At 31.1% G+C, this 461,373-nt stretch carries 355 protein-coding genes, 10 tRNA genes and 1 pseudogene (2 of these 366 cut by a window edge); 198 read left to right on the top strand and 168 right to left on the bottom strand.

Annotated elements, in window-relative coordinates:
• Positions 1–720 carry the 5' end (the start) of an anion permease gene (locus tag ACZ49Z_RS09345; protein ID WP_464307901.1) on the bottom strand. 1,521 nt of this gene lie to the left of the window's left edge, so 720 of the gene's 2,241 nt are visible here — the first part of the coding sequence; the start codon lies at positions 718–720; the stop codon falls past the left edge of the window.
• Between the two features lie 80 nt (positions 721–800).
• Positions 801–2,009, bottom strand: a complete 1,209-nt coding sequence (locus ACZ49Z_RS09350; protein WP_464307902.1) for a porin — start codon at positions 2,007–2,009, stop codon at positions 801–803.
• Positions 2,010–2,329: 320 nt separating this feature from the next.
• Between ACZ49Z_RS09350 and ACZ49Z_RS09355 the strand changes: the two genes are divergently transcribed.
• Both ACZ49Z_RS09355 and ACZ49Z_RS09360 read left to right on the top strand, forming a co-directional pair.
• Positions 2,330–2,530 (top strand): dodecin family protein, encoded by a 201-nt coding sequence (locus tag ACZ49Z_RS09355; RefSeq protein WP_464307903.1) that lies wholly within the window; start codon positions 2,330–2,332, stop codon positions 2,528–2,530.
• 140 nt (positions 2,531–2,670) lie between these two features.
• A complete protein-coding gene (locus ACZ49Z_RS09360; protein WP_464307904.1) occupies positions 2,671–3,489 on the top strand; it encodes a mechanosensitive ion channel family protein in 819 nt (272 codons plus the stop codon).
• Positions 3,490–3,507: 18 nt separating this feature from the next.
• Here the strand turns inward: ACZ49Z_RS09360 and tsaB are convergent, their stop codons facing one another.
• Together tsaB and ACZ49Z_RS09370 are read right to left on the bottom strand one after the other, a co-directional pair.
• Positions 3,508–4,167, bottom strand: coding sequence for a tRNA (adenosine(37)-N6)-threonylcarbamoyltransferase complex dimerization subunit type 1 TsaB (gene tsaB / locus ACZ49Z_RS09365; RefSeq protein ID WP_464307905.1), 660 nt, complete (start codon positions 4,165–4,167; stop codon positions 3,508–3,510).
• A complete protein-coding gene (locus ACZ49Z_RS09370; RefSeq protein WP_464307906.1) occupies positions 4,168–4,530 on the bottom strand; it encodes a helix-turn-helix domain-containing protein in 363 nt (120 codons plus the stop codon).
• A gap of 121 nt (positions 4,531–4,651) precedes the next feature.
• Here ACZ49Z_RS09370 and ACZ49Z_RS09375 point away from each other — a divergent pair, with 121 nt between their 5' ends.
• The 5 genes from ACZ49Z_RS09375 to ACZ49Z_RS09395 all read left to right on the top strand — a co-directional run bounded on the left by ACZ49Z_RS09375 (position 4,652) and on the right by ACZ49Z_RS09395 (position 9,116).
• The gene (locus tag ACZ49Z_RS09375) at positions 4,652–6,397 is read left to right on the top strand and encodes a hypothetical protein (protein WP_464307907.1); all 1,746 of its coding nucleotides are present in this window, start codon (positions 4,652–4,654) and stop codon (positions 6,395–6,397) included.
• A gap of 1 nt (position 6,398) precedes the next feature.
• Positions 6,399–6,875 (top strand): hypothetical protein, encoded by a 477-nt coding sequence (locus tag ACZ49Z_RS09380; RefSeq protein WP_464307908.1) that lies wholly within the window; start codon positions 6,399–6,401, stop codon positions 6,873–6,875.
• 71 nt (positions 6,876–6,946) lie between these two features.
• Positions 6,947–7,459 carry a hypothetical protein gene (locus ACZ49Z_RS09385; RefSeq protein WP_464307909.1) on the top strand — a complete coding sequence of 171 codons (513 nt, stop codon included), beginning with the start codon at positions 6,947–6,949 and terminating at the stop codon, positions 7,457–7,459.
• 368 nt (positions 7,460–7,827) lie between these two features.
• Entirely contained in the window at positions 7,828–8,214 is a 387-nt protein-coding gene (locus ACZ49Z_RS09390; protein WP_464307910.1) for a hypothetical protein, read from the top strand.
• 80 nt (positions 8,215–8,294) lie between these two features.
• On the top strand, positions 8,295–9,116 hold the full coding sequence (locus tag ACZ49Z_RS09395) for a hypothetical protein (RefSeq protein ID WP_464307911.1): 822 nt from the start codon (positions 8,295–8,297) through the stop codon (positions 9,114–9,116).
• Between the two features lie 152 nt (positions 9,117–9,268).
• Here the strand turns inward: ACZ49Z_RS09395 and murI are convergent, their stop codons facing one another.
• From murI to ACZ49Z_RS09435, 8 genes are all read right to left on the bottom strand, one after another.
• The gene (gene murI / locus ACZ49Z_RS09400) at positions 9,269–10,051 is read right to left on the bottom strand and encodes a glutamate racemase (protein WP_464307912.1); all 783 of its coding nucleotides are present in this window, start codon (positions 10,049–10,051) and stop codon (positions 9,269–9,271) included.
• 76 nt (positions 10,052–10,127) lie between these two features.
• The gene (locus ACZ49Z_RS09405) at positions 10,128–10,637 is read right to left on the bottom strand and encodes an OmpH/Skp family outer membrane protein (RefSeq protein WP_464307913.1); all 510 of its coding nucleotides are present in this window, start codon (positions 10,635–10,637) and stop codon (positions 10,128–10,130) included.
• A gap of 30 nt (positions 10,638–10,667) precedes the next feature.
• Positions 10,668–11,645, bottom strand: coding sequence for an OmpH/Skp family outer membrane protein (locus ACZ49Z_RS09410; protein WP_464307914.1), 978 nt, complete (start codon positions 11,643–11,645; stop codon positions 10,668–10,670).
• 122 nt (positions 11,646–11,767) lie between these two features.
• Positions 11,768–14,413 (bottom strand): outer membrane protein assembly factor BamA, encoded by a 2,646-nt coding sequence (bamA, locus tag ACZ49Z_RS09415; RefSeq protein WP_464307915.1) that lies wholly within the window; start codon positions 14,411–14,413, stop codon positions 11,768–11,770.
• Between the two features lie 7 nt (positions 14,414–14,420).
• The gene (locus ACZ49Z_RS09420) at positions 14,421–15,167 is read right to left on the bottom strand and encodes an isoprenyl transferase (RefSeq protein WP_464307916.1); all 747 of its coding nucleotides are present in this window, start codon (positions 15,165–15,167) and stop codon (positions 14,421–14,423) included.
• Positions 15,168–15,170: 3 nt separating this feature from the next.
• Complete coding sequence (gene porG / locus ACZ49Z_RS09425) at positions 15,171–15,854, bottom strand: type IX secretion system protein PorG (protein WP_464307917.1); 684 nt, start codon at positions 15,852–15,854, stop codon at positions 15,171–15,173.
• Between the two features lie 124 nt (positions 15,855–15,978).
• On the bottom strand, positions 15,979–16,857 hold the full coding sequence (locus tag ACZ49Z_RS09430; protein WP_464307918.1) for an NAD kinase: 879 nt from the start codon (positions 16,855–16,857) through the stop codon (positions 15,979–15,981).
• A gap of 21 nt (positions 16,858–16,878) precedes the next feature.
• A complete protein-coding gene (locus ACZ49Z_RS09435) occupies positions 16,879–17,538 on the bottom strand; it encodes a CBS domain-containing protein (protein ID WP_464307919.1) in 660 nt (219 codons plus the stop codon).
• Positions 17,539–17,634: 96 nt separating this feature from the next.
• Between ACZ49Z_RS09435 and ACZ49Z_RS09440 the strand changes: the two genes are divergently transcribed.
• From ACZ49Z_RS09440 to clpX, 8 genes are all read left to right on the top strand, one after another.
• A complete protein-coding gene (locus ACZ49Z_RS09440; RefSeq protein ID WP_464307920.1) occupies positions 17,635–18,348 on the top strand; it encodes a pyridoxine 5'-phosphate synthase in 714 nt (237 codons plus the stop codon).
• Complete coding sequence (locus ACZ49Z_RS09445) at positions 18,348–19,109, top strand: alpha/beta fold hydrolase (RefSeq protein WP_464307921.1); 762 nt, start codon at positions 18,348–18,350, stop codon at positions 19,107–19,109. The genes ACZ49Z_RS09440 and ACZ49Z_RS09445 overlap by 1 nt, the downstream gene beginning before the upstream one ends.
• Positions 19,110–19,227: 118 nt before the next feature.
• Complete coding sequence (locus tag ACZ49Z_RS09450) at positions 19,228–20,460, top strand: OmpP1/FadL family transporter (protein ID WP_464307922.1); 1,233 nt, start codon at positions 19,228–19,230, stop codon at positions 20,458–20,460.
• Between the two features lie 17 nt (positions 20,461–20,477).
• The gene (locus ACZ49Z_RS09455; protein WP_464307923.1) at positions 20,478–22,055 is read left to right on the top strand and encodes a G-D-S-L family lipolytic protein; all 1,578 of its coding nucleotides are present in this window, start codon (positions 20,478–20,480) and stop codon (positions 22,053–22,055) included.
• Between the two features lie 75 nt (positions 22,056–22,130).
• Positions 22,131–22,475, top strand: a complete 345-nt coding sequence (locus ACZ49Z_RS09460; protein WP_464307924.1) for a phage holin family protein — start codon at positions 22,131–22,133, stop codon at positions 22,473–22,475.
• Positions 22,476–22,575: 100 nt separating this feature from the next.
• Positions 22,576–23,901 (top strand): trigger factor, encoded by a 1,326-nt coding sequence (gene tig, locus ACZ49Z_RS09465; protein ID WP_464307925.1) that lies wholly within the window; start codon positions 22,576–22,578, stop codon positions 23,899–23,901.
• Between the two features lie 163 nt (positions 23,902–24,064).
• Positions 24,065–24,724 (top strand): ATP-dependent Clp endopeptidase proteolytic subunit ClpP, encoded by a 660-nt coding sequence (clpP, locus tag ACZ49Z_RS09470; RefSeq protein WP_464307926.1) that lies wholly within the window; start codon positions 24,065–24,067, stop codon positions 24,722–24,724.
• Positions 24,725–24,790: 66 nt separating this feature from the next.
• Positions 24,791–26,023: an ATP-dependent Clp protease ATP-binding subunit ClpX gene (gene clpX / locus ACZ49Z_RS09475; RefSeq protein WP_464307927.1), complete on the top strand. Its 1,233-nt coding sequence runs from the start codon at positions 24,791–24,793 to the stop codon at positions 26,021–26,023.
• A 184-nt stretch (positions 26,024–26,207) separates the two neighbouring features.
• Here the strand turns inward: clpX and ACZ49Z_RS09480 are convergent, their stop codons facing one another.
• The 3 genes from ACZ49Z_RS09480 to ACZ49Z_RS09490 form a co-directional block, all read right to left on the bottom strand.
• The gene (locus tag ACZ49Z_RS09480; protein WP_464304430.1) at positions 26,208–27,569 is read right to left on the bottom strand and encodes a transposase family protein; all 1,362 of its coding nucleotides are present in this window, start codon (positions 27,567–27,569) and stop codon (positions 26,208–26,210) included.
• A 222-nt stretch (positions 27,570–27,791) separates the two neighbouring features.
• Positions 27,792–29,366, bottom strand: a complete 1,575-nt coding sequence (locus ACZ49Z_RS09485) for an OmpA family protein (RefSeq protein ID WP_464307928.1) — start codon at positions 29,364–29,366, stop codon at positions 27,792–27,794.
• A gap of 335 nt (positions 29,367–29,701) precedes the next feature.
• Positions 29,702–31,225 carry a GH3 auxin-responsive promoter family protein gene (locus ACZ49Z_RS09490; protein ID WP_464307929.1) on the bottom strand — a complete coding sequence of 508 codons (1,524 nt, stop codon included), beginning with the start codon at positions 31,223–31,225 and terminating at the stop codon, positions 29,702–29,704.
• Positions 31,226–31,323: 98 nt separating this feature from the next.
• Between ACZ49Z_RS09490 and ACZ49Z_RS09495 the strand changes: the two genes are divergently transcribed.
• The 3 genes from ACZ49Z_RS09495 to ACZ49Z_RS09505 all read left to right on the top strand — a co-directional run bounded on the left by ACZ49Z_RS09495 (position 31,324) and on the right by ACZ49Z_RS09505 (position 33,192).
• Complete coding sequence (locus ACZ49Z_RS09495; RefSeq protein WP_464307930.1) at positions 31,324–32,121, top strand: DUF2797 domain-containing protein; 798 nt, start codon at positions 31,324–31,326, stop codon at positions 32,119–32,121.
• Positions 32,122–32,203: 82 nt separating this feature from the next.
• The gene (locus ACZ49Z_RS09500; protein ID WP_464307931.1) at positions 32,204–32,560 is read left to right on the top strand and encodes a hypothetical protein; all 357 of its coding nucleotides are present in this window, start codon (positions 32,204–32,206) and stop codon (positions 32,558–32,560) included.
• A gap of 104 nt (positions 32,561–32,664) precedes the next feature.
• Positions 32,665–33,192 carry a ferritin gene (locus tag ACZ49Z_RS09505; protein ID WP_464307932.1) on the top strand — a complete coding sequence of 176 codons (528 nt, stop codon included), beginning with the start codon at positions 32,665–32,667 and terminating at the stop codon, positions 33,190–33,192.
• A 40-nt stretch (positions 33,193–33,232) separates the two neighbouring features.
• Here ACZ49Z_RS09505 and ACZ49Z_RS09510 read toward each other — a convergent pair whose 3' ends face one another.
• From ACZ49Z_RS09510 to ACZ49Z_RS09520, 3 genes are all read right to left on the bottom strand, one after another.
• Positions 33,233–33,502 carry a (2Fe-2S) ferredoxin domain-containing protein gene (locus ACZ49Z_RS09510; protein WP_464307933.1) on the bottom strand — a complete coding sequence of 90 codons (270 nt, stop codon included), beginning with the start codon at positions 33,500–33,502 and terminating at the stop codon, positions 33,233–33,235.
• 108 nt (positions 33,503–33,610) lie between these two features.
• Positions 33,611–36,232: an AsmA family protein gene (locus tag ACZ49Z_RS09515; protein WP_464307934.1), complete on the bottom strand. Its 2,622-nt coding sequence runs from the start codon at positions 36,230–36,232 to the stop codon at positions 33,611–33,613.
• A 106-nt stretch (positions 36,233–36,338) separates the two neighbouring features.
• Positions 36,339–37,040, bottom strand: coding sequence for a queuosine precursor transporter (locus ACZ49Z_RS09520; protein ID WP_464307935.1), 702 nt, complete (start codon positions 37,038–37,040; stop codon positions 36,339–36,341).
• A gap of 226 nt (positions 37,041–37,266) precedes the next feature.
• Here ACZ49Z_RS09520 and ACZ49Z_RS09525 point away from each other — a divergent pair, with 226 nt between their 5' ends.
• Genes ACZ49Z_RS09525 through ACZ49Z_RS09535 form a run of 3 tightly spaced genes read left to right on the top strand, consistent with a single transcriptional unit; the run spans position 37,267 to position 39,473 of the window.
• Complete coding sequence (locus ACZ49Z_RS09525) at positions 37,267–38,115, top strand: hypothetical protein (protein WP_464307936.1); 849 nt, start codon at positions 37,267–37,269, stop codon at positions 38,113–38,115.
• A gap of 15 nt (positions 38,116–38,130) precedes the next feature.
• Positions 38,131–38,652, top strand: a complete 522-nt coding sequence (locus tag ACZ49Z_RS09530; RefSeq protein WP_464307937.1) for a hypothetical protein — start codon at positions 38,131–38,133, stop codon at positions 38,650–38,652.
• 2 nt (positions 38,653–38,654) lie between these two features.
• Positions 38,655–39,473, top strand: a complete 819-nt coding sequence (locus tag ACZ49Z_RS09535) for a hypothetical protein (RefSeq protein ID WP_464307938.1) — start codon at positions 38,655–38,657, stop codon at positions 39,471–39,473.
• Between the two features lie 86 nt (positions 39,474–39,559).
• Here ACZ49Z_RS09535 and sppA read toward each other — a convergent pair whose 3' ends face one another.
• Complete coding sequence (gene sppA / locus ACZ49Z_RS09540; protein WP_464307939.1) at positions 39,560–41,326, bottom strand: signal peptide peptidase SppA; 1,767 nt, start codon at positions 41,324–41,326, stop codon at positions 39,560–39,562.
• Positions 41,327–41,443: 117 nt separating this feature from the next.
• Between sppA and folK the strand changes: the two genes are divergently transcribed.
• Positions 41,444–42,583: a 2-amino-4-hydroxy-6-hydroxymethyldihydropteridine diphosphokinase gene (gene folK, locus ACZ49Z_RS09545; RefSeq protein WP_464307940.1), complete on the top strand. Its 1,140-nt coding sequence runs from the start codon at positions 41,444–41,446 to the stop codon at positions 42,581–42,583.
• Between the two features lie 59 nt (positions 42,584–42,642).
• Here folK and ACZ49Z_RS09550 read toward each other — a convergent pair whose 3' ends face one another.
• A complete protein-coding gene (locus tag ACZ49Z_RS09550; RefSeq protein WP_464307941.1) occupies positions 42,643–43,161 on the bottom strand; it encodes a hypothetical protein in 519 nt (172 codons plus the stop codon).
• Between the two features lie 288 nt (positions 43,162–43,449).
• Here ACZ49Z_RS09550 and ACZ49Z_RS09555 point away from each other — a divergent pair, with 288 nt between their 5' ends.
• Positions 43,450–44,547, top strand: a complete 1,098-nt coding sequence (locus tag ACZ49Z_RS09555; protein ID WP_464307942.1) for a WD40/YVTN/BNR-like repeat-containing protein — start codon at positions 43,450–43,452, stop codon at positions 44,545–44,547.
• Positions 44,548–44,652: 105 nt separating this feature from the next.
• Here the strand turns inward: ACZ49Z_RS09555 and ACZ49Z_RS09560 are convergent, their stop codons facing one another.
• Positions 44,653–45,180, bottom strand: a complete 528-nt coding sequence (locus ACZ49Z_RS09560; protein ID WP_464307943.1) for an RNA methyltransferase — start codon at positions 45,178–45,180, stop codon at positions 44,653–44,655.
• Between the two features lie 111 nt (positions 45,181–45,291).
• Here ACZ49Z_RS09560 and ACZ49Z_RS09565 point away from each other — a divergent pair, with 111 nt between their 5' ends.
• The 15 genes from ACZ49Z_RS09565 to ACZ49Z_RS09635 all read left to right on the top strand — a co-directional run bounded on the left by ACZ49Z_RS09565 (position 45,292) and on the right by ACZ49Z_RS09635 (position 63,418).
• Positions 45,292–46,098, top strand: coding sequence for a tetratricopeptide repeat protein (locus tag ACZ49Z_RS09565; RefSeq protein WP_464307944.1), 807 nt, complete (start codon positions 45,292–45,294; stop codon positions 46,096–46,098).
• Between the two features lie 39 nt (positions 46,099–46,137).
• Complete coding sequence (locus ACZ49Z_RS09570) at positions 46,138–47,433, top strand: amidohydrolase family protein (RefSeq protein WP_464307945.1); 1,296 nt, start codon at positions 46,138–46,140, stop codon at positions 47,431–47,433.
• A 125-nt stretch (positions 47,434–47,558) separates the two neighbouring features.
• The gene (gene mutS, locus ACZ49Z_RS09575; protein WP_464308061.1) at positions 47,559–50,129 is read left to right on the top strand and encodes a DNA mismatch repair protein MutS; all 2,571 of its coding nucleotides are present in this window, start codon (positions 47,559–47,561) and stop codon (positions 50,127–50,129) included.
• A 145-nt stretch (positions 50,130–50,274) separates the two neighbouring features.
• Positions 50,275–50,347: transfer RNA gene (locus ACZ49Z_RS09580), tRNA-Gly, on the top strand.
• 21 nt (positions 50,348–50,368) lie between these two features.
• Positions 50,369–50,454 (top strand) — tRNA-Leu (locus ACZ49Z_RS09585).
• Positions 50,455–50,596: 142 nt separating this feature from the next.
• Positions 50,597–51,955, top strand: coding sequence for an oxygen-dependent tRNA uridine(34) hydroxylase TrhO (trhO, locus tag ACZ49Z_RS09590; protein WP_464307946.1), 1,359 nt, complete (start codon positions 50,597–50,599; stop codon positions 51,953–51,955).
• Positions 51,955–53,196: a peptidase U32 family protein gene (locus ACZ49Z_RS09595; protein ID WP_464307947.1), complete on the top strand. Its 1,242-nt coding sequence runs from the start codon at positions 51,955–51,957 to the stop codon at positions 53,194–53,196. The genes trhO and ACZ49Z_RS09595 overlap by 1 nt, the downstream gene beginning before the upstream one ends.
• Positions 53,196–53,426 (top strand): ferredoxin, encoded by a 231-nt coding sequence (locus ACZ49Z_RS09600; protein WP_464307948.1) that lies wholly within the window; start codon positions 53,196–53,198, stop codon positions 53,424–53,426. Before ACZ49Z_RS09595 ends, ACZ49Z_RS09600 begins: the two co-directional genes overlap by 1 nt.
• Before the next feature lie 174 nt (positions 53,427–53,600).
• On the top strand, positions 53,601–54,980 hold the full coding sequence (locus tag ACZ49Z_RS09605; protein WP_464307949.1) for a PSP1 domain-containing protein: 1,380 nt from the start codon (positions 53,601–53,603) through the stop codon (positions 54,978–54,980).
• On the top strand, positions 54,961–55,452 hold the full coding sequence (locus ACZ49Z_RS09610) for a gliding motility lipoprotein GldH (protein ID WP_464307950.1): 492 nt from the start codon (positions 54,961–54,963) through the stop codon (positions 55,450–55,452). The genes ACZ49Z_RS09605 and ACZ49Z_RS09610 overlap by 20 nt, the downstream gene beginning before the upstream one ends.
• Before the next feature lies 1 nt (position 55,453).
• Positions 55,454–57,739 (top strand): penicillin-binding protein 1A, encoded by a 2,286-nt coding sequence (locus ACZ49Z_RS09615; protein WP_464307951.1) that lies wholly within the window; start codon positions 55,454–55,456, stop codon positions 57,737–57,739.
• 15 nt (positions 57,740–57,754) lie between these two features.
• The gene (locus ACZ49Z_RS09620) at positions 57,755–58,456 is read left to right on the top strand and encodes a CoA transferase subunit A (RefSeq protein ID WP_464307952.1); all 702 of its coding nucleotides are present in this window, start codon (positions 57,755–57,757) and stop codon (positions 58,454–58,456) included.
• 2 nt (positions 58,457–58,458) lie between these two features.
• Entirely contained in the window at positions 58,459–59,118 is a 660-nt protein-coding gene (locus tag ACZ49Z_RS09625; RefSeq protein ID WP_464307953.1) for a CoA transferase subunit B, read from the top strand.
• 77 nt (positions 59,119–59,195) lie between these two features.
• Positions 59,196–60,362, top strand: coding sequence for a class I SAM-dependent rRNA methyltransferase (locus tag ACZ49Z_RS09630; protein ID WP_464307954.1), 1,167 nt, complete (start codon positions 59,196–59,198; stop codon positions 60,360–60,362).
• A gap of 143 nt (positions 60,363–60,505) precedes the next feature.
• The gene (locus tag ACZ49Z_RS09635; protein WP_464307955.1) at positions 60,506–63,418 is read left to right on the top strand and encodes a M4 family metallopeptidase; all 2,913 of its coding nucleotides are present in this window, start codon (positions 60,506–60,508) and stop codon (positions 63,416–63,418) included.
• 88 nt (positions 63,419–63,506) lie between these two features.
• On the opposite strand, the gene ACZ49Z_RS09640 is transcribed toward ACZ49Z_RS09635, so the two are convergent.
• Positions 63,507–65,108 carry a fumarate hydratase gene (locus ACZ49Z_RS09640; protein ID WP_464307956.1) on the bottom strand — a complete coding sequence of 534 codons (1,602 nt, stop codon included), beginning with the start codon at positions 65,106–65,108 and terminating at the stop codon, positions 63,507–63,509.
• A gap of 447 nt (positions 65,109–65,555) precedes the next feature.
• Here ACZ49Z_RS09640 and ACZ49Z_RS09645 point away from each other — a divergent pair, with 447 nt between their 5' ends.
• From ACZ49Z_RS09645 to ACZ49Z_RS09680, 8 genes are all read left to right on the top strand, one after another.
• On the top strand, positions 65,556–66,188 hold the full coding sequence (locus ACZ49Z_RS09645) for a response regulator transcription factor (RefSeq protein ID WP_464307957.1): 633 nt from the start codon (positions 65,556–65,558) through the stop codon (positions 66,186–66,188).
• A gap of 246 nt (positions 66,189–66,434) precedes the next feature.
• Entirely contained in the window at positions 66,435–67,970 is a 1,536-nt protein-coding gene (locus ACZ49Z_RS09650) for a pyridoxal phosphate-dependent decarboxylase family protein (RefSeq protein WP_464307958.1), read from the top strand.
• Positions 67,971–67,976: 6 nt separating this feature from the next.
• Positions 67,977–69,308: a lysine N(6)-hydroxylase/L-ornithine N(5)-oxygenase family protein gene (locus tag ACZ49Z_RS09655; RefSeq protein WP_464307959.1), complete on the top strand. Its 1,332-nt coding sequence runs from the start codon at positions 67,977–67,979 to the stop codon at positions 69,306–69,308.
• Between the two features lie 10 nt (positions 69,309–69,318).
• Entirely contained in the window at positions 69,319–70,434 is a 1,116-nt protein-coding gene (locus tag ACZ49Z_RS09660) for a heparan-alpha-glucosaminide N-acetyltransferase domain-containing protein (RefSeq protein WP_464307960.1), read from the top strand.
• A gap of 1 nt (position 70,435) precedes the next feature.
• The gene (locus ACZ49Z_RS09665; protein WP_464307961.1) at positions 70,436–72,856 is read left to right on the top strand and encodes a GNAT family N-acetyltransferase; all 2,421 of its coding nucleotides are present in this window, start codon (positions 70,436–70,438) and stop codon (positions 72,854–72,856) included.
• Between the two features lie 10 nt (positions 72,857–72,866).
• Positions 72,867–73,487, top strand: coding sequence for a GNAT family N-acetyltransferase (locus ACZ49Z_RS09670; RefSeq protein WP_464307962.1), 621 nt, complete (start codon positions 72,867–72,869; stop codon positions 73,485–73,487).
• 2 nt (positions 73,488–73,489) lie between these two features.
• Positions 73,490–75,301 carry an IucA/IucC family protein gene (locus ACZ49Z_RS09675; RefSeq protein WP_464307963.1) on the top strand — a complete coding sequence of 604 codons (1,812 nt, stop codon included), beginning with the start codon at positions 73,490–73,492 and terminating at the stop codon, positions 75,299–75,301.
• A 5-nt stretch (positions 75,302–75,306) separates the two neighbouring features.
• The gene (locus ACZ49Z_RS09680; protein WP_464307964.1) at positions 75,307–76,704 is read left to right on the top strand and encodes an MATE family efflux transporter; all 1,398 of its coding nucleotides are present in this window, start codon (positions 75,307–75,309) and stop codon (positions 76,702–76,704) included.
• A 64-nt stretch (positions 76,705–76,768) separates the two neighbouring features.
• Here the strand turns inward: ACZ49Z_RS09680 and ACZ49Z_RS09685 are convergent, their stop codons facing one another.
• Together ACZ49Z_RS09685 and ACZ49Z_RS09690 are read right to left on the bottom strand one after the other, a co-directional pair.
• On the bottom strand, positions 76,769–77,311 hold the full coding sequence (locus tag ACZ49Z_RS09685; protein ID WP_464307965.1) for a hypothetical protein: 543 nt from the start codon (positions 77,309–77,311) through the stop codon (positions 76,769–76,771).
• Positions 77,312–77,322: 11 nt separating this feature from the next.
• Positions 77,323–78,762, bottom strand: a complete 1,440-nt coding sequence (locus ACZ49Z_RS09690; protein ID WP_464307966.1) for a nucleoside recognition domain-containing protein — start codon at positions 78,760–78,762, stop codon at positions 77,323–77,325.
• Positions 78,763–78,909: 147 nt separating this feature from the next.
• Here ACZ49Z_RS09690 and ACZ49Z_RS09695 point away from each other — a divergent pair, with 147 nt between their 5' ends.
• Positions 78,910–81,858, top strand: coding sequence for a S8 family serine peptidase (locus ACZ49Z_RS09695; RefSeq protein ID WP_464307967.1), 2,949 nt, complete (start codon positions 78,910–78,912; stop codon positions 81,856–81,858).
• Between the two features lie 87 nt (positions 81,859–81,945).
• On the opposite strand, the gene ACZ49Z_RS09700 is transcribed toward ACZ49Z_RS09695, so the two are convergent.
• The 5 genes from ACZ49Z_RS09700 to ACZ49Z_RS09720 all read right to left on the bottom strand — a co-directional run bounded on the left by ACZ49Z_RS09700 (position 81,946) and on the right by ACZ49Z_RS09720 (position 85,171).
• Complete coding sequence (locus tag ACZ49Z_RS09700; RefSeq protein WP_464307968.1) at positions 81,946–82,659, bottom strand: 3'-5' exonuclease; 714 nt, start codon at positions 82,657–82,659, stop codon at positions 81,946–81,948.
• A gap of 11 nt (positions 82,660–82,670) precedes the next feature.
• Complete coding sequence (locus ACZ49Z_RS09705) at positions 82,671–82,958, bottom strand: hypothetical protein (RefSeq protein ID WP_464307969.1); 288 nt, start codon at positions 82,956–82,958, stop codon at positions 82,671–82,673.
• A gap of 8 nt (positions 82,959–82,966) precedes the next feature.
• A complete protein-coding gene (locus tag ACZ49Z_RS09710) occupies positions 82,967–84,124 on the bottom strand; it encodes a serine hydrolase domain-containing protein (RefSeq protein ID WP_464307970.1) in 1,158 nt (385 codons plus the stop codon).
• A gap of 59 nt (positions 84,125–84,183) precedes the next feature.
• On the bottom strand, positions 84,184–84,654 hold the full coding sequence (locus ACZ49Z_RS09715; RefSeq protein ID WP_464307971.1) for a methylated-DNA--[protein]-cysteine S-methyltransferase: 471 nt from the start codon (positions 84,652–84,654) through the stop codon (positions 84,184–84,186).
• Positions 84,655–84,730: 76 nt separating this feature from the next.
• Positions 84,731–85,171, bottom strand: coding sequence for a DUF1573 domain-containing protein (locus ACZ49Z_RS09720; protein ID WP_464307972.1), 441 nt, complete (start codon positions 85,169–85,171; stop codon positions 84,731–84,733).
• 179 nt (positions 85,172–85,350) lie between these two features.
• On the opposite strand from ACZ49Z_RS09720, the gene ACZ49Z_RS09725 reads away from it, so the two are divergent.
• Together ACZ49Z_RS09725 and ACZ49Z_RS09730 are read left to right on the top strand one after the other, a co-directional pair.
• The gene (locus ACZ49Z_RS09725) at positions 85,351–86,619 is read left to right on the top strand and encodes a sensor histidine kinase (RefSeq protein ID WP_464307973.1); all 1,269 of its coding nucleotides are present in this window, start codon (positions 85,351–85,353) and stop codon (positions 86,617–86,619) included.
• The gene (locus ACZ49Z_RS09730; RefSeq protein WP_464307974.1) at positions 86,612–87,295 is read left to right on the top strand and encodes a response regulator transcription factor; all 684 of its coding nucleotides are present in this window, start codon (positions 86,612–86,614) and stop codon (positions 87,293–87,295) included. The genes ACZ49Z_RS09725 and ACZ49Z_RS09730 overlap by 8 nt, the downstream gene beginning before the upstream one ends.
• On the opposite strand, the gene ACZ49Z_RS09735 is transcribed toward ACZ49Z_RS09730, so the two are convergent.
• Positions 87,292–87,705 carry a c-type cytochrome gene (locus tag ACZ49Z_RS09735; RefSeq protein ID WP_464307975.1) on the bottom strand — a complete coding sequence of 138 codons (414 nt, stop codon included), beginning with the start codon at positions 87,703–87,705 and terminating at the stop codon, positions 87,292–87,294. The two genes, ACZ49Z_RS09730 and ACZ49Z_RS09735, sit on opposite strands and share 4 nt — an antisense overlap.
• 152 nt (positions 87,706–87,857) lie before the next feature.
• On the opposite strand from ACZ49Z_RS09735, the gene ACZ49Z_RS09740 reads away from it, so the two are divergent.
• Positions 87,858–88,790: an HU domain-containing protein gene (locus ACZ49Z_RS09740; RefSeq protein WP_464307976.1), complete on the top strand. Its 933-nt coding sequence runs from the start codon at positions 87,858–87,860 to the stop codon at positions 88,788–88,790.
• Between the two features lie 74 nt (positions 88,791–88,864).
• Positions 88,865–89,374, top strand: coding sequence for an acyl-CoA thioesterase (locus tag ACZ49Z_RS09745; RefSeq protein WP_464307977.1), 510 nt, complete (start codon positions 88,865–88,867; stop codon positions 89,372–89,374).
• A 43-nt stretch (positions 89,375–89,417) separates the two neighbouring features.
• Here ACZ49Z_RS09745 and ACZ49Z_RS09750 read toward each other — a convergent pair whose 3' ends face one another.
• From ACZ49Z_RS09750 to ACZ49Z_RS09760, 3 genes are all read right to left on the bottom strand, one after another.
• The gene (locus ACZ49Z_RS09750) at positions 89,418–90,113 is read right to left on the bottom strand and encodes an ABC transporter ATP-binding protein (RefSeq protein ID WP_464307978.1); all 696 of its coding nucleotides are present in this window, start codon (positions 90,111–90,113) and stop codon (positions 89,418–89,420) included.
• Positions 90,114–90,160: 47 nt separating this feature from the next.
• Positions 90,161–91,630 (bottom strand): DUF5687 family protein, encoded by a 1,470-nt coding sequence (locus ACZ49Z_RS09755; RefSeq protein WP_464307979.1) that lies wholly within the window; start codon positions 91,628–91,630, stop codon positions 90,161–90,163.
• A 193-nt stretch (positions 91,631–91,823) separates the two neighbouring features.
• Entirely contained in the window at positions 91,824–92,006 is a 183-nt protein-coding gene (locus ACZ49Z_RS09760) for a grasp-with-spasm system A modified peptide (protein ID WP_464307980.1), read from the bottom strand.
• Between the two features lie 286 nt (positions 92,007–92,292).
• Between ACZ49Z_RS09760 and ACZ49Z_RS09765 the strand changes: the two genes are divergently transcribed.
• From ACZ49Z_RS09765 to ACZ49Z_RS09815, 11 genes are all read left to right on the top strand, one after another.
• Positions 92,293–92,378 (top strand) — tRNA-Leu (locus ACZ49Z_RS09765).
• Between the two features lie 771 nt (positions 92,379–93,149).
• On the top strand, positions 93,150–100,520 hold the full coding sequence (locus ACZ49Z_RS09770) for an SDR family NAD(P)-dependent oxidoreductase (RefSeq protein WP_464307981.1): 7,371 nt from the start codon (positions 93,150–93,152) through the stop codon (positions 100,518–100,520).
• A 9-nt stretch (positions 100,521–100,529) separates the two neighbouring features.
• Positions 100,530–111,356: an SDR family NAD(P)-dependent oxidoreductase gene (locus tag ACZ49Z_RS09775; protein ID WP_464307982.1), complete on the top strand. Its 10,827-nt coding sequence runs from the start codon at positions 100,530–100,532 to the stop codon at positions 111,354–111,356.
• 22 nt (positions 111,357–111,378) lie between these two features.
• Positions 111,379–123,819 (top strand): SDR family NAD(P)-dependent oxidoreductase, encoded by a 12,441-nt coding sequence (locus ACZ49Z_RS09780; RefSeq protein ID WP_464307983.1) that lies wholly within the window; start codon positions 111,379–111,381, stop codon positions 123,817–123,819.
• 19 nt (positions 123,820–123,838) lie between these two features.
• Entirely contained in the window at positions 123,839–139,771 is a 15,933-nt protein-coding gene (locus ACZ49Z_RS09785) for an amino acid adenylation domain-containing protein (RefSeq protein WP_464307984.1), read from the top strand.
• A 31-nt stretch (positions 139,772–139,802) separates the two neighbouring features.
• Positions 139,803–141,248, top strand: a complete 1,446-nt coding sequence (locus ACZ49Z_RS09790; protein ID WP_464307985.1) for a cytochrome P450 — start codon at positions 139,803–139,805, stop codon at positions 141,246–141,248.
• A gap of 95 nt (positions 141,249–141,343) precedes the next feature.
• Positions 141,344–143,608 (top strand): ACP S-malonyltransferase, encoded by a 2,265-nt coding sequence (fabD, locus tag ACZ49Z_RS09795; RefSeq protein WP_464307986.1) that lies wholly within the window; start codon positions 141,344–141,346, stop codon positions 143,606–143,608.
• On the top strand, positions 143,605–144,303 hold the full coding sequence (locus ACZ49Z_RS09800) for a 4'-phosphopantetheinyl transferase family protein (RefSeq protein ID WP_464307987.1): 699 nt from the start codon (positions 143,605–143,607) through the stop codon (positions 144,301–144,303). Before fabD (ACZ49Z_RS09795) ends, ACZ49Z_RS09800 begins: the two co-directional genes overlap by 4 nt.
• A gap of 23 nt (positions 144,304–144,326) precedes the next feature.
• Entirely contained in the window at positions 144,327–145,007 is a 681-nt protein-coding gene (locus tag ACZ49Z_RS09805) for an MBL fold metallo-hydrolase (protein ID WP_464307988.1), read from the top strand.
• Between the two features lie 171 nt (positions 145,008–145,178).
• Entirely contained in the window at positions 145,179–145,556 is a 378-nt protein-coding gene (locus ACZ49Z_RS09810; protein ID WP_464307989.1) for a YegP family protein, read from the top strand.
• Between the two features lie 116 nt (positions 145,557–145,672).
• Positions 145,673–147,034 carry a transposase family protein gene (locus ACZ49Z_RS09815; protein ID WP_464304430.1) on the top strand — a complete coding sequence of 454 codons (1,362 nt, stop codon included), beginning with the start codon at positions 145,673–145,675 and terminating at the stop codon, positions 147,032–147,034.
• Between the two features lie 262 nt (positions 147,035–147,296).
• On the opposite strand, the gene ACZ49Z_RS09820 is transcribed toward ACZ49Z_RS09815, so the two are convergent.
• The 5 genes from ACZ49Z_RS09820 to ACZ49Z_RS09840 all read right to left on the bottom strand — a co-directional run bounded on the left by ACZ49Z_RS09820 (position 147,297) and on the right by ACZ49Z_RS09840 (position 151,912).
• Positions 147,297–147,500: a hypothetical protein gene (locus ACZ49Z_RS09820; protein ID WP_464307990.1), complete on the bottom strand. Its 204-nt coding sequence runs from the start codon at positions 147,498–147,500 to the stop codon at positions 147,297–147,299.
• A 155-nt stretch (positions 147,501–147,655) separates the two neighbouring features.
• Positions 147,656–149,812 (bottom strand): S46 family peptidase, encoded by a 2,157-nt coding sequence (locus ACZ49Z_RS09825; protein WP_464307991.1) that lies wholly within the window; start codon positions 149,810–149,812, stop codon positions 147,656–147,658.
• A 90-nt stretch (positions 149,813–149,902) separates the two neighbouring features.
• Positions 149,903–150,352, bottom strand: a complete 450-nt coding sequence (locus ACZ49Z_RS09830) for a GNAT family N-acetyltransferase (protein WP_464307992.1) — start codon at positions 150,350–150,352, stop codon at positions 149,903–149,905.
• Between the two features lie 14 nt (positions 150,353–150,366).
• Positions 150,367–151,608 carry a 3-deoxy-D-manno-octulosonic acid transferase gene (locus tag ACZ49Z_RS09835; protein WP_464307993.1) on the bottom strand — a complete coding sequence of 414 codons (1,242 nt, stop codon included), beginning with the start codon at positions 151,606–151,608 and terminating at the stop codon, positions 150,367–150,369.
• Positions 151,541–151,912 (bottom strand): transposase, encoded by a 372-nt coding sequence (locus ACZ49Z_RS09840; protein ID WP_464307994.1) that lies wholly within the window; start codon positions 151,910–151,912, stop codon positions 151,541–151,543. Before ACZ49Z_RS09840 ends, ACZ49Z_RS09835 begins: the two co-directional genes overlap by 68 nt.
• Before the next feature lie 261 nt (positions 151,913–152,173).
• On the opposite strand from ACZ49Z_RS09840, the gene ACZ49Z_RS09845 reads away from it, so the two are divergent.
• The 3 genes from ACZ49Z_RS09845 to ACZ49Z_RS09855 all read left to right on the top strand — a co-directional run bounded on the left by ACZ49Z_RS09845 (position 152,174) and on the right by ACZ49Z_RS09855 (position 155,696).
• The gene (locus tag ACZ49Z_RS09845) at positions 152,174–153,301 is read left to right on the top strand and encodes a DegT/DnrJ/EryC1/StrS family aminotransferase (RefSeq protein ID WP_464307995.1); all 1,128 of its coding nucleotides are present in this window, start codon (positions 152,174–152,176) and stop codon (positions 153,299–153,301) included.
• Positions 153,302–153,386: 85 nt separating this feature from the next.
• Positions 153,387–154,415, top strand: coding sequence for a UDP-glucose 4-epimerase GalE (gene galE, locus ACZ49Z_RS09850; protein ID WP_464307996.1), 1,029 nt, complete (start codon positions 153,387–153,389; stop codon positions 154,413–154,415).
• A gap of 87 nt (positions 154,416–154,502) precedes the next feature.
• On the top strand, positions 154,503–155,696 hold the full coding sequence (locus tag ACZ49Z_RS09855) for a glycerophosphodiester phosphodiesterase (RefSeq protein ID WP_464307997.1): 1,194 nt from the start codon (positions 154,503–154,505) through the stop codon (positions 155,694–155,696).
• 348 nt (positions 155,697–156,044) lie between these two features.
• Here the strand turns inward: ACZ49Z_RS09855 and ACZ49Z_RS09860 are convergent, their stop codons facing one another.
• The 11 genes from ACZ49Z_RS09860 to ACZ49Z_RS09910 all read right to left on the bottom strand — a co-directional run bounded on the left by ACZ49Z_RS09860 (position 156,045) and on the right by ACZ49Z_RS09910 (position 166,483).
• Positions 156,045–156,728: a peptidoglycan DD-metalloendopeptidase family protein gene (locus tag ACZ49Z_RS09860; RefSeq protein ID WP_464307998.1), complete on the bottom strand. Its 684-nt coding sequence runs from the start codon at positions 156,726–156,728 to the stop codon at positions 156,045–156,047.
• 79 nt (positions 156,729–156,807) lie between these two features.
• Positions 156,808–157,617 carry a heat-shock protein Hsp90 gene (locus tag ACZ49Z_RS09865; protein ID WP_464307999.1) on the bottom strand — a complete coding sequence of 270 codons (810 nt, stop codon included), beginning with the start codon at positions 157,615–157,617 and terminating at the stop codon, positions 156,808–156,810.
• A 313-nt stretch (positions 157,618–157,930) separates the two neighbouring features.
• Positions 157,931–158,806, bottom strand: a complete 876-nt coding sequence (gene fabD / locus ACZ49Z_RS09870; RefSeq protein ID WP_464308000.1) for an ACP S-malonyltransferase — start codon at positions 158,804–158,806, stop codon at positions 157,931–157,933.
• A 146-nt stretch (positions 158,807–158,952) separates the two neighbouring features.
• Positions 158,953–159,483, bottom strand: a complete 531-nt coding sequence (locus ACZ49Z_RS09875) for an NADPH-dependent FMN reductase (protein ID WP_464308001.1) — start codon at positions 159,481–159,483, stop codon at positions 158,953–158,955.
• Positions 159,484–159,512: 29 nt separating this feature from the next.
• A complete protein-coding gene (locus tag ACZ49Z_RS09880) occupies positions 159,513–160,229 on the bottom strand; it encodes a pirin family protein (protein WP_464308002.1) in 717 nt (238 codons plus the stop codon).
• 634 nt (positions 160,230–160,863) lie between these two features.
• Positions 160,864–161,439, bottom strand: a complete 576-nt coding sequence (locus ACZ49Z_RS09885) for a Crp/Fnr family transcriptional regulator (protein ID WP_464308003.1) — start codon at positions 161,437–161,439, stop codon at positions 160,864–160,866.
• Positions 161,439–161,768 carry a DUF6370 family protein gene (locus ACZ49Z_RS09890; protein ID WP_464308004.1) on the bottom strand — a complete coding sequence of 110 codons (330 nt, stop codon included), beginning with the start codon at positions 161,766–161,768 and terminating at the stop codon, positions 161,439–161,441. Before ACZ49Z_RS09890 ends, ACZ49Z_RS09885 begins: the two co-directional genes overlap by 1 nt.
• 2 nt (positions 161,769–161,770) lie before the next feature.
• A complete protein-coding gene (gene purT / locus ACZ49Z_RS09895; protein WP_464308062.1) occupies positions 161,771–162,976 on the bottom strand; it encodes a formate-dependent phosphoribosylglycinamide formyltransferase in 1,206 nt (401 codons plus the stop codon).
• A complete protein-coding gene (locus tag ACZ49Z_RS09900) occupies positions 162,973–164,064 on the bottom strand; it encodes an LBF_2804 family protein (protein ID WP_464308005.1) in 1,092 nt (363 codons plus the stop codon). The genes purT and ACZ49Z_RS09900 overlap by 4 nt, the downstream gene beginning before the upstream one ends.
• A 79-nt stretch (positions 164,065–164,143) precedes the next feature.
• Entirely contained in the window at positions 164,144–165,328 is a 1,185-nt protein-coding gene (locus tag ACZ49Z_RS09905) for a pyridoxal phosphate-dependent aminotransferase (protein ID WP_464308006.1), read from the bottom strand.
• A 57-nt stretch (positions 165,329–165,385) separates the two neighbouring features.
• On the bottom strand, positions 165,386–166,483 hold the full coding sequence (locus ACZ49Z_RS09910; RefSeq protein WP_464308007.1) for a fatty acid desaturase family protein: 1,098 nt from the start codon (positions 166,481–166,483) through the stop codon (positions 165,386–165,388).
• Between the two features lie 110 nt (positions 166,484–166,593).
• Between ACZ49Z_RS09910 and rsmG the strand changes: the two genes are divergently transcribed.
• Complete coding sequence (rsmG, locus tag ACZ49Z_RS09915) at positions 166,594–167,223, top strand: 16S rRNA (guanine(527)-N(7))-methyltransferase RsmG (RefSeq protein WP_464308008.1); 630 nt, start codon at positions 166,594–166,596, stop codon at positions 167,221–167,223.
• Between the two features lie 58 nt (positions 167,224–167,281).
• On the opposite strand, the gene pruA is transcribed toward rsmG, so the two are convergent.
• The 4 genes from pruA to ACZ49Z_RS09935 form a co-directional block, all read right to left on the bottom strand.
• The gene (gene pruA / locus ACZ49Z_RS09920) at positions 167,282–168,907 is read right to left on the bottom strand and encodes an L-glutamate gamma-semialdehyde dehydrogenase (protein ID WP_464308009.1); all 1,626 of its coding nucleotides are present in this window, start codon (positions 168,905–168,907) and stop codon (positions 167,282–167,284) included.
• Between the two features lie 100 nt (positions 168,908–169,007).
• Complete coding sequence (gene apaG / locus ACZ49Z_RS09925; RefSeq protein WP_464308010.1) at positions 169,008–169,394, bottom strand: Co2+/Mg2+ efflux protein ApaG; 387 nt, start codon at positions 169,392–169,394, stop codon at positions 169,008–169,010.
• A 6-nt stretch (positions 169,395–169,400) separates the two neighbouring features.
• Positions 169,401–170,459: a DUF3667 domain-containing protein gene (locus ACZ49Z_RS09930; protein WP_464308011.1), complete on the bottom strand. Its 1,059-nt coding sequence runs from the start codon at positions 170,457–170,459 to the stop codon at positions 169,401–169,403.
• Positions 170,459–171,706 carry a type IX secretion system plug protein gene (locus ACZ49Z_RS09935; protein WP_464308012.1) on the bottom strand — a complete coding sequence of 416 codons (1,248 nt, stop codon included), beginning with the start codon at positions 171,704–171,706 and terminating at the stop codon, positions 170,459–170,461. The genes ACZ49Z_RS09930 and ACZ49Z_RS09935 overlap by 1 nt, the downstream gene beginning before the upstream one ends.
• Before the next feature lie 192 nt (positions 171,707–171,898).
• On the opposite strand from ACZ49Z_RS09935, the gene ACZ49Z_RS09940 reads away from it, so the two are divergent.
• The 9 genes from ACZ49Z_RS09940 to ACZ49Z_RS09980 all read left to right on the top strand — a co-directional run bounded on the left by ACZ49Z_RS09940 (position 171,899) and on the right by ACZ49Z_RS09980 (position 182,291).
• Positions 171,899–173,245, top strand: coding sequence for a Na(+)-translocating NADH-quinone reductase subunit A (locus ACZ49Z_RS09940; RefSeq protein WP_464308013.1), 1,347 nt, complete (start codon positions 171,899–171,901; stop codon positions 173,243–173,245).
• Positions 173,246–173,276: 31 nt separating this feature from the next.
• A complete protein-coding gene (locus ACZ49Z_RS09945; RefSeq protein ID WP_464308014.1) occupies positions 173,277–174,467 on the top strand; it encodes an NADH:ubiquinone reductase (Na(+)-transporting) subunit B in 1,191 nt (396 codons plus the stop codon).
• A 2-nt stretch (positions 174,468–174,469) separates the two neighbouring features.
• Entirely contained in the window at positions 174,470–175,195 is a 726-nt protein-coding gene (gene nqrC / locus ACZ49Z_RS09950) for an NADH:ubiquinone reductase (Na(+)-transporting) subunit C (protein ID WP_464308015.1), read from the top strand.
• A 3-nt stretch (positions 175,196–175,198) separates the two neighbouring features.
• Positions 175,199–175,873, top strand: a complete 675-nt coding sequence (locus tag ACZ49Z_RS09955) for an NADH:ubiquinone reductase (Na(+)-transporting) subunit D (RefSeq protein WP_464308016.1) — start codon at positions 175,199–175,201, stop codon at positions 175,871–175,873.
• Between the two features lie 3 nt (positions 175,874–175,876).
• Complete coding sequence (nqrE, locus tag ACZ49Z_RS09960) at positions 175,877–176,647, top strand: NADH:ubiquinone reductase (Na(+)-transporting) subunit E (RefSeq protein ID WP_464308017.1); 771 nt, start codon at positions 175,877–175,879, stop codon at positions 176,645–176,647.
• 2 nt (positions 176,648–176,649) lie between these two features.
• Positions 176,650–177,963, top strand: a complete 1,314-nt coding sequence (nqrF, locus tag ACZ49Z_RS09965) for an NADH:ubiquinone reductase (Na(+)-transporting) subunit F (RefSeq protein ID WP_464308018.1) — start codon at positions 176,650–176,652, stop codon at positions 177,961–177,963.
• A 72-nt stretch (positions 177,964–178,035) separates the two neighbouring features.
• A complete protein-coding gene (locus tag ACZ49Z_RS09970) occupies positions 178,036–178,398 on the top strand; it encodes a Na(+)-translocating NADH-quinone reductase subunit F (protein WP_464308019.1) in 363 nt (120 codons plus the stop codon).
• Complete coding sequence (locus ACZ49Z_RS09975; RefSeq protein WP_464308020.1) at positions 178,376–179,392, top strand: FAD:protein FMN transferase; 1,017 nt, start codon at positions 178,376–178,378, stop codon at positions 179,390–179,392. The genes ACZ49Z_RS09970 and ACZ49Z_RS09975 overlap by 23 nt, the downstream gene beginning before the upstream one ends.
• A gap of 94 nt (positions 179,393–179,486) precedes the next feature.
• The gene (locus ACZ49Z_RS09980) at positions 179,487–182,291 is read left to right on the top strand and encodes a M16 family metallopeptidase (protein WP_464308021.1); all 2,805 of its coding nucleotides are present in this window, start codon (positions 179,487–179,489) and stop codon (positions 182,289–182,291) included.
• A gap of 42 nt (positions 182,292–182,333) precedes the next feature.
• On the opposite strand, the gene ACZ49Z_RS09985 is transcribed toward ACZ49Z_RS09980, so the two are convergent.
• The 5 genes from ACZ49Z_RS09985 to ACZ49Z_RS10005 all read right to left on the bottom strand — a co-directional run bounded on the left by ACZ49Z_RS09985 (position 182,334) and on the right by ACZ49Z_RS10005 (position 188,364).
• Positions 182,334–185,261: a DEAD/DEAH box helicase gene (locus ACZ49Z_RS09985; RefSeq protein WP_464308022.1), complete on the bottom strand. Its 2,928-nt coding sequence runs from the start codon at positions 185,259–185,261 to the stop codon at positions 182,334–182,336.
• A gap of 11 nt (positions 185,262–185,272) precedes the next feature.
• A complete protein-coding gene (locus tag ACZ49Z_RS09990) occupies positions 185,273–186,043 on the bottom strand; it encodes a class I SAM-dependent methyltransferase (RefSeq protein WP_464308023.1) in 771 nt (256 codons plus the stop codon).
• 38 nt (positions 186,044–186,081) lie between these two features.
• On the bottom strand, positions 186,082–186,462 hold the full coding sequence (locus ACZ49Z_RS09995) for a GxxExxY protein (RefSeq protein ID WP_464308024.1): 381 nt from the start codon (positions 186,460–186,462) through the stop codon (positions 186,082–186,084).
• A 44-nt stretch (positions 186,463–186,506) separates the two neighbouring features.
• Positions 186,507–187,325 carry a type I methionyl aminopeptidase gene (gene map, locus ACZ49Z_RS10000; RefSeq protein WP_464308025.1) on the bottom strand — a complete coding sequence of 273 codons (819 nt, stop codon included), beginning with the start codon at positions 187,323–187,325 and terminating at the stop codon, positions 186,507–186,509.
• 166 nt (positions 187,326–187,491) lie between these two features.
• A complete protein-coding gene (locus ACZ49Z_RS10005) occupies positions 187,492–188,364 on the bottom strand; it encodes a hypothetical protein (protein WP_464308026.1) in 873 nt (290 codons plus the stop codon).
• Positions 188,365–188,486: 122 nt separating this feature from the next.
• Between ACZ49Z_RS10005 and ACZ49Z_RS10010 the strand changes: the two genes are divergently transcribed.
• Both ACZ49Z_RS10010 and ACZ49Z_RS10015 read left to right on the top strand, forming a co-directional pair.
• Positions 188,487–189,761 carry an acetyl-CoA hydrolase/transferase family protein gene (locus ACZ49Z_RS10010; protein ID WP_464308027.1) on the top strand — a complete coding sequence of 425 codons (1,275 nt, stop codon included), beginning with the start codon at positions 188,487–188,489 and terminating at the stop codon, positions 189,759–189,761.
• Positions 189,762–189,864: 103 nt separating this feature from the next.
• Positions 189,865–190,203, top strand: coding sequence for an RNA recognition motif domain-containing protein (locus tag ACZ49Z_RS10015; RefSeq protein ID WP_464308028.1), 339 nt, complete (start codon positions 189,865–189,867; stop codon positions 190,201–190,203).
• 214 nt (positions 190,204–190,417) lie between these two features.
• Here ACZ49Z_RS10015 and ACZ49Z_RS10020 read toward each other — a convergent pair whose 3' ends face one another.
• The 9 genes and pseudogenes from ACZ49Z_RS10020 to ACZ49Z_RS10060 all read right to left on the bottom strand — a co-directional run bounded on the left by ACZ49Z_RS10020 (position 190,418) and on the right by ACZ49Z_RS10060 (position 202,932).
• Entirely contained in the window at positions 190,418–191,803 is a 1,386-nt protein-coding gene (locus tag ACZ49Z_RS10020) for a TolC family protein (RefSeq protein ID WP_464308029.1), read from the bottom strand.
• Positions 191,804–191,945: 142 nt separating this feature from the next.
• Entirely contained in the window at positions 191,946–193,298 is a 1,353-nt protein-coding gene (locus ACZ49Z_RS10025) for an HlyD family secretion protein (RefSeq protein ID WP_464308030.1), read from the bottom strand.
• 17 nt (positions 193,299–193,315) lie between these two features.
• Positions 193,316–194,965 carry a peptidase domain-containing ABC transporter gene (locus ACZ49Z_RS10030; RefSeq protein WP_464308031.1) on the bottom strand — a complete coding sequence of 550 codons (1,650 nt, stop codon included), beginning with the start codon at positions 194,963–194,965 and terminating at the stop codon, positions 193,316–193,318.
• Complete coding sequence (locus ACZ49Z_RS10035; protein ID WP_464308032.1) at positions 194,962–195,633, bottom strand: TetR/AcrR family transcriptional regulator; 672 nt, start codon at positions 195,631–195,633, stop codon at positions 194,962–194,964. Before ACZ49Z_RS10035 ends, ACZ49Z_RS10030 begins: the two co-directional genes overlap by 4 nt.
• Before the next feature lie 272 nt (positions 195,634–195,905).
• Positions 195,906–197,417, bottom strand: a pseudogene (locus ACZ49Z_RS10040) (IS1182 family transposase); the annotation flags it as partial.
• Between the two features lie 98 nt (positions 197,418–197,515).
• Complete coding sequence (locus tag ACZ49Z_RS10045; protein WP_464304189.1) at positions 197,516–198,151, bottom strand: thioredoxin family protein; 636 nt, start codon at positions 198,149–198,151, stop codon at positions 197,516–197,518.
• 4 nt (positions 198,152–198,155) lie between these two features.
• Positions 198,156–198,872, bottom strand: coding sequence for a phosphodiester glycosidase family protein (locus tag ACZ49Z_RS10050; RefSeq protein ID WP_464304190.1), 717 nt, complete (start codon positions 198,870–198,872; stop codon positions 198,156–198,158).
• Between the two features lies 1 nt (position 198,873).
• Positions 198,874–200,391: a 2,3-bisphosphoglycerate-independent phosphoglycerate mutase gene (gene gpmI, locus ACZ49Z_RS10055; RefSeq protein WP_464304191.1), complete on the bottom strand. Its 1,518-nt coding sequence runs from the start codon at positions 200,389–200,391 to the stop codon at positions 198,874–198,876.
• Between the two features lie 108 nt (positions 200,392–200,499).
• Positions 200,500–202,932, bottom strand: coding sequence for a DUF5916 domain-containing protein (locus ACZ49Z_RS10060; RefSeq protein ID WP_464304192.1), 2,433 nt, complete (start codon positions 202,930–202,932; stop codon positions 200,500–200,502).
• Between the two features lie 187 nt (positions 202,933–203,119).
• On the opposite strand from ACZ49Z_RS10060, the gene ACZ49Z_RS10065 reads away from it, so the two are divergent.
• On the top strand, positions 203,120–203,851 hold the full coding sequence (locus ACZ49Z_RS10065; protein WP_464304193.1) for a murein L,D-transpeptidase catalytic domain family protein: 732 nt from the start codon (positions 203,120–203,122) through the stop codon (positions 203,849–203,851).
• Here the strand turns inward: ACZ49Z_RS10065 and ACZ49Z_RS10070 are convergent.
• A complete protein-coding gene (locus ACZ49Z_RS10070; RefSeq protein ID WP_464304194.1) occupies positions 203,840–205,411 on the bottom strand; it encodes a L,D-transpeptidase family protein in 1,572 nt (523 codons plus the stop codon). The two genes, ACZ49Z_RS10065 and ACZ49Z_RS10070, sit on opposite strands and share 12 nt — an antisense overlap.
• 455 nt (positions 205,412–205,866) lie before the next feature.
• Between ACZ49Z_RS10070 and ACZ49Z_RS10075 the strand changes: the two genes are divergently transcribed.
• The 3 genes from ACZ49Z_RS10075 to ACZ49Z_RS10085 all read left to right on the top strand — a co-directional run bounded on the left by ACZ49Z_RS10075 (position 205,867) and on the right by ACZ49Z_RS10085 (position 206,163).
• Positions 205,867–205,942 (top strand) — tRNA-Gly (locus ACZ49Z_RS10075).
• A 36-nt stretch (positions 205,943–205,978) separates the two neighbouring features.
• A tRNA-Gly gene (locus ACZ49Z_RS10080) sits at positions 205,979–206,054 on the top strand.
• Positions 206,055–206,090: 36 nt separating this feature from the next.
• Positions 206,091–206,163: transfer RNA gene (locus ACZ49Z_RS10085), tRNA-Gly, on the top strand.
• 36 nt (positions 206,164–206,199) lie between these two features.
• Here the strand turns inward: ACZ49Z_RS10085 and pepE are convergent.
• Positions 206,200–206,907, bottom strand: coding sequence for a dipeptidase PepE (gene pepE / locus ACZ49Z_RS10090; protein ID WP_464304195.1), 708 nt, complete (start codon positions 206,905–206,907; stop codon positions 206,200–206,202).
• Between the two features lie 115 nt (positions 206,908–207,022).
• Between pepE and ACZ49Z_RS10095 the strand changes: the two genes are divergently transcribed.
• The 6 genes from ACZ49Z_RS10095 (at position 207,023) to ACZ49Z_RS10120 (ending at position 212,432) form a co-directional block, all read left to right on the top strand.
• Complete coding sequence (locus tag ACZ49Z_RS10095) at positions 207,023–207,796, top strand: hypothetical protein (RefSeq protein ID WP_464304196.1); 774 nt, start codon at positions 207,023–207,025, stop codon at positions 207,794–207,796.
• Entirely contained in the window at positions 207,771–208,637 is an 867-nt protein-coding gene (locus tag ACZ49Z_RS10100; protein ID WP_464304197.1) for a carboxypeptidase-like regulatory domain-containing protein, read from the top strand. The genes ACZ49Z_RS10095 and ACZ49Z_RS10100 overlap by 26 nt, the downstream gene beginning before the upstream one ends.
• Before the next feature lie 46 nt (positions 208,638–208,683).
• On the top strand, positions 208,684–209,124 hold the full coding sequence (locus tag ACZ49Z_RS10105) for a DUF6702 family protein (RefSeq protein ID WP_464304198.1): 441 nt from the start codon (positions 208,684–208,686) through the stop codon (positions 209,122–209,124).
• Between the two features lie 16 nt (positions 209,125–209,140).
• Complete coding sequence (locus ACZ49Z_RS10110; protein WP_464304199.1) at positions 209,141–211,411, top strand: M1 family metallopeptidase; 2,271 nt, start codon at positions 209,141–209,143, stop codon at positions 211,409–211,411.
• Between the two features lie 104 nt (positions 211,412–211,515).
• Positions 211,516–211,863, top strand: coding sequence for a Sec-independent protein translocase subunit TatA/TatB (locus ACZ49Z_RS10115; RefSeq protein WP_464304200.1), 348 nt, complete (start codon positions 211,516–211,518; stop codon positions 211,861–211,863).
• On the top strand, positions 211,863–212,432 hold the full coding sequence (locus tag ACZ49Z_RS10120; RefSeq protein WP_464308063.1) for a phosphatase PAP2 family protein: 570 nt from the start codon (positions 211,863–211,865) through the stop codon (positions 212,430–212,432). Before ACZ49Z_RS10115 ends, ACZ49Z_RS10120 begins: the two co-directional genes overlap by 1 nt.
• Positions 212,433–212,437: 5 nt before the next feature.
• On the opposite strand, the gene ACZ49Z_RS10125 is transcribed toward ACZ49Z_RS10120, so the two are convergent.
• Positions 212,438–213,079 carry an O-methyltransferase gene (locus ACZ49Z_RS10125; RefSeq protein ID WP_464304201.1) on the bottom strand — a complete coding sequence of 214 codons (642 nt, stop codon included), beginning with the start codon at positions 213,077–213,079 and terminating at the stop codon, positions 212,438–212,440.
• Positions 213,080–213,152: 73 nt separating this feature from the next.
• Between ACZ49Z_RS10125 and rlmN the strand changes: the two genes are divergently transcribed.
• The 7 genes from rlmN to dnaG all read left to right on the top strand — a co-directional run bounded on the left by rlmN (position 213,153) and on the right by dnaG (position 221,964).
• The gene (rlmN, locus tag ACZ49Z_RS10130; protein ID WP_464304202.1) at positions 213,153–214,193 is read left to right on the top strand and encodes a dual-specificity RNA methyltransferase RlmN; all 1,041 of its coding nucleotides are present in this window, start codon (positions 213,153–213,155) and stop codon (positions 214,191–214,193) included.
• 75 nt (positions 214,194–214,268) lie between these two features.
• Entirely contained in the window at positions 214,269–215,252 is a 984-nt protein-coding gene (locus ACZ49Z_RS10135; protein ID WP_464304203.1) for a polyprenyl synthetase family protein, read from the top strand.
• A 221-nt stretch (positions 215,253–215,473) separates the two neighbouring features.
• Positions 215,474–216,043 carry an RNA polymerase sigma factor gene (locus ACZ49Z_RS10140; protein ID WP_464304204.1) on the top strand — a complete coding sequence of 190 codons (570 nt, stop codon included), beginning with the start codon at positions 215,474–215,476 and terminating at the stop codon, positions 216,041–216,043.
• The gene (locus tag ACZ49Z_RS10145) at positions 216,030–216,779 is read left to right on the top strand and encodes a hypothetical protein (RefSeq protein WP_464304205.1); all 750 of its coding nucleotides are present in this window, start codon (positions 216,030–216,032) and stop codon (positions 216,777–216,779) included. Before ACZ49Z_RS10140 ends, ACZ49Z_RS10145 begins: the two co-directional genes overlap by 14 nt.
• A 55-nt stretch (positions 216,780–216,834) precedes the next feature.
• Positions 216,835–218,433, top strand: coding sequence for a hypothetical protein (locus ACZ49Z_RS10150; RefSeq protein ID WP_464304206.1), 1,599 nt, complete (start codon positions 216,835–216,837; stop codon positions 218,431–218,433).
• A 175-nt stretch (positions 218,434–218,608) separates the two neighbouring features.
• Positions 218,609–219,889 carry a hypothetical protein gene (locus ACZ49Z_RS10155; RefSeq protein ID WP_464304207.1) on the top strand — a complete coding sequence of 427 codons (1,281 nt, stop codon included), beginning with the start codon at positions 218,609–218,611 and terminating at the stop codon, positions 219,887–219,889.
• A 98-nt stretch (positions 219,890–219,987) separates the two neighbouring features.
• Positions 219,988–221,964 carry a DNA primase gene (gene dnaG / locus ACZ49Z_RS10160; RefSeq protein WP_464304208.1) on the top strand — a complete coding sequence of 659 codons (1,977 nt, stop codon included), beginning with the start codon at positions 219,988–219,990 and terminating at the stop codon, positions 221,962–221,964.
• On the opposite strand, the gene ACZ49Z_RS10165 is transcribed toward dnaG, so the two are convergent.
• Both ACZ49Z_RS10165 and nadE read right to left on the bottom strand, forming a co-directional pair.
• Entirely contained in the window at positions 221,961–222,590 is a 630-nt protein-coding gene (locus ACZ49Z_RS10165) for a response regulator (protein ID WP_464304209.1), read from the bottom strand. The two genes, dnaG and ACZ49Z_RS10165, sit on opposite strands and share 4 nt — an antisense overlap.
• 93 nt (positions 222,591–222,683) lie before the next feature.
• The gene (nadE, locus tag ACZ49Z_RS10170) at positions 222,684–223,493 is read right to left on the bottom strand and encodes an NAD(+) synthase (protein WP_464304210.1); all 810 of its coding nucleotides are present in this window, start codon (positions 223,491–223,493) and stop codon (positions 222,684–222,686) included.
• 119 nt (positions 223,494–223,612) lie between these two features.
• On the opposite strand from nadE, the gene gldB reads away from it, so the two are divergent.
• From gldB to ACZ49Z_RS10230, 12 genes are all read left to right on the top strand, one after another.
• Positions 223,613–224,578, top strand: coding sequence for a gliding motility lipoprotein GldB (gldB, locus tag ACZ49Z_RS10175; protein WP_464304211.1), 966 nt, complete (start codon positions 223,613–223,615; stop codon positions 224,576–224,578).
• A complete protein-coding gene (gene gldC / locus ACZ49Z_RS10180) occupies positions 224,568–224,903 on the top strand; it encodes a gliding motility protein GldC (RefSeq protein ID WP_464304212.1) in 336 nt (111 codons plus the stop codon). Before gldB ends, gldC begins: the two co-directional genes overlap by 11 nt.
• 318 nt (positions 224,904–225,221) lie before the next feature.
• Entirely contained in the window at positions 225,222–227,411 is a 2,190-nt protein-coding gene (locus ACZ49Z_RS10185; RefSeq protein ID WP_464304213.1) for a glutamine synthetase III family protein, read from the top strand.
• A gap of 8 nt (positions 227,412–227,419) precedes the next feature.
• Positions 227,420–227,872: a GNAT family N-acetyltransferase gene (locus ACZ49Z_RS10190; protein WP_464304214.1), complete on the top strand. Its 453-nt coding sequence runs from the start codon at positions 227,420–227,422 to the stop codon at positions 227,870–227,872.
• Between the two features lie 88 nt (positions 227,873–227,960).
• Complete coding sequence (locus ACZ49Z_RS10195) at positions 227,961–228,779, top strand: OmpA family protein (protein WP_464304215.1); 819 nt, start codon at positions 227,961–227,963, stop codon at positions 228,777–228,779.
• A gap of 2 nt (positions 228,780–228,781) precedes the next feature.
• On the top strand, positions 228,782–229,225 hold the full coding sequence (locus ACZ49Z_RS10200) for a hypothetical protein (RefSeq protein WP_464304216.1): 444 nt from the start codon (positions 228,782–228,784) through the stop codon (positions 229,223–229,225).
• A gap of 101 nt (positions 229,226–229,326) precedes the next feature.
• Entirely contained in the window at positions 229,327–230,505 is a 1,179-nt protein-coding gene (locus ACZ49Z_RS10205) for an AIR synthase related protein (RefSeq protein ID WP_464304217.1), read from the top strand.
• 305 nt (positions 230,506–230,810) lie between these two features.
• Positions 230,811–232,343 carry a glutamine-hydrolyzing GMP synthase gene (gene guaA / locus ACZ49Z_RS10210; RefSeq protein WP_464304218.1) on the top strand — a complete coding sequence of 511 codons (1,533 nt, stop codon included), beginning with the start codon at positions 230,811–230,813 and terminating at the stop codon, positions 232,341–232,343.
• A gap of 92 nt (positions 232,344–232,435) precedes the next feature.
• Positions 232,436–234,139 carry a LysM peptidoglycan-binding domain-containing protein gene (locus tag ACZ49Z_RS10215; RefSeq protein WP_464304219.1) on the top strand — a complete coding sequence of 568 codons (1,704 nt, stop codon included), beginning with the start codon at positions 232,436–232,438 and terminating at the stop codon, positions 234,137–234,139.
• Between the two features lie 67 nt (positions 234,140–234,206).
• Entirely contained in the window at positions 234,207–236,135 is a 1,929-nt protein-coding gene (locus ACZ49Z_RS10220; protein WP_464304220.1) for an amino acid ABC transporter substrate-binding protein, read from the top strand.
• Positions 236,135–236,539: an OsmC family protein gene (locus tag ACZ49Z_RS10225; protein ID WP_464304221.1), complete on the top strand. Its 405-nt coding sequence runs from the start codon at positions 236,135–236,137 to the stop codon at positions 236,537–236,539. The genes ACZ49Z_RS10220 and ACZ49Z_RS10225 overlap by 1 nt, the downstream gene beginning before the upstream one ends.
• A 74-nt stretch (positions 236,540–236,613) precedes the next feature.
• Complete coding sequence (locus ACZ49Z_RS10230) at positions 236,614–236,841, top strand: DUF3820 family protein (RefSeq protein ID WP_464304222.1); 228 nt, start codon at positions 236,614–236,616, stop codon at positions 236,839–236,841.
• Positions 236,842–236,854: 13 nt separating this feature from the next.
• On the opposite strand, the gene yihA is transcribed toward ACZ49Z_RS10230, so the two are convergent.
• Both yihA and ACZ49Z_RS10240 read right to left on the bottom strand, forming a co-directional pair.
• Positions 236,855–237,478, bottom strand: coding sequence for a ribosome biogenesis GTP-binding protein YihA/YsxC (yihA, locus tag ACZ49Z_RS10235; protein ID WP_464304223.1), 624 nt, complete (start codon positions 237,476–237,478; stop codon positions 236,855–236,857).
• A gap of 39 nt (positions 237,479–237,517) precedes the next feature.
• A complete protein-coding gene (locus ACZ49Z_RS10240; RefSeq protein ID WP_464304224.1) occupies positions 237,518–238,273 on the bottom strand; it encodes an alpha/beta fold hydrolase in 756 nt (251 codons plus the stop codon).
• Between the two features lie 339 nt (positions 238,274–238,612).
• Here ACZ49Z_RS10240 and mraZ point away from each other — a divergent pair, with 339 nt between their 5' ends.
• The 15 genes from mraZ to ACZ49Z_RS10315 all read left to right on the top strand — a co-directional run bounded on the left by mraZ (position 238,613) and on the right by ACZ49Z_RS10315 (position 255,063).
• Positions 238,613–239,080: a division/cell wall cluster transcriptional repressor MraZ gene (gene mraZ, locus ACZ49Z_RS10245; RefSeq protein ID WP_464304225.1), complete on the top strand. Its 468-nt coding sequence runs from the start codon at positions 238,613–238,615 to the stop codon at positions 239,078–239,080.
• Positions 239,067–239,963, top strand: a complete 897-nt coding sequence (gene rsmH / locus ACZ49Z_RS10250; RefSeq protein ID WP_464304226.1) for a 16S rRNA (cytosine(1402)-N(4))-methyltransferase RsmH — start codon at positions 239,067–239,069, stop codon at positions 239,961–239,963. Before mraZ ends, rsmH begins: the two co-directional genes overlap by 14 nt.
• 37 nt (positions 239,964–240,000) lie before the next feature.
• Positions 240,001–240,360 (top strand): FtsL-like putative cell division protein, encoded by a 360-nt coding sequence (locus tag ACZ49Z_RS10255; protein WP_464304227.1) that lies wholly within the window; start codon positions 240,001–240,003, stop codon positions 240,358–240,360.
• Positions 240,351–242,333, top strand: coding sequence for a penicillin-binding protein (locus tag ACZ49Z_RS10260; RefSeq protein WP_464304228.1), 1,983 nt, complete (start codon positions 240,351–240,353; stop codon positions 242,331–242,333). The genes ACZ49Z_RS10255 and ACZ49Z_RS10260 overlap by 10 nt, the downstream gene beginning before the upstream one ends.
• Entirely contained in the window at positions 242,330–243,793 is a 1,464-nt protein-coding gene (locus tag ACZ49Z_RS10265; RefSeq protein WP_464304229.1) for a UDP-N-acetylmuramoyl-L-alanyl-D-glutamate--2,6-diaminopimelate ligase, read from the top strand. Before ACZ49Z_RS10260 ends, ACZ49Z_RS10265 begins: the two co-directional genes overlap by 4 nt.
• A gap of 55 nt (positions 243,794–243,848) precedes the next feature.
• On the top strand, positions 243,849–245,066 hold the full coding sequence (gene mraY, locus ACZ49Z_RS10270; protein ID WP_464304230.1) for a phospho-N-acetylmuramoyl-pentapeptide-transferase: 1,218 nt from the start codon (positions 243,849–243,851) through the stop codon (positions 245,064–245,066).
• 1 nt (position 245,067) lies between these two features.
• Entirely contained in the window at positions 245,068–246,399 is a 1,332-nt protein-coding gene (murD, locus tag ACZ49Z_RS10275) for a UDP-N-acetylmuramoyl-L-alanine--D-glutamate ligase (RefSeq protein ID WP_464304231.1), read from the top strand.
• An 8-nt stretch (positions 246,400–246,407) separates the two neighbouring features.
• Positions 246,408–247,685: an FtsW/RodA/SpoVE family cell cycle protein gene (locus ACZ49Z_RS10280; protein ID WP_464304232.1), complete on the top strand. Its 1,278-nt coding sequence runs from the start codon at positions 246,408–246,410 to the stop codon at positions 247,683–247,685.
• Position 247,686: 1 nt separating this feature from the next.
• On the top strand, positions 247,687–248,784 hold the full coding sequence (gene murG / locus ACZ49Z_RS10285; protein ID WP_464304233.1) for an undecaprenyldiphospho-muramoylpentapeptide beta-N-acetylglucosaminyltransferase: 1,098 nt from the start codon (positions 247,687–247,689) through the stop codon (positions 248,782–248,784).
• Positions 248,785–248,815: 31 nt separating this feature from the next.
• Positions 248,816–250,165, top strand: a complete 1,350-nt coding sequence (murC, locus tag ACZ49Z_RS10290) for a UDP-N-acetylmuramate--L-alanine ligase (RefSeq protein WP_464304234.1) — start codon at positions 248,816–248,818, stop codon at positions 250,163–250,165.
• Entirely contained in the window at positions 250,152–250,877 is a 726-nt protein-coding gene (locus ACZ49Z_RS10295; RefSeq protein ID WP_464304235.1) for a cell division protein FtsQ/DivIB, read from the top strand. The genes murC and ACZ49Z_RS10295 overlap by 14 nt, the downstream gene beginning before the upstream one ends.
• Positions 250,878–250,886: 9 nt before the next feature.
• Positions 250,887–252,245: a cell division protein FtsA gene (gene ftsA, locus ACZ49Z_RS10300; RefSeq protein ID WP_464304236.1), complete on the top strand. Its 1,359-nt coding sequence runs from the start codon at positions 250,887–250,889 to the stop codon at positions 252,243–252,245.
• 12 nt (positions 252,246–252,257) lie between these two features.
• The gene (gene ftsZ / locus ACZ49Z_RS10305) at positions 252,258–254,189 is read left to right on the top strand and encodes a cell division protein FtsZ (RefSeq protein ID WP_464304237.1); all 1,932 of its coding nucleotides are present in this window, start codon (positions 252,258–252,260) and stop codon (positions 254,187–254,189) included.
• Between the two features lie 236 nt (positions 254,190–254,425).
• Positions 254,426–254,875 carry a GatB/YqeY domain-containing protein gene (locus ACZ49Z_RS10310; RefSeq protein WP_464304238.1) on the top strand — a complete coding sequence of 150 codons (450 nt, stop codon included), beginning with the start codon at positions 254,426–254,428 and terminating at the stop codon, positions 254,873–254,875.
• Between the two features lie 114 nt (positions 254,876–254,989).
• A tRNA-Arg gene (locus ACZ49Z_RS10315) sits at positions 254,990–255,063 on the top strand.
• A gap of 80 nt (positions 255,064–255,143) precedes the next feature.
• On the opposite strand, the gene ACZ49Z_RS10320 is transcribed toward ACZ49Z_RS10315, so the two are convergent.
• Positions 255,144–255,383 (bottom strand): hypothetical protein, encoded by a 240-nt coding sequence (locus tag ACZ49Z_RS10320; RefSeq protein ID WP_464304239.1) that lies wholly within the window; start codon positions 255,381–255,383, stop codon positions 255,144–255,146.
• A gap of 616 nt (positions 255,384–255,999) precedes the next feature.
• On the opposite strand from ACZ49Z_RS10320, the gene thrC reads away from it, so the two are divergent.
• Entirely contained in the window at positions 256,000–257,292 is a 1,293-nt protein-coding gene (thrC, locus tag ACZ49Z_RS10325) for a threonine synthase (protein ID WP_464304240.1), read from the top strand.
• Between the two features lie 72 nt (positions 257,293–257,364).
• Here the strand turns inward: thrC and ACZ49Z_RS10330 are convergent, their stop codons facing one another.
• The 6 genes from ACZ49Z_RS10330 to ACZ49Z_RS10355 form a co-directional block, all read right to left on the bottom strand.
• Complete coding sequence (locus tag ACZ49Z_RS10330) at positions 257,365–258,000, bottom strand: DsbA family oxidoreductase (RefSeq protein WP_464304241.1); 636 nt, start codon at positions 257,998–258,000, stop codon at positions 257,365–257,367.
• An 11-nt stretch (positions 258,001–258,011) separates the two neighbouring features.
• The gene (locus tag ACZ49Z_RS10335) at positions 258,012–258,215 is read right to left on the bottom strand and encodes a (4Fe-4S)-binding protein (RefSeq protein ID WP_464304242.1); all 204 of its coding nucleotides are present in this window, start codon (positions 258,213–258,215) and stop codon (positions 258,012–258,014) included.
• A gap of 92 nt (positions 258,216–258,307) precedes the next feature.
• The gene (locus ACZ49Z_RS10340; protein ID WP_464304243.1) at positions 258,308–258,847 is read right to left on the bottom strand and encodes an OsmC family protein; all 540 of its coding nucleotides are present in this window, start codon (positions 258,845–258,847) and stop codon (positions 258,308–258,310) included.
• Between the two features lie 14 nt (positions 258,848–258,861).
• Complete coding sequence (locus tag ACZ49Z_RS10345; protein ID WP_464304244.1) at positions 258,862–260,628, bottom strand: PLP-dependent transferase; 1,767 nt, start codon at positions 260,626–260,628, stop codon at positions 258,862–258,864.
• Between the two features lie 10 nt (positions 260,629–260,638).
• Positions 260,639–262,084 carry an aldehyde dehydrogenase family protein gene (locus ACZ49Z_RS10350; RefSeq protein WP_464304245.1) on the bottom strand — a complete coding sequence of 482 codons (1,446 nt, stop codon included), beginning with the start codon at positions 262,082–262,084 and terminating at the stop codon, positions 260,639–260,641.
• 3 nt (positions 262,085–262,087) lie between these two features.
• A complete protein-coding gene (locus ACZ49Z_RS10355) occupies positions 262,088–263,098 on the bottom strand; it encodes a homoserine dehydrogenase (RefSeq protein WP_464304246.1) in 1,011 nt (336 codons plus the stop codon).
• A 111-nt stretch (positions 263,099–263,209) separates the two neighbouring features.
• On the opposite strand from ACZ49Z_RS10355, the gene ACZ49Z_RS10360 reads away from it, so the two are divergent.
• Positions 263,210–263,680 carry an Lrp/AsnC family transcriptional regulator gene (locus ACZ49Z_RS10360; RefSeq protein ID WP_464304247.1) on the top strand — a complete coding sequence of 157 codons (471 nt, stop codon included), beginning with the start codon at positions 263,210–263,212 and terminating at the stop codon, positions 263,678–263,680.
• Positions 263,681–264,134: 454 nt separating this feature from the next.
• Here ACZ49Z_RS10360 and ACZ49Z_RS10365 read toward each other — a convergent pair whose 3' ends face one another.
• Positions 264,135–265,010, bottom strand: a complete 876-nt coding sequence (locus ACZ49Z_RS10365) for a hypothetical protein (RefSeq protein ID WP_464304248.1) — start codon at positions 265,008–265,010, stop codon at positions 264,135–264,137.
• Between the two features lie 341 nt (positions 265,011–265,351).
• Here ACZ49Z_RS10365 and ACZ49Z_RS10370 point away from each other — a divergent pair, with 341 nt between their 5' ends.
• The 11 genes from ACZ49Z_RS10370 (at position 265,352) to ACZ49Z_RS10420 (ending at position 272,772) form a co-directional block, all read left to right on the top strand.
• On the top strand, positions 265,352–265,516 hold the full coding sequence (locus ACZ49Z_RS10370) for a hypothetical protein (protein ID WP_464304249.1): 165 nt from the start codon (positions 265,352–265,354) through the stop codon (positions 265,514–265,516).
• 41 nt (positions 265,517–265,557) lie between these two features.
• A complete protein-coding gene (locus ACZ49Z_RS10375) occupies positions 265,558–267,216 on the top strand; it encodes an ATP-binding protein (RefSeq protein WP_464304250.1) in 1,659 nt (552 codons plus the stop codon).
• Between the two features lie 8 nt (positions 267,217–267,224).
• A complete protein-coding gene (locus ACZ49Z_RS10380) occupies positions 267,225–267,908 on the top strand; it encodes a DNA-binding response regulator (protein WP_464304251.1) in 684 nt (227 codons plus the stop codon).
• Between the two features lie 167 nt (positions 267,909–268,075).
• Positions 268,076–268,231, top strand: coding sequence for a YegP family protein (locus ACZ49Z_RS10385; protein ID WP_464304252.1), 156 nt, complete (start codon positions 268,076–268,078; stop codon positions 268,229–268,231).
• Positions 268,224–268,469 (top strand): hypothetical protein, encoded by a 246-nt coding sequence (locus ACZ49Z_RS10390; RefSeq protein WP_464304253.1) that lies wholly within the window; start codon positions 268,224–268,226, stop codon positions 268,467–268,469. Before ACZ49Z_RS10385 ends, ACZ49Z_RS10390 begins: the two co-directional genes overlap by 8 nt.
• Positions 268,470–268,471: 2 nt before the next feature.
• Positions 268,472–268,756, top strand: coding sequence for a membrane protein insertion efficiency factor YidD (yidD, locus tag ACZ49Z_RS10395; protein WP_464304254.1), 285 nt, complete (start codon positions 268,472–268,474; stop codon positions 268,754–268,756).
• 188 nt (positions 268,757–268,944) lie between these two features.
• A complete protein-coding gene (locus ACZ49Z_RS10400; protein WP_464304255.1) occupies positions 268,945–270,009 on the top strand; it encodes a type I restriction endonuclease in 1,065 nt (354 codons plus the stop codon).
• Positions 270,010–270,094: 85 nt separating this feature from the next.
• The gene (locus ACZ49Z_RS10405; RefSeq protein WP_464304256.1) at positions 270,095–270,523 is read left to right on the top strand and encodes a hypothetical protein; all 429 of its coding nucleotides are present in this window, start codon (positions 270,095–270,097) and stop codon (positions 270,521–270,523) included.
• Between the two features lies 1 nt (position 270,524).
• A complete protein-coding gene (locus tag ACZ49Z_RS10410; protein ID WP_464304257.1) occupies positions 270,525–270,740 on the top strand; it encodes a hypothetical protein in 216 nt (71 codons plus the stop codon).
• A 14-nt stretch (positions 270,741–270,754) separates the two neighbouring features.
• Positions 270,755–271,570, top strand: coding sequence for an endonuclease/exonuclease/phosphatase family protein (locus ACZ49Z_RS10415; RefSeq protein ID WP_464304258.1), 816 nt, complete (start codon positions 270,755–270,757; stop codon positions 271,568–271,570).
• A gap of 605 nt (positions 271,571–272,175) precedes the next feature.
• Positions 272,176–272,772: a class I SAM-dependent methyltransferase gene (locus ACZ49Z_RS10420; RefSeq protein WP_464304259.1), complete on the top strand. Its 597-nt coding sequence runs from the start codon at positions 272,176–272,178 to the stop codon at positions 272,770–272,772.
• A 392-nt stretch (positions 272,773–273,164) separates the two neighbouring features.
• Here the strand turns inward: ACZ49Z_RS10420 and ACZ49Z_RS10425 are convergent, their stop codons facing one another.
• The 22 genes from ACZ49Z_RS10425 to ACZ49Z_RS10530 all read right to left on the bottom strand — a co-directional run bounded on the left by ACZ49Z_RS10425 (position 273,165) and on the right by ACZ49Z_RS10530 (position 302,797).
• Positions 273,165–275,378 carry an eCIS core domain-containing protein gene (locus ACZ49Z_RS10425; RefSeq protein ID WP_464304260.1) on the bottom strand — a complete coding sequence of 738 codons (2,214 nt, stop codon included), beginning with the start codon at positions 275,376–275,378 and terminating at the stop codon, positions 273,165–273,167.
• Between the two features lie 33 nt (positions 275,379–275,411).
• Positions 275,412–276,239, bottom strand: coding sequence for a glycoside hydrolase family 25 protein (locus ACZ49Z_RS10430; protein ID WP_464304261.1), 828 nt, complete (start codon positions 276,237–276,239; stop codon positions 275,412–275,414).
• A gap of 3 nt (positions 276,240–276,242) precedes the next feature.
• Positions 276,243–277,598, bottom strand: coding sequence for an ATP-binding protein (locus ACZ49Z_RS10435; RefSeq protein ID WP_464304262.1), 1,356 nt, complete (start codon positions 277,596–277,598; stop codon positions 276,243–276,245).
• Complete coding sequence (locus ACZ49Z_RS10440) at positions 277,588–278,508, bottom strand: hypothetical protein (RefSeq protein WP_464304263.1); 921 nt, start codon at positions 278,506–278,508, stop codon at positions 277,588–277,590. The genes ACZ49Z_RS10435 and ACZ49Z_RS10440 overlap by 11 nt, the downstream gene beginning before the upstream one ends.
• 90 nt (positions 278,509–278,598) lie before the next feature.
• Positions 278,599–279,405 carry a hypothetical protein gene (locus ACZ49Z_RS10445; protein ID WP_464304264.1) on the bottom strand — a complete coding sequence of 269 codons (807 nt, stop codon included), beginning with the start codon at positions 279,403–279,405 and terminating at the stop codon, positions 278,599–278,601.
• Between the two features lie 8 nt (positions 279,406–279,413).
• Positions 279,414–281,612 (bottom strand): hypothetical protein, encoded by a 2,199-nt coding sequence (locus ACZ49Z_RS10450; protein WP_464304265.1) that lies wholly within the window; start codon positions 281,610–281,612, stop codon positions 279,414–279,416.
• Positions 281,613–281,661: 49 nt separating this feature from the next.
• Positions 281,662–285,498 carry a contractile injection system tape measure protein gene (locus ACZ49Z_RS10455; RefSeq protein ID WP_464304266.1) on the bottom strand — a complete coding sequence of 1,279 codons (3,837 nt, stop codon included), beginning with the start codon at positions 285,496–285,498 and terminating at the stop codon, positions 281,662–281,664.
• A gap of 9 nt (positions 285,499–285,507) precedes the next feature.
• Complete coding sequence (locus tag ACZ49Z_RS10460) at positions 285,508–288,231, bottom strand: hypothetical protein (protein ID WP_464304267.1); 2,724 nt, start codon at positions 288,229–288,231, stop codon at positions 285,508–285,510.
• A gap of 5 nt (positions 288,232–288,236) precedes the next feature.
• On the bottom strand, positions 288,237–292,115 hold the full coding sequence (locus tag ACZ49Z_RS10465; RefSeq protein ID WP_464304268.1) for a hypothetical protein: 3,879 nt from the start codon (positions 292,113–292,115) through the stop codon (positions 288,237–288,239).
• Positions 292,116–292,550 carry a GPW/gp25 family protein gene (locus tag ACZ49Z_RS10470; protein ID WP_464304269.1) on the bottom strand — a complete coding sequence of 145 codons (435 nt, stop codon included), beginning with the start codon at positions 292,548–292,550 and terminating at the stop codon, positions 292,116–292,118.
• On the bottom strand, positions 292,543–292,845 hold the full coding sequence (locus ACZ49Z_RS10475; RefSeq protein ID WP_464304270.1) for a PAAR domain-containing protein: 303 nt from the start codon (positions 292,843–292,845) through the stop codon (positions 292,543–292,545). The genes ACZ49Z_RS10470 and ACZ49Z_RS10475 overlap by 8 nt, the downstream gene beginning before the upstream one ends.
• A 55-nt stretch (positions 292,846–292,900) precedes the next feature.
• A complete protein-coding gene (gene vgrG, locus ACZ49Z_RS10480) occupies positions 292,901–294,700 on the bottom strand; it encodes a type VI secretion system tip protein VgrG (protein WP_464304271.1) in 1,800 nt (599 codons plus the stop codon).
• Positions 294,701–295,378 carry a CIS tube protein gene (locus ACZ49Z_RS10485; protein WP_464304272.1) on the bottom strand — a complete coding sequence of 226 codons (678 nt, stop codon included), beginning with the start codon at positions 295,376–295,378 and terminating at the stop codon, positions 294,701–294,703. It lies immediately after the preceding gene.
• Between the two features lie 12 nt (positions 295,379–295,390).
• Positions 295,391–295,561, bottom strand: coding sequence for a DUF5908 family protein (locus ACZ49Z_RS10490; protein WP_464304273.1), 171 nt, complete (start codon positions 295,559–295,561; stop codon positions 295,391–295,393).
• A 3-nt stretch (positions 295,562–295,564) separates the two neighbouring features.
• Complete coding sequence (locus ACZ49Z_RS10495; protein WP_464304274.1) at positions 295,565–296,029, bottom strand: phage tail protein; 465 nt, start codon at positions 296,027–296,029, stop codon at positions 295,565–295,567.
• The gene (locus ACZ49Z_RS10500) at positions 296,019–296,486 is read right to left on the bottom strand and encodes a phage tail protein (RefSeq protein ID WP_464304275.1); all 468 of its coding nucleotides are present in this window, start codon (positions 296,484–296,486) and stop codon (positions 296,019–296,021) included. Before ACZ49Z_RS10500 ends, ACZ49Z_RS10495 begins: the two co-directional genes overlap by 11 nt.
• 51 nt (positions 296,487–296,537) lie before the next feature.
• Entirely contained in the window at positions 296,538–298,115 is a 1,578-nt protein-coding gene (locus tag ACZ49Z_RS10505) for a phage tail sheath family protein (protein WP_464304276.1), read from the bottom strand.
• A gap of 31 nt (positions 298,116–298,146) precedes the next feature.
• Complete coding sequence (locus tag ACZ49Z_RS10510) at positions 298,147–298,944, bottom strand: hypothetical protein (RefSeq protein WP_464304277.1); 798 nt, start codon at positions 298,942–298,944, stop codon at positions 298,147–298,149.
• A gap of 14 nt (positions 298,945–298,958) precedes the next feature.
• Positions 298,959–299,525, bottom strand: coding sequence for a Pvc16 family protein (locus ACZ49Z_RS10515; protein WP_464304278.1), 567 nt, complete (start codon positions 299,523–299,525; stop codon positions 298,959–298,961).
• A gap of 371 nt (positions 299,526–299,896) precedes the next feature.
• A complete protein-coding gene (locus ACZ49Z_RS10520) occupies positions 299,897–300,763 on the bottom strand; it encodes a helix-turn-helix transcriptional regulator (RefSeq protein WP_464304279.1) in 867 nt (288 codons plus the stop codon).
• 266 nt (positions 300,764–301,029) lie between these two features.
• Positions 301,030–301,746: a LytR/AlgR family response regulator transcription factor gene (locus ACZ49Z_RS10525; RefSeq protein WP_464304280.1), complete on the bottom strand. Its 717-nt coding sequence runs from the start codon at positions 301,744–301,746 to the stop codon at positions 301,030–301,032.
• Positions 301,739–302,797 carry a sensor histidine kinase gene (locus ACZ49Z_RS10530; protein WP_464304281.1) on the bottom strand — a complete coding sequence of 353 codons (1,059 nt, stop codon included), beginning with the start codon at positions 302,795–302,797 and terminating at the stop codon, positions 301,739–301,741. The genes ACZ49Z_RS10525 and ACZ49Z_RS10530 overlap by 8 nt, the downstream gene beginning before the upstream one ends.
• 214 nt (positions 302,798–303,011) lie before the next feature.
• Between ACZ49Z_RS10530 and ACZ49Z_RS10535 the strand changes: the two genes are divergently transcribed.
• The 3 genes from ACZ49Z_RS10535 (at position 303,012) to ACZ49Z_RS10545 (ending at position 304,892) form a co-directional block, all read left to right on the top strand.
• Complete coding sequence (locus tag ACZ49Z_RS10535; protein WP_464304282.1) at positions 303,012–303,362, top strand: MotA/TolQ/ExbB proton channel family protein; 351 nt, start codon at positions 303,012–303,014, stop codon at positions 303,360–303,362.
• Positions 303,363–303,603: 241 nt separating this feature from the next.
• Positions 303,604–304,266: a zinc-dependent peptidase gene (locus ACZ49Z_RS10540; RefSeq protein WP_464304283.1), complete on the top strand. Its 663-nt coding sequence runs from the start codon at positions 303,604–303,606 to the stop codon at positions 304,264–304,266.
• 206 nt (positions 304,267–304,472) lie between these two features.
• Positions 304,473–304,892 (top strand): CBS domain-containing protein, encoded by a 420-nt coding sequence (locus ACZ49Z_RS10545; protein ID WP_464304284.1) that lies wholly within the window; start codon positions 304,473–304,475, stop codon positions 304,890–304,892.
• Between the two features lie 54 nt (positions 304,893–304,946).
• On the opposite strand, the gene rpe is transcribed toward ACZ49Z_RS10545, so the two are convergent.
• The gene (rpe, locus tag ACZ49Z_RS10550) at positions 304,947–305,606 is read right to left on the bottom strand and encodes a ribulose-phosphate 3-epimerase (protein ID WP_464304285.1); all 660 of its coding nucleotides are present in this window, start codon (positions 305,604–305,606) and stop codon (positions 304,947–304,949) included.
• A gap of 242 nt (positions 305,607–305,848) precedes the next feature.
• Between rpe and ACZ49Z_RS10555 the strand changes: the two genes are divergently transcribed.
• Together ACZ49Z_RS10555 and ACZ49Z_RS10560 are read left to right on the top strand one after the other, a co-directional pair.
• The gene (locus ACZ49Z_RS10555; RefSeq protein ID WP_464304286.1) at positions 305,849–307,042 is read left to right on the top strand and encodes a hypothetical protein; all 1,194 of its coding nucleotides are present in this window, start codon (positions 305,849–305,851) and stop codon (positions 307,040–307,042) included.
• 65 nt (positions 307,043–307,107) lie between these two features.
• Positions 307,108–308,340 carry a hypothetical protein gene (locus tag ACZ49Z_RS10560; RefSeq protein WP_464304287.1) on the top strand — a complete coding sequence of 411 codons (1,233 nt, stop codon included), beginning with the start codon at positions 307,108–307,110 and terminating at the stop codon, positions 308,338–308,340.
• Positions 308,341–308,557: 217 nt separating this feature from the next.
• Here the strand turns inward: ACZ49Z_RS10560 and ACZ49Z_RS10565 are convergent, their stop codons facing one another.
• Positions 308,558–309,421, bottom strand: a complete 864-nt coding sequence (locus ACZ49Z_RS10565) for a sigma-70 family RNA polymerase sigma factor (protein WP_045967558.1) — start codon at positions 309,419–309,421, stop codon at positions 308,558–308,560.
• A gap of 80 nt (positions 309,422–309,501) precedes the next feature.
• A complete protein-coding gene (locus tag ACZ49Z_RS10570; protein ID WP_464304288.1) occupies positions 309,502–310,449 on the bottom strand; it encodes a hypothetical protein in 948 nt (315 codons plus the stop codon).
• A 241-nt stretch (positions 310,450–310,690) separates the two neighbouring features.
• Between ACZ49Z_RS10570 and ACZ49Z_RS10575 the strand changes: the two genes are divergently transcribed.
• The 4 genes from ACZ49Z_RS10575 to ACZ49Z_RS10590 are packed head-to-tail and all read left to right on the top strand — an operon-like array spanning position 310,691 to position 313,336.
• Complete coding sequence (locus ACZ49Z_RS10575; RefSeq protein ID WP_464304289.1) at positions 310,691–311,764, top strand: fatty acid desaturase family protein; 1,074 nt, start codon at positions 310,691–310,693, stop codon at positions 311,762–311,764.
• A gap of 6 nt (positions 311,765–311,770) precedes the next feature.
• Positions 311,771–311,953 carry a hypothetical protein gene (locus tag ACZ49Z_RS10580; protein WP_464304290.1) on the top strand — a complete coding sequence of 61 codons (183 nt, stop codon included), beginning with the start codon at positions 311,771–311,773 and terminating at the stop codon, positions 311,951–311,953.
• 1 nt (position 311,954) lies between these two features.
• Positions 311,955–312,644, top strand: a complete 690-nt coding sequence (locus tag ACZ49Z_RS10585; RefSeq protein ID WP_464304291.1) for an LA_2272 family surface repeat-containing protein — start codon at positions 311,955–311,957, stop codon at positions 312,642–312,644.
• A 35-nt stretch (positions 312,645–312,679) separates the two neighbouring features.
• Entirely contained in the window at positions 312,680–313,336 is a 657-nt protein-coding gene (locus ACZ49Z_RS10590) for a hypothetical protein (RefSeq protein WP_464304292.1), read from the top strand.
• A 9-nt stretch (positions 313,337–313,345) separates the two neighbouring features.
• On the opposite strand, the gene ACZ49Z_RS10595 is transcribed toward ACZ49Z_RS10590, so the two are convergent.
• The 7 genes from ACZ49Z_RS10595 to ACZ49Z_RS10625 form a co-directional block, all read right to left on the bottom strand.
• Positions 313,346–314,986, bottom strand: a complete 1,641-nt coding sequence (locus ACZ49Z_RS10595; RefSeq protein ID WP_464304293.1) for a hypothetical protein — start codon at positions 314,984–314,986, stop codon at positions 313,346–313,348.
• Positions 314,983–316,167, bottom strand: coding sequence for a DUF4249 domain-containing protein (locus tag ACZ49Z_RS10600; RefSeq protein WP_464304294.1), 1,185 nt, complete (start codon positions 316,165–316,167; stop codon positions 314,983–314,985). The genes ACZ49Z_RS10595 and ACZ49Z_RS10600 overlap by 4 nt, the downstream gene beginning before the upstream one ends.
• Before the next feature lie 4 nt (positions 316,168–316,171).
• Entirely contained in the window at positions 316,172–318,931 is a 2,760-nt protein-coding gene (locus tag ACZ49Z_RS10605) for a TonB-dependent receptor (protein WP_464304295.1), read from the bottom strand.
• Positions 318,931–319,638: a hypothetical protein gene (locus ACZ49Z_RS10610; protein WP_464304296.1), complete on the bottom strand. Its 708-nt coding sequence runs from the start codon at positions 319,636–319,638 to the stop codon at positions 318,931–318,933. Before ACZ49Z_RS10610 ends, ACZ49Z_RS10605 begins: the two co-directional genes overlap by 1 nt.
• Positions 319,639–319,841: 203 nt before the next feature.
• Positions 319,842–322,010, bottom strand: a complete 2,169-nt coding sequence (locus tag ACZ49Z_RS10615; RefSeq protein ID WP_464304297.1) for a polyribonucleotide nucleotidyltransferase — start codon at positions 322,008–322,010, stop codon at positions 319,842–319,844.
• 137 nt (positions 322,011–322,147) lie between these two features.
• Positions 322,148–322,417, bottom strand: coding sequence for a 30S ribosomal protein S15 (gene rpsO / locus ACZ49Z_RS10620; RefSeq protein WP_464304298.1), 270 nt, complete (start codon positions 322,415–322,417; stop codon positions 322,148–322,150).
• A 93-nt stretch (positions 322,418–322,510) separates the two neighbouring features.
• Positions 322,511–322,966 (bottom strand): GAF domain-containing protein, encoded by a 456-nt coding sequence (locus ACZ49Z_RS10625; RefSeq protein ID WP_464304299.1) that lies wholly within the window; start codon positions 322,964–322,966, stop codon positions 322,511–322,513.
• A 75-nt stretch (positions 322,967–323,041) separates the two neighbouring features.
• On the opposite strand from ACZ49Z_RS10625, the gene xrtF reads away from it, so the two are divergent.
• The 5 genes from xrtF (at position 323,042) to ACZ49Z_RS10650 (ending at position 327,170) form a co-directional block, all read left to right on the top strand.
• Positions 323,042–323,593 carry an exosortase family protein XrtF gene (gene xrtF / locus ACZ49Z_RS10630; protein WP_464304300.1) on the top strand — a complete coding sequence of 184 codons (552 nt, stop codon included), beginning with the start codon at positions 323,042–323,044 and terminating at the stop codon, positions 323,591–323,593.
• Positions 323,577–324,023, top strand: a complete 447-nt coding sequence (locus tag ACZ49Z_RS10635) for an exosortase F system-associated membrane protein (RefSeq protein WP_464304301.1) — start codon at positions 323,577–323,579, stop codon at positions 324,021–324,023. Before xrtF ends, ACZ49Z_RS10635 begins: the two co-directional genes overlap by 17 nt.
• Before the next feature lie 78 nt (positions 324,024–324,101).
• The gene (locus ACZ49Z_RS10640; protein WP_464304302.1) at positions 324,102–324,509 is read left to right on the top strand and encodes an HYC_CC_PP family protein; all 408 of its coding nucleotides are present in this window, start codon (positions 324,102–324,104) and stop codon (positions 324,507–324,509) included.
• A 53-nt stretch (positions 324,510–324,562) separates the two neighbouring features.
• Positions 324,563–326,803: a TonB-dependent receptor gene (locus tag ACZ49Z_RS10645; protein ID WP_464304303.1), complete on the top strand. Its 2,241-nt coding sequence runs from the start codon at positions 324,563–324,565 to the stop codon at positions 326,801–326,803.
• Between the two features lie 25 nt (positions 326,804–326,828).
• Entirely contained in the window at positions 326,829–327,170 is a 342-nt protein-coding gene (locus ACZ49Z_RS10650) for a heavy-metal-associated domain-containing protein (RefSeq protein ID WP_464304304.1), read from the top strand.
• Between the two features lie 37 nt (positions 327,171–327,207).
• On the opposite strand, the gene ACZ49Z_RS10655 is transcribed toward ACZ49Z_RS10650, so the two are convergent.
• Positions 327,208–328,878 carry an IS1182 family transposase gene (locus ACZ49Z_RS10655; protein ID WP_464304305.1) on the bottom strand — a complete coding sequence of 557 codons (1,671 nt, stop codon included), beginning with the start codon at positions 328,876–328,878 and terminating at the stop codon, positions 327,208–327,210.
• 258 nt (positions 328,879–329,136) lie between these two features.
• Here ACZ49Z_RS10655 and ACZ49Z_RS10660 point away from each other — a divergent pair, with 258 nt between their 5' ends.
• The 5 genes from ACZ49Z_RS10660 to ACZ49Z_RS10680 all read left to right on the top strand — a co-directional run bounded on the left by ACZ49Z_RS10660 (position 329,137) and on the right by ACZ49Z_RS10680 (position 336,395).
• Positions 329,137–329,475 (top strand): hypothetical protein, encoded by a 339-nt coding sequence (locus ACZ49Z_RS10660; RefSeq protein ID WP_464304306.1) that lies wholly within the window; start codon positions 329,137–329,139, stop codon positions 329,473–329,475.
• 91 nt (positions 329,476–329,566) lie between these two features.
• Entirely contained in the window at positions 329,567–332,056 is a 2,490-nt protein-coding gene (locus ACZ49Z_RS10665; protein WP_464304307.1) for a YbcC family protein, read from the top strand.
• Between the two features lie 6 nt (positions 332,057–332,062).
• Positions 332,063–333,931 carry a proton-conducting transporter transmembrane domain-containing protein gene (locus ACZ49Z_RS10670; protein WP_464304308.1) on the top strand — a complete coding sequence of 623 codons (1,869 nt, stop codon included), beginning with the start codon at positions 332,063–332,065 and terminating at the stop codon, positions 333,929–333,931.
• A gap of 81 nt (positions 333,932–334,012) precedes the next feature.
• The gene (locus tag ACZ49Z_RS10675) at positions 334,013–335,608 is read left to right on the top strand and encodes a SulP family inorganic anion transporter (RefSeq protein WP_464304309.1); all 1,596 of its coding nucleotides are present in this window, start codon (positions 334,013–334,015) and stop codon (positions 335,606–335,608) included.
• A gap of 28 nt (positions 335,609–335,636) precedes the next feature.
• Complete coding sequence (locus ACZ49Z_RS10680) at positions 335,637–336,395, top strand: DUF2490 domain-containing protein (protein WP_464304310.1); 759 nt, start codon at positions 335,637–335,639, stop codon at positions 336,393–336,395.
• A gap of 127 nt (positions 336,396–336,522) precedes the next feature.
• Here ACZ49Z_RS10680 and ACZ49Z_RS10685 read toward each other — a convergent pair whose 3' ends face one another.
• The 8 genes from ACZ49Z_RS10685 to miaB form a co-directional block, all read right to left on the bottom strand.
• On the bottom strand, positions 336,523–338,865 hold the full coding sequence (locus ACZ49Z_RS10685; protein ID WP_464304311.1) for a hypothetical protein: 2,343 nt from the start codon (positions 338,863–338,865) through the stop codon (positions 336,523–336,525).
• A 331-nt stretch (positions 338,866–339,196) separates the two neighbouring features.
• On the bottom strand, positions 339,197–340,825 hold the full coding sequence (gene groL / locus ACZ49Z_RS10690) for a chaperonin GroEL (RefSeq protein ID WP_464304312.1): 1,629 nt from the start codon (positions 340,823–340,825) through the stop codon (positions 339,197–339,199).
• Positions 340,826–340,883: 58 nt separating this feature from the next.
• Positions 340,884–341,159, bottom strand: a complete 276-nt coding sequence (locus ACZ49Z_RS10695) for a co-chaperone GroES (protein ID WP_236452800.1) — start codon at positions 341,157–341,159, stop codon at positions 340,884–340,886.
• Between the two features lie 137 nt (positions 341,160–341,296).
• Positions 341,297–341,662, bottom strand: coding sequence for a preprotein translocase subunit SecG (gene secG, locus ACZ49Z_RS10700; protein ID WP_464304313.1), 366 nt, complete (start codon positions 341,660–341,662; stop codon positions 341,297–341,299).
• A gap of 3 nt (positions 341,663–341,665) precedes the next feature.
• A complete protein-coding gene (locus ACZ49Z_RS10705; protein ID WP_464304314.1) occupies positions 341,666–342,571 on the bottom strand; it encodes a tetratricopeptide repeat protein in 906 nt (301 codons plus the stop codon).
• A gap of 15 nt (positions 342,572–342,586) precedes the next feature.
• Positions 342,587–343,093, bottom strand: coding sequence for an LptE family protein (locus tag ACZ49Z_RS10710; RefSeq protein WP_464304315.1), 507 nt, complete (start codon positions 343,091–343,093; stop codon positions 342,587–342,589).
• Positions 343,094–344,359, bottom strand: a complete 1,266-nt coding sequence (locus tag ACZ49Z_RS10715) for a sigma-54 interaction domain-containing protein (RefSeq protein WP_464304316.1) — start codon at positions 344,357–344,359, stop codon at positions 343,094–343,096.
• A 51-nt stretch (positions 344,360–344,410) separates the two neighbouring features.
• Positions 344,411–345,868, bottom strand: coding sequence for a tRNA (N6-isopentenyl adenosine(37)-C2)-methylthiotransferase MiaB (gene miaB / locus ACZ49Z_RS10720; RefSeq protein WP_464304317.1), 1,458 nt, complete (start codon positions 345,866–345,868; stop codon positions 344,411–344,413).
• 112 nt (positions 345,869–345,980) lie between these two features.
• Here miaB and ACZ49Z_RS10725 point away from each other — a divergent pair, with 112 nt between their 5' ends.
• The 8 genes from ACZ49Z_RS10725 (at position 345,981) to ACZ49Z_RS10760 (ending at position 356,327) form a co-directional block, all read left to right on the top strand.
• The gene (locus tag ACZ49Z_RS10725; protein WP_464304318.1) at positions 345,981–346,754 is read left to right on the top strand and encodes a hypothetical protein; all 774 of its coding nucleotides are present in this window, start codon (positions 345,981–345,983) and stop codon (positions 346,752–346,754) included.
• Positions 346,755–346,821: 67 nt separating this feature from the next.
• Entirely contained in the window at positions 346,822–349,320 is a 2,499-nt protein-coding gene (gene topA / locus ACZ49Z_RS10730) for a type I DNA topoisomerase (RefSeq protein ID WP_464304319.1), read from the top strand.
• 3 nt (positions 349,321–349,323) lie between these two features.
• A complete protein-coding gene (locus tag ACZ49Z_RS10735) occupies positions 349,324–350,472 on the top strand; it encodes a formimidoylglutamase (RefSeq protein ID WP_464304320.1) in 1,149 nt (382 codons plus the stop codon).
• Positions 350,473–350,617: 145 nt separating this feature from the next.
• The gene (porK, locus tag ACZ49Z_RS10740; RefSeq protein WP_464304321.1) at positions 350,618–351,991 is read left to right on the top strand and encodes a T9SS ring complex lipoprotein PorK/GldK; all 1,374 of its coding nucleotides are present in this window, start codon (positions 350,618–350,620) and stop codon (positions 351,989–351,991) included.
• A gap of 51 nt (positions 351,992–352,042) precedes the next feature.
• On the top strand, positions 352,043–352,675 hold the full coding sequence (porL, locus tag ACZ49Z_RS10745) for a type IX secretion system motor protein PorL/GldL (RefSeq protein WP_464304322.1): 633 nt from the start codon (positions 352,043–352,045) through the stop codon (positions 352,673–352,675).
• A gap of 56 nt (positions 352,676–352,731) precedes the next feature.
• Positions 352,732–354,267: a type IX secretion system motor protein PorM/GldM gene (gene porM, locus ACZ49Z_RS10750; RefSeq protein WP_464304323.1), complete on the top strand. Its 1,536-nt coding sequence runs from the start codon at positions 352,732–352,734 to the stop codon at positions 354,265–354,267.
• Positions 354,268–354,308: 41 nt separating this feature from the next.
• Positions 354,309–355,202 carry a type IX secretion system ring subunit PorN/GldN gene (porN, locus tag ACZ49Z_RS10755; protein ID WP_464304324.1) on the top strand — a complete coding sequence of 298 codons (894 nt, stop codon included), beginning with the start codon at positions 354,309–354,311 and terminating at the stop codon, positions 355,200–355,202.
• Positions 355,203–355,271: 69 nt separating this feature from the next.
• The gene (locus tag ACZ49Z_RS10760; protein ID WP_464304325.1) at positions 355,272–356,327 is read left to right on the top strand and encodes an NAD(P)/FAD-dependent oxidoreductase; all 1,056 of its coding nucleotides are present in this window, start codon (positions 355,272–355,274) and stop codon (positions 356,325–356,327) included.
• On the opposite strand, the gene ACZ49Z_RS10765 is transcribed toward ACZ49Z_RS10760, so the two are convergent.
• Positions 356,320–356,703, bottom strand: coding sequence for a DUF983 domain-containing protein (locus ACZ49Z_RS10765; RefSeq protein ID WP_464304326.1), 384 nt, complete (start codon positions 356,701–356,703; stop codon positions 356,320–356,322). The two genes, ACZ49Z_RS10760 and ACZ49Z_RS10765, sit on opposite strands and share 8 nt — an antisense overlap.
• A 68-nt stretch (positions 356,704–356,771) precedes the next feature.
• Here ACZ49Z_RS10765 and ACZ49Z_RS10770 point away from each other — a divergent pair, with 68 nt between their 5' ends.
• Positions 356,772–358,697, top strand: coding sequence for an ABC-F family ATP-binding cassette domain-containing protein (locus tag ACZ49Z_RS10770; RefSeq protein ID WP_464304327.1), 1,926 nt, complete (start codon positions 356,772–356,774; stop codon positions 358,695–358,697).
• Positions 358,698–358,834: 137 nt separating this feature from the next.
• Here the strand turns inward: ACZ49Z_RS10770 and ACZ49Z_RS10775 are convergent, their stop codons facing one another.
• Both ACZ49Z_RS10775 and ACZ49Z_RS10780 read right to left on the bottom strand, forming a co-directional pair.
• On the bottom strand, positions 358,835–359,980 hold the full coding sequence (locus tag ACZ49Z_RS10775; protein WP_464304328.1) for an 8-amino-7-oxononanoate synthase: 1,146 nt from the start codon (positions 359,978–359,980) through the stop codon (positions 358,835–358,837).
• 77 nt (positions 359,981–360,057) lie between these two features.
• Positions 360,058–360,528 carry a DUF1761 domain-containing protein gene (locus ACZ49Z_RS10780; protein WP_464304329.1) on the bottom strand — a complete coding sequence of 157 codons (471 nt, stop codon included), beginning with the start codon at positions 360,526–360,528 and terminating at the stop codon, positions 360,058–360,060.
• A 233-nt stretch (positions 360,529–360,761) separates the two neighbouring features.
• Between ACZ49Z_RS10780 and ACZ49Z_RS10785 the strand changes: the two genes are divergently transcribed.
• The 5 genes from ACZ49Z_RS10785 to ACZ49Z_RS10805 all read left to right on the top strand — a co-directional run bounded on the left by ACZ49Z_RS10785 (position 360,762) and on the right by ACZ49Z_RS10805 (position 363,703).
• Positions 360,762–361,238 carry a hypothetical protein gene (locus ACZ49Z_RS10785; protein WP_464304330.1) on the top strand — a complete coding sequence of 159 codons (477 nt, stop codon included), beginning with the start codon at positions 360,762–360,764 and terminating at the stop codon, positions 361,236–361,238.
• A 99-nt stretch (positions 361,239–361,337) separates the two neighbouring features.
• The gene (locus ACZ49Z_RS10790; protein ID WP_464304331.1) at positions 361,338–361,655 is read left to right on the top strand and encodes a hypothetical protein; all 318 of its coding nucleotides are present in this window, start codon (positions 361,338–361,340) and stop codon (positions 361,653–361,655) included.
• 1 nt (position 361,656) lies between these two features.
• Positions 361,657–362,298: a hypothetical protein gene (locus ACZ49Z_RS10795; RefSeq protein WP_464304332.1), complete on the top strand. Its 642-nt coding sequence runs from the start codon at positions 361,657–361,659 to the stop codon at positions 362,296–362,298.
• Positions 362,268–363,032 carry a sensor histidine kinase gene (locus tag ACZ49Z_RS10800; protein ID WP_464304333.1) on the top strand — a complete coding sequence of 255 codons (765 nt, stop codon included), beginning with the start codon at positions 362,268–362,270 and terminating at the stop codon, positions 363,030–363,032. The genes ACZ49Z_RS10795 and ACZ49Z_RS10800 overlap by 31 nt, the downstream gene beginning before the upstream one ends.
• 2 nt (positions 363,033–363,034) lie before the next feature.
• Complete coding sequence (locus tag ACZ49Z_RS10805; RefSeq protein WP_464304334.1) at positions 363,035–363,703, top strand: response regulator transcription factor; 669 nt, start codon at positions 363,035–363,037, stop codon at positions 363,701–363,703.
• A gap of 1,268 nt (positions 363,704–364,971) precedes the next feature.
• Here ACZ49Z_RS10805 and ACZ49Z_RS10810 read toward each other — a convergent pair.
• The 3 genes from ACZ49Z_RS10810 to ACZ49Z_RS10820 form a co-directional block, all read right to left on the bottom strand.
• Positions 364,972–365,044, bottom strand: a tRNA-Met gene (locus ACZ49Z_RS10810).
• A 33-nt stretch (positions 365,045–365,077) separates the two neighbouring features.
• Positions 365,078–365,150: transfer RNA gene (locus ACZ49Z_RS10815), tRNA-Met, on the bottom strand.
• Positions 365,151–365,183: 33 nt separating this feature from the next.
• A tRNA-Met gene (locus ACZ49Z_RS10820) sits at positions 365,184–365,256 on the bottom strand.
• A gap of 114 nt (positions 365,257–365,370) precedes the next feature.
• Here ACZ49Z_RS10820 and era point away from each other — a divergent pair.
• A complete protein-coding gene (era, locus tag ACZ49Z_RS10825; protein ID WP_464304335.1) occupies positions 365,371–366,255 on the top strand; it encodes a GTPase Era in 885 nt (294 codons plus the stop codon).
• Positions 366,256–366,259: 4 nt separating this feature from the next.
• On the opposite strand, the gene ACZ49Z_RS10830 is transcribed toward era, so the two are convergent.
• Positions 366,260–366,751, bottom strand: a complete 492-nt coding sequence (locus tag ACZ49Z_RS10830; RefSeq protein WP_464304336.1) for a hypothetical protein — start codon at positions 366,749–366,751, stop codon at positions 366,260–366,262.
• 154 nt (positions 366,752–366,905) lie between these two features.
• On the opposite strand from ACZ49Z_RS10830, the gene der reads away from it, so the two are divergent.
• Entirely contained in the window at positions 366,906–368,216 is a 1,311-nt protein-coding gene (der, locus tag ACZ49Z_RS10835; RefSeq protein WP_464304337.1) for a ribosome biogenesis GTPase Der, read from the top strand.
• 52 nt (positions 368,217–368,268) lie between these two features.
• Here the strand turns inward: der and ACZ49Z_RS10840 are convergent, their stop codons facing one another.
• From ACZ49Z_RS10840 to ACZ49Z_RS10850, 3 genes are all read right to left on the bottom strand, one after another.
• Positions 368,269–369,159, bottom strand: a complete 891-nt coding sequence (locus tag ACZ49Z_RS10840) for a T9SS type A sorting domain-containing protein (RefSeq protein ID WP_464304338.1) — start codon at positions 369,157–369,159, stop codon at positions 368,269–368,271.
• A gap of 350 nt (positions 369,160–369,509) precedes the next feature.
• Positions 369,510–371,396 carry a T9SS type A sorting domain-containing protein gene (locus tag ACZ49Z_RS10845; protein ID WP_464304339.1) on the bottom strand — a complete coding sequence of 629 codons (1,887 nt, stop codon included), beginning with the start codon at positions 371,394–371,396 and terminating at the stop codon, positions 369,510–369,512.
• Positions 371,397–371,554: 158 nt separating this feature from the next.
• Positions 371,555–373,099 (bottom strand): hypothetical protein, encoded by a 1,545-nt coding sequence (locus ACZ49Z_RS10850; RefSeq protein ID WP_464304340.1) that lies wholly within the window; start codon positions 373,097–373,099, stop codon positions 371,555–371,557.
• Positions 373,100–373,254: 155 nt separating this feature from the next.
• On the opposite strand from ACZ49Z_RS10850, the gene ACZ49Z_RS10855 reads away from it, so the two are divergent.
• From ACZ49Z_RS10855 to ACZ49Z_RS10875, 5 genes are all read left to right on the top strand, one after another.
• Entirely contained in the window at positions 373,255–374,421 is a 1,167-nt protein-coding gene (locus ACZ49Z_RS10855) for a 2-isopropylmalate synthase (RefSeq protein ID WP_464304341.1), read from the top strand.
• A gap of 5 nt (positions 374,422–374,426) precedes the next feature.
• Positions 374,427–375,812 (top strand): 3-isopropylmalate dehydratase large subunit, encoded by a 1,386-nt coding sequence (leuC, locus tag ACZ49Z_RS10860; RefSeq protein ID WP_464304342.1) that lies wholly within the window; start codon positions 374,427–374,429, stop codon positions 375,810–375,812.
• Complete coding sequence (leuD, locus tag ACZ49Z_RS10865; protein ID WP_464304343.1) at positions 375,813–376,421, top strand: 3-isopropylmalate dehydratase small subunit; 609 nt, start codon at positions 375,813–375,815, stop codon at positions 376,419–376,421.
• Between the two features lie 12 nt (positions 376,422–376,433).
• The gene (leuB, locus tag ACZ49Z_RS10870) at positions 376,434–377,555 is read left to right on the top strand and encodes a 3-isopropylmalate dehydrogenase (RefSeq protein WP_464304344.1); all 1,122 of its coding nucleotides are present in this window, start codon (positions 376,434–376,436) and stop codon (positions 377,553–377,555) included.
• A gap of 88 nt (positions 377,556–377,643) precedes the next feature.
• Positions 377,644–380,427, top strand: coding sequence for an outer membrane beta-barrel protein (locus ACZ49Z_RS10875; protein WP_464304345.1), 2,784 nt, complete (start codon positions 377,644–377,646; stop codon positions 380,425–380,427).
• Positions 380,428–380,659: 232 nt separating this feature from the next.
• Here ACZ49Z_RS10875 and ACZ49Z_RS10880 read toward each other — a convergent pair whose 3' ends face one another.
• The 6 genes from ACZ49Z_RS10880 to ACZ49Z_RS10905 form a co-directional block, all read right to left on the bottom strand.
• Positions 380,660–381,724 (bottom strand): proline racemase family protein, encoded by a 1,065-nt coding sequence (locus ACZ49Z_RS10880; protein ID WP_464304346.1) that lies wholly within the window; start codon positions 381,722–381,724, stop codon positions 380,660–380,662.
• 191 nt (positions 381,725–381,915) lie between these two features.
• Complete coding sequence (locus tag ACZ49Z_RS10885) at positions 381,916–382,668, bottom strand: TPM domain-containing protein (RefSeq protein ID WP_464304347.1); 753 nt, start codon at positions 382,666–382,668, stop codon at positions 381,916–381,918.
• A 56-nt stretch (positions 382,669–382,724) separates the two neighbouring features.
• Positions 382,725–383,162 (bottom strand): TPM domain-containing protein, encoded by a 438-nt coding sequence (locus ACZ49Z_RS10890; protein ID WP_464304348.1) that lies wholly within the window; start codon positions 383,160–383,162, stop codon positions 382,725–382,727.
• Between the two features lies 1 nt (position 383,163).
• On the bottom strand, positions 383,164–383,754 hold the full coding sequence (locus ACZ49Z_RS10895) for a LemA family protein (protein WP_464304349.1): 591 nt from the start codon (positions 383,752–383,754) through the stop codon (positions 383,164–383,166).
• Positions 383,755–383,766: 12 nt separating this feature from the next.
• A complete protein-coding gene (locus tag ACZ49Z_RS10900) occupies positions 383,767–384,099 on the bottom strand; it encodes a MerR family transcriptional regulator (protein WP_464304350.1) in 333 nt (110 codons plus the stop codon).
• Positions 384,100–384,142: 43 nt separating this feature from the next.
• Entirely contained in the window at positions 384,143–385,120 is a 978-nt protein-coding gene (locus ACZ49Z_RS10905; protein WP_464304351.1) for a M23 family metallopeptidase, read from the bottom strand.
• A gap of 196 nt (positions 385,121–385,316) precedes the next feature.
• Here ACZ49Z_RS10905 and alaS point away from each other — a divergent pair, with 196 nt between their 5' ends.
• The gene (gene alaS / locus ACZ49Z_RS10910) at positions 385,317–387,989 is read left to right on the top strand and encodes an alanine--tRNA ligase (protein ID WP_464304352.1); all 2,673 of its coding nucleotides are present in this window, start codon (positions 385,317–385,319) and stop codon (positions 387,987–387,989) included.
• Between the two features lie 70 nt (positions 387,990–388,059).
• Here alaS and ACZ49Z_RS10915 read toward each other — a convergent pair whose 3' ends face one another.
• The 4 genes from ACZ49Z_RS10915 to ACZ49Z_RS10930 form a co-directional block, all read right to left on the bottom strand.
• Entirely contained in the window at positions 388,060–388,404 is a 345-nt protein-coding gene (locus ACZ49Z_RS10915) for a nuclear transport factor 2 family protein (protein ID WP_464304353.1), read from the bottom strand.
• Between the two features lie 44 nt (positions 388,405–388,448).
• Positions 388,449–388,970 (bottom strand): ankyrin repeat domain-containing protein, encoded by a 522-nt coding sequence (locus ACZ49Z_RS10920; RefSeq protein WP_464304354.1) that lies wholly within the window; start codon positions 388,968–388,970, stop codon positions 388,449–388,451.
• 221 nt (positions 388,971–389,191) lie between these two features.
• A complete protein-coding gene (locus ACZ49Z_RS10925; protein ID WP_464304355.1) occupies positions 389,192–390,712 on the bottom strand; it encodes a catalase in 1,521 nt (506 codons plus the stop codon).
• A gap of 19 nt (positions 390,713–390,731) precedes the next feature.
• Entirely contained in the window at positions 390,732–392,216 is a 1,485-nt protein-coding gene (locus ACZ49Z_RS10930; RefSeq protein ID WP_464304356.1) for a catalase, read from the bottom strand.
• Positions 392,217–392,525: 309 nt separating this feature from the next.
• Here ACZ49Z_RS10930 and ACZ49Z_RS10935 point away from each other — a divergent pair, with 309 nt between their 5' ends.
• The 4 genes from ACZ49Z_RS10935 to ACZ49Z_RS10950 all read left to right on the top strand — a co-directional run bounded on the left by ACZ49Z_RS10935 (position 392,526) and on the right by ACZ49Z_RS10950 (position 397,117).
• Positions 392,526–393,281, top strand: coding sequence for a hypothetical protein (locus ACZ49Z_RS10935; protein WP_464304357.1), 756 nt, complete (start codon positions 392,526–392,528; stop codon positions 393,279–393,281).
• Between the two features lie 89 nt (positions 393,282–393,370).
• Positions 393,371–394,327: a GSCFA domain-containing protein gene (locus tag ACZ49Z_RS10940; protein WP_464304358.1), complete on the top strand. Its 957-nt coding sequence runs from the start codon at positions 393,371–393,373 to the stop codon at positions 394,325–394,327.
• Positions 394,328–394,338: 11 nt separating this feature from the next.
• Complete coding sequence (locus tag ACZ49Z_RS10945; RefSeq protein WP_464304359.1) at positions 394,339–396,414, top strand: OmpA family protein; 2,076 nt, start codon at positions 394,339–394,341, stop codon at positions 396,412–396,414.
• A 73-nt stretch (positions 396,415–396,487) separates the two neighbouring features.
• Positions 396,488–397,117 carry a DUF4230 domain-containing protein gene (locus ACZ49Z_RS10950; protein ID WP_464304360.1) on the top strand — a complete coding sequence of 210 codons (630 nt, stop codon included), beginning with the start codon at positions 396,488–396,490 and terminating at the stop codon, positions 397,115–397,117.
• A gap of 334 nt (positions 397,118–397,451) precedes the next feature.
• On the opposite strand, the gene ACZ49Z_RS10955 is transcribed toward ACZ49Z_RS10950, so the two are convergent.
• Positions 397,452–397,760, bottom strand: coding sequence for a rhodanese-like domain-containing protein (locus ACZ49Z_RS10955; protein ID WP_464304361.1), 309 nt, complete (start codon positions 397,758–397,760; stop codon positions 397,452–397,454).
• An 89-nt stretch (positions 397,761–397,849) separates the two neighbouring features.
• Here ACZ49Z_RS10955 and ACZ49Z_RS10960 point away from each other — a divergent pair, with 89 nt between their 5' ends.
• Complete coding sequence (locus ACZ49Z_RS10960) at positions 397,850–399,523, top strand: right-handed parallel beta-helix repeat-containing protein (protein WP_464304362.1); 1,674 nt, start codon at positions 397,850–397,852, stop codon at positions 399,521–399,523.
• Positions 399,524–399,641: 118 nt separating this feature from the next.
• Here the strand turns inward: ACZ49Z_RS10960 and ACZ49Z_RS10965 are convergent, their stop codons facing one another.
• Positions 399,642–401,399 (bottom strand): aromatic amino acid hydroxylase, encoded by a 1,758-nt coding sequence (locus ACZ49Z_RS10965; protein ID WP_464304363.1) that lies wholly within the window; start codon positions 401,397–401,399, stop codon positions 399,642–399,644.
• A gap of 189 nt (positions 401,400–401,588) precedes the next feature.
• Entirely contained in the window at positions 401,589–404,573 is a 2,985-nt protein-coding gene (locus tag ACZ49Z_RS10970; protein WP_464304364.1) for an NACHT domain-containing protein, read from the bottom strand.
• 615 nt (positions 404,574–405,188) lie between these two features.
• Here ACZ49Z_RS10970 and ACZ49Z_RS10975 point away from each other — a divergent pair.
• The 3 genes from ACZ49Z_RS10975 to ACZ49Z_RS10985 all read left to right on the top strand — a co-directional run bounded on the left by ACZ49Z_RS10975 (position 405,189) and on the right by ACZ49Z_RS10985 (position 409,423).
• Positions 405,189–405,752: a YceI family protein gene (locus tag ACZ49Z_RS10975; protein WP_464304365.1), complete on the top strand. Its 564-nt coding sequence runs from the start codon at positions 405,189–405,191 to the stop codon at positions 405,750–405,752.
• A gap of 790 nt (positions 405,753–406,542) precedes the next feature.
• Positions 406,543–407,805, top strand: coding sequence for a hypothetical protein (locus ACZ49Z_RS10980; protein WP_464304366.1), 1,263 nt, complete (start codon positions 406,543–406,545; stop codon positions 407,803–407,805).
• A 325-nt stretch (positions 407,806–408,130) separates the two neighbouring features.
• Positions 408,131–409,423, top strand: a complete 1,293-nt coding sequence (locus ACZ49Z_RS10985; RefSeq protein WP_464304367.1) for a hypothetical protein — start codon at positions 408,131–408,133, stop codon at positions 409,421–409,423.
• 133 nt (positions 409,424–409,556) lie between these two features.
• On the opposite strand, the gene ACZ49Z_RS10990 is transcribed toward ACZ49Z_RS10985, so the two are convergent.
• From ACZ49Z_RS10990 to ACZ49Z_RS11040, 11 genes are all read right to left on the bottom strand, one after another.
• A complete protein-coding gene (locus ACZ49Z_RS10990) occupies positions 409,557–411,227 on the bottom strand; it encodes an IS1182 family transposase (protein WP_464304368.1) in 1,671 nt (556 codons plus the stop codon).
• A 489-nt stretch (positions 411,228–411,716) separates the two neighbouring features.
• Positions 411,717–414,614 (bottom strand): hypothetical protein, encoded by a 2,898-nt coding sequence (locus ACZ49Z_RS10995; RefSeq protein ID WP_464304369.1) that lies wholly within the window; start codon positions 414,612–414,614, stop codon positions 411,717–411,719.
• 319 nt (positions 414,615–414,933) lie between these two features.
• Positions 414,934–416,178, bottom strand: coding sequence for a threonine ammonia-lyase IlvA (gene ilvA / locus ACZ49Z_RS11000; RefSeq protein WP_464308064.1), 1,245 nt, complete (start codon positions 416,176–416,178; stop codon positions 414,934–414,936).
• Between the two features lie 79 nt (positions 416,179–416,257).
• Positions 416,258–417,736: a ketol-acid reductoisomerase gene (gene ilvC, locus ACZ49Z_RS11005; RefSeq protein WP_464304370.1), complete on the bottom strand. Its 1,479-nt coding sequence runs from the start codon at positions 417,734–417,736 to the stop codon at positions 416,258–416,260.
• Between the two features lie 207 nt (positions 417,737–417,943).
• Positions 417,944–418,531, bottom strand: a complete 588-nt coding sequence (ilvN, locus tag ACZ49Z_RS11010) for an acetolactate synthase small subunit (RefSeq protein ID WP_464304371.1) — start codon at positions 418,529–418,531, stop codon at positions 417,944–417,946.
• A gap of 97 nt (positions 418,532–418,628) precedes the next feature.
• On the bottom strand, positions 418,629–420,377 hold the full coding sequence (ilvB, locus tag ACZ49Z_RS11015) for a biosynthetic-type acetolactate synthase large subunit (protein WP_464304372.1): 1,749 nt from the start codon (positions 420,375–420,377) through the stop codon (positions 418,629–418,631).
• 11 nt (positions 420,378–420,388) lie between these two features.
• On the bottom strand, positions 420,389–422,068 hold the full coding sequence (ilvD, locus tag ACZ49Z_RS11020) for a dihydroxy-acid dehydratase (RefSeq protein WP_464304373.1): 1,680 nt from the start codon (positions 422,066–422,068) through the stop codon (positions 420,389–420,391).
• A gap of 3 nt (positions 422,069–422,071) precedes the next feature.
• Complete coding sequence (gene ilvE / locus ACZ49Z_RS11025; RefSeq protein WP_464304374.1) at positions 422,072–422,977, bottom strand: branched-chain-amino-acid transaminase; 906 nt, start codon at positions 422,975–422,977, stop codon at positions 422,072–422,074.
• 699 nt (positions 422,978–423,676) lie between these two features.
• On the bottom strand, positions 423,677–424,195 hold the full coding sequence (locus tag ACZ49Z_RS11030) for a DUF4136 domain-containing protein (protein WP_464304375.1): 519 nt from the start codon (positions 424,193–424,195) through the stop codon (positions 423,677–423,679).
• A 55-nt stretch (positions 424,196–424,250) separates the two neighbouring features.
• On the bottom strand, positions 424,251–426,227 hold the full coding sequence (locus tag ACZ49Z_RS11035; protein WP_464304376.1) for a urocanate hydratase: 1,977 nt from the start codon (positions 426,225–426,227) through the stop codon (positions 424,251–424,253).
• Between the two features lie 178 nt (positions 426,228–426,405).
• Positions 426,406–426,585: a DUF5522 domain-containing protein gene (locus ACZ49Z_RS11040; RefSeq protein ID WP_464304377.1), complete on the bottom strand. Its 180-nt coding sequence runs from the start codon at positions 426,583–426,585 to the stop codon at positions 426,406–426,408.
• A gap of 114 nt (positions 426,586–426,699) precedes the next feature.
• On the opposite strand from ACZ49Z_RS11040, the gene ACZ49Z_RS11045 reads away from it, so the two are divergent.
• Complete coding sequence (locus ACZ49Z_RS11045; protein WP_464304378.1) at positions 426,700–427,026, top strand: hypothetical protein; 327 nt, start codon at positions 426,700–426,702, stop codon at positions 427,024–427,026.
• Here ACZ49Z_RS11045 and ACZ49Z_RS11050 read toward each other — a convergent pair.
• Together ACZ49Z_RS11050 and ACZ49Z_RS11055 are read right to left on the bottom strand one after the other, a co-directional pair.
• Positions 427,023–430,625, bottom strand: a complete 3,603-nt coding sequence (locus tag ACZ49Z_RS11050) for a hypothetical protein (RefSeq protein WP_464304379.1) — start codon at positions 430,623–430,625, stop codon at positions 427,023–427,025. The genes ACZ49Z_RS11045 and ACZ49Z_RS11050 overlap by 4 nt on opposite strands.
• A 214-nt stretch (positions 430,626–430,839) precedes the next feature.
• A complete protein-coding gene (locus tag ACZ49Z_RS11055; RefSeq protein WP_464304380.1) occupies positions 430,840–432,255 on the bottom strand; it encodes a hypothetical protein in 1,416 nt (471 codons plus the stop codon).
• A 240-nt stretch (positions 432,256–432,495) separates the two neighbouring features.
• On the opposite strand from ACZ49Z_RS11055, the gene ACZ49Z_RS11060 reads away from it, so the two are divergent.
• The 4 genes from ACZ49Z_RS11060 (at position 432,496) to hemL (ending at position 437,539) form a co-directional block, all read left to right on the top strand.
• Positions 432,496–434,412: a T9SS type A sorting domain-containing protein gene (locus ACZ49Z_RS11060; RefSeq protein ID WP_464304381.1), complete on the top strand. Its 1,917-nt coding sequence runs from the start codon at positions 432,496–432,498 to the stop codon at positions 434,410–434,412.
• A gap of 63 nt (positions 434,413–434,475) precedes the next feature.
• On the top strand, positions 434,476–435,369 hold the full coding sequence (locus ACZ49Z_RS11065; protein WP_464304382.1) for a 1-aminocyclopropane-1-carboxylate deaminase/D-cysteine desulfhydrase: 894 nt from the start codon (positions 434,476–434,478) through the stop codon (positions 435,367–435,369).
• Positions 435,366–436,253 carry a glucosaminidase domain-containing protein gene (locus ACZ49Z_RS11070; RefSeq protein ID WP_464304383.1) on the top strand — a complete coding sequence of 296 codons (888 nt, stop codon included), beginning with the start codon at positions 435,366–435,368 and terminating at the stop codon, positions 436,251–436,253. Before ACZ49Z_RS11065 ends, ACZ49Z_RS11070 begins: the two co-directional genes overlap by 4 nt.
• A complete protein-coding gene (hemL, locus tag ACZ49Z_RS11075) occupies positions 436,253–437,539 on the top strand; it encodes a glutamate-1-semialdehyde 2,1-aminomutase (protein WP_464304384.1) in 1,287 nt (428 codons plus the stop codon). The genes ACZ49Z_RS11070 and hemL overlap by 1 nt, the downstream gene beginning before the upstream one ends.
• Before the next feature lie 97 nt (positions 437,540–437,636).
• Here hemL and ACZ49Z_RS11080 read toward each other — a convergent pair whose 3' ends face one another.
• The 4 genes from ACZ49Z_RS11080 to purB all read right to left on the bottom strand — a co-directional run bounded on the left by ACZ49Z_RS11080 (position 437,637) and on the right by purB (position 443,543).
• Complete coding sequence (locus ACZ49Z_RS11080) at positions 437,637–440,108, bottom strand: CAP domain-containing protein (RefSeq protein ID WP_464304385.1); 2,472 nt, start codon at positions 440,106–440,108, stop codon at positions 437,637–437,639.
• Between the two features lie 20 nt (positions 440,109–440,128).
• Positions 440,129–441,280 carry a hypothetical protein gene (locus ACZ49Z_RS11085; protein WP_464304386.1) on the bottom strand — a complete coding sequence of 384 codons (1,152 nt, stop codon included), beginning with the start codon at positions 441,278–441,280 and terminating at the stop codon, positions 440,129–440,131.
• A gap of 54 nt (positions 441,281–441,334) precedes the next feature.
• The gene (locus ACZ49Z_RS11090) at positions 441,335–442,003 is read right to left on the bottom strand and encodes a hypothetical protein (RefSeq protein ID WP_464304387.1); all 669 of its coding nucleotides are present in this window, start codon (positions 442,001–442,003) and stop codon (positions 441,335–441,337) included.
• 193 nt (positions 442,004–442,196) lie between these two features.
• On the bottom strand, positions 442,197–443,543 hold the full coding sequence (gene purB, locus ACZ49Z_RS11095; RefSeq protein WP_464308065.1) for an adenylosuccinate lyase: 1,347 nt from the start codon (positions 443,541–443,543) through the stop codon (positions 442,197–442,199).
• A 251-nt stretch (positions 443,544–443,794) separates the two neighbouring features.
• On the opposite strand from purB, the gene ACZ49Z_RS11100 reads away from it, so the two are divergent.
• Positions 443,795–444,460: a TrmH family RNA methyltransferase gene (locus tag ACZ49Z_RS11100; protein ID WP_464304388.1), complete on the top strand. Its 666-nt coding sequence runs from the start codon at positions 443,795–443,797 to the stop codon at positions 444,458–444,460.
• Between the two features lie 12 nt (positions 444,461–444,472).
• On the opposite strand, the gene ACZ49Z_RS11105 is transcribed toward ACZ49Z_RS11100, so the two are convergent.
• The 3 genes from ACZ49Z_RS11105 to ACZ49Z_RS11115 all read right to left on the bottom strand — a co-directional run bounded on the left by ACZ49Z_RS11105 (position 444,473) and on the right by ACZ49Z_RS11115 (position 446,284).
• Positions 444,473–445,246: a carboxypeptidase-like regulatory domain-containing protein gene (locus ACZ49Z_RS11105; protein ID WP_464304389.1), complete on the bottom strand. Its 774-nt coding sequence runs from the start codon at positions 445,244–445,246 to the stop codon at positions 444,473–444,475.
• A gap of 188 nt (positions 445,247–445,434) precedes the next feature.
• Complete coding sequence (locus ACZ49Z_RS11110; protein ID WP_464304390.1) at positions 445,435–445,761, bottom strand: hypothetical protein; 327 nt, start codon at positions 445,759–445,761, stop codon at positions 445,435–445,437.
• Between the two features lie 79 nt (positions 445,762–445,840).
• Positions 445,841–446,284 carry a hypothetical protein gene (locus ACZ49Z_RS11115; RefSeq protein ID WP_464304391.1) on the bottom strand — a complete coding sequence of 148 codons (444 nt, stop codon included), beginning with the start codon at positions 446,282–446,284 and terminating at the stop codon, positions 445,841–445,843.
• 118 nt (positions 446,285–446,402) lie between these two features.
• On the opposite strand from ACZ49Z_RS11115, the gene ACZ49Z_RS11120 reads away from it, so the two are divergent.
• The 4 genes from ACZ49Z_RS11120 to ACZ49Z_RS11135 all read left to right on the top strand — a co-directional run bounded on the left by ACZ49Z_RS11120 (position 446,403) and on the right by ACZ49Z_RS11135 (position 449,802).
• A complete protein-coding gene (locus tag ACZ49Z_RS11120) occupies positions 446,403–446,777 on the top strand; it encodes a hypothetical protein (RefSeq protein ID WP_464304392.1) in 375 nt (124 codons plus the stop codon).
• A gap of 170 nt (positions 446,778–446,947) precedes the next feature.
• Positions 446,948–447,733 carry an MbnP family protein gene (locus ACZ49Z_RS11125; protein WP_464304393.1) on the top strand — a complete coding sequence of 262 codons (786 nt, stop codon included), beginning with the start codon at positions 446,948–446,950 and terminating at the stop codon, positions 447,731–447,733.
• Between the two features lie 61 nt (positions 447,734–447,794).
• On the top strand, positions 447,795–448,838 hold the full coding sequence (locus ACZ49Z_RS11130; protein WP_464304394.1) for a cytochrome-c peroxidase: 1,044 nt from the start codon (positions 447,795–447,797) through the stop codon (positions 448,836–448,838).
• Between the two features lie 4 nt (positions 448,839–448,842).
• Positions 448,843–449,802, top strand: a complete 960-nt coding sequence (locus ACZ49Z_RS11135) for a transporter family protein (RefSeq protein WP_464304395.1) — start codon at positions 448,843–448,845, stop codon at positions 449,800–449,802.
• Positions 449,803–449,896: 94 nt separating this feature from the next.
• Here ACZ49Z_RS11135 and lysS read toward each other — a convergent pair whose 3' ends face one another.
• Complete coding sequence (lysS, locus tag ACZ49Z_RS11140) at positions 449,897–451,594, bottom strand: lysine--tRNA ligase (RefSeq protein WP_464304396.1); 1,698 nt, start codon at positions 451,592–451,594, stop codon at positions 449,897–449,899.
• Between the two features lie 259 nt (positions 451,595–451,853).
• On the opposite strand from lysS, the gene lipB reads away from it, so the two are divergent.
• Complete coding sequence (gene lipB / locus ACZ49Z_RS11145) at positions 451,854–452,561, top strand: lipoyl(octanoyl) transferase LipB (RefSeq protein WP_464304397.1); 708 nt, start codon at positions 451,854–451,856, stop codon at positions 452,559–452,561.
• Here lipB and ACZ49Z_RS11150 read toward each other — a convergent pair.
• Positions 452,556–453,215: a ribonuclease HII gene (locus ACZ49Z_RS11150; protein WP_464304398.1), complete on the bottom strand. Its 660-nt coding sequence runs from the start codon at positions 453,213–453,215 to the stop codon at positions 452,556–452,558. The two genes, lipB and ACZ49Z_RS11150, sit on opposite strands and share 6 nt — an antisense overlap.
• 115 nt (positions 453,216–453,330) lie before the next feature.
• Between ACZ49Z_RS11150 and ACZ49Z_RS11155 the strand changes: the two genes are divergently transcribed.
• The 4 genes from ACZ49Z_RS11155 to ACZ49Z_RS11170 form a co-directional block, all read left to right on the top strand.
• Complete coding sequence (locus ACZ49Z_RS11155) at positions 453,331–455,214, top strand: S8 family serine peptidase (RefSeq protein ID WP_464304399.1); 1,884 nt, start codon at positions 453,331–453,333, stop codon at positions 455,212–455,214.
• An 80-nt stretch (positions 455,215–455,294) separates the two neighbouring features.
• The gene (locus ACZ49Z_RS11160) at positions 455,295–458,435 is read left to right on the top strand and encodes a SusC/RagA family TonB-linked outer membrane protein (protein ID WP_464304400.1); all 3,141 of its coding nucleotides are present in this window, start codon (positions 455,295–455,297) and stop codon (positions 458,433–458,435) included.
• 12 nt (positions 458,436–458,447) lie between these two features.
• Positions 458,448–459,893, top strand: a complete 1,446-nt coding sequence (locus ACZ49Z_RS11165; RefSeq protein ID WP_464304401.1) for a RagB/SusD family nutrient uptake outer membrane protein — start codon at positions 458,448–458,450, stop codon at positions 459,891–459,893.
• Positions 459,894–459,979: 86 nt separating this feature from the next.
• Positions 459,980–461,373, top strand: the 5' portion of a protein-coding gene (locus ACZ49Z_RS11170; RefSeq protein ID WP_464304402.1) for a putative porin. The gene runs 541 nt beyond the window's last position; only the first 1,394 of its 1,935 coding nucleotides appear in the window; the start codon lies at positions 459,980–459,982; its stop codon lies beyond the right edge, outside the window.

Here is a 461,373-nt window from a genome sequence, read left to right on the forward strand (position 1 = left end):
CAAGGTCCAAAAAGCCATACTAATTAAAAGTACAACAGCAGTTCGGTCTTTAATATATGGCTTAATGCTGCCATAAAAATCAGTTCCTTTAAGTCCTTTAATAATAATAAAGTAAGTAATAAAAGCTAAGGCTACTCCTCCAAAAACAGCACCAACCCATTTTGACTTTTTCTCATAATTGAATGTGAGTAATAAACGAGAAATATATTGAACAATTGCCCCAACCGAGAAGGATATTACAACCGACAATAAAATTCCTATAATAATATCGGTTGCTTTTTGTGTGTTTATATATTTACCAATAACAGATAATGAATCGCTATTTTTTGTTATTTTTATTACCGAAATAACAACAGCAGAGCCAAGTAATTCAAAAACAACAGAGACCGTTGTTGATGTAGGCATGCCTAGTGTATTAAAGAAATCGAGCAATAAGATATCTGTAATCATTACTGCCATGAAAATTATCATGATTTCATTAAAATAAAACTCTCCAGGCATGAAGATGCCCTTCCTTGCTACTTCCATCATTCCACTAGAAAACACTGCACCAACAGCAATACCAATACTGGCAACAATGAGTATTGTTTTGAGAGAAACCGCTTTTGAACCAATAGCGGAATTTAAAAAATTTACTGCATCATTACTAACTCCAACAGCTAAATCAATAACTGCTAAAATTCCTAACGCCACAAGCATAATCACATAAATTTGTTCCATTTTTTTTTATTTTAAAACGCTACAAAGTTGCTTTTTTACAAACAATTTAACGTTAATTTAATGTTATGAATTGTATTTATTTAGAAGTGTAAATCGAATTGTAGTCTCCACATTACTTCATCTGTGCCAATTTCTTTAGAAAGATAACTGACATCTGTTTGTATTTTTAGTTTATGTCCAACTACATATTTAGATATACCTAATGTTGTTTGTTTTTCAAAACCTTGACCAGTTATCTCTTTATCAAATTTCACATTTGTATATCTTCCTGCAATTTCATAATTACTTTTAAGTAAGTAACCTGCTTGTAGGTTATAAGCTCTCCCTTCGTTAACAATTGCACCAGTTAAAGTACCATCGCTATTTTTTGCAATAGGATTTGAGGCATTTCTCAACGCATATTCTCCCATGAACGAAAAACCTTTATATTTAAACATTGCATCTGCAAAAATGGTTTTAATATTTGTCTCGTGGAAACCAATATCATTAACCATGTATGTTCCAGAATTACTTCTTGTTCTAACAGCATTATTATTAAAATCATATGTGCCAGCAAACATTAACTTTGGTTTTTTCTCTCTATTTAAATCTGCTCCAAAATAGTCACCAGATTTTTCAAATTCTCCAAAGGGTAGCAGCTCTAATCTTGTTGTATATTGATGGCCTCCAAGGTTTCCAGTTGTAATATTTCTTCCTTCTCCTTGTGATAGTGCAAATCTTTCTCTTACAATGAATTTTTTTCCTATAGTAAAATGATGTCTTAATTGTAGTCCCATATCTCGATCTATATTAAAATAATTATTCAATAAAGATCGATCTACTAACTGCATGTTTCCAGACGAAATAACTCGTTCAATATTTCCTGGTAATTTAGTCTGTCCAACCCATAATGTAAAGTTTTCATAAAAATTCCACATTACAACCGCATCTAATATGTATCTGGGAGTATTACTTGTGTATACAGACCCTCCAGAAACATCTCTGTTAGATAATCCTAGCTCCAATTTGTATTCTAACTTAGTAGAATAAACAAAACCGTCAAATTTTAATCGTGATCTTCTAACTAAGAAATCTTGGGCTGGATTGATTAATTTATTGTTTGATGCTTCCCAGCTAGAATTAGATAACAATTGCATTCTAGCTGCAAATTTCATGCTCCAAGTACTGTCTGTACCTACAATGTTAAATATTCCTTTGCCAAATTTAGATGCTTTTATTGTCCCTTCTTGGGAAAATAAAAGAGTAGTGAACAATAGTGAAGCCACTATCGCTCTTTTTGTAGTAATCATTGTGTTGTTGTATTTAGTTTTTGTCGCTGCAAATAAACAACCTATGTGTTACCTAAATGTTAACACATATTTAACAAATGATTAAAAACTGCCTGGCCAAGGCAGTTGAATTCAATAACTTATATTGACAAAAACTAAATTACATGAATTACATTTAAATGTTAGACAAATATCTTTATATAGCATTAATTAAAAGTAAACTCGATGTTATAAAATTGTTATAGATATTAAGAACCAAAAAAGGTATTTTTGTTTTATTCCTATTTTTTCACTAAATTTAGTATCTATTTTTTTAACATTTTAAAAACAAACAAACAATTATGGCAGTATTAAAAGTTATCGAGGTTTTATCAAGCTCAGAAAAAAGTTGGGAAGATGCTACAAAAAAAGCTGTGACTCATGCTTCTAAAACATTAAAAAACATACGTTCTGTTTATGTTCAAGATCAAAGCGCAGCAGTGAAAGACAATGAAGTAACAGAATTTAGAGTCAATCTAAAAATTACTTTTGAAATTGAATAAATTCTAAGAACATACATTTGTTTTATCTAAGCGTTCCATTTTGAACGCTTTTTTTATGTTTCAATTAACATTAATAGCATTTGTAGTCATGTATAGAAATTTTACCTTTGTCCTCCTTAATTATCAAAAAAACAAGATCAATGACACCGGAACAAATTCAAGAGTACTCAATCATTTTAAAAAACATCATTATTGAATATTCACCAAAGGTTATTACTGCCGTAATTATTTTATTCGTAGGACTATGGTTCACAAGTATTGCTACCAAAACACTAAAGCGCATCTTAATTAAGAGAGAGGTTGATATTACTCTTTCCAATTTTATAGGTAATTTTGTTTTCTGGACATTTCGTGCGCTTGTCTTTATAACGGTTATATCAAATTTAGGAGTACCAACGTCTTCATTTGTTGCTATTCTTGGAGCGGCTGGTTTGGCTGTTGGTTTAGCATTACAAGGTTCGTTGTCTAATTTTGCTGGAGGAATATTGATTATTCTTTTTAAACCTTTTAAGCTAGACGATGTAATTGAAGCACAAGGTGAAATTGGAGCAGTTAAAGAAATTCAAATTTTCAATACTAAGTTACTCACGGGAAACAACCAAACTGTTTACATTCCGAATGGAGCATTGTCTAATGGTGTGATTAAAAACTACACACAAGAAGGTATTAGAAGGGTCGATTTAATGATTGGTGTAGATTATAATTCCGACTTAAAACAAGTGAAAGATGTAATCTTAGAAGTTTTGCACAACAATCCTTTGGTTCTAAAAGAACCTGCTCCAAGTGTTTTGGTTTGGGAATTGGCAGATAGTTCTATTAATTTAGCTGTTAGACCGTGGACAAATGCCGAAAACTTCTTTGCTGTCCACAGTGAAACGCTAGAAAATTGCAAAACAGCATTTGATGCAGTTGGTATTGAAATTCCATATCCACATCAGGTGGAAATCCAAAAGAAATAGATTTTTTTTTAAATAGATTTACCTGTTAAGAACAAAATCTTTTAAATAATATGGTTCAAAATAAGCGACATCTACAAAGTCGCTTTTTTTGTATTTTTCAAAAGATAAAAAACTCATTTCATTAGCCGATGGAAAAACCACTTCTTCATGAAACACAAATTTCTCATTTGTTAATACATTTTTAAACTTCATAATTCCATCTCCCACCAAGTGAATCTTAGTGTCAATTTCGGAATAGGACGCTTCATTTATAATCTCTGCTTCGGTTTTTCTTGTTTTGGTATAGTCTTTGTCAAAAAATGATGTAAATACTTCCATTCTCCTTGCGTCAATCATGGGAAGAATTATACCTTCTTCAATAGAAATTCTTCTAGCCAAAAGTTCTAACGTATCAATGGCTATTAAAGGTAAACCTAAAGCATAACAAAAACCTTTTGCAGATGAAACTCCAATTCTTAAACCAGTATAAGACCCTGGACCTTGACTAACTGCAACAGCACTCAAATCTTTAAATGTTAACTTTGTTTCATTTAAAATTTCTTCAATGAAAACATGAAGTTTTTCTGCATGGGAAAAGTTTTCTTCTGCAATTTCTTTACACAAAATTGTTTTTCCTTCTTTAGCAATGGAAACCGAACAGTTTTTTGTTGCTGTTTCTATATTTAGTAATATTGCCATTTATTTTTTCTTTAACAAGGCTTCTAATTCTTTAATTTTTGCATCTTTATTTTTAGAATCTTCTATCAAGATTTTCAATTGCTCAATTAAATTTTCAGGGAAATTGTACACAGTACCAACATTATATGCAATCGTTCCTTCATTTTTTTTCACTTTGTTAACCTGTTTTCCTTCTGTAAAATAACCAAAATCCACATCAAATTCCTGGCACACTTTGTCCATTAGTGCAAAATCTATTTTTTGAGTTTGTCCGCTTTCAATATTACTCAAAGTAGTTTGTGCAATGCCTAATCTATGAGCTAATTCCGGTTGCGATAATTTATGTTGCTCTCTCAATCTCTTAATTTTTATGCCTACTTCCATGATTATTTGTTTATTGGTACGTTTTATTAGAAAACAAATTGTAAATACAAAGATAATTTTAAATTTTTGCAATAGAATTATTTTTAATTCATTATTTTTAAAACACAAACAACAACACAACATGAAGAAAATTAAAAAACGACTATTGCTATTGGCAATGGCAATCCTATTTAGTTGCCAACCAGAAGAACAAGTAGCAAGCCACGATCATGAGCATCAAAAAAATGCTTTTAGTAAAGTTAATTTGAACGACATTCTTATTGTTCAAAACCGAATGAATCTAGACAAACAAATTTATGCAAACCGCATTAAAAACAACAAAAGCACTGGCATTAACTATTTTGAAAAAATAGTACCCACAAGTATTAATGCTCAAGTTTATGATTTCGAGAATAATTTGCATTACTACACTTTTGGTTTAAACCTGTTTGAAGTGGATCAAAAAACGAATTTAGTCGTGAAGGAAACCCCAACTGGGAATAACTACTATATTTATGTTTTTAAACCCACAAACTACCAACTATGGAAAACAGCTATAGAGACAAATGACACAAACTACACTGCAAAAGTAGAGGTTGATTTTTTTGAAATTCACCTCTCCGATTATGTTGCTTTTTCCGATATGTGCTTGCAAACGACAGAGGTTTGGACGTGTCCCTATAGAGAGCACACATTGGGTGAAGGCGATTGGTACAATTGCACAACGTTTAAATCTGGAAGCGGAATGAATGGCTGGGTAAGATCCTATACTACAGAAATGGTAAGTTGCGGAGGAATGGGCGGAACCTCTGGAGGGGATGGAGCAATAGGCGGAGACAACAATACTACACCGGGAGAAACAGGTTCGGGAACAGTTTCTTCTGCAACACCAAATTTGAATGTTTCCGATCCTTGTTTGTTAGATGCGACCACTTCATTTACAGCCAGTCTAAACCCAGCACAGCTTGCGTGGTGGAACACTGCGAGTAACAACGACCAAGTAATGAAAATAAGCAATTATTTGGGAGAAAACGGATGCAGCCAAGGCGATAGAGATTTTGCAAAGGAAATTATTGACCAAAACCTAAAGACTGGTCTAAAATTTGATATTGAATTATCTAAAAAATCGCCTGCTTTTATAGATTTTACAGCAATTAACACAACAACACCTGAAGGGAAAAAAATGGATTGTATTTATAAGAAATTAATAAATTCACCCACATTTACTAACTTATTTGTTAATACATTTGGCGGTACACAAGAAAAATTGAATATTAAATTTGAAACAGAATACGACTTAAGATCAGAAGACGGGAAACTTCTTGATGGGAAATGTAGTCCAGTTAGTGTGATTGATAATAAATACTATCAAACAATTACAATTGATAGCGATATACTTATTGGTATTGGAGAGAAATCTAATATTTTAATTGCGAAAACAATAATACACGAATTGATTCATGCATATATAAACATTAGGTATCTGAATATTACTTTTGGAGCATCTTTAAGTTTTTTGTCTGATGAAACTTTAGAAGAAATGATGTATTATGCTTTTAGACCTTCCAATCCACTTCAACTTGGAGATAGCCATCATGTCTTTATGTTTGATCATTTGATTCCTGTATTTAAAAATATTTTTTCTGAAATTGTTAACGATTTATTATCAGCCCAAGATGTAAATGATTTTAACAACGCAAGAGTAACAGATACTAACGGAGCATTTATAGAAAATTTTGATTTTATGAATTTTTATAAGTACATTTCCTTTCAGGGATTGGAAAATTCAGAAAGCTACATGAACGGTATAGAAAATAATTCAATTGAGAAAAGAAAATATCTAGAATATTATAATCATGCAAAAAATTCATCAAAAGATTGTCAATAGTATGAAAGTTGTACTGTTATTTTGTATTGCTGTTTTCTTTAAGAACACAGTCTATTGTCAATCATTAGAGGGTATAAAAAAAGTAGATACTATATACATTTATTTTGATAAAAAATCTAAGGATGTAATCAAATACTCTAATGCAAACAAGCATATAGAGTTTTATAAAAATCAAATTATTTATGAGTTTAATCCTAGTTCATTAAATACTATTTTTTTTATAAGCAATACTTACAAAAATAGAGACGACGTTGAAAAAGGTATTAAAAATGATGAAAGAATAGAGAAAAAATCTTTCTTAAAGAAAAACAAAAACATTATTTTGGATATTGATTTTTTTACCAAACATGGTTTTATAACAACATTTTCTGAGATTTACAAAAAAACTATTTATTTAATAGATAAAGACGATATGAAAGGAAGAAACATAAAAGTGAAACAAGTTGATATAGACTGTTATGCCTGTGTTGGGGAATAATTTTTAAGAGGCTAGTTGTTTTAATTAGTTTTTTATAAATACAAGCAATTAAGTTGAAAAATATAGTAATAATGCAAAAAGTTCATCAAAAGATTGTCAATAGTATGAAAGTAATGCTGTTATTTTGTATTGCTGTTTTCTTTAAGAATACAGTCTATTGTCAATCATTAGAGGGTATAAAAAAAGTAGATACTATATACATTTATTTTGATAAAAGTAAAGAGGGTAGTAGTAAAGAGCATCAAATAAATCCAAAAAAAGTCGTCTTTTTTGAGAATTATATAACTTACAGGTTTATTCCAAGTAATATGAATACTATTTTTTTTATAAGCAATACTTACAAAAATAGAGACGACGTTGAAAAAGGTATTAAAAATGGTGAAAGAATAGAGAAAAAATCTTTCTTAAAGAAAAACAAAAACATTATTTTGGATATTGATTTTTTTACCAAACATGGTTTTAAAACAACATTTTTTGAGATTTACAAAAAAACGATTTATTTAATAGACAAAGACGATATGAAAGGAAGAAACATAAAAGTGAAAAAAGTTGATATAGACTGTTTTACCTGTTTTGGGGAATAATTTTTAAGAGGCGAGTTGTTTTTAACTAGTCTTTTTTTGAATTTTCACGAAACACAAGAAAAATTAAATATTAAATTTGAAATAGCGGATAATTTTCCTAATGTGACAAATGGGAATTGTACCTTTTTACCACCTAATAGTGGAAATTATACTAATTTGATTAGAATTAATAAATGTTTATTATCAAAATTGTAACGGTCACATTGATACTAATGAGCTCCACAAAGTCAATATGTTTTTTTTTTAAGATTTTATGATGCCTGTTTTTAAAATAATTTTATTGGAAATAAAAGATTTATTAACTAGCGAAGAACATCAAACGGCTATTTTGCAAAAAAAAAGTTTTTATAATTTAAATACAGTAAATTATGAAGAAAATAGTATTAAGCATTCTGTTTATTTTTGTTTTAGATCTTTCTTTCTCACAGGAGAATGAGTATATGTACATAGATTTCAAGATAAACGAAAGTAAAGACATAATTAAAAGATGGTCAATGGATAGTGAAAAAGAAAAATTTACAATTGTTAACCAACAAAAGGATAGTGTTGTTTTTATAAGTTATAAAGAATCATACATTAAAAATAAAAAAATAAAAAAAGATTTAATCGAATTTGATTACAAGTTTAATTTTAACTTCATTGACTTTTTTAAAAAAATAGAAAATAAAAGGATAATTATAATAGTAAACGATGAAAAAAAGTTTAGGTATGTGATTATTAATGAGATTAGACAATATCAAAGAGAACAATCTTAATCAAGTTAGATACTAAATTTATTATAATAAAAGACAGTTGCATATCTGATCAGGCAATTGTCTTTTTAAGCAATTACAATATGAAAAAGACAACCTTGTTATTTATTCTATTTATATCATTTAAAAGCCTAGCTTGTTCTTGTGATGTTTTAAATCCAATTCTTGAGTTTTATCAATCTAAATATGTATTTGAAGGAACAATTATTTCTAAGGAGTATGCAAAAGATAGTCTTACTTATAATGTAGTGTTTGATATTATTAAGCATTATAAAAATGGAGATAATCCAAAAAATATAGAATTTACTATAACTGCTGAAGGTAAATACACGGGTAGTTATTCTTCCTGTGATTGGAGAGCATTAAAAGGTCAGAAATGGTTGGTCTATGCTTATGAATATAACAATAAAATAGTTTTCAGTGGAATGTGTTCTAATTCAAGAATAACTAACAAGTTGAAAATAACCAACTACCAACAAAAAATACTAAACAATGGTAATTCTTTCCTCTTAGAAAACTATATTTATCAATATGAAAATTGTTTTAATAATACAAAAGTTATAACTAATATAGAAAAAATATTTAAAAAAGGAAAAGTTAAAGATTACGAAAAACCTTATGTTTGGTTGTATTTGTATATCAATAGAAAAGGAAAATTAGAATCAGTTACACTGCATAATAACTATCTCCCTAAAATAGATACTATCTTTGATCTTGCTAGCCAGTTCGATATGAAATTAAGAAAACCACTTAGCAAATTTGAAAAAGAAGCTATTAGACTAGCAAAAAAAATAAAGAGATGGGAAATTAAAAAACATAAAAAAACAAATGTTCCTGTTTCTTACATTAAACATTTGTCTATTGCTTTTGACTCAATTAAAAAAGAATGGAAATATGAATTTTAAGATTACTATTTCTTCAACAAATTTCGTAACTCCATTGTTTTTCAATTCAAACATATTGTTAATTGCATATTTTTCAGGAAAGTCAATTTTCTCTTTAGTTTGATGCGATAGTATAATTAATCTTAATTGAAAAAAGAATTTTGAATCTGTATTTAAAAATCTTCGTAGGTAACATTCCATAATGGACCTAAGATAGATTTTAGTACGGTAGGATTAGTATTCGTATAAAAAACTTGTTCACTTGTAGTATTGTTAGATGTATTTAGCAAATTAAACTGATTTAAGATGTTAAAAGTTTGTTTTGCTACAGCTTCTCCAGAATCAATAATTTTAATATGATTTGGGAGGATTTTTTTAATTTGTGGAATGAGGTAAGGATAATGACTGCAACCAAGAACAAGATAATCTATATTTTGTTCAATCATTGGGTTTAAGTAATTTTCTAAGAGTTCGTTCATCTCAGGAGAATCAATATCTCCATTTTCAATAAGTTGCACTAAGCCATGACCAATTTGTTCAATGAAAGTAATATTAGGGTAGTTTAAGAGTTTTTCATGAAATAACTCACTGTTTAGTGTTCCTTTAGTGGCTAGAATGCCAATAGTGTCTGTTTTCGATAAATTTGCAGCAGGTTTAATAGCGGGTTCAATACCAATGAAGGGTACATCATATTTCGCTCTCAACTCTTTTATAGCGTTTGTGGTAGCAGTATTGCATGCTACAACAATAATTTTACAATTTTTATTTAAAAGGAACTCTGTGTTTTTAAATGAAAGAGCAATAATTTCTTCTTTAGATTTTAAGCCGTAAGGAGCATTAGCACTATCGGCTAAATAGATGGTATCCTCGTTAGGGAGTAGTAAATGTATTTCTTTCCAAATAGATGTTCCACCTATTCCGGAGTCAAAAAGGCCTATAGGATTATTGTTTGTCATAGAAAACAAAAATAAAAAAAAACTGCTCAAATTTAAATTCATTTGAGCAGTTAATTATAAACTATTTTTAGATTAATTAGAAACCTAATTCTTTCTTAACATCAGCTAATAAATCTGGTCCCTTTGCTACGATTAATCCACTACCTTCAGTTGCATCTAGAACATAATCATATCCTTTAGCAGTAGCAACTTTTTGAATTGCAGCCTGAGCTTTTTCCATGATAGGTTTTAATAAATCTAATTCTTTTTTTTGTAATTGAGTTGACGCATTTTGTTGAAAATCTTGAATGCGTTTACCCATTGCTTGCATTTCCTCTGCTCTTGTTTTGTTAATATCTTCAGAAGCAGTTCCATTTTCAGCCTCAGTTTGATATTTCTCTAATTTAGTTTGGTATTCTTGAACCATACCTTTATACTCTTTGTCATAAGTATCTTGAAGAGTTTGTAACTGTGTTTGAGCTGTTTTCATTTCAGGCATAGTAGTCATCAATGCTTTCACATCAATATGAGCCGTTTTTGATTGTGCAGATACTTGTGTAGAAATTATAAGTACTAATGCAATAGCTAAAGTTTTTAATTGTTTCATTTTCTATTTTAAATTTAATTTTGGTTATTTTTATTCCTTTTTTTCTTCTTTATTCTTTTGTTCTTCTAGTTTTGCTTTTCTAGCAGCTTCTCTTTCTGCTAAAATCTTTTTTCTTTTTTCTTCTATAGCTTTTTTTCTTTCTTCTATAGCTTTTTTTCTTTCTTCTGCTGTTGTTGGAGCCTTGTTTTCCTCTTTGTTTGGATTTTCAGTTTTGTTGTTTATACTATCCTTTTCAATTACTGTGCCATTTTTTTCAGCTTCCTTGTCATCTGTCTTTTTTTGTCTTTTTTCTTCTGCTGCTTTCTTTCTGTCTTCAAGTAGTTTTTCTCTAGCCGCTTTGCGTTCTTCTAATAATTTTTCTCTAGCCGCTTTTTTGTCATCTAGTATTTTTTGTCTTTCTGCAAGAGCAGGATTTTCATCCTGTAAATCTTCTAAGGCTTCTTTAGCATCTAGAATTTTTTGTTCTTTTTTAGAAAGTTTTTCTCTTTTTTCAGTACGCATTATCGCTCTTACAACTTGATCACTAATATCGTGTCTTTGATTAGCAAATAGAATAGTTAAATCTGAAGATTTATCTAGAATAAAATCATATCTTTTTTGTTCTGCTATATCTTGAATAGCTGTAAAAACTTGATCTTGGATTGGTTTGATTAATGTTGTTTTTTGAATAATTAAATCACCTCTTGCACCAAAACGTTTTTCTTGATAGTCAAATAATTCTTTTTCTTTAAAAGAAATTTCCTCTTCACGTTCTTCAATCAATTCTTTAGTTAATAAGACTTTTTCAGTTGCTAAACTTTCTTTCAGCTTCGTTATTTCATTCTTTCTAACTTCAATATCTTCTTTCCATTTTGTAGCTTTTAACTCCAATTGGTTTTTAGCTTCTGCATATTCAGGTACTTTTTCGAGAATATATTCCATGTCAATATATCCAATACGAACACTTGCTGTTTGTGCAAAGTTGTTGAAATATGCAAAAAGTAATGTAACAAAAAATAATTTTTTCATCTGTTTGTTTAATTTTTAGTTTATATTTTCAGATGCTGCTCATAAAAACATGTCCGAAAGATAAGAAATGTTTTTTTAAGTTTAATTTACATCTGCTTTTTTTAAACTAAACGTTAAAAGTATTAGAATTGTTGTCCAATAATAAAATGTGTTTGCCAACCACTTTTAGTTGTTTGTCCTGGGATTGCATCAAAACCGTGAGCGAAATCAATTCCAAGTAAACCAAATGCAGGCATGAATACTCTAAGTCCAAATCCAGCAGCACGTTGCATTTTAAATGGATTATATTCTTTAAAATCATTAAATGCAGCACCGCCTTCTAAGAATGCTAATCCATAAATAGTAGCTGCTTGTTTTAATGTGATTGGATATCTTAACTCTAATGAAAACTTGTTATAGATAGTACCACCATCTTGTGAAGATAGGGAATTATTTGGATACCCTCTTAATTGAATAACTTCTCTACCATCTAGGGCAAAGTTGGCTAAACCATCTCCACCTAGATAAAATCGTTCAAATGGAACTAATCCTCTTTCTTGATTATAAGCACCCATGAAACCAAATTCGCCTAAAGAACGTAAAACTAATTTGTCATAAAGTCTGGTGTACCAGTCTGCTTTCACTTTTACTTTGTAATATTCTAACCAGTTGAATCTTTTTTGATCCACTTTTGAAATATCTACAGCTGCACTTAGATAATCATTACTAGGGTCGTTATCTCCATCATTTACAACATTTCCTAACTCATCTAAATAATCTCCAACTTGAATATCACCGCCATTTGGACCAGTACCTCTACTTGTAGCTTGTCTTTTATATTCGGGTAAATTTTCTAAATTTTTATAATCAACACCGTTAAATAGTGAATAAGGAGGCGTAAATCTTCCCGAAATACTAAACTCAGATCCGTAAGTTGGATAAATTGGGTTAACACCTTTACTGTTTCTACTTAAACCAACTGTATAAGCAAGATTTCTTGACGATCCATTTCCGAAAGTAAATAATCCAGTATTATAGTTATTTAAGTCATAATATTGAAAAGACAAACTTTGTGATAAAACGAAGTAATCATCTGGTACACTCAGTTGTTTTGCAATTCCGACAGATAGCGAAGTAATGTTGAAACTTTGATCTCGTGTTACATCTCTAGTTTGGAAATTATACAAGAATTGTTTACTGTGTGATAATGAAGTTGAAAAACTTACAGGTTTTTTTCCACCAAACCATGGTTCAGAAAAAGATAAACTATAGGTTTGAAAATAATTACTTCCTTGCAATCTTAAAGACATTTTTTGACCGTCACCCATTGGTAATGGTTTGTAGGAGTCTTTTTTAAAGATGTTTCTTGCAGAGAAATTATTAAAGGATAATCCTAATGTTCCGATAAAACCTCCACCCCCGTAACCACCTTGTAGTTCAATTTGACTAGCTCCTTTTTCTACAACGTTGTATTCAATATCTACTGTTCCTGCTTGAGCATCTACGTTTTTAAATTCAGGTTTAATAGCCTCTGGATCAAAAAAGCCCAATTGTCCTATTTCACGAACAGACCTAATTAAATCTTCTTTACTGTATTTTTGTCCTGGTTTTGTTCTTAACTCTCTATATATTACATGGTCATTTGTTTTATCGTTTCCAACAACTGAGATTTTGTTGAAATAAGCAATTGGTCCTTCAACTATTCTTATTTCAAAATCGATAGTGTCATTAACCGTTTTTACTTCTACAGGGTTGATGTTTGAAAACAAATAACCATTATTTTGGTATAAATTTGTTATGTCTTCTGCATCTGGGCTGCTATTGTCTGCAATTCTTTTTTGTAATTGTACGCCATTATAAACATCTCCTTTTTTAACGCCTAGCACTCTACTTAATTGTTGGTCAGTATATACAGTGTTTCCTAAATATCTAATGTTTCCAAAATAATATTTTTTCCCTTCTTCAAGATTTACTTTTATGTGAATTAAGTTTTTTTCTTTGTCATAAGAAATACTATCAGAAACAATTCGAGCGTCTCTAAAACCATTTTCTTTATATTTGTCTATGACACTAGCTAAGTCTTCTTTGTATTTGTCTTTAATGAATTTAGAAAGTTTAAATATTCTTAAAGGATTTTTTTGTTTAGTGTTTTTGAAAGCTCTCCTAAGCTTGGCATCTGTTAGTTCGGAGTTTCCAACAAAATCGATACTTTTTACTTTAACTTTTGTGCCTTTGTCAATGTTTATAAGCATTTTAACCTCTGTTTCAGTAGAATCAGGTATGGTTGAAATAATTACTTTAGTGTTGTAGAAACCATCTTTTTTATATTTGTTTTCAATATAATTCTTGGTTGTGGTAATTAAATTTTCATTAACAACTTTCCCTTTTTTTAGATCAATATCTTTTATTAAATCTTCTGATTTACCTTTTCTAATGCCTTGAATTTTTACATCGGCTAATTTAGGCGATTCCATTAGATTTAATTCTAAGAAAATACTGTCTCCTTTAATCTCATTAACATAAAAATTAACATCGCTAAATAAACCAAGTTTCCAAAGTTTTTTAATTGCAGAACTAATGTCTTCACCAGGTACTTGAATTTTTTGTCCTTTTTCAAGACCAGAAAATGTTACAACGGTTTGCTCGCTATATTTGTTTTTTCCTGTAACATTAATACTTCCTAAGATGTATTCTTTGCCGTTTTCTAATTTTGTTTCCTGAGCATTTAATTTTGTACTATTACCTATAATAACTAAGGTGAAAAGTAATTGTAAACCTTTTTTTAACATTGTTTTTTTATGAAATTTGTTCACTAGTTTTTCCAAATCGTCTTTCTCTGTTTTGATAACTCTTGATGGCTTCGTGTAAATCTTTTTCGCTAAAATCTGGCCATAAAACATCTGTAAAATAAAATTCTGCATATGCAATTTGCCAAAGCAAGAAATTACTTACTCTGTGTTCGCCACTTGTGCGAATTACCAAATCTACGTCTGGTAGATTGTGTGTGTAAAGATGCTCATTAATAATTGATTGGTCAATAGCGTCATTGGAAATTATATTATTTTTAACTTTATCTGCAATTTTTTTAACAGCTTGAATCATCTCTTCTCTAGCTCCATAACTAAGCGCTAAAGTTAAAGTCATTCTAGTGTTTTCGGAGGTTCTTTGAATAACTTCGTTCAATTCTTTTTGAACTTTTTCCGGAAGATTTGTTAAATTTCCAATTGCGTTCAATCGAATGTTATTTTTCTCCAAAGTATTTAATTCTTTCTTTAAAGAACTAACTAAAAGTTTCATTAAGGTATCTACCTCTAATTTTGGACGATTCCAGTTTTCTGTAGAAAAAGCATAAAGTGTAAGGTGTTTAATTCCTAATTTTGCACACGATTCTACTGTGGTTCTTACCGATTTGGTGCCATTTTCATGTCCAAATGCTCTTAAATAACCTTTTTGTTTTGCCCATCTCCCATTACCATCCATTATAATTGCTAAATGGTTGGGAAGATTGTTTGTATTGATATCTTTATTTGTTTCGATACTCATATGTTAATTTGCACAAAAACAAGGGTTTTTTCCAAAGGTATATGTTAGCGTTATACCAGAAAAAACATACCAGTCTTTACTATTTAAATTACCAAATTGTAAACCTTTTAGGTTGTTGTTTCTTGGGTGACTTCCGTCCAAGTTATCTGTAAATGTATATCTTGCTCCAATTTCGGCTCCAAGAACAAAATGATTAAAAATTCTAGTTTTTAATCCAATGATCATTGGGATAGCAAATTGGCTATGTCTGTAATCAAACTTTTGAGCTTTACTTGGAAAAAAAAATTCATTATAAATGAAATAATTAACTCCAGTAGATACATAAGGAGTCATTGCCCAATCTGATGAATGCAAATCGAAATCAAAAAAGTTGAATTCAAGACCTAATGCAAATTCATCTATATTGTTTTTAAAATTGATGCCTCTTAAGGATCTACTAGGAACATCACTGTCTTTGTCATTAGCACTAATTTGCCCATGAATATAGGAAAATCTCCATGAATGTCTTGGACTTCTGTTCCATTTGTATATAATCCCAAATGCAGGTTCGTTTGGTGAAATATAGTCCGTTGGACCTACATCTCCAATGTAATTAGCACCTCCTAAAAATATACCTAATTCATTGATTTGAGCCTTAATACTTAATGAACTAAAAAGTATAAATATGTAAAATAATAATTTTCTCATTTTTAAAAATAGTTTGCAAATATAACAATATAGATTACTTTACCATATTTTAATAGAAAAATTATTCCTAAATATATGGGTCTAATACAAACGTAAAAAGAAGTTAAAAGTTATATGTCATCTGTTAATTTCTTCTATCTTCTCCCCAAAGTAGTTTTTTTCTTATTGTTTTTAAAAAACCTTCTTCTTTAAATTCAATCATGTTTATTTTAAAAGGTGTTTTTTTAATTCTTAATATTGTCTCATTTGTTACTGAGGTTATTCTTGAGTCTAATGAGACTAAATATTGCTCTTCTCTACCAGAAACTTTTAGTTCAATTTCGGTATCATCTGGTATAACAAGTGGTCTTGCGTTTAAGTTATGCGGTGCTATAGGGGTAATTGCTAAACTTTTTACTTCGGGAATTAAAACAGGCCCACCGCAGCTTAAAGAATATCCTGTTGATCCAGTTGGAGTTGAAATTATTAAGCCATCTGCCCAATAAGAGGTTAAGTATTCTCCATTTAAGTAGGTGTCTATTGTTATCATTGAAGTGGTGTCTTTTCTAGAGACAGTAATTTCGTTCAGTGCAAAATTAAGGTCAACCAAATCGGGGTTTTTTGGAGAGCATGTTAAACTTAATAAGCTTCTTTTAGAAATAGTATAGTCTCTTGAGAGAATTTTAAGCAACATGGGTTCTATGTTTTGAACTTGAACAGTGGCTAAAAAACCTAATCTGCCAGTGTTGATACCAACAATAGGTATCTGTTTGTCTCGAACATGTGTTACAGCTCTTAATATAGTTCCGTCTCCACCAATACTTATAAGTGCTTCAACATCGTTATTTAATTGTTCATGATTAGAATAGGTTTTGCATTTGTTTTTCAAAGCTGTAGTGATGCTGTGGAAATAGTTTTCTTCTATAAGAACAGTTGTTTCTTTATTGAGTAAAATATTTAAGACTTTTTCAATTATTTCATCTGTGCTCGATTGATAATGTTGACCAAATACTGCAATTTTCATAATGTGTTTTTTTGAAGGTGCTTAAATATTTAAATATTTATCTAAATAATCGGAACGATCTTTTAAGTTTTTTAAATAAGTGTCTTCTTGGTGCTCGGAAATTATTTCGTAATCATATCTTCTGAACGTTTGTATTATATCGTTTAAACCACTTTGACTAATTTTTAAGGTGAACTCAATATGGTTTGCTTCTGTTTTCGAAATGAATAAACCTAGTAATTTCGCATTGTTGCTTTCTACAATTTGTGCCACTTGACTCATTGAGAAACCACTAGTTTCTTTTCTTACAACCAATAAACCTCCTTCTTCTCTTAGAAATGGCGTCTCGTGAAAGAATCGGATAACGTCTTCGAGTTCGTAATAACCCACATACTTGTTTTGGTTGTTTAATACAGGGATTATATTAGTTTCATTTTTTGCAAATTCTTCTAAAACTTCCAGCCAAATCATTTCTGAACGAACATAAAAACGTTCAAAATCATAGCGGTTTTCTTCAATTTTAGCATTTGAATCTAATATTTCAGCATTTTCTTTAGTGATGCAACCAATATATATACCATTTTCAGTGATTGGAAAATGGGAATAGGGATATTCTAAGAATAAATCCTGAGCTTCAGCGACTTTACTTTGACTATTCAGTGGACTTATATCGTTGTTTAGAAAATCAATTAATGAGTTCATTGTTTATTTTAAGCTTATTTTGATGCAAAATAATTAAAAATAGCTTATTAAAGCTATTTATACTTCGTATTTTTGTAAAAATAATAAAAAAAGACCATGACAAAGTTATCAGTAAATATCAATAAAATTGCAACTTTAAGAAATTCTAGAGGAGGAAATGTTCCAAATTTATTAAAAGTAGCCAAAGATGTTCAGGATTTTGGAGCAGAGGGTATAACAATTCATCCAAGACCAGATGAAAGACATATTCGTTATCAAGATGCTAGAGATTTAAAGCCCGTGGTTTTTACAGAGTATAATATAGAAGGAAATCCTGTAAGAAAATTTATGGATTTAATTTTAGAGGTAAAACCAACTCAGGTAACTCTAGTCCCAGATGCTGATGATGCTATAACTTCAAATGCGGGTTGGGATACAATTAAGTATAAAGATTTTCTTGTGGAAATTATTGATGAGTGTAAAAGGAATAGTATTCGGACTTCTATTTTTGTTGATCCAGATTTAAAAATGATTGAAGGAGCAAAGGATACTGGAACAGATAGGATAGAGCTATATACCGAAGCATTTGCGCATGAATTTTCTTTAGGGAATCAAAAAGGAATTGAACCCTATGTTAAGGCAGCTTTGCTAGCTAATGAGTTGAATTTAGGAATTAATGCAGGGCATGATTTAAGTCTCGAAAACATTGAATTTTTTAAAGAAAATATTCCAAATTTATTAGAGGTTTCTATCGGTCATGCACTAATTTCTGAATCTCTATATTTGGGAATAGAGAATGTTGTAAATATGTATCTTCAAAAATTAAAATAATGTTATTTTCAAAAATAGAAGGAAAAGGAACTCCTTTTGTAATCATTCATGGTTTTTTAGGAATGTCTGATAATTGGAAAACTTTAGGAATACAATTCGCAGAAGAAGGTTTTGAAGTTCATATGTTAGATATGAGAAATCATGGAAGAAGTTTTCAATCTGATGATTTTAGTTATGATTTAATGGTGCAAGATGTGGTGGCCTATTGTGATGATAAACAGCTTAAAGAAATTGTTTTGTTAGGACATTCTATGGGAGGTAAAGTCGCAATGCAATTGGCTTGTTTGTATCCTGAATTAATTAAGAAATTAATAATCGCCGATATTGGACCAAAATATTATGCTCCACACCATCAAAAAATACTACAGGGTTTAAAAGCTGTAGATTTTACTGTGCAACCAAGTAGATCTGATGTTGATAATGTAGTTTCTGAGTATATTTCAGATTTTGGAACGAGACAGTTTTTGTTGAAAAACTTATTTTGGGAGTCACAGGGACAGTTGGCTTTTCGTTTTAATTTGAAAGCATTAGATGCAAATATAGAAGAAATTGGAAAGCCATTAGCTAGTCATTTAAGATTTGAAAAGGATACGCTTTTTTTAAGAGGTGAAAATTCGGATTATATTCTAAATGATGATGTTTTAGAAATTGAGGCTCAATTTCCAAAGTTAAATTTGGTAACCATTCCTAATTCAGGACATTGGTTGCATGCAGAACAGCCAAAAATTTTCTTTTCTGAGGTTGTAAAATTTATTAAATAGAAAAAAAATATTATGAATGCATAATATTTTTTGATAAAAAATTGTTAATTCCATAATTTATTATAATTTTGAAAGATAGATGATAATAATTTCAAGAAACTAAACACATTTTAACATTATGAGAAAATTACTTTCTTTAACATTATTGGCTTTGGCTAGCTCAACTGCATTTGCAGGTGGTTATAGAGTGAGTATCCAAGGGCAGAAACAATTAGCAATGGGACACACAGGTGTTGCTGTGATAAATAGTGCAGAGGTTACTTTTTTTAATCCTGCAGGGATGGCATATTTAGATAAAAAGTTTAACTTATCTGTTGGGGCAAATGCGTTGTTCTCAAAAACAAGATTTCAAAATTCAGAATACAATTGGACAAACAAAAGTGATAACTTAGGAACGCCATTTAGTGTTTATGCTACATATAAACTTAATGATTGGCTTACTGCTGGTTTGGCTGTTTACACGCCTTATGGAAGTGCTGTAGAATGGGATAAAAACTGGGAAGGAGCGCATTTGGTGAATAATATTGATTTAAAAGCAATTTTTGTACAGCCTTCTCTTTCTATAAGAGTAGGTGAACATTTTAGTGTTGGTGGAGGGCCAATTTATGCAATGGGTTCTGTAAATTTTAATAGAAACTTAGCTCCTTCAGGAGGCTTAACTGAAGATGCTGATGTAACTATAGATGGTAAAAATATCACAGCTTGGGGATATAATTTAGGAATGATGGTTAATCCTGTAGATGGTTTGAGATTAGGGCTAAATTATCGTTCAAAAATTGTTATGGAAGCTCGTGATGGCGATGCTACTTTTAATAACTTACCAACTTTGTTACAAAATGACCCAAGATTTGCACCAACAACTTTTGATGCAGATTTGCCATTGCCAGCAGAATTAACTGCAGGTCTTTCTGTGAAAGTAACGGATAAATGGTTAGTAGCATTCGATTATAATTATGCAATGTGGAGCGCTTATAAAGCATTAGATGTTAAATTCGGTAACGGACAAGAGTCAATTAATCCAAGAAATTATAAAAATTCAAGTACTTATAGATTTGGTACACAATATTTAGCTAATGATAAATTTACTTTTAGAGCAGGATACTATATAGATGAAAGCCCAGTTCAAGATGGTTATTTTGCACCAGAAACTCCAAGAAACGAATCTATGGGATTCACAGGAGGTTTAACATATCAATTTAGTGATAAATTAGGTGTAGATTTATCGTTTATTTATTTACATTTCGACGAAATTGATAATTCTTATGATCATTATTCAGATGGAAGTAGCTTTGGAGGTACTTATAAATCTTCAGTATTTTCTCCTGGAATTGGTATAACATATGGTTTTTAATCTAAAATAAAATTAAAATGAAAAATAAATTTATATACTTAGCTATTTTAGCGGCTGGTTTCATTTCTTGTGAGCCAGAATTTGAAAATGAAGTAGATGCAAACTATACAAATGGTAACGCAAATTTTTCTTCATACGTTGCAGTTGGAAATTCACTAACTGCGGGTTATATGGATGGAACTATGTATAAGTCTGGTCAAATGAATTCTTTCCCAAATTTGTTAGCTCAAAAATTTGCACTTGTGGGTGGGGGTGCTTTTACACAACCATCATATGAAGATGATGTGAATGATTTAGGGGGCATTTTAGGATTACCTGGTTTTGGTACTAGAAGAATTCTGGATGCAACTCAAGTTAACCCTAACGGAACTGTTGGTGCAGTAGAAAATATTGCAGGAACACCAACTATTACTTTAACACCTCAAGCTACAGCCTATAACAATATGGGGGTGCCAGGAGCAAAATCATTTCATTTATTAGCAGAAGGATATGGAAATGCAGCTGGCTTAGCATTAGGTCAAGCTAACCCTTATTTTGTTAGACATGCTACTTCTGCAACAGTTACTGTTTTGGATGATGCAATGTCGAAAAACCCAACATTTTTTACGAACTGGATTGGAGCTAATGATGTATTGTCTTATGCTACAAACGGAGGTGCAAAAGCAGATGGTGTTACTCCAGCAGATGATCATAATGCAACAGGTAATATGGTTCCAAGTACATATGGATCTAATGATATTACAAATTCAACAGTTTTTGCGGGAGTTTATACGCAAATTGTGAACATTTTAACGTCTAACGGAGCAAAAGGAGTGGTTGCGACAATTCCAAGTGTAACTTCTATTCCTTATTTTACAACTGTTCCATATAATGCTTTGCCAGCTGAAGCTACATCATCAAATACTACAGCTATAGCATTATATCAGTTCTTGTCTTTAGCAACAGGAGGAAGAATTGCACCTTTAAATACTGCGCCAGGAACTAAAAACCCAGTGTTAATTAAAGATCAAGATTTAACAGATATTGGAGGGACTATTCAAGCATATGCAGCTAGTTCAGGTAATCCTTTATTGGTGGCAAATGCTGCAGCTTTAGGTGCTATTTACGGACAAGCAAGACATGCAACAGCAAATGATTTAATGGTTTTACCTTCTAGCTCGTTAATTGGTCAGCCTAATCCAGCTGGAACAGCTCCTTTTAATGTTAATGGAGTTACTTTGCCTATGGCTAATAAATGGGTTTTAACATCAAATGAAAAAGCTAAAGTTCAAAATGCTATTACGGCCTATAATGCAGCTATAGTTTCAATTGCAAATTCAAAAGGTTTGGCTATTGCAGATATGAATGCTATTTTGGCAGAATTAGTTAGTGGTCTTAGAGTAGATTCTGGGCAAATTTATACTGCGAATTATTTTAGTGGGTCAGCTACTGAAAATAAAGTGTTGTTTTCTTTAGATGGCGTGCATCCAAATGCTAGAGGATATGCAGTCATAGCAAACGAAATTATAAAGGTGATTAATCAACATTATGGTTCTAAAATGCCATTATATTATCCATCTTTTTTCCAAGGAATTCATGTTTTGCCAACAAATTAATACTGTCAAAATTACATAAGAACTTAAAAAGGCACCATTTTTGGTGTCTTTTTTTGTATATTTAAAATAAAAAATATGAATTTAATCATACGGCTTTTAATAACAACAGTTCTAATTGTTTTATTAAGTAATCTTCTACCAGGAATAGAGGTTTCTGATTATATTACTGCAATTGTTATTGCAGTAGTTATAGGGTTGCTTAATGTTTTCCTGAAGCCTATTCTAGTTTTTCTAACAATTCCTGTTACATTGATTACCTTAGGATTCTTTTTATTAGTAATAAATGCAGTAATAATTTTGGTGGCAGACTATTTTATTGAAGGATTTACTGTTAAAGGATTTTGGGATGCGTTTTTATTCAGTATTATCTTATCAATTGGTCAGTCCTTTCTGAATAGTATATTTATTGATAAAAAATAAAATTTAGGCAATTGAAATTCAATTAATTAAAAACTTGTTTGAGTTGCAAAAAATATATAATTTTGCAACCCAAATTTCATGACATTTAAATAATAAGATAATGAATATTACAAAAGAGCAAATAGATGCTTTAAATGCAGTTGTTAAAGTTGCAGTTACTAAAGAAGATTATGCAGACAAAGTACAAAAAGTATTAGCAGATTATAGAAAGAATGCTAATATTCCAGGTTTTAGAAAAGGAGCTGTACCAATGAGTTTAATTCAAAAACAATACGGTAAAGCGGTTCTTTTAGATGAAGTAAATAAAATTTTACAATCTTCTTTAAATGATTATTTAGTAGAAGAAAAATTAGATATATTAGGAAATCCACTTCCGAAAGTAACAGAAGAATTTGATTGGAGTAAAGACGATTTTACTTTTGAATTCGAATTAGGATTAGCACCAGAATTTACAGTTGATTTGTCAGCTAAATCTAAAGTGGCTAAGTTCGATATTGAAGCAGATGATAAAATGTTAGAAGAGCAAGTTGAGCGTATTCAAAAGCAATACGGGAAAATGATTTCTGAAGACAAAGTAACAGAAGAGACTACGCTGAGAGGAACTTTTTCAAATGAAGAAAAAGGAATTAAAAATTCAACGAATATCACATTAGATATCTTCAAAGATAAAAAGGTTGTAAAACAATTTGTAGGTAAAAAAGTTGGAGATGTTGTTGAATTAGCTACAAAAGGACTTTTTGAAGATGACCATAAATTAATGGATTACTTAAAAGTATCTCATGATGATGTTCACGGATTAGATGTTGTAGTTAATTTTACGATTGAAGAAATTAATTCAGTTGAAAAAGCAGAATTGAATCAGGAATTATTTGACAAGTTGTTTGGAGAAGGAACAGTGAGTTCTGTTGATGAATTGAAAGCGAAGATTAAAGAAGATGCTGAAGCACAATTTGCTCAACAAGCAGATCAAAAATTCTTAAACGATGTAATAGAATCATTAATTGAAAACACTGCGTTCGAATTACCAGCAGAATTCTTGAAAAAATGGATTCAAACAGTTGGAGAGACTCCTTTAACAACTGAACAAGCTGAAGAAGAATATGCTAAATCTGAGAAAGGTTTACGTTATCAGTTAATCGAAAATAAAATAATTGCAGATAATAATTTACAAATTCAATTTGAAGATTTAAAAGCACATACTTCTGAGTTAATCAAGAAGCAAATGGCTCAATTCGGACAAATGAACCCTACAGACGAAGAAGTAGAAGGAATTGTTGCGCGTGTGCTTTCTAATCAAGAAGAAGCAAAGCGTTTATCTGAACAAATTATGAGTGAAAAAATGCTGGCATTATTTAAAGAAAAAATTAATGTGAAAGCTAAAAAAGTAAACTATCAAGAGTTTGTGAAAGAAATGTATGGAGAATAATTTCTCATAAAAAATAATTATCTTTGAGCGTCAAACTTGTTTTGGCGCTTTTTTGTTCTAGAAATAGATTTAGAAAGTTTTATTAAAATTCTTATTGTATATAAAAATAAATGTAGAACTTTAGATTCAAAAGATAAAATAAATATTTAAAACATTCAAAGAAATGAACTACGGGAAAGAATTTAAAAAATATGCAACAAAGCATCATGGAGTAAACAGCTTGTATTATGATAAGATCGTTGCAAGTATGACTCCTTATATTATTGAAGAGCGTCAATTAAATGTGGCATCAATGGATGTGTTTTCACGTTTAATGATGGATAGAATTATATTTTTAGGAACAGGAGTCGATGATTATGTTGCAAACATTATTCAAGCACAATTATTATTTTTAGAAAGTGATAACCCTTCTAAAGATATTAGCATCTATATTAATTCACCAGGAGGAAGTGTGTATGCAGGTTTAGGTATCTATGATACTATGCAGCTAGTGAAACCAGATGTGGCAACAATTTGTACAGGGATGGCTGCTTCTATGGGGGCTGTATTGTTGTGTGCAGGAGCAGAAGGAAAACGTTCTGCACTCCCACATTCAAGAGTGATGATTCACCAACCTTCAGGAGGAGCACAAGGTGTGGCTACAGATATGGAAATTAATCTAAAAGAAATGCTGAAATTAAAAGAAGAATTATATCAAATAATTTCACAGCATTCAAAACAACCATACGATAAAGTTTATAAAGACAGTGAAAGAGATTACTGGATGATTGCCGCAGAAGCGAAAGAATATGGTATGATTGATGAAGTTTTAACTAGAAAATAAAAAGGTCTAGGCAGTTGGTAATAGGGTTGTCTATTACTAGTTGTCTGTTCCAATTACTAAATAAAAATGGCAAAAGAAGTATTAGAATGTTCGTTTTGTGGAAGGAAAAAGCCAGAAACTAATCTGTTAATAGCAGGTATAGATGCGCACATTTGCGACAAATGTATTGAACAAGCTCATGGAATTGTTTTAGAAGAATTGAAACAAAATGGCAAAAGTGATCTTTTATCGGATTTAATTTTATTAAAACCAAAAGAAATCAAAACCTTCTTGGACGAATATATTATTGGTCAAGATAGAACAAAAAAAGTAATGAGTGTAGCGGTTTACAATCATTATAAAAGATTAATGCAGAAACAACTTGAAGACGAAGTTGAAATTGAAAAGAGCAACATTATAATGGTTGGTCAAACCGGTACAGGAAAAACGTTAGTAGCAAAAACTATTGCAAAAATGTTAAATGTACCCTTAGCCATTGTTGATGCAACAGTTTTAACTGAAGCTGGATATGTGGGGGAAGATGTGGAAAGTATCTTAACGCGTTTGTTGCAAGCTGCTGATTATGATGTGGCTAAAGCAGAAAGAGGTATTGTGTTTATTGATGAAATTGATAAAATAGCTCGTAAAAGTGATAATCCTTCTATAACTAGGGATGTTTCTGGAGAAGGTGTGCAACAAGCATTGCTAAAGTTACTTGAAGGAACGGTTGTTAATGTACCACCAAAAGGAGGAAGAAAACATCCTGACCAAAAATTTGTTGAGGTAAATACTCAAAATATATTGTTTATAGCAGGAGGTGCTTTTGATGGTATAGAAAGAATAATTTCTAAACGATTGAATAGACAAACTGTAGGATACAGCTCTTCTAAAGATGTGAACACTATAGATAAAGAAAATGTTTTACAGTATGTTATACCGAAAGATTTGAAAGATTTTGGTTTGATTCCTGAGATAATAGGTAGATTGCCAGTTTTAACACACATGGATCCGTTAGATGCGGCTACTTTGCGATCTATTCTTACAGAGCCTAAAAATGCGTTAATTAAGCAATATAAAAAATTGTTTGAAATGGACGATGTGGATTTTTCTATTGAAGAAGGTGCACTTGAGTTTATTGTGGAAAAAGCATTAGAATATAAATTAGGAGCTCGTGGATTGCGTTCGCTTTGTGAAGCAATTTTGACAGATGTAATGTTTGATTTACCTAGTTCTTCAGAAAAGGAGCTTAATGTTACAAAAGAGTTTGCAGAGCATAGTTTGAATAAAAATCTATTACAACGTTTAAAAACGGCTTCATAAATTTAAAAAGGCAAATTCAGAAGTAACAAGATTTTTTGAAAAATACTTTAAATAAAAACCTCAATTCATATTAATATAATTGAGGTTTTTTATTTTGTAGTAAAAATTATATGTTTTTATGATTTTTAAATTTGATATTTCTCAACAAGACGCACTTTTCCTATAAAGTATTTTTTTGAATACTTTACGCTGCTAGTTGTGTTTGATTTTTGTAAATTCTTCTTCCTATTTCTTTAGCATTAGCTGTATGTATTCCGAAAAAAATCCAAAGCATTTCACTTTTCTTGGTTCTAGCTTTTATCTTTCGTAAATTATAGTGCTCTTTTTCTTTGCCAAAACTACCTTCTAATCGAGTAGCTCTTTCTTTTTTAATTTCTGAGGCTAGCTTCTTTCTATGCTCTTCGTGTTTTCCAGCTTTTCCTTTTCTAACAAAGTCTGTTTGTATGTTATTTGTGGACGAAAAAGTTCTGTTTTTATTTGTGGCATAAATAGCATCAGCTCCAGTAATTCTTACTTTAGTTTTAGTTAGATTTTGTGCGCAAAATATACTGTTTTGAAATCGAGTTCCTTCGTTAAAGGCACGGTATTCTATATGTTCTATAAAATTGATTCCATCAATTTGAATTTTATTTACTTTTGCTCCAAATTCTACTTGTTTTACTTCTTTACCACGCACAATTGGGCGAATATAACTTTTATTTATGCTAACAATTCTATCGGGAACGCTTTTTCCTGTTGCAAAAATTTTTGATTGTTGTTGGTAAATAAGACGGATTATTCTGCGTTGTTTGCTGTATTTTGTGGTTGGCTCAAAGGAATATTGATTTTCAATTTTACTCAATTCTCCATTAAGTTTATATAATAATTTCAGAAGACCACGAGTCATTTTTGTTCGTTGCTTTGCTGTTTTTTTTCTTTTTCTAGAATACTCATTGTAGCGTTTACACCAATCAATATATTTGGTTCTTGGAAGTTTTATTTTTAAAATTCCACATAATGATTTCATTTGATTGTAATTCCACACAATACATTCCCAAAGTAGTTTCTCATTGGTAGGAAAACGCAACTCACTCTCATAACAAGTGGCATCTATCAAGACTTTGTCTAAATCATTCATATAAGGTAGCCAGCTTTTAGCTAATGTTTCTTGAACTTTTCGAACATCTAATTTTTTGGCTAATTCCATTCTTATTTGGCTAACTATTTTAAAATTTGTAAGCGGGGAATCTAGAGGTAATACAATATCACAAAAGTATTGCATGTAAACATTTCCGTTTAACAACTCGATTAGTTTAGCATCAGAACAACCATAATAGTTTTTTAGCATCATCAAGGCAATCTTACCTTTAGTACTAAAAATGCAATCTGGACCTTTTTTGCACGCTTTCAATTTAAAACTTTGAGAAAGTTCTGAAAAAGGTGTAGCTAGATGAATTTTACCTAAATCAGACTTTAGAAATTGCTCATAAAAAACATTAAAATCTTCATTGATAATATTTAAAGGCAATTTGTGCTGAAATTCACTTATTCGTATTATTTTTGACATACATATTTAAAAGAAAACCCCGTTTTTGACTCTTTTTGAGCATTCTCGGGGTTTGTTTCTTCTAAAATACAAATTAAATAACTGATAAGCAAGTATTTATTTAATTGTGAATGTGCCTAAAAACATCAAAAACAAAAAAATCTCGATAAAGCGAGATTTTTTTGTTTTTTAGATCATAATAAAGGCTTGCTATTATTTTAGCAACCTTTTATGTTAGTGATTTTATTCTTCTATTTTAAATTCAACACGTCTGTTTTCTTGATGTTGTAGTTCTGTACAAACTTTACAGTCATGTTTCGGACTGCTTCCGCCATAACCTTTGTAGGATAACCTTGCTTTGTCAATACCATTTTCAATTAAGAAATTATAGGTAGATTTAGCTCTTTTGTCAGATAATATTTGATTGTATTTTATAGTACCTCTGTTATCGGTATGTGCACTAATAGAAATTTTTACTTCAGGATTTTCTTCAAGAATAGAGATTAAATATTGTAAAGTGCCTTTAGAATCTTCTCTTATGGAATCTTTGTTAAGATCAAAATAGATGTTATCTACTTTTTCTAGAGATACTGGTGCTTTTGGTTCTGGTTTTTCTAATTCAGCAACGCTAAGTCCTATTGTTTCTTTAACATTGGCTTCAATTGGAGAGGCAACCAAATCTGAAGTTGATGTGGTGTATCCTTCTTTTGTAGAAGTTATAGAATATTGTGTTAATGGAACCGATTTTAAAGTTACTTCTCCATTTTTGTCAGTTCTTGCATTTAATATTTTGTTACCGAACTCATCTTTAACTGTAACTTCTGTATTTGGTAATGGTATATTTGTAGCGTTATCAACTACTGTTAATTTTAGCTCTTGGTCTTTCCTTATAATATCAAAACGGAAAATATCATAATCTTCTTTGTTGTTGTTTTTGTTGATGGAAACATAACCTTGTGTGTCGCTAGTTAAAATTATACCAACTTCATCTTTTTCACTATTGAATTCATCACCAATATTTACAGTATTTTCAAATGTGTTACTTCTAACTATTGAACTTCTGAAAACATCATAGCCACCTTCTCCCTCATGTCCATTCGAAGAGAAATAGATGTATTTATTGTCTGGACTAACGAAAATATATTTTTCGTCTTTATTAGTATTTATTTTGTTTTCAAGATTTTTTATGTTTGTAAGCGTGCCATCTTCAAGTACATCAGCAACATAAATGTCAAATCCTCCTTGACCACCAGGCATGTTTGATGAAAAATATAATTTGTTGTCAGATTTGTTTAGAAATGGAGTTTCAACAGAATATTCTTCGCTTGTCACTTTGAGTTCTGTTATATTTTTCCAATATCCTTTTGAGTTTTTGTCAAAATTAGCTTTATATAATTTAAAAGGTTCATTATCTCCTGAGTTTTTAGAAAAATAAATTGTTTTTTCATCTTTCGAAAAGGTCATTGTTCCTTCATCAAAATTATTGTCCAAAATCTTTGAAAAGTGAAGAGGAAAAGATAAATTACCAGACTCATCTACATCTGTACAGTAAGTGTTGTTGTTAAATTTTTTTGTAGAATTATTTAATGTTGTTTGCGTATGACGTCTTTTTTTATTTGAAATTATTAGAAATTTGTTTTTAAAAAAAGTAGCTCCAATCTCACTCAATTCACTATTTATACCTGTATCTGAAAAAGAATACTGTAGTAGTGAATTAGTATTTAAGTTATTCGTTTCTTGTGTTGATTTTATTGTAAAGTTATTTTGCGACAACCCTAAAAATGGAATACTTAATGCGCAAAAAAATATTTTTTTCATATCGATTGGTTAATTTTATCCTTTAATCTAGTGCAAATATTAACCTATAATAATATAAAAAGAAAGAAAAATCGGTTAATTGCTAAAAAAACTCGTTGTAAAGTTTAAAACTGAAATTTGAAAGTTCTTTTGTTAAGGTTTATGTTAATTTACTGTATATCAGTTTGTTGTTTTCTTTTTTCCAGTTTTTACAAAAAAGCGAATTTTGCATAGCTTTATTATTTTGTTCTATATTGCATCTTCTATAGGGACCACATTTGTATCTTTTAGGGCCGCAAGAAACAAAAAACAAAATGGTGAAAACAAAAAATAGTAGGTTTTTAATTTTTTTCATCTTAGTTTGCTGAGGTTTGTATTTTTAATAATTCGTCAAGATATTTTCTTTCGTTAGAAAGTCTTGGTATCTTGTGTTGACCGCCTAATTTGTCATTTACTTTTAGCCAATCATAGAAAAGATTATTTCTTGCAACATTAATTTTTAATGGGTTTAATGTCATATTATTATATCTTTTAGCTTCATAATCAGAATTTAAAAACTGTAGATTTTGATCTAGCTTAGAAGAGAAATTTTCAATGTTATCGGGCATAGTTTTGAATTCTATAATCCATTCATGTGCTCCTTTGTTTTTATTATTCATAAAAATAGGAGCAACTGTGTAGTCAATTACTTCGCAGTTGCATTCAGAACACGTTTTTGCTATAGCTTTGTCTGTATTTTCAACCATTAATTCTTCACCAAAAACATTTATATGGTGCTTTGTCCTGCCACTAACAATAATTCTATAAGGAGCTATAGAAGTAAATCGTATAGTGTCTCCAATCAAGTATCTCCATAATCCCGAATTTGTTGTTATTACTAAAGCATAATTTTTATTAATTTCAACTTCGTTTAGAGGAATAACATGTTGATTGGGAGTTCCATAGGTATCCATTGGAATGAATTCGTAGAAAATACCATAATCTAGCATTAGCAATAATTCGTTGGAATCATTTTTATCCTGAATTGCAAAAAAACCTTCGGAAGCATTATAGATTTCATAGTACCTAAAATCTTCTTTAGGGAAGAGTTTTTTGTATTGATCTCTGTATGGATCAAAGCTAACACCACCATGAAAATATACTTCTGCATTCGGCCAAACTTCCAGTATGTTGTTTTTTCCGGTTTCTTCTAGTGTTTTGTTTAATAAAACCATCAACCAGCTTGGAACACCTGCTAAGCTTGTTACATTTTCAGCCATTGTTTCATTAATGATTGCGGGTAGTTTTGTTTCCCAATCTCCCATTAAAGATGTTTTGTTGCTTGGCGTAGAGCTGAATTCTGCCCAAATGGGCATATTGTCAATTAAAATGGCAGATAAATCTCCAAAAAAGGTATTATTGTTTTCATAAAGTTGTTTGCTTCCTCCCAATCTCAAACTTTTCCCTGTAAATAATTGAGAGTTTTCGTTGTTATTCAAATAAAGACATAACAAATCCTTACTTGCTTTATAATGACAAAGATCTAGTGCTTCCTGACTAACAGGTATAAATTTACTTTTCGCATTTGTGGTTCCGCTAGATTTTGCAAACCATTTTATAGGAGTATTCCAGAAAACATTTTGAGCCCCTTTCCTTGTTTGCTCAATCAAAGGCTCTAGTTCTTCATAGGTTGAAACTGGAATTCTTTCTGAAAAAGTTTTATAGTTTTTAATGGAAGAAAAATCATATTTTTTGCCAATAACGGTGTTTTCAGCAGATTTAAGTAAGCTGAAAAGTAATTCCTCTTGCACTTCATGAGGATATTTTATAAACAACTCCATTTGATGAATTCGTTTCTTTAATAACCAAGAAGCAATAGAATTTATTATTGGAAGTGCCATTTTTAGAATTACAAATTATGAATTATAAAATACGAGTTATAACTTTACCAAAAATAACATTTTTTTTAATTTTTCAATCAATAAAAAATAAAAACCCAATGACCTATCAAGGAGTGCTCCAAAAAATGCAAACAGAATTAATGAATCCTATTCAATACTATTTAGTCTTTGAAGATAGTTTTTTAAATGTAAATCAGTTATTAAATAAAGAAATACAAATAAACTTAGAAGGATTTCAATGCTTAAATTGCGGATTGCAAAAGAAAATATTCCGACAAGGTTTTTGTTATGATTGTTTCATGAGTAGTCCGGCAGTTGGAGATTGGATTATGCGACCAGAATTGAGTACAGCGCATTTAGAAATTGAAGATAGAGATCTATCCTATGAAAAGAAAGTACAGTTGCAACCACATGTTGTTTATTTAGCCTTGTCAAGTGAAGTAAAAGTAGGTGTTACCAGAAAAACACAAGTGCCAACACGATGGATAGATCAAGGAGCTGTGCAAGCTGTCCCTGTTGTTGAAGTTCCAAATAGATATTTAGCAGGAATTACTGAAGTGGCTTTGAAAAGTCATTATGCAGACAAAACAAGTTGGCAGAAAATGTTAAAAAATGAAGTTGCAAGTGTTGATTTGCTTTTAGAAAGAGAAAAAGCTTTTGAATGGTTGCCTGAGGAGGTAAAACAGCATTTTTCTAACGAGACCTCAGTTTTAGATTTGCATTTTCCTGTTTTGGAATATCCAAAAAAAGTAAAAAGCCTAAATCTTGATAAAACACCTTTTTTTACAGGCAAAATAGCTGGAATTAAAGGACAATACTTGCTATTTGAAGACGGAACTGTTTTTAATATCAGAAGTAATGAAGGCTATGTGGTGAAGATTAATGTATTAAATTAAACCATTTTATTTAGATTAAATACAAATAGTTTTGCGATTTAGATTTTAGTTCTTAAATTTGCAAAGCTATTAATGCATTTGTATGGAACAATATATAGGTTTAAAAAGGGATAATTTGTTTGAAACAAATAATGGTTTTAGCTATCAATGTGATGCTTCAAATAGTATAGTTATACATTTTAAAGGAACTATTACAAAGTATAAAGTTCGGGATTTTTTGATTTTTCAAAGAAAAGTGAATAGTGTTGCTATTTTAGACATGTTGTATGATTTGTCTGATCAATGCGATTCGAAACTTATTGAAACAACAAAAAGAAATTTTTCTAGAAATCTTACTATATGTGAGATTGTTCAACTCAGAGAATTATTGAATGGTACTAAATTTTCATTAAGACTTTATTCCATGTTGAATGAAGTGCTAAATGAAGTATTGGTTTAGTTTTTTATTTAGATTAAATTCAAATTTATAGTTAAAATTTTTCTTCCACTTTAAGTTTATTAATTTATAAGTAACTTTGTAATAGTATATAAAAACTTAGGGAAATGAAAGACTTATTAAGAACAAATACTTCGCTACAGGAAGGTGTAGAAAAGCTATTAAACCTACAATCAAAAATTGAAAGCGATGCTTCAACAAAATATTTAGCAATGGCTGCTTGGTTAGATAGAAATGGCTTTGAAAATACTGCAGGGTATATGTATAAGCAATCTGAAGAAGAACGTGAGCATTTTTTAAAAGTATTTAAATACATAACAGAAATGGGGGGAATAGCAATTACTCCTACAGTTTCAGAAGTGCAACAAGAGTTTGCTTCATTTAGAGAAGTTTTTGAGATTGCTTTGCAAAATGAAATTGCTGTTACTCACGCTGTAAACAAAGTAATAGCAAAATGCAGACAAGAAAATGATTATGCTACAGAAGAATTTATGATGTGGTATGTTAAAGAACAAAGAGAAGAAGAGAGAAATGCACGCAGAGCTCTTGAACTTTTTGATTTAATAGATGAAGACTCTGCTACGGGTAAATTTCAATTAGATAAAGAAATTGCCAAAATTGGCGCAAACGAATAGTTTAAATAAATAAAAATATCAGAAACTCTTAATAGAAATATTAGGAGTTTTTTTGTGCAATTATTTTTTCAATTATTTTTTCGGCTGTGCTTAAGTTTACTTTTTCTAACCATTCGTTTTCTGGTTGGCAAAAAACGATTGGAGCACTTTTGCAACGGCTTGAGCATTCTATTTTAAAAATTTCCACTTCATGTTTAAGATTGTTCTCTTTTAAAGTTTTTTTGAAATATTTTCGAATCTCTTTATGTTTGCCACATTTGCTACCATTACAAATAAATAATGATTTTGTAGGGAATTCTATTTTGCTCATAAATTACAAAATTTGAGTGTAAACGATATAAATTGAATTGTTTTTTAATAGATTAGGCTGTCTTAAAAGACAGCCTAATCTTATTTATACTGTTTTTTTATCTAAAAATTATTCTTTCTTTTTCTTTCCGCCAAGAAAACCACCAAGAACGTTTTTTACTTCGTTTTTTACATTTTCTTTAGGAGATGTAGTAGTTTTGGTAGAATCAGTTGTTGTTGCTGTATTTGTGTTATTACTACTTCCTCCTAGTAAATTGCTTAAAGCACTTGTTCCTTTACCAACTAGTTTTTCTTTTTGCATTTGAACAATTTGAGAAGCAATGTTAGTAGTTGCTTGTTTTAAATCGGTCTTTACTGTTGGCTTGCTAAAATTTCCACCTAAATTGGCAGTAATAGGCACATTTTGTAATTTTTCTTGTTCAGCTGGAGATAATTTTGACAATAATGAAGTAACTTCTGTGCCTAAATATTTTGCAGGAACATCAAATTTAACATCATAATTCATTGATTGATCAAAACCATGTGTTCCTCCAACAACCATATTTATATCTTGATATTTTAAATTCATTGGTTTTAAAGCAACTTTTCCATCTTTGAAAGATAATGAAGCTTTAATGTCGTTTAAGTTTAATTTGCTAGGCTCTAAAAATTTTACATTAGAACTTAATGCTGTTAAAAGTGTAGAATTTTTTTCGTTTACCGAGGCAGATAATAATTGACCAATTAAATCCCCAGAAAGTGTTTTTAAATCTGGAGTCATATCGTTGGTTAAATTACCAGACAATTTAATGTTCGAGTTTAATTTTCCACTAATAGCATTTGCAATTGGAGCAATACTTTTTAACATATCTAATTGAGTGAATGACTCAGCAATGTTTACAGCATTAAGTCCTAAATCCATATTGAATTTTGGAGTGTTTCCTTTTGTAGAGACAGTTCCTGTTAAACCAATGTTCCCTCCAAAAATATCCATTTTTAGATTGCTTAATGTTACAGCTTCGTCTTTTATACCCAAATTTCCAGATACATTTTTAAGAGTTAAATTGTCATAGACAACAGTTCCTGCTTTAGCTGTTAAGTTGCAATCTAAGAATGATGGAATTTTTACTGCTTCTGTTGTTTTTTTACCTTCTTCTGTTGTAGTTGTACTTGGAGCCATGAAGTCTGAAACTACTAATTTTGTAGCATTCATGTTGAAATTTCCTTTTAAAACTTGATTTTTAAACAGGAAACCATAAAAATTATCTAAAGCTCCAGCAACTTGAATGTCAGATTGCCCTGTTTTGGCATCAAATTCGTTCAAACGAATGTGATTAGGGTTAAACGTGATGGATGTGTTTTTAATTTCGAATGGTTTTGCCATTTCTGGTCCTTCATATTTAAATCCACTTAGGGAAACGTTTCCTGCGTTTTGAATATTTTGGTACTGACTTGTTTCTACCGATTTCATGTCGAATTTAGTAGTTACATCTGCTTTAAGAATACCTGTTAAAGGTTTGTCTAACTGTACAGGATAGGCCTTAGTAACATTGGCTAAATTGATTGTTCCTTTTAAAGCAGCATCAACTAAAATATTTTCGGTTAAATTTCTAACATTTGCCTTTGCGTTAAAGACATCTTGATCAATCGTGAATGAAAGTTGGTCTAAATTTACATATGTATCATTCATAACACCTGTTTCGTTAACGATATGTGTATCTATAATGATATTTTTAACCGATTTTGGTAAATCTGGATATTGGAATGAAGCATTGTTAGATGCTAATTCAATATTGAATTTAGGGATTGTAGTCTTGGTTAACTTACCGTCAACTTTTCCCGTTACAGTAAATTCTCCTGTTGTTTTTACTTGGTTAATGCTTCCTGCATATGCTTCAGGGATTAAACCTAAGAAGTTTTTAAAGTCTGAAGTTGGTGTTTTGAAAGCCAAGTCATATAACTGTCCATCTTCTAGCATTTGAATAAAACCATTAAACTCTAATGGTAATTGATTAATCAAGGCTTTGTTGTTTTTAAACTCATATTTATTTTTGTCTAAATCAATACCTAAAACAGCATCTAGAGACAAAGCTACGTTTTTCATAAAAGTGGTCTTGTCCATTTCAAAAGACACTTTTGTAGTGGTTTTTGTGTCTAAGTCTAATTTTTGTGCAGCAAAATTTCCTTTTCCTTCATGGTTAATACTGTCTAACACCATTTTCATATTAGAAGCTTGGTCAATAAACGAAAAACGCATATTGTTCACGGCATATTCTTGAATATTTAAAGCGAAAGGTTTGCTTTCTTCGGTAGTTTTGTCTTCTTCTTGATTTTTTAGTGCAATGTCAAAGTTTCCAACACCGTCTTTGTTAAAAATGATATTCACAATGGCATTATTACTGCTAAATCCTTGAAGATTCATAGGTTCGTTTTCTCCCTTGAATAATTCTTTAATACTCATTTTTAAATTAAGCTCGCCAGAATAAAATAGCGTATCACCCTCAAAAGGAGCTTTGTTAATGATGCTTAATTTGTCGATAGTGACATTTGCATTTGGGAAACTCTTAAACAAACTCAAGTCTACATCTTCAAATGCAACCTTAGCATCTACGCTTTCATTTATAGACTTTAAAACTAAGGCTTTAATTTTATCTTTAAATAGAAATGGAGCGGCAGCGAGTGCAATAATGGCAACCAAAAGAAATATCCCTAATCCCTTTAATAGTTTCTTGAAATTGAATTTTTTAGACATAATGTTTGTTTTTTTGCTGAATTAGACTTTAATATTGAATACAAATGTAATACACAATTGAAAAAGAATGTATTAAGATTTCGATATTTTTTTATTGAACTCTAATTTAATCAATTTTAAGTTCTTCGTTAATTTTTAAGTTGAATTTTTTTCTAAAACAATAAACCGCTAGATACATAAAAGGAGTATCTACAAAGGCTATCATAATCTTGAAAAGAAACCCGCTAATGAATAATGGAACAAATAATTCCCATTTTAATATATCAAAAGAACAGAGTAATACCAGAACAGAAAGGGTGTCAATAGCTTGAGAAGTCATGGTAGAAAAATTATTTCGTAGCCATAATTTTTTTCCTTCTGTTTTAGTTTTCCAAAAATGATACACATGAATGTCTATATATTGAGCGAAAAGATAAGCTAACATGGAAGCAATAACTGCTTTTGAAGATTGACCAAAAACTTTAGTAAAAAGTTCGTTGTTCACAGGCGAATAGGCTGTTGCTGGAAGATAATTGGCGATAAAAATAATACCAAGAGAAAAAATAGAAGCAAAAATACCAGTGGTTACTACTTGATTTGCTTTTTTCTTTCCATAAATTTCTGAGATAATATCAGTGACCAAAAACGTAATTGGATAAGGAATTATTCCAACAGAAATCTCAAATAATTGAGCTCCAAAAATGGTAACATTTCCAAAAGGATGCCAATAGAAAAATTTTTGGAATATTAGGTTAGATACCACAAGCGAACAAATAAATAGCCCTGCTAGAATTAAGTAGATACGTTGTGCTAAAATTTTGTCTTGCATGTTTTTGGTTTTAAAATAAAAAAGGCAAAAATAATAATAAAAAAGATTACCTCACTGTCACCAAATACCAAAAATAGAAATGAATTTATAATCTTGTTTTTTAAAAAAGGGAATAATCTTTTAAAAAAAAGGGTGAATTTACCTGTTGATAATCAGTATATAACCTTGGTGTTCACTCCTTTTTTTATAATTACTTTGTCATTATTAACATAAAAACAAATAACAAATGAAAAATTTAAGTTTTAATAGTTTTAAAGAAAAATTGTCAAGTGAGTTAAAGGTTGAAAACCTTTTCGATTTTCATGCTAATGTCACAGAATATAGACAAAAAAGGAATGTAGTATCACTACAGCCAAATATTATGATTTGGAATAATAATGGACAAAAAGAAAGAGATTTTGGCTTTAGTCCATTAGAAGGGAGTATTACACTCTTTTGGGGGTATAAAAAAGATTCACATATTGAGAATTTGCGTAGAGCATATATTAAATATGACGCAAATGAATTAGATAGCCTGCAAAAGAAATTCGCAAAAAACTTTACTGCAAGAAGAATTCCTCATAGTTCGAATATTTTAGAGCAAGTGTTAAAATCTAAAACACTATTTGATTTTAGTTATAATGGGAAAATGCTAGCCAATAATTTATGGCTTTCCAAAGATTATAATATTGGCTCGTTAGTTTTTCCATACAACGGGGGGAAGGTATCTAATTCATTGTTTTCAATAAAAGAATTTAATGTTGAGGAAGGAAGTAGTGAATATGATTACTTTATTGTAATTAATCCTCCAAAGTTGAGTAGAATTGAAATTGCAGCATTAGATTTAGTTCCAGAATATCAATCTGAACTTAATATATCTTTCCCATCTCATCTAGCGGCAACACCAACGGCATTAGTAACAATTGCGGTATTTGTGCTTATTAATACAGCTGTAACAACTTGTTGCACGCCACTAAGAGATAAATTGGCAGAAGTGTCTTTGCCAGAAACGGTTATTGATAAGCTTGGTGCTGTAAATTCGGCAAAAGAATTATTGAAGATAAGAGCTACTATTTTTAGAGGGTTTGGGTTTTAACATAAATTTTTTATTATGAGTCTTTCAGCTATATTACTGGGGTTAGTTTTTTTATTATGGATCATACTAACTGTTATTTTTAGTATGTTTAGTGGTAAATTTAAAATAGTATCTAAAATAGGGGTTTTTGGGTATTTAATCCCACAATGGAATTTTTTTGCGCCTAATCCTGGCACTTCGGATTTTTATTTATTATACCGTACACAAACTGAATCGGGGGTTTTATCGCATTGGAAGAATCTTAATGAAATTTCCGAAAGGAAATGGTATAGTACTTTCTGGAATCCAGATAAAATTAGAAAAAAAGCCATTTTAGATTATGCTATTGAATTTAAAAGTAGCTTTTCTAAAATTGAAAAGGAAAATGATGAGAAGTTTTTAATTATTTCATCGCCATACCTTCTTATTATAAATCTGATAAGTAACATTCTTAAAGGTTCTAAGGAAAAATTTGTACAGTTCTTAATTTTAGAAGAGAATTGTTCAAACAATGAAATGACTACTTGTTTAATTTCAAAAATGCATAAAATTAATTAGTTATGAGTTTAGAATATTTCAATCTTTCAATAATTGTTAAGATAATTTCAGTTGTGTGTGCATTTGTTATGGTGCTTTCTTCTTTAGAATATTTGAAGTCCTATTATTTGCTTTCAAATGAAAGTTATCTAAGTTGGAATATAACAAAATACAAGTGTAAATTGCCGCTCAAAGGTTGGGTAGGTAAAATAGTAGAGTATTTTTTTTCATATGAATTCTATAGGTATGTTATAATTTTGAGGTTATTAAGTGCTGTAATCATCTTGTTGTTTGCGCTTTTTGATCTACATATACCTAGTTTGGTCTTTGGAATAGCAGCATTATCGACTATTTCATTAAGCGTTAGGGGGATGTATGGTTTAGACGGTTCCTATCATATGAATATAATTGTGATTGTTTCATTATTTTTATATAGTTTATTTCCATATGAGAGTTTTGAAGCTATTTTATGCATCTATTTTATTGGCGTGCAAGGAATATTGTCTTATTTTATTGCAGGTCTTACGAAAATCCAAGGTAAAATGTGGAGAAATGGAGAGGCTGTGATTGGAATATTTGGAACAAAGACGTATGGAAACCAAATGATTTATAAATACCTAAACAAATATGAGCATGTTTCTTTAGCTTTGGGTTGGTTCATCATCATTTTTGAGGTTTGTTTTGTATTAATTATGGTGGTTCCAATTGAATATAAATTATTTATTTTATTAATAGGTGTCTGTTTTCATGCTTTTAATTCTCTTTTTATGGGTTTAAATAATTTTTTCTTTTCCTTTTTATCGTCTTATCCTGCTATTTTTTTTCTAGCGATGATTAGATAAATTGGGTTTGATTAAAATAAGACATTAAAAAAAAGCTATTTCATTTTAAGTTTGAAATAGCTTTTTTAAATTATTTGAACGAAATATTATTTTATCTTTAATTCAAAAGGCATCATGGCCTGTACGCCTTTTAATTGATTGGCTCTTTTAATTTGTTGCAGCAATTCATAGCTTTCAACTCCAATTTGTTCCTTTAACAAATCTTCTTTAGATTGAAACATAGAAACACCAGTAAGGTTTCCTAACAAGTCTTCGAAATTTTTCTCATATTCTGGGAAACTTTCTGTCTTGTAATTTTTTACCTTAGCCAATTTTGCAGCGTGCTTTAAGGCATCATCAAGACCACCCAATTCGTCCACTAATCCATTTTTCAAAGCATCTGTACCTGTCCAAACTCTTCCTTGTGCAATAGAGTCCACTTGTGCAGTTGTCATTTTTCTTCCAGTGGCTACTCTGTTCAAGAAAGTAGTATAGATAGTTTCAATGCTTTCTAAGGTAAAAGCTTTGAATTTTTCATCGGCTGGTTCAAAAACACTATATCCAGAAGCATTATCATGCGTTCTAACTTGTTCTGCATTAATACCTATGTTTTTGGCTAATTGATTCATGTTTGGTAGCATTCCAAACACACCAATTGACCCAGTAATGGTACTTGGCTCTGCAAAAATTCTATCTGCATTACAAGCAATATAATAACCACCTGAAGCAGCAACATTACCCATAGAAACAACTACTGGTTTCACTTTCTTTGTAATCTCTATCTCTCTCCAAATCAATTCAGAAGTTAAAGCACTTCCTCCTGGACTGTCAACACGAAGCACAATTGCTTTTACATTTTCATCGTTTCTGGCATCTTCCAAAGAACGCTTAATCGATCCTTCTCCAATAACATTAATATCGCCTTCGCCACCTCTAATTTCACCTTGCGCATAGATAACAGCAATAATGTCTTTGGTTTTGTAATCTTTAGATGAAGTTGCTACTTTTTTAGCATAATCTAAAATGCTAACTTTGTTATAGTCTTCGTTTAACTCTACTTTTAATTTGTTTTTAATAGCATTGTGATACTCATCCTCATAACTCACTTTATCAACAAGATTTTTTGCTAATGCTAATTCGGGAGTTCTTGCACCTAAAGTATTGGCAATCATGTTTAAGCTATCAACAGAGATTTTTCTGCTTTCGGAAATATCTGTAACAATCGTGTTCCAAACAGAATTTAACAAAACGGTGATTTGTTCTCTGTTTTCTGGACTCATTTCTTGAAGTAAATATGGCTCAACCGCACTTTTGTATTTTCCGTGACGAATAACTTCCATTTTAACACCTGTTTTTTCTTGCAATTCTTTCATGAATAACATTTCAGTTGCTAAACCTTTAAAGTCTAACTCTCCAATTGGATTCAAGTAGATAGAATCGGCTACAGAGTTTAAGTAATAATCTTTTTGTGAAAGAACATCCGAATAGGCAACCACAAATTTTCCAGATTTCTTAAAGTCTTCTAGTTGTTCACGAAGTGCTTTGCTTTGTGCTAACCCCAATTGTGATTGGTTTTTTAAAATAGAGATTCCTTTAATGTTGTTGTCTTTTTTGGCTTCTTCAATTGCTTTTAAAATATCAATTAAACCATCGTGATTGTTTTCAAAATAATTAAACTCTTTAAAATTTACTTTTCCAGCATAGTCAAGATTAACAGTAGATAAATCCAATTCAATAACCGTATTCTCTTTTACTTTTACTTTGTCATTATCGCCACCCATTATTGCACCAATAAATAGGATTCCGAAAAAGAAAATCATACAGAATACAAATATTCCAATAACAGTTGATACTACATTTCCTAAAAATTTCATTTTATATTCATTATAAATTATACTCATAAGTCTTATAAACTAATAAAATGTTACATGTTCATAAAAAAATAGAAAACCTAAATAAGAAAACTAAAATTGTTCGTTATTTTGCCAAAGATGAAAAAACAACATCAAATTATCGTTTCAATAGGGAGCAATCAGGGTAATCGTTTAGAGCACCTCTCAACTGCTATTTCTTTAGTACATAAGGAAGTAGCAACAGTTGTGAGGGTTTCTAAAGTTTATGAAACACCTTCTTGGGGTTTTGAAAGTGATGCTTTTTATAATGCAGCTCTAGTTTTACATTCGAATAAACCGGCTCAAAAAATTTTATCACTTTTATTGAAAATTGAAAAAAAAATGGGTCGAGTTCGCACAAAAGAAAGCGGATATGAGGCTAGAATTATAGATTTAGACATTATTTCTTTTAATGAAGAAGTAATTGAAACAGAAAATTTGCAGGTTCCTCATAAACAAATGCAAAACAGAAAATTTGTTTTGTTGCCCATGCAAGATTTGAAATTAGATTGGATTCATCCCATCCTTAAAAAGAGTGTACCCGAATTGCTATCGGAATCAATTGACGATAGCGATTGTAAAGCTGTTGAAACCTTATCTTCTCCAATTGAGATGATGGGTTTGAATGCCTGTAATTATATTGCAATTGAAGGAAATATTGGGGCAGGGAAAACAACGCTAACCAATAAAATTGCAGAAGATTGTAATGCTAAAATTGTTTTAGAGCGTTTTGCAGACAATCCTTTTCTTCCAAAATTTTATAAAGACCAAAGCAGGTATGCTTTTCCTCTGGAAATGTCTTTTTTAGCAGATAGATACCAACAATTGTCCGATGATTTGGCGCAGTTTGATTTGTTTAAAGATTTTATTGTGGCCGATTATCATATCTTTAAATCTTTAATTTTTGCAAAAGTAACCCTCCAAGAAGATGAATATCGATTGTATAAAACCATGTTCGATATTATAAATAAAGAAACGCCCAAGCCTGATTTATATATTTATCTGTATCAAAACACGCAACGCTTGTTAGATAATATTAAGAAAAGAGGAAGAAACTATGAACAAAATATTCCTGAAGATTATCTAGATCGTATTAACAAAGGTTATTTGGATTATATAAAAAAGCAATCAAACTTAAATATATTAATTATTGATGTTTCGGAATTAGATTTTGTAAAGAAACAAGAAGATTATCTTTATATTTTGGAGTTGATAAATGAAAAGATTAAGCAAGGATAATAGATATTGAAAATATAAATTAGTTAGATGTTTTAATTAAGCTTAAAGTTGTTTTAAAGTCACTCTTTTAATCTCTTTTTCAAAAGTTTCGCTTCATATTCTAAAGATTCAAGTTTGATTTCGTAGCCCAACTGTACGTGCAAGCCATGTCTTTCCATGGTTTTTTGGGCCTTGTTGCTTATTGCTTGTAATACTGTTTGATGTTTTGTGCTTATTTCATTGTCATTTTGCAAAAGCCTCATAAAATGAAGAGTACGCAAGGCCTCATGGTATTTTCTTTGTATTGTTTTGAGCTTCCTTAAAGTGCTCAGTTGTTTGATGTAATTATCTTTGATATATTTGTTTACTAAATTGTTTCTTTTTTCTTCTTGCAAAATTTCTTGATCCATCTTTTCTTTTTCTTTGGGTAAAGCTGTTGCAATAGCAAGTAATTTGGCTAGTTTTAGTTTAGCATCATCGGGTAAATCGCGTTCACCAATTTCAAACATAGCCCACTGACTTTTATTTACTTGTAGCAACAAAGCCATATCCTCCTGAGACACAAGAAGTGATTCTTTAAAAATGTTTTTCTTTTTCATGTGTTGTGACTTTTAATAATTGTAATTTCAAAAGTTGTGATAATTTTTTTTAAAAAAATATTTCTATCACGTTTTCGTGATTGTTTTTATAAAAATAAAAAAAGCATCACATTTTTGTGATAAAAAAATCATAAAATAAAAAAGAATCACAACGGTGCTATGATTGAGCTTTTAAGACTCGTCATTGTAAAAGAATCGTTAATGTTTTTGTATGATGTTTTTATTTAGAAATAAAAAAATATTTTTGTAAGATTATATAAATAAAAATTAAATAAAGAAAAAGTAGAAATGAGAAAGCAAACAATAGTACAACTATTAATGATTTTGTTATTATTTAGTGCATGTTCAACAGAAGATAATAGTGCAGTAACAGACAATGAAAGTTCAGGAGGAGATTCGTCCGCTCAAATTAAAGGGACTGTTGTTACTACAAATACAGACAAAACATTAAAGGCTGTTTGTTTTGCTAATGAAACTGTTGGTTATATTGCAGGAGGAAAAATAACATCGACTACAACGAGTGATTCGGCAATTGTATTGAAGACAACAGATGGTGGTACAACGTGGAGCTCTGTGTTTACAGATACAGGATATTATATTATTAGTTTATTTGCGACTTCACCAACGGTAGTTTATGCTACTACATCAAATAATTTTATTTTAAAAACTACTGACGGGGGTATAACGTGGGGACAAATACAGATTAGTACTAATAGCTTCTATATGTCAGATATAAACTTCGTAAGTAATGATGTTGGTTACATTGTTGGATCCTCTAATGCCAATGGAGAGCTATACAAAACGATTAACGCGGGTGTAACCTGGACAGATTTAAAAGAGGATAATACAATACTTACAAACCTTTTAATTGATAATCAGCTTACAAATGTTGAATTTTCAGATACAGAAACGATTTCAATTGCAGGTGGGTTATGGAATAATGGAACACTGCTTAGAAGTACAAATGCAGGAGTAGATTGGAATAAAATAAGTGTTTCTGGAAATATTAAAACGACCGATGTGGGAATAGTTGGTAATACAGGTTTTTTAGTAGGTAATAATGGAATAACTAATGCAAGTTCAGAACTAGGAGAATTATTTAAAACAACAGATAGCGGTGTCACTTGGAGTTTAGTAGATACAGGGTTTAATAATAAAATAGAAAAACTTAGTTATAAGAATGATATTGTTTGTGTTGTAGGGAAAAATAAATCGAATAATTTAAGTAATCCAGAATTTTTGATGCTTTCTAAAGACAACGGAAACACTTGGAGTCGTGTTGATCATGATTTTACGATTGCAGGATGGGAAGATGTAACTTTTATTTCTGCAACAAAAATTATCGCAGTAGGCTCTGGTGGACGCTCTATTTTAATTGAATTATAATTTCATCTAAAACAAAAAAAAACACCTTTTTAAAAATTATTTTTAAAAAGGTGTTTTTTTTTGTTCAGAATAGGGATATTCAATTCAATAACAGCAATTGTATTACTAACGCATCTTTTGGAACAAATCCCAAATTACAATGCCTGCACTAACAGAAATATTTAAGGAATGTTTACTGCCTAACTGAGGGATTTCAATAACACCATCGCTCAAGTTGATAGCTTTTTGAGAAACACCTTTCACTTCATTGCCAAAAATTAAAGCATATTTTTCATTAGCAGTAATCGCAAAATCATTTAGCATTATAGCTTTTTCTGTTTGTTCTATTGCATAAACTTTTGTTTTTTCTTCTTTTAGTTTCGCAATAACTTCTAAAACATCTTCAGCATATTCCCAAGTTACAGTTTCTGTAGCTCCAAGGGCAGTTTTGTGAATTTCTTTGTTTGGAGGAACAGCAGTAATGCCACACAGGTAGATTTTTTCAATCAAAAAAGCGTCAGAAGTTCTAAAAACCGAGCCAATATTGTGTAAACTTCTAATGTCGTCTAAAACAACAATAATAGGTGTTTTTTGGGCTTCTTTAAATTCGGCAATATTCTTTCTGTCTAATTCTGCGTTGGCTAGTTTTCTCATAGTGCAAATATATTAAAGCAAAAACGACTATGAAATTTTTTTTCAAAGCTATTAACAAATCAATAACAGAAATAGAAAAATGAGTTTTCTATCTTGCCAGAAAATAAAAACATGAAAAAAGTTTTATTATTGTTTTTTTTTCAATGGACATTGTTAACTTGTTTTTCGCAAACAAATACTACTCAAACAAAAAAAGAACAACAACGAGCAATTATTGAAGAGTACTATGCTAATTGTGCTACGAAGTTCAATTATTATTATCAAATGGCACAATGGCAAGAATGTTTAGATGCCGGTTTAAAGAAAGATACTACAATAGCCTATCTATGGCAACAAAAAGCAATGCCGCTGTTTAAAACAAGAAAATATGAAGCAGGCATGGTGTTTTTGGATAAAGCAGTTGCCTTAGACGAAGAGAAATGGTTAGATTACAGAGCATTCATTAAATGTATTTTTGCAAAAACATATAAAGAAGCTATAATTGATTTTGAAAAATGCAAGCTAATGAAAGGAAATAGCTATGTAATGGATCATACCTATGATTTTCATATTGCCTTAAGTTATTTGCAATTAAATGACTTTGAAAAAGCAGAAGCTATTTTTAAAACTGATATTGAAGATCAGGAATCAAAATATAAAGAAGCACATTATCTAGACTTGTTTTATTATGGGATAACACTCTATGAGCAAAAAAAATGGGATGAGGCAATTTCAATTTTCGATAAAGCATTAGGACAGTATCCCGAATTCTCAGACGTTAAGTTTTACAAAGGGATTTGCTTAGTTCAATTGGGTAAAAAAGAGGAAGCTGAAATTATTTTTGAAGAGTCCGAGAATGATTTTAAAAAAGGATACACAATAAATGAAGATCAAATTTTTTACGAGACCTATCCCTATCAAGTTAAAAGAAAAGAATAATTAAACATCCTAAATACTATTAATCAATAAAATTGAAACATGAAAAACTTTTTAAAGCTTTCGTTATTGTTACTTTGTCAAATTGCTTTTTCTCAAAAAATAGAAGCAGATTATGTAATTAAAAACGTTTCTGTTATTCCAATGAATATAGAAACAGTATTAAAAAATAAAGATGTTTTTATTGCTAATGGGAAAATTATAAGCATTGAGAAGTCAGGAAAGTCAAAGATAAAAGCAAGTCAAGAGATTGATGGAGTGGGCAAATATATTATGCCTTCACTGTCTGATGCTCATGTTCATTTGCCAGAAGAAGAAAAAGATTTGAAACGTTTTTTCGATTTAAATTTGATTAATGGTGTGACCAAATTGCGCTCAATGCGAGGAACTTGGAAACACAAAGACTGGAGAGATAAATACAACTCTAAAGATGTAATGGCTCCAAAATTATATATATCATCGCCACCTATAAGCAGAAGTTACGATTTAACCAAAGAAGAAATTGTTGCCTATGTTAAAGCAGCTAAAGAAAATGGTTATGATATTATAAAAATGATGAGTATTAAAAGTCAAGATGTTTTTGTTGATTTTGATGATGTTTGCAAGCAGTATGACATGAAAATTGCAGGGCATTTTATTAGTAACCCCAAAGGGATAGTAATAGAAGACGATATTATTTTTAAATCTAGTTTTAATTCAATTGAACATCTAGGGGGGTTAATTGGTGAACCTGAAAAATTGGAAAGTAGAGTTAATGCATTAAAGAATAACGAAATTTATGTTTGTCCAACATTGTTGTGGTATCAAATAGCCTATGGATTGTTTGATTTGGATGAAATTATCAAAATTCCTGGAATGGAGTTCTATGAAGAGAAAACAAAAAAAGACTGGGTAGAGAAAACTAAAATATATAGAGAGAAGACAGGAAAAGAAGCCATTGAAGAAGAATTGAAACTTTATGGAAAAGAAATGGAAGAAAGATTGGAAGTGTTGAAACAGTTAGAAGCAGCTGGAATTAAACTTTTATTAAGTCCAGATAGTAGCTCAAAATATACTATACCGGGCTTTAGTGTGTTAACTGAAATGCAATTGTATAAAAAAGCAGGGCTTTCTAATTATGCTATTTTGAAGGCATCAACCGTGAATTTTGCTAATTATTTTAAGGACTCGACCTATGGAACAATTGAAGAAGGAAAATTAGCCGATTTCATATTGTTGAATGAAAACCCATTAGAGAATTTAAATACCTTACAAAATATAGAAGGAGTTTTTTATAATTTTCAGTTTCTAAATAAAACAGATTTAGAAAAATTAAGAAAAGAGCATTCTTTACATTAAAAGAAAGCTTGTTGTTTGGCTATGGAGATTGCGAATGAATTTCTTACCTTCGCAATCTTTACTAAAATAAAATAATTGTGGCTAAAAAAACCTCTGTAACTAAAGAAAAAAAAGAAACTCCATTAATGAAACAATACAATGGGATAAAAGTAAAATATCCAGATGCTTGTTTGTTGTTTCGCGTGGGCGATTTCTATGAAACTTTTGGAGAAGATGCTGTTAGGGCAGCAGGAATTCTTGGGATAACGTTAACAAAAAGAGGAGCAGGTTCAGATAGTGAAACGGCTTTGGCTGGTTTTCCGCACCATTCTTTGAATACCTATTTGCCTAAATTGGTAAAAGCGGGTCTTCGTGTGGCAATTTGCGATCAATTAGAAGATCCAAAAATGACGAAAACTATCGTGAAACGAGGAGTAACCGAGTTAGTAACGCCAGGAGTTGCAATGAACGATGAGGTATTGCATTCCAAATCGAATAACTTTTTAGCGTCTGTTCATTTTGGAAAGAAAATGTTAGGAGTTTCTTTTCTTGATGTTTCAACAGGAGAATTCTTAACAGCACAAGGAAACGAGGAATACATAGACAAATTATTGCAAAACTTTAGCCCAAGCGAAATTTTAGTTCCAAAACAAAATAAGACACAATTTAAACAGGTTTTCGGAGAAGATTTTCATACTTTCTTTTTAGAGGATTGGGTCTATAAAGAAGATTATGCAACCGAAACACTAACGAAACATTTTCAAACAAATTCATTGAAAGGATTTGGAATTGAAGAGTTGATGGAAGGAATAATTGCATCGGGAGCAATATTGTATTATTTATCGGAAACACAACACAATAAGATTCAACATATCACCAACATTCAACGTATTGCAGAAGATGCTTATGTTTGGATGGATCGTTTCACTATTCGTAATCTCGAATTATACCATTCGACCAATGTAAATGCAGTTACACTTTTAGATGTAATCGATAAAACATTGTCGCCAATGGGAGCACGTTTATTGAAAAGATGGCTGGCATTGCCGTTGAAAGATGCAACTAAAATAAAAAGCCGTCATGAAGTGGTGGCATATCTAAAAGAGAATTCAGAGATATTGCAAAAAATACAATATCAAATTAAACAAATTTCCGATTTAGAACGTTTAATTTCTAAAGTAGCCACTGGAAAAGTGTCTCCAAGAGAAGTAAATTATTTGAATGAGTCGTTAAATGCTATTATACCTATTAAAGAACTAGCTCTAAAAAGCGATAATGAAGCTCTAAAAGTAATTGGAGATAGCTTGCATGCTTGTGAACTTTTGAGAGAAAAAATTAAAAATACTCTTAATAATGAAGCACCCGTTCATGTTAATAAAGGAAATGCAATTGCTACAGGCGTAAATGAAGAATTAGATGAATTGAGAGTTATTTCGTCTAAAGGAAAAGGATATTTAGAAGATTTAGAGAAACGAGAAAGCGAGAAAACAGGAATTCCGTCTTTAAAAGTATCGTTTAATAATGTTTTTGGGTATTATATTGAAGTGAGAAACACTCATAAAGACAAAGTGCCTTCAGATTGGATTCGTAAGCAAACATTAGTGAGTGCAGAAAGGTATATCACAGAAGAATTAAAGGAATATGAAGCGAAAATATTAGGAGCTGAAGAAAAAATACAGCAATTAGAAACACAATTGTTTGAACAATTAGTCAATTGGATGGGAACATATATTCGACCAGTGCAACACAATGCAAATTTAATTGCGCAAATCGATTGTTTGAATTCATTCACACAATTAGCCCTAGAAAATAATTATGCACAACCTATTTTAGAAGATAGTTTTAATTTAGAAATTAAAGAAGGACGTCACCCAGTTATCGAAAAACAATTGCCAGTAGGTGTTCCTTATATTTCGAATGATGTTTTTTTAGATAGAGAAACACAGCAAATTATCATGATTACAGGACCCAATATGTCGGGTAAATCGGCAATATTAAGGCAAACAGCATTGATCGTGTTATTGGCTCAAATGGGGAGTTTTGTGCCTGCGGAAAGTGTGAAAATGGGAGTAGTAGATAAAATTTTCACTAGAGTAGGAGCAAGTGATAATATTTCAATGGGAGAATCTACATTCATGGTAGAAATGAATGAAACCGCTTCTATTTTGAACAATATTTCAGATAGGAGTTTGGTGCTTTTAGATGAAATTGGAAGAGGAACATCTACCTATGATGGTATTTCGATTGCTTGGGCAATTTCAGAATATTTGCATGAACATCCCAACAGACCCAAAACTCTTTTTGCTACCCATTATCATGAATTGAATGAAATGGAAGTATTGTTTGATCGCATTCAAAATTATAATGTTTCTGTAAAAGAACTAAAAGATACAGTTCTGTTTATTCGTAAACTAGTAAAAGGAGGAAGTGCACACAGTTTTGGTATTCACGTTGCGAAGATGGCTGGAATGCCCCAGACAGTAATTCAAAAAGCACAGAAAATATTAAAAAAGCTAGAGAAAGAACATTCGGGAGAAGCTTTAAACGGAAGTAAAATGGCAACCGAGGACGAATTGCAATTGAGTTTCTTCAATCTAGATGATCCACTTTTAGAAGAAATAAAAGAAGAAATTATTAATACCGATATTAATACATTAACTCCAGTAGAGGCACTAATGAAGTTGAATGAGATAAAAAGAATGTTGACTAAAAAATAATTTTAAAAATAAAATATTCGTAATCAAAACGTTGTAAAAATGTTAAGTTTTTTGTTTAAAAAGTTCTTGTAGATTTAAAAATATGTTTTATATTTGCACTCGCAATACAGAACAAGTATAGCGAAGTTCTTTAAGAATAAAAAATGCGAAAATAGCTCAGTTGGTAGAGCGCGACCTTGCCAAGGTCGAGGTCGCGGGTTCGAACCCCGTTTTTCGCTCAACTACCAGAAAAAATATTTGCTTGAGTGGTGGAATTGGTAGACACGCTGGACTTAAAATCCAGTGGATAGTAATATCCGTGCGGGTTCAAGTCCCGCCTTGAGTACAAAAGCTTCAAACATTGTTTGGAGCTTTTTTTGTTGGTGAAAGTTTCATTTTGTGCAGTTTTAAAAATTTTAAAATAAAATGTATCTTTGCCAAAAATCCTTCCATTTAGGATATTAATTTCTCACTTAAAAGTTTATAGCATGCAACTGTATAACACCTTAAGCGCAGAAGAAAGAGCCGAGCTTATTGATCAAGCAGGTAAACAACGTCTAACGTTGTCTTTCTATGCCTACGCAAAAATTGAAGACCCACAAAAATTTCGTAACGACCTATTTATTGCTTGGAATGCGTTAGACGCTCTGGGTAGAATCTATGTAGCTCATGAAGGAATAAATGCTCAAATGAGTGTTCCTGCCGATAACTTTGACGCTTTTAGAGAAACATTAGAAGTCTATGATTTCATGAAAGATATTCGTCTAAATGTAGCAGTAGAACAAGATGATCATTCGTTTTTAAAATTGACAATTAAAGTGCGTCACAAAATTGTAGCAGACGGATTGAATGATGCTACTTTTGATGTTACTAAAAAAGGAATTCACCTTAAAGCAAAAGAGTTTAATGAAATTTTAGAAGACCCAAATACTATTGTGGTCGATTTTAGGAATCACTATGAAAGTGAGGTTGGGCATTTTAAAGGGGCAATCACTCCAGATGTAGAAACCTTTAGAGAAAGTTTGCCAATTATTAATGAACAATTAAAAGATTTTAAGGAAACAAAAAATCTGGTAATGTATTGCACAGGAGGTATTCGTTGTGAAAAAGCTTCAGCTTATTATAAGCATCAAGGTTTTAAAAACGTGTATCAGTTAGAAGGAGGAATTATCAATTATGCGAAACAGATAAAGGAAGAAGGTTTAGAAAGTAAATTTATAGGTAAGAATTTTGTTTTTGATAATCGTTTAGGAGAGCGCATCACAGATGATATTGTTTCTAAATGTCACCAATGTGGTAATCCTTGCGATAATCATACTAATTGTGCAAATGATGGTTGTCATTTATTGTTCATCCAATGTGATACTTGCAAATCGGTAATGGAGAATTGTTGTTCAACAGAATGTTTGGAAACAATACATTTGCCTTTAGCGGAACAAATATTAAAAAGAAAAGGGAAACAAGTTGGTAATAAAGTTTTTCGAAAAGGAAAGTCAGAATCATTAAGGTTTAAACAATCAGGAGATTTAACAGATTCGGCTTTGGCAACGGTTTCAAAAGCAAAAGATATTCGTCAGAAAATAAAAATCAAAAAAGTTTTAGTTGGTAAAGCAGAGCATTATTATGTGAAAGCGCAAGTGGGACTTTTTGTTGTGGAAAATCAAGAGATACAGACGGGAGATAAAATACTAATTTCGGGACCAACAACAGGGAATCAAGAATTGATTCTGAATAAAATGTTGGTAAACGGGAAAGAAGCAGCCGTGGCTAAAAAAGGAGATAAAATCACCTTCGAAGTGCCTTTTAGAATACGATTGTCAGATAAATTATTTAAAATTATTAAGTAATGACTACTTCTGGTAAAATTGAATTAATGGCTCCTGCTGGAAATTTCGAATCCATGCAAGCAGCTTTAGACAATGGATGCGATTCAATCTATTTTGGTGTAGAACAATTGAATATGCGTGCTCGTGCAACGGTAAATTTTGTTTTAGAAGATTTACCAGAAATAGCACGCAGATGTAATGAGAAAAATGTTAGAACCTATTTAACATTAAATACAATTATTTATGACCACGATTTGTCAGTAGTAAAAACACTACTTTCTAAAGCAAAAGAAGCAGGTATTACTGCGGTTATTGCTTCTGATCAGGCGGTGATAATGACAGCAAAAACAATGGGTATTGAAGTGCATATTTCAACACAACTAAATGTAACCAATATAGAAACGGTTAAGTTCTATGCAATGTTTGCAGATACTATTGTGCTGTCTAGAGAGTTGAGTTTGCGTCAAGTGAAAAAGATTACTGAGGCTATAGAGAAAGAACAAGTTAAAGGGCCAAGCGGAAATCTAGTTGAAATTGAGATTTTTGGACATGGTGCTTTGTGCATGGCAGTTTCAGGAAAATGCTATCTAAGTTTGCATTCTCATAATTCGTCTGCAAATAGAGGAGCATGCAAACAAAATTGCAGAAAAAAATATACCGTAATTGATCAAGAATCTGGATTTGAAATTGAATTGGATAATGAATACATGATGTCGCCAAAAGACTTGTGTACGTTAGATTTTTTAGATCAGGTTATAGACTCAGGGATAAAGGTGTTGAAAATTGAAGGAAGAGGAAGAGCGGCAGATTATGTTGCAACTGTAATAAAAACCTATAGAGAAGCAATAGATGCCTATTATGAAGGGAATTTTGCAAAAGAAAAGGTGAGTAATTGGATGGAGGCCTTGTCAACGGTTTATAATCGTGGTTTTTGGAGTGGTTATTATCTAGGGCAGAAACTTGGAGAATGGTCAGATAATCCGGGTTCTAGTGCAACACAAAAAAAAGTATATGTAGGGAAAGGAATGCATTACTTTCCAAAATCTAGTATAGCAGAATTTAAGATTGAAGCATACGATATTAAGAAAGGAGATAAAATTTTAATCACAGGACCCAGTACAGGTGCACAAGAATTAATTTTAGAAGAGATGTATGTGAATGATGTGAATGCAGAAAAAGCTTCAAAGGGAGATAGTTGTACTTTAAAAGTGCCTTTTAGAATTCGTCTTTCAGATAAAATGTATAAAATCGTAGCGAATTAATGGTTGTTGTAACGTTACAAAGAGACAAGTGTATTGGGTGTAATTACTGTGTTGAAATGGCTCCAAATTTATTTCAGATGTCAAAAAAAGACGGTAAAACAGTTCTGTTGAACTCCAGTGATGCTAAGGGGTTTTTTACGCTAAAATCACCAGATCATACAATTTTCGAAGACGGAGAACTTGCAGTGAAAGCCTGTCCAGTTAAAATTATTTCAATAAAAGAGGTTTAAAAAAACCAATAGAAATACGATATAAAACCTATTTGCGTTAAAAAGTAAATAGGTTTTGTTTTATGTGTTGTTTTTAGCTTGAAACCATTAACAAAATTATATTATCTTTACACTCAAAATTCATTTTTGACAAGTAGCCATCGTGAAACGTGGCAATCAATATATAAACAAATTATGGCATGTAATAACTGTTCCACGGGAACTAAAGATGGAGTTCCTAAAGGATGTAATAATAAAGGGTCGTGTGGTACTGGAAGTTGTAATAAATTAACAGTTTTCGATTGGCTATCAAACATGACGCTTCCTCAAGGGCAAGAGCCTTTTGATTGCGTAGAAATTAGATTTAAAAACGGAAGAAAAGAATTCTTTAGAAATACAGAAAAATTAACACTAGCAATGGGTGATATTGTGGCTACGGAAGCAACACCGGGTCACGATGTAGGGATTGTAGCTTTATCAGGAGAATTAGTGAAAATTCAAATGAAAAAGAAAAATATACCTGTTGAAAGCGAATTACCAAAAATATACAGAAAAGCTTCTCAGAAAGACATAGATATTTGGAGCGAAGCTCGAAGAAAAGAAGAAATTGTAAGAATGAGAGCTAGAGAATTAGCGATTGCGTTAAACTTGGAGATGAAAATCTCAGATGTAGAGTTTCAAGGCGATGGTTCGAAAGCAACATTCTATTATACAGCAAACGACAGAGTAGATTTTCGCCAATTGATTAAAGACTTTGCAAGAGAATTTAGTATTCGTATAGAGATGAAACAAGTTGGTTTCCGTCAAGAAGCATCAAGACTAGGAGGGATTGGTTCTTGCGGTAGAGAACTGTGTTGTTCTACTTGGTTGACCGATTTTAGAAGTGTGAATACATCAGCAGCTCGTTATCAACAATTATCTTTAAATCCGCAAAAATTAGCAGGACAATGTGGGAAATTAAAATGTTGTTTGAATTATGAGTTAGATACTTATCTAGATGCTCTAAAAGATTTTCCAGATTTGGACACAAAACTCTATACAGAAAAAGGGAATGCTAATTGCCAGAAAGTAGATATTTTTAAAGAGCTGATGTGGTTTTCATATGAAAGTCAGCCTGCACATTGGCATGTTTTATCTGTTTCTAGTGTAAAAGAGATTTTGCAACAAAACAAACAAAAAATTAGAGTTGAAAGTATAGAAGAGTTTGCGGTTGAAACAACTAAAACAATTGAAGAAAACTTTCAAAATGTTGTTGGTCAGGATAGTTTAACTCGTTTTGATAACAAAACAAAAAAACGCAACAGCAAGAGCAACAATAAGAATAAAAAACGTCGTAAACCAGTAGTTGAAGTAGATGCTCAAAAACCAATAATTAGTAAGCAAAAACAAACAGGACAAGTAAAACAAGTTGACACTTCAAAAAAAGGAGCGCAGTCAAAACAACCAACGCAAGGAAAGCAGCCTGCACAAGGGAAGCAACCTGCACAAGGGAAGCAGTCAGCTCAACCAGTACAATCAAAGAAACCAACCCAATCCAAACCAATAATTAAAAAGAATGACCCAAAAAAGAAATAAAATAGTTTTATTTTTTATAATGTCAGTATTTTTTCTTTCGTGTGATGAGAAAAGAGTATTTGATGAGTATAAAGAAATGGACGGTACTTGGAGAAAAGAAGATATAAAGCGGTTTGTTTTTAAACAAGAAGACACAATTAATCCGTATAATCTTTTTTTGAATATTCGAAATACAAATGAGTATCCATTTAATAACTTGTTTGTAATTGTTAATTTGAAACAACCTGATAGTTTGGTCAAAATAGATACTCTAGAATATTTAATGGCAAAACCCGATGGAAGTTTATTAGGTGAAGGTTTTTCAGATATAAAAGAAAGTAAATTGTGGTATCAGGAAAATTTTGTTTTTAAACAAAAAGGAGAATACGTTTTAGAAATTCAGCAAGCTCTGCGAGAAACAGGAAATGTTGCGGGAGTAAATGAATTAAAAGGAGTAACAGATATTGGATTTAGAATAGAAAAAGTAAAATAATATGGCTACTAAAAAAAAGGAAAATACTATTTTTTCGAAATATGTAAAAAAGTTTTGGATAATCTTTTTGTCAGGATTTTCGTTTATAGTTTTATTATTTCTGTTTGCATCATGGGGATTGTTTGGAAAAATGCCAACTTTTGAAAACTTAGAAAACCCGGATTCAAATGTAGCAACAGAAATTATCTCTTCGGATGGAGTGGTTTTAGGGAAGTTCTATGCTCAGAATAGGGTACCGGTTAAATATGACGATCTGCCAAAACATTTAGTAGATGCCTTAGTAGCTACTGAAGACGAACGCTTTTACGATCACTCAGGGATAGACCCAAGGGGTACAATAAGAGCAATTGTTATGTTGGGTAAAGATGGAGGAGCAAGTACTATTTCTCAACAGTTAGCGAAAAATTTATTTCATGGAAGCGATGGATCTAGGAATATTGTAGTTCGTATCATTCAGAAAATAAAAGAATGGATAATTGCAGTTCGTTTAGAGCGTCAATATACTAAACACGAAATTATTGCGATGTATTTAAATCAAGTCGATTTTGTAAATGGGGCAATAGGAATTCGTTCTGCTTCAAGAATCTACTTTAATAAAGAGCCTAAAGATTTAAAAGTAGAAGAGGCTGCGGTTTTTGTGGGAATGTTAACAAATCCTTCTAGATTTAATCCGCAAAGACATCAGGAAAGAACTAAGGTTAGAAGAGATGTTGTTCTTGGTCAAATGGTTAGAAGTGGTTTTTTAACAGAGGCAAAAAAAGAGGAATTGAAAAACAAACCAATTGTTTTGGATTTTAAACCAGAAAGTCATGATCAAGGGATTGCAACCTATTTTAGAGAGTATCTAAAAGTATATATGAAGAACTGGACAAAAGAGCATTTAAAAGAAGACGGTTCTGAATATGATATTTATAGAGACGGATTAAAAATATATACCACGATCGATTCTCGTATGCAAAAATATGCAGAAGAAGCAGTACAAGAGCATTTAACAAATTTGCAGGCGAAGTTTTTTGAACTAGCCAAAGGGAAGAAAAATGCCCCTTTTGTTAATATTTCTTCAGATGAAACAGCTTCAATCATCAAAAGAGCTATGAAAAACTCAGAACGATGGAGAATCTTAAAAGAAGAAGGAATGTCGGAAGACCAAATTTTAAAATCATTTGATGTGAAGACAAAAATGAAGGTTTTCTCGTGGAAAGGAGAAAGAGATACAATAATGACTCCAAAAGATTCTATTATCTATTACAAACACATGTTGCAAACGGGTATGATGGCAATGGAGCCACAAACGGGACATATTAAAGCTTGGGTTGGAGGAAATGATTATAAATATTTTCAATATGACCATGTTGGGCAAGGAGCAAGACAAGTAGGGTCAACCTTTAAGCCTTTTGTCTATTCTACTGCAATGGAGCAGCTTGGAATGTCTCCGTGCGATTCTATTATTGACGGTCCTTTTACTATGCCTAAAGGGAAATGGAATATAACAGAAAGTTGGACGCCAAGAAACTCTGGAGGAAAATATTATGGAATGAGAGATTTGAAATTTTGTTTGGCAAACTCGTTGAACACTGTCTCTGCAAAATTAATGGATAGAGTGGGGCCTAAGGCGGTTGTAGATATGGCTCATGACTTAGGGGTTACTTCAGAAATACCAGAAAGACCAGCAATTGCATTAGGTGCAGTAGAGATTACAGTGAGTGAGATGGTAGGGGCGTTTAGTACGTTTGCGAATCAAGGAGTCTATGTTAAGCCTTCGTTTATTACAAGGATTGAAGATAAAAACGGTGTGGTTTTAGAACAAATCATACCAGAATCTAAAGATGTAATGAATAAAGATGTGGCATATGCAGTAATAAAATTAATGGAAGGAGTTACGCAATCTGGTACTGGTGCAAGGTTGAGAAGTGGTCATGTTAATGGCTTAACGACTTATAATTATAAATTTGGTAATCCAATTGCTGGTAAAACAGGAACAACTCAAAACAATTCAGATGGATGGTTTATAGGAATGGTGCCAAATTTAGCGGCAGGTGTTTGGGTTGGAAATGAAGATAGAGCTGCTCATTTTAGAAATACGTTGTACGGACAAGGAGCCTGCATGTCTTTGCCAATTTGGGGTTTGTTTATGGATAAATGTTATAGAGATAAAGAACTCAACGTGTCTAAAGAGGCTTTTGAGAGACCAGAGAAAATATCAATAAAAGTAGATTGTGTTAGAACTGCACCGGTGATTGATTCTACAGATGTTGAAACAGTCGACTTGAATGAGTTTGGAATGTAATTAAACAAAAGAAATATGATTAATCGCAAAGTAAATAATGTAACAGAAGCATTGCAAGGCATTGAAGACGGAATGACAATTATGTTGGGAGGGTTTGGATTATGTGGAATTCCTGAAAATAGTATTGCAGAATTAGTAAATAAAAAAATAACAAACTTAACTTGTATTTCTAACAATGCAGGGGTAGATGATTTTGGGTTAGGGTTGTTATTACACAACCGTCAAATAAAAAAAATGATTTCTTCTTATGTAGGAGAAAATGCGGAGTTTGAAAGGCAAATGCTTTCAGGTGAGTTAGAGGTAGAATTAACACCGCAAGGAACTTTGGCAGAAAAGTGTAGAGCTGCACAAGCGGGGATTCCTGCATTTTTTACTCCAGCGGGTTATGGAACCGAAGTTGCAGAAGGGAAAGAAACAAGAGAATTTAATGGTAAAATGCATGTAATGGAACAGGCTTTTAATGCAGATTTTGCTATTGTGAAAGCTTGGAAAGGAGATGAAGCTGGGAATTTAATTTTTAAAGGAACGGCAAGAAATTTTAATGCGGTAATGGCGGGTGCAGGGAAAATCACAATTGCAGAAGTGGAAGAATTGGTTCCAGCGGGAACATTAGATCCAAATCAAATTCATATTCCTGGAATTATGGTAAATCGTATTTTTCAAGGAGAAAAATTTGAGAAAAGAATTGAGCAAAGAACCGTAAGACAAAAAAGTTAATCATGGCACTAGATAAAAATCAAATAGCACAAAGAATAGCGAAAGAAGTAAAAGATGGATACTATGTTAATTTAGGTATTGGAATACCAACTTTAGTGGCTAATTACGTTCGTGAAGATATTTCAGTAGAATTTCAAAGTGAAAATGGAGTTTTAGGAATGGGGCCGTTTCCTTTTGAAGGAGAAGAAGATGCAGATATTATTAATGCAGGAAAACAGACTATAACAACATTACCAGGAGCTAGTTTTTTTGATTCTGCTTTTAGTTTTGGAATGATTCGTAGCCAAAAAGTTGATTTGACTATTTTGGGGGCAATGGAAGTGGCTGAAAATGGTGATATTGCCAATTGGAAAATTCCTGGAAAAATGGTGAAAGGAATGGGCGGGGCAATGGATTTAGTAGCTTCTGCTGAAAATATTATAGTAGCCATGATGCATGTGAATAAGGCTGGAGAGTCTAAGCTTTTAAAAAGATGTTCTCTGCCTCTAACAGGAGTGGGCTGTGTGAAAAAAATTGTCACAGAACTAGCGGTAATTGAAGTAACCGATAAAGGGTTTAAATTGTTAGAAAGAGCACCTGGAGTAACTGTCGAGGAAATTAAAAAGGCAACCGAAGGAGCGTTGATTGTTGAAGGTGATATTCCTGAAATGATAATTAATTAAAAAATAAAAACAAAACTAATTTTGCCACAAATTCATTAGAAAATCTATGAGTTTGTGGCTCATTTATATATAAAGGTATGAACTTTTCAAAAGTAATTTTAAAACAAGGTAAAGATAAATCAATAAGAAGACGTCATCCATGGGTTTTTAGTGGTGCGGTTTTTGGGGTGAGTAAAGAGTTGCAGGATGGAGAAATGGTGGATGTTGTAGATGATAAGAACAATCATTTGGGAACTGGTTTTTTTAGCGATAGAGGAAGTATAGTGGTTCGTCTTTTGACTTTTGGTGATGAAGTTTTTGATGAGAATTTTTGGAAAATCAGATTAGAATCTGCTTGGGTGTTAAGAACACGTTTGTTGGATTTTGAGACTACAAATGCATTTCGATTAATACATGGAGAAGGTGATGGGATACCGGGTTTAATAATTGACTATTATAATAAAAACTGGGTTATTCAAGCGCATTCTTCGGGGATTTATTTACAAATCGAAGAAATTGCGAAAAATATAAAGGATATTTTTCCTGAGTACTGTGAAACAATCTATTGTAAAAGTAGCGGAACTTTACCGCAAACAGGAAATGATTTCTTTTTATACGGAGATACATCAGAAACTATTGCAAAAGAGAATAATATAAAATTTGCTGTTAATTGGGTAGAAGGTCAAAAAACAGGTTTTTTTCTTGATCAAAGAGAAAATAGGAAGCTTTTAATGGATTATGCAAAAGGGAAAAAAGTGTTAAATACTTTTTGTTATACAGGAGGGTTTTCTATTTATGCGATGGGTGCAGGAGCAGAATTGGTTACTTCGGTTGATATTTCTCAAAAAGCAGTTGATTTGGCCGATAAAAATATGGAATTAAATTTTCCAAATGCTAATCATAAACCAGTTGCTTCTGATGTTTTTGAGTATATGAAAGAGAATCATAAAGAATATGATGTAATAATATTGGATCCTCCAGCATTTGCAAAAAACATAAAAAGTAAGCATAAAGCAACACAAGCATATAAAAGGCTTAATATTGCTGGTTTAAAGGCACTTGCTCCTAAAGGTATATTGTTTACATTCTCTTGTTCTCAGGTTATAGATGATGTATTGTTCTATAATACAGTGGCAGCGGCTGCTATTGAAACAGGAAGAAATGTTAGAGTATTGCATAAGTTGTCTCAAGGGCCAGATCACCCAACGAATATTTATCATCCGGAAGGCCATTATTTAAAAGGATTGGTGCTTTTTGTTGAGTAAAATTTAATAGTAGTTATTTTTTAACTTAAAATATTTAATTAATTATGATAATTTAACAAATTATACATAAATACTGTATTTGGATAATTCGAATACTTCATATCTTTGTTTTTCTAACCTATACAATTAAAAACTAATTAATTATGAAAAACAAATTACAGAAAAATGTAGTAATGCTATTGCTTGCTACTTCTTCTCTTTTGTCAACAGCTCAGGTTGCTGATAAAAATGTTAAAGAAATGGTCTTTGATGACAAAGGACAACCTTCATTAATTATCTTTAATGAAAGTGCTAATGTATCGAGTGCAAATTTCCAAAATGTATTAAAAGAAAATCTTAAATTAAGAAGCGATTTCAATTTCGTGAAAATTAAAGATGAAATGGATAATTTAGGAATTGTTCATGAAAAGTATCAATTGTATTATAAAACAGTGAAAGTAGAGTTTGCTACTTATACAATTCACTCAAGAAATGGAAAAATAATTTCTATGAGTGGAGATATTTACAATGCAAACACATTAAATATTACACCAACAATTACAGGTGAAAAAGCATTAGAATATGCTAAAAAAGCAGCAGGAAGTAACTCTTTTTTATGGGAAAATAAAAGAGAAGCTTCGTTAATTAATTACACTAAACCACAAGGAGAGTTAGTGCTTTTGCCAGATATGGGAAGCATTGGTATTGAAAGAGAAACGACAGCATTAATTTTAGCCTATAAATTTGACATCTATGCAACAAATCCTATTAGTAGAGGAGATGTTTATGTAGATGCTAAAACAGGTAAAGTATTGTTTTATAACGCAACAATTAAGCATGCAACAAATTTTGGGCATGGTTCTGCACATTTATTCAATAAAAAGCATACTTGCGAATCAAATAATTCACAAAATGAATACAAATTAGCAAAGACATTTGAAGCATTAGTGGCAGGAAATGCAGCAACAAGATATAGTGGAAGTCAGAGTATTGAAACTACTTTAAGTGGCGGTAGCTACATCCTAAAAGATAATACAAGAGGTGGTGGAATTAACACCTATGATATGAATACAGGAACGAATTATGGATCTGCCGTGAATTTTACAGACAATGATAATAATTGGACAACTGCAGAGCATAGTGCAAATAAAGACAACGGAGCTTTAGATGCACATTGGGGCGCAGAGAAAACATATGACTATTGGACGGCAAAGCATGGACGAAATAGTTTTAATGGTTCTGGAGCAGCAATAAATAGTTATGTACATTATAGTTCTAACTATGATAATGCATTTTGGGATGGTTCTCGAATGACTTATGGAGATGGTAGTGGAACTTATTTTGATATTTTAACCTCTATTGATGTTGCTGCTCATGAAATAGGACATGCAGTTTGTACATATACAGCTAATCTAGCTTATCAAAGAGAGTCAGGGGCAATGAATGAAGGGTTTTCAGATATTTGGGGAGCAGCTGTAGAATTTTATGCAGCACCAACAAAGAGTCCATGGTTAATTGGAGAAGATATTGAAAGACGTTCAGGGCATGCAGCACTTCGTTCTATGAGTAATCCAAAAAGTGAAGGACAACCAGATACTTATGGCGGTACATATTGGAAAAACCCAAATTGTGGAACACCAACACAATCAAATGATTATTGTGGAGTTCATACAAATTCTGGCGTTTTAAATCATTGGTTCTATATTTTGACACTTGGAAAATCTGGAACGAATGATATTGGAAGTTCTTATAATGTAACAGGAATAGGAATGGATAAAGCAGCAAAAATTGCATATCGTTTAGAAAGTGTTTACTTGTCTGCAAATTCAACTTTTGCAAATGCTCGTACTTACGGTATTCAAGCTGCAACTGATTTGTATGGAGCTGCTTCACCAGAAGTGATTGCTACTACTAATGCTTTCTATGCAGTAGGAATTGGTGCAGCTTATAGTGATGGTGGTGGAGATCCAACTACTTGTACAACAACAATTGCAAGTTTCCCTTATGGAGAAGGTTTTGAAAATACTTTAGGGGCTTGGTCGCAAGGTTCTGGAGATGATTTTGATTGGATAGTGAATTCAAACGGAACACCTTCAAGTAATACTGGACCATCTGCTGCTGCACAAGGTACTTATTATGTATATGTTGAAGCTTCTAGTCCTAATTATTCTAATAAAACAACAATTTTAAACTCCCCATGTTTTAATCTTGCAGGAGCATCTGCGGCTACTTTTACATTCAAATACCATATGTATGGAGCTGCTGGAATGGGAGGATTAAAGTTACAAGCAAGTACAAATGGGACTACTTGGGCAGATGTATGGACAAAATCGGGTAATCAAGGTAATTCTTGGTTAAGTGCTTCTGTAGATTTAGCGTCATATGCAGGAAATACGGTAAGACTACGATTTGTAGGAACAACTGGAACAACTTGGCAAGGAGATATTGCTGTTGACGATGTAGCATTAGCTACTGGAACGGTTACTGATCCAACATGTACTAATGTGAATATTAATTTAACATTCGATAATTATCCAGAAGAAACTAGCTGGCAAATTCTAAATGCGAGTAACCAGGTAGTAGAATCAGGAGGAACGTATGGAAGTCAAGCAGACGGTTCTTCTTTAACAGTTACAAAATGTTTAGCTGCTGGTTGTTATACTTTCAAAATTAATGACAGTTATGGAGATGGTATGTGTTGTTCCTATGGTAACGGAAGTTATTCTGTAAAAGCAGGTTCAACTACTTTAGCAAGTGGCGGTTCTTTTGGTTCAAGTGAATCTACTAATTTCTGTGTTGGAACAACAGGAATAGTTTCTAATGTTAACACTGTTACTGAAGCACAAGAAGTAATTTCTTTTTCAATGTATCCAAATCCTGTGAAAGGAGATTATTTAAATGTGATTTCTAATGATGGAATGAAAGATTATAAAGTATATAATTTAGTAGGACAATTAGTTTTACAAGGTCAAATCAAAAATGATCAGGTTAATGTGAGCTCATTAAATAGTGGGGTTTATGTTATTGAATTAAATACCTACAAAGAAAAGATTACGAAAAAATTCATAAAAGAATAAACGCTATTTTTTGTTAAGTTAATAAGTGAAAAGGCTGCTCTATTTTTTTAGGCAGCCTTTTCTAATTATAGTAATAGAGTTAATCTACTTATAGATTTGCAAAGAAATCATTTCCTTTATCATCTGTAATTATAAATGCAGGAAAATCTTTGACTGTAATTTTTCTAACGGCTTCCATTCCTAATTCTTCAAAATCTACAACTTCAACTTTTAGAATGTTTTCCTTTGCAAGGATTGCTGCTGGACCACCAATGGAACCAAGATAGAAGCCTCCGTATTTTGAACAGGCATTTGTAACTTGTGTAGAACGATTTCCTTTAGCAAGCATAATCATACTTCCACCTGCTGCTTGGAATTCATCAACATAAGGATCCATTCTTCCCGCTGTAGTTGGCCCAAAACTTCCTGATGGCATTCCTTCTGGTGTTTTTGCTGGACCAGCATAATAAATTGGATGATTTTTGAAATAATCTGGCATTGGTTTACCAGCATCTAGTAATTCTTTTATTTTAGCATGTGCAATATCTCTAGCTACTATAACTGTTCCGTTCAGTTTTAAACGAGTTTTGATTGGATATTTAGTTAACTCTGCTAAAATTTCAGCCATAGGCTTGTTTAAATCAATAACAACAGGCTCTTCTAAATGTGGAGCTACCTCTGGTAGAAATTGACCTGGGTTGGTTTCTAATTGTTCAACAAAAATACCATCTTTTGTAATTTTTCCTTTAATGTTTCTATCTGCAGAGCAAGAAACGCCTAGTCCTACTGGGCATGATGCAGCATGTCTTGGTAAACGAATAACACGGACATCATGTGTGAAATATTTTCCACCAAATTGTGCTCCAATAGCACTTTCTTGACAAATTTCTTGGACTCTTTTTTCCCATTCCAAATCTCTAAAAGCTTGGCCAGACATATTTCCAGAAGTAGGAAGGTTATCAAAATATCCAGCAGATGCTTTTTTCACAGCTGCTAAATTTGCTTCCGCAGAAGTACCTCCAATAACTAAGGCTAAGTGATATGGCGGACAGGCAGAAGTACCTAAATCTTTTATTTTTTCACGGATGAATTCATCCATTGACTTTTCATTTAATAGTGATTTTGTCTTTTGATATAAGAAAGTTTTGTTTGCAGAACCACCACCTTTGGCTAGAAATAAGAATTCATAAGAAGCTCCTTTTTTTGCATATATATCAATTTGTGCTGGTAAATTAGAACCTGAATTTTTTTCTTCAAACATACTTATTGGTACAATTTGAGAATAGCGAAGATTCTTTTTTTGATAAGTGTTGAAAATTCCTCTTGATAACCATTCAGCATCATCTACACCAGTATAGACATTTTCTCCTTTTTTTGCCATTACAATGGCTGTTCCTGTATCTTGGCAAGAAGGAAGTTCTCCATCTATTGCAACGGTAGCATTCTGTAATAGATTATATGCTACAAAACGATCATTATCTGTAGCTTCTGGATCTTCTAAAATGTTTGCTAAGCTCTGTAGGTGTTTGGTTCTTAGCATAAAAGAAACATCATTCATTGCTACTTCAGAAAGGAGTTCTAATCCTTTTGGGTCAATTGTTAAAATTTCTCTGTCACCTAGTTTCTCAACTTTAACGTAATCAGAACTTATTTTTTTGTATTGCGTATCATCTTTTTCAATAGGATACGGGTCTTGATATATAAAATCCATTGTGTTAGTTTTTTAGAAGCGTAAAGTTACATAATGTTTAAAAATTAGATAAATATTCCTTGTAGCTTTTCTTGTTTTAGTTGGTATTTTGAATAATTCTAAAGTAGAAGTAATTAATTTTTATATAATAATGCTTTGTAAAAACTCCAAAGTAACGCGTTTACATTCTCTTTCCTAATGAGAATCATTGATTTTTTTACTATAATAAAGCCACTTTATCCATTTACCTACTATTCTATAAATATAAAAAAAATGAAATTTCTGCGAGTGCTACAATAAAGATTATAATCGTGTATTTTTTATTCCCATAAAAGGGTATTCGTTTAAATCACTAAAATAGATCGAATTTATTGTTGTTAGCATAAATAAAAGTTAAAAAAAGTAATTCTTATAGTTATGATTTTGTTTTAAAAATATTATTTTTATCAAGTCTAAATAAAATAAAACATGAAATCTATTACAATTATAATTGCAGATAGTCAAAATCTCTATAAAATTGGGCTAAAATCAGTTATAAAAAAGCATTTTAAAAATGCAAAAATTAAAGAAACAACTTCTAAAAATGAATTATTTAGGTGGTTTACTAAAGAAAATATTAACTATTTGTTTCTTGATCCAAATAATATCAAAAACTTAAATGTTGAAGATATAGTAAACTTAAATAATCAATATCCAAATTGTAAAATAATAATTAATGCATGTTCTAGTCATGAAGTTTCTGAACACTTATTATTTCAAAAAATAGTAAAAGGTTATATCTGCAAATCCAATAGTCAACATATTTTTGAAGAAGCAATTAGTAAAATTGAAGATGAGCAAGCTTATGTTTGCAAAGAGATTTTGGCAAAAATTGTTAATGATAAAATAGAGAAAACAAAGGAAGTTTACTATCAATTAACAGAAAGAGAAACTGAAATCATTAAGTTAATTGGAAAAGGAAAAAGCGGAGAACAAATTGCTCAAGAGCTTTTCATTAGTGTTCATACTTTTAGAACACATAGAAAAAATATAATGAAAAAAACAAAAATGAATTCAACATCTAAATTGGTCTTGTATGCTATTAATCAAAATTTGATTTAAAATTAGTTAGATTTATCTGTTTGATTATTAGTTTTTTGTGTTTTATAATGTTTTTTTCTATTAATATTAATTAAAAATAGTATTATAATGATTGAGTAACCATTTAGTAGATGCTACTATAGTAAAGGTATATTTTCTACTTGTTTTAATGAAATAATTTACCCTATAAGGTGTATTGACACTTTTTTAAATTGAGATTACTTTTGCTTTTTTATTCTTTAGAATTAATCTAAATAAAAATAACAAATGAATATACTTGAGCAAACAAAACAAGAATCAAACAAAGAGTTACTAATTGTTGATCAAAATAGGGAACATATTTTTTCAAATGAAAAAAATGGAATTGCGAATTACAAAAGAAGTATGAAGAAAGCAATTCACGCAATAACTAATACGCTAAAAGAAAGAAAAACTCCCTTTACTGGTAAATCAATTGATGCTTTAAAACAAAAATTTGATGAAATTCAACTGAAGGATTTTAGGGATATACATTCTTTAGAATTTGTAATTGAAGAGTTGAAAGAACTGTATTTAGATGATTGTGTGCATTTTCATCATCCAAAATATATTGCGCATTTAAATTGTCCAATTCTAACTCCAACATTGGTAGCTGAGGCTTTTATTTCTTCTCTGAATTCATCGATGGATACTTGGGATCAAAGTACTGGTGGAACTTTTATAGAATTAAAATTGATCGAATGGACTTTAGATATTTTAGGTTTTCCTACTGAAGGTGATGGGATTTTTACTAGTGGAGGAACACAGTCTAACCTAATGGGATTACTGTTAGCTAGAGATTTTTATATTAAAAACAATTATGATATTGATCCAAAAATGGAGGGTTTGCCAGCAGAGGCTTCTAAATTTAGGGTATTTTGTTCGGATGTAAGTCATTTTAGTTTAAAGAAAAACCTGAGTTTGTTAGGACTAGGGCAAAACGCTGTTATTCCAATTACAGTTGATGCTGATTTTAAAATGGATATAAAAAAATTAGAATTAGCCATAGAAGAGCAGAAACAATTAGGCAATATTCCTATAGCAATTGTAGGAACAGCTGGGACAACAGATTTTGGCTCAATAGATTCATTAACGGCAATTTCAACGATAGCAAAACAGAATAAATTATGGTTTCATGTTGATGCTGCTTATGGTGGTGGTTTGCTAATAAGTGAGAAACATAAAAGCAAACTAAGAGGTATAGAATTAGCCGATTCGGCAACGATAGATTATCATAAAACATTTTATCAACCAGTAAGTTCTAGTGGGTTTTTCATGAGAGATAAATCGTTTATTGATTATATAAAATATCATGCAGATTACCTTAACTCGAAAGAACAAGAAGAAGAAGGTGTTCCTAATATGGTTAAAAAATCGATACAAACCACAAGGCGATTTGATGCGTTGAAACTTTGGTTCACACTAAGAATGATTGGTGTTGAAGGATTGAGTTCCTATTTAGAAAAGGCAATTGAGAACGCTCAATTTACGGCTCAATATTTAAACGAGAGGAAAGATTTTGAAATCATTCATCAACCAGAAATTAGTGCAGTAGTGTTTAGATATACTCCTTATTCTGGTTTAGATGCTACCTATTGCAACTTGAATAGTCACATTCGAAAGGCAATGTTTAATGAAGGAAAAGCAATCATTACAAGTACAAAAGTGAAAGAAGAAGTGTTTTTAAAATTCACCTTATTAAATCCGTTAACAACAACAAAAGATATTGAAGAAGTGATTGACCTAATTGTTTTTCATGGGCAACAATATTCATTAAAAAATTAAATTACAATGCAAAATACAACATACGATTTTATAGCAGTAGGAGTAGGTCCATTCAATTTAGGTTTGGCTTGTTTAACACAACCAATAAAAGATATAAACGGTTTGTTTTTCGATAAAAACGAATCATTCAATTGGCATCCAGGAATGCTAATGCAAGATACTACATTACAAATCCCTTTTCTAGCAGATTTAGTAACCTTAGCTGACCCAACAAGTCCTTTTAGTTTCTTAAATTACATTAAAGAACAAGGAAAGATGTATTCGTTCTATATTAGAGAAAACTTCTTGTTGTTAAGAAACGAATACAATCAATATTGTCAGTGGGCAATAGAAAAAATGTCGAATATCTTTTTTAATACCGAAGTCATTCAAATTGATTATAGCGAATCGGAAGCTTATTATGTAGTTACAACTAAATGCACAAAGACAGAAGCAATAAGTATTTATACCGCTAAGAAGATTGTTTTAGGAACAGGAACATCTCCACATATTCCAAAATCATGTCAGAATCTAAAAGGAAAAGCAATTCATTCTGCAAATTACCTTCAAAAAAAGAGCGAACTGCAAAAAAAGAAATCCATCACTGTTTTAGGAAGCGGGCAAAGTGCTGCTGAGGTGTTTAATGATTTATTACAAGAAATAGATACGTATAATTATCAACTGAACTGGATAACCCGTTCTCCTCGCTTTTTCCCGATGGATTATAGTAAGCTAACCTTAGAAATGACGTCTCCAGAATATGTTGACTATTTCTATAATTTACCAGAAGACAAAAGAGACGAACTATTAAGTAGTCAGAAATTGCTCTACAAAGGAATTAATAAAGACTTGATTGGGAGTATATTCGATACTATTTATCATAAAAAAGTAATAGGAGCTATAGATGTGAATTTGAGAACCAATTCAGCATGCATTCAATCCAATTATGATGAAGAATCTGAGAAATTCAATTTAGAATTACATCAGGTAGAACAGGATCAAAAATACCGCCATACCACAGAAGCTTTAGTTTTAGCAACAGGATATAGTTATCAATTACCAAGATTTTTAGAAGGCATTTCAGAACGTATTCTTTGGGATAAAAAAGGACGATTTGCAACTAATAGAAATTATAGTATTGACGCAAATGCTTCTGAGATTTTTGTGCAAAATGCAGAATTGCATACGCATGGTTTTGTAACACCCGATTTAGGAATGGCTTGTTATAGAAATTCCTATATCATTAAAGAAATTACTGGGATAGCACATTATCCAATTGAAAAAAGAATTGCTTTCCAACAATTTGAAGTAACAAAAGAAGAAGCAATTCATTCAGAAGCTTTTGAATTAATCTCATAAACAAGAATACATGAAAACCCTTGAGAAAAGAATTACTGCTATTGATGTGGCTCGTGGAATGAGCGTTTTGTTAATGATTATTATTCATACGATGTTAATTTATGGTGATTTAGAGACGCAAACCCATACTGTTCTTGGAGAAATTGTGCTTTGGTTAGGTAGAGGAACAGCGATGTTTCTAATTACTATGGGTATTTCTTTTGTGCTCTCTAGAAGACAATCATTTACAGCCGTTTCTAAACGAGCCTTGTATATTTTAGGAATAGGATATGGAATGAATTTATTAAAATTTATTGTTCCAGAATTTGTGTTTGGAGGTTTGCCCACAGCTTTTGTGGAAGCTTACGGATTAACTTCTCAAACACTTGAAACAACACTGTTTTTTTTATTGTTAGGTGATATTTTACAATTAGCAGGAATCACATTATTCTTTATGGCACTAATTAATCATTTTAGTAGTAGTAAATACGTGCCCTTACTTATTGCAACTATCATTCTTTTTGTTTCAAAAGAAGTAAGTGGTTTTCGTATTGATGTTTTAGGAATAAATTATATATGCGATTTGTTTTTTAGCGATCAATTCAACGTTTATTTCCCTGTTTTCCCTTGGAGCGCTTTCATACTAATAGGAATGTTTTTAGGGAGATGGTATAAAGATACTTATGAAAATAAAGAACAGTTCTTTAAAAACACACTTAAAATAGGTTTGTTTTCTGTGGTAATTGGTGGTCTATTAAATTTTACAAATCCATCCTATCATTTTGCGGATTATTATCATTTGGGACCAGGTGGAACCATTCTTCTATTAGGGATAAATCTTCTTCTTCTTTGGAGTATAAATAAGCTAGTAGTTTTCTTTGGAGAACAAAAAACAATCTTTAAAAGAATAAGTTTCTACAGTAAAAATGTAACAAGTCTCTATGTAATTCAATGGGTAATCATTAACTGGGGAATGTATGTTTTTGGGTTCTGGGAACACCAACAAGGAACAGTTTTATTACTTATTCCATTAATGATTGTACTCACAACGCTGGTGCAAGTTGCCTATTCCTATGTTAGAAAACAAATACAATTATCAATAAAAGAAATAAAAATAGTTCCTAAAAGAATTTTTAAATCAACGTAAGATGAAAATAGGGAATGCATTCAATAAAAGGAATGGAATTGTTTTTACCAATTTCATTTCAGACTTAGGGTCAATTTCATTTAGACCATTAAATATAGAAAAAGATATATCAATCATTCACAATTGGGTCAATCAAGAATATGCGCAATACTGGGGAATGTTAGGGAAAAGCTTAGAAGAAGTAACACAAGAGTATGAAAAAATAATTCAACATTCCGATGTCTTTATCGGACTAGTTAACGGAAAAGTTTCGTTTCTTTTAGAGCGCTACAATCCAAAAAAAGATGCCATTGCAGATTATTATGTAGTGCAGGAATATGATTGTGGAATGCATGTTATTGTGGCTCCAGTTGCAAAACGCATACATCAATTTACATGGCATGTGTTCACAAGTATCATGAAATTCATTTTTAACGATTTAACCATTCAAAGAGTAGTGGTGGAACCCGATGTTAGAAATGAAAAGATGTTTGCTATTTGCCAGAAAGTCGGTTTTGTAAACGATGAAATAGTAGAATTACCTCATAAAACTGCTCAATTAGCTTTTTGTACTAGAGAACAATTTGTACAAAAAATAGACTCACAATATTTAAAAGAAACAGCCATGCATTATAAAAATCAAATTGAAAATCCAGAGCAAGCAATTCAACATATTAAGCCAGAAACATGGAAAAAAGCCAATAGATTATTAGTAAGAAAGGCAATTTGTGAATTTTCTCATGAGCAATTATTTCAACCTATTTTAGTAAAAAAAAATAAAGATTGGAATGAATATAATTTGTTTACTAATAACAATCAAATCCAGTATTCTTTTAGAGGAAAAGCATTAGCCTTGAATCATCTAGCCATCGATAGTCAATCCATAACAAAAAAAGAAGATGGAAAACCAAAAGATATTGACGCTATACATTTTCTATCCGAATTCAAAGAAAATATAGGCATAAGTGAAGAGCAATTCCCATCTTATATTGAAGAAATTATTAGTACATTATATGGAAGTGCCTACAAATTAGAAAAGAAAGCACCTTCTGCAAAAGATTTAGCAACTTCAGATTTTCAAACCATTGAACAGTCAATGAATGAAGGTCATCCAGGGTTTGTTGCAAATAATGGTAGAATAGGTTTTAATAGTATGGATTACAAAGCCTATACACCAGAAACAGGAAATCCGTTTCAAATTCTCTGGTTAGCAGGGCATAAAGACAGAACGATTTATGCAGGAACTGAGGAGTTAGACTATCAAAAACTTATTCATCAAGAACTTGACGAACCAACTATTGCCACTTTCAATCAAGTAATAAAAAGCAAAGGAGAAAACCCTGAAGAGTATTTCTTCATTCCAGTACATCCTTGGCAATGGTATAATAAATTAGCGAATATATTTTCACCAGAAATAGCCAAAAACAAGTTGATTTGTGTGGGTTATGGACCCGATTTATACCAAGCACAACAATCTATTCGTACACTATTTAATTTAAGTAATCCAAAAAAGTTTTATACTAAAACATCGCTTTCTATATTGAATATGGGTTTCATGCGTGGTTTGCCTGTTTATTATTTAGGAACAGCTCCAGAAATGGCAAAATGGCTTGAAAATTTGTTAGGAAGTGATGCCTATTTGCAAAGCGTTAATTTCGGGATGTTAGGAGAAATCGCTTCTATTAGCTACATAAACCCTTATTTTGAAAGTTTTGGAAAACACAATTCATATAATAAAATGATTGCTTCTTTGTGGAGAGAAAGTCCTGTGGCTTATCTTAAGGAAGGCGAACAATTAATGACAATGGCTGCATTGTTACATATTGATAAAGAAGGGAATGCATTATTACCAGAAATCATAAAAGCGTCCAATTTAACGGTAGATAATTGGTTAAAAGAATATTTTAAAGTCTATTTAAGTCCGTTGTTGCATTGTTTCTATGAATATGATTTGGTTTTTATGCCACATGGTGAAAATCTAATTCTAGGATTTAAAAACAACATTCCTGTGCGTTCATTTATGAAAGATATTACCGAAGAAGCGGTGATACTAAATCCAGAAGTTGAAATTCCAGAAAACATCAGTAGAATTTATGCTGAGGTTCCAGAAAATGTAAAATTATTATCCATTTTTATAGATGTTTTTGATGGATTCTTTCGCTTCATGTCGAGCATTTTAGTTGAACAAATTAATTATGATGAAAACCGTTTTTGGGAATTGGTTGCAGAATGTGTTACAGCATATCAAGAAACACAACCACAATTGGCAGAGAAGTTTGAGCGTTATGATATGTTCGAAACACAATTCGAATTATCCTGTTTAAATCGTTTGCAAATAAATAATAACAAAACAATGATCGATTTAGATGATCCTGTTGCTTTGCTTCAATTTCAAGGGAAATTAGAAAATCCAATTGCTCAATTTAAAAAAATAACGGCTTAAATACTATCGTATGACTAATACAAATAATATTGAAACCGACATAAAACCGACATCTTTTAGAAAAGAAAAAGTTGTTTTTAGTAAAATGATCTCATCTGTTGGCTTGTTTGAATTGCGACCTATAAATTTAGAGGAAGATAGTGTAATGATTCATCAATGGGTACAAAAAGACTATGCAATCTATTGGGAAATGACAAATTTCACCTTAAACGAAGTGAAATCAGCCTATGAAAATATCATTGAAAAAGCACAAGTATATATAGGATTATATAATGGAGAGATGACTTTTTTGTTAGAATGTTATCATCCTAAAGAAGATATAATTAGCAAGTATTATAACGTGGAAGAAGGTGATAAAGGAATGCATATTTTGGTAGCACCTACAGACACACCAATCAAAGGTTTCACATGGGCAGTTTTTACCACCATTTTAGATTTTATTTTTAAAGACGAAACTACCAAAAGAATTGTGGTAGAACCAGATGCTCGCAATCATAAAATACATCAGTTGAACAAAAAAGCAGGTTTTGTTTTTCAAAAAGTACTCGAATTGCCACATAAAAAAGCACATTTAGAATTTTGTACACGCGAAGACTATTATAATGCTCTAAAAGCACAAGAAAAGAATTAATTATGAGTCAAAAAACACAAATTGCTCCAACTGAAAGTATTCAGCATATAACAAAAGAGAATTGGAACAAAGCTAATGCCTTTTTAGTAAAAAAAGCATTGAGTGAATTTGCCCATGAATTGCTAGTTAATCCAATATTGATTAATGAAAATACTTATGTGGTTTCAACTTCTGAAGAAAAAGTAAAATATACTTTTAAAGCGAATATTCTTTCTCTAAATCATTGGTGCATAGAAGATGGTTCTATTCAAAAGTTTATTGAAAAGGAAGAAGTTGCGCTCTCTTTGACGGAATTTATTGTTGAATTTAAAGAGATTTTGGCTATTTCAGAAGTACTTTTACCTACTTATTTAGAAGAAATAACAAGCACTATTTATAGCGTTGCTTTTAAGTTAAGCAATCAGAAATTCACATCAAAAGAATTAGTACATCAAGAATATCAAGAAATAGAACATGCAATGACAGAAGGGCATCCGTGTTTTATTGCGAATAGCGGGAAAAACGGATTCAATAGCCTTGATTTTATCGACTATTCACCAGAAGCAAATGCTCCTGTTAAATTAATTTGGTTAGCAGGACATAAAAGTAGGGCTACTTTTTCATGTATTGAATCTTTAAGTTATGATGCGGTAATTTATCAAGAGTTAGCAATAGATGATTATATGGCTTTTCAAAATAGGATAAAAGAAAAAGGACTCAATGTGGAAGATTATTATTTCTTTCCAGTACATCCTTGGCAATGGTATAATAAGCTAACACTAATTTTTTCCCATGATATTGCTTTAGATTATCTAGTATGTTTAGGTTATGGGAAAGATGATTATTCGGCACAACAGTCTATTCGTACTTTTTTCAACACAAGTAATCCTGAAAAGTTTTATGCAAAAACCGCTTTGTCAGTGGTAAATATGGGTTTCATGCGTGGTCTTTCTCCTTATTATATGGAAAGCACACCAGCTATTACACAATGGGTTGATGATTTGGTCAAGAATGATACTTATCTGCAAGAAAAAGGATTTACTTTATTAGGGGAAGTGGCAACATTAGGTTATAGAAATTTTTTATATGAGCCATTGGGCAGAGCAATTCCTCATAATAAAATGCTAGCCACACTTTGGAGGGAAAGTCCAATTCCGAAACTAAAAGAAGGACAAAAATGCATGACGATGGCGGCTTTATTACATGTGGACAATGATGGAGAAGCTTTTATTAAAGCATTAATCGATTCTTCTGGGATTTCGGCAGAAGAATGGATAAGTCGTTATCTAGAATGTTATTTGTCACCATTATTACATTGTTTCTATAGACATGAAATGGTTTTTATGCCTCATGGGGAAAATTTAATTTTAATTTTTGAAAATAATATTCCTGTAAAAGCAATTATGAAAGATATTACAGAAGAAGTAATGGTTTTTAACCCGAATGCTCCTTTGCCAGAAAAAGCTAAACGCATTTATATCGACATGGACGAACCACTTAAAATATTATGTCTTCAAAATGATGTTTTTGAGTTTTTCTTTAGGTTTTTAGGGGCAATTCTGCATGAAAATAAGGTGATGCATCAAGATAATTTTTGGAGTTTGGTTTCCCAATGTGTTTCAAACTATCAAAAAGCACATCCAGAATTGCAAACACAATTTAAGAAATATGATTTGTTCGTTACAGAATTTGATGCTTGCTGTTTAAATCGTTTGCAATTAAAGAACAACAAACAAATGTTAGATTTAACAACACCAACCGATAGTTTACAGTTTGTAGGGAAATTGAAAAACCCAATACATAGAATAAAAAAGAAGAGGAATTCTTCTGTATAGCAACAATGAAAAAGAAAATTAGCTTTTTAAAAGAAGTGATAAGCGGTAAAGAAGACTATGACTTCACATCCATCAATTTAAACAAGGCTATTCTATTGTTAGCCATTCCAATGGTTTTAGAGTTGGTCTTGGAATCGGTTTTTGCCTTAGTAGATTTGTATTTTGTAGGGCATTTAGAAAATAGTAATCTAGCGATACAGATTATTGGTCTAACAGAATCGGTCAATACTATAATTTATTCCATCTCTATTGGATTGAGTGTTGCTGCAACAGCAATTGTGTCTAGAAGAGTAGGAGAAAAGAAGCCTAGAAAAGCAGGTGAAGTGGCAATGCAATCTATTTTTATTGCTTTAGTCATTTCTCTATTTGTTAGTGTGTTTGGAGTTGTCTTTGCAGAAGAATTATTCACCTTTCTAGGAGCGTCAGCAGAAAGTAGAGCGCATGGAATATTATATCCTAAAATAATTTTTGCAAGCAGTTGCTTTATTATTCTAATTTTCCTTATCAACGGAATCTTTAGAGGAATTGGCAATCCAGCTTTGGCAATGAAAAGCCTTTGGTTTGCCAATATTTGCAATATCATTTTATGTCCCATTTTAATTAATGGTTGGGGAATAATTCCAGCTATGGGGATCGTTGGAGCAGCTTTGGCAACAGCGATAGGAAGAGCTTTGGGGGTGTTTTATCAATTGTACTTTTTATTTTTCAGAGTGCATTTAGTTACTATAAAGATAAGATATATAAAACCTAAATTAAAACTGATAATAGGGTTGATCAAAGTGGCTACTCCTGGGATCATGCAATATGTAATTGCTTCTTGTAGTTGGATTTTTTTATCGCAAATTGTTGCCAAAACAGGAGGTGAAAACGGATCGTCAGGTTTTCAAACAGCTATTCGAATCATGATGTTTTTTATGTTACCTGCTTGGGGATTGAGTAACGCAACAGCTACATTGGTCGGATTAAATTTAGGGGCAAAAAACAAAGAAAGAGTGCGAGAAGCAGTGGTTTTAACAACAAAATACAGCATGATTTTCTTAGGATTTGCAATGACTTTGTGTTTGGTTTTTGGAGAAGCTATGATTCGTTTCTTTACCAATGATGAATATATTATTGAAATCGCCTATTCTGCATTAAAAATTGTGAGTTATGGGTATTTGTTTTATGGAGTTGGTATGGTGCTTAATAATGTCTTTAATGGAGCAGGAGACACGATGACACCAACATGGGTAAATCTTATTGGTTTTTGGTTAATACAAATTCCATTGGCATATATACTTTCCTATACTTTCAAACTAGATGCTTTAGGAGTGTTTATTGCCATTCCAATTGCAGAAGCAGTAATCACTATGATGAGTATAATAATGTATCGAAGAGGAAAATGGATTAACGTGAAGGTTTAGTTTCTGTTCTTTGATAATAAAATTGGATTGTTTTCAATAAAGTTGTAACCAATGTCTATTGTTTTTATATCTCTACTGTTTTAATTTCATCTCTTAGAATGAAATGTTTGTATTTGTCAAAATTCCTTTTCTCAATTATTAGAGCTTGTGGAGCTTTGTAAAGGAGAAGTTTTATGATTTTATTAGAAGAAAAAACTTCGTTTTTTTTTATTTCATCTTTGAATTTTATAATGACATTATTGTTTAATTCCATTTTGTAAAATTGATCTCTACCATTTATATAGGTTAAAGAAATAACTTCAGAATATTGAATTTTAGATTGATAATTGTCATTGATGCTTATCAGTTCATTTTCAGAAAAAACTATGTACTCTTTTTTTGTAAAATACTTAATTAAGAAATAAGATGAAAAGATTAGCCCTATTGTAAGCGGAATTAAAAATAAATAAATATAGTCTTTAGACTTTACTCTTAAAGCACACTCTAAAACGAAGTAGATAATTACTACCATCCATAAACTGATAAAAACAGTTCGATAAATGTAGGTTTGTAATTTATACTTGCTAATGTTTCCACAAAGTTTATCTGGATTGTTAATTTCTATCATTATAGTATGTTTTAAAAAAACCAACTAGCCACTAAAATACCAGTAATTACACAAATTAAATCCACGAGAAGCATCATTCCTAAAGTGTAACGTGTGTTTTTAATACTTACAGAGCCAAAATAAACAGCAATAACATAGAAAGTGGTTTCGGCACTACATTGAAAAATACAGCTTAGTCTTCCAGCAAAAGAATCTGGTCCAAAAGTACGCATAGCATCAATCATAAAGCCACGTGAACCACCAGAACTAAAAGGTCTTAAAATGGCAACAGGTAAGGAGTCAGTAATTTCTTTTGCAACTCCCAAATGTGCAAAAACAAATGAAATTCCATAACTTATAATTTCAAATAAGCCACTATTTCTTAATAATGAAATGGCAACTAACATTCCCATAACATAAGGGAAGATCATGACTCCTGTTTTTAAACCATTATTTGCACCTACAACGAAAGTGTCAAACATTGTCGTTTTTTGAGCTATAAATTTTTTCTCATTAATAAAAGAAAAAACAAGAGTAAACCCAATAATAGTCAATAATAAAACTCCTGATAAGTTGGCTGTGAAATAATTCTTGCCAATTAAGTCTAATGTGTTTACATAGAATAATAAACCAACAATAGCACCAATAAGTCCCATTATTGCAGCTAAAAGTGAAGCACTCTTAAAATTGATTTTTTGTTTCATTCCAACGAGTAAGAATGCAGCAATTGTTCCAATAAAAGAAGTAATAATACAGGGTAACATTACATCAGCAGGATTAGCTGCATTTTCAGCAGCTCTATAGCCAATAATTGAAGTAGGAATTAATGTTAAACCAGCAGCATGCAAACACATGAACATAATTTGGGCATCACTTGCTTTGTCTTTGTCTTCGTTTAATTCTTGAAGGCTTTGCATCGCTTTTAAACCAAAAGGGGTTGCGGCAGAATCTAATCCTAAAAAGTTAGCGGCAAAATTAAGAGTCATATAAGAGATGGATTCATGGTCTTTTGGTAGTGAAGGAAACACTTTGGCAAACATCGGACTTAATTTTTTTGCCAATTTTTCAGAAGCTCCAGAAATAATTAATAATTCCATAATACCACAAAAAAATGCCAAATAAGCAATTAATGGAAGAATTAAATCCAATAAACTGCTTTTGCACATTGGTAACAATCCATCGGCTTGTTGCACACCGCTATAGATTTTTACAGATTGTTTGTTATAAATATAGGTAGTGTCAGAATCTTTAATATTTCTATTTAAAATAAAAATTTTATCAGACGATTTTTGAATACTATCTTGAATAAATAGAGGAACATCTTTTAAATATTTTTCAGAAATTAGAATAGGTTCTCCTTGTTTTCCATTCAAAACATAATCAATAGAATAATATTTAGAAGTAAACAAACCAATAATAATAAAAGCAATTGAAGAAACAAAAATTGCTAACCAAAATCTACTTAATACCATTTCTTTTTTTTGTAAAGATACAATTTATGCTTAAAAAATATAAAATGTAAAAGAATTATAGATTTTTTTGTTTTTTATGTATAAAAAAACATTTTAAATTATAAAAAAGTTAAATTTGTAATTCGATTATTGAAAAAAAACTACCATATGAAAAAAAACATACTTAAACTATCATTATTGAGTTTTTTTGCTGCTACTTCTTTTGCCCAAACAAAAGAAGATGTAGTCAAAATTATTAAGAATTACGATGTTGAAGCAATCAAGGCAAAGGCAATATTTTTTGAAGCTTTAGAAAAAAAGGAAAAAGAATTAGCAATTGCTGAAGCTTTAAAAAAGGGTTGGCCAATTATTGTTGAGAAAAAAGATGGAGGTTTTGAAGAGTTAATGGGATTAACACCTGATGGATATCCTATTTATTATTCTACAACAAATGCAAATGCTGCAAAATCAACACGAGCAGTTCACCTTAATTCTGGGGGGACGCTAGGTTTGAATTTAAATGGTGAAAATATGGTTGCTCGTGTTTGGGATGGCGGTACAGTAAGAAGAACACATAATTTATTCGAAAACAGAGTCACAACTGTTGATGATGTTTCTGGGACTACATATGATTCTCATGCAACGCACGTTACAGGAACAATTTTAGCCTCAGATGCGTCTGCTTCAACAAAAGGAATGGCTTATAATGCTACTGGAAGAACGTTTAATTGGACAAATGACGAAAGTGAGGCATTGAGTGAAGTCTTGGGAGGGATGTTAATTTCTAATCATTCCTATGGGGTACGAATAACCAGTAATTCTGGGGCAATTCAGCCTGCTTGGTATATTGGGGCTTATACATCTGCAGCAAGAAATTGGGATGAAATCTCGTATTTGTCACCTTATTATTTGCCTGTAATGTCTGCGGGTAATGATGGGAATAATAATGATAATCCAAATCCAATTGCTAATGGTTTTGATAAACTGACTGGAGATAAAACTGCAAAAAATAGTTTGATAGTGGCAAATGCACAAGATGCAAATGTTGCTCCAGACGGAACTTTATTAAGTGTTGCAATTAGTTCTTCAAGTAGTCAAGGACCTACAGATGATAGAAGGATAAAACCAGATATTGCAGGAAATGGAGTGTCATTAACATCAACAGATAGCGGAAGTGATACGGCTACAGGAGTAAAAAGCGGTACGTCTATGGCTAGCCCAAATGTTTCGGGTACTTTATTGTTGTTACAGCAGCACTATAAAAATGTTACCAATAGTTTTATGAAAGCAGCTACTTTGAAAGGTCTTGCTTGTCATACAGCAGATGATGCAGGTGTAGTTGGGCCTGATCCAAAATTTGGGTGGGGATTATTAAATGCTAAAGCTGCAGCCGAGGCAATCACTAATAACGGATTAACTTCTTGGGTTTCTGAAGAAAGTTTGTTGCAAAACCAAACGTTTTCTATGACCGTTAAGTCAAATGGAGGTTCAAATAATCCTTTAATTGCTTCAATCACTTGGACAGATGTTCCTGGAGCTGTAAAAACTAACACTATAGATAATGATCCATTGTCTGTTTTGGTTAATAACTTAGATATAAAAATAACTCGCAATGGAACTACCTATTTTCCATGGAGGCTAGAGAGTAATCCAAATGTTTCGGCAACTAGGCTCACAGATAATAATGTAGATAATGTTGAGGTAATAAAGATTGATGCTCCAGAAGCAGGAGATTATGTTATAACGGTAACTCATAAAGGAAATTTAGTAAATAATAAACAAGATTATTCGCTAGTGATTACAGGTATTTCTTCTGGTTTTTCGTTAATCTCTAAATCAGAAGATTTGATTGTTTGCGATTCACAAAGTGCAGTATATACTTTTGATTATAAACAAGTAGGATCTGGGACGACTAATTTTTCTGCAATAGGATTGCCAGCTGGAGCAAACGTGGTATTTAGTCCTGCAAGTTTAAACACAAATGGAACAGTTACAATGACAATATCTAATCTTTCGAGTGTTGTACCTGGGCAATATAATGTAGGGATTCAAGGAGATAATGGAATTGAAACTGAGATTAGAACAAAAAACTTAAAAATATATTCAGCTAATTTTCAGCCAGTTGTTTTAGACTCTCCAGTGAATTCTCAAAATACAGTTGCAACAACGGTAACTTTAAAATGGGTAGAGCATGTTAATGTTGAATCTTATAATTTACAAGTAGCAACTTCGCCAACTTTCACAACCTTACTAGTGAATGAAACAGTGACAGGGAACAATTTTCTTGTATCAGGATTGAATGAAGAAACAAATTATTATTGGAGAGTTATTCCAGCGAATAGATGTGGGACAGATCTTGCTTCTAATGCGACAATTTATAATTTTGAGACAGGGAAATTAACCTGCGGTTTCTCATTTTCTGCTACAGATTTTTCAAATAATATTATTGAGATTACAGCAAATAGTATTGCTTCTGTGCCTATTGAAGTTTCTGGAGGTATTGTGATAGGAGATTTAAATGTTGCTCTAGATTTGACACATACTTATATTCAAGATATGACCTACTACCTTGAAGGGCCAGCTTCAATAGGAAGTCCAATAGTTACCTTATTTAAACAGCCATGTGGTGATAATGATGATATTAATTGTACGATTGACGATTCTGGAGTGGACTTTACTTGTAATGGAACATCGCCTGCAATTTCTGGAACTGTTAAGCCTTTTGAGACTTTAAGTTCGTTAAATGGTTTGATAGCAGATGGTACATGGATTTTAAGAGTTGAAGATCCTTTTAATGGAGACGGAGGAACAATAAATGCGGTAACACTTTCCTTCTGTAATATTGAAGAAGCATTAAGTGTTGAAGGAAATGTGCTTTCAGATATTAAAATATATCCAAACCCTGCAAAAAACAGTATTAATATCAATTTGAATAATTCAATTACTAATGAAATAGACTATACTTTGTATGATATTCAAGGAAGATTAATGATGAATAAAAAATCTTCTTCAGCGATTACAAATTTAAATATAGAAAACCTTACTGAAGGAATTTATTTATTAGTTATTGAAACTGAAAATGTAAAGTCAACAAAGAAAATAGTTGTAAAAAGATAAAAATTGGTTTACAATATAATACAATAAAAAAAGAGCTCAAGCTCTTTTTTTATTGTATTTGTTCCTGTGAGAGAATTTACTGGTTATTTACACATGAATAATCTCATCGTCAGTTAATAAATCTTCTCTTCTAAATCTAAGAAAGATTTGTGCCACAGCTATAACGTCTTTTTCACAATAGGTAATAATTCTATCAATATTATTTTCAATATAAAAAACATGAGCAACTTCACTACCATCAATGTCATCTTTTGGAGAAGGAACTCCTAAAACTTTTGTGAGTAATTTTAAAGAAGTAAAATGTTTAAAATCTCCAAATTTCCATAATTCAAGAGTGTCAAGGTGAGGAACTTCCCAAGGTTTTTTGCCGAATAAATTTAACTTGTCAGGTAGTGGAACAGAGTTGATAATCATACGACGTGCTATAAAAGGAATATCAAATTCTTTTGCATTATGTCCACATAAAACATGTTGTGGTTGGTTGAAATGATTATTTAATAGATTCGAAAAATCCAGTAGTATTTTCTTTTCATCTCCCCAGAAACTAGTCACTCTAAAGTTTCTAATGTCTGCTTTGTTAGAAAAATACCCAACAGAAATTGTAATAATCTTGCCGAATTCTGCCCAAATTCCTGCTCTTTCATAAAAATCTTCAGCAGTTACTTCGTCTTTTCTTTGATATTGTGTTTTGTGTTCCCAGAGTTTCTTTGTTTCTTCATCCATACCTAAATAACTATTGTATTCTGGTACCGTTTCAATGTCTAGGAAAAGTATATTGTTGAGGTTTATTTTTTCAATCATTTAGTATTGTTTTAAAAAATAGCATATTTTATCATGATTGTTATAATTACTATAATTACAATTAGAAAAAGAGAGGTGTATAGTTGAGTAGTTTTTCTATTTTCTTTTTGTAGACGTTTCTTTATCTCAGCCTTTATTCTGTTTAGTTTTTCATCAGGAACTGTTGGAATAGGATTTTCTTCATTAGAAGATATTTTTTCCAAACTTTTTTTTCTTGAGTCTAATTTTTCTCGACGATTATTTTTCTTGTAATCATTGATTTTTTGTCGGTTATTTAAACCTGAAAAATGACTATTCATAACTGCTCTTATTTTCTTTGTGCTAACATTTTATAAGTTTCATTAACATAGACATAAAGATCATCACTATGAGGGTCAGTTTCTGTTTGAATTCCTTTAATGTGTCCAAGACGTACAATGATTAAATTGTCTTCAGGAATTACAATAACAAACTGCCCTAAATGTCCTCTTAAATAGAATAACTTTTTGTTGTTGATAGTATGTATCCAAAAACCATAGCCGTATTGCGGACTTTCTGGGAAACGTGGGGTAATACATTTTTGAACAAAACTAGAGTCTAATAGTTGTTTTCCGTTCCAATTTCCGTTGTTTAAGTATAGCTTTCCGAAACGTGCAAAATCTCTAGCATTACTTGCAACACAACAATAAGCTTTTTCAATTCCATCCGGAGCATGGTCTAATTGCCACAGAGCTTCATTTTCAGCTCCCATTGGTTGCCAGAAATGCTTCGAAACATAGTCGGAAACATACTCTCCAGTTGCCTTTTCAATACACATAGCAAGCAATTGTGTTGCACCGCTTAAATATTTGAAAGACTGACTTGGTTTTTCGTTAATTTCTAATCCGAGAATTACTTTTTTCAAATCGTCATCAAAATAGGCTCTGGTAACAATAGAAAATGGGCTATAATATTTTTCGTCCCAACTTAATCCTGAAGCCATAGAAGACAAGTCACCCACAGTTACTTCTTTTGCAAATTCGCCTTTGAGTTCAGGGAAAAAATCAATAACCTTTTGGTCTAAACTCTTAATTTTTCCTTCCATGATAGCTTTTCCAAGTGCCATAGTAATGATGCTCTTTGCCATGGAGAAAGAATTCGACTTTGAATCTTTGGTATAACCATCAAAATAGCTTTCATGAAACAAACTGTCATTTTGAATGATTAAAAAAGAAGCAGTTTTAAGTTCTTTATGAGTGTTTTCTAATGTTTCAGTTGCGGGTATGGTATTGTAGTCTTTTGAAAGATTCCACGGTTGTGCAGTGCCTTTTTTTATTTCTCTATTTGGAAAATGGGTGTAGTCCTCTAAAAAAGCAGTAGTGTAGCCTCTAAAATAGATAGTTCTAACAGCTCTTAAGAGATAGTCAACATCAAAAATATACATTAAGACAATAATGGAAACCAATAAGATGGTGAGCCATTTAAAAAACTTTTTTAAGAATTTCATGTTATGCTTGTAGATTTATAAGCATAAAAGTAATGAAAAAGTAAACGTTTAGAAAATTTTTAGAAAAGACTTTGTTGTTTTGCAGGATTTTCGTGCTCAATTAGCCATTTTTTTCTCCATAAGCCACCTGCGTAGCCAGTAAGTGAACCATCTGTGCCAATTACACGGTGACAAGGAACAACTATCCAAAGTGGGTTTTTCCCATTAGCAGAAGCAACTGCTCTAATAGCCTTAACGTCTCCAAGTTGTTTAGATAGCTCTAGGTATGAAACAGTTTTTCCATAAGGTATTTTTAATAAAGCCTTCCAAACTTTTTTTTGAAAATCAGTTCCTTTTGGATTAATTTCAAATGTAAAATTGGTTCTTTTGCCTTCAAAATAATCATTTAATTGACTAACTGCCTCTTTAAGCTCTAGCGGTATTTCTTTGGAGATTTCTCCTTCTTGTAAAATAGAAATGACTGAAACTCCATTTTCGTCTCCTTTTATTTTTGCGGTTCCTAAAGGTGTATTTATAAATACTGTTTGCATTTTATAAAGATAAAAAAAACCATCTTAATAAAAAGATGGTTTTTCGTAAGTAAGATATAAAAAAATTGTTGTTTTATTATTTGAACATTACTGATTTTTCTTCTTCAGCAATTACTTTTCCTTTAATAACTAAAACTTTTGGAGCAGCACCTTCTTCACTAGTAGTAACAGTTACTGTTTTGTGAAAGTTTCCTGGAGCAGCAGCATTGTAAGTTGCAGTTACACTTCCTTTTTCTCCTGGTTTAATTGGAGTTTTAGTATAATTAGTAGCTGTACAACCACAAGATGGCTTTACATTAGTTACTAAAATAGTTTCTTTTGTAGTATTTGTAAAAGTGAATTCATATGAAACAGGTTTTCCTTTCTCAACATCACCAAATTCATGAGTTTCGTTTGCCCATTTAATTGCAGAAGTTTTAGTTTGAGCAACCGTTGATGGTGCTTTTGTAACTGCACTTTGTGCAAATGATATTGTTGAAATGAATAATGCTACAATAGATAATTTTATCGCTTTCATATTTTTCAATTTTTATTTTAATAATTTTGTTCTACAAATGTAAAAACTAATAATAATATTGTTGTTAATCAATTTGTAATGATTGTTAATGACATGTTAACAGAGTGAAAATTGAATTTAAAACATGTAATATTATGCAATAATTATAAATAGATTGCCCAATACATATATAGTAATAAATGAAATTAACAAAATTAAATGTTGTAATATTAATTGGTTTCTTAGCTATTTTAGGAGTAGTGATCATGCAATTCTTTTTGTTGAATCAAGCGTATTCCTTCGAGAAGAAAGAAGTTGAAAGTAAAATTCATTATGCATTACTTGATGTTGTCGAAAGAATATATGTTGATAATAATTCGGAATTAATTGTTAATAATCAAATAACTAAAGTGGCACATAACTATTATGTTGTGAATGTGAATGATGTTTTTGAAAATAACATCTTAGAATTTTACTTGAAGAAAGAATTTAATGAAGTCAAACTAGATTTAGATTTTGAGTATGCAATTTATGACTGTGGATCTAATAATATGGTCTATGGTAATTATATTTCGGCAAATGGTGATGCGCAAAAAAAGTGTGAAGATTGTTTTACAGAAAACCATGATTTAACCTATTATTTTGCGGTGAGGTTTCCCACATTAAGACAAAGTTATTTTAATAGTTTAAGACAATATTGGTTGTATACTTTAGTGCTATTTTTGGTTTTAGTGATCTATGTGTATTCGGTTTTGTTAATGTTAAAACAAAAAAGATATACAGTTTTACAGAATGATTTTATTAATAATATGACACATGAGTTTAAAACACCATTAGCATCAATATTAATAGCCTCTAATTATGCAAATTCGCAGAAGGAAATCAAAGAAAGTCCAAAATTATCTAAGTATATTGAGATAATCATAAAGCAAAGTCAGAAGTTAAATATGCATATAGAGCAAATATTGTCTTTAGCAAAAACGGATAGTCACAATATAGATTTGAATCGTACCAATGTTGATTTAAGTGAGATGTTTAAATTAATAAAAGAAAATATAAGTCTAAAATATTCAAAAAAGGTTTCGTTTGTACTGCTTTTTCCTAAAAATTATCTAATCAACGCAGATGAATTTCATTTTTATAACATTTTGTATAATATTGTAGATAATGCAATTAAGTATGCTAAAGAAAATCCAGAAGTAACTGTAATGGTAAATGAAAATAAAAAGTATGTAGATTTATCAATTACAGATAACGGAGCAGGTGTTTCAGATAAAGATTTGCCTTTTATTTTTGATAAATTTTATAGAGTTGAAAGAAAGGATAGTAAAGAAATAGAAGGTTTCGGTATTGGACTAGCCTATGTGAAAAAAATTTGTCAATTGCATAATTGGAAAATAAGTGCAAGTTCCACATCTTCGGGTTTAACAATTTTAATTCAAATTCCAAAAACAGACATTTATGAGTAAGAAGCGAATTTTATATGTAGAAGATGATGAAACATTGGCTTTTTTAACCGCTGATAATTTAGAACAACATTTTGAAGTAATTCATTGTAATAATGGAGCTGCTGCGTTTCAAAAATTTTGCGATGAAGATTTTGATTTATGTGTGCTAGATATTATGTTGCCAGACATGGACGGATTTGAAATAGCAACCGAAATTAGAAAGCGAAACGAAGAAGTTCCTATAATTTTTCTTTCTGCCAAAACAATGAAAGAAGATAGGATAAAAGGACTCCGATTGGGGGCTGATGATTATCTAGTAAAACCCTACTCTATAGAAGAATTGATTTTGAAAATTGAAATTTTTCTAAATAGGAGTCACAAAGTAGTAGAAAAATCAAATAAAACATATATTATTGGTTCTTTTGAATTTGAGTATGAAAATTATTTTCTAAAAAGTAATAAAAAAGAAATTACACTCACAGAAAGAGAAGCTGCATTACTAAAATTGTTTTTAGATAACACTAATACTGTTCTAAAAAGAGAAAAAATACTCACTTCATTATGGGGAAATGATGATTATTTCTCTGGAAGAAGTCTAGATGTTTTTATTTCTCGATTACGCAAAATTCTAAAAGAAGAAACAAATGTTAAAATTGAAAATATTCCTAGAGTAGGGTTTAAAATGGTTATCGATTAATTAGCATAGCTTAACATGTATTCTTCTAAAGCTTTTAGCTCTTCATCGGTCATTTGCTTTGTTATTGATAAATTCGTTTTCATAATTTCATATTGTGAAGGATCAACTATAGGGTCGCTTTCCTCTTTAAGAAAAGAAACAATACTAGAATTTGAAGATCGATACAAATCGGCAATTTCTTTGATGCTTGGGCCAATTATTTTGGTTTCTGGGTTATGACAAGCAACGCATGTGCCTTTCCCTTCAAATAGTTTTTTTCCTTCTTCTATTTTTGAGTTTGAAGATTTTTTTGAATCTGAAATAGTTTCATTTGTTGCAGGTTTTCCAAAATTTTCTTCTTCTTTTTTTTGACCACAATTAAGGAGTAGTAAAAATGTTAAAACGCCTAGACCAATTGTTGTTTTTTTCATGATTAGTAGATATTTTTTTTAATGTTGATCAAAGATAAAAGCAATTTTAAAAATAAAATGTGATTTTTATCAGTTTTCAAAAAATCAAAAATTGTTAATAACATTTGTTAATAACATTTTGAAAATGGTATTGTTTACTTAACTTTGTCATTATGAAGTTAGATAAATACATATCCGATTTATTATATCGTTATCAGTGTGTTACTGTTCCTGGTTTTGGTGCGTTTGTAACAGAAAATCAGTCTGCACAGATAAGTGGTAGTGCTTGCACGTTTATTCCTCCAAGGAAGGCAATTTTTTTTAATGTAAATATTAAAAATAATGATGGTTTGTTAGCGAATCACATTTCCTTACAAGAAAATATATCCTATGATGAGGCTGTTGAAAAAATTAATGCTCAAGTTAATGTTTGGATGGATGCTATTTATAAAAAAGATAGGCTGGTTTTAAATAATATTGGCGATCTTTTTATTAACTCAGATCACAAATGGATTTTTGAGCCTTCAACTACTGTCAATTACTTGGTTTCTTCTTTTGGTTTAAATAGTTTTGTAATTCCAGAGATGAAGCGTGAGGTTGTCAAAGAGCAGGTGGTGGTTTTAGAACCAAAAGCACCTGTTGTTTTGGTTCCACAAAGGAAAAAGAATTATGCTTTCTTGAAATATGCAGCAGCAATAACGTTACTTTTGGGGGCTGGTTCGGCTGCATATAAAATTCAACATGATCAGCAAGTAGAAATTGATACATTTTTAGTAAAAAAAGTGGTGCAAAGAAAAGTACAGAGTACGATTCAAGAAGCAACTTTTTTTATTGAGTCTCCGATTGATCCAGTAGAGCTTATTGTTAAGGAAGAAAAGACGGCTCCTTTTCATTTGATAGCAGGGGCTTTTAGGAGTGAAGAAAATGCTAAAAAAGCATTGAAAATTTTGCAAGAAGAGGGCTATCCTGCTCATATTTTAAAGTTGAATAGTAATGGTTTAATTCCTGTAGCATATTCAAGTTTTAAAACTGAAGCAGAAGCAGAAATAGAAAAAAATAGATTATTAAAAGAAGATAAGGCAGATTGCTGGATCCTAATAGAGTAAAAAAAATCCCTTTTTGGGATTTTTTTATATCCAATTCTCAATAGCTTGTTATCTTTGCAAAAAAAACAACAACAATGCATACAAAATATCCTTCTGAGTCGGTTACTACTTTAACAGACTTAGTGTTACCAGGGGAAACAAATCCTCTAAATAATCTTTTTGGTGGAGAACTATTAGCAAGAATGGATCGAGCTGCAAGTATTACAGCGAGAAGGCATTCAAGAAGAATCTGTGTGACAGCTTCGGTAAATCACGTAGCTTTTAATAGAGCAATTCCATTAGGGAGTGTTGTTACTGTTGAATCTAAAGTGTCTAGAACATTTAATACTTCAATGGAAATTTTTATAGATGTTTGGATAGAAGATAGAGAATCTGGAGTAAAAAATAAAGCAAATGAAGCAATTTATACTTTTGTTGCAGTTGATGAAACAGGAAGACCAGTTCAAGTTGCTCCAGTTGAACCACAAACGCAACTTGAAAAAGAAAGATATGAAGCTGCTTTAAGAAGAAAGCAATTGAGTTTGGTATTGGCTGGAAAAATGAAGCCAAGTGAAGCAACAGAATTAAAAGCTTTATTTAGTTAGAAAAAAGCAACTGTCAGGATTTTTTATCCTGACAGTTTTTGTTTTAAGCAGAAAAGAATGTTTCTAATTCTTTTAAGGTTTCTGTAGAAGGAACAAGATCTTTAACGATATTGCCTTTTTCTAGAACGACTATCCTGTCTGAAACTTCAACGGTGTGTTGCAAGTCATGACTAGAAACTAAAACTGTAGTGTTTTTGTCTTCTGCTAAAGATTTTATTATCTTTTTTAATCGAATTTGTGTTGTTGGATCAAGGTTGGCAAAAGGTTCGTCTAGAATAACAACTTCTGGATTGCCAATTAAAGCACCAATAATCCCAGCTTTTTTCGCATTACCTTTAGAAAGATCTCTAAGATATTTTTTGTTGTTTAAAATTTCTCCATTAAAGAAATCTTCATACTTTTTTAAGAAATTATCCACATCGGCTTTGTTCCATCCTCTAAGTTCACCAATGAAATAAAAATATTCTTCTGGAGTTAGATAGCCAATAAGAAAACTTTCGTCAATGAAAGAACTTGTGAAAGTTTTCCATGCTTCACTAGTGTTTATTTGTATTGTGTTAGATGTTATTTTTCCGTTAGTAGGTTGGATTAGGTCTAGAAGTAAACTAAAAAAAGTAGTTTTACCAGCACCGTTGTTTCCAACAAGGCCAAAGCTTTGTCCTTTAGGTATTTCTAAATTTTCTATATTTAAAACGGTTACTCCGTTATAGGATTTCTGAAGGTTTGAAACGTGTATCATTTTTATGTAATTCTAAAGTTAGAGAAAATGCAATTAATAAGTGTATATTATTTTTTTTGTTTATAAGCTTCAAGAGTAGCATATTTTTCTTTTTTGTAAATAGCTTCAATAGCTTTGAAAACTCTGTTTTTAAAAGCGAATCCTAATATCCCAGTAAGTGCTACAAAAAGGTAGCCATATTGCCAGCCTAAAGTATAGTGACCAATTGCGTAAACAACCATTGGTAGTAGAAGTTTTGGTAATGAAATTAAAAGCGTCTTTAAATTGAAGGCTTTCTTGTCTCCGAATGCGTTTTTGTTTGATGTTAAATCAATTGGTGTTTTAATATATGCACCACCAAGGAGTACTAGATGGGAGCTAACGCCAATGTTGAAAATGGCACCAACAATTATTGCAAAATAGACTTCCCAGCCAAAATATAAATAGAAGGAAGCAAGAAGTGTAGAAATAATTGTTCCAATGACCATTAACCACCATTTTGAAGATAAATAATCCCTATAAGTGATGTTTTGAGTCATCATTAAAGGGTAGTAAGAACTGTCCCAGCTAGGTACAAACTGCCCGAAGTTTAAAAGAAAGCCACCGGAAACAAAAATACCTGCAAATATTTTCCAAACAGGAGCACTATAGGCTTCTATTGAATTGGTAAAGAAGAGTAAACCGTAAAACAAGAACATTATACTCATTATTAATGTAGATTTGGCTCTTTTGTTTCTTTTTAAAAGGCGAATGTCATTTTTTAAGAATGTGCCTAAACTTCCCAATTGATCTAGCCAAGTAAGATTTTCTGTTGTAGCGTTGTCTTGTTTTAAAGATAAACCTGCGTCTAAATATAGATTTGATTTAAAAAAATTAAAAGTTAAAAAATATAAGCCAGAAAGTATTAACAATGGAGTAATAAAAGTGAAAGGCAGTTTGTAAAAGCTATTAAAGGCAATATGTGTATATTGAGTAATGTCAAAAATAGAATAGTATTGGAGCAGTCCCAGTGTTGCAAAAACACCAACTACAGCATAAAAAACATTGTCCTTTTTGTCTATTAATATTGCGATAAAATTATTGCAATATATAGTGAGTAAGATACTAAATCCCCACAATAGCGTGTTAAGTGGGGTGAATCCTTTTGTTATTAAGACGATAGTGAATGGTATAAAGAAAAACCAGTGAATAAAATTAAAGAATGAAAGAATAGTTTTGTTTAATGTGTAATGGACAATGCTGTTTTTTTTGATGTTTTGATTCAAAAAAGGGCGAATAGTTAGTGAAGGCATCTTTTGGAAAAAGAAACGAATGAGTAAATCCATAACTAGATAGTAAATTATGAACTTATTAATTGTTGGAAATGGGTCTAATCCAGCTTTTTCCAATATAAAATAGGACCCAATACCTAAACCTATAAAGGTTGCAATCATGTATATTGCGGCAAAAGCCATTATAATTTTTATAGCTAAATTAGAAGAGAAAGAAGAAGATCTGAAAAAAGCTTTCCATTCTAATGTAATGAATTGTTTAATCATGGTTATGGTTTTGTTAGTTTATTATAAGTAGCAATTAGGGTAAAAATGTTACGATAAATTTGGAATAACTTGTTTTGACTGATGTTGATTTAAGCTTTCTTTTGAATAAGGAGTAATATTTTGGGTGTTTTTGTAAAAAGAATGCCTCGTGATAAATCATGAGGCATTTTTGGATTGAATAATTTGCTAAAGATTATCTGTTTACACAATGAATGTTGTAGTAGTTAAGTTCTCTTTCGCAATCAAGATCTCCTTCAGAACATACTGGTGGTTCCGGAGGGCAGATTGCGTAAATTATTTTTCCGCCTCCAATAATTGCTTTTTTGTTTTCTTTACTTAATTCTTGTGTTCCTTTTAAATTTGATAATTTTTTCATAACTTTAATGTTTTAGTTAAAATTGAATAGAATCAAATTTAATATTTTGTTTTGTAATATAAAACTTCGAAAATAATAAATAAATGTTAAAAAACTTACATCTAAAAATAAACACTCCAAGTGCTGTTGTTTGTTTTAGAAACAATTTTATTTTTTATTGGAAAAAAGTTGCGGAAACAAAAAGAAGTAGTATATTTGCACTCGCAATAAGGAGGTGAACTTCTTTTCAGTTTATTGAGAAATTGAATAATTATAATTTATTTATAATTGCTACCAAAATATATTTGCTTGAGTGGTGGAATTGGTAGACACGCTGGACTTAAAATCCAGTGGATAGTAATATCCGTGCGGGTTCAAGTCCCGCCTTGAGTACAAAAGCTTCAGATATAGTTTGAAGCTTTTTTTATTTCTATTGTTTTCTTTAGATTTCTGTTTTGCTGATAAATTTGGATCAAGTCCAAAACCTGTGGATTTGATAAATTACGCATATAAATTTGTAAGCCTAAAAAGAAAGAATTCTATGTTTCTTACCCCTCTAAATTTACTTCTAAAAGCTTTTATTTTAGCTTGAGCCACTTTTTGACTTGATCCGTTTTGTTTAATTTTGAGAAGTTTACTTTTGGAACTTTCTGTAAAACAATTTAAAAAGTTATCTATTTTTTTTGTCATAATCATGAGAGGTTTATTTTTATAAATTTTTTTATTATCTATTAGGTTAATTTAACTTTTGTTTAACTTTTATTTAACGTATTTTCCCTTTAGTTATGGTTCTATGTTTCATAAATTAGCAATTACAAACAAACAAATAAACTAAAACATTAATCTTATGAATTCACATTTTTCCCCTTAAATACTTTTTTTTACAATATTTTTTAAATGGATAAGATTGGCAAACGTCAGTTTTATCATCTGTTGTTGTCTTATTTTTTTTAAGACTATAATGTATTGTTTTGGTGTGTTTCGTCGCTTTTTTTGAAACATGCTCAGAATTACTATTGCTTAAAAATAAAGTAGCATTCCCACTAGATAATACATAGTTTTTATTAATTGGTCTTGATAAGAAACAAGACTAAAATAATTGTATATGCCCATATATTAATTAAAGAATTGTTATAAAGTAAAATTGAGTAACACTGAACAGCTATGAGTAATAAGAACATAACATGTACTAGAGATTATCTGCTAAATATACCTCAAATGCTATCTGGAGGTATGTCGGAGAATTGGTTATTAAAGGAGTTGGGTGATGTTCATTGGAGTATGATTGCAGATGCGCTAGATTCTAAATCTGATGAGATTATAGATAGCAATGGAGAACGTTTATACGCTAGTTTCGTTAGACTGCAATGGAGTCTGAATTCAAGATGCTTATATGATTTTAATGAAAACGAAAAAGTTCAATTAAAAGGAGATTTAGCATTATATGGTAATAAGATGTTTTTTAGTGAAGATGTATTATTGGGAGACAATAAGGAAATTAAAGCAAACTTAATGTCTGTTTTTTCAAGTAGAAAATCAGGAAATAATCAGCAACTATTGAAAGGAAAACCTCTTAATGTAAAAAATATAAAAACGATTGTTTATCAAGATCTACCCGATTTTGCGAGTGCCTTTTTTAATCTAAAGGGAACTCTTTTCTCAAAAGTAAACAATAATGATAATAAAAAACAGTTTGAAACAGTTGGACATTGTTTCGATTTAGAAGAGAAATGTGGTTTTACGAAGCCTTATGATATAGATCCATATGATGACATTAATGGAGTAGGTTTATTATATTTTGCATCTTATCCAAAAATAAGTGATAAATGTGAGCGATATTATTTTCAAGAAAATTATGAAAGAATAGATAAAGAAGATTTCAATTGGGCAGAAATTGCGTATTCCTTAGCTAGAGATATTCATTATTATGGAAACGCAAATGTTAACGATGAACTTTTATATGTTTTAGAAAATTATTTTATTGAAGAGTCTAACACAATAAAATTAGTATCGTCTTTATATAGAAAGAAAGATAATAAACTAATTGCTAAAATTTTTACAGTTAAAAGAATAGTATTCCCTATAGTCAAAAAAGAACTTTACATTGAAAAGAGGAAAAATAAAGATATTTCTATAACTATTGATGATAGTACAATGGAGATTGATAATGTAACTATTGATAAAAAAACATTAGATAGTTTATTGATTGCTTTTTTTTCAAAAATGTTTTCCAATCAAGTTTTTACTACAAAATCTGATCTTAGATCTTTAGGAATAGAATCCATTGTATTTCTTGAGCTAGCAGAGTTTTTAAACGTCAACCATAATTTATCTGTAAATCCAAGCGACTTTTATGGGTTATACACCATTGATCAAATTTCAAATAAATTTGTTAAAGGAGTAAATATATTAGATTCTCAGTCTGCTATTTTAAATGATGATGAATTTAAAAAGAACCAAAGTGAAGAGGATATAGCAATTATTGGTGTAGCCTTTAAACTTCCAGGTGGTATCGAAACTAAAGAGGCATTTTGGAATATTCTTAAAGAAGGGAAAAATGTTATTCAAGAATTGCCATTTAATAGATGGAAATGGAGTGAAGACATTGATGTAAATAATGAACATAAAGGAATCAATTTTGGAGGTTTCATGGAAGATGTTACATTATTTGATGCTGACTTTTTTAATATAAGTCCTCTTGAAGCAGAAACTATGGATCCTCAACAGAGAAAGCTATTAGAAATTTGCTGGCATTGTTTAGAAGATGCTGGAATTACGAATGATCAATTAAGAGGTAGCAATACAGGTGTTTTTGTTGGAGCAAGTGGTTCAGATTATTCTAAATATTTTGATAATGAAAATAGTGTTGCTCATGCTGGAGTAGGAATTTCTACTTCAGTTTTAGCTAATAGAATTTCTCATTTTTATGATTTAAAAGGGCCTAGTATACAGATAGATACTGCTTGTTCTAGTTCATTAGTGGCTTTACATCAGGCTGTTAGTTCTATAAAAAACAATGAATGCGAACAAGCTATCGTTTCAGGAGTAAATATAATGTTACATCCTTTTAATTCACAGGTATATTATAAAGCAGGAATGTTAAACAAAGAGGGGCTTTGTAGAACATTTGATAAAGATGCTGCTGGATATGTTCGAGGAGAAGGAATCATATCTTTATTCATAAAGCCACTATCAAAAGCCTTGCAAGATCAAGACATTCCTTATGCTGTAATTAAAGGTTCTGCAATTAATCATGGAGGATATGCAGGAGGAATTACGGTACCAAATCCAAATCAGCAATCTGCTTTAATTGAAAAAGCATTAGCAAATGCAAAAATAAAAGCTAAAGATGTAACTTTCGTTGAGGCACATGGAACAGGAACCAAATTAGGAGATCCTATAGAAATAAACGCTTTAAATAAGGTATTTAAAAGCACAAATAGCCTACATAGTTGTTTAATTGGTTCAGTGAAAACAAATATTGGGCATCTTGAAGCTGCTGCAGGACTTGCTGGATTAGTAAAAGTGTTGTTGTCATTTGAAAAAGAATCTATTCCTCCAATAGCTAATTTTAAAGAATTGAACCCACATATTAATTTATCAAATTCACCACTAATAATTAATCAACAGATTAGAAAATGGGAAGTGCCAAATGATGGTAAACGAATCGCTGGAATTAGTAGTTTTGGATCTGGAGGAACAAATGCTCATGTAATTCTTGAACAAATACCCAGTATAATACAGTCTAAAATTAGTTCAAGTGATAATTATCTTATATGTGTGTCTGGCAATACTAACAAGGCTTTGAATTCCAATATAGATAAATTATTAGAATGGTTAAATAATTACGAAACGGTTGATTTGCTCTCAATAAGTCATAATTTATTAGTGAGAAGAACACATCTCCCACATAGGGCCGCTTTTATAGTAAGCAATGTAGATGAATTGAAAAAATTATTGGTTAAAAAAACTAGTACTTCAGAATCAGGAAACGAATATTATTCAACTGATTATTATCAAACCAATTCACAACCATTATTTATTGAATGGTTTGAAAACTATTTAAATGGAATAAATAAATATTCTGATTTAGAAAAAAATCAGTTGGGAGGATTAGCAGAACTTTATGTAAGGGGATCAAGTATAAACTGGGAAAAAATGTTTAAAAATTTAACCCCAAAAAGAGAATCTCTCCCTTTTTATGAATTTGAAAAGAATTTTTTTTGGATTACATCAAATAATAATCAAACCAAAGGAGAGAAAAATAGAAACACTTTTATACATGATAATTATTCCCAATATAATTTACAAGCATTTGTGAGTAATTTTTCTGGGGAAGAGTTTTTCTTTAAAGAACACAAAATTGAAGAGAAGTCAATTCTTCCCGGAGTTGCCTATTTAGAAATGATTAGATATTGTATTGATCAATCTTTTCCAGAGAAGACAAAATCTATCAGAATAAACGAGTTAATTTGGAAAAACCCGATTACAAACAATGAGCTATATCAAATTTATACAGAAATAAAAGTAGAGGAAGAAGATAAGGTAGTTTGTAATATAATAAATAAGCTAAATAATCAAGAATATTGTTCGGCAGAGATTAGTTTTAGCCAAAAGGCAAAAAAAGATAAACGAGATATAGAAGTTTTACAATCTCAATATGGAGAAGATGTATCTCCAGACATGATTTATGGTAGAATGAACCAGATAGGCTATCATTATGGAAACAGCTTTAGAACTATAAAAAAACTTTCACTTAGGGAAAATGAGGCAATAGGTATTCTTAAATCGAGTAAATCTGGACAAACTAAATCAGAAGAGCTTGATATTCAAATTCTTGATGGAGCTTTGCAAATAGCCATGTATGCCTTTTTTATTTCAAAAGAAAACTCTAAAACAGTTTATCCATTTTATATCGAATCATTTAGAATTAATGAGTCATTATTAGACTCGGAGGAAGATCTATATGTATATACATACAAGCAAGACGATAAGATACAAATTGAGATAATAAACCAACAAGGAGATATTTGTTATGAGTTTCATAATATGATTTTTAAATCTCAAGAGCACACAAGTAGTAAAGAAGTAAAATTATATGCTCCAGGAAAAAGGGTTCTTCTAGAATTAAATACAAAGCAAACTATAAAGAGTAGAGTTATCATAGGATATGGAGAACACGAATTTTTGACAGAGTTAAATTCTTTAGTAATTAATGATGAGATTGAAACATCAATTTTTACACTTAAACCAGAAACTGATATAAAAAACGTCTATAAAGTAGTTAAATCTTTAGTTGCATTACTTAGAGAAATAATAAGAAGTAAAGCAGAAAAAACAATCTTTTTCCTTTATAAAAACGAAATAGGAATTAATTATTCCAATGTGTTTAGTGGTGTATTTAGTTGCTTGTGTCAAGAATATGAAAACATATCCTTTCAAATTGTAGCCATTGAAAATTGTAGAGAAACGTATTCAGAGATAATAGAAAACCTTACTAAAAGCTTCCATAGATCTAATAAGAAAATTGTATTGGATAATGGGAAAATGTATGGTTTTAAATGGAAGGAAATTACTAATCAATTACTGATGCCTTGGAAAGATAGAGGGGTTTATTTGATTACTGGGGGAGCAGGTAAGATTGGCAAACATTTTGGAGAAATAATAGCATCTAAAGTCATCTCTCCAACAATTATATTTATAGGTAGATCAAGATATGATGAAATAAAGGAAGAACAAATAAAAGGTTTAATAGAATTAGGAGCGCAAGCAGAGTATAAATCATTAGATATAGGTGATGCAAAACAATTGCTTGAAACGAAAAACTACATTCTTTCAAAATTTGGTCAAATTAATGGCATTATACATGCAGCAGGAGTAAATCAAGATGAATTATTTTATAATATAAAAGAAGAATCCATCGAAAGAGTTCTACATCCAAAAGTAGCGGGTACTATTAATTTAGATACTGTTTTTAAAGAAGAAAAAATAGATTTTATGATGTTGTTTTCTTCAATTATTTCAGTAATTGGGAATACAGGTCAAACATCTTATGCTGCTGCTAATGGATTTATTGATGATTTTGCAATATACCGAAATCAATTAGTTGAAAAAAAACAGCGATTTGGAAAAACAGTAGCCATTAACTGGCCTTATTGGATTGATGGAGGAATGAAAATGCCACTAGAAATTCAAAATGAAATTCAGAATAGGTATGGTTTAATCCCTCTTAAAACTGATAAAGCTACAGGAATTATAGATGAAGTTTTATCAGGAAATGAAAGTCAAGTAATGGTTGCAGTAGGAAATCATGATAAATTTTTAGCTATAATTAATGGAGCTGAAAAAAAGGTATCAATACAACCAAAAGAAGGGATAGAAGCGATTAATGTTTCAGCGATTATCAAAAAAGTAATTGGTAAGGTAATTAAAAAAGAATCAGAAGAACTTAATGAGTTAACCCCATTTGATCAGATGGGAATTGATTCTATAATACAAATGAATATTCTAAAAGAGCTTAGTAAAACTTTTGGGGAACTATCAAAAACATTACTTTTTGAATATGTAAATATAAAAGAGTTGTCGGAATACATGATGAATTCCAATAAACCGATAAATCTAGAAACTTTAAAAAAAGAACCAATAATAAAAGGAGAGGCTCTCTCATCATTTAAATATCCGACAGGAAAAGTAGCTGCTTTTAAAGTAAAACAAGAACCTTTTTATTCAAAAATAGAACCTGAGGATATTGCTATTATTGGTTTTAGTGGTAGATTTCCAAAATCTGATTCTGTAGCAGTTTTTTGGGATAATTTACAAAAAGGGAGGGATTGTATATCATTAATGTCAGATTTTAGAGAAGTTCCAAAAAATAAACAATACTATGGCGGTTTTATAGATGACATTGATAAATTCGATGCATCTTTATTTAGAATTGAAAATAAAGATGTTGTTCAATTAACTCCAGAAGAACGATTGTTTTTAGAGATTGCTTGGGAAACCCTTCAAGATGCGGGCTATAATGAAGAGCGATTAAAAGATATTCAAGACAAAACAAATCAAGGAATTGGCGTTTTTGTTGGATCTATGTATGATCAATATGGAAGCCATTCTCAATCCGAAACAGGTAGATTGGCTACTAACTGGAGTAATTGGCAAATTGCAAATAGAACTTCACATTTTTTTAATTTTATAGGACCAAGTCTGTTAATTAATACAGCTTGTTCTAGTGCTTTTTCTGCAATACATACCGCTTGTGAAAGTATTTTGACAGGCAATAGTAGCATGGCATTAGTGGGTGCGGTTAATTTAACATTAGATCATACTAAGTTTTCTGCTTTAGAAAATGCTTCTTACTTAGAAAAAGGAACTAAAAGTAAAAGTTTTGGTGAGGGAACGGGGTATTTACCCGGAGAAGGAGTAGGGGCAATACTTCTCAAACCTTTATCAAAAGCGATAGAGGATCATGATCGAATTGATGGAATCATCAAAAGTACAACAATTAATCATTCAGGAGGTAGACTTAAATATACAACACCCGACCCGAGCTTGCAAGCAAAGTTGATTGAAAAAAGTTTACAAAAAGCGCAAGTTAAAAAATCAGATATAGGGTATATAGAATGTGCCGCAAATGGATCAGAATTAGGCGACCCAATAGAGATTGCCGCTTTGAAATCAGTTTTTAATAAAGAGCAGTCAATAAGTAAAATTGTTCTAGGAGCAGTTAAAGCTAATATTGGTCATTTAGAAGCAGTTTCTGGGATCTCTCAAATAATAAAAGTTTTGTTACAATTTAGACATAATACTTTAGTTCCCTCAATTAATTCTAATCCTTTAAACAAAGCTATATCTCTAAAAGAAACACCATTTAAAATTCAAAATCATACAGAGGTTTGGCCAGATAGTCTTTCAAAAATGAGTATGATAAATTCTTTTGGGGCTGGAGGTTCTTATGCCAATATAATTTTAGATAGAGCAGAAACAAATAATAGTCATGGAAATCAAAACATAGATTTAAACTATTTTATTTTTTCTGCACATAGTAAAAACAGTTTACAGAATTATTTAAAAAAGATAAAAACCTACCTGTTGAATGAAGATATTGATTTACCGTCTTTATCAGCAACACTCATTAAAATTAGTAGAGATTTATCTTTTAAAGTGGGAATTCAAGCAGAAAGCAAATCTATTTTAATAAAAAAAATAACGTGGTTCTTAGAAAATTTTAGCGATTCCAATCAAGATGAAATTTATTATTCTAAATCCATGAAAATAAAAGAAAACAACTATCAAGATTCTTTATTAGTTAGATGGATTAAGGATGGTGTTGTGTCAGAAGAACTGAAGAAAGCAGCTGTTTTAATTCCTCCTATTTCTTTACCTACATATGCATTTGAACATGAAGATTCTTATCCTATTCAGGTTAAAGATAAGAAAGGGCAAAAAGAGCAAAAAGACGATTGGGATAATATTTACCAAACAATCTTATCTAGTGAATTGAAAGAAGAAGAATTCAAACTTTTATTGAACCATTAAATGAAAATCATGATTCCAGAAACCCAATTATATAACCAAATTAAGAATAAGGAAATATCTAAACATGAAGCTATTGCTAATATGAAATTCTGGAAAGATCGTGAAGATGATTTTTCTTATGATTATAGCGAGTCGTATCTTAAAGATCATAAGGTTTTTGGGAAACATGTCTTACTAGGAGTAACTCACCCTAGTATTATGATAGATTATTTGTTTTCTATTTATCCAATGAATAATGTTTGTAATCTTTCGGATATTTCATTTATAGAACCAGTGATTATAGAACCAAATGAATCAGTAAAAGTAAAGATTTTATCAACTCCTCTAGCTAATAAATTAGAAGCAATATATACATCAGAATCAGACCAAGATTGGAAATTAACAGCTAAAGGAACATGGAAAGAGATTAACGATTTTACTGAGGGAAAAATCACAATTCCAGAAACGGAAATATATGAAGATTTGCATAAATATTATTTTAAGAACCCTTCCTCTTTTGTACAATTAGGGGAATCATACCATACTTTTGATAAAATATTTGTTCATGAAGGAGACATTTATGCTAAAATTAAAATTGATGCAGAGATAGAAAGCCGAGAATATATACATCATCCTTTAATTTCTAATAGCATTTTCCTAACCATCCTACCACAATTAAAATTAAATGAAGACCATGAAGGTTTTTTACCTTTTGGGATTGGCAGTTTAACTGTGAAAAAGGGAATTGTAAAAAAAGAATGTTGGATAAAAGTTCGATTACTAAAAAATAATGAAGAATTAATACTTTTTGATGCTGAGGTTTTTTCAGAATCTGGAGAGGTTGCTGCAATCTATAAAAAGTGTGCATTGAAGCGATTACGTAATAAAGATTTATTCGAAAATAAGGCACACCTTCCTGGTATAGTAGATAGCATCCAAGTTTATGTAAGTAGTAAAATAGGAAGACGTGATTTGGAATTGAAAGATCAGGAATCATTAAAGAGTATTAATGTATTTGATTTTCTTTCACAATTAGAGCTAGATCGTTTAATAAAAAGTATTTCTGACGAGATTAATATCGAGCTGTCTTCACAATTATTTTTTGAATATAATACCCTCGATAAATTTAGTCACTATCTATATGAAGTACACGGAAATGAAATTACTAAATTTTTAAAAGAAGAAAAAGAAGAAATTCCAAAAATAGTAAAATTGGAGACAATAGAGTCTCAATCTCTTTCTACGGATTATATAGAAGAATACCTACAAATAAAGTTACAACAGGTAACCAAAAAAGACAAAAAATTTAATAAGAAGAATAACCTTATGGATATTGGGTTGTCTTCTGCTCAGCTTATTAATTTAACAAATATTATTGAAAATGAAGTAGGAATAAAATTAGAAGCTACTTTATTATTTGAATATCCCAACATCTTAGAGTTGTCAAAATATTTCTTTCAGGAAAACTTCAATGCATTTTCAAAGTTAATAGGTGAAAAACATGAAAGACTAGAACAGGAAGCGATACCAAAAAAGCAGTTTTCAAATCAAATTAAAGAATCTTATAAGGAAAACACCATCAATGATGTTAACGAAGATGATATAGCAATTATTGGGATGCATGGACGTTTTGCTAATTCTGAAAACCTAGAGGAATTTTGGAATCATTTGGTAAATCAGACAGATCTGATGAGTGAAATACCTATTGATCATTGGGATTATAGACCTTGGTTTGCAGCATCACAAGAGAAAGATAAAATTTATAGTAAATGGGGTAGTTTTATTAATAATGTAGCAGAATTTGATGCAGAATTTTTTAATATATCTCCGAGAGAAGCAGAATGGATAGATCCACAATTAAGACTTCTTTTGCAAAGCATATATCATACAGCAGAAAATGCGGGTTACGCTAATAAATTTAAAGGTACTAATACAGGTGTTTTTGTTGGTGCTTGTTTTCATGATTATTTAGACAAAATTGCAGAATTGAATTTGCCAGTAGATCCCTATGTTGGAACTGGAAATGTACAAACGGTTCTAGCGAATAGAGTTTCCTTTACATATAACCTTAATGGGCCAAGTATATCAGTAGATACAGCTTGCTCTTCTTCATTAGTAGCCTTACATCAAGCTTGCCAAGCAATAAAAAATAATGAATGTAAAATGGCTTTTGTAGGAGGGGTCAATCTCTTACTTTCTTCATGGCACTATCGCTATTTTTGTAGTATTGGAGCATTATCTCCCACAGGTAGATGTCATACTTTTGATGCTAAAGCAGATGGTTATACTCCAGGAGAATGTGTTGCTAGTATATTAATTAAACCTCTTAAAGAAGCTCTCAAAGATGGAGATACCATTCATGCAATTGTAAAGGGGACTGCGTCTTTACATGGGGGATATACACCTTCACTTACAGCTCCAAGTATATCGGGAGAAGAAAATGTAATTGTCAAAGCATGGGAGGCATCAGGAATTTCTCCCCAAACAATATCTTATATAGAAGCACATGGAACAGGAACAAAATTAGGAGACCCTATCGAAGTAAAAGCTTTAAAAAAAGCATTTTATAAATACACAGATGAGGAAGAATTTTGCACGATTGGGTCTGCTAAAGGGAATATTGGACACGCAGAAGGAGCAGCAGGAATTGCAGGGCTTATCAAAGTTGTTCTACAGATGAAAAATAAAACAATACCAGCTTTGCCAGCATTAGAGAATATTAATCCAATGCTTGAGTTACAAAATTCTGCATTGCGTATTAATAAAAAAAATGAATTTTGGAAAGTTTCAGATGGCACACCTCGTAGAGCTGGTATTAGCTCATTTGGTTTTTCAGGAGCTTATGCACATACTGTCATAGAAGAGTATAATTTAGAAAAAAATGAATTACTAGAGAGTTATAAGCCAGTGTGTATTATTCTTTCGGCAAGGGGAAAAGATCAGTTGGTAAAAAAGATTGAAAACCTATACTATTATTTAAAGACTCATAAAGAAATTTCTCTTTATGATATAGCTTATACGTTGCAAGAAGGGCGTGAACAAATGGAGTTTCGTACAGGGTTTGTTTCTAGCTCAATACCAGAAACAATAAAATATTTAGGTGAATTGTTAAAAGAGTTTAATGAAAATAGCTATACCTTAATTACCGATGAAATTTTCAATATTGAGGCACCAATAAAGTATTCATTAGATCAATTACTTAAAAAATGGTTAGATGGAGCTACAATAGAGTGGAAAAGTTTATACAAGTCAAATCCAAGAATTATTGATCTTCCGGGATATCCTTTTCAGAGAAAAAAATACTGGATAAAAGAGGCAATAACTATAAATGATGAAAGTGTTTCAATGAGAGACACAACTTTTTTGAAACCTATTGGAGATAATGAGTTTAAACTGATATTTCAAAAAGAAGATTTTTTTATATCAGATCATAAGGTAAATGGCAAAGCATGTGTGCCTGCAGTTATATTTGTTGATTTGATATTGAGGTTGTTAGGTGATTTGGGAGATGTGGAGTTAGAAGAAATTATATGGATTAAACCTATTACAGAGGATTTAATAGGAACCGATTTAAGGATAAAAATAGAAGAAACTACTGTAAGAGGTAGCCAAAAATTTGTTTTTAAAGACATAGAAAATACGATTTTTTGTAAAGGGAGTATTTTTATTGGTTCTTCTAAGTTGGAACTTCCTCTTGATATGAGTACCAGTACCAAAGAAGCCTTCAAAGGTCTGCCAAAATGGAACAAGAATAGTATTTATAATTTTTTTAATACTTCGGGACTTAATTACGGGAGTACTCATCAAGGTCTTCATGAAGTTTTTATTGATGATGAAAAAATAAAGGCAATAATTAAACTACCTAAAGAACTAAAAAACACAAAAAATAATTTTAAACTACATCCAGGTATAGCTGACCCGATTTTGCAAGCTACTGTAATTTTATTAAATCAGCATCAAATTTTTGACCCGAAAAAGCATAAAACTCCTATGCCTTATTCTGTTTTGAAAATCAGTGGGAATACTGATTTACCAGAGGTTGTAGAAATAGAGCTATCTATTCATTATAAAACGCAAAATGCTTCAGGGCTTTCTCCAGAAATAAATATTTATGTATTTGATGAGAATAAAAAGTTATTGATGGTATGGCTAGGATTAAGAGTATATATATTAGAAAAATCGGAAGAAAAAATAAATTGGAAAACAATATCTTTTGAAGAGAAAAAAGAGGATATAAAAGAACCTGTTTTAGACTTTCAATCTAGGGTTATAGTAGGAATTGACTGTCCGTCAATATTGAACAATGTAAAGAAAAAAAATCCCGAGATAGATACCTTTAAGATTACTACTAACAAATGTCTTTCTGCCAATTTTTCTCAAGTAGCCTTAGAGCTTTTTCAAATTTTAAAGGAAAAATATGCAGTTAATGTTGAAGGAGAGACTCTTTTTCAAATTGTCACTTTAACTTCAGAGGAAGCACATTTAATTTTAAGTCTAAGCGGATTACTGAAAACAGTACATCAGGAAAATCCAGATTACTATTTTCAAATTTTAATTTTAGAAGAATCTTCTCAATTAGAACAAATAAATTACTCTGATGTTCGTTCGCATGGAGTCGAAATAATGGAATATAGAAATGGAAAACAATTCCAAGAAAAGATAATCAATTTGCCAGAATTAGCTTTGGATAACCAAAAAGTATGGAAAAAAAATGGTGGATATCTAATTACAGGAGGCTCAGGAGAAATAGCCAAACTACTAATGGAAAATATTTTGATTCAAGAACCTCAAGCGTCAATTTTTTTAGTAGGAAGGCGTCCTAAGGAAAGGGTTAGTTGGTTAAATAATTGGATTCAAAAAGGCTATAATGTAGTTTATTTTAGTGATGATTTAGCAAATCTTGATTCTCTTTTAGCAATTATAAATAACATCCTAAATACCTGTGGAAAAATAAATGGAGTAATACATGCTGCAGGAATTACCAAAGATAATTTTTTAATAAACAAAACTGAAAAAGAATTTATAGATGTTCTAAAACCAAAGGTTTCAGGAATCAATATGTTAGATAAAGCTTTAGACCATGTACAAATTGATTTTTTATGTTTGTTTTCTTCAATTTCTGGGGCATTTGGTAATATAGGACAAGCTGATTATGCTGTGGCTAATTCATACCTGAATAGATTTGCTCAACACCGAAATCAAAAAGTTTTGGAAGGATTAAAATTCGGTAATACAATTTCGATTAACTGGCCTCTTTGGAAAGATGGAGGAATTAAAGTTTCTGAAAAAATAGAGGCTTTAATAGAAAGTAGGTTTGGTATACCAGCGTTACAAACAAATATAGCTATGACCATATTGGAAAAGGCTATACAAAGTAAAGAATCTATATTAATACCAGTATTTAATGGAGATGAGAAGGAAATTAAAAAAACAGAAGTAAACATTAATAATGAACAAATAGTTAGCAAACAACCGTTTATGCAGAATGAAAATAATGATATCAAACAAGAAACTATTCTATATTTTAAAGAGTTAATGGCAGATATTTTGAAATTAGAAGCACTAGAAATAGATGAAAAGTCTTCAATGGAAAAATATGGTATAGATTCAATTATGATTATGGAGCTAAATAGAAAACTAGAAAGTGTATATGGAAAGCTTCCAAAAACTCTGTTTTTTGAATATAAAAGAATTTGGGAACTAGTTGATTACTTTATTGAAAAGCATCCAGACAAGACAAGGTCTCTGATTGGAATTGAAAATAAAAAAATTGAAAACAAGAGTGTCAATTTAGGAAGCGATATTGGGATTCAATCAGAAAAAAATAGTGCTTTTGAACCTTTAGAAAGAGAAAAGAGTTTATCATCAGATATTGCAATTATCGGAATATCTGGAAAGTATCCTAAGGCTAAAAATTTAGAACAATTTTGGGAAAATTTATTGCAAGGACGCGATTGTATTTCTGAGATACCTGAGGATAGATGGAATCATTCTAAATATTATAATCCTCAAAAAGGTATAAAAGGAAAAACGTATAGTAAATGGGGTGGATTTATGGATGATATAGATTGTTTTGATCCCTTGTTTTTTGGAATCACTCCATTAGAAGCAGAATACATGGATCCACAAGAACGTCTTTTTTTAGAATGTGCTTATTCCACTTTAGAAGACGCAGGGTATACAAGAGAGCGATTAAAATCGGATTTAGATTTTGAAGCGGGTCCTAATATTGGAGTTTTTGCAGGTGTAATGTATGAAGAATATCAGTTGTATGGAGCGCAATTGTCTCAAGAAGGAGAAGTAAGAGCGCTAGGAGGAAGTCCTGCATCAATTGCTAATCGTGTGTCTCATTATTTTGATTTCCATGGTCCTAGTATGGCAGTTGACACCATGTGTTCCTCTGCTTTGACGGCTATTGATTTGGCTTGTAAAAGTTTGTTGAATGAAGATTGTGAGGCAGCATTAGCAGGAGCGGTAAATACATCTCTGCATCCTAATAAGTATATAATGTTAGCTCAAGGTAATTTTGTTTCATCAAAAGGGAAGTGCGAGAGTTTTGGAATTGGTGGAGAAGGATATGTTCCTGGAGAGGGAGTAGGTATAGTGATGCTTAAAAAATTAGATAAAGCAATAGATGCTGGAGATCAAATTTATGGTGTTATTAAATGTTCTGTTATAAATCATGGTGGTAGAACAAATGGCTATACAGTACCTAATCCACAAGCTCAAGCATCTGTAATAAAAAGAGCCATTAAAAAAGCGGGGGTAACACCAAACGATATTAGCTATGTTGAAGCACATGGAACAGGTACAGCATTAGGGGATCCTATAGAAATTGCAGGGCTTAATCGTGCATTTCAAGATAGAACAATACCTTGCCCTATTGGCTCAGTAAAATCAAATATAGGCCATTGCGAAAGCGCAGCAGGAATTAGTGGTTTGACTAAAATAATTTTACAACTTAAATATAAAAAGTTAGTCCCATCTCTACACTCAGCAATATTGAATCCAAATATTGATTTTTCGGATACATTTTTTTATGTACAGCAAGATGAACAGGATTGGCTGAATCCAACAAAAGAAATCAATGGAGAAATAATTGAGATTCCAAGAATTGCAGCAATATCATCTTTTGGAGCTGGAGGAGCTAATGCTCATATGATCATACAAGAATACATAAAACCTTCATCGGTACTAACTAAATTAGATGATTATCCAATTTTAATATCTGCAAAAACTAAAGAACAACTAACAAAAAAAGCATTTGAACTTTTAGCATTTGTTAAAAAAGAAAAAGAAAAAATAAGATTAGCTGATATTGCATTTACACTTCAAATTGGTCGAGAAGCAATGAAGTATAAAGTTGGATTTATCGCTAATTCATTAACTGTTTTAATCAATAAACTAATTGATATTGTAGAAGGAAATGTCGTGGAGGATTTGTGGTATAATGAAACAAGTGTAAAACGAGAGGTAATGCATGCTAACAACGAGATAAATGATACTTTTCAAAAAACACATACCCCTAAGCAAATAATAGCTTATTGGTTAGAGGGTAGGACTATAGATTGGGCTTCTTTGCGGTTTAATGAATCGGCTGTAATAATAAGTTTACCTACCTATCCTTTTGCAAAGGAAAAATACTGGCCAAATTTGGATATCTTAAATAAAAAAGAGGGAGGTACTTTTAATGATAATATAATGGAAACGGTATGGGTACAAAAAAAATGGGAAGAAGAGACCATAACAATTCCGTATAATTCAGAAAATGCGCTCTCTAATGTTTTAATTATAACCACTCAGGAAACGTATAAAATTGCTGCAACGATAAATAAAAAGGTTGAAAATGGTGAGATTATACAAATAGAAAAACTTAAAGATATTAGCGAAGGTAGGCTTCTTGATATAAAAGTAATTATTGATTTAACGCCACTTTCAAATAAGAAAAATATAGAAATTGAGATTATTCCATTTTTACAACGAATCATTTCATTGAATCATTCACCATTAAGTGTTTTAGGAGTATTTAGTGAATCGATTACCAATGGAGGTAATTTGATGGCTCTTTATAAATCATTAGGATTAGAATATAGTAAAGTAGAATCTAGATATTTATTATTTGTAGATAAGGATATGCAAATAGAGACACAAGTAAAATGGATTTTAAAAGAACTAAATTCTACTTTTAAAACAACAGAAATCAAGATAGATAGCGAAAAAAAATATCTTCCAGTTATTAAAGAAGTGACTCCTTTTTTTAGTTCGGCTACTCCTTTTTTTGATCCTAATAAGGTAGTGTGGATTACAGGGGGAACAAGAGGAATTGGTTTTACTTGTGCTAAGTATTTGATTGAAAAATATAATGTAAAAAAAGTTGTATTAACAGGAAAAATGCAATTTCCACCTAGAAAAGAATGGGATGAAATAGAAGATCCAAATTGGATTGAGAAAATTAGTAAAATAAAAAAACTAGAGCAAAAAGGAATTACCGTTCATGTTAATGCGACAAATCTTTCTGATCCTGAAGCGATCAGAAAAGAGGTGAAATATATTAATTCTTCACTGGGAGCTATTGGTATAGTAATACATGCAGCGGGTATTGCAGATTTAGAAACTCCTGCTTTCATTAAAAAGGAAAATAATACAATTAAAAAAGTTTTACAACCTAAGGTAGAAGGAGCAAGAATACTTTTAGAAGCCATATCAGATCAACCGATTGAGAAAGTAATCATGTTCTCATCAGTTTCTGCTTTAATTCCTTCTTTAGCTGTTGGTCAGATTGATTATGCTATGGCAAATAGTAATTTGGATCTAATAGCAGAGCAGCATGATTATTCCTTTGATATTGTAAGTGTTCAATGGCCAAATTGGAAAGATTCAGGAATGGGGGAAGTAAAATCAGTTGCATATCAGAGCACAGGATTGAAGAGTCTTTCAGATCAGGAAGGGTTATTTTTATTAGATAATATATTGAGGTTGTCAGGAAGTCAGGTAATAATGCCAGCTATCATTGAAAAAGAGAATTGGAAGCCAGAGTTGCTATTGAATATTCCAAGGGAAAGGCAAGCAACAATAATTTCTGTCTCAGAAAAAAAACAAAATTTATTGTTTTCAGAAGATAAAAGCGACAAGAAAAGTAGTGTTGAAGAATGGTTGGTGAATTTGTTTAGTTCAGAATTAAGGATTCCTAAAGATCGATTAGACAGAGATATGGATTTTAGTGACTTTGGAGTAGACTCTATTATTCTTACCCAGCTTATGCGATCCGTAAATAAATATTTAGAAATTGAGATAGATCCATCTATATTCTATGAATATACCAATATAAATAAATTAGTACAATGGGTTTATGAGAATCACAAAGACAAATTTGATAAAAACCAAGAAAAAGAAAATCAAAAACCTACCAATACAGATAATGTAAATATCGTTGAGGAAAAAGAGGAGTTTATTTCTTCTAAGAGTAATGCTAATTCTGAATATGCAATTATTGGAATGTCTTGCAGATTTCCTGATTCTAAGAATATTCAAGAATTTTGGAACTTACTATCTGAAGGGAAATCGGCGATAAAAAAAATCCCTTATGATAGATGGGGAATAAAAAATGCGGGTTATGCGGCATTATTAAGCTCTATAGAAGAGTTTGATATATTACATTTTTTAATTACTCAAGAAGATGCAGTATCAATAGATCCTCAGGCGTTGCTAATTTTGGAAGAAACACTTCATTTAATTTATCAATCTGGTTATAGTGAAGAAGAAATAAAAAAATCAAATACTGGAGTTTATATTGGTGCTCGAAGCCGACATATTCCAAAAGAAGATGAATTATCAAAGTCAAAAAATCCTATTCTATCACTTGGACAAAATTATCTAGCAGCTAATGTGTCCCAATACTTTGATTTCCAAGGTCCATCTTTGGTTGTCGATACGGCATGTTCATCTGCTCTTACTGCTATAGATATTGCTTGTAAAGACCTTAATAGTGGAGATGTTAATAAAGCTATTGTGGGAGGAGTTACTATTTTACAAACTCCAGAAGCACATAAAGTTTTTAAACAGCGTGGACTTTTAAACGAAACTGGAGAGTTTCATGTTTTTGATAAAAGGGCTAATGGAGTAATATTAGGAGAAGGCATAGGAATGATTATGATAAAAAGACTTGAAGATGCTCTTAAGGATGGTGATAAAATTGAGGCAGTTATTTCTGGAATAGCCATCAATAATGACGGGCGTACTTCAGGACATGCTTCTCCCAACTTTGAAGCGCAAAGAGCTGTAATGCAAAAAGCGTTGAGTAAAGGAAGAATAAAAAAAGAAGAAATTTCTCATATAGAAACAAATGGCTCTGGAACAGAATTAACAGATTTATTAGAACTCAAAGCTATTAAGTCTATTTACCCCACAAGTTCATCCGTTACCCGTTCATTAGGATCTATTAAACCTAATATTGGACATCCTTTATGTGCAGAGGGAATTGCTGGTTTAATTAAGTTAACATTAATGCTAAAGAATAAATCAAAAGTTCCTTTTATATCTGGATATGAGAGTATGAAACATTTTGATATTAAAAAGGAAGGGTATCAATTAGACAGAAAACTACAACCTTGGGAAGGAGAAAATCTAAAAGGAGCATTAAATTGTTTTGCAGACGGAGGAACAAATGCACATTTGATACTGAGGTCAGTAGAAAAAGATGAATTTAAGTTCCAAAGAAGAAAAGAAAAAATACCTCCAAAACTTAGCCCTAATAATATCAAAAAAAATAAAACGATTTCTGAAAAATCAACAATTGAAAGCTTAAACAAATGTGAACTAAAAGTTCGAAACTTTTGGAAAGAAGAAGCTTATTTGTAAATCAATTAAAATTAAAACTTTCATGGAAACAGTAACGATAAACTCTGCTAATCGATTATTAACAAATCACGCTGTTAATGGTATTCCCACGCTACCAGGCTTAGCATATATTGATTTGATTTATCAAGTGATTTATGAAAAAGTGGATACTATTTTTTTGTATTCGATTAGAGATTTAATAATTTATCAACCATTGCAAATTATAGGTGAAGAAGTATGGACATTAACAATAGAAGTTAGTTCAATTAGTAATGGGTATGAAATTCAGATTAAAGGGAATAATACGAATAAGGATTCAAATGTAGCAATAACTTTGGTGAAGGCAAAAGTTCTTAAAAACATAAAGAACTCTTTCGAATCTAAAATGATTGGAGGGCAAAGTATAGTAAAGGAAATAGATGTTTTAGAGATATACAACCACTACAAAGAAAAAGCTCTTGAGCATAGTGGTATTATGAAAGCTCAAGGGAAATTAATAAAAACAAATTCAATATATAAAGCAGATTTATCCTTACATCCTAATGAAAAAGCTTCTGCTGAAAATTTTCTATTTCACCCAGCATTATTAGATAGTGCAGCAGTAAGTTTAGGACATGGAATCAAAGAGCATCTAAATGCTTCTGGAATTTTATATCTTCCTTTGTATATTGAACAAGTAGATATTTGGGGACTGGTTCAGGATACTTGTTTTGCCTTGACAGATGTGAAAGATGTTCATTTTACTGGAGATTTATTAAAATTTTCAATTCAATTTCTAAATAATGAGGGTAAACCTCTTGTTGAGTTTAAAAATTTTAGCGCTAAGCAATTTAGAATTGATAATTCAGAGGCTTCTTTTTCTAATAATCTAGCAGAAAATAGTCATGATAATGCTAATGAAAAAAGAGAAGGTGCTAAAAAATATTTATTAAACCTTTTTAAAGCAAAAAGTCAGGTTTTCAATCTACAAATTCAAGCAGATTCTGGATTTTATGAATTGGGACTAGAATCAGTAGAGTTATTAAATATTGTAAATGAATTGCAAGAAAAAGTTGGAGAAGAGTTATCCCCAACTTTACTTTTCGAATACACTACAATACAGACATTAGCCGATTATTTAGAAAACACATATCCTTCTATTTTTAATAGTTCTTTTGATACTACTAAACCAATAACTAAATTATTTAAAGAGGAGATATCAAATACCTCTCAGGTGAATACTTCTAATGAGAATTTACAGGACAATGACATTGCAATTATAGGGTTGTCAGGAAGATATCCTATGGCAGATAACCTAGAAGCTTTTTGGGAGAATCTAGCAAAAGGGAATGATGCTATAACCACAGTACCTGAATCAAGATGGGATTGGAAAAAGTTTAATGAAAAAGTAACACCTTCAGGAAAGCCAATTTCTAAATGGGGAGGTTTTATAAATAATGTAGCAGCATTTGATGCTCCTTTTTTCAAAGTTTCTCCTAAAGAAGCAGAAGAATTAGATCCTCAAGAAAGATGGTTTTTGCAAACTTGTTGGGAAGCTATAGAAGACGCAGGGTATACCCCAGAAAACATTGTTAAATCAGAGGGTAAAAACAAAATTAGGAAAGTAGGAGTCTTTGCAGGAGTAATGCATAAAGATTATAGCCTAATTGGACTAGAAGGACTAAAAAATGACGTTACAACTCTTTCGCTTAATAATGCACCAATACCTAATAGAGTATCTTACTTTTGTAATTTCCATGGACCTAGTATGGCTGTTGATACAGTTTGTTCATCTTCTTTAACAGCAATTCATCTTGCAGTCCAAAGTATTCAAAATAAAGAATGTAAAGTTGCTATCGCTGGAGGTGTCAATTTATCACTGCATCCTGCAAAATACCTTTCATATGGTATGAGTAATTTTCATTCAACTGACGGTCGATGCAAAGCTTTCGGAGAGAATGGAGATGGTTATGTTTCCTCAGAAGGAGTAGGTGCAGCTATACTAAAGCCTTTAAAACAAGCTATAAAAGATAATGATAATATTTATGCAATCATTAAAGGATCAGCAATAAATCATGTTGGTAAAGTAAGTGGAATTACCGTTCCTGGACAAATTGCTCAACAAGAACTCATAAAAGAGTGTTATGAAAAAGCAAATATTAATCCAGAACATATAACATATATAGAAGCACATGGTACAGGAACATCACTTGGTGACCCTATTGAAATAGAAGGACTAACAAAAGCCTTTCGTGAATATACTAATAAAACTCAATATTGTTCTATAGGTTCTTTAAAATCTAGTATAGGACATACGGAAGCTGCAGCTGGAATTGGTGCTTTAACTAAGGTTGCTTTGCAATTAAAGAAGAAAAAATTAGTTCCTAGTTTACACGCTAAAGAAGAAAATAAATTTTTAAAACTTTCAAAAACACCTTTTTATGTGCAAAAAACGCTTGAAAATTGGGAAAAAGGGAATACTCCTAGAACTGCAGGGATAAGTTCCTTTGGTGCCACAGGTACCAATGTTCATCTAGTTATTCAAGAATATGATGTGGAAAATAGAATAATAGATGAAAGCAAACTCAATGACGATTTTAGCGCTTTCATAATTCCAATTTCAGCGAAAAATAAAGATCGTGTTAAAGAATATATTTCTAGATTATTAGTACAACTAGAAAAAAATAAATTTACAGAAACAAAACAATATAGTAATGAAGATTCATTTCTTGAATTTGAAAAACAAAAAGAAATTGTTTGTATAGAAATACAAAAGAAAATAAGCTCTATTCTTAAAATACAAGAAGAAGATATAGAAAGTAATATTGAGTGGGAAGAATTTGGTTTAGATGTTTTTCAATATTCGCAAATTTCAGAGTGGTTAGAGAAGGAATTTAAATGGACAAATGAAAAAAATGATATTGAGAATTTAACCATAAACAAACTAGCTGAGGAGATAATACAAAATAAATCGAAAGGCTCTAAAATAGTTTCAGAATCTTATGTGCAAGAAAAAAAATACCTAAGGGATTTAGCTTATTCCTTTCAAATCGGTAGGATAGAGTTAGAAGAGAGAGTGGTTTTTATAGTGAAATCTATTTCTGAATTACAAGAAAAGTTAAGTAACCATCTAGAAAATGAAAATGGAGCAGATTTTTATGGGAACAAAAGCGACTACGAGAAGGAATTTGCTTCTTTTACAAATGACGAAGATTTTGATCATTTAGTTTATAGTTGGTTAGTAAAGAATAAATTTTTTCAGATAGGCGAATTATGGGTTAAAGGCTATCCGATAAATTGGAAAATTATCTATCAGAATTCAAGCACTCCTCAAAGAATAAAAATACCAACTTACCCCTTTTCTAATAAAGAATATTGGTTGCCTAAAATGAATACCTCTTTTGTTCAATCTTCAGTTGATCAGAAAAAAGAAGCTATTTTATCTCCATTAGTACATAAAAACAATTCAAGGTTTAATAATGTAAATTTCACATCTGTTTTTACAGGAGAAGAGTTCTTTTTGTCAGATCATAAAGTTCATAACTATAGTGTTTTACCAGGAGCAGGGCATGTTGAAGCGGCCTATCAAGCTTTTGTGTTTGCAAATGAGGTACAACAAAAGGCAGTTGAATTGGTAAATATCAATTTCATTAGACCAATTGTAAAAAATAGCGATACTGTAGATATAGCAATAAAACTGAAGCAGGAAAACAATGCATTTCAATTTAAATTAACAAATTTAGATAAAGAAGAGTTAATATATAGCCAAGGTGAAGTGCGTATTTTGCAAAAAAGCAATAAAGAACATATCGATGTTTCTTCCTTTTATGATATAAAAGAATATGGTGCATTAACGGGTATAGAATTATATGAACAGTTTGATAAGATAGGAATCAATTATAAAGGAGCTCACAAGTCCATTACTAGATTATTTTATAAAAATGACGAGGTAGCTGTACAATTAAAACTAGAAGACAATTGGATTGACACTTTGCCTTTTTATAAAATGCATCCAGGAATGCTTGATTCTGCTTTTCAAGCTACTTTACTGTTAGAAAAAAACAAGAACGGAGAAGCAGGTTGGAAATCATTATCTCAACCCAAAATGCCTTTCGGAATAGAATCAATTAAAGTATATGATTCTTGTACTTCTCAAATGTGGGCTGTTGCCAAACTAAGCAACTATACTGCTTCTGGAGATACAATCAGTGATATTAAATTATATAATGAAAAATTAGAACTAGTAATAGATATAAAAGGTTTCATAACTAAAGGAATAAAAGAAAACGATAAAAACTTATCAACTGAATTCTTGCCAAGTCAGAAATCAGAAAGCCAAATGACATACCTCATTCCAAAATGGGAACATGTAAGTATTGATACTATAAAAATAACTGAACCTGAAACCTATAAAACTGCTGTATTACTTTGTATTAATTGTCCAGAAATAGAGAAAAGAGAGTTAGTAACAACATTTGAAGAGGTTATTTTTATAAGTGATCAAGAATTGATTGACAGTGTTTTTGGAATATTAGCAGACAAGAAAATAAGGTTTGATCATGTTTTTTGGTGGGTTAAAGAGCAACATAGTACATTAGAACAGGAGCAAGAGTTGGGAGTTTATTTTGGTTTTAAGTTAATTAGGTCTTGCATTGCTAATCATTATAAAGATGTGCCATTAGCTTGGACAATAATTTTGACTAATACTTTTAAAATAGATGGTTTCTCAGACTCAAATTCTTCCCATGCAGGTATAGACGGATTGTTTGGATCAGCTATTAAAGAAATGCATAAATGGCAAATGAGAATTATTGACCGTTCTGATGCAATTTCTAAAAATAACAAACAAATATTAACCATTCCATTTGATAAAGAAGGTAGAAGTTGGGCTTTACGTGAGAATGAATGGTATCGTCAAAAAATAGTACAATTCAAAATCACACCAAATCAGCTAATGAAAACAGCTGCATACCGTGAGAATGGAGTATATATGATAATTGGAGGTTCTGGAAATATAGGTAAAGCAATGAGTAAATATCTTATTCAAAATTTTAATGCTAAAATTATATGGATAGGAAGAAGACCAATTGATAATCGCATAGAAGACAAATTATTAGCAGTAGGCAATCAAAAGAACATTCCTACTTATTATACTGCGGATGTAACACAAAAATCAGAAATGCAAGCTGTATTGGAAAAAGTAAAGCAGCGTTATGGAGCTCTTCATGGAGTAATAAACTCTGCAATGATATTACAAGAGCATACTATTGATGCAGTTACCGAAGAAGATTTTAGAGCTGGATATGAAACCAAACAGAAGAGTATTTTGACGTTGTTAGAAACACTAAAAAGTACTCCGTTAGATTTCTTACTCTTATTTTCTTCAATGGTAAGTTTTATTAAAACACCAAGATTATCTTATTATGCTGCGGGAAGTGTTTTTATGGATTCTTATGCTATTGCTAAACAGAAAGAATTACCATTTCCTATCAAAACTGTTAATTGGGGGTATTGGGATAGCCAAAAGCTAGAAGAAGCAAAAGATTTTGAGAAGTTGCAAGCAATAGGTGTCCATCCTATTAATGAAATAGAAGGAATAAATGCATTAAATGTTTTAATGCAATCAAATCTTAATCAGATAGGGATCATGAAATTGAGTAAGCCTCTAGCATTTTCTGGATATGAAAAAGAGTTTGTCAACACATTTACTAATGAAGTAATCCCTTTTGATATTTCTCTAAGTTCAATAACGAAACATTATATAAAAGAAGCAGAGCTGAAGGACTTGTATAATAGTTCAGTTTTTGAAGATGAAATATTTACAAATCTTATAGCAAAGATAACTTGTTATCAATTACAATCAATAGGTCTTTTTAATAATCAAATTCCGCAAACGAAAATTCTTGATTGGGGAGCACCAAATTATTTTAAGGATTGGTTAGAACAGTGTTTGTGTTTTTTTAAAGAGCAAAAATTATGTTTAGAACTATCTGAAAATAGATGGAAGCTTAATGAAGATTTATTGACAGATGGATTTAATGCAGAAAATTTATGGAATCAATGGAACACATTTAAAAATAGTAATCAAGAAAATTCAGATAAAATATTTCATATAGAATTAGTAGAAGCAACTTTAAAAGGACTTCCTTCCATTATAAAAAATGAGATCCGTCCCACTAATATTATGTTTCCAAATTCATCTATGGATAAAGTTATAAATATTTATAAAAACAATAAAGTAGCAGACTATTATAATGAAGTTTTAGGAGCTTGTTTGATTTTATATATTAAAAAAATAGTTTCAGATAATCCAGATGTAAAGATTAGAATACTAGAAGTAGGTGCAGGAACAGGAGGAACTAGCGAGTTGTTATTCCAAAAAATAGCTCCGTTTCAAAACTATATTGAAGAATATTGTTATACAGATATTTCTCAGGCTTTTTTAAATTTTGCCAAAGATACTTATGCTTCGGGTAAATCATATATTACGTTTAAGAGATTTAACGCTGAAGAGACTCTAGAAAATCAAGATTTTAATTATGGGGTTTATGATATTGTAATAGCAACCAATGTATTGCATGCAACATCTAATATTAGAACATCAGTAAAGAATTGCCAAGCATTATTGAAACCAGAAGGAGTGTTACTTCTAAATGAAATGAGCAAAAATGTAATATTTACACATCTTACATTTGGTTTATTAGAAGGATGGTGGCGTGCTAAAGATAAAGAAACAAGAATATCAGGATGTCCGGGGCTTTCATCACAACAATGGAAAAAAGTGCTTCAACAATCAGGCTATAAAAACATAGAATTTCCAGTAAATGAAGTACATCATTTAGGACAACAAATAATTTGGGCTCAGGCAACTTCTTTAAGGGTAGAAAATAGCACGTTTACAAAAGAAGAGTCTAATCCACAAGGGGAAATAATCCCTAAAATTCAAGAAATAAATACAAAAGAACTTTCATCAAAAGGACTTGAATTTGAGTTTACCGAATATCTCAGAAAACTAGTTAGTAAGGTTTTAAAACTTCCTTTGGAAGAAGTAAGAACTAAAGAAACTTTTGAGAATTATGGAATAGATTCTATTCTGATTGTTCAACTCACAAATGAGCTTCGTAAAGATTTTGATAAAATTTCGGGAACATTGTTTTTCGAACATCAAAACTTGGATTCTATGGTGCTTTATTTTATGAAAGAGAGAAAATTAGATATAGCTAACTTTTTTGCTAAAAATGAAGAAGTAAAAGAAGAAGATAAAATCATTTCATCTCCAGATAGCATACTAAATTCTAGTTCATTGAATTTTTCTGATACTTGGGAAGTAGAGAAATTAGAAGATGACAAAGGAATGGATGCTTCACAACCTTTTAAAGAAGAAATAGCAATAATAGGATTGGCAGGACAGTATCCTAAAGCTGAAAATATTCGTGAATTTTGGGATAATTTAAAGAATGGGGTCAATTGTACCTCAGAAATCCCTAAAGATAGATGGGATTGGCAGGTATATTTTGAAGAAAAGAATAATTTGAATAAAGGGAGTTATTCTAAATGGGGAGGTTTCTTAAAAGATATCGATACATTTGATCCTTTATTTTTTAGAATATCTCCATTAGAAGCGGAGAAAATGGATCCTCAAGAACGTCTTTTTTTACAATGTGCATATGCGTCTATAGAAGATGCAGGATATCTTCCAGAGAATTTATCAAAAAATAAAAAAGTGGGGGTGTTTGCAGGCGTAATGAATAGTACTTATAATAGACAATCTAATTATTGGTCTATTAGTAATAGGGTTTCATATGTCTTGGATTTTCAAGGCCCTAGCTTAACAGTCGATACGGCTTGTTCTTCGTCTTTAATGGCGATCTATTTGGCTTTTGAAAGTCTTCAAAATGGAAACTGTGATTGTGCAATTGCAGGAGGAGTTAATTTAATTGTAACACCAGGGCATTATAACCGATTAGCAAGTGCTAATATGCTTTCAGAAGGAATATATAATAAAACTTTTGCAGCAGGAGCAGATGGTTTTGTAGATGCGGAAGGAGTAGGAGCGATACTATTGAAGCCAAAATCAAAAGCTATTGCAGATGGGGATCATATTTATGGATTGATTAAAGGAGGTAGTGCGAATTCAGGGGGCAAAACATCTGGTTACACAGTACCTAATCCTATAGCACAAGCAGATTTGATTAAAACAACTATAGAAAGATCAGGAGTGTCTCCAGAAACCATTAGCTATATAGAAGCACATGGTACAGGAACTTCATTAGGTGATCCTATAGAAGTATCAGGACTAACTAAAGCATTCAATCAATTCACTAAAGAAAAGCAATTTTGTGCTATAGGCTCTTCAAAATCAAATATAGGACATTGTGAAAGTGCTGCAGGGATTGGAGGATTAACGAAAATACTTCTTCAATTTAAACATAAACAAATCGTCCCTACATTACATAGTGAAATTTTGAATCCAGAAATTGACTTTAAATCCACTCCGTTTTATGTACAAAACAATCTTAAAGAATGGGATAAACCTGTTCTACAAGAGAATGGAATAGCCGTAACCTATCCTAGAAGAGCGGGTATCTCCTCTTTTGGAGCAGGTGGTACAAATGTACATCTTATACTTGAAGAATTTGAGCAACAAATCTCTTCAAGTATTGAAGAAGAATTGATTCTCTTGTCTGCGGCTACCAAGGAACAACTAACACTTTTAGCAATAGAATTGTTGGATTATTTAAAATATAATAAAGCGAATACTCAACTTAAAAATATAGCATATACACTTCAAACAGGAAGAAGAAATCTTGAATACAGATTAGCAATTGAAGCTAAAAGCATTGATGATTTAGAGAAAAAACTATTTGACTATATAAATAATCAAATTAATTCTTCAATCTATCAAGGAATAGTCTCTAAAAGAGTAGATTCAATATCAGAGGAATTCTATGAAATAGTTGAAAAAATGAGTGTCGGTAAATGGAAATCATTGGCTCAACAATGGGTAGAGGGAAAACAAATAAACTGGAACAAATTATATCTCGATAAACCTATAAAAGTAAGTTTACCTACTTATCCTTTTGCAAAAGAGTCTTATTGGAATCCAGAACCAGATGTAACTCTAGATACTATTAGTTTTAAAAAAGAAAAAAACATATCTAAAGGACAATATCTTAAAAGCCAACGAGTTAAATTATCAAGCCCTGTAGAGTATTATAAAGAAATTTACCAAGCATTTGAACAACAAACGGAGCCTCTTGTAGTAAATGAAAATGATATCATTATAAAAAGTAAGTATGATACCAACTATTCTCATTTACAAGGTACAGTGTATTATTTTGAGAATATTCGAAACATCGAGAGTTGGGATCAAATTTTTAGAAAATTTAGAGGTAAGAAAATACTTTGTATTTGCCCAGAAACAACTATGAATCCTCTTACAGAAGGATATAAGTCTTTCGTATATGAAAATATCCTTTCTATTTACAGAATGGCAAAATCCTGTTTTCAGTTTGACTTTGATAAACTAGAAAAGGAATTCATTCTAATTACTAGAAATGCATTTATACTACCTAATCAAACTGAACATATAGATTCAATTCACGCTGCAATTGCTGGATTTGTCAGTGTCATGGCAAAAGAAATGAAGAACTGGAATACAATAATTCTAGATACTGATGAACCAGTTCATCAAATCCCTGTTTCACTAAATCGGGTTGAAGATTGGTTAGTAAGAAAACAAAAAATATATCAAAAAAGGTTAATTCGCACTAAAACCAATTCAGAATTTAATAGCTCTTATGTAGTTGGTGGTACTTATATAATAATTGGAGGAGCTGGAGGAGTTGGTACAGAATGGAGCCGTTATCTTATAGAAAATTATCAGGCTAAAATTATTTGGATAGGTAGAAGAAAAAAAGACGATGCAATAACTGCCAAAATAGAAAGTCTAGATGTAAATGGAACATCCATAAAATATTATGAAACAGACGTGTCCGATTATGAGGCTTTCTCATTATTGTATAGAAAAATAAAAAAAGAACAAGGAGCAATCAATGGTGTCATTCATGCAGCAATGGCATCAACAGATCAAGAAATTACCTTGCTCACAGAGTCTCGTTTTGTAGAAGGGTTAAAAGCCAAAATAGATATAAGTATCACTTTAGGCAGGGTTTTTCAAAATGAAAACTTAGATTTTATGTTGTTTTTCTCTTCTGTTGGAGCTTTAGCTAGTATGGAAGGACAAAGTTGTTATGTGACTAGTAGTGTTTTTAAAGATAGCTTTTCTAAGTTTCTTAATGAAAAAGTGTCCTACCCAGTTAAAGTTGTTAATTGGGGATATTGGGGAGAAGTCGGCTTTGGTGAGTTCATACCAAATAGACTGAAATCAATATTAAAAGAACAAGTAGGTGTATTGGGAACTAGTGAAGCGAATTATATTTTAGAGAGTTTCCTTAATACTAAAGACCAGCAAGCAGTAATCACAGCAAAAGCTAATTTTGATATAATACCATTAGATAATACTATGGAAATACAATGTGCCGAACAAGAGTATGAAAGTAGTATTGAAAGACTTCATTCTCATATTCCAGATAGACAATTTACTGTTCAAAAACTTAGAGAAAATGCACGTTTTGGTGTTGAGGATATGGAGACTTTATTAGCACAATGGATGTTTGTTCAACTTCAATCTATAGGATTACTGGTAAATGAAGTAAATGACCTAGAAAAACAAAAAACAGATAATAATTTTAATAGGTTTTATGACAAATGGCTTTTAGAGAGTTTAAGAATTCTTCAAAAAAATAATCTGATAGAAATACAAAGTAAGGATTTAGTTTACTGTATTGAGAAAAACACGAAGGAACTTACATTAGATGGAATACAGAATAATTGGTATTCTCAAAAATCAAATTGGGGAGACGATACCTATAAAAAAGCTCAGGTCAAATTATTAGAATCTTCTATGAAAAATTTGCCTTATGTGTTGACGGGTAAAATGAAAGGAGCAGAAGTGGTCTTTCCAGATTCTTCTATGGAATTAGTAGAAGGAATTTATAAAAACGAATTAGGCGACTATTTTAATGATGTTTTAACAGATAATATTATAGCATTTATCGAAGAGCGAATACAACAAAATCCTAATGCCAAAATTAGATTATTAGAAGTAGGAGCTGGAATTGGAGGTACTAGTAGTGTTATTTTTCAAAGAATTAAACCGTATCATCAGTACATAGAGGAATATTGTTATACAGATATTTCCAAAACATTTTTATTATATGCCGAAAAAGAATATAAAGAAGACAACCCTTTTCTAACCTATGAGATTTTTGATGTGGGAGTAAAAGCACCACAAGATCAAATATCAAAAAGTTATGATATAGTGTTGGCTACAAATGTTTTACATGCTACTAACGATATTGTAAATACTATAATAAATGTGAAATCGGTATTGAAAAAGAATGGAATCATCTTAATTAATGAGATTAGTACTAAGTCTTTATTCTTTCATATGGGGTTTGCTCTTTTAGATGGTTGGTGGTTATACAATGATCCAGAATTGCGAATAGAAGGTTGTCCTGGCTTAGCTCCAGAAACATGGAAAAAAATCCTTATAAATGAAGGTTTTGAGAACATTACCTTCCCTGCTAATAAGGCACACGATCTTGGTCAGCAAATAATTTTGGCACAAAGTGATGGAGTAATTCTTAGAAAAACACAGAAATCTGATGTGATAAATACAGAAGTGGTTAAAGTTTCAGAAAGTAGAAAAAATATAATCGAAACTACTAAAGATCCTGATAGAATAATCGAAGAAATAAAATATAAGATAAAAACAGTATTTAGCGAATTACTAAAGATTCCTTTTGAAAAGATAAAAAATTCTGTCTCATTATTGGATTACGGTTTAGATTCAATACTTGCAGTTAAAATGGTTAAATCGATAAACGAATCTTTAGGAATAAAATTAGAGAGTAATAAAATATTTGAAAATGAAACAATCGATAAACTATCGGTTTGTATTTTCAAAGAATACGCCTCACTTATTAATATTGATCATGATAGTTTAAAAAATCAAAATAAGATAGCTAACAATCTTAGTAAAGAAACGGTATCAGGAACTATTAATAATGTTATACATGAAACGCTTAAGATTCCCAAAGTTAAAATTAAAAGTGATCTTACTTTTTATGATTTTGGTCTAGATTCAATATTAGCTGTTGAGGTTTCAAAAAAAATCAATTCGGCACTAAATATAAAATTAGAAACTACAGATTTGGTCAAATACAACACGATTGATTTACTTACTACTTATATAATTAATAAAGAGAATTTAGGCAATGGTATTGAATTAGAAGGTGTAATGAAAGAAGATAGTTTTGGGTTGAAAAATAAAGATTTAATAAAAGGAGAAACCTATAAAGAAGAAGCGGTTCTTAAGTTATTAGAAAAAGAAGGAACAGATAGCTTTAGTATAGAAGATATATTGCAACATATTGATTAATTTAGAAGAGAACTTCATCATGATTACATTAAAACAAATAATTTCAGAATATAAAGAAGGAAAAATTTCTACTTCTACTTTAAAGGAAAAATTAATCAAGTATAAAAAAATAGAAGAAGAAAAAGAATATCCTCTTTCTACAAGTCAAAAAGGATTGTGGTTATTACATAAACAGTCATTGTTAGTGGCTAAGTATAATGTACCTCTAGTACTTCGCTTTGATAAGACAATTAATGAAGCGACTTTAAGAAATGCATGCAAACTACTTGTAAAAGTTCATCCATTATTGGGAGCTTCTTTTAGTTTAGATTTACCACAGTATAAAATACCCGCAAATCCATACATAGATTTCGAATATTTAGACCAAGAAGGGAAGACAGAAAAGGAAATTATAAAATTGATGCAGGAGATTACAGATTATCCATTAGATATTACTAAGGCTCCTGTTCGATTTAGATATATACATAACGAAAATTCAAAGGCATATTTTCTTATGACATTACATCATTTGGTTTGCGATGGAACATCGTTAGTGTTGTTATTCCAAACTTTAATGAACATTTTGTCCTCTAATGATGATTTTGAAAAACCATTACTAGCACCTTATAACGAATTTGTAGGTTGGGAAAAAAACTACTTAAATTCAGAAGAAGCAAAACAACATCAAAAGTACTGGAAAGAAAAGTTAAGGAATCTACCAGATGTGATTTCTCTTCATAAAGATTTCTATAAAAACCCAGATCAGATTAAGTACAAAGGAGGAATAGTACAGCGAGAATTACCCGATCAGATATCTCAAAAAATAAAAATATTTTGTACTAAAAATCAATTAAGTATAGCTAGTTTTTTGCTGGGAGGATATCAATTGCTATTACGTAAATATACGGCTCAAAATGATATTATTATTGGAGTCCCTTCACTAGGAAGAGCAGAAGAAGAATACAATAATATTGTAGGATATTTTATTAATATGATTCCTGTTCGATTATCGATACAGTCAAATTCCGACATAAAAGAACATCTAAAAGAATTACAATATACTGTGATGGAAGGAATTGATAATGCAATGTATCCATTTCCTTTAATGGTAAAAGATCAAGAGGGAACTATAGGTCAAAATGAGTTGCCTATTTTCCAGTTTACATTTGCCTATCAAAATTTTATAAGAGGAGGTTCTGCAAGTAATTTGACAAAACCATACAAAGATGATTTTGATGTGAGTATCCTAAAAGAAGTTCATCAGTATAGTAATTATGAATTAGCTTTTGAATTAGGAGAAACAGATAATAGTTTTGATATTACCGCAAAATATAATAGTATTAATTTTTCTTCTGAGACAATAGACCAAATTGTTAACCATTATATTAAAATATTAGCAGATATCGTTAACGATGAAGTAAAAATGATAGCTGATATCTCATTAGTCTCAGAAGAAGAGAGGGCAATAATAGAAGGTGCAAATAACACAAAAGAGTCATATAATTCCCAAAAATGCATTCAGAATTATATTGATGTAAAAGCTACTAATAGTCCAAATAAAATTGCATTATTAGAACAACAAGGGGAACAAAAAACTAATTATCAAGTACAACAAGAAGTAAATAAAATAGCTTCTTGTCTAATCCAAAATGGAATTTTGCCAGGCGATTCTGTGGGCATATATATGAATCGCTCTGCGAATTTAATTACTACTATTTTAGGAGTTTTGGCAGCAGGAGGGGTTTTCGTGCCTTTATCTCCAGATTTTCCAGAAGAAAGAATCAACTTTATAATAAAAGATGCTAATATTAAAGTACTTATTTGTGATTCTGACACGGAATCAAAAACAGAAGTTTTTTCTTCAAACGTACAATTGGTAATAAACAGTTCAAAGATTCAACAAGATCAGGAACTTTACACGCTTCCATTTTGTTCTGAAAAAGATAGAGCATATATTATATATACCTCGGGTAGTACAGGAAATCCAAAAGGAGTTCCTGTAACACATCAAAGTATTTTAAATACCTTACATTATTTAGAAGCGAATTTTCCTCTAAGAAAAAATGATAATTATATTCTAAAAACTAATTATGTTTTTGATGTCTCGTTAAGCGAAATTTTTGGTTGGTTAATAGGCGAAGGGACATTAATTATTCCAGATAAAGGAGTTGAGAAATCACCTGCTCAACTTTTGGATTTCATTCATAAATTTAAAATTACCCACATAAATTTTGTTCCTTCTTTATTAAAAGCTTTTGTAAATCATGTAAAAAAGAAAGACGGAATATCATTATGTAACTCTTTAAAGTACATTTTGGTAGCAGGCGAAGCATTCCCTGTTGATCTAGTAATGGAATCTATTGGCTTGTTTAAGGATCATTGTCAGGTAATAAATGTTTATGGCCCAACAGAAGCATCTATTTACGCTTCCTCATTTAATTGCTCTATAGAGTCAGTAAAAACTTTAAATACGCCTATCGGGTTACCAATAAGCAATACAGAATTATACGTTTTAGATATCGACAACAAAGAAGCTGGCTTAGGGATGCCAGGAGAATTGTGTCTTGCAGGAACAGGTGTTGTGTCTTCATATTTAAATAGAGAAGAACTAAGTGCAAGTAAATTTTGTAGAAATACCTTTTCTAAAAAATATAATGACTTTTATAAAACAGGTGATTGGGTAAGAAGATTATCTAATGGACAGATAGAATATTTAGGTAGAATAGATGAACAAGTAAAAATAAGGGGATACAGGATCGAACTTGGAGAAATAGAAGTAATTATTAGAGAGTTTTCAACAGTTGAAGATGTAGTTTGTTTGGTAAAAGAAATACATGGAGTTAAGCAAATATGGGCATATGTTCAGTCCTTAAATACAAAACTACCCACTTTATTATACAAATTTCTATCAGATAAGTTACCATCATATATGATTCCATCTCAATTTGTGATAGTGTCTGCAATACCAATAACAGTTAATGGAAAAATTGATAGAAAAAAGTTGATTGATATTCGTCCAAATATTAATCAAACAATAAATAATAAAGAAGACAAGCAGGATCATTTGATTCAGAAAGAGTTAATTCAAATTTGGGAAGAAATATTAGAAGTTACTGGAATAGGAATAGAAGATCGATTTTTAGAAATAGGAGGAGACTCTATTTTGGCAACAGTACTAATAGATAAAGTAAACCTAAAGTTTGAAACAGAATTTGATGCATCTGATTTATTTCAATATTCAACTATTTCTCTTCTATCTGAAAAGATACATAAGACGGGATTATTGAATAATCGTCTTAGCAATAAAGAACATAAAAAAACATCAGAAGCTAATGAAGATAGTGGTCTGTATGAAGATTCTTTAGCGATTATAGGGATGTCTTGTACATTTCCAGAAGTACAAAATATAAGAGATTTTTGGAATTTATTGATTGATGAGAAAGAGACATTTCGATTTTTAGAAACCGAAGAACTTAAAAAAATGAATGTTTCGGAATCTATAATTACAAACCTAAATTTTGTTCCTTTTCAATCATCTATTGCTAGCAAAGAATATTTTGACGCTCCATTTTTTAAAATTTCTAAGCGCGATGCGGGATTTATGGACCCACAGTTAAGAATGCTTTTAGAACATGCTTGGCATGCTATTGAAGATTCTGGATATAAGACAGAAGACATTAAAGATACAGCGGTTTATATATCATCAGGGAATAATTTCTATCGCTCTGCTTTACCCGAATTTTCTGATGAGCAAACTGGTGTTTTAGAGCATTCAGATCAGTATGTATCTTGGATATACGGACAAGGAGGTACTATTCCTACTATGATATCCTATAAATTAGGGTTAGAAGGACCAAGCCTCTATTTGCATTCTAATTGTTCTTCTTCTTTGTCAGGATTATATACTGCTTATCAAAGTATTATGAGAGGTGAGTGTAGACAAGCACTAGTTGGAGCAGCAAATGTTGGGGTAGTTAACAGTCCAGGATATATTCATCAAAATGGTTTGAATTTTTCGAGTGATGGTCATTTAAAAGCTTTTGATGCTAACGCTGACGGAATGGTAGGTGGAGAAGGAGTGACAATGATTTTGGTTAAGAAAGCATCTGAAGCGATAAAGGATAAAGATCCTATTTATTGTTTCTTAAGAGGTATAGCACTCAATAATGATGGTAACGACAAAGCAGGATTTTATGCTCCTAGTTTTAATGGACAGAAGAAGGTAATACAAAAAGTATTGGATGAAACTGGAATTAACCCAGAATCTATATCCTATGTCGAAGCTCATGGAACAGGAACTAAACTAGGAGATCCGATAGAATTCAATGCGTTAAGTGAAGTGTATAAGAATTATACAAATAAGACGAATTATTGTGCAATAGGATCTGTAAAAACCAATTTAGGACATGTAGATACAGCAGCTGGATTAGCAGGTGTTATTAAAATTGCACTCAGTATGTCTAATCAGCAATTGCCTGCAACGCTAAATTTTAAAAACCCAAATCCTCAATTAAAAATAGAGAATTCTCCATTTTATATTTCTAATGAAACGAAATCTTGGATGAGAAATGGAACACCATTAAGAGCTGCAATTAGTTCTTTCGGAATAGGAGGCACTAATGGACATGCCATTTTTGAACAGGCTAATATTGAGTCGATAAGTTCGGAAAATGAGCAGAAAGCATATTCAAGCCAACTCGTTTTACCAGTTTCTGCGCTTAATAAGGAAAGTTTAAGGGTTTATGTACAACAATTAAAGACTTTTATTTGTCAAAATCAATTAATTGAAAATCAGAATATAGATAAAAAAAATGAGAAAATAACTGAACAAATAAAACAGTATTTAGCTCCATTATTAAATGTAGAGGAACAAGAAATTGATTCGCTACAATTATTTGAAGATTATATAAGTGACCTTTATTATTTGGAAAGTTTAAGTGTTTGGATATTTGATGTTTACGGTTTTAAGATTGGAAGCAAAGAGTTATACAGTCTAAATACATTAGAAAATGTAATAGAAAAAATCGGTGATAAAATTAAATCAACTGATGTTATTTCAATTACAAAAGAAAAATTAGCTTCTTTAGCATATACATTTCAAAAAGGAAGAAATGAAATGTCTTCTAGAGTGGCATTTGTTTTTAAAGAAGCAGAAGAATTATTAAAACAGTTTAATGACTTTCTAAAGGAAGAGAATTTATTAGGAGTTTATTCTGATAAAGTTGCGGGATTAATAGGTAAGGAAAATCACGAAATTTTTTCTTTAGAAGAAAAAACCGCATTAGAATGGGTTAATGGTAAGACTGTAAATTGGGAAAATTGCTGGAAATCTACTGATAGAGTTAGTAGAATATCAGCTCCTGGATATCCTTTTGCAAAAATAAAATTTGAACTCCCATTTTTTAAAGAGAAAAAGAAAATTGTAAGAGATCAAATGGTAATGCATCCGTTACTCCATGAGAACAATTCTAGTTTTGATAACCTCTCTTTTAGTTCCATTTTTTCAGGAGACGAACATTTTCTTAGTGACCATGTAATAAACGGTCAAAAGATTTTACCAGGAGTTGCTCATTTGGAGATGGCTTTACAGGCCTATTTTAGAGCGATAACCTCACCAGTAGAACCTTGTTTGTTAACGAATATTTTTTGGATTAAACCTGTTGTTCAAAAATCAGAAAATCAGAAAGTAACCATTTCCTTATCAAAAGAAAATGAAGGAAATTGCGAGTTTTTTATAAACACTATTTCTGAAGATAATAACATTCAAAATAGTAAAGGATATATAAAAAAAATAGGGGATTCTTTGCAAAGTATTCCATCTGTTAATATTGAAGGTTTTAAAGAAAAATGTACAGATTTAATAGAAGGAACAAAGATTTATGATGCTTTTCTAAAAAATGGAGTTACTTATGGTACTTCTCATCAAGTGATTCAAAAGTTATGGATTAAAGGCAATGAAGCCTTAGTACTTTTGAATGTTCAAGAAGAATATTCAAATTCGTTATATCAGTTACATCCTTCAATTATGGACGGAGCTTTTCAGGCAGTTATTGGTTTTAAGTTGCAATCTAATGATCAATCAATAGCATTACCTTTTGGAATTCGTAATTTGAAAGTGTTTAAAAAAACTACAGATGTTACATGGGCTTATATCAAAGAGTCTAGTGCAAATAACGGTAGCGTATATGATATTTGTTTGTTAAATCAACAGGGACAAGTGTGTGTTGATATTAAAGGATATCAAACTAGAATAATCGGAAAAGGTATAAAGAACAAGAATGAACAAGAAATTTTAGTCGATAAAATAAAACAGAATAATGACTATTGTTTGATACCTACTTGGGAATTGGCTTCATCTATTTCAGGGCAGGAATTTCTACCAGACAGCTGTCTTATGTTTGGAGAGAATACGATTTTAGAAAACTCTTTAAAAAGTCGTGGTTTTAGAGTGTTTTTGGTTAAAAAAATATTAGATCTAAATGATTTTAGAGAAATTATAGGTGCTGAAAGGATACAACATATTTCCTGCATTATTCCTTATACGAATAATATAGAATCTGAAACAGATAATAGTCACTTTTTAGTAGATAATACATATAACCTTATTAAGGCATTTTTAAAAGAAGGATATGCTGGAAAAAAGCTTATATGGAGTGTCTTTACAGAGCGAGCTTTTATGGCTACCAAAGAAGATAAAATAAATGCCATACCATCTGCTTTACATGGTCTTTTTGGAGTCATACAAAAAGAATATCAAAACTGGGATATTAATTTATGTGATATGGAGTTTTTAGATGAGAATCTAAAAAGCATTAAGGAGCTTCCTTTAAATATGCAGGGAATTACTTGGGCATATAGAAATAATAGTTGGTACAAGCAAAAATTATCAAAAGCATCACAAGATTTTATTAAAAATAACGACACAACTATACTAAACAATAATAAGGTGTTTGTTATTATTGGAGGAGCAGGTAATATTGGACGTAAATATTCGAAATATTTATACGATACTTATCAGGCTAAAATTGTATGGATTGGTCGACAAATAACAGAAAAGGTGTCTTTTGAAGGTTTGGACTTTACTCCTTTTTATGTGCAAGCAGATGTTACAAAGTATCAAGAATTAGAAAATGCAATAACTACTATTCAGTCAGAAATAGGATCTGTATATGCGATAATACATGCTACTATGGCATTGGCTGATTCTAGTTTTGAAAAAATGACCGAAAGTCAATTTCATACGGCTTTAGATAATAAAGTTATTGGACTTATTAATATAGGTAAAATTATTAAGGAAATATTGCCAGAATGGTTGCTCTGCTTTTCGTCAATAGCTTCTTATGTTAGAGTGCCAGGTCAGGCTAATTATACCGCTGGATGTGTTTTTACAGATCAGTATGCCTTACAAATAGAGCAACAATATGGTGTGAAAACTAAAATAATTAATTGGGGATATTGGGGACATTTAGAAGAGTATGATAGTAATAAGGTTCGTGAGAAAATAGAAAAAAATGGTGTAGCGATTTTGGATCCAGCTATGGCATTGCAGTTTCTAGATGGATTTATGAAGGTAGATCATAAGCAGGTTGCTTATATAAAAATGTCTGAGGATCTTATAAACTCTAAGTTAGGGAAAGAATTAATGAAATCTCCTTCTCATATTGAAGTATCCGAAAGAAAATATGAAAGTAACAACGAACAAAAAATGAAGTTACAAAAAAGCGTTTTAGAACCTGAACAATTAATGATTCAAACCAAAAACTATTTACTAGAATCTATAGCTACAGTTCTGCGAATGGAAAAAGAAGAAATTGATACTTCTGAAGCCTTGGAAATATATGGGTTAGATTCTATTTTGGTTGTTCAGATAGCAAATGAGTTAGGCACAATATTTCCAAATATTAACACGACACTATTTTTTGAATACCAAACAATTGAAGAAATAACTACTTACTTAATCACTAATTATGAGGAAGAAGTTAATGAATTATTTAGTCAGAATAACAATGATATAATTATAGAAAAAGAAACTGAAGCTAAAGAGATAAAAGCTGAGTCAATACCAGCGATTAATGATGATAGAATTATAGTGGAAGAAAATAAAACAGTGCTATTAAATAAAGTAATTGATTGGTTAAAAGAACAAATTTCAGATATAGGAGGAATAGCCATTTTAGAAATAGACATAAACGATCCATTAGATTCATTTTCTTTAGATTCAGTTCAAGTAGTTTCATTAATTGAAAACTTAAATAAAATTGTAGATGAGGTTTCTACCACAATATTTTTTGAAAGTGAAAATTTAAAAGAGTTAGCGGAATCACTATTAGTAAATAGAAAAGACCAATTAAAATCTTTTTTTGGAAATTCAACTGGTCAGGAAGTACTGAGAATAGAGAAGAAAGAGATACAGAAAACGATACCTACGAATCAGAAATCAGAGATTAATGCTCCTAAAATTGAAAAAAGCAATGTGTTAGAAACAGATGTTGCTATAATAGGAGTAACTGGTAAATATCCTTTAGCAAATGATTTGGAAACATTTTGGTCAAATTTAAAAGAAGGAAGAGATTGTATAACTGAGATTCCTTTAGACCGTTGGGATGCTGATTTGTATTTTGATAAAGACAAGAACAATCATAAAAAAAGTTATGGTAAATGGGGAGGATTCTTATCAGATATAGACCAATTCGATCCTTTGTTTTTCAATATTTCTCCTTCCGAAGCAGAAATTATGGATCCTAAAGAGCGTATCTTTCTTGAGACTATTTGGGAGTTATTTGAAAAAAATGGAATTACTCAACAAAAGTTAAAACAACAATATAACTCTATGGTAGGAGTATATGTTGGATCAATGTATCAACATTATCATTGTTTTTCTTCCGATGTGTTAAGAGAAGCGGTTGTTTCAATGTCTTGCCATAGTTCAATTGCTAATAGAGTTTCTTATTTTTTTAATCTTCAAGGACCTAGTGTCGCTGTAAACACAATGTGTTCTTCTTCACTTATCGCTATAGATATGGCATATAAAGCTTTGTTACTTGGAGATTGTGAATTAGCTATTGCAGGAGGAGTAAATTTATCCTTACATCCCAAAAAATACATCGGATTAAGTGCTACAAGAACTATGGGAAGTCATGTTGATAGTAGAAGTTTTAGTGAAGGAGATGGATATTTACCAGCTGAAGGAGTAGGTGCGGTATTGTTAAAACCTCTTTCAAAAGCAATTGCAGATGGAGACACAATCCTAGGGGTAATTAAATCTTCTTCATCTAATCATGGGGGTAGATCTAATGGTTTTGCTGTGCCAAATCCTAAGGCACAAGTAAAATTAATTGAGACAAATTTTAAGAAATCAGGAATAGATCCTAGGACTATTAGCTATGTTGAATCTGCTGTGAATGGATCAAATCTAGGTGACCCTATAGAAATAGCAGCTCTAAATAAAGCTTTTGAGATTTTCACACCAGATAAACAGTTCTGTGCTATAGGTACTGTAAAATCTAATATTGGTCATGCTGAAGCGGCTTCTGGAATATCGCAGTTAACGAAGGTATTATTGCAATTAAAACATAAAACTTTAGTCCCTACAATTAAAACAGAACCGCTAAACAAGCAAATTCGTTTAGAAGAAACTCCATTTGTACTACAAAAAGAATTAAAAAAATGGAATAGACCTATTGTAGGTTCTGTTAATGATAAAGGAGAATTAATAGAAAAAGAATACCCTAGAAGAGCAACAATAAGTTCTTTTGGAGCAGGTGGATCAAATGCTCATTTAATTATTGAAGAGTTTAATGCCAATATAGATGCAGAAGATGATTTTGAAAAAAACGAATCTCATCACGAAGAAAAATTACCTAACATTTTTGTGCTTTCTTCTCGTTCAAATATAGAGCTAAGAAGATGGCTAGAAATGCATTATCAATTCATGTTAGAAAATCCAGAAATTCTTGTTACTGATATCGCATTTACCTTGCAAACAGGTAGAGAATTAATGGATTATAGAATAGCGATTACTTTTGATTCCAAAGAACATTTAAAAGAAACTATCTCTAAGGTTCTCAAAGAATCAAATTGGAATGATATGAAAGAATTTTCAAATGTGTTTTTAACAAATAAAAAAGTAACTAACAATATTGTAAACCGGTTATTTAAAGATGATACTGGAAAGGAAATTCTTAACCTCTTATTAGAAAAAGGAGATCTGAATAAAATAGCTGTTTTTTGGGCTAGTGGTAGTTTCATTCCTTGGTTATCAATTTACGATAAAGATAAATTGCCAAATATTGTTTCATTACCGTCCTACCCTTTTCAAAAAAAGCGCTGTTGGATAAAAAGTGAAGAAGATTTAGCTGAAAATAATGTAAAAGAAGAGCATTCTAAATCACTTAGTCAAAATGCAAAAAAGAATATAGTTATCCCAAATACAGATGTTAGTCTTTCAAGTTCTGAAAAAAAAATAGTTGCTACTGGTCATGTAAAAAATCTTTTGAAAGAAGTATGGCAAGAGGTTTTAGGAGTAGAAAATATTGAATGGGATGATAATTTTCAAGCATTAGGAGGAGATTCAATAATGTTAACTCATATCATTTCTAGAATAAAAAAGGAAGTTCCATTTGATGTCAATGTTACAGAGTTGTATCAAAGATCAACACTAGAAGAGATGGCTGTTTTTTTAGAAGAAATATTTGAAAAGCACGAATTAGAAACAGAACTTTTAAGTTTTTCCACAGTAAGAAACCAAGGACAAATTATTCCTGTTTTAGATAATAAAATAAAACCTTCATTATCATTTGCACAACAACGTTTGTGGTTTTTAGATCAGATGGTAAAAAATTCTCCAGCATATAATGTTGTAATGGCATTGCATACCGAAGGGAATATTGATAAAGAACTATTGCAAAAAAGTTTTGATAATATTATTTACAAACATGAAACATTGCGCACTTCTTTTAAAAGCGAAAAAGGAGAGCCTTATCAACATATTGCTACAAGTGTGGCTAATCAGATTATTTGGGAAGACTTTACATCAATCCCAAAAAGCGAGCGTGAACAGGCTTTTGAGGAATATACAAAAGAAGAAGCACGCCATATCTTTAATTTAGAACAAGGAGATTTATTAAGACTAACTATTTTTAAAATAGAGAAAGACGAACATGTTTTAGTGTTAAATGCGCATCACATAATAATTGATGGATGGTCTGTGAATATCTTTTTTAGTGAGTTGTTTAAAAATTATTCTCAATACATCAAAGGAGAAATACCTTCATTAGAAAAACTGCCTATACAATATACAGATTTTTCTATTTGGCAACGAATGTGGTTGCAAGGAGAAGAATTGGAAACACAATTGAGCTATTGGAGAGGGAAATTAGGGAGTATCAATACAATGATTGAATTACCATTAGATAACCCTCGTCCTCCTGTTCAAACTTTTCAAGGAGGAAGTACACAATTGGAATTGCCAGTAGCGTTATTAAATAAATTAAGAACAACTGCTAAAGCATATCAAGTTACTTTGTTTGAATTACTTTTAGGCGCTTTCAAAATTATTTTACATCGATTTAGCGGCCAAAAAGACATTATTATAGGAACACCTGTAAATAATCGAAATAGACTAGAAATAGAAGGTCTTATAGGTTTTTTTGTAAATACCTTGGTTATTAAAACTAATCTTGAAGGAAACCCATCATTTAAAGAGTTTCTAAAGAGACTCCAAAATGAATTAAATGGGGCTAAAATGCATCAGGATTTACCCTTTGAACAACTTGTTCAAGAGTTACAACCAGACCGCAATATGAGTCAAAATCCATTGTTTCAAGTTTGCTTTAACATGTTGATAACTCCTGAGATTAATAATACAAATATCCATTTTAAGAAAATACACGGAGTTAGAAATGATACGTCTAAGTTTGATTTATGGGTAAATGTTATCGATCAAAAGGAAAAAATGACCGTTGAAGTAGAATATAATTCGGTTATCTTATTTAAAGATACTGTTATTCGTTTTATGAACAGTTACCAAAATCTATTGGAAGAGATTGTTAAAGATGGAGATAAAAACATTGGAGAACTATTAATATTAGATAATGAAGAACAAAATGAAATAATCAAGAAAAGTAGTGGAGACAAAGTTGATTATCAAAAAGATATTTGTTTGCATCAAATAATAGAAGCACAAGGCTTAAAAACACCAAATGCCATAGCAGTGTCTTTTGAAAACAAACAATTAGATTATCAGGAATTATCCCAGTTAACAAATCAATTATCACATTATTTGATAGCAGAAGGAGTTCAGTTAGAATCATTCGTTGGTGTATGCTTAGAAAGATCTTTAGAAATGATTATAAGTTTACTAAGTGTTTTAAAAGCAGGAGGAGCTTATGTGCCAATAGATCCTAACTATCCTAAAGATCGACTAAACTATATATTAGAAGATAGTAATCCTCAAGTGGTCATATCACATAGCAAGTTTAAAGAATTATTTGTGGGAACTACAAAAAAAATAATATATCTAGATGAAATAAATGATATTTTAAACAAACAAGATAGGCTCAATTCCCCATCACTTAATATTACTGAGCAAAATCTCGCTTATATGATTTATACTTCTGGTTCAACAGGAAAACCTAAAGGAGCTATGATTGAACATAGAAGTATTGTAAATCGATTATTTTGGATGCAAGATGAATATAAGGTTGATAGTACCGATAAAATTCTACAAAAAACACCTTATAGCTTTGATGTGTCTGTTTGGGAGTTCTTTTTACCACTAATGCAAGGAGCTCAATTAGTTTTTGCAAAACCAGAAGGGCATAAAGATCCAGGTTATCTTATAGATTTAATCGAATCGGAAAAGATTACAATATTGCATTTTGTTCCTTCTATGTTGCAAGTATTTCTGGAAGTAAAAACAAAATTACAATGTCAATCTATCAAAAAAGTATTCTGTAGTGGTGAAGCGTTACCATTTGAACTTTTTCAACGATTTTTCAAAAGTTTTGATAGTGCAGAATTACATAATTTATATGGACCTACCGAGGCTGCTGTAGATGTAACATATTGGCATTGTAAAAGAGAGGATAGTTCTGGAATTATTCCTATAGGATTTCCAGTAGCAAATACGCAGATTTATGTGTTAGATAACTATGGAAATATTGTTCCAGATGGAGTAATAGGAGAAATTCATATAGGAGGAATTCAGGTAGCAAGAGGATATCATAACAAAGAATCATTAACAAACGAAAAATTTGTAAAAGATCCATTTTCTGAACATGGAAAATTATATAAAACAGGCGATTTAGGAAGGCGTTTAAAGGATGGAAGTGTAGAATATAAAGGACGAATCGATTTCCAAGTAAAAATTAGAGGAATCCGAATTGAACTAGGAGAAATAGAAGCTGCTTTAGGAAAAATATCATTTGTTAAAGAATCGGTAATTCTAGCCCAAAATATTTCAGATAATGAACAAGACAAACAATTAATTGGGTATGTTGTACCAGATGTTTCAATGGTTAAAAAAATGTTGCCAGATAATAACAAGTCAGAATCCATAGTGCAAACAAAGGAATGGGAACAAGTATTCAACAATACATATGAGGTAGGTAATACAGTTCAAGGAAAAGAAGATTTCAATATAATTGGTTGGAATAGCAGTTATTCTGGAGAGGAAATAGCAGAATCAGAAATGAAAGTTTGGGTAGATACCACTGTTCATAGGATTTTAGAACTTAAACCACAAAAAGTACTAGAGATAGGCTGTGGAACAGGTTTGTTAGTCTCAAAAATAGCTTCACATGTTCAAGATTATACTGGAACTGATATTTCTAAAACAGGATTGGATTATATCGAGAAATACATTCAACCTAATTTACCAAAATCTAATAAACTCAAATTGTTCAAACAAGAAGCAAATGATTTTCATAATCTGAATCAGCAATCTTACGATATGATTATTATTAATTCTGTAGCGCAATATTTTGGTAACTATATGTATTTTATAGAGGTTATAAAAAAAGCAGTTTCATTATTAGATGATGGAGGAAAACTATTTATTGGAGATATCAGAAATAAAAAATTGCACAGAACCTTTCTTTTGGATGTTGAGCTATATAAATCATCAGAGGATCAAAATGTAGAAGCAATTCTAAAGACTGTAAAAAGGAAAGAATTTAAAGAACCTGAATTAGTAATCGATCCTAATTTATTTAGAGTAATTCAAAAGGAAATTCCTGAAATATCGCATGTTACAATGGATTTTAAAAGAGGGGATTTTCTTAACGAACTTACTAAATATAGATATGATGTTTTATTACATGTCAATAAAAAAAGTAAAAAACCAGAAAAAAACATAACAATAGATTTTCAAACAGATTTAAATGCACTAGAATATTTTGAAAAATTGGTTAATCAAAATGAGATAGATCAAATAGAATTATTAAACGTACCTAATAAAAGACTGTCCGACATAGGTCAATTAGAGCAATGTATTAAAGATAATTCATTAGAAACCAAAATGTCAGAACTGAAACAGCTCGTGGCTAAGATGGCTGAATGTCATGCAGTAGATCCAGAATATTTTTATAGCAAAGAACAAAATACAGGGTATAAAGCAAATATTTCTCCAAATGCGAATAATTCATTTTATATGGATGTAGTGTTTTTGAAAAAAGAATTATGGGATCAAGGTTATTTATATGACGGGAATACCAATGTAGCGGAATTATTGCCGATTGAAAGGTATCTTAATAATCCTTCATTACAAACCATTCAAAAAGAAGTATCTGATGAAATTAAAAAAGTATTACAGGATCAATTGCCAGATTATATGATTCCAAAGCATATAGTTTTATTAGATGCAATGCCAGTAAATTTCAATGGAAAATTGGATAGAAAAGAATTTCCAGACATCCAAGATTTAATGACTACAGAGACTACATATATAGCTCCAGTAAATGAAATTCAAGAAAAATTAGTAGAACTCTGGAAAAGAATTCTAAAAATCGATTCAATAGGAATTGAAGATAGCTTTTTTAATCTAGGTGGGCATTCTCTCAATGTTATATCCATGTTGGTAAAAGCTAATGAAGAAATTGGAGGGCAAAAAATATCGTTAGTAGATTTCTATAAATCTCCAACTGTAAAAGGTTTAGAAGAACTGTTAAAAGTAGAAAATTCTAAACCAACAGGAATCATTAGAGAATTAGTGACAGCAAAAAAAACACAATTTTCTATTTTGTTTGTCCCATATGCAGGAGGAACTGCTACAGCTTTTCATCCTGTGGCACAGGAAATTAATAAAAGGGATTCTTCTGTTTCATCATGGGCAGTTTCTTTACCAGGCAATGAATATGGAGAAGAAAAAAAAGAGTTATCTATTAAAGAATTAGCAAAAAAAATTGTTGAAGAAATTACACAAAAGATTAAAGGACCGATAGCAATATATGGACATTGTGTTGGGTCATATTTAGCAATAGAAATTACTCGTAGATTAGAGAATAGAGGGTTAAAAATTGAGTTTGTAATGCTAGGAGGATTATTACCCATCCCTAAATGGTATAGAATGCTTCCATCTAAGGATCCTTGGAAACACAAAACAGATGAGCAATTAGTGAAAATGCTGCATGATTGGGGAATGCGTAATGAAGAAATAGAGCCCAATCTACTTCAGTTTATGGTTAGAAATTTTAGAGTAGATGCAATGCAATCCTATTTGTATACTAAGGAAAATAAAAACTGGAAACTAGAAACACCAATTATTAATGTGGTAGGAACAAAAGATCCAATAACCAAACAATACAATAAAAAATTTAAGAAATGGAAAGAATATGGCAATAATGTTCATTTAACAAAAATAGAAACCGATAATCATTATTTTATTAGTGATATGGTAGAAGATGTTGCGGAAATTATTCATAAGGTAAGACATAATTCAGAAAAATGGAAAGATAACGATCTTACTGTTTTTTAATAAAAATATAAACATTTTAAAAGAAAGAGAAATGAAATTGCAAGAAATAGAAAATGTTCAAGAAAAAATAAGAACATTAGAAGATTTACCAAGCCCAAAAGCTATTCCTCTATTCGGAAATGCTCACAAAACACCGCCTAAAGAGTTTAATAATGTATTAGAAGATTGGAGTAGGGAATTTGGAGAACCCTATTTTTGGAAATTTTTTTCAAGACCAGTAGTAGTTTTTAACGAGGCCGAATCTGTAAAGGAGATTATGCGTAATAGACCAGGAGCTTTTAGGAGGTTCAGTAAAGTAAGAGAGATATTTAATGAAATGGGCATACATGGAATTGTAACAGCGGAAGGAGCAGAATGGCGACTTTTAAGGACTGCTTTAGCTCCAGCATTTAATAATCGCTCTTTAGAATTGTTTTTTCCTGAATTTAGCGACATAACTGAACGATTGATGCGTTATTGGAAAGATAAATGCATAAAGGAAAAAACTTTTGACATAACTGCTGATTTAAAAAGATACTCTGTAGATATTACTAGTATTCATCTCTTTAATGAAGATTTGAATACTATAGAAAAAAAAGACGACACTTTTCATTCTAGTATCGATATTGTTTTTTCTGCGATTTATAGACGTCTTAATACTCCAGTGCCATATTGGAAGCTCATAAAATTTCCTCAAGATTATAAATTAGATATGGCTATGAAAAAGATTGAGGGCGAGATTAATGATTTAATAGCAAAAGCAAGAAAAAAACTTGAAAATATAACTGATTTTTCTCAAGCTAAAGGATTAATGGAAACTATGATTATTGCTAGAGATGAAGAAGGGTCAAAACGAAAATTATCAGATAAAGAAATAACTAATAATTTATTATTGTTAATGTTAGGAGGAGAAGACACTTCTGCAAATGCTCTTACATGGATGTTCTATTATTTGTCCCGTCATCAAGAGATTCAGGAAAAATTACATCAAGAAGCAGTTTCAGTTTTGAAGAATGAAAATTTACCTAGAGATAAAAATCATATTTTGAATGCATTTCCATATCTAAGAGCAGTAATACAAGAAACTTTGGTACTTAAATCTCCTACACCCTTTGTAATACTTGAGGCAAATGAAGACACGATAGTAAATGATATTATGATTCCAGAGAAAACAATTGTGGTTGTAATGAATAGAATATCCGATATGAAACGTTATGAAATAAAACATCATAATGATTTTGATCCAGAAAGATGGTTGGATGTTGTAAATGGAGAATACACTCTCAAACCTAATTCTAACTTAAATCTTGCTTTTGGTTATGGTCCAAGGCTTTGTATTGGGAAATCTTTAGCATTAATTGAAATGGTTTTAATTGCCTCAATGATGGTAAAGAATTTTAAAATACTCCCTCCTAAAGACGAAGATCATGAAATAAAAGAATATTTCGATTTTTTACTTAGACCAAAAGGCTTGGAAATTGAAATAGAACCTCGTTAATAAATTAGAATTATTACTGTTATTTTGAGTATTTAGATTTTGCATGCACTGTATATGTTAATTAACCGATGTTATAATTAATAAAACTTAAATAAATGAAAAAAGCATTTTTATTTCCTGGTCAAGGATCACAACATAAAGGAATGGGAAAGGATCTTTTTGATCTTTTTCCAGAAAAAGTAGCTCTAGCTGATAATATTTTAGGATATTCGATTCAAGATCTATGTATAAATGATCCATTAGAACTTCTACAGGAAACTCAATATACACAACCAGCTATTTATGTGGTTAGTGCTTTAGAATATTTGAATGAAAAAAAAATAGGGAATATTCCAAATTTTGTTGCAGGTCATAGTTTAGGGGAATATACAGCATTGTTTGCAGCTGAGGTATTTGATTTTGAAACAGGTCTAAAATTAGTTCAAGAAAGAGGGAGACTTATGAGTCAAGCTAAAAATGGAGGAATGGCAGCCATTTTAGGACTTCAAAAAAAAGAAATAGAAAAGATTCTTATTGAAAATGGTTTAGAAAATCAGATAACTATAGCTAATTATAATACCCCTTCACAAATAGTTGTTTCAGGAGTAAAAGAAGAAATTATTCGAGCACAATCCCTTTTTGAAGAAATTTCAAGCTGCAGAGCATACATTCTTTTAAATGTAAGTGGTGCTTTTCATTCATTTTTAATGCAAGATGCAGCGAATAGTTTTGAAAAGTATTTGAAACAATTTTCTTTTAAAAAACCAAAAACACAAGTTATAGCAAATACCACAGCAAGAATATATGAAGAAAATATACAAGATTTTTTAAAAGATCAAATAACGAAACCTGTATTATGGAACGATACAATTCAATACATGATAGCAATGGGAGTTACAGACTTTTATGAGTCAGGCCCAGGGAATGTATTGACAGGTTTAGTTGCTAAAATTAAATTAGAAGCTCCTCCTTTAGTTATTGTAGAAGATAAAGAAGAAGCGAATTATACGACCAAACAACTTAGTGAAAACTCAACAAAAGGACAACAGTTAGGAAATGAATCTTTTAAAAAAGATTATAATGTTAAATATGCTTGTATAACTGGTGGCATGGCATATGGAATAGCATCGAAAGAGTTGGTTGTTGCTATGGGGAAATCTGGATTCTTATCCTTTTTTGGAACTGGAGGATTGCCACTTTCAACGGTAGAAAAAACGATTTTATTCTTGAAAAATGAATTAGGAGAAAAATATCCTTATGGTATGAATTTAGTGCACAATCCATTAGAGTACCAAACAATTCAAATGTATCTCGATTATGAAATTCGTGTAATTGAGGTGTCAGCCTATATTCAGGCATCAAAAGCATTAGTATTATTTCGCTTAAAAGGACTAAAAGAAAAGGAGAACGGGGATGTTATTTGTGAAAATAAGATTATTGCAAAAATAAGCAGACCAGAAATAGCAAAACAGTTTTTATTGCCGCCTCCAAAAAATTTAGTAAATCAATTATTAGATGAAGAATTAATAACAAGTCAGCAGGCATACCTTAGCCAGTTTGTTTCACTGGCAGATGATATTTGTGTTGAAGCAGATTCTGGAGGGCATACAGATCAAAGATCTGTCTTTACTGTTTTTCCAGCTATCAAAGAATTAAGAGATGAATTAGAAAGTGAAGTTAGGTATCCAGAATATATAAGGATAGGTTTAGGTGGAGGAATAGGAACTCCTGAATCGGCAGCAGCTGCTTTTATGCTTGGTGCGGATTTTATATTAACGGGATCCATAAATCAATGCACGGTAGAAGCAGGAACAAGTGAGGCAGTAAAAGAATTATTAGCAACAATCAATGTTCAGGATACAGGATATTCTCCAGCAGGAGATATGTTTGAGTTAGGTTCAAAAGTGCAAGTGCTAAAAAAAGGAGTGTTTTTTCCCGCAAGAGCAAATAAACTATATGAACTATATAGAAGGTATAATTCTATAGATGAATTAGATGAAAAAACTAAAAATCTGTTGGAAGAAAAATATTTTAAAAAAAGTTTACAAGAGGTATATGAGGAAGTCAAAATTTATCACACCAAGTATAAACTTGATTTTGAAGTAAAAAGCGAAAAACAAAAGATGGCTTCTATTTTTAAATGGTATTTTTCTAGATCTAGTAAATTAGCATTAGAAGGAGATAAAGAAAATATTGTAGATTTTCAAGTTTGGTGCGGTCCTGCATTAGGAGCTTTTAATCAGTGGGTAAAAGGAACTCGTTTCGAGGACTGGAAACAGCGTTATGTTGCTGAAATAGCTATATTTCTAATGGATGAAACTACTCGGTTATTAGAGGAACGTATAAAACAAATCTCAGAACAATTAAAAAGCGTAGTTTGAAAGAAATAATATTAGTTCCTCTTCCAAATTCTTATGAATGGGATTTGGAAAAGGAAAAACTCATTTTAGAGCACATTTCAGAAGATAAAAAGAATCGTTTATTGCGTTTCCGAGATATGAAAGATAGAATGAGAGGTTTAATAGCAGAAATCATCATTAGGGAAACTATTATGAATGAATTCCTAGCGAAAAATGAAGAACTGATATTTGATATAAATGAATTTGGGAGGCCATTTTTAAAAAGTCTCGATGTAGATTTTCAGTATAACGTATCTCATTCCTCAGAATGGATTGTAGTGGCATTCTCAAATCAGTCTATAGGAGTAGATGTTGAACGAATTCGAAATTTTGATTTGGAAATTGCAGAAAGTTTTTTTGCAACAGAGGAAGTACATTTATTATATAGTGAAGCGGATAAGAATTTAAGTTTTTGTAAACTATGGACATTGAAAGAAAGTTATATAAAATTTTTAGGTAAAGGATTTTACGAGAAATTAGATTCCTTTGCCATTGATTATACAAAAGAACCTCCTTCTTTAATTCGTTCCGAAAATAATGATTCTCCTCGGTTTGATTTTCTAGAAGGATTATCGGGCTATTGCTTGTCTATTTGTTCAGAATCATTGGAGAAACCAAAATACAGTGTATTAAATCATAAAAAACTTATTCATAATTTTTTAAATCGCATAAATTAAATATGTACATTCAAGAGGTTTATATGGCTGAACAAGTAAAAATCATTACAATTAGGGTAACTAATAATTCAGGCATGATTAATTATTGCTATTTAATTGTAGATATAATTACGAAATATTGTTGTTTAGTAGATCCAGCTTGGGATTTAAAAAAAATAAAAGAACTGATAGTACAGAACGATTTAATTCTAAAAGGCGTTTTGCTTACTCATGCACATCATGATCATGTTGATTTGGCATTAGATTTTAGTAATCTGTATAATATTCCTATGTGGATTAGTAAGAACGAGGCATATTATTACAATTTTTATCATGATAATTTGCAAACTTTTAAAGACAACCAAAAAATTTATTTAGGAAGTTTATTAGTTGAAACTTGGATTACACCAGGACATACAAAAGGGAGTAGTTGTTTTTATATTAATGGACATTTATTAACTGGTGATACATTATTTATTGAAGGATGTGGAGAATGTAAGTCTGATGGGTCAAATGTAAATGAATTATATGAAAGTCTAAATAGAATTTTACAATCTTGTTCAGATCATACTTTGATTTATCCAGGTCACTCATTTGGTAAAAAACCGGGTGTTACTTTTAAATATGTAAAAGAAAATAACATTTATCTTCAGTTTAAAGATGCTATAAGTTTTTCCAAGTTTAGAATGAGAAAACAGCAGGTTGGTTTATTTAATTTCAAATAAATGTGATTTTTTTCTTTTGTTTAAGACTAAAATATTTTTTTGAAATTATATAATTAGCTTTCAAGCTCATGTGAGAAAATCTTGCAACTATTAATAACTTCTTGCGTTTTTTTATTGAAATGTGTTCATAATACTCTTATTTTGCAATACTGCAATTAATGAATATTGAACATGGCTACATTTGTGATAAGTAAAAGATTAAACGGTCTTTATAAGTATGAATTGACATCTAGAAAAGGAAAAACTATTTTTACAAGCAATAGTTTTGAACTCCGATTTGAATGTGAAGAAGAGATAGAGCGATTGAAAGAGAATCTAGAAAATTTAGTTTATATGCGATTTCGTTCTGGAAACGGGAAATTCTTTTTTAGAATTATTTTTGAAGATAGGCAAGTGGCGATAAGTAGGAAGTATTCTACTCAGCTAATGTTGCAAAAAGGGATTAATGAAATTGAAAAATATGGGGCAAGCGCAGAGATTTTAGATTTTTCTAAAGGAGACGATATTTTTGCGGATGTTTTTGAAGGGGAAGAAGGAGGAGTTAATTAGGCACATTCACAATTAAATAAATACTTGCTTATCAGTTATTTAATTTGTATTTTAGAAGAAATAAACCCCGAGAATGCTCAAAAAGAGTCAAAAACGGGGTTTTCTTTTAAATATGTATGTCAAAAATAATACGAATAAGTGAATTTCAGCACAAATTGCCTTTAAATATTATCAATGAAGATTTTAATGTTTTTTATGAGCAATTTCTAAAGTCTGATTTAGGTAAAATTCATCTAGCTACACCTTTTTCAGAACTTTCTCAAAGTTTTAAATTGAAAGCGTGCAAAAAAGGTCCAGATTGCATTTTTAGTACTAAAGGTAAGATTGCCTTGATGATGCTAAAAAACTATTATGGTTGTTCTGATGCTAAACTAATCGAGTTGTTAAACGGAAATGTTTACATGCAATACTTTTGTGATATTGTATTACCTCTAGATTCCCCGCTTACAAATTTTAAAATAGTTAGCCAAATAAGAATGGAATTAGCCAAAAAATTAGATGTTCGAAAAGTTCAAGAAACATTAGCTAAAAGCTGGCTACCTTATATGAATGATTTAGACAAAGTCTTGATAGATGCCACTTGTTATGAGAGTGAGTTGCGTTTTCCTACCAATGAGAAACTACTTTGGGAATGTATTGTGTGGAATTACAATCAAATGAAATCATTATGTGGAATTTTAAAAATAAAACTTCCAAGAACCAAATATATTGATTGGTGTAAACGCTACAATGAGTATTCTAGAAAAAGAAAAAAAACAGCAAAGCAACGAACAAAAATGACTCGTGGTCTTCTGAAATTATTATATAAACTTAATGGAGAATTGAGTAAAATTGAAAATCAATATTCCTTTGAGCCAACCACAAAATACAGCAAACAACGCAGAATAATCCGTCTTATTTACCAACAACAATCAAAAATTTTTGCAACAGGAAAAAGCGTTCCCGATAGAATTGTTAGCATAAATAAAAGTTATATTCGCCCAATTGTGCGTGGTAAAGAAGTAAAACAAGTAGAATTTGGAGCAAAAGTAAATAAAATTCAAATTGATGGAATCAATTTTATAGAACATATAGAATACCGTGCCTTTAACGAAGGAACTCGATTTCAAAACAGTATATTTTGCGCACAAAATCTAACTAAAACTAAAGTAAGAATTACTGGAGCTGATGCTATTTATGCCACAAATAAAAACAGAACTTTTTCGTCCACAAATAACATACAAACAGACTTTGTTAGAAAAGGAAAAGCTGGAAAACACGAAGAGCATAGAAAGAAGCTAGCCTCAGAAATTAAAAAAGAAAGAGCTACTCGATTAGAAGGTAGTTTTGGCAAAGAAAAAGAGCACTATAATTTACGAAAGATAAAAGCTAGAACCAAGAAAAGTGAAATGCTTTGGATTTTTTTCGGAATACATACAGCTAATGCTAAAGAAATAGGAAGAAGAATTTACAAAAATCAAACACAACTAGCAGCGTAAAGTATTCAAAAAAATACTTTATAGGAAAAGTGCGTCTTGTTGAGAAATATCAAATTTAAAAATCATAAAAACATATAATTTTTACTACAAAATAAAAAACCTCAATTATATTAATATGAATTGAGGTTTTTATTTAAAGTATTTTTCAAAAAATCTTGTTACTTCTGAATTTGCCTAATTAGTTTTTTTCTGAAATTATAAAGTATAAAAAAAGCTCCAACTTAGTTGGAGCTCAATTTTTTGAGTTTGCGTTAGCTAGAAATTATTTCTTAACTTCTTCAACAACTTCTTCAGTTTTTGCAGCAGCAGAATCAACTACTTCTGTAGCAACTTCTTCAACTACTTCTGGAGTAGCCTCAACAGCCTCAACTGCAGTTTCTTCAACAACTTCTGGAGTAGCTTCAGTTTCTTTACAAGAAACGAACATCATTGCAACTAATGCAAAACTTAAAACAACTTTTTTCATCTTACTAAATTATAAAAAGGTTAATTATTAATTCGAAGCAAAGATATAAAAAAAACGATTCGACAAAACTTTTTTTTACTTTTTTTTTGTTTTTTTTTCGCCTTGCTTTTCTGTTAGTAATCAGCAAATTGCGTGCCAAATTATCGACTGATTATCTATTTTCTTTTTTTAGTTTTCTTGTTGCCATTCTTAGGGTGAACCAATTTCATTTCTTTAATAAGATTTTGTGCATTGGCATACTTATCTACAATGAATAAAACATAACGAATGTCAACCATGATGTTTCTGCAAATTTCAGGATCATAATGAATATCGCTCATGGTTCCTTCCCAAACTCTATCGAAATTTAAACCAATTAAATTTCCATTTGCATCAATGGCCGGACTTCCAGAATTTCCACCTGTAGTGTGATTTGTCCCTATAAAACATACTGGCATTTTTCCATTATCTGCATATTGTCCATAATTTTTTGTCTTGTATAACTCAATTAATTTTGCAGGAACATCAAATTCATAATCATTAGGAATATATTTTTCCATGATTCCTTCTAAATGAGTTACGGGTTCATAGTAAACAGCATCTGTAGGGCTATAACCTTTCACTTTACCATAGGTAACTCTTAAAGTACTGTTAGCGTCTGGAAAAAAGCGTGCATCAGGAAATAATTCTAATTGTGCTTTCATATAGTCTCTTTGCAATGCTGCAATTTGAAGGTTTAATTCTTCGTATCTTGGAGAAATTTTAGAAAAGTAATTGTCAGATAAAATTTTAACTAATTCATAGCCGTTGTCTTTATTTAAATTTTTGATGACCGTTTTTGCATCTCCATTCAAAAGATCTTTTAAGCCATTATAAGAAGTTAGTTTCGATTTTTTATAAATATCACTGGTTAACTTACTGTAGCTTTCTTTTTTTAAGATTTCTGGAGCAAAAGGAGATTTATTTCCATAAAGCGCAATTAATTGTTCAAAAACTTTTTCATCAACTTCTGCATTAAAGTTCTTGTAAGACTCTTCAAAATCTTTAATAAGGCTGTTTTTTCTGTCATCAAAAGACTGTTCTCCTTTAGAAAGCGATTGTTCTAATTGATAGAGTTTAAAACCAAAACTTAAAAGTTCAGTGTTTCTAAGAACAACTTCAAAAAAATAATCTCTTGCTAAGGCATATTCTGCAATTTCATCATAATTGTTTTTAAATCCTTTTAAAAGACTGTCATAAGGAGCAGTTCTTCCTTGGCTAATAACTTTGTTTTGGAATTCTTTTTCAAAGTTTTGTTTAATTTGAATGGCATTCGATTTTTCCAAACCTTGTTTTTCTCCAATCCATTTTTTCCAATAATTTGCAATTCGAGCATATTTAGAGGCATATTGAATTTTTATTGCCTTGTCTTTTCTCATGAAACCGTCTTGCACTTTTAATGCAGCGTCTCTAATTTCAATTTTAGCAGGGTTTAAAGTGTTTACTATTTGCGCTACAGCAAATGATGGTAAATATTCCTGAGTTCTTCCTGGAAATCCAAAAACAAGTGTAAAATCATCCTCACTAATTCCATCTAGAGAGATAGGTAAAAAGTGTTTTGGAGTATATGGAACATTGTCTTTAGAATATTCTGCGGGCTTATTGTCTTTATTTGCATAAATTCTAAAAAGAGAAAAATCACCAGTATGTCTTGGCCAAATCCAGTTGTCTGTATCAGACCCGAATTTTCCAATAGAACTTGGGGGTGTTCCAACAAGTCTTATGTCTTTGAATGTTTCGGTAACAAAAAGTATGAACTGATTGCCTTCATAAAAAACTTTTATTCTGTTTTCTTGCCAGTTCTCTTTAGGAAAGTTTTTTTGAACCAAATTGATGTTCTCCTGAATTTTTTTTTGTTTTTCTATTTCAGAAGTCAATTCTTGTGTGCCTTCTAGTACTTTGTCAGTAACATCGTTAATGCTAATAATTAAAGAGGCAATCATTCCTGGGTTTGGTAATTCCTCATTTAAGTCTTTCGCCCAAAAACCATCTTGAAGATAATCATTTTCAACAGTCGAATGACTTTGAATGGCATCATAACCGCAATGATGATTAGTAAGCATCAAACCTTTTTGGGATATTATTTCGGAAGTACAACCTCCATCAAAATGAACAATTGCATCTTTCAAGCTCGATTTATTTACGTTGTAAATATCTTCAGCTTTCATTTTCATGCCTAAGGCTTTCATTTCGCTTTCATTCATTCCTTTTAATAAGGAAGGAATCCACATTCCTCCTTGTTGGGCGAAAATAGGGGAAATGAAGAGTAATAATAGTAATCTTAAAAATTTCATAGTAATAAAAGTTTATTAGGCGTGCAATTTACATTTTTTTTTAATTCTGTAAAGTTTCTAAGGTGAGTCAAATATATAGTTTAACTTATTTTAACAAGGAATATGGTGTTTTAATATTTTTCTATTATGAGTTTCAAAACCATTAGAAAGATATAATTTTTGAGCGTTCTCATTATGATTTTCTACTTCAAGATAAATTATTTTATAGTTATAAATAGTAGCTTGTTCTTTAATAAATTGAATTGCTTTTTTACCAATTCCTTTTCCTCGTTGCGAAGCATTAATATACAATTCATCTAAAAAAACAATTTTTCCTTTATATTCGAAGCTAAATACAAAAGTTAAAATTAAATATCCAACAACTTCATTATCATTATATATTAACCATGCTTTACCAAGATTCTCATTGGTAATAAATTCTTGAAATAATCTTTTAGAAGTTGCAACATCAATAGGGTAATTGTCAATAGCATAGAAATCTTTCATCATCGCTGTAATGATGTCAATTTGATGTGTTTGTAAAGCAGAAAAAGTAATCAATTTAATAGTAGATTTTATGAAATGTGTTTTAAAATAATGTTGGTAGCACCTTTATTCATTTGAACGAATGTACTACAAATGTGACCTTTTTCATAGCGTTCATCTTCGTTTTGGAGTAATAAATCAAAAGCATTCTTTAATTCCGTATAATTCGAAATCGAAATGCATCCGTCCATGTTTACTAAGGCAATTGCTTCTGCAAAATGAGAATAATTTGGTCCAATAACAATGGGTAAACCAAAAGTAGCAGGTTCTAAAATGTTATGCACACCAGGATTCCCAAAACCACCACCAACATAGGCAATGTCTCCATAGGAGTAAATTTTGGTAAGAATTCCAATGGTATTAATAATAAAAACAGAATAATCAGATAAGTTTTTATTCTCTTTTTCTGTATATAAAACCGTTGGCTTTATTATTTGAGATGTAAGCATTGCAATTTGTTCCTCTTTAATATTATGAGGTGCAATAATGAACTTTGTGTCATTGGTAGATTGATTAATAAAATCGATCAATATTTTTTCATCTTTAGGCCAAGAGCTACCAATAACAATAGTTTTCATTTTTCTCATTCCAACTGTGACGAAGGAATCTATAAAATCTAAGGAATTGTCTCTTTCTAAAATAGCAACCACTCTATCAAAACGAGTATCACCAGATATCTTCACATTAGAAAAACCAATAGATTGAATTAATTTTTTCGATTTCTCATTCTGTACAAAAAAGTAATCGAAAGTTTTCAATGCATTTCTATAAAAACCACCATACCATTTAAAGAAGGCTTGTTTTTCTCTAAAAATTCCAGAAATTAAATAGGTTTTAATACCTTGTTTTTTTAATTCATTCAAATAATTTGGCCAAAATTCATATTTGATAAAAAAAACCATTTCTGGACGAGCTTGCTCAATGAATTTTTGAGCGTTAGATTTGGTGTCTAAAGGTAAATAAAGTGTTACGTCTGCCACAGTATTGTTTTTTCTAACCTCATAACCAGAAGGAGAGAAGAAAGTAACGATTATTTTATGGCTGGGGTAGTGCGATTTTATGTTTTCTATAACGGGTAATCCTTGCTCATATTCACCTAATGAAGCAGCATGAAACCAAATGGTTTTGTCTGTAGGGTTTATTTTTTCTTTTAAAGTTGAAAATACATTTTTTCGTCCTTCTACAAAAAGTTTTATTTTAGGACTAAATAGAACTATTAGTTTTAAGAGTTGAGAAGCAATAAGTATTGTTATGTTGTATAAAAAAAGCATTTATTTTGGTGTTATTGTTATTGTTTAGATTTGACAAGTTTTCAAAAGTTGTCAAATCTGTTTTGACTATTTTATTTGTCAAATCACTTAAATTTTTGATTTGAATCATGAAATGAAAATGATTTCCTATTAGATTATAGGTATAAACGTTGATATAATCTGACAGATATTTATCAAATTGACGAATGGAGAAAGCATAATTTTCAGCAGATTTAAACATTGGTTTTTTATCTATCGTTCTATTATAAATATGATAGATACGTTCCTCTTCAAACTGAGTAAAATAATGTTCTTTTTTTGCCATTTATTTTTAGATATACTTTTTGTTTTTCTAGAGTTGTCAACTTTTTAAAAGTTGTCAACTCTTCATAAGTTTTTAAATCCAAAACAATTTTCAAAATTAAGTATTTTATTTTATAAATAGCTATTGCTTTTTCTTCCTATTGCAATTAAAATACATATAGATCTATGAGATATAAGGTAAGAAGATGAAAATCAAAAAAGCAGAAACGATTTATCTCTAATCGTAATTAATTGTTACTTTTGTTTTACCAAATTTATTTCAATGAAAAAATTACAAATGGTTGACCTTAAAAGTCAATATGAAAAAATAAAAGAAGAAGTTAATGCTTCAATTCAAGAAGTATTAGATACAAATACCTACATTAACGGACCCTTAGTTCATCAATTTCAAGCAGATTTAGAAAAATATTTAGGGGTAAAACATGTAATCCCATGTGCAAATGGAACAGATGCTTTGCAAATTGCAATGATGGGATTGGATTTGAAACCTGGTGATGAAGTAATTACTGCCGATTTTACTTTTGCAGCTACAGTAGAAGTGATTGCTTTATTGCAATTAACTCCAGTTTTAGTAGATGTGGAAGAAGATAATATGAATATTTCTCTTGAAGCTATTAAAAAAGCAATAACGCCTAGAACAAAAGCCATAGTTCCAGTTCATTTATTCGGTCGTGCAGCTAACATGGATGCAATCATGGAAATTGCTAACGAGCATAACCTGTATGTAATTGAAGATAATGCTCAAGCCATTGGAGCAAATTATACTTCTAAAGAGGGCAAAAAATCAAAAGTAGGAACCATTGGCCATGTTGGAGCTACCTCATTTTTCCCTTCTAAAAATTTAGGATGTTATGGAGATGGTGGAGCAATTTTTACTAATGACGATGCTTTAGCACATACTTTAAGAGGAATTGTGAATCACGGAATGTATGAAAGATACCATCATGATGTGGTGGGCGTAAATTCTCGTTTAGACAGTATTCAAGCAGGGGTTTTGAAAGCGAAATTACCTCATTTAGATGCTTATAATGTGGCAAGAAGAACCGCTGCAAAGAAATATAATGAGCTACTTTCGGTTAACGAAAATATAATTGTACCTCAGTTTGATTGGAATGGAGACGACCATGTGTTCCATCAATATGTAATGCGAATTACTAATGGAAAAAGAGATGGTTTGTTAGCACATTTACAAAGTAAAGAAATTCCTTGTGCAATTTATTATCCAATTCCATTGCATAGCCAAAAAGCCTATGCCGATGTAAGGTACAAAGAAGAGGATTTTCCAATAACCAATCAGTTATGTAAAGAAGTAATAGCTTTACCAATGCATACAGAGTTAGATGATGATCAAATTAAATTTATAACAGATACAATATTAGAATTTGTTTAATCGAGAGAGCAGAAGAAACAGAGCAGAGTAGCATTAAAGTGCTATAATCTATTCTCTTTGTTTTGTTTTCTATTTCTATAAAAAAATGAAAATAGTAGTAACAGGAGGTTTAGGTTTTATAGGTTCACACACAGTTGTTGAATTACAAAATGAAGGTTTTGAAGTAGTGGCGATTGACAACTTGTCAAATTCATCAGAAAATGTTTTAGAGGGAATATTTAATATTACAGGTAAAAAGGTAGTTTTCGAAAAAATAGATTTGCGTGATAAATCTGCAGTTCAAAACTTCTTTAAAAAACATAATGATGTTCAAGGAGTAATTCATTTTGCTGCCTCTAAGGCGGTTGGTGAAAGTGTAGAAAATCCGCTACTGTATTATGAAAACAATATCAATGCATTGGTATATATTCTTCAAGAATTGAAAGAATTGCCAAATGCTAATTTCATTTTTAGTTCTTCGTGCACTGTTTATGGGCAAGCTGAAAAAATGCCTATTACAGAGAATGCTTCTGTGCAAATAGCCATGTCTCCTTATGGTAACACAAAACAAATTGGAGAAGAAATTATTACTGATGTTGCTAAAGTCACGAACTTAAATGCTATTTTATTACGTTATTTTAACCCAATTGGAGCACATCCTTCGGCAGAAATTGGAGAATTGCCATTAGGAATTCCTCAAAATCTAATTCCATATATAACACAAACTGCCATTGGTCTTAGAGAACAATTGTCTGTTTATGGAGATGACTATCCCACTCCAGATGGTACAGCCATTCGCGATTATATTCATGTGGTAGATTTAGCCAAAGCCCATGTTGTCGCATTAAAACGTTTGTTAGATAAGAAAAATGTGGAAAGAGTGGAAACATTCAATCTCGGAACAGGAACAGGAAGTTCTGTTTTAGAGGTGATCACTACTTTTGAGAAAGTATCAAATCAAAAATTAAACTATAAAATTGTAGGTAGAAGAGAAGGCGATATCACAGAAGCATATGCCAACACAGATAAAGCAAATAACATTCTAGGATGGAAAGCCCAATCAAGTTTAGAAGAGAGTTTGGCAAGTGCATGGAAATGGGAGCAGAAAATTAGAAGTCTGCAAAACACGAATTAAGTATTTCATAACTTATATTTAACGCTTGATTAATGAGAAAATAGAAAAAAATAGAGTGTTTTGTGCTACAAACAAATACACTTTAAAATGATTCTAAGAAATTCAATTTTTTCAATGATTGCTTTGCTCACATTCGCTTGTAATGGAGACGATGCAATAGGTGACCAAAACGTTCCTGTATCAAAATATCCTACACTTTCAGGAAAAGCCCCATTAATTGTAGCGCATAGAGGTGCTTCTGGCTATTTGCCAGAACACACTATTGCTTCTTATACTAAGGCAATAGAATTAGGTGCCGATTATATCGAACCCGATTTGGTGATGACATCAGATGGGGTTTTGGTCGTTCGTCATGAACCAATGCTTTCTGGGACTACAAATGTTGCAGAAATGCCTATTTTTGCTTCTAAAAAAACTACAAAAAATATTGATGGAGCAATGGTTGAAGATTGGTTTGTTTCCGATTTTACTTTAGCAGAGATTAAACAGTTGAAAGCTAAACAAGCATTTTCTGAAAGATCGCAAGAATTTAACAACCTGTATGAGGTTCCTACTTTTCAAGAAGTTATTGCATTAGCCAAACAAAAATCGGCTCAGTTAGGAAGAACAATAGGCATATATCCAGAAACAAAACACCCCGCTTTTCATGAAGCATTAAACTTAAAAATTTCAGATAAATTATTAGAAGACTTAACGCTAGCAGGTTGGAATAATGAATCTTCACCAGTATATGTACAGTCTTTCGAAGTAACCAATTTACAATATATTCGATCAAAATCGACGGTAAAAATTATACAATTGCTAAGTTGTTATGATGTGGCTTTAAATGGTGATTTAATATTTGATGTACCTAATGGAGAAGCAATATCAAACGGACAACCTTATGATTGGTTTCTTCAGGGAGATACAAGAAATTATAGTTTCTTTACTACTGATGCAGGTTTAGACTTTGTGAAAACCTATGCTAATGGAATAGGACCATGGAAGCCTTTTATCATTTCTTATAAAGGAACAGATGCAAATAACGATGGAATTGCAGACGACTTAAATGCAGACGGAAAAATAAACGATGCCGACAAGGAAGCAATTGAAGCAAGTGACCTAATTACCAAAGCACACGCAAGAGGTTTACAAGTGCATGCCTATACTTTTAGAAATGAAAGTAGAAGATTATTGAGTAATTATCATAATAATCCAATTTTAGAATATCAAGCTTTTTATAATTTAGGTCTAGATGGTTTGTTTACAGATTTTACAGATACTGCTGTTATGGCAAAATAGATTGTGAAATAAAAAAACACACAATTGAGATTGAGTATTTTATTCAATCTCAGTTGTGTTTTATACATAGATCAATGTCACGTTAATCCAAATTAGGCATTAGATTTTGTTAAGAGAGAAATAGTTGCTAAGTACAGGAGTTTTGCTCCATAAATTATAGTTATATTGAGGAAGTAAACGGGTACTGGAGTAAATATAAAGTAGCTGTTTTACATAATAGAACACCAATGCTTAGTTTAGGTTAAGCATATTTTAATAGCAACCCAATAGGCAAATTCAGAAGTAAGGAGGCTGTAAGTCTTTATTTTATTGATAAATGTCCCAATATAAAAAAAAAATAATTATTGCTTAAGAAGTAATCTTCAACAACAAATTGGCATCTGGGCAATTTACTTTAAAGAACTCCAAATCATTCAAGCTACAAACACCAGGGTAATCTCCTTTTTTGCCTTGCATGTCTTGTATAATTTGAAAATGTAAATGAGGAGCATAATCACCATTAATTGGTGGTGCACCCAATTGGGCAATAACTTCTCCTTTTGTAACTATCTGACCTTCTTTTTTGTCTTTTAAACTATCAATACTCAAATGACCGTATAAAGTATAGAAAGTGATGTTTTCTATCGCGTGTTCTAAAATGATCACAGGGCCATAATCGCCTAAAGCAGTGTTGTTTTGAAAGCTATGTATTCTCCCGTCTAAAGCGGCTAATACACTTGTTCCTGCTTTTATCCAAAGATCCAATCCAATGTGAATATTTCTTTCGTCGGTAGCATCGTTTTTAAAAACAGTACTTCTTCTGTAAAGATTTCTAGTTTCTAAATAACCTCCAAAAGCTACTTTTGCATCATTTTTTGAAAGATAATCTTCAATGAAATTTTCAAAAATTACTGCATCTGTCACATCTAGCGCTATTAAATCAGTGTTTTTTGCAGATAAATCCAAAGCAACATAATCTTTATAAGCAATAGAAGCATCAATTACTTTTACATTTTTTTGTGCTAGAAGTATTTTTTCGAAAGCTGTATACATCTTTTAATTTTTATTCGAATATAGCTAAAAAAAACTCCTAAATAATTATAGGAGTTTTAATATTTTGGTTTAATGTGTATTATTTTAATGGAACCAAAGTAGCATTTTCTGGTTTTTCAAAAAGCGCTTCATTCTTTTTAGAGAATTCAATATTAGTAACTTTTGCTGTGCCTATTTCGTCTCCAAAACCAGTTTCAAGAGTCCACATATGGTAGGTCCATTCTGTAGCAAAAGGAATTCCATTTGTTTCTAAGAAAGTAGTATATTTTACAGCATGCGGTTCTTTTTCAGCAGCTTCTTTTCCTTTTCCAAAACTAACAATATAAGCAGCACCTACTAAATAGTTCTGAGCATCTTTGTAGATGTAGTACCAATCATCTGGGGCATCACCAATATTAGCTTCAAAAGTTAACTTTCCTGTTGCGACATTTTCTCCGTAAAAAGGTAGATCTTGAAAGTCAGACCAAATGGTACCGTTGTCATTTAATTTATAAGGCAAAGTAAAAAAATAAGACCAAGTAAAGATATCAAATCGCATTTTGCTTAGGTTACTGTTAGGATTGTTGGTGTAAACCTCATTACCATCGTAAATAACAATTTCTCCTTCAGTTGTTTCCATTTTAATTTTTGTACCATCTACTGTTTGGGAAAATTTTGCATTGAGATAATTCTTACCATTGAACTTTACGGCAATTGTATAGTTAATAATTTCCTTAGATAAGAAGTCATCTTTTTTATGGGCAGTTTCTATCTCTTTTGTAAAAGGTTCTGGTACTTTTTTCGTAATCTCGGATTGTTGAGGTGTAATTTCTTCTTTTTTTATTTTTTCTTTACAAGAGGTTAATAATAAGGTTGTAATGAATGTGATGAATAAAAAGATTTTTTTCATGTGTTTAGGATTTTATTTTTATAATGATAAAGGTATAAAATCCAAAATTGGCTGCTTTTCAAATAATAAATTTTAGCTTTTTATTAACTTGACAATAATTCTGTTTTTGGAATTCAATAGATAAGATAAAAAACTTTTGAAATCAAGGAGTATTTAATAAAAGTTAAATTATTTGGTAAGTAAGTATTTAACAATTTTACTTTTGCCTTTAAGAAATATCAGAAAAATAGTTTTTATAATCCAATAAAAAAGACTGTCTAAAAAAATAAGATTAATTCTTTTTGCTTTTCAGACAGTCTGAAACTTTTTTAGCCTACGCAGAAATCGTTTCTACATCTTTGTTTATTTTATTCACCAAGCCAACTAAAACTTTTCCTGGTCCAACTTCAGTGAATGAGGTTGCTCCATCAGCGATCATTTGGTTTACAGATTGTGTCCATTTTACAGGAGCTGTTAGTTGAATAATCAGGTTTTTCTTGATTTCTTCAGCATCAGAGACAGCATTTGCAGTCACATTTTGATACACTGGACAAATTGGAGTAGAAAATGTTGTTGCTTCAATAGCAGCAGCTAGTTCTTCTCTTGCTGGTTCCATCATTGGAGAGTGAAACGCACCACCAACAGGTAATATTAACGCTCTTTTTGCTCCAGCTTCTTTCATTTTTTCACAAGCTAATTCTACCGCTTTGTATTCTCCAGAAATCACTAACTGGCCAGGACAATTATAATTTGCTGCTACTACAACACCATCAATTGAATCACAAATCTCTTCAACAATTTTATCGCCAAGATTTAATACTGCTGCCATTGTTGAAGGAGTAATTTCACAAGCTTTTTGCATGGCTAATGCTCGTTGGGAAACTAATTTTAATCCGTCTTCGAAAGACAAAGCTCCATTGGCAACCAAAGCAGAAAACTCTCCTAATGAATGGCCTGCAACCATTTCTGGTTTAAAATTGTCACCTAAAGTTTTGGCTAAAATAACCGAATGTAAAAAAACAGCTGGTTGGGTAACTTTTGTTTCTTTTAATTGCTCAGCAGTGCCTTCAAACATAATGTCAGTAATTCTAAAACCTAGAATTTCATTTGCTTTTTCGAATAATGCTGCGGCTTCTTTTGACGTTTCATATAAATCTTTTCCCATTCCTGAGAATTGCGCTCCTTGACCCGGAAATACGTATGCTTTCATCTTTTTGATTCTTATTTTTAAGTATTTTTTTCAGAAATACTAAAAGGTTTTGTGACGCAAAAATAATGATTTTTTTAGGAGCATAATAATTAAGATGATTTAGGCTCGGCTTTTTTAGTAATAAACGGCATGTTTGCTATGTTTTTCTACAATGTAATAGTGTTGATTATTTCTTGGAATTGATTGTTTAGTGTTTCATTAATAATTCCCTTTTTGCTATTAAAATTATCATTAAAATTAGGTAATGAAAAACTGCCTTTAATCAATGCTCCTTGGTAAGGTAATCTGTTTTTTGCTATTTCAAGAACCGAGCTTCCACCTCTAGCACCAGGAGAGGTTGCTAAAAGAAGCGTTGGTTTTTCTTGAAAATTTTTAGCATTAATTCGAGATGTCCAGTCAAAAATGTTTTTAAAAGCAGTGGTGTATGCCCCATTATGTTCTGCAAAAGAAACAATTATTAAATCGGCTGTTCCTAATTTGTTATAGAAATCATGTGCCAATTGCGGAATTCCATTTTCACCTTCTTTATCAATAGAATAAATAGGCATTTCATAATCGTTCAAATCTAGAATTTCAATTGCTGCATCTTTAAATGTATGGGCAGTATAGGTAGCGAATTGTTTGTTAATCGAGTTTTTACTGTTAGACGCTCCGAAAGCGATAATTTTTTTAGTCATTTTGTTATTTATTTTCACTAATTATTAATTTATTGTTCCATTGGAATTTCCATTATTAAAAATGTAGCATCAGTATTCGCTTTTATTTCAATTTCTGGAGTTTCCCAAATACCAATAGCGTCTCTCTTTTCTAAAGTTTCACCGTTTACAACGATTTCACCTTCAATATTCATAATATAAAAACCATTTCCTTCTTTCTTTAACGATAGCTTTTTAGAGAAATTTGCATCAAAGTTACTCATATAAAACCAAGCATCTTGATGAATCCAAACACCTTCGTCGTCTTCATTCGGAGATAATACTTGAGCAAAATTATTTTTTTGTAACGATTTTTCTAAAGTAATCTGTTGATAGCGAGGTGTTACATTTTTCTTGTTTGGAAACAACCAAATTTGAAACAATTTAGTTTGCAAGTCTGCATTAGGATTAAATTCGCTATGCTTAATGCCACTTCCCGCACTCATTACCTGCACATCACCTGTTTTAATAGTAGCAGCATTTCCCATACTGTCTTTGTGAGCTAAATCACCCTCTAGAGGAATGGTGATAATCTCCATATTGTCATGAGGATGTGTTCCAAAACCCATCCCTGGAGCAATGGTGTCGTCATTTAAAACACGCAGAACACCAAATTGAATTCTTTCTGGATTATACCAGTTGGCAAAGCTAAAACTATGATAAGCATTTAGCCAACCATGATTTGCATTGCCTCTTGTATTGGCTTTATGTATAACTGTATTTGTCATAATTTTTAATATAATAATTTTATACAACAAATGTACAACCAAGCACAGAATGGAGGTCTTAACCTAGATTAAGAAATTATTTTTTAAATCAATATACTTTTTCTATAAACAAACGTGTTTTTTTGTAATAGATGATACTGTGGCACACCCACTGTCGTTTGAGTGTTTTCATTTAAGATTAAAACCTAAATCGTTCTATATTATAGTCTTTTTGATACTAATTATAACCTTAGAGATATTATTTAATGCCTTTTTGCTTAAAATTATAACCACAGCGCTAGTAATTATAAGCTTTGATGTATTAATTATACTCTTTTTACTTAAAATTATAGTCACAAAGGTATTAAATCCTAATTTCTACAAATAGCTCAAAAGTTCATTACACTATTTTACGGATTCTTACAAAGCGTATAAAAAACATCTTTAGTGTATAGAATATTTATGTTTCTACTATTACTACTTCGTCTTTACTCCGTATTAAATCCATACAAACCCCATATATAAGCCGTAGTTGTGGTACCCCTTAAGATGTGCATAAAAAAGAAATAGTAGTAAAAGAATTTCGAATACTCAGTAAAATCAAAGAAAGAGTAGTCGAGTTTTTTTCTTTTAGAAAACGAAAGGCAAGAGCTGTTTACTTTTTAAGTAAACGCGCTTTCATTTTGCTAAAAAATTCAGGAGTAACACCAATATAGGAAGCAATTTGTTTTTGGGGTACTTTCTGTAGTAGCGTAGGGTATTTAGAACAGAACTTTTCAAAACGCTCTTCTGCGGTTAGACTTAAATTATCCATTAAACGTTCTTGATGGGCTACTAATGAGTTTTCGGTAAGTATTCTGAAAAAACGTTCCAATTTGGGTATTTCAGAATATAATTCATCTTGGTGTTCTTTAGAAAGCAAAACAATTTCTGCATCTTCTAAAACTTCGATGAATAAATTACCTGGTTTTCGAGAGAGTAAACTATATAAATCTCCAATCCACCAACCTTCGCAGGCAAAATGCAAAACATGCTCCACAATATTATCATTGATATTGAAACTTCTAACAATTCCAGAATTCACAAAATAAGAAAATTCACAAATTGCTCCTGCATTATGTAGTAGTGTTTTTGCTTTATGATGTTGAACTTCTGTTTTAGATAGAAACAAAGCCTTTTCCTCATTAGTTAATGCAACAACTTTAGCGATATTGTCTAAAATGAGAGCCATTATTTTTTCTTTTTGGGTCTCACTTTAAAATAAGTAGCAACAAACTTGCCATTTTTTACCGAACCAATAACATCGGCTTGTCGAATAGCTTGACAAAAACCATCATGAGCATGTGCATCACCATGATCGTCTATAGAACTACCTTCCACAAAATACGTTTTGCCATCTATTCTAACAGCTAAGTCGCAACCACTTTTTTCTTTCATTCCAAACTGACATTGACCACAAGACGCTTCAACGGTTTGTTTTTTTTGTTTTGAAGGTTCTTTTTCCTGAGTATTTCCAATTGTTATAAAAAAAAGAAAAAGAAAGTTTAAAATATATTTCATAATTATGATTTTACTTGTGTTAATTTAGCAGCTTCTTTAGCTCTTTCTGTAATTTCTTCAATTGGAGTTTCTAAAGAATCATTGGTTAAAATAACCCCCATTCTTCTATAAGGTCTTGAAGTAGGTTTTCCAAACAATCTAAAATCTGTTTTTGGTAAACCAGCTATGTTTTCAATACCACTAAAAGTAGGGTTAGCTGAATTTTCAGTGGCTAACAAAACAGCACTTGCTCCATTCTTTTCTTGCGTAATTTCTGCAATGGGTAAGCTTAAAATGGCACGTAAATGCAATTCAAATTCATTGAAGTTTTGAGTGTTTGCCAAGGTAACCATACCTGTATCATGTGGTCTTGGTGATAATTCTGAAAAATAAACACCTTCGTCAGTTAGAAAGAATTCAACACCAAAAAGTCCAGCTCCACCTAAGGCTTCTGTTACTTTTTCAGCCATATCTTGTGCTTCAAATAGAGCGGCATCAGAAATCCGAGCAGGTTGCCAACTTTCTTGGTAATCTCCACGTTCTTGTCGGTGACCAATAGGAGCACAGAATAAGGTTGGTAAGTCATTGTTTTGCGTTACCGTTAATAAGGTAATTTCCGAATGAAAATTAACAAATGCTTCTACAATAACTTCCACCACATCGCCACGAGAACCTTCTACAGCATAATTCCAAGCCTTGCTAATATCTTCATCTGTTTTTATAGTAGATTGTCCTTTTCCAGAAGAACTCATTAAAGGCTTAACAACACAAGGCATTCCAACTTCTGCAACGGCTTTTTGTAACTCATCCGCTGAGGTTGCATAGCGATAATTGGCAGTTCTTAATCCTAATTCCTTAGCCGCTAAGTCACGAATGGCTTTTCGATTCATTGTAAAATTAGCAGCTTTAGCAGAAGGAACAACAGTAATACCTTGCTTTTCATAGTCATAAAAACGTTCGGTACGAATGGCTTCAATTTCAGGTACTATAAAATCAGGTTTGTGTTTTGCTACAACTCTGTCTAATTCATCTCCATTTAGCATATTAATTATTTCAAACCCATGTGCTACCTGCATGGCTGGTGCATTTTCATAACTGTCAACTGCAATCACAGTTTGTCCGATTCGTTGTGCTGCAATGACAAATTCTTTTCCTAGTTCACCAGAGCCAAGTAATATTATTTTTTTATTCATTGTTTTAAAATTATTTTCAGCGGTAAAGCTATTTATTTTAGTTGAATGATGGTTGTTTCTTTACCATGAATGAAATTAGAACAAGCTAATTGTATGGCTTCAAAACTGTGTTGAAATATTTGCTTTTGTTGTAATAGTTGTATTCTCTTTTTTTCTTTGTTCGAAATATGTCCGTCTAAAATGAGCCCTAAAATAAAAATATCAGAGCAAATTTTAGCTGTTTCTTTTTTGCTAGATTGTAGCGATTCATAAAAGGAATCGTTAAAATAATGTTTGTCTTTTATTGGTATTTTAAAGAAAGCAATAACCTGTTCTGTTAATAGAGAATGATTGGAATGAAAATCTCTTTTACTCATCACAATGAGTTGCAATGTATGATAGATTAATTCTTTTTCTTCTTGGTTTAGTTCTAGATTGGGTAAATTAGAAATGTACTTTCTTATGAGTTGATGCCCGAAAATTGCTGCTTTAGCATTTTTATAAATAATATGTGTAGCATACATGTTCAGTAACATATATACTGGAGCTCCAATAAAATCCATTACATATTTTACTGCATATCTTCCAGCAAATCGTTTAATAAGGTATTTCAATATTTTATTAGCAAGAAAACCTTTAAGTTTAATAAGTAAGTTAATTGTAAATAAAACCCACTTATTTGTTCCTTGAAAAGGATCTAAACCATATTGAGTAATTTTTTTATCGACATTCCCAGTAGCAATTTGTGTGAGTTTATTTATATGTGTTTCTTTATTTGTTGAAGAAATAAAACCAGAATAAACCGCTATATTGTGAGTCATTCTTAAATGAATTAGCGATAAGAGATAAATTTCTAGAACGGTTAAGACTAAGCAAAGTAAAATATCATATATTGGTAAAGAAACAAACTGTTCAAAAATGGAGATAGTAAAAGTTTCTGTGAAAATTGGGAAATAGTAGATCGGGAAATAATAAAAACAAACGCCAAGGATTCCTAAAACTCCCGCTTGAATTAGTGATTTTCTATATTCTTTTTTTATTAATTTTAATTCGGAACTGTTTAACGTGTGTATGGATTCATCAATAAAAGTATTATTGATTTTTAAATGTAGTTTTTTTAGAAAATTCTTGTACAAAAAATCCATCAATAAAGAACTTTTTATGAGAGAGTTTGTTTTAAAAAATAGTGCCCCAAGTTTCCTAGGGGCATTATTGATATAGTAATTAAGTTAATGCTTCTTTTATTCTTTTCAAAGCTTCGATTAATAATGCTTCACTTGTTGCATAAGAAAAACGTATGCAGTTAGGATTACCAAAAGCGTCACCTGTTACTGTTGCAACATTAGCTTCAGATAGTAGATACATTGAAAAATCTGTTGCATTTTCAATTTTTGTACCTTTTAGAGTTTTTCCAAAGAAGTAAGATACATCTGGGAAAACATAAAAAGCACCCTCAGGAACATTAATTTTCATGCCTGGAATATCTTGAATTAAACCGACTACTAAGTCTCTTCTTTTGTGAAATGCTTCTACCATGTGGTTTAAGACCTTTGGGTCAGCCTCCACAGCAGCAATAGTAGCTCTTTGCGCGATACTGTTGGCACCACTCGTTACTTGCCCTTGAATCTTAGTACAAGCTTTAGCAATAAATTCTGGAGCACCAATATATCCAATTCTCCATCCTGTCATAGCAAAAGCTTTTGCTACTCCATTAACAGTAATGGTTTTGTCTAGCATTCCAGGAATAGACCCAATGCTGCAAAATGTTCCTGAAAAATTAATATGTTCATAAATTTCATCAGAAACAACATAGATGTTAGGGTATTTGTCTAAAACCTTGCATAAAGCAGTAAGTTCTTCTTTGCTATAAACAGATCCACTAGGGTTACAAGGAGAACTAAACCACATCATTTTTGTTTTTGGTGTGATTGCTTTTTCAAGTTGTTCAGGTGTAATTTTAAAATCGCTTTCTACAGATGTCGGTACTTCTACTGGAACACCACCAGATAATTTAATAATTTCAAAATAGCTAACCCAATATGGTGCTGGAAGGATTACTTCATCTCCATCATTTAGCATTACTTGCGCAATGTTATATAAAGATTGTTTTGCACCAGTAGAAACAACAATTTGACTAGGCTTATAGTCTAGCTCATTGTCTCTTTTAAATTTTTTACAAATGGCTTCTTTAAGTTCAGCGTATCCATCTACAGGAGAGTAAGTACTGTAATTTTCATCGATAGCTTTTTTAGCAGCGTCTTTTATAAAATCGGGTGTGTTAAAATCAGGTTCACCTAAGCTTAAACTGATAATGTCTTTCCCTTGAGCTTTTAACTCTCTTGCTAATGCAGCCATAGCAAGTGTTTGCGAAGTAGATAAATTATTAATTCTATCTGATAACGAATTCATTGTGTTGTTGATTATTTATAGTTTATAGAAAAGACGCAATTTCTTGCGTCTCAAAATTTATGCTATTTGTGGTTCTTTGCCTAAATCTTTTAGATGCTTGAAGTGTGCAATAACTGCACTTCTCATTGTTTTGTATTCATGATAAGGAAGATTGCATTCTTTTGCAGTTTGCTTTACAATCTCAGCAATTTTACCATAGTGAATGTGACTAATGTTGGGAAATATATGGTGCTCTATTTGATGGTTTAAACCACCTGTGTACCAGTTTACAATCCAATTTTTAGGTGCGAAATTTGTAGTTGTAAATAATTGGTGAATAGCCCAAGTGTTTTCAATTTCTCCAGTTTCTTCAGCAGGAAGAGGGTTTGTGGTTTCTTCCACAACATGTGCTAACTGAAATACAACACTTAAAATTAATCCCGCAGTATAGTGCATTACAAAAAAACCAACCAAAACTTTCCACCAAACAACTCCAACTATCATAGGGATTACTAGCCAAACAGAAAAATAGATTACTTTGGTAATTACTAAAGTTGTCCATAATATCTTCGAACTTTTTACTTCTCCATAAGACAATTTTCTTTTTAGATACCCACTCATTTGTTTGAAATCGGTAGTTAAAGCCCAATTGAATGTTAAAAGTCCATATAGAAATATAGAATAGTAGTGTTGGAATTTATGAAATTTATGCCATTTTGCTTCCTTAGTAAATCGTATAATTCTTCCTGCATCCAAATCTTCATCGTGACCAGGTATATTGGTATAAGTGTGGTGAAGCACATTATGTTGTACTTGCCAATTATATACATTCCCTGCAAGAATATAGATACTTCCTCCCATGAATTTGTTAACCCAGTTTTTAGTCGAATAAGAACCATGATTGCCATCATGCATAACGTTCATACCAACGCCAGCCATTCCAATACCAATAACTATACTTAATATGAAATATAGCCAAAAAGGCATTTCTAATGAAATTAAGAAAAAATATGGAGCAAGGAAAAGACTGAACATTATAACAGTTTTTAAGTGTAATTTCCAGTTTCCTGTTTTTTTTATATTATTTGTTTTAAAGTATTCATTAACACGTTTGTTCAATGTTCTGAAAAACTTTGTGTCATCTTTTTTTGAGAAAATAGGGGTTTTTGTGTTCATTTCTTAAGTCTAAGCTTGTTTGAGACCAAAGATAATAATTATCTTAATGAGTGTGTGTATTTTAATCTATTTGTTTGTTAAAAAATGTATTTTTGCAACAAAAAAAGGATATGGAGTTAATTTTAAAATATTTTCCTAATTTAACAGAGTTGCAAATTAGACAATTTGAAATGTTGAAGGGTTTGTATGAAGATTGGAATTCTAAAATAAATGTTATTTCTAGAAAAGATATTGAAGAGTTATATATGCGTCATGTTTTGCACTCTTTAGGGATTTTTAAAGTACAAGAATTTAAACCAGGAGCAAAAATTATGGACGTTGGTACTGGTGGTGGTTTTCCAGGTATTCCATTGGCTATTATGCATCCAGAAGTTGATTTTTATTTAATTGATGTTATAGCAAAAAAAATAAAAGTTGTTAATGAAGTTGCAAGTGCTTTAGGATTGAAAAATGTGAAAGCAGAACAAAAAAGAGCTGAGCTAGTAAAAGAAAATTTTGATTTTATTATAAGTAGAGCAGTAACTAATATGCCAGACTTTGTGAGTTGGATTAAAGATAAAGTAAGAAAAGATTCTAAGCATGATTTAAAAAACGGAATACTTTATTTAAAAGGTGGTGATTTGAGTGAGGAGTTAGCTTCTTTTCCAAATGCTTTACAGTATAATTTGTCCGATTTTTTTGAAGAAGATTTTTTCGAAACCAAAAAAGTAGTTCATTTAGTATTAAAATATAAAAAATGAAAAAATCCCGCAAACTACTAGTTTGCGGGATTTTTATTTACTATGATAATAAATAAGATTATCCTAAAAACGGGTATCTGTAATCTTCTGGCGTAACAAAAGTTTCCTTAATTGTTCTTGGAGAAACCCAACGTAGAAGGTTTAAAATTGAACCAGCTTTGTCATTTGTTCCTGAAGCTCTTGCACCACCGAATGGTTGACATCCAACAACAGCACCTGTAGGTTTGTCGTTAACATAGAAGTTTCCAGCACAATTTTGTAATGCTACAGTAGCTTCTTCAATAGCATATCGGTCTCTACTGAAAACAGCTCCAGTTAAGGCATATTCTGAAGTTGAGTCAATTAGTGTTAAAGTTTCAGACCATTTTGCGTCCTCATATACATAAATAGTAACAACAGGTCCAAATAATTCAGTCTCCATTGTTGAATATTTTGGATTAGTAGTCACAATTACAGTAGGTTCAATAAAGTACCCTTTAGATTTGTCATAATTTCCTCCTACAATGATTTCTGCATCACTGTCTTTTTTAGCTTGGTCAATATATGAAGCTAATTTGTTGAAACTGCCTTCATGAATAACAGCTGTGATGAAGTTTGACATGTCTTCTGGAGTTCCCATTTTCATAGATTTTACATCGGCAACTAATTGTTCTTTTACAGCCGGCCATAAACTTTGTGGGATATATACTCTTGAAGCAGCACTACATTTTTGTCCTTGAAATTCAAAACCACCTCTCACGATTCCTGTAACTACTTGTTTTACATTGGCAGAAGGGTGTGCAATGATAAAATCTTTACCTCCAGTTTCTCCTACAATTCTAGGGTATGTTTTATAGTTGTGAATGTTTGTTCCAATTTTTGCCCAAATATCCTTAAATACATGAGTTGAACCAGTGAAGTGAATTCCTGCAAAGTCAGGGCTAGCTAATACTGTATCAGTAATCATTATTGGGTCACCGTATACTACATTAATTACTCCATCGGGAACACCAGCTTCTTTGAAAATATCTATGATTATTTTTGCTGAAAAAATTTGGCTATCACTTGGTTTCCAAACAACAACATTCCCCATCATGGCAGCACTTGCTGGTAAATTAGCAGCAATTGCTGTAAAGTTAAATGGGGTAATGGCATAAACAAAACCTTCAAGAGGTCTGTGTTCTAATCTATTCCAAGTAGATGAGTCTGAGTTTGGTTGTTCAGCATATATTTGAGTCATAAACTCTACATTAAAACGCAAGAAATCTATTAACTCACAAGAAGCGTCAATTTCTGCTTGGTGTATTGTTTTAGACTGTGCAATCATTGTTGCGGCATTAATTTTTGCTCTGTAAGGACCTGCAATTAATTCTGCGGCTTTTAAGAAAATTGCTGCTCTGTTTTCCCAAGTTGTTGCTGCCCATTCTTTTCGAGCTTCTAAGGCATTACTAATTGCTTTGTCAATATGTGATTTTTCTGCTAAATGATAAGTTCCAACAATGTGTTGGTGATCGTGAGGAGCAGAAAGTGTTCTTGTGTTACCAGTTCTAATTTCTTCGCTTCCAATATATAATGGTACGTCAATTTTTGAGTTCCACATTTCTTTATATGCTGCTAAAACTGATTCTCTTTCTGGAGAACCAGGAGCATAAGATTTTACAGGTTCGTTTACTGCTTTAGGAACGTTAAAAAATCCTTTTAACATAGTGTTGTTTTTTAGTGAATTATTAAATGTGTTGCAAATTTAATAAAAAATAGTATAAACAAAGTAATAATGAACTAGAATGTGAACTTGGAAAGAGGTGTTAATTTAAGGCAAAAGGTGCGCTAAATTTAAAAGTAGGAATAATAACTTTAAAGCTTTTGGTTGTAGTGAAATTAATCATTTCATAAGAACCTTTCATGGCTCCAATAGGAGAAGATAGTAGGCAGCCTGAAGTATAGGAGTGGGTTTCTCCAGGTTTTAAAACAGGTTTTTTTCCAATAACTCCTTCGCCATCAACGATTTCTTTGTTGTTTAAGGCGTCATAAATCTCCCAATGTCTTGTGGTTAATTGAACAGAATCTTTGCTAAAGTTTTCAATAGTAATTTCATAACTAAAGGCAAAGTGAATCTTATAGTTCTTGAAGTAAGTTCCTTCAAAACTAGTAAGTACGCTAATTTTAATCCCTTTAGTTATCTGTGTTACCATAAAAAATTAGAATAGTAAAATTCCTAAAAATATCATTATAAATGTTGATATGGATAGGAAAATCATAAACATTGGTATCAAAAGTAAAAATTTTAAAACTGTTTTCCAACGTTTTTCTTCATAAAAGTTTTTTAAGGACTTATAAAAGTAAATGGGAAATAAAACAAAAAAGGATGTAATTGTTAAAAAATCGGCTATTGGTGAAAATAAAATATCAATAATATTTAAGATTATCATGCAAATAAAAAGGAAAGTAAAAAAAGTATAGGTAAAGATAAGATGTTCAGTATAGTTTATGTTTAATCGGTAGTAGAGAATCCAAAAAATGAGGGTTATAATTGGTAATGATAGAAAAATTAAAAAAGGAAGTTTTTCATAAAAATAAGTACCTAATTCTTCTTTAATATTGTTGGTTTTGAATAGTTTAGCTTTTGAAAAGAAAAAACGATTGTATTGATTGGGTTCAAATCCTAATTCGTTTAATGATTCAAGATCTGTTTTGTTTGGATATTTTAGGTTGAAATTTCTAAAAGAAGTGATTTTGTAGATCATTCCTGTTCTACTTTTTTCTAATTCTGCTCTAGTGTAAATAGAATCCTTATTAAGGCTTAAGAATATATCAATTTCATCAGTAGCTTTCTTAAGTTCTTTTGTGTCAGTAATGCTGTCGTTTATTTGGGTTAATTCGTCTTTAATTATTTTATTAGTGTCTTCTTTTTCGAGGACGTTTGAAGTGTATTTTTTGTTTAAACTGAATGAAATAAAAAGGATTATCGATACACTTAAGAATAATCGAAAAGGATTTGCGTATTTTTGTCTTTTTCCTTTGTTAAATTCTTTTGATAATTTACCAGGTTTTGTAAAAATAGATAGTATTGAGTTTCTTAAACGAGAATCATAAGCATAAAAATTAGATAAGAACTCTTCGAAATAATCAGCGATAGTTAGTCTTTTTGTCGAATTTAATTGGCCACAATGATGGCAGTATTTTTCGCTAATATCAATTGGAGTTTCGCAATTTAAGCATTCATAGCCTCTGTATTGTTTGTATTTTCGTTTAATCATTAGTTTCTTATTCCTTCGCTGTTTGTATTTGAAATTCCAATAACACTATCATACCTGTCGTTGTTGCCTTTGTAATAGACTAAAATTGTATAGTTGTTCTCGGTTTGGTAAAAATTTCCATCAATTGCATCCTTTGAATTAATTGTTTTGTTTTTACTTTTAATTGTGTATTGATAATTGGTGTAGCCTTGTTTGATTAAAATTGCTTTTTCGTAAAGGCCACTCTCTTTATTGTAAGTCATTTTGTTTTCTTCATTCATAACATAATTGTTGAACATGCCAGTAACATAGATTTCTTCTTTGTCAAAAAAATCAGGTGCATTAAGAGTGAAATATACCCAAGAATAATCTGCCTCAATTTGAGAGTTTTCAGAACCATGATTTAGAACTACAAAATTACCATTAAAATCAGGGAAATACGTGTAAATGCTGTTTTTTCTGGCGTTATTAGTGTAAAGATGTGAGTTGTAAATATCACCAGCAGTAACCCTTCCAACGCTGTTGTTTGTGACTCTTATTTGTGAGTTGTCTAGGGTGTAGAACTCGTTTCCTGCCCAGAACTGTGTCTCTTTGTTGTATCTATAGATTAATTCACTTCCAATGGTATATTGTGGTTTAATGTTGGAGATTACATTGTTCCAGTTACCATTTTGGAAAATGCTTATTTTAACATTTTGTATTGGGTTTTGGAGTGTTAAATCTCCATATTTTATAGCTAATTCAATGTTTTGTTTTTGGTTTAAAGATTCAAAATCTCTAGCTCTTCTGACTTCAGATGTAATTGAAACGGATTCATTGTAAATTACAAAACGACGTGAAAAAACAACCTCTTGCTCGTCGTTAAAAATTTTTACTATATAGTTTCCTGTCTTGGTAATTCTATTGAATTTGTTAGGGAATTGTTGTCTGTAATGGGAATATAGCTGCAATGTGTTGAATGAATTTTCATAGGTGATTATTCGTTGATTGTCCATCCCATTTAAGTATTCAACTTTTGCTAAGCTAGAAGGTGTCCAATCATAGTTGTATTGTGTGATGGTGTAGTAATAATCGGCTTCATTGCCAAATAAATCATCAAATTGCAATTCAAAAGTGTCGCCAAGTTTGAAAAAGGGTAAAACATTGTTATTGTTCTGAACAAATGAGACAGTTTTAATGTTGAACGGTGGTGCTATTTCGTTTTCAATTTGACTGTAACTATTTGAAAATGAAATTAGAAAAAATAAAATATAAAATCTTGTGCTCATTTTTGTTTTGTTTTTTGTAAAAATACTAAAACTTAAAATAGATATGCAAATTTTATGTTAGGATGGTAAATAATTGTTAATTTAGAATAAGTATAAATAACTAAAATCGATACTTATATTTTTGGTGTAGTGTTTCTTAATTAATTAAATTTGCACGTTTTATAAATAGTACTAACCATATCTTCAATAAACATGTCAAAAGACATTCGAATTAAAAAAGGTTTAGACCTTAAGTTGAAGGGTGAAGCAGAAAAATCAATTTCTGAAGTAGCTCGCTCGAAAGTCTATGCTATTAAACCTTCTGATTTTCATGGTGTAACGCCTAAGATGACCTTAAAAGAAGGTGCAGCTGTAAAAGCTGGAGAAGTAATTTTCTACTCAAAGAATGATGAAGCTGTAAAGTTTGTGTCGCCCGTGAGTGGAACAATTCAACAGATTGTTCGTGGAGAAAAGAGAGTAATTCTAGAAATTAGAATTGCAGCCAATTCACAGGACACTCATGTAGAGCATAGCAAGAAAAGCCCAAAAGATTTATCATCAGAAGAAGTAAAAGCACATTTGTTAGCTTCTGGTTGTTGGTCGTTTGTTAAACAACGTCCTTATGATGTAATTGCGCATTCAGCAGATACACCGAAAGCTATTTTTGTTTCTGGGATTAACTCAGCTCCTTTGCAAGGAGATTTAGATTTTGTTCTAAAAGGAAAAGAAGAAGCATTAAAAGTAGGTTTTGAAGCTTTGACAAAATTAACTTCTGGAAAAGTTCATGTAACTGTAGCTCCTAAATCCGAATTTATGCCTTCTGTCGAAGGTGTTGTTGTTCATAAGGGTAAGGGAGTGCACCCAATTGGCTTAGTTTCAACTCAAATTGGAGCGATTGATCCTATCAATAAAGGAGAGAAAGTTTGGACAGTTCAAATAGAAGATGTTGCTATTATTGGTGAATTATTCTTAACAGGGAAATTTAATCCAGAAAGAATAATCGCATTAACGGGTTCAGGTTTTGAAAAACCTTCTTATGTGAAAGCTACAATTGGTGCTCAAATGAGTGACGTTGTTGCTAATAATTTAAAAGAAGGAAATTATAGAATAATAAGCGGAAATGTATTAACTGGAGATAAAAAATCAAAAGATAACCCTCTAGGTTATTATCATAATCAAGTTACGGTAATTCCAGAAGGTGATGATTATGATTTCTTTGGATGGAATATTCCTAGACCTAATAAATTCAGTGTGTATAGAGCCAATATGTTTTCTTTCTTAACACCAAAGAAAAAATATGATCTAAACACAAATACTAACGGTGAGCATAGAGGATTTGTATTAACTGGAGAATATGAAAAAGTTTGTCCTTTAGATATTTTTCCTATGCAATTATTAAAAGCAATTTTAGTAAAAGATATTGATCAAATGGAAGCTCTAGGTATTTATGAAGTGGCTCCAGAGGATTTTGCATTAACAGAATATGTTTGTGTTTCAAAACAAGATCATCAACGTATCGTTAGAGAAGGATTAGATTTAATGATTAAAGAGGTAGGGTAATCTTTCTAAGAAATTTTAAAATCACAAAAAAATGGGATTAAAACAAAATTTACATAATTTAAAAGAAAAGTACAGAGGAACTAAGTTTGAACAAGGTTTCAATGCTTTGCATACTTTTCTTTATTTACCTAACATAACGACCCATTCAGGATCGCATGTTAGAGATGCTGCCGATTTAAAACGTGTAATGAATACGGTAATCATGGCAATGGTTCCTGTATTAATTTTTGGTATGTTTAATGCGGGGTATCAGCATAATTTAGCAATCAATGGTGTTGCTGAATTTTTAACAATGGATAATTTCATTGTGGGGCTATCTAAAATTCTTCCTTTATTAATAGTTTCTTATGGAGTTGGACTTGGAATTGAGTTCATTTTTGCTACGGTAAAGAAACACGAAGTAGAAGAAGGATATTTAGTTACAGGTATGCTTGTGCCACTAATTGTTCCTGTCGACCTACCTTTATGGATGCTTGCGGTAGCAGTTGCATTTGGTGTTATTATTGCAAAAGAATTGTTTGGAGGTACTGGAATGAACGTATTGAATCCAGCTTTAACAATTCGTGCATTCTTATTCTTTAACTGGGCAGCTTGGATGTCTGGAGATAAAGTATGGGTGCATGGAGCGGTAGATGGAATTAAAAAAGCAACTGGAACAGATGCTATTTCAGGAGAAACAATCTTAGGGACTTTAGCAGCCAATAAAGAAGTGGCATATTCAACTTCAGATATGTTCTTTGGTTATATTCCAGGTTCAGTAGGTGAAACATCTACTTTCTTAATCATATTAGCGGCTGCTTTTTTAATTTTTACAGGAATTGGAAGCGCTAGAATTATGATTTCTTCAATAATTGGAGCAGTTGTAATGGGATTAATTTTTAATGGAATTGTTGATGCAAAGATTATTACAGAATCTAGCAAATTCTTTGGTTTAATGTCATTCCCATTCTGGCAACATCTAATGGTTGGTGGTTTGGCTTTTGGTATTGTGTATATGGCAACTGATCCAGTTTCTGCTGCACAAACAAATAAAGGTAAAATCATTTACGGATTTTTGATTGGATTCATCAGTATTTTAATCCGTGTTTTCAACCCTGCTTATCCAGAAGGAGTAATGATGGCTATATTGTTAATGAATGTATTTGCACCAACAATAGATCATTATGTAGTTCAAGGAAATGTAAAAAGAAGAATGAAACGTTTAAAAACTAAAACTGCTTAATTATGTCAACTAAACGTACAGACTCAAATTTATATACTATAATATTCTCAGTAATATTAGTAGTTGTAGTAGGTTCTTTGTTGGCATTTTTTGCAAATGCAACAAAAGAAATGCGTGATAACAACGATAAAGTTAAAACGCAAATGGATATTTTAAGTGCAATGGGTATCGATTCTGATAGAACAAATGCAACAGAAACATTCAATAAATATATTAAAGAACAGTTCGTTATTGAAGGTGAAAAAGTTACTGAAAATAAAGAAGCTTATTTAATTAATATTAAGAAAGAGTTAGATAATGCTAAACAAGGTAAGGTTCAAAAATTACCATTGTTTATCGGTGATAAAGATGGAAAGAAAATCTATATTGTTCCTGTAAGAGGTAATGGTCTTTGGGATGCTATTTGGGGTTATGTTGCTATAAACGATGACTTAAAAAGTATCAATGGGGTTTTCTTTGATCACAAAGGAGAAACACCAGGTTTGGGAGCTAATATCACAGAGTCATTTTTTAAAGATGATTTCAAAGGAGAAATGCTTTTTGATGCGGAAGGAAATTATAAATCAGTTGAGATTTCTAAATCAAACGGAGATCCAAATAATGTAGATAAATTAGACAATCAGGTTGATGCTATCTCTGGTGCTACTATTACAGGAAACGGAGTCGGAGCGATGTTAAAATCTGGGGTTAAGCTTTACTTACCTTATTTCGAAACTTTAAAAAAATAAACCATGGCAGAAAATAAAAACATAGAAAAAGAGCCATTATTCTCAAAAAAGAATATGGGTTTAGTAAAAGATCCGCTTACAGATAGTAATCCTATCACGGTTCAAGTATTAGGTATTTGTTCTGCTTTAGCTATTACTGCGGAGTTAAAAGCTTCTGTAATTATGGCATTGTCTGTAATGTTTGTATTGGCAGCTGGAAACGTTGTGATTTCATTAATGAGAAATATAATTCCATCTGCAATACGTATTATTGCACAATTAGTTGTAGTTGCTGCTTTAGTAATTATAGTAGATTTAACATTAAAAGCATATGTGCCAGATTTGGCAAAGAAACTTTCAGTTTTTGTTGGTTTAATTATTACTAACTGTATCATCATGGGACGTTTTGAAGCATTTGCTTTAGGAAACGGACCTTGGAAATCTTTCTTAGATGGAATTGGAAATGCAGCAGGTTATGGATTGATTTTAGTAATCGTAGGTTTTTTCAGAGAATTATTGGGTTCTGGAAAATTGTTTGGTATTCCAGTGTTAGGAGACCCAGTTGAAAAAACAGGTTTATATGCAATAGGGTATGAAAATAATGGTTTTATGTTATTAGCTCCAATGGCGTTAATTACTTTAGGATTAATTATCGGATTCCAACGTTCAAGAAATAAAAGTCTAATAGAAACAAACTAAGAAATGGAATTATTACAATTATTTTTAAAATCAATCTTTATTGATAATATGGTATTTGCAACATTCCTTGGAATGTGTTCATACTTAGCAGTTTCTAAAAAAGTTTCTACAGCTGTAGGATTAGGTGCGGCAGTTATTTTCGTAATGTTAGTAACAGTTCCATTGAACTTTTTATTAGATCAATACTTACTTCGTCCAGGTGCTCTAGTATGGATGGGTGAAGAATATGTAGATTATGATTTAAGTTTCTTAACATTTATTCTTTTTATTGCTACTATTGCTACAATGGTACAGTTAGTAGAGATGATTGTTGAAAAATTTGCTCCAGCTCTATATACATCTTTAGGTATATTCTTACCGTTAATCGCTGTAAACTGTGCTATCCTCGGAGGGTCATTATTCATGCAACAAAGAGAATTTAACAACATTACAGAAGCTACTGTCTATGGTGTTGGTTCTGGAATTGGATGGTTTTTAGCAATTTTGGCTATTGCCGCGATTAGAGAAAAAATCAGATATTCAAATGTGCCACCTGCGTTCAGAGGTTTAGGTATGACATTCATATTAACAGGTTTAATGGCAATTGGCTTCATGTCTTTTGGAGGGATGCTTTCAGGAGGTGATAGTGCTGAGGATAAAAAAGACCTTGTTGAAAATACAACAGCTCCTGTTACTACTGAAGTTACAGAAGAAGTTATTGATTCTACAGTTGTTGATTCTACAGTTGTTGAACCAGTAGTAAAAGATTCATTAACTCAAACAGTACAAAAATAATTATGATAGCTTTAGAAGTAACTACTGGTGGTTTAATCAGTACAACAGTAATAGCGTTTTTAATTTTATTATTGGCTCTTGTTGCAATTATTTTGTTTGCAAAAGCTAAATTAGTACCGTCTGGTCCTGTTAAAATTAAAATAAACGGAGAAAACGAAATTGAAGTAGGTTCTGGTAATACATTGCTTTCTACATTAGGTTCAAGTAAAATTTTCTTGCCATCAGCATGTGGTGGTGGAGGTACTTGTATTCAATGTAAATGTAAAGTATTAGATGGAGGAGGTGAGGCTCTTCCTACTGAAATTCCTCACTTTAGTAGAAAAGAATTAGCTGAAGGTTGGCGTTTAGGATGTCAGGTGAAAGTAAAAGCCGACATGGTAATCGAAGTGCCAGAAGAAATATTTGGAATTAAAAAATTTGAAGCAAAAGTGTATTCAAATTATAATGTGGCTTCTTTTATCAAAGAATTTATCGTAGAATTACCTGAAGATATGCATTATGAACCAGGGGGATATATTCAAATTGAAATTCCTAAATGTGAAATCAATTATACAGATATTGATATTACAGCACATCCTGTAGAACACCCAGGTGAGCCAGAAAAATTCAAAGCAGAATGGGATAAATTTAATTTATGGCCATTAGTAATGAAGAATGATGAATTAGTAGAAAGAGCTTATTCAATGGCTTCTTATCCTGCAGAAGGAAGAAAAATCATGTTGAACGTGCGTGTTGCTACTCCGCCATGGGATAGAAACATTAACGGATGGGCGAAAGTGAATCCAGGTGTTGCTTCTTCATATATTTTCTCAAGAAAAGCAGGCGATCCAGTAGTGGTTTCAGGTCCTTATGGAGAATTCTTCATTAATGAAACTGAAGCAGAGATGTTATATGTAGGTGGTGGTGCAGGTATGGCACCAATGCGTTCTCATTTATATCATTTGTTCCGCACCGTTAAAACAGGACGTAAAGTTACTTATTGGTATGGTGGACGTTCTAAAAGAGAGTTGTTCTATACAGATCACTTTAGAGCGTTAGAGAAAGATTTCCCTAACTTTAAATTCTATTTAGCATTATCTGAGCCTCAACCAGAAGATAACTGGAAAGTAAAAGAGGGTGTTAATGGAGAAGGTGACGGATTTGTTGGGTTTATTCACAATGTAGTAATTGATAATTATTTATCACATCACGAAAACCCAGAAGATATTGAATTGTATTTCTGTGGTCCACCAATGATGAACAAAGCTGTTCAAAAAATGGGTGAAGACTTCGGACTTGATCCTGAAAACATCAGATTTGATGACTTCGGAGGTTAATATAATGAAAACCGATTCTAATTTAGAATCGGTTTTTTTATTTCTATTCATGCTATTTTGTATTTTTGTGCTATGGAAGAGCTAACAGAACAAGAATTGCATCAAATCGCCATGAATCACGTAGGCAAAGACCTTGAAAAAAAAGGATTCGAATTCATTGCTATTAATAGTCAGTTAAAAAAGCACCCACAATTTGTTTGTGTAGATACTCAAAACAGACTACATTTCGTAATGGTTCAAATGGTGCCTTATCCGATAAATCCAGACGAACCTAATGTTTTATTTGTTGAAACTTTTATAAATCATGCAAAAGCAAAAAATGCAAAAGTTCTTTTCGCAGGTGTAGGAATTGCAAATGCAGAAGATTTTGAAAAACCAGTTTACTCTAATTCAGATTATATCATTAATTATAATGGCTACAAAGAACTTTTATAGTTTAATACTACTGTTGGTAGTATTCCTATCTTGTAATAAGCAAGAAACACAATTTTTTATTATTCAAGGTGAAGCACAAGGTAGTACCTATAGTATAAAATATATAGCCAATGAAGAATTAGTCACTAAAGCAGAGACAGATTCCCTTCTTTTAGCTTTTGATATGTCTTTATCTACCTATAGAAAAGATTCTAAAATATCTAAAATTAATGCAGGTGATACTACCGTTGTTGTTGATAAATTATTAATTGACACTTTTAAAGCTTCTAATCAAATTTTTACTGAAACCAATGGATTATTTGATCCAACAATTGGTGTTTTAGTCAATGCCTATGGTTTTGGTCCTAATAAATCTAGAGCACACCTCTCTCAAAACGAAATAGATAGTTTGTTAAATTATGTAGGCTTCGATAATGTCAAGCTTAATCAAAATCAAACAATATCAAAAAAATACCCAGAAACCTATTTCGATTTTAATGCTATAGCACAAGGATATTCGGTAGATGTACTGACCGAATTTTTAAAATCTAGAGGGATAGAAAATGGAATTGTAGAAATAGGAGGAGAATTAATTGCATTTGGGAAAAATACCATTGAAAATAAAAATTGGATAGTTGGGATAGATGATCCGTTGCAAAAGCCAAATGAAAGAAAGTTAATTGCAACGCTTCGTTTGGAGAATTTAGGTATGGCAACTTCCGGAAATTATAGAAAAGTAATTACAGATTCTATTACTGGAGAAAAATTTGTGCATATTATTAATCCTAAAACAGGTAAGAGAGAGAAGAACACTATTCTTAGTGCTACGGTTTTAGCACCAACATGTATTATGGCCGATGGTTATGCTACCGCATTTATGATAATGTCACTTGAAGAAGTTAAGCAATTTGTAATAAAACATCCAGAATTAAAGGTGCTTTTACTTTATACTGACGAAAAAAACACAATGCAACAATATAATTCTGAGAGTTTTAAAAACTTGATTGTTGAATAAAAAATGTAAAAAAAATAGGAATAAAAGTTAATCTTTTTATAATAATATTGATTGTTTTGAGTTATAATTTTAGTTTAGCTAAAATTTATTTAACATGAAAAAATTCAAACAATTATTTTACTTCTTAGTAGTTGTACCAACTTTGGTTGTTGCTCAAGATTTAAAAATGGACAGTCCAATTCCTATGGATCCGTCTGTTAGAACAGGGAAATTAAAAAATGGTTTAACCTATTACATTAAGAAAAACGGAAAGCCTGAAAATAAGGTAGATCTTAGATTAATGATTAATGCAGGTTCTATTTTAGAATCCGACGAACAACAAGGTTTAGCCCATTTTATGGAGCACATGTGTTTTAATGGAACAAAACGTTTTCCTAAAAACAAATTAGTAGATTATCTTCAAAGTATTGGGGTAAAATTTGGTCAACATTTAAATGCTTATACTAGTTTTGATGAGACGGTTTATTTTTTACCTATACCTTCAGATGACAAAGAAAAAGTGGAAAAAGGATTTCAAATTATTGAAGATTGGGCTTTCAATACAACCTTAACTCCAGAAGAAATTGACAAAGAAAGAGGAGTGGTTTTAGAAGAGTATCGTTTAGGATTAGGAGCAGATAAAAGAATGATGGGCCGCTTTATGCCAAAAATGATGTATAATTCTCACTATGCAAATCGTTTACCTATTGGGCAAAAAGAGATTCTTGAAAATTTCACTTATGATAAATTAACAAGTTTCTATAAAGATTGGTACAGACCAAATTTAATGAGTGTTGTTGTCGTTGGAGATATTGATGTGGAAGAAATGGAAAAGAAAATTAAAGATCATTTCTCAGGCTACAAAAACCCAAAAAATGAAAAACCTCGTAAAGTGTTCGATGTGCCTAATCATAAAGAAACATTTGTAGCGGTTGAAAGCGATAAAGAAGCTGCATTTTCCCAAGTTCGATTGTTGTATAAAGATTATTCAGAACCAAAGAAAACAGTAACTGTTAAAGATTACAGAGATAATTTAATAGAAGGATTATTCGCAACAATGTTGAATAATAGATTGGAAGAAAAACAAAATTCGCCTAATCCTCCTTTTACATTTGGTTATACCTACCATGGAGGGACATATGCTCGTAGCAAAGAAGCTTTTCAATCTTTTGCAATGGTTGGTCAAGATAAACAATTAGATGCCTTAAGAATTCTTATTGAAGAAAATGAAAGAGTAAGAAAGTTTGGTTTTGTTGAAAGTGAATTAGAGCGAGCTAAGACAGAATATTTAACACGTGTTGAAACTCAATTTAAAGAAAAAGACAAAACAGAGTCAGAAAATTATGTTTGGGCAATGCAAGGAAATTTCTTAGAGCAAGAACCAGCACCAAGTATAGAATGGACTTTCAATGCAATGAAAGAATTGTTGCCTACTATTTCATTGAAAGAAACAAACGATTTAATTACTAAATATATTAAAGAAGATAATAGAGTTGTAATTTTAACAGGGCCAGAAAAAGAAGGTTTAAAACAGCCAACAGAAGCAGAAGTATTGGCTGCGATGAATGTTGATGTAGCAGCATTACAACCTTATCAAGAAACAGAAATAGCATCTAGTTTGTTAAGAAACGCTCCAAAAAAAGGAGCTATAGTTAAAACCGAGAAAAATGATAAATTAGATGTAGTAACTCTAACGCTTTCTAACGGAGCAAAAGTGATTTATAAGAAAACAGATTTTAAAAACGATGAAATTCAGTTTCAAGCAATGAGTTTTGGAGGAACGAATCTACTTTCTAACGAAGATTATAAAAAAGCATCTTTAGCAATGGGAGGAATTGATGAAGCAGGTTTTTCTGGAATGAATAAAAACGATATTAATAAATTTATGACTGGAAAGATTGCTAACGTTTATCCTTATGTTGGTTCAACTTCAGAAGGTATGCAAGGTTCAGCAGCTCCTAAAGATTTAGAATATTTAATGCAAATGGTTCATGCATATTTCACAGATTTAAATATGGACAAAGAAGCATTTAATGGTTTTGTTACTAAACAAAAAGGATTCTTGTCGAATATGTTGTCTAGACCATCAACCTATTTTTCTAATGAGTTTTATTCTTATTTAAATAAAGAAAACCCTCGCTATACAGGTTTCCCTAAAGCAGAAGATTTTGACAAAGCAGATTATGAATTAGCCTATAAAATCTTTAAAGAAAGATTTTCTAATGCAGGAGATTTTAGTTTTTACTTTGTAGGTAATATTGATGAAGCAAAATTGAAAGAATATGCTGAAATGTATTTAGCATCATTACCAGCTACAAAAGAACGTGAGCAAATGGTAGATTTAGGATACAGAATGTTAAAAGGAGAACATAAAAAAGTTGTAAACAAAGGAAAAGATCCAAAAAGTACGGTTAGTATTATGTTCTATGGCGATTGCAAATATGATGCTAAAGAAGACTTCGCATTAAAAGCACTTGGAGATGTTTTAACAATAAAATTAGTGGAAGAGTTAAGAGAAAATGAAAGTGGAGTGTATGGAGTAAATGCAAGAGGAAACATGAGCAAAGTGCCATATGGAAGCTATAATTTTACAATTGGTTTTCCTTGCGGACCAGAAAATGCAGAGACACTAACAGCTTCAGCATTAAGAGAGTTAAATAAAATTATCGAGAACGGACCAGAACAAAAAGATGTAGATAAATTTATTGAAGGAGAAAAATTAGAATACAAAAAGAACATCAAAGAGAACAGATTCTGGATGTCTAGTTTAACAAAAGCAGCTATGAATGCTAGTAATCCTGAAGAAATACTAAATTATGAAGCAAAATTGAAAGCAATAACGCCTAAAGAAATTCAAGCAGTTGCTAAAAAATATGTTTCAAAAGATAAAGTAATTGGAATGTTAATGCCAGAAGAATAAATAAAAGAATGCTATATAAAATCCCGCTTTTGCGGGATTTTTTTATGCTAATATATAGTCAATATTATTTAAAACTTCCTTAGGAACAGAAGTTTCAATAATAGCATCAGAAATTTCTTTTTTAGACTGTTGCAATTGGCTGATTTTCTCTTCGATAGTGTCTTTGGCTATAAATCGAACAACATTCACTTGGTTTTCTTGTCCAATACGATGTGCACGCCCAATAGCTTGTAATTCTGCAAAAGGATTCCACCAAGGGTCTAGAAGAATAACATAGGAAGCCTTAGTGAGGTTTAACCCCGTTCCACCGGCTTTTAATGAAATGAAGAATAATAATTTATTGTCGTCTTTTTGAAAATTAGCAACTTCACTTTCCCTATCTGCAATTTTTGTGCTTCCAGTTAATAAACTATAAGGAGTATTGTTCTTATCGCACCAATCGGTATAAATCTTCAAGTGAGAAGTATAGGAACTAAAAATTAAAACTTTTTGTTTGGCTTGTAAAAGTGTTTCAATGTAGGCAGAAACATCAGTAAATTTGCCCGATTCCATTGTTTCTCCAATCAATGCAGGATGATTCGCTAATTGCCTTAACTTTGATAGCGCATTTAAAATCGAAATATTTGAAGTAGGCTTTTCATCAAGTGTGTTTAGTTTTTTGTCAATCAAATAATTTCGAATAATCGATTTTTCATTTTCATAAAACTTAGATTGTTCTTCCGACATTTCTGAATAAAAAATTTGTTCAGAAATTTCAGGTAAATCTTTAGCTACCTCATTTTTGGTTCTCCTTAATAAATACGGACTAATTAACGAGCGTAATTCTTTAGTTTTTTGTTCATCAAATAGTTTTTCAATGGGCTTCTTAAAATAAGATTCAAAAAAAGCATAGGTATTTAATAAATTCGGATTAATAAATTGCATCTGACTCCATAAATCACTCAATGAATTTTCTATTGGCGTGCCGCTTAAAGAAACTTTATGTGTTGCGTTAATAGTATTTATTGCTTTATAAATTTTAGAATTTCTATTCTTTATTTGTTGACTTTCATCAATAATTAAAAAGTTAAAAGGTATTGTTTTTAGAAGGTTAATGTCTTTTAAAAGCAAACCATAAGATGTGAAAACAAGATCTACTTTGTCTAATTTTTTTCGCTTAATCTTTCGGTCTAAACCAGTATAATTTAATCTTGTGAATTGGGGTGCAAATTTCTTAGTTTCATTAAACCAATTATAGGTTAAAGAACTGGGAGCAACAACCAAAGCTTTTAATTTTTTTGTAGTTGTGGGTGTGTTAATGCTAAACAAATCGAAAGTATCAGCAACTTCTTCAGTAACTATAAAATCATTTTCAAAATGAGTATATACAAAATCCAAATAGGCTAAAGACTGTATTGTTTTTCCTAATCCCATATCATCAGCCAAGCATGAACCTAAGCCTAATTGATAGTTTTTAACCAACCAATTCACGCCTTCTTCTTGATAATTTCTAAGTTTAGCATTGATGTTTCCAGTAGTTCGATAAGGGATGATTTCTTTTTGAAACAGCTTGTTTTCAATTGCAATTCCAGACTCTTCTAAAACAGTAAATTGATTTTTTTGAATCTGAATACTATTATTCGATGTTTTTCCAAAATCGACTAATGATTTGTATTTACTGAACCATTCCACAGGAATAATGAAAAGTTTTTCATTGGGCAATTCATACAAACGGTTACCCGTTTTTAGATGAGAAATTATGTTTGAAAAAGGAATTTTAAAATCTTCAATCTCAATAATCATTTCCACATCAAACCAATCTTTTTTCTCTTCAAATTTTGTAGAAATAGTAGAAGTATGTTTGCTAATAGTTTTATTATTTAGTTCTAATGCTATGGCAATAGAAGTTGTAGCTATTTTATCTTGTAATTTTAAAAGTTCTGTAATATTAAAATAGTCATCAATTTCAGATAAATTTGAATTGAAAGTTGCCAAACCTCCTGAAAGGAAAATGAATCCTAAATTTTCAAGAATTGCAATGATTTTACTTTCTTCTTCTCTATTTCTAATGGTTTGGTAAACAGTGAATTCATCTTTTTCATTATGACTAAGGGAAATGTGTTTTTCTTTTTCATCAGTAATAGAAAACTCATAATCGTTATATCTAAAAACCACCTCTAAAAGATAGATTTTATGATGTATATATAAACTAGGTCTAATATAACAACCAATACAATTGGAGTTTGTTGCAACAGAAAAACCTTCTGCTGCTATAGGAACCTTTCGAATAACATTTTTAATGAATTTATTAAAATATTCAACACTGTTTTTATTTGGAATTACAATGTTTTTTTTAGAAATAAAGGGTTTTAATTTGTTGCCATTAATATGATTTATAGGATATAAAACTTTATTGAGACAAACCCAAGAAGGACTGTTTAAAATAATTTTAAAGTCGTTTTCAAAAGGAAACACCTCAGTTTTATTGTTTAATAAACTTAAACAATAAACAATATTTTCTGGAGTTTTAGAAAAATGAAGATTAGGTTCTAAAGGAATATTAGAAAAACGAACTTGCTGTTTATGGAAAACATCTTTTTTGTTTAAATCAATACTTAATGGAATGGTAGTTTTAGTAGCAATTTTAAAAAAAGACTCAAGAGTAAAATTAATATAATGCGATATAATTTTCGCAGTTTTATCATCGCTTAATACTAATTCTAAGCTTTTTGCTATTTTATTTTTAATTTTATATTTAGAAAGTAAACTTTTCGTGTTTAATTTTTCACATAAAGTAAGTAATTGCTTCTCATTTGAGTCTAACTCAAGCTGAAATTCCTCAATGGTTTTTGAGTTAGCACTTTTTTTTACATAATATAAAACACCCTCAGCGTGTTCAACAATGAAAGCATTTGGAATATAGGAAGCTAAAAGAGTATCATACGTTAAGTCAAAGACTAACGCACATTTGGAATCATTTGAAAGCGGCATGTAATTTTTAATTATTTAAAACAAACGGGAATAATTTCTCCTTTGGCTAAACAGTATTTTTCTACTAAATCATTTGAAATAGTATTAGTATAATCAACTTCCTCAACTTTAAATCCGATACTTCTCAATTTGTCAAAATAATCACGTCCATAAACCCTAACATGGTCATATTGACCAAAGATTTTCGCACGCTCTTTAGCATCAGTAATAGAATCGTCAGAAAAAGTAGTCGCTCTAGATAAATCTTGAGGAATTTGAAAAATACCCATACCACCTGGTTTTAAAACACGATATAACTCTTGCATGGCCTTTGTGTCATCTGGAATATGCTCCAAAACATGATTACAAAAAATAATATCATAGGCATTGTCTTCAAAAGGAAGATTACAAATATCAGCTTTCACATCGGCTAAAGGAGAAAGTAAATCGGTGGTAGTATAATTAATATTTTGTTGTTTTTTAAAGCGCTTATAAAACTCTTGTTCAGGAGCAAAATGCAATACTTCTAGTTTGGTTGAAGAAGTAAAAAAATCTGTTTCATTTTGTAAATACAACCACAATAAGCGATGTCTCTCCAAAGAAAGCGTGCTTGGAGATAGCACATTATTGCGTTGATTGCCATAGCCATAAGGTAAAAACATCTTGAAGCTTTTACCATCAATAGGATCAGTAAAATTATTTCCCTTTAACAAAAAAGCAATAATAGGACGCACCACAATACTTAATCGAATAAGAATAGGTCTTGGAATGGTGTTTAAAATATATTTGAATAGTTTTTTCATATTTATTTCACAGAGTTACACAAAAGAAACACTAAGATTCACGGAGTGGTATTTATAAAGCGTTTAATATTACTTTTTAGAATTTTAGAATTAAAATTAATGAGTAAACCTAATGGGTAATTGCCTAATTTTAGATAAGTTAAAACTTGAGCAAAATGAACATCGGTAAAGTTTTCAACTGTTTTTAATTCTAAAACGATTTTGTCTTCAACTAATAAATCAATTCTGTACCCATGATCAAGTTTGATGTCTTTATACGTTATTGGTAAAGCTAATTCTTTTACTACTTTTAATCCAGCACTTTTAATTTCATAAAATAGACATTCTTGGTAAGCAGATTCTAGTAAGCCAGGGCCTAATTCTTTATGAACATCAATTGCTAGTCCAATAATTTTATACGATAAGTCGTTTATTTCCATTTTGTGTATCTCTGCGATTGCTCTGTGAATCTTTGTGAAACAATTTACAAAATCAAAGCTTTCTGTCTCAAACCATCTTCTTCATTGCTCACAATTCCTAAAGCATCATAGATATAAGCAAAAGTAGAAAGTAACTCGGGTTTCCCATCAACGATTGCAACATCATGTTCAAAATGAGCACTTGGTTTTCCATCTGCGGTGGTAATAGTCCATCCATCTTTATGTTGAATAATGTTTTTTGTTCCCATGTTTATCATAGGCTCAATAGCAATCACCATTCCGTTTGTTAGCTTTTTGCCACGACCACGTTTTCCATAGTTTGGAACTTCTGGATCTTCATGCATTTTTCGACCCAAACCATGACCACAAAGCTCGCGCACAACACCATAACCATGCTTTTCGCAATACTGTTGAATAGCAAAACCAATATCCTCCACACGATTGCCCACTTTTGTAGCACGAATCCCTTCATAAAGTGACTCTTTAGTAACTTGAAGTAATTTTTTAGTAGCTTCATCAACCTCTCCCACCTCAAAAGTATAGGCATGATCTCCATAAAAACCATTTTTAAAAGCACCACAATCTACCGAAATAATATCACCATCAACCAAAGGTTTGTCGTTTGGAATGCCATGAACAACCTGCGTGTTTGGACTCATGCATAAGGAATTTGGGAAACCATACATGCCTAAGAAAGCAGGTTCAGCACCATGATCTCTAATATATTCTTCTGCAATTTTATCTAATTGTAATGTAGTGACACCAGGTTTAATCTCCTTAGCAATTATTCCTAATGTTTTAGAAACGATCAACGCACTTTCACGCATTAACTCAATCTCTTCTCTTGTTTTTATAATAATCATAATTGTCAAATTCAAAAAAGCAAAAATACAATTTTTATACTAGTTGGTCTTTTATTTTGGGTTTAAATGATTGAGCAGCACAAAAAGATAACCAAGAAGTGTAGTAATAGCTTCATTATGCAGGAGTTTTCTCGGCTCTAATAAATTTTATTAGTGTAAAAGGAAGTTAGTTTTCAGTCTCAAAATCATTAATAGAAAAATCATAGGCATTTCCACGGGATTCATTACTCTCATCCATAATAACAAGCATATTATTGTTTTTAAAACAAATAGCTTCTTTTTGAGAATCATGTTGTAAATTAAAAGTACTAATCATGCCATTAGTAAAATCGTCAGATTTAAAGTTCTCAATTACCCAAACAATAGAATGAGAAAGTAAAGCAATTTTACTGCCATCTTTTGTAATAGCAGCACTTGTAATCACACAATGATCTTTACTGTTACAAGTTTTAAAAATATCGATTAACTCAGCCTTATGATGTCCAGGTTGGTTTGGAACTTTGTAAATCAAAACTGTACCATCAAAATCTTTACTTCTGTTTTTTGTAAAAAGATAAAAATGCCCTCTCCATTCAAAAAAAGATTCACAGTCATAAAACATTTCTTTCTCATTGGGAGGGAAATTCTTTTGTTCGGGATAATAAAACGTAGTTTTTGATTCAGAAGCAATGGCATTTTTTTCCAATTGGTCTGCTTTAATTTTATAGATACATAAATCTTTACGGATATTTTCATTATTCCCAAAGTCACCAATATATAGGTTGCCTGAAACATCAGAAGTCAAATCCTCCCAATCCACATTTTTTACATTTTCAACCGTTATTTCGTTTTCAATTTTTCCGTTTTCTTTTAGATGATAAATGCAATTTTTGTTTCCATGGTCTTCAATAACATAAGTCTGGTTGTTTACAAAAGCAACACCCGAAACTTCATCTAATTCTTTTGGTAATTTATAGGAGAAAATGAAGCTTTCATTTTTTTCAGAGCAAGACAGAATTAAAATTAAAAGCAAAAAAGAGGTAGGAAAAATGAATTTCATATAAAATGAGAGTTGTAATAAAGTGCTATTTCAAATGTATAAAAAATAAATCAAAACTGAGAAATATCATGTTTTAAGATTGCATCCAATGGTAAATTTGTAGAAGTAAAAAAAAAGTAGGTATGAGTCAATATGTAACTGCACAAGAAGCAGTAAAAATAGTAAAATCGGGAGACAGAGTATATGTTCAAGCAGCAGCAGCCACACCAACAATATTAACAAAAGCATTGGCAGAAAGAGCCTCAGAGTTAACCAATGTAGAAGTTTGTCATTTGCATACAGAAGGAGAAGCCCCCTATGCCAATCCTGAGTTAGCCAATAGCTTTCATGTAAATTCTTTTTTTATAGGAAAAAATGTTAGACACACCTTACAAGCAGGGAACGGATCTTATACGCCTGTTTTTTTAAGCGAATTACCACGTTTGTTTAGAAAAAACGTATTGCCATTAGATGTTGTTTTTATTCATGTGTCACCACCAGACAAACATGGCTATTGTTCCTTAGGAGTGTCAGTAGAGGCAACCATTGCTGCTATAGAAAATTCAAAGGCAATAATTGCCCAAGTAAACCCACAAATGCCTAGAACGTTTGGAGATGGTATTCTTCATGTTTCGGAAATAGACTATATGGTAGAAGTAAATGTGCCAATTTTTTGTCATGAAGTAGCACCATTTACAGAAGTTGAAGGCAAAATAGGTGAATATGTAGCTTCATTGATAGACGATAAAAGTACATTACAAATGGGAATAGGGAATATCCCCAATGCAGCATTAAGTAAACTGACCAATCATAAAAACTTAGGACTACATACCGAAATGTTTTCCGATGGAGTAATAGATCTTATAGAAAAAAATGTAATTGACTGCAATTATAAAGGAACCGTTAGAGGAAGAGCCTTAGCCACATTTTTAATTGGGTCTCAACGATTATATGATTTTGTAAACGATAATCCTTTTGTTGAGTTAAGAGAATCATCAATGGTAAACGACACTGCAATGATTCGTAAAAATCCAAAGATGGTTGCTATTAATTCAGCGATAGAAGTAGATGTAACAGGACAAGTTTGTGCCGATTCAATTGGAGGAAAAATGTATTCCGGAGTGGGTGGTCAAATGGATTTTATGCGAGGAGCTTCTTTAAGCGAAGGAGGAAAAGCTATAATTGCACTACCATCTGTTACAAAAAAAGGAGAAAGTAGAATTGTACCCTATTTGAAGCAAGGTGCAGGAGTGGTTACAACGCGTTCACACGTGCAATATATAATAACAGAAAACGGAATTGCCGATTTATATGGAAAAACCCTAAAGAAACGAATAGATGAAATGGTAAAAATTGCACACCCAAATCATCAAGAAACAATTGAAAGACAATATTTTGAGCTAACGAGAACCGAGTAATTAATAGAGCAATGAAAAAAAATCTATTTATCTGAAAATAAATGAAATAAAAAATATTTTGTATCTATTAAAAGAGTATCTTTGGCGTAATAAAATTTTATTTATGAACATTTTTGTAGGAAGTCTTCCGTTCAGTATTGAGGAAGCAGATTTAAGAGGTTTTTTTGAAGAGTATGGAGCTGTTGATTCAGTTAAAATTATCTCTGACAAATTTACTGGAAGAAGTAAAGGATTTGGATTCGTTGAGATGCCAAACGATGCTGAAGCTCAAAAAGCAATCGACGAGTTAAACGGTGGTACTGTAGAAGGTAGAACTATCGTAGTAAACAAATCAGAACCAAAACCTGAAGGTGAAAGAAGATCTTTCAACCGTGGTGGTAATGGTGGAGGAAGAGGAAACTTTTCTAACAACAGAGATAACAATAGAGGTGGTCGTTACTAATTATCTATAGTGTTATAAAATCAAAGAATCCCGAAATCATCGGGATTTTTTTATGGTTATAATTTTAAAAAATTGCAAATTTAGAAGTGAGCAGAACGACTTTTTTGCATAAATCTAGAATGTAATTAGTGATTTTGTAAATCTAAGTTATCTTGGATTGCCTAAAATTGAATCACTCTTATACAATTTGCTGTTTATAGGATGTTAAAAAAAACTATTCCGGCTTACCAATTGTTTTAAACAAAGCAATAGTAGCGTTCAAAAGGGTGTTTTCCAAAACAATATTAGATAGCTGAGCGCTAACCAATTTGTTTTCTCTACTGTTAATTAAAAACAAAGAGCTTTCTCCCATACTAAACAAGCGCTCTTCTGCAGATAGCATTTGCGAATAGCTATTGACTAATTCGGTGTTTATAACTCGTTGTCTTTTATAGGAATTGATTTCTTGTTTTTGAGCCGCTATTTTATTGGCTAAATTTTCTTTTTCAAAAGCCAAGCTCAGTTCGGTATCTTGCACTTTTAATTTCGCTAGTTTGAGATTGGCTCTTTCTTTTCGCAAAAACAAAGGAAAAGAAAAAGTAAGCCCCACTTTATAATCTTCCAATCTGTAATTATCAAAAGTACTCGGTTCGGAAAGATAATTATAACTCAAATTTAATTTTGGCAAAAGACTATTAGCGTTTAATTTTCTGTCAATATTTAAAATGTCAATTTTAGACTGTAAAGCATTAAGTTTAGGATGATTGTCTAAAGTGATTTCGTTAAATTCGGTTAAATTCAAAGTCTCCAAAATAGTTTGCTCAATCGTTAAATCGGGAAACAAAGCGTCATCTAGTTCCAAAGGAATACTGTTTTCTGTCCAAATATAATTAGAAAGTTCTAGTTTAGCTTTGGTTAATTTAAGCTGAGAATTTTCTAAATTCAAACGTCTTGTTTTTACAGTTATTCCCGCTTCAACACTATCAATTCCCGCTTTGTCACCTTGTTCAATAAGTTTTAAAACCCCGTTATAACGAACCGTAGCATTTTTTAAATAATCAGCATAAAGTTGAACTTCATCATAATTTCTTTTCCAATTAATATAACTCACTACAGCATCAGAAATGACAGCCGTAACTTCAAGATCTCTTTCGGCTTTGTTTAGTTTTTGGTAAGATTTAGCTTTGCGCAAATCGGCCATTCTTTCATTAATCCACAAACCTTGTCCAACAGGAACGGTAATCCCCAAAGAAGTAAGTCCGCTATTGGGAACCGTATTTTCTGGATTCAAATAGATGCCTTCATTATTATCAAATGCCGCTTTAATCTCAATGCCATACCAGGTAGGAATTTTGAAGCTCCCGTTGAAAATAGAATAATAATTCTTATCGCCATATTCTTTCGCTACATAATCGGCTTCAATTTTAGGATCAAATGCACCACGAGCCTTCATGAGCTTTGCTTGTGCTTCACTAATTTTTAAATCGGCTTGTTTTACTAAAGGGTGGTATTTTTTTACATAGCCTAAAAATTCCTCTAAAGTAAATTCTTTTAAGTTGCTCTCTTGTGCGTTAAGAAAACCACCAAAAACAATGAAAAAAGCAATTAATTTTAGTTTCATTTGTGTGAATTGTTTTGAAAAATGATAAGGAAACTAAGCTAACCCTGATGGAAACAGCATCCTTTGCAACCTTTAAACGGTTGCAAAGATAGCGTGAACAGCAGGAATAGGGAACGCATAGAAGCCTTTAGTATCGTTTCAGTTATTTCTTTTTATCTTTATTGTTCTTCTCGTCTGCTTTGTAAAAATTTGGAGGAAAACCGTTTAAAGTTCTCCATATTTCAAACCAGATAGGCACGTCTTCTAAAAGTGCAATCGATTGTGTTCCTGCACCAATACTCAACTGTTTTGGCCAATTTTTTTCTTCTTTGTCTGGAGCAATTAAAACTCTATATTTCCCGTTTTCGCTAATGAAACTCTCTTTAGCAACGACTACACCTCCAAATGTACCGTAGGAAGCTCCAGGCCAGCCACTAAAAACAATCGTAGGCCAGCCATCGAACCATACTCTAACTTTTTGACCTTTGTTTATTAATGGGAAATCGACAGGATCAATATAAGTTTCTACAGCAATCTCAAATTGAGCAGGCATAATACTCACAATAGAAGTACCTTCTTTTATAGTTTCGCCAATACCAGACTGTATGGCTCTATTTATATAGCCATCTTGCGGAGCTGTAATATAATATAAACCGTTTCTAATTTGGTAGTTCGTATATTGGTTTTTTAGTTTCCCAATTTGCGCTTCCGTATCGAACTGCGAACTTAATGCAGTTTGTTTGTCGCTGCTTGCTTTGGCACTTTTTTCTGCATATTCTGCCGAAATTCGATTGAGCTCCATTGTTGCGTTTAGAATTTCATTTTGACTTGCCAAATATTTATTTTCTTGTGTAATTATTTTTGCCTCCATGTCTTGAAGCTTCACTCTTTTCTCCTCAACATCGGTTAATGGTTTTAAGCCTTCTTTGTTTAGATTAATAGCACGATTGAATTGTGTTTCTGCAATTTTTAACTGAGTTTTAATCGCTTGTAAATCGATACTGTCACTTTTAACTTTAAGATAGGCTTGTTTTAATTTGTTTTGCGCTTGTTTGTATTTTAGTCCTTTTTCGTTTTCAATAGCATACATTTGACTTTCTAAAGCTCTCACTTTTGAAGCATAGGAACTAGCTGCATTTTCTTTTGCTTTTACTTGGTTTCCTGTGTTTTGCACCAAGTTAGGGTCTAAATAATCTTCTTTAATTTCCGAAATGAACAGAATAGTATCTCCTTTTTTGACAAAATCACCTTCATTCACATACCATTTTTCTATTCTTCCTGCAATAGCAGTTTGAATATTTTGAGGTCTTTGGTTGGGTTTTAGCGTGGTTACAAATCCAGTTCCCGAGATGTTTTGCGTCCAAGGAAGAAACAAAAACAAGAACAATATAATGGCTACTGCAATAATTATTTTTCGAATCACTACATAGCTTTTGTTATCTGCAAAGACGATGTTCGATTTGAATCTTGAAAAATCAAAATTACTATCAACTCTGTTTTTTGTGATGTTTAGCATTTTTTAGTTTTTAATAATTAAGCAATTTGACCTTTTTCTAATGTGATGGTTTTAGTAGCATACTTATCCCAATCTTTGTTTCCGTTGGTTATAATAACTGTCCAAGGATGTTTTTTATCCATTATATACTTAATAATTTCTTCCGATTGATTATTGTCAACTTTGGTTAATGGATCTTCTAATAAAATAATTTCTGGCTTAGAGAGAATGCTTCTGGCAATGATTATTTTTTGCACAACAGACGAATTAATTTGTTTTCCGTCTGGAAATAAAGGTGTATCCAACCCTAAAGGTAGCGATTTTATAAATTCGGTTAGTTTTACTTTATCAAGAACAAAATTAATTTCATTAATTGTAATGTCTTTGTTTTTACAGATAATATTATCTAAAATACTACCTTCAAATGTACTATCACTAGAAGTAACTAAAGCGGTTCTGGAACGATAATTTTGAATGTCAATTTTATTAATATTTACATCATTGATGAAAAGTACTCCCGAAGTAGGATCTAATATTTTGCCTAATAGTCTAATTAAGGTAGTTTTTCCAGAACCATTTTCGCCTTTAATAACTAATCGTTCATTTGGTTTCACGATTAAGTTAATGCCGTTTAAAATGCAAACATCAGAATTTGGATATTTGTAAGTTAAATTTTTCACTTCAATAGTAATAGGCTCATTATTATCGATCATAAAGTTTTGTTGATCGTTATTCTTTTCAATTTCTAAGTCGGCAACAGCACCTAATTTCTCTAATGATGTTAACACGTCATAAAACAATTCTAAACCACCAAATAATTTTTCAACCGCAGTTATTATGGTTAAAATAATAATTTCTGCAGCAACGAATTGACCAATATTCATTTGTTGATTTAACACTAAAAGTCCACCAACAATTAAAAGTCCAGCAGTTATAATGGTTTTAAAACCAACTAATTGAACAAATTGTCTTTTTAATATTTTAAAGTGTTTTTCTCTGTATTCTAAATAATCACTAACTAAATCGTCGTTTTTGTTTAATGAAAAATTGAATAAATTTTGGTTTTTGAAGCTAAGGTGATTTCTAGCAATTTCTTGAATCCAATGGGCTACTTTATATTTATATTTTGATTCTTTCAAACTAGTTTCTAAACCTTTTGAGAAATTAGCTTTAAAAATAAGATAAAGCAAACCAGTTAGAATGAAACCAAAAATAATGAAGAACGAATGATATAAAGAAAGTAAAATCATTCCGAAGATTATTTGAAGAATAGCTGTCGATATGTCTAATAATAATTTAGAAAATCCTTTTTGAACGGTTAAAGTATCGAAAAAACGATTCGCCAACTCTGGAGGGTATTGATTGTATAATTGATCGTGTTTGATTTTTGGAAAACGATAAGCAAAATCAAAAGACGAGCGTACAAATATTTTTTGTTGCAAGTTTTCAGAAATGCGATATTGCATAATTTTAAATATACCGCCAAGGATAACACCTACCACCACAACAATAACAAGAATTGCCCAAGAAGTAGAAGGTTTTCCTGCTTGTAGAAAATTTATAATGGACTGAATACCAAGAGGAAGGGTTAAGCTAATTAACCCTCCGAAAAGAGAATAAAGTATAATTTGATAAATATCTCTTTTGTCCAATAAGATTAAGTTTTTAAATCTTTCTAATGGTTTCATACAAGTGTTTTTTTAGTTAAGTCAATATAAAATTCAGATAAACAATCAGATTCAGAAGCATTTGTAATAGTTATAAAATGCTCTTTTAAATAATGTTGATGCAAAGAACCTTCTACGATGGAAGAAGCAAGAGTTTTAGCATACTTATATTTTGGATTTACATCTTGAATCATTGCTATTAATCGATTAATGACATTTTTATAAACTATAAAAAAGCCTTCTTTGTTCTCCTCATCCACTTCTTTTGTTAAGAACGTTTTTGTAAACTCACAGATTATAATTTTATTCAAAATAGACTCATCAATGTGTCTGGTTGAAATATCATCTTTAACTTCTTCTGTAATAATAACAATTGCTTTATTTAATTTTTCAATTGGGTCAGAAATATTAGTAGTAGAGAACACTAGTTTATATTCAACCCAAGACCAATACCAAGAAGATAAATATAATAATAATTTGTGCTTGTTTTCAAAATACCTATAGATAGAACTTTCATTGGAACCAATTTTCTCTCCTAGTTTTTTAAATGTAAATGCATCGAAACCAATTTCATCGATGAGGAAAATGCTATTTTGAATTATTTTTTTTCCTAAATCTGACGTTTCAGGATTCTTTACAAACAGTTTGTCATTTACTGTTATATTTAAATTAGCAAGTAGATCTTTCATGTTTTGAATATTATGAATGCAAATATAATAGTAATACTATTAACTTTTAAAAGTTTAACTTTTAATTAATAATTGTATATAAAAAAGGGGCTGTCCGAAAAGGACAGCTTTTTTTATGTAGCTATTTTTAAGCTATTTTGTTTTGAAGAAAAAATAATAGCAAAATAACTTTGAGTTACTTTAACAAGGCAAATTTTAGTTTTAAAATAGGCTAGATAAGTGTGAATTTTGGTTTTGAAAACAAATTTTGGCAAGTCTGTCTTGAATGCATTCATTTTTCTAAAGTTGTGTCCAAGGGCCATTAGTAAAAACTCTAATGTTACTTTTTCTAATCCCTTCATTGTGAATCGATTGAATTTATTATTGCTTTTAAGTTGACCAAAAACTGCTTCTACCTCTATTGGACGTTTACTTCGATGTTTTAGTCCTTTTTCACTCATTAGTAGCTTTCTTGCTTTTTCTTTTAATTCATTTAATCGATGATTGACTGATAAAATTCTATTACCTTTTGCTTGATGACATTGACTTCGTAAAGGACATCCTTGGCATCTTTTGGCTTGATAATATGTAATTTGTGATTCATATCCAGTACTGGTTTCACGTTTTCCTACTCCTGTTTTTTGCATAATTTGCCCCATTGGACAAACATAAAAATCGTGTTCTTCGTTGTAGAATAAGTTTTGAACAAGAAAAGGATTGTTTTTTATCTTTCTTTTTTGTTCTTGATGAAAATAGTTGTATTTAACATAAGCATCAGCCTTTTTTTCTTCAAGCATTTGATAATTTTCTTCACTGCCATAACCTGCATCTGCAACGATTTCCTTGCTCTGTTTTTGATAAGCTTTTTCAAAACCTTCAAGATGAGAACTTAAGGTTGTAGTGTCATTTGTTGTTTGATGAACAGATACATGTGTAATGAATTGATTTTCTGTAGATATTTGCGGATTGTAAGCGGGTTTTAATTGACCGTTTTTCATATGATCTTCTTTCATTCTCATAAAGGTAGCTTCGGGATCCGTTTTACTATAAGAGTTCCTATTTTCCATTGTAGCTAAGTCTTTTTCATATTTTTCAAGCTTTGGAAGATGCTCCTCTTGAAGTTTTTGTAACTCTTTTTCCTGCTTTTTGGTAGGCATTTTGAGCTTTTTATTAAGAATCGAAAGCTTTTCTTTTAATCTTTCCGAATCTATTGATTTTGGTAATTCTTCTATATTTAGTTCTTGATTATCAGATTGAATACTATTTTCAATAGTTGATAAAATATGACTAATTTTAATTTCTAGTTTTTCTTTATATTTCTCAATGGAGCCTCTCCATACAAAAGTATATTTATTAGCTTTAGATTCTATCTTTGTACCATCAATATACTGAACATCTAGGCTTACATATTTCATTTCAACCAACATTTTTACCACTTCTGCAAAAAGAGTTTGAATGTGATTTTTTAGAACTTTACCCCTAAAATCGTTTATCGTTCTAAAATCAGGAGTCGAGTTGCCCGAAATATACATAAAATGAATGTTCTCCTGAAGTGCTTTTGCAATTTTTCTGCAAGAATATACATTAGATAAATAACTGTAAAACAAAACCTTAATCATCATTCTTGGATGGTAAGCTGAAGTACCACCTCCTTTATATTTTTTCAATATTTCACTTATATCTAACTGATTAACAACTTGTTCCACTAAGCGAACTGGATGGTTTTGCGGTATTCTATCGAAAATATTGATAGGAAATAACTCTGGAGAATTGCCTGTTTGATTTTTAAAAACTATCTTAGCCATTGTGTATTTTTGTCTCAATTCTAAGATACTAATTTTAGAGAAAAATACAACAAAAAAAGGCTGTCCTTACTTTTTGGACAGCCTCTTGAAATTTAATATTAATCAGTATAGATGTGTTTGTAAGTCTTACCAGAAACAATGTTAAGAAAATCTTGTTCTAAACTTTCAACTGGCGATTCAACAATTCTATTTGTTTCGATTTTGTTTTTATAGAATATAAAAGTTGGAACATTTGTAATGTTTATTCCTTTTTCAAAGGCTTCAGGAGTTGTTTTATCTCTTTTCATTGTGATTAAAGTTACTTTCTTTAAAGGAAAATCCAATTGCTTTAGAATTTTATAAAATTTTGGCACTTGGTTTTGGCTGTCTTCACACCAAGTTCCCATGAAAATGGTAATATGATAATCTTTACTATATTTTTTAATTTCTTTAATTATTGTGTCATTGGCTTGGTATTCGTTATATCCGTTATTGAACCATTCATTGAATGGAGCTTGCTGTAAATCTATCATTTTTGCAGCACCCACTAGAATACCTTCGGTAATTTCTTTGTGAGTTTCTTTTTTGTTTAAATTAATGCCTATAATGCTTTTTCCATCTTCTCCATCTTTTCCATTTTCTCCATTCTGACCATTAATGCCTGGTTTTCCTGGAGTGCCGTCTTGCCCTTTAGTGTGAACAGAGCAACTCATTACTAGTGAAAGAGCTGCAATTAATATTGTTTTTTTTATCATGAATCTATTTGTTTGTTACACCAATTATTACACCAAAATTGCCATCGGTTAGTATCCAGTTTTCTTCTGGAAAATATGACCTAGAAACAAAACCATCTAAATATAATGCACTTTTGCAACCTAATTTTTTAAAATAGGAAGCAAAATCATAAAAATTAATTTCTTTTTTAGACATAGCAAAAACAACATTCCCATTTTCTAATATGCCAACTCCATTTCTAATATTTAGATTTTTTGAGCCTTCTTTAAAAGCTGTGTGTATCTTGTTGTTGCTAATTAACATTGGTCCTGATTGTGTTGCGTATTTTATATTTTTTTGATGGGAGAAGTTTTCTGTATTACAAATTATTGCTTTATTCTCATTTGTAATATAAAAAATACCATTGGGTTTTAAGTAAAAGTTGCCATTTCCGTTTAAAGTATCGATGTCGTTTTTTATTTCAAAGTCCTCAATAAATAAACCTTGAGGAGTATGGTTTTTTTTATACATTCCTCCATTCGTTGCAAAAAGTAGAATTTGATTTTTAGTTTCAAGCCAATTTTTTAAGTTTTGAATACTTAGAAAATTGTTGTTGTTATTGTCTTTCCAATATAGTTTCACTTCTTTTTCTTTCAAATTCACTTCATAACTAAGGAAGCGTTCGTCTTTATTATATTTATATAAAATAAAACCGCTAGATAATAGTAGTACGAAAAGCAAAAAAGGAAGTGATTTATTCATTTTATAACAATGATTTACAAGTCATTACTTCAGGTTGTTCAAGTTTCATCAAATCTAAAATTGTTGGAGCAATATCGCCTAGCACACCATTGTTAATACTCTTAATGTCGGTATCAATAACTATTAAAGGAACAGGATTTGTTGTGTGGGCAGTGTTTGGGCTTCCGTCAGGGTTAATCATCGTTTCGCAATTACCATGATCAGCAATTAATAGGGTAGTGTAGCCGTTTTCTAAGGCAGTTTCAACCACTTCTTTTACGCAAATATCAACAGCTTCACAAGCTTTTATTGCTGCATTCATGTCTCCTGTATGCCCAACCATGTCTCCATTGGCAAAGTTTAGGCAAACAAAATCTACTTCTCCTTTTTTAAGTTCTGGAACTAAAGCATCTTTTAGTTCAAAGGCACTCATTTCTGGTTTCAGATCATAGGTAGCGACTTTGGGAGAGTTTTTTAATATGCGAGATTCTCCTTTAAATGGTTCTTCTCTACCACCAGAGAAGAAGAAGGTAACATGAGGATATTTTTCAGTTTCAGCAATTCGTATTTGCTTTTTGTTCGCTTTTTCTAGAACCTCACCCAATGTTTCAGTAATGTTATCTTTATCATAAATGACATGAACGTTTTTATAGGTGTCATCATAATTAGTCATTGTAACATAGTACAAATTCAATTGATGCATGTTTTGTTCATGAAAATCTTTTTGAGATAAAGCTTCGGTTAATTCTCTTCCTCTATCTGTTCGGAAATTAAAGAAAATAACTACATCTTCCTCTTTTATTGTAGCTATCGAATTTTCATTAGTATCAACAATTGTAATTGGCAGTATAAACTCATCAGTAATATCATTACTATAGCTTTCAAGAATACTTAGAGATCCTTTTTTAGATTTAGTACCTTTTCCGTTTACTAATAAATCATAGGCTAGTTTAATGCGTTCCCAACGTTTGTCTCTGTCCATCGCATAATAGCGTCCAATAATAGAAGCTAATGATGCATTAGTATTCTCAAGGTAATTTTCTAAATCTTCAATATATTTAGCTCCCGATTTCGGATCAACGTCTCGTCCGTCTGTAAAAGCATGAACAAACATATTTTGCACACCAGTTTCCTGAGCCACATCGATTAAACCTCTCAGATGAGATGTGTGAGAATGAACTCCACCATCTGAAACTAGTCCTAGGAAATGGACTGCTTTGTTGTTTTTTTTGGCATATTCAAGAGCGTCCATAAATGGTTTTTCTTGATGAATGGTTTTGTTTTTTACAGCTAGATTAATTTTTGCTAGATCTTGATAAACAATGCGTCCAGCACCAAGATTCATGTGGCCCACTTCGCTGTTTCCCATTTGTCCTTCAGGTAAACCCACATTTAAACCATCGGTTCTTAATTGCGCATTTGGATATTTTGTATATAAGCTATCTATAAAAGGAGTGTTTGCATTATCTATTGCTGAAACTTTTGGATCTGGAGATTTTCCCCAGCCGTCAAGAATCATTAAAATTACTTTTTTACTCATGACTTTCAATTTTTACAAATATATGCAATTGTACTCTTTTTGAATAGTGTACAACTAGACAAAATGTAAATAAATTACGAAAACGTTTAAGTAATTTTTAAGGAAAGACTAGGTTTTTTTAAGCCAATTTTTGGCTTGGTTGTAATCTATAAAATAGCGAATACTAACAGAGAATGTATGATTTAAATTATCATTTAATAATGTTTCAAAATTTTGTCTAAGGTCTCCTTCAATGTCACGAGTAAAGTTGGCGGCATTATTTCTGTAAAGTACAGTGGCTTGACTTCCAGGAGCAAACCACCAAGAATAGGAAAGGTCTAGGTTCCAAGTGCTAAAGTTGGAGTTTTTATTAGTTGTATAATCTGTTTTTTCTGTAAGTCTTCCGTTGTCTTCTAAAGTAAAGAATTTATTATTTTCGGCAACCGACCAGTAGTGCCTAATGGATAAATTGAAATTCATTCTACTATTAATAGAGTACTTACTGGTTAAATTATTATCAAAAGTTTTTCTGTTTCTTTGGGCAATGATAGTTTCGTTGGAATTATCTAAATAATCAATATATCCTATATTGTTCTTTTGAAAAGAAGGGGTAAACCTGTAAATTAATGAGAATCTATCGTTGAAACGATATCTAGGACTGATTCTTATTTCAATATCTGATCTTCCTTTTTGGTCAAAAAATAAATTAGAAAAATTCAAATCTAACGCAAATTTATAGTTGTAATTGGAAGAAAACCCTAACCAATAGCTCTGAAGTTTTGGGATAATTAAAAACTGGCCTTCTCTTCTTGGTTCATAATAATCATATCTTTCAAATGGTTTAACCCTATAACCAAATCCAAAATAATGATTGTCTTTAGATGTGGTATTAATGTCTAAACTGAAATTGTTTTGTTGAATTTTATTGGTTACATTATGATGTTCCATGTAGGAATAAAGACTTACTCTAAAAGAATTAAAGATTTTAGTTGGAGATAAAATACGATAACTTGCATTGCTAAAATAACTATAGTAATTAGTTTGAAAAATAATACCCAAATCGTTTTTGTCGAAATCTTTAGAAATATATTCGCCACCAAGCCCAAAACGAAATTTTCCAGACGTTTCACCAATAGATAAAGAAGATTCAATTCCATTAGTGTTTTTTGTATCGAAGGTATTACTAAGATTTGCTTTTCCAGAAAGATTAAAGGTGTTTTCTTTGGTGTTTAGATCAAAGACAAGACCAGTAACGTTCGCATCTCTAAAGTTGCCATCTCTTGTTACATTAGTATTGATAAAAGTCACCGAAGAATTTTTGTTAAATCTTTGGTCAAAAACTGTAACATTATAATTGGTCAAAGGAGATACAGTTACTTGTTTGGTGTTGTTATCTATGGTGTTTCTAACAGTTACATCTGTTTTCTCTGTTATGGCGTTTAAGAACCCAATGCCTAGTCCATCTTTGTTTCTGCCAGATATTTTTAAAGCATTAAGTAAATTAGTTGTATTAGGATAGTTTTCTATAATTTCATTACTATCTAAATTAGGGGGAAACTGAGGAGAAGCACCAATTCTTCTAGTATATAATAAATCTCCTTTACTAAATAAATCGGTGCCTTCTGTAAAGAAAGGACGATTTTCGTTAAATTGTTGTTCAAAAGGACCAAGATTCAATTCAACATTGTCAAATTTTGTTTGCCCAAAATCAGGTATCAAGATGGCATCAAGTGTAAATGCGTCATTAATTCCATATTTAATATCTAATCCTCCTTTGAGTTTTAGTTCGCTACCATCATTTTTATTCGTATTGTAATAGGCAGAAGCATAAGGAATTAAAAAAAGACGAATGGGCGGAGAGATGTTTTTAATTCCGTTTAAAATTCCAGCTTGTTGCGAAAATGAATTAATATTATTGTCGATATGTGACCATGTGTATTTTTGTCGATTACGTCTAATCTCTCTGAAAAAATTAATTCCCCAAGTTTGAACTTCGGATTTTGGAAACCGCAGCGCAGCATAGGGGATTCTCATTTCAACCACCCAACCCATATCGGTAATTTTAGTTTTGCTTTCCCATATAGCGTCCCATGAATAATCTTCTCCATCTTGCGAAGTGAAATTGCAATCGGATTGACCATTTGAAGCAGTTACATAGAATTGAAAATCTTGTTGTCCGTCATTATAGCCATTAATGAAAACACCAAAACTATCTGCAATTCCATTTTTATCTCTTTCGGTAAATTCTTTTAAAATTTTTTGAGGTTCATTGTCATATAATAAAGCGCCTATGTATAGCGCGTTATCGTCATAAAGTACTTTAACTTCAGTTCTTTTTTCTTTTTGAGCAATAGTGCCATTGTCGGGTTCGAAGGTGTAAAAATCGTTAGCTACTTCTGCTTTAGACCAATTGGGTTCATCTAATTTTCCGTCAATAACAATATTTTCAACTCTTCTTTCTGCTGTTAGATTCTTTTTTTCTTTAAAAGCTTTTTTTTCCTGAGAAAATGAACTTTGCATGACAAAGAACAATAATGTGCAGAAAATGAAGTTATTATACATGAAACTTTTTTCGCAAATTTAAAATTATTCAATTTTGTACGAAAGAAATTATAGATTTTTTAACGTTTTATTTTTAAAACCGATTAAAAGCACTTTTTTCCGATTAAAAGCGTAAAAAAATTTGTTTCATTGAAAAAAATGGATATATTTGAATCCTTAAATCAACATATTAACTACAACTGATACAATGAATTACCGATTATTAACCCTGTTTGCGATAAGTTTTTTGTTTTTTAACTTTGGTACTATTACCAAATTGAATGGAGGTGATGAAAATGAAACAGACCCGAAATTATTAGCAGCCAAATTAAAACTTTCTCTAGAAGTTAAATGTAAAACATTTTATGCCGATATAGCATCTAATAAATATTCATTACCTAAGTTTGAAAGTTTCCAAAAAGCTTTTGAAGGATATAGCAGTTTAAAAGAGCAAGGAATAATTGAAAAAGAGTATTTAACAATAGTTGATTTTAGTTTGTCAGCAAACGAAGAGAGAATGTGGGTGATTGATATGAAAACAAAACAAGTAGTATTGAGATCATTAGTGGCACATGGTAGAAACTCAGGAGATGTGTTTGCGAATGAGTTTTCGAATAAATCGGAATCATACCAAAGTAGTTTAGGTTTCTATGCAACAGGAGAAACATATATAGGTAAGCATGGACTTTCTTTGCGTTTAGACGGATTAGAATATGGTATAAATGATAAGGCAAGAGATCGAGCTGTTGTTATTCATGGTGCAGATTATGTTTCAGAAAGTTTCATAAAATCAAACGGACGTCTAGGAAGAAGTCAAGGTTGTCCAGCTGTTCCAAATGAAATTTCTGCGCAATTAATCGAGCTAATAAAAGATAAATCATGTCTTTTTATTTACCATCCTTCAAGAAGTTATATTAAAAAATCTAAATTAGCCTCTTAAAGAATGATAAAGTTTTTGATCAAGATTATAAATGTCTTCTCTGAACTGTAATCCATCTTTGTCAAACCAGTTGGTCCAGTATAAAATATAAACATTAATCTCGTTTTTAACAGGAACGGTTTTAATGTTTTTTCTTTTTATAATAGTATCTATTTCTGTTTTTGTAAATCCGTTTTTTTCATTAATTAATATTTTTTCAGATAAATCTAATGGGTTTTCTACGCGAACACAGCCTGAGCTCAATGCTCTGTATTCTCTTGAAAAATAATCCCTATGATTAGTATCGTGAAGATAAACAGAATGTCTGTTTGGAAAATTGAACTTTACTAAGCCTAACGAATTGTTATAGCCAGAAGTTTGAACATAGCGATAGGATCTTGCTTTTTCAGAATCCCAATCTTCTGGATTAACCTTGTTTCCTGTAGAATCATAAATAGTCATTCTTGTTCTTTCAAAATAAGAAATGTTTTTCTTGGCAGAAGGAGTAAGGTCTTCTTTAACAATTGTTGGGGGAACTGTCCAAGTTGGATTGAAAATGATATTAGATAACTTAGAACTTAGAATTGGCGTTTTTCTTTTAGCTGTTCCAACAACTATATTGTGTGTTGCAATCGTATCTTTATTGGCTATATAATTAATTTCATAGTCTGGTAAGTTTGCAATTAAGTAATTTTCTCCAAAATCACTTGGGAACCATTTCCAGCGTTCTAAATTGGCAATGATTTGTTTTTTTCTTTCTTCTTTTGTGAAATTTAATGCTTTAATAGTACCGTTGCCAATTACACCATCAGATTTGAGTCCATTTCTAGCTTGAAATTTTTTAACCGCAATAAAAGTGATAGTGTCATAAATTGGGGTAATAATGCTGTCTTTTCTTGTGTAATCTTTCCAATAAGCAAGCTTCTGCTTTATTGTTATGATTTCATCAATGGTGTCATGAATTTCAATTTTGTCATCTATTTTATTTTTTTTAAAATTGTATTTAGGATATTGTTCAAGTACTAAAAGGCTTTTTTTAATTTGATTATAAATAAAGTGTTGAGGTTTAATTTCGTTAAAGATTTTGTCAATGGTTTTTGAGGTAATTCCTTTTTCAAGATATGAAGATAGAGAAATATTCTTGGGTTTTAAATCCCAATCATTATATAGTTTTTTTGGATTCAGTTTTCCTTTATGAAGGTGAAGTGCTAGTTTTTCAAATGTAGTTGTTAAAAGAATGTCATATTTGAAAATTTCTTCTTCATTTAATGAGTCTCTCTTTTTTTCCAGTGTCTCAATTTTTTTTAAGTCATAATCGTTTGGATTTAGACCGTCCTGATAAGAGTTTTTGATTTCATTAATCAAGTCAAGACGATTTTTTTTATTGAACCAAATCTCATGATTTTTATTTTTTGTATAGTATAATTTTAAACTATCACTAAGTGTTTCAAATTCATCAGAAGGAATGAGTTTGCTTGTTTCTATTGTATCACTAACAGTTGCATCAGCTAATTTCGTAGAGGTGTCTTTACAACTAATTAATAAAAATAAAAAGAATGTTAAAAGTATCTTTTTAATCATAAATTTTCTTTTAAATAGTTTTTTTAAATGTATATTCTTGTTGTTGTTCGTTTTTTTGTTTGTTATAATGAATTTTTGATATTCTCTATTTCAAAAATGAAGCCAAAATTTAAATTTAGTTTTTTATTTTTTTGTTAATGCTTTTAAAATTGAAAGATTTGGAATTGAAAATGAAGTTTGTTTTAAAGAAGATCAACAAAATGAGGAAATCAAGATTTTGCCATTGAAGAAACAAGGAGATGTGGTTTTTTGGGCATAAAAAACGCTGAGCCTAATAATTTGAATCTTATAAGGTGATTTTTTTTTAATTTCTATCATTTTTTTAAACTTCTCATTTGTAATAAATTAGAGTTTAGTGTTGATAAGAAATGGGGCTGTCACAAAGATAATTGTAATTTTTTTTAAAAAAAAATTGCAAGTGAAAATAAAATTAAAGTATATTTGCACTCACAAAAGCGGAAGTAGCTCAGTTGGTAGAGCTCCAGCCTTCCAAGCTGGTTGTCGCGAGTTCGAGCCTCGTCTTCCGCTCCAAAACTTTAGATGAAAGTTTCAAAAGAATCATCATTTGCGGAAGTAGCTCAGTTGGTAGAGCTCCAGCCTTCCAAGCTGGTTGTCGCGAGTTCGAGCCTCGTCTTCCGCTCCAAAACTTTAGATGAAAGTTTTAAAAGAATCATCACCTGCGGAAGTAGCTCAGTTGGTAGAGCTCCAGCCTTCCAAGCTGGTTGTCGCGAGTTCGAGCCTCGTCTTCCGCTCTAAAAAAAAGCCTCAATAAAAATTGAGGCTTTTTTTTATTTAAGATGATTTAGTTCTGTTTCTGGTTCAATTTCAATTGGATTTTGGTTTTGTGTGAATAATCTAGCAGTAAGTTTCCCTTTTAATAAAATAGATTCCCCTTTAACTTCTAGCCAACTTCCTTCTCTAAGTCCTAAGACAGGTTGAGGATTATAAGCATGGAACTCTTTGATACGTGTTTCTCTTGTTTCTCCCATGTGCTTAGAATTGGTGTCTGGATCTAAATAATGTGGATTAATATTGAAGGAAATTAGTCCCAAAGTTCTAAAACTAGGAGGGTAAACAATAGGCATGTCGTTTGTGGTATGCATAGTTAAACCGCAAATATTGCTTCCAGCGCTAGTGCCTAAATAAGGAGTTCCATTTTTAACAACTTTTTCAATTGTGTCTAAAACATTATTTCTGTAAAGTTCATTAACTAATACAAAAGTATTTCCGCCACCTGTAAAAATAGCTTCTGCATTTTCAATTGCAGTTTTTGGGTTTTCAAATTCATGTAGCCCTTTCACATCTTTTTTTATAGAAGAAAATGCTTTTTTTACAATGTTGGTGTATTCATCATGTGAGATTCCACTTGGTCTTGCATAAGGGATAAATAAGATTGTAGATGCTTTTTTAAAATGGTCTTCAAGTTTTGGAAGTAAATAATCAAGATAAGTTCCGTTGTGAAGTGTAGATGTACTTGCAATAATTATACTTTTCATTTTTTGTTTTTTTTCAAAATTACTATTTTCAATTAACAAAAGTTTATAATCTTATTAGTATTTAATTGGGACTAAACTCTATTATTTTTACAAAAAGCTTTTAAAACGTTAATAAATGTATAGAAAAATACTTCTTTTATGTCTTTTTCCTTTTATTCTTTGGTCTCAAAATGATTCAATTTTTAGAGGAAAAATTGTTTCCGAGTCAGATTATCTAGACGAAATTCATATAATTAATATTACTAGAGATTTGGGAGTGGTTTCCGAAAGAGGAGGTTACTTTACTATTAAGGCTAAGGTGAATGATACTTTAATGTTTAGTGCGGTTTATTTGAAAGGATATCGAAGAGTTGTAGAGGCTAGCGATTTCAATAAAGACTTAGTTTTTGTTCCAATGGAAGTTAATGTTAATCAATTGTCTGAAGTAACTTTAACAAAATATAAGAATATCAATGCTGAAGCTTTAGGGATAGTACCAAAAGGGCAAATACGCTATACTCCAGCAGAAAGGAAACTAGCAACAGCAGAAACTTTTAAATGGTATAGTCCGTTATTAATTCCGATTGGAGGAATGAGTGTTGACGGTCTTCTTAATGCAATTAGCGGTAGAACAAATATGTTGAAAAAAGAACTACAAGTTGAAAGAAAAGAACAACTTCAAAGTAAAACAAGTGACTTTTTTCAGAAAGAATATATTGTAGATAAACTAAAAATACCAGAAGAGTATGTAGAAGGTTTCTTGTTTTATGTTGTGGAAGATTCAAGATATGTTAATGTAATGAAAGGAGATAATAAAACGATGGCAACTTTTATTTTAGGACAATTAGCAACAGAATATATAGAACTTAAACAATTGAATAAAAATGAGAGTAAAGAAGAGAAGAAATAATCTTTTGTTTGTTTTTCTATTATTTATACAGTTTGTTTTTTCTCAAAGTCTAGAAAGGCAAGTTATTCATGGTAGAATTGTAGCAGATTCTTTAGAAGTTGAAAATATTACAGTGTTCAACATGACTACCAATATAGGGGCGATATCGGACATTGATGGGAAATTTTCTATAAAAGCAAGAGCAAAGGATACGCTTTTTTTTCAAGGTTTATCTTTTATTTCTCAAAAATATGTACTCACAGAAAAAGATATTAGAGCAGAAGAATTTGAAGTGAGATTAAAAGTAAGAGTGAATGAGTTGAATGAAGTAGTTGTAACACCTTCTACGTTAACAGGAGTTTTAGAAGTAGATACAAAAAAAATAAAAACCTATGGATTTTCTGGTATAGATATGGATAAAGTCAAATATTATGGTGATGAAAGATATAATAGAGGAGTAAAAATAACTACTTCTCCAGATCATTTGGCACCGAATGGATCTGCTTTTAATTTTATAGCTATTGGAGCTGGTATTGCTGAATTACTGGGTTTGAAAAAAGATAAAAAGAAAAATGCAAAAAAACATTTTGAAGAGCTAAGGTTAAGAGATGTTCAAACAAAGTCTTTTGCAGAACACATGAAGGAACGTTTTTCACATCATTTTTTTGTTACTACATTAAAAATAAAAAATGAAAATTTAGTTTCATTTTTAGCTTTCTCAGAAATGCCAAGTTATGATTTAGCAGAATTTTTGAAAGTTGAAAACGAATTGATGTTAATAGAATATTTGATTGCTAAAGCCAATGAATTTAACAAAGAAAGAGAAGAATCATTACATTTGTCAAATGAAAAAAAGGACTAGTATTATATATTTAACGATTTTGTTTTGTGTTGTATCATCTTTTACAATGCATAAATTTTATGTTTCTGTGACTCAAATTGATTACGTGGAGAAGAAAAATAGAGTCGAAATAACGTCAAGAATTTTTATTGATGATTTTAATAAGGCTCTTGAAAAGAGATATAATAAAAAAATACATTTAGGATCTAATAGAGAGATTTCTGGAGCCAAAGATTTAGTAAAAGAGTATCTAAAAGAGAAAATGAAGGTTTCAATCAATAATAAATCAGTAGAAATGCAATTTTTAGGGACTGAAATTGATAATGATGTGTTAATTTGTTATTTAAAAGTAGGTTTTTCTGAAAAAATTACTACTTTCGGTTTCGAAAATTCAGTTTTAACAGAAATGTTCTCGGATCAACAAAATTTATTGCATACCGCTATAAATAATGAAAAAAGTAGTTATTTACTAACTAATTCTGAAAGAACTGCTTTTTTGAAATTTTAAAACTAATTAACCAAAGATGAAAAAGAAAATTTTATTTTCCTCAGTTTTATTGATAGCAACTTCTTTTTTTGCGATTGCTCAAGAAGGGAAAACTGAAGATAAGAAAAGAGAATCAGGACATTATAACGAAAATAAATTTCGTCAAATGTATGATTTGTTGGCAACACCAAATATGTTTAGAACCGCATCGGGTGCACCAGGTCCAGCTTATTATCAGCAGAAGGCAGATTATAAAATGAATCTTGAATTAGATGATAAAAATCAAAAGTTATTTGGTTTTGAAACAATAACATACTATAATAATTCTCCTGAAGCATTAGAGTATTTATGGGTACAATTGGATCAAAATGTTCGTGCATCCAATTCAAAATCACCTCTAGTTGAGAATGAAAGAATGGATCCTGCTTTATCGCCAGATAAATTTGCTAAAAAATTTATGGAAGCCCCTTTCGCTGGAGGATTTAATATTGAGGAAGTAAAAGACAAGTCTGGTAAAGATTTAAGTTATACTATAAATCAAACCATGATGCGTATTAACTTAGATAAACCACTACAACCTAAAGGGAAAGTTACTTTCTCTATAAAATGGTGGTATAATATTAATAATTATCAAGTTGATGGAGGTCGCTCAGGATATGAACTTTTCGATGATGGAAATCGTTTATATGTTATTGCTCAGTTCTATCCAAGAATGGCGGTTTATAGTGATGTTGAAGGATGGCAAAACATGCAATTTTGGGGAAGAGGAGAGTTTGCATTAACTTTTGGAGATTTTGATGTGAGTATTACTGTACCTTCAGATCATATTATGGAAGCAACAGGTGTTCATCAAAATAGAAAAGATGTGTTTACAGCTGAACAAATGAAAAGATGGGCTTTGGCAGAAAAAACATTTGATAAACCTGTTGTAATTGTTACTCAAGAAGAAGCAGAAGCAGCAGAAAAAGGGTTTTCTGATAAAAAAAGTACTTGGAGATTTAAGGCTGAAAATGTTCGTGATTTTGGGTTTTCTACTTCTAGAAAATTCATGCTAGACGCAATGGCGGTACAATTAGAAACTAAAAAGCCAATGGCAATTTCTATGTATCCTAAAGAAGCAAACCCATTATGGGGTGATTTTTCTACAAGGGCAGTGGCACAAACATTAAAAACATATTCTAAACATACTTTTGATTATCCTTATCCTAAAGCAGTTTCTGTTTCAGCAGAAGATCAAGGAATGGAATATCCAATGATTTGTTGGAATTTTGGACGTCCAGATAAAGATGGAAAATATTCTGATAGAATAAAATATGGAATGTTAGGCGTTGTTATTCATGAAGTGGGACATAACTTTTTTCCAATGATTGTAAATTCAGACGAAAGACAATGGACTTGGATGGATGAAGGGTTGAATACTTTTTTAGAGTATTTAACAGAGTTGGAGTTTGATCCTAATTTTCCAACAGATAGAGGACCAGCAAATAAAATTGTTCCTTATATGAAAGGGAATCAGAAATATCTTGAGCCAATAATGTCAAACTCTGAAAATATTTATAATTTCGGGGCAAATGCATATGGAAAACCAGCTACAGGATTAAATATTCTTCGTGAAACCATTATGGGTAGAGAGCTTTTTGATCATGCTTTTAAAACCTATGCACAAAGATGGAAATTTAAGCATCCAACACCAGAAGATTTCTTTAGAACTATGGAAGATGCATCTGCTGTAGATTTAGATTGGTTTTGGAGGGGGTGGTTTTATTCAACAGATTATGTTGATTTGGGGATTAAAGAAGTGAAACAATATTACGTTTCCTTAGAACCAACACAAGAAATGAAAGATTTTGTAGCCAGAAGAGGAAGGTTTTTAAGAGATATGGGGCCGTTTATTTATTTGGTAGATGAGAATCATAAAGAATTTAATGCGGCTACTAAAAAAGGATTTGAAGTAGAAGATGTTCAAATTTTAGAAGAATATGTTTCTAAAAATTATTCGTCAGATGAAAGAAAATCATTGAAAAATCCAAAATATTTTTATGAAGTAGAATTTGAAAAACCAGGAGGGTTAATGATGCCAATTATCGTTGAACTTCAGTTTGAAGATGGAACATCAGAAACGAAGACTTTCCCAGTTCAGATTTGGAGGAAAAACAACGATATTGCTAAAAGAGTTTTTGCTACAGATAAAAAGATAGTTAAGATTCAATTAGATCCAAAATTAGAAACAGCAGATATTGACACTACAAATAATGTTTGGCCAGCTGAAACTGTAACTTCTAAATTTGATGAATTAGAAAAAAAATAATTCTAAAAACATAAAAAAATAGTTAAACCTAATATCAAATTTTATATGTTTGGTATTAGGTTATTTTTTCTTTGTAACTTTGCTTCAAAATAATTTAACAACAGATGTTTGGTATCGGTTTTTCTGAGATATTTTTTATAATTGTAGCCATTTTAATGCTTTTTGGGTCTAAGGAGATTCCGCAAATGGCTAAATTTATGGGCAAAACCATGGCTCAATTAAAAAATGCTACAAATGAGATTAAAAGTGAAATTAGTAAAAGCGCCCAGGATTCTGGGTTAGATATGAATTCACTAACAAACGGAATTTCTGAAGAGATAAATAAAGCAAAAGAAGGGATAACCAATGCGGTAAATCCTTTGAAAGATGTTGCTACAGATATTCAAGACCCAATCAAGGAAGTAAAAGAAGATATTGAAAATTTAACAGGTCCAATTAAAAGACAAATGTAATTTTGGAAAAACTTATTAAATTAGATAAAGAATTACTAGTATTCCTTAATGGTTTAGGTTCTCAACAATATGATACTTTTTGGTTATTAATCACTAAACAGTTAAATTGGCTTCCATATTTTGTCATTCTCTTGTTTGTTCTTCAAAAAAGGATAGGGTGGAAAAAATTAGGGATTGCTTTAATTACTATTGCTTTGTTAATTGTGTTTACAGATCAAATTACAAATCTTTTTAAATATAATTTTGCAAGATTAAGACCTTGTAATGATTTAGATATAAAAGAGATTATACGAATAGTGAAGCATAGCGATACTTTTAGTTTCTTCTCAGGTCATGCATCCAATTCTACGGCAACAATGACTTTTATATTTCTTATTTTGAGAAAGTATTATAAATATGCTTTTGTTGTTTTTCTTTTTCCATTAATTTTTGCATACAGTAGAATATATCTTGGTCTGCATTTTCCTTCGGATATTATAGTTGGATTTGTCTTTGGAATTTTTTCAGGTACTATTTTTTATAAATTGTATGCAATAGTTCTGAGAAAGTATTTTTCTCAGAACCTATAATTGGTTTAAAGAGCTCTACTAACGGTTAAACCATCTCGAATAGGCAAAAGCACTGTTTCTATTCTCGAATCGGTATTTAAAAGAGCATTATATTCCAGTAATATTTTTGTGCTAGTATCTTTTGGGTCAAGTTCTTCAATTACTTTGCCGCTCCATAAAACATTGTCAGAAAGTATAATTCCTCCTTTGTTCATTATTGGGATAATTAAATGGAAATAATTAATATAATTTTCTTTATCAGCATCAATAAAAACTAAATCATATTTTTTATTTAAAGTTGGAATAATATCTATTCCACTGCCAAGATGTTGAATAATTTGATCTTTCCATGGAGATAAATCAAAATATTTTTTCTGAAAATCAAAAAGTTCTTCATTAATATCAATAGTGTCAATAGAGCCATTTTGTGCTAATCCTTCTGCTAAACATAACGTTGCATAACCTGTGTAGGTTCCGATTTCTAAAATGTTTTTTGGATTGATTATTTTGGATAGCATGCTTAAAACCCTGCCTTGAAAATGACCACTCAACATTCTTGGCTGTAAAATTTTCTGATAGGTTTCTTTATTTAATTTTGCTAATAATTCAGGTTCTTGTTGACTATGGTTTGCTACATAATCCTCTAATTCTTCAGAAATGAAATGCATAATGGTTTATTGTTTTTTGCAAAATTACAAATTAACAATTTAACGAATAAACATTTTAACCTAACTTTGCAGCATGCAAACGACAAAAAAAGACATAAGAGCTTTAACGAAAGAGCAATTAAGAGAGTTCTTTGTTTCTAATGGAGACAAAGCCTTTAGAGGTAACCAAGTATATGAATGGCTGTGGAATAAAAGGGCACATTCTTTTGAAGACATGACGAATGTTTCTAAAGAAACAAGAACAATGTTGGAAAACAACTTTGTTATCAATCATATTAAAGTAGATACAATGCAACGAAGTGAAGATGGGACTGTGAAAAACGCTGTTCGTTTGCACGATGATTTAGTTGTAGAGTCGGTTTTAATTCCTACAGAAACTAGAACGACAGCATGTGTCTCTAGTCAGGTTGGTTGTAGTTTAGATTGTAATTTTTGTGCAACAGCTCGTTTGAAACGAATGAGAAATCTAGAGCCAGGAGAAATATATGATCAGGTAGCAGCTATTGATAATGAAAGTCGTTTGTATTATGATAGACCCTTATCTAATATTGTTTTTATGGGAATGGGAGAACCCTTGATGAATTATCCTAATGTAATGAAAGCAATAGACATGATCACATCTGCTGAGGGTTTAGGAATGTCTCCAAAACGAATAACAGTTTCAACCTCAGGAGTGTCAAAAATGATTAAAAAAATGGCAGATGATGGGGTAAAATTCAAATTAGCAGTATCATTACACTCTGCTATAGAGGAAACAAGAAATCGAATTATGCCTTTCACAAAAAACTTTCCTTTAACTGATTTACGCGAAGCCTTAGAATATTGGTATAGAAAAACAAAAAGTAAAGTTACTTATGAATATGTTGTTTGGAAAGGTATTAACGACGACAAAGCTTCAATAGATGCACTGGTTAAGTTTTGTAAACATGTTCCTTGTAAAGTGAATCTTATTGAGTATAATCCAATAGATGATGGTGAGTTTCAACAAGCTTCAGAACAAGCAACAGAAAACTACATTTCGGCTTTAGAAAGAAATAATATCGTCGTAAAAGTAAGAAGGAGTAGAGGGAAAGATATTGATGCAGCTTGTGGTCAACTAGCCAATAAAAATTAAAATTCAAAATGCTGTTAATAGAATGTTTCCGTTTGTTTTGTCACAAATTTTGTTTTAGTTACTTTTGCCACTAAGATGAAAATAGTTGAGCAAATAAAACAGCCTATTTTGAAGGAAATGGAACTTTTTGAAAAGAAGTTCCGTGAGTCTATGTCTTCAAAAGTTGCCTTGCTGAATAGAATTACTCACTATATTGTAAATCGTAAAGGGAAACAAATGCGTCCTATGTTTGTTTTTCTAACTGCAAAAATGGTTGCCAAGAATAATAACGTTAATGAGAGAACCTATCGTGGAGCTTCGGTTATCGAATTAATTCATACAGCAACATTAGTACATGATGATGTTGTTGATGATAGTAATAAAAGAAGAGGTTTTTTTTCGATTAATGCTCTTTGGAAAAATAAAATAGCCGTTCTTGTCGGAGATTATTTATTGTCTAAAGGATTGTTGCTTTCTATTGATAATAACGATTTCGATTTGTTAAAAATAATATCTGTAGCCGTTCGAGAAATGAGTGAAGGTGAATTATTACAAATCGAAAAAGCACGTAGGTTAGATATTACTGAAGAGGTATATTATGAAATTATTCGCCAAAAAACAGCAACACTCATTGCAGCTTGTTGTTCTTTAGGGGCATGTTCTGTTGTTCCTGAAGATACCATTGTAGTAGAAAAAATGAGAAAATTTGGAGAATTAATTGGAATGGCTTTTCAAATTAAAGACGATTTGTTCGATTATACAGATGATGCCATTGGGAAGCCAACAGGGATTGATATCAAAGAACAAAAAATGACTCTTCCTCTGATTTATGCACTGAATAATTGTTCTAAAAAAGAGAAAAGTTGGGTAATTAATTCGGTAAAAAATCACAATAAAGACAAGAAAAGAGTTAGAGAAGTAATCCAGTTTGTGAAAGATAAAAACGGATTGTCCTATGCAGAACAAAAAATGATTCAGTTTCAACAAGAAGCATTATTACTTATTCAAGATTTTCCGTCTTCACCTTATAAAGATTCACTGGTGTTAATGGTGAATTATGTTATTGAACGTAAGAAATAGCATAAATATTCTTAAATTCTAAAAGAAACTATTCTTATTTATTCTAAAAATAAAATTTAAGCTAGTCTTATACAACCTTTTTTTGTGTTTCATCGTCTTCATAAATATAACGATATTAAATTGTAGTTTGAACTTTTTTTAAATTGCATGCAACCTTTTCAAAATCATTATCGTCTATATAAAAAGAAAACAATTCTAAAATTAGAATTTTAATTTTGAGTATGAAAGTAATTAACTTACATCGGGAAGAAAAACAATTGATAGAGCAAGCGATCTTAAATAATAGACAAGCACAACATCAGTTATATGTAAAATTTTCCCCTAAAATGTTAAGTGTGTGTAGGCAATATATTAAAGATTTGCATCACGCAGAAGATGTAATGATTACGGCTTTCATGAAAGTATTTGCTAATTTAAAAAAGTTTGAACATAAAGGAAGTTTTGAAGGATGGATTAGAAGAATAATGGTCAATGAATGTATCGATTTTGTGAGAGTTAAGAAAAATGTTTTTCAGCATCAAGAAATTGAAAACGTTATTCTAACTGAATTTGAAGAAAGTGTGGAAATGGAATCTTTTACAGTAGATGATATTCAATTTTTGATCGATAATCTTCCAGAAGGGTATCGAATGATTTTTAATCTATACGCTATTGAAGGATATAAACATGCAGAAATTGCAAAAATGTTAAATATAAGCGAGGGAACATCAAAATCACAATTGTCACATGCAAGAAAGACACTTCAAGAACAAATTAACCTTTTAAAGATAAAACAAAATGGAACCAAATAATTTTGAAAATCAAATAAAAGACAAGTTGGCTTCACGAGAAATTAAGCCTACAGAAATGGCATGGGATAGATTAGATGCTATGTTGGCTATGCAAGAAAATGAACAAAAAGAAAAGAAAGTAAGTTTTTCATGGATTTATATTGCTGCTGTTTTACTTGCTTTCGTATTTGTTGGTTTTTGGTTGTTTAATCAAAGTACGTCTTCAGCTATAATTACCAACAAAAATACTGTTGTGGTAAATGATACAATAAATAATTCTTTAAAAACTAATGAAGTGATAGTAAGTAAAAAAGACCATTCATTAGATAATGTTGAAACCGAAGCAGTAATAGTAGAAAATGTAATTATAAAGCAAAATAAAAAAAATAGTGTTTCAGATAGCAAGAATGAAGCTAATGAGTTAAAAAAAATAACAAATCAAAACCTATTAGAAAAAAAGGTGCTAGCCATAAAAGCAGAAGACAAAACAGAAAACACTGAAAAATCTATTGTTAAACAATCTAATGGTTATATTTCTGGAGAATCGTTATTGGCATCTGTTGAAAACAAAGATGTTTTAGAAGTAATTACTCCAACTGTGAAAACGAAATCTAGTATTAAAATAAATGCTAATTCATTGTTATCAACTGCAGAATCTGAAATAAGCAAAGAATTTAAAGCTACTAATGTAGATAAAATGGTTAAAAATTTTAGAGAAGTAAAATCAGCCTTTGCAAATAGAAATTTTGAAGAATAAATTATTAATTAAATCAATTATCATCAAATCAATCATCAATTAAAAAACGAACATTATGCAAAAAATTATTATTTACACGTTACTTTTTATTATATCAATGGTAACACACTTGCAAGCGCAAGATAAAGAGGTTTTTAAACAACCAAAAGATTGGTCGCCAAGAGAAACTAAGTCTGGAAGTTATGAAATAGGTTTGGCTAAAGATTTTCAAAATGAAGACAAAAGTGTTTACACTATTAAATCTGTTGTTGATCAAGTAGAAGGTTTTGGAAATTTAATGGAAACAATTACACCAAAACACTATTTAGGAAAAACAATAAAAATGTCAGCTTATATCAAAAGTAAAGAAGTCGAATCCTATTTTGGACTTTGGATGCGAGTAGATGAATATTCAAGCGTATTGGCTTTTGATAATATGAGTAAAAGACAATTAAAAGGTACAAATGATTGGGAAAAATATGAAATCGTGCTTTTTGTGCCTGAGTTTGCCACTTCAATTTCTTACGGTGTTTTATTAGAAGGGAAAGGTCAAATATGGATAAAAGATGTTTCTTATGAGGTTGTAGGTGATAATGTTGCAGAAACAGGATTAACAAAAGGAAGAAATAAAAAAAGTAGTTCTTTTGAAAAAAGAGCCAAAGCTATTTCGATGCAAATTGATTATGCTGTTCAATCAGAAAAGAAAGCGTTAAAAGAACAAATTTTAATGATAGATAAAAATCTAGAAGAAGGAATAATATCTAAAAATGAGGCTTTAGAATTAAAACAAAAAGCAGCAGATGAATCGGCTAAAAGAATTGAAGAAAAGGTAACTTCATCACAACAAAATTTAGAAGATTTAATTCAACAACGATTAGATGGATTGGTTAAATATGAAGAAGAGAATAAAAAAGGCGGGCATTCAATAATATTAGGAAGTAGTTCTAGAGATTCTATTGGAGGGATTACAGAATATAATATTGGTTCATTTAAAATATATGCTGGTGAAAAAGACAAGATGGAGCGTAAGTCTAAGCGAACCACTTCTCAATTTGTATTTGCAGGAGGGCTAAACAATCTAATAACAGAAGGAGAAAATTTAGAAAATTCAGACTATAGGGTTTGGGGGTCGCACTTTTATGAGTGGGGATTAACGTACAATTCGAGAATTCTAAAAAATAACAATCTACTGCATGCAAAATACGGTTTGTCGGTCATGTATAACAACTTAAGACCAACAGATAATCGCTATTTTGTAAAAAATGGAAATCAAACAGAGTTGCAAACAGGGGCTGTAAATTATAATGAATCTCGTTTTAGAAATGTTTACTTGGTAGCACCAGTGCATTTAGAATTTGATTTCACTCCAAAGAAAACTAATAAAGAAGGTGAAACCTATTTTAGAACACACGAATCTTTTCGTTTAGGAATTGGAGGTTATGGAGGTTTTAGGGTAAAATCGAAACAAATCTTGAAATATGAAATAGATGGAAATGATTTTAAAGACAAACAAAAAGGGAATTTTAATGTGTCTGATTTTATTTATGGGGTTAGTGCCTACGTAGGCTATGGGCAAACAAGTTTATATGTTAAATATGACATGAATCCAATGTTTAAAAACAATGCAATAAAACAAAACAATGTTTCATTAGGGATTCGTTTTGATTTTAATTAAAGAATTTGGGTTAGGGTTTTATACTAAAAGATGTCTTATGAAAATAGGACATCTTTTTAATTTAATAATTATTTCATATAAAGAAATTATCATAACATAAGCGTAAAGCAAACTAAAGATTCTCATAAAGTAAAGAGTGTAGTTTTGAAATGTGAAAAACAAACAATCTATTCTCATGAAAAAAAGTATTTTTTTGCTAACTATTATTTTAATAAATATTGTAGCGCACTCTCAATCAGATTTAGGAATTCAAAGTACTGAAAACTGGTTGGAAAGTTGGACAAACTTTGATCCTAAAAAACAAGAATATAAAGAAACAAATAAAACACTAACAGGAATAATTACAGAGAATACAACATTGTCTAATAGATATACCTACTTACTACATGGTGTTGTCTATGTTGCTAATAATGCAGTTTTAACAATAGAACCAGGAACAGTAATTAGAGGTGATTATAAAACATGCGGAACATTAGTGGTAACAAAGGGAGCAAAAATCATGGCGAATGGTTCTCCTGGCTTTCCAATTGTTTTTACATCTAATAGAGATACCTATACTAGAAGCCCTGGAGATTGGGGAGGTATAGTATTAATGGGGAATGCACCAGTTAATAATTACGGAGGAGTTGGGATTTTGAAATTCGATTTTGATTCTAAATATAATATTTTTGGTGGTGACAATGCAGAAAGTGACTCTGGCATGCTACATTATGTAAGAATTGAATATTCTGGAAGAAAATTGAGTGAAAAGAAAGAATTAAATGGTTTAACTTGTGCTGGAGTGGGAAGCAAAACAATATTAAAAAATATTCAAGTAAGTTATTGTAATGACGATTCTTTTGAGTTTTATGGAGGAAATGTAGTATTAGAAAAATTGGTGTCTTATAGAGCAACAGACGATGATTTCGATTTTACATTAGGAGTTCAATCTGTTTTAAAAAATAGTATTGCAATTAGAAACCCTTTTTCTTCAGATTATCAAGGTTCTAGGGCAATGGAAATAGGTTCTTATGATGATATTGATAAATTCGATTTTAATAGAAATAAGACAAATGTAAAAACATCAAATGTTACATTAGTCAATTTAGAAGATAATTCGCAAGGGTTGGTAAAAGAAGCTATTTTTTTAGATGAAAATAGTTATCTTTCAATGAATAATAGTGTGGTTTATGGATTTAATGATTTTCTAATTATGAAAAATCAAATTGTAACTGAAGAATTTGAAGAATTTGTAAAGCTTAAAAATGTAGTTATTAATCATTGTAAAAACAATTTTGGAACACAAAATGATGGGAAAATTACAGATGTAGAGAATAGATATGATTTAATGAAATATAATATTCAAGTTGGAAATTCAAAAATTGATGATATTTTTCTTAACACACAATTAGATAATAATCCAGATTTTAGATTTGTGAAAATAGAAAAAAGCGTAGGGAATGTTGTTTCAAAATAATAAATGATAGAAAAAATAAAGAAAAGACATCTTAAAAATAAGGTGTCTTTTTTTATACAACTTTGTATCTTTGGTGCAATTCCAAAATAAAAAAATAAGTGATATCACAAGCTACTATAGATAGTGTATTTGAAACTGCTCGGGTTGAAGAAGTTATTGGAGACTTTGTACAGTTAAAGCGTTCAGGGAGTAATCTTAAAGGATTGAGTCCTTTTGTAGACGAAAAGTCTCCATCATTCATGGTTTCTCCTGTAAAACAAATATGGAAAGATTTTTCTTCTGGAAAAGGAGGGAATGTTGTGACTTTTTTAATGGAACACGAACACTTCACTTATCCTGAGGCTATAAAATTCTTAGCAAAAAAGTATAATATAGAAGTTGAAGAAACAGTACAAACCAATGAAGATTTAGCAGTAGCAAATGAAAAAGAAAGTATGTATTTGGTTTCGGAATTTGCTAATAAATTCATGCATAACAGTTTGCTAAATGAAGAAGAAGGAAAAGCAATCGGATTAACTTATTTCAAAGAAAGAGGCTTTACTATAGATACAATAAAAAAGTTTAGTTTAGGATATTCTCCAAATTCGTGGGATGCATTAACAAAAGAGGCATTAGGAAAAGGTTATAAATTAGAATTTTTAGAAAAAACTGGGCTAACCATTGTAAAAGAAGACAAACAATTTGATAGGTTTAAAGGACGCGTAATGTTTCCAATTCAAAGTATGAGTGGACGTGTTCTTGGTTTTGGAGGAAGAATTTTAACAAATGATAAAAAAGCAGCAAAATACGTAAACTCACCCGAGAGCGATATTTATCATAAAAGTAAAGTTTTGTATGGAATTTATCATGCAAAACAATCCATTGCGAAGTTAGATAATTGTTTTTTAGTAGAAGGATATACAGATGTAATTCAGTTTAATCAAGCAGGTATAGAAAATGTTGTTGCTTCTTCTGGAACAGCATTAACACCAGATCAAATCCGATTGGTTAGTAGATTAACGAAAAATATAACCGTACTTTTTGATGGTGATGCAGCAGGATTAAGGGCTTCAATTAGAGGAATCGATTTAATTCTAGAAGCAGGAATGAATGTAAAGGTTTGTGCTTTTCCAGATGGAGAAGATCCAGATAGTTTCGCTAAGAAAACACCTCATGATCAATTGGTGGCATTCTTAAGTGAAAATGCAAAAGACTTTATTCAATTTAAAGCTTCGTTGTTAATGAAAGAAGCTAAAAATGATCCAATAAAAAAAGCCGACTTGATTAGAGATATGGTTATAAGTATCTCAAAAATTCCTGATAGAATAAAACAAGAGGTTTATTTACAGGAATGTTCAAGGATAATGGATATTTCTGAAGATGTTTTGTTTAATACCTTGGCACAACTAGATAAAAAAGAATTAAATGATGCTGGAAAAAAATTAAAAGAAGAACAAAAAGCATTTCAGGTTCATAAAAACGAAGAAGCTGAAACTAACCGTAAATTAAATATTCAGGACGAATTAGAGCAAAAAGTAATTGAGATTTTACTGCTCTATGGAAATGCTGTAGAAGAATTCGAGGATATAATGATAAAGGCAAATGAAGAAGGAGATCTAATCGAAGTGAAAGAAGTGAATCCGTATAAAGTGTATCAACGTATTTATCTAAGTCTTCAAGAAGATGAAATTGAATTGGCTAATCCAATTTTTAAGTCAATTTATACAAATTTGATTAATTATTATAATCAAAATGAGACTTTTGAAATGGAAAGGTATATTATGCAATTAGATACAGAAACAGCACAAAAAGTCAGTTCAATTTTAATGAACGAAGATAGGGAAAGTTTGCATAATTGGGAATCGCAGCAAATATTAGTGAAGCCAAAAGACGCAACAATTGGTCAATATACAACTGAAACTATACTTTCATTAAGATGGTATTGGGTTAATAAAATTATCGAAGAACTAAAGGTTGATATGTTAGCGCAAAACAAATCCGATAATTCAGAAGTATTATCGATGATTATGGATTATTTAGGACTAACAAATATGTTTTCAAAAAAGCTAGGACGCGTTATGAGTCGATATTCTTAAATAATATCGAGGCTCCTAGCTTTTGTAAGCAAGTCAACCAAATTTGTAACGTTAAGTTTAGCCAATAAACGAAGTTTATAGGTGCTAATCGTTTTTTCGTCTAAGCTCAATATTTCGGCAATCTCTTTATTTTTCTTACCATCATTTAAATAGCGAAGCACTTCAATTTCTCTACTGGATAATTTTTTATACAGCCTGTCTGTTTTTTTTCCTTTATTGAGAAGTTCTATATTTCTTTTTACCGCTTCACTAAAAATAACAATGCCTTGATTCACTTTTAAAATAGCCATTTCAAGATCTTTTAAAGGGCTAGATTTTAATATGTAAGCAGAAACACCGGCTTTTATAGCTGTTGGAGCATACATTTTTTCGGAAACAGCAGTGAAAAGTATAATTTTAGTTTCAGTATATTCTTTTAGTAAATTTTTAATATCTCTAATGCTAGAAACTCCATTTAGCTCAATATCTAGGATTAAAACGTCTATAGTTTTGGTTTGAAGTGAACTAGTCAGTTCTTCAAAACTAGTGACAGATGCAACCACTTCAACAGTTGTGTTAGTATTGAAAAATGCTTTAATACCTTGTATAACAACTGGATGATTATCGGCAATGCAAACTTTTATCATAATTTCTACGTGTTAAATTAGACAATAATTAAATTAATGTCAAAGTTAATAAAAAAAATGTAATTACTTGTTAATTAATTGGATTATATTAAATTATAATTTTAATTTTTTAGGAATTACGCAAACAGGAATTGGGTTCATTTTATGTTGGTTTATAGTGTTCAAGCGTTTGTAAATCTTGAAAACATAAGCTTCTCTTTCAGTAAAATCTTCAATATTTTTTCCTTCCTCCATCGCATTCATGGCCCATTCTAATTCGTCATAATTAGCTCCAATTTGGTCCTCATCGCTTCGGTCATCTCCAAAAAGGCCATCTGTAGGTTTCGCTTTTAAGATGCTTTCAGGGACTTTTAGATATTCGGCTAATAGTCGAACTTCGCTTTTCATTAAATCTGCAATCGGACTCAAATCGACACCACCATCACCATATTTTGTGAAAAAACCGACACCAAAATCTTCTACTTTATTCCCTGTTCCAGCAACAAGTAAACCATGAATTCCAGCAAAATAATATAATGTTGTCATTCTTAATCGGGCTCTTGTATTTGCTAATGAAAGAAGAAAGGTAGCTTCGTTTTCGGATGGGGTAATTTGGTTTTTAAACGATTCAAATACAGGAGTTAAATCTGTTCTTTCGTTGGAAACATTTGAGAAACGTTTTTTTAACTGATCAATATGTTCGTTAGCTCTGTTTACATGGCTTTGGGCTTGGTGTATCGGCATCTCTACGCATAGTGTTGGTAATCCAGTTTGTGCACATAGAGTAGAGGTTAGTGCACTGTCAATTCCGCCTGAAATTCCAACCACAAAGCCTTTTACTTTGGCATTGGTTGCATAGTCAAGTAACCATTTCACTATATGTTGGTTTATTTTTTCAGAATTAAATGTAGTTGAATTTGTCATTTTTTTAAGAAAATTTATTGCCGTATGCCTTATATTTGCGTTTTATTTTTTAAAAGACTTTTGTTTTTAGAAGATTTTTCTTTTTAAATTTCATGTAAAATTATAAAAAATACCCAAATATGAATAAATTTTTTGTTTTTTTGCTGCTAATGACGCTTTTTTCATGTAAGAAAGAAGTAGAAAATGAAGCAAAGATTGAGCAAATACCAGTTGCTTTTAAGTTGGAGCGTTTTGATCAATTGTTTTTTGCTACTAAACCAGAAGACTTAAGTAAAATAAAAGGCGAATATCCTTTTTTGTTTCCAAAAGAAGAAACGGATTCGGTTTGGGTGACCTTTATGACTGATTCTCTTTTTCAAGAAGTTAGTCGTGAAATTGCAATAAAGTATAAGGATACAAAGAAATTAGAAGAAAATTTGGCAGATTTCTTTAAACATGTACAATTTTATTTCCCAGAATATAAGACCCCAAGAGTAATCACACTTGTAAATAAAGTAGATATTACTTCTGGAGTAATATATTCTCCAGAAATTGTATTGATTGCTTTAGATTGTTATTTAGGGAAAACACATCGATATTATTCTCCTTTTGAAGATTTTCAAAGAGTTAGGTTAGAAGAAAGTCAGATTTTACCAGATTTAGTAACTAGTTTTGCATACGGTAAAATTGCACCTCCAACAAATAGAAATCTTTTATCTTTAATGATATATCAAGGTAAAGAATTGTATTTAAAGGATATGTTGTTGAAAAATACTTCAGATGCTCAAAAAATAGCTTATACAGATGAGCAATTGGCTTGGTGTAAGGAAAATGAATATGAGATGTGGAGCTATTTCATTAGTAATAATTTGCTATATGAAACTAATGTGAAGAATGAGTATCGATTCATGAACGAAGCACCTTTCTCTAAATTTTATTTAGATATAGATGCAGAATCTCCTGGAAGAGTTGGGCAATGGTTGGGATGGCAAATTGTTCGCAGTTATATGGAGAACAATAATGTAACATTGAAAGAACTACTAGCAGAAGATGCTAAAGAAATTTTTGAAAAATCAAAATATAAACCCAGTAATAATGGCAACTAAAACATCAGAAATAAAATTCTTAGTAGAATTAGACGAAAATAGAATACCAGAAAAGTTAACATGGACAGCGCAAGACGGAGGTGTCGAAGAAGAAGAAGCAAAAGCGATGATGGTTTCTTTGTGGGATGCTAAGGCACAAGAAACATTGCGAATTGATTTATGGACAAAAGATATGCCTGTAGATGAGATGAAAGTGTTTTTTCATCAAACATTAGTGGCAATGACAGATACTTTTCAACGTGCAACAGACGATGAAAAGATGGCTGCAACAATGAAAGATTTTTGTGATTATTTTGCGGAAAAATTAGAATTAAAAAAAGAATAATACTTAATAATGTGAATATTGATTCGCAACTAGTACTAAAAAAAGAAGTGTTGAGCTTCTTTTTTTTTTACGCGCAATAAATTTAACAATGATTACAGTTTTTGTATGTATAAAGTCAGATTTGTTTAAATGTTTTAAATTCCTGTTTTTTTGTTTGTAATTTTTTGAAAATAGGTTATTTGTGTCTCTAAATTAATTTTATTTTATTTTTTTTTATGTTTTACCCCTATTTTTTTAAGGGGTGGTATTGAAATAAAAATAAAATAAATATATTTGCAGTATAAATATAAGGGTGTAACTTTTAAAAAACGCAAATTTATGTCAACTTTTCGCTTTAGTGCATTAAAAGAAACTGCTGGAAGAAAACCAGTATTTGTTGAAAAATTAGAAAAAAAATCAATTATTTTTGGGAACAATGTTTTTAACGACAAAGCAATGCGTCAGTTTTTAACACCAGATGCTTATAAAGCAGTTCAAAGTGCAATTCAACACGGAACAAAAATAGACCGTAATATTGCAGAATATGTAGCGATGGGGATGAAAGAATGGGCTTTGAATAAAGGAGTTACTCATTATACACACTGGTTTCAGCCATTAACAGGAACAACAGCAGAAAAACACGATGCTTTTTTTGAAACTTCAATGGATGGGAGTGATCCAGTGGAGAAATTTGGAGGATCTCAATTAGTACAACAGGAACCAGATGCTTCTTCTTTTCCAAATGGAGGGATTAGAAATACTTTTGAGGCAAGAGGTTATACAGCATGGGATCCAACTTCCCCAGCTTTTATTTATGGAACAACATTGTGTATTCCTACAATTTTTGTTTCCTATACTGGTGAAGCTTTAGATAATAAAACGCCTTTATTAAGAGCATTACATGCTATTGATCATGCAGCTACTGAAGTAGCGAAATATTTCGATAAAAACGTTAAAAAAATTACACCAACTTTAGGTTGGGAACAAGAATATTTTCTAGTAGACAAGGCTTTGGCTAATGCTAGGCCAGATTTATTGGCTACTGGAAGAACATTGTTAGGGCACACAGCAGCTAAAGGACAACAATTAGATGATCATTATTTTGGGTCTATTCCTTCAAGGGTGTTGAATTATATGCGCGATTTAGAGAATGAATGTATGCTATTGGGTATTCCTGTAAAAACACGTCATAATGAAGTAGCTCCAAGTCAATTTGAATTAGCTCCAATTTTTGAGGAAACAAATTTAGCAGTAGATCACAACTCCTTATTAATGGATGTAATGCAAAAAGTAGCAGAGCGTCATGATTATAAAGTTTTGTTTCATGAAAAACCTTTTAAAGGAGTAAATGGTTCAGGAAAACATAACAACTGGTCATTAGCAACAGATACAGGAGTTAACTTATTGTCACCAGGAAAAACACCAATGAGCAACTTACAGTTTTTAACTTTCTTTATTAATACAATTAAGGCTGTTCATGATTATGAAGAATTAATGCGTGCATCTATTGCATCTGCAAGCAATGATCATCGTTTGGGCGCTAATGAAGCACCTCCTGCAATTATATCGGTATTTATTGGGCAACAATTAACAAAAGTATTAGCCGAGTTAGAAGGTGTTACTAAAGGAAAATTATCACCTGAAGAAAAAACAGATTTAAAATTAAACGTAGTAGGTAAGCTTCCAGATGTTTTATTAGATAATACAGATAGAAATAGAACGTCTCCTTTTGCATTTACAGGGAATAAATTCGAATTTAGAGCTGTTGGTTCTACAGCAAACTGCGCAACTTCAATGACTACTTTGAATGCAATTGTTGCAAAGCAGTTGAAAGAATTTAAAAAAGAAGTTGATGCGCTAATTGAAACTAAAGGTTTGAAGAAAGATGAAGCAATCTTTAATGTTTTAAGAGAATATATTAAGCAAACTAAAAACATTCTTTTCGAAGGAGATGGTTATAGTGAAGCTTGGGAAGTGGAAGCTAAAAAACGTGGATTGAGTAATCATAAGACAACTCCTGAGGCATTAAAAGCTAAGGTTTCTAAAAAAGTAATGGAATTGTTTGAAGAGTTAGAAATTATGAACCATGTTGAAGTAGAGGCAAGATATGAAATCGAATTAGAGGAATATACAAAGAAAATTCAAATTGAAGGTCGTGTTTTAGGAGATATTGCTCGTAATCATGTGGTTCCAACGGCTATTAAGTATCAAAATACCTTAATCGAAAATGTTAAAGGATTAAAAGAAATTTTCGGTAGTGAGTTTGAAAAAATTGGAAAAGAGCAAATTTCATTAATTAAAGAAATTTCGGAGCATATTGAAGGGATTAATACAAAAGTAGAGGCTATGACAGAAGAGCGTAAGAAGGCAAATGCTATCGAAAATGCTGAAGAAATGGCTGCTGCTTATTGTAATAAAGTAAAACCTTATTTTGAAGAAATTCGTTATCATTCAGATAAATTAGAGTTACTGATTGATGATGAAATGTGGACATTAGTAAAATATAGAGAGTTGTTATTCATAAGATAAGCTCTAAAATGGTAGATATTGTAAAAACAGATTCTAAGAATAATGATTTTATAGACTTAGTTCGCCAACTAGATGTTTATTTAGCAGAAAAAGATGGAGATGAGCATGGTTTTTATAATCAATTTAATAAAATAGACGCAATTAATTATGTTGTTGTTGTGTATGAAAACAATGAAGCAGTTGCTTGCGGAGCTATTAAGGAGTTTGATGCTACTACAATGGAGGTAAAAAGAATGTTTACAAAACCAGAAGTTAGAAATAAAGGGTATGCGAGTGTGATTATTAATGAATTGGAAAAGTGGTCTTTAGATATGTCTTTTAAGAGATGTATCCTAGAAACTGGAATCAGACAAAAAGAAGCAATTCAGTTTTATTGTAAGAATAATTATAAAGTAATACCAAATTACGGACAATATAAAGGAATTGAAAACAGTATTTGCTTTCAGAAATTATTAAAATAAACAGAAACCTACTCATAATGAGTAGGTTTTTTTTTACAGCATTTTTTTATATTGTAAAAAAATTGTTACTTCGTATAAAAATTTAACTATGAGAGTTGGTTTATTACTAATAATGTTGTTTTTAATGAAGATAGTTTTTGCGCAAGAGCAATTGTCTGTTTTTTTTGAAAGCAATAAGTACGAACTAACAGCAAAAGAAGAAGCTAGATTAAAAGACTGGATCAATAAAAATAAAACATCAAAAATTGTTGCAATAAATGGTTATACAGATGAGGTAGGATCTGCTACCTATAATGATAGTTTGGCGCAAAAAAGAGTAGATTTTGTTTTTAATTATATAAAAGATAAAGTAATAATAAGGGAAGATTTTAAATCTAGAAGTTTTGGTGAAAAATTTGCTCATACAGGTAATGATGCAGAGAACAGGAGAACAACAATTTTTTATATTCTTGAAAAAGACCTAGAAAGAGAGAATGAAATCTTAGGGATAAAAGAAGTTTCAGACACAACAGTTGTTGATGAAAATGCACCATTGCATGAAAAAATAAAACATGCAAAAAAAGGAGATAAAATTATATTGAAGAATATAAACTTTCATCAAAATACGTTTGCTATAACAAAAGAGTCTAATGGTGCGTTGTATGATTTGCTGTTTGTGATGCAAAACAATCCAACATTAAGAGTTCAAATTCAAGGACATATTTGTTGTGTAGATGATGATAGAAGGAATCTTTCTTTAGAAAGAGCAAAACAAGTTAGAAGGTTTTTGATTTTTAAAGGAATATCGCAACAAAGAGTGTTTGTTACGGGTTTTGGTGTGAAAAAACCTATACATCCAATTCCAGAGAAAACAGAAGAACAAGCTGCTGAAAATAGAAGAGTAGAATTAGAAATTATTAGTAAATAAATATGAAGAAAATATTTTTTGTTTTGTTAACGGGTGTGCTGTTTGCAAGTTGTACAGATAAATGTATAGAAGATAGTAAACCAATACCGGCTACTTTTTTTGTTGAAATGATAGATGAAACGACAGAAGAAAATGTTTTCGAAAATAATTCTTTTGCTGAAAATGATGTGAAAATTACCGATGTTATCGGGAACGATGTTTTGTATAATTTTATTGAAGATATCAATACAATACAATTATTTCCAAAGACAACGATCAATGCAAATAACATTCAAATAAAAATTACATTAAACAATCAAACAACTATGGTGACAAAAGAGTTGATTGTGAAGTATAATGTGGCATCTAGAAAAGAAGAATGTTATACTTCGTACGAATTTACTAATATTTTATTTCCAAATAACCAGTCAGAATTAGTTGGCGGAGTTTTTAAAGTTAAAATTTAGATAGTTTTCTAATATCAAATTTCTAAGTTTTAATTTAAAAAACTATCTTTGCACCACAACTATAAACTGATTTTTATCAGTTTAAAACAACACTACTTTCAATGAGTTCTGAAACGAGCCAACGCTACAATCTTAGAGGAGTTTCTGCTTCTAAGGAAGATGTGCACAATGCCATCAAAAACATTGACAAAGGATTGTTCCCAAAAGCATTCTGCAAAATTATTCCTGACTATTTAACAAATGATGAAGAATATTGTATCATTATGCATGCAGATGGAGCAGGTACAAAATCGTCATTAGCCTATATGTACTGGAAAGAAACCGGAGATATTTCAGTTTGGAAAGGGATTGCTCAAGATGCATTAATAATGAATATAGATGATTTATTATGTGTGGGTGCTACCGATAATATTCTGCTTTCTTCTACTATAGGAAGGAATAAAAGTGTTATTCCTGCAGAGGTTTTGTCAGCAATTATTAACGGAACAGAAGAGTTAATTTCCGATTTAAAACAACATGGTGTTACTATTCATTCAACTGGTGGAGAAACTGCCGATGTGGGAGATTTAGTGCGCACAATAATTGTAGATTCGACTGTTACTGCAAGAATAAAGCGTTCCGATGTTATTGATAATGCAAATATAAAAGCAGGAGACGTAATTGTTGGATTAGCTTCATTTGGTCAAGCGACCTATGAAAAGGAATATAATGGAGGAATGGGCAGTAATGGACTAACTTCTGCACGTCATGATGTTTTTGCAAAATATTTAGCTGAAAAATATCCAGAAAGTTATGATAATTCAGTTCCAAATGAATTAGTCTATTCAGGTCAAGCAAAATTAACAGATACAGTAGAAAATAGTCCAATTGATGCAGGAAAATTAGTTTTGTCTCCAACGAGAACCTACGCACCAGTTATCAAGAAAATTTTATCAAAATATAAATCAGATAAAATACATGGAATGGTACATTGTAGTGGAGGAGCGCAAACAAAAGTATTGCATTTTGTAGATAATGTCCATGTAGTAAAAGATAATTTGTTTACAGTACCACCATTGTTTAAGTTGATACAAGAACAATCAAAAACAGATTGGAAAGAAATGTATCAAGTTTTTAATTGTGGTCATCGAATGGAAATTTATGTTCCTGCAGAAATTGCAAATGATATTATCGATATTTCTAAATCGTTCAATATAGATGCTCAAATCATAGGTAGAGTAGAAGCTTCCGATGAGAAAAAACTAACTATAAATAGTGAATACGGAACTTTTCAATATTAATTCATTTAAGTTGAAGTTTCCATCTCTGTAGTGTTTGTTAATTTATATTGTGATAGCTTAAAAAAAAATCATTAATAACAAGTTTGCAAAATTGTAAAGCATAGATTTTTTTAAAAATAAAATTATCAGTATAGTCACAAATAAAATATAATAGCATAATATGACTGTTTAAAAAAAGCAGACTTTAGATGTAGATATAAATAAAATATTAAAGAGGTTAACAATTATAATTACAAATGGTTAAATGCTAAGTTTAAAGTTTATAGACTTTTAACTTTTGGTTTTTAATCTTTAACTTTTAGACAATGCAACACAACGTACTAATTTTAGATTTTGGCTCTCAATACACGCAACTTATTGCACGTAGAGTAAGAGAATTAAATATTTTTTGTGAAATTTTTCCTTTCGATAAAATACCTGAAGATCTTTCTTCATATAAAGCTGTAATTTTAGGAGGAAGTCCATGTTCTGTTCGTTCTGAAGAAGCACTGCACCCAGATCTTTCTCAAATTAGAGGTAAAAAACCTTTATTAGCAGTTTGTTATGGAGCGCAATATTTGGCACACTTTTCTGGTGGAGAAGTTGCAGCTTCAAATACTAGAGAATATGGTAGAGCAAACCTTTCTTATGTTAGTGATAACGAAGTGTTTTTAGAAGGAGTTGGGGCAAACAGTCAAGTTTGGATGTCGCATTCCGATTCTATTAAAAAACTTCCAACTAACGGGGTTAAGATTGCAAGTACTAAAGACGTTGAAAATGCAGCTTATAAAATTGAAGGAGAAACAACCTTTGCGCTACAATTTCATCCAGAAGTATATCATTCAACAGATGGAAAGAAAATATTAGAAAATTTCCTAGTGAAAATTGCTGGTGTGCCACAAACATTTACACCTAATGCAGTTGTTGAAGAAATTGTTGCCGATATGAAAGAGAAAATCGGGAATGATAAGGTTGTTTTAGGGTTGTCTGGAGGAGTAGATTCAACAGTTGCAGCCGTTTTATTGAATAAGGCTATCGGAGAAAATCTATATTGTATATTCGTTAATAACGGACTGCTTCGTAAAAATGAATTCCAAAGTGTGCTAGATCAATACAAAGGAATGGGGTTAAATGTTAAAGGAGTAGATGCTTCACAGCGTTTTTATGATGCTTTGGCAGGTTTAGATGATCCAGAAGCGAAGCGTAAGGCAATTGGTAATGCATTTATAGAAGTTTTTGATGATGAAGCAAATCAATTAAAAGACGTAAAATTCTTAGGACAAGGTACAATCTATCCAGATGTAATTGAATCTGTTTCAGCAACAGGAGGACCAAGCGCAACTATAAAATCGCATCATAATGTTGGTGGTTTACCAGATTTTATGAAATTAGAAGTTGTAGAGCCATTAAGAATGTTGTTTAAAGACGAGGTTCGTAGAGTTGGTGCAAGTTTGGGAATCGATCCTGAGTTATTAGGGCGTCATCCGTTTCCTGGACCAGGTCTTGCAATTAGAATTTTAGGAGATATTACACCAGAAAAAGTAGCTATTCTTCAAGAAGTTGATGCTATTTTTATTAACGGGTTAAAAGAACATGGTTTATACGATAAAGTATGGCAAGCGGGGGCTATTCTATTACCTGTAAATAGTGTGGGAGTAATGGGAGATGAGCGTACCTATGAAAAGGTTGTAGCATTAAGAGCAGTTGAATCTACTGATGGAATGACCGCTGATTGGGTGCATTTACCGTATGAATTCTTAATGAAAACATCAAACGAAATTATAAATAAAGTAAAAGGTGTTAATAGAGTTGTTTATGATATCAGCTCAAAACCACCAGCAACTATTGAATGGGAATAAATAATATTTAGTTGAAAAAACTTTGAAAAGTCATTGCAATAAATATCTTTGTAATGACTTTTTTTTAACACTTAAACAAACATACACTTTACATGAAATACATTTTGATTTTTTTCGCATTTTCCAATTTGCTATTTGCCCAAGAAATTAAAACTAATTCTTACACTATCAAACCTAAAGAAACATTCTATTCTCTATCAAAAAAATTTAATGTTTCAATCGAAGAAATTAAAGAAGTAAACCCTGATTTAGCAAATAATTCGTTAAGTATTGGGCAGGTTATTCAAATACCTGAAAAAGAGGGTGATAAAGAATCATTTGCCTTGAGTGGCAATATGCATCTTGTTCAAGCTCAGGAAACCTTGTTTGGAATTGCAAGAAGGTATAATGTCTCGGTTCAAGACTTAGAAGAATTAAATAAAGAAGATTTGAAAGAAGGCTTGCGAACAGGACAACAAATTAAAATCCCGAGCAAGAAAAAAACCTTAGACGGCAAACCAAGAATTATTACTAATGAAACGATTTTTCACAAAGTACTATTAGGAGAAACTAAATATTCAATTGCTAAGACATATAAAATTTCAATTGACCAATTGGAAATACAAAATCCTGAAATAATTAATGGATTAGTAGAAGGAACAATTCTAGCGATAAATACTTCTGGTCTTAAGCCTAAAAATGAACGAGAGGAATTGATGATTGCTTTAGCAGAAAAGCAAGCTGCTATAGAAAAAAATAAAGCACAAGATTCAAGAATTGAAGATTTAGAAGATAAATTGGTTGTGCAACAACAAATGAATCAGAAAATTTTAAAGTTGAATTCATTAGATGTTAACTTAAAAGAAATTGATGAATCTAAAGGTACATCAGTAGAGAAATTGAAACTAATTTTAGAGTCAAATAAAAATGTTCAAGATATTTTAGCTTCAAAGTTAGATTCGTTAGTAGTTACTATGTATGATGATTTAGAAAGCTTGAAAAACTCTAGAATAGATGATGTCGATACCTATAAAAAAATGTATAGAGAATCACAAGCAAATAGAGTGGAAACAAGCAAAATGATTGTGCAGTTAAAAAGGGATTTAAATGAATCTAGAAAGAATTATGTAGCATTAATGAGTAAAGTGCAACGAATTAATGCTGAACAAGAACAAGAATTAAAGAAGCGTAAAAAAAGTGTGAAAGAGATTGAAGCAGAAAGGGAAGCGGAATTAGAACAAATTAAAAAAATTCAAGCTCTTCATGCAAATAGCGATAAAACCAATGAGTCTTTGTTTTTCAAAGTAGAAAGGTTAGAAAAAGAAAAGGAATATGAAATTACGAAGCGTATGGCAAAAGCCACGTTTTATAGTGCAGAAGCAAGAGAATATGATGATAGGTTGGCTAGGCAAAAATTAATTCGTTACCAAAACAAGATTAGACAAGACAGAAAAATTGTGGAATTAGTAGAAGAACCGCTTTCTATGGAAGAGTTGAGAAAGAGAATTAAAAATACTAATTTTAATAGTGATAAGGCTCCAGCAATGGAGGAAATTACTAATTTAAAAGATGTTGAAGATGGTTTTTATCTTGTTCTAAAAATAACACAAGATGTAAAGGAAAGAGATGAATTTGCAAGAGCATTGTCGGATAATGAAAATCTAAATACAAGCTTTTTTTATAATATAAATTCATTTTCATATTATGTATTTACACAAAAATTTAAAACATTTGAAGAAACTTTATATGCTGTCAAAATGAAAGAAAGCTTACCTTTGTATGATGATATTAGGATTGTAGAATTAAAATTGGAATAGATTTTGAATGACAATTCATAATAAAAAGCACTTTAGTAAGTTAATAAATAAAATAATAAATAAAATTATGAGAATCTTTAAGCTTTTGATTGTTTTTTTCTTTTTTTCGTCATGTGTGGCAAAAGCAAAACAAGACTCGTTTATAAAACATAATGTAGAGAAAGGGGAAACTATTTATAGTATTGCTAGAAAATACCAAACTACTCCTTTCGATATATATAGATTGAATCCAGATGCAAAAAATGGTATTGTAGAAAATACAATTTTGCTAATTCCTAAAAAAGGGACACAGCTAGTAAAACAAGAAGTAAAAACTATAGTGCATGAAGTAAGGGCTAAAGAAACACTTTATAGTATTGCAAAAGAATATGAAGTAACCGTTGCTCAACTGCAAGAATGGAATGCAGAACTATTAAAAGATGGTTTAAAGAAAGGACAGGAAATTATTGTTGGTAAAGAAGCTTTGCCATTAAACGAAAGTTTTGTTGAGATTAAAAATGTAAAAAACACTACAGAAACGTTTTCACACAAAGTGCTTCCTCAGGAAACAATATATGGAATTGCGACCAAGTACAATATTTCAATGGATGATCTTGTTGCTCAAAATCCTGAAGTTAAGGATGGTTTGAGGGAAGGAATGATTTTGACATTGAAGAAGGAGTCTAAGAAAATCACTACTGCAATAAATGATACAAATGTTTATACTGTTAATGCAGGAGAAACCTTGTATAGTTTGTCAAAAAAAATTAATGTGTCGCAAGATGAGCTAATAAAACTGAATCCTGATTTAGCAGATGGATTAAGAGAAGGAATGATCTTAAAATTACCAGCAACGGTTAAAACACAAGTAGATGTTACAAATGCGGTAAAGAAAGATACTCCAGTTGTTTTTAAAGCTAAGGAGGTAATCAATTTGATAGATTCTGTAAATAGTAATCAACAAAAAAACTTAGTTTTGTTATTACCTTTTAATATAGATCGTGTTCAAAGTGATTCAGATAGTGCTACAAAACAATATATTAAAAACGATGGTTTTTTAAATCTAACATTAGATTTCTATTCAGGAGCTTTAATGGCGATAGATTCTGCGAAAGTTCTTGGTTTACCTGTGAATATAAAAATCCTAAATGTTGAAAGCGATCGTAATTCGTCTAATATTGCAAAAATAATTGAGGAAAATGATTTTTCAAAGGTAGATGCGGTTATTGGCCCATTTCAAAATACACATGTGGAAACAACAGCGCAATTATTGTCAAAATTTAATGTTCCAGTAATTTCTCCTTTGTCTAAAGAAGTAGGAATGAAATTACCAAATCTATATAATGCTGTGCCATCAGAGCAATATATGATGGATAAATTGTTTAACTACTTTAAAGAAAAACAAGGAAATGTGATAGCAGTTGTAAGTCCTAAGAAAAAATCAACAAAAGACTATTTTTTAGATAACTATCCAAATGTTAAATACCCTCAATTTACTGAAAACGGTAGTTTTGATTTAAACAGCTTGAAAGCATTATTGTTGAAAGGAAAGAAAAATTTTGTAATTATAGAATCCCAAACAACAAACCAAATATTAAATACGACTAATTTTTTGATTAAAATGAAGGAAGAATTTGATATTCAATTGGTTGTGTTGAAATTGTATGACACATTAGAAGTTGTAGATATACCAATCACAAATCTTACAGGGTTAAACATGTTGTTTCCTTCAAATAAAAAAGAAGGAGAAACAGATTCGGATAAAATTTTCGAGATGAAATATAGAAGACAAAATGGAATTTCTCCTACTGTGGCAGCTTCCAAAGGTTTTGATGTAACATTTGATACTATTTTGCGAATTTGCCAAGAAGAAGGTTTTGCAAAATCGGTTGAAAAATACAAGACAGAATATTATGAAAACTCATTCGATTATGTGAATGATAATGGAAATATAATTAATAATGGAGTGTATCTAATGTATTATGATACAGATTTAACTATTAAGCAAGAAAAATAATGGCAACATCAAAAATAACCTATTTAGGAGACTTAAGAACGTCATCTATTCATCTCAATTCAAATTCTGAAATTATTTCAGACGCACCTTTAGATAATAATGGGAAAGGAGAAGCATTTTCACCAACCGATACAGTAGCAAATGCTTTAGGAAGTTGTATGATGACGGTGATGGGGATTAAAGCTCGTGATTTGGGAGTAGATTTTTCAGGTTCAACCGCAGAAATAACCAAAGTGATGGGTATAGAACCAAGGAGAATAACAGAAATTCATGTCATTTTTACTATGAATATAAACCCAGAAGATAAAGTGAAAACAATATTGGAAAAAACAGCAAATACTTGTCCTGTTTTGTATAGTTTACACCCAGATATAAAAAAACTAATCACATTTAACTGGAAATAATTTCAGAATATAAAATTATAGGTAACATGGAAAATCTTTTTTGTGTTACCTATTTTTATTTATCGTTTTAATAGATGACAAATCAAGAACAATTAGTAAAACTAGCACATGCTAAAATGCCATTTGGTAAATATAAAGACAAATACTTAATAGATTTACCAGAATATTATGTGGTTTGGTATCACAATAAAGGATTTCCAGAAGGGCAATTAGGTGTGCAGTTACAATTAGTTTATGAGTTAAAACTAAATGGTTTGGAAGAGATAGTGAGGAATATAAGGAGGAATTTTCCTAAAAAATAATTCGTTTGTTGTTCTAAATAAAACTATTATTATCTTTAAAAAATTGTTCATTAATATCTTCTATGAAAGATAGTAATTCTTCTTTTCCAGTTGCTTCAGAAGATGAGGTAATAAAATGTTGTGGCATTTCTTCCCAACCATTTGCTAAAACTTTCTTTTTATAAGCAGCTATGTTTTGTTGAGCTTTAACTTTTCCAACTTTGTCTGCTTTGGTAAAGATAATACAGAAAGGAACTCCTGTAATACCTAAATAATTAATAAATTCCAGATCAATCTTTTGAGCCTCTAAACGAATATCAATAAGAACAAAAGCGCAAACAAGTTGTTGTCGAGTTTCAAAATAATCGGTAATAAATTTTTGAAACACATCTTTCGTTTTTTTAGAAACTCTTGCATAACCATAACCGGGTAAATCAACAAGATACCAGTTAAGATTAATCTTAAAATGATTTATTAACTGTGTTTTTCCTGGTTTGCCAGACGTTTTTGCTAAGCTTTTGTGGTTGGTAAGCATATTAATGAGTGAAGATTTCCCAACATTAGATCTTCCAATAAATGCATATTCAGGTAAAGCTTCATTCGGACATTTGCTAACGTCGGAATTACTAATGATAAACTCAGCGCTTGTTATTTTCATTTTGATATTTAAACTGAAATTCCCCATTTAGGGGAATTATTATATGTTATTTTTTGTTAACCAATGGTCTAATAGCTTGTTGAACTCCTCAGGGTGCTCCATCATTGCTGCATGTCCACATTTGTCTATCCAGTATAATTCTGAATTTGGTAATAATTTGTTAAACTCTTCTGCAACTTCGGGAGGAGTAACTTTGTCATTTTTCCCCCAAATAATACATGTTGGAGTATTCATTTTAGGAAGATCATTGGCCATATTATGACGAATGGCACTTTTGGCAATGGTTAATGTTTTTAAAAGCTTAATTCTGTCATTAACAGTAGCAAAAACTTCGTCAACAATTTCTTTGGTAGCCACTTTAGGGTCATAAAACACATCTTCACTTTTCTTTTTGATGTATTCATAATCGCCACGTTTTGGGTAGCTTTCACCCATTCCGCTTTCATATAATCCAGAACTTCCAGTAATTACTAAACCTTTCATTAATTCAGGATACATTTTGGCATGGTATAATGCAATATGACCACCAAGAGAATTTCCTAATAAAATTACTTTTTCAAATCCTTTATGCGTAATAAAATCCTTAACAAACCTTGAAAAAGCTTTCACATTTGTTTTTAATATATTTTGAGTATATAAAGGTAGTTCAGGAATAACAACTTTATAACCTTTTGTAGGAAAAAAATTAGCAACAGCATCGAAATTGCTTAAGCCTCCCATTAAACCATGTAGTACAATTATTGGGGTTCCTTCTCCAGATTCAAAATAGGTATATTTCTTTTCTTTCTTTAGCATAAAATTAACTTCAAATTTATTTCTGAAATTTTCACAAATATAACATTTTATACAGGAATAAAAAGGAATTAAAAAAAGTATTTATTAAACGTATATCAGGTGTGATTAATGTTTTAAGGTGTTGATTTTTAGTGTTTTTGTTGCGTTTAGGAATGCTTTTGTTTAATTTTTTTTAAAGTTCTGATACTTGCGAGGCTTTATTTTTAGTGATAAAAGCTAAAAACTACTTTAATAATTGATAAAACTAAGGGAAAAACTTATCAACAAAGTGGTATAAAGTGGTATAAAGTGGTAAAAAATTTCTAAATTTGTATAGAATTTTAATCTCAAGTAAGGAATTTGAGTACAATTATAGGAACATATGAATGCAAAGTAGATGCAAAAGGGAGGTTAATGCTTCCTGCTCCACTAAAGAAACAATTAGGTTCTTTAGAGGATGGTTTTGTGTTGAAGCGTTCTGTTTTTCAGCCTTGTTTAGAATTGTATCCAATGAGTGAATGGGATAAAATGATGCAGAAAATCAATAAATTAAATCGGTTTGTAAAAAAGAACAACGATTTTATTCGTCGATTCACAGCAGGAGTGAAAATAATAGAAATTGACGCTACGGGAAGGTTATTGATACCTAAAGATTTAACTGTTTTTGCCAAAATTGATAAAGATATTGTGTTGTCTTCTGCTGTAAATATAGTTGAAATTTGGGATAAAGATTTGTATGAAAGTACAATTGAAAATGCAGCTGATGATTTTGCAGATTTAGCTGAAGAAGTAATGGGTAATTTAATTGATGAAGATGGAATATCATAATCCGGTTTTGTTAAAAGAAACAGTTGATGGTTTAAATATAAAACCAAATGGTGTTTATGTAGATGTCACTTTTGGCGGTGGCGGTCATTCTAGGGAGATTATGTCTCGTTTAGGTGTGGGTGGTAAATTAATTGCTTTTGATCAAGATGAAGATGCGTTGAAAAATGCGATTGATGATGAAAGGTTTTTGTTGATCAATGAAAATTTTAGAAATATTAAAAGATTTTTGCGCTTTCATGGTATAAAAAAAGTAGATGGAATTCTTGCAGACTTAGGAGTTTCATCACATCAATTCGATGTAGCAGAAAGAGGATTTTCAACCCGATTTGATGCAGAGTTAGACATGAGAATGAACCAAAAAGGAGAAGTGAGTGCATACCATGTGGTTAATGAATATGATGAGCAAGATTTAAAACGTGTTTTTCTTGATTATGGCGAACTTAAAAATGGTGGAGCAATGGCAAATGTTATTGTTACTGCAAGAAAAGAAAAGCCAATTAAGGATTCAGAGCATTTAAAACAAGTTTTGTCTCGTTTTTTACCGGGTCATAAGAGTAATAAAATTTTAGCTCAGATTTATCAAGCAATAAGAATTGAAGTAAATCAGGAAATGGAAGTCTTAAAAGAATTTTTAGAACAGTCTCTAGAAATTCTTGAAGTTGGAGGAAGATTAAGTGTCATTTCGTATCATTCTCTTGAAGATAGGTTGGTGAAGAGATATATGAAAAACGGAATGTTTGAGGGAGAACCAGAAAGGGATTTTTTCGGCAATTTTGAAGTCCCATTTAAAAATATTGGTAAGTTGATAGTGCCAACAGATGCTGAAATTGCTATAAACAATAGAGCAAGAAGTGCTAAGTTGAGAATTGCTGAAAAAAAATAAAGACATTGATTTTTTGTAGATAGTAAAGATTATTTAGATGAGGAAAAGTATTTATAGTTTGCTGAAAGCAAAATTTCTGGTAAGCGATGATGCTTTAAAGAATTGGAAATTTATTGTGTTTCTAATTTTTTTAGCAATGATAATGATTGCTAATAATCATAGATATGATGAAAAAAACTATAGAATAACAGAATTAACAAATCAAGTAAAAGAACTGAGATCGGAATTTGTGGACAGGCGGTCAGAATTGATGAAGTTGAAAATGGAATCTACAGTAGCAAAAAAAATGGAAGAACGAGAAATTTTTCCATCCAATGTGCCACCAACAAAGATTATTGTAAAAATAAAAGAAGAAGAAGAAAAAAGTTTTTTTGAGAAACTTAAAATATGGCAGTAACCGATAAAAATATCAACTTACGAATGTATATTGTAGCCTTCACAATTTTTGTGATGGCTGTTCTCGTCATGGTAAAGCTTAACAATATTCTTTGGGTAGAAGGTGATTATTATAGGCAACTTGCTAAAGAGCGAACAGTAAAAAATTTTACTATTCCTGCAAACAAAGGGAATGTTTATTCTTCAGATGGAAGTTTATTGGCTACATCAATTCCAGAATATACTATTCGTTTCGACGCTTTGTCTCCTTCAAAGAAAGATTTTAGCGAAAATATCAAAGCACTTAGTGATTCTTTGTCAAAAATGTTGGGAAATACTACAGGGCATTATCAATCGGTTTTGCAAAAGGCGAGAGCTAACAACAATAGGTATTTTCTAGTTGCAAAAAAACTAAGCTATTCCGAATATATTAGAATGAAAAATTTCCCTCTTTTTAATAAAGGGCCTTATAAAGGAGGGATAATTGTAGAACAAAAAACAGTTAGAGAACATCCGATAGGCTTAATTGCACAAAGAACAATTGGTTACGAACGTTCAGATAATGATGGGAAAGGTTTGGAATTTGCTTTTAAAGAATATATAAATGGAAGAAATGGGCATAGAATGATGCAAAAAATTGCAAAAAGCCAATGGAAGCCAATTAGCGATAATAACGAATTAGAACCACAAGACGGTTATGATATTATTTCAACTATAGATGTTTATGTTCAAGATATAGCACATCATGCATTGTTAAAACAATTAGAGTTTTATGAAGCAGATCATGGTTGTGTTGTAGTGATGGAAACTAAAACAGGAGAAATAAAAGCTATTTCAAATTTAGGTCGTGCAGAAGATGGATCTTATTATGAGACACAAAATTATGCAGTAGCAGAATCTCATGAACCAGGCTCAACTTTTAAATTGTTAGATTTAATAGCACTTTTAGATGATAAAAAAGTAGATACTAGTAAAATTTACGACACAAAAAATGGAGTGATCGAGTACTACGGAAGAAAAGTAAGAGATTCTAAAAAAGGAGGTTATGGCAAAATTTCTTTAGCTAAAGGTTTTGAGTTATCCTCTAATACAGTCCTTGTTCAGGCCGTTTATGATAATTATAAAGAAAATCCAAAGGAGTTTGTAGAGAGAATAAATAGCTATGGACTCAATAAGCCTTTGGGGTTGCAATTAATAGGTGAAGGTAAACCATATGTTCCCCAACCAGGAGATAAAAAATGGTATGGAACAACATTACCATGGATGGCGTTTGGGTATAATATTTCATTAACACCTTTACAAACATTATCGTTATATAATGCTGTAGCAAATGATGGAGTAATGGTGAAGCCTTTCTTTGTAAAAGAGATTAAAGAATGGAATAAAACAATAAAGAAATTTGATACAGAAATCATAAATCCTGAAATTGCTTCTAAGGAAACATTAGTAAAAGTTAGGGCGGTACTTGAAAACGTAGTAAAAAGGGGAACAGGAGCTAAACTGTATTCTAAAGATTTTTCAATGGCAGGAAAAACAGGAACAGCTCAGGTAAACTACAAAGACAAGTCTAAATTGTTTTATGCTTCGTCTTTCGTGGGCTATTTCCCAGCGACAGAGCCTAAATATTCATGTATTGTAGTGGTTCATAAACCCAATGTTAAAGCTGGATATTATGGAGCTGATGTTGCAGGACCAGTTTTTAAAAGGATTGCTCAGAAAATTTATACAGATTCACCACCTACCAATCACATTAAGGACTTCGACAAAAAAATAAATGTTGTTGAAAAAAGTTATAATGCCTATTATAAGAAAGTACAAGCAGACTATTCTAATGTTCCTAATGTTAAAGGAATGGACGGTATGGACGCGGTTGCTTTGTTAGAGAACTTAGGGGTAAAAGTAAATGTGAGAGGTGTTGGAAAAGTGAAAGAACAGTCAGTTAAAGCTGGTGAAAAAATAGTAAAAAATCAAATAATAACTCTAGAATTGTCATGAAAATCTTAAAGGACATATTATATAAAGTTGCCATTGAAGCTGTGAAAGGAACTACAGATATAGCAATTAATAAAATTGAATTTGATTCTAGAAAAATTGAGTTGAATGATGTTTTTGTTGCTATAAAAGGGACGTTATCTGATGGTCATTCATTTATTGATAAAGCTTTAAGTCTAGGAGCGACTGTTATTATTTGTGAAGAATTTCCAGAATTAATTGTAAATGGTGTAACCTATATAAAAGTGGCTAATTCTAATGAAGCATTGGCTTTCTTAGCAACTAACTATTATGGTAATCCATCGTCTAATTTAAAATTAGTTGGAGTTACTGGAACAAATGGAAAAACAACAATCGCATCATTATTATACCAATTATTTAGAGAAGCAGGTTACAAAGTAGGACTTTTATCTACAGTGAAAATAATGGTAGATGAGACCACTTATAAGGCAACCCACACAACACCAGATTCATTAATGATAAATTATTATTTAAATGAAATGGTAGAAACAGGTTGCGAATTCTGTTTTATGGAAGTCAGTTCTCATGGAATTCATCAAAAGAGAACAGAAGGTCTTCATTTTCTAGGCGGAATTTTTACTAATTTATCACATGATCATTTAGATTATCATAAAACATTTGCAGAATATAGAGATGTAAAAAAAGCATTTTTTGACGGCTTACCAAAAAACGCTTTTGCAATTACAAACGCAGATGATAAGAACGGAGCAATTATGTTGCAAAATTCTAAAGCCAAAAAAGTAACTTATGCTTTAAAGTCATATGCAGATTATAGAGCACAAATTTTAGAAAATCAATTTACAGGGTTGTTATTAAAAATTAACAATAATGAAGTTTGGACGAAATTGATAGGCTCGTTCAATGCCTATAATTTATTGGCTATTTACGCTACAGCATTAGAATTAGGCCTAGAGGAGCAAGAAACATTACGACTACTTTCATCATTAGAAAGTGTTTCAGGTCGTTTTCAATACATCATTTCCGAACAAAAAATTACTGCAATTGTTGATTATGCACACACACCAGATGCTTTAGAAAATGTTTTAAATACAATCGATGATATTAGAACAAAAAACGAACAGCTAATAACGGTTGTGGGGTGTGGTGGCGATAGAGATAAATCGAAGAGGCCTGTTATGGCTCAAATTGCTACTGAGTTAAGTACAAAAGTAATTTTTACTTCAGACAATCCAAGAACCGAAGACCCAGAAGTTATTCTTCAGGAAATGGAAAAAGGAGTAGAGCCACATAACTTTAAAAAAACGCTTTCAATTTTAGATAGACTTCAAGCAATTAAAACAGCATGTCAAATGGCAAATCCAAATGATATTATTTTGGTAGCTGGAAAAGGACATGAAACCTATCAAGAGATTAATGGAGTTCGAAATCATTTTGACGATTTAGAAACGGTAATAGAGTTATTACAGAAATTAAATAAGTAATTAAACAATCTAATTTCATTGTAGTTAATGAATTTAGACTAATAAATAAATAAGTATGCTATACTATCTTTTTCAGTACTTAGACAAAACAATTGATTTTCCTGGAGCAGGGGTTTTTCAATACATAACTTTTCGTTCAGCGTTAGCATTTATTTTGTCATTGCTAATTGCTACTATATATGGAAAAAAGATAATTAATTTTTTAAGAAAACAACAAGTTGGAGAAACTGTACGAGAGCTTGGTTTGGAAGGTCAAAGTGAAAAAGCAGGTACACCAACGATGGGTGGAATAATAATAATTTTAGCCACATTAATTCCTGTATTTCTACTTGCAAAACTAGATAATATTTATGTTTCCTTATTGATAATGACTACTATTTGGATGGGAACTATTGGTTTCATAGACGATTACATTAAAATATTCAAAAAAGATAAACAAGGTCTAAAAGGGATATTTAAAGTAGTCGGGCAAGTAGGTTTAGGTTTAATAGTGGGAGCAGTACTATACCTTCATCCAAGTGTAACTGTTAGGAAAGATACAGTTGGTGAGCGTATAAAAACAGAACATATTGATCCAACGGTATTGCACGAAAAATCTACTGCAACAACAATTCCGTTTTTGAAAAATAATGAGTTTGATTATGCTGAAGTATTATCATTTATGGGAGATGGATATGAAAATTGGGCTTGGTTAATTTTTATTCCTGTAGTAATTTTTATTATTACGGCAGTATCAAATGGAGCTAATCTAACAGATGGAATAGATGGGTTAGCTGCTGGTACTTCTGCGATTTCGGTATTAACTCTAGGGCTTTTTACATTCGTATCAGGAAATGTTATCTTTTCTGATTATCTCAATATAATGTATATACCTAATTCTGGGGAGATGACCATCTTTATAGCAGCTTTTGTTGGTGCTTTAGTTGGCTTTTTATGGTATAATACTTATCCAGCAACTGTCTTCATGGGGGATACAGGTAGTTTAACTATTGGTGGAATTATTGCAGTAATCGCAATTGCTGTGCGTAAAGAACTAATGATTCCTGTTTTGTGTGGTATTTTTTTAGCAGAAAACCTTTCAGTAATGCTACAAGTAAGTTATTTTAAGTACACAAAAAAGAAGTTTGGAGAAGGAAAACGAATTTTTCTCATGTCGCCTTTGCATCATCATTATCAAAAGAAAGGTTATCATGAGAGTAAGATCGTAACACGTTTTTGGATTGTTGCAATTTTGTTAGCTATATTTTCATTGGTTTCATTAAAATTAAGATAGTATGAGACTAGTAGTATTAGGAGGTGGAGAAAGCGGTGTTGGAACTGCAATTTTAGGAAAGAAAAAAGGATATGATGTTTTTGTGTCCGATTTTGGAAAAATAAAAGAGAATTATAAAGAAGTTCTTGGACTTAATGCTATTTCATGGGAAGACGAAAAACACACTGAAGAATTAATTCTAAATGCAGATGTGGTTATGAAAAGTCCTGGAATTCCAGAAAAATCGCCAATAGTAAAAAAGCTATTAGCGTTAAATATTCCAGTAATTTCTGAAATTGAATTTGCAGCTCCTTTTACGACAGCAAAAACAATAGGGATTACAGGAAGTAATGGTAAAACAACCACAACTTTATTAACCTATCACCTGTTGAAGCAAGGAGGTTTGAATGTGGGTTTAGCTGGAAATATTGGAAAAAGTTTTGCATGGCAAGTGGCGGAAAATAATCATGATGTCTATGTTTTAGAACTGAGTAGTTTTCAACTAGATGGGATTATAAATTATAAGCCAGATATAGCAATAATAACCAATTTGAGTCCAGATCATTTAGATAGATATAATTATGATTACAATTTATATATAGCTTCAAAATTTAGAATAACCAAAAATCAAACAGAAGAAGAATATTTAATTATCGATAGTGAAGATATTGAAATTAAAAAATGGATACAAAATAATAAAATAAAAGCACAAATGATTCCTTTCTCTTTAACTGAAGAAGTTGAAGTTGGAGGATTTATAAAAGAAAATAACATTAACAGTAAAATTAACAACGAAGAATTTACTATGCCAATCAATGAATTAGCTTTAGAAGGAAAACATAACCTTAAAAATGCAATGGCTGCAACAGCTGTAGCGCAGTTAATGAAAATTAGAAAACAAACAATTAGAGAAAGTTTGAGCAATTTTCAAGGAGCTGAACACCGTTTAGAAAAAACTTTAAAAATTCAAAACGTACAATATATAAATGATTCAAAGGCAACCAATGTAAATGCAACTTTTTTTGCATTAGATAGTATGCAAACACCAACAGTTTGGATAGTAGGTGGAGTAGATAAAGGAAATGATTATGATGAATTAATGTCGTTAGTTAGACAAAAAGTAAAAGGGATTGTTTGTCTAGGAGTAGATAATCAAAAACTATTTCAAGCATTTAGTGGAGTTGTAGATGTAATGGTAGAAACCACGTCAATGACTGAAGCTGTTAAAATAGCTCAAAAAATGGCAGAAAAAGGAGATACAGTTCTTCTATCACCATGTTGTGCTAGTTTTGATTTGTTTGAAAACTACGAAGATAGAGGAAGACAGTTCAAGCAAGCAGTACATAATTTATAAATAAAAAAATGAACAGATTAGTAGCACAATTAAGAGGGGATAAAGTAATTTGGGCAATAGTTTTTCTATTAGCTCTTGTCTCTTTTTTACCTGTATATAGTGCAAGTACTAATCTTGTATATGTAATTGGAAAAGGGTCACCTCTTGGTTATTTAGTAAAACATTTAGGGCATCTTTTCTTAGGATTTGCAATAATCTATTTTGTTCATAAAGTACCCTATCATTATTTTAGAGCGCTTTCAATTTTTGCAATACCATTTGTGCTTATTTTGTTACTTTATACTTTGTTTCAAGGAACAACGATAGGTGGTGCAAATGCGAGTAGATGGGTGCAAATTCCTTTCGTGGGTGTAAGTTTTCAAACATCTACATTGGCATTCACAGTACTCATGGTTTATGTTGCTCGTTATTTAGCAAAAGTACGTGATAAAGAATATACTTTTAAAGATTCAATTTTAGAACTTTGGATTCCAGTTTTTGGAATATTAATACTGATTTTACCAACTAACTTTTCTACTACTGCTCTAATCTTTTCAATGGTATGCATGCTCATTTTTATAGGACACTATCCATTGAAATATCTTTTTACTGTTATGGGATTAGGTATTGCAGCTTTATTGTTGTTCTTGCTTTTTGCTAAAGCGTTTCCAGATAATAAACTTTTTAGCAGGGTAAGTACTTGGGGAGCAAGAATTGAACGATTTATAGACGATAAACCAACAGATGATGATTATCAGATTGAAAAGGCAAAAATTGCTATTGCTTCAGGGGAACTCTATGGTTTAGGCCCTGGGAAAAGTGTGCAAAAGAACTTTTTACCACAGTCTTCATCCGATTTTATTTTTGCAATAATAGTGGAAGAGTATGGGGTAATTGGAGCAGTAGGAATAATTTTTCTATATCTCCTATTGTTTTTTAGGTTTATCATTACGGCTCAGAATGCTCCTTCACTTTTTGGGAAATTGCTCATTGTTGGTCTAGGCTTTCCAATAATTTTTCAAGCTATGGTAAATATGGCTGTAGCGGTAGAGTTGCTACCTGTTACTGGGCAAACACTTCCTTTAATAAGTAGTGGAGGTACTTCAATTTGGATGACTTGTGTAGCAATTGGAATCATTTTAAGTGTTACTAAAAAAGATGAAGAAGTGGCTTTAGATGAAGAAGAAAAAAAGAAAAGAGCGGAAGCATTAAAAAATATCATCGATAGAGATGTAGCATTAAATGATGATCATGTTGAAATGGATGATGAAAGTGAAAATCCTTTAGAACCCGTTTTAAATCAATAATATGGAAAAGAAGCTAAAATTTATTATTAGTGGTGGTGGAACAGGTGGACACATTTATCCTGCAATTGCGATTGCAAACGAACTAAAATCGCGTTATCCAGAAGCAGAATTTCTTTTTGTAGGAGCAAAAGATAAGATGGAAATGCAGAAAGTACCACAAGCAGGTTATAATATTAAAGGATTGTGGATTGCTGGGATTCAAAGAAGGATAACTGTTCAAAATTTAATGTTTCCTTTCAAATTGATGTCAAGCTTGTGGAAATCGTTTTTTATATTAAAACAATTTAAACCTGATGTTGTTATTGGAACAGGTGGTTTTGCAAGTGGAGCAGTGTTGAAAGTTGCGTCATTAATTGGTATTCCAACAGTGATTCAAGAACAAAACTCATTTCCGGGTATTACAAATAAATTATTGGCGAAAAAAGCAAATTTAATTTGTGTTGCCTATGAGGGTTTAGAGAAGTTTTTTCCAAAAGAGAAAATGAAAATAACAGGTAATCCTGTTCGACAAGATCTTTTAGATATAGATGAAAAAAGAATAAAAGGGTTGACCTATTTTGAGTTAGATAGTTCAAAGAGAACGTTACTTGTTCTTGGAGGAAGTCTAGGTGCAAGAAGAATTAATCAATTAATAGCAAAAGAAATAGACTTTCTGTTAGAATTAGGCGTTCAGGTTGTTTGGCAATGTGGGAAATTGTATTATGATGAATACAGTCATTTTAATACAAAAGAAAATGTGCATGTTTTTGCTTTCATAGATAAAATGGATTTTGCCTATGCTGCTGCAGATGTTATCATTTCTCGCTCAGGAGCATCATCGGTTTCTGAATTATGTATTGTCGGAAAACCAACTTTGTTTATTCCTTCTCCGAATGTGTCAGAAGATCATCAAACAAAAAACGCACAAGCTATTTTAGATAAGAAAGGGGCTTTAATGTTGAAAGAAAGTCAATTAGAGGAAGAGTTTAAAAATTTGTTTGCCGATTTAATTTCTAACGATGAGAAGCAAGAAAAATTAAGTAAAAGAATTCATAAGTTGGCATTGCCCTATGCTACAAAAGAAATAGTAAACGAAATTGAAAATATAATTTATAGTTAAAATTCTAATAATCAATAATTAACATATAATAATGAACTTAGGTCAAATTCATAATGTCTATTTTATAGGAATCGGAGGAATCGGAATGAGTGCTTTGGCACGATATTTTATGAATATTGGCAAAAATGTTTCAGGTTATGATAAAACAAGAACACAGCTAACATCAGAATTGGAAGCATTAGGAATGGAAATTCATTTTGAAGATAATGTTGCTTTGATTAGAAAAGAATATTTAGATAAGGAAAACACATTAATAATAATAACACCAGCAGTTCCTAAAGATCATAAGGAATGGAATTATTTTCTAGAAAATAATTTTACGGTTAAAAAAAGAGCAGAAGTATTAGGCTTAATCACAAAAGGAACCTATTGTTTTGCGGTTGCAGGAACGCATGGAAAGACAACAACATCGAGTATTTTAGGGCATATTCTGTATCAAAATGGTGTAGATGTAACCGCTTTTTTAGGTGGAATTGTAGAAAACTATAATTCTAATTTAATTGGAAGTGGTAAAACAGTGACCGTTGTTGAAGCAGACGAATTTGATAGGTCATTTTTGCATCTGCATCCTAATTTGGCTTGTATAACATCTATGGACGCAGATCATTTAGATATTTATGGAGATGCAGCAGCAATTGAAGAATCATTTAGAGAATTTTCAGCAAAAGTAACACCTGAAAATTTATATGTAGCTAAAGGTTTGTCTTTAGAAGGAAATACAATAGGAATAAATCAAGAAGCAAATTATTCCGCCCAAAATATTAGAATAGAAAACGGATTTTATGTTTTTGATATTAATGCAAATCATGAAATTATTAAAGATGCAAAATTTGCTTTACCAGGGCACCATAATTTATCAAATGCGTTAATTGCGTTTGCAATGGCAAAAAGTTATGGATTAAATAATGAACAAATTAAAGAAGCATTAGCTACTTTTAGAGGAGTTAGAAGGCGTTTTTCTTTTCAGATTAGAGAAGAAAAATTAGTATATATAGATGATTATGCACATCATCCAACAGAAATAAAAGCCGTGCATCAAGCAGTACGAGAATTGTACCCGAACAAAAAAATAATTGCAGTTTTTCAACCGCATTTATTTTCTAGAACAAAAGATTTTGTAGATGGTTTTGCAGAAAGCTTGTCTCAGTTTGACGAGGTAGTTTTGTTAGATATTTATCCTGCGAGAGAATTACCCATTGAAGGAGTAACATCAAGTTGGTTATTGAGTAAAATAAATAACCCAAACAAGCGTTTAGTAGAAAAAGAAAATGTAATAGAAATCTTTAGAAAATCAAATGCAGATGTTTACGTAACAATTGGAGCTGGAGATATTGGAGAAATGGTAAAAAGCATAAAACAAGCGCTTTATGAAAAGGTTTAAATGGGAAAACATACGGATAGTATTTATTTTGATTTTGATGCTATTTTTGTATTCATTTTCTTCAAAGCGAAATAATAATAGGGTGTTTAAAAACGTAAATGTTTCATTTGTAGATGATCATGAAAATTTGTTCATAACTAATGAAATGGTTAATAACTTTTTGATACAAAAGTTGGGAGGCACTTTATCAATTGAAAAAGATAAAGTAGATTTGCATGCATTAGAGACTGCTTTAACTAACCATGAAATGATTGAAAAAGCTGAGGTTTTTTCAACTATTGACGGTTCTCTAAATGCGCAAATAAAACAAAAGACCCCAATAGTACGATATATATCGGGTAATACAATGTGTTACCTCGATGATAAAGGGAATAAAATGCCTTTATCCGAAAACTTTTCTGCAAGAGTTCCTTTAGTAAGTGGAACTTTTGATGATAAAGATAAGGATGGGTATGTTTTGTTGTTTAATGAAATTTATAATGACGATTTCTTAAAGAAAAACATAACCGGAGTAAAAATAGGATCTTCAGGTAGTGTGGTTCTAACAAGTAGAAATTATAATTATAAAGTAATTTTTGGGAAACCAGTATATGTAGAGAAAAAGCTTGAAAATTATAAAGCCTTTTTTCATCATGCTGTGAAAGACACATTGATTAAGCATTATAAGGAGGTAAACGTGATGTTTACAGAACAAGTGGTTTGTAAGAAATAGAAGGGAATTATGAACAAAGATAATATTGCAGTAGGTTTAGACATCGGAACTACAAAGATTGTAGTAATGATTGGTAAGAAAAATGAATACGGAAAATTAGAAATCCTAGGAACAGGAAAATCTAAAAGTCTTGGTGTTCATAGAGGTGTCGTGAACAATATTACTCAAACAATTCAGTCTATTCAACAAGCTATTTTAGAAGCAGAAAGCGACTCTGGTTACAAAATTAATGATGTAGTAGTTGGTATAGCAGGACAACATATTCGCAGCATTCAACATAGCGACTATATTAGTCGTCCAAATGCAGATGAAGTAATTGATGATGAGGATATAGATGCGTTAATAGGGCAAGTGCACAAATTAGCAATGTTGCCTGGAGAAGAGATTATTCATGTCTTGCCACAAGAATTTAAAGTAGACGGACAAGCTGAGATAAAAGAACCAATTGGAATGTATGGAGGACGATTAGAATCGAGCTTCCATGTTGTGGTTGGGCAAGCAGCATCCATTAGAAATTTAGGACGTTGTGTTAAAAGTGCAGGTTTAGAATTGTCTGGATTAACGCTTGAACCATTAGCTTCTGCAGATGCAGTTTTAAGTCAAGAAGAAAAAGAGGCAGGAGTCGCATTAATAGACATAGGAGGAGGAACAACAGATTTGGCCATTTTTAAAGATGGAATCATTCGTCATACGGCTGTAATACCATTCGGAGGAAATGTAATTACAGAAGATATAAAAGAAGGATGTTCCATAATTGAAAAACAAGCCGAACTATTAAAAGTGCGCTTTGGTTCTGCTTGGCCAGGAGAAAACAAAGACAATGAAATTGTTTCTATTCCAGGATTAAGAGGGAGAGAGCCTAAAGAAATTTCATTAAAAAACTTGTCTAAAATAATTCACGCAAGAGTTGTGGAAATTATAGAACAAGTATATTCTGAAATAAAATTGTATGGTCATGAAGACCCCAAAAGGAAGCTAATTGCAGGAATTGTTCTAACAGGAGGAGGAGCTCAGTTACAACACATAAAGCAGTTAGTAGAATATATAACAGGTATGGATACTAGAATAGGTTATCCAAACGAACATTTAGCAGGTAATTCAGATGAAGAATTATCTAGTCCGTTATATGCAACAGCAGTCGGATTAGTTATGAATAGTATCCGAAACAATACTAAAAGTGCAATACCTTTAGTAGAAATGAAAAAAGAAGAACCGATTATTGTTAAAACACCTGTTTTTGAAGAAAAAATTGAAGTAGAAAAAGAAGTGGAAAAGCCACAACCTGATTCAACAGAGAGCCGAATCAAAAAATCATTTTTTGATAAGTATATAGATAAGATTAAAGAGTTTTTAGATAACGCAGAATAAAAAGTACCAGCTATGGAAGAATTTACAAGCATTTCATTTGATTTACCAAAAAACCAATCAAACGTTATCAAAGTTATTGGAGTAGGAGGAGGTGGAAGTAATGCCATCAACCACATGTTTAAACAAGGAATTAAAGGAGTCGATTTCATTGTATGTAATACAGATTCTCAAGCACTACAAAATAGTGCTGTTCCAAATAAAATTCAGCTAGGTTTAAGCTTAACTGAAGGTCTTGGTGCTGGAGCAAACCCAGAAGTAGGACAACAATCAGCATTAGAGAGTATTGTTGATTTAGAAAAGATGTTAGATACAAACACAAAAATGCTTTTCATAACTGCGGGTATGGGTGGTGGTACAGGTACTGGTGCTGCTCCTGTTATTGCTCAGTTAGCTAAAGAAAGAGATATTTTAACAGTAGGTATTGTAACTATTCCTTTTCAATTTGAAGGAAAGGTGCGTTCAGAACAAGCAATGCTTGGAGTAGAAAGACTTCGTAAGCAAGTAGATTCTCTTATTGTTATTAATAATAATAAGCTTAGAGAAGTATATGGAAATTTAGGCTTTAAAGCAGGTTTCTCTAAGGCAGATGAGGTATTGTCAACAGCAGCAAGAGGTATAGCAGAAGTAATTACTCACCATTATACGCAAAATATCGATTTGAAAGATGCTAAAACTGTTCTTTCAAATAGTGGAACTGCCATAATGGGATCTGCAGTTGCTGAAGGTGTAGATAGAGCAAAGCAAGCTATCGTTAGTGCGCTAGATTCTCCGTTGTTAAACGATAATAAAATTACAGGAGCTAAAAACGTATTGTTGTTAATTGTTTCTGGAACATCAGAAATTACAATAGACGAAATAGGAGAAATAAACGACTATATTCAAACAGAAGCAGGTTTCAATGCTAATATTATTATGGGAGTTGGTGAAGACGAATCATTAGGAGATTCTGTTGCCGTAACCATAATAGCGACTGGATTTGATATTGAACAACAAGCAGAAATTGTTAATTCTGAACCTAAAAAAATTATTCATTCGTTAGAAGATGAGCAAAAAATTGTTCACGATCTAACTAATAAAACAATTGCTAATTTAATAGTAGAAGATTCAATTTTTGAGTCAAAAACCGAAAACACAGCGACTCCAAAAGCAGAGATAGAAGAGAAAGTAGTTTATAATCTAGAAGATACTCAAGAAATTCAATTCGAAATTCAAAATGTAGCTCCAGCAATGGATCTAGTGCCAACAACAGAAGCAATAAAAAACATTGATGTTGCTTTCGAAATTGTAGCACCAAAACAAGAGTCTATTATAAAACCAGTGCAATCTCGAATTAAAGATATTGAAGTGGTAGAGCCAGAATTTGTTGCGGCAAAAAAACACGTTGCTTTTTCATTAGATTTGTTTGAAACTCCAGTTGTAGAACAAAAAACAATTTTTGATTTAACAGAAGAAACAAGACAAATTGAGGTAAAAGACCCAATAAAAGTAACGCCAGTTGCAGAAACAAATCAATCTGGCATAATTAAGTATTCTTTAGAAGACTATTTAGAAAAAGAAGAAGAATTAATCTCTTCTAAGCCAGTTGCAGAAGTTAAAGAGCCTATAGACGAAGAGTTGAATTTTGCTGTTAAAAAAACAGAGCAACCAGTAGAAGAAATAATCATGGAAGATGCTTCTCCATTTGAAATGACAATTGAAGAAACATTAAGAGCAAGAGCAGAAGAGCGTAAGCGCAAGATGAAAGAATTCAATCATAAATTCAACACATCAGCGTCTCATATAGATGAAATTGAAAAACAACCAGCATATAAGCGAATGGGAATTGATGTAACAACATCACCCAGTTCAAAAAATAATCAGTCAAGGATGTCAGTCGGATCAGACAGTAACGATGAGTTACAATTGAGATCTAATAATTCATTCCTGCATGATAATGTGGATTAAATCTTCATAATCTAGCTTAGCCAAAAGTCCCGTGAAGTAAAATTTTCGGGATTTTTTTTACTATTTTTGTGCAGGTTTTTTTTAGAACCTATTTCCAGCTGTCCGTTCTATCTGTCATTGCGAGAGAAAAAGCAATCTAAAGTAACAAAATCAGTTACTCGCAATAACAGGATGCCACTGCCATCTGGGGTAAAACAAATAAATGAAAGATACTAATTTAATAAATTAAAGAAAATATGAGTTTAGAAGCAAAAATCATGGATCACATGAAAACGGCTATGAAAGCTAAAGATACCGTAGCATTAGAAGCATTAAGAGCCATAAAATCAGCCATAATATTAGCAAAAACAGAAACAGGATCAGGTGATGTTTTGGCAGAAGCAGACGAAGTAAAAATGCTACAACGTTTGGTAAAGATGAGAAAAGACAGTGCAGAAATATATACAGCACAAGGACGTTCAGATTTAGCAGAACCAGAATTAGCTCAAATTGCAGTAATAGAACAATTTTTACCAGCACAATTATCAGAAGCAGAAATAGAAACTATAATTGCAAGAATAATATCCGAAACTGGAGCTTCTGGAATTGCTTCTATGGGGAAAGTAATGGGCTTAGCATCGGCAGAAATTGGCGGACAAGCAGAAGGGAAAGTAATTTCTGGAATTGTAAAGAAATTATTAGTATAAGTGGATAAAAAAAGAACATTGAGAAAAGATAATAGAGAATAGATTTGTTTTAATGTTTATAAAAAATCAGTCTTAGGTTCTTTCATCTTTTCTCCATGTTTCCTCTTAAAAATAGGCCTCGTAGTTCAACTGGATAGAATGGCGGATTTCGGCTCCGTTGGTTGCAGGTTCGAACCCTGCCGAGGTCACAAATTAAACTAAAAAAAGAGTAAAAAGAAGGCAATGATGCTGATTTTTTACTCTTTTTTTAGTTTATTCTAGAGAATAATTAATTTTTTCCACCTGTAGGAGCAGGTCCCGATCCAATTGATTTTGAAGGTGAACAACCTTTACAATTGGTGTGAGCATCACAGTTGGCAATTGCATTAGCTGTTGATGATTCTACTACGGTATGAAGTGTTCCGTCTGGGTTTTCATATTTACAATCCCATGATTGACCTCCGTTAATTGCTTTTTTTTGTGTCTTAGAAAGTACATTAATTCCTTTAAGGTTTTCAAGTTTTTTCATTATGTAATTGTTTTAAAAATTATATAATCAAAAATAGAAATAAGTATAAAAGTTAAATTCACCCATAAGTGGTGATTTTTTACAATATTTGATTAAAACATCATAAATTTTTAAAATAGAGATAAGATATTATCATTTTACGAACTCTGCATATAATCAATTTTTAATATTTTTTTAATAAAACTTTTTCCTTAGCAGTTTTACGTTTTTAGGTTATTGTTTTTTATTCAAAAAAAGAGTTTAGAACTGAATATATTTCAGGATTCACACAGTTTTAATAGTGAATACGAATCTTTTTTGAATTAGCAAAAGCATTAACAAGTGTCATTTATAAATATAGATTTTTAACTGATATTTGTATTTCCAAAATTATGATATAATGCATTTAGGCCAGATATGTATTAGACTTTGTTGTGAGAAAAATGGATTCAAAAGAGTAAAGAAGTGCGCAAGCTTTTTTTCAAAATGTGCTATTAGCTTCATTGATTGCGTGTAATGAAATAAGGAAGCAAATATAAATAGACCTTTTCATAATAGCATTTTAATGCCTACTTTGAGTTTAATGGAATATCACAATTTTTATTAATAATGAAATTGTACTTAGAGAATAAAAATAATGAATTACTATAGTTTAAATAAAAAAGCTCCAAAAGTATCTTTTAAAAATGCAGTTATAAACGGACTTGCTCCAGATAATGGGCTCTATTTTCCTGAATTTATCAAACCTTTGCCTAAAGAATTTTTTAATAGGATTGGTGATTTTTCCCATGTTGAAATCGCCTTCGAATCTATAAAGCAATTCGTGTCTCCGGAAATTCCAGACGCTATCCTAAAAACGATTATAGAAGAAACATTATCATTTGATTTTCCAATTGTGGAGTTGAATAAAAATATCTCTACTTTAGAATTGTTTCACGGACCAACAATGGCATTTAAGGATGTTGGTGCACGTTTTATGGCACGTTGTCTAAGTTATTTTAATCAAAATAATACCAATGAAGTTACTGTACTAGTTGCTACGTCTGGTGATACTGGAGCCGCAGTAGCTCATGGTTTTTTAGATGTGAAAGGTGTTAATGTTGTGATATTATACCCAAGTGGAAAAGTGAGCGATATTCAAGAAAAACAATTAACAACTCTTGGAAATAATATTAGTGCTTTAGAAGTTATGGGAACGTTCGATGATTGTCAGGCAATGGTTAAAACCGCTTTTTTGGATAAAAACATTACCGATAAAAAACAATTAACCTCAGCAAATTCAATAAATGTAGCTCGTTGGTTACCTCAATTGTTCTACTTTATGTTTGCTTATAAAAAATTACATTATAAATATGAAGATATTGTTTTTTCTGTACCGAGCGGCAATTTCGGAAATTTGTGTGCTGGTATGATGGCACAACAATTAGGCTTACCAATTAAGCACTTTATAGCGTCCAATAATAAAAATAATGTAGTTGCAGAGTATTTACAAACACAGCTATATAGCCCCAAACCTTCTGTGGAAACTATAAGTAATGCTATGGATGTAGGAAATCCAAGCAATTTTATTCGCATTCAAGAAATTTATAAAAATAAATTCGAAATCTTGAAAGATAACATGTCTGCTTATAGTTTTTCTGATTATGAAACTAAGGCTGCTATGTTAGAAATTTATGAAAAATATAATTATGTTGCAGATCCGCATGGAGCAGTTGGTTATTTAGGATGTAAAGCTTATTTAGAAAAGAATCCAAATGCAAATTGTGTCTTTTTGGAAACGGCACATCCTGCAAAATTTTTAGATATAGTTGAAGATGTTATAAAAAAGGAACAAGCTTTACCAAAACAAATTCAATCTGTAATTAAGAAAAACAAAGTAGTAACTAGAATTTCAAATTATGAAGACCTAAAAGAATATTTATTAAAATAGACTTCTTGAGTTAATGTTTAATAAAGCATTGTTTATATTGATGATAACTAATAGTTTCAATTAAACTAATTGTTAAAAATACTCCTCATAAGTTTCTTTCATCATTTCTAAAAAGACTTCTTCAGGTTGAGCCCCTGAAATTGCTTTTTTATTATTGAACACAAAAAAAGGAACTCCAGAAATGCCTAACTCTTTTGCTAGTTTCTGATCTTCCGATACACTATTAGTCAGTGCTTCGTTTGATAGCTTACTTAACAAATCATTAGCTTCAAAGCCTAATGAGACTCCAATGCTTAATAGAGTACTAGTATTGTCAATGTTTTTGCCATCAGTAAAATAGGCTTTTAATAAAAGTTCTTTTGCTTCATTTTGTTTATTAATTGTCTTAGCAAGATGAACCAATTTATGTGCATTAAAAGAGTTTGCAACGACAATATCATTTAAATTAAAACTAATACCTACTTCTTTAGCCATATTCGCTGCTTTAGAAAATAAATCGGTCATTTGTTTTTTATTTGCCCCTTTACTCACATAATAATCAATAGTATGAATATCTGTGTTTGTTTTTAAATTAGGGTCTAATTCAAAACTTTTCCAATCAACAACAATCTTTTCTTTGAATGCAAATTGTGAAATGGCATTTTCTAACCTTCTTTTTGCTATGTAACAAAAGGGACATCTAATATCTGACCAAACGGTAATTGTCATATTCTATCTATTTAGTTGTTTTCTATTGTTAATGCACCAGAAGGACATTTAGAAACTTGTTTTATTATTTCTTCTTTAGACGCATTTTTTGTGTTAATCCAAGGTGTTTCATTTGGTTTGTAAACATCTGGTAAAAGTTTTACACAAAACCCCGTATGGGTGCACTTAGACATGTTCCAAACTATAGTGATATCGTCTTTTTTAAATTTTTCCATTCTATATATTTTTTATTCTATAATTGTTTTTAGACGGATTGAATTATCTTAGGGACTCATATTATGAGTCCCCATGATAATTAGATTATGTTTTACAAAATATTTAAAGTGGCAACCATTTTTACTTTGTTTGCCATTGTAGCATAATTAGGGGAAAATTGGATTACTTCATTAGCAGCTTCTTGGTACTGTGCATTTGTTCCATTACCTTTTACAGTAAATGCGTATTCAATAGTGTCAAACCCTACAGGAGCGCTTTCATTGATTCCTAGGAAACCTTGAAGATCTAATCCCGATTTAATATCTAAGGTAACAGCTTCTAACTCGATGCCTTTAATAGAACACATTGCAACAAAAGTAACCATCATACAACCAGAAAGACCACCTAATACATAATCTTGAGGTGTTGGAGCAGAATGTGCTCCTAATAATTGTTCTGGTTCATCTATAGTGAATGAAAAATCATGAGGAATAGTTTCGTCTCCTAATGTTAGGTTGTTTGTTTTTACACCCACTTTAGTTCCTCCCATCCAAGTAGCTTTAATTCCACCATTATACATGCCATTTTTTGCATCTTTTTCTACGGTATTTTTGTAAGCTCCTAATGCTTCTAAGTTTAATCCGTTAATCATAATAATTTTTATTTTTAGTTTAAATAACCATTTTCAATTAATTGTTTTTGTACTTCCATGTAAGTATCTGCATATAGTTTATCTATATCTTCTATAGGCATAAACGCATCAGAAAATCCTGGTTTTTCTGGATCAATCATTAATTTTATAGATTGGATAAAATGTCTTATTAATTCTTTAGGGTTTTCATTTCCTACAGAAATTCTCATGGTAGTTTTGTGAATTCCAGACTTCAGCAATGCTTCCTGATTCAGCTCTGAGTGAGATGTAAATGCTGGACATAACAGTGTTGTGTTGATTTGACCAAGACTAACTTGAAAGCCAAAAGCTGGTGCTAAAGTATCAAAGAACTTTTTGAAAGCAGTATCACTTACTCCTGATTTTTCAAAGTTAATAGTGAATAATGGTGCAGCTAATTGATATTTACTAACTTTCTTCATAATAGCGTGGTTAGGATTATCCTCTAACGCATTGCATATTACCGACATTTCTGGATTGGAGTTAAAGAATTTAGCTAAAACTAGTGTGTTTACACATTTTTGAGTCATTCTCAAGTTCATGGTTTTCATACCAGATAAGATTTCAAATGCGGCATCTGCATTTAAGAAAGCACCTTTAATGTAGTACACATTCCAGAATAAAGATTCATCCCAATTAACACCGTCAATCTTTTCTCCTTTTGGAACAAACATTAAGCTGTTCTTTCCTATTATCCCTCCTGCAATTGCATTACCCGAACCTGTAATATCTTTTGTGTAACTATGGAATAAATAATCTGGTCTGCAATCTTCATCTTCATGCTGTAGTGGTTTAATTAAAAACGGAGTAGCCACAGTACCATCTAGCATAACTATAGAGCCATTTTGTTTTGCATATTTGCAAATAGCAGGAACGTCTAACATGTAGCCGTGTGGGTTGCAAGGAGATTCTATATAGACATGTATTTTTTTACCATTTGCTAATTGATCTTTGTAATCAATTTTAGCTTGATCCATTACAGGTTTAAAGTCTTCTAATGTATATCCATCAAACCAAATTACTTGAATAGCCATCTTGTTCTTCTTTGCAAAAAAATCTTCGATAAGCTGGAATGCACCACCATAAATATTTCTAGAAACAATCATGATGTCTTGGTAGCGAAGCACATTACATAATAAAGCATCAATTGCAGCCATACCACTATTAAAGTTCCAAGCAGTATATTCACTGGCATATTTTCCAGCTTCTAAGTGCACTAAATGATTGCCTAGTGCCATAGACGTTGGGTTCAATGATCTTGAATAGATATGATGTATAGATTCTTTACCATTAAAGGCATCATCAATCCATTCAGTACATGAATAATCATATGTAGAAGTGCGTGCAATTACAGGTGTTGCAGAAAACAATGCAGCTATATTGTTAAATAACGGCATTGGTCCTTTAGCATTTAAAGTAGCATCAGACTGTTCTAAAGATTGATAAGTTTGTTTTAAGGGAGCTTGAAGTGTTTCAAGAACTTTAGCAATTTGAAAAGACATGAAACGTTTTGCATTAAAATAGGCAACTTTTTCACTAGGATCTAATTTGCTAACAGTATCATTAGTTATTTCTTTTAATTTAGAAATGTCTGATTGTGCAGTATAGATGTCTATAGTTGCTTTTTTTAAGGTTTCTCCATAAGCGCTGTTAGGGTCAATTTCGAAATAGGCTAATTGCTCTGTAGCTAACTCTTCTATAGTAGTACAAACAGTAGAGTTTCTTTTTGGGGATAAAATTTTTGTGTTGTTGATATTGCTCATTTTTAGTTAATTATTTAAGATTGAAACAGATTATTTTAGGGGTACTCATTTCTTGCATTGCAGACTTAACACCTTCACGTCCAATTCCGCTTTGCTTAATGCCTCCAAAAGGCATCATGTCTATACGATAATCAGAAGAATCATTTATCATCACACCACCACACTGTAGTTCGGTAATAGCTTTAAATGCCACTTCTATAGTATTTGTGAAAATTCCAGCATGCAATCCATATGGAGAGTCATTACTTGCTGCAATACCTTCTTCTAATGTTTTAATTTTTGACAGTGTAGCTACTGGTCCAAAGATTTCCTTTTTCCCATTTAGTGGATTATTAAAATCACCTTCTAAAATGGTAGGTTCAAAAACATTTTCTATTCTGTTACCACCATGTAAAACAGTATAGCCCGATGTTTTAAGTTCTTCTATTGATTTTTCGATTTCTTTTATAGCATAATTGGATATGATTGGCCCTATGTCTGTAGTCTCATCTTCAGGATTGCCAATTTTTACTTTTTGTGCATATTCAATTAGTTTATTTTTAAAAGTGTCATATATGTCTTCATGAACATACATTCTTTTTACACCAACACAATTCTGACCCGCTGCCCAAATAATGGCACCTAAACAATTTTTAGCAACCTCATCAATATCAATATCATTCATTACAATTACAGGAGAACTAGATCCTAATTCCATTGCTAATTTTTTAACACCAATAATTTTTGTTATTTCTTCTCCAGATTTAGTACCTCCAGTAAAGCTCACCATATTTATTCTTGGGTCAGAAATTAAAGTGTTACCAAAATCAATACTAGGACCAGTAAGAATGTTTAGAACATGAAAAGGCAATCCTGCCTCCAGGAATAATTCTCCTAATTTTATGGCCGAAATTGGAGTGAAGTTTGATGGTTTTAAAATTACTGCATTTCCTGCGGCTATCGCAGGGCCTATTTTATGAGCAACCAAGTTTAAAGGATCATTGAAAGGAGTTATTGCTGTTATAATTCCTATTGGGTTATTTACATAGTAACCTGTTCTTTTTTCAGATCCTTCAAAGGCACTAAAAGGAACAGTTTCTCCATTATTTCTTTTTGCTTCCTCAGCACAAAGTGTTAACGTATTGATGCATCTGGCTACCTCTTTTCTCGATTCCTTAATAGTCTTCACGCCTTCTGAAACTATAGTTTTTGCAAACTCATCTTTTCTTTCTCTCAACAAAAAAGCTACTTTTGCTAATATTTCACTACGAGTGTGTGGAGATAATTTCCTAGAAATTTCTTTACCTTTTTCAGCCGAAATTAAGGCCTCTTCAATATGGTCTTCAGTAGCACAAGCTCCATAATAAATTGTTCTACCTGTATAAGGGTTTTGTACAGGGAATTTCTTCTGAGTTTCTACCCATTTTTCACCAATTAGCATTTTCATAGTGCTAATCTTATCTAATGTTTCAATCATTTTTTAAAAATTTTTAATTATAGAAAGCACATCTGAAAAGACAGAATATCCTGTTTCTAATCTTCCTGCTCCTGGTCCTGTTATCATTACTTTTCCTAAATATTTTGTTGTAATTTCAATAGCATTGGTAACCCCACCTACATTAGAAAGAGCATCAGACATTGATAATGCTTCTGGTTGAACTTTTCCAGTTATAGTGTTTCCAGATTTTTTTAAACTTCCTATCAAACGAATGTTTTTTCCGTCTTTTTTGGCAGTATCTAACTCTTCTTTTGAAATAGTATCTATCCCAATTGTTGGAATGTTATCTAGTCCTAAATCAATACCAAAAATTTTGTGTGAAAGAATGGCAACTTTTCCTCTGGCATCATAACCCTTTACATCATTAGTAGGGTCTGCTTCTGCATATCCTTTTTCTTGTGCAACACTTAGCGCACTTTCAAAAGAATCACCTTCAGACATTTTTGAAAGGATATAATTACTAGTGCCGTTAAGAATGCCTCTAATTTCAAGAATTTCATCACCAGACAAACATTCATCTATAAGAGAAAATGTAGGAGTGCCACTCAAAACTGTCCCTTCATAGCGAAAAGCTACTTTATTGTCTTGTGCTATTTTGTTCAACTCTGTAAAGCGCAAAGCCACTGGTCCTTTATTGGTGGTAACAACATGCTTTCCATTAGAAAGTGCATTTTTAATAAAAGTGAATGCAGGATCCCCTGTTTTATAATCACTATAGGTTGCTTCTACTATTAAATCTACATCGGTTAAAGACGCTATAGTTACATCGTCAGCTAAGCTGCCATCACTAATCTTTTGATTGTTATTTAATTTGTTGAGAAGCTCTTTTAAATTGATACCATTAGAATTATAAATATTTCCTTTTTGTATATCTTTTATCGCTATAATCTTTATTGCTTTTCCATATTTTTCTTTTATCCAATTGTTTTTTTCGTCTAAGATTTCTATGAATCCTTGAGTGACTGTGCCTAAACCTATTATTCCTATATTCATTGATATTTAATTTTTAGTTTCTGAACAAAATTCAGTATTTTTGCATTAAGTCAAAATTTATTTTACTTTTAATTTGTATTAAATGAAAATAATTCTAAAAACAAATGAGTTATGAAATTAGATCAGAATGATATTCAAATTTTGAGATTATTACAGAATAATGCACGGCTATCTAATAAAGAACTAGCTGCCGAATTAAACATTGCACCCTCTACATGTCATGAAAGATTGAAAAAGTTATCTAAAGAGAGCTATTTTGAAGCATTCAACGCAAGTTTAAATTTGAAAAAATTAGGAATCAACATAGAAGTATTAGTAGCGGTACGTTTAAACAGACACGAAAGAGAGATAGTAAATTCATTCATTAAAAAAATAAAATCTTTAGAAGGAATAATTAGGTTTTATCATCTTGCTGGCGACACCGATTTTATGCTTCATCTTGCGGTTGAAAATTCTAATAGTTTAAGATCTTTTATAATGGATGAATTGGCTAATTTTAGCTATATAGATCATATAGAGTCTTCAATAATCTATCATAATGAATGTTTACATAATTTATCTTTTAAGAATGTGTTACTGTAAAACGCTATTGCGCTTTGTGCTTGAAAATTAAATGATTAATTGAGAAAAAGAGATGAGCTAGGCTTTTGTTTTCAAAAAAATAATATGGAATTAAGTAGCCTAAAAGAGAATAGATTTAGCAGAATTTCACCAAACAGTACCATGTTTGACAAAGATTATATAATAACGTGAGTTCGAGGTAAATTAATTGGTTTTCTTCCGTCACATCAAGTGTTTTCAATACAGCTTGCAGAATTGAAAATGTATCGAGATGTTATAAATATCCTATTCATTAGTTTTCGATACATTTTTTACTCCATTTTATTACGTAAAAAACATTCAACAGACGAAAAACTTTATTTATACTTAATTTAAAATTTTAATATCGAACTCACGTTAATAATATTTCCTTGAATTTAGGAGCTGTTAGGCTGTTTTTGTTAAAGAATTTGAAAATCAAGAAGAAACTTTATAATCATTCACAAGGCTTATCCTTAATATAAGTATTAAAGATATGCGCACTCACTTCTTTTAAAGATTTCTTGGTTTCGGGGTGTAGTGCTAGCTTATTAAAAAACTCCATTTCTCCTGTGAGAGATTTTCCATACCATAAACAAGCATTTCCGTTTTTATCTTTAAAAGAAAGTGTATCGCAAGGGTTAATCTTCTTAAAATCTGCAATAAAAGAATCTTCCTCCTTAGCACTGATATAGCGATCGCCACTTTCATTTGGAACATCACAATCTACTACTTCATAGTGATCGTTTACCCATTCCATACATTCTTCACCTTTCATAAAATAATGCACACCTAAAAAAAGTATTGCCATAATAACACAACCAGACGCAATTTTTAGTCCATTTGTTTTAAACCAAATGGTTTTTTTGTCTTCAGTTGGTGTTTTAGGTAGTACTTCAGGTATTGGGTTTTCTATGCCTCCATTAATGGGCTCACTTTGTCCACTAGTTAAGGCTTTTTCTTTAATATAGGATTTAGAGAATTTATTATATGGTCTATTTTGAAAATCTACAAACAGTGCAGCCAAATCTAGTCCATTTATGTTTTTAAGTTCAGATTTTCCTTTTAAAAATTTACCTAGAGATTTTAATTTATTTAATCTTTTATCATCATTGAGCTCGTGAGCCGTTTTAATGGTAAAATCAAAACCAAAGTATAATCTAAAGCTGGTTAAGTCGTCTTTATTACTATTTTCTTTAAAAACTAAAATACATAAATCTCTTAAGTTCGCAGCAGTTGGATTTAATAAAAAGTTGTTATGAATTCCATTTTTTTGGATTTCATATTGTTTTCTGATGCTTTTTCTATACTCATTTAAGTAATCTTTTTCCATATTTCATTTCAGATTTATCGGATTATTTCAGATTTTATCGGACTTATCTAGAATTTTTGGAACTCTCGGAATTCCGTATAAACACTGCCAAAAAATTGACAAATATTTGCATCAGAATTAGTTCTCGTTCTACTTCGCGATTAGAACAAATGTACAAAACTACTTCTAAACAAAGTGATGCTAAACAGATTAGAATTTTTATCTGGGAAGTATAAACAAGACTTTTCTGTTCTAGCTCACTTCACTTCCCAAAAGCAAATTTTTAACGGCAATAGCTAAATCAAAAAATCGAGAAAATCTCGAACAGCTATTCCTATGTCCAATTTTTAATAGTAAAAATTATGAAAACCATATATTTATTTATAGCAGTTATTTTATTTTCAGTAGGCTTTACATCGTGTACAGCAGAAGATATTTCAGAAAATGTAGCAACCAATCAACAAGCTAATGATACTGGTGGGCAAAATGGAACTTTACCGCCTCCACCACCACCTTCTTATCCATAATTTTTTTATAGTAATATAAATTAATTTAATAACTTCGGGAAATGAAATTCATCAAGAAACATTTCCCGATTTTATTTTTTCTATTTGCTTGCATCTCTTGTCAAAATAATGTAGATACTGCTAAAGGCTCTTCATTAGAAATTTATGAAAATTTATTAGAAAAGGCTAGGGAAAAAGATTCAATCAAACAATTAGATAGCGCATTCTACTTTTTTAATAAGGCAAAACTTATTTGTAAGAATAATGAAAAGGAAAAAAAGGTTTATGCGTTATTAGGAATGGCAGAAATTCAAAACACAAGGTCCGATTTTGTTGGATTAGAAGAGACAGCCACCGATGCTCTGTCAATCCTAGATGAAACAATGTATAAATCTAATTTATATAATCTTTTAGGAATTGCTTATCAAGAACAATTTAATTATGATAACGCTCTTCTATATTATGATAAAACTTTAAATTTGACCAATGACGAATTATACAAATGCATAATAAAAAATAATATTGCAGTTGTATATATAGAACAAAAAAGAAATAAGGAAGCTATTGAAATTTTAACTCCTATACTTAATAATACTATTTTACAAGCAGAAAATATCTCTTATTATGCAAAAATAATAGACAATCTGGGTTTTGCTTATTTTAAAAACAATCAAAAAGAAAAAGGATATAGTTATCTTGAAGAATCATTACGAATACGAGATAGTATTGGTAACGATTATGAAAAGATAGCTTCTTTAGTTCATTTGTCTAGATTTCATAAAGAGGAAAATCCAATTTTAGCCAAAGAGTTTGCAGAAAAAGCGTTGTTATCGGCTACTAATGTAAATAGTCCTGATGATAAGCTAGAAGCACTGAGTTTGTTGACAGATTTAAGTAATCCTTCCGAGTCAAAAGGATATTTTAAAGACTATATTAGAATTAACGACAGTATTACTACAGTTAGACAAACAGCAAAAAATCAGTTTGCAAATATAAAATACGAATCAAGTAATGCTATTAAAGATGCTGAGAATGAGAGAAGTCAAAAAATAATCTATTTACTACTCTTTGTAGTTTCTGTATTATCGGGTGTTTTTATATTCTATTTTATTAGAAAAAAGAACAAAGAAAAAATACAAAAAACGGCCTATGAAACCGAAACCAGAATTTCAAAAAGGCTGCACGATGAGTTAGCTAATGATGTTTTTAACACCATGATGTATCTTGAAACACAAGATTTTGTAGAACAAACAAGAAAAGAAAAAGTCTTAGGTAATTTAGAAAACATCTATGAAAAAGCCCGAAATATATCTAAACAAACCAGCGGTGTAAAAACAGGAAAAGATTTTGGTAATCTATTAAATGAAATGCTAACGAGCTATAAATCAGATGAAGTAAATATCATTAAAAAAGGGAATAATGAGATTAATTGGGAGTCAATAAGTGCAGAAAAGCAAATTGAAATACATCGTGTTTTGCAAGAATTATTAGTAAACATGAAAAAACACAGTAAAGCAACACTTGTATTTGTAATGTTTGAAAATCTAGAAAAAAGCATACGTATAAAGTACTCCGATAACGGAATTGGATTCGACATAGAAAAAATTTCTAAAAATGGATTGCGCAATATGGAAAACCGCATGAATAGTATTAAAGGAAGCATTACATTTGAATCTGAAAAGAATAGAGGAGTAAAAATTAATATGGAATTCCCCAAATAATATAAAGTATGATGTTTTCAAAAGTAATTATTGCCGAGGATATTGATGGATTAAATTTAGCAGTGGTGCAAGCGTTAAAAGATTTGAATATTCCTGAAGAGCAAATAGAGTATTCAAAATATTGTGATGATGCTTTCCTAAAAATGAGAAAAGCGGTTCAAGATGAAGTACCTTATGATTTGTTAATAACCGACCTTTCCTTTATGGAAGATTACCGACAAAAGGATTTAAAACTTCAATCGGGAGAAGAGCTAATAGCAGCTGTTAGAACATTGCAGCCCAATATAAAAATCATTGTTTTTTCTATAGAAGACAAACCCTATCGCATTAAATCGCTTTTCGTAGAACATGGAATTAATGGCTTCGTCATGAAAGGCAGAAACAGCATTCCAGAATTAAAAAATGCCATTGAAAAAGTTTTCACAACAGAAGAAAAATACATTTCGCCCAATATTGAACACGTTTTTCAAGACAGAACAGTTAGTGAAATAGACGATTATGATTTAGAAATCATCAAATACCTTTCATTAGGACTAACCCAAGATGAAATTGAAACGAAGTTTAAAGAATTAAACATTTCACCCAGTAGCAAAAGCGCTATAGAGAAACGAATTGGTAAACTAAAAATTAGTTTTAAAGCCAATAACAATGTGCATTTAATAGCCATTGCAAAAGATTTAGGACTAATATAAACCAATATTAAAATTATTTTCATCAAAGACCCAACAGCTTCCCAAAGCTTGTTGGGTCTTTTTTTGCATCAAACTGAAAATAATTTATTTGAGTACGGATTCCCGCAAGGAATTGATTTTTAAGGGTTATAATTTTGGGGTATTAATAATTTTAAAAAAATAAAATCATGAATGACAAATGGGAGTTTTACAAGGATGCATCTGGTGAATGGAGATGGAGAAGGATTGCAATTAATGGAAGAATAGTTGGAGCATCTTCACAAGGTTATGTGAATAAGTTGGATTGTATTAATAATGCAATAAGAAATGGATATAATGAATAGTAATATAGAATATAAAGTAATACCCTTTGTGGCATCAATTGATTCAAAAAAAGGAACATCAAATCATGTTGCACAACAATTAGAAGATTTAATTAAAAATTATTCTAATCAAGGTTGGAAATATGAACGATTAGAAAGTGTAACCACATTTGTGCAACCAGATAACGGTTGTTTCGGAATTGTTGGTGCAAAACCAGGATATACAACAACGAGACAAATGGTAGTTTTTTCAAAATAAGTATGAAGTATATAATTCTTTTATTAATTCGATCGTATTGGTTTTTAAAACCAAAGTATAGAAAACCAAGATGCATTTTCAAAAAATCATGTTCACATTATGTATTTGAAATTACTAAAGAGAAAGGATTTCTAAAAGGATTAAAAGCTTTAAACTTTAGATATAAAAATTGCAGATATGGTTATGAGTTTTTTAAAAATCCAGTGACAGGTGAAAAAGAAATAATTCTCTTAAATGGAGAGATAATTCCAAACTACGAAATTGCTGAAAGATTAATAATGGAATAATTGAATCTTGGGTCTTTAGATAAAGGAAGAATTATCATAATATCAATTTCTCTTTGAAACTCAACAGTTTCCCAAAGCTTGCTGGGTCTTTTTTTACATCAAACTGAAAATAATTTATTTGAGTACGGATTCCCGCAAGGAATTGATTTTTAAGGGTTATAAATTTGAAAATAAATAATTCAAATAATATGGAACTAAACACACAACTTAAAGCTTTGGCAGATAAAATCGTAATGTTAAAGGATAAAATAGAAACAGAAGAATCCACCAAACATGCTTTTGTATTGCCTTTCATTAATCTTTTGGGCTATGATACTTTTAATCCAACCGAAGTAGTACCCGAATTTACTGCCGATATTGGATTAAAAAAAGGAGAGAAAGTAGACTATGCCATTTTCGAAAACAATGAACCAATTCTAATTATAGAATGTAAGAACTGGAAAGAAAATTTAAGCATTCACAACTCGCAATTGTTGCGTTATTTTCATGTGACAAAAACACGTTTTGCTTTACTCACTAACGGAATTCAATATCAGTTTTTTACCGATTTAGATGAGAAAAACAAAATGGATCAAAAGCCTTTTTTAGAATTCGATATTACAAGCATTAAAGAAAATACAATAAACGAAATTGCAAAATTTCATAAGTCAAACTTCGACGTTAATAATATTGTTAATAATGCAAGTTCCTTAAAATATACCAAAGAGATAAAGAAACTTATTCAAGAGGAAATTAATACACCTTCTAATGAATTTGTACGCATGTTTGCTAACAAAGTATATTCTGGTAGATTAACCGAAAAAGTAATAGAAGAATTTAAAGAATTAGTACAAAAAGGATGCAATCAGTTCATCAGCGAAAAAGTAAACGATCGATTGAATGCTGCACTAGATAAAGAAGCTGAAAAACAATTAGAAGATCAAATTGAAGAAGTTGTAGAAAGTACAAAAATAGAAACTACAGAAGAAGAGCTAGAAGCCTATAAAATTGTAGTAGCAATTCTAAGACGAAAAATTCCGAAAAGTAGAATCGTTCATAGAGATACTCAATCGTATTTCGGAATCCTACTAGACGATAATAATAGAAAACCTTTATGCAGATTGCATTTAAATGGAAGTAAAAAATATTTAGGTGTTTTTGACGATAAGAAAAACGAGACCAAGTTACCTATTGAAACCATCGATGATATTTATCAATTTGAAACCGAACTACTAGAAACAGTTGGTTTTTATGAAGGAGTAAATCAGATATAAATATCAATATACAAATGGACTACTGATTATATGTTTAAATTTTACATTGAAAACATAAAAAAAAAACAACTATATAACCAAACACATGACAAAAAAACTACTCCTTATAGCATTATACATTTTCATTTCTTGTAAAGAAACCAGTCAACCACCACCAGTACAAAAACAAGAAAACAAAGTAGAAAACTTCTATAATGAAGTGCTAGAAATTACACCCGATGATAGGAAAGAAATAGACAATGAAGAAAGACGAACCTATCATGTTGACGAACAATACAAGTATGAATATCGCACAGGGTATCCCGATCATTACGAATACAACTATGATATAGTGGGTTTCGATAGTCTAAATAACGAAGTAACCGGCAATGTGAATACCTGTGGGAAATTTGGAGCTGGAATAATTAGAGACAAAAATGGTAATGAAAAAGACATTCAAGTAGAGTGGTATGACTATGGGAAAATGAAAGGAAAAGATACAGACGGCATGCGATATGAACTAAAAGCAGAATAATATGAAAACAATACTGATATTTTTAACAGTAATATTTTTAACCTCCTTCTCAACACTAGAAGATGAGGACGTATATTTGTGCGGTACAGAAGGAGCCAAGAAATACCATTTGAGTAAATCCTGCCGAGGCTTGTCGGGTTGCAAACACGAAATAACCAAAAAGAAACTTTCAGAAGCAAAAGAATTAGGATTAAAACTTTGCGCTTGGGAAGATTAAAGTATATTTGAAACATGTTTTATAAGCAAAAAATAACCACATTCTTTTTCTTTCTACTATGTTTCTTTTCCTTCTCGCAAGTAAAAATTTGCTCTTGGAATATAGAAAACCTTGGCATGTCTAAAACAGAAGAAGATATTGCCTATATGGCGAATGTTTTAAAAGAATTTGATGTAGTTGCCATACAAGAAGTAGTAGTAAGCGGAGCAGGAGCAAAAGCAGTAGCTTCGTTAGTAGATGAGCTCAATAGAAAAGGTACAAAATGGGACTATGTAATTAGCAATCCAACATCTGGGAGTGCCTATAAAGCCGAGCGTTATGCTTTTTTATGGCAACCCAAACGCATTAAAAAAATAGGAGAAGCATGGTTAGACACAAACTATGTTGAAGAAATAGAAAGAGAACCCTATTTAGCTACATTTAAATATCAAGAGAAAGAATTTACATTGGTGAATTTTCATGCCAAGACAAAGAAAATGCAACCCGAAACGGAGATTAAATATTTTAAGTTTTTCCCAACCCTATATCCAGATAAAGACCTTGTTTTTATTGGCGATTTTAATTGCCCACAATCGCATACTGTGTTTTTCCCTTTAAAAAAAATGGGCTATCAATCAGCGTTTCAAAACCAAAAAACATCTTTAAAAAAAGCGTGTAAAAATGGAAAATGTTTAGCTTCTGAGTTTGATAATATTTTCTATAATGCAAAGAAAATTAAAGTTTTAAACCCCAGAGTGATTCATTTTTATAAAGATTTTGAAACCTTGCACGAAGCACGGAATATTTCAGACCATGTGCCTATTGCAGTAGAATTGAGTTGGGAATTGTAAAGTGTTTTTAAGATAATAAAGTATAGTATTTGCGCAATTAATATAAGCGGTTCATTTTATAACTAAAAAGGGTGTAATTACAGTCTCAGAGGTTTTATTTTATAACTAAAAAGGGTGTAATTACAGTCTCAGAGGTTCATTTTATAACTAAAAAGGGTTTAATTATAGTCTCAGAGGTTCATTCTATAATTAAAAAGGGTGTAATTATAGTCTCAGAGGTTCATTTTATAACTAAAAAGGGTGTAATTACAGTCTCAGAGGTTCATTTTATAACTAAAAAGGGTTTAATTATAGTCTCAGAGGTTCATTCTATAATTAAAAAGGGTGTAATTACAGTCTCAGAGGTTCATTTTATAACTAAAAAGGGTGTAATTATAGCCTCAGAGGTTCATTCTATAATTAAAAAGAGTGTAATTATAGTCTAGGAAAGATTATTTGAAAAGAAATAAGGCTAAAAGAGTTGATGAGTAGTATTTTTATGCAAACATGTTTTTAAAATAAAAGTATATTTGTATAATGTGTTCGTTGCTATTAGATTTAGTAGTATTCATTTTTTAAAGCATCTCAACCAATACTAATCTTCCAATAGAAAAGAAGACTTAATTATGTTAGACCAATTATACATACAAAAATTCCACGAAGATAAGATAAAACAATACGGTTCAGAAAGTCCACAAAGTCTAGCTTGGTTTTCAGAAGAAGACCAATTAAAGCGCTTTGAAGTTTTAGCACAAATAGGCGATTTGAATACGAAATCCATCCTAGACATTGGTTGCGGTAATGGCGATTTGTGTTATTATTTATCCCAACATTTTACCAATTTTTCCTATCATGGTATCGATAGGATAGCCACTTTTTTAGACAATGCGATTGAAAAAAACAAAGACTTTCCTGATACAACATTTTATCTAGGCGATTTCATGCAAGGCACTTTACCAGTAGTCGATTATGTTTTAGTTTCGGGTTCACTTAATTATAAAAACAGCGACCCTGATTTTATTTTTAAAGCAATAACTCATTTGTATGCCCATTGCAACATAGCATTAGGTTTCAATCTATTAAGCAAAACAGTAAATCCTGATGGTATTTTAATGACGTATTTGACCAAAACCATCACCGATTTTTGTAAAACGCTTTCTGATACAGTTCATCTAAAAGAAAATTATGTTGAAGGGGATTTTACGGTGATGGTGTATAAGTAGAAATACATTTTTATACTTTTTATAAACTTGTTAGACAACTTTTTTGGTTTCCTGATGTCTCCACAAATCCAAAATCTTACTTTCCATTACTTTTCTTTTGAGCAACAGTAGTAGCAACCACTCTACTTTTATTCTCTTTCGATTTCTCTATTTTTCATACATACTTTTAAACCTTTCTAATTTTTCTTTAGTGGTTGTTTTAGGCTTAATCATTGCGTATATAACAATTGGCCTAAAAAACGTTCTAATTATTTTTAGTTTTGTTATGGGCTAGTTCTTTTACACAAGCCACAACTTAAATACACTTACGTAATTAAATAAGCCAACTACGTTAACCTGAATGCTGATATATCTGAAATGGTTATGAGGTATTGTCCATATAATGATTGTCACTAATTTTTTGAGTAAGTCGAAATGGACATTAAGTATTGTTCTGCTGCATATACAATTGATTGGTTCATGGAAAAGGCCATATGTTTCTCAGTTTCATAAAACCATAATTTTTGGATCCGGTCTTCAATATTCATATAAGCTTCTGTTGCGATTTCTTTACCAATGTTGGCATTTTTAAAAATGTCATTTTCCGTATTAACAGATTTAGAATACTTACTAAAATCTGAAACGCCACTATTTTCAGCGGCTTGGACTATTGTTGTTACAGCACAACTGATTGCTGAATTGGCCAACGTTACTTTTCCTTTATCAAAAAAGTCTTCAATATTTTCTTTTGATTCCGCATTTTGAATCTCGGTCTTTATCAAATTTAATTTTTGTTTTAAATCACCAAAGGCAGGTTCACTGGATAAAGGAGAGGGAGGCAAGGGAAATTTATTTAGCCAATTTGTTTGTTTTGAACGAACTTCTTCACGTGCTTTATCCTGTGGTCTTACTCTTAAAGTCATAGTATTTGTAAAAGCATCAGATTCTACCTGTTGTTCATGAAAACTTTGTCCTTTACCTGAACCTTGCATCATGAAATACCAACTTTCAGTTGTATTGTAAGATTTTATTATTTCAGCAAACTCTTTAGATGCATTATCTTCACTTTGCTCACTGGCCCTTGCAAGAACAGTTACAAGCTTTTCCTGTGTCTCGTGTCTTGCATCACCAGACTTAGGTGTTACCGTTTTTGCAATGTCTGCAAACTTCTTTTTGTCACCAAGAATAAGTCTGTTAATAATGTTCTGAAGTTGTTCATACACATCATCATTCCTGTTAAAATTTTCCAAAGTCACTGTATCATTTCCATCACTACTTTTGGCAACCACCGCTGCATAATGGTATCCCCAGATATTTTTCAATATTTCACGCTTCTTACCTGTCTTCAAATGATCAATCTGTTTGTCTTTATCACCTGCCAAGCTATAGGAAGCATAAGCCTCTCCAATTTTAGGTTTAGCAAATTGATTAATTCCGATTTTTTCAGCTTTTTTATCCAGCTGACCCTGACCTGCTTCAATGCCATATCGCTTTCCAGGTATTTCAAATTTATCACCTTCGATCATTTTTTTACGAATTTCCTTTTGGTCAATATTTTTTTTCGATTCCACCAGACCCTTTGCTAAACTTTCAATTTTTTGATCACCAGCGTCAGGGGTGGATCGTATATTAATTACGGTCTCTTCCTCGTCACCTTGTTTATTAAATACTGCCTCATGCTCACGGCTTCCTATTACCCCAGATGCCATTTCAATGCATATGTGAGATACCAGATTTGCAAATTCCTTTTCCTGGGATTTTTCTTCGGTTTGGTAAGCCATTGGTACAATTTTGTATAGGTCTTTATCGTTGGTAGTTAGTTTTAGACCTCCAGATTTCACCAGCATAACTTTACTTTTAGCTTTCCCAAGAACACTATTGGCATGATCAAAAATTTGGGCAATTGCATAAAATTCTTTGGCATGGGCAGAAGTCTTATTAATGGCCATAGTGCCGTCATCAGAAATTAGCAAGCCTTGTTTTTCATGAGATCTGGTAACTTTATGTTTAATGGAATATCCTTTTTTCCCTTTCTTCACTTCAGGATCTACAGATTGAGTTGTAAAGAAATATTCATCTTTACTTTCGTCACCTAATTGGTAATCCTTAGTATCTAAATCTTTGTATCGTTGTACAATGCCATCCTTTAATTCTTTAGTTTGAACTGGAACCATGGTATTTTCGTGAGCCCACTTCTGTTTATCAAAAGCTTTTTCCCCCATCACATCAGCTTCCTTTTCCAACCCCACATCATCATTCACATTGACCTTGCCTTTCATTTGCATAGTAGGTTTTACACGACCTTGTTTTTGTTGTACCACATGCCAAGCCTCGTGAGGTAAATGTTTTTCTTGCCCAGAAGCTATATGTATTTCAGAACCTTGTGCGTAAGCATGGGCATTTAACTGAGCAGGTTTGTCGGAATTGTAATGTACTTTAACATCATCCATAGCATGACCTGAAAGGTTTTCTATTCCCGATTTTAAGTTATCAGGTAATCCTGTGTTGTTTGCTTTTTTTTGTATAAGTCGATTATCACTCAGTACTTTTCCTTCTTTTCCAACAGTATTTGCTGCGGCTTGCACAGTACTTGTTTTATTTTCTAGGGTTTGTTGCTGTTCGTTCATAATGTGGTATTTTTAAAAGGAAACAAGTATTCTTTATTTTTTAACAATGGTGCTTCGTATAAATTTTCTCAACTCCAATCGGTTGCCATTAAAAATATCGAAATCGAAATTAGCATCTTGAAAAGAATAACTTTCAGACTGTTGCCATATTGTCCATTCGTTGTTCCATGCTGTAGGTATAGAACTAGGTTCTAGTTCTTTTGTGTAGGCGGCAACCCATAAAGGATATGCAGCAAATTCTTTGTTGTTGAGGTATTTGTTTCCTGTAGATTTGTTGGTATAGATCATAGGAATGCGTTTTGTTAATCTTTTTACTTCTTCTAGAAAAGTAAGTACATTTTTTTGAGCTGTTTCTAAATTTCCACAGTTGCCGTCCATACCGCTGTTTTCGATATCTAAAACTGGAGGAAGTTGTCCAACATCAAGGAAATGGTTTTCCATGATTACAGAAGCAAAATGTTGGGCTTGTTGTTTGGGATCGAGATCGCAATGATAAAAATGATAGGCTCCACGCACTACTTTTTTGTCTTTCAAAATGGTCCAATTATTGGCAAAATTGGGATCTATATTACTGATGCCTTCTGTAGCTTTACAAATAACAAAATAGAGCGAATCTTCTTTTTTATTTAGTGCACTAATTAAATCGCCTTGATAGTGTGAAATGTCTAACCCATAGGTTACTGTATCTTTTAGAATAAATCGAGAGTCTTTCTTTTTTGTTTTATTAGTATCTGTACTATCTTTTGATTTAGAAGGTGCAGTTGGTGTTATTTCTGAAATGAGAAAGGGTTTTATTTTTTCGGTATAGGCCCAATCGATTAGAAACCAAAGTGCCAAAGCTATTGTTAGATTTTTTAACATGGTTTAATTTTTTAGGAGTATGGTTTTGTTTTCTTTGTTAAATTCTCGTTTTATCCCTTTTAATATTTCTTGTTTTGATACAACAGAATCATTCCTGCCAATGGCTGATAATGCGCAGTATCGCAATACATTAATAATAGAACCACCTGCTAATTCATAGTCTTCGGCTATTTTGTAAACATCAATTTCTTCGGCTAATGTGCAAGTGCCAGAAAAAGCATTTTGCCACAATTGATAGCGTTCATCGGGCGAAGGCATCTTGAAATGAATAATCGCTTGAAATCTACGAGTAAAAGCTTCGTCCATATTGGCTTTTAAATTAGAAGCCAGAATAACGACACCAGGAAAATCTTCAATAAGTTGCAATAAATGTGCGGTTTGCTGGTTGGCATGTCGGTCATTAGAAGAATTGGCAGCAGTTCGTTTGCCAAATAAAGCATCGGCTTCATCAAAAAACAAAATCCATTCTTTATCGCAAGCAATATCAAATACTTTAGATAAATTTTTCTCGGTTTCTCCTATATATTTAGACACAATCATAGATAAATCAATTCGATAGACTTCCTTATTTGTTGCTTTTCCAAGTAGGGTAGCCGTTAATGATTTTCCAGTGCCAGGAGGGCCATAAAACAAAGCACGATAACCGGGTTTGATTTTACGATCTAATCCCCATTCGTTTAACAATGTATTTCCATGTTCTAACCAAATTAGTATTTCATTGACTTGCTCCATAATAACAGGGTCTAGCACAACATCTTCCCAGTTGAGGTTACTTGTTATTTTCTGAGCAGGGAAGGAAGCGCTTTGTGCAATACTGATTTTTTCATTGGTAACGAAATAATGAAACCAATTGTGATGCAAACTAAGGATGCCGTTTAATTTTGGGATAAAATTGTCGGTATCGGCTAATTGTAATATATCTTCTTTAATAAGTATGTTTTCTTTACTAAAAATCTTAAGCACTTCATTTCTTAGTTCTTGATGAGTCGCGGTAATAAGAAAAACTAAGGTTTGTCCTGTGGGGATGAATCCGCTATGACCTTTATCAATAACACCTCCAAACTCGGTAAATCCTCTGTCATACATTGCGTTTTTGCCAAAGAAAATGTCTAAGATTTCGGGTCTGAGATGTGGTGCTAAAGCAAGTGCAAGCGCTAAACGTTCATAGCGATTGAGTTGCCATTCGTTTACCAGTCTCGCATAGGTTGCATTTTCTGTTGTTACATCGGGTAACGGAATAGTATGCCAATCGTTTTCATGTCCTTCTTGCAATAGATAGCTGCAAATTACTTGTTGAATTACTTTTTCAAGCCAATTCAACTCTTCGTGAAGAACCGTTATGTTTGTTTTAGCTTCCATAATTTACAAAGAGTTTTTCAATATCGTCTAGCGTAGCATCTGTCCATTGAAAATAGAGTAATGCTGTGTTTGGATTGAGTTGATTGCCAGGTAAAAGATCTAAAATACTTATTTGATTGTTGTTAATTTGAGATAAATCATGTCCTTGATTTTGAGATAATTCATAGGAGTAGAATTTTTCCCACCATTGTTTTACTATAGAACGTTGATAGATAAGTTCATTAATAAAAACAGATAGTTTTTCATCTTGTTCTTTTAGTTTTTTGGCTTTAAAGAAACAAGGTTTTCGTTCTTCTTGTCTATGGTAAAAATCGATGTCTTTAGATTGAATTGTTTTTGAATTGGCATGCCCAAAAATGTCAATAAGCCCAAAATTTTCATTTTCATTAGCAATTTCCAGCTCGGCATTTTTAGCCCCAGCTATAGCTAAAGTCCAATCGGAAGTACTAGCAGTTTCGGTAATTAGATAAAGTTTTCTAAAGGAATAATTAATTTGCGTTAGTTTAATTATTAATTCATTTTGAATCTCTGTCCAATTTTTGATTTTTACAGCTTCGGGTTCATTAGCAGAAAAAAAGAAGCTACCACTAGACTCAAAGGCTAAAATTTGTTTACTGAATTCGAAAACACCGTCTATAGCATTATTCCCAGTTCCTCTTCCAGAATAAGGCTTTGTTACACCATCATTAAATTTCCATGAGTCTGGATTCAATTTAATATCATGTTCAAACACAACATTTTTAGTATCTATAATGTTGCCACTAAAAATGTTACCAAGTACTACCATTTCCCCATTAATGATGTGAAAGAAATCTCCAGGGAATAGTACTTTATTTAGAGGACTAGAAGGAATGTATCCATTGGTTTTAAAGTAGCAATTTCTATAAAATGTTCTATAAATACTATTCATAATCTTAATATTAATTTAAATGGAAATATTAGATTACAGTTTTTAATAATTAAGAACTGTAATCTAACTATATAATACTTCCTTCGTGTTTTATGAAGCCAATGCTGCTGCATTGGCTGCTGCTAAACCAGACTGTAATGATTTTAAATTAATCTGAGCTTTGTTCAAGTCAGCTGTTTTTAAATTTAACTGATTAAGGGTTTCTTCATACGCTTTTTGTGTTTTGCTAAGTCTGTCTGATGCAGTAGTATAGGCAGTTTTTAATAAGGTGTTTAAAGATATATTAGAGCCTTCGGTTTTGTCATCTGTCAACTTACTGAGAAGCTTTTGTGCTTGTATATTCTCTAAAGCAGCAGTATTTTCGGTATTTTTATTAGTAGAATGTGCTGTGTAGGTGGTGTTTAGTGCTACTAGTGTTAGTGCTACTGCATTGTTTGCGTTGGTTCCTGCATTGGTAACCATTGTAATTAATTGATCTGAAATGAGTGGGTTTTGTGCTTTTTTTCGAGTAACTAAACCTGCCAATTTATTAATCATTTCTGCTGTATAAATAAGTTTGTTAATAACATTAGTAGTATGTTTTGCTACTTCTTTTGTTTTATTATTTGCATGTACAACTTCATCAAAGGCAATCTTAGAATTAGTACTTAAATTTCTAGCATTATTCACTACGGAATTCATTAAGCTAACATTGTTTTTTGCTTGTGTTAGATTTGCATTTGCTTGTGTTAAAAAGTCGGTGTATGTGTTAAACTTGCTTGTTAAAGAATTTACTATAGCTTGCAATTGAGATACTTCGTCTGTTGCGTCTAACACTTGTAAGGTTAATGAATCTAATTTTCTTTTTTTATTTTCAGTAACTGCTTGCATTGGTACTTTTGTGGTTATTGTATTCATTTTGTCTATTATTTAATTGTTTCAGTTAAGGTTTTTTTTGAAATGTATTTAAAGGATTCTGTTTTTTCAAAATCAGATAATGAGTTTGAATATTGTTTTACGGAGCTAACAGCCCCATTTGCTATAGTTAGTATAACTGGAATATATTTATTATCTTCTATTAAAGGTGTTCCAAAATTATCGGTGGTGTTTTCTTGAATATCACAATTCCAAGTTTCTGCGTATATGTCTTCTTTTATTCTCTCTAATTCAGTTATTATATTTTTATCAATTTTTGATATTATGTTTAAAAAATCATCTATTTTTTCCTTTTCTATTTCCATCTTTAATACATCTAATATTGAATTAATTAATTTAGAATCTATTTTTAGGACAGTATCAGTTGTTTTTAATTTTTTTATAAGTTCTTCTATAATTTTGCTTAACTTCGAATCTAAATCTTTTTGTTCCTTAGTTTTTATTTCTATTTTAGCGAGTGTATAATTACCGTAAGTTACGCTTTCAGCAATAAGTTTATTAAAGAAAAAGACAGGTTTAATTTTTCTATATGAATTATTTTGATCTGATTTATTAGAATGATTTTTTATCTTTTCCTTTAAATTTTTTATTTGAATATTAAGTTCTTTAACTTGTTTTTCTAATACGTTCTTTTGAGTAATATCTTCAGTTGCAATTGTTTTTTCAGAATTACTAGTAGTCTCTTTTTTATTAGAATTTGTTTCTTTTTTAGAAGAAATTTGTATGTTAAGTTGGTTCAGTTTTTCATGTAAAATTTCTAATTGACTATTATACTTGCTAAGGCTTGTTTCAGAATTTTCTTCATTTTTTATTTCGTTTTCACAGAGACTTTGTAATTTTTGTAAATCAGCCTTATTGAACATGCCAGCAACTAAATTTGAGTTGTCTGGTAGAAAAATACAACGGTATTCAATATTCTGTTCCTCTTTCTTATTTAATTTGAATTCTAATTTTTGGTTTGTCAATTTTTTTGAGCTATTTTCTTCTTTATTTAAAGGACTAACTTTTATTGAATTATAATGTGGACTATTTAATTGATTTTTTAAAACGAATGAACTAGAAGCAGCTGTTAAAAAGTCTTCAAAATTATTTAACGCTTTTTTATAATTTAAGGTAAATTGTGCGAAAACAAATACTACATAATTTTCACCTAATTTTATGGGGTCTTGATTTGAGTCTAAGTAATTAGCAATTTCTATTTCAATCTCTATTTGTGTTGCGGTTTGATTGGTAGTAACAGGAATAGCTATTTTTGAATTGGTAATTAATCCTTCTGCCATTGATAGAGAAAAAGTGCTTTTTTCACTTTCTTTAACAACAAAAACATAATAATTTTCCACAGGGCTATTATAGTTTGATGAATCGGTTTCGTTGCTATAATTAAACGGATTTAAATAGGGTGAAAATTGTACCGTAAAACCAGTGTTACTCTTGTTTGTAACCTGTAAGTTTAAATTTAAATCTTTATTAGTAGCAATATAAGAGGCAATTGCAGCTGCATATTCAACATCTGTATCTATTAATGTACCTTCTGCCTTCTTTTGAGTGGTACAGGCTGTATCAAAAGTTGTACTATCAGATGCCATTAACGCAGTTGTGGCAGTTAATTGATTTGATAAAGTAGTTCCTAAATTTACAATTAAGTTATTTGTTTCAGTTGCATTGTTAGCAACAGAACTTAATGTAATTTCTGAAGTTAGGTATGAGGCTTCCATTGCTAATTGAGAAGTCATTTCAGCATTATAAGCCGTATCGTTCATTAATTGATTAACAGCAATAGCTTGTTCATATATTTGACTTCCATAATCGGCTGCATTTAAAATGCTAACAATACTACCCATGTCGCTGGCTAATTTTGTAATAGCATTGGTAGCAATTTGCACATTTGCAGCAGCCACTGCAGTGTTAGCAACAGATTGTGAGTTACTTTCTTTTCCTTGATTGGCTGTAGCTAATAGATTTGTAGAAAGGTCTTTATTTGCTACAGCTTCTTTACTAGAAAGTCCCTGACTATTGTAATTAATATTTGCTTGCTCTAATTTTTCTTGAGCAGTTATTTTTGCATCCTCAGCATAATAAAGTGTAAACATATTTGCATTGAGTGATGTTTGTGTGTTGTTCAATTTCAACTCTTGGGCTTGCAAGGATGCGACAACACTCGCATTTAGATTTTCATTGTAGGAACTCATAATTATTTAATTTTAATGTTTATATTATTTGTTAGTATTCTTAATTCTATTAATAAGGCCAGGTTACATATATTGGTTTTTCCATCCAAGAATATTTGATGATTGAGAAAGAAAATGGAGATTTATGAAGTAATAAATCATAGACTCTTTTTTCAACGGTTAGTTCCCAACGGTCTTCTTTTTCAATAAGTAGACCATCTCTAACGAGCCAGTTTCCTCTAAAACCCGGTATGGTGGTGTCTCCAACAGAAGTCCAATGTGAAATGGCAGCACTTATAAGTCCATTAATTAGTTTAATTTCTTCTTCTGTAATTGATATACTATCCATTATTGGTGTTGTGATCGATAGACCGCAGAGTACTTTGTTTAATGGTAACAAAGCTTCATCTGTTTTGGTTAATCCCGTAATAACATATTGTAAATAGTGTACTGCATTTAACTGAGAACTCTTGTTTTTAAATTGTTTGTCTTTTAGAAGTCCTAATCGTTCTATTAACATTTCTATGTAATTGTTTAACAATACAATGCCAGCATTTTTAACGGGTATTGCACTTGTGCTTTTTAGAGTAGAAGATGTATTTAGCATAATATTTTTTTGTTTGTTTATCTTTATGTTTTTCGTCTCTGTTGAAGTTTTATTGTTGGATTTTATTAATTGATTTAAACTAATATGCAAAGCAGGAGGAAGGCTATATCTTATTTTACTAAAGCCATCTATTATTTCTTTTGTAGGGATGTTTTTTTTCTGGCACAACTCCCATAATAATTCTTGCCAAATGCTATCGACAGTAAGAAATGACCAGTTGTTTTCTGTCCAAGCTAAGATTGTTTTTCTAAATAAAACCGTTTGAATTTCTTTTGGAGGAATACCTTTTATAACAAGTTGTGAAAAAGCGTTATACAATCGTTCAATATTATAAAGGTGTTGTATGTTTTTAGTATTATCTTTTATAACAGCTATAGTTTTTCTAAAATCGATCCAATCTTGCAATTGTAGTTTTTGCAGTTGTGGAATTTTATTTTGTTTATAGACCACAATAAAAGAAGTTGGGTTTTGTTCTAATGTTTCATGAAACAAATCGACTGCCGATATTTTTTCGGTAGTATGGAACCATTTGGGAACTTTTCTTTCTGTAATTAAAGAAATAAATAGCGCTTCTATTTGTCCATGTTCCTCACAGTATTTAATATTTTCATTACTATTTTTTAGAGGTGTTCCTAAAGAGCTTAATAACGTAGAATTATAGGCAATTAAAATTTTCTCTAAAGTGGGATTCATTTTTAGTGCGTTTGTGTTTATAGTGGCTATTATTTCACTAGAGTTTAATGCTTTTTCCTTTATTATTACATCCATCCAATGTGTTATAAATGATTTGACTATAGATGTGCTATTTTCATTTTGTTGAATAACTTTCCAAGTTGTTTTCCAAAATTCGAATTCAATGGTTGAGGTTGCTTTTATCGTTATGAAATGGTTTATGAATTCATGAAAAGACCTAAGTGTTTCCATAGCTTCGTATAGATTTGTGTTTTTATTATTCGAAATCCATAAACTGAAAAAATGCCAATCGAAATTTTTTTGTATTATATTTATACGACTATCGGTTAGGCTACAATTAGAAAGTATTCTTTGTATTTCTTGAGGGTTAATTTCAAGAGCTGCTTGCAACAAATCGTTTAATTTAAATTTGTGGTTGTTTACTGTAGTACTTAAAGTTTCGCTCTGTATCATTTTCTCAATCCATTCATATAATTTAAAGACAGGTATTGCTTGCCCGTTTAACAGAATCGTTGTAGGTTTTGTTATTGCAGGTGCAGTAATGTTTGTGTCTTTGCGAATAGCCTTTGGTTTAGTGTGTAGTAGTCTGGTTTTTATTTTTTCAAGATAGGTTGTAGAGGAAGGAATGTTTTGTATTTTTTCGTGTTGGAAAATCTCTGATACAAATTCATCAAATTGTGTTTTTTGGTTAGTAGTGGCTAATGCAAACAGATTTTCTAAAAGTGCTTCTATAAATTGAATAGCGGTATATTCAGGATGCAATAGCATAATTCTAATGCCTAGATTATAAATGTTCTGATATACGGTAAGGTTTAATTTTCTAAAATTAGGATTCTTGTTTAAATCTTTAATGGCACTTTTAAAGGTTTTTAGTAGTGCTATTTTTGTATTCTTTGTTCTTTTTATAAACAAGGCATCCATTTTTTTATTTAAAATATAAGGGAATAACAGCTTTAGAGACGACTTGTTTTTATAGTTTAATAGCGCATAAAAAGTTCTTTCTGTATGATGATGAATGTGATTAAGAATTGAATTTTGAACGCGTATAGATGTTGTTGAGTTGGTTTGATTTGTTTCTATTTGATATCGTAATTCGTCTATTAATTCAATAAAATTGAGATTGTTAAATGGGCTGTTTTTTTCGTGAACTTCTTCTTTTAAAATAGCGGTTAAGTTGGTATATATTTCTAAAGTAGCTATAGTTTTTGAAGAAGCAGGAACATTGCTATTGCTTAGTTTTTCTAATATGTTTTGTTTTAGTTCATTGTTTTTTTTACTTAATGCAGTAATTGTGAAGGTTAAGAATGTTTTATTATCGAAAGGAGAATTTTTATAATGAATTAGAAATTGAATTCCTATTTCCCATAATGAAGCACTGTCTAACTTTACATTCATTTCTTTGTAAAGCTTTTCAATGAAATAAATACTCTCTATGAGCATTTTTGATTGAACGGGTAAAACTGCATGAAAAATATGTTCAAGGGCTTCATTTTGTAAATCTTGAACAACAGGATTCCAAAAATGATTGGTACTACTCAAGGAGGAAAACAAATCGCGAAATCTATTTTTGTTTTCTTTTGAAAGTGCAATTACTAATTCGTTAAACTCTCTTTTTTTTACGTTGTCTTTTCGAAGTGAAACAGAATGAATTAACGCTGTTAGATTTTCCCAATGGTCGTTTTCCTGAAGTATTGTTTCGCTCGTTTTTTTCGTTTTAAAGAGTTCGTTTTCTTTGGTTAAAAGGTTTAATGTTAGAATAAAATCGGCTTTTGTACTAGCCGTTACATGAATTTGCTGTATGGCTAATTCAATCATGTTTAATAATTCAGAATAGGCAACATTGTAATGATTTGCCATTTGCTGAATACTACTTTTCATAAATGTAACCTTATTGAATATAGTTCCTCTATCGGTAAACAAATAGTTCACTATCCAAAACCATAGGTTTCGTTTAAAGTCGTTTTCATTGGCTGGAACAAGTGTTTGATGTTGCTGTATTTTTGTTAATTTTTTAGAAAATTTAATAATTTGATTGTGATTACTGGTTTCTAAGCCTTCAATAATTTTTATTATTATAGATTCTTGTAGTTGCCATGCCATTCTTTGTCTCACCTTTTCATCGGTTTTGCCAACTTCCTGTAGCATTGTAATTATTGCTTCTTTGTTGTTCTTGAATTGCTCTACCATCATTTCGTGGATAGAATAATCCACGTCTTTATAATTCCAAGGCATTGTTCCTGTCATTAAGTAATGACTAAGCTTGTGTATTTGGGAAGTATTCGTATTTAAAATTTCAATACCATCACTTCCTTTTTCTGCATTTAGGATAAGTTCAATTAATGTGTCGCTTAATTGGCGAAAGAGTTTTTGAGACAAATCTTCTTCTAAAGTATCATAATCAATAGTGCCTAAGTCTAATGTTAATGATTGAATGCACCAAGTTTGGCTAGCAGGACATATCTCATCAAAAATGGAATTGATTTCTTTTTGCATTTTTGTATTGCTCCAGCGACTAATGCGTTGTTGCAATTCGGTAGCGTTTTCTTTTTGATTAAAAGAATTTTCCCATTTAAATTTAGATATGATATGATTTACAGTACTTGCCATACTTTTTCTTTAGCTATTGGTTAAAATGTTGATTAATGCATTTGCTGTTTCAGTTGTTTTTTTATAGGTTGAATTATTGAATGTAATGTCGTTATGCCAATTGATGTAGGCAGGAATTAAATCGCATAATGTTTTCTGACTTAGGAATTGATAGTTATAAGTAACATCTATAGGTAGGGTGTTTTCTAGCAATAATTCGAGTCTGTTTTTAAAATAGTCGTTGGTGAAATAGGAAATGTAATCTGGAAAAATTAATGTGATAGTTTTTGTAGTGTCATTATTTTTTGAGATCTTTTCTTGATGCATTGTAATAAAATAATCTACCTCATTACAAGTTATTTTTGTCCAATTTGCACTTTCATCATTAAATGCTGTTGCTGATAAATTATAGGAAATAGTATCATTAATAATGATTGCTGTTTGTGTACTGCTTAAATCTATTTCCGTTTTGTTATTAGTAGTAGTCTTTGTTGAATTTTCTAATAGTATATATAATGCTATAGTTTCTGGATAATTTAATGAGTCTTCTATTGTGTAATAAGGACCTTCTAAAGTAGATTGTGTTATGATTATGCTATTAGCTGTTGGGTAAAGCAAACAATTTTCTATGCAGATAAATCCTTTTCGTTCTTTTAGAAACCAAAGACATTGTTGTATTTGTTCTAATTGATTAATGCATGTTTTGCATTTTGCATTTTCTTGAGAAGTATTTTTGCATTGTGTACATTCGTTTTCATCTATCGTTGAAAGAACACATTCTAAATGATTAATATAAGGTGTTTTTAAACTTAGTAAAATAGTAGTTTTTAATTCTAAAGCTGCATAGTTTATAAAGTCTTGTTTTCTGGTTTTTTCTATTTGATCTACCTTATTGGTGTTAAAAATGAAATCATTTTCAAACTTTTCATTTTTAGGAATATTAAAAGTGTCTTCAGGTTCTAAATAAAAGCGCACAGAAGAAACATCAATTAATAGTTGTTCCAAATTTAATGGAATATCTTTTTTTAAGTTTTCAATCTTTTTTGCTCCCAAATAATTATAGCCTTGGTACCTATAATAGGAAAGCAAACCTAGGTTCTGTAGGTATAAACTTTTAATAATGATTTTATCTTTAGAACTGTTTCCCGTATAAATGGAACTTTCAATAATTGAATTTATGAGTAAAGGTGATTCTCCATGTCTCGCTAATAAATGATCGAGCATTTCATTTCTTCGCTTCAAATTGATGCTTTCATCTTCAATTAAATCTTGCAGTCCTTTTATATAAGTATTATATGGGTCTTCTTTAAATTTTTTCCAGCTCATTTCTTCTGCTACATTTTTAGTTCTAGTTTCTAAACTAAAATTGAAAGCATCATTATTTTTAAGCAATGGTTTTATATTTGGAATGGAATATAATGGCTGATAAAAATAGGTTGGTGCAAAGCACAAAAAAGGAACAGGATATTCAAGATGTATTTTCTCATTGGGTGTTTTAGTTGCATAAAATTTTTGTAATTCTGAAGGTGTACCCGTTATTCCATTTTTAAAGGAAAAGAGTTGCGGAACATTCGCTAACTGCGAAAATTGATTGGCTAGTATTTGATCAAATAAGGTAAGGTATCCTTTTAGTTGACGAGATTGTGCTATCTGAAAATCCGACGCATTTGAGTTGATTGCATTTGCTCCCACAGCATAGATGTCAGGAAAAGTATTTTGGATAGAATAATAAGAGTTAATATCTCTAAATGTCCCTGTAGGTAAGCTATTTCTACTATCAATGCTATCATCAAACGATAAATCTAATGACTGTATTTTGTTTTCTTCGTTATCGTTTTTAGTATTGGTATATGTAATCTCTAATTGACTTAAATCAAAAGAGATTATTTGAGTTAGTGTTGCTGTAGCGGTGTCGTTATTTTCAGTATTGTTTATTTTTAAATTTTGAACATTGAAAACGTTTTCAACAGTTAATAGTAGTGTGATAAGATTATTTGTGGTAATTGTATTTTTCTTTTTACCGAGATTTTCGTTGCTAATCCAACCATGTCTCATTTCAGGACCATTATATATATTATCTGCGCTTTCTCTTTCTACAAGTAATTGATTGTCTTCTTCTTGAATAGCTTTTGGAAAAATATAGTTTCTAATTTTATTCTGTATGCTTGCTAATGTTGTGTTTTTTTCGGCTTCATTATTTAATTGAAGGATTCCGCCTACTGTATAAATAACTTTTTCAAGTGGTAAAGGCATCAAAAATAACTCACCAATGTTTCTTCGTTTGTTTAAACGATAAAAGACGGTTTGACAGATAGTTGCAATTGCAATAGAGTTAGTAATTATAGGATTTATAGATAGATAAACACTATAAGTACCTTTACAATAAGATAGAGAACTCTGTTTTGGAACTATAATAACATTGTCAACCTCATCTACTTCGTCTATAATATATTTGATATAATCGTTGATTGTAACGGGTGCGGTAGTTAGAATTTCTTTAGGTAGATAAAATTGATCTTTAATGATAAGTTTGTCATCAGCATTCGTTAAAATGTCATTTATAGAGAAATCATTACAATAGCCTAATTCCGTTAAGGCATAGCATAGTTGGTCCAATATGGTAACTCCTGGATCACTTGAATTTAAATTGGTCCATTCATTACCACTTACTTCTTGTATATGTGCGAGTCCTTCTTGTTTTAAAGCTTTAAAATCCTGAGTAATTGGAAGTGGTTCATCTATTATGTAATTCATCTCTTTCATTTTATATCATGATTTAAGCTTGAAACGATTAATAATTCTGGATTTTCATTTAAATTTATAGTGTTCATGTTTGTACATGTAATTTCAAATCCATTTTGAAATAGTCTAGTCGCATTTAGAATTACATTTTCAACATTACTAACACCTTCTATTGTCTTTATGAAATCAATAACTTGAGTGGTCGTAAGCTCTTCGTCTATTGCTATTTGTGGACTATTTGTAGTAATCCAAGGTGACAAAAAGAGATTCAAATCATTTTCAATTATTTTTTTTATTCCTTCAAGTTCGTAGCCTTCTAAAAGTGATATTGTAGCGTTTACAGTAACATATAAGAAAGTAAAGTTGGAAACAACAATAGGAGTGAAGGCAGTGCTTCGTTCACTCAAAAATTGTTGTATTTTTTTTTCTAAACAAGTGGAAACCATAGGTGCAAAAGCACTATAATCTTCGCTATTACTATACTTTTTTACTACATAAACTTGAATTTTATTAGTAGTATAAACCGATTTAGAATAGTAGATTTCATTAAATTCTTGTTGAATGGTACTATAATAATCAGAAGAGCTAACATTTCTATCTTTCGTTTTTAATCGATTACTAATTCGTTTGTTTTTGAAATCATTCGTTTCCATTGCTTTTCCTCCAAATGAAGGAAAGGGTTGTAGAATACTTGCAATTTCAGGAATGGCTGTGTGAGGTTTGCTAATAGTTGAAGCGTCAATTTGTGGTTTGGTAGTATCCGATAAATATTCGCTACCAGAACGAGTTACTAAAACACCATTTGTAGTTAGAAAAGTAATGTCTGGATAATTAGAAACTTCATTTTTAGTAGCAACACAAATCCAATAGTTTTCACTATCCATTATACCTGTTTGATTACTGATGTCTTCTGGGAAATTAAAAGTAAGAATACCAGAGCAACTTAAATTATTTGTAGTATCTGAAAGCAAAGGAAGTAGTTGCCAACCTGAAGCACTTAGATAATAATAATCGGGTTTTGTATTTGTTGGTTGGTTGCCTTCTTTTCTACCTAATTCTACATAGAAATTAATTTTATTTGGGGCAATAACGTTTTCTAATTCAATATATAAGAAACCTTTGTAGTCATGTAATGAAGAAAGTAATGGAACTCCAATGTTTTTTTTTGCATCTGTGTTATTTTGATCTCCAACATTATAATTTTTCAAAGCAACTGCACATGAAGAATCATAGGTTAAATAGTTTACAAAAGGAGAATAGGCAAAACATTGTAATGGGTAATCGTTTGCTTTAGTAACATCATATAATTGAGAGGCACTATAATTGGCTGTTATTTTTTTTAACTTAGGAACAAAAGGAAGTTTTGCAGTCGCAAGTATTTTTTTCGGGTCTATTTTTGTTTTTTTTGAAATTAGTAGCGCATTTTGTAACGCAATACTAGCTACAATTTCAGGATATAATTGAGACCCAAAACCATAGGGAGCAGGGCCAGAAAGAACCATTTTTAAAAAGCCAGAGGTACTTTCTTCTGAATAAATTAAAGGCGTTTTTTGAATGTTTGGATTTACATTACTTTTTGGTATTGCTGCATTTGTATCTATTGCTACAAATTCAATATTTGTTGTTTGTGACGCATCTTGATTGGAGACAGCTACCGATTTTGAAGATGTTGTGGTAGCAGAATAATTAAAAAAACTTTTATTAGTTAATTCACATTGCTTTGCTTCACTAGTAGTACTGAATAATAAATTAGAAGTGTTTTCAGCTTCTGGAACACAATATTCATTTACAGTATAGGGCACAAGAATTGTTGTGCCTTCTTCTGTAATTTTAACGTCTTGTTTTGTCATATCAAATGCTGTCCATGAAGCATTATTCAATAACTCAAAGTCAATTGTAAAGCAAACATTATTAAAAGGAATTGCAGCACTAGGAGTAGTTATTCCTAAAATATCTTTTAATAATTGCGCTATTTCTTTTAATAAATTTATAATCGTGTCTAGCCCTTTTTTTATTAACTGCACACCACCTTTAATAATTTTTTCAATCTTATGTAGAAGCCCTTTCGATTTAGAGTCAATAACAACTAATTGATTTTGTGTAGGGTTTTCTGTTAACTTAGATAGATAAGTATTATATTCCTGATAATAGTTTTGAAAATTTTTTGGCAAAGTATCCCAAGTCAAATCTATTCCAAAGGAATTGAAAGGTTTGCTGAAAATTTCAGTGCTACCTAAAATGAAACTATTATTTATTGAAGGAGTTGGCCCAAACAATTCAAATGGGTTTTTAGCATCTAAAGCACCAAAATCATTATACAATTGAAGCGACGAAATGTTTTGTACAGATACATCGAATTGAACAGTACGTAAAACTGGAATAGTAGTGCTATTGTTTAGAGCGCTTAACTCAATTTTAAGCAAAGGCCATAACGTATCGTAACCATCAGGATTTTTTAAAAAAGCTTCTATTGCTGGTTGAGAAGTATCTAATGTTATATTTAATCGTATTGATAAATCATTCTCTTCTGATTCATTTATTGTGACAGGAACAACGAGCCATTCATTTTGTGTACTAAGGGAATAAGTAGCATTGTGTAAAAAATCGAATGCACCTTTCTCATTAAAGGTCATAATTATTTGAATTGTTCTTTCTCCCTCTTTTAAGTACAATAATGGAGTTGCTAAAGCAAAGCCTATTGGAAGTGTGGAAGCAATAGGAGAAAACTCGTTTCCGAAAATAGGCCAACCTTGTGTTTTTCCAGATTCACTTTTCTTAAGAACAGAGGGAGAAGCATTTTTTTGCAATAGTAATCGAGTATCTGTTGTTTTTGCAACTGTGATTGTTTTTGTGCTGACAACTGTTGCAGGGTTTAAAGACACATTTTCATTGCAAGAAAAGGTGATGGGCTTTTTCTGACTATCTACACCTGCATCAAACAGCGTTTCTTTTTGTAAAAGAAAAGCGGCATTTTTTTTACTTAATACAATAGCGATAAAAACACTATCTGGTAGTGCGCTTTTGATATTCTGCAGAAGGATATCACTATAGTAAAAGTCCAAATGTTTTTGTGAAATTTCATTCAATTGATTGCGATGATGCATTAATAATTTAATGAAAGTGCGAACTAAAACAGTATCTGGAAAACGACTTGTTTTTGTTTTTAATGTTTCAAAGGCTATAGTTGCATTTTGAATGATAGTGATGAAAAAATTAAAAAACTGATCACCAAATTTTTTTATTGCAGTAATAAAATCGGAAATTGTATTGTCTAGAAAAGAAGGATTTAAGCTAAGGATTTCCCAATAGGGTTTTTTGTCTTTGTTTGTTTTCCAAATTTTGGTATCTGCATTTTGAAAAATTGTAGATTCTAAATTTTCAGCTTTTTCTATAATATTATTTAAAACCAATTGTTTACGGAGTGATAACAAAGCCCATAGTTGTGAACTATAGCTATATTCTACTTGATAAAGAATATACTTTTTTAAACTAAACTCTTGGTCAGATTGTAATAAATAATGTATCCAACGTTCCAGTTTTATAAATAATTGAAATAGTTGATCAAAAAGGGTACTAATTAAAGTTCCTATATTTCTATTCTCAGGATTCTCTTTAAATAAAGTATTGATATGCAGACAAGAATAATTAAAAGTAGATTGTTTTTTAGTAATGTTTGTCTTTGAAATAGAGGCTAAAATAATTACAGGATCTTTTAATAAAAAAGGCAACCAGTTTCCATAAATTTGATTTGAAGCGTCGTAGAAATTAATAAGCGAGGCAAAATCGGCAATAAAACTCAACCAGTCACGATCAGTTCTTCCATCTATCAAATTTGACGATGGAATCAGTGCGCTTTCTGTTGCGTTAAGAATGTTATTTTGACTCAATTTATTCATTTATTTTCTTCCTAAATTGGTACCTTCTTTTATGTAAAAAGGAAAAACATAATTATGTCTAGTATTGGTTTGATTAAAGAGATATACAATTCGAATTTCTATTAGCCCAGACGAAATATTTGCATATACAACAGTTATTTCTAAAACAGTAATTCGGGGTTCATTATGTAGTAAAGAAAATTTAACAACATCTATAATTTCCCCTTTTAATGTCTCGTCCATTTTTCTGAAGAAAAATTGCTGCAATCCAGAACCAAATCTTGGATTTAAGCTTCTTTCACCAGTGTTTGTAAGAAGAATAATTTTAATGGATTCATTTACATTTTGTTCATAGCTAGTTAAATTTAACTGATGGTTGCCCTCAGAAAAAGTAACAGGAAATGCCCAGCCAGATCCAAAAAAATGATTTTCTTGTTTGTTTTTATTATTATCCACCTATAATTACGTTTAAAGCCCCTAACATAATAGTCCCTCCATGAGCAGTAGAATCTCCCATTCTTGCAGCAGGCATTCCACCAATCATTACTGTTGATGATCCTTTAACGATAGTGTCTGGAGGACCAACACAAATGAGCATATCTCCAACTCTTGCAGCTGGGAGTTTGTTAATTAAAACGGTTGGTTCACCTGGCCCAGTGATTGGTCCACCTACATGAGGAATAGGGGCTGGAAATGCAGGAGTTTGCATAGGACACTCGTGAAAATCTGTTAACCTTGCTGCTGGTGGCATATTTCTTTATTTTTAAATTATTATTTTAAGTAGTATTGTTAGTTTTTTTCTATTTTTAATTAATCATTACCATAGCTCCTTTTAGGACTAATTGTGCCCCGCCTTGTACTTCTGCATTTAAGTTTCCTTTAGCAGTAAATTGGCTTTGGGCAGTTTCTTTTATATTTATTCCACTAGTAGAGACATCACCACCAGAGGCAGCAATACTAACACCTTGGTTTCCTTTAATACTTACTTTCTGATCGGCTTCAATATTTATATTTTTTGTGCTCTTAATGGTAATACCACTACTAGACATTACAATGCTATTATCGTTTTGGTCTTTAATAGTTATTTGCTTGTCTTTATCACTAACAATTATGGTGTTTTTATTAGGAGTGGTAAGTGTCCAAACTACATTTTCATCGTCAAATTCCAAATACATTTTAGATTTAGAAACAATTGCTTTTTTTGAATTTTTTTCATTCGGAGTTAATCCTTCATAAGGTTTCAAATTCGAACTACTATATAAACTACCTAATATAATAGGGTAGCGGGGATCTTCATTTAAAAAACCAAGTACTACTTCATCACCCACTTCGGGCAAAAAGAAAGCACCAGCTCCATTTGTAGCATAAAAATTAGAGAGACGAGCCCAAACACCTTCTCCATTAGTGTCAAACAAAGGGATGGTTACTAATATGCGATATTGAGAATCAGGATCACTATCTATTTTTTTTACAGTACCATTGAATAACCCTCTGGCTCCAGGTAATAACCCAGAGGCAGGTGGAGCCATAACATCTGGTTCTTCTGTAAACCAAATTGGAGAAAGACCTATGCTTATTTCTGTAATCCAATTACCATCGGATAAATCATGGGTAACACTAGAAATAAAATGATCGCCATTAAATCGATCTCCAAGACCTCCTAATGTGATATAACTTGCAGGTTGAACTAAATTTGTACCTTGAAACTTGGCTTCTCCTTGTATCTTTGAGTACTCACTTTTTATGAGTTGAGCTTTTGCCCAGTTCGTTAAATCTGCATTTTCTAAAGGAGCTGTTGTTTGAAGTTCATAGTCTGATAGCCCAACCACTTCAGATAGTTTTTTAGAAGAGATATTACCTGGTCCAGATACATTATTTGCAGATTGCATTGATGTTATCGCTTGATTTTTATAATCCCAACTGGAAGCTTTTGTATTGCCATATTGTGTAATCGCATTCATTGTAGCATTAAAATACATTAGTCCATTGCCATAAGTAACATCTAAAACGGGTGTGGTCTTTGCGTTAGGAGGAGCTACAGTTACGGTTCCATTAAGTGTGGTCACAATCATTCCATTACTCTCTGCACGAGCCATAATATAATCCCAATCGGTTGTGTAATATTGAACCTGTTCAGGCCATGTTATGTTAGTATCGGTCACTTTAGCGGTTAGGCCAGAATAGGTTCCAATGATTGAAGTGATGTTTTCACTATCCTTTTTTTTATTAAAAGTTAAACTCTTTCTACCCACAATCATTTTTATGGCTTCATCTCTACATTCTACTTCTAAAGCAGAGCCAACAATTTCATCTATTCGTATGGCTTGCCCCGTAATAATACCTTGAAAAACAACTTGGTTTTGAGAATCATAACCACACTCGATGCTTATTTTTGCTCCAGGAACAAAGGTTGAAGAAGAACTAGCGTCGAATTTTCCAGTATTAGCCTCACCATCTAAGATGGTTATCTTTGCAGAAGCGATACGGTTTACTTCTTTTTTTATAATAACAGAGAGAACATTCAATTCACTAGGTATTGCTGTTCCTGCTACTTTTATTGTGAAAGTTGCTATATTACCTGATGTTATTTCATTTTGAGTTGCCATTTATACTGGTTGTATTATAGGGGGGAAGATTAATTTTTCTCCTCCTTTTAAGTTTCTAAATTTATTAAGACCATTATATCTTGCCACTTGTATGTAATAACTATCGTCATTCCAAGTTTTTTGACAAAGTTGGGGGAGTGTATTACCTTCAACTACACTAATTAAATGAGTAATGTCGGGCGATTTTTTATCATCTAATTCTTCAACACTTTCTGGAGAAATATATTCGGTAAAACCTAGAGATAACTTGGCTCTTAAAGGGCTTCCATCAGGTTTAAAAAGGGTGTAGGTTGTGTCCATAGACTTTAATACACCTTTAAAAACAATACTTTGTCCCCATTGTATTTTTACAAAATTGGGACGGTGAATTGTTCCATTATAAGTATATATTATTTTTTCTAAAGCATTGATTTCATCAGACATCTTTGTGCGTTTAGAATCTACTATACCTGTACAATCTATAGTTAAATCAAAATTTAATTTTTCAACAGGAGTACTCTTGTATTTTTGAGATGGAGCACTTGTGTTTGGAGCTTGTTGTTCATTATATTCAATTCCTCTTTGCCATTTAATGTTTTCAGGATTTAACATAACAGTATAGGGTTGTCCTGCGAAAGCTTGTTGGAAATTTTCGTCAGTATAGCCTGTTATTTTCATTAATTCTAAACTTGCGCCCATACTAGTTATGTTTTATCTTTTATAGCTATTTTTTTTAGTTTTCTCTGTTATCATTCTTTTGCATTCTTCTAGCAATTGTTTTTTTAAATGATAGAATTCAGTTTCTTTTATAGAAACATCATTTACCTTATTTCTTGAAGAAATTTCTGTTTTTATAATTAATTCTCTAATTTCTATTGGCATATGCTAGTTAAATAAATCGGAAATTGAAGTGTCTTGTGTAATTACAAAATGAGTATAGGCTAGTTCGATAGATTCGATTACAATTTCGTTCTCTTGTGATTTTAAATCAGATACAGAATACTTCACAGGATAAGCATTATGAAATGTCCACATAACCGAAACTGAACCGTCCGAGTTGAACAAACTAACAGATACATCATGCGTTGTTATAGCATTGGCTAATCCTTCATCTAAAGTGCTTGCACACCAATCAATGAGTTGTGATCCTTTTGGAATTAATGCTCTTTTAAGCACTAGGTTTTGGCTTGAGGAAATAGTAGGGAGACGGTATTTAAAACGATTCTCCCCACCACATACAACTTCTTCCATACTTAACTCTTTTGAGATACCAGATACCTCTTTGAAAGCGGCATCTTCTCCTTTAAAAGAAAGCTGAAAATAAAATCCAACAGGATAATTACTTGCCATTTGTAATGATTAATTGTTCGTGAGCAATTTCAAGTGTGTCCACTGCTACTTCATTTCCATCAGATTTTAAATCGGTACTTGTAATTTTAGTAGGCCAAGCATTATTTAATTGCCATTGCATGGTGGTGTTTCCTTTTTCATCTAAAAGACGAATAATTACAGTTCTTCTTTTAATTGTATTCATATTTATTTGTGCGTGCCAATCCCAAAAACTATTATCATTAACAAAAACACCTCGTTTCATGGTAACATTTCCATATTTGGTAATACCAGGCATTTTTTCTGTTGAAAAAAGTGGGCTATTACTTTTTCGGTATTCAATGATTTGGTTTTCGACATCCATGCCAGATACTTCTTGAAATGCTACTTTTGTTAATTCGGTTCCTAGATCTACTTCAAATCGGAACTTTGGCATGGGCCATGTTGCGCCTTCTACGCTTCCGTCATCTGCTGCCATAATGTTTTATTTTTTAGATTTATTAAAATTTGTTTATTATTCTGTTTGTTTTTAGCTAGAAGTAGCCATTTGTTGTTGAAAAGTAAGTACGATAAATTCAGCAGGTCTTACAATTGCTACTTTAATAGTTACTTTCATGAATCCGTTTAAAATATCTTCAGAAGTCATGGTTGTTCCTAATCCACAAGCAACAGAAAAAGCATCTGATGCAGAAGCACCTTGAAGACCGCCTTCTTTCCAAATAGATGTTAAAAAACTGCTTATCATCGCTTTTACAGCTTCCCAAGTATTTTTGTCATTCGGTTCAAAAACATAAGCATTGGCTGCTAATTTACAAGACTGTTCTAGAAAGGTCATTGTCCTTCTAACTGGAAGATACCTCCAGTCTTGACTATTTCCATCTAAAGTTCTTGCTCCCCAAACCAAAATTCCTAAACCATTAAAAAAGCGGATAGCGTTGATTGATTTCCCTGAAACCGCATCTACATTTAAACCACCTTGTTGTGTTTCGGATAAACGAATGGGTAAAGAAGAAACTCCTACAATCGAAGTATTTGCTGGTGCTTGCCAAACGCCTTCTTGATTGTCTGTCGTGGTGATTACTCCTGCCATTCCACCACTTGGAGGTAAAATATTAGCATCAAATAAGATGTGTTTAATCATTAAACTATACGTTTTACTAGCATTGATTAAAGCATTATTGTTTTGAGTCACCGTTAATCCAGAAGACGGATTATTTATGTTTGTCATGATACTAGCAACACTTGGATTCGGATTGTCGGCAGGATTTAAGAGTGCATCAAGTTGTTTGGTATCTCCACCAAATAAATTGGTATAATCAATATCTTGATTTTGCATTATAGTAGTGCCTACAAAAGGATAATACGCAGTTCCGTAGTCTAAACCTTGAGAACCCGTATTGTTTCTAAAAGTTTCAATATCATTAGTGTACATAATAGGATCGGGATTTCTACCGCCTATAATGTCAAAAATGGCTACCGCAGTTTGCATTTCTGTACATTGTAATAACATGTTTTGCATTAGAGTACCATTGTTTTCCACGCTAAGTAATGTTGCTTCAGGACAAATGTACATAGTAGGTTCTTGTTCATTTAGTAATAAAGCTAGACCGTTTTGTAAATCAGCTAATTGTACATTTGGATTGATAATTTGTTCACCAGGGTTTATTGGGGTGTTAGATGGGGCACCATACGAACCTACCGATACAATATAAGCATCGCCACCGCCATTTTCGTAGAATAATTTAATACTATTATATAAATAATATATAGTATTTGGATCAGGTACAATGGAATAATAGGCATTATCAATAAGCATATAATCTCCTTTTGTAGGCTGACTTTTTTGTTTTACCAAATAGTACTGTGGCTGATACTGTTTCGCTGGACTCGCTGGCGGTGGTGGATCAGGGAAGCAATAAATGGCTTGAAACTCTGCAAAAGAGGTAATTTTTTGTGCTACATTAGTGTATGACTTGCCTTCATATGAAGCCTGTGGTGTATAGCCAATAAATGCAGGAACAGCTGTTGCAACAGGAACTACCGAATTTGGAAAAGCATTCAATTCGTTTATATAGACTCCTGGCGATTTAATGTTAGATTCAATCATAATTTATCATATTTGTTTTTTGTTAATTGTGTTATATATATACATACATAGGTGATGTAATTATTTTTGTTCCGTTTTCTTCATCGATTGCTATGTTTCTCGGATTTGAATTTGGTAATCCTTTGAAAATTATTTTTTTAGATTGATTTTTTAATCCTGAAGTTTCGATTAAATCAAATTTATGTTTTGGAATTTCAGTCATTTTAATAAAATTTTTGCCAGATGAAAAAAGTACTGCTTGTTTACCATTTTGTATAGTAACCATTGTAGCTTGTTCAAATTGCATAGGAGGCTTTCCACTAATTATAGCGCTTTTAAGATTGACTCCACTTTTATTTATAAAATAATACCTCCATTGTGTTGTTCTCGATTCAAAATATATTGTATAGTTGGCTCTTTGTTTGTTTTTTAGTAACGCGATTAAATCTTTAAAATAAATTTTTAGTGAGATTAAACTTGTTGTACTTTTTTGAGAAGAATAGCTCGCTGTTAATTCTCTACTTTTTTCTTTATTAATAAATTTTGAACTTGAAAATTGAATTTGTCCTATCCAATTTGTTGGAATTTCTGTAAAAAACAGAAAATTTGAATTTGTAGTTTCAATTTCAAATTCTAAACAAGAACATTTGCTTGCTTGTTCAATATAATTTAAATAATCAATGGGGTTGTTATTTATACTATTATAGAATTCAAACCCGTTGCTATTTTTTCTTATAAAGAATCCGTATCTACTTAGAAGTTTGGAAGTTTTTTGGGTAGGTTTATATACCAAACAATTACAAATATTATTTTCAAAATACTCATGGAAAACGTTTATTGAAAAAATCATATTGAATTGACTGTTCATAGTTCTTGGAGATTATTATTCGTTTCATTAATTGAAGTAGTAAAACTTTCATTATCGAATGACTGAATAGTTATCAAACGGGTTTTGTAAACAATTGAAGGTTGGTATTTCGCTCCCATTGCGGTCCATAAATTATGCATTTGATTGTAATTCAACTTTTCAATTTCGAATTCAAGTTTATTTAAACCTTGTGGAATATTTGAAAAATTACTCGCATCTAATACAGCATATGTTTGGAAAAATTGAATTACGGTATTTAGAAACTTTAAGGATTCATTATAATCATCAAAATTTGAGGTTATTAATAAGTTTAAATTGAATCTTTGCGTAGGACTCAAATCACCATAATTGCCATTAGCTAATCTTTGATTTCGCACATAAAATGGTTGTAGCGTTTCTTGCTCAATGTTAATTAAGGAAATAACCACTTTGTTCTCATTCTTTGTAGGTATCGAACCACTATTGTCTATGACATTATTCAATATTACTTTGCTTTCATCCAATTGATACATATTCTTGATGTGTTGATCAAGAACGCTACTAGTAAATTGGAGTGATTGCATTAGCATGAATTTTTTGTTATGAGTTAGACAATATGAAATGGACTTATATTTTATTTCTAATATTGTAAAGTTAGAATTGTTATATTTTATATCGTAAGATTTGGAATGTACGTTTCGTGTACATCAAATGAAAAATCATAGACAAACCATAGACATTATTATTTTTAATGAAAGTACGTCTATAATCATTTCAATAAGATAATAATATGATAATTGAATTTTGTTTTAGGAAAAAGGGATTCGAGTTGAATAGTTGATGTAATAAATTGTAGTAAAAAAGGAAATGTTATTTCTATGAAATAGATAGAGGAAAAGTGAAGTTTGAAGAAGTTAATGATTGAAGTATTTAAGATTATTTATTGTAGTAAGCATTAGATTGCTTTTAAATAGCTGTGTAAATCTAAATCTTTTGAAATTTGCAGTTTTTTCTTTAAACGATATTTGTGAGTGCGAACACTTTCTTGATTAATGCCTAATAGACTTCTAATATCATTATTTGACATATTCATCTTTAAATAGCAACAATATTTTAGATCCTTGTTTGTGAGTTTTGGATGTTTTTTGGCTAATGAAAGTAAAAAATTAGGATTTGTTTTTTCAAAATATAACTTAAAATCATTCCAAAGTTGTGTGTCATTTGCGGCTGATTTTATTGCATTTATAATAGATAATAATTCAGATCGAGTAGAATTGTCAACATTAGGACATAAAGTTTTTATACGTTCTTTAACTGTATGTAATGTCTCTATTTTCTGATCTAATTCTAAGACATATCTACTCATATTTCGGTCTGTATTAATCAAATCTTTTTCAATAGATTGACTAACTAACGAATTCATTGTTTTGGTGCTGTTTTGTTGTTTTTTTAGTAAAAAAATAGAGCGAATTAAGGAAGTGAAATGTATTTTTTTAATGATATTTTCAACAGGAAATGTGAAAATTATATTTTCATTATTCCAAGAGCAAAAATTAGAATCATATTTTTGTATGATGCATAGCATAGGAATTTCTGGCCTATTTACAAACTGATTAAAATTATTGATTGTATTTTGATTGTTCCTGAAATTGAGAATTAACAATGATGGATTGGTTGATTTTATGATGTTTAAAAAATCTGAAACACGAGAAACAGAGATGATATTTACTAAAAAATCTGGGATGTTTCCTAATAATTCAACAAGAGTTGATAAAATGTCTATTTGGTCGCAACCAATTACTATTGTTTTTTCTTCTTTCATTGTTTAAGTCGTAAATATTTAGATGAATATTTATTTCATTATTGAAATTACATTCATTATAATATTCATGAATTTTGTTCTAAAATTTTTCAAGAAGAAAAAGGTAATAGCACTTTTTAAACAAAAAACACAGAATTATTTAATCAGTATCAAATGTATCTCAAACATTCGAGATAAAATTGCGTAGAAATACCTGTTTTGGAAAAAATAATGATTATTTAATAAAGAGAAAAAGAAAGTTACTTAGAATGAAATATAAAAATGTCTTATAAGTTTTCCAATTGTTCCAAAACAGTTTTCCTATAGCTTCTACTAATTGGTAACGACTTGTGATTAATCTCTACATATTCATTAGTGAAAGAATCAATTTTTGCAATGGCAATTAAAAAAGAACGATGAATTCGAATAAATTTCTTTTTAGGTAGTTTTGCTTCAATATTAGAAATGGTTTCTCGTGTAACTATCATTTTGTCTGCCGTAATGATTTTAATATAATCACTTAAACTTTCAACATAAAGAATAGCGTCAAAATCTATTTTAATCATTTTTCTGTCCGATCTAACAAATATAAATTCACTTTCTTCCGCAACACTTTCTCGAATTGTTGGTGTTTCAATAGGAATATTTTCTCCGATGAATTTATTAACCGCTTGTAGAAATCGATCAAACGAGATTGGTTTTAATAAATAATCAACAGCTTGAAGATTAAAACCATCTACAGCATATTCGCGATAAGCAGTAGTAAAAATAACTTTACTGTTTTTATTGATAGATTTTGCGAATGATAATCCGGATATTTCAGGCATATTAATATCAAGAAAAATTAAATCTATTTTAGTGGTGTTAATAATGGTAAAGGCTTCAATAGCATTCTTGCAACACCCAGAAACGAGTAGCGTTGGAATTTTAGACAAATGCGACTCGAGAATTTCACGAGCGGTAATTTCATCATCTACAATTAAGCAATGGTACACTTTATTCATGTTTTTCAAGTTGAATTTTTAAAGTTACAATAAAAAAAGCATCAATTATTTCAATGATTAATTCATGTTTTTCAGGATACAATAATTGAAGCCTTTTTTTTATATTTTCTAATCCAATACCCGAAGAAACATTTGTTGAAGTATCAATAAAACTATTCTTGCATTCAAATTGAAGATTACTATCTGTAATAGTTAATTGAATTTCAATTGTTAAAAAATGATTTACAATACTACCATGTTTGAAAGCATTTTCAATGAAAGGCATAAACAACATGGGCGGAATTTCTAAAAAAGTATTGTCTATTTTGTTATTGAAAGAAACCTGAAGTCGGTCTTTAAAACGTATTTCTTCCAATTCGATATACTCTTTAATGTGAGCCACTTCTTCACTGATTTGGACTTTCGGTTTTTGAACCTGATAGAGTATGTAATCTAATAAATTAGAAAGTTTTAAAATGATATCTGGTGTTTGTTCCGATTTTTTTAAGGCAAAACCATAAATAGTATTCAATGTGTTGAACAAAAAATGGGGATGAATTTGCTTTTTTAAGTAGTTCAGTTCTTGCTGTTTAATTTGTAAATTAGTTTCTAATATTTTGTTTTCTAATGTTTTAAATTTAGATTGCACATTGAAATTGTGCTTTAATAAGGAAACAAAACTGGTTAAGCCAACGACAAGATAAACAAGAATTAATATAAAAATGAAATTTCGTCCCATTGGAGGTACTTTGGAAATTTCTAATTGTGTAATAAAAATAAAACTACCATAAATCGCAAGTACAATTAAATAGGTAGAAAGTACTAAGGTATAAAAACCATAAAGGCCAAGTTTGAAATATTGTTTAGTCAAGAGGTATTTTGGAATTAATACATAGGTAGTAATATAAGTTGTGATAATAGTAATGGGCAAAAGTAAACTAGAAAACCAAGTAATATAAACCGTATCTGTAGAATTGTAGCTAAAAAAATACACAAAAAAGAACCATACACCAATCCAGAAAAAGAAATGGATAAAAAAAGATTTAGTGGTATCAAGTATATTAGTAAACATGTTAGCAAGATAAATAAAATAGTAAAGATGTAAGATTGTTTTGCGATAGATGACTCTTTTATATCTCGATTTAGTAAATTAGTAGCATAGAATAACCAATTTAAAACAAAATAGGTTAAAAAGAGTAGTAAACTGTCTATCCATCGCAAATAAAACAGACAGAAGAGATAGTACAATACTTTTGAGGTATTACTAATCTTAAAAATATAAAATTATGATTTTAGACAGAATTTACGAAGGAGGACCTTTTTTTATGGTGCCGATTGTTTTTTTATTAATAGCAATATTGTTATTGACTATTTTTGGAATTTTGAAGACCAATAAAAACAAAAAGGCAGTTAGTCTTATTAGTTCACTAAGTTTTTTCGTTTTGGTTTGGGGGTTTCTAGGTCAGTCAATTGGATTGATTGGAGCTTTCGATGCGATACAAGATTTGGGCAACATCTCAATAGATATTTTAGCTGGAGGGTTGAAAATTTCTTTTTTACCTGTAGTTTTTGGAATGTTTACTTTTTTAATAGGAAGAATAGGCATTATAGTGTTGACTATTTTGGATAAAGAATAGTAAAATAATAAGAAACCTGTTTTTTAAAATAAAAAGGCAGGTTTTTTTAATACATTTATAAAGCAATAAATTTCTATATTTAGGCTGTTTTTAAAATAAAATTGTGCAATATATACTTGTTTTTTTGGGCTTAGCCTTTTTGCTTTTTTTTACCTATAATGTAGCTATAGAACCAATCTATGCCTTTTTCTTTAGGAAACCCATTTATGTTCATTTTTATCTTTTTCCAAAGAAATTAAAAATGGCACAAATTCAAGTGCTGCATAATCAATTTCAGTTCTATAAAAAGCTTAGTCCTAAAAAGAAAATCTATTTTGAACATAGAGTTGCAACTTTTATAGAAAAATACACTTTTCATGGTAAAGAAGGTTTACAAGTAACCGATGAGATGAAAATACTGATTGCTGCAACTGCTGTTATGTTAACTTTTGGAATGAGAAATTACCTTTTCACAGTAATAGATAAAGTTATTATATATCCAGATGTCTATTATTCGACAATCAATAACGAAATGCACAAAGGAGAATTTAACCCGAGGATGAAAGCAATTGTCTTTTCATGGAAGCATTTTGTAGAAGGTTATAGCATTAATAATGATAATCTTAATTTAGGATTGCATGAATTTGGGCATGTAATGCACTATCAAGGATTGAAAAACACAGACACTTCTGCAACAATATTCACAGTTACTTATGAAGAAATAATGGAAGAAGTGAAGTTTCCAGCTAATTATAAAAAATTAACAGAATCCAACTATTTTAGGATTTATGCCTATACCAACGAATTTGAATTTATTGCAGTAATACTAGAACATTTTTTTGAAACACCACATCAATTCAAACAAGAGTTTCCTCAATTATTCGATAAAGTAAAGGTAATGATAAATTATACCGAAAGGATTTAAAAAAAACACTTCTTTTTTAAAGGATTAAAACACATAAGATATAAAAAAAATAATCTTAAAACATGATTTTTGTTATGTTTTAGATGTAATCCCTATTGTAAATTTGTGATATAGAAAATAAGGTTATAAGCAATATGAATTGCAAAAATAATAATGATTAGAAAGGAATATAATTAGTTATTACTAAAAAATAAATTTTAAAAGATATGAAACAGAATGTTCCAGTATCGACAATTATGACAAAAAATGTTATAAAGTTGAATAGCACAGATGATCTTACCAAAGCAGAAAAACTATTTAAGAAAAACTCAATAAGGCACATTCCAGTAGTTAACGGGAATAAGATTATAGGAATGTTGAGTTATACTGATCTTTTACGAATTTCTTTTGCAGATGCAATTGGAGATGATGAAGATATAGTAGATGTAACGGTTTATAATATGTTTACTATTGAGCAAGTAATGGCAAAACGACTAGTGTCTGTTTCTCCTGAAACTACTATAAAAGAAGCTGCGGAAATTTTAGCAACCAAAGAGTTTCATGCGTTGCCTGTTACAGAAGGAGATTTGCTAGTAGGTATTCTAACAACTACCGATTTAATCAAATATTTAATTAATCAATATTAAAAAAAAGCCGTCAAAAATTTAATTTCTGACGGCTTTTTAAATTTATCTGGAAACTTATTGTGTAATTTTCTTCAAATCTGCAATAGTTGCAATTGGATCTTGAGCTCCAAAAACATAACTACCAGCAACCAAAACATCAGCACCAGCTTCAACTAATTGTTTGGCATTTTTATTGGTTACACCACCATCAATTTCAATTAATGTAGTAGCACCATTCCTTGTAATAATTTCTTTCAATTGCGCTACTTTTTTATAGGTGTTTTCAATAAAGGATTGTCCTCCAAATCCAGGGTTAACACTCATAATGCACACTAAATCAATGTCTTTAATTGTGTCTTCTAGTAGGGAAACGTTAGTATGTGGGTTAATCGCAACACCTGCCTTCATTCCTTCGGCTTTTATAGCTTGTAATGAGCGATGTAAATGAGTGCAAGCTTCATAATGTACTGTCAAAATATCAGCTCCTAATTTTTTAAAAGTACTAATATATCTATCAGGATCAACAATCATTAAATGCACATCTATTGTTTTGTTTGCATGTTTAGAAATAGCATTTAAAACAGGCATTCCAAAAGATATGTTTGGAACAAAAACACCATCCATAATATCAATATGAAACCAATCGGCTTCACTATTGTTTATCATTTCAATGTCACGTTGTAAATTAGCAAAGTCTGCTGCTAATACAGAAGGGGCAATAAGTGTGTTTTTCATAATATAAAAAAAGAGTTAGTGTTGTGCGATTTTTATTTTAAAAAAATCAGGATTATTAGTTGAGGTGCAAATTTAGTTATTTAATTATAAATCAAATAATGTAAGTGTGAAATATATGATTTAATAAGTATTCTAATTTAATTGTATAAAATGTTAATTTTTAACAGCGTCTAAGCTTTTTTTTTTAATTTTGGCAAACTAAAAATCTTATCATGAGGCTTTTGTATGTTAAAATGTTTTTTTTGGTTTCAATATCGCTTACAGCCCAAGTAGGTATTGGGACAACTACTCCAAATACTTCTTCTGTACTAGATGTTAATTCTCCTGATAAGGGAGTTTTGCTTCCTAGAGTTGATTTAATTTCTGCTACAGATATAGTTACAGTTTCATCCCCCATTAAAGGGCTTTTAGTATATAATAAAGGAACTGCGGGTTTGTCTCCAGCAGGTATGTATCGATGGAATGGTGCAAAATGGAATATTGTTCTAGATAACTCTTCTGCGACTCTTCAAGGTGGTGCAGTTGGAAACCCTTTTTCAAATACGGTTGTCAGCCTTCGAAATCGCCCACTAGTAATGTCTTCTCCAGCAGCTAATCAGTTATTAAGATTTAATGGAACTTCATGGGTGAATTCAAATGATGTTTCTAGTCAAAATTGGTTATTGACAGGAAATTCATTTACTAATAATACTCACTTTCTAGGAAATACAGACGATGTGAAAATGACATTACGTTCATTTAATCAACCTTTTTTTGAATTTGGAAGAAGACAAACGCTTGGCTTAACTCAAGGATATACTGATTATACAAATAATAACCAATTGGTTACTTATCTAAGAAGCGCAATTCAATTTGAAGCACCTGGAGCTTCGTTTTACAAACCATTATTTTTTGTTACAAACAATGGGAACTTTAGGCTAAAAGGTAGTGCGGCTGGAACCGATTATTTTGAGTTAGGTGCAGCAGGATCTACATCGAATGACGGTTCTGTTGAGTTTATTATTGGAGATGATGGAGAAGAACCAATTGTGTTTGAAAAATTCAATACTACTGCTTCAAAAGTAGAAATGTTTCGCATGCAAGGAACTGGATTGAATACTGATGTGAGAGTTGCTCTAGATAATAATGGAGCGGTAGCTAATTCAGTTTTTCAGAGTAATGGTTCTGTTTCAAAAAGCATCATAACAACGGCTACGAATATAACATTAAATGAAAATCAATATACAGTAGTGTTTGATGGAGGAGCGTCTTCGGTTGGAGTAACGCTTCCTGCAGCCGCTACTGCAATTGGAAGAACATACATTATTAGAAATACTTCTGGAAGTTCTAAAACTATTTCAGGTTATATTAATGAATTTGGTGTTACAGTGACTTCAATTTTAAATAATTCTGTTATTTGGATTCAATCTGATGGAACAAATTGGATTTCGATATAATTTTTATGTTGTCAATTAAGCAAAAATATTCTTCACACTATTACAACAAAACACATTTTACTAAAATGAGACTAAAATTTACTTTATTAGCTAATCTTATATTTTTTTCTTTTATTTCAAATGCACAGGTAGGAATTGGGACTACAGCACCAGATCCTTCTGCAATTTTGCATCTGGAGTCAACATCGAAAGGGTTTTTATTACCCAGAGTAGCATTAAATTCTGCTACAGATGTAACAACAATTACTACACCAGCAAATGGATTAATTGTTTATAATACTGGTTTAGGAGGTTTAACTACAGAAGGAATCTATCAATGGAAAGGAAGTAATTGGAATCTTGTGCTAGATAGTGGTACAACATTGAATGGAGATGTTAAAGGAAGTATAGGTAGTAATGTGGTTACTGCATTACAAAATGTACCAATTTCAACTGTTGCACCAACGACTAACCAAATACTTAGATTCAATGGAACAGAATGGATACCTTCGAATGATGTGTCTAGTCAAAATTGGTTGTTAGGAGGGAATAGTGGAACAAATCCAAGCACTAATTTTTTAGGAACAATTGATGATGTTAAAATGCAATTGCGATCTAATAATCAAAATGTGTTAGAGTTTGGAAATAGAGGTACTTTAGGGTTGGTTCAAGGAATTACAGATTATACAGATCCTAACCAAAAAGTGACACATTTAAAGAGTGCATTGCAGTTTGAAGCACCAGGGGCGTCTTTTTATAAACCATTATTTTTTGTAGATAATGATGGGAATTTTAAATTAAAAGGAAGTGCAGCAGGGACTGACTTTTTTAGTTTAGGTTCAGCAGGAACATCTAATAATGGATCATTAGAGTTTCAAATTGGAGATGATGGAAACGAGCCAATTGTTTTTAAGAAATATAATTATAATACAGCTACCTATGTAGAAATGATGCGTATGCAAGGTACTGGATTGAACACTAGTGTTAGAGTTGGAATAAATACTTCTGGAGCTGTTGCAAATTCAACATTTCAAGTTGTAGGCTCTCAATCTAATAGTATAACTAATTTTTCAAGTCCAAATCCAGTAATAAATGACACACATTATACTGTTGTTTTGCGCCCAGGTGTTTCGGGGACAGTAACTTTACCTCCTGCATCAACATGTGTTGGTAGAATTTATTGTATTAGAAATACTTCTGGAGGTGCGTTAAGTATTAGCGCTTACAGGAATTTATCAAATGCTAGTGTAACTGTATTAGCCAGTGCTACTTTGATTCAAATTCAATCAGACGGAACAAATTGGTTGCAAATTAGATAATATAGAGTAGTTAAAATAAAAGAACGAGTATAACGAAAAGGTTATACTCGTTTTTTTATTTCTTAAAATAAATCCAACTAATTGTAGCATTGTAAAAGAGTTAAAATATTTTTTGGTTGATAATTGAAATAAAAAACCACGGTAATCAGCCGTGGTTTCAATCATCAATCAAAAAACGAACAGTTATTGAAACTGTTGTTGTTGTTATTTAGGTTTATTATCCTAAATAGGTTTTTAATATCTTACTTCTAGAAGTATGCTTTAATCTTCGAATAGCTTTTTCTTTAATTTGACGAACACGCTCACGAGTTAAATCGAAAGTTTCTCCAATTTCTTCAAGAGTCATTGGGTGTTGGTCTCCTAAACCAAAATACAAACGAACCACATCAGCTTCTCTTGGAGTTAATGTTTCTAAAGCTCTTTCAATTTCGGTTTGTAAAGATTCATGTATTAACTCTCTGTCTGGGTTTGGAGATTCACCAGAACGTAAAACGTCATAAAGGTTAGAATCTTCACCTTCAACAAGAGGAGCGTCCATTGACAAATGACGACCAGAGTTTTTCATAGACTCTTTCACATCATTAACCGTCATGTCTAGTTCTTTTGCAATTTCTTCAGCAGAAGGAGCGCGCTCACTAGATTGCTCTAGTAAGGCATACATTTTGTTAATTTTATTAATCGATCCAATTTTGTTTAATGGTAAACGCACAATACGAGATTGTTCTGCTAATGCTTGAAGAATCGACTGACGAATCCACCAAACAGCATAAGAAATGAATTTAAAACCACGAGTTTCATCGAAACGTTGTGCTGCTTTAATAAGTCCAAGATTTCCTTCGTTAATTAAATCGGGTAGGGTAAGTCCTTGATTTTGGTATTGTTTAGCAACCGATACTACGAAACGTAAATTAGCTTTTGTTAGCTTCTCTAGTGCACGTTGATCACCTGCTTTTATGCGCTGTGCTAGTTCTACTTCTTCATCTGCAGTAATAAGGTCAACTTTCCCAATTTCTTGTAGGTATTTGTCTAAGGAAGCAGTTTCACGATTCGTTACCTGCTTGGTAATTTTGAGCTGTCTCATTTATTTTCCCTCTTAATTTTAAGTGTTCTGTTTGTTATACGTAAGATGTTACAAAAAAGTTACAAAAAAAATAAAAAAAATTATTCAGCTATAAAGTTTTTTATTTTGTTCTTGTAAAAGTCTATTTTTTGATACATTTTATTGAAGAATATTTTTCGATCCTTTTTGCCAGATTGATTTAGTGATTTTGAATTATATAATTGATTTAGAATATATTTTTGTTGTTCTTCACAGGTTTTTTTGTCTGAAGTAACATAATAACCAATTGCATTATAGGGTAAGAAAAAAGATGATTTTTCTTCGGAAGAGAATAAAGCAGAATTATTTAAGATTAAGAGTTCATTATAATAAAGTTGAAATTTTTCAGAATCTAACTCACATTGTTCTTCAATTTTTTTTATTATTGTGTCTAAGTCCTCAATAATATTAATTGCGTTTTTATAGTTAAGTAACCCAGCTTCAAAAAAATAATTTACTTGTTGAAGAGAACTGTTGATTGTTGTATCGTTCCATATTTCAACTCTTTTTGCATCTTCAAAGAATTTTTTTAGAGGAATATTTTCACTCATTATAGATTCTTCAAAAATGAATTCCTCATAACTAGATGTTTGTTCTTTATTTAATAAATTAAACCAAATGAAAAATTTAAACTTAGAAAAAACAGTTCCAGCAACGGCATAATTCATAGGAATATCTTTTGCAGCATAATATACGGTAGCTTTTTTTGGGTTTATAGTTGAAAGTATTTGATTTGTTTTTTCAAAATAATTTTTAAAATCATAAAGTGTTTCAATTTTTTTTGTTTTTTCAATTATTAAGTGGTTTTTATTGCAATATAATTCATCCATAGAAATGGAGTAATGTTGACATAATAGGATTGTTTCGTCAATCGAAAATTTACTCTTTAGTGAAACTCTTCTATGCGATGCATCATAGCTGATGCCTAAAACTTTGGAAATTTCTTCGAGTAATGATTTGTCTAGAACTTTCTTCTGTATTGTTTTAAGCAATAATTCTTGATTTTTCATTTTGTGATTTTCACAAATATAAATATAAAAATTATTATTTAATGCAAATTTGTTTGTGATTAATGCGTTAGTTTTGAACTGTAATTTAAGATATTATATATGAATTTGTTATTGAAGATATGTTTGTTGTAAACCAATAAAGCTTGCCGAACACATTTGAAAATAACTGTATATAGTAAAGTAAATACTAATCAATAAAGAGCGGTGCTATATGTTATCGTTAAAAATAATTTTTAAAAAGATGAAAGCAAAATATTTTAATAAATCAGAAGTAGAGAAGCTGTTTTTTTTAAGCTTAAAAGAGAGAGTATATGCAAAATTGAATAATGAGACTATTCATTATGGTACAAGACAATTTTGGGTGAAAGGTTTATTTTGGTCTTTCGTATGTTATCTCTCATATTCTCTACTTTTTATAAATACTATTTCTAAAGTTGAATTTTGGTTTTTGTATTTAATTTTTCAGTTGTCTGGACTCTTAATTGGTTTTAGCCTTGGGCATGATGCTAGTCATAACACAGCTTTTAGAAGTAAGAAGAAAAACAGTGTATTACATTTTTATAGTTTTCTTACAGTTGGAATTGATCCAATGCTTTGGGGTTTGCGTCATATTCGCTCACATCATTTATATGCAAACGTGGAGGGAAGTGATATCGATATTGACAAGAATCCTTTTTTAAGATTGAGTCCAACTCATCCATGGCAGCCCAAACATCAATTCCAAGTATATTATGCACCAATTGTTTATATGTTTACTTTGTTACATTCTGTTTTTGTGAGTGATTGGGTGTATCTGTTTTCTAAAGAGTATCACTGGATGAAGAAAGGGTTTTCAAAAACAGAATTATACGGTAGGTTTTTTCTATATAAAATTTTTTATTTTTCTTTAGTTTTAATAATACCTATTTCTTTCTCGATGTTTAGTTGGAGTTTTGTTTTGACTAGTTATTTAACGGCAAGTGCTTTTACATCGTTAATTTTTATAATAATGTTGGTAGGGACACATTTTTTTGAAGAAGCGAATTACCCCGAACCTGTTGGGGAAAATTTAGAACATTCTTGGGCGGTGCATCAATTGTATACTAGTTGCGATTGGAACGCGGATAAAAGTTGGGCAAGATTTTTCAGTGGTGGCTCCAATTGTCATGCTGCGCATCATTTGTTTCCAAATATTTGTCATGTAAACTATAAAGAGATTAATCAGATAATAAGAGAGACGACAAGTGAGTATAATTTGCCATATCATCATAAAACATTGCTAGAGATGATGTTTTCTCACTTTAAACATTTGTACAGAATGGGGCAATTAAAATAGAAAGAAATGAAAAAGATAATTAAAAAAATCGGGGATAAGCTTAATGATGATTTTGAAAATTCTTGTGCTTCAGATTTGATTTTATATTCCTTTAGAATAAATAGATTACAAACTAAGTGTTTCTTGTTTTTAGAGAACTATAAGGATGAAATTGGTGTCAAAAAGAAGTTTAATATCAAAGAAAAATAAAATGAGAAATTATATACTATTTATAGTAATGATGATTAGCGGTATGTTATTCTCTCAAGATACATTAGTGAAGCCTATAACAAGAGTTTTTGCCTTTACACCAAAGCAAAACGGAATTGAAAAAGTGAACGGTATGGCTTTTGGATTAGGTATAGATGTGTTTAATGAAGGTACAATTTTAAAAGTAAATGGATTCAATCTTGAGATGAATCCTCTCTCGTTTTTGTATTTTCTCTTTGCAGGACCAAGTGATTTTTCAGTTAAAGAAGCTTTTGTAGTTAATGGACTCCATTTAAGTACAGGAAATAGACAGGAAGGGAAAATAAATGGTTTGTGTATTTCATTTTTAAACACAAATCATGCAGTTAACGGATTGTCTCTCAATTTAGCGTATAATTATGCTACGGTATTAAATGGAATGCATCTTAGTAGTTTTGCTAATTCGTGCGAAAGTGCAAAGGGACTTTTTTTTGCTATGTCAAATTACTCAAAGGTTGCTAATGGTCTTCAATTGGGAGTTTTTAATAATTCTGAAGTGTTAAAGGGCATTCAGTTGGGCGTCTTGAATAAAAGTAAAGATATTAAAGGAATTCAAATTGGCTTAATTAATTTAACAAATAAGGGAAAAGGATTGCAATTGGGATTTTGGAATGTAAATGATAAAAGATCAATGCCAATTATAAATTGGTAAACGTACAATTCGTTATTCTTTTAAAAATAATAATTATGAAACGATATATTGTAACGACTTTTCTGTTAATAATTTTCACGCAAATGCAAGCACAGATTTATGAAATTGATAGTGTTAAAATAGATAGGTTTAGAGTTGAAGCTGGTTTGTTTGTTCCAGTTGGAAATTTATCTAATAAAATGGATGTTTCTAAAGAAATTGGAGTGTATTATAGAATAAAAGCTGCTCATAAGGATATTGTAGATGTTGGCTTTAAAGGTTATTTTCCGGAGGGCTCAAAAGAATTTACTTATTATGGAAGAGACTCAATTTATGCTACTCGTTCAAAATCATTTGGGTTTATAGCGCTAACCAAGATAAATAAACATTATAATTTTTTGTTGTTTAAAAAAGAATTTATAGTAGAATGGACATCTGGAATTGGATTTAATTTTTTGTTTTTTGAAGACAAGGAAAGTCCAGAGAATACTTCTGGCACTCGAATAAATGAAGATGGAAACTCAGAAACTATAATCGATACAAACTCGAAGGCTTTAATGTCTCCTTTTCTTAGTCAAGGAATTGGATTTACTAGAAAACGAATAGGTTTAAGTGTTCAATATAATTTTATGCCCTATAATTGGTTCACAAAACGAATTGAAAGAAGTTTCGGGAACAGCGCTTTTTCCTTGTTTATTAGTTATAAAATTTAAAGAGTTATTTTATTCTACTCTAAAATAACTCTTTTTATGAATATATTCCCCTTTATTGCTATAGCCATTTATAGAAATTTCATAATCTCCCTCAACATCAGAAGTAGAAAACTCAATTGGATATTTTAAAGAAGAAACATTTGTTTTCCAATATAATTGAATTCTATAATCAGGAATTTTATCTAAATTTTCATTATTTTTATAATCTGGGAAATAATTTATTTCTTTTAAAACAGGAATGTTATAGTCTAAATTTATTTTCTTATTTAGATTACTAACATCTGTAAAATGATTGTCTGAAGTAGTAATAAAGAACAATCCGCTGTATAATTTGTTTCCAAAATAATAAGGTTTGTTGTAAATGGATATTGTTGTAACTTTACTAAATTCAACTTTTAAAAGGTCGTTAGTATTTAGAATTAGAGTTCCGTCAACAATAGTCAAAGGGTCTTCATTTACTTCAAAATTAATGTCACTATTTCTAAAATGTAGTTTGAAATCACCGTTTTTTTCGGTAAAATATACTTGGTTAATTACTTCAATAATAAATTCTTTAAGTGTTTGAAATCGAGTAATGTTATTTAAATCAAAAACCTGTAAAAGTTCATGATTGATAATGTTCTCTTTTGGCCTAAGAACGGAGCTATCTTTCTTTATTTCATAATATCCGTTTTCAATTTGTGCAGCAATAGCTCTATTCTTTATTTCTGAATGGTATCCTTTTTTTAAATAGATGGTTCCGTTATTGTTTTTTTTATAAATTGGTTTAATTTTTGGATCCAAGATTATAGTATAGTTATTGTTTTTTGTAATAGCTTCAATTGTAATGTTGTTACTGTGTAAAGGTTTAGGCAAAATGAAATAAAAAGCTCCTTTGTCATTGGTTATTGTTGTGTTTAAATATTCATTATTTCCTTTGTCTGTTAATGCAATACCGATTTTGTTTAAAGGTAATTGATTGTCAGAACTAATTATTTTACCTGAAATTATTTCTCCTTTTGTTTCGGGTAAAATTAGGAATTCATTTTTACTGTTTAGATGGTCGTTTGCGTTTTTAATTATTTCTTCTTCAATATTAATCTCGTTAGTTTTTCTAATAGAGATTACAAAATCGCCGTCAATATCAGTGGATAATTCACTAAAATTAATCGTTTCTCTTTTACTAAATTTTTTGTTGATGGCTAATTTTTTTGAAAAGGAACCAGTTGAATCTATTTCATCTTTGAAAAAAATATGTTCTATGTCGGGTTTTAAATAAGGGTTAATGATAAGTAAATCTTGCTCGGTATAATTTGATATATCTTTATTTAACATCCATTTTGTATAGGCAATTAGTTTATAATTGCCAGTATTCAATTCTGAAGGAATAAAAAATGAACCATTATCTGTACTTTTATTTAGATAATGTTTGTGAGAAAAAACTTCTTGCCCCGCTTGGTTAATACAAGTTACGTAGGCAACTTTACTTAATTCACTTAGTTTGTTGTTTGAATCTATGCAAAAGAGAGAATACAATAATTTTTCACCAGTAATAATCGTTTTCGTATTAGTAATTAATGTGATTTTTTCAGTATAATTTTGTAAATCAACAATCTGACTAAAAGCAAAATGCTGTAGTATTAATAATACTATTGTTATATGTTTTCTCATTGCCAAAAATCAGGTTCAATATTAGACGAAAATGTTGTACAGTCACCACAGGGAGGGGAAATCATAAGGTATATTCCAGTTTCTGAATCATGGTTGTAATATATAATAATGTTGTTGGTTACTCCGAATATTAATTGATTTCGTGCTCCAAAATAAGGGCTAAAAGGAGCAAGTGTAGCAAAGTTACTATCATAATCTTCTATGTCGCATTCATAGAAATAACTAGAGGAACTTTCTAAAGGGAATAGGTCATCAAAATTAAAAAATATTCTTTTCTTTGAAATTGTGCAGACATCGAAGTAGCCTACTATTTTCTCATCTGGATTGTTTGTGTTTTTGATGTTTCCTTTTATAAATCCAGGTTGAACTTGAGATAATAAACTTCCAGTTGAAGAGAGGCTTTTTAGTGTTTTATAAAAAGAGTATGCATTTGGAGTTAAAATGTATTGTTTTGCAAGTATGCTATATCTGTTTGTTATTTTTGGACTATTTTTCGGTAAAAAGTGAACTCTATAATTGTTAATGATATCGTTATTTTGGTTTTCAGTTGTGTTAATATTGATTGTTTTTGAAAAATCAGAGCTATAACAAATTTTGGTTTCTGTTGTTCTTGGTGAAACAATTAATTCTTCATTTGGACCAATTTCTAATTTATTTGGACTCCAAAATGGTGGGATAATTTTATAAGTTTCTTCAAATTCATATCTGTAGTATTTTGCTGTATTTGTTGGGTCTGTTGAATTGATATTTATTGCTACTCCAAGAATGTCATTCTCCGTTTTTTGTATGGCATTTAAAGATTCTATTTCAATGGCTGTTGGCATAGTCTCATTGGAAGAGATGTATGTGTTCCCATTGGAAGTTTGAATGTGTAGCGTGTAGTTTATATTGGGTTCTATTTTAAACTCTTCAATAGAAACATAAATATCATTCTCTTCAATAAAAAGGAACTCTAAACCTGTATTTGTTGTTATTTTTACGTTAGCTCCATGTTCAATTTTTGGAGTATTCTGTTCTAGGGGTATCGTTCTAGATAACTTTACTGTTTGTTTTTTGTACTCATTTGTGACAGTTGCCTCAACAACAAGTAAGTCTTCAAAATTTTCAGTTTCTAAAGTATAAGGTTCCGTACAGCTTATCGTTATGATGAAAATTAAATAGAATAGATGTTTTAATTTCATGATGCTAAAATTTAAAATTATAGGTAATAGTTGGAACAGGATAGGAGAAAATACTTGTTTTATAGGCTTTTATCTGTCCGTTATCAGTAATAAAGAATATGGAATGAGGATTATTTCTTCCTAACAAATTATAGACTGATATATTCCAAAAACTATGATAAGGTTTTTTTATTTTATGATTTCCTTCAATATTAATTCCGATGTCAACACGGTAATAATCGGGTATTCTGAATTTATTTCGGTCGCTATATAAAGTATATTGAGCGTTCCCGTAGGTGTAAGTTCCGACAGGATAGGTTATAGGTCTTCCTGTTTGGTAGGTGAAATTAAATGAAGCACTATATCTTTTTGTGAATTTATAATTTAGGATTGTGTTGAAATCATGAGGTTTGTCAAAATTAGAAGCAAAATAACTTCCATTATTTACAATCTTATCTGGAGTGTCTCCATTTAATTGTATTAAAGATCTAGAGTAAGTATATCCAATCCATCCGTTTAATCTTCCTTCGGGTTTTTTTAATAGCAATTCAACTCCATAAGCTTTTCCTTTTCCTTGAATCGCATCTCGTTCTATAGATTCACTGAATAATAAATCGGATCCTACTTTAAAGTCTAAAAAGTTTTCAGTTTTTTTATAATATCCTTCAAGACTAACTTGATAAAGGTCATCTTTTAAACTTTTGAAAAATCCTAAAGATAACTGCTGACCAAAGGCAGGTTTAATATTTAAATCGGCTAATTTCCATGTGTCAGTTGGTGATTGCGTAGTGTTTGATGATAATTTGTGTAAATATTGGTAGTTGGAAGTGTATGCTAATTTTACTGAAAAGGTCTCATTAAACATGAAACGTGACCCAAAACGGTATTCTAAACCGTTATAATTTTTTATAACTTCATTTTTTCTATAATTTCTAATTTCTTCAATGTTTCCAGAACTAGTTGATGCACCAGAACTGTAAATAGTTTGCGTGGCTGGACCTAATGCTAAGAATGAAGAATATCGTAATCCGAGATTGAAAGATAATTTTTTGCTCGCTGAATATTCATCATTTATAAAAATTGCGCTCTCCAGTCCTTTTTCGTCGTTTGTTTTTCTATAAGTAAGTAAAGAATTTTCGTCAATAGGTATAAGTTCACCGGGGTTCAATTGATAGAGTGTTGAATTTAAACCATAGCTAAATTTATGTTTTTCGTTATAGAAATATACATTTTTAAAAATGAATTTAGTTTCATTGATATTGAAATCGTAGTTAAATGATTCTAAATTATCAGCGACATAATCAATGCCAAAAGCATAATTACTATTGATTAATTGAAAATTAGAAATATTCTTTTTATTGAAATTATGTTTCCAGTTTAAAGAAAATGCACTGTTAGAATAATTATATAAAGAATCTGATGAAATATTAAATTTATCTTTACTGTAGTAGGCACTTGCTTCTAAAGTGTTGTTTTCGTTTATTTTGTGTTTGTATTTTAAATAGGCATCATAAAAACTTGCATCGCTTTTGTTTAAGTCTTTGTTGTCTAATTGTTTTAAAATCCACTTAGAATAGGTTGCTCTGGCACCTGCAATTAGGGTAGATTTTTCTTTTAGTATTGGAGTAGTAAAAGTGATATTTGAAGTTACAGGGCCAATTCCGCCTTCTCCTTTAAATTTTTCATAGTTTCCCTCTTTTGAATTGATCTCAAAAACGGATGCTATTCGACCGCCAAATTCTGCAGGAATATGACCTTTATATATATTTACTTCATTAACTAAATAGGGATTTACAGAGCTGAAAAAGCCGAAAAAATGTGAAGGATTATAAATTGTAGCATTATCTAAAAGGAATAAATTTTGATCATCTTTTCCTCCTCTAACATTTATTCCAGAGGAACCTTCGCTAGCAGCTTTAATTCCAGGAAGAGCTAAGGCTAATTTAATAATGTCTCTTTCTCCTAATACTAAAGGAACATTTTTTGCTTTTTCTACATTAAAGGTTGTTACGCCACTAGCTATAGTTTTAATCTCTTTGTTTTTCTCTTTTTGAACAATTACTTCATTTAAAAGAGTAATGTTTTCTTTTAATTGATAATTTAAAGTTGCATCTTTTTTTAAAATTATTTTACTACTAATCTTTTTGTAAGACATACTTATTATTTCAATAATATTTAGTCCGTCAGGAAGCTCAATTCTAAAGTAACCATCAATATCCGTTTCCGTTTTTTTGTTTCTATTAGTAATGTTTATTACAGCACCTGAAATTGGATTATTTGTTTTTGAGTCAGTAATAACGCCATCAAGAACATGGCTTTTTTTGTTAATAATTTTGTCCTGCTTTCCAATTATTATTATACGTTCAGACTCAGACTCTTGATTGTTTGTTATTTTTTCAAAGAAAAGTGGCTTAGCTTTATTTTCATTTAAAACACTATCTTTTGCTATTAAATCAAGATTTAGATCAGTATATATAAAGTTATTTTGAGTAATAATAAACTTGTTTTTATCTCTAAAAAAATTGAGGTTTGTGTCTTTAAAGATAGTATTTAAAACAGTTTCAAGATTCTCTTCATTAAAAGTTAAATTGATAATTTTACCTAAATCTTCCCATTTTTCATAGTAATAGAATTTTTGTTTTGTTTCATGTTCAATTGTAATAAAGCATTCATAAATGGTTTTGTTTTCAAAAGAAAAAGAAAATTTTTTTTCTTCGACTTTTTGAGCAAAAAAATGAGAAGTAAATACTATAAACAGGTAAGTAAATAGAAACTTTTTTTTCATTACTGTATGTTTAAATTATTAATGTATTGTGCTAATTTTTTCATGAACACTATTTCTTCTTTTTTTTCTAATGATTTGTTGGAAGAATAAAATTGTTTAATTTCTTTTTTGAATTTTGGATAAATTTCAATCCAATTTTTTTTAGAGTTTACAATAAAGTATTTATTGTCATTGATTATTGCATATTCATACTTGTTTTCAAATTCGTAATGAATAGTTTTCTCGTTAAGTTTTCTTATTTTATCTTTTTTGTGCTTTATGAGTAGTTTTAAAAAAGATAATTCAACAGCAAGTTCATAATAGCCTTTTACTATATTATCGTTCCTTATATTAATAAAAGTTTTATTGAATAATTTGAAGCCATCAAGTTTAGAAGAATTTATTATGATTCCTAGATGAGAAGTCTCTGGGTCAGGTTTAATTACTATTTCTTGAGAAAAAACATCATATTTTATTTCTAAATCAGTAAATGAAATGCCTTCAGTAAAAATAGTACCCTTAGAATAAGCTAATGATTCATTTAAAAATTGATTTTTTGTTGAAAGTACCCTATAATTGTTAGTGTATGTTATCCCATTATAAAGTAAAGAGTTTTGGATTCCAGTTTTAGATTGAACATAGTTGTTTAATTCTTCAGATGACTGAGAATGTATAAATAAAGAAGAAAAAAATAATATGAAAAGAAGTAGTCTTTTATTGTTTTTCATTTTGTTTGCTTTTTGTTTGTCAGATAAATATATGTTTTTTTATTATAACTAGTAAGGTTTTATCTGTATATAATGTTAAAATTTAATAATTTAAAATATAGTCTAAAAAAAACAAAATAGTTGCGTTAATAATTAATAAATAAAACAAAAACTCCACAATCAAATGAATGAAAGTGGAGCTTTATATGAATTAAATAATTGAATTAACCTTGAGGGGTGTCTTTCTTCTCAATTTTTTTCTCTTCCCTCGGAGGACGAGGCAATAATTGCTTGCGCGATACTTTTTCTTTGCGTGTTTTTGGGTCGATTCCTAAATATTTTACTTCAAATACGTCTCCCATTTTTACTACATCAGCAACATTTTCTGTTCTTTCCCAAGCTAACTCAGAAACGTGTAATAAAACTTCATTTCCTGGTGCTTTAGTATATTCTACTACTGCTCCAAAATCTAACATTTTAATTACTTTAACCTCATATGCTTCTCCCATTTCTGGTTTAAAGATAATTGAGTCAATTTTAGCTAATACAGTAGCAATTCCTTCAGGACTTGTTCCTAATATTTCAACAACTCCCATTTCATCAACTTCATTGATAACAATAGTAGTTCCTGTTGCTTTTTGTAATTCTTGAATCACTTTTCCGCCAGGTCCAATTAAAGCCCCAATAAATGCTCCAGGGATTGTTCTTGTAATGATTTTAGGTGCTTTTGGTTTCACTTCTGCTCTTGGTTGTGCTAAAGTTTCTACTAGCTTTCCTAATATGTGTAAACGTCCTTCTCTTGCTTGCGATAAAGCTTGTTCCATGATATCATAACGTAAACCGTCAATTTTAATATCCATTTGACAAGCAGTAATTCCGTCTGCAGTACCTGTTACTTTGAAATCCATATCACCTAAATGATCTTCGTCACCTAATATATCAGATAAGACAGCAAAATTGTTACCATCTGTAATTAATCCCATTGCAATTCCAGAAACTGGTTTAATCATTTGGATACCAGCGTCCATCATGGCTAATGTTCCAGAACATACTGTTGCCATAGAAGAAGAACCATTCGATTCTAATACTTCTGAGACTACACGTACTGTGTAAGGGCAGTCAGCAGGAATCATATTTTTAAGCGCACGTTGTGCTAAATTTCCATGACCTACTTCTCTGCGCGATGTTCCTCTTAATGGTTTTGCTTCACCAGTTGAGAAAGGAGGGAAGTTGTAATGTAAATAGAATGTTTCTTCACCTTGTTCCGACGGTAAATCAATAACGTTTGCTTCTCTAGATGTTCCTAAAGTTACTGTCGCTAATGCTTGTGTTTCACCACGAGTGAAAATTGCAGATCCGTGTGTTGAAGGTAAGTAATCAACTTCGCACCAAATTGGACGAATTTCAGTTGTTTTTCTACCGTCTAAACGTGTGCCTTTTTCAAGAATTACATTACGAATAGCTTCTTTTTGTGTTTTGTAGATGTATTTGCCAATTAGCTCTTCTAAATCAGCATTTTCTGCATGTTCTTCTTCGCTAAATAATGCTTTGATTTCTTCTTTAATTTCGGCAAATTTTTCACCTCTTTCACTTTTAGCAGAAGCTTCTTGTGCTACAGCATAATATTTGTCGTATGCGAAAGCTTTAATTTTAGCATGAACGGTTTCGTCTTCTACTTCGCCTTCATACTCTCTGTAAGCTGGTGATCCAAGTGCTGCTCTTAATTTTTCTTGAGCATCAATTTGAATTTTGATTGCTTCATGAGCAAATTTAATTGCTTCTATCATTTCAGCTTCTGAAATTTCTTTCATTTCACCTTCAACCATAGCTACAGAATCTCTAGAAGCACCAATCATCATATCTATATCAGATAAGGCTAATTGTTCTCTGCTTGGGTTGATTATAAAATTTCCATCGATGCGTGCAACACGCACTTCAGAAATTAAGTTATAAAAAGGAATATCTGAAACAGCTAATGCAGCAGAAGCTGCTAAACCTGCTAAAGCATCTGGCATAACATTTTCGTCATGAGACATTAATTGAATCATAACTTGCGTTTCTGCGTGGTAGTCATCTGGGAAAAGAGGACGTAAAACACGGTCAACAAGACGCATTGTTAATACCTCACTGTCACTAGGACGTGCTTCTCTTTTGAAAAATCCACCAGGAAAACGTCCTGCTGCAGCAAATTTCTCACGATAATCTACTGTTAAAGGTAGAAAATCTACTCCAGGATTTGCTGTTCTTGCTGAAACTGCTGTTGCTAATAACATGGCATCGCCCATACGAACAACAACAGATCCATCTGCTTGTTTGGCTAATTTTCCAGTTTCGATAGAGATGCTTCTTCCGTCACCTAAATCGATAACTTCTTGGAATACTTTTGGAATCATAATTTTTTAATTCTAAATTAAACAAAGGGTCTGTTGTGTTGTTGTGTGTAGTGTAGTTGTGTGTAACCCAATGAAAAACCAAACTTTTTTATTTACTATTTATAAAACAAAAAGGGGCGCGAAGCCCCTTTAGTTGATTATTTTCTAATTCCTAATTCTTTAATAATCTCACGGTATCTGTTGATATCCTTTTTCTTTAAGTAGTCAAGAAGACTTCTTCTTTTACCTACTAGTTTCACTAATGAACGCTCAGTATTGTAATCGTGACGATTCGCTTTTAAGTGTCCTGTTAAGTGATTAATTCTGAATGTGAACAATGCAATTTGCCCTTCAGCAGATCCTGTGTTTTTAGCTTTCCCTCCGTATTTAGCGAAGATTTCAGCTTTTACTTCATTAGTTAAGTACATGCCAATATTATTTTAATGATTATTATGTATGAATTACATAATTGCAATTCGGCTGCAAATATAAGCTTATTTTTAGTATAAACAATTTTATTGTTAAAATAAAGTTGCTACTTGTTTATTTACAAACTCCAAAAAGCGCTCGTCTGCTTCTGTAAAAGGGTCAATGACATGAGAATCTATATCTATTTGACCTATGTTTTGTCCGTTAACAAATAAAGGAACAACAATTTCTGATTTTACTGTAAAGCTACAAGCAATGTAATTGTCTTGAGCAGTAACGTCTGGAACAACAAAATTTGCATTAGATTCAGCTACTTGTCCGCATATTCCTTTTCCAAATGGAATTACAGTATGATCTGTTTCTGCTCCTACATAGGGCCCTAGATGCAGCGTTTTGGTTTCATGATTTGCAAAATAGAAACCAACCCAATTATAATATGAAATGGAATCTTGTAATAATTGGCAAATATTTTTTAGTTTCTCATCTCTAGAAAAATTTACATTTTCTATTATTGTAGTAACTTCGGGTTTTAAATTTTCAAAAGACATACTCGCTTATTTTTTGCAAAAGTATTTATTCTTTCTCATCAAAAAATATTTATTTTTGTTAAAAATACATCTTCCATGTCACTTTTTGTGCAATATCGCCTATTTCTTATTTTTTTAATCAAGTTTTTACTTTTTTATATTCTTTTTTCTTTTTTGTATAAAGGATATTTGAATCAGTATAAAAGTCCTTTGGACGGAAGAAAAACAGATTTTATTACAAAAAATGTAGCTAGCCAAACAAACTCATTTTTGTTATTTTTAAATCAAGATTCTAAGATAGTGATTAATGACAAGGAAGGTTCGGTTAAAATGCTGTTTAAAGATAGATATGTAGCAAGAGTAATAGAAGGTTGCAATGCTGTTAGTGTTATGATTCTATTTGCGGCTTTTGTTTTTGCTTTTTCTGTAGAAATAAAACGAACATTATTATATATAGTATTAGGCGTAGTGTTGTTGCATGTCTTAAATATTGCTAGAATTGCTTTTTTAACCTATGCATTATACCATTATCCAGATTATCAAGAGGTTTTACATGGCACCGTTTTTCCTTTGTTGATTTATGGATTTGTTTTTGTTTTATGGGGATTATGGATAATGAAATTTTCTGGGCATGTTAAAAAAAAATAAAAACAGAAAAAAAATATTTTTTCTCGGACTTCTCGTTTGTGGATTAATATTGGTGCGACTTTTTGAAACAAAGTTGTTTTATGACCCTTTTTTGCAATTTTTTAGGACAGAATATGAAAACAAACAATTGCCAGTAGTTGATGGTTTTCGCTTGTTTTTGCATTTGTTATATAGGTTTTCATTAAATTCAACACTTTCTTTAGGGGTTATTTATTTGGTGTTTGAAGAAAAAAAATGGGTCGTTTTTTCTACATGGCTCTTTTTGTTTTTTTTTATAATATTGACTGTTGTTTTCTTTTGCCTGCTGTTCTTTAATGTTAAACCAGATTATTGGTTGTTGTTTTCTGTGAGACGCTTTTTAATTCAACCTGTTTTTCTATTACTTTTTTTGCCAGCCTTCTATTTTCAGAAAATTAATAAGCAAGTATAAAATGTTCAAAATAGAAGAAAAGTTGAAATTTAAGTAAATGTTAACGAGATAATTAAAAATCTTTAGTAATTTTGCAACATGCAATTTAGAAAGTTTATAAGTGTTTTATTGACTGCGTTCATCCTATTTTCAAATTTAGGATTAGCATTAAATGTGCATTATTGTAATGATAAAATTGCTGGGATTTCATTAAATATTCAAGGTAAAGAAGCTTGTGTAGAAACTGTTAAATCTTGTTGCGCTGCAAAACAAGATACTAAAAAATGTTGTTCTAATAAGATTGTTAAACTTGAAAAGAAAGCAGATAATGTTCTGACAAAAAGTTTCCAGTTAGATTTACAATCATTTAGTTTGGCTTCTATAGTCAAAGTTCCAGAGGATACTCTAAAAAATAGTATTACTACTAAAGAATCACCATCGTTTTATTGTGATTCGAATGCTCCACCACTTTATAAATTATATTGTCAACTAGTGTTTTACGCATAGTTTATTAATGTTTTTAGTCTTTAAGAGAAAATAAAATCATTAAAAATAAATTTATGCATAAAAAAATAACAATACTATTATTGTTTATTATATCTGTTGCTCAAGCGCAAGATATAACAAAAGGAATAATAGTAGATGAAAACAACGAACCGTTGTTGGGAGCCAATGTGTTTTGGTTCAATACTTCTGTAGGTACTACAACAGATATTGATGGGAAATTTTCAATAAAAAAAGTAGCAGAAACAAATAGTTTAGTAATAAGTTATTTAGGTTATAAAACTAAAAAAATCGAAGTAACAAGTGATAATGTCGTTACAATAAAATTAGAAGCAATAACGACATTAAATGAAGTTACTGTTTCAAAAACGAAAAAAAGTACAGAGCATTCAAAATTTCAAGTCACCAATGTGCAAACCATGGGGCAAAAAGAACTGTTGAAAGCAGCATGTTGTAATTTGTCTGAAAGTTTTAGTACTAATCCTTCAATAGATGTAAACTTTTCTGATGCTGTAACGGGCAATAAACAAATCAAAATGTTAGGATTAACCAGTCCTTATATTTTAATTGCAGAAGAGAATATTCCTTCCGTGCGAGGAGCATCGCAAGCTTATGGTTTGTCTTATGTTCCAGGGACATGGGTAGAGAGTATTCAAATAACCAAAGGTGCAGGAAGTGTTATTAATGGTTATGAAAGTATTTCTGGACAAATCAACTACGAAATTTTAAAACCATCAAACGATATTCCCTTCTTTTTAAATGCCTATGGATCAATGGATGGTCGATTCGAATTAAATACGCATTTCAATCAGAAATATTCAGATAAATTAAGTTCAACTTTATTTGTTCATGGCAATACACGTCAGCAAAAAAGTGATATGAATAATGATGGTTTTCTTGATAATCCGTTAGGAAAACAAATTAATTTATTGAATCGTTGGCAATACAATGATGCAGAAAAAGGAATTGTAAGTTTCTTGAATGTTCGATATATGAAAGATGAAAAGCAATCAGGTCAAACAAGCTTTAATCCAGAGACAGATAGATTAACAACAAATGCTTGGGGGAGTGAAATTAATACCGAGAAAATAGAAGTTTCCAATAAAACAGGTTATGTTTTTCCAGATATGCCTTACCAAAGTATTGGTTTTCAGAATTCATTTCAATCGCACAAACAAGATTCTTATTTTGGGATGAGTTTATATAATATCCATCAAAAGAGTTTATATTCAAACTTAATATTTAATTCAATAATTACTAATACTAGAAACAAGTTTGCTACAGGAATTAATTTTAGTTATGATAATTATGATGAAAAAATAGCTGTTAATTTCGCAAAAGACTTTTCAAGAACAGATAATTCACTTGGGGCTTTCTTTGAATATACATTTGATAATTTAGACGATTTTAGTTTGGTAGCGGGTTTGCGAGTTGATAATCATAATAGGTTAGGGACTTTTGTAACACCAAGACTTCATATTCGATATAATCCTTGGAAAGAAGCGGTTGTTAGAGCTTCAATTGGAAGAGGGAAACGTGCAGCTAATATATTTGCAGAGAATCAACAATTATTTGCGTCTTCACGAAATTTTTCGATCTTGAACAGTGATGGGAAATTGTATGGTTTAAATCCAGAAATAGCTTGGAATTATGGGTTGAGTTTTATTCAATCTTTTAAATTATTTGGAGCCGATTCGGAAGTTGTGTTAGATTATTACAGAACTGATTTTGAAAATCAAGTAGTTGTAGATTTAGACTTTAGCCCTCAGCAAGTATTGTTTTCCAATTTAAATGGTAAAAGTTTTGCAAATTCTTTTCAAGCAGAGTTTAGTATTGAACCATTTAAGCATTTTAATATAAAATCAGCCTATAAATATTATGATGTGCAAACACAGTATGCAACAGGGCAGTTGCAAAGAGCACTTCAAGCAAAACATCGTTTTTTTACAAATGTTTCGTTTGAAACACATATAAAGGATAAAGGACAGCAATGGAAATTTGATGTTACCTATAACTGGCTAGGAAAACAAAGGTTGCCAAACACACAAAACAATGCTCCAGAATATCGTTTGCCAGAGTATGCTCCTTCATTTGGTGTTGTTAACGCTCAGATTACAAGAACATTTTCGAGTGTTTTTGAAATGTATATAGGGGGTGAAAATATGGGTAATTTTAAACAAAAAAACGCAATCGTTAGTGCAGAAAATCCTTTTGGCTCATCTTTTGATAGTAGTATGATATATGGACCTGTTTTTGGGCAAATGTATTATGCAGGTTTGCGATTTAAAATAAAATAAGTAATTTTTAAAATAAAAAAAGAATATGAAAAAAATAATAATGGTTTTACTAGTAGGATTATTTTCTTTAGTTAGTTTTTCTCAAGAAAAGAAAAGTAAAAATAAAAGAGTTTCGTTTAAAGTAACGGGAAATTGTGAAATGTGTGAGAAAAAAATTGAAAAAGCAGCATTCTCAATTAAAGGAGTTAAAAGTGCTGATTGGAATAATGAGCAACAAAATATATTCTTAATTATTGATGAAACCAAATGCAATACGTTAGATGTTGCAACTGCAATTGCAAAAGCAGGATATGATTCAGAATTATTAAAAGCAACTGATGAAGATTATAATAATTTGCACGGATGTTGTCAATATAAAAGAGATTAATTTTTTTAGAGGGGCTGTCCGAAAAGGACAGCTTTTTTTATGTAGCTATTTTTAAGCTATTTTGTTTTGAAGAAAAAATAATAGCAAAATAACTTTGAGTTACTTTAACAAGGCAAATTTTAGTTTTAAAATAGGCTAGATAAGTGTGAATTTTGGTTTTGAAAACAAATTTTAGCAAGTCTACCTTCATTGCATTCATTTTTCTAAAGTTGTGTCCAAGTGCCATTAGTAAAAACTCTAATGTTACTTTTTTTAAACCCTTCATTGTGAATCGATTGAATTTATTATTGCTTTTAAGTTGACCAAAAACTGCTTCTACCTCTATTGGACGTTTACTTCGATGTTTTAGTCCTTTTTCACTCATTAGTAGCTTTCTTGCTTTTTCTTTTAATTCATTTAATCGATGATTGACTGATAAAATTCTATTACCTTTTGCTTGATGGCATTGACTTCGTAAAGGACATCCTTGGCATCTTTTGGCTTGATAATATGTAATTTGTGATTCATATCCAGTACTGGTTTCACGTTTTCCTACTCCTGTTTTTTGCATAATTTGCCCCATTGGACAAACATAAAAATCGTGTTCTTCGTTGTAGAATAAGTTTTGAACAAGAAAAGGATTGTTTTTTATCTTTCTTTTTTGTTCTTGATGAAAATAGTTGTATTTAACATAAGCATCAGCCTTTTTTTCTTCAAGCATTTGATAATTTTCTTCACTGCCATAACCTGCATCTGCAACGATTTCCTTGCTCTGTTTTTGATAAGCTTTTTCAAAACCTTCAAGATGAGAACTTAAGGTTGTAGTGTCATTTGTTGTTTGATGAACAGATACATGTGTAATGAATTGATTTTCTGTAGATATTTGCGGATTGTAAGCGGGTTTTAATTGACCGTTTTTCATATGATCTTCTTTCATTCTCATAAAGGTAGCTTCGGGATCCGTTTTACTATAAGAGTTCCTATTTTCCATTGTAGCTAAGTCTTTTTCATATTTTTCAAGCTTTGGAAGATGCTCCTCTTGAAGTTTTTGTAACTCTTTTTCCTGCTTTTTGGTAGGCATTTTGAGCTTTTTATTAAGAATCGAAAGCTTTTCTTTTAATCTTTCCGAATCTATTGATTTTGGTAATTCTTCTATATTTAGTTCTTGATTATCAGATTGAATACTGTTTTCAATAGTTGATAGAATATGATTAATTTTAATTTCTAGTTTTTCTTTATATTTCTCAACGGAACCTCTCCATACAAAAGTATATTTATTAGCTTTGGATTCTATTTTTGTACCATCAATATACTGAATGTCTAAGCTAACATATCCCATTTTTACAAGCATTTTTACTACTTCTGCAAAAAGAGTTTGGATATGATTTTTTAAAACTTTACCCCTAAAATCGTTTATCGTTCTAAAATCAGGAGTCGAGTTGCCCGAAATATACATAAAATGAATGTTCTCCTGAAGTGCTTTTGCAATTTTTCTGCAAGAATATACATTAGATAAATAACTGTAAAACAAAACCTTAATCATCATTCTTGGATGGTAAGCTGAAGTACCACCTCCTTTATATTTTTTCAATATTTCACTTATATCTAACTGATTAACAACTTGTTCCACTAAGTGAACTGGATGGTTTTGCGGTATTCTATCGAAAATATTGATAGGAAATAACTCTGGAGAATTGCCTGTTTGATTTTTAAAAACTATCTTAGCCATTGTGTATTTTTGTCTCAACTCTAAGATACTAATTTTAGAGATAAAATACAACAAAAAAAGGCTGTCCTTACTTTTTGGACAGCCTCTCTTTTTTTGACTAATAGTTGTTTTTTTTAAAACTGAACAAGTGCCTTTTTTTATTCTTATTTTTTTCTTTAAAAATAATTTTTGAATTAAAAAAATAGATACCTTTGTCTGTATAATTAAAGATTAATTATGAGCCTCAATAAGCCTACTTTTTTTAAAATTACTTTGAGTATGCTCTTCCTGACAATGTTGGGTCTAGTCGCTTTTGGTAATGCTAAAAATAGTGAAGAAGTTCATAATACTATTGCTGTTTTTCAAGATACAACAATATCACAAGATGATAATCATTTTGTAGTTTTAGAATCAAATGATGATTCACTTTCATTTAGAGAATCTGAAATTGAGTTAGAACTTGAAATTGAAACTTTCTTTTTTAATAAATCTAATTCAGATTTTGAATCTGTTTCAGAAGTTATTAAAAATGATTCCTATTATTGTACTCATTTTTACACAAAACAAAGTATTCCTCTTTATGACTTGTTTTGTAATTGGAAATTACACCTTTCTTAATACATAATTTTTTTAAAACTTTTTTTAATGTATCTCTTGCGATTTTTTATTGTCGAAGAGTACGATATGTATTAACCTTATTTCATTTTAAATGAATACACATACTGTAGGTTTCGACGAACAACACGTTCTCGAACACCTAAAACACTATTTGCCTGCACAAAACCCTCTTAAGGACTTTGTGCACCATAATACATTACATGCTTTTCAGAAAAGTCATTTTTTTACTGCTTTGCAGGAAGCTTCAGAAATTTTCGGATATAAAACGTATTTGTCTTTACAAGAGTTTAGAAAACGATTTGAAAATAATGAAATTTCTGAACCTGTACTAGATTATATTATCCAAAAAAATAAAGGCGATAATGATTTTTCAAAGTGGAAAAACAATGTATTGAAAAAAAAATACGATGAGTATTTAACTGCTAGAGTAGGTAATTTACGCTCTTTTTGGAAAAAAGAATATGCTATTAACTTAGATAAATCAACACACGGTATTCTTTTTAGAGTGCTATGTGGTTATTTAGATCAAGGTATTGCTATTTGGTCTTTCCCTGCTCACGAAGAAGGCTTTTTGAGTTCAATAAAAAAATTGAATGAAAAAAGTTTTGCTAGCGTTTTTAAAACAAAAAGAGCAAAACAGTTATTAGAAAAAGGTACTACAATTAGTGAATTATTAGATTTGATTGTAGGAAATTCTAATTATTTTGAAACGTATTTGTTTGATCAACAATTTTCTCATCCAGGTTGGAGTGGAATGGTTGCAACTTTGGAAAGCAATCCAAATTCTTTATTAGACAAGAAAAATATAACATTTGAGGAATTAATCATTTTTGAATTATTATTAGAACTAGATGCTTTAGATGCAAAATTTGGAGAAAACTGGGCTCCTTTAGCACATCGTTTTAAAGAGGAGGAAATAAAATTATTTAAAACGGTCGAATATAGTGAATATTTTGATGTTTTATCTTTATGGCAACAAGCTTTTGAATGGAGCTTTTATGATCAGGTATTATCTGGAATTAAAAATGTTAAACCAACTATAGACACTAAAGAAACAAGTTTTCAGGCAATGTTTTGCATGGACGATAGAGAATGTTCTTTCCGTAGATATGTAGAGTCTTTAGATAAAAATTCGAAAACATTCGGGACAGCAGCTTTTTTTAATTTTGAATTTTTCTATAAACCAGTAAATGGGAAGTTTTATACAAAGCTTTGTCCAGCACCTGTTACTCCAAAATATTTAATAAAGGAAATAGATAGAAAGAAAAAGCAACCAAAAGATTTGCATTATAATAAGAAATCACATTCGCTATTATTTGGATGGATAATTAGTCAAACTCTTGGTTTTTCTGCTGCGTTCAAATTGTTTATAAATATTTTTAAACCAACAATGACTCCTGCAACAAGTGCTTCATTTAAGCATTTAAACAAAAAGTCTAAACTAGTTATAGAAAATACAAATGTAAATGAAAGAGAAAATGATTTGCAAATAGGCTTCAGTATTGAAGAGATGGCAAATAGAGCAGAAGGTTTGTTAAAAAGTATAGGCTTGGTTAAAGATTTCGCTCCTTTAGTTTATGTAATTGGACATGGTGCAACTAGCGTGAATAATACACATTATGCTGGTTATGATTGTGGTGCGTGTTGTGGAAGACCAAGTTCGGTTAATGCAAAAGTGGCTTGTTTCGCAATCAATAATCTAAAAGTGAGAACCGTACTTAGAGAAAGAGGGATTGATATTCCAGAATCGACTCAGTTTTTACCAGGATTGCATGATACAACTAGAGATGAAATCGCTTTCTATGATGAAGACACATTGACTAGTATTAATAAATCATTACATTCAGAAAATGCAATTATTTTCACAAAAGCATTAGATTTAAATGCAAAAGAAAGATCGCGTCGTTTTGATACCATAGACACAAACCAAACGGTAGAAAAAGTACATGATAGAATTAGAAGACGTTCCGTATCTCTATTTGAGCCTCGTCCAGAATTAAATCATGCTACCAATGCAATGTGTATTGTTGGAAGAAGAAGTTTGTCTAAACAATTATTTTTAGATAGACGTTCTTTTATGAATTCCTATGATTATAATGTTGACCCAGTTGGAGATTATTTGGCGGGAATATTAGGAGCAGTTGCTCCAGTAGGAGGTGGAATTAATCTTGAATATTATTTCTCTAGAGTAGATAATCATAAACTGGGAGCAGGAAGTAAATTACCACATAATGTTATGGGGCTTATTGGTGTTGCTAATGGAATCGATGGAGATTTAAGACCAGGACTGCCAAGCCAAATGATTGAAGTCCATGACCCTGTTCGACTATTAGTCGTGGTGGAGCATTTTCCAGAAATTGTTAAATATGCTATTACTAAAAATCCTGCTACCTATGAATGGTTTATAAATGAGTGGGTAAAATTAGTTGTAGTACATCCAGAAACTAATGAATTGTTTCATTTTGAAAAAGGAGGTTTTGTGACCTATGTTCCAATTCAAAAAGAAGCTAATTCTATCCAAAATGTTCAAAAATTAGCAGAACAATCACAAGACAACTTATTAGTAGGAATTTTAAATTAAGGAAAAATGAATGAAATTTTGCAATTTTTTATAGTACTTCCTTTTTTAGGATTTGTATTCAGTTTGTTCATTCCAGAAAAGAAAGAAACATTAATTTCTAGGGTGGCTTTTGGTACTGTTTTTATACAGTTAGTAATTGTTAGTGTTTTTGCCGTTTTTTGGATTTTAGATGGTGCTTTCGATTTAAATTTGAAAGAGTTTACGTTGATGAAAACATCACATTATGAATTTTTTATCGATTTTTATTTTGATAAAGTAACTGTTGTGTATTTGTTTGTAGGGGCACTTTTAACTTCTATGATAACCACATATAGTCGTTATTATTTGCATAGAGAAAAAGGATATAAACGTTTCTTTAACACAGTTTTATTTTTCTTTTTTGGTTATAATTTAGCGATACTTTCAGGGAATTTTGAGACGCTATTTATTGGTTGGGAAATTATAGGGATTTCGTCTTTCTTATTGATTGCCTTCTATAGAGAACGTTATTTGCCTGTTAAAAATGCGTTTAAAGTATTTTCAATTTATAGAATTGGAGATGTAGGAGTAATTTTAGCAATGTGGGCGAGTCACCATTTGTTTCATGAGAATATTACATTCATAGAATTGAATAATTATAGTTTGGTAAATGAACATTTGCAAAACCATACTATAATTGGTGCTTTTATTGCTCTATGTTTGGCTTGTGCAGCTGCTGCTAAATCTGCTCAAATTCCATTTTCTTCTTGGTTACCGAGAGCAATGGAAGGCCCAACACCATCAAGTGCTATTTTTTATGGTTCATTATCTGTTCATTTAGGAGTTTTTTTAATGTTAAGAACCTATCCTTTTTGGGAACATCAAACATCTATTCGTATTGCAATAGGGATAATGGGATTAACAACGAGTATAATGGCTTCACTAATGGCAAGAGTACAGTCTTCTGTTAAAAGTCAAATTGCTTATAGTTCAGTCTCTCAAATTGGATTAATTTTTATTGAAATAGCTTTAGGATTGGATAATTTAGCATTGTTTCACTTTGTAGGAAATGCATTTTTAAGAACCTATCAATTATTAGTTTCTCCTTCAGTCGTAACTTATTTAATTAGGGAACAGTTCTATAATTTTATACCTAAGAAAAAAACAATTGAAGATTCATTACCAAAACGATTAGAATATTCTTTATACATTTTAAGTTTAAAGGAGTTCAAATTAGAAGAGTTCATGAATACTGTGCTTTGGAAACCTTTAAAAATTATAGGGAAATCAATGGACTTTTTTAATATGAAAACCTTGTTCATTTTCTTTTTACCTCTTTATGTATTAGGAGTTGTTTTTTATGAGTTTAGAGAGCTATTACCTTTTAGTTTTGTAAATAATTTGCCTGAGATATTTGCTTTTATTGGTTTGGTTTGTGTTTTTAAATCATTTTCAGAAAGAAAAAATCCTTTAATGGCTTGGGTATTAATAATCATGAATCATTTTTGGATAGCATTAGCGGTTCTTTTTAATGATAAAGTAGATTATTTTGAAGTTGCAGTCTATTTGTCTGGGGTAATAATAACAGGAATAATTGGATTATTAGCACTGTTAAAGCTTAAAAATATTGAAGAAAATACATCAATGAATCAATATTTAGGACATGTTTATGAACATCCTAAATTTGCTTTTTTCTTTCTAATAGCAGTTTTAGGAGTAACAGGTTTTCCAATAACAACCACTTTTGTTGGAGAAGATTTGTTGTTTAGTCATATAAATAGTGATCAAGTAGTCTTGGCTTTTTTTGTATCCTCAAGTTTTGTGGTTTCAGGAATTGCAGGGATAAGAATTTATGCGCGACTATTTCTTGGTCCACATATTAAAACCTATCATGAATTACCATACAAATCTTCATAATTCATTTACAAAACTTTAAAAAAATAAATTAATTGCTTTTAAATAGATTTTTTAGCCTATTTAAAGTTAAATATATAATATATGGAATCAAAAAATAAGAAAAATATCCCAGCTGATGGATTAGCGGGTTTAAAAGAAAATTTCAAAACAGATGCAATTTCAGGATTTATTGTTTTCCTATTGGCATTACCTTTAAGTTTAGGTATTGCAAAGGCATCGGAGTTTCCACCTGTAATGGGATTATTGACAGCCATTATTGGAGGTGTTGTTGTGAGTTTGGTTATGGGGTCTCGATTAACCATTAAAGGCCCAGCAGCTGGGTTAATTGTTATCGTTGCAGGTTCTGTTGCAGAATTTGGAAAAGGAGATAATGCTTTAGGTTGGAAATTGGCGTTAGGAGCAATGGTTGTTGCAGGTATTGTTCAAATTTTATTTGGAGTATTTAAGTTAGGTAAACTAGCCGATTTTTTCCCGCTTTCAGCAATTCATGGAATGCTAGCCGCTATTGGAATTATTATTATAGCAAAGCAAATTCCAGTGTTATTAAACGACGATCCAGCTTTAGGGAAGGGGAAAGGCCCTTTAGAATTATTAGCTAATATTCCGAATTTTATTATGAATTTAGACCCTAAAGCAACATTCATTGGTATTGTTAGTTTGATTATTATGTTAGGATGGCCAAAAATAAAAAACACTACAATAAAAATGATTCCTGCTCCACTAGTTGTTTTATTGTTTGCAATTCCTTGTGAGTTGTTTATGCATTTTAAAGAAACAGAACCAGCATATGCATTGGTTAAAATTGGAAATTTTGTAGATAGTTTAGGTTTTAATGCAAGTTTTGAAGGTTTTTCACAAACAGGAACATTTGTAAAATATGTAATCATGTTTGCATTAGTGGGCTCATTAGAGTCATTGTTAACTGTAAAAGCAATAGATTTAATGGATCCTTTTAAAAGAAAATCTGACATGAATAAAGATTTAATAGCTGTAGGAATTGGAAATACTTTAGCAGCTTTTTTAGGAGGATTACCAATGATTTCTGAAGTGGCTCGTTCTTCTTCCAATGTGAATAATGGTGCAAAAACAAGATGGGCTAACTTTTTTCACGGAGTTTTCATTTTAGCATTTGTATTATTGGCAGCTCCAATTTTAGAAATGATTCCTAATGCAGCTTTGGCTGCGATGTTAATTACTGTTGGTATTAAATTGGCACATCCTAAAGAATTTGTACACACTTTCAAAATTGGTAAAGAACAATTAGCAATTTTCTTGGTAACTATTTTCTTTACATTATTTGAAGATTTATTAGTAGGAATTGCAGCTGGTATTGTTTTAAAAATGATTATTCACTTAATAAATGGAACACCAATTTCTTCTTTCTTTAAAGCTCCAACTTTAGTTTCATTTGAAGGGAATAATTATTTGGTTGAAATAGACAAAGCCGCTATTTTTACAAATTATTTGGGGGTAAAACGTAAATTAGAATCAATTCCTCCTGGATTTAATATTACAATTGATTTAAAGAAGACAAAATTAGTAGACCATTCAGTGATGGAAAACTTAGAACATTTTAAACATGATTATGAATCCAATGATAAAAGTACAGTTACTATTATAGGCTTAGAAAATCATAAACCATTGTCGGAACACCCACTTTCAGGAAGAAAAAAATAATTATAAATAATATAAATATCAATAAATCATGAAATTAGTAAGTATAAAAAACGCATTAGTATTGTTTTTACTGTTTTTTTCTGCTTTATCATTTTCACAAGTAGAAACTCATAATAATAATTTTTGGTTGCATTATGTTGGGAAAAATAAGATTGCTAAAAATACATTTTTCACATTAGAAGCAACTATGCGATATACAGATGGAATAAATGAAAAACAACAATGGTTTATACGTCCTTCATTAGATTATCAATTCAATAATAATTTTGTAGGAAGCATTGGATATACTCACTATAATACCTACAGTTATGGAGATTTTCCAATAAATAAAATAGATACTCCAGAAGATCATGTTTGGATTCAAGGTACCTATACTCATACTTCTGGGAATTTTAAATTTATTCATAGGTTACGAGATGAAAATAGATTTGTAGGTATTGCAGCAAAAAATCCTAGTACTGGAAATTATGAAATTGATCGTTATGAATATAGAAATAGAGTGAGATATATGTTTTTGGTAAATTATACTTTGACAAAAAAAGACGATAAAGCGAGGTTGTTTGCTGTTTTAGGAGACGAAGCATTTGTAAATATTGGATCAAATGCGGGTAAAACTTTTTTTAATCAAAATAGAATTATTGCAGGTTTAGGTTATAATATAAATAAAAACCATCAAGTTCAATTAAATTATATTCAGCAGCATATTTGGAATTTTCCAAACACAATTCAAGAAGATAATCCAACAATTCGTGTTTCATATATTACGAATTTTGATTTTACAAAATAATATTTTGGTTTAGTTTTATTTTTATGTCATTTTTTGATAGAATTGTTTTAGCCACCTTATAATAATTTTATCATTTTATTATAAATCCCGAGAGCAAATAGAATCTCGGGATTTATTGTTTTACATGTTATTTTACTTTGATAATTTGTTCTTCATTATAGACATTTCCTTCGTCATCAATACCTTGAATGTTTAATTTAATCTGTTCTTGATTTAAAGTGGGTATTTTTACCTCAAAATTGCCATTTAAATCGGTATAAATAGATGGAGACCAAAATATCGTTCCAAAGTTTTTGAAAGCAGTGTCGTTATAATTTGTATAGTTTAGGTTTTGAAAATTTAACTGTTTTTTGAAACCATTTCCTATAATGATTTCTTTAGTTTTAGGATATGTATTTATATAATTAATATAGCCTTTTTTTAAATAGATTTTAATAACACTACCTACTCCTCTAGTACCATATTCATATGCTAAATTGTCTATTAATATTTCTTCTACATTATTTAAAGGCATTCCATCTAATATTTCAAAATTTATTATTGGAGCGTCATCAATAAAAACTAAAGGAGCTCTTCTAGAACCATAAAGACTAGTTTGCGGTCTTCGGCTAAAAATATTAACTTGACCAAAATTGTTGTTTACATTATATCCATGCGTTTGTAAGAACATCAAAATATCTCTATAAGAATTAGCTTCAATGTCGGTTATTTTATAAGAACGGTCAATCGTGCTTCTGAATTCAGAATTGCTTTTTTGTTCTTGTTTTTCAGTTAAATTAACTTCATTTAATATAACAATTTCGTTGTGTTTTGGAAAATATATATCGCTATTTATTTCTTTTGAAATAGTAGTGTCATACACAATAGGTGTAATATTAATTACCTTATTGAAGTTAGGGTTGTTATTGGTTAAACGTGAATGAATTGCTGTTTTTACAACCCTTTCTTTCTCATCTAATAATGTTAAAAAAACCGTAGTTGAGTCTGTAAGGATTAGGTTTTTGAATTCAAAATCACCATTTTCAGAAACAGGAACAGAATATTCTATCCCATCTTTTGAAATAAACCGAAGTTTCCCTTTCTCTACGTCATAATTGTATATTCTTCCTTTTAGGTTAACTCCTAAATCAAAGTCATATCGAATTGTTGGTATTCCTTTCTTTATGTTTTCCCAATTGTATTTTGGTTTGTTATGTATTAAAAACATGTCGAATGCTATTTTTTTAGTTCGATCGGTTTTTAAGAGATAATAATCGATATTTTTTACTTCTTCATTTAAATGACTATTAATGTTAAATTGTTCATTAATAGAAAGAGATGTGTTTGCTATTGTGTTTTGAGCAATAGGATTTGCACTTAAACTAAAATTACCAATTCTATTTTGCAGCGAACCGAAAATAGTAATTGAATCTTTAGATGTAATTGTTTTTGTAACAACGAGTGTTGGTTTGTTTATTTCATTATAAATAATTCTCTCAGAATGTAAATTTAGATGATTGTCTAGCAAACGTAAAGTATTTATTCCGTTGAAGAGTTCTTTTTTTGGGATTACTAATGAAGTTGTTTTATCTTTTATGTTTATGTCAATAAACTTTATTTTTTCATTTTGACTAATTGCAAGGGTGAAATAGTTGTCTTTGTTTTTTTCTAATGTAATACTATTTGTTTCAATTTTTAAATACAAATCTTTGTCGTTGGTTGTATTGTTTACATTGATGTTGTAGCCAATAATTTTTATATTATTAAGATTTTTAATAATTGTATTGTCTTCATTAGTTAATGATAAACTGTACTTTTCATTTGAAGGCTCTATTAATGTTGAAAAACCATAGCCTTGTTCATTAGTTTCAATAGTATTAATAATTTCTCCCTTTTCATTTTTTAATAAAATGTTAGATGCTTTAACACCATTACCATTAACATCAACAGTTTTTACTACAATCCTATTTCTAGATTGGTATAATAAATTTCCACCTTCAACTGTATAACTTAAAGAAAATACATCTTTAGATTTAGATTTAATCATGTTGTCTTTAGTGTTTATAATATCAACTTTGTATAAACTAGATTCATTTTCATTGAAATTGTTCATGTAATTGGTGAAAGTATGAATGTAATAAGTGCCAGTAGGTAAATTGTTTTTTAAAGGAATATATCCATTTGTAACACCTTTAGCAACATAGTTCAATCCACTGTAAACTAATTCATTTTTATCGTTATACATTTTTACCATAAGATTGGTTGTGTTCGGGGTTAATTTCCCGTCTTTTTTGTTAATGACATAAGCTTTAAACCAAATATTTTCATTCGATGTGAATTGGTTCTTATTAAGATGTAAGTGAATGTTTTCTCTACTGTTTTCAAAATAATTAGAGAAGGAAGTGGCAATTTGTTCTTTAAGAACTTCTTTCGCTTGCTGAGCATTTACGAGTTGAAAACTTAGGCAAATGAGGAATACTATTTTTTTCATACTTACTTAGATATTATAGTTAATACTTTTTTAAGTAAGAAATGTATCACAAATTATGCCAAAGATGAGAAATTGGATGAGTCTATAGTGTTAAAATTGAGATGCTTGGAGATTGTTCTTTCTTGTTGCCCTTTGTTTACTAGTATTTTTAGCGTCTAATTGTTTTTTAAAATTTTCTATTATTTAAGATGTAAATGTTGGAAGTAATAGGTTACTATTTGTGTTATTATTGTCATTGCCTATAAATGAAATCTCTTTTTCTAATAAAAAAATCCCGATGAGAGTGAACTCATCGGGATTTACAAAGCTATTTTGAATTTTTAGCTTTCAATTACATCATTCCTGGCATACCACCCATATGGTTATGACCTGCAGGTTCATTTTCTTTAATATCGATTAAAGCACATTCTGTTGTAAGAATCATTCCAGCAACAGAAGCCGCGTTTTCAAGCGCTACACGAGTTACTTTTTTAGGATCGATAATTCCAGCTTTTAGCATTTCAACATATTCTCCAGTTTTAGCATTAAAACCAAAATCACCTTTTCCGTCTAGTACTTTTGCAATAACAACTGAGCCTTCACCACCAGCATTTTCAACAATTGTTCTTAACGGAGCTTCAATAGCTCTGTTTACGATGTGAATACCTGTTGTTTCGTCAGTATTTTCAGCTTTAAGGTTAGCCAAGACAGCTTTAGCTCTAACAAGAGCAACTCCTCCACCAGCTACGATTCCTTCTTCTACAGCAGCTCTCGTTGCGTGCAAAGCATCATCAACTCTATCTTTTTTCTCTTTCATTTCTACTTCAGAAGCAGCACCAACATAAAGAACAGCAACCCCACCAGCTAATTTAGCTAAACGCTCTTGTAATTTTTCCTTATCATAATCTGATGTAGAAGTTTCAATTTGCGATTTAATTTGGTTCACTCTTGCTTTGATGTTTTCAGCATCCCCAGCTCCATTTACAATTGTGGTATTGTCTTTGTCAATAGTTACCGTTTCTGCAGTACCTAACATTTCAATTGTTGCATTGTCTAAAGCAAAACCGCTTTCTTCAGCAATTACTGTTCCTCCTGTTAAAATTGCAATGTCTTCTAACATTGCTTTTCTTCTATCTCCAAAACCTGGAGCTTTTACTGCAGCAATTTTTAGACCACCTCTTAATTTGTTTACTACCAAAGTAGCTAATGCTTGACCATCCACATCTTCAGCTATAATCACTAAAGGTCTTCCAGATTGAGCAACAGGCTCTAAAATAGGTAATAATTCTTGTAAATTAGAAATTTTCTTGTCATATAATAAAATATATGGATTATCTAATTCAGCAATCATTTTGTCTGCATTGGTAACAAAATAAGGAGATAAATAACCTCTGTCGAATTGCATTCCTTCAACAACATCAACATAAGTATCAGTCCCTTTAGCTTCTTCAACGGTAATTACACCTTCTTTTCCAACTTTTCCAAATGCAGTAGCTATTAATTCGCCAATAGTTTCGTCGTTATTTGCAGAAATAGAAGCTACTTGTTTTATTTTTTCTGAAGAATCACCAACAGCAACAGTTTGTTTTCCTAAATCTTCTACAATGGCTTCCACAGCTTTGTCAATACCTCTCTTTAAATCCATTGGGTTTGCACCTGAAGCTACATTTTTAAGACCTTCTTTAACGATTGCTTGCGCAAGAACTGTTGCTGTAGTTGTCCCGTCACCTGCTAAATCATTTGTTTTTGAAGCCACTTCTTTAACCATTTGAGCGCCCATGTTCTCTAAAGGATCTTGTAGTTCAATTTCTTTTGCCACAGAAACACCATCTTTCGTTACAGTTGGTCCACCAAATGATTTAGATATAATTACATTTCTTCCTTTTGGTCCTAGAGTTACTTTTACTGCGTTTGCTAAAGCATCAACACCACGTTTTAGTCCGTCACGTGCTTCTATATCAAATTTTATATCTTTTGCCATTTTATTTTTGTTTAAATTGTTTAAAGTTTTTTGATTGTTTTATAACTTACAATTTGTTTTAAAGAATTGCGAAGATTTCTTCTTCTCTCATAATTAGGTAATCTTTACCTTCATATTTAAACTCTGTGCCAGAATACTTACCGTAAAGTACAACATCTCCTGTTTTTACAGTCATAGTATGGTCTTTTTTACCATTACCCACTGCTACGATGATCCCTTTTTGCGGTTTTTCTTTTGCAGTATCTGGAATAATAATACCTGAAGCAGTTGTTGTTTCTGCTGCCATAGGTTCAATCACTACACGATCTGAGATAGGTTTAATGTTTAATGACATATTTTATATATTTTAATTAATATTTAATGTGCAAATTGATTTTCAGAAATTGTGCCAAAGCCTTTTTTTGACATTTTTTCTTAAAAAAAAATGCCAGCACTGACAGGCTGGCATTTTGCTAGAATTAATTTCTAGTATTATTTAGCTGTTTCTTCTGTTTTTACTGGAGCAGTAGTTGTTGCTTCTGCAGCAGGTGCTTCTGGTGTTGCAGGAGCAGTAGTTGTAACAGGAGGTATTGCTACATCGTCACCTAATACTTTTGAATCGTTAGTTCCACTACCATTGAATGCTAAAGTTGATAATAATATAAGTGCAATTAAAATTCCACCTAACGTCCATGTACTTTTATCTAAAAAGTCTGTCGTTTTCTGTACGCCACCTAATTGTTGAGAACCACCAAATGAAGAAGATAAACCTCCACCTTTAGGGTTTTGAACCATAATGGCTAAAATTAATAAAAAGCAAACAATTGTTATTGCAATTAAAAAACCTGTAAATCCCATAATCTAATTATTATTTTGTTGTAAATCTTTTATATCTTTTATTCGGTTTGCAAAGAAACTACTTTTTTCTGGATATTTCAAAATTAAAATTTCATAAGCTTGTATTGCTTTCTGATATTTTTTTTGCTCCAAATAGACTTTTGCTAATGTTTCTGTCATTAAATGTGTTGGTTCTTCTATGCTTTTCTTGATATTTGGAGGTATTGGAGTCGATGTTTTTACAGGAGAAATTTTTGGATTTAATTCTATGAAACGATCAATAATATCTATTTTTTTTAACTTTTCAGGATCTAAATTCTCAATTTCATCGTTATCTTCTCTCTGAATTGGTGAAAATTTAGTTAATTGAAGCCACTCTTGGAATGAATGTTTTTCACTTTGATTAAAATCTAAAGGCTTTCCAATTTCTAATTTTTCTTCAATTTCATTCTGTTTTATTTCTGTTTTATCATTAGAGATGTTTTTTTCCTTTTCTTCTGCAATTACATCTTGATTACTTAAAATTTCTGTTTGGATTAGTATGTTTTCTTCAATGCTCTCTTGTGAATGTCTTTCTTCTTCAAATTTAATTTCAGTTACTGAAGGAGGTGTTTTTAAAAGAACGCTATCTATTACTTCAATATTATTAATATAATCATCAATATTCTCAATGTTGTTTCTTTGAAGAGTTGTGAAGTTTTCTGAAGTGATAAAATCAAATAGAATGCTCCTGTCTATTGTGTGTGCTGCTGTTTTTTTTAATTCATAATTATATCTAAAGCTATCCTGATTGTAGAGTCCTTTTAAATGAAGTGCTCTTAAACTTTGAAAGTATGGAAATTGCTGCAATACAATTTCCAATTCCATAGTTTGTTTTTCATTTATAGAATAAGGGTTGTTTAGTAGATATGTTATGTCTTTTGTGTTCAATTTATTTTTTATTTATTACCATTTTGCCACAGATTCTGTGAAAATATCTTGAGTTATTCTTTCATAAATTTCTTCTAAAGCAGTTGTTAGCCTGCTTCCTATCATTTGCTCGTTTGCAGGATAGTCATGAAAATGTGTAAAACGTTTTTCGAAATCATCATCTTCGTTTCTTTTATTAGAAAAGCGAACCAATACTGTAATTGATAATCTGTTTTGTGCAGCTCTTTGATCGGCAGTTGCTGTCATAGGTGCGATTCTGTAATCTACAATTTCTCCTTCATATAGTAAATCTCCACCTTGAGGTACTAGGTTTAAACTTGTCTGATTTTGAATAAGGTCTTGTAGTTTTAAAGTAAATGTTCTTTCAATACCTGGTTCGATAAGATCGGCATTGTTTTGGAAATAATTCACCTGAAAAGTATCGGCATCAATTGGTTTTGCACCTGTAAAATTATAATAGCCACAACTGTTAATTGATGTTATTAAAATTATAAGTAATATTGCTTTAATAAAAGATTTCATTTAAAGGTCGTATTGTTTAATTTTTCTATATAATGTTCTTTCTGAAATTCCTAACTCATCAGCTGCAGCTTTGCGTTTTCCTTTATTTCTTTCTAAAGATTTTTTTATTAATTCAATTTCTTTAGCTTCAAGACTTAGTGTTTCTTCTTCTTCTACAGTTTCAGCAAAAAGATAATTTTCATCATCTTCGGTATCTTCGTTGTAAACTTCAGGTTCTATTGAGTTTTGTAATGGAATTAGTTCTCGATTGTTTTCTTTTTCAAAAGGATTGTTTTCTTCGTTTTGGCCATAAATGCGTTGAATTAATCCTTTATTAGTTTCTTGAACTTTACTATTGCCATTTTGCATTAATTCGAGAGTTAGCTTCTTTAAGTCATTTAAATCCGCTTTCATGTCAAATAGTACTTTGTATAAAATCTCTCTTTCATTACTAAAATCGTTTTCACTCTTTTTTGTATTGATAACAGAAGGGAGACTACTTCCTTCTGTAGGAAGATAATGTTGTAATGTTTGCAGGTTAATTTCTCTATTGGTTTCTAAAACTGATATTTGTTCTGCAACATTTCTTAGTTGTCTAATATTTCCATTCCATCTGTATCTTAATAAATGAGGAATGGCTTCGTTTGAAAGTTTTATTGGAGGCATTTTGTATTTATGAGCAAAATCAGAAGCAAACTTTCTAAAAAGGATATGAATATCCTCTTTTCTCTCTCTTAATGGAGGTAAAAGAATTTCGACAGTACTTAACCTATAATATAAATCTTCTCTAAATTTTCCTTTTTCAATAGCGTCAAACATGTTTACGTTTGTGGCCGCTACAATTCTTACATTTGTTTTTTGTACTTGTGAAGAGCCTACTTTTATGAATTCACCATTCTCAAGTACACGTAATAATCTTACTTGTGTGGTCAATGGTAATTCACCTACTTCATCTAAGAAAATTGTGCCACCATCTGCGACTTCAAAATAGCCTTCACGAGTAGAAGTGGCTCCTGTAAAAGAGCCTTTTTCATGACCAAAAAGTTCACTATCAATAGTTCCTTCTGGGATTGCACCACAATTGACCGCAATGTATTTTCCGTGTTTTCTATGTGAAAGCGAATGGATTATTTTTGGAATACTTTCTTTTCCAACACCACTTTCTCCAGTAACTAAAACTGAAATATCTGTAGGAGCAACTTGTATTGCTTTTTCTATGGAACGATTGAGTTTAGGGTCATTTCCTATAATTTCAAATCGTTGTTTTATGGCTTGTACTGTTTCCATTGTTCTGTTTGTTTAGAGTTTAAGTTTTTTTAAAAAAATAAACTTTTAATCTTAAACCATTTCTTGCATCATTTCAGAATATCCGACTGCTTCTCCTATTAGAGTGGCGGCTGTACAATCTGTAATTTTTACATTAACAAAATCTCCAGGCTTGTAATTTTCTTTTGGGAAAACAACTACAGTATTTTGCGAATTTCTTCCTGACCAATGCTCATTAGAACGTTTAGAATCTTTTTCAACTAAAACTTCTACCGTTTGTCCAACAAAACGTTTGGTTTTTTCTAAAGCGTGAACTTGTTGTAAATCAACAATTTCGGTAAGTCTACGTTTTTTAACATCGTCTGGTATATCGTCTTCCATTTTTCTTGCAGCCATTGTTCCAGGTCTTTCCGAATAAGCAAACATAAAGCCAAAATCATATTTTACATATTCCATTAATGAAAGTGTGTCTTGATGATCTTCTTCTGTCTCAGTCGGAAAACCAGTTATCATGTCTTGCGATAAGGAAATATCTGGAATAATTCTTTTAATGTTGTCTATCAAGCTCATATATTCTTCACGAGTATGTTGACGATTCATCTCCTTCAAAATTCTTGTGCTTCCTGATTGAACAGGTAAGTGAATATATTTACAAATATTATGGTGTTTTGCCATTACTTCAATTACTTCCACATGCATATCTTGTGGATTTGAAGTTGAAAAACGAAAGCGCATTTTTGGAAATTGTGTAGCACAAAGGTCTAAAAGCTGAGCAAAATCTACGGCCGTTGCTTTTTGCATATCAGTAGCTTTTACGAAATCCTTTTTTAATCCACCACCATACCATAAATAGCTATCAACATTTTGACCTAATAGGGTAATTTCTTTAAACCCTCTAGACCATAAGTCTTGAATTTCTTCAAGGATGCTTTGTGGTTCGCGGCTACGCTCTCGTCCACGAGTAAAAGGTACTACACAAAAAGTACACATGTTGTCGCAACCTCTAGTAATTGAAACAAAAGCTGTTACTCCGTTAGAATTTAAACGAACTGGAGAAATATCTCCATATGTTTCTTCTTTAGATAAAATTACATTAATGGCATCTCTTCCATCTTCAACATCTTTTAAAAGGTTAGGAATATCTTTGTAAGCATCTGGTCCAACAACCATATCTACAATTTTCTCTTCTTCTAAAAATTTATCCTTTAATCGTTCCGCCATGCATCCTAAAACCCCTACTTTCATGCTAGGATTGATTTTTTTTACAGCATTGTATTTTTCTAAACGTTTTCTAATTGTTTGTTCTGCCTTATCACGAATAGAACAAGTGTTTACCAAAACCAAATCTGCTTCTTCAAGATTTTGAGTAGTATTGTATCCTTGGTTTACTAAAATAGATGCAACAATTTCGCTATCAGAAAAATTCATCTGGCAGCCATAACTTTCTATGAAAAGTTTTTTTGCGTTTCCTTCTTTTTGTTCTAAAACAAGACTAGTTCCTTGTTTGTTTTCTTCAATTGTCTTTTCCATAATACGAATTCGTGTATTTTCAGATTGCAAAGATAATACTAAATTATAAATTATGACAAGATGTCAGATAATGTTTAACATAAGTTTTTTATTATTGCAAAAAAATAATGATATGAATTTTTTGGAAATAAAAAGTAAGATTGAAAAAAGTAATAGTGCAGATTTTAATACTGTTTTTAACAGATCTGTAGAGTTGTTTAAAAAGACTTGGTTGCAAGGGTTTTTATTGGTGTTGTTTTTTATAATGACCTATTTAGGAATTGCAATGATAACTGTTTTGCCAGTTGTATTGTTAACGGGATTAAAAGGGAGTGATTTATCGTATAATAATTTTTGGGTTTCGCTATTTGGGATGTTATTCTTTTCTCTAATTCTTATTGTGTTGTTTTTTGTAATGACTGTTTTTACAGGATTGCTCGGAGGATTATATATTATATATAGAAAAGCAGATAAAGGTGAAAATTACGCAACGAGTGATTTTTTTGTATTATTAAAAAAGGATACATTTTTAAAAACATTTAAAGTTACAGTTGCATCACTCGGAATTATTTTAATTTCTTATATGGTGTGTTTTATTCCAATTCTTTATACAGCAATACCGATTAGTTATATTGTTCTAATATATGCATACAATCAAAAATTAAGCACAACAGAAATTGTTAAAATTGCTTTTGCTATTGGTAATAAAAATTGGATTGTCACTTTTTTATTAAGAATAGTAACTAGTCTAGTTGCTTATGTTGGAGTGTTTTTATGTGGTATAGGTTTCTTTTTTACGTTTGCTTTGATCTTGATTCCGCAATACTTCATTTATAAGGATGCTGTGGGGGATTCAGATGATAAAGAACTAGATCAAATTGGGTCTTATAAGTATGATAAAATATAATTATTGTTGTTTCAGGAATGTTTAATTTAAAAAAAAGCCTACTTTTGTCCCAAATAAAATATGGATAATGGCAAAGAATTTAGTTATCGTAGAGTCACCTGCAAAGGCAAAAACTATAGAAAAATTTCTAGGAAAGGATTATCAAGTTGAATCTAGTTTTGGTCATATTGCTGATTTACCTTCAAAAGAAATAGGAGTTGATGTTGAAAATGGATTTAGACCAAAATACGAAGTATCAAGTGATAAAAAATCATTGGTAAAAAAACTAAAAGACTTGTCAAAATCAGCTGAAATGGTTTGGTTAGCATCCGATGAAGACCGTGAAGGAGAAGCGATTGCTTGGCATTTAGCGGAAGAGTTAAAGTTGGAAAAAAGCAAAACCAAAAGAATTGTATTTCATGAAATTACTAAAACGGCAATTCAAAAAGCAATAGAGAACCCTAGAACTATTGATTATAATTTGGTAAATGCGCAACAAGCAAGAAGAGTTTTAGATCGATTAGTAGGGTATGAACTGTCTCCAGTTTTGTGGAAGAAAGTAAAAGGAGGATTGTCGGCAGGTAGAGTACAATCAGTATCAGTAAGATTAATTGTAGAAAAAGAGAGAGAGATTCAAAATTTTAATTCTGAGGCATCTTATAGTATAACTGCAGAATTTACAAATGAATCTGGGAAAGCTTTTAAAGCTAAATTGCCTAAGAATTTTTCAACCAAAGAGGAAGCAGAAAAATTTTTAAGAGATAATATAGGTTCAAGTTATAAAGTTGCAGATCTAGAGACTAAGCCAACCAAAAAGTCTCCAGCAGCACCATTTACTACTTCTACGTTGCAACAAGAAGCTGCAAGGAAATTATATTTACCAGTAGGAATAACGATGCAAATTGCACAGCGTTTGTATGAAGCAGGATTAATTACCTATATGAGAACAGATAGTGTAAACCTTTCAAATGAAGCAATGAGTGCTGCGCAAGCAGAGATTGAAAGTTATTATGGTAAAGAATATGCTAAGCCAAGAAATTATAACACGAAATCGAAAGGTGCACAAGAAGCCCATGAGGCAATTCGCCCAACAGACATGTCTAGGCATACTGTAAATATAGATCGCGATCAAGCGAGATTATATGATTTGATTTGGAAAAGAACATTAGCCTCTCAAATGAGCGATGCACAGTTAGAACGAACCAATGTTAAGATTGAAGCAAATAATCATAACGAAGTTTTTACAGCTACTGGAGAAGTAATCAAATTTGAAGGCTTTTTAAAGGTTTATTTGGAAGGTCACGATGATGATGAAGAGGAGCAAGATGGAATGTTGCCAGCAATGAAAGTAAATGAGAAATTACTCAATAATTATATAACAGCAACGCAGAGATTTACTAGACCTCCAAGTCGATATACAGAAGCTTCATTGGTTAAGAAGTTAGAGGAATTAGGCATTGGTCGTCCATCAACCTATGCGCCAACAATTTCAACAATTATAAACCGTAATTATGTTGAGAAAGGGACTTTTGAAGGGCAAGAAAGAAACTATAATCAGTTGGTTTTTGAGAACGGGAAGATTGTATCTAAAGATTTAACAGAAAATACAGGTTCAGATAAAGGAAAGCTTGTTCCAACGGATATTGGGATGATAGTGAATGATTTTCTTGTAGCGAATTTTAAAACTATTTTGGATTATAATTTTACAGCGAAAGTTGAGCAAGATTTTGATGAGATAGCATCGGGTAATGAAGATTGGGTAAAAATGATGAGTGATTTTTATAATCATTTCCATCCGAATGTGGTAGATGTAGAAAAGAATGCTGAAAGAGAAACAGGAGAAAGAATTTTGGGTAAACATCCAGAAACTGGGAGGCAAATATCAGTACGTTTAGGTAAATTTGGACCAATGGTTCAAATAGGGGAACAAGAAGATGAAGAAAAACAGTTTGCAAGTTTGTTACCTGAGCAAAATATTGGAACAATTACATTAGAAGAAGCGTTAACACTGTTCTTGTTGCCGAAGTCGCTTGGTAAATACGATGGAGAAGAAGTTGAAGTAAATAATGGTCGTTTCGGCCCTTATGTGCGTTTTGGTAAAACCTTTATATCACTACCAAAAGGGGAAGAGCCTTTGGATGTAAGTATTGAAAGAGCAATAGAATTGATTGAAGAAAAAAGGCAAGCAGATGCACCAATTGCTTCATATAAAGGGTTGCCTGTGCAAAAGGGAGTGGGGCGTTTTGGGCCATTTATTAAATGGGACGGAATGTTTATAAATGTGAATAAAAAATATAATTTCGATAACCTGTCACAAGCTGATATTACAGAGCTCATTGAAGATAAAATTCAAAAAGAGATTGATAAAGTAATTCATAATTGGGAAGACGAAGGAATTAGGGTTGAGAAAGCGAGATGGGGTAGATCGGTGATTTTAAAAGGGAAAGTAAAAATTGAGCTTGGTAAAGATATTGATGCTAGTAAAATGACATTAGATCAAGTCAAGGAAATGATTGAGGCAAAAGCACCAGCAAAAAAAACTAAGTCAAAAACTCCCGCTAAAAAAACAGCTACAAAAAAGAAATAATTCATGGTTTTTGATTTTTTACAGCCAATTAGTACAAGTTTTTTTGAGTTTAAAGAAAGCTTGTCTAGTCAAGCATTAGGTAAGAAAGTTTTGTTTCATACTGATGACGATTTCCCAGATTTAGAGAATAGCAATATTGCAATTATATGTGTAAATGAATACAGAGGTAGCGGGAGTGAAAATGAGAATGAAAAATTTGATTCGTTTAGGAAATCTTTTTACTCAATGTTTCCAGGTAACTGGAGTTTGTCAATTGTCGATTTAGGAAATATAATTGCAGGGGATACAATTGAAGATACTTACTTTTTGGTGAAAACTATAAATGAAGATCTTTTGCGAAAGAAAATTGTCCCAATATTTATTGGTGGTTCTCAAGATTTAACATATGCGCTATATAGAGCCTATGATAATTTAGATCAAATGGTTAATTTGGTAACAATAGATAGTTATTTTGATTTTGCAAAAGAAAATGCTTATATTTATAATTCTTTTTTGACACGAATAATTGTTGAAGAACCAAATAATTTATTTAATTTTAGTAATTTAGGCTATCAAACATATTATAATTCTCAAGAAGAAATAGATTTAATAGAGAAATTGTATTTTGAAGCATATCGATTAGGTGAGTTGTCTAATAAAATAGCAATTGCTGAACCAGTATTTAGAGATGCAGATTTAGTGAGTGTAGATATGAAATCAGTCCAATCTTCTTTTTCAGGTAATTATGATCATTTTGTTCCAAATGGATTTGATGGAAAAGAAATATGTGCCTTATCAAGATATTCAGGTATTAGTGATAAAGTTTCTTGTTTTGGATTGTTTAATTTTAGACCTACCGAAAAAGAGTCAGTATTAGTGTCACAGTGTGTTTGGTATTTTATAGAAGGGTTTTCTTTTAGGTCAAGAGAATATCCATTTGGTAGTAAAGAAGAGTATTTGAAGTATATTGTTTTGGTTGAGGAAGATGAGTTAGTCTTTTATAAAAGCAATAAAACGGAAAGATGGTGGATAGAAATACCTTTTTTAGATAATGCAAATAATAAATTGAAAAGAAATACGTTATTACCTTGCACTCATGATGATTATTTGTTAGCATGTGAGCAAGAAGTGCCTAATAGATGGTGGAAAGCATATCGACGTAATTTATTGTAAATCAAAGGTGTTTTGAGTTATTTTGACGATTTTTTTTTGTTAATTTTAATATTTTTTTAAGAAATTATGAAAAATAATTGTTTATTTCAAAATTATTGAATAGGTTTACGCCCTTAAAAGTAAAATTATATTAACCCAAATTTGTATGAAGAAGTTAGTTGTATTTGCAGCAATCTTATCATTGTTTATCAGTTGTGGTAAAGGAGATAGAGGAGAACTAGTAGCTGCCAAAGGAAAAAAATGGCATCCAGAAAAACCTTTTGGTATGACATTAGTGCCTGGAGGTGCTTTTATTATGGGTAAATCAGAGGATGATTTAGCCGGAATTCAGGATGCTCCAACAAAGACAGTAACTGTGCGTTCATTTTATATGGATGAAACAGAGATTACCAATGGTGAGTATCGTAAATTTGTTGATTGGGTCAAAGATTCAATAATAAGAACTAAATTAGCTATGTTAGCTGATGAAGTTGGACAAAATGCAACAGACGGTGCTGGAGGAATTGGAGATTATGCTTTTGCTGATGCAAACGTTGAAGAAATGTCACCATACGACAAGTATATGTATGAGAATTACTACAGTATCGGAACTGACGATGATCCGTATGCGGGAAGAAAGTTAAACAGAAAAGTAAAACTTATTAATGATCCTCAAAAATATCCAGATGAGTATTATGTAGAGGTTATGGATTCTATGTATCTTCCAGAAAGTGAGTCGTATAATGGGTTGAAGACTATGGATGTTTCTAAGTTGGAATTTAAATTTAGAGAGGTTGACTGGAATCAGGCGGTTACTAAAAAAGGACGTAAAGATTTATATAAAGACAATAAACCTATTCCAATTTATCCGGATACAACCGTTTGGATTAAAGATTTTGCTTATTCATACAACGAACCAATGCATAATGATTATTTCTGGCATCAAGCTTATGGTGAATATCCTGTAGTAGGTGTTACTTGGAGGCAAGCTAAGGCTTTTTGTGCATGGAGAACATTGTATAAAAATTCATACATTAAAAAGAAAAAAGGTAGAGACCAAATAAATTCATTCCGTTTACCTACAGAAGCGGAGTGGGAATATGCTGCAAGAGGAGGTCTAGAATCTGGAGCTTTCCCATGGGGAGGTCCTTACACAAAGAACGATAGAGGTTGTTTTATGGCGAACTTTAAGCCTAATAGAGGTGATTATGCAGCTGACGGAGCATTATATACTGTTGAAGCTAAATCATATGAGCCAAATAACTTTAATTTATACAACATGGCAGGTAATGTCTCTGAGTGGACAGAATCAGCTTATGATGTTACTGCAAACGAATTCGTTTCTACGATGAATCCTAATGTTGCAGATCGTAAAAATATGAGAAAAGTAGTTCGTGGCGGATCATGGAAAGACGTTGCTTATTTCTTACAAGTTTCAACACGTGATTATGAATATGCTGATTCTGCAAGAAGTTACATCGGATTTAGAACTGTGCAAGACTATATGGGTACAGCTGCTACAGCTACAAGCCCTAAATAACATTTAACCAATTTTTTAATTATATTAACTTAACTAACTAAAATTTTTATTATGGCAATTTTAAGTAAAAAAATGATGAACTTCCTTTATGGAATGGGAGCGGCAGTAGTAATCGTTGGAGCTTTATTCAAATTACAACACTGGGTATTTGCAAATGAGATGTTAATCGTAGGGCTTTTAACTGAAGCTTTTATTTTCGGTTTATCAGCATTTGAAGCTCCTGAAAAAGAATTAGACTGGTCACTTGTTTATCCAGAATTAGCTGGGGGAGAGTCTGGTGGAAAGAAAAAAGTAGAAAATCCAGTTGAAGCTCAAGGTTTGTTATCTCAAAAATTAGATAATTTGTTAAAAGATGCTAAAATAGATGGCGCTTTAATGGAAAGTTTAGGTACTAGTATAAGAAATTTTGAGGGAGCTGCTAAAAGCATTTCTCCAACTGTAGATTCAATTGCTTCTCAAAAGAAATATTCAGAAGAAATGTCTCAGGCAGCAGCTCAAATGGAAGCATTGAATAGCTTGTACAAAGTTCAATTAGAAAGTGCAACAAGAAACGCAGAAGCAAATAAAGAAATTGCTGATAATGCAGCTAAATTAAAAGAACAAATGCAGTCTATGACTTCTAACATTGCATCGTTAAATGCAGTTTATGGAGGTATGTTAACTGCTATGAATACAAGAGGATAATTAGTTTTATCAATTAAATTAAAAGTATTTATTAATTAAAAAAACTAATTACGCAAATGGCAGGAGGAAAATTAACCCCTAGACAGAAGATGATTAACCTTATGTACTTGGTTTTCATTGCAATGTTGGCATTGAATATGTCAAAAGAAGTATTAACCGCTTTTGGTAACTTTAACGACAAGTTTGATGAATCAAACAAATTAACTGAACAATCTAATGAGGCTCTTTTAGCAGCTTTAGATGTTAAGGCTACTGATGAGCCTGCAAAATATGGTGAATCAGCAAAAAAAGCTAAAGAAGTTGCTAGAATCTCAAAAGAGTTTACCGCTTTTATAGAATCACTTAAAGCTGACGTTACTAAAGGTTTTGAAGTGGATAAAAAATCAGGGAAGTTACCATTTGAAAATATGGATAAGAGTACTATTGATGAAGTTTGGTTTAAAGGAGATGGATATAGCCCAAGAGGAACTGAAATTGTTTCAAAAATAGATAAGTATGTAGCAGATATTAAAAAAGTACTAGGTACAGATGTTAAATACATTCCATTTATTAAAGAAATTGAAAAAAAATTCTCTACAGCTGATATCACGAATAGAGAGAATGTGAAAGTTAAGTATTTAGATTATAAAACTAAAGGTTTTCCAGCAGTATCTACTTTGACTTTTTTAACTTCTATGCAAAATGATGTTAAAAATACTGAGGCTTCTTCTTATAATTTATTTTTAGGAAACGCTTTAAAATCTGCTGCATCTATGAAGAATTTTCAAGCTATTGTAGTTTTAGATAAAAATGCGTATTTCCAAGGTGAGCAAGTTACTGGAAAAGTAGTTTTGGGACGTTATGATGCAAATACACAGCCTACCTCTTTCAAAGGACCTGGTAAAATTGAAAATGGACAAGCTGTTATTTCGATGACTGCTGGTGGTATAGGTGAGCAAAATATATCTGGTGAATTTGGATTTTTAGAAGATGGGAAAGAAATTCCATTGAAGTTTGAAGGTAAATATGTTGTAGTACCCCGTCCAAATTCAGCAACTATATCTGCTGATAAAATGAATGTTGTTTACCGTGGTGTTGTAAACCCAATGACAATATCTTTTGCAGGTGTATCTGATAGTGATGTTACAGCTTCGGCAGCTGGATTAACTAAAGTAGGTAATGGTAAGTATAACATGAGCCCAGGTTCTGGACGAGAAGTGTTGATTAATGTTAATGCTAAATTGCCAGATGGTAAAGTAGTAACTGATCAAAAGATGTTCCGTATTAAAGGTATTCCTGGTCCTAATGGAACAATTAGAGGAGAGTATGCTGCTACGGGTCCTAAAAATAATTTAGAAATTTCAACTGTTGGAGCTAAATTAGAAGATTTCGATTTTGAAGTAGGATTAAATGTTACTGGATTTACAATTAAAGTGCCAGGGCAACCTACAGTATTAGTTTCTGGAAATAAAATGGATGCTAGAGCTAAAGCTGCTATTTCTAAAGCACAAAGAGGAGACGTTGTTATTATTAGCAATATCCAAACTAAATTAGTTGGTGCAGGAAATTATATGTTGCCTAAAACAGCACCTTGTACTTACGAAATTAAATAAGTTACAATATAAGTTTATATATAAACTAAATAGAATAAAAAATGAATTGGAGAAAAATTATATTAGTAGGAGCATTAGGTTTAAATACGGTTTTAACTTTTGCACAGTCTAATCTTTTAAATGCTAAGACACCTGATCAAATTGGTCAAAAAACAGAAGCAGAATTAATTGCTGATAATGATAGACCACTTCCATACGGTTATGTTATGGATAGAGATGTGCTTATGGGGAAACGAGTTTGGGAATATATTGATCTTGATGAAAGAGCAAATTTTCCTTTATATTTTCCTGTAGAAGGAGATGTAATGTCAACAAAAGAAAGACAACCACTTTATAATGTTTTAATTAACGGTATTAGAGATGGTAAAATTACTGAGGTTTATGGAGATAGTTATTTTCAAGACAAAAAGACATTAGAAGATATTGAGTTTTCGTTAGTATTGATTGATACATCTGATGTTGGTAGAGAATACTACAATGCAGGTGAAGCTATTCCTGAGGAATATATCACTAAGACAGTTATTCAAGCTTACGATGTAAATGCTTACAAAATTGTTGGTTATTGGTATTTTGATAAACGTCAAGGGGAATTAAAATACCGTATGCTTGGGATTTGTCCTGTAGTTCCAGATGTTTATACTATGGCTAATGAAGAGAAGGATTATATTGATTTATTTTGGGTATATTTCCCAGCTTCAAGAGATGTACTTCATGAGGCAAAATCATTTAATAATAAAAATTCGGCTATGCCTTTCTCCTTTGATCATTTATTGAATTCAAGAAGATTTACGAGTTTTATCTATCTTGAAGAGAATGTTTATGGTGATCGCCAGATTAAAGAATACATGAAAGATAATGCTCAAATGCAATTATTAGAATCAGAACGCGTAAAAGATAAAATACGTGACTTTGAACAAGATATGTGGAATTATTAAAATAGATTTTCTCCAATTTATTATAAACTCTTATCATTTATTTGATAGGAGTTTATTTATTTTTATACTATGATAGATTATTTAATTGTTGGTTCAGGTATTGCTGGAATTTGTTTTTCAGAGTTTGCACTTCTAGAAGGGAAAAAAATTAAAGTTTTTGAAAATTACTCGCAACCTTCTTCAAAAATTGCAGGAGGTCTCTATAATCCTGTTGTTTTAAAGCGTTTTAGTGAAGTTTGGAAGGCTAAAGAGCAATTGGATTTGGCTTTGCCTTTTTATGCTGCTATTGAAGAAAAATTAAATGTTAAGTTTGATTTTAAAATTCCAATTTACAGGAAGCTTGCATCTATTGAGGAACAAAATAATTGGTTTCAAGCTGCAGATAAAGTGAATTTGTCTGATTTTTTATCTACAAATATTCTTCCAAATAACTTTCCTAGTATTAAGGCTTCATTTGGTTTTGGTGAGGTTTTTGGAACGGGTTACTTAGATGTAAAGTGTCTTGTTGATGCCTATGAATTATTTTTAAGAGAAAATTCAATGTTTTCTAATGAATCTTTTGATTATAATAAAATAGAGTTTCAAGAAGATTACATACAATATGCTGGACTAAAAGTAAAAAATATTGTGTTTGCAGAAGGGTTCGGACTTCATTATAATCCTTTCTTTAAAGATTTGCCATTAGATGGTACAAAGGGAGAGTTGTTGATTATAAAATCTAAAGATTTGAATATTAATGTTACTGTTAAATCTAGTGTTTTTATTCTTCCTATTGGAAATGATATTTATAAGGTTGGTGCTACATATGATTGGAAAGATAAAACAAATGTGCCTACTAAAGTAGGTCGTGATGAACTTATTGAAAAATTAGAAGAAGTTATTAATTGCGAATATGAAATTATTGATCATTTTGCTGGTGTTCGTCCAACAGTAAAAGATAGAAGGCCATTAGTAGGGACTCATTATAAACATCAAAATCTGCATATATTGAACGGACTTGGGACTAGAGGAGTTATGTTGGCTCCGTTTTTAGCTAACCAATTGTTTAATGCTATCGAAAATAAGATTGCATTAGATAAAGAAATTGATATTGTTAGAATATATAGAAAGAAAAATATTATTTAGAGTTCCAGTTTTTGTCATAATGTACAAATATATTAATCCATATATTTCTTGATAGCCTCATTGTGATTGGCATGAAAAGAATAAGTGTTATTATAATGACAACAAATGCTGTTTTTAGACTACTATTAAAAAATAGATAGGATATTATAAATGCTGCTACAGAAAAAGCAATACCTAAACCGTAACTAACATACATTGCTCCATAAAAAAAGGATGGTTCAATTTTGTATTTTAAATTACAATGGCTACATTTTTCATGCATTTTGTAAATATTTGACAAATTATAAGGATTTTTGTCTTCATACATGCTCTCTTCATGACATTTTGGACAACTTCCTGTTAAAATACTATTTAGTTTGGATCCTTTTTTTAACATTTGCAAAAAATTTATACAAAGATACTATTTACACAAAGTAAATAAGTAACAATTGTAACAAAACTATCATGCTAAACATACATAATTTATCGGTTTCTTTCGGAGGGACCTATCTTTTTGAAGAAGTTACTTTTCGTTTGGGCTCTGGGGATAGAGTTGGACTTGTAGGTAAAAATGGTGCAGGTAAATCTACGATGCTAAAAATTTTGGCTGGTGATTTTAAGCCTGACTCAGGGGTTATTGCTACAGAAAAGGAAGTGAAAATGGGTTTCCTTCGTCAAGATATTGATTTTGAAGAAGGAAGAACTGTTTTGGAAGAAGCCTACCAAGCTTTTGGAGATATAAAAAGAGCTGAATTTCGTATAGAAGAAATTAATCACGAATTAGCAACCAGAACAGATTATGAAAGTCAAAGCTATTCTGAATTAATTGAAGAATTGGGAGAAGTAACGCATCATTATGAAATTCTAGGAGGTTATAATTATGTTGGTGATACTGAAAAAATACTTATAGGTTTAGGTTTTAAGCGAGAAGATTTTGATAATTTAACAAATACTTTTTCTGGAGGTTGGAGAATGCGTATTGAACTGGCTAAATTATTGTTACAGTCTAATGATATTTTACTGCTAGATGAGCCAACCAATCACTTAGATATTGAAAGTATTATTTGGTTAGAAGGGTTTTTAAGAAATTTTTCTGGAGTAGTCGTTATCGTTTCTCACGATAAGATGTTTTTAGATAATGTAACTAATAGAACAATAGAAATTTCATTAGGAAAAGCTTACGATTTTAATAAGCCATATTCTCAATATTTATTACTTCGTGAAGAAATTAGAGAAAAACAATTAGCAACACAGAAAAATCAAGCAAAAAAAATTGAGGAAACCGAAAAGTTAATTGAAAAATTTCGTGCCAAAGCTTCTAAAGCTTCCATGGCACAATCTTTAATTAAAAAGTTAGATAAAGTAGAAAGAATCGAAGTAGATGAAGACGATAATTCGGTAATGAATATTTCATTTCCTGTTTCTCAAATTCCAGGAAGAGTAGTAGTAGAAGCAGAACATGTTACTAAGGCTTATGGAGAAAAAGTAATTTTAAAAGATATTTCGCTGCTAGTGGAACGTGGAAGTAAAATTGCATTTGTTGGTCAAAACGGACAAGGGAAATCTACATTTATTAAAGCTATTGTAAATGAATTCGAATATGATGGAACCATTAAGCTAGGTCATAATGTTCAATTAGGATATTTTGCTCAAAATCAGGCAGAATATTTAGATGGAGAAAAAACGCTTTTAGACACGATGTTAGAAGCTGCGTTAGATTCTAATCGTTCAAAAGTGAGAGACATGTTAGGGGCTTTTTTGTTTAGAGGTGATGATGTAGAAAAGAAAGTAAAAGTGCTTTCTGGAGGTGAAAGAAACCGTTTAGCATTGTGTAAGCTACTTTTACAGCCAATCAATGTACTTTTAATGGATGAGCCAACCAATCACTTAGATATTAAATCTAAGAATGTTTTAAAAGCTGCTTTAGAAAAATATGAAGGGACATTGTTACTCGTTTCGCATGATAGGGATTTTCTTCAAGGTTTAGCAAATGTTACTTACGAATTTAAAGATCAGAAAATTAAGGAATACTTAGGAGATATTAATTTCTTTTTGGAACAACGAAATGCTAACGATATGCGTGCTTTTGAAACAAAAGATACTCCAAAAGCATCAAAAAGTGCTACTGCAACTCAGGTTGAAAAGAAAGCAATTTCTTATGAAGAGCAAAAAAAGCAAAAGGCATTGCAAAATAAGCTTAGTAAAATTGAAAATCAGATAAAGCAATTAGAAAATGATATTCAAAAAGACGATAAAGAGTTGGCTACAAATTATGATAAATTGGTTGAAAATGCCTCATTCTTTACTGCATATGAAAAGAAAAAGAAAGAGTTGGATCAATTATTAGAAGATTGGGAAAATGTCCAAATTGAATTAGAAGAACTGGAGTAATATCACTGAGTTCTAATGAGTAATTTGAGTAATTTTTTTTTTTGGGTTTATTATGAGCTTAATAAGCCCAAAATTTATAAATGAGAGTAGGAGTCTGTATAAATTATAAAATTAGATGTTTTATTATCGATAAAAGACTATTTAAAAGGATGTCTAGGTTGCCAAGTAACTTCTGGTTCTAATTTATTGAATATTTTAGGCATCAATCTATTTATTATGGTGTTAGTATGGTATATAAAACCTGTCATAACAACTGCTTTTGCTCCAATAGAACTTTTTATTTCTAGTGCAGTTCTGCCAAAAATGATTTTTTTGAACCCATTAACGATTCCAAACTCTGTCATGTTATATAGCATATTTAGATATAACATGTGCTCTTTCTGAAATTCATCATCATAACCAAGAAAATAGGTTTCCAAAGTTGCTTCATTCAAAAGAAGGGTGTGAAAACCAACAAGTAAATCATCTTTAAAATAACCAAAGAGTTTGAATCTATTTCCACATTGTTTTTTGAAAAATGAAAAATGGTTTTTTGAAAGGAAAAAAGTATTGAATGGAGCATTTAAAGCAACATGATGATATAATTCGTAGATTCTTTCTTCGTTTGTAATGATTTCTTCGAGCGATAGTTCTTGGACCACGACACCTTCAATTTTCTTATGTGCGCGTTTGTATTGATCTCTATATTTTTTGGTAAAAGCACTAATATAATTTTCGGTAGTTTTCCATTCTTCAGCTAAGTGAAAAATCATATTGGGTTGTGTGTTGAATTCATATATTGCATTGAAATCATACTTTTTTAATTTTTCAGTAAAGTCTTTGTAAAAATCTTTATAGGTAACAATATGAATTTTTACTTTCTTTTTTCTGAAATAATCAATTAGATATGTTGTGCAATCAATTAGGATCTTGCTTATGACTTGTGTACTAACTTCTTTTTTAAAAGTAAAGCTGTTTTCACCAGTAATCATATTATTCCCAATGAAAAGAACATGAGAGCAAAAGTTCTTGAAAATAAAGTTTCTAACATGTGTTTTTAGATAATTATCTCTTTCTCCGAAAGATTCTAATTGATTTACGTTTATGTATTGCGCTATGGCTACACCTATGAGTTCATTTTTTTCAAAAATCCCAATAAAAAAACACTGCATGTTTAAAGGGGCAGCATTTTGAAGGACACCTAAATAAGGTCTCTGCAAAAAATGATTAGATGATGAAACTATATCCCAATTGTGAGGTAATTCCGCAACGTCTTGGTATATTTTGAATGTTATGTTTTCCAATGTAAAAAAAATCGTTCCGCAAAAATAGAACGATTAATATATAATTAAATGTTAATTAACTAACAATTTTGTCTTTTTTATTGCCAAGCAGAAATTATTCCGCCCATAATGATTAAGCTGGCAATCCAGTAACCTGCATTAATAAATATATATTTCCAACTGCGTTGTTCAAAAAGAGCATTGGTTCCTAAAACAGGTAAGGCAAAAAAGATACCTAAAAAAGCACCGTGAAACGCACCATGTTTAAAGGATCTAAATTTTCCACCATGAGTTTTTAAAAATTCCATTACAGCTACATCCGTTTCGTTTCCACCCGCAGCTTGAATTACGCCTGTTTCATGAATAACCATAGTGGGTAAAATAAAAGCAAGTAAAAGAGCAAAGAATAGTGCAAACCCGAAAATTTTTGCCATATTTCCATTCTTTGCTTTCTCTTCAGTCATACCAGTTTCATTCATCCAAGCAGTACCGAATACTTTTGGATTGTACCAAATAGCACCAAGCACAAACGTACTTAATGCAGCTACTAAAATTGCTAAAAAATTCATAATAATTGTTTTTATAAGGTTAGTTCTCTCAAATATAAGCAAATTTGGCTTAGTTAAAACGTGTTTTATTTTTTGCTTTTTATATGCTAATAAGAAGGTGAAAAGTGTAAAATACGTATTTATACGTACAAAATACCCTTAAAAATACGTATTTATACGTATTGATTTGTATAATTATTGTTCCTAGATTTGAAAAGTTGAGAATTTAATTTAAAGTAGAAAACAAAAATAAAATGAACTTCATTTCAATAATTAGAGAATTACAAATAAGTAAAAAAACAATATTTCTTTCAGTACTTGGACAAACATATTATTTTCTTATTGCTTTCTTTCTTTTTAAGTCAGAACTAATAAATAAACTTGACGAGAACTTTATTTTTGATGTAAAGTTTTATTATGTAATCGGAATAAGTTTCTTAATGTCTAGTTTTTGGTTTTTGGTAAATATTGGAATTTCATCTTTTGTTTTAATGTTTCATCCTTCTAGCGTAAAATATATAAATAACCCTTCAGGAGTATTTATAAATTCTATGATATCTTCAATAGGATATTTAAGTGGTGCAATGTTGTTAAACTTTATTTTAGATTATGACTTTATTCATTTCGTAGCTTATGCTTTTAGTTTTATAGCAATTAAAATACTTTGGGTAGTTTGGAAAACATTGTTTGTCAAAAAGAATTGTAGAATGGACACTACTGTAGGTGTATGAAAAATGTAAGTAAATTTACAATAAATAATAGTTGGCTAAAGGGTAAATTTTAAAGAAAAATGAATAACTTAGAGGCATTAACCCAAAACTTTAATAATTATGGCAATTAACTCAAATTCAGGATCTGAAATTTCTTTAAAAGATGGAGTAGTATTAACAAAGCAATTTCAACAAAAGTTTCCTAAAGAAATAAAAGCGTCATTTATAGGTATAGATACTATAAATTTGATTTTAAAACAACCTGAGTGTGTAGGTATTCGCATCTATAATGGTTATGATGTTGTTTTAGAAAGATTGGCTCCTGTTTTAGTAGGTGTAAAGGCAGATGGAAGAGATATGACAGATGGAATTATTTTGGATAAGGGGCTGCCATGTCCTCAATATTGTGATTCTGAGAGTCCATTAACAGGGAAATAAATTGAATACAGAATTATTTTATTTGTTTATAATTACAGGGCTCATCCCTGTAATTATCTATTTATTAAGCAGAAGAGTAAATCAAAGTACGGTTTACTTTCTTCCTTTTATTCTTTTAACTGGTTTTTCTTCAATTTATGAGTATATAGGGACTTATTTATTACATTTAAATACTGGTTATTGGTTCAGGATTTATTCTTTTTTGGAGTTTTCTGTGGTTTGGTATTTTTATTACAAAATCTTAGATTTTAAAAAATCTTATCTCTTTTTTGGAGCTTTCTATTTATTGCTCTATGGTTATTGTCTTATAGATTGGTCTCCCAACTCCAAAACAATAGATGATTTACCGCTAAATATTGCCATAACATTAATGGTGGTTGTTAGTAGTTTTTTATGGTTCTTAGATGTTTTTAAGAAAATGGAAGACAAAGCGTTATACCATAGAACAGAGTTTTATTACATCTCTGGTTTGTTAATTTATTTTACAGGAACTTTTCTAGTCTTTCTAACGGCTGATTATATTATAAATAATGATTCCATAAAATTGCTTGATTATTGGGTTTTAATCATTATTTTTAACCTCATTCTAAGGGTTATCTTAATATTTACAGTTTGGAAAGCACGAATCAAGTTGGAACATTAATTGTTGTTGGAACAGGGCTAATTACTTTATTGGTACTGTTTGTTTTGTTTTTAGCCGTATTTTATCAAACTAATATGATGAAAGTTAAACGGAAAGAAGCAGAATTATTACTCAAAACTTCTTTAGAGTCTGAAAAGACTGAGCGCAAGAGAATTGCTGCAGATATCCATGATGGTGTATCAGGAGATTTGAATGCTATTCGTAATTTCTTATCTGTATTATATAAAACGGAACAAGATGAAGAAAAAAAAATCTTGTTTGAAGAAATTAAATCTGGTGTAGAAGCAGCATTAGAAAACACAAGGCTTGTTTCTTATAAGTTAATGCCTCCTTTGTTGGAGTCATCAGGGTTTATTGTTGCTCTACAAGATTATTTTGACCGCATAAATAAAAAAACAGCAGCATGTTTCTCTGTAAAAACTGAAATAGCCTATTTAGATATCTCTAATGAAATATCTTATGAGTTATTTCGGATTATACAGGAATTTACTACAAATATGATAAAGTATGGCAATATAACGAAATGTAATATTGGTATAACTTTTGATCAAGGAGTTTATAATATTACAATTTCAGATGATGGAATTCCTTATAATTTTAAAGAATTGTATAGTGACTCTAAAGGAACTGGACTCAAAAATATTAATTCCAGATTAAAAGTAATAGAAGCTGTTTTCAAACAAAATAATGTTAATGTTGGAAATCAATTTTTAATCTCTTTAAATAAAGTATAGAAATGAAAGTAGCAATTGTAGATGATCATCAGCTTTTTAGGAAAAGTTTAGCTCATTTATTGAATTCTTTTGAAGATATAGAAGTAGTTTTTCAAGCTAATAATGGTAGGGAGTTTTTAGATAAATTAAACGATTTTAAAATTGATTTAGTTTTATTAGATATTCAAATGCCAGAAATGGATGGATTTCAAACATGCAAGGTACTTAGAGATAAGTTCCCAGAAATATATGTGCTCATTATTTCTCAATTAACTACAAAAGAAAGTATTCATAGAGTAATGGAGCTTGGGGCACATGGTTTTTTTACTAAAAATTCAGATCCTGAGCAATTACAAGATGCTATTTTAAGTGTGAAAGAGAACGGTTATTATTTTGGACAAGAATTGGGTAATGTTATTAGAGAAGTGATGCTTTGGGATAATAAAAAACCAGAGGGTAGTGAAGATACTCTAATAATTGACGAAGATATATTGACAGCGCGAGAAATTGAAATTATTAAATTTGTTTCTAATGGAAGTAGTAGTAAAGAAATTTCAGAGAAGCTAAAGATTAATGTTAGGACGGTTGAATCACATAGAAGGCATATTTTAGAAAAAACAAAAGCAAAAAACTTTATTGGTGTTGTTATCTTTGCATTGAAGCATCAACTCATTGCATTCGATGAAATTTAAAAAAATGACGTCTTATTTCCAAAAATACGTATTTATACGTAGAAAAAAAGGTTGAAAATACGTATAAATACGTATTGCACACGTGAACTTTTGTTCTTATATTTGGAGTGATAGTTAAGTGTTTTTAGCAGTGGTTTAAGATGTTTTAAAAAATAAGCTGCTACAAGAGTCCAACTCGTAAAGAGTTGGGCTTTTTTGTTTTGTCTAATCTGTTGTTATTTTGTACTTTATGTTCAATCTATCCTCTTGTAATCTTTATTGCTTATGTGTTTTTAAAACAAGAAGAATAGACTTATACTTCTGAAATGTTATATAATCTTGGTGTTTTTTTTGTTTTTTCTTAACGAAGATTTACAGTAATCTGCGTTTTTTGAAATAAATCAAGTATTTTCTTGATGTCATTTTTTCATTTTTTATGTTTGCCCCTTATTGTGTATTCGACTTTGTTATGAGAGAAATTGTTGAAAATGGTTGAGTCGTGCGAGATTTTTGATCTGTAAATATAGTATTAGCTATATTGAGGATGTGAAACGGGACACTAAAGCAAATATAAAGTAACTGTTTTTTTTGTAATAGAAGCCTAATGGTAATTTTGGCTTAATTGAAGTTTGTTAGTAAAAAGTTATTAAAATAATTGCTCCTCATTATGGTTGTTACAGGATTTATTTTTTTTGGATTATCTACTGCTATAATAGTAGTTTTAAAATGCGGTATTTTATATAAATTTTTAGTTTTTTTTTTTTTTACTGTTAAGTCTAGTGAGTAATTTAGGTAAAAAAAATAAATACATTTTTAATTAAGAGTAAAAAAGAAAATGAGAAAAAAGTGAAAAACTATAAATCAAAATGTATTTTTTGTAACATTAAATAAGGTAGTAGGTTAAGTAAAATACGTATTTATACGTATAAAAAACAGCTAAATTTACGTATAAATACGTATAAAATTATTTTTTTTGGGAAATTAATGATTTGCTCTTTTTGTGATTCTGTTATAGTTAGTTTTGTATAAAGAATGTTTAAATAAATCCACAGATTTCGCGTTAGATTTTTTTATGAGAGATAGACGTGAATATAATGCAGTTGTTTTTTCATAATTAAATTTCTAATACATAACTTTGGTTAAAGTTAATATTTACATTAAATTTTTTATATTCATAAAGAAATTGAGATGTTTTAATTGATTTGCTTTAATTGATCCTCGTTATTGGTATTACTTTTGAGAAATACGTATAAAAAAAAACCTTCCATTTCTGAAAGGTTTTGTTTTAGTAGCGGGAACAGGACTCGAACCTGTGACCTTCGGGTTATGAGCCCGACGAGCTGCCTACTGCTCTATCCCGCGATGTGCGTTTTGTATTCTCAATAAATAATTTAGTAGCGGGAACAGGACTCGAACCTGTGACCTTCGGGTTATGAGCCCGACGAGCTGCCTACTGCTCTATCCCGCGATGTGCGTTTTGTATTCTCAATAAATAATTTAGTAGCGGGAACAGGACTCGAACCTGTGACCTTCGGGTTATGAGCCCGACGAGCTGCCTACTGCTCTATCCCGCGATTTGTGAGTGCAAAGATATAACGATTATATTGAAAAGCAAGTTTTTTTTAGCTTAAATTTAAATTTCTTCTATTCGGCTGATATGACTACCTTTGCAAAATAAATTTTATAATATGGAACATAAAGCAGGATTTGTAAATATCATAGGAAATCCTAACGTGGGTAAATCGACACTGATGAATGCGTTGGTAGGAGAGAGATTGTCTATTATTACGAGTAAGGCTCAAACAACTCGTCATAGAATCTTAGGGATTGTAAATGGAGATGATTTTCAAATGGTATTGTCGGATACACCAGGGATTATAAAGCCTGCCTATGAATTACAAAATTCAATGATGAGTTTTGTTAAAAATGCTTTTGAAGATGCAGATATTTTAATTTATATGGTAGAAATAGGAGAAAAGGAATTGAAAGACGAAGCCTTCTTCAATAAAATTATTCATTCTAAAATTCCAGTGCTATTGCTGCTTAATAAAATTGACAAATCCAATCAAGAACAGCTTGAAGAGCAGGTAGCTCTATGGACAGAGAAAGTTCCAAATGCTGAAATTTTTCCAATTTCGGCTTTAGAAAATTTTAACGTGCAAGTGGTTTTTGATAGGGTTATAGAATTATTGCCTGTCTCACCGCCTTTTTATCCAAAAGACGCATTAACAGACAAGCCGGAACGTTTTTTTGTAAATGAAACAATTAGAGAGAAAATCCTTTTAAATTATGAAAAGGAAATTCCCTATGCAGTTGAAATTGAAACAGAAGAATTTATAGAAGATGAAAAAATAATAAGAATTAGAGCTGTTATCATGGTAGAACGCGATACACAAAAAGGAATTATTATTGGTCATAAAGGAAGTGCATTGAAGCGAGTTGGTATTCAAGCACGAGAAGATTTAGAAAAATTCTTTGGAAAACAAATTTTCTTAGAGACCTATGTGAAAGTAAATAAAGATTGGAGAAGTAGCGAATATCAATTGAGAAGATTTGGCTATAATCAAAAATAAGAAATTAGACAGTAATTACTTTTTTCATTAATTGTTCAAGTTTTTCCATTTGCGGAATACCTTTTTCTCTGTTATATCGAGCAAAGAAATAGAGTGCAAACCAAAAAATAACCATACTCATCATGATAGTAACATCTAAAAGTATTTTTTGGTTTAATTTATATTTTGAGTAAGCAATTATTGAAAAGATAATAAAAACACCTGCAATAATAAAATGTAAAAACATAAAGAAAGTCCACAAGACGGGATCAGGGCCATATAAGCCATTAATGGCAGTGTTCCCGTCTTCCATTTCTTCCATTTCAATATGTAATTGTGGAGAATATTTCTCTCTTTTTAAAACACCAATGCTAAACCAGATATGATTATCAATCATTTTTATCTTGTAGTCTGGTTCTACAGTAGTTTTTAAATCCTCAAATTCTTTTTTAATCGTAGCAATAGATTTGTTGCAAACGTTATAAAAACGAAATCTTAGTTTTAGGTTATTACTCATCTTAATTTGGGATTTTTAGATTATCTAAATTACAAAATATTTTTTAAATTAACATTCATTGTAGATTTTTTATATGTTTGATTAATAAAGTTATAAATCTAACGTCAAATTTGTAATTTCTAATCCTTATCTTTGCAACTTCAAAAATATAGGTATGAATAATATAGTAGCCATAGTTGGAAGGCCAAATGTAGGGAAGTCAACATTTTTCAATCGTTTAATAAAGCGTAGAGATGCTATTGTTGATGCTGTAAGCGGAGTGACTCGTGATAGAAACTATGGGAAAAGTGAATGGAATGGAAAAGAATTTTCTGTAATTGATACAGGTGGTTATATTAAAGGTTCTGATGACGTTTTTGAAGGTGAAATTCGTCGTCAAGTAGAATTAGCAATTGATGAAGCAGATGCAATTATTTTTGTTGTAGATGTAGAAGAAGGGGTAACGCCTATGGATGAGGAAGTTGCGAAATTGCTTAGAAAAGTAACTAAACCAATTATATTAGCGGTAAATAAAGTAGATAACGGTGCACGAGAAAAGGATGCTGTAGAGTTTTATTCTTTAGGATTAGGGGAATATTTTACTATTGCTGGAATGAATGGAAGTGGTACAGGAGAATTATTGGATGAATTGGTTCGTCTTTTACCAGAAATGCCAGAAGTTGCCGAAGAAGAAAATCCTTTGCCGAGATTTACAGTTGTAGGTCGTCCCAATGCAGGTAAATCATCATTCATTAATGCATTAATTGGAGAGGATCGTTTTGTAGTGACAGATATAGCAGGAACAACTCGTGATGCAATTGACACGACTTATAATCGATTTGGTTTCGAATTTAAATTGGTAGATACTGCTGGAATTCGAAGAAAAGCCAAAGTAAAAGAAGATTTAGAGTTCTATTCTGTAATGCGTTCCGTTAGGGCAATTGAACATAGTGATGTTTGTATTTTAATGATTGATGCCACACGTGGTTTTGAAGGACAAGATCAAAGTATCTTTTGGCTAGCCCAAAAAAACAGAAAAGGCATTGTTATCTTGGTAAACAAATGGGATTTAATTGAAAAGGATACTATGTCTGCACGCGATTATGAAAGAAAAATTCGTGAAGAATTGCAGCCTTTTACAGATGTGCCAATTCTATTTGTTTCTGCATTAACAAAACAACGTTTATTAAAAGCTCTAGAAACAGCAGTTGAAGTATATGAAAATAGAAAACAACGTATCGCTACTTCTAAATTTAACGAGATGATGTTGCCAATTATTGAAGCAACACCACCTCCAGCATTAAAAGGTAAATATGTTAAGATTAAATATTGTATGCAATTGCCAACACCAACACCTCAGTTTGTGTTTTTTGCCAATTTACCTCAATATGTTAAAGATCCATACAAGCGATTTGTGGAAAATAAATTAAGAGAAAATTATAATTTCTCTGGTGTTCCAATTGATATTTATTTTAGACAGAAATAACAAAAAAATAGCTTCCATTTCGGAAGCTATTTTTTTTGACTTTTAAACAAATTTATTCTACAATTATTTTTTGCCTTATGGTTGTGTTATTGTTTTTTACAATGTTAAGAATGTAAATGCCTTTGGCAATAGAGTTGTTAATATTGAAGCTGATTGTATGTGAATCTAATTTATCAAAAGTTATTTTTTGCTTTTCACCAGACATGCTAAATAATGCAACTTCATTAACACTTTTTGGGTTAGCAGTGATGTTTAAAAGTTGTCCCCTATATATTGGATTAGGAAAAATGTTTTCTGTGATAGTTTCTTTTTCGTTATCTTCCATTTCGATAATAGTATCGAATGTATTGTTTTCTGAGGTATTAATTTCGATATCATCAATTTCCATTTGAGCTTTAGTATTTTTGTTAAATTTTGGACTATTTTTCATAGAAGGAAAAAACCAAAGTTGTGTGTTGTTTTTGTTTGGTGTAAATGTTATACGAATTGTTTCCCAATTTGAAATTTTATTAGAAATTGAACTTGTCAAAACCACCTCACTAGTTTCTGAAATTTTGAGTATGTCAGTGTTTGATGAAGCGTTTAAGTCGTTTGTGGCTAAAATGTTTGCTTTAGCTTTTGCTTTTCTGTATTCAGAATTATTCGCATTAATATATGTTTTGATTTTAAATGAAATAAAATATGTTTTTCCTGCAACAAAATTATAATTGGTAAATATTCCTTCGTTTGTTTTTCCATTTGTACTTAACCAAGCCCAAGAATTATTGTCAGCATTTCTTAGTACTGTAGGTGTTCCGTGACTAGCAGACCATCCTTTTATGCAACTTGGTGCTGCAAAGCCGTTGCCAGAGCAACTTCCATCTAAGCCTCCATTTGTTATTTGTTGCGCATTCATCATGATAAATAACAAGAAAACTATTTGTGTTAAGAATATTTTTTTCATTTTAAAAGATTTTTATAGTTTGATTTTTTTTACATGACAAAGATTCATCATTTTAATGATAAAATTCCAATGTAAAAGATCCTTTTCGTATGGGGAAAAACCCCCTTTTTTTAAACTGTAATTTAGATTTAACGCTATTTATGACTTGAATTCTCATAATGGAAATTCTTTCTTCTTTTTTTAATAAAAGACAACAGGTTAGTAAACTTTGATGTGTATTATAATAAATTCAAAAACATAAATAGTATAGATTAATCTCTTAAGTGAAAACTAAAAGGATAAATGATAATGATAAAAAAAAGCTGCCTAATTTAGACAGCTTTTAATAATAATTTTATTGGAAAACGAGATTATTCCACAATCAATTTTTTAGTAGTAATACTATTGTCTTTCTTAATTATTTTGACAATATATATACCTTTTATTACAGCGCTATCAATAGGAAAAGTTATTGTGCTTGCATCTTTTATAGAAAAGTTAAGCTTGCTAGATTTTCCTAATAAATCAATCATGATTACTTCGCTCACATTCTCTGAATCTGTAGTAAGAGTACAGCTGTCTCCTTTTGCTACTGGATTAGGAAATAATTGTTCAAGTGAAGTGCTATTAACATCTTTAGAAACTTTTTCAAGAGACACATCCTTAATGTCCTTAGTTTCTATAGCATAATCTGGTTCACCACTTGCTAATCTACCTTGTATTACAATTCTAAATGCTTTTCTTGTTTCTCCCCATGGGGCACAATCGTTCCATATTCCATGTTTAATATAGTACCAAGTGTTTACGACTAAATTAGTATTGAAAGTAGCTGTTGCTCCATTATTACTAACAGAAGGGTTGCTACCAATTACAGGACTATTTCCTGTAGTTACTCCGTTTGGTGCATAGTATATTGACCATCCGTGATTTACAAAAACTGGGTTTGTGTTGGCATTTGCTGTAACTGTTACATTGTTTCCAATGTTTGATGCATTAATTGAAAAGTTAGTAGTGTAGCCAGACCATGATGCTGTTTGTGGTAGTGCAGTTCTAGTTTCTCTCCAAGATACACAACTATTATAAACACCGTGTTTAATATAATAGTTTTTATCTTTTGATAAACCTGTAAAAGTTGCTGTTGTTCCATTTTGTATTCCTCCTACAAGTCCTAGACTATTGGCATCCGATGTTGAACCTGCAACAGAAGTCTCAATTAATCCCCACCAGTGGTTTACGCCTGCAGAAGTGTCGTTTGCGGTTACTGTAACACTAATTGTTCCATTTGGAGCACAAAATGAATTGAAGCTGAAAAGAGAAGACGCATTAGAATTTAAAACTCTAAATTCATGTGTAGTTGGAACCCATCCCACACAAGGAGAAGAAGAGGTTGCCACTTTGATTTGATATTCATATCCTGAAGCGAAATTGTAACCTTGACTATTGAATATTGAAGTTAAATTTAAAACTCCTAATTGCCCTTGTGTCCATCCATTTCCGCCCTTTTGTGTTTGCCATTGAAAAGCTCCTGTTGAACCTATAGGTCTTCTCCAAACATCAAGGTAATATTGATCTTCTCCAAAAGAAGCAGTTCCGTCTAGAAGAATACTTTCTCCTTCGCAAAAATCTGTTTTCATATTGTTATTCGCATCTTCAAAGTGAAAAACAGAAGTTACAGGAGGTGTTATAGCAATATCATCTACTTCCATTTGTACTTGTGCATTTCTATTGGTGCTAGAATTAACTGTCATTAAAGGATAGAAACAAAGTTGTGTATTGTTTTGAGATGGTGTATAACTAATTGTTATAGTTGACCAATTTCCCATGTTAGAGCCAATAGTTCTTTGCCAAATAAGTTCTCCACCATTTAAAGCTGAAGGAATATTTGTGCTTGATGTTGTCGTTAAACCACTAACAGCTCTGACGTTTGCAGTCGAATTTAATGTGGCAGCAGTAGGGTTATTAATACTTGTGCTAGTCATCACTCGGAAAGAAACTTGATAGGTTCTACCAGCTACAAAATTATAATTGGTAAATATTCCTTCTCCAATATTAGAATGAGACCATAACCAAACTCCATTATTACTGTTAACAGCTCCTGTTACACTTGGAGTTCCATGACTTGCTTGCCAACCTTGAACGCAAAATGGAGAATTATATCCATTTCCACTACAAGTACTAGTTAATGCTCCATTGGTAACGCATTGTGCGCTTGTTATTCCCCATATTAGGAATAGTAATTTTGTAAATAAATTTTTCATCTTAAATTAATTATTTGATTTTATAAAAATGTTTTGTTGTGATCACATTGCAAAGATTAGAACTTTACATAACAAAACGTTTTATGGATAAACCTTAGTTAATAGGGGAAAAACACCCTTTTTAAAAATAATTCATTTAAGATGTTGTAAGTCTGGGTTTAACGATTACTATTTAGTGCTTTTTTTTGAATAATTTCCAATATAGGTTTATCGTCTATTTTGCTTTCTAGCCAAGAAAGAATATCTAAATAAAGAAAAGCCCTTTTTTCATAAGGATGATTTTCATATTGTTTTAAACGAGCGTGTAATTTTTTAAACTCACCTTTTAATTGATGTGGATAAATTGAACCTAAGTTTCTTAAAAACTTAATCATTTCTCGTTGAACTTCATGAAGATCATTCATCTTTATTAAAAATTTATAGGTACTTTTCAATTGAATTTCTAACTTATAATCTAAGCATGCTTCATAATGTGCAACCAAACTTAAAACTCTTGCAAAGCACATTAAATCTTCACGCATAGAAAGGTTCTTGTTATCAATAATTTTTTGAAGAAATTCAATACATTTTAGAGTGTTTCCTAAACCGAAATATAAACAGGCAATTTTGTAATAGAATACCATGATATGGTGTTCGTCTATTTTATCGCTATCCTTTTTTATCTTTTTCAACACTTCATCAATTAGATAAACACCATCTGCAAAGTTGCCTTCTAAGAAATGCAGATTGAATTTACTATTATATATGCATAAAAATATTAGAATATTTATATTATCGTTCTTAGGAAATGATTCATGGTGAATGGTTGTTTCGAGTTTTTCTAAGCTTTCTTTGAAGAAAGTTTTATGTTTTATTAAATACAAACATTCTAATAGATAATTGACACCTTTAATATACCAAACCGGGTTTAAGTAAATCATTTTAGAATTGTCATAAAATAAATCTACCCATTTTTTAGAATATTTGTAACATGATAAAAAATCCTGAATTAGGAAACTGTGCCAAAGATGAGCTTTGTATAGCCATAGTTTTTCTCTAAAATCCAAGTCAGAGATTGAATAATTAGGTAGTTCGTTGTTAAAATATTCTGTTATGGCTGTCATTTCAGCATCGCTTTTGGCATAACCACTTTTTAGCATGATGCTATACAATTGTAAAGACAAATTAGAAAGTTTACTAGTAATAACATTCTGTTGACTCAATTCTTTAGCTTGTAAAGTCAATTCGTCAGCTCTACCAACAATACTTCTTGTGATGTATTGAGATTCGATCACTTTTTCTAGTTCAACAATTTCATAGGCTATATTCTTTTCTTGATTCTCTAGTGCAATAATTTTTGCCTTTTCTAAAATTTTCAGGCTTTGTTTATACAGTCCTTTATGATATAAAATAGTAGCAAAATCCAATTGTTCACGTATTAGAATTCGAATGTTCTGATTTACAGGATTCATTCGTAAGCTAATTAGAATTTGTTTGTATAAATGAGCTTTCAGATTAGACAATTGAAGTTTGGTTACAATTTTACTTTTTAAAATTGTGTCTTCATTATAATCGTCCATTTTATCCAATAAATTGAATAATAATAAAAATTTAGCATTTTCATTTACATCAAGTCGATTAGCATAAAGCTTAAACTGTCTTTTTTCAGACCTAGAAAGCGACTTAATTAAGATGAATAAATTGTCTTTAGTAGCGTTTGCCATTGTAAAATATTTATTCGTAAAGTGTTGTTTTTTAAATAATTGCGTGTTTTAATTTTGAATTTAATACCGTAAAACAAGATTTAAAAAAGCCTTTTTACAGTAAGCAAAGTATAAATTTGTATTCATAAATTAAAATTAAGTTTAATAAATCTTTTATGGAGAATCAGAAAGTACAAATCTTCGACACTACACTTCGTGATGGTGAGCAAGTACCTGGTTGCAAACTAAACAAAGAGCAAAAGTTAAAAATTGCAAAACGTTTAGATGAATTAGGTGTAGATGTAATAGAGGCAGGGTTCCCAGTTTCTAGTCCAGGTGATTTTGAAGCAGTAGAAGCTATTGCTAAAATTGTAGATAACGCAACAGTTTGTGGACTCACAAGGGCTGTTAAAAATGATATTGAAGTTGCGGCTCAAGCCCTCAAAAAAGCTAAAAAGCCAAGAATTCATACTGGAATAGGTACATCTGATTCACATATTAAGCATAAATTTAATGCGTCTAGAGATGAAATTATTGAGCGAGCGGTAAACGCAGTAGCCTATGCCAAAACATTTGTAGATGATGTAGAATTTTATGCTGAAGATGCTGGTAGAACAGATAATGAATTTTTAGCACTAGTTTGTAGCGAAGTAATTAAAGCAGGTGCAACCGTACTTAATATTCCTGATACAACAGGATATTGTTTGCCAGAAGAATACGGAGCAAAAATAAAATATTTAACAGAACACGTTGTCGATATTGATAGAGCAATACTATCTTGTCACTGTCACAACGATTTGGGGTTGGCAACAGCAAATTCTATAGCAGGTGTTATTAACGGAGCGCGTCAAATTGAATGTACAATTAATGGTATAGGAGAAAGAGCTGGGAATACATCATTAGAAGAAGTTGTCATGATATTGAGACAACACCCAACACTAGGTTTGGATACGAATGTCAATGCAAAACTATTGAATGAAATGAGTCGATTAGTGTCTGATAGTATGGGAATGTTAGTGCAACCCAATAAAGCTATTGTTGGTGCTAATGCTTTTGCACATAGCTCAGGTATTCATCAAGATGGTGTAATAAAAAATAGAGAGACCTACGAGATTATTGATCCTGCCGATGTGGGGGTTAATGAATCCTCTATTATTTTAACAGCAAGAAGTGGAAGAGCAGCTTTAGCTTACAGAGCAAAGAAAATTGGATATGAACTAACAAAGCTTCAGTTAGATGTTGTTTATCAAGAATTTTTGAAACTAGCCGATAGAAAAAAAGAAGTAATTGACGATGATGTGCATCGCATAATTGAAGTTAGTAAAATTGGAATTTTAGTATAGATAAAATGAAAAAGAAAACCTTATTTGATAAAGTTTGGGACAGTCATGTAGTGAGTGAAGTACCAAATGGACCACAAATTTTATATATTGACAAGCATTTAATTCACGAAGTTACAAGCCCACAGGCATTTGCAGAATTAGAAGAAAGAAATATACCTATTTTTCGTCCAAACCAAATTGTTGCTACAGCAGACCATAATGTCCCAACGATTAATCAGCATTTGCCAATAAAAGATGAATTGTCTAAAAATCAATTAGAGCAATTAACAAAAAATTGTGCTAAAAACAATATTGAGCTTTACGATTTAGGACATGAATACCAAGGAATTGTTCATGTAATAGCTCCAGAACTTGGAATTACTTTACCAGGGATGACAATGGTTTGTGGTGACAGCCATACTTCGACACATGGTGCTTTTGGAACAATTGCTTTTGGAATAGGAACGAGTCAAGTAGCTCAAGTATTTGCTAGTCAATGCTTGTTATTAAATAAACCGAAAAGTTTAAGAGTAAATGTAAATGGTAAATTAGGTAAAGGAGTAACTCCAAAAGACGTTATTCTATATATTATTTCCAAAATTGGTACTAATTCCGGAACAGGATATTTCTGTGAATATGCAGGTAATGTTTTTCAAGAAATGTCAATGGAAGGGAGAATGACTGTTTGTAACATGAGTATCGAAATGGGTGCTCGCGGTGGAATGATAGCACCAGATGAAGTTACTTTTGATTATATTAAAGGAAGAAAATTTGCACCAGAAGGAGCTGTTTTAGAAGAAAAAATAGCCTATTGGAGAACATTACCTACAGACGAAGGTGCTATTTTTGATAAAGAATACCATTTTAATGCAGAAGATATTGCACCAATGATTACCTATGGAACTAATCCAGGAATGGGGATAAAAATCAATGAAAATATCCCAAATTTAGAAGATGTTTCTTTTCAAAAAGCATTAGATTATATGGGGTTTGAAAAAGGAGAATCTTTAATTGACAAACCTATCAATTATGTGTTTATAGGCAGCTGTACGAATTCTAGAATTGAAGATTTTAGGATAGCTGCAAATTATATTAAAGGTAAACAAAAAGCTAAAAACGTAAATGCACTAATTGTCCCAGGGTCACAGCAAGTAGCAAAACAAATTCAAGAAGAAGGGCTAACTACAATTTTTGAAACAGCAGGGTTTGAAATTCGTCAACCTGGTTGCTCTGCATGTTTAGCAATGAATGATGATAAAATTCCTGCGGGAGAATATTGTGTTTCAACTTCAAATAGAAATTTTGAAGGACGTCAAGGTCAAGGTTCTAAAACATTGCTTTCTAGTCCGTTAGTTGCTGCTGCAATTGCAGTAGAAGGAAAAATTATTGACATAACCAAACATTTAAATTAAATGGAAAAGTTTATAAAATTACAGTCAACTGCTGTTCCTTTACCTGTTGAAAATATAGATACAGATCAAATAATACCTGCTCGATTTTTAAAAGTTACAAATAAAATTGGTTTTGGAAACAACTTGTTTAGAGATTGGAGATTTGATGATAAAGAGCAACCAATTGCTTCTTTTGTGTTAAACAATCCTTCTTTTTCTGGAAAAATATTAGTAGCTGGAGATAATTTTGGGTGTGGAAGTAGTAGAGAACATGCAGCTTGGGCTTTAACCGATTATGGTTTTAAAGTTATAGTTTCGAGTTATTTTGCCGATATTTTTAAAGGAAACGCTTTAAATAATGGATTATTACCTATTCAGGTTTCTCCAGAATTTTTAAAAGATATTTTGAATCGTATCGAAAGTAATCCTGCTATACAGTTAATAATTGATTTAGAAGCACAAACCATTGCTGTTGAAAATACGGAGTTAGTTGAGTCTTTCGAAATAGATTCTTATAAAAAAATATGTATGATTAATGGTTATGACGATATTGATTTTCTTATCAGTAACAAAGCCAAAATAGAAGCATTTGAAGCAAATAGAAATAAACAAGAAGCAATAGTTATTTAAAAAAGAAAGATTATGAACTTGAAAATAGCAGTTTTGTCGGGAGACGGAATAGGACCAGAAGTAACAAAAGAATCTGTAAAAGTATTAAAAGCTATTGCAGAAGCCTACGGACATACATTTGATTTTCAGGAAGCTCTAGTTGGAGCCATTGCAATAGACGAAACAGAAAATCCTTTGCCAGAAGAAACATTAGCATTATGTAAATCGAGCGATGCGGTTTTGTTTGGAGCAATTGGAGATCCAAAGTATGATAATAATCCAGATGCAAAAGTGCGTCCTGAGCAAGGCTTATTGAAGTTAAGAAAAGAACTAGGATTGTTTGCAAATATTCGACCAATTACGGCCTATGATTCTCTTTTAGAAAAATCTCCATTGAAGAAAGAAATTATTCAAGGGACAGATATGGTTATCTATAGAGAACTTACAGGAGGTATTTATTTTGGTGAAAAAAAGTTAAACGAAGACAAAACAATAGCTTCAGATTTATGTGAGTATTCACAAATGGAGATTGAACGAATTGCTCATTTAGCATTCAAAGCAGCTCAAGTTAGAAGAAAGAAAGTAACGCTTGTTGACAAAGCAAATGTTTTAGAAACTTCAAGATTATGGAGGAGGGTAGTAACTGAAATTTCAAAACAATATCCCGATGTTGCATTAGATTTTCTATTTGTAGATAACGCAGCAATGCAAATGATATTAAACCCAAGCCAGTTCGATGTTATTTTAACTGAAAACATGTTTGGAGATATTATTTCAGATGAAGGAAGTGTTATCGGGGGGTCTATTGGCTTATTAGCTTCTGCTTCAGTTGGAGACGGAACAGCCTTATTTGAACCTATTCATGGTTCCTATCCGCAAGCTACGGGGAAAAATATAGCGAACCCTATTGCTTCGATTCTGAGTGCAGCAATGCTTTTAGAACATTTTGGTTTGAATGAAGAAGCTAAAAAAATTAAAGCCGCAGTAGATAGCACTTTAAATAATAATATAGTTTCTGTAGATATTAATAAAGAAAATCCTTCTTCAACAAGTTTAATCGGAGATGTAATTGCAGAAATGATTTTGGTTGATGATCAGTCTATAAGCAGTTCTTTTTTTGAAAATATTAAATTAGGTAAATCGGTATATATTTAAATGTTAAAATAGTGTAAGATTTTTTCTATTTACAAATTAAAAGCTTTAATTCGCACATTATTTGTAAATCGTTAAAAATTATTTCATTATGTTTAAAAGATGCTATTTTTTTATAGTAGTTATAAGTTCTTTATTTAGTTTTAGTCAGAACAGTTACACAGTAACAGGGAAATTATTAGATGAAAGTTTAAAATTACCATTAGAATCTGCTACAGTCTATTTTTCAAAAGTGAAAGATTCTTCAGTGGTAGATTATACAATTTCAGACAAGAATGGAAATTTTAGTTTTAAACTTAAAGCTGTAGATTATCCTCTATATTTAAAAGTTTCTTATTATGGTTTCTCAGATTATAAAAAAGAATTTAAAACAATAAATAGTAATATCGATTTAGGAACTATTTATTTAAAAGAAAATATTTCTACATTAAAAGAAGTGGTCTTGCAGTCTGAAATTCCACCAATAGTTGTAAAAAAAGACACCTTAGAATTTAATGCTTCTTCCTTTAAAGTAAGCCCAGATGCAAACGTAGAAGCTTTATTGAAACAATTGCCTGGTGTAGATATTGATGAAGAAGGAAAAATAACGGTAAACGGAAAAGAAGTAAATAATATATTGGTTAATGGAAAGCCTTTTTTTGGTAAAGATGGAAAAATTGCCACTCAGAACCTTCCGGCAGACATGATTGATAAAATTCAAGTGACCGATACAAAAACAAAAGAAGAAGAACTTTCTGGTGCTGCCGCAAGCGAAAATGCAAGCACTATCAATTTAACAATTCAAGAAGACAAGAATAAAGGAATGTTTGGAAAAGCAACAGCAGGCTATGGTTCAGATCAAAGATATGAATCGAGTTTGCTGTTTAATTATTTTAAAGATACTCAGAAAATTAGTGTCTTGGGATCTTCTAATAACATTAATTCCACAGGCTTTTCAATGGATGAAATCTTTGATAATATGGGCGGTGGTCGAAGTCGTTCTATGTATATTAATGAGAATGGAAGTTTTGGAATTAATGGTATGCGTTTTGGAGGAAACACCGGAATTACAAAATCGAGTATGATTGGTTTGAATTTTTCAGATGAATGGTTCAACAAAAAGTTAGATCCCAATGGGAGTTATTATTTTTCTAATGCAATCACAGAAAATAAAAACAGAACTAGTAGAACGAATCTTTTGCCAACAGGAAATACCAGTACAAATTCAGAATCTAATTCAAAATCAGATGTTTTGGGGCATAATATTAGTTTAGATTTTGAAGTTAAAATAGATTCAACTACGACATTTTTTATTTCACCAACTTTGACTAAAAATAGAGTAGATAGTAAATTCTCTAGCGATGCAACTTCATTCGATGCTTCAAACAATTTATTGAATGAAAACACAAGCATCAATACTAATTCCGATGAGAGTACCGCTTTTAGTAATACCATTTATTTTTATAAGAAACTAAAAAAGAAAGGTAGAGGTTTTAGCGTTTCATTTAAAAATGAAAACAGTAAGAACGATATTTTTTTAAATACAATAAATAATACTGTTTTTTATCAATCAGGAAATCCAAATGATTCAAGGAATCAAAATCAATTTGATGAAGTAAGGAAAGACAATTATCATGTTGAGTTGGATTATAGTGAACCAATTTCAGATTCATTAACGCTTTCTTTTGAAACTTCTTTCAAAACAGAAAAAAGTTTGAATAGCACAAATACTTTCGATTTCGATACTTTTACAAATTCATATTCTAATTTCAACAGTCAGTTATCCAATACAATTGATGGTTTGAATAATACATTTAATTATGGAATTGGACTTCGAGTAAATAAAAGTAAACTGAGAGGAAGTATAAAAATGGGGGCTGACTTCTTGAATTATGATAATCAATCTAATTATTTAGGAGTGAATACTGTGGTTAAGAATAAGTATATTTATCCTAGTTTAAATGGTTATTTTAGTTATGAACTTGGGAAATCTAAATCTATATATAGCTATTATTCTTATAATGCAACGCTACCGAGTGCTCAACAATTGTTACCCTTCGAGAACTTAGCCAATCCGTTAAATACCGTGACAGGTAATGCTTTTCTAAAACCTTCAGAAAACTATAGTTTGTATGTAAGTTTCAATAATTATGATTATGCAACACGCTCTGGGTTTTATACTTACGGAGGTGGAGATTTTGATAGAAATAAAATTGTGAGCTCAACCGTTTATGATAACGATTTTAAAGCAAACACAACCTATCAAAATATTGATAATACCTATAATTTTTATGTTGGATTTAATGTGAACAAATCACATAAAAAAGAGAAAAGAAAAATAAAGTATGGCTATGGAATGAGCTTGAACTATAATTTTGACCAAGGATTAACCAATGCGGTCTTGTATGAAGCTAGAGGAATTCAACTTAATCCAAGGGTTAATTTTTCGTGGGAAATTGAAGATATGATTACAATTGCACCTTCTTATAGATATACCTATAATACAAGGTCGTTTAAAAATTATGTAATAGACAATACCAATAATTATAGACATAACTTTAAGATTGAAGCAACAACCTATTGGCCAAAGAATGTGGTGTTAGGGAACGATTTTGGATATACATATAACTCCAATATAGCAAATGGTTTTCAGAAAGATTTTTATTTATGGAATGTGAGTTTAGGGTACAATTTCTTCAAAGACCAATTATTAGCAAAAGTAAAAGTATATGATTTATTAAATCAGAACGTAAACGCAACAAGAACGATTACTCCTACTGCAATTACAGATGCCGAAAACACAGTGTTACAACAATATGTGATGTTTTCTCTAACCTATAAATTAGAAAAATTTGGAGGAAAGAAAAAACAAACTGATATGATATTTATAGATTAGATCAAGATAGTGTAATAGGCTTTGAGCAGAGAGAAAATGTTTAGTATACTTGGGGAATTGCTCAATAAAGTGGTAGTAGTTTCATCGAGAAGATGTAGAATACAGAAGGAATTACCAACAAGTACTTTTTTCAATTGAATTCAAATTATTAATTTGGGTTTAATTAAAAAGCGAGGTTTTCAAATAATGAAAATCTCGCTTTTTTATGTTTTGATAATAGGCTTTATTATTTTTATCTAAAAATAAAACCATTTTTCATAGGATCTTTCGGGTCAATTAAAAAAGTATGCATTCCTGTTATATGTGCACTGCCAGATACTTCAGGAATTACAGCCTTGTAGTTGCCATAGGTAGTTTCTTCTATCATGGAGCATTCAAAGACAGAATCGGTTATGCTTTCAATAGTTAGTTTTTGATTTTTATTAAGTAATTTTCGAGCCTGTTCTATTGCCACTCTTCCAGAAACACCAGATCCAGTTGGAGAACGGTCAACTTCTCCATCTGCAAACACACACACATTTCTTAAATCGTTATTTTTATTCTTTGGAACATCTGAAAAAATAGTACCATATAAAAAACTTAAATCAGATTCATAAGGGTGAAGTATGTCTTTATTGTTTTCCATTACGGCATGTTTAATTGCCATTCCTTGATCGATTATTTTACGATAGTTTTCAGCGTTTAAGGTAAGATCTAAATTGTTTTTGGTTAAATCGACATAGGCATAGAAAGCACCACCATAGGCAAGATCATAAGTGATTTTTCCAAGGCTAGGAATCGTAACGGAACAGTCAAGCGCTACAACAAAACTTGGAACACAATGAAATGTAACTTTTTCAATAGTGCCGTTTTTTATGTCTACGAAAGATAGGATTCTTCCGCATGGTGCATCAATCTTAAGCGTGTTTTTTCCATCCTTAACATCAATCCAGTTCATTTCTACAGCTAATGTACTTATTGCGATAATAGCATGACCACACATTGTACTGTAGCCTTCATTATGCATGAAAAGTATACCAAAATCAGCACCATCATTCTCATTTGGCGGCAATAATAGGCAACCATACATATCTGCATGACCTCTTGGTTCATACATTAAGCTGGTGCGTAAATAATCGAAATTTTCTTTAATGTATCTTCTGTGGTTAAGAACAGAATTGCCTTTTAACTCTGGAAATCCAGAAAGAATAACTCTTAATGGTTCTCCACCAGTATGCATATCGATAGTTTTGATAACCAACCAGTCTTTAGGGGGGGTAAATTCTTGTTGCGAAATTATTTTTTGATAAACCGACATAGTCTTGAAATGTTTTTGTTTTTAGGATTAAATAATAAAAGTAAAAGAAAGTTATCACATAAATGAAATTTCACTAGCAAGTGGTTAACTTTTAACAACTATTGGGTAATATAGTATTAGTTTTTGCTTGTTCAAACAAAAAAAGATGAACTGTTCAGCTCATCTTTTTTTAGTTTATATAATTTAAAGTGTTACCAACTTCCTCCAGCACCACCTCCAGAGAAGCCTCCTCCTCCAAAGCCACCACCGAAACCGCCACCTCCAAAACCACCTCCAGAAGAACCACCTCCAAAACTTCCTCCACCGTTACCACGGCCAAGACTGCTAAGTATGATAATATCCATTAAATCTGGTCCACGATGATTCCCTCCAGAACCACCGTTTCCTCGGTTGTTCTTGTTTCTAGAAATAAGAATGACTAAGATGATAAAAAAGATAAAAAATATAAAAACAGGAAAACTACTTCCTTTATCGTTTCGTTTTCTTTCTCCTTTATAAGTTCCCTTAATGACTTCAAAAATAGCAGTAGTTCCTTTGTCTAAACCGTTGTAATAACTACCTGCTTTAAATTCTGGGATTATTACATTTCGAATAAGTTCCCCGTTTATACCAGCAGTTAGCTTGTGTTCTAAACCATAACCAGGTGATATCCATATTTTTCTATCGTTTTTAGATAATAAAATGAGAATTCCGTTGTCGGTATCTGCTTGTCCAATTCCCCATTTTTGAGCCCAATTAGGTGTAAGTAAACCAATGTCTTCTCCTTTTAAATCGTTAATAGTAACAATAACAATTTGAGTAGTTGTTGAATCTGAGAATTTAACTAATTTATTTTCTAACTGTGCTTCTTCCGAATCATTTAAAACGGCTGCATAATCATATACAGCTTTTTGAAATGAAGGTTTCTCAGGAATGTCGTATTGAGAAAACCCTAAAAAATGCATTAGCAGTAGTGTTATTCCCAATAGGAGCTTTATTATTTTAAAAATTAAATTTGTCATTATCCTCTTGATATTTCATTCGGAAGTTCATTAATGTCGTCTGATTGATGAGGGAAAAACTCTTTTAATCTTTTCCCTGCTTCAATAATACCTTTAACCAAACCTTCCTTGTTATTTTTGTTTTTGAAATTCTCTAATACAATATCTTTTGTAGAATTCCAAAAATCGTCACCAACCACTTTGTTAATGCCTTCATCACCAAGAATTGCAAAGTGTTTGTTAGATACACCCACATAGAAGAGAACACCATTTCTGTCTTTAGTTTTTTGCATTTCTAAGGAAAAAAAAACCTCCTGAGCTCTTTCGAGCGGAGGTTTTTCTGAATGTTCTTCAATATGTACACGAATTTCTCCCGAAGTGTCTTTTTCTGCGGCAACAATAGCATCAACAATTTCTTGTTCTTCGCTTGCGGTTAAGAAATCTTCTGTTTTAGACATTTTATTTAAAATCAAATTCTACATCAACAGGTTTTTCTGCTCCAGCAACAGCGTCAAAATAAGCTTTTTCTTTATAATCAGATAAAACAAGACTTCTTGGCATTTTTAAAACATAGTTGTTGTAAACCTCTACAGATTCATTAAAACGTGTTCTTGCTGTTAAAATTTGATTTTCTGTGCTAGCCAATTCATCTTGTAGTTTTAAGAAATTTTGATTGGCTTTTAATTCTGGATAGCGTTCAACAGTAACTAATAATTTTGATAAAGCACCCGTTAAACCTCCTTGTGCTTGATTGAATTGGTTTAATTGTTCAGGAGTAATATTTGTTGGGTCAACAGTTACAGAAGTCGCTTTGGCTCTAGCATTAATCACAGCTTCTAGTGTCGATTTTTCAAAATCGGCAGCACCTTTTACTGTTTTTACTAGATTACCAATTAAGTCATTTCTACGTTGGTATGAAGTTTCGACATTTCCCCAAGATTTTTTAACACCTTCGTTCACCGTAACGGCTCCGTTTTTAACACCTATATACCAGAATCCTAATATTAAAACTAGGCCTCCAATAACTATCCACGGTAAGAATCTTTTCATAATTTTTGTTTTTTAAAGTTGATTTTTAATATTTAATAATTGCATTTTTACGTTTTCTAATTTTCTTATAATCTCAAATTTATCTAAGGTTTTTTTCTGATTTTCTTTTAAATGGATTTTGGCTCCTTCTAAGGTGAATCCACGTTCTCTGACTAAGTGAAAAATAAGCTGCAAATTTTTCACATCTTCCGCAGTAAACTTTCGATTTCCTTTTGCATTTTTTTTGGGCTTTAAAATGTCAAATTCTTTTTCCCAAAATCGAATTAAAGAAGCATTCACACCGAAAGCTTTTGCTAGCTCTCCAATGCTGTAGTATAATTTATCTTTTGGTAAATCAATGTGCATTTATTTTATATCTTAAAACTTAATACTTAACCTCAAAAACTTCTTAATCCAACGACTGATTTTCTTGCGCAGCTAAGCTTGAAATAGCAATATATTCTTCTGCAGAAATACTTCCATAGTAGAAATTAATCGGATTCACTTTTTCTCCATTTTTAATTACTTCATAATGCAAATGGGGTGCTTCACTTCGTCCTGTACTACCAACATAACCTATAATGTCTCCTCTTTTTACTTTTTGACCTGGTCTGCAATTATATTTGCTTAAATGAGCATAAAGCGTAACATAGCCATAACCATGACTCACTTCAATATGGTTTCCATAGCCAGAAAGTGAATTGTCTGCTTTTAGAATTACGCCATCACCTGTAGCATAAATTGGTGTTCCAGAAGGAGCAGTAAAATCCATTCCGTAGTGAAACTTCCTAATTTTTGTAAAGGGATCACTTCGGTATCCATAACCAGAAGCCATTCTCTTTAAATCTTCATTCTTTACAGGCTGAATTGCTGGAATAGCAGCTAATAATTTCTCTTTTTGTTTTGCAAGCACAACAATTTCATCTAACGATTTGGATTGAATAACGAGTTCTTTTGTTAACTGATCTACTTTTTTAGTTGTGTTAATCACTAAATCAGAATTATTATATCCTTCTAATGCTTTGTATCGATTAACACCTCCAAAGCCAGATTTACGTTCCTCATTGCTAATTGGAGTAGCGTTAAAATAAATGCGATAAACGTTATTATCTCGTTCTTCGATAGCTCCTAAAACTTCATCCATTAGCTCTAATTTTTTATTTAAAAGCTTGTAGTTTAGTTTCATAGATTCTAACTCTCCAGTTAGTAATTTGTCTTTTGGAGTTTCAAAGTATGGGGTGTTGATTAATAAAATTAAACATAAAAAACCAAATAAAGCAGAAGAAAGTAGAAACAAAAATGCATAACCAAATTTTTTACGACGTTGAGGTTTAATACGTTTATAAGCTAAATTTTCAGAATCGTAATAATATTTTACTTTAGACATGTTTTAAAATTACTATTTTTGCACCAAATTGAATGGTGTATGATGGTTATACGAACAAAATTAAAAAATGTTTCATTTTAATCTATTTTTTATAACGAAACTTTTGCTTTTTTTGTGTAATAATTTTATAGTGTTTGATTTAAAACAAATTAGGGTTAGTGGAAGCCTAAGAAAATAAAAATAAAAACAAATTTTGATGAAATCACAAGACATTCGCAAAGCGTACTTACAATTCTTTGAAAGCAAAGGACATCTTATTGTTCCTTCTGCACCAATTGTGTTAAAAGACGATCCAACCTTGATGTTTAATAATTCGGGTATGGCACAATTCAAAGAATATTTTTTAGGTAATGGAACTCCAAAAAGCAAGCGAATAGCCGACACGCAAAAATGTCTTCGTGTTTCGGGAAAACATAATGATCTTGAAGATGTAGGTTTTGATACTTATCATCATACCATGTTTGAAATGCTTGGGAACTGGTCATTTGGTGATTATTTTAAAAAAGAAGCTTTGGCTTGGGCATGGGAATTTTTAACAGAAGTGTTGAAGTTAGATAAAGACCGTCTCTATGTTTCTGTTTTTGAAGGCAATCCAGAGGAGAATGTGCCATTTGATCAGGAAGCATTTGATATTTGGAAACAATATGTATCTGAAGATAGAATTATTTTAGGTAATAAAAAGGACAACTTTTGGGAGATGGGAGATCAAGGTCCTTGTGGTCCTTGTTCTGAAATTCATATCGATTTGCGTTCTGATGAAGAAAGAAAAAAAGTTTCTGGAAGAGATTTAGTTAACCAAGATGATCCTCAAGTAGTGGAAATCTGGAATAATGTATTTATGGAATTTAACCGTAAAGCAGACAAATCATTAGAAAAATTACCTGCACAGCATGTAGATACAGGAATGGGGTTTGAGCGTTTGTGTATGGCAATGCAAAATGTAACTTCTAATTATGATACCGATGTTTTTACACCGCTTATTGAAAAAGTAGAAAAAATAACAGGATTAAAATATACTTCAAACGAAGTTAAAAATATAAGTGAAGAACAAAATAAAACGAATATTGCCATTCGTGTAATCGTGGATCACGTTCGTGCTGTTGCTTTTGCTATTGCAGACGGACAATTGCCTTCTAACACTGCTGCAGGCTATGTAATTCGTAGAATTTTACGTCGTGCGATTCGTTATGGCTTTACTTTTTTGGGTACCAAAGAACCATTTATCTATCAATTAGTAGAAGTGTTGGCAAACCAAATGGGTGAATTTTTCCCTGAAATTAAAAAACAACAAACTTTAGTAACCAATGTGATTCGCGAAGAAGAAGCTTCTTTCTTGAGAACTCTTGAAAGAGGTATTTATAAATTAGAAGGACAAATAAAATCTGCTGAATTAATAAATAATAATGCAGTTTTGTTGAGTGAACCTGGAAGAGTTATTTCTGGTGGAATGACTTTTGAATTATATGATACTTACGGTTTTCCTTTGGATTTAACACAATTGATTGCTAAAGAACATGGTTGGACAGTCGATGTAAATCGATTTGAAGAATTATTACAAGAACAAAAAGATCGTTCTCGTGCTGCTTCGGAAGTGTCAACAGATGATTGGAAAGTGTTAGTTGATGGGAATGTTGAAACATTTGTAGGCTATGACCAAATAGAAAATGAAGTAAAAATTACACGTATTCGTAAAGTTGATTCGAAAAAAGATGGTGTTTTATATCAAATTGTTTTAAATAACACGCCATTCTACCCAGAAGGGGGTGGGCAAGTTGGAGATAAAGGAACTTTAGTTTCTGCAAATGAAGAAATTGAAATTATTGATACTAAAAAAGAAAATAATTTAATTCTACATATTACTAAACAGTTGCCAGAGAATATCGAAGCTAGTTTTGTGGCTAAAGTAAATACTAACTTAAGAACGGCTTCTTCAAAAAATCACTCTGCTACGCATTTAATGCATTTGGCTTTAAGAACGATTTTAGGAACCCATGTGGAACAAAAAGGTTCTTTGGTGAATTCAAACTATTTGCGTTTCGATTTTTCACATTTTTCAAAAGTAACAGAGGAAGAAATCAAACAAGTTGAAAATTTTGTTAATCAAAGAATACAAGAACAGATTCCTTTAATTGAAAGAAGAAGTATTCCAATTCAACAAGCCTTAGACGAAGGAGCAATGGCTTTGTTTGGAGAAAAATATGGAGACAATGTTCGTGCAATTAAGTTTGGAGATTCTATGGAATTGTGTGGAGGAATTCACGTTACAAACACAGCAGATATTTGGCATTTTAAAATAATTTCTGAAGGAGCTGTTGCAGCAGGAATTCGACGTATTGAAGCAATTACAGGTGATGCTGTGAAAGATTTCTTTGCGAATCAAGAAAACATACTGACAGAAATCAAAGAAACCTTGAAAAATCCGCAAGATGTTTTAAAAGCGGTTGGTTCATTGCAAGATGAAAACGCTAAGTTGAAAAAACAAGTAGAGCAGTTGTTAAAAGACAAAGCCAAAGGATTAAAAGGAGATTTAGCCGCTCAAATTCAAGAGGTAAATGATGTTAAATTTTTAGCAACGCAAGTCGATTTAGATGCTAACGGAGCAAAAGACTTAGCATATGAGTTAGGTAATAATGAAACCAATTTGTTCTTGGTTTTGGCAACAGCAGCAGAAGACAAGCCAATGTTAACGTGCTATATTTCTAAAGAATTAGTAGCGAATAAAGGTTTAAATGCAGGACAAGTAGTGAGAGAATTAGGGAAGTTTATCCAAGGTGGAGGTGGCGGACAACCATTCTTTGCAACTGCTGGTGGAAAAAATGTTGCCGGAATTCAAGAAGCTTTGGAAAAAGCAATTGATTTTGTGAAATAGAAAAAGAATAATTATATATGAAAAAATCCCTTTTAGTTTTAAATGCTAAAAGGGATTTTTGTTTTCAGACTTACTCATTTTTTCTAATAAATGATACTTTTTTAATCAAGCTGTTTTCAACTTCATAAATGGCAATTACTTTTAAATAATCAATTCCCTTTCTGCCTGTCACTTCTTCCTCATCAATCACTTTATTATCAAAGACAATTCTGTTTTTGATTGTTGCTTTAAGATTTGGAGAGTTTTCAAAGACATCTTTATAAATTGTTTCTAATTGTGTAATTCCGATAATGAAAGGTGTTGCCTCCATAAAATTATAAATTTCAATATCTGAAGCATAAAAAGATAAAAAATCGCTCAAATCACGATTATTATAAGCTACTAACTGGTCTTGGACTATTTTTTCTGGATTCATTTTTTTGCTAAAATATAAAATAATAGTTTATACAGTTATTTGCGTTAATTTTTTAAAAGCATAATTATTGCCTCATTTCCTTGAATAGTAGCATAATCCAAAGCTGTCTTGCCTCGATTGTCTTTCTGATCACGATTACTTTCATGTTGCAATAGCAATTTTACAATTTCTGTATGCCCAAAAGTAGCTGCGAAAAACAGCGCATTGGCATTGTTGAAATTAACAGTGTTTGGATTGGCATTGTTGGAAAGTAATACCTTAACAATTTCAATGTTGCCTTTGAAACAAGCTCCCATTAGTGCGGTATTGCCCGATTGGTCTTGAATTTCTGCATTAGCTTTGTGCTTTAATAATAATTGAGTTATTTCAATCCGATTGTTATAGGAAGCCAGTATTAGTAAACTATGATTTTGATTGTTTAATGTGTCAATGTTTTTCTTACTATTAACATAGATTTCAATACTTGCCATATCGTTATTTCTCACTGCTTCAAAAATATCTGAAGTTGCTTGTGAAAAACCAACTTGACTAATGATACAGAATAAAATGATATAAGCTTTTTTCATTTGTTTCGTGTTTAGTTTTAATGGTGTTTTCTATAGGGTAAACACGTTGTGCATAATGACTTTATCAATTACAATAAATTAAAGAAGCTGTCCGAAAAGTAAAAACCAACATCTGTTTGTTACTTCAATGCAAGGAGGAGTCTTAGAATCAGTGTTATGTGATTTCTCCCTTTGGTCGAAATGAACTGTGTTTATTAACTTTTAGAACAGCTTCGTGTAATTTATTTAGTCATAATTACTTTTTCGACTTCTTCCCTTGAAAGATGAAGCGCTTTTGCTACTCGCATTCCAAAGTCTCTATCTGCGAAATAAAAATAGCTAGTCATTATTGCTTGAATATTTTTATCTGTAACCTGACCTAAATCGGCAATTAGATTTTTAATTAAATGCTCTTTTTCGGTTTCATTTAACGTGTTATAGAATTCACCTGCTTGTTTAAAATTATTAGGTTTATCTATCTTCATTTGTGTTACAGAAACATCTCCATATCGAGCATTGGAATGTTTAAAATTCGGATTGTCTGGTTTGTCTTCAATTCTAGAGGGCTGGTAATTAATATTACTTTTTGTTCCTCTAACACTGTGTGCTCCATCTTGATTGTTATTGTGTGCGTAAGTTGATGGTGTGTTTACAGGAATACGTTGAAAATTAGCACCTAGTCTATATCGTTGAGTGTCAAAATAAGAAAACAACCTTCCTTGTAATAATTTATCTTCAGAAGCTTCCACACCAGGAATTAAACTCCCAGGAGAAAATGCCGATTGTTCTGTCCATTCAAAGAAATTATCTGGGATTTTGTTTAATGTCATTGTTCCAATGAGCATAGGTTTTGCGTCCTTTTCATTCCAGATTTTAGTAGCATCTAACGGATTATAATCTAGTTTGTCAAAATCTGAAGCTTTCATCATTTGCACATATAAATCCCATTGTGGAAAATTACCTTTAGCGATATTCTCATACAAATCGGTTGTGGAATGTTGAAAATTGGTACTTTGTATTTTAGCGGCTTCTTCCATTGTAAGGTTTTTAACGCCTTGTTTTGTTTTCCAAGTATATTTCACATAAACAACTTCTCCTTTGTCGTTGATCCATTTAAAAGCATGCACACTAGAACCGTCCATTTCTCTATAACTTGCAGGAATACCTAAATCGGTATATAAACGTGTTAGCATGTGTGTGGACTCTGGAATATGCGAAAAAAAGTCAAAAAAACGATTCGGGTCTTGTTTGTTAGTAATGGGAGATGGTTTTAAAGAATGCACCATATCTGGAAATTTAATGGCATCTCTAATGAAAAATATAGGCAAATTGTTCCCAACAATGTCATAGTTTCCTTCTTCGGTATAAAGTTTAACCGCAAAACCTCTTGGGTCTCTTAATGTTTCTGGAGAACCTTTACTATGCACTACAGTAGAAAAACGAACAAAAAGCGGGGTTTCTTGACCAACTTTTCCAAAAACTTTTGCTTTTGTATAGGCACTCATGTCGTTTTTGGTTACAAACACCCCGTGCGCACCTGCACCTCTAGGATGCACCACTCTTTCAGGAATTCTTTCCCTGTCAAAAGAGGCTAGTTTTTCGACTAGTTGAATGTCTTCTAAAAGTACGGCTCCATTTTGCCCTACAGTTACAGAGTTCTGATTATCACCTACAGGAGCTCCTGTATTTGTAGTGATGTTTTTTTGGGCAAATCCCAAATGTAATAGCATTGTAGCTAATCCGATAAAAAACGTTTTTTTCATAATATTTACTGTTTATTTGTTACTGTTTTGGTAAGAATGCGGAAATGTCTATGTTTAATCCTTTAGCAATTGCCATCCCTAGAGTTGGGCTTACTCTGAACCAATGGCATAACTGGCGGTTAATGATTGTGTCTCGTTTTGGCCCCGTCACACCATTCATAGACCCCACAATGTTTTCAATGGTGTTTTGTTGTTCTTGTGTGGTCATTACTTTTTCAAATAAATCGCGAGGTTGTGAGTAATGATCGTCGTCATTCTGATTTCTGTCAAAGAACCCTACTTCGTTGCTGTCTAAGGAATAATTCTTTTCTTCATAGGCTTTGTCTTCATAGTTACCATCAAAACTATTAGGGTAATAATTAGGATTGCTTTCTCCATTACCATCAAAACGCATAGCACCATCTCTGTGGTAGTTGTTTGTGCTATAAGGACAGCGGTTCACAGGCAAGCTATTATAATTTGCTCCCACGCGATAACGTTGTGCGTCTGGATATGCAAAAAGACGACCTTGCAGCATTTTGTCTGGAGAAAAACCAATACCATCTACTAAATTTGAAGGAGAGAAAGCAGCTTGTTCTACATCTTGAAAATAGTTATGAGGAATTTCATTTAATTCCATTTCTCCAACATCAATTAAAGGGAAATCTTTATGAGGCCAAACTTTTGTTAGGTCGAAAGGATTCCATTTAAAGTTTTTGGCATCTTCTAAAGTCATAATTTGAATTTTGAAGGCATATTTTGGATAATCACCTTTCTCAATAGCTTCAACTAAGTCTCTTTGTGCAAAGTCTGGATCGATCCCTTTTAATTCGGTGGCTTCTTTGTCTGTAAAAGTTTTGTTTCCTTGTTTGGTTTTATAATGAAACTTCACATAGTAGCGTTCGTTTTCTTTGTTAATAAACGAAAAAGTATGACTTCCATACCCATTCATAAAACGATAGCCATTTGGTGTTCCTCTATCCGACATAAGGATTAAAACCTGATGCAAACTTTCTGGATTTAGTGACCAATAATCCCAAACCATGGTTGCGTCTTTGCAATTTGTTTTCGGGTTGCGTTTTTGGGTATGTATAAAATCGGGAAATTTTTTAGGGTCTTTTATGAAAAAAATTGGTGTGTTGTTGCCCACAATATCCCAGTTGCCATCTTCTGTATAAAATTTCACAGCAAAACCTCTTGGGTCTCTCTCTGTGTCTGCCGATCCTTTTTCTCCACCAACAGTAGAAAAACGCACAAAGATTTTGGTCTCTTTTCCTATTTCTGAGAAAATTTTAGCACGTGTGTATTTTGAAATATCATGAGTAACGGTAAATTTCCCGTAGGCACCTGTACCTTTCGCATGAACCACACGCTCAGGTATTCTTTCTCTATTGAATTGTGCTAGTTTTTCTTGTAGAAAGAAATCTTGCAATAAAACAGGGCCTCTTGCACCAACAGTTTGTGAATCTTCATAATGATGAACAGGACAGCCTGTATTTGTTGTTATTTTTTTATTGTTTGACATAATGTAATTATTTGATCGTTTTATAGTTACAAATGTCTCTTTTCTCTGCGTGAATAAACTATAAATAAAATAGATTGATTTAATATTTTAATAGTTTTTTATTATTGTTTTAGTAATAAGGCTTGTTAAGAACTGAAAAACAGGTTCTTTTTTTATAATGAATTCTCTTGAGGATAGCTGTTAAAAATGAAAAATGAGCTGTTGTAATGAGAAAATATCCTAATTTATATGTTAAATTTTCTGTAATTTTGAAATTGACTCATCTTAGTAATCTTTTTTTTTATTTCTTTGCAAAAAATAAATACAACAATGAAAAAAATTTTAACACTAGTAAGCGCAATCGCTTTGGTTTTTACATCATGTTCAAGTGATGATTCGGCAACAAATGAAAATGAAAACAGTCTTTTGAAAAAAACAATCCTTACTGAAGGAGGAAATACAGAGACTTATGATTGGACTTATGATGGGAATAAGCTTGTGAGCAATATTTCTAATGGCGGTTCAAAACTATTATATGCTTATACAGGAGATTTATTAACAAAAATAGAAGATTTTGATGGTGCGTCTTTAGAATTTACTACGAATTATTTTTATAATAATGGGAAATTAGTTTCTATGGAAGAAATTTCAACAGGTAGTTCTCAAAAAGAAAGAACTGACTATACCCATAACTCTGACGGCACAGTTTCTTTTACTAAATATTCTGTTGTGATAGCAACGAATGCAACGAGCACAATTAATCATGGGAAATTATTTTTTGCCAACAATAATATTATTAAGAGAGAGGAAATTAGTACCTATTCAACTAAAACAACAACATATTTGTATGATGATAAGAAAAATCCATTTATGAATGTTGTTGGACTTGATAAGTTGTTTGATGACACAAGGTCTTCAAAGAATAATGTAGTTAAAGAAACTGAAGTTGTTGAAGATACTTTTGGAGGAACTACCAATACTTATATTACTACAAATGTATATACTTATAATGCGAGTGGTTACCCAATAACAGTTGTTGAAACTCAACAATCAGGAGATGTAGCATCTTATCAATTGCTTTATTAACATTATAAAGAAAATAAAACTAAGGAACCCAAGACCAAGTGTTTTGGGTTTCTTTTTTATTGCTATTTTTGATAAAAAAAAATACTAAAATGCAATTTCGAACCGCCGTTCCAATTCCTAAAATTTCAATGCCCATCGATTATCAATCAAAGATAGTTTCTTTAGGCTCTTGTTTTGCAGAAAATATAGGAAAGAAATTCGAATATTATAAGTTTCAAAATAGTGTGAATCCTTTTGGTATTATTTTTAATGCAGTATCTTTAGAAAAAGTAATAGCAAGAAGTATTACTAAAAATTATTTCACAGAAAATGATATTTTCTGTCATAATGATTTGTGGCATAGCTATGAAGTGCATTCAGAATTATCAAATCCAGATAGAGATGCTTTTTTAAAACAATTGAATGAATTAATTGATGTCACCCATTTACAGTTAAAAGAAGCGACACACTGCAGCATTACCCTAGGCACTTCTTGGGTCTATCTATTAAATGAAACGAAGGAAGTTGTAGCCAATTGTCATAAAGTACCACAAAAACAGTTTTCAAAACAATTACTATCTATACAGGATATTGAAACAAGTTTGCAAAATATGGTGTCTTTAATTGCGTCAGTAAATCCAAATTGTAATTTCATTTTTACCGTTTCTCCTGTGCGACATAGTAAAGACGGTTTTGTAGAAAACAATGTTAGCAAAGCACATTTAATTAGTGCCATCTATAATAGTCTTAATACCGAGCACTTAAAAGGGAATTCAAGCTACTTTCCTTCCTATGAGATTATGATGGACGAATTGCGCGATTATCGTTTCTATGCAGAAGATATGTTGCACCCAAATGCAATTGCGATAGACTATATTTGGGAACAGTTTAAGACCAGAAACATTGCAGCAACAAGTTTTTCAACTATGGAAGAAGTGACAACCATTCAAAAAGCATTAGCACACCGACCTTTTAATCCAAATTCGGAAAGTCATTTAAAATTTCTTGAAAAAATAAAAGAAAAAATCAATTTTCTTCAAGATCAATTTTCACACATACAATTCTAAAAAAGAAGACCATGAAGGCTAACTATTTTTTATGCTGCATTTTTTTGTTGTTTGTTAAAACATTTTCACAAGAAATTATTTTTGAAGATAATTTTGAAAAAGACAATTACGGTTTAGCTTCAGACGAAGACGGATTTAAAATAACGTTCAAAGAAAAGGCAATGATTTTAGCCAACAATAACGAAAAGAGTACCAAATGGCAATTAATCACATTAAATAAAAATTTAGAAAATATCGATTTTGATGCAGAAGCACATATCTCGCTCGTGCAATCTCAATTTGGAGTTTCTAGTTATGGCTTTGTTTGGGCTTGTAATAAAAACTATACCAATTATCATGTGGTAAATCTAAATGGAGATAGAGAAAATGAAAGCTATTGGTACCGTGATAAAAGTAAAAAATACGATTTAAATTGGACACCCAATAAAAATTGTTTGGGTAAAGGCAAGGGCGAAAATAAAATAAAAATAAGCAAAAGAGCCCAAAACGTAACTATTTATCTTAACGATAAAATAATTGCTAAAACCAACAATACCTTTTCCTATGGTGATAATTTTGGTTTCCTACTAGACCCTCAAACCACAATAAAGGTAACCAAATTAAAAGTTACAAAATTTCCGTTATCTATAAATGTTGTTCCAAATTTTGATCCCAAATTGAAAATTGAAAAGCTACCCAACTTTATTTCTACCTATGATATAGATGAAAAAAATCCGGTTATTTCACCCGATGGCAAAACACTCTATTTTGTTAGAAGAGGTGCCTCTCCAAAAAACGGAGGAAGCAAAAATAAGGTTTGGTATGCAGAATTTAAAAATAATAGATGGACATCGCCTCAAAATAGTGGAAAACCAATCAATAACGAATCACACAATTTTGTAATATCGGTTTCGCCAGACAATAATAGTTTGTTGCTTAATGGTTTGTATCATGCAAATGGTACATATGCAGGCGAAGGTATTTCATTAAGCACAAGAGCAGCTAATGGTTGGAATGTGCCTAAAGAGCAAAAAATAAAAGGGTACTTCAATAAAAACAAGTTTGTAGGGTTCTTTTTAGCAAATGACAACAAACACCTTTTAATGGCAGTAGAAAGAGAAAAAGGATATGGCAAACTAGATTTGTTCGTTAGCTTTTTAGAAGCAGAAGGACAATGGTCTGTTCCTGTAAACTTGGGAAACACCATCAATACAGAACAGAATGAAGGGAATCCTTTTTTAGCGTCTGACGGTAAAACATTATACTTTGCAAGCGATGGTCATCCAGGCTATGGAGGGCTAGACTTGTTCGTTTGCAAACGATTAGATGATAGTTGGACAAATTGGTCATCTCCTAAAAATTTAGGAAATATAATTAATACTACCGATGATGATTTTAGCATCTATCTAACAGCAAAAGGAGATAAGGCCTATTTGAGTAGAAATAACGATTTGTATGAATTTGCAAATATAATTGAACAAGACCCAGTAACGTTGGTAAAAGGAAAAGTTTTCGATGCAAAAACCAATCAAATTATTAGTGCAGAAATTGTCTATAATGACCTAAAAACAAATAAAGAGCTAGGAAAAGCAATCACCGACCCCAAAACAGGAGAATATGCCATTGTTTTGCCTTATGGAGGAAAATATAGCTTTATGGCAAAAAAAGAAGGATATTATGCGGTAACGCAAAATGTTAATCTTTATAATCTAGATCAATATAAAGAAATTGCAATTGATTTGTATTTGAGCCCCATAGAAAAAGGGCAAACCATTCGTTTGAATAATATTTTCTTTGAATCGGGTAAATATGAATTATTGCCAGAGTCGAATGCTGAGTTAGAAAAACTATTTAAAATTTTAGTTGATAATGCACAACTCACTATCGAAATTTCGGGTCATACAGATGCCATTGGAGAAGAACAAGATAATTTAATATTGTCAACCCATAGAGCCAATGCAGTAATGAAATATCTTTTAGCAAGAGGAATTCAAAAAGGAAGATTAACAGCAAAAGGTTATGGCGAAACAAAATTTATCGCAACAAATGAAACAGAAGAAGGCAAACAGCAGAATAGGAGAGTAGAATTTTCTATATTAAAAATATAAATAGAGAAACGAAATACTTATTTCAAGCTACAAATTTCTTTAGTATCTTCGTTTAAAATTAAATAATCAAATTATGGGAATATTTAGTGGTTTAACCGAAATTAGAAAATGGCTAGTTGTTGTGTTGCTAGGTTTGGTATTGTTTTTTGGGTATAAATTTTTTACAAATTCAAACCCAACGTCAACAATAGAGTCAGATACAAAACTCATTCAGCAACAAATTAAAAATGTGGGTAAGTTGGTAGTAACCGAAGGTCATTTTGCAGAAGTGCTAACCTATAAGGACCAAAAGAAAACCTATATTCCTGGATTAACTTTTGATAAAAAAGCCCTAGTGGTTATTAATGCCGACGTAACCGTAGGTTTCGATTTGAGCCAAGTGACCTATGATATTGACGAAGTAAACAAAATACTAACCATTACCAATATCCCAAAAGAAGAAATAAAAATTAGTCCAGACATTAAATATTATAATACAGAATCGAGTACGTTTAATGAGTTTACAGGAGCAGATCACAACAAAATAAATCAACTAGCAAAAGAATCGTTGGCAAAACAAATTGAAAAATCGACGTTGAAAACCAATGCTAAAAACAGATTGTTGTCAGAATTGTTTAAGATGCAAATTGTAACTAGCGCTATGGGTTGGACGTTGCAATATAATGGCAATATCATTCAAAAAGAAAGCGATTTGAAATTGTGATTCATTCTAAGAATAGTAACAAAAAAGGTGTCGGAAATTTTTCCAACACCTTTTTTGTTAAGCCTAAATTAACGAGAGTTCGATATAAATTAATTGGTTTTCCTCCGTCACATCGAGTGTTTTCAATGTAGCATGCAGAATTGAAAATGTATCGAGATGTTATAAATATCCTATTAATTAGTTTTCGATAGATTTTTACTCCATTTTATTACGTAAAAAATACTCAAACTGACGAAACATCTTTATTTATACTTCTTTAAAATTTTATGTCTAACTCGTGTTAAATTATGTATTTAGATTTTGTTATGAGCGAAATAGATGCAAAAGAAATTGCTTATAATTTACTTTGCAAACTTGTCCAACCACCACCATTAATACAATCTATACCATTTTGTTTCAAAATAGTAGTTGCCTGTGCGCTTCTCATGCCCGATCTGCAACAAGCAATCACGGGTTTGTTCCATTTTTTAATTTCAGCAATTTTTCCGTTTAAAACCTGTAAAGCAATATTTTTTGAACCCTCAATGTGTCCGTCAGCAAACTCATCTGCAGTTCTAACATCTAAAATGACTGCACCTTTAGCAATGAATTGTTCAATTTCACTGTTTTTATTTCCTAATCCTAATATGTTTAAAAGTCCCATAATTTTTTTTTACAAATTTATAACTCTAATATCTAATCAGCTGTAACAAAAGTTACTAAATTGTGGTGTCGTTTTTAAAAATAGTCATTATGAAGTTTACACTTACTTTTTTTGTCTTTCTTTTTTTTCTGCAATCGTTTTCGCAGCAAGACTATCATGTGGCACCGTTTGGTAATAACGCTAACAGTGGGAGCTTAGTAGCGCCTTGGCAAACAATTGAATATGGTTTAAGTCAATTGACAAGCGGAAGTGTTTTGTTAGTGCATACAGGTATATATAATGAGAAAATAAATATACCAGTACATAATATTGTGTTAAGAAAATATGCAGGAGCTAATGTAATTATAGACGCAACAGCCATAAACACCCAAACTGCAGTTCTTTCAATAATTAATAAAAGCAATATTGTAATTGACGGTTTTGAAATTAGAAACAACATACAAAACGATGCGCAAGGCATACTTGTGCAGGGAAAAGGAGAAAATATAACAATACAAAATTGTAAGTTGCACGATATTCATTTTTCTGCAAACCCGAATGAATTAGTTAGTGCTTCTACAAATGCACAAGGAATTATTGTTTATGGTACTGATGCTTCAACCCCAATTCGCAATTTGAAAATTATTAATAACGAATTATATGACTGTAGAATAGGTTTTAGCGAAGGCATAGCAGTAAATGGTAATATTGATGGTTTTGAAATAACAAACAATAATGTGCACCATCTCACCAATATTGGTATAGATGTTATAGGGAACGAAAAAGTATGCCCAAATGCGGTTAATGATAAGGCAAGAAATGGAAAGTTGAAAGGAAATAAAGTACATCATTGCATTTCGCCCTATGCAGTTTCTGCAGGAATATATGTAGATGGAGGCAAGGATGTGGTAATAGAAAATAATAGTAGTTATCATAATGGTTACGGGATAGAAATTGGCTGCGAAAGGAAAAGAAAAACAACTGAAAACATAATCGTTAGGAATAATGTTTTGTACGATAATATGAGGGCAGGAATTGCTTTAGGCGGCTATGATTATCCTAATGGTTCTGGAAAAGTAATGCATGCTTCGGTAACGAATAACACTTTTCTGAAGAATGACATCTCTCATTCAACCAAAGGGGAAATTTATTTGTCCTATTCTGAAAGTTCTAGAATTGAAAGTAATATTTTTTATATGTCGGCAGGTAATAATTTGATTTTTGCCGAATTAACACAACCCAATTTACGTTTCGATTACAATCTTTTCTATAATGAGTATTCTACAGTAAATTTTAATGCGAATTGGAACGGTTCTGGCTATACTTCATTTTCAGATTTTGTTGCAGGAACAGGGACTAATAATTTTTCAATTTTTGCCGATCCGCAATTGTTGTCTGTAAACCTAAATTCTCCAGATTTTCATATTCCAGTAGATTCTCCTTGTGTTAATGGAGGGAATCCAAGCTATAGTGCAGGACAAAATGAAACAGATTATTATAATAACCCTCGCATTCAAGATGGGATAGTAGATATTGGAGCAAATGAGTGTAACAGTACCACAAGTATTCAAGTAGTGCTATATCCAAACCCTATTGAAACTGGATTGAAAATTGAAACAAGTGAATCAATACTTTCTGTTGAATTGTTTGATGCAGAAGGAAGTAAGAAAGAAATCAATATGGAAAATTCTGTAATCGACATGAGTAATTTTCCGTCGGGGAATTACTTTTTGCATATTACAACAACTTCGCACAAGAGAATTGAACAAATTTTTAAAAAATGATTCCCATTGTGAAGTGAATTTTCTGTAAAATAATTTAATCTATAAAAACAACAAAGGTTACTTATGTCCTTTTTTTAGGAATATAAGTAACCTAAGATATTTTTTAGCACTCTATTTTTTAGGCAGTAACCTTTTCAAGAATTAAATTTAAACCATTATCTATTAATTGGCTCACCTCTGGTCTTGCTAATTTAACAGCAGCAAGATGGTTAACTACTTTGTTTAATAGATCGGTGTCGTTAGTTTGTTTTGCTAATTCTGCAATCTCCACACTCAATAACCAATCTTTTCTATGATTTGCAGAAACAGCCCCAAAAGCTTCTTTTAGTGTGGTGGTAGCCTCTTTTCCTTCACGAAGATTGCGAACGCTTTGATACAGAATTTCTAATTCCTGTTTCTCGGCAGAAACTTTAGGTTTTATTGTTGTAGAGGAAGGCACATGTGTAATCATGTCGAAACTATTCACATCGGCAGGACCAGAAAAAGCAGCAATGACTTCTTTACCAATCGCCATGTCATAAATGCCCCATTCTGGTTGAAAAAGCATTTCTCCCTTGTGAGTCACAGTGCAATCTCTAAGTTTAATTAATAAAATTTCACCTTTTAAATTGCGTGTTCCCGTTACAATGATTCCCGAAACAATTATATTTCCTTCAAATTCGAGAATTACTTTTTCTCCTTCAAAAATATCATAGGCTCTCAAATCTCTCGGACTCATGTCTTCGATAGCCAAATTAATACCTTTTAGCATCCCTATTGGGCTACCAAAACCTTCTGCATGATAGGCAGTTCCATGTCCAACAAGTTCTTTTTCTCTATACGAAAGTGCAGTTTTTCCTGTTGTTTGCACATAAACAGGTTTGCCGTTATGTTCAATCACATTAGTAAAAACACCAGATACTTGAAGCCCTGTGCTCAATTCTATAGTACCTAACGATTTAGAATCGATTAATTTTTTAATGCCAGACAATCCACCAGTGCGTAAAGCCATGGTGTTTGCAAACTCTTCTAAAACCGAACTTAAATGTGCAAAATCTGGCGTTACATAGAGTTGAGGTTGTGGTTTGGTAATATCAAAACTTTGATTAGCAGCCGAAATATCATAAGGAATCTTCTTCACATTATCGGTCATGCACCACGCACTTTCTCCAATAGAAGAAAGCAAACCAGCACCATATATTTTAGGATTGCTAACAGTGCCAATCAAACCATATTCAACAGTCCACCAGTGCAAATTTCGAATGCGAGCCATTTCCGACAATTCACCCATATTATTTTGAAGAAAATCAACCTGATCTTCTGCGGCTTTAATTTCGCTTTCTGGAGTATCTTCTGCTTCTTTCAAAATAGAAAGCAAACGAATGGCTTCATACATCTCATAATCATGAGAAGAAGAAATAGCCTTGCAGCCAATTTCACCAAAACGGCGTAAATATTCTGCATATTCTGGGTTTGCAATAATTGGAGCATGCCCAGCACCTTCATGAATAATATCTGGAGCGGGAGTATATTCTATATGTTCTAACTGACGAATATCGGAAGCAATAACCAACACATTATAGGCCTGAAACTCCATAAAAGCATTAGGCGGAATGAAACCATCAACTGCAACTGCTGCCCAACCAATTTCTTTCAAAATGCGGTTCATGCCATACATGTTCGGGATGTTTTCAATCTCCAAACCTGTTTTTTGAAGCCCTTCCAAATAGGATTCGTGAGCCACTTGAGACAAATAGTCCACATTCTTGCGCATCACATAACGCCAAACCGCCTGATTAATAGGGGTGTAATCTTCATAGTCTTGCGGCTTAATGAATTGTTTTAAATGTTTTGGTAGTCTGTCAATCAAAGGGTTGCTTTCAAAATGCGTTTCCATAGTTTCACATAAAATTATTGTTGCGTAAAAATACGAAATTTTTATCTGTCTTTTTCTAGTGTTTTACTACAATATTTGTGAAATGTGTAACAAGGTGTTATGGTTGGGTTTAATATGTTATGTGGAAAAACCTTTGACAAAGTTCTCAATACAAACTAAAAACGTTGTCAAAGGGGAAATTAAGAAAGATTAATTGTTGTTGTAGATAAGTGCATAATCATATAATTTTAAAATCTGTTTTTTACGACTATTGCCTTTAAAAATTCTTAGTAATATTTCTTTCTTTTTACTTTTATTAAATATTTCTTTTTCTAAAGTATCAGATTCGTTAAATAAGTAAGTATTGTGACTAAATAATAATAGTAGAAGTATTATTGATAATTCTTTATCATTTTCTTTATCAAAAAGATTTACTAGTTCAGAGTAAATTTTTTGATCATAAGCTATTTGTAAATTATGATTAATTAAGTATTTTATGATAAGGTCTTTTTTTAAACCTAAATTTATTAGGATATTTAGATTATCTGTAGTGTTTGAAATATTTTCTATCTTTAATTGATTTCTAAGATAAAATCTAAAAAAATCTATTAAAACATTTTCTTCAAAAGGACCTTTAGTAGGTGTAAGTAATTCTTTTAAACCAAAATTTTTGATGAATTGTAATGTTGTTTTAAAATAAGAGTTTGAACTTTCTTCTTTTAAAACGAAATAATATTTAGAAATAAACAAAAATTTATTAATATTTGTTAAATTATCGAATGACTCTTTATTTAATAATTTAAAATCAAATTTATTATTTTCATTTTCTCTATTTGTATTGATTAATGCTATTTCTAGATATAAAGAATAATTTAATTCAGCTAAATCAATTCTGTTAGATTCAATTTCAATTAGCTTATTATCAATAATTCTTTTATTAGTCGGGTTTTCATACATTTTTTTTATAATCTGAAAAATTCTAGAATGTAAGGATTCATTATCAAAGTTTAAAGAATGGAAATTTTCAGATTTGTAATTATCTAACATGAAATCTATTGAACTATTTATTACAGTTGATAAACATTCAATACTTGTATTTTTAAAACTATTAATTGTTGAGAGTAAAAAAGGAAGTGAATTTTTATCTTTTTCTAATTGATAAACAATTAGTTCGTCCATCATTTCAGTATCAGCTTGATTTTTATCGATCATATTAAATAATAACTCTAATACAATGTGCCAAAATGGATTGTCAATATATTTTTCTATTAATTGATTTCTATCATTAGTTTTATTCTTTTTTTCAATATTTGAGTAAATCCAATATGCAGTGTAGTATTCTAAGAAAGTTTTATGAGTAAAATTATTTTCAAAATAAATGGATCTTTTTAAAGCATATTCCATAAAGGCTTCTGCTGTGTTGTATGAATCTGATTCTTCTGCTATCTTTAATTTTTCCAATGTATTTGCAACGGTATACAAAACTTTTTCATAAGTAATTGATAATTTGTCGCTACTTAATTGTTGATATTGCCAATATGCTAAATCAGCTAAAATATTTTCTCTTCTTTTATATATTGAACTATCTAGATTAATTTCCAATTCTTTTTTACTATCATCCCATTTATCAATTAAAGTTTTAGTACAGCTTTGATATATTTCAAGCTTAGATTCGGGTAATGCTAATGTATTTCTGTATATAATTACTATAAGAGATAACAATAACGGATTTGAAATAAGTTCATAATCTATTTCATGAGTTTTTTCTAAAAAACCAGTAACTTCATTTTTTCTAATGTCAGGATTAATTTCTTCTTTTTCATACCATTTTTCTATATATTCTTTAATTTGATTGTCTTGAAAGTTTAATATTTCAAGTTCTTGAAATTCATTATTATTAAATTTAGCTTCATCATAACCTATTATGCGTGATGTTGTCAAAGATTTTGTTTTAGGATATGAATTATGAAAATTTTCAATATCATTTTTTATTTCAATTTTATCTTCAACTTTAAATATTTCATCTAAACCGTCAAAAAAAATTATATTTTCATTTTGATTTAATATAAAGTCTAAATTTTTTTCTGTTATGTTTGAAATACCAAACTCTTCTTCAAGTAATGAATTTAAATATTTTAATATATTTCCTCTATTGCTTTTTTTATATGCAAGATATTTTCTTAGTTCAATCCTAAAAGGTAAATGTTTAATTATTTTTTTATTTTCAAACTCACTTTCTTTATTCTCTAAAATATTACAAATGATTGATTTTATAAGCATTGATTTACCAGAACCTGGGCTTCCTAGAATAATAATCTTATCATAGTTGTTAAATAATTCATCATATGATATCAAGTTTTCAATACCTTCAAAGTCATCTTCAAAGTCATCAAAGTCTATGGGTAACATTTCTGTTTCATCTGGATAGAGATTTTCATGGTCTAAACTATTTTCGATTATTTCATTCATGAAATCATCATCTTCTGTTAAAAGTTCTGGAAAATATAATTCTTCTGAATACATAAATTTAAAAATTGGCTTAACGAATATATCTTGTAAGTCTTTTCTATTTATTTTTTTTGAAATTGAAGCTCCAATACCTAAGCCAATAAAGTTTACTTGAGAAAAATTATTTAAGGCATTCTCTTTATATATTTTATAAAAATTATTATAATTAAATTTTTCTCCTATTCTTTGTTGCAATAATTCCTTAATTTCAGTTACCTCTTTTAGTGATAAATTTGAGTTGTTTGCTATTTGATTTACATCATTTGTAATTCCATAGATTAGAACAAATAGTTCTTTGTCTGAAATAATACTTTCTAATTCTCGATCTTTTAGAAGTTCTTTTTTTAATTCAGTTATAAATTCTAATAAAAAATTTTTTGGTAATGTGTCGGTATCAAATGATTTAGAAATAGAATCAATATCCACAACTGAATTAACAAAAATCAACTTAGTTAATTCTTTATAAACTTGTTCATTTTTAAAGAAATAATCCATCTTTCCACCTAGAACAATAGGGTATTTTTCTTGTAATTTTTGAGAAACTTTTGATACAGCATTATTAAATTTGTCATTTATTGAATCAGATTTTTCTAATAAAGTTGTTATTTTATCAAAGCCTTTGTCTTTTATTTTATCAAGAAGCCAACTTCCAAATAGTATACTAACTGCTGATGTAATTATTGCCATATAATTATTGTAAATTTTTATAAAATTAAAGAAATATCTTTATAGATGTAAAAATATTATCTACCAATATACTCAAAACAAATCTTGTCTCTAGAAAAAACCACCTGTTTTTATAAGTCAGTAAAAATAATAGCGTAATAGGATTAATCCTTACGGGAAAGCGTAATAACCAAAAAAAAATATTTACCTAATTATTCATGCAAACAACAAAAAGTTCCCAAAGAAAGCTTTCTTAAAAAAAGACAAGCCAAAGTAGTTTGTGATAAAAAAAATATAAAAAGAAATTTTATCACAAAAACTGTGATAGAAAAATATAAAAATAAAAACTATCACAAAAGCTGTGATAAAGTGAAAATTAAAATAAAAATAATCACAAAACCGTGATAATTTTTGTTTTTTGAAAAATAAAATCACAATTCTAATTCGTTTTTTGGTTTCAATTCGATATAAACGTTTACGTTTTAATAAAAATAGTTTGCAACTTTAAATAAAAAGTACTAAGTTTAAAATGAAATAGTGAAAATCTAAAATTTTACAATAATATGTTGTAAAATTTTGTTTTTATATAGGGTTGAGTTCATAAAATGTAGTATTAAAGTTAAAATGTAGTATAGAATGAAAATTTTAAAGACACTTGTATTCGTATTTTTTATCAGTAGCACATTAGCTGTAACTGCGCAAACCACTAAGAAAATAGACGTAGCTAGAAGTAAAGTTGAATGGGTCGGTAAAAAAATTTCGGGAGAACACAGAGGAACCATTGCAATAAAAAACGGGGCTTTTGTGTTTAAAGCAGATAAGTTAGTAGGAGGTACTTTCACGATAGACATGACTTCGATAGTTTCTACAGATTTAGATGGAGAACGAAAAAAGATGTTAGAAGATCATTTAAAATCGGCAGACTTTTTCGACGTTCCCAATTATCCTACTGCGTTATTAGTTTTTAAAACAGTAGCTAATAAAAGTGGAAATATTACAACCGTTACAGCCGATTTAACTATTAAAGGAAAAACCAATCCAATAACTTTCGATGTTGAAACAGATAGCGATACTGCTAAAGCAGTATTAGTTGTTAACAGAGAGAAATATGATATTCAATTTAGTGGGAGTTTTATGAACTCTTTAGGAGATAAAGTTATTCATGACGATTTTGAATTGGATGTTGTTTTGAAATTTTAAATTATAATAGAAAAGTGGCTCGGTTTTTGTAATTATAAATTTGCCATGATATATAGATTTTAAAATTAAACTTTGCGGTATTTTGTTCCTTGAACAGAATACCGTTTTTTTTGTGTTGATTTTTTGAAAAATAGTATTCGAAATGCTTCTTTTATGTAGAGATTTCTGTTCAATCGATTTTGTATAATCCCAAATTAAGCATTTGAATTCTATTACGAAAAATAGCTGCTTTATATTTGCTTCAGTACTCAGTTTTACGTCCTCAATGTAGCTAATGCTACATTTGTGGGTCAAAACTTCCGTTCTTCGCAACTATTTTGCATCTATTTCTCTCATAACAAAGTCTAATGCGTAATTTGGGATAGTGAAAGCGGACTCTAACGATTAGAAAGGGTTATCTATCTGCAAAAACGATGCTTCGAACGAATATTTAGTTTTTTTTTAGGCTAAAAAGAATATTTTTAAAGAAGATAAATTGCTTCTTTCTAGTCGTTAATTGTTTTTTTATTTATGAAAAAGAAGATGTTGATTTTTGAGAAACCTTAATTTCTGATTCATGGTTTTTTGAAACAACTGTAATTTGCTGATTTTGACGGTATTAATTTTAACAAAAGCTACATTTTATCTGTAACTATTTAGAGGAAAATTATGATTTTTTTGTAGTTTTGTATTAGCTCTTTACTTTAAATCAATATTTTATAATTAAAACAGCGATGTTGAGCAAATACTTTAATAATGGTATTTGATGTACTGTATGGAGGAGCAATTAATTAAATTAAATTTTACATCTATGAAAAAAAATTACTGTTATTTATTATTATTGTTTTGTTTAACACATTTTACTTTCGGACAAGTGGGTGTAGGGACTACTACTCCTAATGGAGCTTTTGAAGTAAATTCGAGTACACAAGGTCTGGTTATGCCAAGGGTGAGTTTGACAGCGTCTAATGTTGCTGCACCTGTGGTGAACCCAAACGGAGGAGCGCTTTTATCGGGAACTATAGTCTATAACACGGCTACTGCTGGAACAAGTCCCAATAACGTTATTCCTGGTTTTTATTTTTGGGATGGTTCCAAATGGTTACGCGTAACAACGCAAACCACCGCTTCTAATCCAGATTGGACTATTTCGGGGAACACAGGAACTACTGCAGGAACACATTTTATTGGAACTACAGATGCTGTCGATTTTGTGGCTAAAACGAATAATACAGAAAGATTAAGAATTAAATCGACTGGAAATATTGGAGTGGGAACAACAAATCCATTGAATTATTTACACTTGAATGAAGCGGGACAAACTACTGGAATATCTACCAGCTATGTAAAAGGACAAATTATAACAGCTACTGGTGCAGGGATAGCAGGAGGGTTGGCAGGACCAGGTTTTTATTTGGAAAATTTAACCAATACGGCTGGGAATAAATTAATGAAAATGAACTATACGAGCAATACAACCAATAAAGGAATATTAAACTTCCAAGCAGTTTCCGATGATGCTTCTACTTCTGTAGCGACAGTTATGGCAATTACACATGATGGTTTAGTGGGAGTTGGCACGATTGATCCAGTTAGGAAATTAGAAATTAATTCTGGAGCTTTGGGAACACCGTCTATTCGTTTAACACAACAGCAAGCAGATTTAGCAGCGACAAGTACGTCTGGAGATGGTACAAAATCTTTAGTGGTAGATAATAATGGAGACGTAGTGACTAAAATTAATGAAAAGAGATATTTTCCTTCAAATTGTTCTTGTACAGGAGCATTTCCATATACTTTACCTGCTGATTTAACTACCTATGAACAGGCAGATGGAAATTGGAGCGGAAATGGAATTGGTAATACTACATTAGCAGATTTTATTTTGCCAACACCTGCTAGTGCAATTGCAGCAGGGCATAAATATGGAGATATTGTAGTTATTACAAGAAACTCTAGCTATAATGTTGTTATGGGAATAACAAATACTAATTTGTCCTCAAATTTATTATTAGCAAGTGGAACTTCTGTTGGTTTTGTTTTAACCAATCAAAGATGGTATAGAGTATTTTAATCGCAAATTCGATATTAAAATGTTATTACCAAAGGCTACTCTATATTTGCTTTAGTATTTCGTTTTACATTTTCAATCTAACTAAGGCTAGATTTGTGGGTTAAAATTTCGGTTCTTATCAACTATTTTGCATGTATTACTTTTAATAAAGTCTAATACTTAATCTGTGTTTAAAATTTTTGATGGCATCTTGTATGGGTATTACTGTAAATATAAGTTGAGGTAGGTGGAAGTTTTAAATTAAATAAAGCTACTTTTTTCTATAATTATAAAATTATTATATTTATAAGTAAAGAATATAGTTTGTGAATTAATTATGTAGATTATGAGGAAAAATTACTGTTATTTATTATTATTGTTTTGTTTAACACATTTTACTTTCGGACAAGTGGGTGTAGGGACTACTACTCCTAATGGGGCTTTTGAAGTAAATTCGAGTACACAAGGTTTGGTTATGCCAAGGGTGAGTTTGACAGCGTCTAATGTTGCTGCACCTGTGGTGAACCCAAACGGGGGAGCGCTTTTAACAGGAACCATGGTCTATAATACAGCAACTGCTGGATCAAGTCCCAATAACGTTATTCCTGGTTTTTATTTTTGGGACGGTTCCAAATGGGTGTTAATAAGCTCGCAAGTAAATCCTTCAAATCCAGATTGGTCAATTGCTGGTAACGCAGGAACTACTGCGGGAACACATTTTGTGGGAACTACAGATGCTGTCGATTTTGTGACTAAAACGAATAATACAGAAAGAGTAAGAGTAAAAGCTACAGGAGAAGTGGGTATAGGAACAACCGCTCCTTCTGGTAAATTAGACGTTACAGATAACAACCCTTCTGGATTAACAAGGTCTCGATTTTACAATGCAGGGGCTACTTCGAGACAAGACATTAATATTGGAGCATCAGGAGCAGGTAATCTTTATTTAGGAACAGATGCAACTGGAGCAATTTTTGGAGCAGGCATAAAGGGATATTTAGATAATAGAAGTGGAGGAAGAATGGTTTTGGGAACCAATGGAAATGAAAATTTCACTGTGGCAACAAATGGCAATGTTGGAGTAGGTGTGAGTGTACCCTCAGAGAAACTAGATGTAGTAGGAAACGTCAAGATGTCTGGAGCTTTAATGCCAAATAATAGTGCGGGTGTTGCAGGAGAATTTTTGCAAAGTGCAGGACCCAATAGCCCACCACTTTGGAAACATAGTGATTTTAACTCAGCAGAAACAAATGTCTTAACCATTGCATCAGCTGCGTCTCAAAATTTCACCATTGGTATAGGTGGTAATTGGAATGAAGCCATGCGATTAATCGTTTCCTCTGGGAATGGTTGCGGTTATTCAATGATGGATGAATATTTGCTAACAGGTTCTAATGCTAATAATTCATGGCAAATAGGTGGCATTTTAGGTCTAGGTGGTAATGGGGCTACAACCACTTTTACACAAGTAAACGCAAAAACTATTAGTGTTACCCGTTCTGGACTAGTAGGTTGTGCAGATGGAAGTAATTCTACTGGGCACAATTATACAATCAATGTTTCATCGGGTGTAGTAACTATAACAAACAATGGAAATGTTTCAAAAACCTACAGAGTAAAAGTTATTGATTATAATTAAAATAGACCATTTTGAGATTTGAAATGTATAATAGTCTTTCGTTACAGAATTCTAATGCTTAGGCAAATTCAGAAGTGATAAGATTTTTTGAAAAAATACTTTAAATGGGGCTGTCCGAAAAGGACAGCTTTTTTTATGTAGCTATTTTTAAGCTATTTTGTTTTGAAGAAAAAATAATAGCAAAATAACTTTGAGTTACTTTAACAAGGCAAATTTTAGTTTTAAAATAGGCTAGATAAGTGTGAATTTTGGTTTTGAAAACAAATTTTAGCAAGTCTACCTTCATTGCATTCATTTTTCTAAAGTTGTGTCCAAGGGCCATTAGTAAAAACTCTAATGTTACTTTTTCTAATCCCTTCATTGTGAATCGATTGAATTTATTATTGCTTTTAAGTTGACCAAAAACCGCTTCTACCTCTATTGGACGTTTACTTCGATGTTCTAGTCCTTTTTCACTCATTAGTAGCTTTCTTGCTTTTTCTTTTAATTCATTTAATCGATGATTGACTGATAAAATTCTATTACCTTTTGCTTGATGGCATTGACTTCGTAAAGGACATCCTTGGCATCTTTTGGCTTGATAATATGTAATTTGTGATTCATATCCAGTACTGGTTTCACGTTTTCCTACTCCTGTTTTTTGCATAATTTGCCCCATTGGACAAACATAAAAATCGTGTTCTTCGTTGTAGAATAAGTTTTGAACAAGAAAAGGATTGTTTTTTATCTTTCTTTTTTGTTCTTGATGAAAATAGTTATATTTCACATAAGCATCAGCCTTTTTTTCTTCAAGCATTTGATAATTTTCTTCACTGCCATAACCTGCATCTGCAACGATTTCCTTGCTCTGTTTTTGATAAGCTTTTTCAAAACCTTCAAGATGAGAACTTAAGGTTGTAGTGTCATTTGTTGTTTGATGAACAGATACATGTGTAATGAATTGATTTTCTGTAGATATTTGCGGATTGTAAGCGGGTTTTAATTGACCGTTTTTCATATGATCTTCTTTCATTCTCATAAAGGTAGCTTCGGGATCCGTTTTACTATAAGAGTTCCTATTTTCCATTGTAGCTAAGTCTTTTTCATATTTTTCAAGCTTTGGAAGATGCTCCTCTTGAAGTTTTTGTAACTCTTTTTCCTGCTTTTTGGTAGGCATTTTGAGCTTTTTATTAAGAATCGAAAGCTTTTCTTTTAATCTTTCCGAATCTATTGATTTTGGTAATTCTTCTATATTTAGTTCTTGATTATCAGATTGAATACTGTTTTCAATAGTTGATAGAATATGATTAATTTTAATTTCTAGTTTTTCTTTATATTTCTCAACGGAACCTCTCCATACAAAAGTATATTTATTAGCTTTGGATTCTATTTTTGTACCATCAATATACTGAATGTCTAAGCTAACATATCCCATTTTTACAAGCATTTTTACTACTTCTGCAAAAAGAGTTTGGATATGATTTTTTAAAACTTTACCCCTAAAATCGTTTATCGTTCTAAAATCAGGAGTCGAGTTGCCCGAAATATACATAAAATGAATGTTCTCCTGAAGTGCTTTTGCAATTTTTCTGCAAGAATATACATTAGATAAATAACTGTAAAACAAAACCTTAATCATCATTCTTGGATGGTAAGCTGAAGTACCACCTCCTTTATATTTTTTCAATATTTCACTTATATCTAACTGATTAACAACTTGTTCCACTAAGTGAACTGGATGGTTTTGCGGTATTCTATCGAAAATATTGATAGGAAATAACTCTGGAGAATTGCCTGTTTGATTTTTAAAAACTATCTTAGCCATTGTGTATTTTTGTCTCAACTCTAAGATACTAATTTTAGAGAAAAAATACAAATAAAAAAGGCTGTCCTTACTTTTTGGACAGCCTCATTTTTTATAGTAAAAAACATTATATTTTTATGTTTTTAAGATTGGTATATTTGTAATTAGTTAAATAATTGATAGAAAAGTATTTAATTAGTTATGAATATACCTATATAATTTATAATTCTATCTAACTTAATTTAAGGAATTGATAAAGAAGTAGTTTCGATTCCGTATTTTTTAATCATAGGCTTCGCTCGCAAGTACAAGTTAGCTCTCATTTGTCAAAGAACAATACTTTCTTGAAATTTGGGTTAAAACAGAATAATTCAAAACAGGTATAAATTTTAATTGTAGGATACGCACTAAAAGAATCTTTTCAAAAAGAGTTTGATTTTGTTGTAAGCGATAATCGTTAAGTACAAAAAAATAAAGATTTAAATCCAATTTTAGTTACTAACAAAAATTTTATTCTGCTTTTTTCTTTGGAATACTGTCGTTTGGTACTTTTAGCATTGGCACACTATCTTTTACTTTTTCTTCAGGAGTCGTTTTGGGTAGTGGCACGCTATCTTTAGAAATTGCAGGAACAGGAACAGTAGTCGAATCGGTTGGATTTGTTAGTGGCGAAACACCATCAACATATTCTGTTTCTTCTAAATCATCTGATTGTTTCCCAATTTGAATTTTAGGATTTTCTTGTGTTCCTGTTACTTTTATTGGAATACCAATAAGTCCTAAGGGTGGAAGTCCCACTCTCATTTTTAAGTTGAGTTTTCCATCGAGACTGCTTTGCCCTTCAAAACGTAATCTAAAACCTGAGACTTTAAATTTAAAACGTTCTATGGTTAAAAGATTGTTTTTAATGGTCGATTTAATAGCTACTTTAGAAATATCTGGATCTTTAATTGCGTCGTTTTCTGTCTTTTGGGCTACGTTGTTTAATAACTTAAAGCCTTTCATTTTAACTTGTTTAACAGAAAGTGTTCCGTTTCCTTCAAGCGATGGCAAAACAGGTTCCATATTTTGGTTTAAAACTCCTTTCAGTTTGTAGTCTAGCGAAACAATACCTTCTGCATTTTCTGCAGCAGTAACTATTTCTTTAAATATATTGATTTCGTTATAAGCTCGTTTAATATCGAAGTCGTTGGCTTTTATTGCATAATCGAAATAGGCTTTTTGTTTGCCTTCGTTTTTATACATGGCATTCATATTGGCTGTAGCCCCAATAATTCCTAAAGAAGCATTTGATAAATTTAAAATACCTTTTTTTATAGCCAGATTCCCTCTAAGATTTTCAATGTTTATATTGTCATATTTTGTTTTTGCAACATTGGCTTGAATGTTAAGATCTAGATTTGTAGGAATTTCAACGACACCAGCTTCAGTTGGAGGCGTTTTTATATCTTCTTCTACAGTTGTGGGTGTTGAATTTGTAGGAATGAATTCGTTGATGTTTAGAAAATTAGATTTTAAATCGAAAGTTCCTTTAATCGTCTCGTTTTCAGATAGTACAAAATTGATAACATTCTCTAGATAACCATTCATTACAATTTCAGACTGACCATATTTACCTTGAAAATTATTAAATTTCATTTGGTCTTGATTAAAAGTGAACAACCCTTTTTCAATTAAGAACGGTTTTTGTAAATAGTCACTCGTTGTTTCAAGATTTACGATTTCAAGCGTTCCGCTGTTTTTAAGATTTTTGTAGTTACCATTTGTAGCATCGCTTTGCTTGCCTTTCAAATTTACATTGGCTATAATAAATCCGTTTACAGCAAGTCCTTTTTGAGAAAAAACTTTGTATATGTTAGCAATATTTAATCTGCCATTGGCTTTAACATCATATAAAATATCATCAAAATTACTAAAAGAAGCCGTTGTTGTGAAAGCTTCGTTTTCGAACGAAAAATTAGCAGGAGCTAACGTAAATGAGGCTTCTGAGAAATTGTCGGTAGGGCAATTAAGAATGGCTTTTATATTGATTTTTTCAATAGGTTTTGGATAATAAGCTGTTTGGATGGAACCATTAGTTACATTGAAAAAACCTTTGGTAACAGGGAATTTTCTAGTTTCTTTACTATAAGTTCCTTTTGAAACAAGATCAGTATCTAGTAAACCAGTTACTTTAAAATCGGGAATTTGCAGTGCATCATTAAGAAGTTTTAAATCTATTTTCGATTTTATTTTGGCATTAATGTCTATTTTTTTACCAAAACCATCTGAGATTAGAATGGCACTTAATTTATTGTTGTTTAATTTGAAATATAGTGAATCTAGTTGAATATGCAATTGGTTCACATCTAGATTCGGTAACTTGGTTTCTAAATTTAGATAAATGTTTTCAAGAGGATAAGGAGCTTTGTTGTTTTTAACAAAACCGTCTCGAACTTTTATTTTAAAATTTACATCTGGACTTATATTTTGGGAAGCGATATACTTTCCTTTTAACTTAAAATGGGCATCGGTTTTCCCTTTCATTTCAGTTTCTTTTTTCCACGAAATGTATTCAGGTGGTAAAGCGGTAAATAAATCTTCAAGGTTGCTGTTTTCGGTTTTTAGGTTAAAATCCATGTCATATCCGTTGGATAGGAAGTTAAAAAAACCGCTAAATTCTACAGGTAATTTATTAATGATTAAATCATTTTTCTCAAAAATAAAAGCAAGCGAATTTGTGTTTATTTTGGTAATCAAGTCAGCTTTTACTTTTTTGTTTTTTAAGTAGTCGCTTTTGTCATAAGTAAGACTTAAACTGTCTATTTTTGCAGAAGTAGCTAGTTTAAAATCAGTGTCTAAAAGATTTCCTTTTCCTTTGTAGGTTAATCCTTTTGCTTCAATTTTTATTTTTGCAGAAGCATCATTATATACTAAATAGCTGTTATTGATTTGTATGTTTTTTAATTGTAAGGAAGCGGAAGATTCCTCATTTTTAGAGAGCGTATCAGTTGATTTGTAAACATTATAATTAGCTTCTCCTTGTTTGTTTACTTTAATATTGACATTCGCTTTGTCTAAATATATTTTATCAATTTCAGTTTGGTTTCCAAATAGCACACTAACAACATCAATTCCAAAACTAATTTCTTTTGCTTCTATTAGCTTTTCTTCTTGAAAGGGTTTTGAACCGTTTAAGCTGAAATCTTGGAGTGTTAGTGTTAAAGAGGGGAAGTGTGTGAAAAAAGACAAATTAGAATCTTTGAAATTGAGTTCACCTTCTAAGTTTTTATTAGCAAATACTTTTACTTTTTCAGTAATAGTATCGCCAAAAATGATAGGTAAAATAATTAGTAATCCTAAAAGGACAACTAATGTAACTCCAGAAATTTTTAAAATTTTGAGGAATATTTTTTTGTTTTTTACCATAATTTAAAATGAGCTATTTTTATACAAATTTATAATTATTTCCTATATAAAATTATAAACTTTATGACTACTTTTAAATCCAAATTGAGCATTTGAATTTTATTACGAAAAATAACTGTTTTATATTTGCTTCAGTACTCCCTTTTACGTCCTCAAAGTAGCTAATGCTACATTTGTGGGTCAAAACTTCCGTACTTCGCAACTATTTGCATCTATTGCTCTCATAACAAAGTCTACTGCGTATTTGGGTTAAAAAAAGCAAAAGCCTCACAGTTACCTGTGAGACTTTAAATAATTAAATTAAACCTAGAAATCTTTTTTAACCAATCATTTGAGAAAAAAGATGTTCTTTATCGTTAAGATATTCAAATTCAAAACCTTTTTCTTTCATTTTGTTTTGAATAGGAGTAATATCGGTTTTGTTTTTCAATTCTAAGCCAACAATTACAGGACCCGATTCTTTGCTGTTTTTTTGTTTGTATTGAAAATAGGTAATATCATCATCGTCACCTAAAATATCATTTACAAACTCTTTTAAGGCACCTGGGCGTTGTGGAAATTGAATTAAGAAATAATGTTTTAACCCTTCATATAACAAAGAACGTTCTTTTATTTCTGCTGTACGTTCAATATCGTTGTTGCTACCGCTAACAATGCAAACTACATTTTTGCCTTTAATTTGATCTTGGTAGAAATCTAGAGCGGCTATGGTTAACGCACCAGCAGGCTCAACGACCATGGCTTCTTCATTATATAATTGTAAGATTGTTGAACAAACTTTCCCTTCGGGCACTAAAATAATATCGTCTAAATTCTTACTGCAAATATCAAAATTGCGATTGCCCACTTGTTTCACAGCAGCACCATCAACAAACTTGTCAATGCTATCCAAGCGTGTGTTTTTCCCTTTAGTAATAGATGTTTTCATTGATGGAGCACCAGCAGGTTCTACGCCAATTATTTTTGTGTTGGGACTCAATTCTTTGAAAACGGTAGACAAACCAGAAGCCAATCCGCCACCACCTATAGGTACAAAAACATAATCGATTGGATCGTTGAAGTCTTCTAAAATTTCTAAACCAACAGTGCCTTGTCCAGCAATTACTTTAGCGTCGTCAAAAGGGTGAATAAATGTTTTTTTGTTTAGCGTAGCATCTTCCATCGCTTTTAATGAAGCATCGTCAAAAGTATCTCCAACAAGAACTATTTCAGTATATTCTTTTCCAAAAAGCTGCACTTGCTTAATCTTTTGTTTTGGAGTTGTTTTTGGCATATATATTTTACCCTTAATTTGCAAAAGATGACAAGAATAAGCAACACCTTGTGCGTGGTTTCCAGCACTAGCACAAACAATTCCTTTTTCTCGTTCGGAAGCAGTTAGTGAACTCATTTTATTGTAAGCACCTCTAATCTTGTAGGAGCGAACTACTTGCAGGTCTTCTCTTTTTAGTTGTATGTTTGAATGAAATTGACCAGACAGGTTTCTGTTTGCCATTAATGGAGTAGGGAATACCACACCATTAAACTGTTTTTTGGCTTCTAGTATTTCTTCAAAAACGGTCATTGTTGTTGTTAGCATGATTATAAAAATCAGTTTTTATTTAGAATTTCTCTTTCTTCTTTTCTCTTTTCTTCCCCATTCTTTATGCTACAATTTTCTTCATCGCAGTCATTGCTGCTCTTAATTCGGCACCACATTTTTCTATGGAGTGGTTTCTGATACTAGCATTGATTTTTACAAGTTCAAAATTATCTACATTTTTATTAGCTGTATCGTTAAAGTTTTTACCAATTAAATTAGTATCAATTTTCTTCATGAAATCTGTTAAAAGAGGTTTGCAAGCATGGTCGAATAAATAGCAACCATATTCGGCAGTGTCCGATATAACACGATTCATTTCATATAATTTTTTACGCGCAATTGTATTTGCAATTAGCGGTGTCTCATGTAAAGATTCATAGTAAGCCGATTCTGCTTTAATACCAGAAAGCGTCATTGTTTCATAGGCTAATTCTACGCCCGATTTTACAAAAGCAACCATTAAAGTAGCATTGTCAAAATAGTCTTGTTCGCTAATTTTCACATCTCCTGCTGGAGTTTTTTCAAATGCAGTTGCTCCAGTAGCTTCTCTCCAAGTTAATAAGTTTTTGTCTCCTTGTGCCCAATCTTCCATCATAGTAGCAGAGAAATGACCAGAAAGAATATCGTCCATGTGTTTTTCAAACAACGGAGTCATTATCTTTTTTAATTCTTCAGCCAATTTGAAAGCTTCAATCTTTGCAGGGTTCGATAAACGATCCATCATGTTAGTTATACCTCCAATTTTTAAAGCTTCCGTGATTACTTCCCATCCATATTGCACTAATTTAGAAGCATAGCCAGCATCAATTCCTTTTTCAACCATTTTGTTAAAACAAAGAATAGAGCCCGTTTGCAACAGTCCACAAAGTATGGTTTGTTCTCCCATTAAATCCGATTTTACTTCGGCAACAAAAGAAGAATGTAATACACCTGCTTTATGACCACCCGTTCCAACACAATAAGCTTTTGCAATGTCTAAGCCATCTCCGTTTGGATCATTTTCTGTATGCACAGCAATTAATGTTGGTACACCAAAATCACGTAAAAACTCTGCGCGCACCTCAGAAGCTGGAGATTTTGGAGCAATCATAACAACAGTTATGTCTTCTCTAATCTTTGTTCCTTCTTCCACAATATTAAAACCATGAGAATAGGACAAACAAGCTCCTTTTTTCATTAAAGGAACCACTTTGTTAACAACATCTGTGTGTTGTTTATCTGGAGCAAGATTAGAAACTAAATCTGCAGTAGGAATCATTTCTTCAAAAGTACCCACTTCAAATCCGTTTTCGGTTGCATTAACAAAAGAAGCTCTTTTGTTTGCTATTGCTTCTTCTCTCAATGCATAGGCAACGTGTAAGCCACTGTCTCTCATGTTTTGACCTTGTGCTAATCCTTGTGCACCACAACCAATAATTACAATTTTTTTTCCTTTAAGTTTTGTTACTCCATCGTTGAATGCATCGCTGCTCATGAAATCGCATTTTCCTAGTTCTTGTACTTTTAAACGATGCGGTAATGAGTTGAAATAATTTGACATTTTATATTTATTTTTTATTAATGGTTTTTAGGAACTAATCCAGTTATTTGCGACCTTCTCTTTTTAGAAATTTCATTTTTGTAGAATATAGAAGCAACTCACTTTGGTTGCTTTTCTGTATAACTAAAAGATGAATTTCAAAAAAAAAGATTATCACTGTTGTCTGGCTTAGTTTTTTATTCTTTTTTTCTATTCATTTAATTCAAACTACATCTGAAATATCTTGCTTTTAAGATTCAGAAATTCGTTATTAACTGGGTCTTTGGCAGGATTTTTTAAGCCCATATTAACTAATTTTTTGTGCATTCCTTCACTCGATTTAATAATAGCTATCCTTGAGCTTTTTACAAATTCTATTAATCCATATTTGTCTAGCTCTTTTAGGAGTTTATTAATTTCATGGTCTTGACCAGTAGCTTCGAAAACGGTATAATCGTTTCTAATTACAACCACATTGGCTCCAAATTCTCTTAGTAAACGTTCTACTTTTACATTTTCTACAATTGCCGATGTTGGTACTTTATAGAGTGCAATTTGCTGCCAAATAATCTCGTCGTTTGTATTGTGATATACTTTTAAAACATCAACGATTTTTTCAATTTGTTTGGCAATATTTTTAACAACCGTTGCTGTTGCATTAATAACAATAGTAAAACGATAAATATTATCTATTTCACTTGGAGAAGAATTGAAACTTTCTAAGTTTATTTTTCTTCTTGAGAAAATGATGGCAATTTTATTTAATAGTCCAACTTGATTCTCGGTATAAACCGTTAATGTGTGTTCCTCTTTCATATATGTAATAGTTGTTTCTTAGTGGGTATAATATGTTTTCCACTTTTTATTTATTACTATTTGTTTGCACAAATTTTTTATTAATGATGATTTCATGTTATATTTCTTCTTTGCTAAGTACTATTTCAGCTACCCCTTTTCCTTGTGGAACCATTGGGAAAACATTGTCTTCATGAAGTACGGCAACTTCTAAAAGATAAGATGAAGGATGGTCTAACATTTCTTTTAGACTCGCTTTCAACTCTTCTCTTTGGCTAATTTGCTTACCTTCTATACCGTAGGCGTTGGCTACTTTTACGAAATTTGGACTTTGAATATCTGTAAAAGAATAGCGTTTTTTATGAAATAATTCTTGCCATTGTCTCACCATTCCTAAAAAGCTATTATTCAGGATTAATATTTTAACATTGGGTTGAAACTGCATGATAGTACCAAGTTCTTGCAAATTCATTTGTGCACCACCGTCTCCCATTATGGCAACAACTTGTCTTTCTGGAGCCCCATATTTTGCACCAATAGCAGCAGGAAGTGCAAAACCCATTGTTCCTAGACCTCCACTTGTAATATTACTACGAGATTTTGTTTGTTTTGCATAACGGCAAGCAACCATTTGATGTTGTCCAACATCTGTAACAATAACTGCTTCTCCGTTTGTTAATTCATTTAGAACGTTCAAAACTTCTCCCATTGTTAGCTCTCCTTCTGTAGGGTTAAGTTCTCTGTTGATTAGCAATGTTGTTTCTCTTTCTTTTTTTTCATCAAACTCCCTAAACCAATCATGATGTGAGTTCACATTAATTAATTGTGTTAACAAAGGAAGCGTTTCTTTACAATTTCCCCATACAGGAACTGTCGTTTCAACGTTTTTGTCAATCTCAGCAGGATCAATATCTAGATGAATTATTTTTGCTTGTTTGGCATACATGTCCAATCTTCCAGTAACACGGTCATCGAAGCGCATACCAATTGCTATTAACACATCGCATTCATTAGTTAAAACATTTGGTCCATAATTACCATGCATGCCAACCATCCCTACGCCTAGTCTGTGATTTGTTGGTATTGCACTCATTCCCATGATAGTCCAAGCAGTTGGTAGTCCCCCTTTTTCAATAAATGCAAGAAATTCTTTTTCGGCATTTCCTAAAATAACACCCTGACCAAAAACAACTAATGGTTTTTTTGCTTGGTTAATTAGTAATGCTGCTTTTTCAATGTATTCGTTTCTTACAATTGGTTCTGGGCGATAACTTCTAATGTGTGTGCATGATCTATATCCTTTGTAATCGAAAAGTTGTAATTGTGCATTTTTGGTAATGTCAATCAATACTGGACCTGGTCTTCCTGATTTTGCAATATAAAAAGCTTTGGCTAATACTTCGGGTATTTCGTTTGCATCGGTTACTTGATAATTCCATTTGGTTATTGGAGTAGTAATGTTGATGATGTCGGTTTCTTGGAAAGCATCTGTACCTAAAAGGTGTGCAAAAACTTGTCCTGTTATGCAAACTAAAGGTGTAGAATCAATCTGTGCGTCTGCTAATCCTGTAACCAAATTGGTAGCACCGGGACCACTTGTAGCAAAAACAACCCCAGTTTTTCCACTCACTCTTGCGTAGCCTTGAGCGGCATGAATTGCACCTTGTTCATGACGAACCAGAATGTGTTTTAAGTTGTCATTAAAATCATATAAAGCATCATAAATTGGCATAATTGCTCCTCCAGGATATCCAAAAACAGTAGAGACATCTTCAGATAATAATGCATCGATTACCGCTAAACTTCCACTAACATTATGTGTTTTTGTGTTTGTGTTTTCTTTTAATTCTTGATCTAATGTTTGCATAATTATTATTTTTAAAATTCATCAGTAACACATCCTTCAGAGGCATCGGTTACCAATTTCTGATATTTATATAAAACTCCTTTTGTTACTTTTGGTTTAGGCTGAATAAAGAGTGCTCTTCTTTTTTGCAATTCTTCATCGCTAACAGCCAAATGAATGGTGTTGTTCACGGCATCAAGTTCAATTTGATCTCCATCTTTAACTAACGCAATTGTTCCACCATCATAGGCTTCTGGAGAAATGTGTCCCACAACAAAGCCATGAGTTCCACCGCTAAATCTTCCATCAGTAATAAGAGCAACACTTTTTCCTAGTCCTGCACCAATGATTGCAGAAGTAGGTTTTAGCATTTCGGGCATTCCTGGTCCTCCTTTTGGACCCACATAGCGAATAACAACCACATCACCAGCCTGTATTTTTTTATCTTCAATGCCTTTAATTAACTCTTTTTCCCCGTCAAACACTTTGGCTGGCCCTGTAAATTTTTCACCTTCTTTACCAGTAATTTTGGCAACAGAACCTTTTTCGGCTAAATTTCCATAGAGCACTTGAAGGTGTCCTGTTTCTTTGATTGGATTTTCAATGGGTTTAATTATGTTTTGATTTTCAAAATCTATGTCTTCAACGTTTTCTAAGTTTTCAGCTAAGGTTTTTCCAGTAACTGTAATGCAGTCTCCATGAAGCATTCCTTTGCTTAATAAATACTTTAACACCATTGGAACGCCTCCTTTTTCATGTAGGTTTTGCATTAAATAATTTCCTCCAGGTTTAAAATCGGCAATTAAAGGTGTTTTGTTGCTAATTCTTTGGAAATCATCTTGAGTAATTTTTATTCCTACACTTTTTGCCATTGCTATAATATGCAACACTGCATTGGTACTTCCCCCAAGTGCAATTAATGTGGTTATTGCGTTTTCAAAAGCATTGAATGTCATAATGTCTTTTGGGCAAATATTTTTTTCTAATAACAGTTTCATGTAGGAGGCAGCTTGTTTGCATTCTTCTATTTTTTCATGAGAAACTGCAGGATTAGAGCTAGAATAGGGGAGACTCATACCAAGTGCCTCAATTGCAATTGCCATAGTGTTTGCGGTGTACATTCCTCCGCAAGCACCTGCTCCTGGGCAGGAGTTTTTTATGATGCCTTTGAATTCTTCTTCAGATATTTTTCCAGCAATTTTTTCGCCTAAGGCTTCAAATGCAGAAACAATGTTCAAGTCTTTTCCTTGGTATTTGCCAGGAGCAATTGTGCCGCCATAGACCATTATTGAAGGGCGATTTAATCTTCCCATGGCAATGATAGACCCAGGCATGTTTTTATCGCAACCTGGAATGGCAATAACGCCATCATAATAATGTCCGTCAACCACACTTTCTATACTGTCAGCTATAACTTCTCTACTCACTAATGAATACCGCATTCCGTCTGTTCCATTTGTAATTCCATCACTAATGCCTATAGTGTTGAATATTAATCCTACCATCTTTGAGGCATTCACTTCAATTTTTATGTAGGATGCTAAATGATTCAAATGCATGTTGCAGGTGTTTCCGTCATAGCCCATGGAAGCAATTCCTATGAAGGGTTGTGCTAGTTGCTCATCGGTTAATCCTACTCCATATAGCATGGCTTGAGCAGCGGGTTGTGTTGGGTCTTGTGTTACTGTTTTGCTGTATTTATTAAGTTCCATTTTTTAATTTAATTGTGAGCTTAACTCTTTTTCTAATACTAAGTTTTTGTAGGCTATTTGTATTTTTTTACCTAAGCTATTATCCCATTCTAAAGGGAATTCCTTTTTGTCTAATGATTTTATTCCGATTACTTCGGCTGCCGTTCCGCAATAGAAAGCTGCATCTGCATTTTTCAATTGGTCTAAAGGGAATTTACCTTGGTTTAGTTTAATATTTAATTTGTCACATAATTCGATTACTGTGGCTCTTGTTATTCCTGGAAGAATATTTCCCAGTTGTGGAGTGAATACTTCTCCGTTTTTTTCGAAAAAGAGATTAGCACCAGGTCCTTCTGCAACAAAACCTTCAGAGTCTAACAATAAAGCTTCATCAAATCCGTTTGCTTTTGCTTCGTTTGTAGCGAGAATGGAATTAATATAATGTCCGCAAACTTTAGCTTCTATTTTTATAGATTTTGGATGAGGTCTGCAATAAGAAGAAACAGCGATGTTTAGTAAATTGTCTCCAAGATAAGTACCCCATTTCCAAACACATATCATGATGTTTACTCCTGTTGGTTTGGATAAACTCATGTTTGGGTCACAATAAACAATAGGTCTTATGTATGCATCTGTAAGATTATTTAAAGCCAATAGTTCATATGATTTTTCAATTAATTCATTAATGTCATAATTGAATGGAATGTTGATTAATTCACATGATTTTTTCAATCTGTCATAATGCTCTAATGCCTTAAATATCTTTGTTCCAGATTCGGTTTTATAAGCACGAATGCCTTCAAAAGCACCATAACCATAGTGAAGAGTTTGCCCATATAAGTCAGTTGTAGTAGTGGATGATTTTTTAAATTCTCCATTGATAAATAATAGTGTATCTTGATTGTAATATGGATTTGTGTTTGTATTCATTTTTTTTATTTTTTAAAATAAAGTGTAAAATTATTGATGTGAGTTTTTTAAAATTGTCTAATTAATTAAGGTTATACAGTATTTAATTATTGTTTTTTTTGTTTAAAGGCTTGTTTTTCATGATGTTGTGTTTTTATTTTTATGATGTTGAACAGTTTGTTTTCTTAGGTATTTTGTGTCTATTATTTGTTTTTTTAACATTTTATCTTTGATTTTATGTGTTTTGCTCTTTTTTTGTGATGTTTATTGTAAAAAAAAAGCCTTTCTGTTTTACGAGAAAGGCTGTTACATATATGCAATATTATCCTGACTCGTTTGGGTTTACGAATGACAATGATCACGATAATAATAATTGTTGCTATATGGTTCATTTTTTTTGTGTATAAATAAAAAAGCCTCCTAAAAAATAGGAGGCTTTGTATATGTGTTTATCGCATACTATCTCCTATCCAAATTTTGGAATAATGACAGAGATAATAATAATGATAGTATTCTTCATATGTCTAAAAATTGTTTTCGTGCTACTATAAGTAATCGTTTCTAAGTATTGATTTGTTTATACTAATTAGATTAATGAACGTAACCGAGGGACAAAAGTAGTAAATATATTTAATATGCAAACTTTTTTACAAAAAAAATCAGTCAAAATTATTTTTTTTAAAATTTGACTGATCTTTGAATAATTATTTACAATATGGTTTATTTTGTTTGAGGAGGATATTGTGCTAAAATTTTTGACACAAATTGTTGAGTGCGCTCATCTTTTTTGTTCGTATTCTTAGTTAAATAACCTGTTCCTTCTCCTTGCCAAACCATTTCTTTAGTTTTTGCATCTACAATGTCAATAAATAATGTTCCTTCTGGTGTTCTTGAAACAGAGGTGGTGTTCATTCCCCAAAAAGGATTCCATCCCCAGCCAAAACCAACATTGTTATATACATCAATACGTTCTCTTTCTTTAGTGAAAATACTTAATAACATATCAGGATTTTCGCTTTTAGAAAAACCTTTGGCACTCATTTCTTGATCTATAGATCGAAGAATTCTTTTTTTGTCTAAATCTGAAATTTCAGCTTTATCAATGCTACTTTTTAAATAAGCGTACGTTTTATATTTACTAAACTCAGCTTGTTTGTCATAATCAGCATTTACTCTTACAGAACTACAAGAGGCTAATGCAAATAGTAGTAATACCGGAATTAAATTAATTTTCTTCATAATGTTATGTTTATGGTTAAAGGGTTTAACAGGTTAAAAACTTCAACCTATTAAACTATAATAATGATTCATCAACTACATTAGGGATGGTAACTTTTAATAAAGGTTGCGTTGCCATTGCTCTTTTAATTGCAAAAATTGCACCTTCATTTCTTGCCCAACTTCTTCTTGATATTCCGTTGTTTACATCCCAAAACAGCATCGATTCTAATCGTCTCGAAGCGTCTTTAGTTCCATCAAGAACCATGCCGAAACCTCCATTAATTACTTCACCCCATCCAACGCCACCACCGTTATGAATAGAGACCCATGTTGCACCTCTAAAACTATCTCCAATCACATTTTGAATTGCCATATCTGCTGTAAAACGAGAGCCATCATATATGTTTGAAGTTTCTCTGTAGGGAGAATCTGTTCCAGACACGTCGTGATGATCTCTCCCTAGAACAACAAATCCAATTTCTCCTTTAGCAATAGCTTCATTAAATGCTTGTGCGATTTTAATTCTTCCTTCTGCATCGGCATATAGAATACGTGCTTGAGAACCTACTACTAGTTTGTTTTCTTGTGCTCCTTTAATCCATTGGATATTATCGGCCATTTGCTGTTGAATTTCGACAGGCGAAGTGAGCATCATTTTCTCTAATACATTGCAAGCGATTTCATCTGTTTTTGCTAAATCTTCTGGTTTTCCTGAGGTACAAACCCATCTGAAAGGGCCAAATCCATAGTCAAAACACATTGGTCCCATAATGTCTTGTACGTAACTTGGGTATTTAAAATCGACTCCATTCGGAGCCATAACATCTGCACCTGCACGAGATGCTTCTAATAAAAAGGCGTTCCCGTAATCGAAGAAGTAAGTTCCTTTTGCGGTATGTTTATTTACGGCTTCGGCATGGCGTCTAAGTGTTTTTTGTACTTCAATCTTAAATTGTTCTGGATTATTAGCCATCATTTCGTTAGATTCTTCGAAAGAAAATCCAGTAGGGTAGTAGCCTCCAGCCCACGGATTGTGTAATGAAGTTTGATCTGAACCCAAATCTATATGTAATCCTTCTTGGTCAAATCTTTCCCAAACATCTACAACATTTCCTAAATAGGCAATTGAAACTACTTCTTTGTTTTCTAAAGCTTTGCGAACACGTGCAACTAAAAGGCTAATGTCTTCTACGATTTCGTTAATCCATCCTTGTTCATGACGAATTTTTGTAATTTTCGGATTTACTTCCGCACAAACCGTTACGCATCCTGCAATGTTACCAGCTTTGGGTTGCGCTCCAGACATTCCACCCAAGCCAGAAGTAACAAATAATCCTCCTTTAGGTGATTTTTTTATTTTTCGAAAGCCATTCAATACTGTAATAGTTGTTCCATGAACAATTCCTTGTGGGCCAATATACATATAGCTTCCTGCGGTCATTTGTCCATATTGGGAAACACCTAAAGCATTCATTTTTTCCCAATCATCGGGTTTAGAATAATTAGGTATAACCATTCCGTTGGTTACAACTACTCTTGGTGCATCTTTATGAGAAGGATATAGCCCCATAGGATGTCCTGAATAGATAGTTAGTGTTTGCTCGTCGGTCATTTCGGCTAAATACTGCATTGTTAAGAGATATTGTGCCCAGTTTTGAAAGACAGCACCATTACCTCCATAAGTGATTAGTTCGTGAGGATGTTGTGCAACAGCATAGTCTAAATTATTCTGAATCATGAGCATTATAGCTTTTGCTTGCTCGCATTTTCCAGGATACTCATCAATTGGTCTAGCTTTCATTTCATAATCAGGACGAAAACGATACATATAGATACGTCCAAATTTCTCTAACTCTTCTTTAAATTCAGGTATTAATGTGGCATGATGTTTAGCATCAAAATAACGTAAAGCATTTTTTAAAGCTAATTTTTTTTCATCATTTGAAAGTATTTCTTTTCGCTTTGGTGCATGATTAATTGCAGGTTCGAAAGGTTTTATATTTGGTAACTCAGAAGGTATTCCTTCTAAAATTTGTTCTTTAAAAGTCATTTTTTTTTTTTTTTTAGATATTCTTAATTTTTATAAAACGAAAAAGTAGTCGACTTTAAGCCGAATCTAGTTTTTAAAACGAAGTTAGGTTTCCCTTAAAGTACTAGGGATAACGAATATCTGACCTGTGATAGGACTTGTAGATTTTTATTCTGTATTGAAACAATAGAATGTCCATTTATTTATTTTTTATTGTTCCTGTTTTTTTATCATAACCATAAGGGCAATGACGGCAACCGCTTTTACAACAATAGCCTCTTTTTAAGTGATAAGTAGCAGTAAAACATTTATAACCTTCAGGGGTGTAGTAAAAGTCTTCTCCTTCTTTTAGCTTATTTGGGTCTAAAGTGTTGTTCATTTAATAACTAATATCTATTTTGTTTTTTAGATTCCTCAAAAATAAATATTTTTATCTAAGTTTACTTGCTTTATTTTGATAAAAAATAAAGTTAAGATAATTAATTTGTAAAACATGATAGTTTTTGTTTTTAAATACTTAATACCAAAGCAGTTTAGAGGAATAACAATTTATCCTTTTGTTTTTTTATCTAATGAAAAGGATAAAACAAATAAAGTTTTAGTTTATCACGAAAGAATACATATAAGACAACAGTTGGAGATGTTGGTTTTTGTGTTTTTTATTTGGTACGGAGTCGAATTTTTTTTTCGCTATTTGTCTTGTAAAGATTGGATGGTTGCTTATAAAAATATTTCTTTTGAAAAGGAGGCTTATGAAAATGAAAAAGACCTTAACTATTTAAAGAAAAGGTCTTTTTGGTCATTTTTAAAATATATTTAATAAATTACTTTTTTATAAATTAAAGCACCATTTGTGAGCTTTATTTGTAGCAGCAATGTGGTGTTGTTTTTTAGAATATCATTAATAAAAACTTCGTTTTTCTGAACGTCTTTTAATGTTGTTAACTTTTTTCCTAAAACATCAAAGATTGTAATATTTTCTATTTCAGAATGTAATGATTTAATAGATAGTCCTTCTGAAGCAAAAACAATGATGTCATTTTCATTAGATGAAAAATTTTGATTGTTTAGAGCATTTGTTGTGAATCTTAGTATGAATCGGTTGTCTATATTTCCTGCATCAGCAGAAAAACTATACGGTGTTACTCTCAAGTCGTGAATTGTTGATGTAAGCAAGTCTTCAATGTAAATATTTCTAGATGAATTGGTAAATAAGCCATCTAAGGTTCCAATTGCTATGGAATAATTACCGTTTTGAGGTAGGTATACTCCTAACGGAACTTGATCATTTTCATCAAATGGTAATTTTCGACCTTGTATGTTTAGTTTTGAATTGCTAATTATTGAATAGATATCAAAAATATTTTTATCATGTGTAGTTGCATCAAATAAACGATCTATGTCGTTTGTGGCTTTTGAAATATAACCTACTAATGTTCTTGTAGAATTGTTGTTTTGATCAATTAAATCTAACCAAATCCTGTTCTTTTCATAATCATTACTACTGTCATTACTGTTGTCGCTTTTGAAAAATTGACTATTATCATAGGTGTGGCTTCTCATAGAATTATTGAATACCAGATTTTCTGTAGTAGCACTTGTTGTGTGATTCATTAGTACAAAAAATCCTTGGCCCGCTGCGATATTACCACCAAAAACACCTGGTCCAGAGGAACTTCCTGTTGAATTATAGGTGATATAGTCGCTTAATGTGTAATTGTAGCTGTAATTTTGATAAAAAGCTGTTGGGAAAGAAGAACTAGGAAGTGTTCCATGAGTCCAAATTTTTATGAAACCAGCAATGTTGGTGTTTAAAGTAAGAAAATCTATTGCATTAATTGCAGATGGGTATGGATTGCCTACAAGATTCCAGTTGTCATCATCTTTGGTTACAGGAGTGGTTGTTGGGCCAATGTAATTTGCTCCATTATAGGTGCTTCTGCTTATCGGGGTGTTTATTATTCCATTATTTGGAGTACCGTTAAAAGTTGCAGTAAATATTTGTGGAGTAGTAGTGAAATTGTTAGGTGTTCTCACAATATAGCCTTTACCTAGTAACATGTTTTCATTTGTGCTGATCCAGTTTCCATAATTGCTTGCATAGTTGCTTACTAATGTTGGTTCCCATTTGTATCTATAGCTTCCTGCGATATTTGTGACAGCATAACTTGAGACTGGTGATGACCAATAAATATAATCGTATAGTTTTGCGTTTACATTTCTCAACATTTCCATGTTTCCACTATTAGTGTTGTTGTTTATTTGTAATAAACTAGCACTGTTTTCTAATCTTAAATTACCTCCCGAATTAATGTTTATCCAATTTGTTATTGTTAAACTATTGTTTGGGTTTACAGTTAATTCCGCATTGTTGTGAACAGATAGATTTAATCCTTGTCCGTTGTAGTTTGTGCCATTTATGACAGGGTCGTTTGTTGTAGTGGGGACAACTACACAATCAGCAGCTGTTGGAACACCAATTGGCGTCCAGTTATTGCCATTATTCCAGTTAGTATCGATCGAACCATTCCATACTTTGCTATCTTGTATGGTTACTGTAGTTTCGCCTAGTTCTTTTAGTACAGCACCACCACAAAGTTGATAAGTAACTTCTGCTGTATAAATAGTTGTGCTTGATGGGCAAACTGAAATTTGGTCTGTGTTTCCAACAATTGGACCAGAAGTTCCTGAGCCTTCATACCAAACTATTGATGTGATAGGGTTTCCGTTAGGAACAAAACGCCATGCTTCATTGGTAACAGTCCAATCTGTATCTAATCCGTTTCTGTTAGGAGCTACGGTGGCAACTGTACCAGTTGCATCTTGAATTCCAACAACAGCGTTTCCGCCATTCCATCCTGAACAATTGTTTTTTTCTTGTATATATACTTCAATTACGTTAGTGTTTTCATAAAGTACCATCATACCTGTGTATAGTTGTGTTGTGCAAGAGTACATTGGTACATTGCTCCAAGAGGCAACAAGAGCTCTACAGCCGGTGTTTAAAGTTATTAGTTCCCAGCCTACTTCCCCGCCAAGTGAAGGGTCTATGTCGTGAAAAACTCCAAAAATTGCATTTTCTATTAAAGAGGCATCACCACTAGCAGGTAAGTTAGCTGCAAAGCTATACCCACAATATCCTGAAGCGGGATTATTAGCTGTGTCGAATGTGATTACACCATTTGATCCTATTAAGCATTGATTATAAGTATTACCATAAAAACAGAAGTCAAAGGGTAGGTTGATTAAAGGAGACCAAACGTCGTCTGTGTTGACACTAACAGGGTTTTTTAAGCAATCAAATTGATAGGGTGGGTTATAGGGAATAGATTCAACTGTATAGGAAGTTGTTTCGCCTAAGGTTAAATAATTAGCTTCAAGGTCAACACATGTTGAAGGGGCAGAGCAGCTAAAAGGAGCAGGGTCTGCACCGCTAAGGCCTAAGCCTCCAGAATCTACAGAAGGACATCCTAAAGAGGATACTCCTTGGCTATTTCCTTGGGTACAGCCAGCAGGTAAAGCTGAAGTTGCGCAGATTCCAAAAGTGCCATAAGTATTTCCATATCCCCAAACTCTAATGTATATGGTGCTTCCTGGTGTTAATCCTGTTCTTGAAATGTAGGACATAGATCCGTTTGTGCTGTCATCATCATCACACTCTAAGAGTGTAAGTCCGCTACAAGTTCCAGTATAAAATGCCATTCCAGAATTAGTCATTGTTCCTGATTGAAGGTCAACTGTTACTACTCCGTTAGTAGGTACAGTTGCAGAAAACCAAACGTCTCCACTAGTGTAGTTTGCACAGCCTGGAGCTGGTGGAGTTGATGGACTTGTAGAAGTAGTTGCACCACTGTTTGAATAGGAAGTATAGGTACACGTAGTGTTAAATGTTAACGGAATTGCTCCTGAGCAATTGTCATTTACAGGTGCAGGAGTTGTAGCGCAAATTCCAAAGGTTCCATAAGAGTTTGAATATCCCCAAACTCTAACATAAATAGTGTTTCCTGGTGTTAATCCTGTTCTTGAAATATAAGACATTAATCCGTTTGCGCTGTCATCGTCGTCGCATTCCAAAAGAGTAAGTCCGCTACAAGTGCCCGTGTACCAAGCCATACCTGAATCGGTCATTGTTCCTGCTTGCATATCCACAGTAACTTGACCGTTACTTGGAACAACAAAGGAGAACCAAACATCTCCACTGGAATAGCTAGCGCATCCAGGAGCTGGAGGTGTTGAAGGTGTTGTTGATGCTGTTGCAGAAACATTTGTATAGGTTGTGTAAGCACAGGAGGAATTCAATGTGAGAGATATAGCTCCTGAACAATTGTCATTACTAGGTGTTTGAGCATTGACTTTTTGAATTGAGACAATAACCAATAGTAAAATTATTGCTGTTAATTGCAAGTAAAATTTTCTCATAGTGATAGTTAATAGTGTTAAACCTATTGCTAACCTATGAAAAAATAAAAATAAAATAAAATTTTTAGGCTATTAATTTGATTTTCAGTGCTTAATAATCGATTAACTGCAATATAAATCTATGAAATGCACTTTCGTAAAATTTATTTTTGTTAAATTTTACAATTTTAATGTTAAAAATGTTATAATTTTTTCTAATAAATGTTAAAATTGATTATTTGTTATTGTCTTTTTTTGATTCTAAATTGTTTTGCTCTATTGGAGTAGGTCCAAAAGGAAGTCTTAGGTCTTCATAATAAGAAGTTATATTACCGTCTTTGTCTTTTGAGTTGGCTCTATTTCCTACAATGTGCCAAGAAAAGTCAATATTACTTTTGCCATTATTTAATTCCTTAACAAGAAATCCATTTTTACTTTTTTCAGTAACATAAACACCGTTACATTCTCCTTCTAGTTGAATAAAAACTTTTAAAGGATGGTTTGTGTCTATTTTTAATGAGTTAGCAACAATTTTGTCAAGTTCAATATAAGTTTGACCGTTTGTTAATTTGCCTACACCATAATCTTCGAATAATACTTCGGGAGCTTCAGGGCAGAACATCGTTCTTGGTGCATTGTTTTCGTCAGGGATTAAAGTAGATACAACTCCGTTTCCAACAATTTTATAGTTGGTTCCGCCAGTTGCAGTTGCGTCATTGTTGTGATTGTATTTTAGACCTACATAACTATAGGAAACCCCAGCAGCAGTAGTGCCTCCTGTGAAGTAGCCTCCATATAGTATTCTTACAACTGTTCCGCTTATAGCGGCTATAGCTTGTTCATTTTTACCAGCTAATGAGACATAAGCGCTTCCGTTATTTGTCGTGGCATTATTGTCTGTGTCAAGATAAAAAACTCCTGCACTATTCCCATTGTGTGCTGCGTTATTTGGGGCGCCATTACCAGTGTTTCCATATACTCCATGTCCATTAACGCCCGCTCCAGCAACACCTGCTCCTTTTGTGGGGAACACACCATTTATTCCGTTTGAAGCGCCTAGTATGGCTGTTCCACTTGCGTGTGCGTTTCTTGCCCAAACAGCATTGGCTATATTGTCGTTGTTGTTAGGCGCTACACCGTCATTGGTTCCTGCTGCTGTAATTTGAAGCTGTGCAGAAGTTGAGCCTGTATTGTTAATTGCAACGGTGCCACCACTAAGAATGCGCATCCTTTCTGTGTTATTTGTGTTAAAATTAAGGTTTACATTGTCTGTTGTGCCTATGAAATTTGTGCCTGGAACTGTTCCGCTATTTCCGCTTAGGGACCAGTCTAAACCTCCTGGGGAACCTGCTAAGGCAATCCATTTTGTGCCATTCCAGTAATATAGCCCAGGGGCTACGTTATTAGGTGAAGTCCCTGCTGTGGCAGTATTCCAAACCACAGTTCCAGATACTAGCGCTCCTGTTTGGGGGTTTAAAACAGGGGCAGCAACAAGGGTTGATGTTAATGCAACTTTTGGAGGGATAAAACCATATACGGATGAATTTATGTCTAATGCTCCATTAGGAGTAGTGGTTCCAATTCCAACTTGTGCTTGTGCTAGGTACATGCTGAAAAATAATAATCCAGTTATTAGGTAACTTTTTTTCATAATTTGGTTTTTTTTGGGGTTTAGGTGTAAAATTAATTATTTTTTTTTGAAGAACATTACAATAAAAATATCTTTTTTGTTAATTTTTTGTAATTATAGTTTTTTATGGTTGTTTGAGAGTTGTTTATTGTATTTTACTAGGAAATTGTTGTATAAAGTCTAAAAAATGAAAAAAATAATTATTGGGTTAAATATTTTTACTATTTTTGTGAGGTAATTAATGAAGTTAAATTATTGAATATGAAAAAAGTACTACTATTTTTTGGAATTGTATGTTTAGGTTTGGTTGACCTAAATGCGCAGATGTATGTAAGTCCAAACAGTTACGTTTTTGTTAATGATCAATATGTGTATGTGAAGCAGGATGTGAATTTGGCTAGTAATGGTAATTTCTATTTAAGGAATTCATCTCAATTGCTTCAAGGTTCTACAGGAAGTGGTACAAATACAGGTTTAGGTACATTGTCAGTGTTTCAAGAAGGAACTTCTAATAATTTTGGCTACAACTATTGGTGTTCTCCTGTAGGGGTGCCTTCTGCTTCAGTTGGTAATTCAAATTTTGGAATTACTAGATTGTTTAGGCCAACCGCAATAATTACAAGTGTGGCTCCAACAATTTTAGCATCATCGGTAAGTAATGGAGTAGCGTCAAATAGTTCTTTATCTATAGCTTCAAAATGGATATATAAATTCGTTCAATCAAATCAATATGGTCAATGGACTTTTGTTGGCAATGCTAGTACAATTGCTCCTGGAGAAGGTTTTACAATGAAAGGAGTTTCTGGTAGTGATACAACAGTTGCAGATGCAACTGAAGGTAAGCAAAATAATCCTGGAAATAATCAGCGATATGACTTCAGAGGGTTGCCTAACGAAGGAACAATTAATATTCCAGTAGGTAATGCAGCAGGTCCAAATCCAAATAGAACATTAACGGGTAATCCATATCCTTCTGCAATTAATTTGAATTTATTTTTGTTAGAAAATAGTGGTTATACGGTTAACTATTCTACTGGTGCAACTACATTTGTTGGTTCTCCTGTGATAGATGGAAATGCTTATTTTTGGGAACATGCTAAGACTGCAAATTCTCATTATTTAAATGCGTATGTTGGTGGATATGGAACTTATTCTCCTAATAATACCAATGCTTTCTCTGTAGGGACTTATGTGTCTGCAACTTGGAATACATACCATGAGAATGGGACTTTAAATACGACAGGGACTTCGTCTGGAGTTGCCTATAAAAGAATGTTTTCGCCAGTTGGACAAGGTTTTAAAATTCAAGGTGTAGTTGCTTCTGGAAATGCACAAATGAAAAATGCATATCGTGTTTTTAGGAAAGAAGGTGTTGCTAATGATTCTCAATTTGAGAAAAACGCTAATACAGCTAACGCAGGGAGTGATAATTGGGATGAAATTCCAAATGTTGCTAATGTAGATTATACTCAATTTTCTAAAAATCAAGTACCACAGTTCAAATTGCAAACAATTTTAAATGATCAATTTACAAGAGAAACTGCAGTTGCATTTAATGAAAATGCGACGGATGGATTTGATATTGCTTTAGATGCTGTTACTTCGGAGACTAATTTGCCAAGAGATACTTATTTTCCTATAGATGGCGATAAACAATTTGTAATTACAACATTAGCTTTTGATGAAAATAAAACAATTCCTGTAGCTTTTAAAGCGGATATTCAAACTACATTTAAAGTGACTGTTTCAGAATTAATAAATTTTGATTTGGCTAATAATATCTATATTCATGATAAAGAGTTGGATACCTATTATGATATAAAAAATGACAGCTATTCAATAACATTGCCTCCAGGAATAAATGCAACTCGTTTTGAAATTACTTTTAGAAATACAGATGCAGCGTTAGGAAATGATACTGAAATTGCAGATTCATTTCAAGTATATCAAAATAATGATGCTGAAATGTTAACAGTGTTCAATTCTTTAAACAAAGATGTGACTTCATTAAGTTTGTATGATGTGACTGGTAAAAGAGTTTTGAATAAACTAGATTTAGGAATCGCAGAGCAATATGAAGTTTCTACTTCTTCTTTAAGTGAAGGTATATATATAGTGAAACTTCAAACAAGTGAAGATAATAATGTAAGCAAAAAGGTGTCTATTTTTAGAAAATAAATACTACAGAATAAATAAATGTTAAACCTCGATTTTTATCGGGGTTTTTTGTTATTTTGCAAAGTGAATGAAAAAATAGAAATAGATTTACCTGATAATATTCAACTCTATATTAAACGAGAAGATTTATTACATCCGTTAATTTCGGGAAATAAGTTTAGAAAGTTGAAATATAATATTATGGAAGCAAAAACAAATGAAGCTAGTCTTTTAGTTACATTTGGAGGTGCTTATTCAAATCATATTTTGGCAACTGCAGCAGCAGGAAAAGAATATAACTTTTCTACATTAGGTATTATAAGAGGTGATGAATTGAAGAATAAAATTTTTGAAAATCCAACATTATCTTATGCACAAGATTTAGGAATGAATTTCGAGTTCATTTCGAGAGAATTGTTTTCAAAGAAGGAAGAAGTCTCTTTTGTAACGAAGATTAAAGAAAGATATCCGAATAGTTATATTCTTCCAGAAGGAGGAACAAATCAATTGGCAATTAAAGGATGTGAAGAAATTTTAGCAAATGAAGATGAAGAGTTTGATTTTGTTTGTTGCGCTGTAGGGACTGGAGGTACAGTGTCGGGAATTATTAATGCCTCTTTTGAAAAACAAAAAATAATAGGCTTTTCTGCCTTAAAAGGAGATTTTTTGTCTGATGTAATTTGTAAATTTGTAACCAAGAAAAATTGGATTGTTAATTCCAAATATCATTTTGGCGGTTATGGAAAAGTTACCGATGAATTGATTGATTTTTTAAATGATTTTTATTTAAAAACAAATATCCCATTAGATCCTATTTATACTGGAAAAATGGTTTTTGGAGTTTTGGATTTAATAGAAAAAGAATATTTCCCGCAAGGTTCAAAAATTTTATGCATCCATACCGGAGGTTTACAAGGCATAAAAGGAGTTAATCTAGTTAGAAAAAAGAAGAATAAAACGTTATTACAATACACATGATTAAGAAACTAATATGTCTTATTATCGTAATTTTTATTACAAGTTGTGGTGCTTCCAAAGCTAAAAAAAGTAGTTCAACTATTCAGAGAACAACTAAAACAACACCAAATAAAAAGGTGACAATTACAACCAAAAGAGTTATTGTGAAAAAAAACGATACAGACAATAAATCAAATAATACAACAACTACTACTACAGCAGGAGAAGAGTTAGAAGCCACTTCAAAAGTTTCTGTTTCCTATAAGAATGTGAGTGATTATATTGATGGTTTTAAAGATATTGCAAAGCAAAACATGAAGGAATATGGAATCCCTGCAAGTATTATATTAGCTCAAGGGATTTTAGAATCTGGTGCAGGAAATGGTAGATTGTGCACAGAGGCAAATAATCATTTTGGGATTAAATGTCATAAAGAATGGAATGGTCCTTCAATTACTCATGACGACGATGCCGCACAAGAATGCTTTAGGAAATATAACGATCCTGCAGAATCATATAGAGATCATTCTTTGTTTTTAACTTCAAGAAGTAGGTATAATGGATTGTTTAAGTTAGATAAAGGGGATTATGAAGGTTGGGCGAAAGGATTGAAATCTGCTGGTTATGCTACCGATCCAAAATATCCCGCGAAGTTAATTAGTATCATAGAAAGATATGAATTGTTTCAATATGATAATGAAATTTTGAATAGAGTGAATGTAAAAAAGCAGGATAGAGTAGTGGTTGATGAAAAAAATATTGAAGAAACCACCTATGAAATTCAAAAAGGAGATACATTATATTCTTTATCTAAAAAATTTAGTATTTCTGTAGACGATTTAAAAAAGATAAATGGAATGAAGGATAACTCTTTATCCATTGGACAAAAAATAAAAGTGAAATAATGTTATATAAAAGAAGTAGCGAATTATTTGTTGAAGCTAACAAAGTAATTCCCGGAGGTGTAAATTCTCCTGTAAGAGCATTTAAAGCCGTTGGAGGTACTCCTATTTTTATTAAAGAAGCAAAAGGAGCCTATTTATTTGATGAAGATGGTAATAAATATATAGATTACATAAACTCTTGGGGGCCTATGATTTTAGGTCATGCTTATGAACCAGTTGTTAATGCAGTAATTGATAGAGCAAAAAAAGGAACTTCATTTGGAACTCCTACAGCTCTAGAAACTCAAATTGCTGAATTAGCTGTGGCAATGGTGCCAAATATTGATAAAATCCGTTTTGTAAGTTCTGGTACAGAAGCATGCATGAGTGCTGTTCGTTTGGCAAGAGGTTTTACTAAAAAAGAAAAAATAATAAAATTTTCAGGGTGCTATCATGGTCATTCAGATTCTTTTTTAATCGCTGCAGGAAGTGGAGCTATTACGTTTGGAATTCCTAACAGTCCAGGAGTAACATCTGGAACCGCAAAAGATACTCTTTTAGCAAAATATAATGATATTGAAAATGTAAAAGCCCTATTCGAGTCGAATAAAGGTGAAATTGCAGCTTTAATTATAGAACCTGTTGCTGGTAATATGGGTTGTGTGCCTCCTCATAATGACTTTTTAAGTCAATTAAGGCAAGTTTGTTCCGAAAACGACTGTTTGTTAATCTTTGATGAAGTAATGACTGGATTTCGTCTTGCTAAGGGTGGAGCACAAGAATTATATAATGTTAAAGCAGATATTGTATGTTTTGGAAAAGTAATTGGAGGTGGTTTACCTGTAGGTGCTTTTGCAGCAAGAGAAGAAATTATGAATTATCTTTCCCCTTTAGGGCCAGTATATCAAGCAGGAACATTATCAGGAAATCCTTTAGCAATGGCTGCTGGATATGAAATGTTGAAAACTTTGAATACAGATACAGCAATTTTTGATAGGCTTAATGAAAAAACTGCCTATTTAGAACAAGGTATTCGTAAGGTGCTATCAGCTAAAAATATAATTTATACTATAAATAGAGTAGGTTCTATGATTTCTGTGCATTTTGATGAAGGTGCTGTGTATGATTTTGAAACGGCTAAAAATGGCGACAACGATACTTTTAAGAAATTCTTTCATGGTTTGCTTAAAAAGGGAGTGTATATCGCACCTTCGGCTTATGAGACTTGGTTTATTACTGATGCTCTGACTTATGAAGATTTAGATTTTACAATAAATGCAATTAATGAAGTTGCAGACGATTTATAATTTTATAATGATATTTTAAAAGCCTCAAAAATGAACACGCCCCAAAAAGTTAGACACCATTTGGGGCATTTTTTATGGAAAGAAAAGTTAAATATGATTAGTTACACATTTTGCAAAATTCGGCTTTAACTGTAGTATTTCGCAATAGATTTTTGTTTTCTTTTTGCCAATTGCACCAAGCGTTTTTGTTTAATTGATAGGCTTTTTTTAGAATGTACTCTAAATCGTCGCTATTTTCATTTGTAGTTCTACCAGCATAAGTTTGTGCTAATAATAAGGCTTCTTCTTTGCTGAAAGTAGGTTTCTTCATTTCTGCTTTTAATAAAGGAATTGTCATCCAGTAGGAATTCCAATGATTTAAAAATAATCCAAGATTTACTCTGTCTTTTGAAGATTTAATATTATTCTTAAAACTATTGTAAACTTCTTTAAAGTAATAATTCACACTTTTTGAATCGTTAATATGATTAGCATAATATAGCGATACATAATTGTAATTTGCTGTCAAATTTAGATCATTGTCAAACAATTCATAACGTTGTTCTAAACTTTTCGGTTTTGTAACATTGGCTAACTTAGTAGTAGAAATATCCCAAGTATTTAGTAAATCTTCATTGGTAACACAGTATAGATTCAATAAATTGTGTTGTGTGTTTTTATTGAAAGAATCATATTCGTTTAACCAATGTTTTAAGAATTGTACTGTTTTAAAAGGGTTGTAATGATGGTGTTTTATCAATGCTGCGCACGCATTTTGTACTAATTTTTTATTAGTCATTAATTCACTAAAAACAATTTCATCGAAAATGGCAAAACAATCAGCAACATCATAGAGTTTTGCAAGTGCTAAGTTAGCTTTGTTGTAATCTTTTTCATAAATCCCAGTACGCAAATTAACTTCGTAAAGGAATTGCTGATATAATTTATTATTTGGGTTTTTAGTTTCTATTGCTCCATAATAATTAGCTACAAGTTTGGAAACACGTTGTTCGTCTAAATACCTGTTCCAAGTTTTTTTATTCGCATTGATATAGTTTCTAATTTCTTCTTTTGATTTTGTAGCCAATTCGCCTAAATTTTCCATTTCAAGTTGAATATAGCAAGTTTCCCAATTTTCTTTAGCTATTATTTTTGAAGGTTTAAGAGTTATGTCTAAATGTTCTTTTCCATAGTTTTCAATAGCAATTGCTCTTTCTTGATATAGTTTTCTATTAAGTTCTTCATTTCCTTCTATAGAGCTATAACTATAAATTTGGGTAGAATGAATGGTTTTGTTAGTGATTGTAAAAGGAATTTCAATTTCCTCGATTACTTCTACATATTCTGCTTCCGATAAAGAAGCAGTATTCTCATTTGTGGCTATTTCATCGAAATTTTCAGAAGATAGAGTATTATACTCAATAATAATTCCATTTTCAGAAATAGCATCAAGATTTGAAAATGAATCATTAGTAATATATTCATTGGTGTTTTCAAATTTCTCAACAATTTTATTACGCTCAAAAGCAAAAGAATGTTCGTCTGTTTTAATAATTCCTTTGTTGCTAAGAATGGTGTTTTTCGGAATTTCTACTACGGGTTTAATAGGAAATAAAGCGATAGAACTTGACTCAATATCGATAGGAACTACATATTCACAAGCACAGTTGCTGAAAATGATAATCATATTTAGGGTGAAATTTTTGCCTTTTAAATGCTCTGGTACTTTTCCAACTTTGGTTATTATTTTAAAGTCATTTTTAGCCTTGTTATTACTTAATAGTTCATCTCTATAAATGGGTTTAGAGAGTATGCCATCGTAAATAGGAGAAACATCAAAATTGTTTTTAGATGCACATTGAAATTGATTCTCTTCAACAAAATCAATCGCAATAGCATCACTTGGATCTTTGAAAATTCGTTTAAATTTTTCAATGTCATAATAGTAAAGGATAACATCATCACCTTCAATTCGAAGTCCGTTGCCAATATGAATTTGATCTCCTAAATCGACATTTTTGCAATAAATACTCTTTTCAGATAACCCAAATGCATTGTTAGATAATTGATTAGGAATAACGACACCCTTTGCTCCAAAAACATTGGTTGCGTATAAACGTCTTGTTTTCTTGTCAAATGAAAAAGCAATTCCAGCTAATTCATAATCTTTACTAATCATGTTTTTATAATGTGGGGGCGATCTTTTCCATTGCAGAAAGATTTTTGTTGCTAAAGCAAGAATAGCCGTTTTGGAATAGTCCTTTACATCTATAGTGGTATAAAGTACATTTTCTCCAAATACATTAAAATCGTTTCCTTGATAAAATTTTATACGGTCTTTCGGAAATTTTTTGTAGGCAATCTTTTGTTCGTGCGATAAAATATTTTGTTCTTTCATATAGATACTATGATCTTGAGCAGCTTTGAATAATATTGGATCTTCCTTTAATTCGCCTAGTTTTAATGTTTTTCTGTGCAAATTAATTTTTTTCAATACTTCATCACTTAATTGATTGTAATCTATGTTTAAATCCTGTGCAGAAACGGAACAGAGATTTAAAAACAATATGGCTAATAATATTTTACGCATGGTTGGTGTTTTAGGGATGACTATTGTGAAACTAATATTGTTTTCAATTGATCTAAAGTAGTTTCTTTAAGGTTGATGTTAAAGTTGAATTTAGAATCTTTGTTTACATAGAAAACGTCATATAGATATTTCTCATTAGAATTACTAACCACAACAACTTTCGTCTTACCAGCAATTTTAAAAGGTCTCTCTATTGAAGAACATGAATTGAATGATTCTTTAAGGAATGTCTTATAGTTCTTGTAAATATAGTATATTGAAAAATTAGTTATTTCTTCATGGTTAGCAATGTTTAAGCTTAATGTGACACTTTTCTCGACATTAATAACTCGATCACAATTAATCCAACCTAATTTTGAAGCGGTAAAAGTTTCTATTTTGTGATTTTTTTGATAGAAATCATTTCGTTGTACTATTTTCTCTTTTTTCTCTTGAGAAGTTAGTTTATTGTTGGTATTAATATCTGTATTTTCAACATATTCTCCATCATCAAAAACAATATCTAGCGTTTCTTGAACATATATTTGTTTCCTTCTATTATTATCATCTCTAATTAAGCGTTGCAATTCTAAAGAATCTCTTTTTCTAATGATTTGAATACTATCTCTATTTATATCTTTGAAATAACCACCTGCTCCTGATGCATCCACTGTAAGACCAAATTTGAAATTCTTTACAATGTCAATAATTGATGTGTCAACTTTTATGGGTTCTATAAATTTCCATTTAAAAATAGAGTCATTGTCATTAGTGTAAATATTGCTTTTCTCTAAAATAGTATTAGGGAATTTTGCTGTGAATTTTTTTCCTTCTTTTATGTTTAACTGCTTTCCTTCTTCAGTAAAATTTATATATATCATTCCAGAAGATTCTAATAGTTCGTCTTTATCTGTAATTGTAGATAAACCGTTTAAAATCATGTCTTCTTTGGTGAAATACTCTTTTAGTTCGAATTTTATTTTACCATTTGTATAATTATCAAACAAATCAAAAGGAATAGCGATTTCTGTGCCTAGTTTTCCTTTTAGAACTGTGTCGTTTTTTAGAATAAATTCACTAGTATGAAGATTATCTGTCTTTAATTGAGATTCAATTTTTGCTAAATCAGATGTTTTTTCTTTTTCACATGAAATGAAGAATAAACCAAAAAGGATGTAAAGGTAGTTTTTCATAAAAAAGTCTTTTTTTTATGATTCTCAAACTTCGTGCCAGTTGTTAACGACTTGTTAATTCTTGTAAATTAGTTCGCATTGTTCAATAATGAGTTTTGAAGTATCATTATGGCCAATTTTCACAAAATAAAAAGGGATATGTTTATAGAAATATTTGTAAAGTTGTTCTTTAATGATTTCAGTTTCGGTGGTTATATCCTCTTTTTTTGATTGTATTCCTATGGTGTAATAGGGTTTTTCGTTTCCAGAAACATTGACATATACACCAAGATACAAAGCTTCAATATTCATGATTCTTTGTTTAGTTTTCAGAATAGCTTTAGTGATCGTTTTCTTTTCTGAAAGACTAACTTTATCATAAACAGAATGGATATATAAAATTTCAACTTCTTTATTGTTTATTGCGTTTTCTGTTAGGTTTATTAAAATGTCTTGTGTAACATCAATACCTCCATTTTTATTATGCTTGTAAATTTTATACGTTAAATAAGGACCAGAAAATAAAAACCAAGGACCACAAAGGAAATTTATTCTGTTGTATTTATTTTTATAATAGTTAAAGTCATTTTTATTTTGAACCAAAATCGCAGGAGAAAAGCGTAATAAAGAGACTAGACCTAGACTAATTCGATAATTGAAGATGACGAATTTTGATCCTTTGTCTATTTTTGATTGAATTTGTTCTTGAGATAGATTATCAATATTGTCAAGCAGGTATTTCATTCGGTATAATTTTGGCTTTTAAACGAAATCAAATGTTTTTTGTTTCAATTCATTTAGTCAATTAAAACTGCCTGTAATAATCTAGTTATTTTAATTAGAGTTTTTTTTGAGGCAAATAATTCTTTTACTTTATTGTCGTTGGCCAAACAAAGCCAACGACAATTATGATTAGATAAATGCTTTAGTCAAAAAATTATATCCCCAAATAATTGCTTGGAGTAATTTGTTTCAATTCAGCTTTAATAATATCCGAAACATTTAAAGTGTCAATAAAAGCTTGGATAGATTCTTTGTTAATTACAGTATTAGTACGTGTTAGTTCTTTTAAAGCCTCATAAGGGTTTGGATATCCTTCACGTCTCAAAATTGTTTGAATAGCTTCTGCAACCACTGCCCAATTTTTCTCTAAATCTTCAGCAAATTTAGCCTCATTCAATAGCAATTTATTCAACCCTTTTAAAGTTGCTTCAAAAGCAATAACAGTGTGTCCAAAAGGAACACCAACATTACGAAGAACAGTGCTATCTGTTAAATCTCTTTGTAAACGAGAAATAGGGAGTTTTGCAGAAAGATGTTCAAAAATTGCGTTAGCAATACCTAAATTACCTTCACTATTTTCAAAATCTATAGGGTTTACTTTGTGTGGCATTGCCGATGAACCAATTTCACCTGCTTTGATTTTTTGCTTGAAATAGTCCATAGAAACATATGTCCAAATGTCTCTATCTAAATCAATTAAAATGGTGTTAATGCGCTTCAAAGCATCAAAAAAAGCAGCGAAATGATCGTAATGCTCAATCTGAGTTGTAGGGAAAGAGTGGTGTAGTCCTAAAGTATTTTCAACAAATTTAGATCCAAACGCTTTCCAGTCATTGTTAGGATAAGCTACTTTGTGAGCGTTATAATTTCCAGTTGCCCCACCAAATTTAGCAGCAAAAGGGACATTAAAAAGTAAGCGCATTTGTTCTTCTAAACGCTCAACAAAAACTAAAATTTCTTTTCCTAAACGAGTAGGAGAAGCGGGTTGACCGTGAGTTCTAGCTAGTAATGGAACGTCTTTCCATTCAATACTCAATTCTTTTAATTTTTGAATAACAGCAATTAAAGAAGGTAAATATACATTTTCAAACGCTTCTTTTGTAGAAAGCGGAATTGCAGTGTTGTTAATATCTTGAGAAGTTAATCCAAAATGGATAAACTCTTTGTGTTTTTCTAACCCTAAAGCATCAAATTTACTTTTAATAAAGTATTCAACGGCTTTAACATCATGATTTGTGACTTTTTCTGTTTCTTTTATCCATAAAGCATCCTCAGTCGAAAAATTAGTGTACATTTCTCTCAAGGCAGGAAAGACTGAAGGGTTAACTTCGGAAAGTTGAGGCAAAGGTAATTCGCATAAAGCAATAAAGTATTCTACTTCAACCAAAACACGATATTTAATAAGTGCCTCTTCAGAAAAATAAGGAGCTAAATTTTTTGTTTTGTTTCTATATCTACCATCAATGGGAGAAATAGCATTAAGTTCGGTCAATTGTAACATTTTGTTGTTGTGTTGTTTGTTCTGAATAGTATTCAGAAATGAATTAAAGATTAGCTTCAATTTTAAAGATGCAAATATAAGTAGAAGTTTATAAAGATAAAATGCTTAATTGGTTTAATAAATTATTTGGAGCTATTCCTGCTGTTCACTATATCTTTTCATTTGTTGGTAAACTACAAATAAAAAGGATGTCGTTACCATCAGGGCTATTTTTAGTTTTTTTCGTTTCTTTGCTGTAAAGAAAAATGAAAATGAGATTTAACGACAAAGCACTTTTAGCATATTTAGAAGGATTTATTTCAGAAAACAGAAAACAACGTTTTTTAGATATTTTAGCCAATAGGACTAGGCATTTTACAATAGCAGTAGAAGATGTGTATCAAATGCATAACACAAGTGCTGTAATGCGTAGCTGTGAAGTTTTTGGAATTCAAGAATTAAATGTAATTGAACAAAAAAATAGTAAGACAATAGATAAGCAAATTGCCTTAGGCGCAGAAAAATGGGTAGATATTAACGAGTTTGCTAGTAATAAAGCATGTATAGATAAGCTTCGAAAAAAAGGTTATCAAATTATAGCAACAACACCACATAATGAGTCTTGTTTTTTGCACGAGTTTGATATTGCCAAGCCATCGGCCTTGTTTTTTGGAACAGAAAAAGAAGGTCTTTCTGAAGAGGTTATGAATAATGCAGACGGCTTTTTAAAAATTCCAATGGTTGGCTTTACAGAAAGTTTAAATATTTCGGTTTCAGCAGCTATAATTATTCAAGATTTGACCAATAGACTTCGTAATTCAAATATAGATTGGAGACTTTCCGAAGACGAAATAATGGAAAAAAGACTAGATTGGACAAGGAAAACAATTAAAGATATCGAATTTGTTGAAAGTAGATTTTACGAAGATAAACAGTAGATTAAAAAAACATTACTTGTTTTTCTTCAGAATTTTATATTCTTCATAACAGGAGCTAATTGCCTCAAGAATCTGTAAATCATTAGCTGTTTTTATAAAATATTCAGAATAATTACAATTTTGAAGAATTTGTGGAATATCATCTTTGTCAATTTCTAAAAGAGCAGCAAGTGTTTCTCTATCAAATTTTGTAGCCAAAAGATTTCTAACGGTATCATCCTTTTTCATTTCTTTTAATTTTCTCATTTGCCTAGGCCTTTTTCCAAAAGCATTATAGAGAAAATCTGCTGGATTAAAAATGGCTCCTAAAACTTTTGTTACAGCTCCTGGCGATTTTTCACCAGCTTCATAACCAGCGTCTAAGCCAGAAATACTGTAGCGGTAATCGCTTTCGTTAACATGAATAAGTTTGGTGTCGACTTCCATATATCCAGTTAAATTATATTTTGAAATAATAACTTCCTCAAGAGCATACGCTTTTTCTGTAAGAACAATTTTTGAAGTTTTGTTTTTTACCCAATCATTCGTGATTTTTACTTTTATTGTTTCAAAACCTAAATAGGAAAACATTAAAGTATCGTTTAATTTTGCATTTAATTCAAAAAAACCATTACCGTCAGAAATAGTACCATGCACTTTAGTGGTGTTAATAACGTGAACATTACTTATGGGTAATTTAGTTTCATTGTGTATCACAGTTCCTTGAAGTTTAGTCGTCAAAGTATCATTTTGACCTATAGTCAAATTTGATAGTAAAAGAAATAAAAAAAGTGTAATATATCTCATGGGGTAATTATTGATTCAAAAATACAAATCAAAAAGAGATTTTTTTTGTTTTTTTCTTTTTTTTATAAGAAAATTAACGAATCCAATTGTTGTATGTATTCTGTTATAGGAAAACAATTACCGTTTCAAAAAAAAATAAAATTTGAAATTTTATTTTAAAAAAAAAAAACCTGCTGATGCAGGATTTTTTAGTGTGTTAGCTTTTCTAAAAGCGATTTATTATTATTCAATTTTTTTAACTGATCTGGATTTAAAGAAGCTTCAATTTTTTTTAAAATAGTGTTCGAAATAACAGCTTTGCGCTCGTCATTTGTTGCTTTAGAAAGCTCATTATGTTTGTAATAGAATAATCTATAAAAATCAGCTTGAGCTGTTTCATCTATTTGTAGGAATTCAGTAAGATCTTTAGTGTTGCTTTTAGCTAATTTAGCTAACTCAGGATCTACATTCTCTTGAGCAAATGTGCTGAAACTAAATGCAAAGAATAAAACCACAAAAGCGAATATTTTTTTCATTTTTAAAAGTATTTGTAATTAATAACTACCAAATCTAATTTTTTTTTTTGATTAATCCAAAAAAATGTATAATTTTTTATTAATTCTCTTCGATGTGTTTGTTGCTTTTTTTGTGTTTTTTTCGGTTATGATGGGCTTTTTGCTTAGTTTTTTCCCATTTTTCAAACTGTTCTGTTGTTAATGTTTCTTTGAGTTTGTTTTTCATCTCAATTTGAAAATCTAAGCTTTCGTTTTTTATTTCAAATCTTTCATCAGTACTTAGTTTTTCGTTTTTCTCTTTTCGAGTTTTTATTTCTTCTTTTTTTAGAGCTACTTTTTCCGCTTGTTTTAAAAGGAAAGGTTTAATTTCTTTTTGTTGCTTTTCTGTTAGGTCTAGCTCTAGGGTCATTTTCTTAATGCGTAGCTCGGCTATTTTTTCAGGATCCATTTTTTCAGTTGGTCTTTCTTTTTTTTGTGAAAAACTAATAGTATTAATAAATAAAATTATTAATAGTGTTGCAAATTTTAAGTTCATTGTTTTCATAATTAAAATATTTAAGATTTAATAATTAGATGTTTTTTTACTAAAAGGGTTTAATGTAATGTTGCTTAAAAAAAAGAAAAACAATAAATAATTATAATCTCATTTGTATATTTGCATTGTGAAAAAAGCAGTATTCATTTTAGCCGTTTTTTTGTTGGTTAAGCCAATTATTCCAGTATTGGATTATATTGTTAATTATGACTATATTGCAACAGAACTTTGTGAGAATACTAAAAGACCAGAACTCAAATGTAATGGTAAGTGTCATTTAGCAAAGGAACTCGCTAAGATTTCTGAAACTGAAAAACCAATTTCTTCAGACAAAAAGCAAACTTTACACCAGGAAATTGAAGTGTTGTTTTGTAATTCAATCGAAGAATTAAACTTTATGTTTAATTTTAATTTTTCAGAAAAAGGAAGCAAAACTTTCTATCAAGATTTGTACGAATCTGTTGCATCTTATTCTGTTTTTCATCCTCCCATTTTTATTTAATAATTATTTTAAAAACAAGGGTTTAATTTCAGTATGAAGTTTGAGGTTAATTACACTTGTTTTAAGTGTTAATTCAGAAATAATGAATTAATATGACATTGATGTGTCTAAAATTTGCTTGGTTCTTGTCAAGCAACAATCTTTCTATTAATTATTTTAAATAAAAAAAAATGAAATTTCAATTAAAAAATATAATAACAATAATAGCTTTAACTTTAGTAATAATATCATGTTCAAAAGAGGATGATGGTGTGATAGATACTTCTCAAACAGGAAAAATTAAATTAGAATTTGATCAAGTATATAAAGACGCAAATTTCGCTGCAAATACAGCCTATACAAACTCTAATGGGGAAGTGATTAAAATAACGAAAGCAAAATACATCGTAAGTAATATTGAGTTAATTAGATTTGATGGTTCAGCTTATGTTGTTCCAAAAAGTGAGAGCTATTTTATTATTGATGATTTAACACCTGAGACTACTTTGTTGCAACTTTCAAATATTCCTGCAGGAAATTATACAAAAGTAAAATTTGGAATTGGAGTTGATGAAGCACAATACAATTTGGGTGATGGAGGACAAGGTAACTTTTTAACAACTGCTCAAAATGCGGGAATGATGTGGTCTTGGAGCGCGGGTTATAAGTTTGTGGCATTTGAAGGTACATTTACCTCTACAACAGTAACTACAGATGCTCAATTTAAAGTGCATACTGGGAAAACAGGTACGGATTATAACTATACAACTGTGACTTTAGACTTTCCAGATAATGCATTGGTAAGAACAAACATAACACCACAAGTGCATATTATGGCTGATTTATCACAATTAATTGATGGGATTAATAAAATAAATTTTTCGGAACAAGCCACAATAATGGGGGGAGCTAAATTGCCTTTAATTACTGCTAATATTTCAAATATGTTCGAAGTGCATCACGTGCATAATGACTAAAATAACTATAAAAGCTGCTAATTTTTATTGGCAGCTTTTATAAAAAAAAATCAAATAAAAAATGAAAGTAAAATACATACTATTGCTTGTTTTTTTTATACTTTTTAGTTGTTCAAGTGATAAGCAAGATGAAACTTATGAAAATATTCCAATTGATTTTCAAATTCCGAGCAATTTTCCTCCGATCTCACAAGATTTAACGAATAACCCTTTGACTGAAAAAGGTTTTGAATTAGGGAAAAAGTTGTTCTATGAAGGCCGTTTGGCTTCAGACGGGATAGTTTCGTGTGGTTTTTGTCATATTCAAGAAGATGCATTTACACATCACGGACATACTTTTAGTCATGGAGTTGGAGATAATATAGGAATTCGAAATACACCACCTATACAAAATTTGGCTTTTCAGAGTGTTTATATGTGGGATGGTGTAACAACGCATTTAGATTTGCAAGCTATTATTCCTTTTACAAGTGAAATTGAAATGAATGGCAATTTTGCTAATGCGATTGCAATGATGCGTGCAGATCCGGAATATCCAAAATTGTTTCAACAAGCATTTCCTGATGGAGAAATTAATTCGGAAAATATGCTAAAAGCATTAGGGCAGTTTATGGCTATGGTAACTTCGTCCAATTCTAGATTTGATAAATATAGAAGAAATGAAGTGGGAGGGACAATGACTACAGATGAGTTAGAAGGATATGCTATTTTTAATCAAAAATGCGCTTCTTGTCATGCAACCGATTTGTTTACGGATAATTCATTCCGAAATAATGGTTTGTCCGTAAACCCTGCTATAAATGATGTTGGGAGATACAGAGTAACCGAGTTGGAACAAGATAAATATAGGTTTAAAGTACCTAGCTTAAGAAATATTGAAAAAACCGCACCCTACATGCATGATGGACGTTTCTTTACTTTAGAAGCTGTGCTAAATCATTATAGTTCAGGAGTGGTTAATTCTTCAACTTTAGATGCTTCTTTAAACGAAAATGGAACGTTAGGAATTCCATTAACAGCGTCAGAAAAAGCAAAACTTATTGCTTTTTTGAAAACGCTAACAGATTATCAGTACTTAACCGATAGACGTTTTTCAGAATATTAAAAGAATGAAAAGAATAATAATAATTTCAATGCTAATTTTTCAATTCGGTTTTAGTAATGAAAAAGATAGCACTTTGGTGATAAATCCTTTTTTGAAACACCGTATGAGTTTTGAAAAATATGATTTTTGCGATGCTTGTGGTTGTTCTGCAAGTGGCGGAAGTATGGGGTTTGCTTCGATGTTGAATTCTAATTTTGTAGGGATTCGCTATTTTAACCAATCCTATGAAAGTAATGATGGTTTATATAGTAATTCGCTTTGGTATCAAGAAAAATTTAACACAGTTCAGGTTTGGGCAAGAATTCCAGTGATGAAAAACGTGCAAGTATCAGTTTTAATTCCATATCATTTTCATTCTAGAGAAAGGGCAATAGGAGTCCAAGAAATTGAAGGTTTGGGCGATATTACTGTTTTAGGAATGTATCAAATATATGAAGCAAAAAAAGACAGTGCTATTTTTAATCATTCTTGGCAAATTGGAGGTGGGGTGAAAATACCAACAGGTAATTTTAATGAAGCAAATTCGGGTGCAGTAAATCCGAGTTTTCAAGTAGGAACAGGGAGTTGGGATTATCTTTTTGCAACCGAATATGTTGTGAAAAGAAAACAATTTGGTTTGAACAGTATGTTTAATTATGTTGTGAAAACAGAGAACGACAAAAAGTATCGTTTTGGAAATCAAATCAATTATGCAAGTATTTTGTTTTATTGGTATGAAACTTCAAAGTTTGTTGTTTCACCACAAATTGGAATTGCAGGAGAAGTATATGAAGATAATTATCAACATGGTCAAAAACTTAGAAATACAGCAGGAGATATTTTGTTCGGTAAATTGGGTTTTGAAATAGGGAAAGATAAATTCTCCTTAGGAGCTAATATGATGTTACCTATTAATCAAAATCTTACTGGAGGTAATGTGAAAGCAAATTATCGTTGGAGTGTGAACCTTAATTATAGTTTGTAAAAAAGAAAAACCATTAAGGTGTTTAGAAATTAAGTTACGTCTTAATACAACTAAATACCTTAATGGCTATATATAAAATGATTTCTCGGTATAATTATTTTCCTAAAAACTCAGCAATTTTAGCATCACCATCTACTTTAATTTTCATTAAACCATGTTTGGTAATTCCTTTACTAGCTGCGTCCCATTTTTTACCACTTAATTCTGATTTCATTTTTAGATCTCCAATAGTAATTCCTTCGTTGGCTTTAAGAATTTCGACAATGTGTTTTTCATCTTCCGTTAATTCAGGTCCTTTTTTCTCAGGACGCATTTGTGGGAAAAATAAAACTTCTTGAATCGATGCATTGTTTGTTAAGAACATCATTAATCGATCCATTCCAATTCCTAAACCAGATGTTGGAGGCATTCCATATTCTAAAGCTCTTAAAAAGTCTTCGTCAATAATTCCATTCGCTTCATCATCACCTTTTGCCGCTAAAGCCATTTGGTTTTCAAAACGCTCTCTTTGATCAATAGGGTCATTTAATTCAGAATAAGCATTCGCAATTTCTTTACCACAAACCATTAACTCAAAACGTTCTGTTAAATTTGGATTGTCTCTATGTTCCTTACATAACGGAGACATTTCTTTCGGATAATCTGTAATGAAAGTTGGTTGAATAAAATTTCCTTCACATTTCTCGCCAAAAATTTCATCAATTAACTTTCCTTTACCCATAGTTTCGTCAACTTCAATGCCCATCGATTTTGCAGCTTCAAACAATTCTGTTTCGGTTTTTCCAGTAATATCAAAACCTGTAAATTGCTTAATTGCGTCAGTCATTGTTACGCGAGCATAAGGTGCTTTGAAACTCACTTCTTTATCACCAAAAACCACATCAGAAGTGCCATTTACTTGTAATGCACAATGCTCTAAAAGATTTTCAGTAAATTCCATCATCCAGTTGTAGTCTTTGTAGGCTACATAAATTTCCATTGCTGTAAATTCTGGATTATGTGTTCTGTCCATTCCTTCATTACGGAAGTTTTTCGAAAACTCATAAACACCATCAAAACCACCAACGATTAATCTTTTTAAGTATAATTCGTTTGCAATTCTCATGTATAATGGAATGTCTAAGCTATTATGGTGTGTAATAAACGGTCTTGCAGCTGCTCCACCTGGAATAGATTGTAAAACAGGAGTTTCAACTTCTATATAGCCAGCTTCGTTAAAAAACGAACGCATAGCATTAAATAATTTTGTTCTTTTTATAAAAACTTCTTTCACTTGTGGGTTTACAACTAAATCTACGTAACGCATTCTGTATCGCAATTCAGCATCAACAAAGGCATCATATGTTTTTCCTTCAACATCTGTTTTAGGTAATGGTAAAGGGCGTAATGTTTTACTTAAAAAAGTAAATTTATCCACACGAATACATTTTGCACCCACTTTTGTAGTGAATAATTCACCTTCAACGCCTACAAAGTCACCTAAGTCAGTTAATTTTTTAAAAACTTGATTGTAAAGTGTTTTGTCTTCATCTGGACAAATAGCATCTCTGTTTAAATACAGCTGAATTCTTCCTTCACCGTCTTGTAATTCGGCAAAAGCAGCTTTACCTTGATCACGAACACTCATCAATCTTCCAGCAACAATAACGCGTTTACTTTCTTCGAACTTTTCCTTTATCTGTTTCGATGTGTGATTTACAGGAAATAAATCTGCAGGATAAGGATTAATACCAAGGTCACGCAAAGCTTTAAGCTTGTCTCTTCTAATGATTTCTTGTTCTGAAAGTTGCATAATTATTAATAAATTGTATTTAAGTTTGCAAAGATAAGGCATTGCAATGTATTCAGCAATCTTTTGTAGTTATTTTGAAGCGAAAGCAAAAGACATCTCAAGTAAACCATTTTCCTGCCATGCACTTTATCTTTCATTGCGAGGAATGAAGCAATCTAAATACATTTTTTTTTAATCGCAATGAAAGGATATCGTTTCTGTCAGGGCTATCAGTTTACTATTTTGTATATTTGCATTATTAATATTCAATACACTATTTGTGATCCAAAATAAAAAAATTCAGCTACAAGATTTAGGGAATAAAGATTATAAAGCTACTTGGGATTATCAAGAAGAGCTTTTTAAAGGAATTGTAGATACTAAGGTAGTAAACCGTAGAGAAGATGCGAATCTAGAAACATCTAATTATTTTCTTTTTGTAGAGCATCCACATGTTTATACGTTAGGAAAAAGTGGAGATTTGTCCAATCTATTGCTTTCGGAAAAACAATTAGAAGCAAAAGGGGCTACGTTTTACAAAATAAATAGAGGAGGAGATATTACCTATCATGGTCCGGGTCAAATTGTAGGGTATCCTATATTAGATTTGGAAAATTTCTTTACCGATATTCATAAATATTTACGTTTTTTAGAAGAAGCTATTATTTTAACCTTAGGAGAATATAACATTCAAGCAACACGAAGCGAAGGAGAAACTGGAGTTTGGTTGGATGTTGGAACTCCATTCGCAAGGAAAATTTGTGCCATGGGAGTTCGTGCCAGTCGTTGGGTGACGATGCATGGCTTTGCATTAAATGTAAATGCAGATTTAGGTTATTTCGATAATATTATTCCTTGCGGAATAAAAGGAAAGGCGGTTACCTCAATGCATGCGGAATTAAACAGGTATGTAGATGAAGAGCAAGTGAAAGAAAAAATAATAAAACATTTGTCAGATTTGTTTGAAGCAGAATTTGTTTCGTTATAAATCCAATTTTAATTGATCGGGTAATAATCTAAAACTCATTCGGTGGTATTTTGTGGTGCCATATTTTTTTATGGCTTCACGGTGTTCCTTTGTTGGGTAGCCTTTGTTTTGTTTCCAGTTATACATTGGGAACTCTTCATGGATTTTGTCCATATATTCATCTCTATATGTTTTTGCTAAAACAGAAGCCGCTGCAATACTTAAATATTTTGCATCGCCCTTAATGATGCTCTTATTTGGGATTGATTTTAGTGTTTCAATTTCTTCTAATGTAAAAATTTTACCTTCGTTGTTTTTTAAGCCTAGTTTAGAGAAAATAGCACTATTACCATCTACAATTATATATTCTGGTTTTTGGTTTAATTTTAAAACGCACTCTTGCATGGCTTTCATAGAAGCATTCAGAATATTTATTTCATCAATTTCTTTATTATGAATATGTGTAAAAGAAAAAGAGATTGCATTTTTTTCGATTTCGGGTCTAAGCAAATGTCTTTTGGTTTCAGACAATTGTTTGGAATCGTTAAGTGAATCCGATTTAAAATCAATAGGTAGTATGACGGCAGCGGCTGTAACTGGTCCAGCAAGACAACCTCTGCCAGCTTCGTCAGTACCACATTCAAATTCGAACTTTGTATAGCGATTAATTAACATTTTTTATTGCAAAAATATAATTTTAACGCAACTAATTTCTGTTTAAAGCATCTTAAGGATATAATATTTGTATAAATTATCTTTTAATTGGTTATTTTTGTTCAAAATTATTTTTATGAATAAAAAAGTATTACTGTTATTATTTGCCAGCTTGTCGGTCTTTGGACAGACAAGAGAAGAAAGGAATCAAATTGTTAAAGATTATGATTTAAAAAAATTAAATGAATTAAGTTTTAAATACAATGAGTTGTATTTAAAAGGTAAAGAGGAAGCTATTCAAAAGGCAAAAAGTATGAATCTGCCATTAACCTATGTTGATGAAAAAGGTTTTTTTGCTGAGTTGATGTATTTTGAAGGTGATCGCCCAGTGTACTATAAAACCACAAATGCTGGAGCGGCAATAACAACTAAAGCTAATAGATTGAATAGTGGAGGTTCGTTAGGTTTAGATCTTAATGGTCAAAACATGATTGTTGGTATTTGGGATGGTGGAGCAATTAGAGCTACTCATCAAGATTTAGTTGGTCGCGTTGTTCAAAAAGATGGAGAGATTTTTTCAGATAACACCCAAGGAGCAATTCATGCAGCACATGTTTCAGGAACCATGATGGGGTCCGGTTTTGGAGGGTTAACTAAAAGAGGTATTGCGTATCAATCAACGCTTTGGGCAAATACGTGGGGTAACGATTTGTCAGAAGCTACTACTCAAGCTACAGAAGGATTACTGTTGTCTAATCATTCCTATGGGGCTATTGCAGAAGATCTTGATTTATGGCAATTTGGAGCCTATACAAGCACTTCAGCATCTTGGGATAATATAATGTATAACGCACCTTATTATCAGGTAGTTTTTGCCGCGGGTAATGATAGAGATAGTTATCAAACATTAAATCCAACAAAAAATGGAGGCGATTTGTTAACGAGAGCTGGTGTTTCTAAAAACGTTTTAGTAGTGGGTGCGGTTAATCAAGTAGATAACTATACAGGGCCAAGTTCTGTGGTTATGAGTGATTTTAGTAATTGGGGACCAACTGATGATAGAAGGATTAAGCCAGATATTTGTGCTAAAGGAGTAGGGGTACTTTCTACTACTTCAGGAGCAGATGATGAATATTCTGTTTTAAGTGGTACATCTATGGCGGCACCTGGGATAACGTCTTCGTTATTGTTGCTGCAGCAATATTACAATCAGTTAAACGGAAATTTTATGAGGTCAGCTACATTAAGAGCTTTGTTGATTCATTCTGCTGACGAGGCAGGAACAGCGGCTGGACCGGATTTTAAATTTGGATGGGGACTAATGAATTCAGAAAGAGCTGCGCAGCTAATTTCAAAGAATTCTGTAGGTCAAACGGTTAATGGAGCAATAATAAGAGAGTTTAATTTGAATGATCAATCAACTTATACAATGGATGTAACAGCAGATGGATCTGCTCCTTTAGTTGTGACTATGGCATGGACGGACCCTGCAGGAACACCATCAGATGGAACTAATGATAACGCAACTATAAAGTTAGTTAATGATTTAGATATTAAAGTGGTGAAAAATGGTACTGCTACATATCCTTGGGTGTTATTTAACGGGAATGTTGTTTTGCAATCTCTTAATAATAAAGATAATGTTGAAAAGATTGAGGTGAATAACCCGTCGGGAACCTATCAAATTCAAATTTCTCATAAAGGATCTTTACAAGGAGGTAGTCAGCAATATTCATTAGTGGTTTCAGGTATTAACTCTACTTTGAGTAGTCAAAGTTTTGATAGTGCTGCTATTTCTGTTTTCCCAAATCCAGTAAATGACTATTTGAAGATTAGTGTTAAAGATTTAATAGTAAAGTCTTTATGTTTTTATGATATGACAGGAAGAAAAATTAAAGAGATAAAAGGAAATTTTGAAAATACAATTTCTGTAGATATGACAGATTTTGAAAAAGGGGCATATATGTTAAAAATATCAGATGGAGAAAATTCAAAAATGAAAACTATTATTAAAAAATAATTTTTTTTAACATGGAATTTTTTAATTCTGCTTTTTTTTTGATATGTTTGCTATAATAAAATTAACCAAATACAAATATTATGAAATTAAATTTTAAATTGATTTGTTTTTTATTTGTGCTCCTAATGAACGGTGTTTCATTTGCGCAGGTAAAATCTATTTCTGGAGTTGTTTCTGATAGTCAGGGTCCTCTTCCTGGTGCGTCAGTAACAATAAAAGGAACGCAAAAAGGTGTTATTACTAATTTTGATGGTGGTTATCAAATTAGTGCTACTGTCGGCGATGAATTAACCTTCACTTACCTGGGTTATAAAACTAAGGTAGTACAAGTAGGTGCTAGTAACACAATTAACGTAGCTTTAGAGGAAGACGTAGTAAAAGTTCAAGAAGTAGTAGTTAGTGGTTACCAAGTTAAGAAAAAAGAAGATATTACTGGATCTTATTCGGTAATCTCAAGAGAAGACTTAGGAGACCAAAAAGTTACTACTATTGGAGAAGCTTTAGTTGGGGTAGCTGGTGTGCAAGTTGTTAATACATCTGGTCAACCCGGTTCTAATCCAACGATCCGTTTAAGAGGACCTGCTTCTTTGTCTGGAAATTTAGATCCTCTAATTATTTTAGATGGAGCTGAGTACAAAGGGAATTTGAATACAATAAATTTTGACGATTTAGAGAGTCAAACAGTACTTAAAGATGCTGATGCGGTTGCTATTTATGGTAACAGAGGAGCAAGAGGGGTAATTGTATTGACTACTAAAAAAGGAAAAAATAAAAATGGAAGTGGACAATTCAACTTCGCTACTTCTTTCGGTATTTCAGACAAAGCAACAAAAGAGTATGATTATGTAAATGCTACTCAAATGATGCAATTGATTTGGAAAGCTTCTAGAAATAGTTTAGTTAATGGAGGTTTGGATCAAACTACGGCTTCTAATATTGCTTCTACAACTTTAATTGGTCAAACAGGGGGGTATAATCCTTTTAATGTTGCGCAACCTATAGATAGTAATGGTAATGTAGTTGCGGGTGCTGAATTATTATATGATACAGATTGGTATGATATTGTAACTCAAAAAGCTTTTAGACAAGATGTGAATTTATCTTATAGCGGAAATACGGATAAGACCAATTATTTTCTTTCTGGAAACTTCTTAGATCAAGATGGAATAATGCTTAATTCGAAATTCAAAAGAGTTAGTGGTAGATTTAATCTTGAAACAGAAGCTAAAAAGTGGTTAAAAGTAGGTTTTGTTGGAGGTTTTTCAGATTCGTTCTCAAATGTTCCTGCTCAATCAGGAAATACATTTGCTAATAATTTAGCTTTTACACGTTCAGTGTCTAACATCTACCCTTTATATACACGTTCTGTTGTTGATGGTTCTTTGGTTTTAGATAATCAAGGTAATCCAATTTATGACTGGGGTGATGGAGCTAATGGTGGAGGTACAAGAGGTTTTTATGCACCTTATAGCCCACTTTTTATTGCAAATAATAATTTAAATAAATACGATAGAACCAGTTTTGATATTGCTCCTTTTGTAGAGATTAGTTTTACTAAAGATTTAAAATTAAAATCTCAGTACTCATATAGTTATTATGTTTATGCTGCAAATACTTATCAAGACCCACGTTTTGGTTCTGGAACAGCGGTTAATGGTAGAAGTACTAAGGATAGAGATGTTACACAAACTTACACGTGGTTTAATACATTATCTTATAACAAAACCTTAGCTGAAAAACATAAAATATCGTTGTTAGCAGGTCAAGAGTTGTATAATAACACACTTAATCAATTACAAGCTGCAGCTACAGGTTTTCCAATTGAAGGATTGGATGAATTAGTAAATGCTTCAACTCCAACAACAGCAACTTCTGTTACTTATCAAAATAGATTGTTTAGTTATTTTGGTAGAGGTGATTATAGTTTTGATAGAAGATATGCAATCAGTGGTACTTTCAGACGTGATGCTTCTTCAAGATTTATTGGAGATAACAGATGGGTAAGCAGTTGGTCTGTGGGTGGTTCTTGGACTGCAACGAATGAAAGTTTCTTAGAGGGGATTAACAACTTAGATTTAATCAAGATTAGAGCAAGTTATGGTTTAGTGCCAAATGAAGATATTGGTTTTACTTCAAGTTTCTTATTCCCATATTTTGGAGCTTTTGGTACAGGAAATGGTATTCAAGAGGCGTCAGGAAGTACAGCAAGTAGAAATCCTAATCCTGAGTTGACTTGGGAGGTTCATAAAAAAATGAATTTAGGTTTAGATTTTGGTTTCTTTAAGAACAGAATTAATGGTTCATTTGAGTTATATAACAATAAAATTACCGACTTAATTTATAATAGACCTCTAGCTCCTTCGGAAAATTTAGGTTTAACTACATGGGTAAACTCAGCTGAAATGACAAACAAAGGTTGGGAATTAGAGATTAACTCTATCAATGTTAATAATGATAATTTCTCTTGGTCATCAAGTTTTTCTATATCAACAGTTAAGAATAATATTGATTACATAGAGAATGATTTATTAACAGGGACATTTAATTGGAAAACAGGTCATGATAGATATGAATTTTATTTACAAGAATGGGCAGGAGTAGATTCAGCAACTGGTGCTCCTTTATGGTATCAAGATGTTCTTGATGGAAGTGGTAATCCTACAGGTGAAAGAACTACTACGTCAAATTACGCAAATGCAACAAGATATTATACAGGGAAATCTGCATTACCTGATTTTGATGGACGTTTTGCTAACATGTTTAAATATAAAAACTTTGATTTAAACATAGTGATGGCTTATCGTTTTGGTAATTATATCTACAACTCAGATTATGCTGGTCTAATGCATGGTTTCCACGGTTCTAATCCTGGAACACAATTACACCCAGATATTTATGATGCTTGGGAACAACCTGGTGATGTTACAGATGTACCTTTATTGTCATTGGACAATGATCAATCAAATTCTTTGTCAACAAGATGGTTACAAAAAGGTGATTATATCCGTTTAAGAACAATGTCTTTAGGATATTCTTTAGATAGAAAAATATTAGATAAAGCGAATATAGCTTCTATGCGTTTATATGTTACTGCTGATAATTATTTTACTTGGAAAAAAGAAGATAGAATCGATGATCCTGAGCAGTCTTATGATGGACAAACTAATGATGGGTCAACGATATTAAAGACATTAACTTTTGGTATTAATGTTAAACTTTAAAAAAAGAAAAAAATGAAAAAGTATATTAATAGATTTTTCACATTAGGATTAGCTTGTATTGTGCTAATTTCATGTGATGTAGAAAGTTATTTAGAAGAACCAAAACCAACAAATGAAATTTCAGAAATTACTCCTGAATTAGCATTAGTAGGTATGTATGGTGCTTATAGAGATTTTTATGGTGGTTCTCATGATGTTGGAATGTCTAAAGCATTTGATTTAGGAGCCGATGTAATGGGTAGAGATTTACAAGTTCCAGATTTTAACTGGTATATTTTCGAACATAGATGGGATGTAGTAGTGATTCCAAATGCTAGAAGAACAAATTATATTTGGAATATGTGTTATACCCTGATAGGTAATGCTAACAATCTGATGTATATCATTGATACTAATCCTAGTGGAATGGCTCAAGAACAATTGGATTCTTATAGAGGTCAGGCATTAACAATGAGAGCTTTAGCTTATTATAATTTGATTCGTTCTTATCAGTTTACTTATGCTAAAAACCCTAATCTTCCTGGTGTTCCTTTAGATTTATCAATATCTGATGCTGAACCAAAACCAAGAGGTACTGTTCAAGGAGTTTATGATCAAATTTATTCAGATTTGAACGAAGCGATTTCTTTATTAACTACTGAAAGATATGGGCCAAAGTATAGAGTTAATATTAATGTAGCTAAAGGGGTATTTGCAAGAGTTGCTTTGGAAAAACAAGATTATGCAAGAGCGCAACAAATGGCAGCTGATGCTCAGGTTGGTTTTCCTTTAATGAGTAATACTGAATATGCGGCAGGATTTAATGATTACAATAATGGTGAATGGTTATGGGGATTCCCTTTCAATGCTAATGAAAATTGGGGATTTGCTTCTTTCTATTCATTCATCGATCATGAACGTACTGCAGGATATAAAGATATTTATGTGAATTCTGCATTTTACGATTTGTTTGGTGCAAATGACATTCGCAGAGCACTAATTGTTACTACGGGGCAGTCATTAGCTTCTGGTAAAATGTACAGAACAAGAAAATTTAGAGACTTGTCTGATTTGACGGGTAATATCGTTTGTATGAGAGCTTCTGAAATGAAGTTAATTGAGATTGAAGCTAAAGCACATGCTGATTTAGCGGGAGCGAAGCAAGATTTGTTAGCTTTTCAATTGCTTAGAAATCCAGATGCTGTTTTGTCAACTGCTGCAGACTTGAATGCTTTCATTGAAGAAGTATTAGTGGAGAGAAGAAAAGAATTGTATGGAGAAATTGGAACTGATTTCTTTGATATGAAGAGACATCAAAAATCAATGCAAAGAGTAGGTAATGCTACACGTGCAGTGGTAGGGTATGCTGTTAATGGTGTTATTCCAGCTACTTCAAACAAATGGAATTTCTTAATACCTCAAAGAGAGATTGATTTAAATCCTAATATTGGTCCAGAAGACCAAAATCCAGTGGATTAATTTTATTAAATATTTAAGACCTACAGAAATGTAGGTCTTTTTTTATTCCCTAAATTCTCATTACATTTGCTCATATTTATGATGTAATGAAAAAATCGCTTATTTTATTCTTAGTATTCTTTTGGAATTTTATTTTTTCTCAAACAAATAACAATGCCAAACAAAATAATGAAACATTAGGTTCTTCAATTGAAAAGAGTAATAGAGTTTTTTCTTCTAAGAAAAAAGAAGAAAAGCCTCCAATACATCTCTATAAGATTTATACACTAGATAAAGACACTACTTTTTTAGATACTACTTTGTCTATTGCTAAAGAATATAAATACAATTTATTAAGAAAAGATCTTTTTGGCTTACTTCCATTTGCAAATGAAGGGCATACTTTTAATACCTTAGATTTTGGTTTGCTAAAAAAAAGTATAAATCCCGTAATGGGATTTTCAGGGAAGCATTTTAATTATTTAGAGATAGATGATATTAAGTACTATAATGTGCCAACGCCAATGTCTGATCTTTATTTCAAAACAGTAATGGAGCAAGGACAATCAGTAGATGCTTTTCTAACGGTAAACACAAAACCAAATCTTAATTTTTCTATTGCCTATAAAGGAATTCGCTCCAATGGGAAATACATAAATAACATTTCTAGTTCTGGTAATTTTAGGTTTACTACAAGTTATTTTACTAATAATAAACGTTATTATTTGAATGCACATTTCACTGGGCAGGATATTTCCAATCAAGAAAATGGAGGGATAAAAGATGTAGATTTATTTGAATCAAGTGAACAACCTTATAATCAAAGAGAACGTTTAGATGTTTATTTTAATGATGCTACTTCATTGTTAAAAGGGAATAGATTTTTAATAGATCATTTATTCAAGCTAAGTAAAGACAATGCAAATAGTTTTGTACTTCTACATCAATTTAATCATGAATATAAATTTTTTAATTTCAATCAGAAAACGGCAAATGATAGATTTGGTCATTCAATTTCTGGTACTATTAATAACAAAACAAGATACAATCATTTTTATAATAAATTAGGATTAGGATTTACAACAACAAAATATGGTGATATTTCAGTATATCTAGAAGATAATAATTATAACTATTTCTATAAAAGTATCGTCTTTGATAACGTAGGGAATATTGCTGTGCCTAATTCCATTAATGATAGAATTACATCTATTGGAGGTAATTTGGACTATAAATTCAATAAATTCAATCTTGATGTTTTGGTTTCGAATTCAATAACTAAGCAATCTATTTCCAATATTCAAGCTTCTTTATCTTATAAGCTAAATGAAAATTATAATTTTGAATTTGCGTATCAAAAAATTAATACGCTTCCTAATTTAAATTACACATTATATCAAAGTAATTATATTGAATATAATTGGTATAATAATTTTAGGAACGAAAAAAGAAATGAATTGCGTCTTTCAGCAACTTCTAAATGGTTGAATTTGCAAGCTAA

It is taken from the genome of Flavobacterium sp. KY-23415 (assembly GCF_055384985.1).

Excerpts from the sequence above, each read along its gene's own strand:
- ACZ49Z_RS09350 (WP_464307902.1), bottom strand. The coding sequence starts at position 2,009 with ATGATTACTACAAAAAGAGCGATAGTGGCTTCACTATTGTTCACTACT.
- ACZ49Z_RS09355 (WP_464307903.1), top strand. The coding sequence starts at position 2,330 with ATGGCAGTATTAAAAGTTATCGAGGTTTTATCAAGCTCAGAAAAAAGT.
- ACZ49Z_RS09360 (WP_464307904.1), top strand. The coding sequence starts at position 2,671 with ATGACACCGGAACAAATTCAAGAGTACTCAATCATTTTAAAAAACATC.
- tsaB (WP_464307905.1), bottom strand. The coding sequence starts at position 4,167 with ATGGCAATATTACTAAATATAGAAACAGCAACAAAAAACTGTTCGGTT.
- ACZ49Z_RS09370 (WP_464307906.1), bottom strand. The coding sequence starts at position 4,530 with ATGGAAGTAGGCATAAAAATTAAGAGATTGAGAGAGCAACATAAATTA.
- ACZ49Z_RS09375 (WP_464307907.1), top strand. The coding sequence starts at position 4,652 with ATGAAGAAAATTAAAAAACGACTATTGCTATTGGCAATGGCAATCCTA.
- ACZ49Z_RS09380 (WP_464307908.1), top strand. The coding sequence starts at position 6,399 with ATGAAAGTTGTACTGTTATTTTGTATTGCTGTTTTCTTTAAGAACACA.
- ACZ49Z_RS09385 (WP_464307909.1), top strand. The coding sequence starts at position 6,947 with ATGCAAAAAGTTCATCAAAAGATTGTCAATAGTATGAAAGTAATGCTG.
- ACZ49Z_RS09390 (WP_464307910.1), top strand. The coding sequence starts at position 7,828 with ATGAAGAAAATAGTATTAAGCATTCTGTTTATTTTTGTTTTAGATCTT.
- ACZ49Z_RS09395 (WP_464307911.1), top strand. The coding sequence starts at position 8,295 with ATGAAAAAGACAACCTTGTTATTTATTCTATTTATATCATTTAAAAGC.
- murI (WP_464307912.1), bottom strand. The coding sequence starts at position 10,051 with ATGACAAACAATAATCCTATAGGCCTTTTTGACTCCGGAATAGGTGGA.
- ACZ49Z_RS09405 (WP_464307913.1), bottom strand. The coding sequence starts at position 10,637 with ATGAAACAATTAAAAACTTTAGCTATTGCATTAGTACTTATAATTTCT.
- ACZ49Z_RS09410 (WP_464307914.1), bottom strand. The coding sequence starts at position 11,645 with ATGAAAAAATTATTTTTTGTTACATTACTTTTTGCATATTTCAACAAC.
- bamA (WP_464307915.1), bottom strand. The coding sequence starts at position 14,413 with ATGTTAAAAAAAGGTTTACAATTACTTTTCACCTTAGTTATTATAGGT.
- ACZ49Z_RS09420 (WP_464307916.1), bottom strand. The coding sequence starts at position 15,167 with ATGAGTATCGAAACAAATAAAGATATCAATACAAACAATCTTCCCAAC.
- porG (WP_464307917.1), bottom strand. The coding sequence starts at position 15,854 with ATGAGAAAATTATTATTTTACATATTTATACTTTTTAGTTCATTAAGT.
- ACZ49Z_RS09430 (WP_464307918.1), bottom strand. The coding sequence starts at position 16,857 with ATGAAAATTGCAGTATTTGGTCAACATTATCAATCGAGCACAGATGAA.
- ACZ49Z_RS09435 (WP_464307919.1), bottom strand. The coding sequence starts at position 17,538 with ATGAACTCATTAATTGATTTTCTAAACAACGATATAAGTCCACTGAAT.
- ACZ49Z_RS09440 (WP_464307920.1), top strand. The coding sequence starts at position 17,635 with ATGACAAAGTTATCAGTAAATATCAATAAAATTGCAACTTTAAGAAAT.
- ACZ49Z_RS09445 (WP_464307921.1), top strand. The coding sequence starts at position 18,348 with ATGTTATTTTCAAAAATAGAAGGAAAAGGAACTCCTTTTGTAATCATT.
- ACZ49Z_RS09450 (WP_464307922.1), top strand. The coding sequence starts at position 19,228 with ATGAGAAAATTACTTTCTTTAACATTATTGGCTTTGGCTAGCTCAACT.
- ACZ49Z_RS09455 (WP_464307923.1), top strand. The coding sequence starts at position 20,478 with ATGAAAAATAAATTTATATACTTAGCTATTTTAGCGGCTGGTTTCATT.
- ACZ49Z_RS09460 (WP_464307924.1), top strand. The coding sequence starts at position 22,131 with ATGAATTTAATCATACGGCTTTTAATAACAACAGTTCTAATTGTTTTA.
- tig (WP_464307925.1), top strand. The coding sequence starts at position 22,576 with ATGAATATTACAAAAGAGCAAATAGATGCTTTAAATGCAGTTGTTAAA.
- clpP (WP_464307926.1), top strand. The coding sequence starts at position 24,065 with ATGAACTACGGGAAAGAATTTAAAAAATATGCAACAAAGCATCATGGA.
- clpX (WP_464307927.1), top strand. The coding sequence starts at position 24,791 with ATGGCAAAAGAAGTATTAGAATGTTCGTTTTGTGGAAGGAAAAAGCCA.
- ACZ49Z_RS09480 (WP_464304430.1), bottom strand. The coding sequence starts at position 27,569 with ATGTCAAAAATAATACGAATAAGTGAATTTCAGCACAAATTGCCTTTA.
- ACZ49Z_RS09485 (WP_464307928.1), bottom strand. The coding sequence starts at position 29,366 with ATGAAAAAAATATTTTTTTGCGCATTAAGTATTCCATTTTTAGGGTTG.
- ACZ49Z_RS09490 (WP_464307929.1), bottom strand. The coding sequence starts at position 31,225 with ATGGCACTTCCAATAATAAATTCTATTGCTTCTTGGTTATTAAAGAAA.
- ACZ49Z_RS09495 (WP_464307930.1), top strand. The coding sequence starts at position 31,324 with ATGACCTATCAAGGAGTGCTCCAAAAAATGCAAACAGAATTAATGAAT.
- ACZ49Z_RS09500 (WP_464307931.1), top strand. The coding sequence starts at position 32,204 with ATGGAACAATATATAGGTTTAAAAAGGGATAATTTGTTTGAAACAAAT.
- ACZ49Z_RS09505 (WP_464307932.1), top strand. The coding sequence starts at position 32,665 with ATGAAAGACTTATTAAGAACAAATACTTCGCTACAGGAAGGTGTAGAA.
- ACZ49Z_RS09510 (WP_464307933.1), bottom strand. The coding sequence starts at position 33,502 with ATGAGCAAAATAGAATTCCCTACAAAATCATTATTTATTTGTAATGGT.
- ACZ49Z_RS09515 (WP_464307934.1), bottom strand. The coding sequence starts at position 36,232 with ATGTCTAAAAAATTCAATTTCAAGAAACTATTAAAGGGATTAGGGATA.
- ACZ49Z_RS09520 (WP_464307935.1), bottom strand. The coding sequence starts at position 37,040 with ATGCAAGACAAAATTTTAGCACAACGTATCTACTTAATTCTAGCAGGG.
- ACZ49Z_RS09525 (WP_464307936.1), top strand. The coding sequence starts at position 37,267 with ATGAAAAATTTAAGTTTTAATAGTTTTAAAGAAAAATTGTCAAGTGAG.
- ACZ49Z_RS09530 (WP_464307937.1), top strand. The coding sequence starts at position 38,131 with ATGAGTCTTTCAGCTATATTACTGGGGTTAGTTTTTTTATTATGGATC.
- ACZ49Z_RS09535 (WP_464307938.1), top strand. The coding sequence starts at position 38,655 with ATGAGTTTAGAATATTTCAATCTTTCAATAATTGTTAAGATAATTTCA.
- sppA (WP_464307939.1), bottom strand. The coding sequence starts at position 41,326 with ATGAAATTTTTAGGAAATGTAGTATCAACTGTTATTGGAATATTTGTA.
- folK (WP_464307940.1), top strand. The coding sequence starts at position 41,444 with ATGAAAAAACAACATCAAATTATCGTTTCAATAGGGAGCAATCAGGGT.
- ACZ49Z_RS09550 (WP_464307941.1), bottom strand. The coding sequence starts at position 43,161 with ATGAAAAAGAAAAACATTTTTAAAGAATCACTTCTTGTGTCTCAGGAG.
- ACZ49Z_RS09555 (WP_464307942.1), top strand. The coding sequence starts at position 43,450 with ATGAGAAAGCAAACAATAGTACAACTATTAATGATTTTGTTATTATTT.
- ACZ49Z_RS09560 (WP_464307943.1), bottom strand. The coding sequence starts at position 45,180 with ATGAGAAAACTAGCCAACGCAGAATTAGACAGAAAGAATATTGCCGAA.
- ACZ49Z_RS09565 (WP_464307944.1), top strand. The coding sequence starts at position 45,292 with ATGAAAAAAGTTTTATTATTGTTTTTTTTTCAATGGACATTGTTAACT.
- ACZ49Z_RS09570 (WP_464307945.1), top strand. The coding sequence starts at position 46,138 with ATGAAAAACTTTTTAAAGCTTTCGTTATTGTTACTTTGTCAAATTGCT.
- mutS (WP_464308061.1), top strand. The coding sequence starts at position 47,559 with ATGAAACAATACAATGGGATAAAAGTAAAATATCCAGATGCTTGTTTG.
- trhO (WP_464307946.1), top strand. The coding sequence starts at position 50,597 with ATGCAACTGTATAACACCTTAAGCGCAGAAGAAAGAGCCGAGCTTATT.
- ACZ49Z_RS09595 (WP_464307947.1), top strand. The coding sequence starts at position 51,955 with ATGACTACTTCTGGTAAAATTGAATTAATGGCTCCTGCTGGAAATTTC.
- ACZ49Z_RS09600 (WP_464307948.1), top strand. The coding sequence starts at position 53,196 with ATGGTTGTTGTAACGTTACAAAGAGACAAGTGTATTGGGTGTAATTAC.
- ACZ49Z_RS09605 (WP_464307949.1), top strand. The coding sequence starts at position 53,601 with ATGGCATGTAATAACTGTTCCACGGGAACTAAAGATGGAGTTCCTAAA.
- ACZ49Z_RS09610 (WP_464307950.1), top strand. The coding sequence starts at position 54,961 with ATGACCCAAAAAAGAAATAAAATAGTTTTATTTTTTATAATGTCAGTA.
- ACZ49Z_RS09615 (WP_464307951.1), top strand. The coding sequence starts at position 55,454 with ATGGCTACTAAAAAAAAGGAAAATACTATTTTTTCGAAATATGTAAAA.
- ACZ49Z_RS09620 (WP_464307952.1), top strand. The coding sequence starts at position 57,755 with ATGATTAATCGCAAAGTAAATAATGTAACAGAAGCATTGCAAGGCATT.
- ACZ49Z_RS09625 (WP_464307953.1), top strand. The coding sequence starts at position 58,459 with ATGGCACTAGATAAAAATCAAATAGCACAAAGAATAGCGAAAGAAGTA.
- ACZ49Z_RS09630 (WP_464307954.1), top strand. The coding sequence starts at position 59,196 with ATGAACTTTTCAAAAGTAATTTTAAAACAAGGTAAAGATAAATCAATA.
- ACZ49Z_RS09635 (WP_464307955.1), top strand. The coding sequence starts at position 60,506 with ATGAAAAACAAATTACAGAAAAATGTAGTAATGCTATTGCTTGCTACT.
- ACZ49Z_RS09640 (WP_464307956.1), bottom strand. The coding sequence starts at position 65,108 with ATGGATTTTATATATCAAGACCCGTATCCTATTGAAAAAGATGATACG.
- ACZ49Z_RS09645 (WP_464307957.1), top strand. The coding sequence starts at position 65,556 with ATGAAATCTATTACAATTATAATTGCAGATAGTCAAAATCTCTATAAA.
- ACZ49Z_RS09650 (WP_464307958.1), top strand. The coding sequence starts at position 66,435 with ATGAATATACTTGAGCAAACAAAACAAGAATCAAACAAAGAGTTACTA.
- ACZ49Z_RS09655 (WP_464307959.1), top strand. The coding sequence starts at position 67,977 with ATGCAAAATACAACATACGATTTTATAGCAGTAGGAGTAGGTCCATTC.
- ACZ49Z_RS09660 (WP_464307960.1), top strand. The coding sequence starts at position 69,319 with ATGAAAACCCTTGAGAAAAGAATTACTGCTATTGATGTGGCTCGTGGA.
- ACZ49Z_RS09665 (WP_464307961.1), top strand. The coding sequence starts at position 70,436 with ATGAAAATAGGGAATGCATTCAATAAAAGGAATGGAATTGTTTTTACC.
- ACZ49Z_RS09670 (WP_464307962.1), top strand. The coding sequence starts at position 72,867 with ATGACTAATACAAATAATATTGAAACCGACATAAAACCGACATCTTTT.
- ACZ49Z_RS09675 (WP_464307963.1), top strand. The coding sequence starts at position 73,490 with ATGAGTCAAAAAACACAAATTGCTCCAACTGAAAGTATTCAGCATATA.
- ACZ49Z_RS09680 (WP_464307964.1), top strand. The coding sequence starts at position 75,307 with ATGAAAAAGAAAATTAGCTTTTTAAAAGAAGTGATAAGCGGTAAAGAA.
- ACZ49Z_RS09685 (WP_464307965.1), bottom strand. The coding sequence starts at position 77,311 with ATGATAGAAATTAACAATCCAGATAAACTTTGTGGAAACATTAGCAAG.
- ACZ49Z_RS09690 (WP_464307966.1), bottom strand. The coding sequence starts at position 78,762 with ATGGTATTAAGTAGATTTTGGTTAGCAATTTTTGTTTCTTCAATTGCT.
- ACZ49Z_RS09695 (WP_464307967.1), top strand. The coding sequence starts at position 78,910 with ATGAAAAAAAACATACTTAAACTATCATTATTGAGTTTTTTTGCTGCT.
- ACZ49Z_RS09700 (WP_464307968.1), bottom strand. The coding sequence starts at position 82,659 with ATGATTGAAAAAATAAACCTCAACAATATACTTTTCCTAGACATTGAA.
- ACZ49Z_RS09705 (WP_464307969.1), bottom strand. The coding sequence starts at position 82,958 with ATGAATAGTCATTTTTCAGGTTTAAATAACCGACAAAAAATCAATGAT.
- ACZ49Z_RS09710 (WP_464307970.1), bottom strand. The coding sequence starts at position 84,124 with ATGAAATTCTTAAAAAAGTTTTTTAAATGGCTCACCATCTTATTGGTT.
- ACZ49Z_RS09715 (WP_464307971.1), bottom strand. The coding sequence starts at position 84,654 with ATGCAAACAGTATTTATAAATACACCTTTAGGAACCGCAAAAATAAAA.
- ACZ49Z_RS09720 (WP_464307972.1), bottom strand. The coding sequence starts at position 85,171 with ATGAAAGCGATAAAATTATCTATTGTAGCATTATTCATTTCAACAATA.
- ACZ49Z_RS09725 (WP_464307973.1), top strand. The coding sequence starts at position 85,351 with ATGAAATTAACAAAATTAAATGTTGTAATATTAATTGGTTTCTTAGCT.
- ACZ49Z_RS09730 (WP_464307974.1), top strand. The coding sequence starts at position 86,612 with ATGAGTAAGAAGCGAATTTTATATGTAGAAGATGATGAAACATTGGCT.
- ACZ49Z_RS09735 (WP_464307975.1), bottom strand. The coding sequence starts at position 87,705 with ATGAAAAAAACAACAATTGGTCTAGGCGTTTTAACATTTTTACTACTC.
- ACZ49Z_RS09740 (WP_464307976.1), top strand. The coding sequence starts at position 87,858 with ATGAAGTTAGATAAATACATATCCGATTTATTATATCGTTATCAGTGT.
- ACZ49Z_RS09745 (WP_464307977.1), top strand. The coding sequence starts at position 88,865 with ATGCATACAAAATATCCTTCTGAGTCGGTTACTACTTTAACAGACTTA.
- ACZ49Z_RS09750 (WP_464307978.1), bottom strand. The coding sequence starts at position 90,113 with ATGATACACGTTTCAAACCTTCAGAAATCCTATAACGGAGTAACCGTT.
- ACZ49Z_RS09755 (WP_464307979.1), bottom strand. The coding sequence starts at position 91,630 with ATGATTAAACAATTCATTACATTAGAATGGAAAGCTTTTTTCAGATCT.
- ACZ49Z_RS09760 (WP_464307980.1), bottom strand. The coding sequence starts at position 92,006 with ATGAAAAAATTATCAAATTTAAAAGGAACACAAGAATTAAGTAAAGAA.
- ACZ49Z_RS09770 (WP_464307981.1), top strand. The coding sequence starts at position 93,150 with ATGAGTAATAAGAACATAACATGTACTAGAGATTATCTGCTAAATATA.
- ACZ49Z_RS09775 (WP_464307982.1), top strand. The coding sequence starts at position 100,530 with ATGATTCCAGAAACCCAATTATATAACCAAATTAAGAATAAGGAAATA.
- ACZ49Z_RS09780 (WP_464307983.1), top strand. The coding sequence starts at position 111,379 with ATGGAAACAGTAACGATAAACTCTGCTAATCGATTATTAACAAATCAC.
- ACZ49Z_RS09785 (WP_464307984.1), top strand. The coding sequence starts at position 123,839 with ATGATTACATTAAAACAAATAATTTCAGAATATAAAGAAGGAAAAATT.
- ACZ49Z_RS09790 (WP_464307985.1), top strand. The coding sequence starts at position 139,803 with ATGAAATTGCAAGAAATAGAAAATGTTCAAGAAAAAATAAGAACATTA.
- fabD (WP_464307986.1), top strand. The coding sequence starts at position 141,344 with ATGAAAAAAGCATTTTTATTTCCTGGTCAAGGATCACAACATAAAGGA.
- ACZ49Z_RS09805 (WP_464307988.1), top strand. The coding sequence starts at position 144,327 with ATGGCTGAACAAGTAAAAATCATTACAATTAGGGTAACTAATAATTCA.
- ACZ49Z_RS09810 (WP_464307989.1), top strand. The coding sequence starts at position 145,179 with ATGGCTACATTTGTGATAAGTAAAAGATTAAACGGTCTTTATAAGTAT.
- ACZ49Z_RS09815 (WP_464304430.1), top strand. The coding sequence starts at position 145,673 with ATGTCAAAAATAATACGAATAAGTGAATTTCAGCACAAATTGCCTTTA.
- ACZ49Z_RS09820 (WP_464307990.1), bottom strand. The coding sequence starts at position 147,500 with ATGAAAAAAGTTGTTTTAAGTTTTGCATTAGTTGCAATGATGTTCGTT.
- ACZ49Z_RS09825 (WP_464307991.1), bottom strand. The coding sequence starts at position 149,812 with ATGAAATTTTTAAGATTACTATTATTACTCTTCATTTCCCCTATTTTC.
- ACZ49Z_RS09835 (WP_464307993.1), bottom strand. The coding sequence starts at position 151,608 with ATGCTTTTTTTATACAACATAACAATACTTATTGCTTCTCAACTCTTA.
- ACZ49Z_RS09840 (WP_464307994.1), bottom strand. The coding sequence starts at position 151,912 with ATGGCAAAAAAAGAACATTATTTTACTCAGTTTGAAGAGGAACGTATC.
- ACZ49Z_RS09845 (WP_464307995.1), top strand. The coding sequence starts at position 152,174 with ATGAAAAAATTACAAATGGTTGACCTTAAAAGTCAATATGAAAAAATA.
- galE (WP_464307996.1), top strand. The coding sequence starts at position 153,387 with ATGAAAATAGTAGTAACAGGAGGTTTAGGTTTTATAGGTTCACACACA.
- ACZ49Z_RS09855 (WP_464307997.1), top strand. The coding sequence starts at position 154,503 with ATGATTCTAAGAAATTCAATTTTTTCAATGATTGCTTTGCTCACATTC.
- ACZ49Z_RS09860 (WP_464307998.1), bottom strand. The coding sequence starts at position 156,728 with ATGTATACAGCTTTCGAAAAAATACTTCTAGCACAAAAAAATGTAAAA.
- ACZ49Z_RS09865 (WP_464307999.1), bottom strand. The coding sequence starts at position 157,617 with ATGAAAAAAATCTTTTTATTCATCACATTCATTACAACCTTATTATTA.
- fabD (WP_464308000.1), bottom strand. The coding sequence starts at position 158,806 with ATGAAAGCATACGTATTTCCGGGTCAAGGAGCGCAATTCTCAGGAATG.
- ACZ49Z_RS09875 (WP_464308001.1), bottom strand. The coding sequence starts at position 159,483 with ATGACTAAAAAAATTATCGCTTTCGGAGCGTCTAACAGTAAAAACTCG.
- ACZ49Z_RS09880 (WP_464308002.1), bottom strand. The coding sequence starts at position 160,229 with ATGACAAATACAGTTATACATAAAGCCAATACAAGAGGCAATGCAAAT.
- ACZ49Z_RS09885 (WP_464308003.1), bottom strand. The coding sequence starts at position 161,439 with ATGGCTCTCATTTTAGACAATATCGCTAAAGTTGTTGCATTAACTAAT.
- ACZ49Z_RS09890 (WP_464308004.1), bottom strand. The coding sequence starts at position 161,768 with ATGAAATATATTTTAAACTTTCTTTTTCTTTTTTTTATAACAATTGGA.
- ACZ49Z_RS09900 (WP_464308005.1), bottom strand. The coding sequence starts at position 164,064 with ATGGATTTTTTGTACAAGAATTTTCTAAAAAAACTACATTTAAAAATC.
- ACZ49Z_RS09905 (WP_464308006.1), bottom strand. The coding sequence starts at position 165,328 with ATGAATTCGTTATCAGATAGAATTAATAATTTATCTACTTCGCAAACA.
- ACZ49Z_RS09910 (WP_464308007.1), bottom strand. The coding sequence starts at position 166,483 with ATGAACACAAAAACCCCTATTTTCTCAAAAAAAGATGACACAAAGTTT.
- rsmG (WP_464308008.1), top strand. The coding sequence starts at position 166,594 with ATGGAGTTAATTTTAAAATATTTTCCTAATTTAACAGAGTTGCAAATT.
- pruA (WP_464308009.1), bottom strand. The coding sequence starts at position 168,907 with ATGTTAAAAGGATTTTTTAACGTTCCTAAAGCAGTAAACGAACCTGTA.
- apaG (WP_464308010.1), bottom strand. The coding sequence starts at position 169,394 with ATGGTAACACAGATAACTAAAGGGATTAAAATTAGCGTACTTACTAGT.
- ACZ49Z_RS09930 (WP_464308011.1), bottom strand. The coding sequence starts at position 170,459 with ATGATTAAACGAAAATACAAACAATACAGAGGCTATGAATGCTTAAAT.
- ACZ49Z_RS09935 (WP_464308012.1), bottom strand. The coding sequence starts at position 171,706 with ATGAGCACAAGATTTTATATTTTATTTTTTCTAATTTCATTTTCAAAT.
- ACZ49Z_RS09940 (WP_464308013.1), top strand. The coding sequence starts at position 171,899 with ATGTCAAAAGACATTCGAATTAAAAAAGGTTTAGACCTTAAGTTGAAG.
- ACZ49Z_RS09945 (WP_464308014.1), top strand. The coding sequence starts at position 173,277 with ATGGGATTAAAACAAAATTTACATAATTTAAAAGAAAAGTACAGAGGA.
- nqrC (WP_464308015.1), top strand. The coding sequence starts at position 174,470 with ATGTCAACTAAACGTACAGACTCAAATTTATATACTATAATATTCTCA.
- ACZ49Z_RS09955 (WP_464308016.1), top strand. The coding sequence starts at position 175,199 with ATGGCAGAAAATAAAAACATAGAAAAAGAGCCATTATTCTCAAAAAAG.
- nqrE (WP_464308017.1), top strand. The coding sequence starts at position 175,877 with ATGGAATTATTACAATTATTTTTAAAATCAATCTTTATTGATAATATG.
- nqrF (WP_464308018.1), top strand. The coding sequence starts at position 176,650 with ATGATAGCTTTAGAAGTAACTACTGGTGGTTTAATCAGTACAACAGTA.
- ACZ49Z_RS09970 (WP_464308019.1), top strand. The coding sequence starts at position 178,036 with ATGGAAGAGCTAACAGAACAAGAATTGCATCAAATCGCCATGAATCAC.
- ACZ49Z_RS09975 (WP_464308020.1), top strand. The coding sequence starts at position 178,376 with ATGGCTACAAAGAACTTTTATAGTTTAATACTACTGTTGGTAGTATTC.
- ACZ49Z_RS09980 (WP_464308021.1), top strand. The coding sequence starts at position 179,487 with ATGAAAAAATTCAAACAATTATTTTACTTCTTAGTAGTTGTACCAACT.
- ACZ49Z_RS09985 (WP_464308022.1), bottom strand. The coding sequence starts at position 185,261 with ATGCCGCTTTCAAATGATTCCAAATGTGCGTTAGTCTTTGACTTAACG.
- ACZ49Z_RS09990 (WP_464308023.1), bottom strand. The coding sequence starts at position 186,043 with ATGAAAAAACTATTCAAATATATTTTAAACACCATTCCAAGACCTATT.
- ACZ49Z_RS09995 (WP_464308024.1), bottom strand. The coding sequence starts at position 186,462 with ATGGAAATAAACGACTTATCGTATAAAATTATTGGACTAGCAATTGAT.
- map (WP_464308025.1), bottom strand. The coding sequence starts at position 187,325 with ATGATTATTATAAAAACAAGAGAAGAGATTGAGTTAATGCGTGAAAGT.
- ACZ49Z_RS10005 (WP_464308026.1), bottom strand. The coding sequence starts at position 188,364 with ATGAAATTCATTTTTCCTACCTCTTTTTTGCTTTTAATTTTAATTCTG.
- ACZ49Z_RS10010 (WP_464308027.1), top strand. The coding sequence starts at position 188,487 with ATGAGTCAATATGTAACTGCACAAGAAGCAGTAAAAATAGTAAAATCG.
- ACZ49Z_RS10015 (WP_464308028.1), top strand. The coding sequence starts at position 189,865 with ATGAACATTTTTGTAGGAAGTCTTCCGTTCAGTATTGAGGAAGCAGAT.
- ACZ49Z_RS10020 (WP_464308029.1), bottom strand. The coding sequence starts at position 191,803 with ATGAAACTAAAATTAATTGCTTTTTTCATTGTTTTTGGTGGTTTTCTT.
- ACZ49Z_RS10025 (WP_464308030.1), bottom strand. The coding sequence starts at position 193,298 with ATGCTAAACATCACAAAAAACAGAGTTGATAGTAATTTTGATTTTTCA.
- ACZ49Z_RS10030 (WP_464308031.1), bottom strand. The coding sequence starts at position 194,965 with ATGAAACCATTAGAAAGATTTAAAAACTTAATCTTATTGGACAAAAGA.
- ACZ49Z_RS10035 (WP_464308032.1), bottom strand. The coding sequence starts at position 195,633 with ATGAAAGATCTACTTGCTAATTTAAATATAACAGTAAATGACAAACTG.
- ACZ49Z_RS10045 (WP_464304189.1), bottom strand. The coding sequence starts at position 198,151 with ATGATAAAAAAAACAATATTAATTGCAGCTCTTTCACTAGTAATGAGT.
- ACZ49Z_RS10050 (WP_464304190.1), bottom strand. The coding sequence starts at position 198,872 with ATGAATAAATCACTTCCTTTTTTGCTTTTCGTACTACTATTATCTAGC.
- gpmI (WP_464304191.1), bottom strand. The coding sequence starts at position 200,391 with ATGAGTAAAAAAGTAATTTTAATGATTCTTGACGGCTGGGGAAAATCT.
- ACZ49Z_RS10060 (WP_464304192.1), bottom strand. The coding sequence starts at position 202,932 with ATGTATAATAACTTCATTTTCTGCACATTATTGTTCTTTGTCATGCAA.
- ACZ49Z_RS10065 (WP_464304193.1), top strand. The coding sequence starts at position 203,120 with ATGAATTACCGATTATTAACCCTGTTTGCGATAAGTTTTTTGTTTTTT.
- ACZ49Z_RS10070 (WP_464304194.1), bottom strand. The coding sequence starts at position 205,411 with ATGATTAAAAAGATACTTTTAACATTCTTTTTATTTTTATTAATTAGT.
- pepE (WP_464304195.1), bottom strand. The coding sequence starts at position 206,907 with ATGAAAAGTATAATTATTGCAAGTACATCTACACTTCACAACGGAACT.
- ACZ49Z_RS10095 (WP_464304196.1), top strand. The coding sequence starts at position 207,023 with ATGTATAGAAAAATACTTCTTTTATGTCTTTTTCCTTTTATTCTTTGG.
- ACZ49Z_RS10100 (WP_464304197.1), top strand. The coding sequence starts at position 207,771 with ATGAGAGTAAAGAAGAGAAGAAATAATCTTTTGTTTGTTTTTCTATTA.
- ACZ49Z_RS10105 (WP_464304198.1), top strand. The coding sequence starts at position 208,684 with ATGCATAAATTTTATGTTTCTGTGACTCAAATTGATTACGTGGAGAAG.
- ACZ49Z_RS10110 (WP_464304199.1), top strand. The coding sequence starts at position 209,141 with ATGAAAAAGAAAATTTTATTTTCCTCAGTTTTATTGATAGCAACTTCT.
- ACZ49Z_RS10115 (WP_464304200.1), top strand. The coding sequence starts at position 211,516 with ATGTTTGGTATCGGTTTTTCTGAGATATTTTTTATAATTGTAGCCATT.
- ACZ49Z_RS10125 (WP_464304201.1), bottom strand. The coding sequence starts at position 213,079 with ATGCATTTCATTTCTGAAGAATTAGAGGATTATGTAGCAAACCATAGT.
- rlmN (WP_464304202.1), top strand. The coding sequence starts at position 213,153 with ATGCAAACGACAAAAAAAGACATAAGAGCTTTAACGAAAGAGCAATTA.
- ACZ49Z_RS10135 (WP_464304203.1), top strand. The coding sequence starts at position 214,269 with ATGAAAATAGTTGAGCAAATAAAACAGCCTATTTTGAAGGAAATGGAA.
- ACZ49Z_RS10140 (WP_464304204.1), top strand. The coding sequence starts at position 215,474 with ATGAAAGTAATTAACTTACATCGGGAAGAAAAACAATTGATAGAGCAA.
- ACZ49Z_RS10145 (WP_464304205.1), top strand. The coding sequence starts at position 216,030 with ATGGAACCAAATAATTTTGAAAATCAAATAAAAGACAAGTTGGCTTCA.
- ACZ49Z_RS10150 (WP_464304206.1), top strand. The coding sequence starts at position 216,835 with ATGCAAAAAATTATTATTTACACGTTACTTTTTATTATATCAATGGTA.
- ACZ49Z_RS10155 (WP_464304207.1), top strand. The coding sequence starts at position 218,609 with ATGAAAAAAAGTATTTTTTTGCTAACTATTATTTTAATAAATATTGTA.
- ACZ49Z_RS10165 (WP_464304209.1), bottom strand. The coding sequence starts at position 222,590 with ATGATAAAAGTTTGCATTGCCGATAATCATCCAGTTGTTATACAAGGT.
- nadE (WP_464304210.1), bottom strand. The coding sequence starts at position 223,493 with ATGACAAATTCAACTACATTTAATTCTGAAAAAATAAACCAACATATA.
- gldB (WP_464304211.1), top strand. The coding sequence starts at position 223,613 with ATGAATAAATTTTTTGTTTTTTTGCTGCTAATGACGCTTTTTTCATGT.
- gldC (WP_464304212.1), top strand. The coding sequence starts at position 224,568 with ATGGCAACTAAAACATCAGAAATAAAATTCTTAGTAGAATTAGACGAA.
- ACZ49Z_RS10185 (WP_464304213.1), top strand. The coding sequence starts at position 225,222 with ATGTCAACTTTTCGCTTTAGTGCATTAAAAGAAACTGCTGGAAGAAAA.
- ACZ49Z_RS10190 (WP_464304214.1), top strand. The coding sequence starts at position 227,420 with ATGGTAGATATTGTAAAAACAGATTCTAAGAATAATGATTTTATAGAC.
- ACZ49Z_RS10195 (WP_464304215.1), top strand. The coding sequence starts at position 227,961 with ATGAGAGTTGGTTTATTACTAATAATGTTGTTTTTAATGAAGATAGTT.
- ACZ49Z_RS10200 (WP_464304216.1), top strand. The coding sequence starts at position 228,782 with ATGAAGAAAATATTTTTTGTTTTGTTAACGGGTGTGCTGTTTGCAAGT.
- ACZ49Z_RS10205 (WP_464304217.1), top strand. The coding sequence starts at position 229,327 with ATGAGTTCTGAAACGAGCCAACGCTACAATCTTAGAGGAGTTTCTGCT.
- guaA (WP_464304218.1), top strand. The coding sequence starts at position 230,811 with ATGCAACACAACGTACTAATTTTAGATTTTGGCTCTCAATACACGCAA.
- ACZ49Z_RS10215 (WP_464304219.1), top strand. The coding sequence starts at position 232,436 with ATGAAATACATTTTGATTTTTTTCGCATTTTCCAATTTGCTATTTGCC.
- ACZ49Z_RS10220 (WP_464304220.1), top strand. The coding sequence starts at position 234,207 with ATGAGAATCTTTAAGCTTTTGATTGTTTTTTTCTTTTTTTCGTCATGT.
- ACZ49Z_RS10225 (WP_464304221.1), top strand. The coding sequence starts at position 236,135 with ATGGCAACATCAAAAATAACCTATTTAGGAGACTTAAGAACGTCATCT.
- ACZ49Z_RS10230 (WP_464304222.1), top strand. The coding sequence starts at position 236,614 with ATGACAAATCAAGAACAATTAGTAAAACTAGCACATGCTAAAATGCCA.
- yihA (WP_464304223.1), bottom strand. The coding sequence starts at position 237,478 with ATGAAAATAACAAGCGCTGAGTTTATCATTAGTAATTCCGACGTTAGC.
- ACZ49Z_RS10240 (WP_464304224.1), bottom strand. The coding sequence starts at position 238,273 with ATGCTAAAGAAAGAAAAGAAATATACCTATTTTGAATCTGGAGAAGGA.
- rsmH (WP_464304226.1), top strand. The coding sequence starts at position 239,067 with ATGGAATATCATAATCCGGTTTTGTTAAAAGAAACAGTTGATGGTTTA.
- ACZ49Z_RS10255 (WP_464304227.1), top strand. The coding sequence starts at position 240,001 with ATGAGGAAAAGTATTTATAGTTTGCTGAAAGCAAAATTTCTGGTAAGC.
- ACZ49Z_RS10260 (WP_464304228.1), top strand. The coding sequence starts at position 240,351 with ATGGCAGTAACCGATAAAAATATCAACTTACGAATGTATATTGTAGCC.
- ACZ49Z_RS10265 (WP_464304229.1), top strand. The coding sequence starts at position 242,330 with ATGAAAATCTTAAAGGACATATTATATAAAGTTGCCATTGAAGCTGTG.
- mraY (WP_464304230.1), top strand. The coding sequence starts at position 243,849 with ATGCTATACTATCTTTTTCAGTACTTAGACAAAACAATTGATTTTCCT.
- murD (WP_464304231.1), top strand. The coding sequence starts at position 245,068 with ATGAGACTAGTAGTATTAGGAGGTGGAGAAAGCGGTGTTGGAACTGCA.
- ACZ49Z_RS10280 (WP_464304232.1), top strand. The coding sequence starts at position 246,408 with ATGAACAGATTAGTAGCACAATTAAGAGGGGATAAAGTAATTTGGGCA.
- murG (WP_464304233.1), top strand. The coding sequence starts at position 247,687 with ATGGAAAAGAAGCTAAAATTTATTATTAGTGGTGGTGGAACAGGTGGA.
- murC (WP_464304234.1), top strand. The coding sequence starts at position 248,816 with ATGAACTTAGGTCAAATTCATAATGTCTATTTTATAGGAATCGGAGGA.
- ACZ49Z_RS10295 (WP_464304235.1), top strand. The coding sequence starts at position 250,152 with ATGAAAAGGTTTAAATGGGAAAACATACGGATAGTATTTATTTTGATT.
- ftsA (WP_464304236.1), top strand. The coding sequence starts at position 250,887 with ATGAACAAAGATAATATTGCAGTAGGTTTAGACATCGGAACTACAAAG.
- ftsZ (WP_464304237.1), top strand. The coding sequence starts at position 252,258 with ATGGAAGAATTTACAAGCATTTCATTTGATTTACCAAAAAACCAATCA.
- ACZ49Z_RS10310 (WP_464304238.1), top strand. The coding sequence starts at position 254,426 with ATGAGTTTAGAAGCAAAAATCATGGATCACATGAAAACGGCTATGAAA.
- ACZ49Z_RS10320 (WP_464304239.1), bottom strand. The coding sequence starts at position 255,383 with ATGAAAAAACTTGAAAACCTTAAAGGAATTAATGTACTTTCTAAGACA.
- thrC (WP_464304240.1), top strand. The coding sequence starts at position 256,000 with ATGAATTACTATAGTTTAAATAAAAAAGCTCCAAAAGTATCTTTTAAA.
- ACZ49Z_RS10330 (WP_464304241.1), bottom strand. The coding sequence starts at position 258,000 with ATGACAATTACCGTTTGGTCAGATATTAGATGTCCCTTTTGTTACATA.
- ACZ49Z_RS10335 (WP_464304242.1), bottom strand. The coding sequence starts at position 258,215 with ATGGAAAAATTTAAAAAAGACGATATCACTATAGTTTGGAACATGTCT.
- ACZ49Z_RS10340 (WP_464304243.1), bottom strand. The coding sequence starts at position 258,847 with ATGATTAACGGATTAAACTTAGAAGCATTAGGAGCTTACAAAAATACC.
- ACZ49Z_RS10345 (WP_464304244.1), bottom strand. The coding sequence starts at position 260,628 with ATGAGCAATATCAACAACACAAAAATTTTATCCCCAAAAAGAAACTCT.
- ACZ49Z_RS10350 (WP_464304245.1), bottom strand. The coding sequence starts at position 262,084 with ATGATTGAAACATTAGATAAGATTAGCACTATGAAAATGCTAATTGGT.
- ACZ49Z_RS10355 (WP_464304246.1), bottom strand. The coding sequence starts at position 263,098 with ATGAATATAGGAATAATAGGTTTAGGCACAGTCACTCAAGGATTCATA.
- ACZ49Z_RS10360 (WP_464304247.1), top strand. The coding sequence starts at position 263,210 with ATGAAATTAGATCAGAATGATATTCAAATTTTGAGATTATTACAGAAT.
- ACZ49Z_RS10365 (WP_464304248.1), bottom strand. The coding sequence starts at position 265,010 with ATGGAAAAAGATTACTTAAATGAGTATAGAAAAAGCATCAGAAAACAA.
- ACZ49Z_RS10370 (WP_464304249.1), top strand. The coding sequence starts at position 265,352 with ATGAAAACCATATATTTATTTATAGCAGTTATTTTATTTTCAGTAGGC.
- ACZ49Z_RS10375 (WP_464304250.1), top strand. The coding sequence starts at position 265,558 with ATGAAATTCATCAAGAAACATTTCCCGATTTTATTTTTTCTATTTGCT.
- ACZ49Z_RS10380 (WP_464304251.1), top strand. The coding sequence starts at position 267,225 with ATGATGTTTTCAAAAGTAATTATTGCCGAGGATATTGATGGATTAAAT.
- ACZ49Z_RS10385 (WP_464304252.1), top strand. The coding sequence starts at position 268,076 with ATGAATGACAAATGGGAGTTTTACAAGGATGCATCTGGTGAATGGAGA.
- ACZ49Z_RS10390 (WP_464304253.1), top strand. The coding sequence starts at position 268,224 with ATGAATAGTAATATAGAATATAAAGTAATACCCTTTGTGGCATCAATT.
- yidD (WP_464304254.1), top strand. The coding sequence starts at position 268,472 with ATGAAGTATATAATTCTTTTATTAATTCGATCGTATTGGTTTTTAAAA.
- ACZ49Z_RS10400 (WP_464304255.1), top strand. The coding sequence starts at position 268,945 with ATGGAACTAAACACACAACTTAAAGCTTTGGCAGATAAAATCGTAATG.
- ACZ49Z_RS10405 (WP_464304256.1), top strand. The coding sequence starts at position 270,095 with ATGACAAAAAAACTACTCCTTATAGCATTATACATTTTCATTTCTTGT.
- ACZ49Z_RS10410 (WP_464304257.1), top strand. The coding sequence starts at position 270,525 with ATGAAAACAATACTGATATTTTTAACAGTAATATTTTTAACCTCCTTC.
- ACZ49Z_RS10415 (WP_464304258.1), top strand. The coding sequence starts at position 270,755 with ATGTTTTATAAGCAAAAAATAACCACATTCTTTTTCTTTCTACTATGT.
- ACZ49Z_RS10420 (WP_464304259.1), top strand. The coding sequence starts at position 272,176 with ATGTTAGACCAATTATACATACAAAAATTCCACGAAGATAAGATAAAA.
- ACZ49Z_RS10425 (WP_464304260.1), bottom strand. The coding sequence starts at position 275,378 with ATGAACGAACAGCAACAAACCCTAGAAAATAAAACAAGTACTGTGCAA.
- ACZ49Z_RS10430 (WP_464304261.1), bottom strand. The coding sequence starts at position 276,239 with ATGTTAAAAAATCTAACAATAGCTTTGGCACTTTGGTTTCTAATCGAT.
- ACZ49Z_RS10435 (WP_464304262.1), bottom strand. The coding sequence starts at position 277,598 with ATGGAAGCTAAAACAAACATAACGGTTCTTCACGAAGAGTTGAATTGG.
- ACZ49Z_RS10440 (WP_464304263.1), bottom strand. The coding sequence starts at position 278,508 with ATGAATAGTATTTATAGAACATTTTATAGAAATTGCTACTTTAAAACC.
- ACZ49Z_RS10445 (WP_464304264.1), bottom strand. The coding sequence starts at position 279,405 with ATGAATACAATAACCACAAAAGTACCAATGCAAGCAGTTACTGAAAAT.
- ACZ49Z_RS10450 (WP_464304265.1), bottom strand. The coding sequence starts at position 281,612 with ATGAGTTCCTACAATGAAAATCTAAATGCGAGTGTTGTCGCATCCTTG.
- ACZ49Z_RS10455 (WP_464304266.1), bottom strand. The coding sequence starts at position 285,498 with ATGGCAAGTACTGTAAATCATATCATATCTAAATTTAAATGGGAAAAT.
- ACZ49Z_RS10460 (WP_464304267.1), bottom strand. The coding sequence starts at position 288,231 with ATGAATTACATAATAGATGAACCACTTCCAATTACTCAGGATTTTAAA.
- ACZ49Z_RS10465 (WP_464304268.1), bottom strand. The coding sequence starts at position 292,115 with ATGAATAAATTGAGTCAAAATAACATTCTTAACGCAACAGAAAGCGCA.
- ACZ49Z_RS10475 (WP_464304270.1), bottom strand. The coding sequence starts at position 292,845 with ATGCCACCAGCAGCAAGGTTAACAGATTTTCACGAGTGTCCTATGCAA.
- vgrG (WP_464304271.1), bottom strand. The coding sequence starts at position 294,700 with ATGGCAACTCAAAATGAAATAACATCAGGTAATATAGCAACTTTCACA.
- ACZ49Z_RS10485 (WP_464304272.1), bottom strand. The coding sequence starts at position 295,378 with ATGGGCGCAAGTTTAGAATTAATGAAAATAACAGGCTATACTGACGAA.
- ACZ49Z_RS10490 (WP_464304273.1), bottom strand. The coding sequence starts at position 295,561 with ATGCCAATAGAAATTAGAGAATTAATTATAAAAACAGAAATTTCTTCA.
- ACZ49Z_RS10495 (WP_464304274.1), bottom strand. The coding sequence starts at position 296,029 with ATGGCAAGTAATTATCCTGTTGGATTTTATTTTCAGCTTTCTTTTAAA.
- ACZ49Z_RS10500 (WP_464304275.1), bottom strand. The coding sequence starts at position 296,486 with ATGGCAGCAGATGACGGAAGCGTAGAAGGCGCAACATGGCCCATGCCA.
- ACZ49Z_RS10505 (WP_464304276.1), bottom strand. The coding sequence starts at position 298,115 with ATGATTGAATCTAACATTAAATCGCCAGGAGTCTATATAAACGAATTG.
- ACZ49Z_RS10510 (WP_464304277.1), bottom strand. The coding sequence starts at position 298,944 with ATGATTTTTTCAATAAACGTTTTCCATGAGTATTTTGAAAATAATATT.
- ACZ49Z_RS10515 (WP_464304278.1), bottom strand. The coding sequence starts at position 299,525 with ATGCAATCACTCCAATTTACTAGTAGCGTTCTTGATCAACACATCAAG.
- ACZ49Z_RS10520 (WP_464304279.1), bottom strand. The coding sequence starts at position 300,763 with ATGAAAGAAGAAAAAACAATAGTAATTGGTTGCGACCAAATAGACATT.
- ACZ49Z_RS10525 (WP_464304280.1), bottom strand. The coding sequence starts at position 301,746 with ATGAATAAAGTGTACCATTGCTTAATTGTAGATGATGAAATTACCGCT.
- ACZ49Z_RS10530 (WP_464304281.1), bottom strand. The coding sequence starts at position 302,797 with ATGTTTACTAATATACTTGATACCACTAAATCTTTTTTTATCCATTTC.
- ACZ49Z_RS10535 (WP_464304282.1), top strand. The coding sequence starts at position 303,012 with ATGATTTTAGACAGAATTTACGAAGGAGGACCTTTTTTTATGGTGCCG.
- ACZ49Z_RS10540 (WP_464304283.1), top strand. The coding sequence starts at position 303,604 with ATGGCACAAATTCAAGTGCTGCATAATCAATTTCAGTTCTATAAAAAG.
- ACZ49Z_RS10545 (WP_464304284.1), top strand. The coding sequence starts at position 304,473 with ATGAAACAGAATGTTCCAGTATCGACAATTATGACAAAAAATGTTATA.
- rpe (WP_464304285.1), bottom strand. The coding sequence starts at position 305,606 with ATGAAAAACACACTTATTGCCCCTTCTGTATTAGCAGCAGACTTTGCT.
- ACZ49Z_RS10560 (WP_464304287.1), top strand. The coding sequence starts at position 307,108 with ATGAGACTAAAATTTACTTTATTAGCTAATCTTATATTTTTTTCTTTT.
- ACZ49Z_RS10565 (WP_045967558.1), bottom strand. The coding sequence starts at position 309,421 with ATGAGACAGCTCAAAATTACCAAGCAGGTAACGAATCGTGAAACTGCT.
- ACZ49Z_RS10570 (WP_464304288.1), bottom strand. The coding sequence starts at position 310,449 with ATGAAAAATCAAGAATTATTGCTTAAAACAATACAGAAGAAAGTTCTA.
- ACZ49Z_RS10575 (WP_464304289.1), top strand. The coding sequence starts at position 310,691 with ATGAAAGCAAAATATTTTAATAAATCAGAAGTAGAGAAGCTGTTTTTT.
- ACZ49Z_RS10580 (WP_464304290.1), top strand. The coding sequence starts at position 311,771 with ATGAAAAAGATAATTAAAAAAATCGGGGATAAGCTTAATGATGATTTT.
- ACZ49Z_RS10585 (WP_464304291.1), top strand. The coding sequence starts at position 311,955 with ATGAGAAATTATATACTATTTATAGTAATGATGATTAGCGGTATGTTA.
- ACZ49Z_RS10590 (WP_464304292.1), top strand. The coding sequence starts at position 312,680 with ATGAAACGATATATTGTAACGACTTTTCTGTTAATAATTTTCACGCAA.
- ACZ49Z_RS10595 (WP_464304293.1), bottom strand. The coding sequence starts at position 314,986 with ATGAGAAAACATATAACAATAGTATTATTAATACTACAGCATTTTGCT.
- ACZ49Z_RS10600 (WP_464304294.1), bottom strand. The coding sequence starts at position 316,167 with ATGAAATTAAAACATCTATTCTATTTAATTTTCATCATAACGATAAGC.
- ACZ49Z_RS10605 (WP_464304295.1), bottom strand. The coding sequence starts at position 318,931 with ATGAAAAAAAAGTTTCTATTTACTTACCTGTTTATAGTATTTACTTCT.
- ACZ49Z_RS10610 (WP_464304296.1), bottom strand. The coding sequence starts at position 319,638 with ATGAAAAACAATAAAAGACTACTTCTTTTCATATTATTTTTTTCTTCT.
- ACZ49Z_RS10615 (WP_464304297.1), bottom strand. The coding sequence starts at position 322,010 with ATGATTCCAAAAGTATTCCAAGAAGTTATCGATTTAGGTGACGGAAGA.
- rpsO (WP_464304298.1), bottom strand. The coding sequence starts at position 322,417 with ATGTACTTAACTAATGAAGTAAAAGCTGAAATCTTCGCTAAATACGGA.
- ACZ49Z_RS10625 (WP_464304299.1), bottom strand. The coding sequence starts at position 322,966 with ATGTCTTTTGAAAATTTAAAACCCGAAGTTACTACAATAATAGAAAAT.
- xrtF (WP_464304300.1), top strand. The coding sequence starts at position 323,042 with ATGTCACTTTTTGTGCAATATCGCCTATTTCTTATTTTTTTAATCAAG.
- ACZ49Z_RS10635 (WP_464304301.1), top strand. The coding sequence starts at position 323,577 with ATGTTAAAAAAAAATAAAAACAGAAAAAAAATATTTTTTCTCGGACTT.
- ACZ49Z_RS10640 (WP_464304302.1), top strand. The coding sequence starts at position 324,102 with ATGCAATTTAGAAAGTTTATAAGTGTTTTATTGACTGCGTTCATCCTA.
- ACZ49Z_RS10645 (WP_464304303.1), top strand. The coding sequence starts at position 324,563 with ATGCATAAAAAAATAACAATACTATTATTGTTTATTATATCTGTTGCT.
- ACZ49Z_RS10650 (WP_464304304.1), top strand. The coding sequence starts at position 326,829 with ATGAAAAAAATAATAATGGTTTTACTAGTAGGATTATTTTCTTTAGTT.
- ACZ49Z_RS10655 (WP_464304305.1), bottom strand. The coding sequence starts at position 328,878 with ATGGCTAAGATAGTTTTTAAAAATCAAACAGGCAATTCTCCAGAGTTA.
- ACZ49Z_RS10660 (WP_464304306.1), top strand. The coding sequence starts at position 329,137 with ATGCTCTTCCTGACAATGTTGGGTCTAGTCGCTTTTGGTAATGCTAAA.
- ACZ49Z_RS10665 (WP_464304307.1), top strand. The coding sequence starts at position 329,567 with ATGAATACACATACTGTAGGTTTCGACGAACAACACGTTCTCGAACAC.
- ACZ49Z_RS10670 (WP_464304308.1), top strand. The coding sequence starts at position 332,063 with ATGAATGAAATTTTGCAATTTTTTATAGTACTTCCTTTTTTAGGATTT.
- ACZ49Z_RS10675 (WP_464304309.1), top strand. The coding sequence starts at position 334,013 with ATGGAATCAAAAAATAAGAAAAATATCCCAGCTGATGGATTAGCGGGT.
- ACZ49Z_RS10680 (WP_464304310.1), top strand. The coding sequence starts at position 335,637 with ATGAAATTAGTAAGTATAAAAAACGCATTAGTATTGTTTTTACTGTTT.
- ACZ49Z_RS10685 (WP_464304311.1), bottom strand. The coding sequence starts at position 338,865 with ATGAAAAAAATAGTATTCCTCATTTGCCTAAGTTTTCAACTCGTAAAT.
- groL (WP_464304312.1), bottom strand. The coding sequence starts at position 340,825 with ATGGCAAAAGATATAAAATTTGATATAGAAGCACGTGACGGACTAAAA.
- ACZ49Z_RS10695 (WP_236452800.1), bottom strand. The coding sequence starts at position 341,159 with ATGTCATTAAACATTAAACCTATCTCAGATCGTGTAGTGATTGAACCT.
- secG (WP_464304313.1), bottom strand. The coding sequence starts at position 341,662 with ATGGGATTTACAGGTTTTTTAATTGCAATAACAATTGTTTGCTTTTTA.
- ACZ49Z_RS10710 (WP_464304315.1), bottom strand. The coding sequence starts at position 343,093 with ATGAAATCTTTTATTAAAGCAATATTACTTATAATTTTAATAACATCA.
- ACZ49Z_RS10715 (WP_464304316.1), bottom strand. The coding sequence starts at position 344,359 with ATGGAAACAGTACAAGCCATAAAACAACGATTTGAAATTATAGGAAAT.
- miaB (WP_464304317.1), bottom strand. The coding sequence starts at position 345,868 with ATGGAAAAGACAATTGAAGAAAACAAACAAGGAACTAGTCTTGTTTTA.
- ACZ49Z_RS10725 (WP_464304318.1), top strand. The coding sequence starts at position 345,981 with ATGAATTTTTTGGAAATAAAAAGTAAGATTGAAAAAAGTAATAGTGCA.
- topA (WP_464304319.1), top strand. The coding sequence starts at position 346,822 with ATGGCAAAGAATTTAGTTATCGTAGAGTCACCTGCAAAGGCAAAAACT.
- ACZ49Z_RS10735 (WP_464304320.1), top strand. The coding sequence starts at position 349,324 with ATGGTTTTTGATTTTTTACAGCCAATTAGTACAAGTTTTTTTGAGTTT.
- porK (WP_464304321.1), top strand. The coding sequence starts at position 350,618 with ATGAAGAAGTTAGTTGTATTTGCAGCAATCTTATCATTGTTTATCAGT.
- porL (WP_464304322.1), top strand. The coding sequence starts at position 352,043 with ATGGCAATTTTAAGTAAAAAAATGATGAACTTCCTTTATGGAATGGGA.
- porM (WP_464304323.1), top strand. The coding sequence starts at position 352,732 with ATGGCAGGAGGAAAATTAACCCCTAGACAGAAGATGATTAACCTTATG.
- porN (WP_464304324.1), top strand. The coding sequence starts at position 354,309 with ATGAATTGGAGAAAAATTATATTAGTAGGAGCATTAGGTTTAAATACG.
- ACZ49Z_RS10760 (WP_464304325.1), top strand. The coding sequence starts at position 355,272 with ATGATAGATTATTTAATTGTTGGTTCAGGTATTGCTGGAATTTGTTTT.
- ACZ49Z_RS10765 (WP_464304326.1), bottom strand. The coding sequence starts at position 356,703 with ATGTTAAAAAAAGGATCCAAACTAAATAGTATTTTAACAGGAAGTTGT.
- ACZ49Z_RS10770 (WP_464304327.1), top strand. The coding sequence starts at position 356,772 with ATGCTAAACATACATAATTTATCGGTTTCTTTCGGAGGGACCTATCTT.
- ACZ49Z_RS10780 (WP_464304329.1), bottom strand. The coding sequence starts at position 360,528 with ATGAATTTTTTAGCAATTTTAGTAGCTGCATTAAGTACGTTTGTGCTT.
- ACZ49Z_RS10785 (WP_464304330.1), top strand. The coding sequence starts at position 360,762 with ATGAACTTCATTTCAATAATTAGAGAATTACAAATAAGTAAAAAAACA.
- ACZ49Z_RS10790 (WP_464304331.1), top strand. The coding sequence starts at position 361,338 with ATGGCAATTAACTCAAATTCAGGATCTGAAATTTCTTTAAAAGATGGA.
- ACZ49Z_RS10805 (WP_464304334.1), top strand. The coding sequence starts at position 363,035 with ATGAAAGTAGCAATTGTAGATGATCATCAGCTTTTTAGGAAAAGTTTA.
- era (WP_464304335.1), top strand. The coding sequence starts at position 365,371 with ATGGAACATAAAGCAGGATTTGTAAATATCATAGGAAATCCTAACGTG.
- ACZ49Z_RS10830 (WP_464304336.1), bottom strand. The coding sequence starts at position 366,751 with ATGAGTAATAACCTAAAACTAAGATTTCGTTTTTATAACGTTTGCAAC.
- der (WP_464304337.1), top strand. The coding sequence starts at position 366,906 with ATGAATAATATAGTAGCCATAGTTGGAAGGCCAAATGTAGGGAAGTCA.
- ACZ49Z_RS10840 (WP_464304338.1), bottom strand. The coding sequence starts at position 369,159 with ATGAAAAAAATATTCTTAACACAAATAGTTTTCTTGTTATTTATCATG.
- ACZ49Z_RS10845 (WP_464304339.1), bottom strand. The coding sequence starts at position 371,396 with ATGAAAAATTTATTTACAAAATTACTATTCCTAATATGGGGAATAACA.
- ACZ49Z_RS10850 (WP_464304340.1), bottom strand. The coding sequence starts at position 373,099 with ATGGCAAACGCTACTAAAGACAATTTATTCATCTTAATTAAGTCGCTT.
- ACZ49Z_RS10855 (WP_464304341.1), top strand. The coding sequence starts at position 373,255 with ATGGAGAATCAGAAAGTACAAATCTTCGACACTACACTTCGTGATGGT.
- leuC (WP_464304342.1), top strand. The coding sequence starts at position 374,427 with ATGAAAAAGAAAACCTTATTTGATAAAGTTTGGGACAGTCATGTAGTG.
- leuD (WP_464304343.1), top strand. The coding sequence starts at position 375,813 with ATGGAAAAGTTTATAAAATTACAGTCAACTGCTGTTCCTTTACCTGTT.
- leuB (WP_464304344.1), top strand. The coding sequence starts at position 376,434 with ATGAACTTGAAAATAGCAGTTTTGTCGGGAGACGGAATAGGACCAGAA.
- ACZ49Z_RS10875 (WP_464304345.1), top strand. The coding sequence starts at position 377,644 with ATGTTTAAAAGATGCTATTTTTTTATAGTAGTTATAAGTTCTTTATTT.
- ACZ49Z_RS10880 (WP_464304346.1), bottom strand. The coding sequence starts at position 381,724 with ATGTCGGTTTATCAAAAAATAATTTCGCAACAAGAATTTACCCCCCCT.
- ACZ49Z_RS10885 (WP_464304347.1), bottom strand. The coding sequence starts at position 382,668 with ATGCATTTTTTAGGGTTTTCTCAATACGACATTCCTGAGAAACCTTCA.
- ACZ49Z_RS10890 (WP_464304348.1), bottom strand. The coding sequence starts at position 383,162 with ATGTCTAAAACAGAAGATTTCTTAACCGCAAGCGAAGAACAAGAAATT.
- ACZ49Z_RS10895 (WP_464304349.1), bottom strand. The coding sequence starts at position 383,754 with ATGAAAAGATTCTTACCGTGGATAGTTATTGGAGGCCTAGTTTTAATA.
- ACZ49Z_RS10900 (WP_464304350.1), bottom strand. The coding sequence starts at position 384,099 with ATGCACATTGATTTACCAAAAGATAAATTATACTACAGCATTGGAGAG.
- ACZ49Z_RS10905 (WP_464304351.1), bottom strand. The coding sequence starts at position 385,120 with ATGTCTAAAGTAAAATATTATTACGATTCTGAAAATTTAGCTTATAAA.
- alaS (WP_464304352.1), top strand. The coding sequence starts at position 385,317 with ATGAAATCACAAGACATTCGCAAAGCGTACTTACAATTCTTTGAAAGC.
- ACZ49Z_RS10915 (WP_464304353.1), bottom strand. The coding sequence starts at position 388,404 with ATGAATCCAGAAAAAATAGTCCAAGACCAGTTAGTAGCTTATAATAAT.
- ACZ49Z_RS10920 (WP_464304354.1), bottom strand. The coding sequence starts at position 388,970 with ATGAAAAAAGCTTATATCATTTTATTCTGTATCATTAGTCAAGTTGGT.
- ACZ49Z_RS10925 (WP_464304355.1), bottom strand. The coding sequence starts at position 390,712 with ATGAAAAAAACGTTTTTTATCGGATTAGCTACAATGCTATTACATTTG.
- ACZ49Z_RS10930 (WP_464304356.1), bottom strand. The coding sequence starts at position 392,216 with ATGTCAAACAATAAAAAAATAACAACAAATACAGGCTGTCCTGTTCAT.
- ACZ49Z_RS10935 (WP_464304357.1), top strand. The coding sequence starts at position 392,526 with ATGAAAAAAATTTTAACACTAGTAAGCGCAATCGCTTTGGTTTTTACA.
- ACZ49Z_RS10940 (WP_464304358.1), top strand. The coding sequence starts at position 393,371 with ATGCAATTTCGAACCGCCGTTCCAATTCCTAAAATTTCAATGCCCATC.
- ACZ49Z_RS10945 (WP_464304359.1), top strand. The coding sequence starts at position 394,339 with ATGAAGGCTAACTATTTTTTATGCTGCATTTTTTTGTTGTTTGTTAAA.
- ACZ49Z_RS10950 (WP_464304360.1), top strand. The coding sequence starts at position 396,488 with ATGGGAATATTTAGTGGTTTAACCGAAATTAGAAAATGGCTAGTTGTT.
- ACZ49Z_RS10955 (WP_464304361.1), bottom strand. The coding sequence starts at position 397,760 with ATGGGACTTTTAAACATATTAGGATTAGGAAATAAAAACAGTGAAATT.
- ACZ49Z_RS10960 (WP_464304362.1), top strand. The coding sequence starts at position 397,850 with ATGAAGTTTACACTTACTTTTTTTGTCTTTCTTTTTTTTCTGCAATCG.
- ACZ49Z_RS10965 (WP_464304363.1), bottom strand. The coding sequence starts at position 401,399 with ATGGAAACGCATTTTGAAAGCAACCCTTTGATTGACAGACTACCAAAA.
- ACZ49Z_RS10970 (WP_464304364.1), bottom strand. The coding sequence starts at position 404,573 with ATGGCAATAATTACATCAGCAGTTAGTATACTATTTGGAAGTTGGCTT.
- ACZ49Z_RS10975 (WP_464304365.1), top strand. The coding sequence starts at position 405,189 with ATGAAAATTTTAAAGACACTTGTATTCGTATTTTTTATCAGTAGCACA.
- ACZ49Z_RS10980 (WP_464304366.1), top strand. The coding sequence starts at position 406,543 with ATGAAAAAAAATTACTGTTATTTATTATTATTGTTTTGTTTAACACAT.
- ACZ49Z_RS10985 (WP_464304367.1), top strand. The coding sequence starts at position 408,131 with ATGAGGAAAAATTACTGTTATTTATTATTATTGTTTTGTTTAACACAT.
- ACZ49Z_RS10990 (WP_464304368.1), bottom strand. The coding sequence starts at position 411,227 with ATGGCTAAGATAGTTTTTAAAAATCAAACAGGCAATTCTCCAGAGTTA.
- ACZ49Z_RS10995 (WP_464304369.1), bottom strand. The coding sequence starts at position 414,614 with ATGGTAAAAAACAAAAAAATATTCCTCAAAATTTTAAAAATTTCTGGA.
- ilvA (WP_464308064.1), bottom strand. The coding sequence starts at position 416,178 with ATGACCGTTTTTGAAGAAATACTAGAAGCCAAAAAACAGTTTAATGGT.
- ilvC (WP_464304370.1), bottom strand. The coding sequence starts at position 417,736 with ATGTCAAATTATTTCAACTCATTACCGCATCGTTTAAAAGTACAAGAA.
- ilvN (WP_464304371.1), bottom strand. The coding sequence starts at position 418,531 with ATGAAAGAGGAACACACATTAACGGTTTATACCGAGAATCAAGTTGGA.
- ilvB (WP_464304372.1), bottom strand. The coding sequence starts at position 420,377 with ATGCAAACATTAGATCAAGAATTAAAAGAAAACACAAACACAAAAACA.
- ilvD (WP_464304373.1), bottom strand. The coding sequence starts at position 422,068 with ATGGAACTTAATAAATACAGCAAAACAGTAACACAAGACCCAACACAA.
- ilvE (WP_464304374.1), bottom strand. The coding sequence starts at position 422,977 with ATGAATACAAACACAAATCCATATTACAATCAAGATACACTATTATTT.
- ACZ49Z_RS11030 (WP_464304375.1), bottom strand. The coding sequence starts at position 424,195 with ATGAAGAAAATTAATTTAATTCCGGTATTACTACTATTTGCATTAGCC.
- ACZ49Z_RS11035 (WP_464304376.1), bottom strand. The coding sequence starts at position 426,227 with ATGACTTTTAAAGAACAAATTTTAGAAGGAATACCTTCTGAGTTACCA.
- ACZ49Z_RS11040 (WP_464304377.1), bottom strand. The coding sequence starts at position 426,585 with ATGAACAACACTTTAGACCCAAATAAGCTAAAAGAAGGAGAAGACTTT.
- ACZ49Z_RS11045 (WP_464304378.1), top strand. The coding sequence starts at position 426,700 with ATGATAGTTTTTGTTTTTAAATACTTAATACCAAAGCAGTTTAGAGGA.
- ACZ49Z_RS11050 (WP_464304379.1), bottom strand. The coding sequence starts at position 430,625 with ATGAGAAAATTTTACTTGCAATTAACAGCAATAATTTTACTATTGGTT.
- ACZ49Z_RS11055 (WP_464304380.1), bottom strand. The coding sequence starts at position 432,255 with ATGAAAAAAAGTTACCTAATAACTGGATTATTATTTTTCAGCATGTAC.
- ACZ49Z_RS11060 (WP_464304381.1), top strand. The coding sequence starts at position 432,496 with ATGAAAAAAGTACTACTATTTTTTGGAATTGTATGTTTAGGTTTGGTT.
- ACZ49Z_RS11070 (WP_464304383.1), top strand. The coding sequence starts at position 435,366 with ATGATTAAGAAACTAATATGTCTTATTATCGTAATTTTTATTACAAGT.
- hemL (WP_464304384.1), top strand. The coding sequence starts at position 436,253 with ATGTTATATAAAAGAAGTAGCGAATTATTTGTTGAAGCTAACAAAGTA.
- ACZ49Z_RS11080 (WP_464304385.1), bottom strand. The coding sequence starts at position 440,108 with ATGCGTAAAATATTATTAGCCATATTGTTTTTAAATCTCTGTTCCGTT.
- ACZ49Z_RS11085 (WP_464304386.1), bottom strand. The coding sequence starts at position 441,280 with ATGAAAAACTACCTTTACATCCTTTTTGGTTTATTCTTCATTTCATGT.
- ACZ49Z_RS11090 (WP_464304387.1), bottom strand. The coding sequence starts at position 442,003 with ATGAAATACCTGCTTGACAATATTGATAATCTATCTCAAGAACAAATT.
- purB (WP_464308065.1), bottom strand. The coding sequence starts at position 443,543 with ATGTTACAATTGACCGAACTTAATGCTATTTCTCCCATTGATGGTAGA.
- ACZ49Z_RS11100 (WP_464304388.1), top strand. The coding sequence starts at position 443,795 with ATGAGATTTAACGACAAAGCACTTTTAGCATATTTAGAAGGATTTATT.
- ACZ49Z_RS11105 (WP_464304389.1), bottom strand. The coding sequence starts at position 445,246 with ATGAGATATATTACACTTTTTTTATTTCTTTTACTATCAAATTTGACT.
- ACZ49Z_RS11110 (WP_464304390.1), bottom strand. The coding sequence starts at position 445,761 with ATGAAAAAAATATTCGCTTTTGTGGTTTTATTCTTTGCATTTAGTTTC.
- ACZ49Z_RS11115 (WP_464304391.1), bottom strand. The coding sequence starts at position 446,284 with ATGAAAACAATGAACTTAAAATTTGCAACACTATTAATAATTTTATTT.
- ACZ49Z_RS11125 (WP_464304393.1), top strand. The coding sequence starts at position 446,948 with ATGAAATTTCAATTAAAAAATATAATAACAATAATAGCTTTAACTTTA.
- ACZ49Z_RS11130 (WP_464304394.1), top strand. The coding sequence starts at position 447,795 with ATGAAAGTAAAATACATACTATTGCTTGTTTTTTTTATACTTTTTAGT.
- ACZ49Z_RS11135 (WP_464304395.1), top strand. The coding sequence starts at position 448,843 with ATGAAAAGAATAATAATAATTTCAATGCTAATTTTTCAATTCGGTTTT.
- lysS (WP_464304396.1), bottom strand. The coding sequence starts at position 451,594 with ATGCAACTTTCAGAACAAGAAATCATTAGAAGAGACAAGCTTAAAGCT.
- ACZ49Z_RS11150 (WP_464304398.1), bottom strand. The coding sequence starts at position 453,215 with ATGTTAATTAATCGCTATACAAAGTTCGAATTTGAATGTGGTACTGAC.
- ACZ49Z_RS11155 (WP_464304399.1), top strand. The coding sequence starts at position 453,331 with ATGAATAAAAAAGTATTACTGTTATTATTTGCCAGCTTGTCGGTCTTT.
- ACZ49Z_RS11160 (WP_464304400.1), top strand. The coding sequence starts at position 455,295 with ATGAAATTAAATTTTAAATTGATTTGTTTTTTATTTGTGCTCCTAATG.
- ACZ49Z_RS11165 (WP_464304401.1), top strand. The coding sequence starts at position 458,448 with ATGAAAAAGTATATTAATAGATTTTTCACATTAGGATTAGCTTGTATT.